The sequence below is a fragment of the Bordetella petrii genome (assembly GCF_017356245.1).
GTDB classification, from domain to species: Bacteria; Pseudomonadota; Gammaproteobacteria; order Burkholderiales; family Burkholderiaceae_B; genus Bordetella_A; species Bordetella_A petrii_D.
Map to the genome: position 1 here is coordinate 164,970 of NZ_JAFMZZ010000001.1, position 445,456 is coordinate 610,425.

A 445,456-nucleotide genomic window follows, 5' to 3' on the forward strand; every position below is an offset into this window, starting at 1 on the left:
ATGAGCTGTCCTTGTGTTGAATGAAAGCCGTGCGCCTATGCGCGCCCGGCGCGCAGCGATGCGCGAATCTCGTCGTTGTGCTCGCCCAACTCGGGCGGCGGGCTGACTTGCGTGGGCCGCTGGCCGTCGAACGTAACGGGCGAGCGCACCGTTTTCCAGGGGCCGCGCCGCGGATGGAGGCCTTCGATCTCGATCTGCAGGTGGCGCGCCTGCGGGTCTTGCAGGGCTTCGCGGGTGTCGTACATGGGCGCGTGCGGCACATCGCGCTCCAGCAGGCGGCTACACCAGGCATCGCGCGTGCGAGTGGCGAAGATTTCGCCCAGCAGTTCGATCAATTGATCCTGGTGCGCGATGCGGCCCTCGCGCGTGGCGAAGCGCGCGTCGTCGAAGATGCCGGGGCGCTCGATAGCCTCGGCCAGGCTGCGCCAGAATTTTTCCGGCGACGACATGTGCAGCGCGAGCCACTTGCCGTCGGCGCAGCGCAGCGTGTACGACTGCGATACGCTGGGGCGGCTGTACGGCCCCATGACTTCGCCTTCGGACAGGAAATGCGTGAAGGCATCCAGGTTGAAGTGGCACATGGCTTCCAGCATCGAGACTTCCACCCGCCGGCCCCGCCCGGTGCTGGCGCGCTCCACCAGCGCGCCCAGTATGCCGTAGGCCGCGTAGAACCCGGTAAGCGAGTCGGCGATGGCGGGGCCCACCACCCGCGGGTTGGCCGGATTGACCAGCAGGTTCAGGAAGCCGCTGGCCGCCTGCGCCACCGTGTCATAGGCCGGCCTTCCCGCGGCCGGGCCGGTCTGGCCGAAGCCGCTGATGGCGCAGTACACCAGTCCCGGGTTCAGCGCCCGCAGCCGCGCTTCGCCGGCGCCCAGGCGCTCGGCCGTGCCGGGCCGGAAGTTCTGGATGTACACATCGGCGCCCTCGATCAGAGCGTCGAACACCTGGGCGTCGTCCGGGTCGCGGGCATCGAGTTCGATGCTGCGCTTATTGCGGTTGTAGGTCTGGTAATGCGGGCTGTACAGCCCGCCCTTGAAAGCCCGGAAAGGATCGCCGGCGCCCGGCTGCTCGACCTTGATCACGTCGGCGCCCAGATCGGCCAGCAGCATGCCGGCCGCCGGGCCGGTAATGAACGTTCCCTGCTCGATGACCCTGATGCCTTCCAGTACTTTCCCCATGAGAGCTCCTGTTGCGGATTGCCGTGTTGCCGTAAGACTAGTCAACAGCATCGAATCATGAAAATGATAAATTTCTTCAGTTATCATTGATGCTATCGATTATTTGGCGGCACTCCCATGGAACTGCGGCACCTGCGCTATTTCATTGCTCTGGCGGGTTCGCTGAACTTCACCCGCGCCGCCGAGCGCGTGCACGTCACGCAGTCCACCCTGTCGCACCAGATCCGCCAGCTGGAAGACGAAATCGGCCAGCCGCTGTTCGATCGCGTGGGCAAGCGCGTCGTCATCACCGCCGCCGGCGAAACCTTCCTGGCCTACGCGGCGCGCGCCCTACGCGAAATCGACCAAGGCCTCAGCGAACTGAAGCAAAGCGCCGCCTCGCTGACCGGCGAGCTGCGGGTGGGCACCACCCATACCTTCAACCAGAGCTTCATCCCCGACTGCATGGCGCGCTTCCTGCAGCATCATCCTACGGTCAGGGTGGTTATCGAAGAACTGGCGGCCGACGCCATCGGCGCCCGGCTGGAAGCCGGCCAGCTGGACCTGGGCGTGGCCTATCGGCCCGAGTCGACCAGCGGCCTGCAGTTCGAGCCGCTGTTCAACGAAGAACTGGTGCTGGTAGTGTCGGCCGAGCATCCGCTGGCCGCGCGCAAGCGCATCCGCATGATCGAGCTGCACCGCGAGCCCCTGGTGCTGCTGCCGCCCAGCTTTTCCACCCGCCGCCTGCTGGACGAATGCTTCGCCTCCGCCGGCGCCGAGCCCAGCGTGGTGGCCGAGACCAACACCGTCGCCGCCATGCTGAGCATGGTGGCACGGCTGCCCGTGGGCGCCATCGCCGCCGCCAGCGCCGTCACGCCCAACCCAGCGCTACGCTTGATTCCAATGGAAAGCCCCACGCCCATGCGCACGCCAGGCTTGCTGTTCAATCCCGACGTGCCGCAAACCCGCCCTGGACGGGCCTTTGCCGCGCTGCTGCGCAGGCGGGCAATGGGCGCGGCGCGGGCGGGTTGACCAGTGAAGCGCCACTATCGGCCGCACAAGCGGTACGCGGTATCATCTTGGCACCCTTATGTTGGCTCTTTCCCAATCGAATGAAACTCGCCACCTGGAACATCAATTCCCTGAAAGTGCGCCTGCCGCAAGTCCTGGACTGGCTGGCCGCCAACCCCGTGGACGCGCTCTGCCTGCAAGAGCTCAAGCTTACCGACGAGAACTTCCCGCTCGACGCCTTTACGCAGATCGGCTACCACGCCGTCTGGGCCGGCCAGAAAACCTATAACGGCGTGGCCATCGTGTCGCGCGAGCCGGGCTCGGCCATGGTGCGCAACATTCCCGGCATGGACGACCCGCAGCAGCGGCTGCTGGCCGTGACGCTGCCTTCGCCCGCCGGCGACGTGCGGGTCATCAGCGCCTACTGCCCCAACGGCCAGGCGCTGGATTCCGACAAGTACACGTACAAGCTGGACTGGTTCCGGCAGCTGCACCGCTGGCTGGCCCAGCAGATGCAGGCCTATCCGCGCCTGGCCCTGCTGGGCGACTACAACGTGGCGCCCGCCGACGAAGACGTGCACAACCCCGCCAAATGGGTGGGGCACGTACTGGTGTCCGAGCCCGAGCGCGCGGCGTTTCGTTCCCTGCTCGAGCTGGGCCTGACCGATTCGTTCCGGCTGTTCGAGCAGCCCGAGAAATCATTCAGCTGGTGGGACTACCGCCAGTTCGCCTTCCGCCGCAATGCCGGGCTTCGCATCGACCACATTTTGCTGTCGCAGCCGCTGGCGCAGCACTGCGTGTCCTGCGTCATCGACAAGGCGCCCCGCGCCAACGAACAGCCGTCGGACCACACCCCGGTGGTGGCCACCCTGCAGCTGGCCTGACAGCTGCCGGCCGGGCGCCGGCCTTAACCGGCCTGCCCGGGCAAGGGATACGCGCCCGCGTAGCCCAGCAACCGCGAGATCTCTTCGCCGCCTTCCAGCGCCAGCGCCTTGAGCCGGTTCTTGAGCTTCAAGCCCCGCGAACTGGGCGCCGAGATCGACAGGCCGGCGGCCACCGTGCCGTTCGCGTCCATGACCGGCGCCGCCACCGAGAACACGCCTTCCACCAGGCCTTCCAGGCTGAACGACACCCCGGCGGCGCGGATTTCATCCAGCCTGCGGCGGAGTTCGGCCACGGTCTCGATCGTGCCGGGCGCGTGCTTGACCAGCTTCACCGCCTTCAGGTAGGCAGCCAGATCCTTGGCGGACATATAGGCCAGGATGACCTGCCCGCTGGCCGATCCATACAGCGGATTGGTGCTGCCCGCCTTGCTGATGAAACGCAGCGGATTGGTGGCGTCGATGACTTCGGCATAGAACACTTCATGGCGGTTTTCGGCCAGCGTGCCCAGGATGATGGTCTCGCCGCAGCGCTCGGATACCGAGTGCATGACCGGCAGCGCGCAGTTGGGAAACTGGCGGTTGCGCACGATGGCCGCGCCCAGCTTCAGCGCGGCGGTGCCCAGCGTGTAGGCGGCGTTGTGGGCGGCCACATAGCCGCCGGCTTCCAGGGTTTTCAGCAGCCGGAACAGGCTGGTCTTGGGCAGTTCGAGGCGCACGCTCAGGTCGGCCAGCGAGGCGCCCGCGGGGTTCAGCGCCAGCTCGTGCAGGATCTGGACGGTGCGCAGCGGCGAGCGGGTCGTGTCTTCGGTCTTGGAGCGCGTGGCGGTGTGGGGCATGGGCATCGGCATGGCGGGGGCATCGACACAAAGCGGCGCACCCCGCGGGGTGCGCCGGCCCGGTCGATGACGCCGGGCTATTCAGCCTTGATATTAGCCGCTTTGACGGTGTCGCCCCACAGCTTGTAGTCCTGCACCAGGATCTCGCCAAAGCCCTTGGCGCCGCGCGGGCTGATCTCCAGCCCGCCGGAGGTCAGCGCGTCTATCACCGGCTGGGTCTTGACGGCCCGCAGCACGGCATCGGCCATGGTGTCGATGGCGGCCTGCGGCGTGCCGGCCGGCACCAGGATGCCGATCCAGGGCGCGGCGATGACATTCACGCCCTGCTCGGCCAGCGTGGGTACTTCGGGCGCGCCGCCGAAACGCTTGGGTGCGCCCAGCCCCATCATGCGCACCTTGCCGGCGTCGGCGCTGGGCTTGGCCAGGCTAAGGGGCACGAACAGCGCGTCGACCTGCCCCGCCATCAGCGCCTGCATGGCCGGCGCCGCGCCGGTGAACGGCACATGCAGCACGTTCAGGCCCTGGCTGACATTCAGCATTTCCATGGCCACCTGGCTGGAACTGCCCACGCCCCACGAGGCATAGGTCAGTTTGCCCGGCTCTTTCCTGGCCAGGGCGATGTAGTCCTGGATGGACTTCACCGGCAGCCGCGTGCTCACCACCATCGCATAAGGCAGGTAGCCCACCTGCGCCACCGCGACAAAGTCCTTGCGCGCGTCGTAGGAAATCTTGGGATATACGTGCGGGTTGATGGAATGGGTATCGGCGGCCGTCACTTCCATGGTGTAGCCGTCGGGCGCGGCGCGCGCCACCAGGCTGGAACCGATCATGCCGCTGGCGCCCGGCCGGTTCTCGACAATGATGGACTGCTTCAGTATCTTGCCCGCGCCGTTGGCCACCGCGCGCGCCAGCACATCAGTGCCGCCGCCGGCGTTGTAGGGCACCACCATCGTGATGGGCCGCTCGGGATAGCCGGCCCCCCAGGCGCTGGCGCCCGCGCCCATGAGCGCGGCGGCGCACACGGCCGCCGCGCGCCGCCTGCCCCCAAATAATGAATTCAGCATTTCTGTCTCCTCGTTTTTTTAGCTGCCGGCGCACCGGCAGCGCTGCCCGCGGCTCGCCAGGCAAGATCAGGGATGGGCGAACACCACGGTGTCCGATGCTTCTGTCTTGCAGAAGCGGCCGATGCTCTGCACGGAATTGCGATGCTCTTCGGCGCTGTGCGCCGCGCACAGGTCTTCCAGCAGAATCACCTCGTAGTCGCGGTCGTGCGCATCGCGCACGGTGGCCTGCACCACTGCCTGCGTGGACACGCCCGCGCAATAGATGCGCGACACGTTCCGGGCGCGCAGCTGGGCTTCCAGCGTGGTGGAATAGAACGGGCTGACACGGTGCTTCACCACCTGGATATCGCCTTCGCGCTGCTCGAGCCCGGGATGGATCTCGGTGCCCCACGCGCCCAGCTTGAACAAGCCATGCTGGGGCGCCGCCGAAAATACTTGCGAACCGGCCGGGCATTCGGGATAGCCGGCGGAAAAACCGACCCGCACGAAGCCCACCAGAATGCCTGCGGCGCGGGCGCGCCCGATGGCCGCGGCCGTTTTGGCGATCAGCTGGCGTTCGCGCACCTGCTGGCCCAGCGGCCCCTTGCCATTGGGGCCATCGTCGTGGACCAGGTCGTTCTGCATGTCCAGCACCAGGTAAATCGCACGTTGTTGCTGCATAGTGAAGTTCTCGCTCAAAGGTTCAAGAGTTGAAGAAAAGATCAATCGGCCCACAGCCCGCCGTTTACATCCAGCGTTTCGCCGGTGATGAACGACGACTGGGGCGCCGCCAGGAACAGCACGGCGGCCGCGATTTCGTCCGCCCGCCCCATGCGCCCCACCGGAATGAGGTCGCGCAGCGCCTGCGGAAAGTTGGTGGTCATCGCCGAGGCCACCGGCCCGGGCGCCACGGTATTGACGGTGATGCCGTGCGCCGCGAGCTCTTTGGCCAGGTACGCGGTCATGGCGCCGATGCCGGCCTTCGACACGCCATAGGCCACGTTGCTGGCGCGCGCCTGTTCGGCCGGGTCCAGCCAGGGACGCGGATTGCCGCCGCTCTTGCCCAGCACCGATCCCATGTTGATGATGCGCCCGTAGCCCGCGGCCTTCATGGCGGGCATGACCGCCTGGCAGCACAGAAAGGTGCCTTTCAGGTTGATGGCCAGCACCCTGTCCCATTCGGATTCGGCCAGGTCGGCGGCGTTGCCCAGCGAAACGATGCCGGCCACGTTGACCAGGATGTCCAGGCGGCCGTGGCGCGCCACGACGCCGTTGACGCAGTCGGCCACCTGCCCCGCCTGGGTGACGTCCAGCGCCACGAACTCCGCACCGGCGGCGTGCGCCGGGTCGGGCGCTTTCAGGTCGGCGGCCACCACGCGGGCGCCGCAGGCCGCCATGGCGGCGACCACGGCGCCGCCGATGCCGCCGGCGCCGCCGGTAACCAGGGCCACGCGGCCCGCCAGTAGATCAGCAGAAAACACGCGGCGCTCCTTCAACGTTGGGAAGCGGCGGCGCCCGCCAGGTGGCGGCCGGCCAGCCGGCCGAACACCAGGCCCTTCAGCACCGAAGTGGCCCCGGTGTAGTTGCTGTAATACATGCCCACGGTCTCGCCGGCCGCGTACAGGTCGGGCATGACGTTGCCGTCGGTGTCGAGCACCTGCCCCGCCGTATTCACTTTCAGGCCGCCGAAGGTGAACACGTTCGACGAAATGATGGGATAGGCCATGAACGGCCCCTTGTCGATCGGCAGGGCCCAGTGGGTCTTGGCCGGCTTCACGCCGGCAGTGGACACGCCGTCGGGCACCAGCGGGTCATAGCCCCGGCCCGCGCCGCAGCCCGCGTTGTAGGCATCCACCGTCTGCTGCAGGGCGTCGGCCGGCACCTGCAGTTTCGCGGCCAGGCCGGCGATCGTATCTGCTTCGATGGCCGGCTGGTCGGTGCGGATGGCCAGGCGGTAGTTGGGAATGTCCTTCACGCGCTGGTCCAGGATCACATAGGCCAGGCCCTCGGCCTGCTCGTAGATGCGGCGCGTGACGCGCTCGTAATGGGCATCCACCGTGCCGGGGGCTTCGTCGGTGAAGCGCTCGCCCGCCTTGTTGACCAGGATGCCGTACGGAAAAATGAACACCGACGGTTCGGACACACCCGAACGCGGGTCGACCGGCTCGGCGTGGTAGCTGCCGAATTCGCCCGCCGCGCCGGCGCCGGCTTCCAGCGCCATGGCGATGCCCTCGCCCTTGTTGAAGTAGCCGCCCTTGCACACCGGCCGCAGATACACCGAGCGCGGCCCCAGATATTTGGCCAGCATTTCGGGGTTGCCTTCGAAGCCGCCGCTGGCCAGCACCACCTTGCCCAGGAAGCGCAGGCCGCCCTGTTCGGGGTGGTGCGCCAGCAGGCCCTGCACCCTGCCGTGCGCATCCAGCGCCAGCTTGCGCGCGGTGGTGTGATAGAAAAATTCGACGCCCAGCGCCTCGGCCCGCGCCGCCAGCGCGTCCACCAGGGCCTGGCCGCCGCCCACCGGCAGCAGGCGCGGCTGGGTCTTGGTCAGGAACTGCGTGGGCAGGAAATCGAACTTCACGCCCAGGCCCTGCAGCCACTGGATGGTGGGCGCCACCTGGTCGGCAAAACCGCCGATCAGGTCCGGGTCGGGCACGGCCAGCGTGCGCGCCGCATGCGACCACGATTCGCGGCTGCCGGCCATTTCGCCGATCAGGTCCGGATCGTTGTACGGGCCAGCGTTTTCGGACAGGTGCGCCTCGAAATCGTCGGACACCTCGTCCAGCGATTTCATGCGCAGGTAGGCCTCGGTCCAGCGGCTTTGGCCGCCCCGGTCTTCAAACGACGAACGTTCCAGCACGGCCACCTTCAGCCCGTGCTCTGCCGCGGTTGCCGCCGCGGACAGGCCCGCCACCCCGCAGCCCGCCACCACGACATCGAATCTGTGTTCCATTGCTCCTCCGAGATTATTCCTATATAGGAATGATGTTCCTTATGTGGAATATATTAAGCAGAGGAAGGCGGCGCGGTCAAGCGCGGCCGAGGCCTGGACCAGGTGTGATCAGGTGTCAGGCTCCCGCAGGGTGCCTGACACCGTAGTGGGCAGAGGCTGTCTCGACACCACGGTGTCAGGCACCCTGCGGGAGCCTGACACCCATGCGGCACCTATGCGGGATGCGCCCGATCGACGGCGAAAAATGTGCTATATTTCTGCGCTTGTTGGGGCGGTAGCTCAGCTGGGAGAGCGTCGCGTTCGCAATGCGAAGGTCGGGAGTTCGATCCTCCTCCGCTCCACCAAAATTCCAGATGAAAAAGCCTTGGAAACACAACGTGTTCCAAGGCTTTTTTGTTTCTACCGGCTTGAGTCTGTTGGTTTAGCGGCTGGCGCTGTCGCCACGACAGTCAGGGGAATACTGCACCGCGGGCCCCAAGCTCGCCCATGCCGTGCTATGGCCGCGCAACGCTAGAACGTCGACGCGCAATGCCCGCCCGTGGGCGCCTGGCCGGACCCCGCGGCGATCAGCGGCGGTTCCTGCCTGACGTTGACGGGCTCGGATGCCGCCCAGTCCCAGGCGAAGAAGGCGATCAGCACCAGCCAGAACGCGGCGGCCAGTTTCGATACGTGTTTTTTCATGGTGTGCATGTCCCGTCAGAAGGCATAGTGGCGACGAATGCGCACGCCGATCAAAGAACCGCAGAACGCCACCGGCACCCAGATCCAGCCATGCAGGCTGCCGGTGGAAATGCCGCTGACCATGGCGCCGATATTGCAGCCGAACGCCAGGCGCGAGCTGTAGCCCAGCAGGAAGCCGGCCACGATGCCCACCACCCATTGGCGGCCCGTCAGCGGCGCGCGCTGCGCGGCCGACGAATTGCCGGCCGCGACCAGCAGGGCGCCGGCCAGGATGCCGATGTTGGTGATCGAGGTGACGTCCAGGAAGACCGACTGCGACAGGTTGTGCAGATTGACGGGCTGGCTCCAGAACGCGTTGGCGGCCGGGTCGAACACGCCCGCCGCCGTCGCGACCTTGGCGGCCCACAGGCCGAAGCCGTACACCACGCCCCAGGGCTGGCCGGCGATCAGCAGGTTCAGCATGGCCAGAACCGCCAGCAGAATGGCCCCGATCAGCAGGCGCCGGTTGAACCAGCTGGCGCCCTTGCCCACCCAGGCCCGGGCGGCCAGGCCCAGCAGCAGCAGGCCGACGCAGGTCAGGCCGAAGGCTTCCCAGGGGCCGAAAGCGGCCACCAGGCTGACGGGGCGGGTGGCGCCCAGCTGCAGCCATTGTTCCAGCTGGGCCGAGCCCAGGAAACTGCCGATCGCGAAGATCGGCAGGATGGCCATGTTCAGCGGCACGCCCATGCCGGCCTTGTACAGCGTGCCCGAGCCGCAGCCGTCGGCCACCTGCATCGCGGCGCCGAACACGAAGGCGCCCACCAGCAGGCTGATACTGGGCGGCCCCAGCGCCGCGCCCAGGTCGGTGGGAAACGCGGCCAACAAAGGCATGGACACCGCGGCGGCAACGGCCAGCAGCAACAGCTGCGCCATCACGCCGCTGGGGTCGCGCTGCTCGATCAGGCGCCGCCAGCCGGTGGTGAAGCCGAAGCGCGCGCCGGCCAGCACGCCGCCCATGCCGATGCCGACCAGAAACAGCACGGCCTGGCGCAGGGAGACGAACCAGGCCAGGGCAAGGAAAAAGGCAGCCAGCACGGCCGCAAGGGGAAGACGCGTCATGAAAGGGGTGCTGCGAGGGTTGGGATTGAGGTGGATATTGCCAGGTGTCAGGCTCCGCAGGTACCTGATACCGAAGTGTGCAGAGGCTGCCTCATAAACACGGTGTCTGGCACCCTGGCGGGAGCCAGACACCTGACAGGAGCCGGGGGCTTGATCAGCTTACCAAGTCTTTAAGGCTTTTCAGGATCTGCTGGCCGCGGCTGGGCACGTTGTCCATCGGCAGCTCCTTGGACGACTGCGTCCAGTCGGCCAGCGAGGCGGGATACAGCATCACGTTCTTCTGCCCCACCACTTCGGACAGCGCGAACCAGTCGGTGGCGGCCCAGTGGCCGGTATTGCAGAACGAGATGGTTTCGTCGGCCGGTTCGGGCAGCGACTGGGCGGCGATGGCCTTGGCCTCTGCGGGCGATACGAAAATGGCGGTGCCGGGCTTGAACCACTTGCTGTGTTCAAGATTGAGCGCGTTATGGATGGTGCCGGGCACCTTGGCGGTCGGCGCCTTGACTTCGCCGCGGAAGAAGTTGGACGGACGCGCGTCCACCAGCTGCACCTTGGGGTTGTCGATCTGCGCCAGCACGTGGTCTTGCGTGGCGATCAGGGCGCGGTCGAGCACCGGCGTGTAGCTGCTGGCCGCCACCGCGGGCACGGCCTGGTCTTGCGGCAGGCCGGCATCGGCCCAGGCTTTCACGCCGCCATTCAGAATGGACAGCTCGGACAGGCCCAGGTATTTCAAGGTCCAGTACACGCGGGCCGAGCTGCCGAAATCGGTGGCGTTGGCGCCGGACGACACCACCACGGCATGCACGTCCCGATCCACGCCCAGGCTGCGCACCAGTTCGGCCAGTTTGTCCACGGGCGGCAGCTGGCCGGGGTTGTCGGCCGGGCCGCGCCATTGCCCGTAAGGGGCCGACACCGCGCCGGGAATATGGTTGGCGGCGTATTCCTGCGGGGGCCGGATATCGATGATGCGCACCGAGGCGTCGGCGCGCGCGTCATTCAATTCGGCCGGGGTCAGCAGGGGCGCGGCGGCCTGCGCGCCGAACGAGGCGCCGGCCGCGATCGCCGCGGCGGCAAACATGAGGGAAAAGCGTTTCATATGGGGTACGCACCATGAAAGGATCAAGCCTGAGGTCGATTCTTTCATTATTCGAATATATAAGAAAATACATTTTAATCATTTTCATATATATAAAAGTGCGCTCCCCGGGGTCCTCCTCCGGGGTCCTCCTCAGAAGGGAATGCCGACTTTCAACGAGCCGCTGTTGCTCGATGCATGGCCCGAGAATTCGCCTTCGTACTGCAGGCGCACGTCTACCCCGCCATGGGTCGAGATCTGCAGGCCGGCCCCCACGCGCGCCACGGAATCGTCGATGGGCATCGAGGTCTGGAAGCCGCGGCTGCCGTCCGGCGCGCCGGCAAAGCGGGCCTGGGTCTTCCATTCGTCGTCGGTCAGGAAAGTGGCGCCGGCATAGGCATAGGGCCGCAGCGTCGCGCCATTGATCTCCACCCGGCCGCCGATTTCCAGCGTGGGCGAGAAGGCGAAGGTGAACTGGTCGCTGCCCTCGATCTTCAGGGCCAGGTCGCTGTCCCTTTCCTGATAGCCCGGCATGCGGGAATAAATGGCGTCGACGTCCATATAGGGCTTCAGGTAGAACGTGGGGAACGCGAAGGTGCGCGCCACCCGCAGCCGCGCCGCGCCGCTGTAGACGTCGGGGTCGCTGGAGGCGCTGCGGCCGAAGCCGGGCACGCCCACCTGCCGCTGGGTGTCATAGCTGCCGTAGCTGCCGCTCAGCCCCGCCGCCAGCAGCCAGGGGCCGATCTCGCGCTTCAGGGCCACGCCCAGGAAGCCGCTGTCGCCCTTGCTGGCGACGCGGCCGCCGTCGCTGCGCAGCGCATCGTTCTGGTAGGCCGCGGACACGCCCACGAACCAGTGCGGCGCCACTTCCTTCTGCGCGCCCACCTGGTAGGTGGTGCTGTCGTTCGAGAAGCCGGCGGCGTCGCCGTCGCGGTCCTGGCGCGTGTCGCGATGCGTGATCTGGCCCCAGACGCAATCGCTCTCGCCCGTCATCGCATCCGCGCCCTTGAACGTGGGGCAGCTCATCAGGCTGTTGCCGAAGCGCATCATGCCGGCCTGCATCTGCGTGGCGGGCGCCAGCATGACATCGGGCGACAGATTGGACAGCAGTTCCCGGTAGCTGTCCCCGCCCTGCACGGCGACCTGGTCCATGGCCGCGAACAGCTTGCCGAACCGGTCGGGCGCGCCGCCGTCCCAGATTTCCTGCAAGTGGCCGGCCAGCCCGGCCTGCCCGGAACTCAGCCCGAGCGAGGACGCGGTGAAGTCCGCGCCATCAACCGACAACTGGTAGTTCTGGCCGGCCCGCGTGAGCGAATAATCGAAGATCGGCGACTGCCGGGGCGCCAACTGGCCGGTGGCGTCGCCATCGACCGTCAGCACCGTCAGGCGGCGTCCGGGCAGCAGCGACAGGGCCGCGACATCGACCGTGCCGGCCAGCCGGGCATCGCCCTGCACGTGCAGCCGGTCGGCGTTGCGGCGCCCGAAGTCGGCATCCACCAGCAAGGTGCCCTGCGTCCCCTGGGTGAAATCGCCGGAGATCGCCGTGCTGTCGACGATGGCATTGCGGCCGACGATCAGCGTGCCGTCGTTGACCACGTTTGCGTCGTAGCGGCGGGCGCCCACCAGCACGCCGGCGCTGGCGGCCGGCACGGCCGTCTTGGCGGCGGCGCCGCCGGCGGCTGGCGCGGCAAGCGTGGCGGCGGCGCTGGTGATCTGGCCCATGTTGTTCACCGTGCCGGCCTGGTCGCTGTCCTGGGCGTGCAGCAGAATGTCGCCCGCGATGACGCCGTAGTTCTCCACGGTGACCGAACTGCCCGCGCCGACGCCGCGGGTGCCGTCATAGCGGATCGCCACGCCCGAGGCGGCCGAGACATGGGCGCCGGACTGCAGCCCGATCCAGTTGCTGTTGCCGCCCACCATCCAGATGCCCGCGCCCTGCCCGCCGCTGCCGCCGGCCACACTGCCATTGATCGTGACATCGATGCCGCCGTCGGCGGTGGGGCCCTGGCTCTGGGCGAATATCCCCACCGAATTACTGCCCGTGGCCGAGACCGTGCCGGTCTGGGTCAGGTGGATCATGCCGCTTTTTCCGGTGCGGCCGGTGCCGGCGGGGCCCGCGGATGCCGTCGACGAATCGCCGCGCAGTCCGCCGCCCCCGCCGATCGACTGCGCCAGGATGCCGAACGCGCCTTCGCCCTCGGTGACGATGTCGGCGTCGACGGCCAGCGTGATGGTGCTGCCATCGCCCCCGCCCGCGCCCGGGCCGCCGTCGGCCGCCGACGGCGCCACGCTCAGCGGCGCGATCGAAGGGTCGCCGGCGATCCCGCCGCCGCCGCCGATCGATTGCGCGACCACGCCATGCGAGCCGCGGCCCTGCGTGTAGATCTGCGAGCCATGGGCCAGTGTCACCGCCACTTCGCCGCCATGGCCCACCGCATCGCCCTGCCCGCCCAGCGTCACCTGCGACAGGCCGACGCCGGCGCCGGCCGCGGCAATGCCGCCGCCACCGCCGATGGATTGCGCCACCAGGCCAAAGGCCCGGTCGCCGGCCGTGCCGATGCGCAGGACAGCGTTATCGACCACGACCCTGTTCGCGTCGCCGTAATCGGTGCCGCCCACGAGTATGTCTCCGGCCACGCTGCCGCCATCGGCCGGCAGGCTCATCCCGGCCACGCCGCCGCCGCCGCCGATCGACTGCAGCACCACGCCATGGGCATCGGCGCCGCCGGTCACGATGGTCTTGGTGCCATACAGCCGAACCGTGCCGCCTGTCTGGGTATGGGACGAATCGGAAGACTGGGCGCCGCCCACGTTCGTCTTGATGCCTGTGCCGGAAGCCAGGGACACGCCCAGGCCGCCGCCCCCGCCGATGGATTGGGCCAGGACGCCGTACGCGCCGCTGCCGCTGGTGACGATGCCGGTGTCTTCGGCGCCGTCCAGCCGCACGGCGATATCGCCGCCGTAGCCGTTGCTGCCGGCGCCGCCTCCCACGTTAACGGCGCCGCTGGTGGGCGAAGACACATCGCCGGTATTCGAACCGACATAGCCCGCTCCGCCGCCGCCGCCGATGGATTGCGCCAGCACGCCCATGGCCCAGTCGCCGCCGGTGCTCACCGAGCCTGTCGCCGCGACCGACACGGCGTCCTGCTCTTTCAGCGGATTGCTGTTGCCGACCCCCTGCACCGATTCCGCGGTGTCGTCGGAATCATCGCCGTCGCCATCATCGCCCGCGGGCGCATCGCCGGGATCGCCGCCGATGTTCAGGTACAGCTCCGACTCGGTGGGCAGGGCGCCGCTGGGATCGCTGGAGTCGTCGCTGCCCAGCGCCTTCACCGCGGCCCCGGCCACGCCGCCGCCGCCACCGATCGACTGGGCCACCATGCCATGCGACACATCGCCCAGCGTGATGACGTTGCTGTTGTTCTGCAGCGAGACCACGCCGCCGTCGCCGCCATCGCCGTCGCGCCCGCCCAGATGCACGGTGAGCTGGGTCGTGGTGTGCTCGCCTTCGTTGAGGCCGTTTTCCCAGGGGTACAGCGCCTGCGCGCCGCCCATGCCGCCGCCGCCGCCGATCGACTGCGCCAGCAGGCCCGGCGAAAAATCGCCCTGGGTGCTGATCGAGAAATCGCCTTCGACCACGACATTGCCGCCATCGCCGCCGGCGCCGGCATTGCCGCCCAGTTCCAGGCCCACGGCAACGCTGACGGGCCGGATCGCGCCCCAGAACCGCTTGGGATTGGAAATGGTGTTGATGCCGCCCAGGCCGCCGCCGCCGCCGACCGATTGCGCGATCAGGCCGGCGGCCTGGTCGCCCGCGGTCGAGATATTGACGGCCGAACACGCCGCCTGGTAGCCGCAGGCCGTCACGGTTCCGCCGTTGCCGGCATCGCCGCCATGGCCGCCCAGCGACATCACCAGCGAGTAATCGAGTATGTATGAGTTGGCGCCGTAGTCGGCGGTGCCGCCGGCGCCGCCGCCGTTGCCCACGGATTGCAGCACAATGCCATGCGAGCCGTCGCCCAGCGTCTGCACGATATTGTTGCCGCTGGCCGCGAAATTGACCGCGCCGCCGTCGCTGGCGTTGCCGCCGGTGCCGCCCACGCCCGAGCCGATATTCATCGTGCCGCTGAAGATGGCGGACCCCATGTTGCCCAGGCCGCCCCCGCCGCCGATCGACTGCGCCAGGACGCCGTAGGCGGTGCCGCCCTGGGTCACGATGGAGGAACCGTCCAGCAGGTCGACATCCACCTGCCCGCCCAACCCGCCGCCGCCGCCGCTGCCGCCGATGGCCAGCACGCCGGTATACAGCGAGGTCTTGCCGTCGACCGAGGCCAGGCCTCCTTCGCCGCCGCCGCCCCCGATCGACTGCGCCACGATGCCGTCGGCATAGTCGCCCGCCGTGGTGATGTCGCCCTGGTTGGCGACAGTGACCAGATCGCCGTTGCCGCCCGCGCCGCCGGTGCCGCCGATGCCCACTGCCAGCCTGCCGCTGGTGTTGAACCGCAGCCGCCGCCCGTTGGTCCTGACGTGGTTGATCAAGGCCGAGACGTTGTTCAGGATCGAGTCGTAGCTGGCCCCGACCGAGCCGCCCATGCCGCCGCCGCCGCCGATCGATTGCGCCATGATGCCATCGCTGTTGCGGCCCAGCGTCGAGATGATGCCCGCGTTGTTCACGGTCGCGGCCGCGCCGTTGCCGCCGCCGGCGCCTTCCCGGCCGACCGCCACCGAAAGGGTGAACGACGGCAATTTCCCTTCGCCGGGCAGCAGGTTGCCGCCCACGGAAGCCACCGCCGACACCCCCTGCGATTCTCCGCCGCCGCCGCCCACCGATTGCGCGACGATCCCGCGCGCGCCCGATCCGGTGGTGACGATGTAGCTGCTTGCGTCCTGGGTAACGTTGACCAGGCCGCCGTCGCCGCCCACGGCGCCCTTGCCGCCGACCGCAGTCGATGCCGCCACGCTGGCGTATGTGCCGAAGGCATAGCTCGACGAGTACGCCGCCCCGCCCGATCCGCCGCCGCCGCCGATCGACTGCGCCAGCACGCCGGTCGCGTAGTCGCCCGCCGTGGAGATCGCGGTGTTCTTCATGGCCACATCGACCGCGGCGCCGTCGCCGCCCATGCAATGGCCGTCTGAACACTGGCCGCCGACCGAGGCCTGCAACTGCACGTTCACCGTGTCGGGAAAATCCACCGCCAGCGAATAGATCGAAGAGTCGCCGCCATTGCCGCCCCCGCCGCCGATCGACTGGGCGTGAATGCCGCGCGAATACTGGCCCTGGGTGGCCAGGACGGTGTTCGACAGATCGACATTGACGTTGCCGCCGTTGCCGCCCGCGCCGCCTTTGCCGCCGACGGTCAGGTTGATCGGAATGGATACGCCGACGCCCTCTACCGGTATGCCCAGAATGAAGTTGTCGACGATCGAATTGCCGCCCGTGCCCCCGCCGCCGCCGATCGACTGGGCAAGAATGGCGGTGGCGCCGTCGGCATCCTGGGAGTCGTCATCGTCGTCGTCATCGCCGGAATCGTCCTGGCTTGCGGTCAGGTCGACGCTGCCGGTGGTGGTGATCGAGCTGTTGTCCAGCGACACCTTGACCTCGCCGCCATCGCCGGCCACGCCGCCTTCGCCGCCCACGCTCATGTTCAAGTTGACTTCAATGCCGAGCGCGTCGGTGACCACGCCGCCGCCGGTGCCGCCGCCGCCGCCGATCGACTGCGCGTCCAGGCCGGTGGCCATGCCGCCGGCCGTCTGGATGTGCAGATTGGATCGATCGACCGTGACCAGGCCGCCCGAGCCGCTGCCGCCGCCGTCGCCGCCGATCTGGAAAGTCAGGTCGGCAATGCCGGCGCCGAACGCATAGCCGCCCGCCCCGCCGCCCTTGCCCACCGAGTGGGCCAGCAGGCCGACGGCGCCATAGCCGGTGGTGACGATGTTGGCCTCTTCGGTGCCCGACACGGTCACCGTGCCGCCGTCGCCGCCCCCCTCGCCCACGCCGCCCACGCCAATGCCGGCGACAATCGCCAGGTCGAAGGCATTGCCGCCATCGCCGCCGCCGCCGCCGATCGATTGCACCTGCGCGCCGTGCGCATATTCACCGGCCGTGGTGATGGTGCCGATGGAGGTGAGTTCGACTTCGCCGCCGTTGCCGCCGGCCTGGCCCTGCCCGCCCACGCTCAGGATGCCCGCGGTGCCGGCGGCGCTGCCGCCACCGCCGCCTATCGACTGGACCAGCAGGCCCTTGGCGGCGTCGCCCAGCGTCGAGATAGAGCCGTAGTTGGACGCCGACACTTTGCCGCCGTTGGATTCGTGCGCCGAATCGGCATTGCCGCCGATGGCGATGATGCCCCCCGCGCCGCCGGCCGCCCCGCCGCCGTCGGCGATCGACTGGGCCACGATGCCATGCGAGCCGTACCCGGCGGTGGTAATGGCGCCGCCGTTCGAGAGCTGCACTTCGCCGGGGGTGCCCCCCGCCTGGCCGTCGCCGCCCACCTCGAGCACCAGCCCGTCGGCCACGCCGCCCGCGCCCCCACCGCCCGAAATGGACTGGGCCACGATGCCGTATGCGTGCGCGCCCTGCGTGTCGATATCGGCGCTGCTGGCCACCTTGACGTTGCCGGCGTCGCCGCCGTTGCCGCCGTTGCCCGCGCCGCCGCCGATGATGCCGACGAACTCGCCGCCCGTGCCGCCGCCGCCGCCCAGCGACATGGCCACGATGCCGCTGGCGAAATCGCCGCTGGTGGTGATGCCGACATCCTTGTCGGCATCGACCTCGACTTCGCCGCCATCGCCGCCGAATCCGCCGCCGCCGGACTTGCCGGCCACGGCCGTGTTGTCGGCCCCGTCGCCGCCTTCGCCGCCGCGGCTGATGGCCGTCACGCCGCTGATCTTGTCGCCCGAGGTGGCGATGGTGTAAGACGACCCGCTGCGGTTCAGGGCCACGGTAACGGCGCCGGCATCGCCGCCGTCGCCGCCCGTATTGCCGTTCGGGCCCGTGCCGCCCTTGCCGCCCCGGCTGGAGGCATGGACCGCGGCGCCATGGTCGGCCTCGGCGCCCGTGACGTCGACCGAGATGCCGCTGTCGACATTGACGGTGACGGCGCCGGCGCCGCCGCCCTGTCCGCCGCGGTCGTCGTTGTCTTCGGAGTGGTAGCCGTGGGCGCCTTCGCTCTCGGCCATGATGCCGTAGATTTCCTGGCCGCTGGTCGCGGCATTGACGCGCACCTGCAGCTCGGCGCCCGCGCCGTGGTCGACTTCCACCGTTCCGCCCGCGCCGGCGTTGCCGTTGTAGCGGCCGCCGTACCCGCCGAAAGACCAGGCCCGGATGCCGCTGACCAGGTCGGCGGAGCTCTGTATGGGCGCCTGCGCGCCGATCTTGATCGAGCCGCTGTTCTGCACCTTGGCCAGCTGGCCCGCGCCGCCCGCGCCGCCGTGCTGGTTGTCGAACAACGCGCTGTTCTGCCGGCCGCCCTGGCCGCCGCCGCTCTGCGCCAGCACGCCCTCGAAATTCCGGACGATGGCGCCGTCCAGCTCGTACTGCGCCGAGCCCGACAAGAACAGCTTCACATCATTGCCATTGGCTCCGGCGCCGCCATTCGAGTCATTGTCGTCGTTGTCGTCCTGCTCGCCGTCGCCGCCCTGCGAAATGCCCGTGATAAAGGCGCGCGGCGTGGACGTCGCCACATTGCCATTGCTGTCTTCGGCGCCATTGACGGTCACCTGCATGGTGCCGCTGCTCCAGATGCTGACCGTTCCTGCGCCTCCGCCCTTGCCCGCGTCTTCGCCCTGCCCGCCGAACGTCTGGCCGTACAGCACCCCCCGGTAAGTGTCGAAGCCCGACGATACGGTGAAGGTCGCGCCGTCATCGTCAATAGAGACGCTGGGACCCGCGCCGGCATCGGTGGTGCCGTTGTCGTGCGGCGGGCTATAGCCCGCCTGCGACACGCCCTGGATGCTGGTGTAGGTTTCGCCCGGGCCGTAATCGCACTGCCACAGGCTGCCAGACTGGCTGCAGCCGGCCGCGGCCGGCCCGGCGCCGGCCAGCAGGCTGGTCGCCACCGACGAGATCAGGATGCGGCGTCGGTACGCCAGTTTGCGACGCGCTTTCATGCTACCGGCCATTTTTTTGCTCCGTTTTCCGGGCACACGCGCGCCACCCGCTCACGCCGCACCGCAACATTCAGACAAGTGCGATTAATACGCAAAACGGGGATAGCCGCAGCAGTTTTTCGACGAATCAGCGGTTTCTCTCGACGAAAATGCGGGCGCCGGTGTGACAGCCGCGCCACGCCCGCGGCCGGGGCGCCGCTTGCCGGGCACAGGCCTTGCTGCGCCCACGCACGCCGGCGGCATGGTGCCGCCTGATCTTGCCAGGAGCCCCCTATGCCGCTGACCGCCATAGGCATCAATTGCACGCTGAAAAGCTCGCCCGCCTCGTCGTCCTGCGACAAGCTGCTGGACCAGGTCGCCGCGGAACTGCAGCGCCTGGACATTGCCTGCGAACGGGTACGGGCCGTGGACCACGCCATTGCCCCGGGCGTGACCTCGGACGAGGGCCCCGGCGACGCCTGGCCCGAACTGCGCCGCCGCATTCTGGCGGCCGACATTCTGATCCTGGGCACGCCGATCTGGCTGGGCCATCCGTCCAGCGTGTGCCAGCGGGTGCTGGAACGCATGGACGCCTTTCTGGGGGAACTGGACGATGGCGGGCGCATGGCGCCCTATGGCCGCGTGGCCGGCGTCGCGGTGGTCGGCAATGAAGACGGCGCCCACCACGTCAGCGCCGAATTGTTCCAGGCCCTGAACGACGTGGGCTTCACGCTGCCCGCCGGCGCGGTGACCTACTGGGTGGGCGAGGCCATGCACAAGACCGACTTCCAGGACCTGCCCGCCACGCCCGAGAAAACCGCCCAGGCCACGCGCGAACTGGCCCTGAACTGCGCGCATATGGCGCAGCTGCTGAAGGCGTCGCCCTACCCGCCGCGCTGAGCCGCCGCCGACTCTTTGGCGCGGATCAGCGCCACCACCACATCGTTGACGGGCGTGGGCACGCCCTGCTCTTTGCCCAGCCGGACGATGGCGCCGTTGATGGCGTCGACCTCGCAGCGCCGCCCGGCCTGCAGGTCGAGCAGCATCGACGGCCGACCTGCCTTGACGCGGCATTCTTAATCTGGATATTATTTATCTTAATTAAAGACCGGACCTGTCCATGAAAATGAGCGAAGGGGTCGAATGGGCCCTGCACTGCTGCCTGACCCTGGCCTGGCTGGGCAAAGACGGCGGGTCGGTGCCCACCGCCCGCCTGGCCGCGGCTTTCGAACTGCCCCCGGCGTACCTGAACAAGTGCCTGCAGTTGCTGGTGAAGGCCGGCATCCTGGTGTCCACCGCGGGCGTCAAGGGCGGCTTCAGGCTGGCCCGCGCGCCGGCGCGCATCACTTTGCTGGATGTGGTGACGGCCATCGAAGGCCCTGACAGCGTCTTCCGCTGCGCCGAGATCCGCCAGCGCGGCGCGGGCGCCGCCGCTGCGCCCAGGGAATTCGCGCGCCCCTGCGGCATCGCCGTGGCCATGCGCCGCGCCGAAGCCGCCTGGCGCCGCGAACTGGCGGCCCAGACCGTGGCCGACCTGCTGGACGCCGCCCCGCCCTCGGCGTCGGAACGCCTGCGCTGCTGGCAATTGGCGCAAGCCCGCTGACCCCATCCGCCGGCCCTGGCCGGAGTCTTTGACGGAGATAATCTGGATGTTTCTTATCCAAAATACGCAAGCCCCCGCGGCGCGCGCCGGCGCGGCGTCCGGGCTGGGCCTGGGCGCCATCCTGGTGCTGGCGCTGGGCACGTTCGCGGTGGGCACCGATGCTTTCATCGTGGCCGCCTTCCTGCCCATGATGGCCGCCGACCTGGGGGTGACGCCGGCCGTGGCCGGCCATTCGGTCACGGCCTTCGCCCTGGCCTATGCGATCCTGGCGCCGCTGATCGCCACGCTGACCACCCGCGTGCCCCGGCGCACGCTGCTTTGCACGGCCCTGGCGCTGCTCGGCGTGGCCAACATCGGCTCGGCCCTGGCCATGTCGATGCCCTGGCTGATCGCCTCGCGCATCGCGGCCGCCGCCACCGCCGCCGCCTACACCCCCAACGCGGGCGCGGTAGCCGCCGCGCTGGTGCGGCCCGATTTCCGGGCCCGGGCGCTGGCCATCGTGATCGGCGGGCTGACCGTGGCCACCGCGCTGGGCGTGCCGCTGGGACGCGTGGCCAGCACGATGCTGAGCTGGCGCGCCGCGCTGTGGGCGGTGGGCGGCGTGGCGCTGCTGGCGGCCATTGGCGTGCGCGCCAGCCTGCCGCGCCTGGGCAGCGCGCCCGCCACGTCGCTGGCCGAACGCCTGCAGGTGCTGGCCCGGCCGGCCGTCCTGAAGGTGCTGCCCCTGACCGTACTGGGCATGGCGGCCGCCTACGTGCCTTATGCCTATACCGTGCAGGTGCTGCGGGCGCTGGGCACGCCCGAAGGCGCGGTCACCGGCATGCTGCTGGGCTACGGCCTGGGCGCGATGGCGGGCAACTATGTATCGGGCGCGGGCACCGACCGGCATGGCGCGCGGCGCGTGCTGCTGGCGGCCTACCTGGCCATGGCCGCGGCGCTGGGCGGGCTGGCCTGGCTGGCCGCGGCCGCGCAGCCCATGCCGCTGGCGGTGGCGGCATTGATGGCATTGTGGGGCGCCAGCAGCTGGGCGCAGAGCCCGCCGCAACAGCACCGCCTGATCAGCGGCGCGCCGCAGCACGGGGCGCTGGTGGTGGCGTTGAATGCATCGGCCATCTACTTCGGCATTGCGCTGGGCACGGCTATCGGCGGCTGCCTTGTCGACATCGGCGCGGCGGCGGTGCTGGTGTGCGGCCTGGCGCTGGCGCTGGCGTCGTGGGCCTATGCGCTGGCCACGTGCCGCGGGCGCTGATTGCGCGGCCACAACGCGGCCGGCGCGCAGGCTCGACGCGCACGCTGAATTGGGGCATGCTGGAATGCGCCCCGCGCAAGCCGCGCGCTGTCTCATTGCTCAACACCCCATGACCGACTCGCCCGCCTACCCCACCGCCACATCGATCGACGACTTCCGCCGCAATCTCGCGCAGGTGCGCGAACACATCGCCGCCGCCTGCCGCCGCGCCGGCCGCGACCCCGCCGCCGTCCGCCTGCTGCCGGTCAGCAAAACCGTCGACGCGGCCCGCATCCGGCTGGCCTATGCGGCCGGCTGCCGCGAGCTGGGCGAAAACAAAGTGCAAGAGGCGCACGCCAAATGGGAAGCCATGGCCGACCTGCCCGACCTGCGCTGGGCGGTCATCGGCCACCTGCAGACCAACAAAGCCAAGCTGGTGGCGCGGTTCGCCAGCGAATTCCAGGCACTGGACAGCCTGCGCGTGGCCGAGGCCCTCGACCGCCGCCTGCAGGCCGAAGGCCGCGCGCTCGATGTATTCGTGCAAATCAACACGTCCAACGAAGCCAGCAAATTCGGCCTGCCGCCCGACCAGGCGGCCGGCTTCGTGCGCGAGCTGCCGGCCTTTGCCAGCCTGCGCGTGCGCGGCCTGATGACCTTGGCGCTGTTCTCGCCCGACCCGGCCCTGGTGCGGCCCTGCTTCGTGCGGCTGCGCGAACTGCGCGACCGCCTGCGCCAGGATGCGCCGGCCGGCATCGCGCTCGACGAGCTTTCCATGGGCATGTCGGGCGACTACGCCCTGGCCATCGAAGAAGGCGCCACCACGGTGCGCGTGGGCCAGGCCATCTTCGGGGCGCGCGCCCTGCCCGACAGCCACTACTGGCCCGGCCTGGCGGCATCCGGCCCGCAATCATGAACGCCCCGAGCGCGCCGCGGCCGCTGCCCATCGACGTCATCTCGATCCAGTCGCAAGTGGTGTACGGGCACGTGGGCAACAACGCCGCCATGCCCACGCTGCGGGCCATGGGGCTGCGGGCGGCCGCGGTGCCCACGGTGCTGCTCAGCAACACGCCGCACTACCCCAGCCTGCACGGCGGCGCCATTCCGGCCGACTGGTTTGCCGGCTACCTGCGCGACCTGGTCGCGCGCGGTGTCGTGGCGCGCGCCCGCGCCATACTGGTGGGCTTCCTGGCCGACCCCAACCAGGCCGCCCTGCTGGGCGAATGGCTGGACCAGGCCCTGGCCGCCAACCCGGCCCTGCGCATCCACGTCGACCCGGTCATCGGCGATTTCGACCACGGCGTCTATACCGACCCGCGCCTGACCCAGGCCTGGCGCACCCAGCTGCTGCCGCGCGCGCATGGCCTGACGCCCAACCACTTCGAGCTCGAACAACTGGCCGGCGCCACGCTGCACACGCTGCAGGCCACCCACGATGCCGCCGCGCGGCTGCTGGGCGGCGGCACCGAGTGGGTGGTGGTCACCAGCGCGGCGCCGCAAAGCTGGCCGGCCGGCCAGATGCACGTGGCCGTGGTCACGCGCGCCCAGCAGCGCGTCATCAGCCACCCGGTCGTGCCATGCGCGACCAAGGGCGTCGGCGACCTGTTCGCCGCGCGCCTGGCCGGCCACCTGCTGGCGGGCGCCCCGCTCGAAAACGCCGTCGAGCAGGCCTGCCGCCACGTAGTGGCCATCCTGCGCGAGACTGCGCGGCTGGGCTGGGAAGAACTGGCCCTGCCGCCGGCGCCCGCATGACGGCGCGGGCAACGGATGGCCCGGCTGGCGGCATGCCTGCGGCCTGGCGGGCCCGCGTGGCGGGTTATGGCTGGACGCGCCAGGAAATCGGCCGGTCCGATGCCTCGGTATTCCGGCTGGCGGCACCGGGCCGGCCAGCCTTGTTCGTCAAGACCGAACCGCTCTGCGGCGGGCCGGCCGAGCTGCCCGGCGAAGCGCAGCGGCTGCGCTGGCTGGCCGCGCAGGGGCAGCCGTGCCCGCGGGTGCTGGAACTGGCCACGGCGCACGACTGCCATTGGCTGTTGATGACGGCCGTGCCAGGCCGCGACCTGGCTTGCTCGCCCGGGCTGCCGCCGGCGCGCATCATCGAACTTGCCGCCGCGGCATTGCGCGCACTTCATGGCCTGGATGCCGCCGTTTGCCCTTTCGACCACCGCGCCGCGCAACGCATCGGGCATGCGCGGCGGCGCATGCTGGCGGGCCTGGTGGACGAAGACGATTTCGATGACGAACGCTCGGGCCAAAGCGCTGCGCAGGTGTTCGCCACTCTGCAGCGCCAGCAGCCGCGGCACGAAGACCTGGTAGTCACCCACGGCGACGCGTGCCTGCCCAACCTGTTGGCCGACGATGGCCGCTTTGCCGGCTTTGTCGATTGCGGACGGCTGGGCGTGGCCGACCGCCACCAAGACCTGGCCCTGGCGGCCCGCAGCATTCAGTACAACCTGGGCACCGGCTGGGGGCAGGCATTTCTCGACGCCTATGGCGGCCTCATCGATCCAGCCCGGCTGGCGTTCTACCGCCTGCTCGACGAATTCTTCTGAAGCGCTGCGCGCTTGAACAGGCATCCGGCTCCCGCCAGGGCGCCAGGCGCCCATGGCACTGCCTTAGAAAGACGGCGTTTTGCCTGGGTATTGCCCAGGTGTCAGGCTCCGCCAGGTGCCTGACACCTGGTTCTAGCGCGGCATCATGCCCGCACGGCCCTGGCCCGGGATACTTTCAGGAACGAGGCCAGGGCCGGATTGTCGTCGCCCCGGCGCCATGCCACCGAGATTTCCTGGCCCAGGAAGCGGCTGCGGTCGGCCAGCGGCAGGTATTGCACCTTGGGATGCATGAGCGATGCCAGGTTGCTGGGCACCAGGGCCACCGACAGGCCGGCCGCCACCAGGCAGATGACGCCGCCCACCTGCGAGCATTCCTGCTCGATGTCCGGATAGAAGCCGGCTTCGGTGCAGGCTGAAATCAGCTGCGCGTGCGCCGCCGGCACTTTCTCGCGCGAGAAGGCCACGAACGATTCGCCGGCCAGCTGCTTCAGCGCGATGCTGCGCTTGCCCGCCAGGGCATGCGACTTGGGCAGCGCCACCATCAGCCGGTCGCGCTTGTACAGGTGGGTCTCGATCGGCGCGGCCTCTTGCGGCAAAGGGGTGCGCAGCAGGCCCAGGTCCAGGCCGCGGCCCTTGAGCTGCTCGAGCTGGTCTTTGGTGGTCATCTCGACCACGCGCAGCCGCACTTGCGGATAGCGGCGCCGGAAATGGCCGATGAGCTCGGGCATGAAACCGTAGCCGACACTGCCGATGAAACCCAGCGACAGCTGGCCGGTTTCGCCATTGCAGGCGTGCTGCGTGCGCTCGATGGCCACGCGCTCGTACTTCAGCCACTGATAAGCCTCTTCGAGGAAGATCCGGCCGGCGGGCGTGAGCGACACCGTGCGCTTGTTGCGCAGGAACAGCGGCGTGCCCACATGCGCTTCGAGCTTCTGGATGGCCTGGCTGAGCGGCGACTGCGCGATGCCCACGCGGGCCGCCGCGCGGCCGTAATGCAGTTCTTCGGCAACCGCGATGAATTGCCTGAGCAGGCGGCTGTTCAGCATAAGACTTTTTTTATCTTACAGAGTGCCAAATTATATGTTGGACGCGGATTTTTGCCGAAGCTAGACTTTTTCTGCCGTTGAAATTGTCTGCTTTTGGAACCTTGCATGGATCACTCATCTTCTCTGTCCGGGCAGGCCTGCCGGGCCATTAACGCCCTGCTCGGCGCGCAGTCGCCGTGGGACGAACCGGCCGGGCAGCGCCTGCGTTTTCATGGCGCCGCCCCGCAGTTTGATTCGCCGCACAAGCTGACGCTGGCCGCGGCCGGCGCCATCGGCGCCTACGCCCTGGCGACGGAACGCTGGTGGCAGCTGGCCACCGGCCAGCGCCAGCGCATCGCCATCGACTGGATGCAGGCGGCCAGCTCGCTGAACCCGGGCCACTTCCAGAAACAAAGCGGCTATGGGCTGCCGGCCCTGTCGCTGCTGACCGAACTGAAGGCCGATTTCTACCAGACCGCCGACGGGCGCTGGTTCTTCCCCATCGGCTCGTATCCGCACCTGCGCGATGGCGTGCTGGATTTGCTGCAATGCCCCAACAATGCCTCGGCCCTGGGCGCGGCCATCGGCCGCTGGAACAGCCTGGAACTGGAAGAGGCCTTCGCCGCGCACAAGCTGCCGGGCGCATTCGCGCGCTCGCAGCAGGAATGGCTGGCGCATCCGCAAGGCCGGCACCTGGCCGGGCTGCCCGCCATCGATATCCGCAAGATCGGCGACAGCGAGCCCGAGCCGGCCCAGGCCGGGCTGCGCCCGCTGGACCGCCTGCGTGTGCTGGACCTGGGCCATGTGATCGCCGGGCCGGTGGTAGCCCGCACACTGGCCGAGCATGGCGCGGACGTGCTGCGCATCACGCCGCCCATGCTGCAGGACCCTTTCCGCCAGACCATCGACACCAACATCGGCAAGCATTCGGCCTTCCTGGACCTGGACCGCGCCGTGGATGCGCAGCGCGCCCGCGAACTGATCGCCGGCGCCGACGTGGTGGTGCAGTCGTGGCGCCCCGGCAGCATGGCGCGGCGCGGCCTGGGCCCGCAGGACGCGGCGGCCATCCGCCCGGGTGTGGTGTACGTGTCGGTCACGGCCTACGGCGATGAAGGCCCATGGGCCGGCCGCGGCGGGTTCGAGCAGCTGGGCCAGACAGTCAGCGGCATTGCCGTGCGCGAAGGCGGCGCGGGCCGCCCCCGCGTGGTGCCCACCTACCTGCTCAATGATTACCTGACCGGCTACCTGGGCGCGGCCGGCGCCCTGCTGGCGCTGATCCGGCGCGCCCGCGAAGGCGGCAGCTACCACGTCAGGGTGTCGCTGGCTCGCACCTCGATGTGGGTGCAGGACCTGGGCCTGGAAACCGCTTTCGATGCCGATCCGCAGCGCCCGCGCCGCCATTTCGCCGAAGGCCTGGACCCCGTGCTGGAAACCCGCCAGTCGGCCTACGGCCCGCTGGAACAATTGCCGCCGGTTGCGCAGTTTTCGCGCACCCCGGCCCGCTGGGACTTGCCGCCCGCCCCCAACGGCGCGCATCCGCCAGCCTGGCATTCTTGTTGATCGACGCCCCAGGAGGAGACCCCATCATGATCAAAAAAACAACTTGCGCAGTCGCCCTGGCCGGGCTGGCCGCCGGCCTGCCGCCCGCGCACGCCGCCGAACCCTACCCCGGCAAGGCCATCACGCTGATCATCGGCTTCGCGCCGGGTGGCCCCACCGACGCCATCGGCCGGGTGCTGTTCAAGAAAGTGTCCGAAGAATTGAAGGTGCCCATCGTCATCGAGAACCGGCCGGGCGCCGGCGGCAATATCGGCGCGCAGGAACTGCTGCGCGCCAGGCCGGACGGCTACACGCTGATGTACGGCACCTCGTCGATCACCACCGCGCCCGCGCTGTTCGACCGCAAAGACCTGAATCCCAAGACGGCGTTCGTGGCGGCGGGCTGCTCGGTGGCGGTGCCGCTGATCCTGCTGACCTCCAAAAGCCTGACGGCGGCCAACGCGCAGGACTTCTACCGCCAGCTGAAGGCGCAGCCCGGCAAGTACTTCATGGGATCATCGGGCAACGGTTCGATCGACCACCTGGTGGCCATGGACATCGCGGCCAAGCTGGGCCTGAAGTTCCAGCACGTGCCGTATAAAGGCAACGGCCCGGCCCTGACCGACCTGGCCGGCGGCAACACCAGCTTCATGTATTCGGGCTCGTTCAACAGCGCCATGCCGTTCATCAAGAGCGGCCAGGTCAAGCCGCTGGCCGTCACCTCGCGCAACCGCTCGGAAGCCCTGCCCGATGTGCCGTCGCTGTCGGAAAGCGTGCCCAGCCTGCAAGGCTACGACGCCGGCACGTGGCAGGTGCTGCTGGCGCCCAAGGGCACGCCCGCGCCCATTCTGGAAAAGCTCAACACCGCCCTGCAGGCCGCCATGAAAGACGCCGCCGTGCTGGAAAGCCTGCGCTTCCAGGGCGCGGTGGTCATGGACAAGACGCCGGCGCAATGCCAGGACTTCATCGACAGCGAATACGACCGCTGGTCGTCCACCATCGACCGGCTGGGGCTGAAGGCGCAGTAGCCATGAACGCCGCGGGCGGCGGCTAGACGCCGCCGGCGGCGCACACGAAGGCGATCTTGTTGCCTTCGGGATCCCGGCAGTAGGCCGCGTAGAAATCCGGCGCATACCGCGTGCGCAGGCCGGGCGCGCCCTCGTCGGATCCGCCCGCGCCGAGCGCCAGCGCCCAGCAACGGTCGACCATGCCGCAAGACGGAGCCTGGAAGCTGACCTGCGCGCCATTGCCCCAGGTTGCCGGCAGGCCGTTATAGGGCGGCGCCACCACAAACGACGGCCAGCGCAGGCGCGGCGGCCGCCAGATCACGCCAGCCGGCCCGGCGGTCTCGATGTCGTTCGAGCGCCGCAGGCCGAGCGGGGCCAGCACCGTATCATAGAAGGCCACCAGGCGCGGCCAGTCGCGCGCGCCGATCTGGATGTGGGTGTACATGGGCGGGCTGCCGCGGCCAGGGCCAGGGCGCGCAGGGCCTACGCCGGCTGGCTGCGCGCCTGCCCGATCAGCTTGTCGGCCTGCCCGCGCATGTTGTCTTCCACTTCGCGCAATGCCTGCCATTCCGAGAACTTGTCGGGTTCGAGCACATTGTTGGCTTCGTAGAAATCCATCACCGCGGTATGGGCTTCATGCCACAAACGCATGGCGGCTTGCACATCGTTGATGTCGGTCATGGCGTTGCTCCTGGGCAAGACAACGAGCCGCCCCCTCGCAAATACCATTCCCACCCCGATGCGCGGCCACGCCGGCCGCGGCCTGGCTTTATAAAAACCCTACGGCCAAGCAGACAGATATTGCCAATGTCAATTCCGCCCTGATAAGATTGCCACTCGGGTATTCACCTACCCGTCACTTCCACTTTCTCTTCACTCAACCACCAGGGAGGCGTTCGATGTCCGTAGTCCGCACCGCATTCCCCAGCGTGGCCCCGCGACACTATTAAGTCGTCGCAGGCGCTGGGTCGCCCGCCAATCGTTTCTGGCACGTAAGCACACGCTTGCGGCAGGCCCTCGCCCGTTCTACAGGTAGTTCTGATTGCATACCGGCTGACCCGCCGGCGTGCCGGATTGTCCGTTTCCTAATGCTCCCGAATGAAGTCCCGGCGCAGACCGCCGCACCGGGCCATGATAAATGGCTAGAAAAAAAATTGACTTTCGCGGACAGGCCTTCAAGGATGTCTTGAGCTTTACTTTCCGATACTGGCGTGCACAGCCCTGGCGCATCGCGTCGATCGTGGCGCTGGTGCTGCTGTCGGCCGGCGCCGATGTCCTGACGCCGCTGTTCGTGGGCCGCCTGATCGATGCAGTATCCGCCGGCGTGATCGACGGCACGGCCGGGCGCGCGTTCTGGACACTGGCGGCGCTGGGCCTGGCCAGCACCGCGCTGATGCTGCTGGTGTACTACAGCATGATCACCCTGACGCTCAAGATGATGAGCGCGATTTCCGCACGCGCCTTCCACCATGTGCAACACCTGTCGACAGACTGGCATGCCAACAATTTCGCAGGCGCGACGGTGCGCAAGATCACGCGCGGGATGTGGGCCCTGAGCCTGCTCAACGACACCCTGCTGGTGGCGCTGCTGCCTTCGGTAGCCATGCTGGCGGGCGCGACCCTGGTACTAGGCGTGCATTGGCCGATGATGGGCGCGGTGGTCGGCGTGGGCTCGCTGGTGTATGTATTGATCACCGCGGGCCTGTCGCTGGGCTTCGTGGCACCGGCCGCACGGCTGGGCAACGCCTGGGACACCCGCCTGATGGGCGATCTGGCCGATGCCCTCAACTGCAACCCCGTGGTCAAGGCTTTCGGCGCCGAGCAGCGCGAAGAAGTCCAGTTGGCCTGGACACTGGACAAGTGGCGCCGCCGCACCCGGCGCAGCTGGACACGCGGCTCGGTCAATGGCGGCGTGCAGGGCGTGATGCTGGCGATCATGCTGGTCGCCATCCTGGGCTCGGCGCTGTGGCTGTGGAGCCGCGGCCGGGCCAGCGTGGGCGACATCACATTCTCGCTGTCGATGTTCTTCATTCTGCAGGGCTATTTGCGCAGCATCGGCTTGCACATCCGCAATCTGCAACGCTCGGTCAACGACATGGAAGAACTCGTGTCGCTGCACGCCCAGCGGCTGGACGTACAAGACCGGCCTGGCGCGGGCCCCATCACCGTGAGCCGCGGCGAGATCTGCTTCGAGCACGTGACCTTGCGCTACGGCGCGCACCTGACGCCCTTGTTCGACGATTTCTCGGTGCGCATCGCGCCGGGCGAGCGCGTAGGGCTGGTGGGGCATTCGGGCTCGGGCAAGACAACCTTCATCAAGCTCATCCAGCGCCTGTACGATATCAATGGCGGCCGCATCACCATCGACGGCCAGGATATCTCGGCGGTCCAGCAGGCTTCGCTGCGCAGCCAGATTGCGATTGTGCAGCAAGAGCCTATTTTGTTTCATCGCACGCTGGCCGAGAATATCGCCTACGCCCGGCCGGGCGCCAGCCGTGCCCACGTCATGCAGGCGGCGCGCCTGGCCAGCGCCCACGACTTCATCATGGCCTTGCCCAATGGCTATGAAACGCTGGTGGGCGAACGCGGCGTGAAGCTGTCCGGCGGCGAACGCCAGCGCGTCGCCATCGCGCGCGCTTTCCTGGCCAACGCACCCATTCTGATTCTGGACGAAGCCACCGCCAGCCTGGACAGCGAGAGCGAAGCCCTGGTCCAAGAGGCCATGGAACGCCTGATGGCCGGCCGCACGACACTGGTGGTGGCGCACCGCCTGTCGACCGTGCGCACCATGGACCGCCTGCTGGTGCTCGACAAGGGCCGCATCGCCGAAGAAGGCAGCCACGCCATCCTGGTGCGGCGCGCGGGCGGGCTGTACCGCCGCCTGCTCGAACGCCAGGCGCTGGATCTGGCGCAGGGGCTGGAGGACCTGCCCGAGGCGGCGCCGCGCCCCGCGCAGCACCCGCCTCCCGAGCCGGTGCGCGTGATGGCGCCGCCTTGAGGCAGGCCCGCGCCCACTGACAGTTTCTGACAGCATGCATCTTTACGATGCGTCTGCTGGCGCGACTCGCAACGCGCCCGCTGGCGCCATCGCCACCGCGGAGCATTCCATGACCGATCCCAACCTGATCATCCTGTATGTCGACAGCCCGGACCGCAGCGCCCGGTTCTATACCGAACTGCTGCACAAGCAGCCGGTGCACGCCACCCCCAGCTTCGCCAAGTTCAAGCTGGATTCCGGCCTGATGCTGGGCCTGTGGGCCCGGCAGACCGTCACGCCGCGAGCGATCTCGGCCGGGCGCGGCGGCGAGCTGGCCATCCCGGTGGCCAACCGCGAGGCCGTGCGCGCGCTGCATGCCGACTGGACCGAGCGCGGCATCCCCATCGCGCAGCAGCCCACCGACCTGGACATCGGCCACACGTTCGTGGGGCTCGACCCCGATGGCCACCGGCTGCGCGTGTTCGCCCGCAAGCAGGATTGACCCGACGCCGCCCTGTCACACGGGGCGGCTACAATGCCGTGCCTGCCGCCCGCGGGCGCCAAACCCGCGGGCCGATTTCAACCCCGCATGATTCATTCCCCATGACTTCCGCTGTTTCCGGGCCCCGTTCGCCCGGCCTGGTGCTGTTCGCGCTGGCCATCGGCGCCTTCGCCATCGGCACCACCGAATTCGCCACCATGAGCCTGCTGCCGTATTTCGCGCACAGCCTCGCCATCGATGCCCCCACCGCCGGCCACGTGATCAGCGCCTATGCGCTGGGCGTGGTGGTGGGCGCTCCGCTGATCACCGTAGCGGCCGCCCGCCTGCCGCGCCGCGCGCTGCTCATTCTGCTGATGACGCTGTTCGCGCTGTTCAACGGCCTGTGCGCCTTCGCGCCCAGCTACGAATGGCTGATGGCGCTGCGCTTTCTCAGCGGCCTGCCGCACGGCGCCTATTTCGGCATCGCCTCGCTGGTGGCCGTGTCGCTGGTGCCCGAGCAGCGCCGCACCCAGGCGGTGGGCCGCATGTTCCTGGGCCTGACGGTGGCCACCATCGTCGGCGTGCCGCTGGCCAACTGGCTGGGGCATGCGGTGGGCTGGCGCTGGGGCTTCGCCCTGGTGGCCGCGGCCGGCCTGCTCACGGTGGCGCTGGTGGCCATGTTCGCGCCCGCCACGCCGGCCGACCCGCACGCCAGCCCGCTGCGCGAGCTGGGCGCACTGCGGCGCGCGCAGGTGTGGATCACGCTGGGCATCGGCGCCATCGGCTTCGGCGGCCTGTTCGCCGTGTATACCTACCTGGCTGACATCCTGCTCACGGTCACCGGGGCGGCGCCCGGCACGGTGCCGCTGGTGCTGGGCGTGTTCGGCGCCGGCATGACGCTGGGCAACCTGGTCATTCCCAGGTTCGCCGACCGCGCCCTGATGCCCACCGCCGGCGGGGTGCTGCTGTTCAGCGCCGCCGCCCTGGCGCTGTTCACTTTCAGCATCGGCAATATCTGGACCATCACCGCGGCGGTGTTCCTGGTCGGCATGGGCGGGGCGCTGGGCACCGTGCTGCAGACGCGCCTGATGGACGTGGCCGACGATGCGCAGGGCCTGGCGGCCGCGCTGAACCATTCCGCGTTCAATACCGCCAATGCGCTGGGGCCCTGGCTGGGCGGCCTGGCGCTGGCCCACGGCCACGGCTGGCGCTCGCCGGGCTGGGTGGGGGCCCTGCTGGCGCTGGGCGGATTCATGCTGTGGCTGGTGTCGGTCTCGCTGGACAAGCAGCGCCGCGCCCTGGGCCAGGCAACTTAAAACATTGCAAAGGCACGCCGCGCCGGCCGCAAAAACCTAGGCAAAACCGGCGCCATTACCTATGATCGGGAAACCCTGGCGGGCGGCGCGCCGCCCCAGGGCGATTTCGTTCCGCCCATCGCTTCAATCCAAGGAGTCCCATCATGGCAGGTTGGTTTGAACTGAAAAAAGCAAGCAACGGACAATTCCACTTTGCCCTGAAAGCCGGCAATGCGGAAACCATCCTGACTAGCGAGATGTACACCGCCAAGGCCTCGGCCGAGAACGGTATCGCCTCGGTGCAGAAAAACAGCGGCGACGCGTCGCGCTACAACTCGGCCACGGCCTCGAACGGCAAGTTCTACTTCACGCTGCGGGCCGCCAACAACCAGGTCATCGGCAACAGCCAGATGTACGGCACCGAAGCCGCGCGCAATGCCGGCATCGAATCCGTCAAGCAGAACGGCGCCACCCAGGACATTCGCGACAACAGCTGAATGCCGGCGGGCAGCGGCGGCTGCCCGCGCAACCGCTACAGGAAAGACTTGCCCTGCTCCAGCACCTGGTCGCAGGCCTTGCGGGTGATTTCTTCTTTCAGGCCGCCGCCGCTCAGGTCGACCGACTTGCCGTCGCCGCCCTTCAATATGCCCTGCACGCCGTCCGTGTAACCCGGGTCGGACTGGGCCTGGCCCGATCCGCCCGATATCTTGCCCATCAGCTGGTCTTTGACCGACTGGGCATCGCCGCCGCTCAGGTAGTTGTTCTTCATGCAGAATTCCAGCACGCCGGCCGCGTTGCCGGCGCTGCCCGCGCTGAGCGACGACAGCGGCAGCCCGCCGCCCAGGCCCTGCGCGGCGCTGCCGGCCGCGCCGGCGGCGCCGCCCTGTTGCGCGCCGCCCATCTGCCCCTTGACCGCATCGAGCAGCTGCGCCTGCGCGCCCGCCGCAATGCATTGCGCCGCGACGACGGCGGCCGCGCCGATGATATGCCGGTGATCGAATTTCATTGCGTGCTCCCGAGGCTGAGAAAACCGCAATCATCCTAGCGGGCCGGCCGGCTTTCCGATGCGACAAATTATGTGAGCCGCGCCCACGCCGCCCAGGCGGCGTAGCACCTGGATTCGCATTGTCACCAGCGCTTTAAGGATTGGATGGACGGCGGTTGCACTGCCTCAACGCTGCGGTGTGCGGCGGTTCGTATTCAACCATCGCAGTCCCGCGGCGTCCGGGCAAGTGGTGTCGGCGCGTTGGGCGGCGGGGCAGCCTGCGCAGCAGGCCGAGGGCGCCTGGTTGCGCCCGAGCCCGACGCACGTGCGCCGACACCACTTGCCCGGACGCCGCGGGACGGGGCTAGAACGTAATGCCCCCAAGCGCAATATCCACAGGTGCATGAAGCAATAACCAGGAAATCACAGGATCCGGAGCCTTAAGGTAGCGCCATGGGTGTCACACACCTGACCCAGCCTCACCCGGCGCACTGCGCCCGCAGCGCATCCAGGTCGGGCTCGACGCCGATGCCCGGCGCCCGGCCCAGGCTTGCCACGCCCTCTTCCAGCTGCTGCAGCGGCGCGCTGAGCAGGGTGCGCAGCGGGTTGTCGTTGGCATCGATCTCGAGCAGGCCGCCATGCTGCATGCCGTCGACCGCGGCCAGCAAATGGGCCGAGGCCATCAGGCCGACCCCGGCGCCCAGGTAGTGCGGGCAATAGCGCAGGCCGGCCTCGCGCACCGCGCGTATCACCGGCAGGCAGCCCGAAATGCCGCCCCACTTGGCCAGGTCGGGCTGCACCACCTGCAGACAGCCCGCCTCGATGACCGTGCGGAAGGCCTCGGCGCCCAGGCAGTTTTCGCCGGCGGCCAGCGGCACCGGCGACTGGCGCGCCAGGGCCTGCCAGTGGGCCAGCGGCTGGTCGGCGCGCATGGGCTCTTCCAGCCAGGCGATGTCCAGCTCGCCCATGGCGGCGGCCATGCTGGCCGCGTCGGCCGGGTTCCAGCCCTGGTTGGCGTCGGCCATCAGCGGCACGCCGGGCCCCAGCAGCTGGCGCACCTGCCGCAGGTTGCGCAGGTCGCGCTCGCGGCCGAAGCCCAGCTTCAGCTTGAAGGCGCGGTAGCCTTCGCCGTGCTTGCGCCGCACCACTTGTTCGGGGTCGTCCGGGTTGATGCCGCTGGCATACACCGCGACCCGGTCGCTGGCGCCGCCCAGGTACGACCACAGCGGCTGGCCCGCGCGGCGGGCGCACAAGTCCCACAGCGCCAGGTCGACGCCGGCGATGGCCTGCGCCATGGGCCCGGGCTCGCCGGCCTGCAGCGCCAGCACTTCGGTGGCCGCGGTGAGATGGGCCCAGGCCGCCGCGGGCCCGTCGTAGGCGCGCCCCAGCAGCAGCGGCCGCAACACGGTCTGCACCAGGCGCGCGCGGTGCTCGGCCCCGCAGGCCGGGAAGTTGCACCAGACCTCGCCCCAGCCGTGCGCGCCGTCGCGGTCCTGCACCCGCACGAACACCGCCGGGCGGTCGTGCATCACGCCGAACGAGGTGCGCACCGGACGCTCGACCGGATAGCGCAGCACGTGCACGCTGAGGTCGGCGGGGTACACGCTGCTGGCATCGCCCATGGCAGGCCTCACGGAATCAGGTTCATTTCGACGTGGATGAAGTCGCCGCGGTACGTGACTTCGCTCAGGTAGATGACTTGGCCGCCGGCATCGACGAACACGCGCCGCACTTCGGCGATGGGCGTGTTGACCGCCACCTGCAGCTGCTGCGCCACTTCGGTGTCGGCCGTGCTGATGGTAAGCGCCTGGCGCGCCTGCGCGATGTGCACGCCGGGCATGGACACCAGCAGCGGAATGACGGTTTCGTTGCGAAAGCGCGCCGGGTCCTGGCGGAAGATGTGCTCGGCCAGGTAGATGTTGATGACGCAATACGGCTGGCCGGCGCGTTCATGGACGCGGCGCATGAACACGTATTGCTCTGCCGCGATGCCGTCCTGCGCGGTCAGCGGCGCCGAATGGATGGACTCGTCGATGGTGACGATCTTGGGCTGGGTGTCGCGGTACACCTTGGCCAGCTCGGCCAGCGTGGTCTGCACCCGCAGCCAGCGGTCGTTGGGTGGCAGGCCGGTGACGAAGGTGCCGCGCCCCTGCTGCGGCGACACCAGCCCTTCGCGGGTCAGCACGTCGACGGCCTGGCGCACGGTCACGCGCGCCACCCCGAATTCGGCCACCAGCTCTTCCAGAGAGGGCACTTTCTGGCCTTGTTCCCAGATGCCGCGCGCAATGCGCTGGCGCATCAGGTCGGCCAGTTGCAGATAGCGCGGAATGGGGCTGTCGTGAAAGTTGATAGCCATAAACAAATAGCCATATATTGTTTGCTGAACGTATGGTCTACAGTACGATTTGACCAATAAAAGGTCAAGCGCCAGATGGAGGAGGAGTTTTGCGCAACCGTTCCCTGCCGCGGCGGGCGGCCCTGATCGCGGCCCCGTGGGTGCTGATCGTACTGGCCTGGTATGGCGTGCGCGCCAGCGGGCTGGTCAGCCCCGCGCTGGTGCCCAGCCCCCACGAAGTGCTGTCCAAGTTCCTGGCGCTGATGCAGACGCGGCTGCCGCACGACATTCTGATGTCCACCCAGCGCGTGCTGGTTGGCGTGCTGCTGGGCATAGTGCTGGCCGTGCCGGTGGGGTTCGTGCTGGGCTGGTACAAAAGCGTGCGCAGCTTCGTCGACCCGGTCATCAATTTCTTCCGGGCCCTGCCCCCCATCGCGCTGATTCCGCTGGTAATCGTGTACTTCGGCATCGGCGAATCGGCCAAGATCGCCATTCTGTTCTACGCCTCGTTCTTCGCCGGGGTGATCGTCATGTACGAAGGCATCGCGCAGATCAACCCGATCTACGTGCGCGTGTCGCGCACCCTGGGCGCCAGCGACGGCGAAATCTTCCGCAAGGTGATCGTGCCGCTCACCATCCCCCACATGCTGACCGCCCTGCGCGTGGCGCTGGGCGTGGCCTGGGCCACGCTGGTGGCCTCGGAGCTGATCGCCGCGCAGCAAGGCCTGGGCGCGCTGATCCAGGACGCCTCGTCGTTCTTCCAGCTCGACATCATCTACGTGGGCATCATCTGCATCGGGCTGATCGCCCTGGTAATGGACCTGATCCTGCGCGCCGCGGCGCGCCGCCTGGTGGCCTGGCAGGAGCGCATCGCATGAGCACGGCAGACACTTCCGCCCGCATCCGCTTCTGCAACGTGTCGGTGGACTACCCCACGGCCGACGGGCCGATGCGGGTACTGGACGGCGTCGACTATGAAATCCGCCAGGGCGAGTTCGTGTCGGTGATCGGGCCGTCGGGCTGCGGCAAGACCACCATGATGAACATCGTGGCCGGCTTCGTGCAGCCCACCGAAGGCCAGGTGCTGCTCGACGGGCGGCCGATCGCCGGCCCCGGGCCCGACCGCGGCGTCATCTTCCAGGAATACGGCGTGTTTCCGTGGCTGACGGTCAAGGAAAACATCGCCTTCGGCCTGACGCTGCGCGCCAACCGGACCGGCCGCGCCGAGCGCGACGAGATCTGCCAGCGCTATATGGCGCTGATGGGGCTGGCCGACTTCGCCAACCATCATCCCAAGCACCTGTCCGGCGGCATGCGCCAGCGGCTGGCGCTGGCGCGCGCCTATGCCGTCAAGCCGCAGTTCCTGCTGATGGACGAGCCCTTCGGCGCGCTGGACGCGCAGACCCGCTCGGCCATGCAGGACCTGCTGCTGCAGGTGCTGCTGGCCGAGGACAAGACCGTGATGCTGATCACCCACTCGGTCGAAGAAGCCATTTACCTGTCGTCGCGCATTGTGGTGGTAACGGCGCGGCCGGCGCGCATCCGCACCGTCATCGATGTGCCGTTCGGCTATCCGCGCGCCGAGAACCTGCACGAAGATCCGCGCTTCGGCGAGCTGCGCTCGCGGATCCGCGGCCTGGTCATGGAGGAATACGCCAGGCAGGCCAACCAGGTCGTGCGCCTGGCCGATTGACCCTCACCATTGAACTCATCCCCGCAAGAAAGGAGTCCCACCATGAATCCGCAGCGCAGAACCCTGTTGAAGACCGGCGCCGTGGCGGCGGCCATGTCGGGCATCGGCATGCCCCTGCTGGCGCGAGCCGCCGAAAAAGTGCGCGTGGGCTATTTGCACACGCCCGCCGTCGACGGCCAGATCTGGACCGGTCTGGAAACCGGCGCCTTCGCCGACCAGGGCCTGGACCTGCAGATGATCAAGTTCACCACCGGCCTGGAACTGTTCCAGGCCATGATAGGCGGCAGCCTGGACGTGCTGTCCACCGGCGCGGTGGTGTCGAACTTTCCGGCGCGCGGCCAGGGCAAGGTGTTCCTGCTGAACAACGTGGAATACGCCACGGCGCAGCTGTGGGTGCGCGGGGATTCCGGCATCAAGAGCGCCGCCGACCTGAAGGGCAAGAAAATCTCGACCACGGCGGGCACCACCGCCCATGTGTTCCTGGACCGCGTGCTGAAGGGCGCCGGGCTGCAGGAAGGCAAGGACGTGCAGATCGTCAACCAGCGCATGACCGAGGCGGTGACCTCGTTCATTTCGGGCGCTGTGCCCGCGGTGGCGCTGTGGGTGCCGTTCGACGTCACCGTGCGGCAGAAGGTCGAGGGCGCGCGCATGCTGGTGGACGCCTCGGCGTTCTATCCCGAAGCGGCCATCGTGGGCGGCTGGGCGGCGCGCAACGACTACTACGACCAGAACCCGAAGCTGATCCGCTCGCTGATCAAGGGCTGGGTCACGGCCAATGACTACCTGCTGTCGCATACCGACGATGCAGTGGCCGCCCTGCAGAAAAAGCACTATCCGGAAGTGCCGCTGGCCGACCTGAAAAACCAGTTCAAGGCCTCGAAGTACTTCACGTCGCCGGAATGGCGCGCCAAGTATGCCGACGGCACCGTCACCAAGTGGCTGCAGCAGGTGACGGATTTCTTCGTGCACACGGCCAACATCGCCAAGCCCGTGCCGGCCAGCACCTATTTCGATCCCAAGCCCTACCTGGAAATCGTCAAGGCCTGAGCCGCGCGCCGCGCCATGGCGCCCGCCCGCGATGACAGCATCGCCGGCGGCGCCGGGCGCATGACGGTTTTATTCGGCCGAGACGCCGGCGTCCTTGATCACCTTGGCCCATTTGGCGCGTTCGGCCGCGATGCGCGCCGCGGCATCGGCCGGCGTGGTCCAGGTGGCCACGGCCCCCTGGTTCAGCAGCGCGGCCTTGACTTCGGGCTTGGCCGTGATCTGCTTGAGCGCGCCGTTGAGCTTGTCCAGCACCGGCGCCGGCGTGCCGGCCGGCGCCACAATGCCGAACATCGAGCTGACCTGGAAATTGGCCAGGCCGGCCTCGGCGGTGGTGGGCACATCGGGCAGCGCCTCGGCGCGCTGGCCCGAAGCCACGGCCAGGGCGCGCAGCTTGCCCGCCTTTACGTGGCCCTGGGCGGCCGGCACCGTCTCGATCATGCTCAGCACCTGCCCGCCCATCAGGTCGGTCATGGCCGGGCCGCTGCCCTTGTAGGGCACGTGCAGCACGTCCACGCCGGCCATGCTCTTGAACATTTCGGCCGCCAGGTGCTGGGGCGAGCCGTTGCCGGCCGACGCCATGGTCAGGTAGCCCGGGCGCGCCTTGGCCAGCGCGATGAAGTCCTGCAGCGTGCTTGCCTGCACCGACGGGTGCACCACGAACACCAGCGGCACCGTGCCCACGATGGACACCGGGGCGAAGCTTTTCTCGATGTCGTAGGGCACCCTGCCCTTGTAGAGCTCGGCGTTGATCGAATGGCTGGTCAGCGCGCCCATCAGCAAGGTGTAGCCGTCGGGGTCGGCCTTGGCGACCTGGTCGGCGCCGATGTTGCCGGCCGCGCCGGCGCGGTTCTCGACCACGAATTGCTGGCCCAGCGCGGAGGACAGTTCCTGGGCCAGCACGCGGCCGATCACGTCGGTGGCGCCGCCGGGCGGGTACGGCACCACCAGCCGCACCGGGCGGTCGGGATAGGCGGCCGCCGCCGGCGCGGCATGCAAGGCGAAGCCGGCGCACAATGCCAGCGCGGATGCCAGGAAGGCGCGGCGCGCCGGCGTGGGCTTGCTGAAACGGGACATGCAGTGGTCTCCTGGCCGGGATGGTTGTACGGATCGATCTGGCGCCCGGCTCGTTATTGCCGCACAGAGTGTAGGGGGTGCATCCTGATAGAAGAATCAGAACTTTTCTATTGACCGATCTGTTTTCTGGATCAATAGCAAGCCTGCCCGGCAAGCCGCGGCATGCGCGAAACCCCGCACTTGCACGCCAGCACGCGAGCCGGATATGATGCAGCGCATAGATTATCAATAATATTATTGGAATTACAATGGCTGCCAAAAAATCATCCGCCCCCGCCGCCAGCGGCCTGAGCAAAGGCCTGACCAACTACGGCGATACGGGTTTTTCGCTGTTCCTGCGCAGGGCCTTCATCAAGGGCGCCGGGTACACCGACGACGCGCTGTCGCGCCCGGTGATCGGCATCGTGAACACCGGCAGCAGCTACAACCCCTGCCACGGCAACGCCCCGCAGCTGGTCGAGGCGGTCAAGCGCGGCGTGATGCTGGCCGGCGGCCTGCCGGTGGACTTTCCCACCATCTCGGTGCACGAGAGTTTTTCCCAGCCCACCAGCATGTACCTGCGCAACCTCATGTCGATGGACACCGAGGAAATGATCCGCGCACAGCCCATGGACGCGGTGGTGCTGATCGGCGGCTGCGACAAGACCGTGCCGGCGCAGCTGATGGGCGCCGCCTCGGCCGGCGTGCCGGCCATTGAACTGGTGACCGGCGCCATGCTGACCGGCTCGCACCGCGGCGAACGGGTGGGCGCCTGCACCGATTGCCGCCGCTACTGGGGCCGCTACCGCGCCGACGAAATCGACGCGGCCGAAATCGCCGACGTCAACAACCAGCTGGTGGCCAGCGTGGGCACCTGTTCGGTGATGGGCACGGCCAGCACCATGGCGTGCCTGGCCGAAGCGCTGGGCATCATGGTGTTCGGCGGCGCCTCGGCGCCGGCCGTCACCGCCGACCGGATCCGCGTGGCCGAGCGCACCGGCACCACGGCCGTGGCCATGGCGGCCAGCCGCCTGACGCCCGACCGCATCCTGACCGGCAAGGCATTCGAAAACGCCCTGCGCGTGCTGCTCGCCATCGGCGGCTCCACCAACGGCATCGTGCACCTGACGGCCATGGCCGGGCGGCTGGGCTTCGACATCGACCTGGCCGGGCTGGACCGCCTGAGCCGCGAAACGCCGGTGCTGGTCGACCTGAAGCCCTCGGGCCAGCACTACATGGAAGACTTCCACAAGGCCGGCGGCATGCCCGCGCTGCTGCGCGAGCTGCGCCCGCTGCTGCACCTGGACGCCCTGACGGTGTCGGGCCGCACGCTGGGCGAAGAACTGGACGCCGCGCCGCCGCCCTTCGCGCAGGACGTGATCCGCCCGTTCGGCTCGCCCATCTACCCGGCCGGCGGCCTGGCGGTGCTGCGCGGCAACCTGGCGCCGGGCGGCGCCATCATCAAGCAATCGGCCGCCAACCCGGACCTGATGGAACACGAAGGCCGGGCCGTGGTGTTCGAGGACGCCGAGGACATGGCCCGGCGCATCGACGACGACGCGCTGGACGTGCGGGCCGACGACGTGCTGGTGCTCAAGCGCATCGGCCCCACCGGCGGCCCGGGCATGCCCGAAGCCGGCTACGTGCCGATTCCGCGCAAGCTGGCGCGCGCCGGCGTGAAAGACATGGTGCGCATTTCCGACGGCCGCATGAGCGGCACGGCGGCCGGCACCATCGTGCTGCACGTCACGCCCGAAGCGGCCGTGGGCGGCCCGCTGGCGCATGTGCGCAACGGCGACCGCATCCGCCTGTCGGTGCAGCGGCGCGAGATCGCCCTGCTGGTCAGCGACGAAGAGCTGGCCCAGCGCGCCGCCGCCCAGCCCATCCAGCGGCCGCAGGGCGAGCGCGGCTATCACAAGCTGTACCTGCAAAGCGTGACGCAGGCCGACCAGGGCGCCGACTTCGACTTCCTGCGCGCCCCCGGCACGCGCGAAACCGTGCCGGGCAAGGCGCCGCGCTGACACGGCGAAATGGGCGCAGGTGTCTGACTCCGAAGGTGCCAGACACCTGCCCCGCACCCCCCCTACCCCGCCGGCAGGTCCGCGCGCAGCAGTTCCAGCAGGGCCTGCGCGGCCGGCGACAGGCTGCGGTGGCGCGCCGTGACCAGGCCGATGGAGCGTTCGGCCACCGGCCCCACCAGCGGCCGCTCGACCAGGCCGCTGTGCGCCACGGCCTGGGCCGCGATGGCCGGCAGGGCCGCCACGCCGAAGCCGCATTCCACCATGGCCACGATGGTGGTCAGGTGCTCGGCCTCGAACGCCGGCTGGAAGCGGATGCGGTTCTGCAGGAAAGCCCACTCGGCATAGTGGCGCACGCTGCTGGGATGCACCATCGACACATGCGCGGCGTCCACGGTATCGGCCCAGCGCAGGGGCCCCTTGCGGCGCGCCAGGGGGTGGCCCTGCGGGATCAGCAGCAGGAAGCTGTCGGACAGCATGGGCACATAGTGCAGGTCGGCCTGCTGCGGATCGGCCGCGGTAATGGCGAAGTCCACTTCGCCGGCGCGCACCAGGTCGAAGGCCGGCCCCGTCAGGGTGTCGTGCACTTTCAGCGCCACGTGCGGATGCGCCTGCCGGTACGCCATCAGCACGCGCGGCAGCATGCGCGCCGCCACCGACGGCAGGGCCGCCACCGCCACCGAACCGCGCTCGGCGTTGGCGATGCCGCCCACCGCGTCGATGGCCTCGCGGAACGCCACTTGCAGGTTGGCCGCCTGCTGCAGGAACACCTGGCCGGCCGCCGTCAGCCGCACCGTGCGGGTGGTGCGGTCGAACAGCCGCACACCCAGGGCCTCTTCGATGCGCAGCACCTGGGTGGACAATGCCGACTGCGACAAGTGCAGCTGCACGGCCGCCTGCCGGAAATTGAGCGTGCGGCCCAGCACCAGCACGGTTTCGACATCGCGCATCGACAGATTGATCTTCATCTTTATTGATCTCGTTTTGTGATCATTCTATCCAAAGAATCTGATTCATCAATCAAACTTCCTTCTCTACACTGGCGTCCATTCCCGACCCGCAAAGGAAACACCATGAACGCACCCCAACCCGCCCCTCTGGCCAGCCCGGCCGCCACCCATGCCGTGGTGGTGGGCGGCGGCACCATGGGCGCCGACGTGGCGGTGGTGCTGGCGCGCGCCCGCTGCCGCACCACCGTGGTCGAACCCGATGCGGCCCGCGCCGGCGCGCTGCCGGCGCGGGTGGCCGGCAACCTGGCGGCCGCCGGCCACGCCGACGCCGCCGGCAGCGTGCAGGCCGTTTCCGGCCTGGACGCCGTGGACTGGGACAGCGTGGGCCTGGTGATCGAGTGCATTCCCGAACGGCTGGACCTGAAGCAGGCCCTGTTCGCCGAGCTGGAGCGCCGCGCGCCGGCCCATGCCATCCTGGCCAGCAACAGCTCCAGCTTTCCCATCGGCGCCATCGGCGACGGCCTGGCCACTCGCGGGCGCATGCTGGGCCTGCATTTCTTCATGCCCGCGCACCTGGTGCCGCTGGTGGAAGTGGTGCTGTGCGAGGCCAGCGACATGGCGTGCGCCGACGCGCTGATCGCCTTCATGCGCCGCTGCGGCATGGTGCCCGTGAAGGTGCGCAAAGACCTGCCCGGCTTCCTGGCCAACCGGCTGCAGCACGCGCTGTCGCGCGAGGCCTTCGACCTGATCGACCGCGGCATCGCCTCGCCCGAAGACGTGGACGCCGCGGTGCGCTTCGGTTTCGGGTTCCGCTTCCTGGCGGCGGGGCCGGTGCTGCAGCGCGACCACGCCGGCATCGACGTGCACGCCGCGGCCGGCGCCACCATGTACCCGTCGTTCTGCAACAGCGACCGGCCGGCGCGCTGCCTGGCCGAGCGCGCGCAGGACGGCCGGCATGGCATGAAGACCGGCCGGGGTTTCTATGAATGGACGCCCGAAACCATCGCGGCCGAGCGGGCCCGCTACGACCGCCTGCTGCGCGCCGGGCTGGCGCTGATCGCCGACGAACTGCCGCCGGTCGAGCCCTAGGCCGCTCGGCTGGATGGCCTGGCGCGCGGAATGGCCAGCGCCAGGCCGGCGCGATCGGCAACGTGCCGGATGTGCGCGCGCATGGCGCGGCGCGCCTGTTCGGGGTCGCCCGTGGCCAGGGCGTCGATGATGGCCAGGTGTTCGCGTATGGGTTCGCGCACCCGGGCCGGATCGGCGAAGGCCACCTGCCGGCTGCCTTCGACGATGTCGCCGATGCTTTCGGCAATGTCCAGCAAGAGCGGGCTGCCGGCAATTTCGTAAATGGCGGCGTGGAAGGCGTGGTCGCCTTCGGCCATGAGCACCAGGTCGCCATCGGCGGCGGCGCTTTCCATCTGCGCCACCGTGGCGCGCAGGCGTTCCAGGCCGTGGCGGGTGACCACACCGGTAGCCAGCGCGGTGGCCAGTTCTTCCAGCTCGCAGCGCACCAGGTAGACGTCGCGCAGCGCATAGCGGCCCTGGAACCGCCAGCGCCCATAAGCGCTGCCCAGGCCGCTTTCGCCGGGGCTGGCGATGAACACGCCGCGCCCGGCCTCGCTGCGCAGCAGCCCCAGCCCTTCCAGCATGGTGATCGCCTCGCGCAGCGAAGCGCGGCTGACCCCCAGCAGCTCGGCCAGCTGGCGCTGGCCGGGCAGGCGCCGCGCCTCGGCCCATTCGCCGCGGCGGATCCGGACCTGCAGTTGCTGGGCGATGCGTTCGACGGTATTCATGATGCTTCCCTTGTGGCGCCTGGCCGCGCGCCGGCGTTGACAGCGCTTGCCTGGGTGGGCATTATGGCACCAACTGGTCAGACCGGTTGAATCCGCCGCGCCGGCCTGCGCAAGCCCCCGCCCCACTTTTTTCTCGTGCCGCCATGAAAGCGCTATTCGAACGCTTTGCCGATGCCGTCGAAGACGTGGCCGGACTGCACGGCTATCCGTATCCAGAGCGCCGGCAGGCCTGGCTGGATCGCCTGCGGACCAATCTGCCCGAACTGCAGGCCATCGAATCGCTGGCGCCCGAGCCCGACCTGGGCTACCTGGCGCCGCGCTGCGCGCCGCCTTCGGCGGCCCTGCGTGCGGATGTCCCGCCCGCTCCCGACGCAGCGACGGCCGTTCCCGCGGCCGGCCCGCAGGGCGCCGATGCCGCGCTGGCGGCCCTGGCGCAGGCGCGCCGGCACGCCGACCTGAACGCCTTCATTTCCCTGGCCGACCCGGCCATGCTGCAGCGCCAGGCCGAGCAGGCCAGCCAGGCCCGGCGCGACGGCGCCCGGCTGCCCCTGCTGCACCTGCCCATCGCCATCAAAGACCTGATGGCGGTGGCGGGTTTCGCCCAGACCAACGGCAGCGGCATGCCGGCGCCGGCCGCCGCGACCCGCGACGCGCTGGCCGTGGCCCGCCTGCGGCAAGCCGGCGCGCTGATCATCGGCACCACCAACCTGCATGAACTGGCTTACGGCATCACCAGCGCCAACCCCCATTTCGGCGCGGTGGGCAACCCCCGCCACCCGGGCCACACGCCGGGCGGATCCAGCGGCGGATCGGCCGCCGCTGTGGCGGCCGGCATCGTCCGCATCGCCGTCGGCACCGATACCGCCGGCTCTATCCGCTATCCCGCGGCGTGCTGCGGCGTAGTGGGATTCAAGCCCAGCTTCGATGCCGTTCCGCGCGACGGCGCGCAAACGCTGGGCGCCAGCCTGGACCATCTGGGCCCGATCGCGGCCGGCGTTGCCGACGCCGCGCTGGCTTACGCGGTCATGGCGGGCCAGCCGGTGCGCGGCCCGCATGCCGCGCCGCTGGCGGGCCGGCGCGTCGGCGTGCCGCGCCGCTATTTTTACGAACCGCTGGCCGACGATGTGGCGGCCGCGCTCGATGCCGCCCTGGAACTGCTGCGCGGCGACGGCGCCGAACTGGTGCCGGTCGACATCGCCGGCATCGAAACCAGCGCGGGCCTGCAATTCATTACCTTGTGCAGCGAAGCCACCGACCTGCACTGGGACCGGCTGCTGCGCCACCCCGCCACCCTGGGCGAAGACGTGCGCGTCCGCCTCGAGGCCGGGCAGTTCCTGCCGGCCATCTGGTACACCCGCGCCCAGCGCGGGCGCGCCGCGCTGGTCCGGGCCATGGATGCCGCGCTGGCCCAGGTCGACGTGCTGGTCACGCCCACAATGCGCACGGCGCCGACCGCCCGGCAGGCCGCCACGGTAACGATCGGCGCGCGCCAGTATCCGCTGCACACGGCGACCACTGCGCTGACCATGCCGTTCAACCTGGCCGGGCTGCCGGCCCTGACCCTGCCCTGCGGCGCCAGCCCGGCCGGCCTGCCCATCAGCATGCAGGTGGTGGGCGCGCGCGGCGCCGACTGGCATGTGCTCGACATCGCGGCGCGCATCGAAACCCTGGTGGCGGGCCGCTATCCGGCCGGCGCGTGACGCCCGCCGCCGCTAGGCGTTTCCCCTAACTGGTCAGACCGGTCAGAACGATACTAAAACACGGTCTGGAGTTGTATCCCTCAGTTCGTCCAGCCATGACTGCCGGCGCCAGCCGCCGCATGCCCGTTCTTGAAGGAGAAGTCCACCATGAAGCTGCCTCGCCTGGTTGCCGCCTCGTGCGCCTGCCTGCTTGCCTGCGGCGCCGCCACCGCGCTGGCCGCCGACCCCATCGCCATCGGCGTCAGCATTGCCCAGTCGCCGCCCGGCTCGGTGGTGCAGGGCACGCAGGTCAAGGACGGCATTGAAATCATTACCAAGATCATCAACGACAAGGGCGGCGTACTGGGCCGCCCCCTGAAGATCATTTACGAAGACAACCAGGGCATCCCGGAAAAAGGCCGCGCCGCCGTCGAAAAGCTGATTGCCCGCGACAAGGTGGTGGCGATTACCGGCGGCCACCAGAGCTCGGTGTGCCTGGCCGAAATCGAAGTGGCCCACCGCTACAAGGTGCCCTACGTCAACACCAACTGCTGGTCTGACGATGTGCGCGCCAAGGGCTACCCCGAAGTCTTCAACCCCGCCAACTACAACACGCGCGTGTCCTCGGCCATGGCCGACACCATCGCCGCGCTGAAGGTCAAGCGGGTGGTCGCCTTCGCTGAAAACACCGACTACGGCATCGGCCAGGCCAAGCTGCTGGGCGGGTTCCTGAAGAAGGCCGCGCCGCAGGTCGAATACAAGTACGTGGCGCTGGACCGCGCCGGCAAGGACTTCACCCCCGCCGTGCTGCCGCTGCGCGCGAACCCGCCCGACGTGGTGGTGAACATCATGCTGCCGCCGGCGGCGTACATTCTGATGAACCAGCTGTACGAACAGGGCGTGGCGCCCAGCGCCAAGACCTGGCTGTACGACGGCGCCGGCATCGCCGACTACCCCGACTTCTGGCAGAACGTGAAAGAAGCCGGCAAGTACATGCTGGCGTTCGGCCTGTACCACCCCATGATGCCGATGCCGGAACTGGGCAAGCAGGTGGGACAGATCTACCAGCAGCAGAGCAAGTCCGAGCCCAATCGCCTGATCTTCCAGGCGGCCGATTCGGTGCTGCTGATCGCGCGCGCCATCGAACAGTCGAAATCGACCGACAGCGCCGCCATCATCAAGGCGCTGCAGGGCATGGAATTCGAAGGGGTACGCGGCAAGTTCAGCTTCTCGAAAGAGCCCGGCTACAAGTACCAGCAATGGGTCGACATTCCCTACGTCACGTACCAGCTCACCGAGATCAACCAGCCGCTGAGCAAGACCACGCTGATCCAGGCTTCGGGGCAGCCGCTGGACATCGGCAAGGCGGTCCGTCCGCCCAAGTAGGCCCGGGCGGCGCCCGGCCATCTGCGCCGGGCGCGCATCCGGACTGTCGGCAATCAAGCATCCAAACACCGGCGGGCCAGGCCCGCCCGGTTTCGACGGGAGCCCCTCTGTGCTTGCAGTGGACTTGTTTGTCAATGGCCTGATCATTGGCCTGTTCTATGCCTTGATGGCGGTCGGCCTGACCATGATCTTCGGCATCCTGAAGATCGTGAACTTCGCGCACGGCGAGTTCTACATGGTGGGCGCCTATACGTATACGCTGGTGTCGCTGGTGCTGGGCATCTCGCCCTGGCTGGCCCTGCCGCTGGCGGCCGCCGCGGGCGCGCTGCTGGGCTGGGCCACCGAGCGCTGGCTGATGCGCCCCCTGTACGCCGGGTACGGCTCGTGGGGCCTGATGAAAGACGAGTATGCCGTGGTGGTCACCTTCGGCCTGTCGCTGCTGCTGATCAACCTGGTCGACAAGGTGGTGGGCCCCTATCCGATGCGCGGCCCGTCGCTGTCGGACGTGACCCGCATGGCCATCGGCCCCTTCATGATGAGCGGGCAGAAGCTGATCACCGCGGCGCTGGCCATCGTGCTGCTGGCGGGCCTGGCGGTGTTCATCAAGTATTCGCTGTGGGGCCGCCAGGTCCAGGCTGTGGCCCAGAACCGGCTGGGCGCCTCGATCGCGGGCATCGATACCGCGCGGGCCAGCAGCATCATCTTCATGGCCTCGGGCGTGCTGGCCGCCCTGGCCGGCGCCCTGCTCGCCCCGGTCATCAACCCCGCGCCGGACGTGGGCCTGTTTCCCGCCATCAAGTCATACGTCATCGTGGTGATCGGCGGCATGGGCTCGATACCGGGCAGCATCCTGGCGGCGCTGGCCCTGGGCGTGCTGGAGAGCTTCGGGGCGGTGTACCTGTCTTACGACTATCGCGACACGTTCGGGCTGGCGATCCTGATCCTGGTGCTGCTGTTCCGGCCCCATGGATTGTTCGGCGAACGGGCGCGGGAGGTATGACATGACGCATCCGCGCCACCCGAATTTCCTGCGCGACAAGCTGGCCCAGGAAGTGCGCCTGTCCATCGCCGTGCTGGCCGTGCTGGCGCTGCTGCCGCTGGGCATTTCATCGCCCTATTGGCTGGGCGTCCTGATCGTCAGCATGTACTTTGCCATGCTGTCCTGCGGCTGGAACCTGCTGGCCGGCTACGCCGGGCAATTCTCGCTGGCGCCGGCGGCGTTCGCCATGCTGGGCGGCTATACCACCGGCCTGCTGGCCTACCACCTGAACGCGCCGCTGTGGATCGGCCTGCCGCTGGCCGCCGTCGTGCCGGGCGCCATCGGCCTGGTGCTGGGCCGCATCGTGTTGCGGCTGTCCGGCCCCTACCTGGCGCTGACCACCCTGTCATTCGCCGAGATCGTGCGCCTGGTCATCTACAACTCCATCGACTTCACGCGCGGCGACCAGGGGCTGAACGTGCCGGGCATCGTGGACAACCGCACGCTGTACTACTACCTGTTCCTGGCGGCGCTCTGCGCGACGGTGCTGATTGTGTACTGGGTGCTGCGCTCGCCCACCGGCCGCTTCCTGCAGGCGATCCGCGACGATGAAATCGGCGCGGCCAGCCGCGGCGTCGATGTGGTGCGCTGCAAGACCGTGGCCTTCCTGGTCAGCTGCGCCATCTGCGGCTTCGCCGGCGGGCTGTACAGCACCTTCGCCCGCCTGGTCAGCCCCGAACTGGGCATCATCGCCCAGACCGGGCTGGTGATCGCCATGGTGGTCATCGGCGGCATGGGCACGCTGGTGGGGCCGCTGGTCGGCGCGATGCTGGTGTACGTGGCTTCCGAGATGCTGCGCGATGTGGGCAACATCCAGATGATCGTGTTCGCCCTGCTGGTGATCGTGTTCGCGCGGTTCTTCCGCGCCGGCCTGTGGGGGCTGGCGCGCGGCCTGCTCGCCCGGCGGCGCGCCAGCCCGTCCGGAGGCGCCTGATGGCACTGCTGCAGATCAGCGCGATCGAAAAACGCTTCGGCGGGCTGCGCGCCGTGGACGGCGCGGGCATGGACGTGCGGGAAGGAGAGCTGCTGGGGCTGATCGGTCCGAATGGCTCGGGCAAGACAACCCTGCTCAATGTCCTGTCCGGGCACCTGCACCCCGACGCCGGCCAGGTGCTGCTGGACGGGCGCGCCGTCACGGGCCTGAACCCCACCCGGCTGGCGCGCCTGGGCATACAGCGCATGTTCCAGATGACCCGGGTGTTCTCGCGGGTCAGCGCCCTGGACAACCTGCTGGTATGCGGCCTGGCCATGGGCCTGGACGAGGGCCGCGCCACCGCGCGCGCCCTGCAATTGCTCGACGAATTGCGGCTGGCGGCGTCCATGCACCTGGACGCCGGCCAGTTGTCGGGCGGGCAAAAAAAGCTGCTGGAATTCGGCGCCTGCTTCATGTCGCCGCCGCGCATTGCCCTGCTGGACGAGCCTTTTGCGGCGGTGCACCCCGTCATGAAGGAAATCATGTCGGCCTTCATCCAGCGCCGCAACCGCGAGGGCCAGACGTTCATCCTGGTCAGCCACGACATGCCGGTGGTGGTGGATCTGTGCCCGCGCGCGGTCTGCATGAACGCGGGCAAGGTGCTGGCCGACGGCCCCACCCAGCAGGTGCTGAATACGCCGGCGGTCATCGAGGCCTACCTGGGCGAAGACGAAACCGCGGAGGCCGGCCATGACTGACACCCTGCTTGCCATGGAAGACGTCACGGCGGGCTACATGGGCGACATCGATGTGCTGCGCAACGTGTCGCTGGCCGTGCAGGCCGGCCGCATCAGCGGGCTGATCGGCCTGAACGGGGCGGGAAAATCGACCCTGATGAAAACGCTGTGCGGGTTTCTCAAGCCCAAGTCCGGCCGCGTTACGCTGGCCGGCCAGGACATTTCCGGCAAGGCGCCCCATACCATGATCGACGCGGGGCTCTGGTACATACCGCAAGAGTCCAGCCTGTTTCCTTATTTAAGCGTGGCCGACAACCTGCGCCTGCCCCTGGAGGGCCGGCGCAGGCAGTTCGGCGCCGGGCTCGAACAGCGCTATGCCGAAACGCTGGAACACTTTCCCGTCCTGAAAGAAAAGCTGCGCGAACGCGCCGGCAACCTGTCGGGCGGGCAGCAGAAATCGCTGGAATTCGCCAAGGCGTACATGGTCAGGCCCCGCGTCTGCCTGATCGACGAGCCCAGCATCGGCCTGGCCCCCCGGGTGGCCGCCGACATATTCAAGTGGATCCAGGCCTTCGCCCAGTCCGGCATGGGCATCCTGCTGGTCGACCACAACGTGCGCCGCGTCGTGCAGATGTCCCACCACGTTTATGTGCTCAGCCTGGGGGAAATCACCGCCTCGGGTTCGCCCGAGGCTTTTTCGGGCGACCTGCACGCGCAGGTGCGGGAATGGCTGGGGATCAACTTCTGATGGCCGCGCGCGAACTGGCGCTGCGGCCCCTGACGCCCGAGGCTTTCCAGCCCTACGGCGACGTGATCGGCAGCGCGGGCCGCACGGGCCGCGCCATCAACGCCGGCACGTCGCTGCGCGTCGAAATGCCGGACCCGGATATTCTGGATTGCGCCGGCAGCCCGTCGCTGAGCGTATTCCGGGCCGGGGGCGGCGCCCTGCCCTTCATGGCGCGCGAACTCGAACGCCACCGGCTGGGCAGCCAGACATTCCTGCCCTTGCATGGCACCCCGTATGTGGTGCTGGTGGCATTGGGCCCGCACGCGCCCGATCCGCGCACGGCGCAAGCCTTCCTGGCCGATGGCCGCTGCGGCATCACGCTGCGGCGCGGCACCTGGCACCACCCGCTATGGGCGCTGGCCGCGGGAGATTTCGCCGTCCTGGAACGGCGCGGGCCGGTTGTCGATTGCGAGGTCGTCGCCATGCCCGACGGCCCCTGGCGCATACTGCCCGGCGGGCCGGCCGGGCCGCACGGCTAGGACGCGTCCAGAGCGTGCCGCCACGCGGCCAGCTTGTCGTGCCAGCGCATGGCGGCATGCGCCGGGCTGGTGGACGGCAGGTCCAGGTATTGCAGCGAGCGCGCGGGCGCCAGCTGCGGCAGCACGCGGCGCCGGAACAGGGCGGCCGCCTTGCCGCCGTTGAAGCACACCCGCACGATAGCGGGATGCGCGCGGAAAAAGGCGTCGAAATCGTTCGGCTCGGCCGTGGCCATGTCGATGTCGGCGTCCAGGCTGCCGGCCCGCTGGCAGGCCTGCAGCACGTCCCACAGCGCCACGCCGGCCGCCGTCAGGGCCGCCACGCGCCGCGCGTAGTCCGCGCCGGCGTCGAAGCCGAACACCGCCGCGGCGATCGGCCAGAACGCATTGCGCGGATGCGCGTAATACTGCTGCTGGCGCAGCGACGCAACGCCCGGCATCGAGCCCAGCACCAGCACGCGCGCGCGCGGCGCGGCCAGCGGCGCGAAGCCCCGCACGCGCGGCGGCGCCGGCGCGGCGCGCGTCACGGCTGGGGCTGCCATACGCTGGCCAGCCAGGGCTGCTGCTCGCGCGGCAGGCCGGCGGGCCGGTAGTAGTGTTCCAGTTCGCCGAAGCCCGCCTCGTTCATCAGCGCACGCCATGCGGGCAGGTCGTGATAGGCGCCGTAGCGCCCGCGGTTCCAGCCTTCCTGGTTGTCGCCCCGGGGGTTGGAGCAGAACAGCGCGCCATCGGGCCGCAGGGCCGCGCGCAGCTGCCGCAGCACGCGCGGCAGTTCCTGGCCGGGCACATGGAACAGCACCGCATTGGCGTAGATGCCGTCGAAGCGGCCGGCCGGCAGGTCCAGGGCCAGCAGGTCCTGCTGCCACACCTCGCAGCCCGATGCCTGGCGGGCCATGGCCACGAAGCGCCCGGCCCCGTCCAGCCCCACCGCGCGGTGGCCCAGCGCGGTAAAGGTTTTCAGGTCGCGGCCCGGGCCGCAGCCCAGGTCCAGGATGTCGTACGGCGGCGCGCCATGCAGGTGGCGCAGCAGCGCGGCAATGTTCTGGCTGACGTCATGATCGCGCGTGCCGGCCTCGAAACTGTCGGCGCGCTCGTTGTAGTGGGCAAGCGTCAGTTCGCGGATCTGGCGCAGCTCGTCGGGGGTCAGCGGCATGGATATGGCCAGGTGTCAGGCACCTGCCGGAGCCTGACACCTGCCTCGGGGATGGGCTTCCCTAGGCCGCCAGGCGGCTCTGGATGGACGACTTCACGCCGGGCAGTTCGTCCGGCAGGCGGTCGGCCAGCTTCTCGAACAGCGTGTCGTGCAGCGCCAGTTCATCGCGCCACGACGCCACGTCGACCGAGATCACCTGCTGGAACTTGTCGGGGCTGAATTCCAGGCCGGTCCAGTCGATGTCCTGGTAGGTGGGCGACACGCCGAACACCTGCTCGACGCCGCCGGCCGCGCCGTCGATGCGGCCCAGCATCCACTTCAGCACGCGCATGTTGTCGCCGAAGCCCGGCCACACGAACTTGCCGTCGGGGCCCTTGCGGAACCAGTTGACGCAGTAGATGCGCGGCAGCACGGCGCCGGCTTCCTGCAGGCGCTTGCCCAGCTTGAGCCAGTGGCCGAAGTAGTCGCTCATGTTGTAGCCGCAGAACGGCAGCATGGCGAACGGATCGCGGCGCACCACGCCTTGCTGGCCCGCCGCGGCGGCGGTGGTTTCCGACCCCATGGTGGCGGCCATGTACACGCCTTCGACCCAGTTGCGGGCTTCGGTCACCAGCGGCACGGTGGTGGAGCGGCGGCCGCCGAAGATGAAGGCGTCGATGACCACGCCTTCGGGGTTTTCCCATTCGGGGTCGATGGACGGGCACTGGGCGGCCGGCGCGGTGAAGCGGGCGTTCGGGTGCGCCGCCTTGCGGCCGGTTTCCTTGGCGATCTGCGGGGTCCAGTCCTGGCCCTGCCAGTCGATCAGGTGATCGGGCGGGGTGTCGGTCATGCCTTCCCACCAGACATCGCCGTCATCGGTCAGCGCCACGTTGGTGAAGATGACGTTGGCCTTCAGGGTGGCCATGGCGTTGAAGTTGGTTTTCTCGCTGGTGCCCGGCGCCACGCCGAAATAGCCGGCCTCGGGGTTGATGGCGCGCAGCCGGCCATCGGGGCCCGGCTTGATCCAGGCAATGTCGTCGCCGATGGTGGACACCTTCCAGCCGTCCATGCCCTGGGGCGGGATCAGCATGGCGAAGTTGGTCTTGCCGCAGGCCGACGGGAACGCCGCGGCCACGTGGTACTTGCGGCCCTTGGGCGAAGTCACGCCCAGGATCAGCATGTGCTCGGCCAGCCAGCCCTGGTCGCGTCCCATGGTGGACGCGATGCGCAGCGCGAAGCACTTCTTGCCCAACAGCGCGTTGCCGCCGTAGCCCGAGCCGAAGCTCCAGATCTCGCGGCTTTCGGGATAGTGCACGATGTACTTGGTGGGGTTGCAGGGCCACACCACGTCGGCCTGGCCCTCGGCCAGCGGCGCGCCCACGCTGTGCACGCAGGGCACGAATTCGCCGTCGGCGCCCAGCACGTCGAACACGGCGCGGCCCATGCGGGTCATGATGCGCATGTTCACCACCACATAGGGGCTGTCGGAAAGCTCGACGCCGATGTGGGCGATGTCGGAGCCCAGCGGCCCCATCGAGAACGGCACCACGTACATGGTGCGGCCGCGCATCGAGCCGTCGAACAGGCCGTCCAGGGTGGCGCGCATTTCGGCGGGATCGGCCCAGTTGTTGGTGGGGCCGGCGTCTTCGGCGCGTTCGGAGCAGATGAAAGTGCGGTCTTCGACCCGCGCGACGTCGGAAGGATCGGAGCACGCCAGGTACGAATTGGCGCGCTTGGCCGGGTTCAGGCGGCGCAGCATGCCCGACTGGACCATCTGTTCGCAGAGACGGTCGTATTCTTCCTGGGATCCGTCGCACCAGGTTACGCGATCGGGCTTGGTCAGCGCGGCAATCCGCGCCACCCACTCGATCAGCCCCTGGTGCTTGACGTATGCGGGAACATTGAGCGAAGCGATCCCGCCGTCGAACGGTTTATTCATCGGGCCCATCTCCTAAAAGTAAAAGACCATGCGGGCCCGCAAGGGACCCGCACGTTGTGTGAATCAGTGGCGTCATATTACTTGCGTACGCGCCGCCCTTGCCATTCTGCGCCGCAAGGAATGAAACATCGTATGTCTGTTGCGTCCCCGTAAACAGGCGCGGCCCATGGCCGGGGACAGGGCTTGCCGCGTTGCGGCCGCAACGTCCGGGCACGCAATTTACCGCAGACCGCCGGCGCGCAGTTCAGGGAAAACCCCGAGCGCGGCTTATCATGCCGCCTTGACACTGGAAAACCCATGCCGCACCGCTCTGCCGCCCGCGCCGCCTGGACGCGGGAGATCCGCGCCACCCTTGCCCTGAGCCTGCCCCTGGTCCTGACCAGCCTGGCGCAGATCGCCATGACCGCCACCGACGTGATTTTCATCGGCCGGCTGGGGTCGCACGCACTGGCCGCCAGCGCCCTGGGCGCCAATCTGTATGCCGCGTTCGCGTTCTTCTCGCTGGGCCTGGTGACCGCCACCGCGCCGATGGTGGCGCGCGAACTGGGCGCCCGCCGCCATTCGGTGCGCGAGGTGCGCCGCACCGTGGCGCAGGGTCTGTGGGCGGCCGCCATCATCTCGGTGCCGGGCTGCCTGGCGCTGTGGCATGGCGAGGCGATCCTGCTGGCCATCCGCCAGCCGCCCGAGCTGGCCGCGCAGGCCGGCGTGTACCTGCGCGCCCTGCTGTGGGGGCTGCCGCCGTTCCTGGGCTTCCTGGTGCTGCGCTCGTTCGTGGCGGCGCTGCAGCGGCCGCGCTCGGCGCTGTGGGTGGCGCTGGCCGGCATCCTGTTCAATGCGGCCGCCGACTGGGCCCTGGTGTTCGGCAAGCTGGGCTTTCCGCCCTTGGGCCTGACCGGCGCGGGCATCGCCAGCGCGGCGGCCAGCCTGTTCCTGTTCGTGGGCATGGCCGTGGTCGTCACCTGCGACCGCCGGTTCCGCCGCTACCGGCTGTTCGGCCGGGTCTGGCAGCCCGACTGGCGCCGGCTGGCCGCCCTGTGGAAGCTGGGCCTGCCGATCGCGGCGGCCACCGCCTTCGAAGTCACCATCTTCAATGCGGCGGCGTTCCTGATGGGCTGGCTGGGCGAAGCGGAACTGGCCGCGCACGCGGTGGCCATCCAGATCGCCAGCATCAGCTTCATGGTGCCGTACGGCATCGCCCAGGCCGCCACCGTGCGCGTGGGACTGGCCTACGGCGCCCGCGACGCGGCCGCCATCCAGCGGGCCGGCTGGACGGCCTACGGGCTGGGCGTGGGCTCGATGGTGATCGCGGCGCTGTTGATGATTGCGGTGCCGCACTGGCTGCTGGCCGCGTTTTTCGATGTGCAGGCCCCCGCCAATGCCGCCCTGCTGGCGCTGGCCTCGTCGTACCTGGCGGTGGCGGCGGTGTTCCAGATTGTCGACGGCGCGCAGGTCATGGGCGCCGGCATGCTGCGCGGCCTGCACGATACGCGCGTGCCGATGCTTTATGCCGCCATCGGCTACTGGGGCCTGGGCCTGCCGGCGGGCGCCGCGCTGGCCTTCTGGGCGGGCTGGCGCGGGGTGGGCATCTGGAGCGGCCTGGCCATCGGGCTGGGCGTGGTGGCCGTGCTGATGACGCGCCGCTGGCTGCGCCGCGAGCGCGTGGGGCTGGCCCCGCCGCTGCGACCGTCGGCCGGGGCGCCGCGGGCCGCCATGCCATAATCGGCCCAGGCGTTGGGTGCCGGGCTTCCGGCACCGCAGTGCGCACCGCCCGGCACGTTTATCCAGGAAGTCTATGTCCCCTGCTTTTCCGCCCCTGAACGCCGACCGCCTCTGGTCGCGCGTCGAAACCCTTGCCCGCTACACCCTGCCGGACGTCCCCTGGACACGCCGCGCCTTCTCGCCGCTGTTCGAGCAGGCGCGCGCCTGGCTGGCCCGGGAATTCGCCGACGCCGGCCTGGAAGTCCGCCTGGATGCCGGCGGCAACCTGGTGGGCCGCCGCGCCGGCCGCAACGCCGCGCTCAAGCCCATTGTCACCGGCTCGCACTGCGACACCGTCATGAGCGGCGGCCGCTTCGACGGCATCATCGGCGTGCTGGCCGGCATCGAAGTGGCCCGCACCCTGCACGAACAAGGCATCGAGCTGGAGCACCCGTTCGAAGTCATCGACTTCCTGTCCGAAGAGCCCAGCGACTACGGCATTTCCTGCGTGGGCAGCCGCGCCCTGTGCGGCCAGCTGGACGCCGCCATGCTGGCCGCCCGCAACCCGCAAGGCGAGACGCTGGCCGAGGGCCTGCGGCGCATCGGCGGCGACCCCGCCGCGCTGGCGGCGCCGCTGCGCGGCGCGGGCGACACGGCGGCGTTCGTGGAACTGCACATCGAACAAGGCCCGGTGCTGGAAAGCCGCCGGCTGCCCATCGGGGTGGTCACGCATATCGTGGGCATCCGCCGCGTGCTGATCACGGTGCAGGGCCAGCCCGACCACGCCGGCACCACGCCCATGGACATCCGCCGCGACGCCCTGGTGGGCGCGGCCCGCGTGATCGACGCCGCGCACCGCCAGGCCAGCGCCCTGAGCGGCAAGCCCCATTATGTGGTGGCCACGGTGGGCCGCATCGAGATCACGCCCAACGCCGCCAACGCCGTGCCCGGCCGCGCCGAGCTGATGCTGGAAGTGCGCAGCGACAGCGACGCCGTGCTGGACAGTTTTCCCGAGACCCTGATGGACGGCCTGGCCGCCCAGCTGGCGGAACTGCGCCTGAGCGCCGCCGTGGCGCCGGTCAGCCGCGCCCATCCCACGGCGTGCTCGCCGCTGGTCATGCAGGCCATCGAAGCGGCCGCGGGCCGCCTGGGCTATGCCTCGATGCCCCTGCCCAGCGGCGCCGGCCACGATGCGGTGTACATGGCGCCCACCGGCCCGATCGGCATGGTGTTCATTCCCTGCCTGGGCGGGCGCAGCCACTGCCCCGAAGAATGGATCGAGCCGGCCCAGTTGCTGGACGGCACGCGCGTGCTGTATGAAACTGTGCGCGAACTCGACCGCCGCCTGGCCGGCTGAACACGCGCGGCGCCCGCCCGGGCGCCGCCGAATGCGCTATCGTCCGTACTCCGCCACGACACCGCCCGCCGCATGCAGCAGACCGACCTGACCGACAGCACCGCCGACCGCTATCTGCTCGACGCCCCCGGCCTGTCGCTGCTGGCCTTCCACAGCCGCACCTGCGCCACCTGCAAGGTGGCCCGCGAACAGTTGCCGCAGCTGGACCTGCCGGTCGAGCGGCTGTGCTGGATCGACGCCGGCGACAACGGCGGGCTGGTGGCGCGCTACGAAGTCTTCCACCTGCCGGCCCTGTTCCTGGTGCGCGACGGCGCCTTCTACGGCCCGGTCAACGCGTCGCTGGCCGAATGGGACCTGCGCCAGCAGATCGGCCTGGCGCTGGACAGCTACCCGGCCGAACTGCCCTGAATGAAAACCCACCCCCGAAGCGCTACGCGCGTCCCCGATCCGGCCACATCTGGTTTTCGTTGCCAGCCGATCGCGCAACGCGCGGTGGGACACTGACGCCATGGCAGCCGCCGCCCGCCAGCCGCTGGACGGCCGCGCCACGGGGCTGATGATCCTGCTGTGCCTGTGCTGGGGCTTCCAGCAGATCGCCATCAAGCTGGTGGCGGCCGATATCTCGCCCACGCTGCAGATCGGCCTGCGCTCGGTCTTCGCGGCCGTGGTGCTGGCCTGCCTGGTGCTGCGCAAGGAAGGCCGCGCCGTGTTCGCCGACGGCACGCTGGGGCCGGGCCTGCTGGCGGGCGTCCTGTTCGCCGCGGAATTCCTGCTGGTGGCGCAGGGCCTGCTGTACACCACGGCCTCGCACATGTCGGTGTTTCTTTACACCGCGCCGATCTTCACGGCCCTGGGCCTGCACCTGGCCCTGCCCGAAGAGCGGCTGCGGCCGGCGCAGTGGCTGGGCGTGGCCCTGGCTTTCGCCGGCATCGCGCTGGCCTTCCTGGGCCCCGGCCACCAGGCCGCCGCGCCCGCCATGCTGCTGGGCGATTTGCTGGGCGTGCTGGCCGGCGCATCCTGGGGTGCCACCACCGTGGCCATCCGCAAGTCGCGCCTGTCCGAGACGCCGGCGGCCAAGACGCTGCTGTACCAGATGGCCGTGGCCGGGGTGGCGCTGCCGCTGTTCGCCTGGGCCACCGGGCAGGCCGCGCCGGTGTTCTCGCCGCCGGCCCTGGCCAGCCTGGCCTTCCAGGCGCTGGGCGTGGCGCTGTTCAGCCTGCTGGTGTGGTTCTGGCTGCTGCGCCGCTACCTGGCCACGCGCCTGTCCATCCTGTCGTTCCTGACGCCGCTGTTCGGCGTGGCGTTCGGCGTGCTGATCCTGCACGAACCGCTCGACGCCGCCTTCGTCGCAGGCGCCGCCATGGTGATGGCGGGCATCCTGATCGTCATCGGGGTCAAGGGAATGGCGGCGCGCTAGGCTGCCTGCACGGGCCATTTGCCAGGTGTCCGACTCCCGCAGGGTGTCGGACACCGTACGGCTGAGACGGCTGCGGCGTACCGCGGTGTCAGGCACCTGGCGGAGCCTGACACCTGACCCTATACCCGGCACGCTTTTCATCGCGCCTCGGCAATCAGCTCGGCCAGGCGCCGCCGCTGCCTGCCCTGCGCATCGAAGTTGTCCGGCGCCAGCCACTGCTCCAGCCCGCTGCGCACGGCCGGCCATTCGGTGTCGATGATCGAGAACCAGGCCGTGTCGCGGTTGCGGCCCTTGTACACCACGGCCTGGCGGAAGATGCCCTCGAACTGGAAGCCCAGCCGCAGCGCGGCGGCGCGCGACGGGGCGTTCAGGCTGTCGCACTTCCATTCGTAGCGCCGGTAGCCCAGCTGGTCGAAAGCGCGGCGCATCAGCAGGTACTGCGCCTCGGTGGCGGCCGGCGTGCGCTTGAGCCGGCGCGAATAGGCCACGCTGCCCACCTCGATCACCCCGTTGGCCGGATCGATGCGCATGGCGGCCAGAGTGCCCAGGGCGCGCCCGCTGGCCAGGTCGATGATGGCGAAATGCTGCGGGTCTTCGGTCGCCTGCGCGGTGCGCGCGTAGGCCAGGTAGCTGGCCTCGTCCGTGAACGGCCCCGCGTAGGTGTAGGTCCAGTCGCTGCCGTCGGGGGCCTGGCTGAAAGCGGCATGCAGCTCGGCGCCATGGCGCGCCGCGTCCAGCGGTTCCAGGCGGCAATAGTGGCCGGCAATGGGTTCGCGCGGCGGGCGCGGCCGGGCGGTCCAGTTGGGAACGGAATGGCCGACGGGCTGCTGCGGCGACAGGGCGGTGGGCATGCTGGAGATCCTTGTTCAAGAACGGCACATAAACGCAATGCCTCTACGCTAGCGGATTCGTGGCATGCTAAAAAGCACCAGACAACGCTTATTTCATGGTGCCATGGATATCCGCGCCGCCTTGCTCGACAGCCCGCTGGCCGCGCCCGGCGGCCGCCACACCCTGCAACGCCAGTTGCTGCAGCGCCTGAAGCAGTCGATTCTGGATGGCCGCCTGGCGCCCGGCAGCCGCCTGCCGGCGTCGCGGGCGCTGGCCGAACAACTGGGCATCTCGCGCAACACCGTGCTGCTGGCCTATGGCCAGCTGACGGCCGAAGGCTATGTGCGCGCCGACCGCCAGGGCACCCGGGTGGCGCCGCTGCCGCCCGCCGCTCACGCGGGCGCCCGGCCGCCGCCGCCCTGCGCGCCGGCGGCGCGGCGGGTGGCGCGCATCGCGCCTTCGGCTGCGCATGCCGAGCCGGGCATGGCGCTGCGCCCCGGCACGCCCGCGCTCAGCCACTTTCCGCTGGGCGCCTGGCGCCGCACGCTGGACCGCGCCCTGCGCGACATGCCCATGGCCACGCTGGGATACGGCGACCCGGCCGGCGAGCCGGCGCTGCGGCAGGCCATCGCCCAGCACCTGGGCGTATCGCGCGGCGTGCGCTGCCATGCCGGCCAGATCGTCATCACCGAAGGCGCACAGGAAGCGCTGGCGCTGTGCGTGCGCCTGCTGGGCAACCAGGGCGACACCGCGTGGGTCGAAGACCCGGGCTATCGCGGCGCCAAGGCGGCCTTCCAGGCCGGCGACCTGCGCATCGTGCCGGTGCGGGTGGACGCGCAGGGCCTGGCCGTGCCCGCCGCCCTGTGGCGCGCGCGGCCGCCGCGCCTGATCTACGCCACGCCGTCGCACCAGTACCCCACCGGGGCGGTGCTGGCCGCGGCGCGGCGCCTGGAATTGCTGGACCAGGCGCGCCGCGCCGGGGCGTGGATCATCGAAGACGATTACGACAGCGAATTCCGCCACCACGGCGAACCGATCCCGGCCATGCAGGGGCTGGCCGACGACGCGCCGGTGCTTTATATCGGCACATTCAGCAAGACCATGTTCCCGGCGCTGCGCATCGGCTTCCTGGTGCTGCCGCCGGCGCTGGCGCAGCCGCTGCGCACGGCCGTGCATGAACTGCTGCGCGGCGGCCATCGACACGAGCAGCTGGCCCTGGCCGCCTTCATCGACAGCGGCCAGTTCGCCCGCCACCTGGGGCGCATGCGGCGCCTGTACCGCGACCGGCAGCAGGCCCTGCGCGCCGCGCTGGCCCGCCACCTGCCGGTCGAGCACGAGGTGCTGGGTGGCCACGGCGGCCTGCACCTGACGGTGCGGCTGCCGCCCGGCCTGGACGACCGCGCCATCGCGGCGGCGGCGCGGCGCGCGGGGCTGGCGCCGGCGGCCCTGTCGGCCTTCGCGCTGCGCCCCGCCAGCCGCGACAACGGCCTGGTGCTGGGCTACGGCAACACCTCGGCGGAACTGTTCGAGCCGCTGGTCAGGCGTCTGGCGGGGGTCATCGCGGCTGTTTGAAAGACGGCTAACCGATCAGGCCGCCCAGCAGCAGCATGGCCAGCACCAGCCAGAAAATGCCGGCGACGATGGCGCGCCGCAGGAACGCCTTGACGGCCGCCCACAGCAGCACCAGGCCCAGCACCAGCAGCGCGAAATTGAATACCGACGGGCTCATGCCCAGCGCGCCCGCCAGGCCCGAGAAAAAATCGCCCAGGGCCGAGCCCAGGCCGCCGAATACATAACGCAGCCCCGCCACGATGCCGCGGATGATCTCGCCGAGCAGCGCGCCCGCCGATCCGAAAAAACTGTCTTCAGTCTGCATGCGTTCCCATTGCGGGGCACATCCCCGAACGCGGCCCGCGCTTCGGCGCGGCCCTCGCCAGAATGTATCCGATCCGCGCCGGCCGTGCCCGGCGCCGCTGCGGAACCGGGCCGATTGGGGGTTTAATACGGGTCTCGTCAGATTTTTGCGCGCGGCGCCGGGCGCTGCCGCACACCCTACAAAGGACCGAAATGGCTTTCGATTTTGACCTGTACGTAATTGGCGCGGGCTCGGGCGGCGTGCGCGCGGCGCGCTTCGCCGCCGGATTCGGCGCGCGCGTGGCCGTGGCCGAAAGCCGCTACCTGGGCGGCACCTGCGTGAACGTCGGCTGCGTGCCCAAGAAGCTGCTGGTGTACGGCGCGCATTACCGCGAAGACTTCGAACAGGCCGCCAGCTACGGCTGGACCGCCGGCAAGCCGGGCTTCGACTGGGCCACCCTGATCGCCAACAAGAACCGCGAAATCGAACGCCTTAACGGCATCTACCGCAATCTGCTGACGGGCAGCGGCGTCACCCTGCACGAAGGCCATGCCCGCCTGCTGGACCCGCATACCGTCGAAATCAACGGCCAGCGCCATACCGCCCGGCACATCCTGGTGGCCACCGGCGGCTGGCCGCGCGTGCCCGACATCCCCGGCAAAGAGCACGCCATCACTTCCAACGAGGCTTTCTTCCTGAAAACCCTGCCGCGCCGGGTGCTGGTGGTGGGCGGCGGCTACATCGCCGTGGAATTCGCCTCCATCTTCAACGGCCTGGGCGCGCACACCGTGCAGGTGTACCGGCGCGACCTGTTCCTGCGCGGCTTCGACGGCGGCGTGCGCGAACACCTGCGCGACGAGCTCATCAAGAAGGGGCTCGACCTGCGCTTCAATGCCGACGTGGCGCGCATCGACAAGCGCCCCGACGGCAGCCTGGCGGCCACCCTGCAGAACGGCGACGTCATCGAGACCGATTGCGTGTTCTACGCCACCGGCCGCCGCCCCATGCTGGACAACCTGGGCCTGGAAAACACCGGCGTGAAACTGAACGACGAGGGCTTCATCGCGGTCGACGACGAATACCGCAGCAGCGAGCCCTCGATCCTGGCGGTGGGCGACGTGATCGGCCGCATGCCGCTCACGCCGGTGGCGCTGGCCGAAGGCATGGCGGTGGCGCGCCGGCTGTTCCGCCCCGAGGAATACCGCAAGGTCGACTACGACCTGATCCCCACCGCCGTGTTCAGCCTGCCCAACATCGGCACCGTGGGCCTCACCACAGAAGCCGCACTGCAGGCCGGCCACCGCGTCAAGCGCTACGAAAGCCGCTTCCGCCCCATGAAGCTGACGCTGACCGGCGACCAGGAAAAAACCCTGATGAAACTGGTGGTGGACGCCGATACCGACCGCGTGCTGGGCTGCCACATGGTGGGCCCCGACGCCGGCGAGATCGTGCAGGGCCTGGCGGTGGCCCTGAAGGCCGGCGCCACCAAGCAGGTGTTCGACGAAACCATCGGCATCCATCCCACGGCGGCCGAAGAATTCGTCACCCTGCGCACGCCGGTGCAAGAATAGGCGGCTGTTCCGGTACAGATTTGCGGTAGGCTGTGCACCGATATTCCGTCCTGTTCCTTCCGGAGCCCCGCATGCCCGAGCTTTCCAACCTGCTGGCTTTCGCCCTGCTGTCGCTGGGCATGGTGCTGACTCCCGGCCCCAACATGGTGTACCTGATCTCGCGCTCGATCTCGCAGGGGCCGCGCGCGGGCCTGGTCTCGCTGGGCGGGGTGGCGGTGGGCTTCGTGTTCTACGTGCTGTGCGCGGCGCTGGGCATCACCGCCCTGCTGATGTCGGTGCCCTTTGCGTACGACGCCCTGCGCCTGGGCGGCGCCCTGTACCTGGGCTACCTGGCCTGGCAGGCGCTGCGCCCGGGCGGCCGCTCGCCCTTCCAGGTGCGCCAGCTGCCGCGCAGCAGCCCGCGCCAGCTGTTCACCATGGGCCTGCTCACCAACCTGCTCAACCCCAAGATCGCCATCCTGTACCTGTCGCTGCTGCCGCAGTTCATTTCGCCCGGGCACGGCAGCGTGCTGCTGCAGTCGCTGACGCTGGGCTTCACGCAGGTGCTGATCAGCCTCACCATCAACGCGCTGATTGCCCTGGCGGCGGGCTCGATCGCCGGCTTCCTGGGCACGCGCCCCCTGTGGCTGGTGGCGCAGCGCTGGCTGATGGGCACGGTGCTGGCAGGCCTGGCCGTGCGCATGGCGCTCGACGCGCGCCGCTGATTACAGGTGTCAGGCTCCCGCGGGGTGCCTGACACCGTACGGTTGCAGCGGTCTAGCCAGGCATCGGTGTCTGGCACCCTCGCGGGAGCCAGACACCCGGCCCATTACACACCCGGTTCATCCCGGGCGGGGCCGGCCGGATCCGGCCGCGGTGCGATAATGCCGCAGCCCGAATCCGCTTTTCCGAGACTGCCATGACCCGTATCGACGACCCCCTGCACGACCGCGAAGCCGGCCACGCAGACTCCACGCAAGACACCACGCGCATCGACGACGTCCGCATCGGCGCGGTGCGCCCGCTGATTTCCCCGGCCCTGCTGCAGGACGAGCTGCCGGTGCCCGCCGCCACGCTGGCCCTGGTCGAAGAGGCCCGCGCCCGCATCGCCGACGTGCTGCACGGCCGCGACGACCGGCTGGTGGTGGTGGTGGGACCCTGTTCCATCCACGACCACGGCCAGGCGCTGGAATACGCCGGCCGCCTGCAGGCCGCCGCCCGGGCCCTGCAAGACGACCTGCTGGTCGTGATGCGCGTGTACTTCGAAAAGCCGCGCACCACCGTGGGCTGGAAAGGCTATATCAACGACCCGCGCCTGGACGGCAGTTTCCGCATCAATGAAGGCCTGCGCCGGGCGCGCGAGCTGCTGCTGGAAATCGGCGGCCTGGGCCTGCCCATCGCCACCGAATTCCTCGACCTGCTCAGCCCGCAGTACATCGCCGACCTGATCGCCTGGGGCGCCATCGGGGCGCGCACCACCGAAAGCCCCAGCCACCGCCAGCTGGCCTCGGGCCTGAGCTGCCCGCTGGGCTTCAAGAACGGCACCGATGGCGGCATGCAGGTGGCCGCCGACGCCATCGTGGCCGCGCGCGCCCGCCATGCCTTCATGGGCATGACCAAAATGGGCATGGCGGCCATCTTCGAAACACGCGGCAACGACGACACCCACGTCATCCTGCGCGGCGGCAAGCAGGGCCCCAACTACGACGCCGCCAGCGTGGCGGCCTGCTGCGCCGCCCTGAAGGCGGCCGGGCAGCGCGAACAAGTCATGATCGATTGCTCGCATGCCAACTCCAACAAATCGCACCAGCGCCAGGTCGAGGTGGCGCGCGACATCGCCGGCCAGTTGGCCCAGGGCGAATCGCGCATCATCGGGGTCATGATCGAAAGCCACCTGGAAGAAGGCCGCCAGGACCTGAAGCCCGGCGTGCCGCTGCGCCACGGGGTGTCGATCACCGACGCCTGCCTCGGCTGGACGCAAACCGAACCGGTGCTCGATATCCTGGCCCAGGCCGTGCGCCAGCGCCGCGCGCGCCGGCAGGGCTGAGCCCGCGCCGCCTGCCCGCACATTCGCAGGATCAGGCAACAATGGCAGAGTAATCGGCATTGCTGTAGCCGGCACGGATTTCTTATCCTGCACGTCTGCGGGGCGCGGGCCCCGCCAGCCCAGGAAGGAATCCGCCATGGCCAGTTTGAACATCAATGGCAAAGACACCGCGCTGGACGCGCCCGATGAAATGCCCCTGCTGTGGGCGCTGCGCGACGTCGCCAACCTGACCGGCACCAAGTACGGCTGCGGCATGGCGCTGTGCGGCGCCTGTACGGTGCACGCCGATGGCACGCCCATCCGCTCGTGCGTGACGCCGCTGGCGGCCGTGGCGGGCAAGCAGATCACCACCATCGAAGGCGTGGGCGGCGACAGGGTCGGGCAAGCCGTGCAGGCCGCCTGGCGCAAGCTCGACGTGGCCCAGTGCGGCTATTGCCAATCGGGGCAGATCATGTCGGCCACCGCCCTGCTCGCTCAGAACAAGCAGCCCAGCGACGCCGACATCGACAGCGCCATGGGCGGCAACGTCTGCCGCTGCGCCACCTACGTGCGCATCCGCGCCGCCATCCACGAAGCCGCCCGCGCGCTGGCCTGATCAGGAGCCTCACATGCATCCCATCGTGCGTTCTCACAGCGCGGCCATCCTGCCCGTGCGCAACGTCAGCCGCCGCCGCTTCATGCAGGGCGCGGGCGGCCTGGTGCTCGGCGTTGCGCTGGGCCCCGCGGCCGCGCGCGCCGCCACCGGCGGCGCGGCCCAGGCCGACGGCGCCGCCTTCGCCCCCAATGCCTTCGTGCGCATCGGCACCGACGGCAGCGTTACCGTGCTGTCCAAGCACCTGGAAATGGGCCAGGGCGCCTATACCGGCCTGGCCACGCTGGTGGCCGAAGAACTCGACGCCGACTGGGCCAGCGTGCGTGTCGAGGGCGCGCCGGCCAATACGGCGCTGTACAAGAACCTGGCGCTGGGCGTGCAAGGCACCGGCGGCAGCACGGCCATTGCCAATTCGTATGAACAGATGCGGCGCGCGGGCGCCACGGCGCGCGCCATGCTGGTTGCCGCGGCCGCCCGGCAGTGGCAGGTCGACGCCAAGGACATCACCGTGTCGGCCGGCATCGTGCGCCACGCCGCCTCGCAGCGGCAGGCCGGGTTCGGCGAACTGGCCGCCGCGGCCGCCAGGCTGCCGGTGCCGGATTCGGTGCCGCTGAAGGCGGCCGCCGATTTCCAGCTGATCGGCAAAGAAGCGCCGCGCCGCGTCGACGGCCGGGCCAAGACCGACGGCACCGCCATGTTCACCCAGGATATGAAGCTGCCCGGCATGCTGGTCGCGATGGCGGCGCACCCGCCCCGCTTCGGCGGCAAGGTGGCCGGCTTCGACGCCAGCAAGGCCAGGGCCGTGCCGGGCGTGCGCCATGTGCTGCGGTTCGCCGGCACCGGGCACAACTTCGAGGGCGTGGCGGTGCTGGCCGACAACACCTGGGCCGCGCGCACCGGGCGCGACGCGCTGCAGGTGCAATGGGACGACAGCCAGGCCCACCGCAAGGGCTCTGACGATATCCGCGCGCAGTACCGCGCGGCGCTGGACCGGCCCGGCACCGTGGCGGCCAGCCATGGCGACGTGCAAGCCGCGCTGGCGCAGGCGGCCAAGGTCATCGAGGCCGAGTACGAAGTGCCCTACCTGGCGCACGCCGCCATGGAGCCCATGAACTGCCTGGTTCAGCTGGGCGACGACCGCTGCGACATCTGGAACGGCGAGCAATTCCAGACCGTCGACCAGGCCGCCGTGGCAAAGGCATTGGGCCTGGCGCCCGAACAGGTGTTCATTACCCAGCTGTATGCCGGCGGCAGCTTCGGGCGGCGCGCCAATGCGCACGCCGACTACGTCACCGAGGCCGCGCTGATCGCCAAGGCGGCGCGCGACCAGGGCGTGCGCGCCCCCGTCAAGCTGGTATGGACGCGCGAAGACGACATGCGCGGCGGATACTACCGCCCGCTGAATGTGCACCGCGCGCGCATCGGCCTGGATGCGCAGGGAAAACTGCAGGCGTGGCACGTGCGGCTGGCGGGGCAGTCGATTTTCCTGGGCGGCCCGTTCGAGGGCGCCATGCAGAACGGCATCGACCCCACGTCGGTGGAAGGCCAGGCCGACCTGCGCTATGCCGTGCCCAACCTGCAGGTGGAATCCTACACACCGCGCGACATCGGCGTGCCCGTGCTGTGGTACCGCTCGGTGGGCCACACGCATACGGCGTTCTCGGCCGAGGGCCTGATGGACGAAGCCGCCGCGGCGGCCGGCCAGGACCCGGTGGCCTATCGCGTCGCCCTGCTCGAGCAGCACCCGCGCCATCGCAAAGTGCTGGAACTGGCGGCCGAACGGGCCGGCTGGTCTCGGCCGCTGGCCGCCGGCGCGCAGGGCCAGCGGCGCGGCCGCGGCGTGGCGCTGCACGAATCGTTCGACACCATCGTGGCGCAGGTGGCCGAAGTCACCGTACAGGCCGACGGCTCGTTCAAGGTGGACCGCATCGTGTGCGCGCTGGACTGCGGCGTGGTGGTCAACCCCGACGTGGTGCGCGCCCAGATGGAGGGCGGCATCGGCTTCGGCCTGTCGACCGCGCTGCACGGCGCCCTGACGCTGAAAGACGGCCAGGTCGAGCAGAGCAATTTCCACGACTATCCGGTCATGCGCATCAACGAGATGCCCGTCGTCGAAGTGCATACCGTGGCCTCTGCCGAAAAACCCACGGGCGTGGGCGAACCCGGCGTGCCGCCCGTGGCGCCGGCGGTGGCCAACGCCCTGTACGCCGCCACGGGGCAGCGCATCCGCACTCTGCCCTTCGCGGCCCAGGTCAAACCGCTGGCGGCGCAGGGGTAAGATGTCGCTGTCTCCGTTGTTGTCCGATACGCCGGCAATGCCCATGGCGCCCGCCTCTACCCGCACCGCGGCCTGTCCGCCCACCCTGGCCGCCGGCCTGGGCGAGCTGGCCGCGCTGGTCAACCGCCACGCGCGGGCCGATGGCCTGCACCGCAGCGCCATCGACGGCCTGTCGTTCTTCCGTTCGTCGCAGCCCAGCGAACTGTCTTTCGGCGTGTACCGGCCGTCGCTGGCGCTGCTGGTGCAGGGCGCCAAGCGCGTCGAAGTGGGCGAAGACGTCTACGAGTACAACGCGTCGCACTACCTGCTCACCTCGATCGACCTGCCGGTGGCGTCGCGCGTGACCCTGGCCAGCCCCGGCACGCCCTACCTGTGCTTCGTGCTCGACCTGGACGCGCGCGACACCGCCGACCTGATCGCCGAAACCGGCCTGCCGCAGCCGGCCGAATCAGACGCCGGGCGCGGCCTGGCGGTGGCCCAGGTCTGCCCGCCCCTGCTGGATGCGGCGCTGCGCATGGCGCGCCTGCTCGATGCGCCGCAAGACATCCGGGTGCTGGCGCCGCTGCTGCGGCGCGAAATCAGCTACCGCCTGCTGACCGGCGCGCTGGGCGGGCGCCTGCGCCACATCGCGCGCCACGAAGGCCCCACTCACCAGGTTCGCCAGGCCATCGAATGGCTGCAAACCCATTTCGACCGCCCGCTGCGCATCGAGCAACTGGCCCACACGGTCAACATGAGCACCTCGTCGCTGCACCACCACTTCAAGGCGGTCACCGCCATGAGCCCGCTGCAATACCAGAAGCAGCTGCGCCTGCAAGAGGCGCGCCGCCTGCTGCTGGCGGGGCTGGCGGACGCCGGCGCGGCGGGCCGCCAGGTGGGCTACGAAAGCGCCTCGCAGTTCAGCCGCGAGTACAGCCGCCAGTACGGCGCGCCGCCGCTGCGCGACGTGGCGCGGCTGCGCGGCACGGCGGCCGTGCCCCTGGCGATGGCGGGCGGCCCCGGCTGAAGCCTTCACGCCACCCGCCCGGTGAACGAATCGGCCGGTGGGCTGGTCTATCATGGATGTCTATCCTGTTTGAAGGAGCCTCCATGATCCGCAAGCTGATTCCCGTTTTCCTCGTTGCCGGCCTTACCGCCTGCGCCACGTCCGGAACGCAGCGCGCCTCATCCGACGCCCCGGCCGCCGGCGCGCCGTCCGGCGGCGTTCCATCGGCCGCCTGCGACGCCCAGCCCGTGCAAGGCCTCATCGGCAAAAAGTATTCCGAATCCGTGGCCGGCGACGCCCGCTCGCGCTCGCAGTCCGCCCAGCTGCGCGTGATGCGCCCGGGCCAGGTCATGACCATGGAATACAACCCCGCGCGCCTGAACATCATCCTGGACGGCGGCGACGTCATCACCGCGCTGCGCTGCGGCTGAAGCCGCCCGCCGAATTCGGACGCAAGAGCCGGAGTGCCCGGCCGCCGCGCGCCGCCTACACTGGCGCCATGAATCCTGCCGACACCACCGCCCTTGCCGGCCGCCTGGCCTCGCTGGACTGGCCGGCCCTGGAAGCCGCCCTGGACCACGACGGATACGCCGTCATGCCCGCCCTGCTCGGGCCCGGCGACTGCGCGGCGCTGGCCGGCGCCTACTCCGACGACGCGCGCTACCGCAGCCGCGTGGTCATGGCGCGGCACGGCTTCGGCAGCGGCGAATACAAATATTTCGCCTACCCGCTGCCCGAACTCGTCGCGCAGCTGCGCACGGCGCTGTACCCCCGTCTGGCGCCGCTGGCCAACCGCTGGAACGAGGCCATGGGCCTGCCCGTGCGCTACCCCGGCGAGCATGCGCAATTCCTGCGGCGCTGCCACGCCGCCGGCCAGCGCCGCCCCACGCCGCTGATCCTGGCCTACGGCCCGGGCGACTACAACTGCCTGCACCAGGACCTGTACGGCGAACATGTGTTTCCGCTGCAGGTGGCCATTCTGCTGTCCGAGCCGCAGCACGATTTCACCGGCGGCGAATTCGTGCTGACCACGCAGCGGCCGCGCATGCAGTCCAGCGCCGCCGTGGTGCCGCTGCGCCGGGGCGACGCCGTGGTGTTCGCCGTGCACCATCGGCCGGTGCGCGGCGCGCGCGGCCACTACCGGGTCAACCAGCGCCACGGGGTCAGCCAGGTGCGTTCGGGCCGGCGCCACACGCTGGGCATCATCTTCCACGACGCGCAGTAGCGCCCTTCAGCGCCTGAAACCGCGCCCGACGCCATGAACCTGGAATTATTCGAACCCGCCGCCCCGGCCCGCATCGCGCTGGGGCCGGCCGCCACCCTGCTGCAGGGCTGGGCGCTGCCGCATGTGGATGCGCTGCTGCCGGCGCTGGATGCGGTGCTGGCGGCCGCGCCGCCGCGCCACATGGAAACCCCGGGCGGGTTCCGCATGTCGGCGGCCCTGAGCAATTGCGGCGCGCTGGGCTGGACATCCGACCGGCACGGCTACCGCTATACGCGCCTCGATCCGCAAACCGGCCGGCCCTGGCCCGCCATGCCGGCGCCCTTTCTGCGCCTGGCGCAGGACGCCGCCGAAGCGGCCGGCTTTGCCGGCTTCCTGCCCGATGCCTGCCTGGTGAACCGCTATGTGCCCGGCGCGCGCATGAGCCTGCACCAGGACAAGAACGAACGCGATTTCGGCGCGCCCATCGTGTCGGTGTCGCTGGGCATTGCCGCGGTGTTCCTGTTCGGCGGCAGCCGGCGCGGCGATCCGGCCCGGCGCGTGCCGCTGCAGCATGGCGACGTGGTGGTGTGGGGCGGCCCCGACCGCCTGCGCTACCACGGCGTGCTGCCGCTGAAAGAAGCCAACCATCCGCGCCTGGGGGCGGCCCGCGTCAACCTGACGTTCCGCCTGGCCGGCTAGTCGTTGTTGCGCGCCTCGGCCAGCGCCACGGTCAGGTGCATGACTTTTTTCTTCAGCGCGTCGCGCTCTTCGGTCAGGGCGGCCACCAGGCGGCGCAGGCGCGCGACTTCCGCCGGGTAGTCTTCGATGGCCTCGGGCTCGGCCGCGTCGCCGGCCGCAGGCGGCGCGGCGCTCTCGTCGCGGCTGCCCGCCTTGGCCTGGCGGGCCTGGCGCGCCAGCTCGCGCAGCGCCTTGCGGCCTTCGGCGGCGGCCGCCACCTGCTGCTCAGCCGGCAGCGCCGCCACCGCGGCGGCCGCGTTGATGGAGATATCGCCGGCCTTCACCGCCCGCACCAGTTCCGGCGCGGCGGCCTTGTGGATTTTCTCGATCTGCCCCAGCGTATTGCTGCTGACGCGCGCCGCGCGCGCCAGGGCCTGGCGGCTGGGCACCGGCGCCGGCTCGGCCGGCTGCGCGGCCGCTTCACCCTGGCCGGCGTCCGGCGCGGTTTGCGGCGCCTGGGCCTGCAGCGCCTGCTTGCGCGCCTGCAGGATTTCCTTCTTGCGCAGCGCCAGCACCCCGCGCTGGAAGTCGGACACGCTGCGCCGGCCCAGGTGATTCTCGATCATCCATAGCCTGACATCATCGAGCGAGGTAAAACGGGTATTCTGCACAGTCTTGAACTCGATACCGTGTTTGCGACACAACTCGTAGCGATTGTGCCCATCGACCAGCACGTCGCCCCACAGCACCAGCGCGTCGCGGCAGCCTTCGGCCAGCAGGCTGCGCTCCAGCGCGGCGTATTCATCGGCGCTGAGCGGGTCGATATAGGTTCGCAGTTCTTCATTAATCTGGATGGTCATCGTGACGCTTCATTCGTAGTTTGATCGGCGCGACCGCCATTACAACACCCGCCGCGCGCCGCCGCCCACCCGGGGCCGGCGGCCCGCCCCACCGGAGAACCATCATGCCCCAGCTCTGCGCCTACCTGACCTTCGACGGCAACTGCGCCGAGGCCATGCGCTTCTATGAACACACGCTGACCGGCCGCATCGAGGCCATGCTGACCTACGCCGAGGCGCCCGAGGGCGGCGGGGTGCCGGCCGAGATGCAGGGCCGCGTCATGCACGCGCGGCTCAGCCTCGACGGCCAGACCCTGATGGCGTCCGACGCGGCGGGCCGCCAGCCGTACCAGGGCCAGCAGGGCGTTTCGCTGGCCCTGGTGTTTCCGACGGTGTCCGACGCGACCCGCATTTTCAATGCGCTGGCCGAAGGCGGCACGGTAACCATGCCTTTGCAGAAAACATTCTGGGCCGAGGCCTTCGGCGCGCTGACCGACCGCTACGGCACATCGTGGCTGATCAACGGCGGCCAGACCGCCGGCTGAAACTCCCCTTCCCCACGGAGCCCTCCGCATGCAGCACACCCTTGAAGACAGGCAACGCTGGCTGGCACTGATGGTGCTGTGCCTGGGCGTACTGATGATTGTCCTGGACACCACCATCGTCAACGTCGCGCTGCCATCGATCCGCGCCGACCTGCAGTTTTCCGAGACCTCGCTGGTGTGGGTGGTGAACGCCTACATGCTGACCTTCGGCGGCTTCCTGCTGCTGGGCGGCCGGCTGGGCGACCTGTTCGGCGCGCGCCGCGTCTTCCTGGCGGGGCTGACGCTGTTCACCGCGGCCTCGCTGGCCTGCGGCGTGGCCGGTAGCCAGCAGCTGCTGGTGGCCGCGCGCGCGATCCAGGGCCTGGGCGGCGCCGTGGTGTCGGCGGTATCCCTGTCGCTCATCATGAATCTGTTTTCCGAGCCGGCCGAGCGCGCCAAGGCCATGGGCGTCTACGGCTTCGTCTGCGCCGGCGGCGGCAGCGTGGGCGTGCTGCTGGGCGGGCTGCTGACCAGCGCGCTGAGCTGGCACTGGATTTTCCTGGTGAACCTGCCCATCGGCGCGGCCGTGTTCGGCCTGTGCCTGGTGCTGCTGCCGGGCGGACGCGCCGCCGGCGGCGGCGCCCGGCTCGACGTCGCGGGCGCGGTCACCGTGACGCTGTCGCTGATGCTGGCGGTATACGCCGTGGTCAACGGCAACGAGGCCGGCTGGACCTCGGCCCGCACGCTCGGCCTGCTGGGCGCGGCGGCGGCGCTGATGGCCGCCTTCCTGGCCATCGAGGCCCGCGCCGGCGCGCCGCTGATGCCGCTGGGCCTGTTCCGGCTGCGCAACCTGGCCATCGCCAATGTGGTGGGCGTGCTGTGGGCCGGCGCCATGTTCGCCTGGTTCTTCATCTCGGCGCTGTACATGCAGCTGGTGCTGGGCTACAGCGCCATGCAGGTCGGGCTGGCCTTCCTGCCCGGCAACCTGGTCATGGCCGTGTGCTCGCTGGGCGTGTCGGCCAGGCTGGTCATGCGCTTCGGCATCCGCGCGCCGCTGGCGGCCGGGCTGGCGCTCGCGGCCCTGGGCCTGGCGCTGTTCGCCCAGGCCCCCATCGACGGCAGCTTCGCCCTGCACATCCTGCCGGGCATGCTGCTGCTGGGCCTGGGCGCCGGCATCGCCTTCAACCCGCTGCTGCTGGCCGCCATGAACGACGTGCCGCAGCACGAGTCGGGGCTGGCCTCGGGCGTGGTCAATACGGCCTTCATGATGGGCGGCGCCCTGGGCCTGGCCATCCTGGCCAGCCTGGCGGCGGCGCGCACCGGCGCGCTGGCCGCGGCCGGCGCCGCCCTGCCCGAGGCGCTCAATGGCGGCTACCGCCTGGCGTTCCTGCTGGGCGCGGTCTGCGCCGCGGCAGCCGCGCTGCTGGGCGGGCTGCTGCTGCGCAATGCACACTCCACCGCCGCTTCGGGTGGTACGCTAACTTCACCCGTTCATCAGGAAGACACACCATGAACTCTCCCGCCACGCTATCCGACGAGCTCTTCGCGCAGTTGCAGGGCGCGCCGATGCAGCAGATTTCCCAGCAACTGGGCACCGACGCCGCCCAGACGCGCGATGCCGTCGGCGCCGCCCTGCCGATGCTGCTGGGCACCCTGGGCCACAATGCCTCGCAACCGCAAGGCGCCGAAGCCCTGTTCGGCGCGCTGCAGCGCGACCACGCCGGCGGCGGCGCCGACCTGGGCGGCCTGCTGGGCTCGCTGCTGGGCGGCGGCGCTGGTGCCGGTGCCGGCGCCGGCCAGGCCGACGGCGGCGCCATCCTGGGCCACATCTTCGGCGACAACCAGCAGCGCGCCCAGGACAACCTGGGCCAGGCCACCGGCCTGGGCGGCAACAATGCCTCCAGCCTGCTGAAGCTGCTGGCGCCCATCGTCATGGCATTCCTGGCCCAGCGCATGCAGGGCGGCGGCATGGACGCCGGCGGGCTCAGCGCCTCGCTCGGCCAGGAACGCGATGCCGCCCGCCAGCAGGGCGGCCTGGGCGGCGGACTGCTGGGCTCGCTGCTCGACCAGGACGGCGACGGCCAGGTCGGCCTGGGCGACCTGCTCAAGATGGGCGGCGGCCTGCTCAACGGGCGCGGCTAGCGCGCGCCCGCCTCCGGCATCGCGCTAGAAGCGGTGCCGGATGCCCACGCTGATCTGGCGCCGGCTGTTGTCTTCGCCGCTGTCCAGGTCGCGCGTATCGCTGTGGTTGTAGAAGGCGTACAAGTCGGTGCGCTTGGACAAACCGTACTGGTAGCCGATCGCATAGGCCTTGATCTTCGAATCGGTGGTCTGCTGCCATGACGCCAGCAGCGCGCCCGGCCCCACCGGCACGCGCACGCCGGCCGTCCAGGCGTAGTCCTTCTCCACGTCCTTGGCCGGGCCCTTGTTGGCATCGCTGATGCGCCCCGCCCCGGCGTACACGCGCACCACCTCGAAATCGTACGAGCCGCCCAATTGCCAGTTGCTGGTGTCGCCGGCGGGATTGGCGCGGCCGCTGACCCGGCGCTGGTCCACGTACAAGTGCTCGTAAGTCAAGGCCAGACGCAGCGGCCCTTTCCCGTAGCGCACTCCGGCGGTCAGCATGCGGTCATTGTTGCTGTTGCCGAACTCCTGGTCGCCGTCCACCGCGAAGCTGTAGCCCAGCGCGGCCTCGAAGCCGTGCATCTTGGGCGACCGCCACATCACCATGTTGTCGGCGATGCCGCTGGAGCCGAAATCACCGTCGTTATAGCCGAAGGTGGTGCTCAGCCCCGAGCGCGACCAGGCGATCGAGAACGGCGTGGCCACGCCGCCCCATTCGCGGCCCAGCACCCACTGGCGTCCCAGCCGGACTTCGCCCAGCGTGGCGCTTTGCAGGCCCACATACGCCCAGCGGCCGAACAGCCGGCCCGACTGCGCGGACGTGCCGTTATCGGCGTTGAAGCCGCTTTCCAGCTGGAAGACGGCCTTCAGGCCGTCGCCCAGGTCTTCTTCGCCCTTGATGCCCCAGCGCGACCCGGATTCGTTGCCGCTGTCGATGCCCTGCGACGTGCCCTTGGCGTCGTCGTGGTCGTTCATGTAGCCCAGGTCGACCAGGCCGTACAGGGTGACGCTGCTTTCGGCCTGCGCCGCGCCGGCCAGCCCGGCCGCGGCAAGCGCCAGGGCCAGCATGGTGTTGGCGGTTCTTCTCATGGTTTGCTCCTCCGTTGAAAAAACTGGGTCGCGGGCCGCGCGCGAGCGCGGTCCGGCGGCGGCCCGGCGGGCCGCGATGACAATCGAATATGAAAGCGGGGCTAGCGCGCGGCGCAGCCCGTTACGCGGGCGGCCGCGGCGGCCGCCATCTGGTCGTTGCTGTGCCCCGCGCCGGGCACGTGCTGCAGTTGCCAGCCGAACGCCAGGCCGCGCTGCTGCGCCAGCTGCCGCGCCTGCGCGTAGAAGCGCTCGCCGCGCGTCTTGCGGTCGGGCCCCTGCGCCTGCGCGCCATCGGTCTTGCGCATCACGCCGCCCTTGCGGCGCACGTCATCGTCGCCCAGCATCAGCAACAAGGGCGCGCCCAGAAAAGCATCGACCTGCGCATCGCTCACGCCGGGCACGTCGCGCAAGCCGTAAGGCCAGTCGACGTCGCGGTCCGGATAGGTGTACCAGCCCGAATTGGCGGCGATGATGCGGCAGGCCTGGCTGTGCGGGCGAAACAGCGCGTAGCGGTGGGCGAACTGCGCTCCGGCGCCGTGGCCGTACAGCGTATAGCCCGCCTGCGCGGTGGCCTGGCGCCGCGCGAAATCGGCGAACACCGCGTCGGGCACGGCAAAGCTCCATTGCCGCGGCGGGTTGCTTTCGGCCGGCCGGACCTTGCCGGTGGCTTCGGCATGCGACACCGCATGGAAAACATTGCCCAGGTTGTAGCCGTTGGCGCCGCGGTAGGCTTGGCGGGTGAACAGCGGCGCCAGCACCATCAGCTTGCGCTGGCGCGCGATGTCGATCCAGCCATCGCGGTATTCCCGGGCGTTGCGCTTGATGCCGTGCAGCAGCACCACCACCGGCGTGTCGGCGCCGTAGCTTTCGGGCTTGAAGTAGTACACCTGCACGGGCTGGCCCGTGTCGGCATTGCGGAATTCGTACTCGCCCGCGCCCGCGGCCAGCTCGGCGCGCGCGGCGCCGGCAGCGGCCAGCGCGGCCAGGGCCGTGATGAACAATCGCTTCAATTCTGTCTCCTGTGGCGGACTGCGCCGCTTTTTTTTCGATGGAACCCTTGTTCGTCTTCTGGCATCCTATCGCCGTTGACCACACCGATTATTCGAATTAAGCAATGACATCTTCGAAATAATGAAATCATCGTTCGCCACCCGCCCCGCGCCATGAACCTGAAATCCCTGCGCCTGTTCCGCCTGATCGTGCTGCACGGCTCGCTGGCCTCGGCCGCCGAACGCCTGCACCTCAGCCAGTCGGCGGCCAGCCGCCTGATCGCCCTGCTGGAAGACGAGATCCGCCTGAAACTGTTCACGCGCGCGCGCCGCCGCCTGCTGCTCACACCCGAAGGCGAGCTGTTCTTCCAGGAAGCCGAGCAGATTCTGATGGGCGTGGACGAGATTCCGCGCATCGCCGAAGACATCCGCGGCAAGAACCGCGAAAAATTCACGCTGGTCACTTCGGTGCCGCTGGGCACCTGCCTGGTGTCGCCCGCCATCAGCGACATGCGGCGCCACGAACCCGACTTCGATTGCCGCATCCACATCGAAGGCCGTTTCGAAATCGAGAACAAGGTGGCGCGGCGGCGCTACAACCTGGGGCTGATCTCGCTGCCCATTACCAACGCCATCGTCGAACTGCAGGTCGAGCCCGTGCTGCAGGTGCGGGTCGAGGCCCTGCTGCCGCGCAGCCACCCGCTGGCCGAGCGCGACGCGATTCAGGCCGAAGACCTGCTCGACCAGCCCATCGTGTCGCTGCAGCCGCACCAGCTATGGCGCCGGCGCCTGGACGAAATCTACGCCACCGCCGGCGCCAAGCCGCGCATGGCCATCGAGACTACATCCACGCTGATGGTGCAGCAGCTGGTGCGCGACGGCAACGGCGTATCCATCATGGACCGCACCTGCGCCCGCCTGCTGCCCGGCGACAGCGTAGTGTTCCGCCCCATCGCGCCCGAGCGCTGGGTGACCTACGCCTGCATTTTCCCGACCTCCGGCCGGCCGCCGCTGGCCGACCTGTTCGTCGACAGCCTGCGCAGCTATGTGCGCCGCCTGTGCCGCGAAGACACCGAGGCGGCGCCCAGCTTCCGCCTGCTCAAGCCCGGCGATCAGGCCAGCGGCGCCGCCTGAGCCGCCGCCGGCGCCAGTTCGGCCGCCAGGCCGCGCGCCAGCGCCGCGGCGCGCAGGGCGATGTCGCGGCTGTTGCCGGTATAGCGCGCCGGATCCAGCGCATCCTCGATCTGCTCGCGCGTGTAGTGCGCGGCCACATCGGGCTGGCCGCTCAGCACGTCGGCCAGCGCGCAGCCGCGGCGGCGCGCCTCGCGGATGGCGGCGTGAACGCGGTCGTGCGCGTGCTGGCGGCCCAGCGTCGCCGCCAGCACCATCATCAGCCGCTCGGACGCGATCACGTCGGCCGAACGCGCCAGGTTCTCGCGCATGCGCGCCGGGTCGAAGCGCACCAGCGCCAGCAGTTCGTCCAGGCGCACAGCCACGTCGTAGGCCAGCGGGCAGGCCTCGTCGATCAAGCCGTACAGCTGCTGGTTGGTGGCCGAATCCCCCTCGTGGCTGGGCTGGCCGGCCTCGAGCGCCGGCGCGGCCAGCGCCCGCAACCGGGCTGCCCGCGCGATCAGGCTGACCACGTGCTTGGGGTTGTCTTTGTGCGGCATCGTGCTGCTGCCCACCACCCCATCGGGCAGCGCCTCGGCCACTTCGCCGATCTCGTCGGCCATCAGGGTGTAAAGCTCGTTGCCCATGCGCGAGCAGGCCATGGCGAATAGGGACAGCACCAGCACATATTCGCAGAACGGGTCCAGCATGGCGCGCGAATGCACCAGCGGGCTGGCCAGGCCCAGGCGGCCGGCGATGGCGCCGGCCAGTTGCATGCCGTCCGGCCCGAACGTGTGCATGGCGCCGATCGCCCCGCCGAACACCAGCGAAAAAGCGCGCGGCTCGACCTGGCGCAGCCGCTCGACACAACGCGCCAGCTCTTCGATCCAGCTGGCCACCTTGAAGCCGAAGGTGATGGGCAGCGCGTGCTTGCGGTTGGTGCGCCCGGCCATCACGGCATCGGCGCTGTCCTCGGCCAGGGCGGCCAGCGTGTCCAGCGCGCTGCCGATGCGGGCCAGCAGCAGCGCGTGCACGCGCCGCATCTGCAGCACCCGCCCGCCCAGGATGATGTTCTGCGTGGTGCCGCCCCAGTGCACGTAGCCGCCGGCCTCGTCGCCGCAGGCGTGCGCCAGCGCGTGCACCACCGACAGCACGGGCGCCATGGTGCGCTGGATGTCGGCGCGCAGCGCCGGCAGGTCCAGGTGCTGCAGCGAGGCGTGCGCGGCGATGCGCTGCGCGTGCTGCGTCGGGATCAGGCCCAGGCTGGCCTGCGACAGCGCCAGCGCGGCTTCGATGTCCAGCCAGGTCTGCCAGGTCTGCTCGGTAGAAAACAGCTCCGCCACCGAGGCGGGCAGCGCTGCGGCACGGCTCATGCTGCGGCCTCCGCAAAAGCGCGTTCCAGCGATGGCACCGAATCCAGCAGCAGAGCCGTGTATTCGTGCGCCGGGCGTGCCAGCACGGCCGCGGCCGGGCCTTCCTCGACAATGCGGCCGCTGCGCATCACGACGACCCGGTCGGCAATCTGGCGCACCACGCCGATGTCATGGGTGATGAACAACATGGACAATCCGAACTCCTCTTGCAGGTCCTGCAGCAGGTTGAGTATTTGCGCCTGCACCGACACGTCCAGCGCCGAGGTCGGCTCGTCGCACAGCAGCAATTGCGGCCGCAGGATCAGCGCGCGCGCAATCGCCACGCGCTGGCGCTGGCCGCCCGACAACTGCCCGGGAAAACTGTTGATCACTCGCCGCGGCAGGCCGACCCGCTCCAGGATGCGCGCCACTTGCGCGCGCCGCTCGGCGGCCGGCGCCGCGCCATGCAGCTCCAGCGGCCGGCCCACGATGTCGCCCACCGAACGACGCGGGTTCAATGACGAGTACGGGTCCTGGAACACCGGCTGCACCAGCCGGGCGCGTTCGGGCGGCGCCAGCGCGCCCACCGCCTTGCCGCCCAGCATGATGCGCCCCTGGTCGGGTTCGTCCAGGCCCAGCAGGATGCGCGCCAGCGTGCTCTTGCCCGAACCGGACTCGCCCACCACCGCCAGCGTCTCGCCGCGCCGCACCGTCAGCGAGGCATCGTCGACCGCGCGCACGGTGTAGGGTTGCGCGAACAGACCCTTGCGCTGCGTAAACGTGCGCACGATGCCGCGGGCCACCAGCACGCACTCGGCGCCGGGGTGTTCGGCGGGGGCCTCGGCGCCGGAAGTCGGTGTCTGACACCCTGCGGGAGTCAGACTCCTGTCGGAGATAACCGCAGGCGTTTCAGGTGCCTGACTCCCGCAGGATGTCAGACACCGCCCGGCCTCTTCCCCCCTCGGATGCAGGCAGCGGAACCAGCCATCCGCTTCGCGCGGCGTGGCCGCGATATCGCCGGCCCGGCACTGCGCCGTGGCGCTGGCGCAGCGCGGCGCGAAGACGCAGCCCGGCTGCGGCCCGATCAGCGAAGGCACGATGCCCGGAATGGCGTTCAGGCGCGCGCCGCGCCGCCCGGTGCCCGGCGCGCAGCCCAGCAGCCCGCGCGTATACGGGTGGCGCGGATCGCTCAGCACGGTGCGCGTGGCGCCCAGTTCCAGCGGCTGGCCGCCGTACATCACCATCACGCGGTCCACCGCGTTGGCCACCACCGCCAGGTCGTGAGTGATCAGGATCATGGCCATGCCGAACTCCTGGCGCAGCTCGGCCAGCAGATCCAGTATCTGCGCCTGTACCGTCACGTCCAGCGCGGTGGTCGGCTCGTCGGCGATCAGCAGCTGCGGCTCGGTCATCAAGGCCATGGCGATCATCACGCGCTGGCGCTGGCCACCCGACAGCTGATGCGGGTAGCTGCGCAGGCGCTGCGCCGGATCGGGCACCTTGACCCGGTCCAGCAGGTACAGCGCCCGCTCGCGCGCCTGCGCCGCGCCGGCCCCGTCGCGTATCATCAGCTCGGTCATCTGCCGCTCTATCGTGTAGACCGGATTCAGCGAGGTCATCGGTTCCTGGAAGATCATCGCGATGCGGCGCCCCGCCACGGTGGCGGCGAACCGCGCGTCGGGCAGCGCCGCCAGGTCTTCGCCCTGGTAGCGCATGGCGCGGGCGCGCAGGCTGGCGCCGGGCGGCAGCAGGCGCATCAGCGCCAGCGCCGTCATCGACTTGCCCGAGCCCGATTCGCCGACGATGCCCAGGGCCTCGCCGCGCGCCAGCGCCAGGCTCATGCCGCGCACCGCGTGCAGGGGCCCGCCCGGCGTGGGCAGGGTGACGTCCAGTCCGTCGATCTGCAATAAATTGGTAGACATGTTTTTCTTCCGTGAATGGCGGTCCGCTAGCCGCGCTTGTCCGGCGAAGTGACATCGCGCAGGCCGTCGCCCAGCAGGTTGGCGCCGATCACCAGCAGGAACAGCGCGATGCCGGGCAGCACCACCAGCCACGGCCGGTGGAAGATGGCCATCTTGCCTTCGGCGATCATCAGCCCCCACGACGGCGTGGGCGGCTGGATGCCCACACCCAGGAACGACAGCGCCGCCTCGGCCAGCACGGCGATGCCGACCTCGAAGGTGAACACCACAATGATCTGGTTGAGCAGGTTGGGCAGGATTTCATGGAACAGGATCTGGCGCCGGTTACTGCCCACCGCCTTGGCCGCCGCCACGAAATCGAGCTGCCGCAGGCGCAGCGTGCTGGTGCGTGTGACCACCAGGTAGTATGTCCAGTGCAGGCCGCCGATAATGCCGATCACCACCCACAGCGACGGGCCGATGATGAACACCAGCGCCATGGCCAGCAGCAGCCCCGGCAGCGCCAGCTGGCACGTCAGCAGAAAGCTCACCAGCGAATCGACGCGCCCGCCGAAATACCCGGCGCAGATGCCCAGCGCCACGCCGATCAGACAGCCCACGCTGGCCCCGCCGAAGCCCACGATCAGCGAAATGCGGGTGCCGTAGATCAGCCGGCTGAGGTAGTCGCGCCCTACCTGGTCGGTGCCGAACACGTAATCCCACGAACCGCCCGGCGCCCATACCGGCGGCACCAGGCGGTGCGCCAGCGATTGCGCGTAGGGATCGTGCGGCGCCAGCCAGGGCGCGAACACGGCCACCGCCAGCAGCGCCAGCACGATCAGCGCGCCGGCCTGCAGGCCGCGGTGGCTGCGCACGCGCCGCCAGAACGCCTGCCGGCGCTGGGCATCCAGGTCTTGCGCCGCGTCGGCCGCATCTTGCGCGGCCGCCGGCGCGATGCCCGCCATCAAGGTTTTTTGTTGGTTCACGCGCCTACCCCATACGGATTCGCGGATCGAGCAGCGCATTGAGCACGTCCGCCAGGAAATTCATCACGATGAAGACCAGCGCAAAAATGAAGATCAGCATCTGCACGGTCGGAATGTCGCTGCCCAGGATGGACTGCAAGGTCAGGCGGCCCAGGCCGTTGATGGCGAAGATCGACTCCACGATCACCGAGCCGCCGAACTTCTGGCCCAGCTGCACCGCCAGCACGCTCACAATGGGCAGCATGGCGTTGCGCATGGCATGCCGCAGCAGCAGCGACACGCCGCGATAGCCCTTGGCGCGCGCGGTGCGCACATAGTCGGAACCCATTACCTCGATCAGGCCGGCGCGGGTCAGCCGCATCACCGCGGGCACCGAGCTGGTGCCCAGCACAAGGGCCGGCAGCACATAGTGCAGCCAGGTGCCGTCGCCCGACACCGGGAACACCGGGATCATCACGCTGAACAGGATCACCAGCACCAGGCCCAGCCAGAAATTGGGAATCGCCTGCGCCGACACGGCTACGCCCAGCGAAAAGCGATCCAGCGCCGAATTGGGCCGCAGCGCCGCCGCCACCCCCAGCGGAATGGCCAGCAGCACCGTGATCACCACCGCCATCAACGCCAGGCGGATGGTGGGCGGCGCATGTTTGGCCACCAGTTGGCTGACCGAGTCGTGCCAGTAGTAGCTCTTGCCGAAATCGCCGCGCACGGCATGCGACAGCCAATTGCCGTAGCGTTCCATGAACGGCCGGTCGAAGCCGTACTCGTGGCGGATCTGCTCGACCAGCTCGGGCTCGGCGTTCTCGCCCGCGATGGCCTGGGCCGGGTCGGTGGCCACGTTCAGCAGCACGAAGGTGGCAAAGGACACAGTCAGCGCCACCAGCACCGCCAGGCCCAGGCGTCTTAGCGCAAAGCGCAACATGGGTGGTCTCCGTTGATCAGGAAAAAGGCGCGCCGCGAACGCGGCGCGCGACGCCGGCTAGGGCTGCTTCCAGCGCGCCTCGTACAGGCGCGGCAGGCCGTCGGGCGGAATGGGAAACTCCAGATCCGGCGACATCAGGTAGTTGACCGAGTACGTGTACAGCGGAATCCAGTAGGCCTGGTCGGCAATGATCTGCAGCGCCTGGTGGTACAGGCCGGCGCGGCGCGCGCTGTCGTTAGTGCGCTCGGCGTCGGTCACCAGCTGCATGACCTGGGGGTTGCGCGACAGGTTGCGGTCGGTGTCGCCGAAATGGATGCGCGCGATCATGGCCGTGTCGGCGGTGCCGCCATTGGCCCACGAACCGATATACGCGCGGATCTTGCCCGCGGCCCGGGCGCGGTCCAGCGAAGCCAGCTGGCCATAGCGCAGCTTGACGTTCACCCCGGCGGCCGACAGATCGGCCGCCACGGCCTCGGCCACGGCGCGGTCGCGGTAGGCCCATAGCTCCAGCGGCTGCTCCTGCTTGTAGTGCGCCTCGGCCAGCAGGGCCTTGGCCTTGGCCACGTCGTACGGATAGCGCGGTACGTCCTGCGAGCAGCCGAACTGCGTCGGATGGCAGGCCGTGTACAGCGGCTCGGCCACGCCGCCGATCAGGAACTTGGCGATGGCGTCGCGGTTCACCGCGTAGTTCAGCGCGCGCCGCACCTTTACGTCGGTCAGCGGATTGGGGCCGGTCACGCCGGAAGCGTCCAGCACCACGAAGCTGACCCGCAGGCTCGGCCCGGCCTTGCCCACCGCGCGTCCGGTGGCCGCCATGCTTTGCGCCACGTCCAGCGGCATGTCATAGGCCCAGTCCACTCCGCCGCTCATCAGCTCGGCCTGCTGCGTGCCCCAGTCGGGAATGGTGCGCGCCACGATGCGGCCGATGGCGGCCCGCCCCTTGGGGCTGCCGGCATAGTAGCCGTCGAACCGCGCCAGCACCGCCTTCTGGCCCGGCTGGAACGACTCGACGCGGTATGGGCCCAGCCCGTCGGGGTGCAGGGCCTGCGCGCCGCGGTCGTCCTTGCCGTCGACCTGGTAGGCGCCGTTGCGGCGGATCGGGATGCGCCGCGCCATGTCGCGCAGCGCCAGCGGATACACCGCCTTCAGGTGGAAACGCACCTGGTAGGGGCCGAGCTTTTCCACGCTCTTGAGCCAGCGGCCCACCGTGCCCGAGGCGCGCGTGCCGCTGTCGGGCGACAGCACCCAGTTGTAGGTGTAGACCACATCGTCGGCCGAGAACGGCGCGCCGCTATGAAAATGCACGCCCTCGCGCAGCGTCACGTCGATGGTGGTGTCGTCCACGTACTTGTACGAGGTCGCCAGCATGGGCGAGATCTCGTTGGTCTTGGTGTCGACGTCGAACAGGCGGTCGTCGGTCAGGTCCGACAGGATCACGTGTTCCTGCGACGTGGTGTACAGGTAGTCCAGGTTCACCACTTCGCGCTGGAAAGCCACCACCAGCGTGTCGTCGTCGCGTCCGGCCCAGGCCTGCGTGGTGGCCGCCGCGCAGGCCAGCGCCAGAACGCCGGCCCAGCGCCGGCAGTGTCGCAATAGCATGTCTTCTCCTTGGAATTATGAGATTTCCAGGCATGCTACCGTGGCGATTAGCTGCGTAACTTCGAATTACCCGCAAAAAACATCGAATTATTCGAATGATCAGGACGCCGGCGCCCTGCCGTCCAGGTCATCCGCGAGAGGCGCCCCTGCGTTGCCGGCATCCGCCGTGGCGCGCACGGCGCCGCAGGCGGCCAGCGCCTGCCCCAGCGTGTCGAACATCGCATCCGCGCCCACCAGGTCGGCGATGCCGGCCTTGTGCAGCTTGCCGCGCACCCGCGCATTGGCCTCGGCCAGCAGCACGCGCACGCCGCGCCGGTGCAGGCGCCCGATGACGTCTTCCAGCATCTGCAGCCCGGTCACGTCCATGAACGGCACCCGGCGCAGGCGGATGACCAGCACGCGCGGATCGGTGCGGGTGCTGGCCAGCGCGTGCTCGAAATTCTCGACCGCGGCGAAGAACAAGGGGCCGTCCACGGTGTACACCAGCACGTCGTCGGGCAGCCCGGCGATGCCGCTGGCGGCCAGTTCGTGGCGCAGTTCGTCGCCGTCGATCGGCTGCACGCCCACGCTGGACGCCATGCGGCGCAGGAAATGCAGCGTCGCCAGGATCACGCCGATGTTCACCGCCACCACCAGGTCGGCGAACACCGTCAGCAGAAAGGTCACCAGCAGGATCACCACGTCGGCGCGCGGCGCGCGGCGCAGCATCTTGGCAAAATGCCGCACGTCGCTCATGTTCCACGCCACCATGAACAGAATCGCCGCCAGCACCGCCAGCGGCACGTTTTCGGCCAGCGGCGCCAGCAGCACCACGATGGCCAGCAGGGTCGCCGCGTGCACTATGCCCGCCAGCGGGCTGGTGCCGCCATTGCGGATATTGGTGGCGGTGCGGGCGATCGCCCCCGTGGCGGCAATGCCGCCGAACAGCGGCGCGGCGATATTGGCGATACCCTGGCCGATCAGTTCCTGGTTGGACTGATGGCGCGTGCCCGCCATGCCGTCGGCCACCACGGCCGACAGCAGCGATTCAATCGCCCCCAGCATGGCAATGGCGAAAGCCGGCCCGATCAGCTCGATAACGCGCGACAGCGTCACATCGGGCCACTGCCAGCTGGGCAGGCCCTGCGGCACGCCGCCGAAGGCCGAGCCGATGGTGGCCACGCCGTCGAAATGGAACAGCGCCTGCAGCGCCGTGGCCACGACCAGGGCCACCAGCGGCCCGGGCACCCGCCTCAGGTAGGGCACGCGCGCGGTCCCGATCAACAGCGCCAGGCTGAGCACGGCCAGGCCCGTGGTGGCCGCATGCAAGTGCGGCAGGGCCTGCAGCAGCTGCCAGAGCTTCTCGTGGAAATGGCTGGCGGTTACGCCGGGCAGGCCGAAGAAGTCTTTCCACTGCCCCACCCAGATAATCACGCCGATGCCCGCGGTAAAGCCCACGATCACCGGCGCGGGAATGAACTTGATGACCGCGCCCATGCGCGCCACGCCCAGCAGCACCAGGATCAGGCCCGCCATCAGCGTGGCGATCTGCAGCCCGGCCACGCCGTGCTCGGCCACGACCCCGGCCAGGATGACGATGAACGCGCCGGTGGGCCCGGCGATCTGCAGCCGGCTGCCGCCGAACATCGCCACCAGCAGCCCCGCCACGATCGACGTGTACAGGCCCTGTTCGGGCTTGACCCCCGACGCGATGGCGAACGCCATGGCCAGCGGCAGCGCCACCACCCCCACAATGACCCCGGACACGATGTTGGGCAGCCAGTGCCGGCGTTGGAACAGCCCGGCCCGCTGGGCCTCGAGCAGCGCAATCACGATCGACCTCGCGAAAAAGGAAGGAAAGCCTTATCCCAGTGCCGTATCCAGGAACATCATTACCGCAAAGCCCGCCATCAGGCCGACCGTGGCCGGCGTCTGGTGGCCGTTGCGATGGGTTTCCGGAATGACCTCATGCGACACCACGAAAATCATCGCGCCGGCGGCCAGGCCCAGGCTGACCGGATAGGCCAGCGCCAGGCCGCTGGACATGCCCAGCCCCACCAGGGCCCCCAGCGGCTCCATCAGGCCCGAGGCCACCGCCACCAGCGCCGCGCGCAGCGGCGACAGGCCGGTGGCCCGCAGCGCCATCGCCACGGCCAGGCCTTCGGGAATGTCCTGGATGGCGATGGCCGAGGTCAGCGGAATGCCGACCTGCATGTCGCCGTTGGCGAAGCCCACGCCAATGGCCATGCCTTCGGGCAGGTTGTGCAGCGTGATGGCCAGCACGAACAGCCATACCCGGCTGATGCGCTCGGCCTCGGGGCCGCACGGACCGGTGCTGTCGTGCTCGTGCGGCGTGAAGGCGTCCAGGCCCAGCATCAGCAGCACGCCCAGCGCCAGTCCCAGCACCACCACGGCGGCGGCCATGGGGCCGTCGCCCACCAGCCCGCGCGCGGCGTCCAGGCCGGGCAGAATCAGCGAAAAAGCGCTGGCGGCCAGCATCATGCCGGCGGCGAAACCGGCCATGCCGCCCGCGAAGGCGTAGCGGATATAGTCGCGCTCGACACCGGTCAGGCCCTGGTACAGGCCCGACCCCAGCAGCCACAGCACTGCCAGGGTGGCCGCCGCCAGGCCCAGGGTGACCAGCGGGCGCGCCTGGGCCTGGGCCCGCCAGGCGGTGCGCCAGTCGCGGGCCGTTGTGACAGTGTCGGTGTGATTCATGGCGATGCCGGGTCGATAGCTCGGATAAGCAGCAGTTTACTGGCCGGCGCTGCCGCCGGCGGGGCGTTCCATATGGAATTCGGCCCCGGTATCGGCCACGATGCGAAAGCCCAGCCGTTCGTACAGCCGGCGGGCGGGGTTGGTCTTGAGCACGTCGAGCTGCGCGGGCAGGCCCGCCGCATCGGCCTGCGCCAGCACCTCGCGCAGCAGGCGCGCGCCCAGGCCCCGCCCCTGGTATTGCGGCGCGACCTGCACTTGCACCACATGCCAGGCCGCCGGCCCGCGATACGATTTCAACAGGCCGGCCGGCGCGCCGTCGAACAGCACGATGTGCGCATCTTCCCAGTGATAGCGGATGCGCGCCAGGTGCGTGGCGTCGTCGGCGGGCAAGCCGCTGCTGGCCAGGTGCTCATCCATGGTCTGGCGCCGCAGCGCCAGCAAGTAAGGCAGGTCGGACTCGAGTGCGGGGCGCAGCGTCAACATAAAAGAAACAGCAAATGGCAGGATCGGAACAACGCCAGTCTACTGCGATGCGGCCGTCTTGGATGCTCGCTTGGATGCCGTCTTGCGCGCGGCCGTCTTGCGGGTGGCGCGGCCGCCACTGCGCGTGGCGGAGGCAGGCTCGGGCGGCGCCTCGCGGTAAACATAGGCGCCCGACTTCTCGTCGCGCCCGAATGCCAGCAGGCCACGCGCCTGGGCCTCTTCGAGCAGGTTGCCGAAGGCGCGGAAGCCGTAGTACGACTCGTTGAAATCGGGCTTCCTGCGCTTGATGGCCTCTTTCAGCACCGAGGCCCAGATCTTGCCGCTGTCGCCGCGTTCGGACACCAGGTCGTCGAAGGTCTCGACCGCGATCCCGATGCCCTGGGCGCGGCGCGCCTCGAGCTCGGCCTTGCGCTGGGCGTCGTCGTCGCTTGTGCGGCGGGCCGCGCCGCCCGGCTCGCGCGCCGCGCCGGCCCTGGGTTCGGCGCGCGGGCGTTCGCGCACCAGGTCGTCGTAGAAGATGAACTCGTCGCAGTTGGCGATAAGCAGGTCGGACGTCGAGCGCTTCACCCCTACCCCGATCACCTGCTTGGCGTTCTCGCGCAGCTTGGACACCAGCGGCGAAAAATCGGAATCGCCGCTGATGATCACGAAGGTGTCGACGTGCAGCTTGGTATAGCAGAGGTCCAGCGCGTCGACCACCAGCCGGATGTCGGCGGAGTTCTTGCCCGATTGCCGCACATGCGGAATCTCGATCAGCTCGAAATTCGCCTCGTGCATGGTGGCTTTGAATTCGCGATAACGCTCCCAGTCGCAATAAGCTTTCTTGACCACGATGCTGCCCTTGAGCAGCAGGCGTTCCAGTACAGGCTTGATGTCGAATTTCTGGTAGTTGGCGTCGCGCACGCCCAATGCGACGTTTTCAAAGTCGCAGAAAAGCGCCATGCTGATGCTTTCCTGGGTGGCGGTCATGGGGGTCTCCGTTGGGCAACAGGCTGACGATACACCTGAATACCAAACCGGGCCTTCCAAAGCCGCGGGCGGCCCGGATAAACTCGGCGAACCCATCCCGCCACCCGCCGTTCCCCCGCGGAGCCTCCATGCCCTACATGCTGCTTATCGTCGAACCCATCGGCCAGCGGGCCCAGCGCACGCCCGAAGCCGGCCGCGCCGCCTACGAAAGCATGGTGCGCTACGCCGACGGCCTGAAGGCCCGCGGCCTGCTGCAGGACGCCCAATCGCTCAAGTCGGAAGCCGAGGGCGTGAAACTGCAAGTGCGCGACGGGCGGCAGCGCCTGCTCGACGGCCCGTACGCCAAAGCCAGGGAAATGATCGGCGGCTTTTTCCTGCTGAACTGCGCCACCCGCGAAGAAGCGGTGGCGATCGCGGCCGAATGCCCGGCCGCGCAATGGTGCACGGTCGAAATACGCGAACTGGGCCCCTGCTTCGCCTGACCGCCGCATCGCCGCCTATTTATAGGGGTTTTCCCTGATTCGACGATTTTCCTGTCGATCCGGCCGGGCGCCCCTCGTCGTGCCCATGACAGCCGCCGAATCAGGCGCGGCGCCCGACAGGAGATACCGCCATGCGATTCATGATCATTGTCAAAGCCAACGCCGACACAGAAGCAGGCCGCCTGCCCGACGACGCCTTGTTCGCCGAGATGGCCGCCTACCACGAGGCCCTGGCGCAGGCCGGCGCGCTGCTCGACGCGGCCGGGCTGCAACCCAGTTCGGCCGGCTGGCGCATCCGCTACGCCGATGGCCGGCGCAGCGTGGTCGACGGGCCTTTCGCCGAAAGCAAAGAGCTGGTGGCCGGCTACACCGTCATCCAGGCGCGCTCGCGCCAGGAAGCCCTGGAATGGACGCGCCGCTTTCCGGCCCCGATGGGGCCCGGCGTCGCGGCCGAGATCGAGGTGCGGCCGCTGTACGAAATCGACGACCTGCGCCAGGCCGCAGGAACCCCAGGTGTCTGACTCCGCAGGTGTCAGACACCGTTGCGTGACCCGATCAACGCTCATGACGGTATCTGCCGAAGCCAGACACCTGCCCTCAAACCCTCCCACCTAAAGAGCCATCATCATGCACAAGCAAATCTTCGTGAACCTGGCCGTTGCCGACCTGCCCAGATCCATGACGTTCTTCCGGCAATTGGGGCTGGATTTCGACAAGCGCTTCACCGACCAGAACGCCGCCTGCCTGGTGCTGGGCGAAAACCTGTATGCCATGCTGCTGACCCGCGACTACTTCAAGACCTTCGTCAACAAGCCGCTGTGCGACCCGAAGCAAAGCACCGAAGTGCTGGTCTGCCTGTCGTGCGAAAGCCGCGCCGAAGTCGATGACCTGGTCGCCCGCGCCGTGGCCGCCGGCGGATCAGTGCCGCGCGAGCCGCAAGATTACGGCTTCATGTACGGGCACGCGTTCGAAGACCCCGACGGCCACATCTGGGAACTGATGTACATGGATCCCAACGCCGAGATCCTGCAGCAATGAGTTCGCGCGATGCCGTCCACCAGGCCATCGAGGCCGTCTGGCGCATCGAGTCGGCCCGGGTCATCGCCGGCGTGGCGCGCCTGGTGCGCGACGTGGGCCTGGCCGAAGAGCTGGCGCAGGATGCGCTGGTCACGGCCCTGGAACGCTGGCCTGGCGACGGCATCCCCGACAACCCCGGGGCCTGGCTGATGACGGCCGCCAAGAATCGCGCGCTGGACCGGCTGCGGCAAGATTCCCTGCACGCCCGCAAGCACGAGCAGCTGGGCCACGAAATGGACGCGCTGCAGGCGCACGTCGAGCCCGACTTCGTCGATGCCCTGGACGCGGCGCGCCAGGACGAGATCGGCGACGACCTGCTGCGCCTGGTATTCACCGCCTGCCACCCGGTGCTTTCCACCGAGGCCCGCGTGGCGCTGACGCTGCGCCTGCTGGGCGGGCTGCGCACCGACGAGATCGCGCGCGCGTTCCTGGTGTCCGAGTCCACCATTGCCCAGCGCATCGTGCGCGCCAAGCGCACCCTGCGCGAAGCCCGCGTGCCATTCGAAGTGCCGCGCGGCGACGAGCTGGCGGCGCGCCTGGCGTCGGTGCTGGAAGTGGTGTACCTGATTTTCAACGAAGGCTATGCCGCCACGGCCGGCGACGACTGGACGCGGCCGGCGCTGTGCGACGAAGCCCTGCGCCTGGGCCGCATCCTGGCCGGCCTGGCGCCCGCCGAAAGCGAAGTGCACGGCCTGGTGGCCCTGCTGGAAATCCAGGCCTCGCGCCTGGCGGCCCGCGTCGACAGCGAGGGCCGGCCGGTGCTGCTGATGGACCAGGACCGCGCCCGCTGGGATCCCCTGCTGATCCGCCGCGGGCTGGCAGCGCTGCAGCGTGCCGAACAGCACGCCGCCGCCCTGGGCCCGTACGCCTTGCAGGCCGCCCTGGCCGCCTGCCACGCACGCGCGGCGCGTCCCGCCGACACCGACTGGCCGCGCATCGTGGCGCTGTACGACGCCCTGGCCCAGGTGGCGCCGTCGCCGGTCGTGGAATTGAACCGCGCGGTGGCCGTGGGCATGGCCTACGGCCCGCAAGCGGGCCTGGCGCTGGCCGACGCGCTGGCGGCCGAGCCGGCGCTGGCCGGCTACCACCTGCTGCCCAGCGTGCGCGGCGATCTTCTGGCGCGGCTGGGCCGCCGCGACGAAGCCAGCGCCGAATTCCTGCGCGCCGCCGGCATGGCGCGCAACGCGCGCGAACGCGATCTGCTGCTGGCGCGGGCCCGCGCACTGAATTCCTGATCCCCCTTGAAACGCTCCGTAACCCGGCGCCCCCGGCGCCGACACATGCGCAAACATTGCAGAACTTGAAGCGCGCCGGCCCGGCTTGTCATCATGTGGTGTACGCAGTCCATTCGATTCAAGGAGGCCACATGCCGCGTTCGACCCATGCTTTCTTTGCCGCCGCCCTGCTGGCCGCCAGCCTGTCGCCTGTTGCGGCGCTGGCGCAGGCCGCCCCGGCCGCGCAGCCCCCGGCCCAGGCACAGCCGGCCATCCAGCCTTCCGAGGCGCAGCTGCAGAAGTTCGCCAGCGCTTCGCAAAAAGTGGCCATGGTGGCCGACGAATACCGGCCCAAGCTGCAGGCCGCCAAAGACGACGCCGCGCGCGAACAGGTTTACCGCGAAGCCGACGAAAAAATGGTGCGCATGGTCAATGCCGACGGGCTGACCGTGGACGAATTCAATGGCATCGGCCAGGCGGTCGACCAAGACCCGCAGCTGCGCCAGCGCGTCATCGCCATCGTCCAGAAAAACACCCCCTCGGGCGGCGCCCCGAAGCAGTAAGCCCCTCCGGCCGGGGGCCTGGAGAACTTGCCAGGTGTCAGGCTCCGCCAGGTGCCTGACACCGCCATACGCCATAGCCCCCTCAGTCGTACAGTGTCCGGCCCCCTGAGAGCCAGACGCCTGCCCGCACATCCGCCGCCCGCGCTGTAACACCTTCCAGACCCCGCAAACCGCCCTTTTTCGTCCCGTTCTCCGCCGATTGAGCCGGCCGCCGGCTTTCTAGAATGAGCCCATTCCGCACGGATCCACGCGCAAGGCTCACTCCATGAATCCATCCACCCTCATCGGCATCGTGGTCGCGGTCGCCACGCTGGCGACCGCGCTGGCATTTTCCGCCACGGACCTGGCCCTGTACATCAACCTGCCGGGGCTGGTGGTCGTGCTGGGCGGCACCTGCGCGGCCCTGTTCATCAGCTATCCGCTGCGCGAAGTGGTGCGCGTGTTCGCCCTGGTGCGCACGGTGTTCCGCAGCGAGCAGCTTGACTCGCGCCGCGACATCGATGAACTGGTCGCCATGGCGCAGCTGTGGATGAACGACGACGTGCACAAGGTCGAACAGGCGCTGCACAAAGTGGCGAACCCGTTCCTGCGCACCGGCGTGCAGCTGGTCATCGACCACACGCCCGAAGACCAGATCATCGAACTGCTGCAATGGCGCATCGCCCGCCTGCGCGCCCGCGAGCACGCCGAGGCGCAGATGTTCCGCATCATGGCCGGCTTCGCGCCGGCCTTCGGCATGCTGGGCACCCTGGTAGGCCTGATCAACCTGATGACGGTGCTGGGCAGCGGCGACATGGTGGTGATCGGCCAGCAGCTCGCGGTGGCGCTGATGACCACGTTCTACGGCATCCTGCTGGCCAACCTGGTGTGCAAGCCCATCGCGGTCAAGCTGGAACGCCGTACCGAACAGCGCCTGATGCTGATGAACATGGTGCTGCAGGGCATCTCGATGATGTGCGCGCGGCGCGGACCGGCCGTGGTGCGCGAGACGCTCAACTCGTTCATGATGCATTTCGAGGACGAAGTCTACGATGGCGGCCCCGCCGCCAAGCCGGCCAAACCGGCCAAGCCCGCCAAGGCGAAAGCCGCGGCCGGGCCGGCCGGCGCCGCCAAGGGCGGCAAGGCCGCTCCGGCGGCATCGCTGGCCCGCACGGCCGCCGCGCGCCCATGAGCCTGGCCGACCGCATCGACGCCCTGCGCAGGCAGCACCAGCAGCAGCGCCAGCCCGGGCCGCGCGCCGCGGCGCCGGCCGCACGCCAGGCCCTGCACGCCGGCGGCCGCTTCGCGCGCTGGCATGTCGAGCCCACCGTCGAGCCCGAATCCGAAAGCTGGCTGCTTACCTATCTGGACCTGATCACCCTGCTGCTGGCCATGCTGGTGGTGCTGCTGGGCGTGGCCAACATGCCCCGCGCCTCGCAGGCGGCCGACCTGCCGGTGGAACTGGTCGGGTCCATTGCGCAGCCCGGCGCGCCGTCCACCGGATGGGCCGCCGCCAAGGCCGAACTGGCCGCCCTGCTGCCGATGCCGGACATGCCCGGCCTGGCGGCGCCGGCGGCGGCCCTGCCCGCCCCGGACAGCGCGCGGGCGCCCGCCGCCGACGGCCCCGCCGCACCGGCGGCCAGCCTGCAGCCAACGTCCGGCAGTGCCGCCGAAGACGAACCGCCCGCTCCCGAGCCCGCGCCGCCGTCGATCGCCGAACTGGGCCTGGACGACCTGGGCGACGGCGTGGATGTCATCGTCAACGAGAAATCCATCAGCTTCCGCATCAGCAACGAACTGCTGTTCCCGTCGGGCCAGGCCATGCTCAGCCCCACCGGCCTGGGCCTGATCGCGCGCATGGCCACGGTGATCAACCGCAGCCAGGGCTACCCCGTGTCGGTGGAAGGACACAGCGACCCCGTGCCGATCCAGACCCGCCAGTTCCCGTCGAACTGGGAATTGTCGGCCGGCCGCGCCGCCAGCGTGCTGCGCGAACTGGTGCGCGACGGCGTAGACCCGGCCAGGCTGCGCGCCGTCGGCTATGCCGACACGCACCCGATTGCCTCGAACGACACGCCGGCCGGCCGCGCCGCCAACCGCCGGGTGGAGCTCATCATGGAAATCACGCCGGGACGCATCGCCCCGGCCCCCGCCGCGGCGCCTCAAGCCGGCACCGATGCCGAGCCTGCCGGCCGCGGCCCCCAGGCCTAGTACAGCGCCAGCAGCGGCAGGCCCGCGTACGCCTGCGCCAGGGCCAGCACCACCAGCCCGGCGTAGGCCACAGTGCCCGACGCCATTGCCGGCACCGCGGCACGCCAGCCGGTGCGCGCCAGCAGGTAGCCGGCCGCCGGCAGCATCTGCTGCGCATGCACCCCCAGGAAATGCGCCACCCGCAGGTCGCCCCCGGCGGCCGACCAGCCCACCACCGGCAAGCCCTGCCCCGCCACGCCGCCCACCAGCGGCCCGCCGTGCGCGCTGATGGCCACCCCCACCCCGGCGCCCGCCACGAAAGTCAGCACCAGGCCCGCGATCGCGCCCAGCCGGTAGGCCGGCGCCATCGCACCGGCGTGGCGCCAGAGCTGGTGCGCCACCGGCAGCGCCGTGCCGGTGAACAGCAGCGCGGCAATGCCCATCAGCATGAACATCGCGGCATGGAACGGCGTATCGGTGTTGAAGTGCGAAGCCTGCCCCAGCGCGCCCTGCCACGTGATGTAAAACGCCTCGAACCCGCCGGTCGCCAGCGCCGTCCACACCGTGGCCCGCATCAGCCGGGTATGGCGCCGCGCCGGCGGCAGTTCGCCGATCAGCCAGGCCAGGGTCAGCGCGAACAGGCCGATGGCCGCCATGAACTTCATGGGCTTGGCCCACACATCCACGCCCGCCAGCGTGCGCGGGTCCAGCCAGGCGGCCACGGCGGCCGGCGCCAGCGCCGCCAGCAGCAGCATGCCGAACACCGCCAGCGGCCGCTGGCGCTGCAGCAGCAGGCGCGCCGCCCGCAGGCCCCAGGGCGCGGCGCTCAACCCGAAGAACGCCAGCAGCCCGGCCGGGCCGAACCAGAAGGTCAGCGCGAAACACGGCACCAGCAGCAGCCTGGGCAGGCCCAGGCGCATGCCCTCGCGCGCGATCCAGGTGCCCACGAACAAGTCGAACGCCAGAAAGTGGAACCAGCCGGCCGTCAGCATGCCGGGGTGGCCGAACAGCGCCTGCACGGCCCCCAGCGAGCCGTAGCCGCCGCCCGGCACCGGCCAGTAGGCCAGCACCAGCCCCACATAAGCCGCCGCCAGCGCCAGCGGAATGCCCCGGCCCGTCAGCGCCCAGACCGCGGAGCGCCAGCGGCCCAGCCAGGGCGATACCGTCAGGGCCGCCCAGGCGGGCAAGGCCAGCGCTCCGCCCGCGCTGAATAGTGTTTCGAACATGATTGCCCACCTCAATCTAAACAATGTTTAGATAAGGTAGCATTGCTTTTGAACAGTGTAAAGATCCGCTTCGCCATGCCCAGACAAAAAACCGCCCCCGCCCATGCCGCCTATCACCATGGCGCCCTGCGCGACGCCCTGGTCCAGGCCACCGAAGCCATCCTGGCCGAGCGCGGCCTGGAAGGCTTCACCCTGCGCGAAGCGGCCCGCCGCGTCGATGTTTCCCCGGCCGCGCCGCTGCATCATTTCGGCAGCGCCGCCGGCCTGCTGACCGAAGTGGCGATCCTGGGCTTCGAGGCCTTGACGCAGTACCTGCGCGAAGGCGCGCAGTCCGGCGGCAGCGATCCCGCGGCGCGGCTGCGCGCGCAGGGCATGGGGTATGTGCGCTTCGCGCTGGCCTATCCGGCGCGCTTCCAGCTGATGTTCCGCAAAGACCGCCTGACCGACGACGCGCGCCTGCTGGCGGCCGGCCAGGCCGCCTTCGCCGAACTGGAACAGGCCATCCGCGCCTACACCGGCTTTCCGGCCGGGCAGCCACTGGACACGCGAACCCACGCCCTGCTGCTGGCCGCCTGGTCCACCGTGCACGGCTTCGCCCACTTGGCGCTGGACGGCAAATTCGACCAGCCCGGCCAGCCGGCCGACCCGCATGGCATGCAAGATACCCTGCGGCGCATCCTGGAACACGGCTGGCCTTGAGATATAGCCCACCCCCCGAAGCGCTGCGCGCTTCCCCCCTCAAGGGGGGCGACGCAGGCGGACCGGCGGAGCCGGATCCGCCGCGTCCCCGATTCAGCAGCACCCGTTTTCATCCTGGGCGGGCCCGCCAGCAACCCGGCAGCCCTGCAAAGAATCACGCACCCGGCCCGGCAACCGCGCCATGGTCCGCCGCGCCGGGCCGTTCGCCGATCTGCTGCCGCCACATGGCGTAGTACAGCCCGGTGCGCGCCAGCAGTTCGGCATGCGTGCCGCGTTCGACGATGCGCCCTTTTTCCAGCACGAAGATGGTGTCGGCGTGCATGATGGTCGACAGGCGGTGCGCGATCAGAATGGTGATCTGCGTGCGGCTGGCCGAGATGCGCCGCACCGTGTCCGAAATCTGTTCTTCGGTCAGCGAATCCAGCGCCGAAGTCGCCTCGTCGAAAATCAGCAGTCGGGGCCGGCGTATCAGGGCGCGCGCGATCGACAGGCGCTGCTTCTCGCCGCCCGACAGCTTCAGGCCCATTTCGCCGATGTGCGTGTCCAGGCCTTCGGGCGATTTCTGCAGCAGATAGCCGCAGGCCGCCTGCTGCATGGCGGCCACGATCTCGTCATCGGTGGCGTCGGACTTCACCAGCCGGATGTTGTCGCGCAAGGTGCCGGCAAACAGGTAGGGCTCTTGCGTCACCAGCCCCACCTGCCGGCGCGCGCGGTTGTAGCGCAGCACCTTGGTGGAAATATCGTTGTAGAACACCTCGCCGACCGCCGGCGTATACAGGCCCAGCAGCAGCTTCACCAGCGTCGACTTGCCCGAGCCCGACGGCCCCACGAAAGCGACGGTGTCGCCCAGCCCCGCCGAAAACGATACGCCGTCCAGCGCATTGTCGGCCGCCCCCTTGTGGCGGAACACTACGCCGGCAAAGCGCACGTGCGTGATGGGGCCGCTGTCTTGCGGCGTTTCGGGGCGCCGGTCGATCGGCTTTTTCATCAGCGCCTCGAAGCTCGACAGCGAGGCATCGGCCTCGCGGTAGGCCAGGATGATGTTGCCCAGCTCCTGCAGCGGCGCGAAAATCGCCACCGAGATGAACTGCATGGCGATCAGCTCGCCGGTGCTCAGCACGTCGCGGAAAATCAGCCACAGCAGCGCGAACAGAATCGCCAGCTTCAGCATGCTGAGCGTCACGCCCTGCAGAAACGACAACAGGCGAATGCGCTTGACCTTCTGCATTTCCAGCTCGAAGATGCGCACCGTCTGCGCCTGCAGCCGGCGGATCTCGGGAAACGTCAGCCCCAGGCTCTTGATCAGCTCGATATTGCGCAGCGATTCGGCAATAAAGCCCGAACTGCGGTTGGTTTCGCGCACAATCGAACGCTGCTGGCTCTTGATCTCGCGGCTCAGCAGGCCGGTCAGGCCGCCCAGCACCAGCACCCCGATCAAGAACACCGGCACCAGCAGCCAGTGCCGCGTTACCGCATACCAGACCAGAAAGCCCATGCCCACCGCGGCGGCGAACACCGTGTTGATGAACGAATTGATGAAGCGCTCGCTGTCGCTGCGCACCTTCTGCAGCAGCGACAGGGTTTCGCCGCTGCGCAGGTCTTCGAATTCCTGGAACTTCAGGCGCAGCGCCTGGCGCAGGCCGTCGTTGAACAGCTGCGTGCCGAACTTCTGCACCACCAGGCGCGTCACGTATTCCTGCAGCGCCTTGGCCAGCCGCGACAGCACGGCTATCAGCACCGCCAGCGCCAGCAGGCCCAGCACGCCGGACACCAGCTCGTCGTCGGTCTTGCCGGCGCGGTTGATGGCGTATTCGTCGATGATCTTGCCGAAAATGATCGGGTCGATCAGCGCCAGCACCTGGCTGGCGCCGGCCAGCAGCAGCGCCAGCACGGCCAGCCGGCCATGCGGGCGCAGGTAGGCCCACAGAATGCGCATCGCGCTCAGTAATGCGGCGGCAGTTCGTCGCGCAGGCTGCGAAAGCCCGCGCCGGCGCCGTCAGGCATCTGCTGGCGCAGCTCGGCCAGCTCGCGCAGCAGGCGGTCGATCTGCTGCTGCTGGCGGAACAGCGCCTGGTTCAGCTGGTCGAGCATATCGTCGGCCAGGCCCAGCTTGATTTCCAGGTCGGCCAGGCGTCGGTCGGTATCAACAGGTTCAGTCATGAAAGTCCGCATCCCAAGCGAAGTCAGTCGCGCGCCAGCCGGCTCAGCGGCCGGCCCTGCGCGTCGAAATTGCCCGGCGCCAGCCAGGCCTGCATGGCGGCCCGCCGCGCCGGCCATTCGTCGGCCAGCAGCGAATGCCAGGCCACGTCGCCGCGCCGCCCCTTCACGTTCACCGCCGAACGCCAGACGCCTTCCGGCCGGAACCCGTAGCGCCGCGCGGCGCCGGCCGAAGGCTGGTTGTCGGCCATGCAGCGCCATACCATGCGCTGGTAGCCCAGGCCGTCAAAAGCATAGCGCAGCAGCAAGAACACCGCCTCGGTGGCGGCGCGGCTGCGCTGCAGCGCCGGACTGAACCAGATGCTGCCGATTTCGATGGCCGAGTCTTCGGGATAGATATCGCAAAGCGACAGCCAGCCCTGCGCCGCCATGCCCGGGCGCGGACACACCGCCCAGAACGGCTGGTGCGCGCGGCCGGCCAGCTCGCGCACCTGCGCCTGCAGGGCGTCGCGGCTGGCAAAAGGGCCGTAGCGCAGGTAGTGCCACGACGCCTCGGCGCCTTGGGCGGCCTGCCACAAGGCATCCACATGCGCGTCGCCCAGCGGTTCGAGCAGCGCCGCGTCGCCTACGAAACACAGGCGCTCGGGAAAGCGGGCGGCAGGCGTGGCCGCGCGGCTGCCCGAAGGGTCCACCGGCCGGGCGCTCACGTTACCGGGCCCGGGTTGAACAGCGCCAGCGCGTTGTGCAGCTTCAGTTTCTCGGCGCAGGTCTGCTGCTTGCCGCTGGCCACATCCAGCATCAGGCGGAACAGTTCCCAGCCGACCTCTTCGATAGAAGCCGCGCCGGTGGCGATGCGGCCCGCGTCCACGTCCATCAGGTCGTGCCAGCGGCGCGCCAGGTCGCTGCGCGTGGCCACCTTGATCACCGGCACCTGCGCCAGGCCATAGGGCGTGCCGCGGCCGGTGGTGAAAATGTGCAGGTTCATGCCGGCCGCCAGCTGCAGCGTGCCGCAGATGAAATCGCTGGCCGGCGTGGCGCAGAACACCAGGCCCTTGCTGTCCAGTTTTTCGCCCGGCGACAGCACGGCCGAAATCGGCGCCGAGCCCGACTTCACGATCGAGCCCATGGCCTTCTCGACAATATTCGACAGCCCGCCTTTCTTGTTGCCGGGCGAAGTATTGGCGCTGCGGTCGGCCATGCCCAGGCTCAGGTAGCGGTCGTACCAGTCCATTTCGCGCACCAGGGCCTCGGCCACCGCGGGCGTAGCGGCGCGCGCTGTCAGCTGGTCGATGCCGTCGCGCACCTCGGTGTTTTCCGAGAACATCACCGTGCCGCCGGCGCGCACCACCAGGTCGGCCGCATAGCCCACCGCGGGGTTGGCCGTCAGCCCCGAAAACGCGTCGCTGCCGCCGCACTGCACGCCCACCACCAGGTCCGACACCGGACAGGGCTCGCGGCGCCGGCAATCCAGCACGGCCAGGTGTTTCTCGGCGGTTTGCATGATGGCGCGGATCATCGATTCGAAGCCGACGTTTTCCTCGTCTTGCAGGCAGACGGTGTCCACCTCGCCGCCCATGCCCGCGCCCGCGGCGATGGGTATGGCGCCGGTCGGCATCAGGCGCTCGGGCTGCAGCTTTTCGCAGCCCAGGCTCACCATCATGGCCGTGCCGCCGAAATTGGGATTGCGGCTGATATTGCGCAGCGTGCGGATCGGCACCGCCGCGCCCGGCGCGTCGATGGCCACGCCGCAGCCGTACGTGTGTTCCAGGCCCACCACGTCGTCGACATTGGGGTAGCGCGGCAGCAGCTCGGCCTTGATGCGCTGCACGGCGTGCTCGACCACGCCCTGCACGCATTGCACCGTGGTGGTAATGGCCAGGATATTGCGCGTGCCCACCGATCCGTCGGCGTTGCGATAGCCCATGAATGTATGGCCTTCCAGCGGCGCCATGGCCGGCGCGGCGCGCGTGGCCATGGGCAGGTCGTCCAGCGAGCGGGCCGTGGGCATCGTGGTGACCCGTTCGTTGACCCAGCTGCCGCGCGGCAGCGCCCTGGCCGCGTAACCCACCGTCACGTTGTAGCGCACCACCGGATCGCCCTGGGCCAGGTCGGCCAGCGCCACCTTGTGGCCCTGCGGGATGGCCTCGCGCAACACCAGGCCGTCGGGCAGTTCGGCGCCGGCCGGCAGGCCGCCGTCGTTGACGATGATGGCGACGTTGTCGGCATCGTGGACTTTGATGTACAGCGGGCGAACAGCGACTGTCATGCGCGGGGTCCTGGAAAACACAAGGCGGCACCGCGCCGCCGATGCGCCATTATCGCAGTTCCGGCCAGGCCGCCTGGCGGCCGGAATTAGACCGCAACGAACGGGAGGCGCGCCCGCCTGCCGGCCCCTAGCATGGCCGCTTCCCCGCTACCGGCCGCCCGTCATGCCCACGCCCGCCCCGCCGCTGCCGCCAGCCTTTCGCCGCCTGGCCTGGTCCAACCTGTGCGCGCAGTTTTCCGAGCAGCTGGCCCTGGCCGCCGCGCCCCTGGTGGCCGTGCTGGCGCTGGGCGCCGGCGCCGCGCAGACCGGCTACCTGCAAACCGCGCAGACCCTGCCCTTCCTGCTGCTGTCGCTGCCGGCCGGCGTACTGGCCGATCGCGTCTCGCGGCGCGGCCTGATGACCGTGGCCGAAACCCTGCGCGCCGCGGCGCTGCTGGGCCTGCTGGCATTGCTGTGGGGGCAGGCGCTGAACCTGGCCTGGCTGGCGGCGCTGGGCTTCGCCGGCGCCATCGGCACCGTGGCCTACAACGTGGCCGCCCCGGCCCTGGTGCCCACGCTGGTGCCGGCCGCGCAACTGGCGGCCGCCAACCGCTGGCTGGAACTGGCCCGCAGCAGCGCCTTCGCGGCCGGCCCGGCGGTGGGCGGCGCATTGGTGGGCGCCATGGGCGCGCCGATGGCCTACGCGCTGGCCGCCGCCCTGTCGGTGCTGGCGGTGATGCGGCTGGCCGGCCTGCCCGCCAGCCCGGCGCCGCCGCGCCGCCGACAGCACCCGCTGCGCGACCTGGCCGAAGGCGCCCGCTTCGTCGCCACCCATGCTTTGCTGCGGCCCATATTGATCACCGCGGTCTTCTTCAACACCGCCTGGTTCATCCTGCAGGCAATATACGTGGCCTACGCCATCGATGCCCTGGCCCTGAGCGCCACCCAGGTCGGCCTGACGCTGGGCGTCTACGGCGCCGGCATGGTCGCGGGCGCCCTGGCCGCGCCGCGCCTGGCGCGCCGCCTGCCGTTCGGCGGCCTGATCGCCGCCGGCCCCCTGGCCGCGCTGGCCGCCGCCGCGCTCATGCTGGGCACCCTGGCCTGGCCGTCGGGCCTGCTGGCGGGCGCGGCGTTCTTCCTGTTCGGCGCCGGGCCCATCCTGTGGACCATCGCCACCACCACGCTGCGCCAGGCGGTCACGCCCAACGCCATGCTGGGGCGGGTATCGGCCATCATCGTCACGGCCACCTTCGGCGCGCGCCCGGTCGGCGCGGCGCTGGGCGCCCTGCTGGCGGCGCGCTATGGCACGGCCGCCTGCCTGTGGGCCATGGCAGTGGGGTTCGCGGTGCAGTTCGGCGTGCTGTTCAGCTCGCCGGTGCGGCGGCTGCGGGTGCAGCCCGGGGCTGGGGTGGAGACGGCCGCGGCGGCCTGAGATACGGGCAGGCGCCGCTGTCAGCTAGTCGCGGCTTTCCAGGCCCATGGCGATACCCAGCGCCACGCCGATGCCGATGCCCATGGCGATGTTGTCCAGTGCAACGCCGATAGCCACACCGATGGCAATGCCTACGGCGAGTGCAGTGCCTTTCTTCATACAGGCAGGATAGCAGCTATGGCTGTTCCACCTCCACCTTGAACCCCGCCCCGTCTCGAAGAAATTCCCGCCCGCCACATAATGAATGCTGCGCGGCGCGTCATCGGCAAAGACTCAGTGCCCTTCCCGGAATGCGCCCGGATCCGCCCATGCGGGCACAGCACCTATGCTACTGCGCCCGCCTGCCGGCCTTGCCGCCCGGCCAGCAGCACCGCCGCCGCGCCCAGCTGCATCAACCCCGCCGCCACGAACAACAGTCCGTCTTGCCCGAACGCGGCGCCCCATTCGCGCAGCAGGCCGAACAGCGCGGGCGCGAACGCATAACCGGCCTGGCCGGCCGCCGTCACCCACGCCACCACGCGCGCCACGTCCGACGGCCGGAAATCGGCCTGCGCGATCAGCGGCGGCAGCGAGGTCACGTTGCCCAGGCCCATGCCGAACAGGCAGCAGCCCAGCACCATGCCGGCGCCCGACGTGCCGGCGCCCAGCAGCACCGCCGACCCCAGCGCCTGCAGCCCCAGGTTGAACGCCGCGGCGCGGCGGCGATCCATGCGCGGCGACATCACCCGCCCCAGCACCAGGCGGCCGCCGATGGCGCAGGCGGTGGCCAGGCCCATGGCCGCCCCGGCCGCGCCGCTGCCCAGCACCGGCGCCAGCATCGAAAACAAGTGCGCCACCAGCCCCACCTGCGCGAACAGGCCCAGCGAAGCGCCCAGCGCCAGGGTGCGCAGCCGCCGGTCGCGGCGCGGCGCGTCCAGGGCCGCCGCATGCACCGCGGGCGCGGGGGCAGCGGCGCGGGCCGCTGGCGCCGCATCGCCATCGGGCGCCAGCCCCAGCGCGGCGGGCGTCTGCCGCAGCATGAACCAGGCCAGCCCGCCTATCACCACCAGCATGGCCGCCGCCACGGCCACCACGGCCGAGCCGAATCCCAGGGCGGCGATCAGGGCCACCCACAGGGGCGAGAACACCACCCCGCCCAGGCTGGCGCCATTGAAAGCCATGCTCAGCGCCGCGGGCCGGCGGCGCTCGAACCAGGGCGACACCATGGCGTTGAGGGCCGCGCCGCTGGTCATGGCCCAGCCCGCGCCGCTGAACAGCACCGCCAGGAACAATTGCCAGGGCTCGCGCGCGTAGCCCCAGCCCAGCAGCCCCACCGCCGTCAGCACCGCGCCCGCGCCCGTGACGGCCGCCACGCCATAGCGCCGGTGCAGCGTGCCCAGGCTGGCCACCAGGGCGGCGCCGCACAGAAAGTGCACCGTAATGGCCGACGACACCAGGGCCACCGACCAGCCGCGCGTAGCGTGCAGCACGCCCATGAAAATGGGCGGCCCGTAAAAGCCGATGCCCCATGCGAACAGCGCAATGGTGAACGCGGCCGCCACCACTCGCCATCCAAAGAAACCGCGCCGCGCAACCGCCTGCGGCGCCACCTGCGTAGATTTTTGCATTAGCTTTTCCTGGCCACCGGTACCAGGCCTGGAGTCTGCCCGCAAAATGGCCGCCGATGCTGCGGCCCATATCGAAGCATCGTGCGCCTAGCGGGACGCGCCGTCGTACTTCTGCAGGGTCAGGGCGTCCAGGTCGATGCTGGGCACGCAGCGCAGATTCACCGCCCGCACCGGCGAGCCATCCGGATTGGCGCCATAGGCCACGGGCTGGGTGCCGCAATGACGGCAGAAGCGGTGGTCGATCTTGTGGGTGTTGAACTGGTAGGGCTGCAGGTCGTCGGCGCCGGCGTCCAGCGTGAAGACATCGGCCGGGAAAAAGCTCAGCAGGAAGCCTTTGCGGCGGCAGTGCGAACAGTTGCAGCTGATCGCCGAGGCGGGCGGCTCGGCGTTGACGGTGAAGCGTACGGCGCCACAATGGCAGCTACCCTGGAACGGCATGACGGTCTCCTGGTAAATGAAGAAACAGCAGCGCCGGATATCGGCATGGCATCGAGTCTACAGCGGGACTACACCGGGCGCGATCACTCCGACCGCGCCGGCGCGCTGCCCGCTACGGCGCCCGCGCGCGGTGGTATAAGCAAGGCTCATCCACCCTCATAGTGCGCGCCCATGCCTGCTTCCGCCACCGCCGACTACGGCGATCCCGTCATGGCCCATGCCGATGCGCTGGCCCAGTGGTCTGATCATCCCGGCAACCTGACCTGCACCTACCTGACGCCCGCGCACCGCGCCACCGCGCGGCAGCTGGAAGACTGGATGCGCCAAGCCGGCTTCGACACCGTGCGGCAGGACGCGGTGGGCAATGTCATCGGCCGCTATCGCGCCGACGCCGCCATTGCGGATCCGAAGCTGGTGGCCACCGGCAGCCACTACGACACTGTGCGCAATGGCGGCCGGTACGACGGCCGGCTGGGCATTCTGCTGCCCATCGCGGTCGTGGCCCAGCTGCACCGGCGCGGCCGGCGCCTGCCGTTCGACATCGAAGTCATCGGCTTCGCCGAAGAAGAAGGCGTGCGCTATGGCGGCTCGTTTCTGGGGTCGTCGGCCTACATCGGCCAGTTCGATCCGGCCCAGCTCGACCGCCAGGACGCCGGCGGCGTCACGCTGCGCCAGGCCATGCAGGAAGCCGGCCTCGACCCCGCCCGGGCGGCCGGCCAGGCCGCCGATGCGCGCCTGCACCATTACTTCGAGGTGCACATCGAGCAAGGCCCGGTGCTGCAGCAGCGCGGCCTGCCGCTGGGCGTGGTCACCTCCATCGCCGGTTGCGTGCGGCGCCAGCTGGTGCTGACGGGCGCGGCCGGCCATGCCGGCACCACGCCGATGGACTTGCGCCGCGACGCCGCCTGCGCGGCGGCCGAGATCGTGCTGGCCGTCGAGGCGCGCTGCCGCCAAGAGCCCGGCCTGGTCGGCACCGTGGGCATGCTGCAGGTGCCGGACGGCTCGATCAACGTCATTCCCGGCGCCTGCCACCTGACCCTGGACGTGCGCGCCGCGCACGACGCCGCGCGCGACCGGGCGCTGGCCGACATCGATGCGCGCATCCAGGAAATCTGCGCGCGCCGCGGCATCGAACATACTTCGCAGGAACTGATGCGCGTGCCCGCCTCGCCCTGTTCGCCCGCCCACCAGGAACTGTGGCGGCAGGCCGTGGCCGCGCAAGGCCTGTCCGTGCTGGATCTGCCCTCGGGCGCCGGCCACGACGCCATGCTGCTGGGCCGCAAAGTGCCGGTCAGCATGCTGTTCGTGCGCTGCGGCAACGGCGGCGTCAGCCACAACCCCCAGGAAACCATGACCGCCGCCGACGCCCAGCTGGCCGGCCAGGCGGTGATGGACTTCCTGGCCCGCTGCGCGTCGGAGATCGAAACGGCGTGATGTTTCCGCAAGGCCTGCAGGCCTTGCAGGTGTCAGGCTCCCGCAGGGTGCCTGACACCGAAGTGCGCAGCGACTGTCTCCACAACACGGTGTCTGACACCTTGCGGAGTCAGACACCTGCCACCCGTCCTCCTACCGCGCCGGCAGCAACCCCGGCCGGCCTTCGTGCGCCGCGTGCGCCTTGTCCAGGATGAATTCGATCAGCATGGAAATCGCCCGCGGATGATGGCGGCTGGGCATGTACAGCAAGTACATGCCGCGGCCGAAAATGCTCAGCCGCCAATCGTTCAACGCCGTCAGCAGCCTGCCCTGCGCCACGTCTTCGTACACCACGTAGTCGGGCACCACCGCCACCCCCAGCCCCGCCAGCGCGGCATCGCGCAGGAACGGATAATTGCGCGACACCACGGTGGGGTCCAGCGTCACCTGCTGGCGCTGGCTGCCCTGGTACGCCGACAGCCGCAGCGGACGGCCGATGACGGCGGCGCTGATCACCGGCGCGCCGCACAGCGCCTCGGGCCGCTGCGGCAGCCCGCGCCGCGCCGCATAGGCCGGCGACGCGCAGGCCACGTAGCGCACCTTGCCCAGTTCGCGCGCCACCAGGTGGCCGGGCGGTTCCGATGTGATGCGCACCGCGATATCCACTTCTTCGCGCAGCAAGTCTTCCACGCTGTTCTCGAACAGCACGTCCAGCACAATGCCCGGATAGTTGCGCTTGAATTCCAGCAGCCAGGGCGACATCACGAACTGCCCATAGCCGCTGGGCACGCTCAGGCGCACGCGGCCCTGCGGCGTCTTGCCCAGGGTCTCGACGGACTCGTGCGCGGCGGCCAGTTCGTCGCGGATGCTGCAGCCATGCTGGTACAGCTTCAGGCCGATTTCGGTGGGCTCGACCCGGCGCGTGGTGCGGCGCACCAGCTGCATGCCCACCGCGCGTTCCAGCTGCCCCAGGTGATAGCTGACGTTGGCGCGCGTCATCTTCAGGCGGCGCGCGGCTTCGCTCAGATTGCCGGCATCCAGGATTTCGACCAGCAAGGTCAGTGCTTTGGTGTCCATGACTGGCGATTGTCAAATTTTCTTGTACGCACTGTCAACTCTTGATGCCATTGTCAAGATTAACTTGCTGATCAAGAATAAAGAGCGATATTCACGCCCCACACCAGACAGGCCGCATGGCCTGCATCCCCGGAGACAGCATCCATGGCAGAGCGCGCGCCTCACGGCGCCGTTGCATCGCAGCGGCACGACGGCATCCTGGTCCTTACCATCGACCATCCCCCGGTAAACGCGCTCAGCGCCGACGTGCGCCGCGGCCTGGCGGATGCCGTCCAGGCCGCGCAGGCCGATGCCGGCGTGCGGGCCATCGTGCTGGCGGGCGCCGGCCGCAATTTCATTGCCGGCGCCGACATCCGCGAATTCGGCAAGCCGCCCCAGCCACCGGCGCTGCCCGACGTCTGCAACGCCATCGAAGCCAGCGCCAAGCCCGTCGTGGCCGCGCTGCATGGCGCCGCGCTGGGCGGCGGCCTGGAAATCGCCCTGGCGGCGCATTATCGCGTGGCCCTGCGTGGCGCCAGGCTCGGCCTGCCCGAGGTCAACCTGGGCCTGCTGCCCGGCGCCGGCGGCACGCAGCGCGCGCCCCGCCTGGCGGGCGCCGCGGCCGCGCTCGACCTGATGCTGTCGGGCCGGCACGCCAGCGCCGACGAAGCCCTGTCATGGGGCCTGATCGACCGCGTGGACGACGGCGCCGACGCGCAGGCCGCCGGCCTGGCCTACGCGCGCGAACTGCTGGCGCAGGGCGCCGGCCCGCGCCGCACCCGCGACGCCACAGCCGCGCTGGCCGACCGCCAGGCCGCGCAGGCAGCCATCGACGCCGCGCGCGCCCAGGTCCAGGCGCGCTCGCGCGGCCTGTTCTCGCCCGGCAAAATCGTCGATGCCGTGCAGGCGGCGCTCGACCAGCCCTTCGACGAAGGCCTGCGCACCGAGCGCGCGCTGTTCCTGCAGTGCCTCGACAGCCCGCAGCGCGCGGCGCTGGTGCACGCCTTCTTCGCCGAACGCGAAACCGCCAAGGCCCCCGAAACGCACCAGGCCCGGCCCCGGCCGCTGCAACGCCTGGGCGTGATCGGCGGCGGCACCATGGGCGCCGGCATCGCGGTGGCCATGCTGGATGCCGGCCTGCCGGTCGTCATGGTGGAACAGAACGACGAAGCCCTGGCGCGCGGCCGCGCCCGCGTCGAGCAGGTATACGACCTGCTGGTCAAGAAAGGCCGCCTGGACGCCGCCGGCAAGGCCGAACGCATGGCGCGCTATACCGGCGCCACCCGGTACGAAGCCCTGGCCGACGCCGACCTGATCGTCGAAGCCGTATTCGAAGACATGGACGTCAAGCTGGCGGTGTTCGCCGAGCTCGACCGCATTGCCAAGCAAGGCGCGGTGCTGGCCACCAACACGTCGTACCTGGACATCGACCGCATCGCCGCCGGCACGCGCCGGCCGGGCGACGTGCTGGGCCTGCATTTCTTCTCGCCGGCCAACATCATGAAGCTGCTCGAGATCGTGGTGGGCGCGCACAGCGCGCCCGATACCGTGGCCACCGGCTTCGAACTGGCGCGCCTCTTGCGCAAGACGCCGGTGCGCGCCGGCGTCTGCGACGGCTTCATCGGCAACCGCATCCTGGCCGTATACCGCCAGGCCGCCGACCTGATGCTGGAAGACGGCGCCTCGCCCTATCAGATCGACGACGCGGTGCGCGCCTTCGGCTACCCCATGGGCCCCTACCAGGTGGCCGACCTGGCCGGCGGCGACATCGGCTGGGCCACGCGCAAGCGCCGCGCCGCCACGCGCGACCCCAAGCTGCGCTACGTGCAGATCCCCGACCGGCTGTGCGAGCGCGGCTGGTTCGGGCAAAAAACCGGCCGCGGCTTCTACCTGTACCCCGACGGCGCGCGTACCGGCACGCCCGACCCCGAAGTGCTGGCCATCATCGACGCCGAGCGCCAGCGCGCCGGCGTCACGGCGCGGCCGTTCACGCAGGAAGACATCCTGCGCCGCTACCTGGCCGCCATGGTCAACGAAGCCGCCAACGTGCTGCGCGAAGGCATCGCGCTGCGTCCGCTGGACATCGACGTGGTGTTCCTGTCGGGCTACGGATTTCCGCGCTTTCGCGGCGGGCCGCTGCACTATGCCGACCAGGTAGGCCTGCCGCGCATCCTGGCCGACATCCGCGAATTCGCGCACGAAGACCCGCACTTCTGGAAACCGTCGCCGCTGCTGGTCGAGCTGGCCGAAAGCGGCCGGGGCTTCGCCAGCCTGAACCGCGCCTGAAGCGCTTCACCCTATTCTCCGGAACCCATCCCATGCGCGAAGCTGTCATTGTCTCTACCGCCCGCACGCCCATCACCAAGGCCCATCGCGGCGAATTCAACCTGACCCCCGGCCCCACGTTGGCGGCCTTCGCGGTGCGCGCCGCGGTCCAGCGCGCCGGCATCGATCCGGCCCTGATCGAAGACGCCATCATCGGCTGCGGCTACCCCGAAGGCACCACCGGGCGCAACATCGGCCGCCAGGCGGTGATCCGCGCCGGCCTGCCCACCAGCGTGGCCGGCGCCACCGTGAACCGCTTTTGCGCGTCGGGCCTGCAGGCCATCGCCAGCGCCGCCGCCCGCATCGTCATGGACGGCGCGCCGGCCATGATCGCCGGCGGCGTCGAATCGGTATCGCACATCCGCACCCGCGACGACCCCAACGCTGGCATCGACCCATGGACGCTGCAGCACAAGCCGGAACTGTACCTGCCCATGATCGAAACGGCCGATATCGTGGCCGCGCGGTACGGCATCAGCCGCGAAGCGCAAGACCGCTTCAGCGTGGAAAGCCAGCGGCGCACCGCCGAGGCGCAGGCGGCCGGGCGCTACCGCGACGAAATCATTGCCGTCACCACCACCATGGCGGTTACCGACAAGGCCACGGGCACGGTCACGCAGCGCGAAGTCACGCTCGATGCCGACACCTGCAACCGGCCCGGCACCACCTACGAAAGCCTGGCCCGGCTGGAACCCGTGCGCGGCCCCGGCCAGTTCATCACGGCCGGCAATGCCTCGCAGCTGTCCGACGGCGCCGCGGCCTGCGTCCTGATGGAAGCGCGCGACGCCGAACGCGCCGGCCTGCAGCCGCTGGGCGCCTTCCGCGGCCTGGCCGTCGCGGGCTGCGAGCCCGATGAAATGGGCATCGGGCCGGTCTATGCGGTGCCGCGCCTGCTGGCGCGCCACGGCCTGAAGGTCGACGATATCGATCTCTGGGAACTGAACGAAGCCTTCGCCTCGCAGGCGCTGTACTGCCAGCAGACCCTGGGCATTCCGCCGGAAAAACTCAACGTCGACGGCGGCGCCATTTCGCTGGGCCACCCGTTCGGCGTCACGGGCGCGCGGCTGGCCGGCCACATTCTTATCGAAGGCCGCCGGCGCGGCGCGCGCCATGCCGTGGTCACCATGTGCGTGGGCGGCGGCATGGGTGCGGCCGGCCTGTTCGAAATCTATTAAGCGCGAGACCCTCCATGGACCTGAATTTCACCCCCGAAGAAGAATCCTTCCGCGCCGAAGTGCGCGCCTTCCTGGCCGCCGAGCTGCCGGACGGCCTGGCGCGCAAGGTGCGCGAAAACCGGCACCTGTCCAAGGCCGACATGGAGGCCTGGCATGCCATCCTGAACGCGCGCGGCTGGCTGGCCAGCCACTGGCCGCGCGAATACGGCGGCACCGGCTGGACCGCCGTGCAGAAGTTCATCTTCGAAAACGAATGCGCCCTGGCCCATGCCCCGCGCATCGTGCCCTTCGGCCTGAGCATGCTGGGGCCGGTGCTGATCAAGTACGGCAACGAAGCCCAAAAGCGCCACTGGCTGCCGCGTATCCTGAACGGCGCCGACTGGTGGTGCCAGGGCTATTCCGAGCCCGGCGCGGGTTCCGACCTGGCCTCGCTCAAGACCAGCGCGGTGCGCGACGGCGACCACTACATCGTCAACGGCCAGAAAACCTGGACCACGCTCGGCCAGCACGCCAACATGATCTTCTGCCTGGTGCGCACCCGCAGCGAAGGCAAGCCGCAGGAAGGCATCAGCTTCCTGCTCATCGACATGAACACGCCCGGCATCGAGGTGCGGCCCATCATCACCCTGGACGGCGAGCACGAAGTCAACGAAGTGTTCTTTTCCGACGTGCGCGTGCCGGCCGCCAACCTGGTGGGCGAAGAAAACCGCGGCTGGTCTTGCGCCAAGTACCTGCTGACCTACGAGCGCACCAACATCGCCGGCGTGGGGCTGTCCACCGCCGCCCTGCTGCAGCTCAAGGCCGTGGCCGCGCGCCAGGTCAGGAACGGCAAGCCGCTGGCGCAAGACCCGGCCTTCGCGGCGCGGCTGGCGCGCGTCGAGATCGAGCTCGACAACATGCGCATCACCAACCTGCGCGTGCTGGCCGCGGCCGCCAACGGCGGAGCGCCCGGCGCCGAAAGCTCGATGCTGAAGATCCGCGGCACCCAGATCCGCCAGGAAATCACCGCGCTGAACCGCCGCGCCATGGGCATCTACGCGCGCCCCTACATGGCGCAGGCGCTGGAAGACGGCTACGCCGGCCCGCGCATCGGCCCGGCCGGTGCCGACAGCGCGGCCGCCCAGTATTTCAACTACCGCAAGCTGTCGATCTTCGGCGGCTCGAACGAAATCCAGAAGAACATCATCTCGAAGATGATCCTGGGACTGTAAGGAACAAGCAGCATGAATTTCGACCATACCGAAGACCGGCGCATGCTGTCGGACATGTTGAAACGCTTCGTGGCCGAGCAATACGGGTTCGCGGTGCGCGACCGCGTCGCGGGCTCGCCGGAAGGCTACAGCGCCGAATTCTGGCAGCGCTACGCCGAACTGGGCGCCATCGGCGCGCTGTTCGACGAAGCCGATGGCGGCCTGGGCGGCAGCGGCTTCGACATTGCCGTGGTGTTCGAAGCCCTGGGCCGCGGCCTGGTGGTGGAACCCTTCCTCGACGCGCTGATGGCCGGCGACGCCATTGCCGCCGCCGGCACGCCGGCGCAAAAGCAAGTGCTCGAAGGCCTGCTGGCCGGGTCCGCCATCGTGGCCCTGGCCCATGCCGAGCCGCAGGCCGGCTACGAGCTGGCGCAGGTCGAGACGCGCGCGCGGCCCGACGGCGACGGCTGGCTGCTCGACGGCGCCAAGGCCGTGGTCGCCCAGGCCGAGCATGCCGGCCTGTTCGTGGTGTCGGCGCGCACCGCCGGCAGCCCGGGCGATGCCGACGGCATTTCGCTGTTCCTGGTGGCGGCCGGCACACCCGGCCTGCAGGTGCAGGGCTACCCGCTGATCGACGGCGGCCGCGCCGGCGACCTGGCGCTGGCCGGCGTGCGGGTCGGCGCCGATGCGCTGCTGGGCCAGCCGGGCACGGGGCATGCCGTACTCGAACGCAGCATCGGCAAGGGCCTGCTGGCGCTGTGCGCCGAAGCGGTCGGCGCCATGGACGCCGCGCGCGACGCCACGCTCGAATACCTGCAGACGCGCAAGCAGTTCGGCGTGCCCATCGGCCGCTTCCAGGCCCTGCAGCACCGCATGGCCGATGTGCTGCTCGAAATCGAACAGGCGCGCTCGGCCGTCATCAACGCCGCCGCGCAGCTCGGCCACGCCGACCGCGCCACCCGCGAACGCGCCCTGTCGGCCGCCAAGGCCACCATCGGCCGCGTGGGCATCCTGGTGGCCGAAGAATGCATCCAGCTGCACGGCGGCATCGGCATGACCTGGGAATTGCCCCTGGCCCACTACGCCAAGCGCCTGGTCATGATCGACCACCAGCTGGGCGACGAAGACCACCACCTGGCGCGCTTCATCGCGCTGGCTCCCCAGGACTGACGCCATGAGCACCGACACCCCGCCCCCGCCCGCCGACGGCCCCGACTTTCCCCTGGAAGGGGTCCGGGTACTGGACCTGTCCCGCGTGTTCGCCGGCCCGCTGTGCGGCCAGGTGCTGGCCGATTTCGGGGCCGAGGTCATCAAGGTCGAACACCCCGTGCGCGGCGACGACACCCGCGACTGGGGCATGCGCGTGGGCAGCACCGAAACCACCTACTACAACAGCATGAACCGCAACAAGCGGTCCATTACCCTGGACCTGCAGTCCCGGGAAGGCGTGGACATCATCTACAGCCTGCTGCCGCAGTTCGACGTCGTAATCCACAACTTCAAGAGCGGCGGCGCCGAAAAACTGGGCCTGGGCTACGAACAGCTCAAAGCCGTCAGGCCCGGCCTGGTCTACTGCGCGATCTCCGGCTACAACAGCGCCGGCCCCGAGGCCGCACGCCCCGGCTACGACCTGGTCATACAGGGCGAGTCCGGCATCATGGCGATCAACGGCGAGGCCAGCCAGCCGCCGCTGAAGTTCGGCGTGGCCGCGGTCGACATGATGACGGGCATGTACGCCGCGCAGGCCGTGCTGGCCGCGCTGTTCCGCCGCGAGCGCACCGGCCGCGGGCGGCTGATCGAAATGGCGCTGTACGACTGCGGCATCATGATCGCCAGCTACTACGGGCTGGACGCCATGCTGCTGGGCCGCGACCCGCAGCGCTACGGCAATGCCCATCCGTCCATCGTGCCCTACGGCATGTTCGAAGCCGCCGACGGCCCGCTGATCGTGGCGGTGGGCACCAATGCGCAGTTCGACAAGTTCTGCCGCAAGGTGGTCATGCGCCCCGACATCGTCGAAGACCCCCGCTACGCCACCAATGTCGACCGCGCCAAGAACCGCCTGACCCTGCTGCCCATGGTGACGGCGCTGCTGCGCGAGTTTCCGCGCGGCGTGCTGCTGCAGCGGCTGACCGACTGCGGCATTCCCTGCGGCGAGGTGCTGGGCCTGCACCAGGCCCTGACCAGCGAACGCACGCGCCAGGGCGGCCTGCTGCGGGAAATGCGGCATCCGGTCGCGGGCACGACGCACGTCTATGCGCCGCCGTACCGCCTGGACGGGCAGCGCCTGCCCATCCGCCACGCCCCGCCCACGCTGGGCGAAGGCACGCGCGACGTGCTGCAGCAACTGCTGCAAATGAACGATGCGCAGCTCGAAGCCCTGCAGACGCAAGGCATCCTGACCTTGCCCAGGGGTTGAAGCCCGCCGATCTTGCCTTCTTGAAGGAATCCGCCGTGAAAGCACCACACATCGACCGCCGCAAGGCCCTGCAGGGAATCGCCTCCGCCGGCGCCTGCCTGTTGACAGGGCGGGTAGCCTGGGCCAGGGAAGGCTACCCCGCCAAGCCCATCCGCTTCATCGTGCCGTTCAATCCGGGCGGCGCCACCGACACCGTGGCCCGCGTGCTGGCCGCGTCCATGTCCAAGACCCTGGGGCAGCCCATCCTGGTGGAAAACAAGAGCGGCGCCGCCGGCATGCTTGGAACGGACCAGGTAGCCAAGGCCGCCCCCGACGGCTACACCTTCACGGTATCGCTCAGCACGTCGCTGCTCATCAACCAGTTCCTGTACGCCAGGATGGCCTACAACCCGCAGGCCGACCTGCTGATGCTGTCGCAGATCGCCGCGGCCCCGGTGACGCTGGTGGTGCATCCGTCGGTGCCTGCCGGCAACATGCGGGAACTGCTGGCCTGGATCGGGGCCAACCCCGGCAAGGTGTCGTACGGCAGCTGGGGGGTGGGCTCTTACGCGCACCTGGCCGGCGCCTACATGAGCAAGACCACTCATGCCGACATGGTGCATGTGGCCTACAAGGGCGAGGCGCCCATGATCCAGGACCTGATCGGCGGTCAATTGCAGGTGTGCTTCTCCAGCGCCCAGAACACCAGGCCATTCATCGAGAACGGCCGCCTCAAGGCCATCGGCGTCACGGGCACGCAGCGCATGGTGGTACTGCCCGACCTGCCCACCATTCATGAACAGGGCGTCGCCGACGATGCCTACGCCATCTTCGGCTGGGTGGGCATGGCAGCCCCCGCCGGCACGCCACAAGACATCGTCGACACCGTGCATGCCGCCCTGCTGGAAGCCGCCAAAGACACCAAGGTGCAAGAGCACATCACGGGCGCAGGCTTCATTCCCGTGTTCAACACGCCGGCGGAATTTTCCAGGGCCTATGCGCGCGACGTGCCCATCTGGAAAGAGCTGGTCAAGATCGCGGACGCGCGCATCGACTGATCATTCACGCTATCCACTCGTACTACAGACCTCCACCCATGCGTACTTGCTTTCCCCCCGCCTTGCCGGCCATGGCCCGGCGCGCCGTCCTGGCCCTGGCGGCCAGCCTCCTGGCGGCCGGCGCCTTCGCCGCCCAGCCGTATCCCAGCCAGCCCATCAGGCTGATCGTGCCTTTCCCGCCCGGCGGCCCCACCGACGTGGCCTCGCGCCTGGTCGGCCAGCAGCTTGAGGCGCGCCTGCAGCAGCCGGTCATCGTGGAAAACCGCCCCGGCGCCTCGGGCTCGATCGCCGCCAACCAGCTCAGGCGCGCGCCGGCCGACGGCTACACGCTGATGATGCTGGCCACGCCCACGCTGTTCGCGCCGTTCTTCTACAAGAACACCGGCTACGAAACGCCCCGGGATTTCCAGCCCGTGGCCACGGTGTACGACCTGCCCATCGTGGTGGTGGTCAATCCGCAGAAACTGCCCGGCATCACCACCCTGACGCAATTGGCCGACTACGCGCGCGCCCATCCTGGCGAACTCAATTACGCCAGTTCGGGGGCCGGCAGCTTCGGCCACATGACCATGGAACTGCTGCAGGATGTGGGCGGCTTCAAGATGCAGCACGTAGCCTACAAGGGCGGCGTGCCGGCCATCACCGACACCATCGGCGGGCAGGTGCCCATGATGTACGCCGACCTGGTCGCCGCCCTGCCGCACATTCAGTCCGGCAAGCTGCGCGCGCTGGCGGTGGGCTCACCCACCCGCGTGTCGGTGCTGCCCGACGTGCCCACCATCGCCGAACAGGGGTTCGCCGGTTTCGACGCGGTGTCGTGGGGCGGCCTGCTGGCCCCGCTGGGCACGCCGGCGCCGGTCATAGAGCGCCTGGACCGCGAACTCGAAGCCGTGCTGGCCGACCCCGCGCTGCAGAAGAAACTGATCAACGCCGGCACCATCGCGCACTTCGAACCGGCGTCCGGCATGGCCCGGCGCATTGCCAACGATTATGAAAAATGGGGCGCGCTCGCGCGCGACAAGGGCATGACGGCCGAATAAGGGTCCGCCCCCGCAAACCGGATACGTCCGCCACAAGCGGCGCGTTCCCGCCGGCGCCCGCATGGCGCGCCGGCTTCACCGGCAAGGGCCGCGCAGCACGACGGCCCGATCCGGCCACCACCACAAAGGAGACAAACCACCATGCATCAAAAGAGACTTTCGCGCCGCGCCTGCCTGGGCCTGGCGCTGGCCGCCTCGCTGGGCGCCGCGCTGCCCCTGCCGGCCCCGGCGCAGGACAAGTTTCCCACCAAGCCCATTACCCTGATCGTGCCTTTCCCGGCCGGCGGCTCCACCGACCGGCACCTGCGCGCCGTGGCCGAAGACGCCGGCAAGCACCTGGGCCAGAACGTGATCGTGGAAAACCGCCCGGGCGCCGGCGGCACGCTGGGCCCGTCCAACATGGCCAAGAGCGCCAAGCCGGACGGCTACACCATCAGCCTGTATCCCCTGGGCATGCTGCGCATGCCCTACATGATGAAGACCGACTGGGACCCCATCAAGGACTTCACCTTCATCGTCGGCCTGTCGGGCTACACCTTCGGCTTCACAGTGCGCGCCGACTCGCCTTTCAAGACGTTCAACGAGTACATCGAAGCCGCGCGCGCCAAGCCGGGCACCATCGACTACGGCTCGACCGGCGTGGGCTCGTCGCCGCATCTGCTGATGGAAGAAATCGCCATCAACGCCAAGGTGAAGCTGAACCACGTGCCGTTCAAGGGCAACGCCGACATGCAGCAGGCGCTGCTGGGCGGGCATATCATGGCGCAAAGCGACGCCACCGGCTGGGACCAGTTCGTGGACGCCGGCAAGATGCGCCTGCTGGTCACCTTTGGCGAACAGCGCACCAAGCGCTGGCCCGACGTGCCCACCGCCCAGGAACTGGGCTACGGGGTGGTGTCCAGCTCGCCGTACGGCCTGGCCGGGCCCGCGGGCATGGATCCGCAGGTGGTGCAAATTCTGCACGACGCCTTCAAGCAGGCCCTGTTCTCGCCGCGCAGCATGGAAGTAATGCAGCAGCTCAACCAGGAACCGGCCTATCGAAGCAGCGCGGACTACCGGGAATGGGCGATCGCCACCTACGCCAAGGACAAGAAGCTGATCGAGCACTTGGGGCTGATGGCCAAGTAACAGCCGCACACCAGGTGTCTGACTCGGCTCCAGGTGTCTGACTCCCGCAGGGTGTCAGACACCGCTGCATGCCACGGCTGCCTCACTCGTCCGCGAATTCCCACTCGGGAAACGGATCGGGATACGCCATCCACGCATGCGGGCCCTGGGCCATCTCTGCGTCGTCCAGCAGGCACTGGTCCAGCCGGGCGCGCAGGGCGGGCTCGTCCATGGCCATGCCGATCAGCACCAGCTCCTGGCGCGCATCGCCGGTGCCTTCGTGCCAGCGGGCGCGGATGCGGGCGACGGCCTGGGCGTCGTCCGGCCATTGCTCCGGCGGCACCGCGGCCCACCAGCGGCCCGCCAGCCCATGGCGGCAGACGCCGCCCGCCTGCGACCACGAACCGGCCAGGGCCGGGCGGCTGGCCAGCCAGAAATAGCCCTTGGATCGCACCACGCCGGGCCAGTCGGACTCGATCAAACGATAAAAACGCACGGGATGGAACGGCCGGCGGGCGCGGTAGACGAAACTGCCGATGCCGTATTCCTGGGTTTCCGGCGTGTGCTCGCCGCGCAATTCCTTCAGCCAGCCCGGCGCCTGCGACGCCTGCGCGAAATCGAACAGGCCCGTATCCAGCACCTGGGCAAGCGGCACGCGGCCGAATTCCGCATGCACGATGCGCGCGCGCGGGTTCAGGCGCCGCAGAATGGCCGCCAGCCGCGCGCGCGCATCGCTGTCGACCAGGTCGATCTTGTTCACCACGATGACATCGCAGAACTCGACCTGCTCGATCAACAGATCGACCACCGTGCGCTCGTCTGCTTCGCCCAGCGACTCGCCGCGCGCCTGCAGGCTGTCGTGCGAGCTGTAGTCGCGCAGGAAGTGACAGGCGTCCACCACGGTAACCATGGTGTCCAGCCGCGCCACATCCGACAGGCTGCGGCCCGATTCATCAGCAAACGTGAATGTCTCGGCCACCGGCAGCGGCTCGGATATGCCGGTGGACTCAATCACCAACTGGTCGAAGCAGCCTTCATGCGCCAATCGGCTGACTTCCAGCAGCAAGTCTTCCCGCAGCGTGCAGCAGATACAGCCGTTGCTCATCTCGACCAGCTTTTCTTCCGTGCGCGACAGCCCGGCCCCGCCCTGGCGCACCAGCTCGGCGTCGATATTCACCTCGCTCATGTCGTTGACGATCACCGCCACGCGGCGGCCTTCGCGGTTGTTCAGAATGTGGTTCAGCAAGGTGGTCTTGCCGGCTCCCAGGAAGCCGGACAGGACGGTGACGGGAAGTTTTGCGGTCATGGGGAAACAGGAACAAGAATGGGCTGGATCTATTTTGATATGTTATATCATAACTAAATCTGGCCTGGCCTATCGGCCTGGCCGGCCGCGCTGCGGTATAACTGCCCATCCATACGTCATTTGTGCCATGCCCGAACCGCTGCTGCTGCCCCGCGCGCAATCCCTTGACGCTCGCCCGCTGATCGCGGTGCCGGCCGCAGGCAGCGCATGACGCCTTCCGCCGCCACCGATCGCGACGGCCTGGCGCCCGCATGGCTGAAATACGCCCCGGCGCTGTTCCTGCTGCTGTGGTCGTGCGGCTTCGTCTTCCTGAAGCTGGGCCTGGCCTATGCCGACCCGATGACCTTTCTGGCGCTGCGCTATGCGTGCGTGGTGGCGCTGGTGGGCATCGCGTTCCTGTGGCTGAGGCCCGCGCTGCCGGCCACGCCGCGCGCCTGGATGCACCTGGCCATGGTCGGCCTGTTCCTGCAGGCCGGCTACTTCGCCTTTACCTATCTCAGCCTGAAATTCGGCCTGTCGGCCGGCGCCGTGGCCCTGATCACATCGCAGCAGCCCATCCTGGTCGGCCTGCTGGCGCCGGCGCTGGCCGGCGAGCGCGTCGGCCCGCGCCATTGGGCCGGGCTGCTGCTGGGCGTGGCCGGCGCCGCGCTGGTGATCCTGGCGAAATCGTCGATCGGCACGGCATCGGCCGCAGGCCTGCTATTCGCCGTGCTGGCGCTGCTGTCCATGGTGGCCGGCACCCTGTGGGAAAAGCGCCATGGCAGCGACACACACCCGCTGACCGCCAACCTGGTGCAGTATTCCGTGGGCCTGGCCGTGTCGGCGCCGCTGGCGCTGCTGCTCGAACCCATGCGCATCGACTGGACGCCCGCGCTGTTCGGCTCGCTGGCCTATCTGGTGCTGTGCAATTCGCTGATCGCCATTACCCTGCTGCTGGCCATGATCCGGCATGGCAAGGCCTCGCGCGTATCGGCGCTGTTCTTTCTGGTGCCGCCCACCACCGCCGTCATTGCGTTCCTGGTGCTGGGCGAGACCATCCCGCCGCTGGCCTGGCCAGGCATGCTGCTGGCCGTGGCCGGCATCTATCTGGTGATGCGCAAGCGGCCCTGACACGGCCGCGGCGGCGCGAAATCCAGCTGCCCGTAAGGAAGCCGCAACAAAGCCCCCCTAGTCTGTTCGCTCTTGAGAAAACCCGAACAGAACCCGGACAACATGAAAAACTGGAAACTGGCCGCGGCATCCGCCATGCTGCCCCTGCTGCTGGCCGCCTGCGGCAGCGGCAGCGACGACGACGATGAGCAGTCGCCGTCGCCCGCGGCCGAGGCCTCGCAGCACATCGCCTCGGTGGATTTCATCGGCCGCTACGAAAGCGGCAGCTACGGCGTCAGCGCCGCCGAGATCCCGGCCTACGACCCCGCCACCCGCCGCGCCTTTGTCGTCAATGCCCTGTCCGGCAAGATCGACGTGCTGGACCTGAGCACGCCGGCCAGCCCCGCGCACATCGGCACGCTCGATGCCGAAGCCGTGTCGGCCGGCGCCGAGATCAACAGCGTGGCGGTGCGCAGCGGCATGGTGGCCGTGGCCATCCAGGCCGCGGTAAAAACCGATACGGGCCATGTCGCGCTGTATGACGCGGCCAGCCTGGCGCTGCTGGGATCGGTGCCCGTCGGCGCCCTGCCCGACATGCTGACCTTCACCCCCGATGGCAAGACCGTGCTGGTGGCCAACGAGGGAGAGCCGTCCGATGACTACACCGTCGATCCGCAAGGCTCGGTCAGCGTGATCGACGTCTCCGATCCCGCCGCGCCCACCGCCCGCACGGCCGACTTCACCCGCTGGAACGGCCAGGAAAGCGCGCTGCGCGCCCAGGGCGTGCGGCTGGTGGGCCCGCGCGCCAGCGCCGCGCAGGACATCGAGCCCGAATACATCGCCGTGGCCGACGATGGCGCCACCGCCTGGGTCACGCTGCAGGAAAACAATGCGCTGGCCAGGCTGGACGTGGCCGGCGCGCGCATCACCGACATCCTGCCGCTGGGCGCCAAAGACCACGGCGCAGACGGCAATGGGCTCGACGTCAGCGATGCCGACGGCGCCATCGCCATCCGCACCTGGCCGGGCGTCAAGGGTCTGTACATGCCCGACGCCATCGCGGCCTACACGGCCGGCGGCGCCACCTACCTGGTCACCGCCAACGAAGGCGATGGCCGCGCCTGGGGCGAAAACAACCCGGCCTACTGGGACTGGGGCCGCGACGCGGGCGGCGCCTGGCTGGGCCTGGACGCCTCGCTGGCGCCGGGCTTCGTGGATGAATTCCGCGTCAAGCATCTGGTGCACAAAGACGGCTTCGACCGCCGCGCCGGCGACGACCTGCCCCCGCAGCTGCGCCAGCTGGCGCCCGGCGGCCTGCTCGACCCCGCCGTGTTCGGCTATTGCGGCGCCACCGCCACCGATCCGGGCGACTGCCGCGACGACGAACAGCTGGGCCGCCTGACCGTGACCTGGACCATGGGCTACAAACAGAATGCGGACGGAACGCCGCAGCTCAGCGCCGACGGCCGGCTGGTCTACGACACGCTCTACGCCTATGGCGCGCGCTCGTTCTCGATCCGCGACGCCGACGGCAGGCTGGTGTGGGATTCGGGCGACCAGTTCGAGCGCATCACGGCGGAACGCTATCCCGACTGGTTCAACTCGGGGCATGACGAAACCCTGTTCGACGACCGCAGCGACAACAAGGGCCCCGAGCCCGAAGGCATCGCGCTGGGCAAGATCGGCGCCAGGACTTACGCCTTCGTCGGGCTGGAACGCATGGGCGGCATCATGGTGTACGACATCACCGACCCGGCCGCGCCGGCGTTCACCGCGTACGTGAACTCGCGCGACCTCACGGTGGATTCCGCCGTCGATCCCGCCGCGGCCGGCGACCTGGGGCCGGAAGGCCTGGCCTTTGTGTCCGCGGCCGACTCGCCCAATGGCGAGCCGCTGCTGATCGTGGGCAACGAGGTCAGCGGCACCACGGCCATCTACCGCATCGTGCTGGCCGACGACGCCAGCTGAAGCGCGCGTACGGCGCGCCGGCGGACACGCAATACTAGTCCGCCGCGCCGCGTCCGCGCGAAGCCGCCCAGAACGACAGCTGGCCCAACACCCCCGCGCCGGACAGCACCAGCGCGGTGGACAGGGCGGGCGACCCGCCCAGCCCGGCCAGGGCCGTGCACAGGGCCCCCACCGCCATCTGCACCGCGCCGTACAGGCCCGATGCCGAGCCGATCACCGTGGGGTTCACGCTCACCGCCAGCGTCAGCGCGGTGGGCCCGGCCACGCCGGCGCCCAGCGTGTAGAAGAACATCGAGACGATGATCGGCGCCACGGTGGCGTGGCCCGACAGCACCAACGCCAGCAAGACCACCGCCGCCGCCGCGCTGAACAGGTTGCCCCCCACCAGCAGGCGGTCCAGCGGCACCTTGCCGATCAGGCGCGTCGTCAACACGCTTCCCAGCCATACGCCGGACACCAGCACGGCCAGGTACAGGCCGACCTCGTCGGCCGGGCGATGCAGCTGGTTCACGAAGATGAACGGCGCCGAGGCCACGAAGGCGAACATCGACGTCGTGGCGCAGCCGCCCCCCACCGCATAGCCCAGGAACTGGCGCGAGGCCAGCAGCTGGCGGTAGTGGCGCGCCAGCGTGGCGGCGGTGATGCGCGCCGCGGTCGCGCCGGTCTCGGGCAGCAGGCGCCAGGCAAACATGAAATTCACCACGCCCAGCACGCACAAGACGAACAGCACGGCCCGCCATCCCAGCGTGGCAGCCAGCGCGCCGCCCACGATCGGGGCGATGCCGGGCGCCACCGTCACCATCAGGTTCATCAGCGCCAGGCGCTTGGCCGCCTCGGAAGGCGCCGCGGTATCGCGCACCATGGCCCGGCCCAGCACCAGCCCGGCGCACCCGCCCAGCGCCTGGAACAGGCGCGCGGCAATCAAGGCATAGACCTGCGGCGCCAGCGCGGCGGCCAGGCCGGCCACCGTATAGATGGCCAGCCCCACCATCAGCACGCGGCGGCGTCCGTAGCGGTCGGACAACGGGCCGTAGATCAGCTGGCCCACCGCCAGCCCGATGATGTACAGGCTGACCGTCATCTGCATGGCGCCGTTGCCGGCGTTCAGGTCGCGGCCGGCCATCGCCAGCGCGGGCACGAAGATGTGCATGGCCAGCGTGCCGCTGAAAGTGAACAGCGCCAGCAGCCACAGCGGCACATGCGGCGGCGGATTGCCCTCGTCGGGGAAGCTGTCCGCCAGGGTCTGCGCGCCGGCCGTCATGGCGCGGCTCCCGCGCTGTCGGCTTCCAGCGCCGCGCACAGCTGCGTCACCAGGCGCAGCGCGCGCCGCAGCTCGGCATCGGGAATATCGCACATGGCGCCATCGCGCACTTCCTTGGCCACGCGCTCGACCTGCGCCACGGTGGCCTGCCCGCGCGCGGTCAGCACGATGGCCTTGGCGCGCCGGTCCTGGTCTTCTTCCTTGCGCTGCACCAGCCCCGCCGCCTGCAGGGCGTCGATCAGCCGCACCACCGATGAACTGTCCAGGCCCAGCGAGGCGGCCAGGTCTTTCTGCCGCATGGGCAAGGGTGATCTGGACAGGCGCAGCAGCGGCAGCCAGGTGGCCTCGGTCAGGCCGTAGGGCTGCAGGCGCCGGTCGACCGCGCGGCGCATGCTGCGCGCCGCCTGCGCCACCGACGAAGCGAACTCGGCGCGTAAAGAATCGGTCATGGGACTCGTCGCAAAATAAATGACATATCAATTAATTGTATATCATCGATTCTCCCGCTTCCACCGGACGGCCCGCGCCTACAGGCGGGCGGCCTGCCCCAGGGCATGCACGATGGCCTCGAAGGCGCGCTGGCGTGCCTCGGGATCGGGCGCCCGCAGGGCGAACGAGGGATGGTAAGTCGGGATCACGGCCAGGCCATCGTGCTCCAGCGTCTGGCCCAATACCGGCGTCAAGGCCATCGCCTTGGCCTGCATCACGGAGTGCAGGGCCGTGGCGCCCAGCGCCACCACCACGCGCGGCCGTATCTCGCGCAACTCGTCTTCCAGCCAGTAATGGCAGGCCTCGATCTCGCGCTGCGCCGGCGTCTTGTGCATGCGGCGCTTGCCGCGCGCCTGCCATTTGAAGTGCTTGACGGCGTTGGTGACATACACCGCCTTGCGCGGCACGCCCGCCGCCTGCAGCGCGCGGTCCAGCAAGGCGCCCGCCGGCCCAACAAAAGGCTGGCCGGCCAGGTCTTCCTTGTCGCCCGGCTGTTCGCCCACCAGCATGATGCGCGCCGAACGCCCGCCCTGCCTCGCGACGGCCTGCGTGGCGTCGCGCCACAGGCCGCAGCGGCGGCAGTCCTGCAGCCGCTCCGGTTGCTGGCCGGGGTCGACGTCGCCGGGCGCGCCGCGCCCGTTCGATGCATGCATGTCCTGCTCCTGTCGCGCGGCAGGCGCCGGCCGCCCGCCATGCCAGGCCTGCGCAAGCGGCATGCCGCGCCGCCCCTGCGCGCGGCGGCAACGCCGGAATTTACAAAGCTGGCAATTACTACCGCGCGCCCCGGCCGCCTCCCCCCGGGCGGCGCACCCCGGCACGCCACGTGCTGTCGGAACAGTGCCCTATTGAACAGGAGGTTGTTATGAAACTCAGCATGCTTGCCCTGCCCTTTGTCGCCGCCAGCCTGGTTCTGGCGGGCTGCAGCAGCCATCGCGACCACCGCAGCGACCCTGCATACGAAAGCCCGCAGACGCAGGGCACCGCACCGCCCCCGCCGCCCGCCAGCATGCCGGACAACAACAGCAACACACCGGGCACGCAATATCCCGCCACTGGCGGCAGCCACTGAACCCCGCACCGCCCCGCCGGCCGCCGTCCCGTGCGGCCGGCGCCCGCTGGAGATCATCAGCTACGATAGGCAGGTCTTGTTTCCCAACAAAGGACCGCAATGGCTGACCTCGGCGACTTTCCCATCACCCGCAAATGGCCGGCGCGCGACCCCGGGCGCATCCAGCTGTATTCGCTGCCCACGCCCAACGGCGTCAAGGTTTCGATCATGCTCGAAGAAACGGGCCTGCCCTACGAGCCGCACCGCGTGTCGTTCGATACGCAAGACCAGATGTCGACAGAGTTCCTGTCGCTCAACCCCAACAACAAGATCCCGGCCATCCTCGATCCGAACGGCCCCGGCGGCAAGCCGATGGCCTTGTTCGAGTCCGGCGCGATACTGCTGTACCTGGCCGACAAGAGCGGCCGGTTCATCCCGCAGGACGCGGCGGGCCGCTACCAGGCCCTGCAATGGCTGATGTTCCAGATGGCCGGCGTGGGCCCCATGTTCGGGCAGCTGGGGTTCTTCAACAAATTCGCCGGCAAAGACTACGAAGACAAGCGCCCGCGCGATCGCTACGTGGCCGAATCGAAGCGCCTGCTGAAGGTGCTGGAAGGCCGTCTGGTGGACCGCACCTGGATCATGGGCGACGACTACAGCATCGTCGACATCGCCACCTTCCCGTGGGTGCGCAACCTGATCGGCTTCTATGAAGCGGGCGACCTGGTGGGCATCGGCGACTATCCCAGCGTGCTGCGCGCGCTGGATGCCTTCCTGGCGCGCCCGGCCGTCAAGCGCGGGCTGGAAATCCCCGCGGCCGGCGGCTAAGGCACGAACGCAAAGCCATCCAGCCAGGCGCGCAGCTGCTGCAGCGCCTGGTCCCGCGCGAACGGCGGCGTGGCCGGCGGGCTGTATACCTGCGGATTCACGCCGTACACCATCAGATCCAGCGCGTAGCAGCGGCCGGCATGCACCGTGCGATAGGCCTCGACCACCAGGTAATGGCTCATGGCCGCGTCCTGCGCGCGAAAGCGCGTGTAGCCGATACCGTTGACCGACACTTTGCCGGCCTCGCCCGCCATGCCTTGCGGCGGCTGCGCGCACTGCCGCACTTCCTGCGCCGCTTCGCTGACGCCGATGCGCAGTTCGGCCGAGGTGATGCGGTTCGACCCCGGCAGCACCAGGGCCAGGCGCGGCGCGCCCTGGCTGCCGGGGCCTGCATAGGCCTTCCAGCTGTCCGAGGCCAGGTAGCCGCCCGCGAAATCCGGCCGCGCCGTCACGCCCGGAGGAATCCGCATGCGAAAGCCGTACTGGCTGTCGGTATGGACGGCCGCCGCTTGCGGCGCGGCGGAACCCGTCCGCGGCGCAGGGGCATCGCCATGCGTGCCGCAGCCGGCCAGCACGGCGGCCATCGTCAACAAGGTATAAGCAGCAAGGCGCGGCACGGCCGTTCTCCGTTCTGGATTCTTCCCACAGCATACCGGAGCCCGCGCCGGCCGCCCGATTGCCGCCCGGCGCGGCTGGCGCCCCTGGCCGCAGGTTTGATACCCTCTTGCGGCAACCCCGCGCCCGCCACAAGGAACCCCTGCCATGCCCTCCGACGCGCCCGATCTGTGGTTTTCATTCGTACGCGCCCATCGCCTGATGGTCCGCGAGATCGAACGGCGCCTGGCTGAAGCCGGCCTGCCCGCGTACGCCTGGTACGACGCGCTGTGGGGCCTGGAAAGCGGCCCGGGCGGCAAGCGCCGCATGCACGAACTGGCCGACGTACTGGCCATCGAACGCTACAACCTCACGCGCCTGATCGACCGCCTGGAACAAGAAGGCCTGGTCACCCGCGCCCGCTCGGCTCAGGACGGCCGCGCCGCCTACGCCACCATCACGCGCGAAGGCCGCGCGCTGCGCAAGAAAATGTGGAAGGTCTACCAGGCCGCCGTGGCCGACCTGTTCCTGGCCCGCTTCGACGCCGGCGAGCAGGCCCGTTTCGCCGCCGCCCTGGACCACGCCGCGCAAGCCGCCCGCCTGTCCGGCTGATATCTGCCCACGTTCCCCTTGCGCCATTTTTCTTTCGGCTATAGAGTTGCAATTGCAACGATTGCAATTGCAACTTAAAGGACATCGGAATGCCTGCCGAACAAGCGCTCACCTTCTACACCGCCAACACCCCCAACGGCCAGAAAGTCAGTATCTACCTGCACGAAGCGGCCCTGCCCCACCGGCAGGTCACGCTCGACCTGGGCCGCGGCGACCAGCACCAGCCCGGCTACCTGGCCGTCAACCCCAACGGCAAGATCCCCGCCATCGTCGACCACGCCAACGGCATCACGGTGTTCGAATCCGGCGCCATCCTCAGCTATCTGTCGACGCGCCACGGGCACCTGCATCCGGCCCAGCCGGCCGCGCAATGGCAGGTGCAGCAATGGCTGCACTTCCAGATCGGCGGCATCGGCCCCATGCTGGGCCAGTTGTGGTGGTTCCTGCATGCGTCGCCCAGCCGCAACGACGCGGCCATCGCGCGCTACGCCAAAGAAGCGCGGCGGCTGTGCGGCGTGGTCGAGCAGCGCCTGGCCAGTTCGGCCTACCTGGCGCTGGACCACTACTCCATCGCCGACATCGCCGCATTCCCATGGCTGCGCACCCACGCCGAATTGCAGCTCGACCTGTCGCCCTACCCGCGGCTGCGGCGCTGGCTGGAGCAGATCGAAGCGCGGCCGGCCGTGCAGCAGGCGTTGGCGGCATCGATGCCGGCGCCGGCGGGAGCCTGATGTGGCCTGGACCTATCTGCTGGCCGCGGCCGCCCTCGAAATCGTCATGGGCCTGGGCCTGAAACTGAACCAGGGCTGGTCGCGCCCGCTGCCCAGCGCGCTGGCGATCGCGGCGGGGCTGGGCAGCATCTACTTGCTGGCCAAGGCCCTGCAAACCCTGCCGGTGGGCACCGCCTACGCCATCTGGACCGGCCTGGGCGCGGTGGGCCTGGTGGTCGTCGGCATTGCCGTGTTCGGCGAAAGCGCGCATTGGCAGCGGCTGCTGTTCCTGGCCCTGACGGCGGCAGGGCTGATCGGCCTGCGCTACGTGGAGGGCGCGGCATGAACGCCTGCCGCGCTTCGTGCATGCCGCCCGGGCCGGGCTCAGTCCGCCCGCGGCGCGGGGCGGCTGACCAGCCAGGCGGCGCAGGCCGCCATGAAGGCACTGACCAGCAAGCCCAGCCACAGCGCCGGATGCACGGTGTACCAGAACACCGCCAGCCCCACTGCGATGCCGGCCACTGCCAGCAGCTTGCCGCGCGGCGAGATGGCGCCCTGTTCGCGCCAGGCCACCAGCGGCGGGCCGAAGTGCGGATGGTGTAGCAGGTAGGCTTCCCAGCGCGGCGACGCGCGGCCGAAGCATGCCGCCGCCAGGATCACGAAAACCGTCGTCGGCATGACCGGCAACACCGCGCCCACGACCGCCAGCGCCAGCATCAGCATGCCCAGCGCCCAGTATGCGCGGCGCTTCCAGCGCCCGTCCCGCCCGCTCTTGTCCTGCCTATCGGCCATGCGCACGACGCTTTCCCTGCCCTCATGTATCGCCTGCCGGCAGCGCGCCGGTCGAGCCAGTAGGCAATGGTACCGCGCAGCGGCAGGGCACGCCGGCGCGATGCCGGCAGGGGTTGACAGACAGCGGCGCCAGGTCGATACTTAACCATATGGTGAACTATAATCAGGCCCTGGACCAGACCTTCGCGGCGCTGGGCGACCCCACCCGCCGCGCCATCCTGGCGCGGCTCGAGCGCGAAGGCAGCGCCACGGTCAGCCAGCTGGCGCAGCCCTTTTCCATCAAGCTGCCGGCCGTCATGAAGCACCTGGACGTGCTCGGCGACGCCGGGCTCATCGTGCGCACCAAGGCCGGCCGCACCGTCACCGTGCGCCTGTCGCCCGCCCCCATGCAGGCCGCCATGGACTGGCTGCGCCGCTACGAGCACTTCTGGACCCACAGCCTCGACCGCCTGGCCGCCTACGCGGAAAACCAGGAACCGCAACGGAGATCCGACCCATGACCAGCCTGACTCTTGTACGGCGCATCCATGCGCAACCCGCCACCGTCTTCGACGCGCTGACCACGCCCGATGGCATCGCCTGCTGGTGGGGCCCCGACGACGGGCCGGTACTCATCGCCGAAACCGATGTCCGGGTCGGCGGACGCTTCCGGGTGCGCTTTCGCATGCTCGACGGCAGCGAACACGAAAGCAGCGGCGAATACCTGCGCGTCGAGCCCCCGCATCACCTGGCGATGAGCTGGCGCTGGTCCGATGACGAAGACGGCGGCGAATCGCGTGTCGAGATCGCCTTGCGCGCCATCGACGCCGGCACCGAACTTACGTTCACGCACGCCGGCCTGCAAGACGAAGCCACGCGCCGCGGCCACGAAGAAGGCTGGGGCGGCGCGCTGGACAAACTGGCGCGGCACTTCGCCGCCTGACTGGAGCCCATCCATGATCACTGTCACCGCATTCCGCTGGGTGCCGCCCCTGGCGCAAGGCCTGGTGCGCGACCTGCGCGTACGCTGGGCGCTCGAAGAAGCCGGCATTCCCTACCGCGAAAAGCTCATCGGCGTAAAAGACCAGGCCAGCCCCGAATACCGCGGGCTGCAGCCCTTCGGCCAGGTGCCCGCTTTCGAAGAAGGCGATCTCAGGCTGTTCGAATCCGGCGCCATCGTGCTGGAAATCGCCGAGCGCAGCCAGGCCCTGCTGCCGGCCGATGCCCGGGGCCGCGCCAGGGCCCGCGCGTGGACGCTGGCGGCGCTGAACACGCTGGAACCGCCCATCGCCCATTTTGCCGGGCTGGATTTCTTCCATGCCGGCGAGCCCTGGGTCGACCAGGTCCGCCCCTTGGCCGAACAGGCGGCATGCAAGCGCCTGGACGAACTGGCGGCATGGCTGGGCGAACGCGAATACCTGGAAGACCGCTTTACCGCGGGCGACCTGATGATGACCACCGTGCTGCGCATCCTGCGCAATACGCCGCTGGTCGCCGACCGGCCCGCGCTGCAGGCCTACCAGGCGCGCTGCGAGGCGCGGCCGGCATTCAGCAAGGCGCTGGCCGATCAGCTGCGGCCATTCGCCGAATACGAAGCCGCCCGCGCGGCTCGGCCCGCGGCGGGCTAGACAGGCAGGGAATCCAGCAGCACGTCCAGCGCCGCCTGCGCCTGGCTGAACCGTTCGCCATCGCCCTCGCCTTCCGCTTCGGCCACCCAGAACGCGCCCTCGGCCAGGGCGCCATAGATCAGGCGGGCCAGGGCTTGCGGCTCGGCGCGCCGGATCACGCCCTTCTGCATCAGCGCATCGAGCAGCTCGGCCATCGATATCACGCAGAACTGCTGCGACACCGCCGAAGCGCCCCCCAGCACCGCGCGCGCATCCTGCAATACGATGCGCCGCATCTCCGGTTCCCGCGCCATCTCCAGATAGGCCCGGCAGCGGTTCCTGAATCCTGCCCAGGTGTCGGGCGCCTGATCGGACACCGCCTGCAGCCGCGCATCGGTTTCCGCGTCGATCTGCTCGACCACGGCCGCCAGCAGGCCGGGCTTGTCGCCAAAGTGGTGATACAGCGCGCCGCGCGTCAGGCCTGCCGCGGCCGTGAAGTCGTCCATCGAGGTGTTGGCGTAGCCTTGCGTGCCGAAAGCCACCCGCGCGGCGGCCACCAGCTTGGCACGGGTTTCTTCGATCATTTCGGCGCGGGTGCGACGTGGCATGGAGCTCTCCTTTTGCATACGTTACGTATGTAAATTGACATACGCAACGTATGTCCATATTATGCATCACCTGCGCCCCGCAGGTAATCCGCCGCCCTTGCCCGCCATGACCGATCGCCACATCTCGCATTCCCCACGCCCCTGGCTGGCTGTCGCCTGCGGCGGGCTGGCCACGTTCGCGGTAGTCACCACCGAAATGCTGCCGGTCGGGCTGCTGACATCCATCGCCGAGACCGTCGGCGCGTCCACCGGCACGACCGGGCTGCTATTGACGGTGCCGGCCCTGCTGGCCGCGCTGTCCGCCCCCGTGGTGGTCGTTGCCGCGGGCCGCATCGACCGGCGCCATATCCTGTCGGTGCTGTTCCTGATGCTGATCGGCGCCAACCTCGCCACCGCCCTGGCGCCCGATATCGCCTGGCTGCTTGCCGCCCGCGTGCTGGTGGGGCTGTGCATGGGCGGCATCTGGGCCATCTCCGGCAGCCTGGCGGTGCGGCTGGTGCCGGCCGCTTCGGTCGGCCTGGCCACTTCCATCATTTTCGGCGGCGTGGCGGCCGCGTCGGTGCTGGGCGTGCCCCTGGGCGCGCTGATCGGCGACCTGGCCGGCTGGCGCATGGCGTTCGGCAGCATGGCCATGCTTGCCGCCCTGGTGCTGGCGCTGCACTGGTGGTCGATGCCGCCGCTGCCCGTCGGCCAATCCGTGTCGCTGCGCAGCCTGCGCGATGCCTTGTCCAACCAGGGGCTGCGGCTGGGGCTGATCCTGACGATGCTGCTGGTGGCCGGCCATTTCATGGCGTTCACGTTCGTGCGTCCCTGGCTGCTGTCCGTATCGGGCTTCCAGGCGGAATGGATCGGCGTGCTGCTGTTCGTCTACGGCACGGCCGGCATCATCGGCAATTTCATCGCGGGCCTGAATGCCGCCCGCCGCGTGGGCTGGACCCTGATCGCGATCGCGGCGGGCCTGGCGGGAACCCTGCTGCTGCTGTTCGCCACCGCGGGCGGCGCCTGGTCCGGCGCACTGGTGCTGGGACTCTGGGGGCTGGCCTATGGCGGCGTGTCCGTATCCGTGATGACCTGGACCATGAAGGCGGCTCCCAAGACCCTGGAGTCCGCCACCGCCTGGTCGGTAACCGCCTTCAATTCGGCTATTGCCGCCGGCTCGTTCATGGGCGGCAATGTGGTCGACCGCTATGGACTGCACGCCAATGTGCTGGCCGCCTGCGGCCTGTTGGTCCTGGCCCTGGGCCTGGCCGCGGCGATCCAATACCGGTACGTGCGCCCGCGCGCCTTCGCGTAGCCGGCATCGCGCCGCGGCGCGGCGTCACAGCCCGAACATCAGCGAGCGGTGCGCGGCGGCGCCCGCCATGGCGCCATCGCCCACCGCCAGCGCCACCGATCCCGCCGGCCGCGCCAGGTCGCCGCATGCGAATACGCCGGGCACGCTGGTCGCCCGGACGGGGTCGGCCTTCACATAGGGCCCCAGCGGCCCCTCTTCCAGCTCGCATCCCAGTTGCGCGGCCAGCACGCCGGGGCGCACGCGCGTGGCCACGAACAGGCCCGCCAAGGCAAATACGCGGCCGTCCTGCATGACCACATCGACGGCCGCGCCGTCCAGCCGCGCCACCGCGCCCGGCTCGACCCGCACATCCCGGGCCCGCAGCTGCGTCTGCTGTTCGGCATCCGGCTCGAAAGCGCCGTTCAGGAACAAAGTGGTCGGACCCCAGTCGGGCAGCATCAGCGCCTGGTGCAGCGATATCGCCGACACCGCCAGCGCGCCGATAGGCCCCTGCTGCAGCTCATAGCCGTGGCAATAAGGGCAATGGAACACATGCCTGCCCCAGCGCTGCGCCAGCCCGGGCAGATCCGGCAGCTCGTCTTCCACGCCCGCGGCCAGGATCAGGCGCTGCGCGGTATGCACCGTTCCCTGCTGCAGCACTACCTGAAAGCCGCCGGCCACCGGCCGGGCCTGGGCGGCCAGGCCGTCCAGCCATTGCACTGTCGCGTAGCGCATCAGCTGCGCGCGCCCTTCGGAGGCAATCTGTGCGGGCGGCTTGCCGTCCTGCGTCAGGAAGCCGTGCGAATGCGCCGCATAGCGGTTGCGGCGCTGCCCCGCGTCGATCACCAGCACCTTGCGCCGCGCGCGCGCCAATTGCAGGCCGGCCGACAGGCCGGCGTAGCTGCCGCCAATAATGATCACGTCATAGTCCATCCATACCTCCATCCGGTCGGTTGCGATTTCACGTATCTTTTAATGATACATTAAAACGCGAAGAAAGGCGGCTTGCTCAGATGCCTGCCGACACAAGCGCGACACAGCGGTTCAAATTCACGTCGCAGTCCCGCGCCGCCCGGCCGGACGACGCGGGACGGGGCCAGAACTCAAACCGCGGAAGCGGCCGCAGCCCCCTAATGGCGCTGACGCGCAGCCGCCGGAGCCGCCCGGCACAGCGCGTCGAACTGCCCCGCCAGGTCGGCCAGGCTGACCGCGCCCAGCCGCTGCACCAGCAGAGCCTCGGCCTGCTGCAAGGCATCGGCGATGGCCGCATTGACCACGCGCTCGACGGCGCAGTCGGGGTTGTCGCGGTCGGCGCCGATGGCGAAAATGCGCGGGCCGCCCACCGCGTGGTGCACATCGAGCAGCGTAATGCGGTCCAGCCCGCAAGCCAGGCGCCAGCCGCCATGATGCCCCTTGTCGGATTGCACATAGCCCGCCTTGCGCAAGCCAGCCATGGTGCGGCGCACGACCGCAGCGTTCGTGCCCAGCATGCGCGCGATCTGCTCCGACGTCATGGGCTGGTCGGCGCGGGCCATGTGCAGCAGCACGTGCAGCATGCGGGAAAGGCGGCTATCGGTTCTCATGGGTGCGCATCAGGGCCGGGGCCACGATTGTCGGTCACCCCGCATTATCGGCCATATCCGCGCCGGCTCAGTCCGCGCGCCGCACCGGGGGATAGTCGAACCTGCCTTCCAGGTGGGCCTGCTGCGGCTGGTACAGCCGCAACGTCAGGTAGAACCCCGCACCGGCCGGCGCCGGCAGCCAGTTCTTTGCGGGCCCGGGGTCTTCGGCCTGGATCGAGATGCTCAAGCCGCCGTCTTCGTCGTACTGCAGGCCCGGCGTGCGATCGCCGATGGAGTGCCGGCCGATGGGGTTGGCGGCCAGCAGGCAGTCGCTGCGGCGGTACAGGGTAATCGACCAGAACGCGCCCACCCGCGGCCCGCCCTGCGGCGGAAAGCGCAGCACATAGCGCCGCGCGCCGGTCAACGGCGCGCCGTCCGCATCGACTTCAGCCATGATGTACATGGCCTCGTCGATACCCAGCGTGCCGATCCAGTTGCGCGCCACGCGCGCGCGCGTCAGGAAATCGCTGCCGAAGCTGGTGCGCACGGCCACCGCGGTGGTCCAGCCGCCGCCCAGTTCGGACGGCTGCGCCACCTCGCGCAACTCGGTATAGACGTCGGCCAGCGCCGCCTGCAAGTCCGCCTGCGCCGGCGGCCAGGCCGGCAGAGGCTCGGCCGGGGGATTGCGTTCCAGCATGGCGTCCAGCACGCGCAGGTATTCGCCGGCCTCGGGCACGCCGGTATCGCGGTTGTCCAGCAGCACATCCATGCGCGCCAACGCCGGCGTCCCATCCGGCCGGCAAATGGCGAAGTGATCCTGCAGCGCATGCACCTGCGCCAGGTCGGCCGGATCGGCATCCACCAGAATGCGGCCGATCACCCACACGTCGTCGCTGGGCGCGCTGATGCGGTGCATGCCCGCAGGCGCCGCGCCCCGCCAGCCGGGGCCATGCACGAACAGGCGCTGCGCCTGGCCGCCCGTGGTGCGGCGCCCGGCATAGGCCCATGGATTCGTCCACGCATCAAGAAAGCCCAGCACCCAGTAGCGCGACCCCATCTCCGGCACCTCGATCACCAGCGGCCCCGCCGACAGGTCCAGCCACGCATTGGTGAACAGGGTGTCATTGTTCGGTGTCACCACTTCTTTGTCGTCCGGGCCGCGCAGCCGGCGGGTATGGGTGAACTGGTTCACCCAGCGCATTCTCGAAGCCGGGCTGTCGCCGGCGAAGCCCGCCGCGGCATGCCTGCGCGCGGTATTCGAAGCGCGCATGCGCGCCATCTCGAACAGCGGCAAAGTGGCAATCACCGCCTGCCGGGCGGCGGGCGGCGCCAGGGACGCGGCCCGCGTCAGCAGCACGGCATCCAGCGCGCATGCCCCCCGGCCTTCCGGCAGCACCACCAGCGGGTTCAGCTCTACCGAGTCGAGCGTGTCGCCGGCCGCCGCGGCAAATCGGGACAGCCGCACAATGGCCTCGGCCAGCGCCGCCGCATCGGCCGCCGGCGCGCCGCGAAAACCGCCGAACAGCGGGGCGATCCGCAATTCGCCGATCATCTCGCGCGCCTGCTCGATATCCACCGGCGCCAGCCGCAACGCCACATCTCCCAGCAGCTCGACGTTCACGCCTCCGGCGCCCACCATCACGACAGGCCCCAGCACGGGGTCGCGGCGCACGCCCAGGATGCACTCCACACCGCCACGCACCATGGGCGCGACCAGCACGCCCTGGATCCGCGCGCGCGGCGCCGCCTTGGCCACCGCCGCCAGGATGCGGTCGTAAGCCTCCCTGGCCACGTTCTCGTCGCGGATGTCCAGCACCACGCCGCCCACGTCGCTCTTGTGCGTGATATCGGCCGACACGATTTTCATGGCCACCGGAAAGCCCAATTCGCGCGCCTGCTCTATTGCCTGCTCGCGGGACTGGGCGTGGCGCGCCGGCACCACCGGCATGCCGTGTTCGCGCAGCACCCGCATGGCATCGGCCTCGCTGTACGGGCCAGGCCGCAGCACCACCGGCGGGCCGGCGACGGCGGGCCCGGGCCGCCGCCGCTGTGCGTGAAAGAACGCCATGGCGGCCAGCACGCGGATGGCCCTGGCCGGGTCGCCATAGCACAGGCATCCCTGCGCCTCGAGCGCGCGCTGCTGCGCCGGATCGGCCAGGGCGCTGAACATCAGCAGGCGCCCCGGAAACGCCTGCCGCAAGTCCCGCGCCAATTGCTGCTGCATGGCCTGCATGGCCGGCGTGCTGCCGAACGCCGCCAGGAAGATCAGCAGGCTGCCGTAGCCGCCCTGCCCCAGCATGGCGCGAGCCGCCATCTCGAGCAGCGACGGATCCGCCGTTACCTGCCCGGTCAGATCCACCGGGTTCTGCGTCGCGGCAAACGGCACGCGCGCCCGGATGATTTCTTGCGCGGCCGCCGGCAGCTCGGCCACGTCCAGCCCCGCCTCGGCGGCATCGTCGGCCATCATCACGCCCACCCCGCCCGACACGGTCAGCAGGCCCACGCGGGCATTGGCCGGCTGGCCGGACACCGCCAGGCAATGGGCGATGTCGAAAAATTCCTCGATACTGCGCGCCCGCCAGGCGCCATGCTGGCGAAACAGCGCCTGGTAGACCGCGTCGTCGCCGGCCAGCGCCGCGGTATGCGACGCGGCCGCCCGGGCGCCCAGCGCCGTGCGGCCCACCTTCACCACCACCACCGGCTTGTCCGCCGCGCGCGCCAGATCCAGCGCCTGCCTCAGCTTGCCGCCGTCGCGGCATCCCTCCAGGTAGGCCATGATCACCCGCGTGGCCGGGTCGCGCGCCATCCACGCAATACAGTCGGCCACGTCGATGTCCGACTCATTGCCTGTCGTCACCCACATGGAAAGGCCGACGCCGCGCTCGCGCGCCATGGCGTAGGCATACGCGCCGAACGCGCCGCTCTGGCTGACCAGGCCGACCTGGCCGGCCTCGACCAGGCCGGTCGACACCACTGGCGAGAACGTGGCGTACACCGACCGCGCCACATTCATGAAGCCCAGGCAATTGGGCCCAAGCACCCGGATGCCCGCGGCGCGGGCCTTTGCGGCGAACGCGCGCTGCGCCGCATCGCCCTGCTCTCCCAGCTCGGCGAACCCGGCGGAAAACATGACAATGTTGCGCACCCCCGCCGCGATCGCATCATCCAGCGCGGTATCCGCCGCCGATGCGGGAATAGCGAAAATCGCCAGGTCGATCGGCCTGCCCACGGCGCGCAACGACGCGCAAGCGGGGCGGCCCTGCACCTGCCGCGCCCCGGCATTGATGGGATACACCTCGCCGCGATAGCCCTGCTCGATCAGGTACCGCAGCGGCACGGCGCCGACTTTGCCGGCATGGGTCGACGCGCCGACAATGGCGATGGAACGCGGCGACAGGAAAGAATCTAAGTCTGGCAGGGTCATGGGCGGCCGGATGACAGTCGGGAAAAGCCTCTGCAATCCGCAGGCGGCATCCGCGCACTGCAAATGCCCGAGGCTGGCCGCCTAAGATACGCGCCCGCTTTTTATCGGACAAGACGAGAATTCTGAAGTTTTTATAATCTGATCTTATTTATCTTCCGGCCCGCGCGGCGCGCGCGGGGGCTCGGCGTGAACGCGGCGCGTCTTCATCGCCAGTGCCCTGCGCGCTTTCCAGCGCATAGTCCAGAAAGCTTTCCACCGCGGGCGACAGCGACGGCCGGGCACGGGCAAACAGCGCAATCCGCCAGCTCACGGCGGGCTGGCGCAGCGGCAGGAAGACCAGCCCGAAACCCTCGACCAGCGATCGCGCCATCGACGGGCAGATCACATAGCCCGGCCTGACGCGCAGCAGCGACAGCGCCGTATTGACCCGATGCACGGGCACGACCTGCTCGGGGTGATGCCGCGACGGCACATTGCTCAGCACATTCAGCGCCAGGTTGGGCATGTAGTTGATCAGCGGCCGCTCGCGCAGTTCTTTCCAGCTGACCGAGTCACCGGCCGCCAGGGGATCATCGGGGCGCAGCGCGGCCCACAGGGGGTCGATGCGGATCAGGTGCGCCTGCACCGCGTCATCGGCCAGCACGCCGGCCGGGCCGAAGCCGATATCCGCGCTGCCATTGTGCAGGTTGGCCAGCACCTGCTCGATGGGCACATCATCAAAACGGATGTCCACGCCCGGATGGCGCGCCCCGTAACCGGCGATCAATTCCGGCAGCAGCGTGCACGACAGCGTCTCGGGCGCGGCCACGCGCACCAGCCCGCGGCGCAGCTCTTTCAGATTGGTTACGCTTTCCAGGGCTTCGTCCAGGTCGGCCAATACGCGGCGCACCATGGGCTCGAATGCCGCGCCGACCACCGACGCGCCGACGCTGCGCGTATTGCGGTCCAGCAAGCGCACGCCCAGCCGGCTTTCCAGTTCCTTGACCAGGCCGCTCAAGGCCGCCTGCGACAAATGCATGGTGTCGGCCGCCACGGAAAAACTGCCGCATTCCAATACCGTGATAAACGCCCGCAACTGCCGCAGCGTGACTTCGAATGCCATGGGATGTCCTTTGCCGTGACTGGAAAGTGAAAATCGACTTATAACCCTGGCCTTTAAGTTATCAATAAATTGAAAATTGTCCTAATAGAATCCGCCCCCTATCATCGCCTCTCGAGGTTCGCGCAGGCCCGGCTTCTTGCGGACATCCGGCGGACACTCCTTATTCCTATTCGAACATCCAGGAGACAGACATGAAGATGAGCCGAAGGACGCTGTTGAGCGCCGCCGCCGCGGCCGCCTGCGCGGGCGCCGCGCCGCGCGTGTTCGCGCAAGAAGCCTGGCCGGCCCGCACCGCGAAGATCATTGCGCCGTACGGGGCCGGCGGCCCCAGCGACCTGTCGGCGCGGCTGCTCGCGGAATATCTGGCCAAACGCCTGGGCCAGCCCTTCGTGGTCGAAAACAAGGCCGGCGCGGGCACCCGGGTGGCCAACGAATTCGTGGCCCACGCCGCGGCCGACGGCTACACCATCCTGTACGCCGCCGCGCCCTATTCCACACTGCAGGCCCTGTACGGCAAGCTGGGCTATGACCCCAAAAAAGACCTGCAGCCGGTGGCCATGGTCGCCACGGTTCCGCTGTTCCTGGTGGTCAATGCGCAGTCTCCGGCCAAGACGGCGCAAGAACTGATCGCCTACGGCAAATCGCAGGCCAACGGCCTGACCTTCGGTTCACCCGGCAACGGCTCGCTGCCGCACCTGGCGGCGGAACTGTTCCTGCGCGACGCCCACGTAAAAGGCCTGACGGTGCAGTACCGCGGCGACGTCATGGCCTACACCGACCTGCTGGCCGGCCGCATCGACGCCACGCTTACCGCCATTACCGCCGCCCTGCCGCACATACAAAGCGGCAAGCTGCGCGTGCTGGGGGTGGCATCGGCCGCGCAAAGCGAGATCTATCCGCAGGCCCCCACCTTGCGCAGCCAGGGGCTGCCCAACGTGGTCGCATCGGGCTGGTACGGATTCATGGTGCCGGCCGGCGTGCCCGCCGCCATCACCCACCGGCTGGATGCGGAAATCAACCGCGCGCTGGCCGATGCCGACATCCGCAAACGCTTCCTGGCCCAGGGCATGGAGCCGCACCCGGGCAATGCCGCCGCCTTCGGCCAGTTCATCGACGCCGAAATGGCCAAGTGGACCGATGTCATCCAGAAGGCGGGCATCCGGGGCGGCTGAGCGGGGTGCGGGCCGGCGGCACGCCGGCTTTATTGCCGGCCGGAAGGCAGTTATTCCAGCTTGATCTTGCGATCCTGGATGACGCGGGCCCACAAAGCCGAGTCGCGGGCGATGTCGTCGGCAAGCTCTTGGCGGGAGCCCGGCGCCGGCGGCAGGCCGTGCTTCTCGAGGGCGGCCACCACCTCGGGCGATTTCAGCACCTTGACCAGCGCGGCATTCCAGCCGTCGAGGATGGGCGCGGGCACCTTGGACGACGCCACGAAGGCATACCAATTGGTGGCGTTGTAGCCCGGGTAGGTTTCGGCGATGGTGGGCAGGTCGGGCAAGGCGGCCATGCGCTTGAGGCCGGTGGTGGCCAGCGGCACCAGCTTGCCGGCGTCGATGCCCGGCTGCGCCGTGTTCAGGGTAGAGAAATACGACGCCACCCGGCCGCCCATCAAGTCCTGGAAGGCCGGCGCGCCGCCCTTGTAGGGGATATGCACGATATCCACCTTGGCCATGTCGATAAGCAGTTCGCCCGCCATGTGCGAGGCCGAGCCGTGCCCGGTGGACGCGAAATCGATCTTGCCGGGGTTGGCCTTGGCGTACTCGATGAATTGGGCGAAGGTCTTGATGGGCAGGCTGCTGTTGACCACCAGCACATTGGGGAAATTCACCGCCATGGTGATGGGGGCCAGGTCCTTGACGGGATCGTACGGCAGGGACATGAGATGCGGCGCAATGGCCAGCGGGCCCACCGACCCGAACAGGATGGTGCTGCCATCGGTGGGGCCCTGGTGGGCGGCGTACTGATGGGCGATATTGCCGCCGGCGCCCGGCTTGTTCTCGACGACCACACTAATGCCCAGGTCATCGGTGAGCTTCTTGGCGATGATGCGGGCGGCGGCGTCGGATGCGCCGCCGGCCGCGAAACCCACCACGATGGTGGCGGTCTTGAATGGCGGGAAAGCCTGGCCCTGGGCCTGGCCCGCGGCGGGCGCCAGCGACAGCGCGAGCGTGCCCAGGCACGACAGCAGGAATTGGCGTTTTTTCATTGTCTGGTTTCTCCTCATGATTTTCTCCTCCATCGGAGGATCACAAGTAAACCACCAATTCGTGGCGCCTGGTTTGTTTGGGCCCAAAAACACGCACGTACGCGCGCCCTGCGCCCTGGCGCCGCCTATCGGGCCTTGCGGCCCTGCGCGGCCAGCAGCTTGTCGCCGCCATGTTCCTTCAACGCGGCATCCAGCGCCTGCTCGTAGCCGGACTGGGCGCTTTCCAGGTGCGCCCGCCCCTTTTCGGTCAGCACGGTGTACACCCCGCGCTTGTCGTCCGGGCACAGGTCGCGCACGGTGAAACCCCCGCGCTCCAGGCGCTCGACCATGCGCGAGACCGAGCTCTGGTTCAGGCGCAGATGGGCGGCCAGTTCCTGCATGCGCAGTTCGGAATCCGGCGAGCGGGCCAGGATTTCCAGCGCACGGTATTCCGACAGGCCCAGCCCGTGCCCCGCCTGCAGCATCCTGCCCAGGTCGGCCTCGACATGGGCCGTGACCTGGATCAGCTTGAGCCATGCATCGCTTTTTTTCGACATAACGGGCCGGCACTCCTGGGAAACCATGGGCAGCCTATTTTCTCATATGCATGCCCATGCAAGTGCCCGGGCCCACACCGGCTCAGGCCTGTTCAGCGCGCGGGCCGGCGTTCAGCCTGGCACTGTCGGCCAGCTTCAGCCACACCACGCCGGCAATGATCACCGCCAGCCAGCCTGCCTGCACCAGCGTCAGCGGCTGGTCGAACAGCACGCTGCCGAACACCGCCGCCCCAACCGAGCCAATGCCCGCCCACGCCGCGTAGCCGATGCCCACGTCGATAGACCGCAGGGCAACGCTAAGGGCATACAGCGTCAGCAGGAAGAACACCGCCGCTGAAACGGACCAGCCTGGCACCGTGAACGCCCTGCTGCCCGATACGCTGAGCGCGTAGCCGATTTCGAAAGCCCCGGCCAGCAGCAGCATCGCCCATGCGCGCCCACGGCCCTGGCTGGTTTGGTTGGGTTTCGTCATGTCGAACTCCTTGCTTGAAAATCGTGAAATTTGAATACGGCAGCAACCGGCATCAAGCCGCGCCGCTCAGCCGCAGGCCGACCACGCCGCCGATGACCAGGAAAATGCCCAGGGATTTCTTCCAGTCGAGGCGCTGGCCAAAGAACAAAGCCCCCAGTATCACGATCCCGACGCCGGCCACCGAGGTCCAGATCGCATAGCCCACGCCCACATCGAAGGTCAGCAGCGCCAGGCTGAGGAAGAAAGTGGCGATCGCGCCGCTGACCAGGGTGGCAACCGTCCACCAGAGCCGCGTGAATCCCTTTGCATTGCCTGCGGAAATGGCGACCGCGATCTCGAAGATCACGGCAACGCCCAGATAAAGCCAGTTCATGATTCAGGTTTCCTGTCGTCAATTCGCCCGCGCAAGCGGGCCGGGTGTAGGGGTTGAACGCAGTGTTCATACATGTTTATTTATTTGCATGTGCATGCATATTAATAAGGAAAACCAGGTTCGTCAATTTATTTGCATATGCATGTACTTCAACGCCGGATCCGCAATGGCTGCGGTCTGGCCGTCTTTCGCGTGCCGCGCCAGTTCCGGGCTCTCCCCTCGGGGGGCAACGGCCGCGCCGTTCCGTGATGCTTGCCGGCGCTATGATGGAAGCAGCCCGGCACTGCGCGGCCCGCCATGCCGGGCGTGGCGATTCCGGCTGGCGCTGGCGCGCTGGCCTGGAAGCAGCGCCCCATCTTTGAAGACGAGTGGAGAGATGGATGGAATTCAAGGACTACTACCAGACGCTGGGCGTCAAGCAGGACGCCTCGGATGACGACATCAAGCGCGCCTACCGCAAGCTTGCCCGCAAATACCATCCGGATGTCAGCAAAGAAAACGACGCCGAAGCGCGCATGCGCGACGTCAACGAGGCCTACGACGTATTGCGCGACGCGGAAAAACGCCAGGCCTACGACAAGCTGGCCAGCGGCGCCGCACCCGACGGATCATTCCAGCCGCCCCCCGGCTGGGACGAGGGCTTCGAATTCCACCGCACGGCCACCCCGGGCGAAGAAGCCCAGTTCAGCGAGTTTTTCTCGTCGCTGTTCGGCAACCGCGCGCAGCGCGCGGCCCGGCCAGACTTCCGGGCCCGCGGTGAAGACCACCACGCCGCCATCGAAATCGACCTCGAAGACGCTCTCAAGGGCGCCACGCGCGACGTCAGCCTGCGTGCCGTGCACCTGGACGACCAGGGGCATCCGCAAATGCAGACCCGCACGCTCAGCGTGCGCATTCCCGCGGGCGTGCGCGAAGGCCAGTACATCCGCCTGGCCGGCCAGGGCATGCCCGGCCATGGCGGCGGCGACAACGGCGACCTGTACCTGGAAGTGCGCTTCAAGCCCCACCCGCGCTACCGCGTCGATGGGCGCGATCTCAGCATGACGCTGCCCGTGGCGCCCTGGGAAGCGGCGCTGGGCGCCAGCGTCAACGCTCCCACCCCGGGCGGCACCGTGGAAGTCACCATCCCGCCGGGCTCCGGCAACGGCCGCAAACTGCGGCTGCGCGGCCGGGGCATTCCCGGCAATCCGCCCGGAGACCTGTACCTGGTGCTTGAACTGGTGCTGCCGCCGGCCGATACCGAGGCCGCGCGGGCCGCCTACCGCAAAATGCAGCAAGACCTGCCCTTCAACCCCCGGCCCGACATGGAGGTGTGATCATGAAAACCATCGTCATCGCTGCCAGCGGCACGTTCGCGGACACGGCACAATCCCTTAGCGCGCAAGACCTCGCGCAGGCCTGCGGCACAGAGGTGGACTGGGTCGTGCAACTGGTGGAAGTAGGCATTATCGAAGCGGCGGGCCCGCAACCGGCCGACTGGCGCTTTCACAGCGGCGACCTGCAGCGCGCGCTGGAGACCCGCCGGCTCGAACGCGACTTCGACGCCTGCCTGGACGCCGCCGCCCTGATCCTGGACCTTAGCCAGGAAGTCCGGCAGCTGCGGGCACAGCTACGGGCGCTGGGCGCGTAGCGCGACGAAAGCCGTTCAGCGGGGCGCCATCGGCCAGCGCTTGCTTAAAGCACCGCCGTCGTGCCCCCGTCGACGGCCAGCACCTGGCCCGTCACGAACCCGGATTCCCGCGCCGCCAGGTACACAACGGCCGCCGCCACGTCTTGCGGCGATCCCCAGCGTTTCTGCGGCACCCGGTCTTTCAGCCAGCTATTGAACTGCTCGTCTTCCCACAGTGCCTGCGTCAGTTCGGTGCGGATGTACCCGGGGGCCACCGCATTGACCGTCACGCCCGAATCCGCCAGTTCCGCGGCCCATTGCCGAACGATCCCGTGCAGCGCGGCCTTGGCGGCCGTATAGGCCGTGATGTCCCTGCGGCCCTGCAAGGCGGTTATCGAGCCGGTGAAAATGATCCGGCCGTGGCCCCGGGATGCCATTGCGGCGGCAAGGTGGCGGCCCAGCGCCCACTGCGCCGTCAGATTGGTGAAGACTATGCGTTCGAAGTCGGCCAGCGCATAGCTGGCCAGCGGCTCTCGGTGCTGCACGCCCGCATTGGCAAAGAAAATGTCGATGCTTCCCAGCGACTGCAGCAGCGCGTCGACGGCGGCTCGGGCCACGTCCACATCGGCCACATCGAAAACCGCCGTATGCACATCGCCACCGTCCTGCCGCAAGGCATCGGCGGCCGCTTGCAGGCCGGCGGCATCACGGCCGTTGAGCACCACCGTGGCGCCCTGCCGGCTCAAGGCTTTTGCCGCCTCGTAGCCTATGCCGCGCGAAGATCCAGTTACCAGGGCAACCTGGCCGGTCAGCTCGAACAAGTGGCGCCTCCGCGGCTCAGATCAGGGCCTGCGTCAGGCCGTCGACCACCAGGGCCTGCCCGTTGACGCTGGCGGCCGCGTCGCTCGCGGCAAACAGCGCCATGTTGGCGATATCCCGCGCCGACACCATGCGCCCCATCGCCGACTGATTCTCGTAGGCGCGCCCGACTTCTGCCTCCGGCAAGTTCAGCGTCCGCGCCTTGGCGGCAATCACCGCGCGGATACGCGGTCCTTCCACCGCCCCTGGCAGGATGGCGTTGACGCGAACGCCGAACTGGCCCAGCTCGATGGCCAGCGTCTTGGTAAAGCCCACCACCGCCCACTTCGATGCCGAATAGGCGGAACGCCCCGCAAAGCCCAGGTGCCCCGCCGCCGAAGACAGGTTGATCATGGCCCCCGCCTTCGATTGCTTGAGCAGCGGCACCGCCAGGCGCGCGCAAAGGAACTGCCCGGTGATGTTGACGGCCAGCGTCCTGTCCCAGTCGCCTTTGCTCAGGGTTTCCACATACCCGGTGGGCCCCGCGATGCCGGCATTGTTGACCAGCACATCCAGCCCCCTGAGCCGCGCCTGGACCTGGTCGAACAGCCCGGCCACGCTGGCTTCGTCGGATACGTCGGCCACGGTCGTGAGCAGCCCCGGCACGGCCTGCGACGCCTGTTCCAGGGTTTTCTCGTCCAGGTCGCACACCAGCACCGAGGCGCCGGCCGCCGTGAACACCTTGGCCATCTCCAGGCCCAGGCCGCTGGCGCCCGCCGTGATCAGCACCTTGCGGCCGCGCATACTCGTTTCGTCAAACATGGCATCCTCTACTCAAATTGACTGCTCACAATCTCTGTCTCATACGCCCAGCAGCTTGACCTGCAGCGCCTTGTTCTGCTGCAGATCGCCGGCAGTGCCCTCGTAGGCAACCCGCCCGTTCACCATGATGTAGGCGCGGTCGACCACCTGCAGGGCCAGGTCGATCCGCTGCTCTACCAGCAAGATGCTGGCCCGCTCGCGCAGTTGAATCACCGCTTCCAGCACTTCGGTAACAATGGCGGGCGCCAGCCCCTCGAACGGCTCGTCGAGCAGGATGAGATCGGCCGGCGCCATCAGGGCGCGGGCAATGGCCAGCATCTGCTGCTCGCCTCCGCTGAGATTGCCGCCCAGAGACGACTGCAGGGTGCCCAGTTTCGGAAACAGTTCAAACACCTGGTCCGGGCTCCATCCGCCCGGCCGGCGGGCAATCAGCAGGTTGTCCAGGATACTCAGGTTGGGAAACACCCGGCGCCCCTGGGGCACGATGGCGATTCCCTGGCGGTTGATCTGGTTAGGCGCCTGGCCGGTAATTTCCGATCCCTTGAAATGCAGCTGGCCCTTGCTGGCCGCCAGCAGCCCCATGATGGTGTACAAGGTGGTGGTCTTGCCCACGCCGTTGCGCCCCAGCAGCGCCACCGCCTCTCCTTCGCGCACTTCCAGCGACAGGCCATCCAGCACGCTGCTGCCGTCATAGCCCGAATCCACGTTCCGCAGGCTCAGCACGGGCGCGCGATCCGCCGCGGCCGGCTGCCGCGCAACGGGCACGGCGGCCGCCGCTTCGCTTGTTTCGCCCAGATACGCCTTCACCACTTCGGCATTGCTGACCACGGCATCGGGGTCGCCGTCGGCAATCAGGCGCCCCTGGTGCAGCACGGTTATGCGGTCCGACAGCGAAATCACCCGGTCGATGTCGTGCTCGATGAGAAAAATCGTGTAGTGCCCCGCAAGGCGGCGGATCAGCGCGCCGATGCGCTCACGGTCGACGTCGGCCAGCCCGGCCAGCGGCTCGTCGAGCAGCAGCAATTCGGCGCTGGTCGCCATGGTGACCGCGATATCCAGCAGCCGCTGCTCGCCATGCGGCAGATTGGCGATCACTTCTCCCGCTTTTTCTTCCAGCCCCACTGCCTTGAGCAGCCCCCAGGCGCGTTCCAGCGGCTCGGGCAGATCATAGGCGTTGCGCCACAGCGACGCGTGCTGTGGCGACTCGGCCTGGGCCGCCACCCGCACCGCCTCCAGCACGGTCAGGTTCTCCGGCAGGCTTACCACCTGGAACGACCGCGACATGCCCAGGCGGGTGCGTTCGTGGATCTTCAGCTTGCTGATTTCCCTGCCATTGAATTTGATGCTGCCGGCATCGTGCGGGATAAGGCCGGTCAGCATGTTGAACAGCGTCGTCTTGCCCGCGCCGTTGGGGCCGATCAGGCTATGGACGCTGCCCGCGCTGACCGTCAGGCTGATATCGTCGGCGGTCACCACATGGCCGAAACGCTTGCTCAGGTGGGAGACTTCCAGAATCGTATGGCGCTCGGCCCGGCCTTTGACGGCGAACGGGTCCACCACGCTGGCAGGCATCTGCGGCGCCGGCGTGCACGTCAGGCTCCACCGCCCATGCCCGCGAAGGCGCGCATAGAATCCGCTCAGGCCTTCCGGCGACAGCAGCACCACGGCAATGATCAACGCGCCGAAAATCAACCACCAGTGTTCCGTGTACGCACTGAGCTGATCGCTGAGGTTGATGTAGATAATGGCGCCCCACAACGGCCCCAGAAAATGATGGATGCCGCCCAGCAAGGTCATCATTACCGGATCGCCGGCATGCTGCCAGTTCAGGTTATCGGCATAGGCGCCATGGATCAGCAGCGACAGCATGCCGCCGCCCAGGCCGATGAACGCCGCGTGCAGAACAATGGCGCACAGCTTGTAGCCCCACGGGTCGTAGCCCAGATATTGCACGCGCTTTTCATTGTCGCGAATCGCCTGCAGGACGCGGCCGAACGGCGAATGCACAATGCGCTGCAGCAGCCAGGCGCACACCAGCACGATGACGGCGCAGAAAACGTAATAGTTCACGGCACCTTCCAACCCTGGGCGCAACACCCCCTGCAGGCCGTTTTCCCCGCCGGTGAAACTGGTCCAGCGAAAGCAGATCTCGAAGAACAATTGCGTGAAGGCCAGCGTCAGCAGCGCGAAATACAAGCCCCTGCGCCGCAGGATCAGCGCGCCGACCAGCAGGCCCAGCAGCGCCGCGAAAACCATGCCGACGATCAGCGCCAGCACGACGTTCTGGGTCACGTGCAGCGAAAACAGCGCACTGGCGTAGCTGGCCATGCCGAAGAACATCGACGAGCCGAACGACACCATGCCCGTGTAGCCCAATAGCAAGTTGTACGCAATGCCGTAAAGCGCATAAATCACCACCTGCGTGGCCAGGCTTATGGTAGAGCCGGCCAGCGTCATCAACACCGGAAGAACGATGAATACCAGGGCCAGCACCACCAGCGGCTGGGCAAGCGGATTTCGCAGGCTTTTCATTCGAAGCGCTCCCAGTGTTCGCCGAACAGGCCCCGTGGAAACAGCAGCAGCACGATAATCATCAGGACATACATCACCGAACTGGACGCAACGGGCCAGAACTGAATGGTCATCGCCACCGCGATTCCCACCAGCAACCCCGCCACCACGGCCCCCCTCAGGCTGCCCAGGCCGCCGATCACAACCACCACGAAGGCCGGCATGATGGCCTGTTCGGCCATCGCCGGCACCACGCTCCACAGCGGCGCCGCAAGCACGCCCGCGGCCCCGGCCACCAGGCAGCCCAATCCGAAAATGAACATGAACACGCGCTTCAGGTTGATGCCCAGCATGCTCACCATGTCGGGGTCGCGCGAACCCGCGCGCACAATGCGCCCGTAAGGGGTTTTTTCCAGGAAAAGCCAGGTCGCCGCCAGAATCACGATCGTCATCACCAGCACGGCCAGGCGATACTGGGTCACGAATATCGGGCCCACGTGCAAGAACCCCGACAATGCCTCCGGGGTGTCGAACGGATGCCCCATGGCGCCCCAGATAGTGCGGATCAGTTCCTGGATGAACAGCGCCAGGCCGAAGGTCAGCACCAGTCCAAGCAAGGGTTCCTTGTCGTACAGGGGCCGCAGCAGCGTCCGCTCGACCAGCAGGCTGATCAGGCCCACCAATAACGGCGCCGCCACCAGCGCGCCGCCGAACCCCAGGTACGGCCTGAGGCTCAAGGCAAGATAGGCGCCCAGCGCAAAGAAAGCGCCGTGCGCAAAATTCACCAGTCCCAGCATGCCGAAGATAATCGACATGCCCACGGCGATAAGCACATAAAGAAAACCCAGCACCAGCCCGTTCATGAGCTGAGAGGCGAGCAGCGTAGTATCCAGCATCAGGATCCCCTACCTTGGGCAGGGTGCCCGGTTTGCCGGCTCCCGCGCCGGCAAACCGGGCACGCCAGCCATGCGAACTACAGCGACGTCGGCATCTTGCACAGGGACTCGGCCTGCGACCCGAACAGATCATCGAAGGTCTGCCCCTTGCCGGGTACTTCTTCCACGATGTCGAAATAGTCGTACTTGTCGGTGACTTTCTTCTTGACCTGCGCCACCAGCGTGGGCTGGATCAGTTGATGATCCCAGGGGCGGAAATACATCGAGCCCGCTTTCTTGTAGCCGTCGAACTTGTGTCCTTCCAGGAACTCTACAAGCTTACTCGAATCGGTAGACCCGGTTTCTTTGATGGCGGTAATGATCGCCGTCGTGCCGAACCAGTCCTGCCAGGCCTCGGCCTCCGGCGGCGTCTTGTACCGTGCCATGTAGCTCTTGACGAACGCGCGGCTGAGCTCGGTGTTCTGGTCTCCGGTGTAGTTCCATATTTTCGGATACACGCCGGTCGCCGCCGCCGGCCCGGCCGACCACAGATCGGTGTCGTTGCAGCTCAGGGCCGAAACCGGTATCTTGCCCGTCAGCCCCATCTGGTGGAACTGCTTCAGGAAATTCGTCAGGTCGCTGCCGCCCAGGCCCAGGTATATGGCATCCGGCTTCGCCGAAACAATCTTCAATATGAACGAGCTGTAGTCCGTGGTGCCCAGCGGCGTCTGATCCGCGCCCACCACCTTGCCGCCATCGTCTTTCAGCAATTTGCTCATCTGCTGAAATCCGTCGATCCCCCAGGCATAAGAAGCGTACAGAAAGTACCAGTTCTTCCCGTTCTTCGCGAAAGTCGGGTACACGCTGCGCGTGGTTTCATAATTGGGCGAATCAACCCGGAACGTATAGCGGGCGCACTTTTCGCCGGTGATTTCACTGGCGTTCGGCCCGGTGGCCATGAGCAGGATCTTTTCGCGTTCGGCAACCGGCATGATGGCCAGGATATCGCCGCTGGAAATACCGCCCTGCACCGCCACCACCTTCTCTTGCTGGATCAGGCGCTGCATATTCTGCTGGGTGGTCTGCGGCCCGTTTTCATCCAGCCAGACCAGCTCGATCGGCCGGCCCAGAACCTGGCTGTTGGCGTCCGCCACCGCGATCGTCGCGCCGTTGTAGCCCTGCGTGCCCTGCACCGCGTAGGTACCCGACTTGGCCAGCAAGACGCCGATTTTGATCGGCTCCGCCGCAAGAGCGCTGCGGGCGAACGGAACCGCGCCCGCCACACCCGTTACCAAACCGGCAACGCCAGCCTTCATCAGGCTGCGCCGTGAAATTCCGTCCCGGCATGAAGTCACTTCCTTATGCGACATAATTGTCTCCTTGTGATTTGACGCACCGCAACGGATCCTCAGGGGAAGCCGGATCTCTTATTGTGATCACAGTTATGTTACTCAGACGTGATCACAGATCACATAAGGGTTTAGCCTAGGTATTATTAATAAAAGCCGCGCACAACATGAACCAGACACTCAAACCTGTACAGCAGAGCGAGACGCTGGGTGCCCAGGTACTCCAGCAAATAAAAGAAATTCTGCTCACCGGCCGGATCACGCCGGGCGAATCCCTGTCGCTGCGGTCCGCCGCGGAATCGCTGGGGGTGAGCATGATGCCGGTGCGCCAGGCGGTCCATCAATTAGTGGCCGACCAGGCCCTGGAAGTCACGCCCAACCGCTCGGTGCGCGTGCCGGTCATGACGGCCGCGCAGTTCCACGAAGTCACGCAGATCCGGCTGGAAGTGGAAAGCTATGCGGTTGAAAAAGCGGTGCCGAACGTGGACCCTGCCCTGGTCCAGTCGCTACGCGAGCTGAATGCCGCGCTTTCCAAGGCACTGACGGCCGGCGGCGACAGCCTGGGCGACGCCGTACTGCTCAACAAAACGCTGCATTTCTCCATCTACTCGGCGGCAAACATGCCCACCCTGGTGAAGATGATCGAATCGCTGTGGCTTCGCATCGGCCCCATCCTGAACTACGATCTGCGCTCGGGGTCCGAACGGACCCTGAACAAGGTCGCCGTGGCCCACCATGACGCGCTGATCAACGCGCTGGAAGCGCAAGACATCGCATCCGCGCGCAAGGCATTGCAGCAGGATATCGAGACCGCCTACCAGTACATCGTCAGCCAGCGGTATGCCGGGTTGGCTACGCGGCATGGGCTCGGGACGGCGCCATGAACAACACCTCTTCTGCCAGTCCGGCGCCATTCCAGCTCCACTGGTCGCTCGTGCCTCCCGACCAGGCCCCGGGCCTGGCAGCAGACGGGACCCGGTTGCTGGCCATCTGGCCGGCGCCCGTAAACCATGACGCCTGCTTCGAGGCCGCCGGCTTTACCCTGTTCGGCGACAATGACGAAACGTGGGATCAGGCCGCTGAAGACCTGCTGCGGCGGGTCATCGAACATCTTTCCCGATTCGGCGCCCCCAGACTGGTAAGCGCCCCGCTCAGGGACGACCCGCCCTGGTATCTGCGCCCATTCCGAACCGGGCGGGAACTGCCGCTATGGGAACAGGCCTTGCTGCCGATGAAGTGCGACTCACTGCCCCTGTTCCAGGCGCGGTTTGGCGAGAACGGTGCCGCACTGCGAACCAGCAACGGGCACTTTCTTCTCTGGGTCAGCCTGCCAGGGCCCGGGTCAGCACCATCCGAATTCGTCAGAAACGTCGCGCCGCCCTGGGAAGCTCTTGAAACCCGGCTCCGCTGGCGTAACCTGCTGCCGATTGTTGAAGAGGGGAATGGTTAAATCCCCTACTCCCACTCAATCGTCGCAGGCGGCTTGCTCGACACGTCGTACACCACCCGGTTGATACCTCGCACTTCGTTGATGATGCGCGACGACACGCGGGCCAGCAGCGCGTGCGGCAGCGGTGCCCAGTCGGCGGTCATGAAGTCGAAGGTCTGCACGGCGCGCAGGGCCACCACGTATTCGTAGGTGCGGCCGTCGCCCATCACCCCCACCGACTTCACCGGCAGGAACACGGCGAAGGCCTGCGAGGTCAGGTCGTACCAGCTCTTGCCGCTGGTGTCGTCGATGGTGCTGCGCAGTTCGTCGATGAAGATGGCGTCGGCGCGGCGCAGCAGGTCGGCGAATTCCTGCTTGACCTCGCCCAGGATGCGCACGCCCAGGCCGGGGCCCGGGAACGGATGGCGGTACACCATCTGCGGCGGCAGGCCCAGGGCCACGCCCAGTTCGCGCACTTCGTCCTTGAACAGTTCGCGCAGGGGTTCCAGCAGTTGCAGGTTCAGCGTGTCGGGCAGCCCGCCCACGTTGTGATGCGACTTGATCGAGGTGGCCTTGCCGGTCTTGGCGCCGGCCGATTCGATGACGTCGGGGTAGATGGTGCCCTGGGCCAGCCACTTGGCGCTTTTCAGCTTGCCGGCCTCGGCCTGGAACACCTCGACGAACTCGCGGCCGATGATCTTGCGCTTGGCTTCGGGGTCGGCCTGGCCGGCCAGCTTGCCCATGAACTGTTCGGTGGCGTCGACGTGGACGATCTTCACGCCCATGTTCTCAGCGAAGGTCTGCATCACCTGCTTGCCTTCGTCCAGGCGCAGCAGGCCGTGGTCGACGAACACGCAGGTCAGTTGGTCGCCGATGGCCTTGTGGATCAGGGCCGCGGCCACCGATGAATCCACGCCGCCCGACAGTCCCAGGATGACTTCGTCGCTGCCTACCTGTTCGCGGATGCGCGCCACCGCTTCGGTGACGTAGTCGGGCATGTTCCAGTCGCCCTGGCAGCCGCAGATCTCGTTCACGAAGCGGGCCAGCATGGCCTTGCCCTGCACGGTGTGGGTCACTTCGGGGTGGAACTGCACCGCATAGAACTTGCGGGTTTCGTCGGCCATGCCGGCGATCGGGCACGAGGGGGTCGAAGCCATCAGCTTGAAGCCGGGCGGCAGCTCGGTGACCTTGTCGCCGTGGCTCATCCACACCTTCAGCATGCCGTGCCCTTCGGGCGTGGTGAAATCGGCCAGGCCGTTCAGCAGTTGGGTATGGCCATGGGCGCGCACCTCGGCGTAGCCGAATTCGCGGTGGTCGGAAAAGCTGACCGTGCCGCCCAGCTGCTGCGCCATCGACTGCATGCCGTAGCAGATGCCCAGCACCGGCACGCCCAGCTCGAACACGGCCGCCGGCACGCGCAGCGAGTCTTCCGCGTAGGCCGAGGCATGGCTGCCCGACAGGATGATGCCTTTCAGCCCCTGCCCCGCCTGGTCGCGCACGAAGGCATCATCGACGTCGCCGGGATGGATTTCGGAATAGACGCCGGCTTCGCGGACGCGGCGGGCGATCAGTTGGGTAACTTGCGAACCGTAGTCAAGAATGAGAATGCGCTGGTGGTGCATGGAGACTCTGCCGGTTTGGAAATAAAAGCGCACCGGCCAGAACCGCGGGGTTCTGCCGGTGCGCGATGGATTGCATTGTACTCAGCCGGTGCGGATCAGTCGGCGCGGTAGTTGGGGGCTTCCTTGGTGATCTGCACGTCGTGCACATGGGACTCCCGCACACCCGCCGAGGTGATCTCGACGAACTGCGTCTTGGTGCGCATGTCGTCGATGGTGGCGCAGCCGCAATAGCCCATGGAAGCCCGGATGCCGCCCACCAGCTGGTAGATGATGGCCAGCACGCTGCCCTTGTACGGCACGCGGCCTTCGATGCCTTCGGGCACCAGCTTGTCGGCGTTGTTGGCCGGGTCCTGGAAGTAGCGGTCGGCCGAGCCGTCGGACATGGCGCCCAGGCTGCCCATGCCGCGGTACGACTTGTACGAACGGCCCTGGAACAGCACGACTTCGCCCGGCGCCTCTTCGGTGCCGGCGAACATGCCGCCCATCATGCAGGCAAAGGCGCCGGCCGACAGGGCCTTGGCGATGTCGCCCGAATAGCGGATGCCGCCGTCGGCGATCAGGGGCACGCCGGTGCCGTCCAGCGCCTTGGCCACGTCGGCGATGGCGGTGATCTGCGGCACGCCCACGCCGGCCACGATGCGGGTGGTGCAGATGGAGCCGGGCCCGATGCCGACCTTGACGCCGTCGGCGCCGTGCTCGACCAGCGCGCGCGCGGCGGCGGCGGTGGCGATGTTGCCGCCGATGACCTCGACCTTGGGGAAATTCTGCTTGACCCAGCGGACGCGTTCCAGCACGCCGGCCGAATGGCCGTGCGCGGTATCGACGATGATGACGTCGACGCCTGCAGCCGCCAGCTTTTCAACGCGTTCTTCGGTGCCGGCGCCCACGCCCACCGCCGCGCCCACGCGCAGCTGGCCCTGGGCATCTTTGTTGGCGACCGGGTGCTCGGTGTTCTTGACGATGTCCTTGACCGTGGCCAGGCCGCGCAGCTCGAAGGCATCATTGACGATCAGCACGCGTTCGAGGCGGTGCTTGTGCATCAGGGCCTGGGCTTCGTCCAGCGTGGCGCCTTCCTGCATGGTGACCAGGCGTTCCTGCGGCGTCATGATGTTGCGCAGCGGCTGGTCCAGGCGGTCTTCAAAGCGCAGGTCGCGGTTGGTGACAATGCCCACCACCTTCTTGCCCTCGACCACCGGCAGGCCCGAGAACCCGTGCTGGCGCTGCAGCGCGATGGCGTCGCGCACTTTCATGTCGGGGGTGACGGTAACCGGGTCGATGACGATGCCGAACTCGTGGCGCTTGACGCGGGCCACTTCCTTGGCCTGCTCGTCGGCGCTCAGGTTCTTGTGGATGATGCCGATGCCGCCTTCCTGGGCCATGGCGATGGCCAGGCGCGACTCGGTAACGGTGTCCATGGCGGCGGACACGAGCGGAATATTGAGGGTGATGTTGCGGGTAAGACGGGTGACCAGCGAGGTGTCGCGCGGCAACACCTCGGAGTACGCAGGCACCAACAACACATCGTCGAAGGTGAGCGCTTTTTGGACGAGACGCATGGGGAACTCCGGGCGCAAAGCAAGATTATACGCGCTTGCCATGTTTTTACTAGGTGTTTCCCCGTAGAGTGCGGGGCTCGAACACTGTCACACATTTTAACCCGGGTAATATTGACAGCAATTTTTACCCGGCTAATAATTGAGGCTCATGAACCCACGGAGAGCCTATGAATGCCGTCGACTCCCTACCCGCCTGCACTGCTTTCGACGGCCACCGCCGCATTGCATCGGGCGCCCTGCCCGCGGTGGCGCACGCGGTCCGGCTGGCATTGCAGGCCAATGCCGCCGGGCCAGTCCTGATCTACAACGACGCCACGGGGCAGCTGGTCGATATCGATCTGCGCGCCGGCGACGCCGATCCTGCTCCAGCCGCGGCAGCAGCGGTAGATGCCGCGCCGCTGCCCGCCGGTGCGCCGCCCGAGGCCCGCGGCCGCGGACGCCCCCGGCTGGGCGTGGTCTCGCGCGAAGTCACCCTGCTGCCGCGCCATTGGGAATGGCTGGCCGCGCAGCCCGGCGGCGCCTCGGTAGCGTTGCGCAAGCTGGTGGAAGAAGCGCGCCGCACCCACCAGGAAAGCGACCAGCTGCGCCAGCGGCAGGAAGCCGCCTACCGCTTCATGTCATCGATCGGCGGCGACCTGCCGGGCTTCGAAGAAGCCGCCCGCGCCTTGTTCGCGCAAGACCCGGCGCGCTTCGCGCAGCACGTGGCGGCCTGGCCGTCGGATGTGCGCGAACACGCCACCAGGCTGGCGTTCGGCGCGTAGCCATCGGCGGCCCGGCGCCCTGGCGCGCCGGGCCGCGTGCTTTCGGTACACTGGCGCTTTGCCTTTCCCCGCCGGCCTGCGTCACGGCCGCGCCACGCACCATCCATGTCGCCGATTCCCGATATCCGTCCCGGCCAGTCCGTCGAGCTGCTGAAAGAACTGCACATCCTGACGCGCGACGGCAAGCTCAACCAGGACAGCCGCCGCAAGCTCAAGCAGGTATACCACCTGTTCCAGTTCATCGAGCCCCTGCTGCAGGACGTGAAGGCCGAACGCGGCGCCGTCACGCTGGTGGACCACGGCGCGGGCAAGTCGTACCTGGGCTTCATCCTGTACGACCTGTACTTCAAGGCGCTGCACGACCAGTCGCACGTCTACGGCATCGAGACCCGTCCCGAGCTGGTGGCCTCGTCGCAGGCGCTGGCGGCGCGGCTGGGCTTTGGCGGCATGTCGTTCCTGAACCTGTCGGTGGCCGAATCGATCGCCTCCGCAAGCCTGCCCGCGCAGGTCGATGTGGTGACGGCGCTGCATGCCTGCAATACCGCCACCGACGACGCCATCCGCTTCGCGCTGGAAAAGCACGCCAAGTACATCGTGGTGGTGCCCTGCTGCCAGGCCGAAGTGGCCGCCGTGCTGCGCCAGAACAAGGGCCGCGCCCTGGCCGACCCGCTGGCCGAGATCTGGCGCCACCCGCTGCACACGCGCGAGTTCGGCAGCCAGATCACCAACGTGCTGCGCTGCCTGCAACTGGAAGCGCACGGCTACCAGGTCAGCGTGACCGAACTGGTGGGCTGGGAACACTCGATGAAAAACGAACTGATCATCGCCCAGTACAAGAACCTGCCCCGCCGCAAGCCGGCCGAGCGGCTGAACGAGATCCTGGAACGGATCGGGCTGCAGGCGCTGCGCGAGCGGTTCTTCGTGCCGGCGGCCGAGGCGCCGCAGTCCTAGCTCGATTTGAGCTTGCCCGCGCGCATGCGCCGCAGGGCAACGTGCAGGCGCCGCCGGCGACGCAGCGGCGTGTCGGCTGTGTTGACCGCCAATTCCACCACCGCCGCCGCACCCCGGCAAAAAACCAGCCGTCCGGGCCGCACATTGCGCGCCAGCCGCAACACGCGGCCACCGGCATCGATGAAAGCCACATCGATGCTGTAGCGCATGCCCAGCGTGTGGACGGCGCAGCAAGGCGTCAACAGCAACCCCGTATGCGGCCCCAGGGCGCGCGCCCGGCACAGCAGCCCGCGCAGCCGGCCCAGGGCGCCTTGCGCGCGCACCACGCGGATGCGCCCGGGCGCCAGCCCACGGCGGAATCGATTGCCGGTCATTGGGTGGCCTGCCACAACTGCACGGCGATGGGAAACGCCAGCACGATGAACGTGCACGGGAAAATGCAGCCGATCAGCGGCAGCAGCATCTTGACCGGCGCTTCCATGGCCAGTTTCTCGGCGCGCTGGAAGCGGTCGGTGCGGCACTGCGCGGCATGGCCACGCAGCACGGCGCCCAGGCTCATGCCCAGGCTGTCGGCCTGGGTCAGCGCGCCGATCCAGCTGCTCACGGCCGCGCTGTCGGCACGATCGGCCAGGGCCTTCAAGGCCGCGGCGCGCGGCACGCCGGCGCGCATGTCCGCCAGGGCATGGGCCAGCTCGTCACGCAGCGGCCCTGGCGGCCCATGCTGTTCGGCCTGCTGCAGCGCGCCGTGCAAGCCCAGCCCCGACTCCACGCACAACGTCATCATGTCCAGTACGAACGGCAGTTCGCGCCCGATACGCTGGCGCCGCCGGCCAATGCGGCGGACCATCCAGGCCACCGGCCAGCCGCCCGCCAAGCCGGCGCCGGCCGCTGCGGCCGCGGGCCATGCGCTGGCCGCGCCCAGCCACCACGCCACGCCGCCGGCGGCGATCGCGCCGCACGCCGCGGCGCTGCCCACCAGGGCCACCGCGTGCGCGGCCGTCACCACGGCCGGCAGGCCTGTCTGGGCGAGCCTGCGCGCCCATGCATCGCGCATGCGCCATGGCAGCAATGGCCCGCATACTGCGGCCGCCGCCGACAGCCATGGCCAGCACAGGCGCCAGGGCCAGGGCATGGAAGCCAGCTCATCGGGCGCCGCGAGCATATAGAGCGCCGGCCGCATCAGCAGCCAGGCCGCGGCGGCGCCACCCGCGCCGGCCAGAACAATAGCAAGGCCTGACAACATGGCGGCCCTTCAGATGTCGATGTCGACGATGCGCCGGATCAGCAGCACGCCAGCTGTTTCCAGGCCGGCCACCACGGCCAGCACCGCCCACCCCAGGGGCGTGTGCCACAGCACGGCCATGGCATCGGGCTCCATGCGGTCGAGCACGGCCGCCAGCAACAGGGGCAAAGCCCCCACTATCCAGGCCTGCAGGCGCCCCTGCGCGGTCAGCGCGCGTACCTTGCCCTGCAGCTGCAGGCGGTCGCGCAGCGTGCGGGCAATGCCGTCGAGCGTTTCGGCCAGATTGCCGCCGGTATGCGACGCCACGCGCATTGCGGCAACCACCAGGGCCGAGGCCTCGGAAGGCACGCGCTGGCTCAGGTGCCCCAGCGCGGCATCGAACGAGACTCCCAGCCGTTGCTCGCGCAGCATCAGGCCGAATTCCTGGGCCAGCGGCGCCTCGCTGTGGTCAACGATGTGGCGCAGCGCGGTGGAAACCCCCACACCGGCCCGCAAGGCCGAAGCCAGGGCCAGCAAGGCTCCGGGCAATTGCTGCTCGAACCGGGCCAGACGGCGGCCGCGCAGCCGCCCGACCATGTGCCGGGGCAGCCTGGCGGCCAGCACGGCAGCCAGGCTGCCCAGCAGCGCGCTGCCGCTGGCGGCGAAGGCAGCCAGCCCGGCCACCGCCGCCAGCAGCATGGCGCCCAGCCACAGCTGGGCCGGATCAATGAACAGGAACACCTCGCTGAGCGTGATGCCGGCTTCGTGCGTGTACACCTGCCGATAGCGCTGCAGTGCGGGCCCGAACCAGGCCTGGGCGCGCCAGGCCAGCAATGCCGCGCACGCCGTGGACATGGCGACAGCCAGCCAGATCACGGCGCCAGGCCCGCCGCCGCGCCGCCCGCGCCGCCGCAGAACAGCCCGCTGTCGAACACAATGCCGGCGGCGCGCCAGTCGTCGGCGAAGCTGGGCAGCAGCCCGCAGCCCTGGAATCCCAGGCCGGGCTGGTAGCGGAACAGTTCCTGCAGCTGGATGCGGCCGCTTTCCAGGCCGGTGATCTCGACGATGGAGGTCGCCACGCGGCGGCCGTCGGACAGCCGCGCCTGCTGCACGATGATGTCGATGCTGGCGCCGATGTGTTCGCGCACGACGCTCAGGGGCAGATCCATCCCGGCCATCAGCACCATTGCTTCCAGCCGTCCCAGCGCATCGCGCGGCGAATTGGCATGCAGGGTGGTCAGCGAGCCTTCGTGCCCGGTGTTCATGGCCGTCAGCATGTCGAAGGCTTCCGCGCCCCGGCACTCGCCCACCACGATGCGGTCGGGGCGCATGCGCAGGGCATTGCGCACCAGGTCGCGGATGTCGATGCGGCCGCGGTTCTCGAGATTGGCGGGGCGCGCTTCAAGGGCGACCAGGTGGGCGTGGTCCAGCCGCAGTTCGGCCGCGTCTTCGATGGTGACAATGCGCTCGCCCTCGGGAATGCCGTTGGAAAGAATGTTCAGCAAGGTGGTCTTGCCCGACCCGGTGCCGCCGGACACGACAATGTTCTTGCGGCTGCGCACGCACAAGTACAGGAAATCGGCCATCGCGGAATCGATCGAGCCGGCCCGGACCAGGTCGGCCATGCGCGGGCGCCGCGCCGGGAATTTGCGTATCGTCAGGCTGGCCCCTTTCAGCGCCACGGGCGGAATGACCGCATTGACGCGCGACCCGTCCGGCAGGCGGGCATCGACCATGGGCGCGCTTTCATCGATACGGCGCCCCAGCGGAGCCACGATGCGCTCGATGACCCAGCGCACCGATTGTTCGCTGCTGAAGGCCGCATCGTGGCGCCACAGGCGGCCTTCGCGCTCGATGTAGATTTCATCGTGGCGGTTGATCATGATTTCGCTGATGCCCGTATCGGCCAGCAAGGGTTCGAGCGGCCCCAGCCCCACCGCCTCGTCCAGCACGTCGCGGCACAGCGCGGCCCGATCCACCTGGGCCGGAATGCCGGCATCGGCGGCGGCGATGCCATCGAGCAGGCGCTGCGCCTCGTTGCGCAGCAGGGCGTCGCTCATGCCGGCCACATCGCGCCGGCGCAGGTCCAGGGCCTGCAGTAGGGCCGCGTGCAGGCGCCGGCGGTGCGGCAGCAAAGCCAGAGCGTCGAAGGCCGGGGCCGCCGGCACGCATGCGGCGCCGTCTTCAGGGGCCGGCACAGGGGGGTCTGCTTCAGGCCGACCGTGCGCTTCATTGGTGCAATCGGCGGCCAGGCGCACCCGCATGCGGCATGGCCCGACCAGGATGTCGTCATCGGGCAGGACAGGCCGGTGCACCGTGATGCGCTGGCCGTTGACGAACGTGCCGCCCAGGGAACCCAGGTCTTCGAGTTCCAGCATCCGGCCCTGCGCCACCAGCCGCGCGTGGCTCTTGGCCACGCGCCAGTTGGCGATGCGCAATCCGCATTGCGCGGCCCGGCCGATCAGCAGGGGAACCTGGGCGCGCACCGAACGCTGCTGGCCGTCTTCGTATGTCATGGAAATGTCGAGCATGGTCGTCTGGCGCTATGGCGAAAGGTTAGGCCCCGCGCCGGCGCGCCATTGCGAGCCGGGCCCCATGTAGGCGCTCCAGTCGGGATCGCCCGGCCCAGGGGCCGCGGTACCCAGGGCGGGAGCATCGGGGAATGCCTGTTGCAGCACATGCCGGCCGCGCTGCACGCGCAGGGCGAGTTCGGCGTGGTCTTGCGACACGATGCGCGGCGTCACGAAGATGGCCAGTTCGGTTTCCTTGTGCTGGTCGCGGCGCGACGAAAACAGCGCCCCCAGCAGGGGGATGTCTTGCAGCAACGGCAGGCCGCTGCGCTCGTGCGAACGCTCGCGCGACAGGAAGCCGCCCAGCACCAGGGTCTGGCCGGAGCGCACGTTGAACTCGGTGACGGCGCGCCGCGTGCGCAAGGCCGGCCCGCCCGCCACGCTGAGCGAGGTATCGACCGAACTGGCCTCGACTTCGATGCGGGAACGTATGGCGCCGTTGCGGTCGATGCGCGGCGTGATATTCAACGACACGCCATAGGGCTTGAATTCGGTGGAGCTGTTGCCCAGCGAATCTGTCGTGGTGTAGGGCACTTCGCCGCCGGCCAGGAACGAGGCGGTGGTGCCGCTGCGCGCCAGCAATTGCGGCTGAGCCAGCATCACGGCCTCGCCGCGCTGGGCCATGGCGGCCACGCGCGCCGAGATCAGCGCATTGGCGCCGAAATACCCCCCCGCCCCCATGCCTTGCATGACCAGCGGAGGCGGCTGCGCGGTGTCGGTCAGTTGCAGGCCGGACCCGGGCTGCCATACACCGCCGGCATGCAACCCCCCTTGCGACACCGCATCCCATTGCAGGCCGAATTCACGCAGCCGGGAACTGGGCAGTTCGACAACCTGCACGTCCAGCAGCACCATGTTGTCCCAGCCCACCTGGCCGGTGAAGTCCAGGATGCGCGGATAACGCTGTGCCAGCGCCGCTACGCGCGCCCGGTCGTCATCAGTCAGGTCATCGCCTTCGATCACGACGTTGCCGCCCACCAGGCTGCTGCGCACGTTGGGAATATGGCGCAACAGCGCCTGCACCTCTTCTTGCATGAGCGCCCAGCCGGCCGGCCGCACCTGCACCTCGTAGGCGGCGCCCACGCCGGCGGGTGTCCAGACGTGCACCGATGATGCGCCTTCCTGGCGCGCGAACAGCACGACCTCGCGGCCGTCGACCGACACGGCGCTGATCACTTGGCCGTTGCCCACCGCGACACGGGTGACTTCGGCGTGGCGCAACACGCGGGTCTGGCCGACTTCGAGCGCAAGGGTGGCGGGCTCGGCCGCGATAGCGGGCCGGGCAACCGCCAGCAAGGCCGCGCCCAACGCCCAGCCGCATATGCGTGACAGTTTCATGGCGCCCCCGGATCGGATGCGCCGGCGTCGCTGCCGGCGTCGAACACCTGCGGCACGGGCCCGGCGTCGAGCCGGTCGCCGTACAGCACGGGCACGGCCGGACGCGGGCCGGCATCGTTGGCATCCAGGCCCATCAGCCCCGCCAGGTCGCCCGAGGCGGCGGCCTGCGGCGCCGCGCCGTCACCGCGGTGGCGCAACATGGCGGTCAGGGTGCCGCCATGCCGGGCCGCCACCAGCTTGATCGCGTCCTGGGCCGAGGCTTCCAGCGTGATGGATGGCGCGGCTTCGGGGTCGGCCCCCATGGCCAGCACGCGCACGCCCTGCAACAAAGCAGCTGTCAGGTGCTGGCCGCGATGCACAAAGGACACGTAGAGATCGATCAGGTCGCCTGGTTGCAGCAGGCCCGATGCCACGTTGATTTCGTCGGCCGGCAGCGTCACCGCGCGCCGGCCCGCCGGCACCAGGTCGGACAGCGGCGGGGCTGCCGCGGCGGGCGCCAGGTGGACGTCGAGCAAGGCGTCTCCCTGCTTCACATCGGTGACGAGGACGGTGCCGATGACCTGGTCGGCCGCACCGGGATCGAACGAACCGCTGGCGGTCCAGGGAGCGGGGATATCGCGCACCGCCAGATGTTCTGCCTGCAGGCGCGTGCCGGCGGGCAGGTCGGCGGCGGCAACCAGCTTGTCGACGACGAGCACCTCGGCCTGGCGTTCGATTTCACGGACGCGCGCCTGGATATGTTCACGTGCCGCCCAGGCGGCAAGCAGGCCCGCGGCCAGGGCGAACGCGTAGACGCCCAGCGCGCGCAGGCGCAACAGCAGCGCGGAAAACGAGAATGTCATGGCGTGGCCTTTTCGTGCTGCAGCAGCAGGACGCCGCTGCCGCCTTCAACGGCGACGATGGCGATGTCCAGCCATGCCGGGCCGCGCAGCCAGCGGTGGGCGGCATCGGCGCCTGCGCCGGGATGCCAGCCCGCGCGCCGCAAGCGGTCGGCGACGGCCTGGCGGGCCTGTGCCACCGGCAACGCCACGGTCCAGACCTGGTGAATGGTGCGCCCACCGCCGTCAGCGTCGCTGAAGTCCAGGCGCAGGCGGGCCCCGGGCGGCAGCCAGGCGGGCCGCGCCGGCAGCCGGGCGCCGTCGGGGGCTGCGGCGCCCAGCACCGAAACGCTGCCGCGCGTACGCTGCGGGCCGGCGGCCTCGAGCACGGCCAGCCACAGCTCGCCGGCGGATTGCCCGGACAGGATGACGAATCCGGAGTAGACCCCCAGATCGGACAGCACGGGATGGTGCCTGGCCAGCGCGGGCGCCGCCTGCGCCACGGGCAGCGGAATCTCGATCAGGCGAATGTCGGCCGGCATGCCGTAGAGCCGCATTTGCGACCCCAGCGGCGCCTGGGTGCTGCCCGGCGGCAATGCCAGGCTGGCCGGCCCGGGCCCCGCGCCGGCGTGCGCCGCGGCCACGGCCACGGCGGACAGGCATGCGGCCATGCCCGCCGCCCATCGCGCAAAACGGCTGGCCCGGCAATGCTGCCCGATAAATGGCTTGCCCATGCGTCAACGTCCTGTAGCAGCGATGGGGGCAAGATCGGCCCAGGGCGCCAGCCAGTCGGTGGACCAGCGCCCCCTGCCCCACGGCGCGTCGACCGGCTGCATGCGGCGATACAGCGCTTGCGCGGCGGCCTGGGACCGCTGCGCGGCGGCGGACCAGCCCTGGGGCGACAGCCCAAGGCGCTGTACGGTGGCGGCCTCGCCGTGGGCGTGGCCGGCGTTTTCGGCAAGCACGGTATGGCGCTGCACCGACAATAAGGCAGCAGGCTCGTCGCGCCGCGCGAAAATCGGACGGCGATTGGCGTACACGCGGGCCTGCCCCACGCGCAACTGCGTGCCGGTGCGCAGCCAGTCGCGCGCCAGCGCGGCGACCCGGACATCGCCTGTCTGCATGCCGGCATCGAGATGGCGCGCGGGCGCGGCGGATATTGCGGCCCCGTCCCAGTGCGGGATGTCGGCCTGGCCGCGGGCGGCCGCGAAGGCGGCATGCCGGCTCAGTTGTTCCGCCTGCAAGCCCTGCATTTGCAGTGCCCCTACCGTGGCCATGCCGTGCATGAACAAAGCCAGCAGGGCCAACGCCAGCACGGCTTCGATGCTGGCCTGGCCGCGTGATGCGCGGCGAAGCCGCCCGGGTTTCATGGCAGGTCTCCGAATGACGTGCCCGGCGCCACGGCGCTCAGGCGCGCCTGCCAGTAAGGGCGGAACAGGCCGGGAAACCCGGCTTGGCCGGTGGCGGAAGATGGCGGCGAGAAATAAGTTTCGGCGGCGCTGGTGACCGTGACGGCTTCGCCGGCCCGCAGGCCAGCGTAGGCATAGCGCCCGGCGGGCGCGGCCAGTTGGCTGGCGGCATCGGTGGTGGACAGCGCTTCGGCCATCTGGCTGACCTGGATGGCGAAACGCAGGGGCTGGCCCGCCACTTTTGCATCGAGCTCGTGATAGGAAGGCAGCCCTCGGCCACGCCAGCGCGCTCCGCCGGCCACGGCATAAGAATTGGCCATGGGGTTTCCCTGGCCCGAGAAGATGTCCCAGGAGGTGTGCTCGTGCACCCAGCGCCAGAAATCCTGCTGCGAGAAATCCTGCGGCGGCTTGTCGATGTATTCATCCGCCGCCAGCGCGCGCTGGCCACCCTGGCCCCAGCCCATCGCGTACTCGCGGTAGTAGCAGCCGATCCAGCGATTGGAGCGCAGCGCGTGATACGACAGCGTATCCAGGGCGCCCCAATGGCCATCGCCGCTTAGCCAGGTGCCGCCGCGCCGGCGCAGTTCGTGGCGGCGCGTGGGGCAGCTGCGGTGCACGATCCAGTTGCTGCGGCGAGTCAGGGTGCGCGGACGCAGGAAATCGTAGCGAGAGGCCGCCAGCTCGACCATGCCGCGCAGATGGGCCGGCGCGCTGCCCGCGTATTGCTGGATGGAGCCTGCCGCCGGCCCGGGCGACACAAGCAGGCGCAGCGGCCCGCTTTGCGCGACGGCGTGCTCATTGTGGGCGGAATAGTGTTCGGGATAGTTCGCGTGCAGCACCCGCAGCATGGCCTGCAGCCGGGCATCGTGCAAATAGGATACCGTCGCGGCCGATGCCTGCTGCAACACTTGGTGGACGGCTTGGTCATGCTGCTGGAATGCGCTGGCCAGTTCAGGCACCGCACCGCCGGTGGCGGCGGCGCGCGCATACGCCGTACCAGGCGCCGTGCCGAACAGGGCGCCGATCAGCGAGGCGGGCGGATTGCGCCGTGTACGCTGCTGCGACTGCGCCTGGCCGAACTGCGCCCAGGACGCCAGCGTTACCAGATGCGCCATGGCCACCTGGTGCGCCACCTGCGCGCGGTTGATATAGGCCAGCAGATTGAGGGCGCGCGCTTGCAGCAGGGCGCCGCTATAGGCCGCGGCATCGGCCGCATGGGTAAGGCGCACGCGCGCGGCGGCGGTTTGGCCGACGTTGTACATCGCCACCAGGCCCATGCCGCCAATCGCGGCCAATGCCAGGGCCATGGGCAGGGCTTGCCCGCCCTGCCCAGATGCCGCGCGCCGCCGGCGCCGCGCCAGGGATGTCATTTGGCGTTGCCAGTGAATGACTTGAGCGTGCGCGCCTTGGTTTGCGCAGCGGCCTTGCCGGCAGCAGACTGCGCGGCGCGCGCTTCGCTGGTGCCGTCTTCGCCGGCCAGTTCGCGCGCCATGGCGGCAGTCTGCGAACGCACGACCTGACCGAACAATTGATAAACCGCGATGGCCGCCACGGCGATCAGCGCCACCACGATGATGTACTCGGTCATTCCTTGCCCGCGCTGGCGGGAAACACACCGGACCATGTCAGCCCCTTTTCAGTGAACAGAGGCTGTAGTCTGAATCGGCAGAAATGCGCCGGCTATTCGCGGATGCCGAGGTGGGCGAAATGCTCTCGCTGGTGAAAGCGCGCCCGCCGCGGCGCCGCCCCAACGACAACGGCCCCCGCGGGGGCCGTTGTCGCTACTGGCCGTCAGGCCTTATTTGTCAGCGGCGGTGGTAATCGCATGCCCTGCTTCGGACATGTCCTTGCCCATGCCTGCCATGGTATTGCAGCCTTGCAGCACGACACCGAAAACGATTAGCGCCATCAGCATGACTCGTCCACGCATGACTCTTGCTCCTGGGAAAAGTCGATGATCAGGCGATGCGCACGCGCAGTTCGCCCAGGCCTTCGACGCCACCGGTCATGACATCGCCCTGCACCACCGCGCCCACGCCTTCGGGGGTGCCGGTGAAGATCAGGTCGCCTGCCTTCAGCTCGAACAGGCTCGACAGGTACGAGATGCTTTCGGGAATGTTCCAGATCATTTGCGAGATATCGCTGGACTGCTTGCGCTGGCCATTGACCTCGAGCCAGATGGCGCCGCGTTCGAGCGTGCCTGTCGCGCTGCGCGGGTGGATGGGGCCCAGGGGCGCGGAAAAATCGAATGCCTTGCCCACTTCCCAGGGGCGGCCCTGCTTCTTGGCTTCGCCCTGCAGGTCCCGGCGGGTCATGTCCAGGCCCAGCGCGTAGCCCCAGATGCAATCATTGGCCTGCTCGACCGGGATGTCTTTGCCGCCCTTGGCCAGCACCACGACCAGCTCCATTTCGTAGTGCAGGTTGCTGGTCCTGGACGGGTACGGAATGCTGCCGGTCTGGCCATCGGCCACCGGCACGATGGCATCGGCCGGCTTGCAGAAGAAGAAGGGATCTTCGCGGCCGGTGAAGCCCATTTCTTTGGCGTGCTCGGCGTAGTTGCGCCCCACACAATACACACGGCGCGCGGGGAACAGTGCGCTGCTTCCAGCCACGGGCAATCCGACGGGCGGCGACGGAGGAAAAACGTAGTCCATGTTTGCTTGACCTTGTTGAACGCAGGCCGGCGCGGCCGGCACACAGTGTGGAAATTCAATGCGCGAGTTTATCCCTTTTTTGCGCAGCCCACGCCGGCCGCGGCACGCGCCCCGCGCATCGCGCCCAGATGGCAAGCAGTCAGAAAGGTGTCAGTATTTCCCCGCGCGTTGCGCGACCCGCCCGAGATGAAAGCAGATACCGCCCGATCGGGGACGCCGCGGAGCCGGCTTTGCCAGTCCGCCAGCGTCGCCCCCTTGAGTGGAAAGCGCGTAGCGCTTCGGGGGCGGAACTTTCACTTCAGCTCTTGTTGTAGCGTTCGGCACTACGCAGGATTTCTTCCTGGGCGGCCTGTACGCCCTTCCAGCCCTTGACCTTCACCCACTTGCCTTTTTCCAGGTCTTTGTAGTGTTCGAAGAAGTGCTGGATGCGGCCGATGTCTTCGGCGGGCAGGTCTTCGTACGACTTGATGTTGCGGTAAGGCGGGTACAGCTTGTCGACCGGCACGGCCAGCAGCTTGGCGTCGCCGCCTGCCTCGTCGTCCATTTCCAGCACGCCCAGCGCGCGGCAGCGCACCACGGCGCCCACCTGGATGGGGAACGGCGTGACCACCAGCACGTCGGCCGGGTCGCCGTCATCGGACAGGGTTTGCGGGATGTAGCCGTAGTTGCACGGATAGTGCATGGCGGTCAGCATGAAGCGATCGACGAACACGGCGCCGGTGTCTTTGTCGACCTCGTACTTCACCGGATCGGCGTTCATGGGAATTTCGATGATGACATTGAAGTCTTCCGGCAGCTTCTTGCCGGACGACACGCGATCGAGGCTCATGATTCAACCTTGCTTGTTTGGAAGAGAATGGGGGTCGTCGTCGTCCGGCCTGGACGCGGCGTCGGCCGGCGCCTTGGGCGCCTGGGTGCCGTAAGTGGGCACCGGCACATCGAACGCCGCCACGGGGATCGGCGCGCTGTCGAAGTAGTCTTCGATGTCGATGGCGGACCGGGCGGGAGGCGCCGCCGGCGGCTCGGGCTCGGCCGCAGCGCTGTGCTCGCGGTCGGCCGCGCGGGCATCGGGGTCGAGCACGTAGTCTGCCGGCACGGCTTGCGGCGGCGGCTCGGCCGTATAAACGGGCACGCCGGAAGACGGGCCGGACTCTGGTGGGTAAGCGGAATACTCGCCTTCGGCATCCAGGTGCAGCGGATCGGCGTCGGTTTCGGCGGCCGGCAGGGCCTGGTCGGTGGCCAGCACGGGCAGGGCCATGCTGGCGGCGGTGGCCAGGCGCCAGTGGCGCACGGCATCGGCCGGGCGGTCCAGGCGGTCGTACAGGCTGCCCAGCAGGGCATGGGTGTGGGAATCGTTGCGGAAGCCCAGGCTGCGCTGCAGGTAGCGTTCGGCCTGGCCCCACAATTGGCCGTTCAGGCACAGCATGCCCAGCGCGGCCAGCAGGCTGGCGTCGGCCGGACGCTTTTGCAGCCAGCCTTCGGCCTTGGCCAGGCGGCGCGGCACCTGGTCGGCATCGCAACGCGCATAGGCCGCCACCAGCGACGGCGTGAAATGCACCGGCACGGCGGCTTCGAGCACGCGCGCGGCATCGGCCGGTTCGCCCGCGGCCTCGAAGGCGGTGGCGCCGGCCAGGGCGATCTCGGGCAGCGTGCGTTCGTCGCTTTTCAGGTCTTTCCAGACGGCGCGCCAGGCGTCGGTGCCGGAAGCCGCCGCTGCGCGCAGGCGGGCGGCGCCCGCGGTATCGATAAGATGTTCGGCCTCGGTCTTGGACAGCGCATTGCGGCGCAGCAGGCCGCGCGCCAGGGTGAACACACGGTCGTGGTGGTTCAGGGCGGCTTCGGCGCGCAGCAGCAGCCGCATGGTATGCAGGTGGCGCACGCCGCCATCCTGCAGCGGCGCCAGCACGGTCAGGGCGTCTTGCGCCCTGCCCTGGTCGAGCAGCTGGTCGGCCGATACCGTGGCGATGGCCTCTTGCAGGCCGGCATTGCCGTTGGCGTGTTCGCGCGCCGAATCGAGCAGGCGATCGCGCCGGTCGAACTCGCCCAGGCCATGCGCGGCGCGCGCCGCGGACAAGGCCGCCAGCACGCGCCGGCTGGGCACGCGGGTCTGCTCGAGCAGCTTGGTCAGATCTTTTTCGGCGTGGGCGAAACGGCCCTCCAGCAGGCCGGTCCAGCCGCGTTCGAGCAGTTCGTGGTCGCGCGCCTGGGCGCGCTGGCCGCGCCATGCGCGCATGCGGTCGGGAATGGCAAGCAGCCAGGCCAGCACCCGCAGGCCCACATACAGCGCCACGAACAGCGCCAGCACCAGCAGCACGGCCAGCGTCAGCGACAGCTCGATGCGCCACGGCCACACCAGCACCATGACATTGCCCGCATGGCTGCGCAAGACGACAGCCAATGCAACAGCGACGACGGCAAGCAGCAGAGTCCAGAACCAGGTACGCATGCGTCAGTCCTGTTGGTTCGCGTCGAAGCCGGCGGCGCGCAGCGCGGCCACGCCAGCCAGGCTGTCGCTGACGTCGGGCAGGCGCACGGCGATGTCGGTCTGCGCCAGGTCTTCGGCCAGGCGCAGCGCGGCCTGCGTATCGGGCGAGCGCACGTCGTAATACGTGCGCAGCGCGCTGACGACGTTATCGAGTTCGTTTTTCCAGACTTCGGGCTGGCGCATCAGCATGGCCAGTTGCGCCGTCATCAGGCGCTGGCGCAAGGCCGCGCGCGCCTGCCCGACCTGCTCGGCCGACAGCATCAGGGCGGCCGGCTGGTCGACGCGCTGGATGCTGATCAGGTCGCCCAATTCATGGGCCAGCGCGCTGCCGGCCCGCCCCGGCCAGGAGGCGATCTCGGCGCGCCACACCTGCCACCAGGCCGCGTCGGCCGGCAGCCCGGCGCGCGGATCGGCATCGGCCGGCACGGGCGCCGCACCGACAGCCGCGGCGCTATTGGCGCCAGTGGTGCCGTCAGGCGCCGCGGCGTCGGGCACCAGCATGGGCGCCTTGGACACCAGGCCGGCCAGGCGGTCGATGCGGCTGGACTGGGCGGGGATATCGATGGTGGCCACGGCGCGCAGGCGGTCGAGGTCGCCGTTGATGCTTTGCTGCAAGCTGGCAAAGCGCGGACGGTCGGCGTGCGCCAGGCGCGACTGGGCGGTTTCCAGGGCGACGATGGCGTTGTTCACGTTGCCGGCCAGCCGCAGTTGCTGATTGGCCAGAACGAGCAGGCGTTCGATGTCGTTGGCCAGCAGTTCGTCGCTGGCGCCGCCGCTGAAGGTTTGCCAGGCCTGCTGCAAGTCGTCGTAGCGGCTTTTGGCTTCCTGGGCCTGGTCTTGCAGCTCGGCCACGCGGCCAGCCTGGGCCTGCGCCAGGGCCAGCGCCTCGCGCGCCTCTTTGCGGCTTTGCGCGGCGGATTGTTCGAGGGCATCCAGGCGCGTGGCGACCTCGTGCCCGGCCGCCAGGAATTGCTTGCGCTGCAGCCACAGCGCCCAGCTCAGCCCCACTGCCAGCAGCAGCACGATGACCAGCGCCGCGGTCAGGGTGCCGACCGCGCTGGAAGACTGCCTGGCCTTCTTGGCCTTGGGCGCGCCGGGCGGCGGCGAGGCGGGCGTGCCTTTGCCCGGGGCTGCCGCGGAGGCGGCCGATTCGGTAGCGGAGGTCTGGTTTGTCATAGACGCGATTGTATTCGGTGAAAAGCCAAAACTTCGAATCAAGCCGCAACAAAAGCGGCGAGGATCGCTTCATCGACTGGCAAGCAGACTTTTACCATCGGGGCCGGCACATCGCCACCCGCGTCCTGCTGCAGGCGGCGGGCCAGCGCGGGATGCGTGACGATGCAGCGGGATGCGCCCCACCAGTCCTGCAGCCCCTGCTGCCGCACCTGCGCCTGCACGGCGGCCATGCCTTCGCCGCTGGTCAGCAGCCAGGTGGCCTGGGCGCCCTGCCCGGCCCAGTCGTGCAGCTGCCGCGCGGCCGCCGCGGACCAGGGCGCGGGCTGCCGCCGGTACACGGCATGCCGCAGCACCTGCACGCCGGCGGCCTCGAGTTGTTCGGCCAGCCAGTCGCGCCCCTGGGTGCCGCGCACCAGCAGAACCCGGCGCGGCAGCGGGCCGCGTGCGCACAAGACTGCCCACAGGGCTTCGGAATCATGGGTGGGCGCCTCGGGCGGCGGGCACAGCACTGTTGTATCTGCGCCAAAGCCGGGCAGCTCGCGCAGGGCGCGCGCGCTGGCGGGCCCCACCGTTGCCGCCGCCGTGGCAAGCGGCCAGGCGGCCTGGCCGGCTACGTCGCGCAGTTGCGCAATGTACAGGCGCGCGGCGTTGCCGCTGACGAAGACGACCAGGTCATGGTCTTGCGGCAGCGGCAATTGGGCCGGCTGCACGGGCAAGGGCTGGATTTCGAGCGCCGGCAGCTCCAGCGCCTGCCAGCCGGCGGCGCGCAGCGCGCGCGCCAGCGCTTCGTTGCGGCCGTCGGGCCGGGTCAGGATGGCGATGCGCGACATGGGCACTCCTGTTGACGGCCCGGATCGGTGGCGGCCGGCCGGCGCGCTCAGGATGCGGGAGGGTCTTGCAGTTCGGCCAGGATGGCGTCGGCGCCGCCGGACAGCAAGTCTTGTGCGGCTGCCTGGCCGATGGCCAGGGCCTGTTCGACCGGGCCGGCGCGCTGGCTGCGGATGACGCGGGTACCGTCGGGCGAAGCCACCAGGGCGCGCAGCGCCAGGTTGTCGCCGTCGAGCTGGGCATAGGCGGCCAGGGGCACCTGGCATGACCCGCCCAGGACGCGCGACACGGCGCGTTCGGCCACGACGCACGCCGTGGTGCGCGCGCAGGCCAGCGGCGCCAGCCATTCGCGCAGGTCGTTGCGGTCGTTGCGGATTTCGATGCCCAGGGCGCCCTGCCCGGCCGCCGGCAGGCTGTCTTCGGGTTCGAGCAGGCTGCGGATGCGGTCGCCCAGGCCCAGGCGCTGCAGGCCGGCGGCGGCCAGCACGATGGCGGCGTAATCGCCGCGGTCGAGCTTGCCCAGGCGGGTATCCAGGTTGCCGCGCAGCGGCTTGACCGACAGGTGCGGATAGCGCTGGCGGATCTGGGATTCGCGCCGCAGGCTGGAGGTGCCCACGACCGCGCCCGCCGGCAGGTCGGCCAGCGCGGCGTACCGGCCGGATACGAACGCATCGCGCGGATCGGCGCGTTCGAGGACGGCGCACAGCTCGAACGGGGCCTGCAGGTCGACCGGGACGTCTTTCAGGGAATGCACGGCCAGGTCGGCGCGGCCGTCGAGCAAGGCGGTTTCGAGTTCTTTGACGAACAGGCCCTTGCCGCCGACCTTGGACAGCGTGCGATCGAGGATCTGGTCGCCGCGGGTGGTAAGCGTGAGCAATTCGACGGCGCAGGCGGGATACAGCGCGCGCAGGCGGTCGCGCACGTGCTCGGCCTGCCAGAGGGCAAGCCGGCTCGCGCGGGTGGCAATGACGAGGCGTTGCGGAACGGACACGAACTGCGTCAGATCAGGCTGGCGAAGACAACCGAGGCGATGACGCCCAGGATGGCCAGCACCAGCAGGCCTTGCAGCAGGCTCAGGCCTGATTCGGGGTTATCGCTTTTACGCAGACTCATGGGCGGATTCCTTGGAGGCATTCTTACGGCTGGCCAGCCACCGCCCCACAAGAATGACCAACAGTGCGCCGATGACTTCGGCAGCGATTTTAACCGTACTTGGCTGTTCGCCGAATTGATTCACCACGACCACGTCGGTAATGAACATGCCGCCGGCGATCCAGCCCAGCAGGCCCGCGCCGAAAGTGACGACCAGCGGGTAGCGGTCGATGAGCTTGAGCACCAGGGTGCTGCCCCAGATGATGATGGGCACGCTGACGATCAGGCCGAAGGCGACCAGGCCGATCTGGTGGCCGTCGTGGGCGTTCTGGGCCGCGCCCGCGATGGCGATGACGTTGTCCAGGCTCATGACGAAGTCGGCCACGATGATGGTCTTGACCGCCGAGGCAATGGACGTGCCGCCCTTGATGTTGCCGTGGCCGTCGTCTTCGGGAATGAGCAGCTTGATGCCGATCCAGAGCAGCAGCAGCGCACCGACGATCTTGAGGAACGGAATGGCCAGCAGGGTCAGGGCGAAGGCAATGAGCACGACGCGCAGGATGATGGCGCCGGCGGTGCCCCACAGAATGCCCTGCATGCGTTGCTTGGGCGCCAGATTGCGGCAGGCGAGCGCGATGACCACAGCATTATCGCCACCCAGCAGGATGTCGATAAGAATAATCTGGAACACCGCCGCCCAACTCAGCGTCTGGAAAAACTCAAGCACTTTAGACCCCCCGGGGATTTATCGAATAAGACAAGAACACAGGAATATGACGCCGGCCGCGCACCGGCGCGGGTGGCGTGCGCGAGGCACACCACCCTGCGTGTCGAATCTACTATTGTAGTTCAGCTTTGCGTCAGCACCTTTTGGCGGGCCAGGAAAATTTTTCCAAGCGCCAGCACGACCAGGGCGCCGATTACCCCCGCAACCAGGGCCAATTGGTGTTGCGTCAGGCCCAGCGCCGTATCGATGCGGGCCACCGGTTCCTGCAGTGCGGGATCGCCCACCAGCAGTTCACCGGCAATGAAGCCCAGCAGCGCCGCCCCCACCCAGACGATGACGGGAAAGCGTTCAATGACCTTGAGCAACAGGGTGCTGCCAAAGATGACCAGCGGGATACTGATGGCCAGGCCCACCACCAGCAGGGTGGTGTCGCCCATGGCGGCAGCAGCCACGGCCACGACGTTGTCCAGGCTCATGACCAGGTCGGCGATCATGATGGTGCGGATGGCCGCCAGCAGGCTGCCATGGTGCTTGCCCTCGCCATCGTCTTCCCCTTCGGGCAACAGCAGCGACACACCGATGTATACCAGCAGCAATGCGCCGATCAGCTTCAACCAGGGCAGCAGCAACAGCTTGGCCGCGACCAGGGTCAGGATGATACGCATGATAATCGCGGCGGCAGAGCCGACCACGATAGCCTTTTTCTGCTGCGTGGGAGGCAGCGAGCGCGCGGCAAGCGCGATAACCACGGCGTTGTCGCCGGATAGCAGGATATTGACCCAGATGATCTGCAGCAGGGCAATCCAGAATGCGGCTGAAGTGAGTTCCATTCCTCTCTTTCCTAGATGATCCCCTAGGTGTCAGTAATAAATGTGGACGTACAGGCCATTACGGGTGCGCGAGCAATATTGGATGGCCGTTGCCGGAAGCGCCTTGTGGGCGTCCGGCGGTTTTTTGTGAGTGTACGCAGGGTGCCGGTGCCGTTATTTTATAGTTTGCGGCCCGGCCGGGCAGCATGCGGCTCCTGTCCGTGAAAAAAGCCCGCCGGAGCGGGCTTTTTTCGGCAAGGTCCGCTACCGGATTACAGCACGGACTTCAGCAGCTTGCCCATTTCGGACGGATTGCGCGTGGTGCGGATGCCGCACGCTTCCATCACTTCGAGCTTCGCGTCGGCGGTATCGGCGCCGCCCGAGATCAGCGCGCCGGCGTGGCCCATGCGCTTGCCCGGAGGCGCCGTGACGCCGGCGATGAAGCCGACCACGGGTTTCTTCATGTTGTCTTTGGCCCACTGGGCGGCGTTGACTTCGTCGGGACCGCCGATTTCGCCGATCATGATGACGGCGTCGGTGTCGGGATCGTCATTGAACAGCTTGAGCACGTCGACGTGCTTCAGGCCGTTGATGGGATCGCCGCCGATGCCCACGGCGCTGGACTGGCCCAGGCCGAGCTCGGTGACCTGCGCCACGGCTTCGTACGTCAGGGTGCCCGAGCGGCTGACGATGCCGATGCGGCCCTTGCGATGGATGTGACCGGGCATGATGCCGATCTTGATTTCATCGGGGGTGATCAGGCCGGGGCAGTTCGGGCCCAGCAGCAGGGTCTTGCTGTTCTTGGCCTTCATGCGGTTCTTGACTTCCAGCATGTCGCGCACCGGGATGCCTTCGGTAATGCAGATGACCAAGTCCAGCTCGGCCTCGACGGCTTCCCAGATGGCGGCGGCGGCGCCGGCGGGCGGCACGTAGATCACCGAGACGGTGGCGCCGGTCTTGGCCTTGGCGTCTTGCACGCTGCCGAAGATGGGCACGCCTTCGAAGTCCTCGCCGGCCTTCTTGGGGTGCACGCCGGCCACGAAGGCGGCCTTGCCATTGGCATATTCACGGCACATGCGGGTGTGGAACTGGCCCGTCTTGCCCGTGATGCCCTGGGTGATGACTTTGGTGTCCTTGTTGATCAGAATCGACATTTGTGAATCCTTGGCAATTTATTTGACGGCGGCTACGACGCGGGTGGCCGCTTCGGCCATGGTGTCGGCGCTGATGATGGGCAGCCCCGAGTCGGCCAGCATTTTCTTGCCCAGTTCTTCGTTGGTGCCCTTCATCCGGACAACCAGCGGCACGTTCAGGTTGACGGCCTTGCACGCGGTGATCACGCCTTCGGCGATGACGTCGCAGCGCATGATGCCGCCGAAGATGTTGACCAGGATGGCCTTCACGCCCTTGTTCTTGAGCATGATCTTGAAGGCCTCGGTGACCTTCTCGGCCGTGGCGCCGCCGCCGACGTCCAGGAAGTTGGCCGGCTCGCCGCCGAACAGCTTGATGGTGTCCATGGTGGCCATGGCCAGGCCGGCGCCGTTGACCAGGCAGCCGATGTTGCCGTCGAGCTGGATGTAGGCCAGATCGAACTTGCTGGCTTCGATTTCAGCCGGGTCTTCTTCGTCGAGGTCGCGGTAGGCCACGATCTCGGGGTGGCGGAACAGCGCGTTGGAATCGAAGTTGAACTTGGCGTCCAGGGCGATGATGTTGCCCTTGCTGTCGCGGTTCAGGGGGTTGATTTCCACCAGCGAGGCATCGGTGTCCATGTAGCACTTGTACAGCTTCTGGAACACGTCGGCGGCCTGGTCGGCGGAACCGCCCTCGAGGCCGATGGCCTCGGCCACCTTCTTGGCCTGGCCGGCTTCCAGGCCGGTGAGCGGATCGATGTATTCGGTGATGATTTTCTCGGGCGTCGAGTGGGCGACTTCCTCGATGTCCATGCCGCCTTCGCTGGACGCGATGATGGCGACCTTCTGCGTGGCGCGATCGGTAACCAGCGACACGTAGTATTCTTTCTGGATGTCGGCGCCGTCTTCGATGTACAGGCGCTTGACCTTCTGGCCTTCGGGGCCGGTCTGGTGCGTGACCAGCTGCATGCCCAGGATTTCAGAGGCCAGCTTGCGGACGTCGTCGAGCGAACGGGCCAGCTTCACGCCGCCGCCCTTGCCGCGGCCGCCCGCGTGGATTTGCGCCTTCACGACCCATACCGGCCCACCCAGCTTTTCAGCGGCAGCCACGGCCTCGTCGACGGAAAAAGCGGGGATCCCGCGCGGCACGGGCACGCCAAATTGCTTCAGCAGTTCCTTGCCTTGATACTCGTGGATTTTCATGTGTTACCTGTCAGGACGAATGTGAAAAAGAGGGGGAGTCGGATAGCGCGTCCGCCGCTTCAGCGCTATCCCCGGTGTACCACTTGGGATAGTGCTCAAGCACCACCGGGCCGTCGGTGCGCAGGGCATGACAGCCGTCCAGCTGGAATGGACGCAGGTCCGGATTGCTGTTCTGGCGCCGGCGGTTGGCCATGGTCTGCACCGCCGCGGTGGGCAGCACCTGCGACAGTTCGGTCATGTGGGTACAGCCCGCGGTATGGCCAAAGCGCTCTTTGACCTGGCGCCGAAACCCCTTGAGCAGGTTCATGCCGATCAGCCCCGTGTACGAGGCTTCGATGGCCGAGCATTGCTGTTCGTAGGGCGCCGCGTCATAGACCGCCTGGGCCGCCACAATGTTGAACGCTTCATCGATGGTGATGCGCAAGTGCATGTGGTGGATGGGGCGGCCCGCCCGGAAGATATCGCCGTTGTGCTTGGGGAAGTCGTAGGCCTTGACGTCGATGAGTTCGGCTTCGAGATCCCACAGCCCGTCGTCGCGCCCGTAGGACTGCACGCGTATGGAACGCGTATGCAGCGGTTGGCGAGAGACTTTCGGCGGTGGCAAGGGCATGGATGGCCTGCGTTTCAGGACATTTGACGCAAAGCAGCAAATCCTGGGAAGTATAGCGCAGGCCCCCGGCGCGCGTCGCGGGCCGGGGCGCGCCGCCCGCGCGGGCGGGCGGCGGCGGAACGAGACGGTCAGGCGGCCCGCAGGGCGCGCGCCGCGCCGACCATGCCCACCAGCGCGGCCTCGGTTTCAGGCCAGGCGCGGGTTTTCAGCCCGCAGTCAGGATTTACCCACAGGCGCTCGCTGGGCAGCCGGGCGGCAGCCTTGCGCATCAGGCCCACCATCCAGTCCACATCGGGCACGTTGGGCGAGTGGATATCGTAGACGCCCGGGCCGATGTCGTTCGGATAGCGGAAGTCTTCAAAAGCCTTCAGCAGCTCCATGTTCGAGCGCGACGTCTCGATCGTGATGACATCGGCATCCATCGCCGCGATGGATTCGATGATGTCATTGAATTCCGAATAGCACATATGGGTGTGGATCTGCGTATCGGCCGCCACCCCGGCGGTGGAAAGCCGGAAGCAATCCACCGCCCAGTCCAGGTACGCCTGCCAGTCGTCGCGGCGCAGCGGCAGGCCTTCGCGGATGGCGGGTTCGTCGATCTGGATGACGCGCACGCCGGCCTGCTCCAGGTCGACCACTTCGTCGCGCAGGGCCAGCGCCAGCTGGCGGCAGGTCTGCGCGCGCGGCTGGTCGTCGCGCACGAACGACCACTGCAGGATGGTGACCGGCCCGGTCAGCATGCCCTTGACCGGCTTGTCGGTCAGCGACTGGGCATATGACGACCAGCCGACAGTCATGGGCGCCGGGCGCGCCACGTCGCCGAAAATGATGGGCGGCTTGACGCAGCGCGATCCGTAGCTCTGCACCCAGCCATTACGGGTGAAGGCAAAGCCGGCCAGCAGTTCGCCGAAATATTCGACCATGTCATTGCGCTCGGGCTCGCCGTGCACCAGCACGTCCAGGCCGATTTTTTCCTGGAAGCGGATGACCGCCTCGATTTCCTTGCGAATCGCCGCCTCGTAGGCCGAGTCGCTCAGGGCGCCCGACTTCCAGTCGCGCCGCAGCGCGCGGATTTCGGCGGTCTGCGGGAACGAACCGATGGTAGTGGTGGGAAACGCCGGCAGGTTCAGCACCTGCTGCTGGCGGGCGATGCGTTCGGCGAACGGGGCGCGGTCGCGCGTTACCGTGGCCGATTCGGCCATGCGGCGGCCCACCGCCGGATTATGGATGCGCGCCGACTGGCGGCGCGCCTGCAGAGCGGCCCGCTGGGCCGCCAGTGCCTCGCCCACGGCAGGCGCCTTGGCATCGGCCAGCGCCCGGCCCAGCAGGCCGAGCTCGTCCAGTTTTTGCGCGGCAAACGACAGCCAGCTCTTCAGTTCGGCGTCCAGGTCGGTTTCGCCCGCCAGGTCGACCGGCACATGCAGCAGCGAGCACGACGGCGCCAGCCACAGGCGTTCGCCAAGTTGCTGCCGGGCGGGCGCCAGCGCGGCCAGGGCCGCGTCCAGGTCGGTGCGCCAGATATTGCGGCCATCGATCATGCCGGCCGACAGCACCTGGTCGGGCCGCAGTCCCGCGGCTACGTCCTGCAGCTGGCCCGGCGCGCGGACCAGATCCACGTGCAGGCCGGCCACCGGCAAGGCCAGTGCGGTGGCCAGATTGTCTTTCAGGCCGCCAAAATACGTGGCCAGCAGCAGCTTGACGGGCGCGTCGGCCAGGCGGGCGTACACCGCGCGGAAAGCGTCGCGCCAGGCCTGCGGCACGTCGAGCGCCAGGATAGGCTCGTCGATCTGCACCCATTGCACGCCCAGGCGTGCCAGGCGCGCCAGCACTTCGGCGTACACCGGCAACAGCGCATCCAGCAGTTGCAGTTTGGCGACATCGCCGGCCCCCGCGGCGTAGGCATCGCCCTTGCCCTGCCACAGCCAGGTCAGCGGACCGGGAATCACCGGCTTGACCTGGTGGCCCAGCGCCTGCGCTTCCCGCACCTGATCGAACAGGTATTCGCGGGCGATGCGGAATGTCTGGCCCGGCACCAGCTCGGGCACGATGTAGTGGTAGTTGGTATCGAACCACTTGGTCATCTCGCAGGCCGCCGTGGGCGTCCCGGTGGGCGCGCGGCCGCGGCCCATGCGGAACAGGGTGTCCAGGCTGACCGGCTGGCCCTCGGGCTGGCCGAAGCGCGCCGGCACGGCGCCCAGCAGCGTGGACCATTCCAGAATATGGTCGTACCAGGCGAAATCGCCCACGGGCACCCACTGCAGCCCCGCGGCGGCCTGGCGCTGCCAGTGGGCCGCGCGCAGGTCGCGGCCGGTCTGCTCCAGCTCGGCGGCCGTTTGCCTGCCTGCCCAGTACGCTTCGACCGCCCGCTTCAGTTCGCGCTGCGCGCCGATGCGCGGGAACCCCAAATTATGAATAATAGTCATATAGATATCCAAGAAAATCAAAATTCTTCAACTCGGATGCTATTCTGCGCTCAACTCAACTTGCAGCAAAATCAAACTCAACATATATTTGTTGAAAACTATTCATATAAATGGCGCTCACTGCCCACGATGGGAGCGCCAGCTTTCCCGCAGGCCTGCCATGCTTGAAATCCGCCATCTCGAAACCCTGTCCGCCATCCGCGACGGCGGCAGTTTGCAGGAAGCGGCCGAACGCCTGCACCTGACCCAATCTGCCTTGTCGCACCAGTTGCGCGACCTGGAAACCCGGCTGGGCACGCCGCTGCTGAACCGCCGCACCCGCCCTGCTCGCCTGACCACCGCCGGACTGCGGGTGCTGGCGCTGGCCGATGAGGTGCTGCCGCGCCTGCGCTCGACCGAACGCGAACTGCAAAGGCTGGCCGCCGGCCGCACGGGGCGGCTGCACCTGGCCATCGAATGCCACTCGTGCTTTCAGTGGCTGATGCCGGCCCTGGATGCCTTTCGCGCGCAATGGCCCGACGTGGCACTGGACCTGTCGGCCGCCTTCTCGTTCGCCCCGCTGCCGGCGCTGGTGCGCGGCGACCTGGATCTGGTGATCACGTCCGATCCGCTGCGGCTGGAAGCCGTGGAATATCTGCCGCTGTTCAAGTACGAGCTGGTGCTGGCGGTGGCCGGCTCGCACCCCCTGGCGGCGCTGCGGCACATCGAGCCCGAGCAATTGGCCGACCAGACGCTGATTACCTATCCGGTGGACCGGCAGCGGCTGGACGTGTTCACCGCGTTCCTGGACCCCGCGGGTGTCGAACCGGCCGCGGTGCGCAAGGCCGAACTGACCCCCATCATTGCCCAGCTGGTTGCCAGCAACCGCGGCGTGGCGGCCCTGCCCAACTGGGCGCTGACAGAATATCTGCAGCCGGGTTGGCTGAAACTGTGCCACCTGGGCACGCACGGCGTATGGCGCACGCTGTATGCCGCCGTGCGCAGCGAGGATACCGATGCCTCGTATGTGGGGGATTTTCTGGCGATTGCGCGCGAGGTGTGCTTCAAGACGCTGGACGGCATACGCTCGGCCAAAGCCTGAGGCCGCGGCGCGGATTCAGTCGTCGTGCTCGTCGCCCAGCAGGCGCCGGATGACGTCGTGGGCAAAACCACGGCTGGCCAGAAAGCGCGCCTGCCTGGCGTATTCGGGCCGGTCGGCGGGCTTGGTGCCGTAGCGCTTGCGCCAGACTTCCAGGGCCCGCTGGTATTCGGTGGCGCGCAGGCCGTCGCGCAACTGGGCCACTTGGTCATCGGCAACGCCGTGCTGGCGTAGTTCCTGGACGATGCGGGCCGTACCCTGGCGCGCGGCGCGGCGGTGCACCAGGCTTTGCGCGAACCGCTCGGTGGACAGCCAGCCCTCTTTTTCCAGCGCGTCGAGCACGGCGTCAAGGTCGGTGCCTTCGTCCGTGTAGGGCTGCAGCTTGCGCGCAAGTTCATTGCGCGCGTATTCGCGGCGGGACAGATAGCCCACCGCGCGCGCCTTCAGCGAGGGCCCGCGCGGCGCGGGCTTGCCCACGGTTTCGAAACCGCCGTCGTCGGCTTCGCGACTGCCCGGCCCGCGTCGCGCAGGAGATGCGCTACGCGAAGTGCCTGTCGTGCCGGGCTTGTTGCGGATCATGCCTGGCCGTCGTCTTCGGCCTCGGCCTCGCTGGCGGGGAAGGTGGCCGCACGGCTGACGATGCCCTGGTTCTCGCGCACCTTGTTCTCGATTTCGACGGAGAGCTCGGGGTGTTCTTTCAGGTACTCGCGTACGTTGTCCTTGCCCTGGCCGATGCGGGTGCCGCTGTAGCTGTACCAGGCGCCGGACTTGTCGACCACGCCGGCCTGCACGCCCAGGTCGATGATTTCACCTTCGCGCGAAATGCCCGACCCGTACATGATGTCGAATTCGGCCTGCTTGAACGGGGGCGAGACCTTGTTCTTGACGACCTTGACGCGGGTTTCATTGCCCACGACCTCTTCGCCCTTTTTGATGGAGCCGATGCGGCGGATGTCCAGGCGCACCGACGAGTAGAACTTCAGGGCGTTGCCGCCGGTGGTGGTTTCGGGGCTGCCGAACATGACGCCGATCTTCATGCGGATCTGGTTGATGAAGATGACCATGCAATTGGTGCGCTTGATGGTGGCGGTCAGCTTGCGCAGCGCCTGGCTCATCAGGCGGGCCTGCAGGCCCGGCAGGGAATCGCCCATTTCGCCTTCGATTTCGGCCTTGGGCACCAGGGCGGCCACCGAGTCGATGACGATGAGGTCGACCGAGCCCGAACGCACCAGGGCATCGGTGATTTCAAGGGCCTGTTCGCCGGTGTCGGGCTGCGAGATGAGCAGGTCGGTGAGGTTGACGCCCAGCTTGGCCGCGTATTGCACGTCGAGCGCGTGTTCGGCGTCGACGAAGGCGCAGGTGCCGCCGATTTTCTGCATTTCGGCAATGACCTGCAGGGTAAGCGTGGTCTTGCCCGAGGATTCGGGGCCGTAGATCTCGACCACGCGGCCCCGCGGCAGGCCGCCGACACCCAGTGCGATGTCGAGCCCCAGCGAGCCGGTGGACACGACCTGGATATCGTGCTCGACCTCGTTGTCGCCGTAGCGCATGATCGAGCCCTTGCCGAACTGCTTTTCGATTTGCGAAAGCGCGGCGGCCAGCGCCTTGGCCTTTTCCGATGTGGCTGCCTTGCTGGATTTGTCGTTCATGTGGTGTGGTGTCCCGTGGGTGAATTCGTGTGCGGTGCGGCGGCCCGGTTGTGTCAACCTTGGTTGTGTCACCAGTGCCGGCAGCGGCGATTATGGCATCGGATTATACTGGATATAAATCCAGTATGCCAGTTTTTCTCCAGGGATTCCCTGGGTGGGCAAGCCCCCCGGGCTGTGCCAGAATGCCCGCACCGGCCGGCGCCCCCTGGCCATCGCCCCGCTTTTCCTACGCATGCGCATTCTCATCGCCGAAGACGACAGCATCCTGGCCGACGGCCTGTCCCGCTCGTTGCGCCACAATGGCTATGCTGTCGACGCCGTCCGCGACGGCGCGGCCGCCGATTCCGCCCTGGCCGCCCAGGCTTTCGACCTGCTCATTCTAGACCTCGGCCTGCCGCAACTGGCAGGGCTGGAAGTGCTGCGGCGCCTGCGGGCGCGCAACTCGCTGCTGCCCGTGCTGATCCTGACCGCGGCCGACAGTGTCGAGCAGCGCGTCAAGGGCCTGGACCTGGGCGCCGACGACTACATGGCCAAACCCTTTGCCCTGTCCGAGCTGGAAGCCCGGGTGCGGGCCCTGACGCGGCGCGGCGCCGGGGGCGGCGCCACCCTGCTGCGCCATGGCCGGCTGGTGTTCGACCAGACCGGCCGCGTGGCCCTGGTCGACGACCAGACGCTCGACCTTTCCGCGCGCGAGGTCAGCCTGCTGGAAATCCTGCTGACCCGCAGCGGCCGCATGGTCAGCAAGACGCAGCTGGTCGACCACCTGTGCGAATGGGGCGAGGAAGTCAGCACCAACGCCATCGAGGTCTACGTGCATCGCCTGCGCAAGAAGCTCGAACCCAGCGGGGTCAAGATCATCACGGTGCGCGGGCTGGGCTACTGCCTTGAACGGGACCAGGGTGCCGGCTATCTCTCGCACTGAGCCGGCCGCGCACGAAAAGCTGAACCAGGAAGCCCTGGACGCCATGCGCGGCGGGGCCAAGGGCCCCAGCTTCGCGCCGCCCCAGCGGTCGCTGCTGGGCGAAATCCTCGACTGGATGCTGGCGCCGCTGTTCCTGCTATGGCCCATGAGCGTGGCCATTACCTACGTGGTGGCGCAGAACATCGCCAACGTGCCCTACGACCGCGCGCTGGCCAACAACCTGCATGTGCTGTCGCGCTACGTCCATGCCCAGGACGGCCGCGCCGTGCTGCACATGAGCGAATCCGTGCGCGACGTGCTGCGCCCGGACGAAACCGACAGCGTGTTCTGGCTGGCGCTGGGCAGCCATGGCGAATACCTGGGCGGCGACCGCGCCCTGCCCCTGCCGCCCGACCTGGGGCAACCCCAGCCCGGCACCGTCCTGTACGCCGACGACACCCTGCGCGGCTTCGGCGTGCGGCTGGCCTACACCTGGATCGACCTGCACATCCCTCAGACCCAGCCTGTCCTGCTGGTGGTGGCCGAGACCATGGAAAGGCGCACCGAACTGGCCAACGACATCATCAAGGGGGTGATCATCCCGCAGTTCGTCGTGCTGCCGGTGGCGGTGCTGCTGGTGTGGTTCGGCCTGTCGCGGGGCGTGGCCCCGCTCAATGCCCTGCAGCAGCGCCTGCGGGCGCGGCGGCCCGACGACCTGTCGCCCATCGACGAACGGGCCGCGCCGTCCGAGATCGCGCCGCTGGTGGGCGCCATGAACGAACTGCTCGACCGCCTGTCGGCCAACGTGCAGGCGCAGCGGCGCTTCGTGGCCGATGCCGCGCACCAGTTGAAAACCCCGCTGGCGGGGCTGCGCACCCAGGCCGAACTGGCGCTGCGCGATGCCAGCCCCGACGAAATGCAGTCCAGCCTGCGCCAGCTGGTCATGGGTTCCGAACGCGCCACCCGCCTGGTCAACCAGTTGCTGCTGCTGGCCCGCGCCGAAAACCCGCACTCGGCCGACCTGGCGCCCACCGATCTCAATGCCGTGGGCTACGAGCAGACCATGCTGTGGGTGCCCCAGGCGCTGGCCCTGAACACCGACCTGGGCTTCGAAACCGCCGACACGCCGGTGCGGATTGCCGGCAATGGCCTCCTGCTGGCCGAACTGCTCAACAACCTGGTCGACAATGCGCTGCGCTATACGCCGCCCGGCGGGCACATCACCGTGCGGGTGCGCGCCACGGCCACGCACGCGATCCTGGAAGTGGAAGACTCCGGCCCCGGCATCGCGCCGGAAGAGCGCGAGCGGGTGTTCGACCGCTTCTACCGGGTGCTGGGCACCCAGGCCGAAGGCAGCGGCCTGGGCCTGGCCATCGTGCGGGAAATCGCCCAGAAGCATCGCGCCCAGGTGCAAATTCTGGAAGGCACGGCGCATTCCCAGTTGCCGGGAACCTGCATCCAGGTGACATTTCCGTTGTACACACGCACGGCCTGGCCCTCGGAAGCGACCTAGGACATACCCTGAGGCGCACTATATTTCCCCCGGATAGATACTTTTTGTTTCAAATTTAAGATTCAAGTAAGTATCGCGTCAGAACCTCGTCAGTCTCCTTTTTTACCTTGCAGGTAGCCCGACGCCGGTCCATCCGGCGCGAGCCCGCACGGTGGATCACCACCGGCCCAGAAACGAGGAGACATCATGAGCACAGCATCGCTGGCAGACCGCAGCCCATCCACGGGTCCGCGTCCGATGACCAAGGAGGAACGGCGCGTGATCTTCGCGTCGTCGCTAGGCACGGTTTTCGAGTGGTACGACTTCTACCTGTACGGCTCGCTGGCCGCGATTATCGCGGGCCACTTTTTCTCGGGGGTGAACCCCACCGCAGCATTCATTTTCGCGCTGCTGGCCTTTGCCGCCGGCTTCGCCGTGCGCCCCTTCGGCGCCCTGGTGTTCGGCCGGCTGGGCGACCTGGTCGGGCGCAAGTACACATTCCTGGTCACGATCGTGATCATGGGCCTGTCCACCTTCCTGGTGGGCGTGCTGCCCAGCTATGCCAGCATCGGCATCGCCGCGCCGGCAATCCTGATCGGGCTGCGCCTGTTGCAAGGCCTGGCGCTGGGCGGTGAATACGGCGGCGCGGCCACCTACGTGGCCGAACACGCGCCGCAGGGCCGCCGCGGGGCCTACACGGCCTGGATCCAGACTACCGCCACGCTGGGCCTGTTCCTGTCGCTGCTGGTCATCATGGGCGTGCGCGCCGCCATGAGCGAAGAAGCATTCCGCGACTGGGGCTGGCGCATCCCGTTCCTGATCTCGGTGGTGCTGCTGGGCATCTCGGTATGGATCCGGCTGCAGCTCAACGAATCGCCCACGTTCAAGCGCATGAAGGAAGAAGGCCGCGGCTCGAAGGCGCCGCTGACCGAGTCCTTCGCCCAATGGAAGAACCTGAAGGTCGTGATCATCGCCCTGCTCGGCCTGACCGCCGGCCAGGCGGTGGTGTGGTACACGGGCCAGTTCTACGCCCTGTTCTTCCTGACCAAGACCCTGCAGGTCGACTCCAATACCGCCAACATCATGATCGCGCTGGCGCTCCTGATCGGCACGCCGTTCTTCCTGGTGTTCGGCTCGCTGTCCGACCGTATCGGCCGCAAGCCCATCATCATGGCCGGCTGCCTGATCGCCGCGCTGACCTACTTCCCGCTGTTCCAGGGCCTGACCCACTTCGCCAACCCGGCGCTCGAAAAGGCCCAGGCCACGGCGCCGGTCACGGTCATCGCCGATCCGGCCACCTGCTCGTTCCAGTTCAACCCGGTGGGCACCTCGTCGTTCACCAGTTCGTGCGACGTGGTCAAGTCGTTCCTGGCGGCGAATTCGGTGAACTATTCCAACCAGCCCGCGCCCGCCGGCTCGGTGGCCAAGGTAAAGATCGGCAACGACGAGTTCGCTTCGTTCGAAGGCGCAGGCATGGCGCCGGCCGAATTCAAGGCCAAGGCCGCTGAACTGAAAACCTCGCTCACCGCCGCCATCCGCGACCACGGCTATCCGGCCAAGGCCGACCCGGCACAAATGAACAAGTTCATGGTGGTGGTGCTGCTGACGATCCTGGTGATCTACGTCACCATGGTCTACGGCCCGATCGCCGCCATGCTGGTCGAAATGTTCCCCACCCGCATCCGCTACACCTCGATGAGCCTGCCGTACCACATCGGCAACGGCTGGTTCGGCGGCTTCCTGCCTCCGGTGGCCTTCGCCATCGTGGCGGCCACGGGCAACATCTACGACGGCTTGTGGTATCCGATCATCATCGCGGTCATGACACTGGTCATCGGCACGCTGTTCGTGCGCGAAACCAAAGACGTGGACATCAACGCCTGACCGCACCATCCCCCGCCAGGCAGGACTGCTGCGCCTGTCTGGCCCTTCAAGCTCCTTCGGGAGCTTTTTTTTCGTCATTTGCCGGGCGGATCGATTCAGGACCCTGTCAGACCGCCAGGATTAGACTGCAAGCTCAGATCACGGTCTTGCACTGCATTTTCGGACGTTTGATCCCCTGTCCGGGAATCGCAGGGCCAGTTCTCTGACACCAATGCCACGTCCCCCGCGAGCCTTTAATGGCGTGACATTGTGTGACCCTGCCAGGCCCGGCTTTTTCAAGCCGGGCCTTTTTTTGCCTGGCGGCAACGGCAGGTCAGCGGCGGCGCCCGAGGCTGATGACCAGCACACCCACCACGATGGCGGCAACGCCCGCCCAAGCCGGGATCGCCACCGACTTCTCGGTTTCGGCCGTGGCCTTGACCGAACCGATCTGCAGCACGGTTTCTTCGCTGGTGTAGTTGAAGCCCTTGTAGACGAGCGCTGCCGCGCCCAGGGCGATCAGCACGATTCCTACGATAGTCGCCGGTTTCATCGTTGTATCCTTTTCTGGTGAATGACGATGCGCCGGAAGATACCGGAACACCTGCGCACTGTCCGTGACAGAACGTGTCGTGTCAATGAGGGAACCACATGGGGCGCCATGTGGCCGGCACTCGTATAGAATCAACCCTTTTGCCCGACGCCATGTGGTTCAAGAATCTCAAGATATACCGACTCTCTGCGCCGTGGACGCTAACCGGCGAGCAGCTTGAAGAAAGCCTGGCCCGGCACGCCTACCAGGCCGGCAACAACCTCGAAATGCAAAGCCTGGGCTGGGTTTCGCCGCGCGAAAATGCGGCCCTGTCGCATACCGTGAACCAGCAGATCCTGCTGAGCCTGCGCGCCGAAAAGAAGCTGCTGCCGGCCACGGTGGTCAATCAGGTGGCCCGCGCGCGCGCGCAGGAAATCGAAGAGCAGCAGGGCTACAAGCCCGGCCGCAAGCAGATGAAAGAAATCAAAGAGCGCGTCACCGACGAGCTGCTGCCCAAGGCCTTCAGCATCTATCGCGACACGCGCGTCTGGATCGATCCGGTGAACCATTGGCTGGTCGTGGACGCGGCCGCCTCCGCCAAGGCCGACGAAGTCATCGGCCTGCTGGTCAAGACCATCGATCCGCTGCCCCTGGAAAACCTGTATGTGGCGCAATCGCCCGCGGCCGCCATGACCGGCTGGCTGGCGGCCGACGAAGCCCCCGCCAATTTCAGCATCGACCAGGACACCGAACTGCGGGCCTCGGGCGAAAGCCGCGCGGCCATCCGCTATGTCAAGCACTCGATCGATGCCGACGACGTCCGGCGCCATATCCAGTCGGGCAAGCAATGCACCCGGCTGGCCATGACCTGGTCCGACCGCGTGTCGTTCGTGTTGACCGAATCCCTGGACGTCAAGCGCGTGGCGCCGCTGGACGTGCTGAAAGAAGGCAACGACGCCGTCATGCAGAACGACGACGAGAAATTCGACTCCGACATGGCGCTCATGACCGGCGAGCTGGCCAAGCTGCTGGCCGGGCTGACCGAAGCGCTGGGCGGCGAAAAGCGCATCTGAGCCGCGGGCGGCATGGCGCCGCCCGCAACCGGTTCAATCCAGGCCGTGGAAAATGGAATCGTCGGGGCCCACGTGCGACGGGTGCTTCCATGTCACGTCGCGCATCGAATGCTGCACCAGCCCTTCCACGCCCAGCAGCACGGCGAAGATCGCCATGCGGATGGGAATGCCGTTGTCGGTCTGGCGGAAGATCGCCAGGCGCGGATCGTCATTGAGATCGGTGCTCAGGTCGTTGGCGCCCGGGCGGCTGTCGCGCGGCAGCGGGTGCATGACGATGGTATCGGGCCCGCAATGCGCGTCGATAATGGCGCGGCTGATCTGGAAATCGGGCGTATAGCCTTCGCTTTCTTCGTTGGCGAAGCGTTCTTTCTGCACTCGCGTCGCGTAAATGACATCGGCGCCCGCCAGGCCGTCGGCCAGTGAGCTTTTCTGCTCGATGACGTTGCCGTTGCGGCTGGCCTGCTCGATGATGTAGGTGGGCATTTCGAGCCCGCGCGGCGAGATCAGCGTGAACTTGATGCCCTTGTACAGCGCCAGCAGCTTGATCAGCGAATGCACGGTGCGGCCGTATTTCAGGTCGCCCACCATGGCGATGTGCGCGCCATCGAGCAGCTTGCCCAGCCGCGAGAACTCGGTCAGGATCGTGTACAGGTCGAGCAGCGCCTGGCTGGGGTGTTCGCCGGGGCCATCGCCGCCGTTGACCACCGGAATATTCGTGGCCTGCGCAAACTCGGCCACCGAGCCCTGGTCGGGGTGACGCACCACCATCGCATCGACATAGCCGCTCATGACGCGGCTGGTATCGTAAATGGACTCGCCCTTGGCCATGGATGAAAACGTGAAGCCGGTGGTGTCGCACACCGCCCCGCCCAGGCGGCAAAAGGCCGAGCCGAAGCTGACGCGCGTGCGCGTGCTGGCCTCGAAGAACAGATTTCCGAGCACCGCGCCTTCCAGCACGCGCGACACTTTCTGCCGGCGGGCAATGGGCTGCATCAGGTCGGCCACGCGGAACAGGTCTTCGACGGATTCACGCGTGAATTGATCGACCGAGATCAATTGGTGCTTGCCATCCACCGCGATGCGGTCCCGCAGCGGGCCTACCTGTGCGCTTTGCGTATATTTTTCAAGCAAGGCCCCGTTCTGGACAATTTCGCTGACGAAGCGCTCCACCACTTCGGGCATGGCACGGAATTCCTGCGAGCCCTCGGGCAGCAGCCAGGTATCCAGGGCGCGCCGCTTGACGCCGATGCGCGTGGCGAACACGTCGCGCGTGAGGTTCAGGCGACGCATGGCATCGCGCAGGAAAGCTTGCTGGGAAATAGACATGGCGGGCCCCGGGTTGGTAGAAAATATACGCAATGCGCATATTAAACCCGCCGATTTGTGCGCCGCAAGCGGTTTTCAGCAGGCTGTGGCGTGTACGGTATACGCGGCGCCCATGGAGTCACCAGCCGCGTCGAAGGCCATGCCCGCCGACAACCAGCAGCCCGCGGCGAATGCCAGCAGGCTGAAAATGTACGCAGCCGCGCCCAGCCATACCGCCGCCGCCACGCATCGGCGCGGCGGCCGCTCGGCCGACGCCCCCACCTGCGCCAGGCCCCAGCACAGCATGGCCCCTCCGCAGGCAACCACGCCCGCCAGGAAGATTGCCAAGGGCAGCGTCAGGTCGGGCGGCGCCACATCTGCGCCCAGCACGCCCAGGCTGAAACCCATTTCAACCAATGCACCGATGGCGTTCAGCCAGCCCAGCCAGCGTGCCGCGGCGGCCAGCAGCGCATATGCTCCTCTGCGCGCCGCGTCCGGCGCCGGCATCAGTTCGCCAGCGGCCGGCATACCGGGGTGGCGCTTTGGATGGAAGCCTGGGCAGCCTGGACTTCCGCCTGGTCCCAGGGCGCGTCGCCCAGCGCCTGCACGGTGACCTGGGACTTGGCCGGGCCATCGGGCTGTGCGCGAATGATTTCCAGAATTTTGGCAGGCTCGGTTTTCTTGTAGATCCGGATCTCGTTGGGCGCGCCTTTCTGGCCCAGACTGTGATGCGACATATAGACAATGCCGTAGGGATGGCGCCGCTGCTCGTGGCACACCCGCACATATTCGCCGGCCCGGCGATAGGCTGCCTGGAAATCGGCCTGCACCGCAAAAGTGGCGGTGGCGCCCGGCGGATCGCCGGACAACAACCCCTTGCTGGCGCAGCCGCTGAGTGCGACCGCGACGGTCAATACTGCCAGGCCCAAGATGCGCATGTTCATTCCCGCCGAATCAGTCCAAGGTGGCATTATGCATCAGGCCTGCGGCACCCCGGCGGCGAGATGCCGCCGCGCCCGGATCGGATCGGGCGGGCGGCGGGCAGGCGTCAGTCGGCGGCCTTCTGGATTTTTTCGCCACCGCGTTCGATGTCTTTGCCGGCGCCGGCAATCGTGTTGCAGCCGGCGGAAATGGCTGCCATGGCAAGCAGCGCAACGAGCAGGATTCTGTTTTTCATGGTTTCTCCTTGGCACGGTGAACAACCCGGACGCGCACGGCGTGTCCGGTGCCGGATCGCAGTAAACCGGCAACGCAATCATGCACCGTTTCCCGCCGAACCGCCAAGAACAATGCGCAAGCACCCACGTCGGCAGGCACCCCACACGCAAGGGCCGCGATGGTATAGCATGGCAATATGCAGAATGATCCTCCCACCGACCAGAACTGGGGCTGGCAGCAGCCCCACTGCCGCGGCCAGGCCGCGCTGGCGCTGTTCATCGACGACCTGCACCGCGTGCTGCAGGCGCACGCCGCGCAGCAGCTGGCGGTAGCCGCGCCGTTGGCGGCCGCGCAAGAGCAGGTGGATGCCCTGCTTGCGCATTATGTCGAATCGGGCAAGGCGCCCGACATCTTCGACGGACAGTCGGTTACTTTGAAAGAAGGCGTGGATCGCGACGGCGTGTCGCACACCGTGCCGATTTTTTCGCCGCACCTGAAACAGGCGCTGGTGGCGATGCTGGGCCGCCCGGGCGGCCGCGCCTCATAGCGCTACGATTGCACGGCGGCGCTGTCCGCTTCGTGCGCGGCCGCCGCCTGCATGGGGCCGCTCCAGGGTTGGGTATCGAGCGCCAGGCGGGTTTCCTGGAAACCGCCCAGGCCATCGCGCAGCAGCCCGCTTTGCAGGGCCTGGCCGATGGCGCGCCGGCACAGCGTTTCGAAATCGTCCGACAGCGACTGGAACGCCCCATCGGGAATGCGCAGCCGCAGGCCGGCATCGGCCTGCGCAACGCCGGCATTGCCGATATGCACGTGGGCAGGATAGCCGTGCGGGCACCATACGCCTACGTAGTACCTGCCTTGCGGCCCGATATCGGCGATATAGCCCGGATGATCATACTTGGCAGTGCCCATGGCGCGTCTCCTGGAAAGTCCACCGGTCGGCTCAGGCATGGTATCTCAAGCATTGCTCGGCGCGCAAAAAACAAAAGCCCGGCGCTTGCGCCGGGCCTTCATGAACTGGTTGCGGGGGCAGGATTTGAACCTACGACCTTCGGGTTATGAGCCCGACGAGCTGCCAGACTGCTCCACCCCGCGTCTGATGAATGAAATCATAGCATATTTCGCGCCGGCCCGCAGCAGGCGCCGGGGCAGTACACGCCACCAACGGGCCGGTTGCAGGCATAACAGCCTGGCTTCGGATTGGGCGGTCACCTGCAGGCGCAGCGCCTGCTCGCACACGTACGATTCACCCGGCCCCATGGCCACGCCGACGGTATAAGGCCAGGGTTCGTCATAGCCGGGGACGGGTTCGATGCGGTGCACCGTGCCCTCGGCGCACACCAGCACCATGCCGGCGGCGCCCCACAAGACGCGGGTTTCGCCGCGCCGCAGCATCAGCTGGCGGGTCGGATGGGTATATTCGGCAATCATGGCGGCGGATCCCCGGATCGTGATGGAAGTCACTTCCAGCTTACGCATTGGGCCACAGGCGTGACAGGCACACCGACAGGGTTTCTGTACCGCAACAGACAGGTATTTTCTGATCTGTTATGGTGTGGTTTCCTGGGAACTGTGCCTTACGGCGGCCACCCGCCCGGCGCATGATGCTTGCATGGACGCGCAACCTCTCTACCAGCGCCTGGCCGACCACTATCGCCGCGCCATCCACAGCGGCGTACTGGCGCCGGCCGAACGCATGCCATCGGTGCGCGCGCTGGTGCGCACCCATCGGGTCAGCCTGTCGACCGCGCTGCAGGCCTGCCGCCAACTCGAAGACGACGGCCTGATCGAAGCGCGCCCCCGCTCCGGCTATTTTGTGCGGGCCCGGCATCGTGGCGCCACCCTGCCCGCCCAGGAGCCGGATCCCGGCCAGCCGCTCGACCCGGCCGGCTATGTGGGCATCCACGACCGGGTATCCGATTTCATCGCCCAATGCGACCGCCACGTCACCAGCGTGAACTTTGCCCTGGCGTCCGCATCCCCCGCGCACTATCCCGCCGAGGCGCTGAAACAGGCCATGATCCGCACGCTGCGCCGGCATCCCGACATGCTGGTCGGCCGCGTGCCGCCGATGGGCCATCCCGAGCTGCGCGGCGTGCTGGCGCGGCGCGCGCTGGAACTGGGCATGAACCTGGCCCCCGACGACATTGTGGTCACGCATGGGTGCATCGAGGCACTGAATCTGGCCTTGCGCGCCGTGGCCAGGGCGGGCGACACCATCGCCGTCGAATCGCCGGTGTATTTCGGGCTGCTGCAGGTTCTGGAAAGCCTGGGCATGCGCGCCCTGGAAATTCCCACCAGCCCGCAGCATGGCATATCGGTGGATGCGCTGGAGCTGGCGCTGCAGACCCATCCGCACCTACGCGCCGTGGTGGTGGTGCCCAATTTCCAGAATCCGCTGGGCTGCGTCATGCCGGACACCGAAAAAGCGCGGCTGGCGGCCCTGTGCGAGCGGCACCAGATCCCGCTGATCGAAGACGATACCTACGGCATGCTTTGCGACGACAACCAGGTGCGTCCGGCGATCAAATCGTGGGACCACACCGGCAACGTCATTTATTGCGCCTCGATGCACAAGACCCTGGCCCCGGGCATGCGGCTGGGCTGGATGACGGGCGGACGCTGGGGGTCGCGCACCGCCATGCTGAAATTCGCCCAGAGCCGTCCCAACGAACCGCTGGCCCAGGCCGCGGTGGCCGAATACATGGGCTCGAAGGCCTACGATCGCCATCTGGTGCGCTTGCGCCAGCAGCTCAAGGTACAGCGCGTGCGGGTCGCCGAGGCCATCGACCGTTATTTTCCCGCCGGCACGCGCCTGAACGTGCCGGCCGGCGGCATGCTGCTGTGGGTAGAGATGCCCGGCCAGCGCAGCAGCACGCAGGTGTTCGAACAGGCGCTGGCCCAGGGCATCCGCATCGCGCCGGGCACGATGTTTTCGAATTCAGACCGCTACAGCCACTTTTTGCGGCTGAGCTGCGGTTCGACCTACACGCCGCAGATGGACCAGGCCATGCGCGCGCTGGGCGCGATCGTGGCCGGCGGCGGCTGAAACGCGCAGTTCAGTCAGGCGCAGTTCAGTCAGGATTTGACCGCTTTACCCAAGCTGTTGTTGCACAAGGATATTTCCGGCCTGTGCCCAGGCTATCCCAAGACTTGTCCACAGAAGCTGTGAGTAAACCGGACTATTTCAGCGCAGCCTGCACGGCATCGCGCACACTTTCAAAGCCCGCCACATACTGCGGGTTTTCGGAACGCGCCAGCAGGCTGGAATAATTTTGTTCGAGCTGGGCCTCGATGGCTTCGCGCAGGCCGGGCGACGACTTGGCCAAGTGCAGCATCGACGCCATGACGGCATTCAGCGCGTCGATGCGGCCGCCCTGGTGCGAAATGGTATGCACGATAACGGCGATTTGTTCCTGGGTATCCATATAGCCTCGCAAGATGAGTTTCCTGCCGGGCATCCTAGCACGCACGCCGCTTGGCAAAGCGGCAGCCGGCACGCTAGCATTTATGCATGGAACCGCCATGCCGGGCGCGCCGGCCGGGCCTGCCCGGCGGCGCATCCGGCCTCACCGGAGCCGCGCCATGAAAACCCTGCAGCACTATGTTCCGCCCAGCCCCCAGGCCTTGCGCGGCCTGCAAGACGCGCTGGGATACAGCAACACGCAAATGGCCCAGCTGGCGGGCCTGGACGACCAGGCAGCCTGGCAGGCATTCACTGCAACCCCCACCGTTCATCGCCTGGGCAGGCAGCGCGTGTTCTACATGGCCGCGCGGCTGGCGCTGGAACCCGCCCAATGGCGCGCCGTGCTCGCGCGCATGCGCACCATCGGCGCCCGCTTCGATGACCACGACGATGCCCCGCCACCGCCGCTGTCCGGCGCCTACCGCAAGCGGGGCGCCGGCCGTCCCGTCACGCGCGAGGCCAAGCTGGGCATGACCCTGGTCAGCGCGACCGGCGCCTTCCACGAAATGGAGCAGTTGCGGGAATTCGCGCACTTTGCCGACGACTACGGCGTCAGCCAGTTCGTCGACAGCGCCGGCTATGACGGCAGGACCGACACATGCCGCTTCACGCTGAAGGATGTCGAACACTTGGCGCCGGCCCAGAAAGACCGGATATTCGACGCGGCCGCCAAGACCATTGCCCAGTTCGAGTTCGACGGCCGCATCTATCATGGCGGGCTGCCCACCGAGCCGGACTGAACCGGCGCATTGACTTGCCGGGCGGCAGCCCTGTATTTTGCATACAGCGCCCTGCCCGCCCCGTTCTTGCCATGCCCGACAAACTCGATGCCATCGACCGCCAGCTGCTCAGCCTGTTGCAGGCCAATGCGCGCGAGCCCGCCGCGATTCTGGCGCGCAAACTGAAATTGGCGCGCAGCACGGTCGTGGGCCGGCTGGCACGGCTGGAACGCGACGGCGCCATCGCGGGCTATGGCGTGCGCCTTGGACACAGGCTGGAAGACGCCGCCGTGCGGGCGTACTGCTTTATCAGCGTGCTGCCCAAGACGCCAGCGGCGGTGATACGCGAACTGGGCAAGATCCCCGAAGTGGAAGAGGTATCGTCAGTCAGCGGGCCGTTCGATTACCTGGTGTTCCTGCGCTGCGAAACCCATGAGCAGCTCGACGACCTGCTCGATCACATCGGCCTGCTCGACGGCGTCAAGCAGACCCAGACATCGATCGTGCTCAGCCGCAAGCTCGACCGCCGCAATGCCATCGGCCCGGGCTGAACCCGCGGGGCCGGCGCGCGCGCTTGCATGACCCCCGCCAGGTGCTTTGTAATAGCACTGATTTCATTCGTGGAACCTTCATGCTGCTTCGTCCTCTATCCTGCGCCCTGGCGCTTTCCCTGCTTTCCGCATGCGCCAGCATGAGCGAAGTGTCCACCACGGGCGCCGATACCTATCGCGTCACATACAACGCCGGCGCCAAATTCCAGACCTGGGTAGAAGTGAAGAATATCGCCCGCAAGCAGGCCGAAGACCATTGCGAATCGCTGGGCCAGCGCCTGTCGCAGCCCAAGGTTACGTCGAACCACGCAACCGGCCTGATGGCCAAGGAAGCCACCATCGACTTCACCTGCGTGGACAAGCCGGCTCCCAAGAACAGCGGCGCGGCGGGCTCGTAGCGGGGGCCGCCAGGCGCCGCGGCGGCCGTGCATGCCAATCCGGCGCCCTGAAGCGCCGGATTTTGCTATTGCCGCGCGGCGCGCCCGCCCGGCGTCAGAGGTCGACCTTGGCGATTTTCGCGCCTTCGAGCGACACACCCGCCATCAACCCGCCATTGTTCATGACAAAGCCCACGATGGGCTGCTTGGCGGTATTGGTGTCGATGCGGCCATTGGCCCCCACATTGGCCACCGCCACCGATGCATCGGCGCCGACCGTCCAGCCATTGCTGTTGCGGAACTGCGCCAGCGCCTGATCCGTCATGAACAACAGCACCACTGCCTTGGACTGCGCGCCGGCCTGGAAGCCGATCGAGCCCGCCGTCGTGCTGTAGTAGCCGGCATTGGCGCCGCCCACCCGCAGCACGCCCTTGCCGTGCTGGGCGCCCACGATAAAGCTGGCGCTGAGCACCGACGGGAACACCAGCACGCCTTTCGCGCGCTGAACCAGGTCTTTGGCCTGCGGCGAAGTCTCGTACAGCTTGCTCAGCGTAGCGTCGGCGCCGCTGTTGATTTCCTGGCGCTGTTCGGTCGCGCTGGCCGACGCCTCGGGCTTGGTGGTGGTGCAGCCCGACATCACCATTGCGCCCAGGGCCAGAGCCATCGCGGCCGTGGCGGCGCGCCGCAGTGTGGAGGATGTATTCAGCATGGAACGCTCCTGTTGTTCTTGAAGGGACGCTTTCACTGTACTCGCCTGTTCGCGGCCAGGACACACTGGCAGGCAAGACATCCCTGCCAATTGCAACAAGGGGATTCTCCACGCGCCCCCCAGCGGCCGGCGGTAGTTATCCGTTACGTCTGGCGCCAGGCGGGCCGATCAGCGTCCCAGGGCATAGGCCGGGCGGCGCGGATCGGCAGCGCCCCAGCGTATGCCGGTATCGGTGTCGTGGCGCACCACGCACATGGCGCCGGCCCGCCAATTGCGGTCGCGCCACCACTGCACCGTATGGCCCATGCCCGCCAGCGCGTCCCCCACCGGTCGGGCCACCAGGTCTTCGATCATCAGGCGGCCAGGCTGCACGCTGTGCGGTTCGAATGACGAGGGAAAACTGAAAGTGGCGAAGCGCGGCGCCTCGACAGCCTGCTGCGGATCCATGCCGAAGACCTCCATGTTCAGGAAGGTTTGCAGCATGGCCTGGCATTGCACGTCGCCGCCAGGCGTGCCGAATGGCATGACATAGCTGCCCGGCCGCAGCGCCAGCGAAGGATTCGGTGTCAGCCGCGGACGGCGTCCGGGGCCGATGGCGCTGGCGTGGCCGCGTTCGGCCCATGACTGGCTGCCGCGGCTGGATGCGCACAGGCCCGTGCCCGGAATGACTGGCGTATTGTAGGAACCGTCGCTGGGCGTGGCCGAAAAGGCGTTGCCATGCTTGTCCACCACCGCCACGTACGAGGTGTCCAGGCGCGGATCGGTGCGGCGGGTGTCTTCGGGCGCGAACATGCGCGGCGCCGACAGGCCGGCATCGGCCAGATCGCCCGCCGGCGGAATATCGGGCCCGGCGCGGTCGGCCAGAATCATCGCCAGGCGCTTGCGCGCATAGGCCTTCGACAGCAAGATGTCTTGCGGCACGGCCTTGTGGCGCGGGTCGCCGTAGTGCACCTCGCGGTCGGCAAAGGCCAGTTTGATGGCCTCGGTCAGCAAGTGGATATACGGCGCGGAATTGTGCCCCAGCGCACGCAGGTCGCGGGATTCCAGGATGTTCAGCATCTGCAGCAACGTCGGCCCCTGGCACCAGAAGCCGCAGCTATACAGCTGCGTGCCGTGGAAATCGGTGGTCAGGGCGGGCTCGACGTCAACCGAGAAACCGCGCAGGTCGTCGTGCGTCATCAACCCGCCGTGCTGGCGGTGGTAGTCGACAATGGCGGCGGCAATGTCGCCCTGGTAGAACGCGCGGCGCGCCGCATCCAGGCCGGCCAGGCGGCCGCCCGCGGCATGGGCGCGCTCTTGGTCGGCCATGTATTGCAGGCTGGCCGCCAGGTCGGCCTGGCGGAAGATCTCGCCCGCGGCCACCGGCCGGCCACCCGGAAGATAGACGGCGGCGCTGGATGGCCAGCGGAGATAATCGTCCTGGTGGTCCGCCAGGACTTCGGCCATCAAGGGATACATTACGAAACCGTCGCGGGCGAAGCCGATGGCGGCGGCCGCCACATCGCCGAACGAGAACGTACCGAAGCGCTCCAGCGCCGTGATCCATGCATCCGGCGCGGCGGGAATCACCGTACGCAGCACGCCGGCCGGAATGCGGCCGCCGTGCTTGCCCAGGAACAGGTCCAGGCTGGCCGCCCGGGGCCACCAGCCCAGGCCCGATATGCTCCACACCTTGCGCGTGACGGCCTCGTACACCAGGCACGGCGCCACGCCCCCCACATTCACGATATCGCTTTGCACTACGCCCAGCGCAATGCCCGCCGCCACGCCCGCGTCGACCGCATTGCCGCCGGCCTGCAGGATCTGCTCGCCGGCCTGGGCGGCCAGGTAGTGTCCGGCCGAAATCATGTGGTCCAGGCCGGCCAGGGTGGGACGCATGGACAGCGGCGCGCTGCCTTGCGTCAGGTCGGGATCGGTGGATGTCGTGGTGGCCATGGTGTGCGCCTGGATTATTAGTGAGGTTTGATGCCGATGCGGCGGGTGACGTCTTCCCACTTGCGATATTCGGCCTCGATGAACTGGCGGAATTCTTCAGGGGTGTTGCCGCGCGCCAGCACATCGCGCTCTTCAAGGGCGGTGCGCATGGCGGGGGTCTTCAGCGCGGCCACGGTGGCCTGCTGCACCTTGTCGATAATGGGCTGCGGCGTGCCGGCTGGCGCCAGCAGCCCATACCACGAGCCGCCCACCAGTTGCGGATAACCGGCTTCGATCGTGGTGGGAATATCGGGCGCCTTGGCCAGCCGCTGGTCATGCAAGATGGCCAGCGCCTTGAGCTTGCCCTGGCGTATCAGCGGCAAGGTCGTGCCCGGGGTTTCCAGGGTGTACTGCACATAGCCGCCGATCAGGTCATTGACCAGGGCCGAGCTGCCCTTGTACGGCACGTTCACTGTCTTGATGCCCGCCTCCATGTTGAGCAGCTCGCAGAAAAAATAATTGGCGGTACTGTTGCCCGGCGACGCGTAATTGATCTCGCCGGGATGCTGCCGCGCGTACTCCACCAATTCGGGCAGCGTATTGGGCGGGAATGCCGGATTGGCCACCAGTATGAACGGCCCATTGCCCACCAGCGTGATGGGATCGAGATCTTTCATGGGATCGTACTGCAGCCCCTTCATGGTCAGGGGCGCGCCGGTCAGTGGCGAAGCGGTGGCAAACAGCAGGGTGTAGCCGTCGGGCGCGGAGCGCACCACTTGCTGGGTGGCAATGGTGCCGCTGGCGCCCGGGCGGTTCTCGACCACCACCTGCTGGCCCAGGCTGTCCGAGAACTGCTGGGCCAGCAGGCGCGCCACGGTATCGGTGCCGCCGCCGGGCGGATAACCCACCACCAGGCGGATCGGTTGCTCGGGCCAGCCCACGGCCGGATCCGGCGCCGCGCGGGCCGGCATCCCCGCGGCCAGCGCCGCGCCGCCCAGCAGGCCCGCCACGAACCGGCGGCGCCCAGGCGTGCCGCTCGTGTCATCAGCTACAGCGTTCACCATAGAAACTCTCCTTGGTTGATCCGAATCGTCAGGCCCTTACGGCCTATTCGGTGAAACGCGAAAACCGGAACGGGCGCGCATCCACGCGCGGCGTGCGCCCCAGCACCAGATCGGCCATGAACTCGCCCGCGGCCGGTCCGATGCCGAACCCGTGGCCCGAAAAGCCCGAGGCCAGGAAGAACCCGGGCAGGCCGTCCACGGGCGACATCACCGGCAAGGCGTCCGGCGTGACATCGATATAGCCTGCCCATGCGCGCCCGATACTGGCGCCGCGGAACACGGGAAACGTCTCGGTCAGCCGGCGCCATGCCGTCTTGACGGCCTGTGGCGATGCCACCGGATCCAGTACGCGGTGGCGTTCGAACGGGCTGGCGGCATCCAGGCCGAAGCGGCGCGGAATGGCCAGCTCTTCGAAAAAGCGCTTGCCGAAACGCACCTTCACGAAGGCATTGTTGGCCAGCCATGCACGCATGAATTTGCCCATCAGCCGGAAACTGTCGGGCACCACGTCGGCCATGGACGCGCCGAACTGCGATACGGTGTAGCCGCCGTCGGCGCGCTTGCGGCAGGTGAAATTGCGGGCGTTCACGGTGGCCGCCAGCGGCGCGTCGAACGGCTGGGTGCGCAGCACCGAACCCCTGACCTTCAACTGCGGAAACTCAATGCCGCTGTTGCCGCAGAACAGGCGCGACCAGGCGCCGCCGGCCAGCAGCACGGCCTGCGCCCGCACCGGCCCGTGCTCGGTGACGACACCCGCCACGCGCCCGGCTTCGATGTCCAGCCCGCGCACGGCGCAGTGCTCCAGCACCCCGGCGCCATGCTGCCGGGCCAGGCCGGCAATGCCCTGCGTGGCCATGCCGGGCTCGGCCACGCCATCGGACGCGCTGTACAACGCCCCGCTCCAGGCCCGGGGCGATTCGGGCAGATGGCGCAAAGCCTGGGCGCGGTCCAGCATCATGGCATCCGGGCCGAATGCTCGTGCGGTGTGCAGCCAATGCTGGTGCCGGGCCGCATCGCGGCTGCCTTCCTGCAAATACAGCATGCCGGTGCGGCGAAAGCCCACATCGGTGCAGGCCTGGATGTCACCCCACAGATGGTTGGCCCGCATCGCCAGCGGGACCTCGGCCGGATCGCGGTCCAGGGTGCGAACCCAGCCCCAGTTGCGCGACGATTGCTCGCCCGCCAGCACGCCCTTTTCGAATACACATACGCGCACCCCGGCCCGGGCCAGGGCATAGGCGGTGCTAACACCGATGATGCCGCCCCCAATGATGGCTACGTCTACCGAAGGCGGCACAACCTGATGCATCGATGGCATATCGTATATCGATATAGTTGATTTGATATTCGATATTATTTATCGGCCCTGGCATTTTTGCAATCCACGGGACAAGAGGCGAAACGAAGCCGGCCCGGCGCAGCGGGTGGCCTATACACTGGAACAATGCGGCTATCTGAAGAAAGACGCCCGCATCAAACGCTATCGCGTCACCGTCAAGGCGGTCGGGCTGGGCTACAGCTATATCTCTGCGCCCACGTCTCGCTGGTTGCTGGAACGGGCCCGGCAAGATCTCGGGCCGTTGGTGATTCGCACGGCGCGCGCCATCAGCAAGAATACGGCTTGATCTACCGCAAAAGCTATTGACGCTGAGGAAATTTCCGACCCCGCACGGCCAGCGATTCGTCTATCGTAGTTTCTGTGTGAAGCACCTACTCTCTCCAGGTACTACGCACACATCTTGGTAATGCTTTTAGCCCCGCCCGGCTTGCCGTGCGGGGTTTTTTTTATCGATGCATCAGCAGTTGCCTTTCTTGGCCTGCCCTGGCGGGCAGAATCCGCCGCCGCCCCCACCGCCATACGGATCAACGACGACGGCGCCATCCGGCGTATACACGGCACAGCCGCCCAGCAATGCGGCCATGATGGCCAGAGCACAGAAGATTTTCATAGTTTTGGTCGGAAGTTGAAAGCAGCGCTAGTGTATTGCCAGGCTTCGAAACAGAGAACGTAGGTCGGTAACCAGTTGTCTGGCTCGCGCCGTGCCGCGCTTTGCGCAGCAGCCCGCGGGCCACAAAAAAGCGGGTTTCCGAACTGATCGGAAACCCGCGTCAACACTTGGTAGGCCCCCTCGGAGTCGAACCGAGCACCAACGGATTATGAGTCCGTTATGAGGATATCCAGTAAAATCCGTCAACATACGCCAGACGGATAAATTATTGAAAACAAACAATTTTCTCGTCCATAATCATCCATAGCTATCCGGCACCATGCAGGCCAAATCTGGCAATGATCTGGCAATTACTTATAAGCGGACAAAACTATGGACACGACCAAGCAATCGTTAAGCGACTTGAAACCCGGTACATTCCTCACGCTGCGGAAGGTCAAACCCACCGGCGCACTACAAGCGCGCAAGCAGGCAAACGGTGCCATCATGTTTTATTGGCGCTACTCGATGGGCACAAAAAGCGAACGCGTGCTTATCGGCCAGTACCGATCAACAATCCCGCCCAAGCAACTCGATCCTGACAAAGGCGGTCGGTACTCCATCGCGGCGGCAGAACGTGCTGCAGAAAAAAAGGCAACCGACCACCATAACCACAGGGATCAAGGCGGGTGGCCCGCTCTGCGAGAACAGAAAATCCGGGAGCAGCAAGAACTGCGCGAGGCGCAAGAGGCTGCCGAACGTGCCAAGCGAGCGGCGGGGCAATTTACGCTTGCACGACTGTGCGACGAATACTGCAAATACCTGAAGGCCTTGAAAAGGGACGCGCATCGTGATGCCGCCAGCATATTCAATCTGCACATCAAGGAAGCGTGGCCCGACATGGCCGATAGGCCTGCTAATGGCATAACGACAGACAACGTGGCCGACATGATGCGACGGCTGCATGAACTCGGAAAAGGCAGAACCGCGAACAAGCTGCGCAGCTACTTGCGGTCCGCCTATCAAATTGCACGGGCGGCAAGAACAAAGCCAGCCATCCCTATTCTGTTTAAAAATTTCGATATCACGACGAACCCGGCAGCCGATGCCGCGCCAGATGAATCAAAGAACAGGACAGACAAAGACGAACTGTCGGACATAGAAATGCGCACGTATTGGAGAATCATTCGAGACATCCCCGATCTACGTGGCGCAATGCTGCGCCTGCATTTATTGACCGGTGGTCAACGTATCGCGCAATTGGTTCGACTCCGCAACGAAGACATCGGCGAGAGCGAAATCACCATATACGACGGCAAGGGAAGACCTGGACGAGAGCCCCGCGCTCACATCTTGCCGTTGACCAAAGCAGCGGCCGCTGCAATAAAGAACCTGCCAACCAGCGGCACCTATGCCATTTCAACTGATGGCGGAGAAACACATGTAGCGCCAACAACCCTAAGCCGGTGGGCCGCTGAAATCGTGGGCGACAAGATACCGAGGTTCAAACTAAAACGCGTGCGATCCGGCGTAGAGACCATCCTTGCCAAGGCTAGCGTATCGAAAGATACGCGCGGGCGTTTGCTGTCGCATGGCATATCCGGCGTGCAAGATCGTAGTTACGACGCATACGACTACATCAATGAAAAGCGCACAGCCCTGGAAACGTTAAACGCGTTATTGCAACGGAAACCCGGCAACAACATCGTAACGCTGCCGGCGCGCACAGCGGGGACTGTAGCATGAGCGAGCGCAAACACATATACGGTGCTTGGCTGGACACTCGATTGCCCGGTGAAAGCGAGGGAAGCAAGAGAAGCGATGACATTTATGAAAGGCTGCGACTGACCGATATTCGAGAGAGCCTTGAACGTAGCGACGGCTTTCTCGATGAGTTACGCGAGCGGCTAGCAAGCGTCCGACTTAGCGATGCTATCAAGAACGGTACGAACGATGTTCCCGCATGGCCGACACAAAACGATGATCGACAAGCTATCGACGACTATTCCCAAGCGATAGAGGCGCTACTGCGACTTTCGCCTCATGGCGGCTTGCCGCCCATCGTCCGAGCGCATCTAGCGTCTGCGGGCCTTGCTCGAGGCGTCGCGTGGGAAGCTACAGCCGTCGCAACGGAGCAAGAATTGAGAAAACTCGCAATCATCGTCCGTCATGCCAAGCGAACGCTAGCAGATGCGGTTGAGGCATACCCTCAAAAACGTGGCCGACCCAAAGGCAAAAAGGCGTTGCGTAACGATCTATTGCGGTGGTTGGTAGAAAAATTGAGAGTTGCGGGCTTAACGGCCGAAAGTGCCCGAGAGCGAGCCGAAAACATCTTGATTGACTGTCAAATTCCTGCCCCCACCGGGGAGCGCAACATACGGCGCGCCACGAATGAATAGCCGCAGGTAAATCACAACGCTCAGCCTGCGTGGCTCATTCGCCGGAGGGTCATTAATTCATCCGACTACGCGATTTATTGACCATTACCGGCAGCCCCACAAATCCGGATGATCCGAGTGTGTCCCCAACAACCCGGAGCCATCCGCCATGACCACCCCCGCCGCTGCTACCCCATCCCGCCGGCTGATCCGCAAGCCGGCCGTTCACCACAAAACCGGCATAGGCCATTCGGCTATGTATGAGCTTATCTCCGCCGGCGAATTTCCTGCTCCCGTGAAAATCGGCACTCGCGCCGTGGCATGGGTAGAAGAGGAAATCGACGCGTGGATCGAGGCGCGCATCCAGGCTACACGCGGAATTCGCTAATCCGCGACGCATAACGACAAGACCCCGTTTGATTTAGCGCCACGCCAACGCCAAACAAAGAACCCCCGCGCCATCCACAAGGCGCGATGTGGGTGGCCGGGAGCGCGGCTTCTTGGAAAGCATATGAATTATAGAGAACTTAGCGAGCGCATCCAATCGGCGCGCCGTGTTGATGCAGCTATTACCGCCATGCAACAGGCCATTCGAGAACCGGCCGCGCCGGGCACCGCTATGGGCCGTACATTCTTATATGGATTGCAGTACCACTACAGGAATGGGACGCTGTTGCATGCCCCTGATCTAGCGGCCATCTACGAACTGCTCGACCATGATATCCAAGGGAGACTGCACGCCGTTCTAGCGCGCGAAATCTACGTGCCTTCATACGGCCTCTGAAGAGGAGGCAGCATGCAGCACCTACCTATCGCCCTGGCGGGACTGGCCGCCTACCCGCAGTTTATTTTGTGGACGACGCGCCCCGGCCCGGATGAAAAATTCACGAAGCTGCCGACGAACATCCACGGGAAACCTGTGAACGCGCATGATCCGCAGCACTGGGTATCGTTCGACGAGGCCGCACGCGTCTTACCCCTTCACGGTCCAACCTACGGTATCGGATTCGTCCTGTCCGATAAAGACCCTTACGTATTCATCGATGTTGACCACGCGTTGCAACCGGATGGCTCATGGTCGGCGCTCGCGCAAACGATGTGCCAAGCGTTCAACGGTTGCGCGGTGGAAGTCTCGCAATCCGGCACGGGCTTGCATATCATCGGGCGCGGTACACTGCGAGCTGATCACGCTTGCAAGAACGTCTCGCTAGGCCTGGAGTGCTACACGACGGAGCGTTTCATCGCGTTGACGGGTACGAATGCCGTCGGCAACGTCGATACCCTTATCGCGCCAGAAACAGCCACGTGGCTAACGGACTGGTATTTCAAGCCACGCGCTCGCCACAATGACCCCGACTGGCGAACAACGCCTGTTGATGACTGGCGCGGCCCGACCGATGACGATGACCTGATTCGACGCGCCTGCAATTCGAAATCAGCCGGCGCCGTGTTCGGTGGTCGCGCAACATTCAATGATCTGTGGTCGGCCAACGATGAGGTACTGAGCAAAACGTACCCGGCGCAAAATTCGTGGGATTCTTATGACCGGTCGTCGGTTGATATGGCACTCGCGTCTCACCTTGCGTTCTGGACGGGCCGCAATCACGAACGTATCGAAGCGTTGATGCGTCGTTCCGCCCTGGTTCGTGAAAAATGGGACCGTACCGATTATTTGCCCGGCACCATTGCCGAGGCGTGCGCGATGAACCGAGACGTATGCCGTGATAAGGATATGTCGCGCCAGCCGGTACAGGGCTTTACCGCAAACGGTTCGGCCATCGTTCTTGATGCTGATAGCGGAGAGGAAATATCAACGCTTGTTCCGCTTCCGTACACCACATTAGCTGGACGGCCAAAGAATGTGGCCGAAAACGTTCAGGCGGTTCTAGAGCGTGTGGGTGCCAAGGTCCGATACAACGTCATTACCCGCGATGTCGATATCGATCTGCCGGTGCCATCGATTCGCGGCAATGAGGCAAAACGGGCCTGGATTCTTAGCGTTGCCGGTCATTTCGGTTTGTCCCGCGAAGGGATCGACGCGCACCTAACGTTGATTGCAGATGCCAACCGCTTCAACCCGATTGACGAATGGATACGCGGTAACGCTTGGGACGGCACCGACCGCTTGCCGTCGTTCTACGACACGTTGATACCTACCGACGATGAGCCGGTGCTTCCCGATGGGCGACGGCTGCGCCACGTTCTCATGATGCGCTGGATTGTGGCCGCTGCTGCCGCAGGAACGAGCCCATCGAATCAGGGATTCGTGATGCCGGGCGTACTGACCTTGCTAGGCCCGCAGGCATGCGGAAAAACTCGCTGGATTCGATCGCTAGTTGACGAAAGCATGCAGCCTTACGTGTTATCCGAATTCAAACCGGAGAACATTGAAAACAAAGATACGGTTCTAACCATCGTGCGGCATTTCGTGGTCGAACTAGCTGAAGTGGATGGCATCGTTCGCAACAGCGACTCAAGCGCCATGAAAGCGTTTCTAACGCGTAGTGTTGATGAAATCCGTCGGCCGTATGCCCGTGAAGTAGAACGCTATGAGCGCCGGACTGCATGCGTATCGACGGTGAACCGCCCAGAATTTCTGAAAGACACTACGGGCAATAGGCGATGGTGGGTCATATCGATCACGCGCGCGATAGCCGACCACGGCATCGACGTACAACAATTGTGGGCGCAGGCGCTACACATGTATGAGGTTGACGGCGTACACCCGTGGTTATCGTCCGATGAACTGGAAGCCCTGAACGGATCGAACCTTGCCCACGAGATTATCGACCCTATCGAGGAACGTATTTTTACTGATCTGGATTGGCAGGCGGACCGTTCTCGGTGGGCATGGCGGACCGTTACCGCGATTCTGCAAGACGTAGGGATACCCAACCCCTCCCCAAGCGAAACAAGGCGCGCAGGCGCGATCCTAGGCCGGTTTGACGTAGAGCGCAGGAAAGGACACGCCGGTACGCGTTTTCGGTTGGTGCCACCGAAGCGCAACGTGTTCGGAAATTCCGCCGTTGCCCCCCATGCCGACCACACGCCACCGGCCGGAAAGCCTTGATATTGCTGGCTCTACAAGTAATGGAGGCATGGGAGGCATAGATAAAGCTATATGGGAGGCTAGATGCATAACAGCAGCGTAACGGTAACGTGAACGACAGCAGCAGCGCCGCGCGCCCGCTATACCCCCGAGTACGCCTTGCCTATGCCTCCGTATGCCGAAACCCATATTATCGTTTTAAATCAATGACTTATTTGGTGGCGACATGCTTTCTAGCACGCCGCACGAGTACGCCACCACCGCCAGAAAAATCATGATGACCGCTGAAGAAATTCTGACGTTGCATTCTGATCTGTCGGCGAACGGTTTCGTACCGTTGATGTGGACGATGATCAGCATTGCCGCTGGCGCGATGAGTTGAAGCGGCGAGGCAACGAGATAGAAGAAGCCTTGCGGTTTCTCGATGGTGTTAAGACGATTCAACGACCGCACGGCAGTAGCTATCACTTAAAGCATGTCGCGGAGCGTTATCAGGGTACGTACATCTGCAACGATGCCATGATCGCCGCATTGCTGACCGCTGGCGTACAGATTCAACGCATTCAAAACTCCCGCAACTGTGTATACGCGATTAGCAAGGCGCGGCTGCGAAATCGGCAAATGCGGAAATGATGAGCCATGAACAACCATTACAACGATCCATTCGCGCTATCTCCCGTTCAGCATCGCGGTAACGATGACCGCGTGGACGACTTGAATTCGTCGATAGCTCTGCTGTTTGCCTTAGCCGAGAATCATCCTATACGCCATCAAAAGCCGCTGTTGCGTCGTCTCGCTGATGGATTGCAAGCGTGGCAGCATCAGGGCGGTGACCTTGCTGACCATCTTGGTTTCGCGCCATCGGTGGGCGAGCGCCACGTATCGACGCTGGAAAATTTACGAATACGTGATTCGTTGCTGGTCGCGTTTGCTGATGCGGTGGGAAACGATCAGAAAGCGATTCGGCTCCTACGCAACGATGACGATGTGATGTGTCTCGACAATCCTCGCGCGTTCCGACTGTGGGCAGGGCTGGCTCTTGGACATATCAGGCATAGATGGTTGCTTTCCATCGGACAAAACGCTGTGCATCGAGCCAGAAAACGCCGCGACATTTCGCCCGGCGTACTCGAATTGCTGGTGAAGACCGGCATCTGAACCAGAATCCCTCTCACGATTAATTTACGAGGGATTCGAAATCATGAACGCCACTACTGCTATCAGCGTCCCGGGCCGTACCGCTGCCCGTGCATTGAAGGCCCTAGGCATCACGGGCGGTCGCCCCGCCGCAGCTATCGAGTACGTCACCGCCAGTACCCGATGGAGCGATGCGACACGCATTGAACGCGCCCTCGACGTGATGGGAACCGGCAATCAACCGGGTCTCGCGGGCGGCGCTATCGCGGCCGATTATATGGACGCTGTCCGGCCGGCTACGATTGTTGGCCGTCTGCCCCTCCTACGCCAAATCCCGCTTTACACCCGCATGGTGACAGGCACGGGCACGACCGCATATTGGATCAACGAGGCAGACCCAAAGACCCCTACCACCGCCTCGTACGCAAATGGCGGGTCGTTGAAGCCCTATAAAGTCGCTGCGCTCGCCGTCGTGACGCAAGAACTGGTGAAAGCGTCCGAGGTCGATACGCTGCTCACCCGTGATTTGAACGCTTCGCTTGTCGAAGCCGTCGACCTCGCTTTCATCTCACCCTCGAATGCCGGCGTTGTGGGCGAGCGCCCTGCTAGTGTGACGAATGCTGCTACCGCCATCCCCGCTACGAATGATCCTGCCGTAGACATCGCCGCGCTGATTGACGCCTTTGCCGGAAAGCTAGAAACCGCCGCGTTCGTAATGAATCCTCGGATTGCGGCGCGCTTGAACCTTCGCGGCCGTGCATTCGAAACGATCCACGCTCTAGGCGGCTCTTTGGTCGGTATTCCGGTCGTGACTTCATCGGCAGTGCCGTTCGATAGCGCCGGATCGCCCATTGCTTTGCTGGATCAAGATGGTATCGAGATTTCGGGCCTGGATGACGCTACGCTGAGGACCAGCGAGCAAGCCATCGTGTTCACTGCCGAAGGCGATACGGCCACGTCGCTATGGCAATCGGACCTGATTGGCTACCTAGCTGAAACGCCCGTCGCATGGCGTGCGCGTACCGGCTCTGTGGCCGTTATCAACGGGGCCTCGTATGGCTAACGATCTGCAAAGCCGATTGCTGCCCGGCGCAGCGCAGCGAATGCTCGATTCGGTTCAGGCAACGGTTGCCGACGCCAGAGACAAGATGCCGCCTTCGCACGCGTACGCCATGGCGTATTCGTTCGCGCTCGCTGAAGAACTGCTGGCGGTAATTGAGCTTTTAGAAAAGCGTCTTACATCCATTGAAGGGCAAATTATTACCCCGGAGAACGAAAAATGAATGCCGACACTGCACCTATCACACGCGCCGAACTTGCTGGTGCGCTTGAATCGTTTCGACAGGGCTTGAACGGGGATGGTCATGACGCAGGCACGATTGAATCAAGCGACGTGGTGGCTCCGCTTTTTGACGATTTGGTTTATTTAGTGGCCTGCAAGCACAGATCAGCCACTGCAAACGATCTGCGTACTGCCGTTCAGCGATTCATCGAAATCTATGGCATCCCGGAATAGAGCCTGCCGGGCCTGCGGTGTGATTATCACGACCACACCGCACGGCCCTGGCCGGCCTCGCCTGTTCTGCATTACTTGCCGCCCTGTGCGTGCGGCTCCTGCGCATCGTGAGCCATGTGGCTGGTGTGGCGGTTTAGTACTCGAGAACAGGCGGCTGTACTGTTCGCTGCGTTGCTGTCACGCTGCACGTCATCGTAGAAATCACCCCCTGACCTGGGGAGAACACATGCAACGCGTTGTATCGGCTGGAAATTGGTTCACGTGCGAGACTTGCGGGAAACAAGCCCACCGCCGCCTATCGGGCGCAGCACGTCGCAAAGGTTATCCCAATAGATGGTGTTCGATGGCCTGCCGCAATGCTGCTGCCGCCAAGATGGAATGATGCGCGATGGGGCGATGATGGGCGGATGATGAATTGATGACTGGGGGGGGCATCTTTAACGTGGAGAGCGCGTTTCTTGGACACCGCGCCTCCTCTCACGCGCAAATCTTTCCCCCGATTCGCGTTAATTCCGATTGCTAGCCTCGACCATCCTTCTAAAATCGGTGCACGCAACGAATAAGCTTAATCGTGACCAGAGAGCAAACATGGTGCACCGTACAAAGCTGGCGAAGGGCTTTACTGTGGCTCAATACGAGCGAGCACGTGATGCGAAGAACGTCGAAGCCCTCGCGGATTTCATCAAGTGTCGATTCGAAGATCGGTATCTAGTTCCCGCTGGCGTTGATCGGCCGTCGGACGATAGCATTCACGGGTTCACGATGATGGCGATTGCCTGTCTGTCAATCGAAACCCTGCAAGCGTTCTATGATGGACTCCCGGATACAAGGGGACAATCAGCAGCCATGTTTCTCGGGTTCTTTGCGAACGTTGAACTAGCCGGCGAATTGAAAGTGTTCAACGGAAACGAGTGGTTCTATCCAGATATCCGCTGCGGCATTCTGCATCAGGCAGAGACGCGCAACGGCTGGCGGATTCTGCGATGCGGCCCGTTGCTCGATAAGCCTGGTCGCACCATCAATGCCCGTAAATTCTTAGATGGATTAAGGGAGTCCGTACACCTGTACGCCGGGCTGCTGAAGACTGACCCGAGCCGGCTGGAAAAATTTCACAGCAAGATGGCGGGAATGGTCGAAAACTGCGTAGCTCATGAGAATTTGCTGGAAAAATAGCTCCGCAACCGAGAAAAATGCCGATTCTAAAAGAGCTTGGAGCGGATGGCTCCATTACGCTTACGCAGATATTTTGCCGCCCCGCAGTCTATTTAGATCATTGGGCACTAATGCAGATTGCCGATAAGTCGGCTTTCTGCGATGAACTTGTTCGTCAGATCAAGCGCCTCAACGGCACATTGATAGTCACCCAGCAGACAATATTTGAATTTTCGCGTGTGGGGAACCAGCGGCATCCTTTGGCGGTAGAAAGATTGTTTGGCTTGTTATATCCGAATCTTTATTTTGCCGACTTGAATCAGATTTTGGGGCAATTTGACCGCCCACCGCCTCAACAGCAGAAGAACTATCCCCCATCGGACACTCAGTTGTTGCGCAGCATAGTTTTGGTGTGCGGGCCTCATCCGGTGGATACATTAAGATTCTCCGGCCTTTTGGCTGGCCTATCTCCGCTCCGCCATAAATTTGATCAGATGTGCAATTCAATTGCAAAGGCATTATCAAGCGCCCGCGTTGATCAAGCGCAGGTGGCACTGGCTCATCAATCACGCCCGGACCCATCGAATCGAGTGAGAACGTGCATCCAGCAACTATTGCGAACGGCGTATATCAACCACAGCAGCGCCTTTACAGGGAATGATGCCTCTGATCTGTGTCACGCTGTCGCCGCACTTTGTTTTAGCGACTACGCGCTGTTGGATGCAAAGTGGGCTGACCTGGGGCGACAGCTCGCCGAACGCGCAAAAAAAGAGAACTGCGTTTCCTATGCGCGTACTTTTTCCAAGATTGAGACGTTTCTGGCGCATTTGGCGATGACGTCTGCTTAGAGCCTCTACGCGGCGATGTCAGTCGTTCGGAGTGTCGCCCTCTGGTCTAACGAGCGTGCCGGCCAGCGCCGCATCTACGTACGCGCTAAGGAACCGATCCAGGGCTAGGCGCTTTTCTTCTGGCAGCTCCCAAATCTTCGCTATTAGGTCAGGGTCAAGAGGGAGTGCGCTGTTCATCTTCGCCTGTATGGTCACGCCGTAGCGTTGCTAGTTGGCAACGGCCCCTGATCTGGCAACGATCTGGCAACCATCAATGAAAAAAGAAACGCCGCCATTGCTGGCGGCGGTAAATACCTGAATTTACAGGTGTTTTTTGGTAGGCCCCCTCGGAGTCGAACCGAGCACCAACGGATTATGAGTCCGCTGCTCTAACCAGGCATGAGCTAGAGGCCCAGGAAACTTACTGCCCTTCCAGGAAGCTCTTGAGCTTGTCGGCCCGGCTGGGGTGCCGCAGCTTGCGCAGCGCCTTCGCTTCTATTTGACGGATGCGCTCGCGCGTGACGTCGAACTGCTTGCCCACTTCTTCGAGGGTCTGGTCGGTGCTCATTTCGATGCCGAAACGCATGCGCAGCACCTTGGCTTCGCGGGGGGTGAGCGAATCCAAGACTTCCTTGACCACGTCGCGCATCGAGCCATGCAAGGCCGCATCGGACGGCGCCAGTGTGGACGTGTCTTCGATGAAGTCGCCCAGGTGCGAGTCGTCGTCGTCGCCGATCGGCGTTTCCATCGAGATCGGCTCTTTGGCGATCTTGAGGATCTTGCGGATCTTGTCTTCCGGCATGTCCATCTTTTGCGCCAGGGTTGCGGGATCGGGCTCGGCGCCGGTCTCCTGCAGAATCTGGCGGCTGATCCGGTTCATTTTGTTGATCGTTTCGATCATGTGCACCGGAATGCGGATGGTGCGCGCCTGGTCGGCGATGGAACGCGTAATGGCCTGGCGGATCCACCACGTGGCGTACGTGGAAAACTTGTAGCCGCGGCGGTACTCGAACTTGTCCACGGCCTTCATCAGGCCGATGTTGCCTTCCTGGATCAGGTCCAGGAACTGCAGGCCGCGGTTCGTGTACTTCTTGGCGATGGAGATCACCAGGCGCAGGTTGGCCTCGGTCATTTCGCGCTTGGCCTTGCGGGCCTTGGCTTCGCCGGTGGCCATGCGCTTGTTGACGTCTTTCAGGTCTTTCAGGGGCAGCACGACGCGCGTTTGCAGGTCGATGAGCTTTTGCTGCAATTCCTGCACGGCCGGAATCTGCCGTTCGAGCGTTTCGGCGTACGGATGGCCTGCGGCCACTTCCTGCAAGACCCAATCGAGATTGGTTTCGTTGCCCGGGAAGACCTTGATGAAATGGCTGCGCGGCATGCCGGCGCGATCGACGCAGGTGTGCAGCACGGCGCGCTCGAGCTGGCGCACTTCTTCGACTTGCGAACGCAGCGTGTCGGCCAGCTTTTCCACCATCTTGGCGGTGAAGCGGATGCCCATCAGTTCGTTCAGGATGGCTTCCTGGGCCTTGATGTAGGCGTCGGACTTGTAGCCATCGCGCTCGTACGACTGGCGCATCTTTTCGAACTGCTTGCTGACTTCGTCGAACTTGGCCAGCGCCTTGACGCGCAGGTCTTCCAGCTGCTTGCTGGACATGCCGCCGGCCGGGCCGTCGTCGTTCTCGTCTTCGTCGGCGGTGACGCCGGCGCCGGCGTATTCTTCGCCATCTTCGGGATCGACCAGGCCGTCGACCACTTCGTCGATCTGGGCCTGGCCCTCGCGCACGCGGGTGATGTGGGCGAGGATCTCGTTGATGGTGGTGGGACACGCCGAAATGGCCATCACCATGTGCTTCAGGCCGTCTTCGATGCGCTTGGCGATTTCGATTTCGCCTTCGCGCGTCAGCAGCTCGACCGAGCCCATTTCGCGCATGTACATGCGGACAGGATCGGTGGTGCGGCCGAAGTCGGAATCGACCGTGGTCAGGGCGGCTTCGGCTTCGTCTTCGACGTCATCGTCGTTGGACGCGACCGGCGCGTTTTCGCTCATGAGCAGCGTTTCGGCGTCGGGGGCCTGGTCGTAGACCGAGATGCCCATGTCGCTGAAGGTGCTGATGATGCCGTCGATGGCCTCGGCGTCGACCAAGTCGTCGGGCAGGTGATCGTTGATTTCGCCGTAGGTCAGGTAGCCGCGGTCTTTGCCCAGCTTGATGAGCTGCTTCAGCCGGTTGCGGCGGGCTTCGTATTCTTCGGGCGTGACGGGGCCGCGGGCGATCAGGTCTTTGGGATCGGCCTTGCCGCGCTTGCCGCCGCGCTTGGGCGGCTTCAGGTCGGGCAGCACCTCGCCTTCGCCGTCCATACTGTCATCGAAACCATCGGAGTCGTTGTTGGCGTTCTTGGCGGGCCGCCCGGGGCGGCGGCCGCTGGACGGCCGCGCGCCGCCGACCAGGTCGGCCAGCTTGTCTTCGGCCTTCTTGGCACGCGCGGCCTTGGCGGCCTTTTCGGGCTTGTCAGCAGCGGCGGTGGCGGGTTTCGCGGCCTTCTTGGCCGCGGTTTTGGTTGCCGTTTTCGAGACCTTCACTGCCGCCTTGGCAGGCGCTTTTTCCGCCGCCATGCTGACGGCGCGCTTGGCCGCCTTGACCGGCGTGACAGCCGTATCGTCTGCAGGGGAGGTTTTGCCTGATGTTCTGGTCATAGTCGCTTCCGTGGTCGTCGCAACCCGTGATTGGGGCACATATGCACCACAAGGGCCCGGTGCGCGCGCGATGGCGCCGCAGCGGAACCGATGCGGGTAAAACAGGCAAGCCGGCTGAAGCCGCGTGCGCCGCGTTGGCCGCGGCGCGGGCCCCGTCGGGCCCCACCGGCACTCCTTCTGGCCTTGCGGCCCAGGGGTGCGCTGGTATCGCGGATTCGTTGCGGCGGGATTTCCGGGCGTTGCGGGGGCTGCCTTGCCTGCGACAGGCTTGCCAGCTTGAAGGGACTTGCCCCAAGCTGCTTGCGATGGACACAGCTCCGTACCTGCAACGCCGCCGGCCAAAACCCCTGCCGAACTGCGCGACTTGCCACCTAATTGTAACAAAACGGGTCGGCTGCCTGCATGCGGGGCCGGCATATTCTGTGCCTGCCACTTCGCTATGCCGGCGCCCGGCCCGCTATGGAATCTTGTATTGAATCTGCCTTAAAGCGAATTCCCGGCGGCAAACCCTTGCAGAGCCGCCGGAAAACCCTCGATTCTACCGCATTTAGCGTATCCCACCACCTTTTAAGACTGCCAACCGGGCAGACAGTTCCTGGTAGCGCTGGCGCGCCTCGTCGGACTCCAGGCCGGTTTCGGCCAGCCTGGCCATCTCGGCGCGGGCCGAGTCGAACTCGATACGCCGCAGGGCGTCGTCCCATTCGGTCTGGGGCTCGGGCAGGTCTTCCTGGGCCAGCAGGTCGGCGCGCATGCCCTTGAGCACGGCGGCCAGGTCGGAGTCGGGTTCGGCGGCCTGCAGCAGCGCGCCCACATGACGCGCCCCGCTGGCCTGGGCCAGCATGATGAGGTCTCGCACCAATCCTAGATGGGGCCCTTTGTCCAGAACTTCAAGCTGCTGGTCTCCCATGCTGTCGACCAGCTCGGGATGCGCCAGCAGCAGCGCCAGCAGGCGCTTGGCCAGCGATGGCATGGAACGCCGGCCCTCGTAGCCGCCCACGCCGTCGTCGCGGCGGCCGCGCCATTCGCCCTTGCCCTTCTTGCCCTGCCAATCGCCTTTCTTGCCCTGCCAGTCGCCCTTTTTACCTTGCCATTCGCCCTGCCTTGGCTGCCAGCCGCCCTGGCCGCGGCCGCCTGCCCCGGCCGGCTCGCCCATGCCGGCCGGCTCGTCGTCGTAGCCGAACCCGGCCGGTTCGTAGTCGAAATCAGGTGGCGGCGCATCGAAATAGCCGCCGCCGTCCGGGCCGCCCGCCGGCGGCGGCATGGCGCCGGCGGCACCGCCCGCGGCCGGATTGCCGGCCGGCGGCGCAAACGGCCGCGCCGGGGCCTGCGCCAGCACCTGCGCCATTTCTTCCGGCGTCAGCTGCACCTGGCGCGCCATTTCACGCTCGATCTGCAGGCGCAGCGCGCATTCGGGAATGGCGGCCAGCAGGGGCTTGGCCTCGTGCAGGCAACTGGCGCGCCCCTCGGCCTCGGCCAGGTTGTGGCGCGAGGCCAATTCTTCGAGCAGGAACCGCGACAGCGCCATGGCCTCGCCCAGGCAGGCCCGGAACGCCTCGGCCCCCAGCTCGCGCACGTACGAGTCGGGATCGTGCTCGGCCGGCAGGAACAGGAAGCGGATGGCGATGTCGTCGCGCAGCACCGGCAGGCAGGCTTGCAGCGCGCGCCAGGCCGCCCGGCGCCCGGCGGCGTCGCCGTCGAAACTGAAGACCACCTTATCGCTGCTGCGCAGCAGCTTCTTGACGTGATCGGGCGTGGTGGCCGTGCCCAGCGTGGCCACGGCGTTGGCGATGCCCTGCTGCGCCAGCCCGACCACATCCATGTAGCCTTCCACCACGATGATCTGCCCTTCCTGGCGGATGGCCTGGCGCGCTTCCCACAGGCCGTAGAGTTCCTGGCCCTTGGAAAACAGCGGGGTTTCGGGCGAGTTCAGGTACTTGGGCTCACCCTTGCCGATGATGCGTCCGCCGAAACCGATGAGGCTGCCGCGCGCATTGCGGATGGGAAACATCACGCGCTCGCGGAAGCGATCGTAGCGGCGGCCGTCTTCGGACTCGATGACCAGGCCGGCCTCGACCAGCGTCGGATCGTCGTAGTTGTCGAACACCTTGGCCAGGCCATGGCGGTCGGTGCCCGACCAGCCCAGGCCGAAATGGGCGGCGATCTCGCCTGTAAGGCCGCGCTGCTTCAGGTACTGGATGGCCGCGGGCGATGCGCGCAGCTGGCGCAGGTAGTGCGCCTGCGCGGCATCGAGCACCTGCGTGTGGCGCGATTCTTCGGCCTTGCGGCGCGCGGACTCGGCCTGCTGGCGAGGGCTGCGGTTTTCTTCTGGAACCGTCATTCCCACCGAGCCGGCGAGCGTGCGCACGGCCTCGGGGAAACTGGCGCCCGTGTGTTCCATCAGGAAGGTGATGGCGGTGCCGTGCGCGCCGCATCCGAAGCAGTGATAAAACTGCTTGGTGGGGCTGACGGTGAACGACGGGCTTTTTTCGTTATGGAAGGGGCACAGGCCAAGCAGGTTGGCACCGCCCTTGCGCAACTGCACATATCGCCCGACGACGTCGGCTACGTCGACCCGGGCGAGCAAATCCTGGATGAATGATTCTGGAATCAATAGATTCTGGAATCAAAGACATCAATACAGGCGGGGCGGCAGTTGTTGGCTACGAATCCGCTTGTAGTGGCGCTTGACCGCGGCGGCGTGCTTGCGCTTGCGCTCGGCCGTGGGCTTCTCGTAGAACTCGCGCGAACGCAGTTCGGTGAGCAAACCGGTCTTTTCGATGGTGCGCTTGAAGCGGCGCAGGGCGGCTTCGAACGGTTCGTTTTCCTTCAGTCGGACAATAGGCATAAAGTGGCAGGCCTGCTTTGGGGTAACAAAAAGGTTGAACACACAGGGCGCTTCGACTGCAAGCCCGGCATGGCTTGTTGGTAGATTTTTGTTCCAAACGGCAAAAACAGCAAACCGCAGAACCCGAAAACCATTCAACAAACCACGCCTGTGCGCCCCGGCAACCCAGGTAGGGTTTACTGGTAACCCGAGATTCTAGCACGCCGGGTGGCGTTTGGCGAGGAATCCTGGCCAATCCCGGCGGGCCGCCCGGCACAAGGAACAGTGAATCGTCCCCTTTTACCCGGGCGGGCTGCCCGCCGCGCACCGGAACGCGCGCAACGGCAGGCTCAGTTCGACTTCGAGCCCTTGCGGATCCAGGCCTCGAGCTGGTGCGGGCGCAGGCTGTCGTAGTCTTCGAAGGGCTGGTGAATCCAGGGGTTGGTGGGAAGTTTGTCGACATAGTAGTCGGGCGTGGCCTGCGAATGCCCCTTCCACCACAGCACCGCGCTGCGCAGTTCGGTAATTTCGGGAAACTGCTGCCGCAGGTGCGCCTGCACCCGGTTGAAGGTCAGGCCGGTATCGACCATGTCGTCGACCAGCAACACCCGCCCGGCCGGCGCCCCGCGGGTGATGGTGATGAACTGCGCGATATCCAGGTCGCCCTGCTTCGTGCCCGCCGCCTCGCGATAGCTGCTGGTGGCCAGAATGCCCAGCGGCACATCGAAAATGCGCGACATGACATCGCCCACCCGCACGCCGCCGCGCGCCAGGCACAGGATCAGGTCGAACTGCCAGCCGGACTGGTAGACCTGCAGCGTCAGGCGCTCGATCAGGCGGTTATAGCCGTCCCAGGTGATCCACAGATGGCTGTCATCGTTGGTGGGCGCGCTCATGGCGGTGTCTCCTGAAGATACGAAAAGGCCGCCCACCGGCATGGCCGGCGGCGGCTTCGAAATGATAACCCGGCGGGCGCCCGGCCCGCGGCGGGTGCCGGTCAGCCCTTGAGGGGGTGGCGCAGCACGATGGTTTCGTTGCGGTCGGGACCGGTGGAAACCAGGTCGATCGGCACGCCGCAGACTTCGGCAACGCGCTCGAGGTAGCGGCGCGCGGCGGCCGGCAGCTTGGCGTACTCGGTAATGCCGACGGTGGATTCGCTCCAGCCGGGCAGTTCTTCGAGCACGGCTTCGGCCTGGGCCACCGCATGCGCGCCGTAGGGCAGCACGTCGCGGAATTCACCGTCGACGCGGTAGCCCACGCCCAGCTGGATGCTTTCCAGCCCGTCGAGCACGTCGAGCTTGGTGATGCACAGGCCGGTGATGCCGTTCAGGCGCACCGAACGCTTGAGCGCGGCGCCGTCGAACCAGCCGCAACGGCGCGGGCGGCCGGTAACCGAGCCGAACTCTTTGCCGATGGTGGCCAGGCGCGTGCCGATTTCGTCGACCAGCTCGGTGGGGAACGGGCCCGACCCCACGCGCGTGGTGTAGGCCTTGGTGATGCCCAACACGTAGTCGAGCGACTGCGGACCGACGCCGGCGCCGGCCGATGCGGCGCCCGCCAGGCAGTTGCTGCTGGTGACAAACGGGTAGGTGCCGTGGTCCACGTCGAGCAGCGCGCCCTGCGCGCCTTCGAACAGCAGGCGCTGGCCGGCCTGCTGCATGGCGTACAGATTGCTGGAGACGTCTTTGACCATGGGCGCGATGGCCGGCGCCAGGGCCATGGCCTGGTCGCGGACCTGTTCGGCCGACACGGCGGGAGCGCCCAGGTACTGGGTAAGGACGAAGTTGTGGTAGTCGAGCAGCTCGGCGAGCTTTTCGTCGAACAGCTTCGGGTTGAACAGATCCTGCACGCGCAGCGCGCGGCGCGCGATCTTGTCTTCGTAGGCGGGGCCGATGCCGCGGCCGGTGGTGCCGATCTTGCCTTCGCCCTTGCGGGCTTCGCGCGCCTGGTCGACGGCGATGTGGTACGGCAGGATCAGCGGGCAGATTTCGGAGACCTGCAGCCGCGAGCGGACATCCAGGCCGGCCGCCTCGAGTTCTTCGATTTCTTTGAGCAGCGCCTCGGGCGACAGCACCACGCCGTTGCCGATGAAGCAAGTAACGCCGGGATGCATGATGCCGGACGGAATCAGGCGCAGGATGGTCTTCTTGCCGTTGATCCACAGCGTATGGCCGGCATTGTGGCCGCCCTGGAAGCGCACCACGCCCTGGACGGATTCGGCCAGCCAGTCGACGATCTTGCCTTTGCCTTCGTCACCCCACTGGGTGCCGATAACCACTACGTTCTTGCTCATTGTACGAATCAATATCGAGTTTCTCGGGAAATCCGGAAATCTCCCTGCGGCCCTCTTGGGTACAAGAGGGAGTCAGTTTTACAACGTCCGAAGCGTCCAGGCGCCGTCTTGCAGCGCCAGTTCGCGATCGCAGATGAACTCATCCTGGCTTTGCTCGTGGCCGGGCAGCACCTGGACGACAATTTCGCCCGCGCGGCGCAGCTGGCGCACCGCGGCGGCCAGGGCGGCATCCTGCCCCCAGGGCGCGCGCACGGCGCGGGCCCGGCCGGCCGGCGGCAGCCCGCGCGCCAGCTTGCGCAGGTCGAGGCTGAAACCGGTGGCGGGACGCGCCCGCCCGAAAGCCCGGCTGACGTCGTCGTAGCGGCCGCCGCTGACCAGCGCATCGTGCCAGCCTTCGGCGTACAGCGCGAAGGTGACGCCCGAGTGGTAGCCGTAGCCGCCGATGTCGGCCAGGTCGACGCCCAGCGTGACGTCGGGCATGGCGTCGATGACGGCCTGCAGCGCGTCGAGCGCCGCCGCCACGCCGGGCAGCAGGGGCAGGTCGCGGCGGGCCTGTTTGAGCACATCGGGGCCGCCGTACAGGCCGGGCAGGCGCTGCAGGGCGGCAACGGTGTCGGGGCGGATGCCGCAGTCGCGCCGCGCCAGCTCGGCCAGGCCCGGCACGTCTTTTTCGCGCAGCAGCAGGATGATGTCTTCGACACAGGCGGCAGCGGCGGGATCGGCATCGAGAATGGCCCGCACCACGCCCGGGTGGCAGAGGTCGAGTCGCGTCTGGCGCAAGCCCGCGGTGGCCGCGGTGTCGAGCACCAGCGAGATGATTTCGAGGTCGGCCTCGAAGCCTGCGTGGCCGTAGATTTCGGCGCCGATCTGCAACAGCTCGCGGCTGGACAGCAGGTCGGCCGGCCGCGCATGCAGCACATTGCCGCAATAGCACAGGCGCGTGACGCCGGCCCGGTTGAGCAGGTGGGCGTCGATGCGGGTGACTTGCGGGGTCATGTCGGCCCGCACCCCCAGGGTACGGCCGGACAGCTGGTCGATCAGCTTGCAGGTGCGCAGATTCAGGTCGCTGCCGGTGCCGGACAGCAACGAATCGATGTACTCGACCAAGGGTGGCGCGACCAGCTCGAAGCCGTATGTACGGTAAAGGTCGAGAAGTTCGCGGCGCAGTTCCTCGATGCGCCGGGCCTCGGCGGGAAGCACGTCGGCGAGGCTCTCGGGCAGCAACCAGTTACCCATGAGTGTTTACCTGAATGACACCTGAAATGCGTGGGCAGCGCCCAAAACAAAAGCGGCTGAGGGGCGTAAGCCCGCTCAGCCGCATGCGGAATGTTTTCTAGCTTACGCGATATTGTACATGGTTTGGGCGCTTGTGCAGGGCGCCGGCAAGGCGCCCCGCGGGCTGGACATGGCCGCCGCTACTTGGCCGGCGCGGCCTGGCCGGTGGAGCTTTTCAGGTACTGGAAGTATTCCGAGCTGGGGTCGACCACCAGCACGTCGCTGGAATTCGAGAACGACGACCGGTAGGCTTCCAGGCTCTTGTAGAACGTGTAGAAGTCGGGATTCTTGCCGAAGGCGGCCGCATAAATGCCGCTGGCCTCGGCATCGCCCTGCCCCATGACGGTCTGTGCCTTGGCATAGGCCTCGGCCAGGATGACTTCGCGCTGGCGGTCGGCTTCAGCGCGGATTTTCTCGCTTTCGGCCGCGCCGATCGAGCGCAGTTCATTGGCCACGCGGGTACGCTCGGCCTCCATGCGGCGATAGACCGATTCGGAGATCTCGGGCGCGAACTCGATGCGGCGCAGCCGCACGTCGACCACTTCCACGCCCAGCGGTTCGGCGCGCTTGGCGACCGTGGTGAGGATTTCGCTCATGATCTTGTCGCGCTCGGCCGACACGACTTCTTTGACGGTACGCACGTTGACCGAGGCGTTGAGCGCGTCGCGGATCTGCGCCTGCAGGCGCTCTTGCGCCGCGCGCTCGTTGCCGCCGAAGGTGACGTAATACAGCCGGGGATCGGCGATGCGCCACTTGACGTAGGAATCGATCAGCAGGTTCTTTTTTTCGGAAGTCTGGATGCGCTCGGCGTCGCTCGACTCGATGGTGAGAATGCGCTTGTCGATGGTGACGACGTTCTGGAACGGCGGCGGGGCCTTGAAGTACAGGCCGGGCTCGCTGATGACCTTGCGCACCTCGCCCAGCGAGAACACCAGGGCGTAGTCGCGCTCGCGCACGATGAATACGCAGGAAGACAGGGCGGCCAGCACCAGCAGGAGGCCGACCAGGATGGGCATGAAACGTTGCATGTTCTGGGCTTCTCCGGATTAACGCGACAGGCGGTCGCGAGACAGCGTGTTGCTGTTGCTGCCGGTATTGCCGGACGAGCTTGCGCCGGTGCTGCGCGCAGGCGGCTGCGGTACGGTGGGCTGGCTGGCGCCGGGCAGCGCGGTCGGCTTGACCGACGCGTCGCGCGCGGCTTGCTGCATGATCTTGTCGAGCGGCAGGTACAGCATGTTGCTGTTGTTCTTGGTGTCGACCATGACCTTGCTGGCGCGCGAGAAGATTTGCTGCATGGTTTCCAGGTACATGCGCTCGCGCATGATCTTGGGCGCCTTTTCGTATTCGGCCAGGATGCTGGTGAAGCGCGCCGCGTCGCCGCGGGCGTCGCCGATGACCTTGGCCTTGTAGCCCTCGGCCTGCTCGAGCATGCGCGAAGCCTGGCCGCCGGCCAGCGGAATGACCTGGTTGGCGTAGGCCTGGCCTTCGTTGATCTGGCGTTCGCGGTCCTGGCCGGCCTTGACGGCGTCGTCGAACGCGGCCTGCACCTGCTCGGGCGGCTGCACGTTCTGGATGGCCACGGTGCTGACCTGGATGCCCGACTTGTAGCGGTCGAGAATCTGCTGCATCAGGTTCTGCACTTCGACGGCGACTTCGGTGCGGCCTTCGTACAGAACGAAATCCATGGGCTTCTTGCCGACGATCTCGCGCATGGAGGTTTCGGCAGCCTGGCGCACCGACTCGTCGGGGTCGCGCATATTGAACAGGTAATCGGGCGCGCCGTCGGCCCGCAGCCGGTACTGCACCACGAACTGCATGTCGACGATGTTCTCGTCGGTGGTCAGCATCAGGGCCTCGGGCAGCACCTTGTTGCGCGAACCGCCGCGGAAGCCGACCTCGAACGTGCGCAGTTGCGAGATATTGACGGTTTCGGCGTTCTGGATGGGGTACGGCAGGCGCCACTGGAAGCCCGGAGGCGCGGTGCTTTTGTATTTGCCGAACTGGGTCACGACCGCGACCTGGCCTTCCTGGACGATGAAGAAGCCGCTGGCCAGCCACAGCAGCACCAGCACGAGGGCGATAAGGCCCAGGCCGATGCGGGCGCCGCGCGGCGATGGCGGGGTCATGCCGCCGCGGTTGCCGCCGCCCCCGCCCTTGCGCCCGAACAGCGAACCGACGCGGTTGTTGAAGTCGCGCCAGACCTCGTCGAGGTCGGGCGGGCCGTCGCCATTGCCCTTGGGACGCTTGGGAGGCTCGGCCCCATTATTGTTGCCGCGACCCCAGCCAGGGTCATTCAGATTGAAGAGTTTGGTGATTCGAGGCATTGTTTCCCACAATCTGGCCGATCTCTGCAATTGCCCCGCGCAACGCATCCAGACCGGCGCGCTCGGTAGCGCTTACGAATACTCGCGCAATCGTACCATGGGCATTGCGTTCGACCCGGGGAGCCAGCCCCGCGCGGTCGATCTTGTTGTGCACCAGAATGGTGGGAATCGAGCCGGCCCCGATTTCGGCCAGCACCTTGTCGACTTCGGCGATCTGTTCATCGCGCTGCGGGCTGGCCGCGTCCACCACATGCAGCAGGACATCGGCATGGATGGTTTCTTCGAGCGTGGCGCGGAAGGCGGCGATCAGGTTGGGCGGCAGGTCGCGGATGAACCCCACCGTGTCGGACAGCACCACCGAACCCGTGCCTTCGATCCAGATGCGGCGCGTGGTGGTGTCGAGGGTGGCGAACAGCTGGTCGGCCGCATAGGCGCCGGCGCGCGTCAGGGCGTTGAACAGCGTGGACTTGCCCGCGTTGGTATAGCCCACCAGCGACACCGACAGCGCCCCGCCGCGCGCCCGGGCGCGCCGCTGCGTGACCCGCTGGCGCTCGACGCGGTCGAGCCGTTCGCGCAGCACCTTGACCTTGGCGCCGATCATGCGGCGGTCCATTTCGAGCTGGGACTCGCCCGGCCCGCGCATGCCGATGCCGCCGCGCTGGCGCTCGAGGTGGGTCCAGAGACGGGTCAGGCGGGTGACTAGGTGCTGCAGCTGCGCCAGTTCGACCTGCAGCTTGCCCTCGTGGCTTTTGGCGCGCAAGGCGAAGATGTCGAGGATGAGGGCGACCCGGTCGACCACCCGCAGGTTGAACTCGCGCTCGAGGTTGCGCTGCTGCGCGGGCGACAGGGGCTGGTCGAACAGCACGATGTCGGCCAGCAGCGCGCCGGCCGTGGCCACGGCTTCCTGGACCTTGCCGGAACCGATGAAGAACTTGGCGTCGGGGCGATCGCGCCGCACCGTGACGGTGCCGACGATTTCGGCCCCTGCCCCGCGCGCCAGCATGGCGAATTCTTCGGCATGCGCGGCGAAGTCGGGGCTGCCGAGGTCGACACTGATGATCAGCGCACGCATGGGCCTGCCCCGCTACAGCGAAAATGCCCGCCGACACGAGCCGTGCGGCGGGCAGGAAAAGGTACAGCCGGAGCTTGACGATTATTCAGCGGGAACATCCACCTGGAAATTGACGGCGCGCGCGGGAACGACGGTGGAAATGGCGTGCTTGTACACCATTTGCGTCACGGTATTGCGCAGCAGCACCACGTATTGATCGAAAGATTCTATTTGCCCTTGCAGCTTGATGCCGTTTACCAGGTAGATGGACACGGGCACATGTTCTTTGCGCAGCGTGTTCAGAAACGGATCTTGCAGAGTTTGCCCTTTATTGCTCATTGGCCAGGCTCCAATTGTTTGTTTTGAGTGGTGGCAGGCGCCGAAATATGTACTCTACAGGGTTTTCCCGGCCCGTGCCACTTGCCCCGAGGGGCAAATTCTTTCATAAGGTGTCAGGACGGCCGGGGCGCCGGCCCCGGCCAGTTTTTCAGCCCGCCAGAATGCCTTTCAGGGCCTCGACCAGGCGCGCGCACTGGGTTTCGGTGCCCACGGTGATGCGCAGGAACTGGTCGATGCGGGCATGCTTGAAATGGCGCACGATGATGCTGCGCTCGCGCAGCGCGGCGGCCAGGGCGGCCCCGTCGTGCCCGGGGTGGCGGGCGAAGACGAAATTGGCGGCCGATGGCAGCACCTGGAACCCCAGGGCCTGCAACTGGCCGGCCAGGGCCTCGCGCGTGGCGATCACTGCCTGGCGGGTGCGCTCGAAATACGCCGTATCCTCGATTGCCGCCACGGCGCCGGCTTCGGCCAGGCGGTCGACCGGATAGGAATTGAAGCTGTTCTTGACGCGCTCGAGCGCCTCGATGAGCACCCGGCTGCCGATGGCGAAACCGACCCGCAGGCCGGCCAGCGAACGCGACTTGGAAAGCGTCTGGATGACCAGCAGGTTGTCGTGGCGGGACACCAGCGGCACGGCCGATTCGGCGCCGAAATCGACATAGGCTTCATCGATGACCACCGGGATGTCCGGGTTGGCCGCCACGATGCGCTCGATGTCGTCCAGGGCCAGCGCCCGGCCGGTAGGCGCGTTGGGGTTCGGGAAGATGATGGCGCCCGCGCCGCGCCCGGCGGACGGCAGGTAATCTTGCACATCGATACAGAAATCTTCGGTCAGCGGCACCGCCTGGCTGGCGATCTGGTACAGGCCGCAATACACCGGATAGAAGCTGTAGGTGATGTCGGGAAACAGCAGCGGGCCATCGTGCTTGAGCAGCGCCAGGAAGGCGTGCGCCAGCACTTCGTCAGAGCCATTGCCCACGAAGACCTGGCCGGACTCGACCTTGAAATGGGCGGCGATGGCCTGGCGCAGCCGTTCGGAGCCCGGATCGGGGTACAGCTTCAGGCTGTCGTCGCAGGCCGCGCGCATGGCCTGCAGCACCTTGGGCGACGGGCCGAACGGATGTTCGTTGGTATTGAGCTTGACCAGGTCTTGCAGCTTGGGCTGTTCGCCCGGCACATAGGGACTGAGTGTCCCTACGACGGGACTCCAGTAACGGCTCATGGATCAGTTTTCCTGCGCGTAAGGATTGCGCGATGACTTGAACTCGATGCGCAACGGCGTGCCGGCCAGCTTGAAGGCGTCGCGGAAACGGGTTTCCAGGTAGCGGCGATAAGAATCGGGAATGGCATCGAGCGCATTGCCGTGGATGATGACCAGCGGCGGGTTCTGCCCGCCCTGGTGCGCATAGCGCATCTTGGGCCGGAAAATGCCCTTGCGCGGCGGCGGCTGCTGCTCGACGGCGGCGTGCAGCTCGCGCGTGAGCTTGGGCGTGGACAGCTTGGCGAAAGCGGCGGCATGCGCCGACACCACCGACTTGAGCACCGGCTTGATGCCCTGCCCCTTCAGGGCCGAAATGGTGTGGGTGGGCGCGAACGACAGGAAGCGCAGCTTGCGCTGGAACTCGCGTTCGATGCGCTCGCGCTGGTCGATGTCGAGGCCGTCCCATTTGTTGATGGCCACGACCACGGCGCGGCCTGTTTCAAGCACGAATCCGGCGATGTGGGCGTCCTGTTCGGAGACCTCGGTCTGGGCATCGAGCATCAGCAGCACCACATTGCTGGCCTCGATGGCCTGCAGCGTCTTGATGACCGAGAATTTTTCCACCGCCTCGAATACCTTGCCGCGGCGGCGCAGCCCGGCAGTGTCGATCAGGGTGTACTTGCGGCCGTCGCGCTCGAAATCGATCTCGATGGCGTCGCGCGTGGTGCCCGGCAGGTCGAAGGCGATGACGCGCTCTTCGCCCAGCAGCGTATTGATGAGGGTGGACTTGCCCACATTGGGCCGGCCGACGATGGCCAGCTTGATGCGGTGGTCGGGCGGCAGGTCGGCGGCGTCGGGATCGGGCTCGGGTTCGGGCTCGACCAGGTCCTGGAGCGCCAGCCCGATGAGATCGACGATACCGTCGCCATGCGCGGCGGAAATCGGATGAGGCGTGCCCAGACCCAGTTCATGGAACTCGCTGGTGGCGTTGCCCACCCCCATGCCTTCGGCCTTGTTGACCGCCAGCACCACCCGTTGCTGGCCCGATTTGCGCAGCAGTTGGGCAATTTCGTGGTCATGCGCATTGACGCCGGCGCGCGCGTCGACCAGGAACACCACCACATCGGCCTCGGCGATGGCCTGGCTGGTCTGGCGCGCCATTTCGCGCAGGATTCCGGTCTTGGCCACCGGCTCGAAGCCCCCGGTGTCGATGACGATGAAGGGCGTGTCGCCCACCCTGCCCTCGCCGTAGTGGCGATCGCGCGTCAGGCCGGAATAATCGGCAACCAGCGCCGCGCGCGAACGCGTCAGGCGGTTGAAGAGGGTCGACTTGCCCACATTGGGGCGGCCGACCAGGGCGACGACGGGCTTGAAAGACACGGTAGGACTGGCGAAGTAAGAGTTAGTTGGTGCCGATCAGCACGAGGTTGCCGTTGCCGTTCTGCACCAGCAGGCCCTGCGGCGTGGTTTGCAGGGGCGAGACAACGGCATCGCCGCCCACCGACATGCGGGCCAGCAGGGTGCCGTCGCTGCGCGACAGGAAGTGGACATAGCCGTCCAGGTCGCCCACGGCCACGGCGCTGCCCAACAGGGCCGGCGAGGTCAGCTTGCGGTTTTTCAACGCGGCCTGCTTCCAGACATTGGTGCCGCTGTCGAGCGCGAAAGCGTTGACCACGCCATGCTGGTCGGGCGCGTAGGCGAACTGGCCATCCAGCGCCATGCCGCTTGCGCTGGAGAAATCTTTGGCCCACAGCGGGCGGCCGCCCTGGGTGACATCGAAGCAGACGATGCGGCCCTGGTACGCCACCGCGCACAGCAGGTTGCCGGCGATGCGCGGCGCGCCGACCACGTCGGTAAGGCGTTCGAGGTCGCTGGCGCCGCGCGGGGTGGCCACGGTGCCTTCCCACTGGACGTTGCCGCTGCCGACGTTGATGGCCAGCAGCTTGCCGCCCGGCAGGCCGGTGATGACCAGGCCTTCGGCCATGACCATTTGCGCGTTGCTGCGCAGGGCCAGGGCCGGCCCCGGGCGCTGCAGGCTCCAGAGGCGCTCGCCGTTTTCGATATTGAACGCCTGGATGCGGTAGTCGCCGCTGCGCACCACGACGGCGCCATAGCCGACCACCGGAGCAATGGAGACGTCGCTGGAAGCCTGCGCTTTCCATTTGACCTTGCCGGTGTCGTCGAAGGCGATGACTTCGCCTAGCGGCGAAGCAACCACGGTAGTGGTGCCGTCGCTGCCGACGCCGGCCGACAGCTTGGTGTCGGCATCGGCTTTCCAGAGCACGCGGCCGCTGGCCAGCTCGAGCTTGGCGACCGAGCCGTCGGGCGTGGCGGCGTAGACCGAGTCGCCCACCACGGCCGGCACGAAGCCGAAGCCGGAACCGCTGCCCACCGACGTGGACCACACGGTGCGCACCGACATGCCGGGCGCGTATTCGGTAAGGGGCGCGGGCTCGTAGCGGTCGTCGTTGCTGGAGAACATCGAGCAGCCGGCCAGCGCGAGCAGGCTGGCGGCCAGGGCGGCGCCGCGCCACACGCGGCCAGGGCGGAAATTAAGCATACGGTCAGGCTCCGCTGAGGGCATCCAGTTTCAATTGCACGGCTTGCCGCAGGGGATCGGCGGCGCCGAGCCCGTCGAGCGCGGCCTGCCATGCCTTGCGGGCATCTTCATGCTTGCCCTGGGCAGCCAGGATATCGCCGCGGCGATCGGCGTACAGGGCGGCGAAAGCCGGCGGCGGGTTGTCGAGCTGCGCCAGGGCGGCGTCGTATTGCTTCTGATCGAGCAGCAGGCCGGCCAGGCGCACGCGCGCCACCGGCTGCAGCGCCGCCTGCTTGGGCTGGCCGGCCAGCCATTCGAGCTGTTCGCGCGCGCCAGCGGCATCGTTCTGCTGTTCGAGCGCGTGGGCGGCGACCAGGGCGCCGCGCGCCGCATAGCCGGTGGACGGGTAGTCGCTGCGCAGGGTCGAAGCCGCGGCCTTGATGCGCACCGCGGCATCAGCGCCGCCCAGGCGAGCCGCGTCTTCCAGGGCCTCGAAATAGCCCATGGCCTGGTTGGCGCGGTGCGACTGGTAGGCCTTCCAGCCCCACCAGCCGCCCCAGGCCAGCGCGGCGATGGCCGCCAGGGTGACCACCAGCGTGCCGTAGCGCGCCCACCAGGCCTTGATTGCGTCGAGTTGTTCCTGTTCTTCGAGATCGTATGCCATGCTAACCCTTGGATTTCAAAACATCGGCCAGACGGTCCAGCGCGACCTGCTGCTGCTCGGCTTCGCCGGCGCGCAGGAACTTGACGCTGGCGGTGCCGGCGGCCACTTCATCGCTGCCAAGAATAACCGCAACACGGGCGCCGCTGGCGTCGGCCCGCTTGAATTGCGATTTGAAGCCGGACGAGCCGGCATGCACGATGACCGACAAACCGGCATCGCGCAGTTGTTCGCCGACGCGCGCGGCCAGGCGCTGCGCATCTTCGCCCTGGTGCACCAGGTAGACCTCGCACTCGGGCACGGGCGTCGGCGGCACGCTCTGTTCCCAGAGGTCGAGCAGGCGCTCCATGCCGATGGCAAAGCCGACCGCGGGCGCGGGCTTGCCGCCCAGCAGCTCGACCAGGCCGTCGTAGCGGCCGCCGCCGCACACCGTGCCCTGGGCGCCCAGGCGGTCGGTGACCCATTCGAAGACGGTCAGGTTGTAGTAGTCGAGCCCGCGCACCAGGCGCGGGTTGAGCCGGTATTCGATGCCGGCATCGGCCAGCAGCTGGCACAGGCCGTCGAAGTGGGCGCGCGATTCGTCGCCCAGGAAATCGAACAGGCGCGGCGCGCTGTCGGCCATGGCCTGCATGGCGGGGTTCTTGGTGTCGAGCACGCGCAGCGGATTGCTGTACAGGCGGCGCTGGCCGTCTTCGTCGAGGATGTCGCGGTGGCGTTCGAGATGCTGGATGAGCGCGGCCCGATGGGCGGCGCGCTCGGCCGGCTGGCCCAGCGAATTCAGTTCCAGGCGCACGTCGGCCAGGCCCAGGCGCTTCCAGAGGCGCGCCAGCATGACGATGAGCTCGGCGTCGACGTCCGGGCCGGCAAAGCCCAGGGCCTCGACGTCGATCTGGTGGAACTGGCGGTAGCGGCCGCGCTGCGGGCGCTCATGGCGGAACACGGGGCCGATGCTGTAGACGCGCTGCGGCCGGTCGTAGAGCAGGTTGTGCTCGATGCTGGCGCGCACCACGCCGGCGGTCATTTCGGGCCGCATGGTGAGCGAATCGCCGTTGAGCGCATCCGTGAAGGTGTACATCTCTTTTTCGACGATGTCGGTGACTTCGCCGATGCCGCGCGCGAACAGGCGCGTGTGCTCGAGTACGGGCGTGCGCACGTTGCGGTAGCCATAGCCGTGCAGCCAGTCGCGCACGATGCCTTCGAATTGTTCCCAGCGCGCGCCGTCGCCGGGCAGTACGTCGTTCATGCCGCGTATGGCGGCGACTTTCTGGAAAGCTTGCGTCATCTTCTTCATGCCGCGACGGCCCGCGCCGCGGGGCGCCTGGCGGCTCAGCCCTTTTTCAGTGTGTGGCCTGCGCGCCGTAGCGGCGCGCGACGTAGTCTTCGACAATGGTCTGGAATTCTTCGGCGATGCGCTCGCCCTTCAGGGTGACCGTGCGCTCGCCGTCGATGAACACCGGCGCCGCCGGCACTTCGCCCGTGCCGGGCAGGCTGATGCCGATATCGGCGTGGCGGCTTTCGCCGGGGCCGTTCACCACGCACCCCATCACCGCGACGTTCATGCTTTCGACGCCTGGATAGCGCGCGCGCCATATCGGCATCTGGCGGCGCAGGTACGACTGGATGCTGTCGGCCAGTTCCTGGAAGAACGTGCTGCTGGTGCGCCCGCAGCCCGGGCAGGCCACAACCATGGGCGTGAACGCCCGCAGGTTCATGGTTTGCAGGATTTCCTGCGCCACGATGACTTCGCGGGCTCGGTCGCCGCCCGGTTCGGGGGTGAGCGAAATGCGGATGGTGTCGCCGATGCCCTGCTGCAGCAGCACCGCCAGCGCCGCCGTCGAGGCGACGATGCCCTTGCTGCCCATGCCCGCTTCGGTCAGGCCCAGGTGCAGCGGGTAATCGCAGCGCGCGGACAGGTCGCGATAGACGGCAATGAGGTCTTGCACGTGGCTGACCTTGCACGACAGGATGATGGCATCGCCGCGCAGGCCGAGTTCTTCGGCGCGCTGCGCATTGCTGATGGCCGAGACCACCAGCGCGTCGCGCATCACGGCCTGGGCTTCCCAGGGCTGCGCGCGGCGGCTGTTTTCGTCCATTTTGCGCGCCATCAGCTCGTGATCGAGACTGCCCCAGTTGACGCCGATGCGCACCGGCTTGTCGTGGCGGCATGCCACTTCGATCATCTGGGCGAAATTGTCGTCGCGCCGCTTGCCGCCGCCCATGTTGCCGGGATTGATGCGGTATTTGGACAGCGCCTGGGCGCAATCGGGAAACTGCGTCAGCAGCTTGTGGCCGTTGTAGTGGAAATCGCCCACCAGCGGCACGGACACGCCCATGCGGTCGAGCTGCTCGCGGATGGCGATGACTTCGCGCGCGGCCTCGGGGGTGTTGACCGTGATGCGCACGAGCTCGGACCCCGCCTGGGCCAGTTCCTTGACCTGGATGGCGGTGGCGATGGGGTCGGCGGTGTCGGTGTTGGTCATGGATTGCACCACGACCGGCGCCGCGCCGCCAATGACGACCTGGCGGTCGCCCCATTTGACGGTGACCGAACGGGTGGGCCGGCGCTGCGCGGCCCCTACTTCGGGCGGCGGAACATCCAGGCAGGGCGGAGACGGCTGTTGCATGCGTACACCGGTATTACGGATTCACCCGGGAAAACCAGGCCGTGGGCAGCCATTCGGCGGGCAGCCAGCCCTGCCAGAACGCATAGACGATCAGCGCGACCAGCAGAACCAGGATGACCAGCAGCCAGCCCCAGGGCATGCCGCCGCGCTCGTCGTCGTGCGGCTGGACCGGCACCGCCATGGGGCGCGGGATGCGGTGTCCCGAGGCGGGCGCCGGCGCGGCGGCGATTTGCGTTTCGAGCGAAGCGACGATGGCCGAGGCATCGGCGTCGAGCAGGCGCGCATAGCTGCGGATCAGCCCGCGCAGCGACACGCCCGACGGCAGCTTGGCCCATTGCTCGTTTTCGAGCGCCTGGATCTGGCGCGACGAGAATTTGATGCGGCTGGAGACTTCCTCGAGCGACCAGCCACGCGCCACGCGCAGCGCCTGCAGCGCCTGGCCCACCGTGGCGGCGTGCGCCTGGGCCTGCACGGGGGATTCGCTTGCGGAAACAGCCGGGTCGAGCTCCTGCGTCATGCCTGCACCTGTGCAATGGGAATGGTACGGCCGGCGTTGCGCTGGGCAACGCGCGTGCGGTCGCGCACTTCGCCGGCCAGTTGGCCGCAGGCCGCGTCGATGTCATCGCCGCGCGTCTTGCGCACCGTGGTGACGATGCCGGCGTCCATCAGCCTTTGCGCGAAGACTTTCACGCGGGCCGACGGCGAACGCTTCAGGCCCGAGGCCGGAAACGGATTGAACGGAATCAGGTTGAGCTTGCAGCGCACCTGGCGGGCCACCTGGATGAGCGCCTTGGCATGCTGGTCGGTATCGTTGATGCCGTCGAGCATGCAGTATTCGAAGGTGATGAAATCGCGCGGCGCGCTGGCCAGATAGCGTTCGCAGGCGGCCAGCAGCTCGGCCAGCGGGTATTTCTTGTTGAGCGGGACCAGTTCATCGCGCAGCGCGTCGGTGGGGGCGTGCAGCGACACGGCCAGCGCCACGGGGCAGTCCCGCGACAGGCGGTCCATCATGGGCACCACGCCCGAGGTGGACACGGTGACCCGGCGGCGCGACAGGCCATAGGCGTTGTCGTCGAGCATGAGGCGCAGGGCGGGCAGCAGCTGGTCGTAGTTGAGCAGGGGCTCGCCCATGCCCATCATGACGACATTGCTGACGACGCGCGTGTCGTCGTTGCCGGCGCCGCCCAGCCGCGCGGTGCCGGCGTCGGCTTCGAGCACGCGCTTGGCCCACCACAGCTGGCCGATGATTTCGCTGGACGTCAGGTTGCGGTTGAAGCCCTGATGCCCGGTGGAACAGAAACGGCAGTTGACCGCGCAGCCCGCCTGGCTGGACACGCACAGCGTGCCGCGGTCGTCTTCGGGGATGAAGACGGTTTCGATGGCGTTGCCCTGCCCCACGTCGAACAGCCACTTGCGGGTGCCGTCGGACGAACGCTGCTCGGTGTTGACCGGCAGCGCCTGGATGCTGCAATGCTGCGCCAGCTGGCCGCGGAAATCGCGCGCCAGGTCGGTCATGGTGTCGAACGAGTCGGCGCCGCGCTGGTGCATCCAGCGCTGCAACTGGCGGGCGCGAAACGGCTTGCCGCCCCATTGTCCGACCAGTTCGGACAGGGCGGCGCCATCAAGGCCCAGCAGGTTGACGCGTTCGGCGGTTTCCATGACGTGCATCAGGCGCAAGCGACCCGGATCAACGGCTGTGGATGTTGATTTCGGGGAAGAAGAACGCGACTTCGACGGCGGCCGTTTCAGCGGCGTCGGAGCCGTGCACGGCGTTGGCATCGATGCTGTCGGCGAAATCGGCGCGGATGGTGCCCGGCGCGGCCTTCTTGGGATCGGTGGCGCCCATCAGGTCGCGGTTTTTCTGGATGGCGCCTTCGCCTTCGAGCACTTGCACGAACACCGGGCCCGACACCATGAAGTCGACCAGGTCTTTGAAGAAGGGGCGTTCTTTGTGCACGGCGTAGAAGCGCTCGGCGTCGGCGCGCGACAATTGCTGCAGGCGCGCGGCGATGACTTTCAGGCCGGCGTTTTCAAAGCGGGCGACGATCTGGCCAATGACGTTCTTGGCAACGGCGTCGGGCTTGATGATCGAGAGAGTGCGTTCGACAGACATGGAAACTCCAAACTGGGTTTGACTGTTTTTCGGTTGATGGTTGCGCGCCACGCAGGCCTGGCCCGGACCGTGGCAACGGTAGGTTGGCCCGCCCCCGGGCGCTGCATTCCGGGACTGGATTCGAGACTGGGCCCTTTCACAAGGTTCCGGAACTTTCCGGCGACCGCCACGGTTTTCTTAAATAGATTAATAAAAACAGGGACTTCTGAAAGGTTTACAGTAACCCGGCATTCTAACACGCCGTCAAGACCCCAATACATCTTAAAATCGCATGTTTGCTTGGCCGCCTATCGGCCCGCCCCCCGCTTTTTTGCCGGAACCCGTAATGACTGACGCTGCAGCCCCGATCCCGCCCGACACCGACCCCGCCGACCTGCCCAAAAGCTTCGAGCCCGCCGAACTCGAGGCGCGCTGGTACGCCGAATGGGAGCGGCGCGGCTACTTCGCCGCTGGCCAGCACGTAAAAACGGGGACCGACCCCCAGCCCTATGTCATCCAGTTCCCTCCCCCCAACGTCACGGGCACGCTGCACATGGGGCATGCGTTCAACCAGACCATCATGGACGGGCTGGTGCGCTACCACCGCATGCGCGGCGACGACACGGTGTTCGTGCCGGGCACCGACCACGCCGGCATCGCCACCCAGATCGTGGTCGAGCGCCGCCTGGACGCCGAGAAGATTTCGCGCCACGACCTCGGCCGCGAGAAATTCGTCGAGAAAGTCTGGGAATGGAAAGAGCAGTCGGGCAATACCATTACCGGCCAGGTGCGCCGCCTGGGCGCGTCGGCCGACTGGCCGCGCGAATACTTCACCATGGACGACCGCATGTCGCGCGGCGTGGTGGAAACCTTCGTGCGCCTGTACCAGCAGGGCCTGATCTACCGCGGCAAGCGGCTGGTCAACTGGGACCCGAAGCTGCTGACCGCCGTCTCCGACCTGGAAGTGCAATCCGAGGAAGTCGACGGCTACATGTGGCACATCCTGTATCCGTTCGTCGACGGCCCCCAGACCATCGTCGACAAAGACGGCCAGACAGTCACCCTGCGCGGCATGACCATCGCCACCACCCGCCCCGAGACCATGCTGGCCGACGGCGCGCTGTGCGTGCACCCGGAAGACCCCCGCTACCAGCACCTGGTGGGCAAGATGGTCGAGCTGCCGCTGTGCGACCGCAATATCCCCATCATTGCCGACGATTTCGTCGACCCGGAGTTCGGCACGGGCTGCGTGAAGATCACCGGCGCCCACGACTTCAACGACTACGCCTGCGCGCTGCGCCACGATCTGCCCCTGATCGTGATCTTCACGCTGGACGCGCACATCAATGAAAATGGGCCGAAGCAGTTCCAGGGCCTGGAGCGCTACGAGGCCCGCAAGGCCGTGGTGGCCCAGCTCGAGGCCGAGCAGTACCTGGTGAAGGTCGAGCCGCACAAGATGATGCAGCCCAAGGGCGACCGCACCGGCGTGGTGCTCGAGCCCATGCTGACCGACCAGTGGTTCGTAGCCATGAGCAAGCCCGCGCCCGAAGGCACGCGGCATCCGGGCAAGAGCATCACCCAGGTGGCGCTCGACGTGGTGGCCGACGGCCGCATCAAGTTCTACCCCGAGAACTGGACCACCATCTACAACCAGTGGCTGAACAACATCCAGGACTGGTGCATCTCGCGGCAACTGTGGTGGGGCCACCAGATCCCCGCCTGGTATTCGGAAGACGGCCAGGTGTTCGTGGCCCATACCGAGGCGCAGGCGCAAGAGCAGGCGCGCGCCGCCGGCGTCGCCGGCCCGCTGACGCGCGACGCCGACGTGCTGGATACCTGGTTCTCGTCGGCGCTGGTGCCCTTCACCACGCTGGGCTGGCCCGAAGACACGTCCGACCTGCGGCGCTACCTGCCGTCCAGCGTCCTGGTCACGGGCTTCGACATCATTTTCTTCTGGGTGGCGCGCATGGTCATGCTGACCACCCACCTGACCGGCCAGATCCCGTTCAAGCACGTGTACGTGCACGGCCTGATCCGCGACGCCGACGGCCAGAAGATGAGCAAGTCCAAGGGCAACACGCTGGATCCGGTCGATCTCATCGACGGCATCGACCTCGATGGCCTGGTGGCCAAGCGCACCTACGGCCTGATGAACCCCAAACAGGCCGGCGCCATCGAAAAAGCCACGCGCCGCCAGTACCCCGACGGCATCCCGGCCTTCGGCACCGACGCGCTGCGCTTCACCATGGCGGCCTACGCCACGCTGGGCCGCAACATCAACTTCGACCTGAAGCGCTGCGAGGGCTACCGCAACTTCTGCAACAAGCTCTGGAATGCCACCCGCTATGTGCTGATGAACACCGAGGGCCACGAACTGGGCGGCGACCAGCCGGCCGAGCTGTCGTTCGCCGACCGCTGGATCGTCAGCCAGCTGCAGGCCCTGGAAGCCGAGGTCGAGCGCGGCTTTGCCGACTACCGCTTCGACAACGTGGCCAATGCCCTGTACCGCTATGTGTGGGATGAATACTGCGACTGGTATGTCGAGCTGGCCAAGGTGCAGATCCAGCAAGGCACGCCGGCCCAGCAGCTGGGCACGCGGCGCACGCTGATCCGCGTGCTGGAGGCCGTGCTGCGGCTGGCGCACCCCATCATTCCGTTCATTACCGAGGCGCTCTGGCAAAAGGTATCGGTGGCGGCCGGCAAGCGCCAGGCCGATGCGGCCGACAGCGTCAGCGTGCAGCCCTACCCGCGCAGCAATGCCGATGCCGTCGACCTCGCAGCCGAAGCCGATGTCGCGGAACTGAAGGCCCAGGTCGAGGCCGTGCGCGCGCTGCGCGGCGAAATGGGCCTGTCGCCCGCCCAGCGGGTGCCGCTGGTGGCGCAGGGCGAGGCCGCCACTTTGCAGCGCAACGGCCCCTACCTGGCGGCGCTGGCCAAGCTGAGCCAGGTCGACGTGGTCGACACCCTGCCCGACGCCGGCGCGCCGGTGCAAGTGGTGGGAACGGCGCGCCTGATGCTGCACGTCGAGATCGACGTGGCAGCCGAACGCGCCCGCCTGGACAAGGAAATCGTGCGCCTCGAGGGCGAGGCGGCCAAGGCGGCCGGCAAGCTGGGCAACGCCAGCTTCGTCGAGCGCGCGCCGGCCGCCGTGGTCGAGCAGGAAAAGGCCAGGCTGGCGCAGTTCAATGAAACCCTGGCCAAGGTGCGCGAACAGCGCGTCAAGCTGGGCTGATCCGCGATGCCGGGGCCGGCGCGGCCCCGGCCGGTTCAGAACGAGTAGGTCAGGCCCAGCGAGCCGAACGCGCTGGTTTCACGCTCGACAATGGGGCTGTCGCGCGCGTCGCCCAGCAGCGTGTTGACGCCCACCGTCGTGATAACGGCCCAGTCTTTGTTCAGGCTGTAGCGCCAGTTGGCGAACAGCGCCGCCGACTTGAAACCAGCCGAGGCCGAATACGGTTTCAGGCCGGCTTCGCTGTCGGCGGCCTGCGAGCGGGTTACGCCGAACCAGGTCTGCATGTCGTCGTGGCTGGCCCACAGGGTGCTGGCGCCCACGGTGACGATGTGGCGGCTGGACTGCAGCACCCGGTAGCTGGTGCGCAGTTCCAGCGTGCCTCCGTAGCCGCTGCGCATGGCCTGGCGATAGGCGGCACCCAGCGAGAACCGGCCGGGATGCCATTCCATGTAGGCGCCGTACACGCCATGGAAGTCGATATCGCCCAGGCCCTTGATCCTGTCGGCGTCGTCATCGTCGCGTCCCAGGCTCATGCCCAGGAACAGCCCGGCCGTCACATCCTGCGCCAGATCCCATTTCAGGCCCGTGGCGGGCAGCCCGGCGCGCGGCGAAATGAAAAAATTGCCGTTTTCGTAGTTGATCAGCGGCACCGGCAAGAAGCGGTAATCTTTGGCGCCGTCGTATTCGGGCAGGAAGGCGGCCCCCGCGCCGATGAAATTCTGCGCCTGCGCGCCCTGGCCGGCCGCCGCACCCAGCAGGGCCAAGGCGGCCACGCACTGCATTCCGCGTTGCATTGCAATTCCTTTTAATATCGGCGGGCCGCGCCATGCGGCCCCAGCCTTCGGTTCGGAATTGTGCCGGCAGGGTTTTAAATAGTTTTTAATGGCCATGCGGCATACTGCGCGGCACGGCCCCAATGGACGAAAACGCGTGCACATACTCCTGGTGGAAGACGACTCCATGCTGGGCATGGCCATGCAGGCCGGCCTGGCGCAAAAGCTCGACGCCACGGTCGACTGGGCGCGCGACGCCGCCGAGGCTCGCCTGGCGCTGGCCGGGTCCGCGTATGCGGCCGTGTTGCTGGACGTCGGCCTGCCCGGCGAATCGGGCTTATCGGTGCTGCGCGCCCTGCGGGCCCGCTACGACGCCACGCCCGTCCTGCTGGTTACCGCGCGCGACCAGCTGAGCGAGCGCATCGGCGGCCTGGATGCCGGCGCCGACGACTACATCGTCAAGCCCTTCCAGCTCGACGAACTGCTGGCGCGCCTGCGGGCGGTGCTGCGCCGCAGCCGCAATCGCGTCACGCCGCTGCTGGCCTGCGCAGGCGTCACCCTGGACCCGGCCACGCGGCAGGTGCGGCGCGACGGCGCCGAAGTCACGCTCAGCCAGCACGAATACCTGACGTTGCTGGCGCTGATGGAGCGCCCGGGGCGCAGCATGACGCGCGAGCAGCTGGAAGACGCCGTCTACGGCGGACACGGCACCATCGAAAGCAATACCATCGCGGTCTATGTGCACCAGCTGCGCCGCAAACTGGGCGATCACATCATCGCTACCGTGCATGGCTATGGCTATCGGCTCGGCGAGGCATCCGATTGCCTTCCCTGAAACGCCGCTTGCTGCTGGGCCTGCTGCTGGCCCTGGCGGTCAACTGGGCGAGCTGGTTCGCCTGGTTCGCCTACGAGCAGGGGCGCACCCAGACCGGCGTCTGGGACCAGAAGCTGCATGAAGTGGCCAACGTCGCGATGCGTTCGCTGCCGCTCTCGCTGACCGAGGCCAAAGGGCCCATCGGCTTCGAACCCGACGATGGCGGCAAGATGTCGTTCGACACTCAGATCAATTTCCAGATCTGGACGCGAGACGGCAGCCGCCAGCTGGCGCGCTCTCCGGGCGCGCCGGCCAAGCCCTTGAACGACCGCTTCGAAAACGGCTATGCCGACGTGACGGTCAACGGCCAGCCATGGCGCATGTATGCCTCCAGCGACGTGGACAACCGGATCCAGATCCAGGTCGGCATCGCGCTGGCGGACCGGCGCGCCGAGTTTCGCGACTGGCTGTGGCAAGGCCTGAAAGCATCGGCGCTGCTGTTCCTGCTGCTGACGCTGACACTGCACTTTGTGGTCAACCGCACCCTGGCCCGCCTGGACGGGCTGCGCGCCGCCCTGCTGTCGCGCGACCCCTTCGACCTGGCCCCGCTGCCGCACGAAGGCATGCCCGCCGAACTGCAGCCGCTGATCGTGTCGGTCAACCGCCTGCTGGCCCGGCTGGAAACCGCCATGAACCGCGAGCGCCGCTTCATCGCCGATGCGGCGCATGAACTGCGCACGCCGCTGGCGGCCCTGACCACCCACGCCGAACTGGCGCGCGACGCCAGCGAAAGTGGCTCGCGCCAGTTGGCGCTGGACGGGCTGCTGGCGGTCGCGCGCCGCGCCACGCGGCTGTCCGAGCAACTGCTGGACCAGGCCCGCCTGGATGCGATCGAGCGGTGCCCCGCCACGCCGGTCGACCTGGCCGCGCTGATATCGATGTGCGTGCGCGACTACGAATCGGCGGCCCGCGGCAAGCGGCAGCGCATCATCCTGGACACTCAGGCCTGTGTCGTGAACGGCGATATCGACGCCATCGGCATCCTGGTCAGCAACCTGATGGACAACGCGGTGCGGTACACGCCCGAAGGCGGCTGCATCGAAGTGCGCTGCGCCCCCGCCCCCGGCGGCGGCGCCCTGCTGAGTGTGGCCGACAGCGGGCCGGGCGTGCCGCAAGCCGAATGGCCGCGCCTGTTCGAGCGCTTTTACCGCAGCCGCGGCGCCAGCGGCGGCCCGCGCGGCAGCGGCATCGGCTTGGCGCTGGTGGCGCAGATCGCCCGCCTGCATGGCGGAACAGCCTGGTGCACCGCCGGGCTGGACGGCCGCGGGCTGGGGGTGTCGGTCCGGCTGGGCGGAAAGCGGCGCTAGACCCCGCCGTCGTTCATGCGGTACCAGGCCACCACGGCATTGACATATACGCGCCGCAAGCCATACAGCGGGAAACCCTTGATGGGGGTCAGCGGCACCGGCAGGGCATCCGGGCCGTCGCCAGCGGTATAGGCCGCCAGCGCGCGGCCCATGGCGGTCTGCAGGCCTACGCCCCGCCCCTGGCAGCCGATGTCGATCAGCAGGCCGGGCTCCGGTTCATGCAGGTGCGGCAGGTAATCGCGGGTAACCGCCACGCGGCCGCACCAGCGGTATTCGAACGGCATGCCGGCCGCCTGCGGAAACAGCTTGGCCAGCACGCGTTCCAGGTGCGCCCAATCCTGCGCCCCCCTGGGCTCGCGGAACGGGCCGCGGCCGCCCATCAACAGCCGGCCTTGATGGTCCAGCCGGAAATACAGCAGCAGGTTGCGCGTGTCCGAACACACGCCGCCCTTCGGGAAAATCATGGCCCGTACGTCGTCGGGCAGCGGCTGTGTGGCCACCTGGAAGGTATTGGCATCGATGATGGATTGCCGCAGCCCAGGCCACAGGCTTGCGCCATAGGCGTTGGTGCACATCACGACGCGCTGCGCCGTCACCTGGCCGCCGCCGGCCGTGGCGGCCACCCACCGGCCGCCGTCGCGCCGCAGGGCCGTGACCGGCGTGTCGGTATGCACGCGGGCCCCCGCCGCCAGCGCGGCCCGGGCCAGCCCGCGCACATAGCTCAGGGGCTGGATGGCGCCGGCGCGCGGGTCGATCCAGCCCCCCAGGTAGCGGTCGGTGCCGGTCAGCGCGGCCACCTGCGCCTTGTCCAGGCAGCGGGCGGCCACGCCGCGGCGCGCCCACTGTTCGGCCCGCGCCTGCGCGACGCGCAGCGCCTGCGGCGTGTGCGCCCCCTGGATCCAGCCGGCGCGTTCGCGCGGCACGTCCATGCCATACCGCTCGATCAGGCCGAACACCATGTCGGCCGTGCCGCCGGCGAACTGCACCAGGCGCTCGCCGCGTTCCGCGCCATACATGCGTACGAGATCGTCGGGATCGTACTTCAGCCCGGGGATCACCTGCCCGCCGTTGCGGCCCGAGCCGCCGAAGCCGATCTCGCGGGCTTCGAGCAGCAGTGTGTCGACGCCGCGCTCGGCCAGGTGCAGCGCGGTGCTCAGCCCGGCATATCCGCCGCCGATGACCAGCACGTCGGCCTGCGCCGACCCCGGCAGCGCCGCGGTATCGGGCGGCGGGGCCGCCGTGGCGGCCCACAGGGAATGCGACAGCGGATATGGCGCTTGCGCCATGGCGGCTCCTTACATGGGATGCAGCACGCGGTGCAGGAAATCCTGCGTGCGCGGATGCTGCGGTTGGTTCAGCACTTCGCGGGCGGCGCCCTGCTCTACCACCACGCCGCCGTCGATGAACAGGACGCGGTCGGCCACTTCGCGGGCGAAGCTCATTTCGTGGGTCACGACGACCATGGTCATGCCCGCCTCGGCCAGCTTGCGCATCACGCCCAGCACATCGCCCACCAGCTCGGGGTCGAGCGCCGAAGTGGGCTCGTCGAACAGAATGGCCTTGGGCTGCATGGCCAGGGCGCGGGCGATGGCCACGCGCTGCTGCTGGCCGCCCGAAAGCTGCGGCGGATGGGCGTTTTCCTTGTCGGCCAGCCCCACGCTGGCCAGCAGTTCGCGGCCGCGCTCGATGGCCTGGGCGCGCGGCTCTTTCTTGACGAAAACCGGGCCCTCGATGACGTTTTCCAATGCCGTGCGATGCGGGAACAGATTGAAGCGTTGGAACACCATCGACACCTGCGTGCGGATCGACACAATGGACGGCGCGTCGCAATCGACCCGCTCGCCATCGATGGTGATGGCGCCGCTGCTGTAGCGTTCCAGCCCGTTGATACAGCGCAGGATGGTCGATTTTCCCGAACCCGACGGCCCGATCACGCACACGACCTCGCCCTTGCTGACCTCGGCATCGATGCCTTTCAGGACCTCGAGCTTGCCGAAGCTTTTGTGCACATCTTTCAGCAGGATCATTTGGGTGCACTCCTTTTTTCCAGGTGGCGCACGAACAGGATGAGCGGCACGCACATGATCAGGTACATCAGGGCAACCAGGGTGAACACCGTGGCGTTCTTGAACGTGGACACCGCGATCAGCTTGCCCTGCAGGGCCAGTTCGGCCACCGTGATGGTGGAGGCCTGCGAGGAATCTTTCAGCATCATGATCATGATGTTGCCATAGGGCGGCAACACGATCTTCACCGCCTGGGGCAGCACCACGCGCCGCATGGTCATGCTCCAGCTCATGCCCATGGCCATGGCGGCCTCGACCTGGCCGCGGTCGATGGCCTCGATGCCGGCGCGGAAGTTCTCGGCCTGGTAGGCCGAATACGCGATGCCCAGGCCGATGATGGCCGCCTGCACGGCCGTCAGCGCGATGCCCATGTCGGGCATCACGAAATAGATATAGAACAGCAGCACGATGATGGGGATACCGCGCAGCACATTGATCATGCCGGCGCTGAATTTGGCCAACGGCCTGATGCCGGACACGCGCATCAGGGCCCATACCATCCCCAGCAGCGTCGACAGCAGCAGCGACCCGAAAGTCACCAGGATTGTCAGCGTGGCGCCCTGCAGCAGTATGGGCAGGAACTCGCGCGCGTCTTTGAAAAACTCCATCATCGTTCGGTCCATCCTTGTCGGGTAAGTGGAAAAAGCCGGCGGCCGCGGCGGGCCGCCGGCTGGCGCCGGCGCCCGGCGCTCAACCCGCCAGGTTCCACTTCTTCAGGATGCCGTCGATGGTGCCGTCGGCTTTCAGCTTGGTCAGTGCCTTGTTGATGCGCGCCAGCAGCTCGGTGTCGTCCTGGCGTGTGGCGATACCCAGGCTGCCGACCACGATGGGCTCGTAGCTCTTGGCCATTTTCAGATTGGGGTAGGCGCCCTTGGCGATGATGCTGGCCGCGATGGGATAGTCCATGAAGCCGCCCTGGATGCGCCCGGCATTGGCGTCGCGCATCATGTCGGGCGGGTTGTCGTACAGCTTGACCTCTTTGAACATGCCGCTTTTCTGGATGGGCTGGACAAATGCCGTGCCCACCTGCACGCCCACCGTCATGCCTTTCATGTCGGCGAACGACTTGTATTGCTTGTTGTCGTCTTTAGGCACCATGAAGCCTTCGCCGTAGCGGTACACGGGTTCGGAAAAACTCACCACCTTCTTGCGGGGCTCGGTGATGAACATGGCGGCCGAGATCAGGTCGATGCGCTTGGAGGTCAGCGAGCCGATCAGGGCCGAGAACGCCATGGGCTCGATCTTTACCTCGAAGCCGGCTTCCTTGCCGACCGCCTTGATGATGTCGACCATCACCCCTTCGATGGTGTTGGTCTTGGTGTCCAGGAACGTAAACGGGCTGCCGGTGGGCGTGGAGCCGACCTTCAGCACAGTTTGCGCCTGGGCGGCACCGCCCAGCGCCAGCGTGGCGGCCAGGGCGGCCGCCATGATCTGCAGTTTCATGGAAATTCTCCCCTGCTGTTGTGGAAAGCAAGGCGCGCATCGCGCGCCGGTAGTGCGCCTGCCTGCCGCCGGCCATGCCGGCACCCGGCCAGCGCGGTTTACGGGCTGGTCTCCTTGTAGTCGATGCGGCTGATGGCCCAGATGACTTCGGCGACATCCGAGCCCGGGTTGCGCCAGCGCCGCGGCGTACGGCTGGCATAGCAGAAACTGTCGCCCGCGCGCAGCAGCATGACCTGGTCTTCGACCCAGAGTTCGAGTGTGCCTTGCAGCACCAGACCGATCTGTTCGCCCATGCCGGTCGAGAACAGGTCATCCCCGGTGGATCCGCCCGGGGCGATGCGGGCCCGACACAGGTCCAGGCTGCGCCCGGCGGGCGGGGTGTACATCTCTTTGTGGATGCCTTTGTCGAGCAGGTCGACGCGGCGGTGCGAACCGGCACGCGCCACGCGGCCGGCGGCCTCGCCGTCGCCCTGGCCGGCCCCGCGCAGCAGCGAATCGACCGACACGCCGAACTGCCTGGCCAGGAGGCCCAGGATTTTCACTGAAGGTGAACTCAGGCCGCGCTCGACCTGGCTGAGCAGGCCCACCGAGATGCCGCAGGCCTTGGCCACCTGCACCAGAGACAGACTGTGCTGCTTGCGCAACTGGCGCAGCTGCTGGCCCAGCCAGAAGTCGATCACCGAGGCGGGCGCCGGCTCGCGCGCCGTGCGCGCGGGGCGTTGTGCAGCAAGATCATCGGGGGCGGCGGCCAGGCTCGTCATATGAAATTTTCATATAGACATAATTTTCAATGCTAGCAGCCCGGCCGGGCTCGGCAAGGTGGGAACTTCCCTAGTGTGCCGTCCCGCAGGCGGACGTCACTTGCCGAGGGTAGCCAGGTAGCGCTCGTCGGCGGGCGTGAGCCAGCCGTTGGCGCGGGCGCGTTCAAGCAGGTCGGGCCGGCGCACGGCGGTAAGCCGCAGCGACTGTTCGCGCCGCCAGCGGGCGATGTTGGCATGGTGGCCGCTGAGCAGCTCGGCCGGCACCGGCTGCCCGGCATGGACTTCGGGGCGGGTGTAATGCGGGCTGTCGAGCAGGCCCGACAGCGTGTCGTTGAATGAATCCTGCAGCGCGGAATCGCCGTCGTTCAAGGCGCCGGGCAGCAGGCGGACCGCGGCATCGATGACCGCCAGCGCGGCGACTTCGCCGCCTGACAGGACGAAATCGCCCAGCGAGATTTCATCCGTGACGCAGCGGTCGATGAAGCGCTGGTCGATGCCTTCGTAGCGGCCGCAGATCAGGACGGCGCCGGAACTGGCGGCCAGCGACTCGGCGCACTGCTGATCGTAGCGGCGGCCGGTGGGCGACATCAGCACCACGGGGGCCTGCGCCAGGCCCTGATCCGCGCGGCCGGCCTGGGCCGCCGCCACGGCGGCTTCCAGCGGCGCGGCCATCATTACCATGCCCGGCCCGCCGCCATACGGGCGGTCATCGACGGTGCGGTGCACGTCGTGGGTATAGTCGCGAGGGTTCCAGGCATGCAGGGCCCACAGGCCCTGCGCATGCGCCCGGCCGGTAACGCCCAGGTCGCGCACGGTTCCGAACATGTCCGGAAAAAGCGTGACGACGTCGAAGCGCATCAGAGTTCCGTGGGCCAGTTGCTGTCGATGCGGCGGGCGGCCAGGTCGACGGCCAGGATATGGGCGCCGACGAAAGGCACCAGCATTTCAAGGGGACGCCCCTTGGCGTCGCGCCGGGGTTCGGGCTCGCCGCCGGGAGCGGGCGCGCGCTGCAGCACGACCCGCAGAATGGCGTGCGCGCCGTTGTCGAACACCTCTTCGACCACACCCACGCGCGCCTGCTCGCCTTCGGCGTTGGTGTAAAACGCGCAGCCGATGAGGTCGACCCAATAATATTCGTCGTCGGCGGCGGCCGGGAACTGGCTGCGCGACACCTGCACCGCCAGGCCGCGCAGAGCCTCGGCCTGTTCGCGATCGGCGATGCCGGCCAGTTGCGCCACCACGGTGGCCCCCTGCGGCCGTGCCTGCACGACTTTGTATTCGTGTGGCGCAGACGTGACAACGCCTCGCGCCGTTTCAGGAGCGAGGCGAGTCAGCCACCAGCTGGATGCCTTGCGCAGCACATCGGCCTGGGCGGAATGCGGCTGCACCTTGACCCAGCCCTTGACGCCATAGGCCCCGGTGATGCGGCCCAGTTCGACCAGGTCGCCGGGCGCCGCGGTAGGGGTTGCGGCGTCGGGCATAGGGCCAGGCGGCTAGGCAGCGCGCGGGTTTGTGCCAGGCGCGCCGTCAGGCGGCGGCGGAAACCTTGGCCGAGTAGTCTTTGACCAGGCGCTCGACGGCGGGCGACAGTTGCGCGCCGCTGTTGGTCCAGTATTGCACGCGGTCAAGCGAGATGCGCAGGCTTTCCGAGCCTTCGCTGGCAACCGGGTTGTAGAAACCGACGCGTTCGATGAAACGGCCATCGCGGCGGTTGCGCGAATCGGTGGCTACCAAATTGTAAAACGGACGCTTCTTCGACCCACCGCGGGCCATGCGAATCACCACCATAGGTAATCCCTTGAATTAGTTGTGAAAAACGGAAGATTCTAGCATTGAATGGAAGGCCCTGGCAAGGAAGGCCTTGATTCATACCGATTGCATAGCATACACCCCCGGGGCAGCCGGGCGCCCCCGGGGCCTGCCCCCTAGCGCCGCCGCAGGAAATGCAGCACCGTGCCCTGGTTGTCGTGCTGAGCCAACAGGGCGTTGCCGCTTTGCTTGGCAAAAGCCTGGAAATCGCGCGTTGCCTTGGGGTCGGTGGTGGCCACGCGCAGCACCTGGCCGCTTTCCATCTGGGCCAGGGCCTTCTTGGCGCGCAGGATGGGCAGCGGGCAGGTCAGCCCGCTGGCATCGACGTCGTGCTGGAATTCCGGCAGGCCCGCGGCAGGATCAGAGGCGTTCATCGACCCACCCCTGCACGCTGGCTACCGCCGCCGGCAGAGCCTGGGCGTCGCTGCCGCCGCCCATGGCCATGTCGGGCCGGCCGCCGCCCTTGCCGCCCACCTGCCCTGCCACGAAACCGACCAGGTCGCCCGCCTTGACGCGGCTGGTGAGGTCGGCCGTGACGCCGCCCACCAGGCTGATCTTGCCGTCGCCCCCGGCGCTGGCCAGCAGCACGACGGCCGACTTGAGACGGTCTTTCAGGTTGTCGACCATGCCGCGCAGCGCCTTGGGATCGATGTCGCCGAGGCTGGCGGCCAGCACCTTGACGCCCTTGACCTCTGCAGCCTTGGCGGCCAGGTCGTTGCCGGCGCTGGCGGCCAGCTTGCCGCGCGCCTGCTCGAGGTCTTTTTCGAGGGCGCGGACCTGCTCTTGCACCTGGGCCAGGCGCTCGGGCAGGTCGCCCGGGGTGGTGCGCAGCATGCCCGCGGCGCGCAGCAGCAGGGCGTTCTGGTTCTGCACCCACGCCAGCGCGTTGTCGCCGGTGATGGCCTCGACGCGGCGCACGCCGGCGGCCACGCCGCCTTCGGCCACGATCTTGAACAGGCCGATGTCGCCGGTGCGCGATACGTGCGTACCGCCGCACAATTCGCGCGAGAAGCCGATATCGAGCACCCGCACGGTGTCGCCGTATTTTTCGCCGAACAGCGCCATGGCGCCGCCCTTGACGGCGTCATCGTAGGCCATGACCTGCGCCTGGGTGGGCTGGTTGGCCAGGACTTCGGCATTGACGATGGCCTCGACCTGGGCAATTTGCTCGGCCGACAGCGGCGCGTCGTGAGCGAAGTCGAAGCGGGTCTTGTCGGGGTCGACCAGCGAGCCGCGCTGCTGCACATGGGCGCCCAGCACCTGGCGCAGCGCCTTGTGCATGAGGTGGGTGGCGGAGTGATTGCGCACAGTGCGCGCGCGGCGCACGGCGTCCACCCGGGCCAGCAGCGCGTCGCCCACGGCCAGCGAGCCGGATTCGAGCACGCCGTGATGGCCGAACACGCCGGCCTGGATCTTCAGGGTATCGGCCACCGCGAAGCGCGCGCCGCCGCCCTCGAGCAGGCCGGTATCGCCGACCTGGCCGCCCGATTCGGCATAGAAGGGCGTGGCGTCGAGCACCACCACGGCATGCTGGCCGGCCCGCACGCGCTCGACCTGGGTGCCGTCGACATACAGCGCGGTGACCTTGACGCCGTCGAGCTCGAGCTTTTCGTAGCCTTCGAAGCGGGTGTCGGCGCCTTCGTAGCTGAGGCCCTCGGCCATCTTGAACTTGCCGGCGGCGCGGGCCTGGTCGCGCTGGCGCGCCATGGCGGCATCGAAGCCGGCCATATCGACTTCGACATTGCGTTCGCGGCAGATGTCGGCGGTAAGGTCGACCGGGAAGCCGTAGGTGTCGTACAGCGTGAACAGCGTAGTGCCGTCGAGCTGGCCGCCCGCCGGCACGCCGGCCAGGGCGCCGTCGAGGATCTTCATGCCGTGTTCGAGGGTTTCGCCGAAGCGTTCTTCTTCCTGCTTGAGCACCTGGGCCACCCGCTCGGCGGCCTGCGCCAGCTCGGGATAGGCCTGGCCCATCTCGGCCACGAGATCGGGCACCAGCTTGTAGAAGAACGGCTTGGTCTGGCCCAGCTTGTAGCCATGGCGCAGGGCGCGGCGCACGATGCGGCGCAGCACGTAGCCGCGACCCTCGTTGCTGGGAATGATGCCGTCGACGATCAGGAAGGAGCACGCGCGGATGTGGTCGGCGATGACCTTCAGCGAATTGTCTTCGAGGTTCTTGACGCCGGTTTCGCGCGCGGCGGCCCGGATCAGGTTCTGGAACAGGTCGATTTCGTAGTTGGAATGCACGCCCTGCAGCACGGCCGCGATGCGTTCCAGGCCCATGCCGGTATCGACACAGGGCTTGGGCAGGGGTTCCATGTTGCCGGCGGCGTCGCGCTCGAACTGCATGAACACCAGGTTCCAGATCTCGATGTAGCGATCACCGTCTTCTTCGGGCGAGCCCGGAGGGCCGCCCCACACCTCGGGGCCGTGGTCGTAGAAGATTTCGGAACACGGGCCGCACGGGCCGGTATCGGCCATTTGCCAGAAGTTGTCGGACGCGTAGCGGCTGCCCTTGTTGTCGCCGATGCGGATGATGCGCTCGCGCGGCACGCCGACTTCGGTGGCCCAGATGTCATAGGCCTCGTCGTCTTCCTGGTAGACGGTAACCCACAGCTTTTCGGCGGGCAGTTTGTAGACCTGGGTCAGCAGTTCCCAGGCGTACTGGATGGCGTCGCGCTTGAAATAGTCGCCGAAGCTGAAGTTGCCCAGCATCTCGAAAAACGTGTGGTGCCGCGCCGTGTAGCCGACGTTTTCGAGATCGTTGTGCTTGCCGCCGGCCCGCACGCTGCGCTGCGACGAGGTCGCCCGGGTATAGGAACGCGTTTCCTTGCCGGTGAAGACGTCTTTGAACTGCACCATGCCCGAATTGGTGAACAGCAGCGTGGGGTCGTTGCCCGGCACGAGCGAGGCCGAAGGAACAATGGTGTGCCCCTTCGACTGGAAGAACTGCAGGAATTTCTGGCGAATCTCTGAGGATTTCATTCTGGGACGAACCGGAATTTAGGCGAATTTTTGATTATAGAGGGTCGGCGGCCGGCCGCCTGCGCGCCCTGCCCCGCCTAACCCGGGCCCACGCAGACATAGCTGAAAGTGGTACTGCCATTGTCGGCCCACAGGCCTTTCGAAACCAGGACGGCCGCATAGCCTCTGGGGCACGAACACGCCCCGGTTACAGGATTGGCGGACGAGGCGGAGTGCCCGCAGCCAAGGAGACGATTCAGGGCATAAGCGCCGCCGAAACTGCCCTGCATGGCGGTCCAGACGCCGCCGCGGCAGTCCAGCAGGCCGCCATTTGCACTGCGGGCCACCAACCCGGCCCCGCCCGGGCAGGCCGTGCCGGCCACCGCGACGCCACCCAGCGACAGAAATTCGCCGGTATGCAGCCGGCCCGCGCTGGACAGGGCGCCGGCCACCGACAGGCCGCCCTGCAGATCCGGGTCGCGGGTATCGCGCCGGCGCACGTACAAGTCGTAGTCGGCCGCCCCGAAGCCGGCCCACACGGCCAGCGTGCCCGGCGCCAGGGCCGGCATGGCGGGCTCGGGCGGGTTGGGAAAGTCGAAATTGGCGCCGCGCACCCGGGCGGCGGTGGCCGCGCCGCCATAGCCGCCGGCGGCTTCGATGGCCGCGCTCAGGCGCATGAGATCCGGCGCCGACCCGTCGGCCAGCAGGACCGGCCCGGCGCCATAGGCGAGCGCGTCGAGCCGGCAGCCCGCCCCCGGGCAGCGGGCATCGCGCAGGATGCGGATGGCCACGCCCTCGCCCAGGGCCCCGCTTTCGGGAAATGCGGCGGGCAGGTGGCCATGGGCCTTGAGTTCGGCCAGGCGCGGGGCCAGCGGGTCGGCATACAAAGGCAGCCCGTTGGCGCCCAGCGCCGGCACGCCTTCGGCCAGGCTGTCGAAATGCTGCCGCAGCATGTTGTCGAGCCCGCGCTTGAGTTCGAGCATCCAGACTCCGGCGGCCCGGCTGGCCGCGTCATCGACCTGGTGAACCAGGCGATTGGCGCCCCAGATCAGGATCATGCTGGCCACGGCGACCGCAAGGGTCAGTTCCAGCAGGGCGAAGCCGGCCTGCCCTGGGTGCGGCCGGCTGCTTCCGGCCGCACGGGTGTGCGATGTAGTGATGCCCACGGGATGTCCTTCAGCGCACGGTGAACACGAAAGTATTGCTGTCGCCTTCGGCGCACTGGGATTCGGCCGCCACGGCGCTGTAGGCCACGCGTGGCACGATGGTGGTGTCCTTGACCCTGGATGCCCCGCCCCGCCCTTCGATGGTAATGATGTCGGACACCCGCTGCATGACCGACGCCAGGCCGGGACAGGCTGCATTGCTGACGTTGGTCAGGGTAATGGCGAAACCCGAACCGGCGCCGCCCCCGGCCACGGCAACCGGGGCAATGGTGATGGTGCCATTGCCGCCGCTGCCGCTGCCGCCCAGCCCATGGGACACCACCGAGCTGGCGCCCGTGCCGCTGACCGCCACCACGCTGGAATCGCGCAGGGCATTGGCCAGCGAGCCCGTGTCGAGATCGGCGTACGGCGCCGGCCCCGAGCCTTGCGCGAAAGTCTTGGTGCGGGCGACAAAACGCTGCAGTTCTTCGCCGACCTTGGGCACCTTGTTTTCAATGACGTACGCGCCGATGGCCGGAATGCCGATAATTGCCACCAGCAGCACGATGGCGGTAACGATGGACACTTCGATGAGCGAGAAGCCGGCCTGGCGGCGCGGCGCGGCGATGAACAACGGATAAGGCATGGAAGACCTCCTGGGCAAAAAAAGTGGAATAGCCGCGCTGTCGGCTAGCGGCTGGCGTAGTAATTCGTCAGGGCGCGGCGCAGTTCGTCGATCACGCCGTAATGCCACAGCGCCAGGCCCAGCACGGCGGCGACCGCCGCCAGCAGCATGGCCCAGCGCAGCGCCAGGGCCTGGCGCCGCACCCGCGCCAGCGTGCGCGACTCGACCCGCAGCCGGGCCTGCGCGACGCCTGCCTCGACCCCGCGCGCGGCAATCACGTCGGCCATGAACCAGGCGGTTTCGCGGTCGAACAGGCCGGTGTCGAAAGTGCCGGCCCCGACGATGCCGTGCTCGACGCGCGCCAGCATCTGGCCGGTATGCCAGGCCAGCCAAGGAGAGGCATGCCAGGCCAGCGCCGCCAGGGCCTGGCGCAGCCGGGTGTCGATGTTGCCGCGCTGGCGCAACATGACAGCCAGCATGGCCAGGAAGCGGATGGCATGGAAGTCGCGGTACAGGCGCCAGGGAAGCAGCTGGTCGAGCCGCGCGCGCCACGGCCCGGTGAACACCGGCATCGACCAGGCCGTCAGCCATGCGCCGCCGGCCAGCAGCACTGCCCAGAACACCAGCCAGCGCCGCAAGGCCTGCGCCAATGCGTACAGGCCCTGAGTAAGCCCGCCGTAGTAGTCCGGCGGCACGGCCTGGAATACCTGCTGCAGTCGCGGCACCGTGAAATACGGCACGGCGCACAGCAGGCCGATGGCTACCGCCAGCGCCGCGCCCCCCGCGGCGCACGTGCCCGCCAGGATGCCGCGCGCCTGCTGCACCAGCCGCGCGGCGCCGGCCAGGTCGCGCAGCGCGTGCGGCAGCGCTTCGCCGCCGGCCTGCTGGGCCGCCGCGATCAACTGGCATTCGTCATCGGACATCGAGCCCGCCCAGGCCGCGGCGAGATCGCCGCCGGATTCCTGGTACCGGTGCTGCCAGCGCTGCGCCAGCCGGCCCCGCACGGAATCGGGCCCATAGCGCAGCGCATCGTCTTCGAAAATGTCGCGCAGGGTCTTGCGGCCCTGCAGGCTGTCGATCAGGTCCGCCAGATATTCGTAATAGTCTGCGCGCTGACGCTGGAAACAGCGGCCGTCGTACCACGCCGCCAGTTGCCGCAGCATGCCCGCCAGCGGGCCAGTGCGCTCAGGCATCGCGGCCTCCGGCCAGCAGGCGCATGGGCGCCGCGCGGCGCGGGCCGGCGGGCAGGTCGAAGTGCTGCGCAATCATGCGCGGATCGATCTGCCCGCGCGATGCCTTGTAAATCGCGCAGCCGGCGGCGCACTTGCCTGCCATGTCGGCGTCATCGAATGCCGTGCGCGGCAATGCGCGCACATGGCGGCGCAGACCCAGGTTGTCGCGGCGCCGGATCATGTGCAGGAAGCGGTCGTCGCGATCGGGCTCGACCATCTCGGCCACGACGGTGCGGCCGGCCAGCCCATGCAGCTGGGGCAACTGCGGGCGCCGGCAGGCCGGGCAGCCGGCGGGGTTGCGGGCCCGCAGCGCGGCGCCGTCGAGTTGATGAGCCCGGGCGAATGCCAAGGCCCAATCGCGCCACGGCATGGACTCGGCGCGCCGCGGCAGGCTGTCGAACGGCAATGCGCAATTCACGCACAGGCGCGGCAGCAGCGCCTGGTAGACCAGCAGCTTGAGCACGCCGGGGGTGGCCAGGAAATCGCGCGACACGCCGATGAAATCGGAAGCCAGGCGTTCGGGAATCATGCAGGCCGAGCCTGTGTGGGTGGTGGTATATACATTGACGCCGGAGCCGGCCAGGTCCATGAACGCGCGGCCGGTGTCGCGGTCGCGGATCTCGCCGATGAGCAGGTCGTGCATGGCCGAGCGCTTGACGGTCTTGAGCTTGGCGTCGAACACCGGCGAAGACTCGGCGTCCAGCGTGCGCCCGACCGTGTTCTGCAGGGCATTGCCGATCCGGTATTCGACCGGATCTTCAAGCGTGATGACCTTGCGCGCGGCGGGGATGTCCCGCATCAGGGTGGCGATGGAGGTGGATTTGCCCGACCCGACCACGCCGGCCAGCACGATGGCGCCGCCGCTGCGTTCGCGCGCGCGTTCCAGCGCGGCGATCTGCGACGGCAGGTAGCCCAGTTCCGCCAGGCTGGCGCCCCCCTCGGCCGCGTCCAGCCGCAGCAGGCGCAGGCACACGGACGGCCCGGCATCGGCGGCCAGCGATGCCCAGCGCACGGTGACCGGCCGGCCATCGATATCGAGCGCGATGCGGCCTTGCTGCTCGGCCAGCGGATCGAACACCGCGCCATTGCCGCCGCGCACGTCCATCCAGGCCACCGCCAGGACTTCGAGCAAGGTGGCGGCCGACATATCGCTGAAGCAGCCGGGCAGGACATAGGCGCCGTCGATGGTGTAGCGCACCTCGGATTTTCCCGGCGGCTGGCGGATGTTGATGTGCACATCGCTGGCATGCTGCTCGAGCCCCCAGCGTACGATGTCGAGAAAGAGCGAAGCCAATGCCGAGCGCTGCGCCGAAGGCGCCGCCGCGCGGCTTTCGCGCAGCGTGGCGGCCGTGATCTGGCCGCGCGCCACGGGCAGCAGCAACGCAGCCGGCAGCGCATAGCGCGGCACTGGCGCAAGGCGGTAGCCGCGTGCGCACATCATGCGCTCGACCTCGGCGATCTGGTCGCCATGCAAGTAGTCAGGCAGGGAGAACACGGCCGCCTGGCCGCCTTCGAGCAATACCGGGCACAGGCGGCCGGCCAGCAGGGCCAGGTCGAATTCGCCGCCGAGCGCGCGGACAAAAGCCGGCTCGAGCCGCGCCAGGTCGTCGGGGGTATGCAGCCAGGGCTGGGCGTGCCGGCACCCGGCAGGCAGCGGGCCGGCACGGACCAGGGATTCAGTCATGGACGGACCCGCTTTGCAGCAGACACGCGGTATAGGGCGCGCCGGCCTTGCGCAGGCGCACGCACGGAACCTCGATGGCCTGCAGGGCGTACGAATCGCCGGCAAGCGGCGCGCTGGCCAGCGGCGCGGCCCTTCCGGCCCGATAGCGGGCGACGCGGCCATTGACGGAGATGTCGGCATGCAGCGCCTTGCCCACACCGTAGATCGCCATGACATCGATGCGGTCGGCAGCGGAAGCCTCATCGGCCGGGCCGGCCGATGCGCGCGGCGCGCCGCCGGCGGGCGCTTCCAGCCAGTCGGCCGCCTGCCGCGGAGGCGGCGCGGCCCGCGCGGCCTGCGCGTCGGCACGCAGCAAATCGCGCACGGTATCGCCCTCGGCCCACACCGCTTCTGGAGCGGCCGACGCGGCATCGGAGGCTTCGAGATGGGCCGCCTCATCGGCAGCCGGCAACTGGGCCGTTACGGGCATGGCCGCCCCGCAGCCAGCTGCCACCACCGCCAGCCAGGCCGCGCGGCGCGGGCGACGAAGTACCCGCGACTTGACCGGATGCGGATCAATCTTGTTCATAGAGGGTTCCTTGGAGTTCGGCCGTCAGGGCGCTGACGGCAGTGCCGGGCGTACGGCCGGCGGCCAGGCGCAGCACGATGGCCGACCAGGCCACGATCAGCCGGGATTGATCGGCCAGCAGGGAAAACGAGCGCAGCGGGCCCTGCAATACCAGCGCGCGCTGGCGCAAGACCGGCCAGGCGGGCGGCGCGCCGATGGGCTGCCCCTGAGGGTCGCGAGGCGCGGCGATCGGCGCAGGCGCGGGTGGGCCGAGGGTCAGCTGCGTAAACGCGGGGCGCGCCAGCTGCAAGGCGCTGGCCAGGGCGTGGTCGACATGCTCGGCCCGGGGCGGCGCGAGGTCGGCCAGCGAGGTATGGTTGCCCGGCACGGCCCAGGCCAGTTCGGCGCCATCCAGCGGCTGGAAACGCAGTTGCCAGCCGGCAGGCAGAACTTGTGCGAAAGCGCGATTGGTGGCGTCGGGCTCGGCGCGGACGTATGCCGCGCTGCACGACCAGGCCTGCGGCGCGGGCAGACAGCGCGCATCGCGCAGCAGCCAGCCCCGCACGTTCAGCGGCAGGCGGTGCAGGGACGCGAACACGCGCGCCAGCTCGGGCAACAAGTGCACCGGCTGTTGCTGGCGGAACCGGAGCACGGCCTGGCGCCAGGCTTCATCGGCCGTGGGGCCCGGCGCCGGCGCGGCCGCGCGCGGCGAAGGCCGCCATGCCTGCCACGCCGCGGGCACGGCCAGGGTCAGCGCCAGGACGCCGGCGAAAACACGCACCGGCAGTGGCAGGCGCGACCAGCGCGACCCCACGGGCCGCAACAGCGCGGCATCGTCGGGCGCGGCCATCAGGGCCTTCAGGGTTGGCGGGCCGTCGTGCCGCCGCAGCGACGGATACTGGGCGGCCAAGGCCTGCAAGGCGGCTTCGGCCTGGTCCGAATCGGGGTACAGTGCATCGGCGCGCGTGAGCACGGCGCCGTCCTGCGCGGCCGCGAGCCACCAGCGTCCATCGGGCAAGGGCGCAATGCAGGCCGCCGTGCCGCTGGAATAATGGCGGGCGAACGCCTGCGCCGCGGCATGCACCGGCCGGCGGCGCAGGGGCGGCGCGAGCCGCGCGCAACCACCGGCCAGCGCCCCCTGCCCGCCCACCACATAATGTGTGGCGCGCAGGCGCCGCGCGCGGGCCCTGGCCATGGACGGCGCCTGGCTGCCCACCAGGGCGAACCATGACAGTCCGAACGCGAGGCTGCAATCGCCGCCCTCGGCATCGATCAACAGCAGTTGATCAGGGGCTACGGCCGCGAACATTCAGATGCCCTCTTCAACCATGGCAGTCACCAGGACCACCGTGGTCAGGCGGTCGCTGGATGCCCGGTCTTGCCCGCCGGCGAGCAGCGGCGCATTGGCCGAGAGGCGGCGGCGGTCGTATTCGTCCTGGCGGCGGTCGAAACCCGACAAGATGACCGGCTGCCCGGGGCTGAGCGCAATCTGCTGCACGGTGCCGTTGCCGTCGATGGTGATCTGCTGCACCTGTACCTGGTTGCCCTGCTCGCCGAAAGTAATGCTTTTGATGGGCTGAGCCACCGTGTTGTCGTAGGCGATTGACAGCAGGATGCGGCCGTCGGCCTGGGCGTCGGGCACCAGCGTCAGGAAAGTGCCTACGGTTTCCTGCTTCTGGCTGATGGACACGGAAGGCAGGGTCGTGCTGCCCAGCGAAGCGTCGATGCCGGCCACCGCCGTGCTCTGGACCTGGTCGATGTACGAGAAGGTGGTGCGCACCGCGTGGGTGACCGGACGACGATTCAGGGTCAGGACCGGCACGCTGCTATGGCGCAGCACGGCGCCGGTCTGGCTGAGCGCCGAGACAATGGCGCGCGAGCCCTGGAAGCGCCCGCTGCCCACCGTGGCCCCCAGCGCCGCGGCGGCGTTGCCGGCGGCATTGGGCATCGCGGCGGTGACCGCCACGCGCGCGCTGTCGTAGACCGCCTTCCAGTCGATGCCGCCCTCGGCGCTGTCGTTGGCCACCACCGTGATTTCTTCGAACAGCAGGCGCACGCGCCGGGTCAGCGCCTGGTTTTCGCGCTCGATGAACTGGCCGATGCGGTCGAGCACATCGGGAATGTCGGTAACGACCAGCGAACTGCCGCCGCCGTCGAGGTCGGCGATGGTGCCGGCCTGCGTCAGGAACGGAATGATGCGCACGCGCACGGCCTGCAGGGCATGATGCTCGCCTGACGACAATGCGGTATTGGAAGTGTTGTCGAAGCCGCCCGCCTCGGTGGTGCCGGCCCGGCCCAGCCTGGCGTCGGCGCGGCTGGCCAGGGTCAGTGCGCGCACGTCGAACACGCGCGTCTGCATGCGGTAGAACTCAATGGCGTTGTGGTGGTAGCGCCAATGCACGCCGAAACTGGCGGCCAGCGTGTCGAGTGTGTCGGGCAGCGGGCGCGGCCCGACCAGCACCGGCACGCGCATGGGCGCGGACAGGTCGGCAGGCGCCGGCTGGCCCAGCCGCGGCAGGAACAGCGCGTGCGGCAGCAAGGCATCGGGCGCGATGCGCACGGCAATGCCGGTTACGCTGGTCAGCCGTTCGGCCAGCGAAGGCAGGTCGAGCCGCCCGGCGAACAGCAGGGTCGTGTCTACATCGCCGCGCAGCGCGGGCGGCAGCACGATGTCGCGGGCCAGCGGCTGGGACTTGCCGGCCAGCCATGGCTTGTCGACGTCCTGCGCGGCAACGCGCGCGTTACGGTCGGACACCGAGGCGGCGAATTGCCGCTGCCCGGTCTCGACCTTGGAGCGCGCCGCGGAAATGGCCTCGCGCAGCGCTTGCAGCGACTGCTGTGCCGAACACCCGGCCAGGGCCAGCAGCACAATGCCGGAATATGCCAGGCGGGCTTTCATGGGCGGGCTCCTGGCGCGGCGGAACGATCGCAGGCCTGTGTGAACGGCACGACGCGCAACACCTTGTTTGTGTAGAAACACGGCTGCACCGGCCGATCGGCCAGTTCCGTCGAGGCCAGCAGGCCGCGCACGGCGGCTTTGAAATCGGCGGGAAAATCGGCGCTGCCCGCCAGGGGAATGTCGGCGTCGACTGCCCAATGCTGCGGTTCGAAAGCCCAGCCGGCATCGTCGGCCCAGCGCGTCAGTACAGCGCGCAGGGTGGCATCGGGCGGGCCGGCCCGGAAGCGTGCCGGCGCATTGCCGGGCCTGGCGGCCGAAGGCGGCGCTGCCGGCGGCGATGGAGCCGCAGGCAGCTCGACAGCCGGCGCCGCTTCGGGCCCGGCGGCCGACCCGGCCGACGGCACGGGCGGCACGGGCACGGCGGGGGTGGCCTGCCGTTCGACCCGCGCCATATGCCGCCCACCCTGCAGCACCAGCGCCGGCCAGACGCCGTCGACGATAAGGTAGGGTTCCTGGCGCGTATACGACAGCGGCTGCAGGCCGGCGGGCGTTTGCGCGAACAAGGCCGGCGGGGTGCGCCCGGGTGCGAACTGCAGCCAGGTGCGCCCCGCTCCGCTGAATACCTGCAATGGCGCCACGGCAGGGTCGCCGGACAATTGCCAGTTGAAATCGTAATGGCCGGCGGGCGCGCCACCGGCGGCCCAGCCCGCGCCGGCTGGCCATTGCGCGCAAGCGGCCAGCCCCAGCGGCAGCAAACCCAGAAGAATGAATCGAACCATGCTCGCCCCGAATCGGTGTGCGTTCCGGATCGGAACGCGAGGACAGCATGGTGGCCCGGCCAGGCCGGCGCAGCTAGACCGACTTATACGGACGGAATTTTTCGTTCACTGCGGATGAAGCGGGCAGAACAAAAGAAAAAACCGGCCTGGCGGCCGGCTGATGGGCGATTCGGGATGGCGGCGCTGAACCGCGCCGCCATCCCGGCATACGGCGCTAGCGCTGCTGCGCCAGGCGGCGAGCCTGGTCGGCGGCGCGGTTCAGCGCCGCCACGGGCGGCGTCTTGCCGTCGAAAGCCTCGTCGAGCTCGGTGCTGAGCACAGCTTCGACGCGATCGTAGTTGGCCATGCGGAAGCCCCGGCTGGTGGCCGCCGATTTGCCCTGCATGGACTGGACGATGGCGTGCGCGCCCGGGATCTTGTCGTAGAACGAGACGTCGGCGGCGCGGAATGCCGCATCGGTAAGCGGCAGGTAGCCGGTGCGCTGGTGCCATTCGGCGGCGTTGACGGGCTTGGCCAGCCAGGCCAGGAACTGCGCGGTGGCTTTTTCCTGGGCTTGCGGGTGGCCATCGATGGCCCACAGCGCCGAACCGCTGATGAACGGGCTGCCGGCTTCTTTGGTGGCCTGGGTGTAGTACGGCAGCGGCGCCACGCCGAACGACAGCGAGCGTGTGTTCATGAAGGTGCCGGCGGCTCCGGAGCCGGAGGTCAGCACGGCGCAATCGCCCTTGGCGAACAGCTTGTCGCTCTGGTCGCCGTCGGAATGCGCCATGAACAGCAGCGAACGCTTCCAGCTGGCCATCAGCGAAACATGCCGCATGTACAGGGTGTCGAACTGCAGCGAGGGCGCGGCCTTGCTGGACGCCAGACCGTTGTCGTTGCTGGTGAACAGCTGCTTGTTGATGGGCGCCAGGTTCTCCAGGTGGATTTTCACCTGGTTGCTGGACGCGTACGGGCATTCGATGTTGGCCACGTCGCGCAGCTTGAGCAGTTCGCCCTGCAGGTCGGCCCAGGTGCGGGCCGGCTTGTTGGGGTCGAGGCCGGCCTTTTTGTAATAGGCCAGGTTGTAGTACATGATGGGCACTTCCGCCATCCAGGGGAAGGCCAGCAGGCGTCCCTTGCTGTCGCGGGTGAAGCTGGATGTGGACGGCAGGAACCAGTTCAGGTCTTTGATGGGGTACTTGGCCAGCAACTGGTACAAAGGCAGGATGGCCTTGTGCTCGGACACGACTTCAGGCGAGCGGTTGTCGGCCAGTTGCACCAGGTTGGGCCCCTTCTTTTTCTTCAGGGCGTCGGCGGCTTCTTTCTGCAGCGCCGGCGCATCGGAAAAGTCGCGCAGTTCGACCTCGACGTCGCTCTGCTCTTTGTTGAATTTCTTGGTGAGTTTTTCGAATTCGGCCTTGTTGGGACCGGTGAGCGTGTGCCAGACCTCGATTTCGACGGTGGCGCCGTGCGCCGCCCCCGCGGCGAGCATGGCGGCTCCGAAAACCCAGGTGCGCCGGCTGGCGATCAGTGCGCGGGCCAGGCCCGCCAATTGCAGTGTCTTCATAGGTTCACAGACCAAGAAAAGGAAATTCGGGCTCCGGCTTGCGTCCGCTGAGCAGATCGGCCAGGGCCCGGCCCGAACCGACTCCCATGGTCCAGCCCAGCGTGCCGTGGCCCGTATTCAGGTACAGGTTGGGAATGCGGGTGCGGCCGATGAGAGGCACGTTCGAAGGGGTGGACGGGCGCAACCCCGACCAATAGCTGACGCTCTCGAAATCGAGCGCGTCGGGAAACAGTTCGCGCGCCAGGCGCGTCAGGGCCTCGCAGCGGCCAGTATTGAGCGCGCGCGAATAGCCGGACAACTCGGCCGTGCCCGCCATGCGCAGCCGGTCGCCCAGGCGCGAGAACACCACCTTGTGGCTGCTGTCGGTCAGGCTGACCGAGGGCGCGCGCGCCGGATCGCGCACGGTGAAGGTTGCCGAATAGCCCTTGGCGGGATACACGTTGCAGGGCACCCCCAGCGGCCGCACCAGGCGCGCGCTGAAGCTGCCCAGCGCCACGACATAGGCGTCGGCCACGATGCGCGCATAGCGGCCATCGGGCTGGATGGTTTCCAGGGCCTGCACCTGGCCGCCCTGGCTGACCAGGCGCGTGGCGCTGGTTTCGTAGCGGAATTCGACACCGGCCTGCTCGCACTGCTGCGCCAGGCCGGCCGCAAACAGGTGGACATCGCCGCTTTCGTCTTCGGGCGTGAAATCGCCGCCCACGATGGTGCCGCGATGCGGCGCCAGGGCGGGTTCGATGGCGACCACTTCATCGGCCGTGACGACCCGGCGCTCGACGCCGAAATCGCGCATCAGGCCGGCGGCTTTCTGCGAGGTCTCGAATTCGTGGGAATCGCGGTAGAAATTGAGGATGCCGCGTTCAAGGTGATCGTACGGAATGCCCAGCTGGGCGCGCATGCCCTGCAGCGTGGCGCGACTGTATTCGGCCAGCCGCACCATGGCGCGGATATTGGGGGCCAGCCGGCCCGGCAGGCATTCGCGCAGGAAGGCCAGGCCCCACATCCATTGGCGCCAGTCGAGCTGGGGCCGGAACAGCAGGGGCGCGTCGTCCTGAAACATCCATTTCAGCAGCTTCAAGGGCGCCTGCGGATTGGCCCAGGGTTCGGCGTACGAGACGGAAATCTGCCCGCCGTTGGCCAGGCTGGTTTCCTGGGCCGGGCCGGGGCGGCGATCGACCACCACGACATCGTGGCCTGCCTGGCGCAGCCACCAGGCGCTGGAAATGCCGATGATGCCGCTACCCAATACCGCTACTTTCATGCGCGCCTTGCTCCTTGCGCCGCCGGCCGCAGCGGGACAGGCCCCCTGCTGTCGCGGCTCGATCCGATCGAGGTGTCGGTGCGGCAGTTTACAGCGCCGGGCCGGCCCCGCCTATAACATAAAAGAAGGGCCGGTATCCATTTGCACCTGGAAGTTTCCTGGCCGTGCGCCACCGACCTGCCTCAGGTACCCGTGCGGGCCAGGTCGGCCTCGGAGGTGAACGCATCGGCATAGAACTCGTCGGCCGGCAGGCCGCATTGCGCCGTGAACTCGCGCCTTGCGGCATCCACCATGGGCGGCGCGCCGCAGGCGTACACCTGGTGGCCCGACAAGTCTGGCAGATCTTGTAGCACGGCCTCGTGCACATAGCCGGTGCGGCCGGTCCAGCCGTCTTCGGGCAGGCCGTCGGAAACCACCGGCACATAGCGGAAGCCGGGCAAGGTCTGGGCCCACGATTGCGCCAGCTCGTGCATGTACAGGTCGCGCGGGCGGCGCCCGCCCCAGTACAGGACGGCCGGGCGGCGGATGCCGTGGTGCGCCATGTGTTCGACGATGGCCTTGACGGGAGCGAAACCGGTGCCGCTGGCCAGCAGGACAATGGGCTTGTCGGAGTCTTCGCGCAGGAAAAACGAGCCGAAGGGCCCTTCCAGGCGCAGGATTTCGCGCACTTTCATCTGGGTGGCGCCGGCGCCGAATACATGGTCGGTGAACACGCCGCCGGGCATGTGCCGGACATGCAATTCGAGCGGGCTGCCGGTGTGCGGCGCGCAGGCCATCGAGTAGCTGCGGCGCTTGCCGTCTTTCAGGATGACCTCGATGTACTGCCCCGCGTAGTAGCGGAACGGATCGGCCGCCGGCAGCTGCAGGCGCAGCACGGTGACATCGGGCGCGGCCAGATCCATGGCCTGCACCCGGGCGGGCAGCTTGCGTATCTGGATGTCGCTGGCCAGCCGGACTTCGGTGGATTCAACCACCAGGTCGGATTGCGGCCGCGCCTGGCAGAACAGCGTGTAGCCCTGCGCCAGTTCTTCGGGGGAAAGGATCTGGGCAGGGTATTCGCCGGCGTCGACCTGCCCCGACACGACCTTGCCCTTGCAAGTGGAACATGCGCCGTTGCGGCAGCTGTATGGCAGCACGATGCCCGCGGCCAGCGCGGCGTCGAGGACTGTCTGGCCAGCCTCGACCGGAAACTGATGCTGGCTGGGCTGTACGGTGACCTGGAAACTCATGGGTACCATCTACAAAAAAGCGATGCGCGGCGCCGGCGCCGCGGCCGCTAAAAAAAGCCCGGCCGCGCCCGGCGGTCAATTTGCTATTCTATAATTTTTACTGCTCCGGGACGGCCCGGGGCGGCCGCCGGCCCTGCTGCCGGCTGCTTTCCTACCCGGGGACGGCCCCATCGCCGGCAAACATGCCGGCCCTTGTTGAAAGGGGCATTCCATGACCTGGGTCATTCTCATACTGGCGGGGCTGTTCGAAGTGGTGTGGGCCGTCGGCCTGAAGTACACCCACGGCTTTACGCGCCTGGTTCCTTCCGTCGTCACGCTGGCCGGCATGCTGGTCAGCTTCTGGCTGCTGTCGTTGGCCATGAAAAGCCTGCCGCTGGGCACGGCCTACGCGGTCTGGGTGGGCATCGGCGCGCTGGGCGCCTTTGTGGCCGGCATCGTGCTGTTTGGCGAAACGCTCAGCGTCATGCGCGTGGTCAGCGTGCTGCTGATCGCCGCGGGGCTCATTGGCCTGAAGCTGTCGTCCTGAGCCCGCGCCGGTTTCAGAAATCCAGTTCGACCCGGGCGGCATCGCCCACGCGCAGGCGCGCGCCGGCCGGAGCGTCGACGATGGCATTCTGGCCAAACACCACGCCGATCTCGAACTGGCGGTAAACGGCCAGCGTGCGGCCCGGCTCGTCGTAACGCTGGGCGGTAAGCTGGTCGATATTGGGCATGGGGCAGCGCGTGCACGGCTTGACCAGCGCCATGCTGACCTGCCCCACCGTCAGCATGGCGGTGTGGTCTTCGTCGTACGCTTCCCACTCGCCCTGGATGACGATGTTGGGCCGGAAGCGGTTCATGGGCACCGCCGGCTGGCCTTGCGCGGCCAGGCGGGCGTTCAGGTCGTCCAGCGACGCCTGGTTGGCGATCAGCAAGGGAAACCCATCGGCAAAGCCGAATACATGCTCGCCGGCGAAGGTTTCGGCCAGATCGGGATGCGCGCCACGCCAACGCTCGACCCATTCCGCCCGCGCGGGGCGCTGCGCCTGCGCGTCCAGCTTGACCAGCACGCAGTCCAGGCCCAGCACCCGGCTGAGCCAGGCAGCCGCCTCGGCGCTTTCATCGCGCGCGGGCACGCTGTCTTTCCAGACCGTGACCGGACGCGCCGTGGCGGCCAGTTGCGAACCGTCGAACGGCACGCGCAGCACAGGCATGTCGGGCGCGCGCAGCTCCAGGCTGTCGGCCGTGATGACCGGGCGGATCAGGGCCATGGCGGGCCACTGGCGCTGCGTCATGAACTGGCCCTGCGCGGTCAGGATCATCCAGCGCCGGTCGCCCGCCAGGCCGGCGCGGTCGATGGGCGATTCGGCCAGGTCGATGGCGGCACAGGATTTGACGGGATAGATGTGCAGGCTGGCGATGCGTGCAGTCATGGCGGCGCGGGCGTTGAACGGGCGGGTGCCAAGCATAGCACCCGCACCGGCCTGCCCGGCCGGGCGTTCAGGCGTCCGGAGCGCCGCGCCGCAGGCGGCGCACGGCGTCCAGGGCGGCGTCCAGCGCCGCCTCGACCGACTCCAGCGATCCGATTGAACCGGCCGGCTGCGCTGCCGCCGCAGGCCCGGCAGCAGCCGCGTCCGGCAAGGCGGCATGGATGTGCTCGCCGGCCGGGCTGACGTCCACATCGAACACCAGCTTTTCGGCGCGGTGCCAGGTCGTGAACCATTCGAGGGGCTGGCCGTGCTGGTCGAAGCCCTGCCCTTCCAGCATCAGCAACGGACTGCCGGCCGGCACTTGCAGCGCGCCGGCCAGCGCGGCGTCGGCTCCCACGGCGCGGATGCGGTTGCGGCCCCGGCCCGGATGCAGGCCGAAGCGCTGCGCCAGGGTACGGTGCAGCGAGGTGTCTTGCAGATGGTCGGCGCACAGCCCCGGCAGGCGCGCACGCGGCAGCCAGGTGCGTACGAAGGCCAGCGGCTCGTCGTCGACACGGCGCAGGCGCTCGAGCAGCAGCGTGTCGTCCGAGCCGAAGAAAGCGGCCACCTCGGGCGGCGGCGCGGCCGGCTCGCAGCGCAGCACGCGCGTCAGCAGCGCGGTGCCCGTGTGGGCGAATTGCTCGAACAGCCCTGTGGAACGCTGCACCATGCGCCGGTGCTCCAGCGGGGGCGCCACGGTGGGCGCGCGGCCGGGATCGCGGCGGATGAGACCTTCGGCCACCAGCGCCGCCAACGCCTGCCGCACCACGCTGCGCGCCACGCCGAACTGCCTGCACAGCGCGGCTTCGCTGGGCAGCATCGTGCCCGGTGCCCACTGGTGGCCGCGGATATCGCGGCGCAGTGCCTGGGCAACTTGCGCATGCAGGGGGTCGCCGCTGGATCGGTCGAGCGGTGCGGCGGGTTCGGCGGACGACGCCATGGGATCAGCCTCCGGTGGTGGAGCGCGCAGTTTCCCATACATGCGACCAGCCCGTGGCCAGATGCGCGGCCCGCTCGGCCGCCAGCACCAGGCTGTCTTCGCGCGCCACCCCCTGCCCCGCGATGTCGAAGGCCGTGCCGTGGTCGACCGAGACGCGCACTACCGGCAGGCCCACGGTGATATTGACGCCATCGTCGCCGTACACGGACTTGAACGGGGCATGCCCCTGGTCGTGGTAGCAGGCAATGACGAACTTCCACTTGCCGCGCACCGCCTGCGGAAACAGCGCGTCGGCCGGGATGGGCCCGGCCGCGCGGATGCCGGCCGCATTGGCCTCGGCCACGGCGGGCGCCAGGATGTCGGCGTCTTCCGTGCCGAAGATGCCGTTCTCGCCGGCGTGCGGGTTCAGCCCCGCCACCGCCACCGGCTCGTCGGCGCGGCCCAGCGCCTGCGCGAACGAGCCGGCCAGCCGCAGCACGGCCCGCATGCGCTGCGGGGTGACGTCTTCGATGGCCTGGCGCAGCGACACATGGGTGGTGGCATGGAAGATGTACAGGTCGCCGGCCGACAGCACCAGCGAAAACGTCTTGACGCCGAACTCATGCGCCAGCAATTCGGTATGGCCGGGCCATTTGTGGCCGGCCAGGTGCATGGCGGCCTTGTTCAGCGGCGCCGTGACGATGCCGTCGATGCGGCCCTCGCGCGCCAGCGCGCACGCCGTGGTGACGAAGCGCACCGACCCGTCGCCCGCATCGGCGCTCAGTTCGCCCAGCGGCACGTGCTCCAGCGACGGCCCGGCCTGGATGACTTCGATGATGCCCGGCGTATTCTGGACCTGCTCGGGCCCCTCGACCACCTTTACGCGCGCGGCGTCAGCGCCCAGCGCCTGAGCGGCCTTGCGCAGCGCCGCGGCATCGCCCACCACCACCAGCCGCGCGCGCTGGCGCAGGTCGTCGTGGCCCAGCAGCATCTTGGCCGTGATTTCCGGCCCGATGCCGGCCACGTCGCCCAGGGTCACGGCCAGGGTCGGAATGCGGGAAGGCGTTGCGTCTTGCGTCATGCTTGGAATCTCCGTTCGCGGACCGCGCTGGCGGCCCGGATCAATACATCGTCGGCGCCGAAGCCGCCGGCCTTGGTCACGATGGGCAGCCCTGCGGCCGGCCCGCCGGTCAGGGTGCCCAAGGGCACGCCGCCGGTCACTTCATCCACCAGCGCGATGCCGCCGGCCTGCAGAGCCGCCAGCACGGCGCTGGCGCCGTCGCCGCCGGTGGCCACCACCCCGGCGGCACCGCCGCCCAGGGTCAATTGTCCGGCCAGGCCGCCCAGGCGGGCCGCCACGGCATCCGAGTCCAGGCCGTCCAGCCTCCCTTCGGGCGCCAGCAACAGCAGCGTGGCTTGCGCCTGCGCCGCCGGCGCGGCCTGGACCACGCGCGCCGCCCAGTCGCGCCAGGCCGTGTCATCGGCCAGCTGCGCCAGCGTGGGCGACCAGCTTTGCGCCCCGCAGGCCTGCAGGGCCGCGGCCTGGCGTCGCGCGGCGCTATGCTGCGACGTCACCACCACGATCACCGTGCCCTGCGATTCGGCGCCGGCCCACAGCCGCGCCAACGGCGCGGCCAGCCCGCCCGATCCGACCGGCAGCGCGCGCTCGCCGAGCAGCACAATGGCGCACGCCAGGCGGTCCATGTCGGCCGGCGTTTGCGCATCCGCCACCACCACGGCGCCGGCCGCCAGGATGCGGTCGGCCAGCGCGCGCGGGGTTTCGCCGTCGATCACGGGCAACGGCGCGCCGCCCAGCAGCGTGGGAATATGGCTTTCAGTAACGGGCGTGACCGGATCGGTGGCCGACGAGGTTTCGGTAACCGGCCGGCCGTCCACATACAGAATGCCGTCGCGCACGGTGCGCCCCGTGGCCGGGAAGGCCGGGCACACCACCGCGATGGCGTCGTCGCGCCATGCCTGGCGCGCCGCGTCGATCTCGGCCTTGAAAGCGCCGCGCAAGGTCGAATCCACTTTTTTGTACAGGCGGCGCACCCCGGCCGCGCGCAAGGCGGCCACATCGTCACGCACCACGGCTGCGGCCTGCGGTCCCGGCAGCGGCCGGCTGTGCGTGGTCACCGCGATGACCTCGGCACGGCCGGCAGCCGGGTCGGCCAGCGCCTGGCCGGCCCGCCCCACCGACAATTGCGTGGGCCAGCCCGCGCGCACGAATTGCACGGCGGTATCGCCCGACCCGGTCAGGTCGTCGGCGACGATGGCGATGAAAGCAGCCACGCTCAGACCCTCGCCTCGGGCGCCGGCTCGAGCTCGCCCATGGCAATGGCCACGTCGTCAGCCGGCTTCAGCTCGCCGGCCCGCTTCAGGAAGTACGAAGCCAGCAGCGGAGCCAGGATCGAGCTGATCAGCACGCAGGCGGCGACCTGCGCCGTGGCGGTGCCGACGTACTGCTGCAGCGACGGGTCGGCCGCCGCCACCACGGCCGGAGTGGCGATCGCGTTGCCCGCCGTGGTGCCCGCGGCAAAGCCGATGCCGCTCTTGCCGCCGCGGCGCAGAATGTAGCGGTAGCCCAGGTAGACCAGGAAGCCGGTGACGGGGCTGATCAGCAGGCCCAGCACCAGGCCGGTCATGCCGCCGGACACGACGGCGGCCAGGTTGATGCCGGTGCCCAGCGCAAAGGCGAAGAACGGAATCACGATGTTCGGCACCGGCTTGAGCACGTTGCGCCATTGCACATCCAGGTTGCCCACCACCACGCCCAGCAGGAACGGCACCAGCGCGGCGACCAGCGCCGTCACGGGAATATCGGCCAGGCCCGAGGCCCCCAGGAACAACAGGCTGAAGAAGGGACCATCGTTCACTGCGCTGGCCACGTAGGCCCCGCGGTCGCGGCTGTCGCCGTACTGCCCGGTGTAGGCCAGCCACAGGCCGCCGTTGCTGTTGTCGAAAGCCGCCAGCATCGCCAGGATCGACACGCCCAGGATGCCGTCCAGGCCCACGTAGCTGCCCAGCAGCACGATGAGCGTGGCCGGCACCAGCGTCTTCATCAGCAAAATGGTGCCCGCGGTGGCCAGGATGGGACCGCCGGTGCGCATGTTGACCTGCGTGCCGGTGGCGAAGATAAGCAGCGCGATCAGGGGCAGCGCGCTGTTCTTGAACAGCGCGGTGGTGAAGCCGCCGATGGCCAGGGCGTCGGGCGCGAAGGTGCCGATGATCGAGCCGAGGATCAGCGGCAGCAGCATCAGCCCGCCCGGCACTTTCATCATGGCCGAGAACATGGGGAAGCGGGAAACTTCAGTATTCATGAGTCGTGTCTCCAGTACCTTTTATCAGGGGGCCGGCTGGCCCGGGGGGAAATCCGGATGGCGTGAAAGGCGCTAGTGTACATCGATACGTACAAGCTGTACGTACAGAAAATTCCACCATCCGGCAGACATCTGGCCCGCCAAAACAAAAGCCCCGGGGCGGCGGGCCCCGGGGCTGGGTACGGCAGGCGCCTCGCGGCGCCGCGTCATTCCACCAGCTTGAGCTTGTCGAGCGGAGTCACCGCCTTGAAGGCCTTGCGGGTGGCAATGTGCTCGGGCCGCGGATCCAGCCCGTACTTGGGCGGGTTCAGCGTGTTCTCCATGCTGTTGTAGACCATGAACACATTGGCGCGCGGCCACGGCGAGATGTTGCTGTTCGAGCCATGCATGGTGTTGCAGTCGAAGAACACCACCGAGCCGGCCTTGGCCATCATGGTGCGGATGCCGCCCTGCTCGACCAGCAGCTGCAGGCTGACGGGATCCGGCACGCCGTATTCCTGCTTTTTGAGCGACTGCTTGTAGTGGTCGCGCGGCGTTTCGCCCACGCACGAGATGAATTGCCGGTGCGAGCCGGGCACCAGCATCAGCGGGCCGTTGCATTCATTGTTGTCGCTGAGCAGCACCGAGCAGCTGAGCGCGCGCATCGCCGGCATGCCGTCTTCGACATGCCAGGTTTCGAAGTCGGAATGCCAGTAGAACTCTTTGCCTTTGAAACCGGGCTTCATGTTCGCGCGCGACTGGTGGATGTACACCTCGGACCCCAGCAGCTGGCGCGCCACATTGGCCAGCCGCGGATCGCGGGTCAGGCGCGCGAGCATGGGGTTGAGCACATGCACCATGAAGATCGAGCGCACGGCATTGCTGCCCGGCTCGGTAATGGCCTCTTCGCGGCGCACGATGGCGGGGTCGCGCGTCATGCGCTCGACTTCGCCGATCAGGGCCTGCACTTCTTCGGCGGAAAAGACGTTTTCCAGCAGCAGGAAGCCGTCGCGGTCGTAGTTCTGGACTTGCTCGGCCGACAATGCGTCGGCGTACTTGCCGTCGCCATGGACCACCGGGTCCTGGCGGGCGATGATGGCGGAACTTCGATCCGTACGCGAGGCGTACGGATCCTGGGCAGGTGAGATCATGATCAGCCTCCTTGCTCTCAGGCCGCTTGCGCTTCGGCGGGCAGCGCGTAGACGCCTTCGGCGTCGTGCACTTCCTGGCCGGTCAGCGGCGGGTTGAATACGCAGATGACGCGCAGCGGCTCTTTGCCGCCGCACAGCCAGTGCTCGTCGTTCTCATTCAGGGCGTAGACCACGCCCGGCCCCAGCTCGTATTTCTTGCCGTCGGCAATCGTCTCGATGGAGCCGTCGCCTTCGATGCACCAGACCGCTTCAAGATGGTTCTTGTAGTGGATGTGCGTGCGTCCGCCGGGAAAAATGGTGGTCTCGTGAAACGAAAACCCCATGCCGTCCTTCTTCAGCAGCACGCGGCGGCTGACCCAGGTGTCGGTGCGGACTTCGTCCTGAGTTCCGATCACATCTTTCACATTGCGTACGATCATCGACGTTTTCCTCCAAATTTCAGAACACGGGCCGATTGGCCCGACTCGCCCAGCGCGTCGGCCACGGCGGCCTCGATGGTTTCCAGGCCGCGGGTCAGCAGTTCGTCTTCGATAGTCAGGGCCGGCAGCAGCTTCAGGACTTCGTCCTGCGCGCCCGAGGTTTCGATGACGACGCCGCGCTTGAACGCCTGCTGCGCGATTCGGTTGGCCAGCGCCGGCTCGGCCGTGGCCACCAGACCCTGGATCAGGCCGCGTCCGCGCACGGCCAGGCCGGCGTTGGGATAGCTGTGCGCCAGGTTTTCCAGCCAGTCGCGCACCAGGCGCTCTTTGCGCTGCACTTCGGTCGAGAAGGCATCGCTGGACCAGTAGGTGTCGAGCGCCTGCGTGGCCGTGACGAAGGCCAGGTTGTTGCCGCGGAAGGTGCCGCTGTGCGCGCCGGGCTTCCAGATGTCGAGTTCGGGCTTCATCAGCACCAGCGACATGGGCAGGCCGAAACCCGACAGGGATTTCGACAGCGTGATGATGTCGGGGCGGATGCCGGCCGATTCGAAGCTGAAGAAGCTGCCGGTACGGCCGCAGCCCACCTGGATGTCATCGACGATCAACAGCATGTCGTGGCGGCGGCAGAGTTTTTCCAGCTCTTTGAGCCAGCGCAGCGTGGCGACGTTGACGCCGCCTTCGCCCTGCACCGTCTCGACGATGACGCCGGCCGGCTTGTCCAGGCCGCTGCTGGGGTCTTCCAGCATGCGCTCGAGATAGGCGATGGTGTCGACGTCGGGGCCGAAATAGCCGTCATACGGCATGAAGCTGGTGTTGCCCAGCGCATAGCCGGCCGCGTCGCGGAACTTCATGTTGGCCGTCGCGGCCAGCGAGCCGCCGCTGACGCCGTGGAATCCGTGCGTGAACGAGATGATGTTGGAACGGCCCTTGACCTGGCGCGCGATCTTCAGCGCCGCCTCGACCGCATTGGTGCCGGTCGGCCCCGTGAACTGCAGGGTGTACTGCCAGTTGCGCGGCTTGAGCAGCACGCGGTCGACCGCTTCCAGGAATTGCTTCTTGGCGCTGGTGGCCATGTCCAGGCCGTGCACCACGCCGTCGGCTTCCAGGTATTCGAGCAGCTTTTCCTTGAAGACAGGATTGTTGTGGCCGTAGTTCAAGGTGCCTGCGCCGCTGAAGAAGTCGATGTACTCGCCACCTTCCTCATCGATCAGGACCGAGCCGCGCGCCTGATTGAATATCACCGGAAACGACCGGATGTAGCCACGCACCTCCGACTCCATCCGGTCAAAGATTTTCAAGTCCATAGAATCCTCCCTTCATTTCGTGAATTGACAGACACAGAGGCCACCCATGCCCATGCGGGCGTGAAGCCAGACTGCGTCCCGGTTCGACAGGCCGCCGGCCTGCAAGCCCCTAGTGGGGCGGCAGGGTGAACGGGCCTATCTTCAACAACATCTCGTCGTCGTGGTCGGCACCGCCGAACAGCTGCCGGTCGAAAAAAGGCTGCTCGGAGATGTGCGCGCCCAGCTCGCCGGCCAGGCCGGCGAAGGTGCGGCGCGAAGCCTGGTTGTCAGGCCCCACCGTGGTTTCAAGATGACGAACATGCCCGAGCTCTTTGCGCTGCAAGAGTTCGCGTAGCATGGCGCGGCCCAACCGTTGGCCGCGTGCGCGGGAATGCACGGCAACCTGCCAGACGAAAATGACGTCGGGCCGGGCTGGCGGCAAATATGCGGAGATGAACCCATCGATGCGGCCGCCGGCGCTTTCGGCCACCACGCAGGTGGCGCTGAAGTGCTCGCACAGCAGCAGATAGGCGTACAGGGAATTGACGTCGAGCGGGGGGCACTCGGACACCAGGCGGTGCAGCGCGGCGCCATCGGTGCGGCGCGGCGCGCGTAATTGCAGGCGCTGGGAAGCGGCGGCCGGCTGAACGGCCGTTGAAGGTTGGGGGGATCGCAGTTCTTGCCCCCTCATACGACCAACCCCGATTCGGGCGGCGCGCCGCCGGTGGGTACTTCGAGAATGGGCGAAGACACGTCGCCATGGGCCTCGACCGCGTGGCCTTCCTGTTCCATCAGGGTGACGATGCGTTCGAGCGACAGGGTGATGGTGGCCTGCTCGAGCTCGGGCAGCGCATTCAGCGCGTCGGCCAGGTGCTTTTGCAGCGGCGACGGCGCCTGCGAGGCCAGCTCGCGGCCGGCGTCGGTGGCCGACACGAACACGATGCGGCGATCTTCGCGGCCGCGCTCGCGGCGCACCAGGCCCTTGTCTTCGAGGCGGTCGAGAATGCCTACCACCGTGCTGGGGCTGACGTGGATTTCGCGGCTGATGGCCGTGGCCGTCAGGGGCCCGTTGGCGATGACCGTGCGCAGGCACATCAGCTGCGGCGCGGTGATGTGGCTGACCGCGGCGAGCTGGCGCGAATGCAGCGCGATCGAGCGCGTGATGCGGCGCAGGGCTCGCAAAATGCGCAGGTCGTACTGCTGGGACGGATCGGGCGTAGGCACGTTGTTCATGACTGAAAATAGTTCAGTAGGATTGATTTCTACTCAAATGATTCTACCCAGATAATATGCGCTCAACCCGCCCAGGTCAACCCAAAGCGCCAGGAAAATGTGAATAAATGCGTTCAGATTTCCTGAAGTTAATGAAAAATATGCGCTTTTAACAAAACACCCAGGAAATTTTTCTGCCCGCGGCTGCCGCAGCGCAGCAAGCTGCCGGCCGGGCCAGGGATTACCCTGATCCATGAAAAAACATATGTTTTTTATTTGAACGTCTATTTATCATGTGTTTTTTTCACGCCTGCCCCGCCCGACTGCCGTGCCGCCGCCCTCTCCGCCCCTGCTGGTGCTGCAACGCCTGCAAAGCCTGCTAGAACAACTGCCGCCCGAGCTGCAGCGCGCCGCCCACTGGGTGACCGACCATCCAGCCGAAGTCGGCCTGTGGTCGATGCGGCGCCAGGCGCAGGCCCTGGGCGTGGCGCCGGCCACCATGCTGCGCCTGGCGCGCGCGGCCGGCTACGACAGCTATGAAGATTTCCGCACGCCGTTCCAGCAGGCCCTGGCCGGCGAACGCCCGGCCAGCCTGCGCGAGCGCGCCGCCGAACTGCAGGCGGCGCAGGGCAGCGCCGGCGCATCCGGCCACGATGCGCTGACCGACCTGCAGGCGCGGGCCATCCAGTCGGTGTGCTCGCTGAACAGCTCGGCTGCGTTCGATGCCTCGGTCAAGACCCTGCTAGAGGCGCGTCAGGTAGGTTTCCTGGGCACGCGCTCGGCATTCGGCATTGCCTTCCAGATGCACTATGCGTACCAGCTGGTGCGGCGCAACAGCGTGCTGATCGATGGCCTGGGCGGACTGCAGGCCGAAACGGTCGACAACCTGCGCGACGGCGACGCCCTGATCGCGATTTCGCAGTCGCCCTACCCCACCGCCACGGTGCGCCTGGCCCGCCAGGCCGCCCAGCAGGGCGTGGCGGTCATCGCCCTGACCGATGATGCGCTGTCGCCGCTGGCGGTCGAGGCCCGCCATGCGCTGCTGTTCGAACGCCCCGACCGCGAAGGCGTGCGGCACCGGCCCGCGCAGCGCGGACCGGGGTCGTTCTTTCACACCACCGCCGGCCTGCTGGGCCTGGCCGAGCACCTGATCGCGCGCCTGACCGCGCGCGGCGGCGAAGAGGTGCTGAACCGCCTGAGCGAAATCGAGGACCGCATGCATGCCGACAAGGTGTTCTGGTCGGCTCCCACCGGGTAGCGGCCGCGCAGCGCCGCTGCCGCCCTGGCGACCCGCCCTTCCCTTTTTTCAGCCCATTGCCTGTACAACCGACATGAACACTACCCACGTATTCCACCGATCTTTGCGAACCACCCCGCCGGTGGCCGTGCGCGGCCAGGGCGCCTGGCTTTACGACAGCGCGGGCCGCGCGTACCTGGACGGATCCGGTGGCGCCGCGGTGTCGTGCCTGGGCCACAACCACCCCGACGTGCAGGCCGCCATGCATGCGCAGATCGACCAGCTGGCCTATGCGCACACCAGCTTCTTCACCACCGAGGTCGCCGAACGCCTGGCCGCGCAACTGGTGGCGGACGCGCCGGCGGGCACCAGCCACGCCTATTTCGTGTCGGGGGGGTCTGAAGCCGTCGAGGCCGCGCTGAAGATGGCGCGCCAGTACTTCGTCGAGATCGGCCAGCCGCAGCGCCGCCACATCATCGCGCGCCGCCAGAGCTATCATGGCAACACGCTGGGCGCCCTGGCCGTGGGCGGCAACGAATGGCGCCGCGCGCAGTTCAAGCCCCTGCTGATCGACGTGGCGCACGTCTCGCCCTGCTATGAATACCGCGACCGCGGCGCCGATGAGTCGCCCGAAGCCTATGGCGCGCGACTGGCGCAAGAGCTTGAAGACACTATCGTGAAACTGGGCGGCGACAGCGTGATGGCTTTCGTGGCCGAGCCCGTGGTGGGCGCCACGGCCGGCGCGCTGACCGCGGTGCCGGGCTATTTCAAGCGCATCCGCGAAGTCTGCGACCGCCACGGCGTGCTGCTGATCGCCGATGAAGTCATGTGCGGCATGGGCCGCACCGGCACTCTGTACGCTGTTGAACAGGAAGGCATTGTTCCCGACCTGATCACCATTGCCAAGGGCCTGGGCGGCGGCTACCAGCCGATCGGCGCGGTCATGGCGCAGGAAAAAATCGTGTCCGCCATGAGCGCGGGCACCGGATTCTTCCAGCACGGCCACACCTACCTGGGGCACGCCACGGCCTGCGCCGCCGCACTGGCCGTGCAGGACGTGATCCGCCGTGACGGCCTGCTGCAGCGCGTGCGCGACCAGGGCGCGGGCCTGCGCCAGCGGCTGCAGGCCGCGCTGGGCGAACACCCCCACGTGGGCGATATCCGCGGCCGCGGCCTGTTCATGGGCGTCGAACTGGTTGCCGACCGCGCCGCCAAACAGCCGTTCGACCCCGGCCATACCCTGCATGCGCGCATCAAGCGCGAGGCCATGGCCCGCGGCCTGATGGTGTATCCCATGGGCGGCACGATCGACGGCCGGCAGGGCGACCACGTACTGCTGGCGCCGCCGTTCATCGTATCGGACGACGAGCTGGATCAGCTCACCGAACGCCTGGCCGGCGCCATCGACGCGGCCATCGCGCAAATCCGCTCTTAGGCTTTACTGATGCTCCGGGGCACCAGCCCCGGCGCCATACGCCGCGCGTCCTGGCCCGGACGCGCCCATCGCCGGAAACACCGGTATTTCACGGGGAAAATCCTCAAAAGGAGTTTGTATGAGCAAGTCTGTCAAACACACCTTGGGCAACAACAAGAAAAAAACCTTGGGGCTGGCCGCCGCGTGCGCGGCCGTGGCCATGGCATTGGCCGCCCCGCTGCCCGCCGCGGCACAACAGAAGTTCGTAAGCATCGGCACCGGCGGCGTCACGGGCGTGTATTACGCCGCGGGCGGCGCGATCTGCCGGCTGGTCAATAAAGACCGCTCGTCGCACGGCATCCGCTGCTCGGTCGAATCCACCGGTGGCTCGGTGTTCAACGTGAACACCATCAAGGCCGGCGAGCTGGACCTGGGCGTGGTGCAGTCCGATGTCGGCTACAACGCCTACAACGGCGCCGGCCAGTTCAAGGACGCCGGCGAGTTCAAGAAGCTGCGCTCGGTCTTTTCGATCCATCCCGAGCCGTTCACCGTGGTGGCCCGCAAAGAGGCCAACATCAAGTCGTTCGAAGACTTCAAGGGCAAGCGCTTCAATGTGGGCAACCCGGGCTCGGGCACGCGCGCCTCGATGGAAGAGCTGCTGGCCACCATGGGCTGGACCCTGAAGGATTTCTCGCTGGCATCGGAGCTGCGGCCCGACGAGCACGGCTCGGCCCTGTGCGACGGCAAGATCGACGGCTTCTTCTATGGCGTGGGCCACCCGTCGGCCAACATCCAGGACCCGACCACCACCTGCGGCGCGCAGCTGGTGTCGCTGACCGGCCCGGCGGTGGACAAGCTGGTCGACAAGTACCCCTACTACGCCCACGCCACCATCCCCGGCGGGCTGTACCCCAACAACCCCAACGACACCAAGACCTATGGCGTGACGGCCACCTTCGTCACCTCGGCCGACGTGCCCGAGGAAACCGTCTACATCATCGTCAAAGCGGTGTTCGACAACCTGAACGATTTCAAGAAGCTGCACCCCGCCTTCGCGCACCTGAAAGCCGAAGACATGACCAAGAACGGCCTGTCGGCCCCGCTGCATCCGGGCGCCGAAAAATACTTCAAAGAAAAGGGCCTGCTGTAAACGTCCGCACGGCCCGGCCGCGCCGCCAGGCGCGGCCGGGCGCGGTTTCACCATGATGCCGGCGAGCGCGCCGCGCGCAGGCGCGGCGCGCTCCGGCCGGGCGTCCGAACACGCTGGGGAAATTCAATGAAGACCGAGCCGTCCACCACGACAGCCGATCTGGAGCAATTGGTCGCCGATGTCGACCGGGGCGGGCGCACGGCCGGCGGCGTCGCCGGCGCCACGCTTGCGCTGGGCGCATTGCTGTGGTCGCTGTTCCAGCTCTGGTATGCCTCGCCGCTGCCGTTCTCGTTCAGCTGGGGCATTTTCAACGACACCGAGGCCCGCGCCCTGCACCTGGGCATCGCCATGTTCCTGGGCTACCTGGCCTACCCGGCGCGCAAAAGCTCGCCGCGCGACCGCATGCCGTGGCACGACTGGGTGCTGGCCATCATCGCGGCATTCTGCGGCGCCTACCTGTTCCTGTTCTACAAGGAACTGGCCGGGCGCCCCGGCCAGCCCACCACCATGGACGTGGCCACGGCGGCCATCGGCCTGGTGCTGCTGCTGGAAGTCACGCGCCGTTCGCTGGGCCTGCCCATGACGGTGCTGGGCGCGGTGTTCGTGCTGTACGTGCTGGCCGGCCCCTGGCTGCCCGACGTGCTGGCGCACCGCGGCGCCTCGATCGAGCGCCTGGCCTCGCACATGTGGCTGACCACCGAAGGGGTGTACGGCGTGGCGCTGGGCGTGTCGGTGTCCTACATTTTCATCTTCGTGCTGCTGGGCTCGCTGCTGGACAAATGCGGCGCCGGCAACTACATGATGCAGGTCTCGTTCGCGTTGCTGGGCCACCTGCGCGGCGGCCCGGCCAAGGTGGCCGTGGTGTCGTCGGCCGTCAACGGCCTGGTGTCGGCCTCGTCGGTGGCCAACGTGGTCACGGGCGGCATCTTCACCATTCCGCTGATGAAAAAAGCGGGCTACGGCGGGATCCGGGCCGGCGCCATCGAGACCGCGTCATCGGTCAACGGCCAGATCATGCCGCCGGTGATGGGCGCCGCCGCGTTCCTGATGATCGAGTACGTGGGCATTCCGTATACCGACATCATCCGCCACGCCATCCTGCCCGCCTCGATCTCATACATTGCGCTGTTCTACATCGTGCACCTGGAAGCCCTGAAGCTGGGCATCCAGCCCATGATGTCGGCCGGCAAGCCGCGCACGCCGCTGCAGAAGCTGGCCGGCTGGGGCATGGGCATCTGCGGCACGCTGATCGTGATGGGCCTGGTGTACTGGATCGGCATGGGCGTCAAGGCCGTGGCCGGCGCCGCCGCCGTCTGGGTGCTGCTGGCGCTGCTGGTGGCGCTGGACGTCTGGCTGCTGCGCATCGCCGCCCGCCACCCCGACCTGCCCGAGGAAATCAGCGTCACCAATCCGGTGCGCCCCGAACCCTGGCCCACCGTGCGGGCGGGCCTGCATTTCCTGATCCCGATCGGGATCCTGGTGTGGTGCCTGAGCATCGAGGAACTGTCCGCCGGTCTGTCGGCCTTCTGGGCCGCGGTGGCAATGCTGGTGCAGATGGTCACGCAGCGGCCGCTGACGGCCTGGTTCCGCGGCCAGCCGACGGCGCCCGAACTGCGGCGCGGCTGGCGCGAGGCCATCGGCGGCCTGGAGGACGGCGCGCGCAACATGATCGGCATCGCCATCGCCTGCGGCACCGCCGGCCTGATCGTCGGCGCCATCACGCTGACCGGCCTGGGCCTGCGCATGACGGCCTTCGTCGAGCTGGTATCGATGGGCAACGTGCTGCTGATGCTGGTGTTCACGGCCGTGGTGTGCCTGATCCTGGGGCTGGGCATGCCCACCACCGCGAACTACATCCTGATGGCCACGCTGATGGCGCCGGTGGTCGTCGAGCTGGGCGCGCAGAACGGCCTGGTGATTCCGCTGATCGCGGTGCACATGTTCGTGTTTTATTACGGCATCATGGCCGACATCACGCCCCCCGTGGGCCTGGCCACTTTCGCGGCGGCGGCGATTTCAGGCGAAGACCCGATCAAGACCGGCATCCAGGGCACCACTTACGCCCTGCGCACCGCGGTGCTGCCGTTCATGTTCGTGTTCAACCCCCTGCTGCTGCTGATCGACGTGCACGGCTGGTGGGAACTGCTGCTGGTGGTGGGCGGCGCGACCCTGGCCTCGCTGACTTTCGCCGCGGCCACCCTGGGCTGGATGCGGGTGCGCTGCACGATGCTCGAGGTCGGCGTGCTGCTGCTGGTGACATTCATGCTGTTCCGCCCCGACTGGTTCATGAACCACCTGGCCGACAAGTATGAAAGCCGCCCGGCTGCCGAGTTGATGGCCACGGCGGGCGAACTGCCCGATGGCGGCCGGCTGGTGGCGGTGCTGCACGGCATGAACATCGAAGGCGACGAGCTCACCAAGACCGTGGCGGTGGCCCTGCCGGCCCTGCCCGAGGGCGACGCCAGCACCGGCGTGGCCGCCGGCCGCAAGCGCCTGAACGAAGCCGGCCTGATGGTCACCGCGCTGGGCGACCAGGTGCAGATCGGCGCCGTGCAGTTCGGCAGCCGGGCCCGCCGCGCGGGCTGGGAACAAGGCTGGGACGTGGTCGACGTCAAGGTGCCGAACCCGCACCGGCCGTCGGAGTTCTGGGTCTATGTGCCGGCCGTGCTGCTGCTGGCCCTGGTGTGGGCCATGCAGGGGCGCCGCGAGAAGCGGCAGAAGGGACTGGTGGCGGCCTGAGCCGCCGGGGGCTGCCAAGATGCGCCCAGGTGTCTGACTCCCGACAGGGTGTCAGACACCTGGGCGGCCCGGACTGCGGACGTTCCGCTACAGCACGGGCGACAGCACCGGCTGCTTGGGCCGCACGTCCAGGGCCCGTCCCTTGCGTGCGCGCTTGCCCACGTAGGGCTCGAGCGCCGGCCCCGCCAGCACGTCTTCGGTAAGCTTGTTGCGGTAGATGCCGGTGGCGCGCAGGCCGCCCGCGCCGATGGGCACCGTCTGGGCCAGCCTGTCGGCCGCATCCAGGCCGATCAGGATGGTGCCGCGGCCGCCGGCCGACAGGGACTTGACCTCGTCCAGCCCGAACACCAGGAACTTGCCCTTGGCCGACAGCAGCGCCAGCTGGCGCGCGCCTTCGAACAGCGGCACCGGGCGCAGCAGCGCGTCGCCCTGTTCCAGGGTGATGAACTGCTTGCCGCCGCGCTGGCGCGACACCATGTCGCCCAGGCGGGCGGCAAAGCCGAAGCCGCGCTGGGTGGCCAGCAGCCAGTGGCTGTCGGGCGAGGCGGCAATGCTGTGCACGATGCGGGTGCCGGGCGCCAGGTCGATCATGGTGGTCACCGGCTGGCCGTCGCCGCGCGCCGACGGCAGGCCCGCCACCGCCACGGAATACACCCGTCCGTTGTCGCCCACGGCGATCAGCGTATCGGTGGTGCGGCATTCGAACGCGCCATACAGATCGTCGCCCTGCTTGAAGCCGAATTGCGAGGCATCGTGGCCGTGGCCCTGGCGCGCCCGCAGCCAGCCCTTCTGCGACACGATCACCGTGACGGGCTCGTCGACCACCTTGGTTTCCAGCACGGCGCGCTCGGCGGTTTCGATCAGCGTGCGACGGTCGTCGCCGTACTGCTTGGCGTCGGCCTCGATTTCCTTGACCAGCAGCCGCTTCAGCGACGCCGGGTTGTCCAGCAATTCCTGCAGGCGGGACTGCTCGTCGCGCTTGCTGGCCAGTTCCTGCTCGATCTTGATGCCTTCCAGGCGGGCCAACTGGCGCAGCCGCATTTCCAGGATGTCTTCGGCCTGGCGCTCGGACAGCTGGAAGCGCTGCATCAGCGCCGCCTTGGGCTCGTCGGATTCGCGGATGGTCTGGATGACTTCATCGACATTCAGGTACACCACCATGCGCCCTTCCAGCACATGGATGCGGTCGATGACCTTGTCCAGGCGATGGCGCGTGCGGCGCACCACGGTGTCGGTGCGGAACGCCACCCATTCGGTCAGGATGTCGCGCAGGCCCTTCTGGCGCGGCCGCCCGTCGGTGCCGATGCACACCAGGTTGACCGGCACGCTGCTTTCCATGCTGGTCTGCGCCAGCAGCGTATTGACGAACTCGTCACGGTCCACGCGCGAAGTCTTGGGCTCGAACACCAGCCGCACGGCGGCGTCCTTGCCCGATTCGTCGCGCACCGCGTCCAGCAGGTTCAGCATCATCGCCTTGGCCTGCTGCTGGTCGGTGGTCAGGCTTTTCTTGCCGGTCTTGACCTTGGGGTTGGTGATTTCCTCGATTTCTTCCAGCACCTTCTGGCACGAGGTGCCCGGCGGCAGTTCGTGCACCACCAGCTGCCACTGGCCGCGCGCCAGCTCTTCGAACTGCCAGCGCGCCCGCGCTTTGAGCGAGCCGCGGCCGCCGGCGTAGATCTGGGCGATGTCGGCCGCCGGGGTGATGATCTGGCCGCCGCCGGCGAAGTCGGGGCCCGGCACCATGGCGTGCAGTTCTTCATCGGGCAGCCTGGGCTGCTTGATGAGTGCCACGCAGGCCTGCGCGACCTCGCGCAGGTTGTGCGACGGGATTTCGGTGGCCATGCCCACGGCAATGCCGGACGCGCCATTGAGCAGCATGACGGGCAGGCGCGCCGGCAGCATCTGCGGCTCTTGCTGGCTGCCGTCGTAGTTGGGCGCGAAATCGACCGTGCCTTCGTCGAGCTCGTCGAGCAGCAGGCGCGAGAACGGCGTCAGGCGCGCTTCGGTGTAGCGCATGGCGGCGGCGTTGTCGCCGTCGCGCGAGCCGAAATTGCCGTGGCCGTCGATCAGGGGATAGCGCAGCGAGAAATCCTGCGCCATGCGCACCATGGCATCGTAGGCGGCCTGGTCGCCGTGCGGATGGTATTTGCCCAGCACGTCGCCGACCACGCGGGCCGACTTCACCGGCTTGGCGCCGGGGCCCAGCCCCATGTCCTGCATGGCGTAGAGAATGCGGCGCTGCACGGGCTTCTGGCCATCGCCCACATCGGGCAAGGCGCGGCCCCGCACCACGGAAACGGCGTAATCCAGGTACGCCTGTTCGGCATAGCGGGCCAGCGTGATGGCCTCGTCGGCCTCGCCGGCGGCCCCATCGAACAGGCCGGGTTGATTGCTGTCGGTCATGTGTCTTCGGAGTTGCGTGTACGGTCAGGCAGGCCGGGCGTTCAGATATCGAGCTCGGCCAGGTTGCCCTTTTCTTCGATCCAGGCGCGGCGCTGCGACGACTCGCCCTTGCCCATCAGCATGTCGAACATGCGGGTGGTGTCGTCGGGCGACAGGCTGCCGTAGCCCACGGGCAGCAGGCGGCGCGTATCGGGGTTCATGGTGGTTTCCCACAACTGCTCGGGGTTCATTTCGCCCAGGCCCTTGAAGCGGCTGATGCTCCAGGCCCCTTCGCGCACGCCTTCCTTGCGCAGCTTGTCCTGCGCGGCCTCGAGCTCGCCCTGGTCCAGGCAGTAGATCTTGCGCGCCGGCCGCTTGCCCTGCGCCGGAACGTCCAGGCGGAACAGCGGCGGCTTGGCCACGTAGACGTTGCCGGCCTCGACCAGCCGCGGGAAATGGCGGTAGAACAGCGTCAGCAGCAGCACCTGGATGTGCGACCCGTCGACGTCGGCGTCGGACAGGATGCAGATGCGGCCATAGCGCAGGCCGGACAGGTCGGGCGTGTCGTTCGGGCCGTGCGGGTCGACCCCGATGGCCACCGCGATGTCGTGGATTTCGTTGTTGGCGAACAGGCGGTCGCGGTCGACTTCCCACGAGTTGAGCACCTTGCCGCGCAGCGGCAGGATGGCCTGGAATTCTTTGTCGCGGCCCATCTTGGCCGAGCCGCCGGCCGAATCGCCCTCGACCAGGAAGACTTCGGTGCGGGCGGCATCGGAGGATTCGCAGTCGGTCAGCTTGCCAGGCAGCACCGCCACGCCCGAACTCTTGCGCTTTTCGACCTTCTGCGCCGAACGCGCACGCGCCTGGGCCTGCCGGATGGCCAGCTCGGCCAGCTTCTTGCCGTACTCGACATTGCTGTGCAGCCACAGGTCAAGCGCGCCTTTCGAGAACCCGCCCACCAGCCGCACGGCGTCGCGGCTGTTCAGGCGTTCTTTGATCTGGCCCTGGAACTGCGGGTCGAGCACCTTGGCCGACAGCACGAAGCTGGCCCGCGCGAACACGTCTTCGGGCAACAGCTTGACGCCCTTGGGCAGCAGGCCATGCAGCTCGGCAAACCCCTTCACCGCGCCGTACAGGCCTTCGCGCAGGCCCGATTCATGGGTGCCGCCGGCCGGAGTGGGAATCAGGTTGACGTAGGATTCGCGCACGGCATTGCCGTCTTCGGTCCAGGCCACCACCCACTGGGCGCCCTCGCCGTCGGCAAAGGTTTCGTGATCGGCGCCAGCGTACTGCTGCCCCTCGAAAAAGGGCACCATCAGCTCGGCGCCGGCCAGGGATTCGGCCAGGTAGCCGCGCAGGCCGTCTTCGTATTGCCAGGTTTTGGTGTCGCCGGTTTTCTCGTTGGTCAGCGTGACCTTCACGCCCGGCAGCAGCACGGCCTTGCTGCGCAGCAGGTGGGTCAGTTCGCCGGGCGGGATCTGCGGGCTGTCGAAGTACTTGGAATCGGGCCAGACGCGCACCCGGGTGCCCGATTTTTTACGGCCGGCCTCGGGGTACGGCGCCAGGGGCTCGGCCACGTCGCCGCCCTTGAACACCAGGCGGCTGGTGGCGCCGTCGCGCCACACCACGACTTCGAGCCGCGTGGCCAGCGCATTGGTGACGGACACGCCGACCCCGTGCAGGCCGCCCGAGAAGGCGTAGGCGCCGCCGCCCTGCTTGTCGAACTTGCCGCCGGCGTGCAGGCGGGTGAACACCAACTCGACCACCGGGGCTTTTTCTTCGGGGTGCAGGCCGACCGGGATGCCGCGGCCGTCGTCTTCGACCGACACGCTGCCGTCGGCATGCAGGGTGACCTGGATCTGCTTGCCGTAGCCGGCCAGCGCCTCGTCGGCGGCGTTGTCGATGACCTCTTGCACGACGTGCAGCGGGTTTTCGGTGCGGGTGTACATGCCCGGGCGCTGGCGCACCGGCTCCAGCCCCTTCAGGACGCGGATGGACGCCTCGGTGTAACGTGGTGTAGCCAAGTTATCCCCAAGATCTGTGGAAAAAAACCGACATTTTACGGACAAGTCCAGATTCTGCGCGGCCTGAGGTGGGATGCGCACGACCTGACCAGCCCCGAATTCGGTACGATGACAAGTCTGGCGGCCCCGGGCCGCCGCGATGGCGATTGCCGGCAGCGCCCGATGGGCCGCGCCGCGACATCCTACACAAAACCGGCAAACCCTGTTGTTATCAACAGTGGTATGCTTAACTCCTTACCTTTCAGTAGAACAACAAACGGCAGGGCCGCCCGCGCGTCCCATGCTGCTGAACCGAGAATCACCATGAGCGAGCAAATCAAGAACGTCAGCGACGCAAGCTTCGATGCCGATGTGATCAAGTCCAGCCAGCCCGTGCTGGTCGACTACTGGGCGGCCTGGTGTGGCCCGTGCAAGATGATCGCCCCCATCCTGGAAGAGGTCGCCTCTGAATACTCCGGCCGCCTGACGGTCGCCAAGCTCAATGTCGACGAAAACCAGGATACCGCCGCCAAATATGGCATCCGCGGCATCCCCACCCTGATGCTCTTCAAGGATGGGCAGGCTGCCGCCACCAAGGTCGGCGCGCTGTCGAAATCCCAGCTCACCGCTTTCCTGGACGGCGCGTTGTAATAAACTACGTGCTGTGAACCCCGCGCGCCGGCCCCGCCGGCGCCCATGTACCGCGCGGGCCCGTCCGTGGCCCGCCGCCAAAGCCCTTCTTTAAATTTCCCCCTTTCACCGCGATGCACCTCAATGAACTGAAGGCGCTGCACGTCTCGCAGCTGCTGGAAATGGCCGCCGGCCTGGAAATCGAAAACGCCAACCGCTTGCGCAAGCAAGAGCTGATGTTCGCCATCATGAAACGGCGGGCCAAGCAGGGCGAGCAGATTTTCGGCGACGGCGTGCTGGAAGTGCTGCCCGACGGCTTCGGCTTCCTGCGCTCGCCCGAGACCTCTTACCTGGCCAGCACCGACGACATCTATATTTCGCCGTCGCAGATCCGCCGCTTCAACCTGCACACCGGCGACTCCATCGAAGGCGAGGTGCGCACTCCCAAAGACGGCGAGCGCTACTTTGCCCTGGTGAAGGTGGACAAGGTCAACGGCGTGGCGCCCGAAGCGATCAAGCATCGCATCATGTTCGAGAACCTGACGCCGCTGCACCCCAACCAGCCGCTGCGCCTGGAACGCGACATCAAAAGCGAAGAAAACCTGACCGGCCGGATCATGGACATCTTCGCCCCCATCGGCAAGGGGCAGCGCGGCCTGATCGTGGCCAGCCCCAAGTCGGGCAAGACGGTGATGATGCAGCACGTCGCGCACGCCATCACCACCAACTACCCCGACGCGGTCATGATCGTCCTGCTGGTGGACGAACGCCCCGAAGAAGTCACGGAAATGCAGCGCACGGTGCGCGGCGAAGTGGTGGCGTCCACCTTCGACGAACCCGCCACCCGCCACGTGCAAGTGGCCGAAATGGTCATCGAGAAGGCCAAGCGCCTGGTCGAGATGAAAAAAGACGTGGTTATCCTGCTGGACTCCATCACGCGCCTGGCCCGTGCCTACAACACGGTGGTGCCGGCCTCGGGCAAGGTGCTGACCGGCGGCGTCGACGCCAACGCGCTGCAGCGCCCCAAGCGCTTCTTCGGCGCCGCGCGCAACCTCGAAGAAGGCGGCTCGCTCACCATCCTGGGCACGGCGCTCATCGAGACCGGCAGCCGCATGGACGAGGTCATCTACGAAGAATTCAAGGGCACCGGCAACTCCGAAGTGCACCTTGAACGCCGCCTGGCCGAAAAACGCGTCTACCCGGCCATCAACCTGAACAAATCGGGCACGCGCCGCGAAGAGCTGCTGATCAAGCCCGAGTTGCTGCAAAAGGTGTGGGTGCTGCGCAAGTTCATCCACGACATGGACGAAGTCCAATCGATGGAATTCATCCTGGACAAGATGCGCGCCACCAAGACCAATGCCGAATTCTTCGACATGATGAAGAAGTAGTTCCCCCCCCCCGAAGCGCTGCGCGCTTCCCCCCCAGGGGGGCGACGCTGGCGGACCGGCGGAGCCGGATCCGCGCGTCCCGGGTCCGGGGACGGTTTGTTTTGTGCCTAGGGTTTGACTTCGTAGGTGTCTGACTCCGTAGGTGTCGGACACCGAGGTGGGCCGACATTATCTCCGTAGGTGTCGGACACCTAGGTGGGCCGATGCTGTCTCAACCGTACGGTGTCTGGCACCCTGGCGGGAGCCAGACACCTCCTGCTTCTGCCCTGTCCGAAGATCAGTGCTCGATGTAGTCGTTCACCGGGCCGGGCTTGGGTTCGGGCTTGGTTTCCACTGGCTGCAGTTTGGGGTCGTCCCATGAGCCGGTGACGGCGTATTCCATGGTCATGGCGCGGGCCAGGGGCTGTTTCAGCAGCCATTGGGTCACGAACGCGCCCAGGCCGATCAGCGGGTTGACGGCCAGCGCCGTGACGACGGCTGCCCCGCTGGCATCCAGATTCGGGATCACCACGGCGCGCAGGTCCCAGCGTTCGGCCACGATATCGGTATCGCCCGCCAGCACGATGGTGGCTACCGGGCTGTTGAGCTTGTAGCCTTCGGAGTGCAGGATGCCCCGGCTGAGCTTCATGTCGCCGCGGATGGTATCGAACGGAAACCCGTCGCGCAGCAGGTTGGCCGGGTTGAATTCCAGCTTGGCCAGCCGCTGCAGCGACTGCAGCGACAGCAGTTCCAGCAGGCGCGCGCTGCGCGAGTTCACATTGATCAGACGCCCCTTGTCGAGGCTGACGCGCGCCTGGCCGTCGATATTGGCCAGGTCGTGCGACCAGGGCAGGTCGCGCCAGGTGAGCTTGCCCTGCACCGTGCCGCTGCCGCCGGCCAGCACCTGCTTGTAGCCGATGCGGTCGATGAAGGCGCCCAGGTCCTTGAACTGGGCCTTGGCATCGACCGTCAGGCCGCGCTGCGCGCCGTCGAGCCGCCAGTTGCCGGTGGCGTCCAGGGTGGCCGACTCGTTGGCGATGCGCAGCTTGTCCAGGCGCCACGATTTGCCGCGTTCGAGATTGGTGCCCTGCACTTCCAGCGCCCCCACGTTGTGCCCGTACAGCGAGAACTGGTCGGCGCGCAGATCGATGGCGGGAATGTCGGACAGGTCATCGCCCGAGTCCGTGGGCGCTTCTTTCATGGCGTCTTTGGCTTCCTGGTCGCCCAGCGCCAGGTGCGTCAGCCGCGCCGTCACCTGCCCGGCGATGGCGCCCGAGGCTTCCTGCCAGGCCAGCGAACCCGCCGCCTGGCGCGAGTCGAGGCTGACTTGCCAGTGTTCGGGCTGAGGCCGGGTGGCGCTCAGCTTCAGGTCGTTGAGGGTCCAGCCGGCTACATGCAGACGGGCGGTCTGCAGGTCGATGCGGCTGAGCATGGGCAGGGTGGCGGCCTGACCCGGCCTGCCGGCCGCCTTGCCGCCCCGCTTGGACGACGCAGCCTCGTCACCGACTTTTTCCCAGGTGTCCAGGTCCAGTTCGGGCATCTGGATGTCGACCGCCAGGCCTGACGCCGGCAGCGCGGCCGGGCGGCTCACGCCCAGCGCGCCGCGCGCGAAATACGGCGTGCCGCGCGGCGCCGCGCGGTCGTGCTCGAGCAGCAGCGCCAGGTCGGCGCCCAGGCTGACCGATAACTGGTCGCGCCTGCCGGCCGCCGATTTGGCGGGCGCCCAGCGCGCCTTCAGGGCGCGGGACTCGGACTTGGCCTTGCCGACCGGCGCGGGCAGGTCGATGCCCAGGCCCGCCAGGTCGGATTCGACAGAGATGTCCAGCACCCCGCCCGAGCCATAGCCCAGCTGCCCCCGGTACGAGGTCTGCCCCGTGAAGCGGGCCATTACCGGGCTGCTGCTCAGTTGCGCCAGGCCCGACGCCGGCAGCGTGCCGGCCAGGCGCAGGGCATCGCCGTCGTGTTCGAGCTTGCCGGCGATGGTGGCCGCTCCGCCCAGGAATTCGGTGCGCAGTTCCTCGGTGGACACGCCGCGTTCGGAAAAATGCAGGTCGCCGTGCAATTGGCGCAGTTCGGGCATCTGCGGCACAAAGCGGAAGGTGTTGCCGTCAAAGGCGATGCGGCCGTCGACCTTGGTGTTTTCGGCATCCAGCAGCGGCACCTCGAGCTTCAGCCCCACTTGCCAGGCTCCTGTGCCCTGGGCGTCGTCGAGCGCGCCGTCGAGCAGCCCGCCCAGCGGCGAATTGGCCGCCAGCGCCAGGTAGGCCGGCACCGGCCCGCTGGTCTGGCCGTCGACATGCAGCGTGGCCCCGTGTTCCATGTCGGGAATCGAGGCGGTCACGGCGCCCAGCGTCACGGTCTGCCCGTCGCCGGTATGGGCGATGGCCCCGCCCGGGCTGTCGAGCGACAGGCTGACCTTGTCGACCGCGAAATTGCCCGACAGGTTCTCGAGCCGCGGCCAGCCCTTGGTATCGCCGTGCGCCGGGGCGTAATCGACAATGGCCCCCGAGTACGCGCCGGCGATGCGGAACTCGCCGACGTCGTCGGGGTCTTCGAACGGGAAATCGTCCAGGTCGCCCTTGACCGTGACCGAGGCATCGCGCGCCTGGCCGGCAGGCAGGCCGCGCGCCAGCCATTCGCGGGCGTCGGCGTTCACTTCCAGCGGCAGGTACTTGTAGATGGCCGGCATGGCCGCGCGCGCCAGGTTGCCCTGGAAATCGGCCGTGCCGGCGGCAGTCTTGCCCTGGGCGGTCCAGCGGCCATGCAGGCGCGCATCGAGGTCGGCGTTGACGATATCGAGCTGGCGCACGTCGACCACGGCGGGCTGCTGCGCCGGCCGGCGCAGGCTGGCATCGATGCGCACCGTATCGGCTTGCAGCAGCGGCGGCTCGAAAGTGTGCGGCAGATTGGCGCTCAGGCCCGTGAGCTCGCCGCGCAGGGCCACGCCCGCCGCCTCGTCGCCACGCGCCAGCGGCACATCGGCGAACTGCACAATGTCGCCGGGCGCGCCCTGCACCCGCAGCGTGGCCTCGGCCAGGCTGACGGCCGTGGCATCGCCCGCGGCCTGCCAGCGCACGTCGCGCAGCGCGGTATCCAGCGTGACATCAGTCACGGCGCCCTGCTCCAGGGTCAGCCAGGCGCGCGCGGCCGCGCGGCCGGCGACGTCCGGCACCGCCAGCCAGGGCGCCCAGGCCGAGGGCTCGGCATCATTGATTTCGGCATACAGCTCGCCTGTCCAGCGCTGCCGGCCGGTCAGCAGCGGATTGCGGGTGAAGCGCCCGCGCAGCGACAGGTCGCGCGCCAGGGCCGCGGGCGGCTCGGCGCTGAGTGCGAAGCGGTGCGCCAGGGTGCCGTTGTACAACCGCAGGCTGACATTGCGCAGCGTTACCTCGGGGGCCTGCCGGTATTCATCGTGCCAGTGCACCGTGGCGTTGACCAGCGCCAGATCGCGCTGTTTGCCCAGCCATTGCACCAGGCGCGACGAACGGCCGGCATCGTGGGGAGCGTCCAGGTCGATGGACTGCCCCGCCACCCATAAATGGTTGCCGGCATCGCGCCGCACCAGCAGTTCGGGCCCGTCGACGCGCAGGCTGAGCAGGCTGGGCGACAGCAACAGCACGCTGCGCCAGCCCAGCACGGCCGAGACCGAAGGCAGGGTCAGCACCGGCTCGGGCAACTGGTCGTAAATGGACAGCGAGCTAAGCTTCAGGCGCGGATTCAGCCCGCGCCAGTCGGCCTGAATGCGCCCGATTTCGACGCGCGCGCCCAGCGCTTCGCTGGCGTAAGCCTCGATGCGCGGCCGCCATTGATCGATGTTGGGCAGCACCCAATACCGCAACCCGAGCAGCACGACGGCCGCGACGACATAGACGGCCAGGGCGAACCAGCAAAGAGAACGAGTGACTTTGGCGGGCAAGGACACGGATGAGTGGGCAGGGTAAGGCGTCTTGGGGTATCGTCCCCTTATACCTGAAACGCGTCATTCCGTCTGCCCGCCCGTCCCATGCCTGCCTCCCTGCTCGCCCCCGCCCTTGCCTGGTCCGGCTATCTGCGCCGCCGCGTCGATGCCCATCCCGACCTGGCCGCCTGGCTGGAAACAGCCGCCCGCCACCCGGTCACCGCCAATGCCCTGGCGGCATGGCAGGCCGAGCTGGCCGGTGCCGACGCGCCCGAGATCCTGCCCGTGGCCCAGTGCCGCGAAATCCTGCGCAAGCTGCGCGAGCGGGTCTTCACGGCCCTGATGGTGCGCGACCTGGGCGGCCAGGCCAGCCTGGAAGAAGTGGTGGGCGCCATGACGGCGCTGGCCGACCTGGCCGTGGCGGCCGCCTACCGCAGCGTGGCCGCCGAACTGGCCGCCGTGCACGGCGTGCCGCGCGATCCGGCCACCGGCGCCCCGCAGGAAATGCTGATCCTGGGCATGGGCAAGCTGGGCGGCGGCGAATTGAACGTATCGTCGGACATCGACCTGATCATGCTGTACGGCGAAGAAGGCGACACCGACGGGCCGCGCCGCATCAGCCATCATGAGTTCTATGGGCGCCTGACGCGGCGCATGATGCCGGTGCTGTCCGAAGCCGACGCCCATGGGCAGGTGTTCCGCACCGACCTGCGGCTGCGCCCCGACGGCGACGCCGGCCCGCCGGCCTGGAGCCTGGACGCGCTGGAACACTATCTGGTGGCGCAGGGCCGCGAATGGGAGCGCTATGCCTGGCTGAAGGCGCGCCTGATCCCGGCGCAGGCCTTTGCCGACAGCGACGCGGCCGTGCAGGCCCGCCAGCTGGAAAGCCTGCGCGTGCCGTTCGTGTACCGCAAGTATTTTGATTTCGATGCCCTGGCCTCGCTGCGCGCGCTGCGCGAGCGCATCCGCCAGGACTGGCAGCGCCGCGCGCTGGCGCGCAATGGCGTGGACAGCGCCAACAATATCAAACTGGGCGATGGCGGCATCCGCGAAATCGAGTTTGTCGTGCAGCTTTTCCAGCTGGTGCGCGGCGGGCGCATGCCGGCCCTGCAGCGGCGCGGCCTGCTGGCCGCCCTGCACGCGGAGCGCGATGCCGGCCTGATCGGCACCGACGACGCGCAGAAGCTGGAGCAGGCCTACCGCTTCCTGCGAAGGGTCGAGCATGCGCTGCAATACCGCGAAGACGAGCAGACCCACCTGCTGCCCGGCGACGCGGCGCAGCGCGAACATCTGGCGGCCGCGCTGGGCATGGCCGCCGGCGAATTCGAACGCACGCTGGCCGATCACCGCGCCTTCGTGGCGCAGACCTTCCGCAACGCGTTCCGCCTGGCCGGCATGGGCGATACCGAAGAAGCGGCCGCGCCGGCGGCCGGCGCGGCCGGCGCGGCGGGCGACGGCCATGACGCCGAGAGCTGCCTGGCCGAACAGATCCGCCAGGCCTTCGGCGCCGAGGCCGACGACCTGCTGCGGCGGGCCGAATCGCTGCTGGACAGCCATCGCGTGCGCAGCCTGCCTGAAAGCAGCCGGCGCCGCCTTGAAACCCTGCTGCCGGCGGCCGTGCAGGCTGCCCAGCAGACGCCCGCGCCGCGCCATGCCACCGTGCGCCTGTTCGACCTCATCGAGACCATCGCGCAGCGCAGCGCCTATCTGGCGCTGCTGGCCGAATACCCGGACACCCTGGCGCGGGTGGCCCGCATGGTGGCGGCCAGCCCCTGGGCCGCGCAGTACCTGACCCAGCACCCGCTGCTGCTCGACAGCCTGATCGATTGGCGCACCCTGTTCGAGTCGCTGGATTTCGCGCAGATGGCCCAGCAATTGGCGGCCGACCTGGACGCCTGCAGGCTGCCCGACGGCGAACCCGATATCGAGCGGCAGATGAACCTGATGCGCGACGTGCAGCGCCAGGCCAGCTTCCAGCTGCTGGCGCAAGACCTGGAAGGCCAGCTTACGGTCGAGAAGCTGGCCGACCAGCTGTCGGCGCTGGCCGACATGCTGCTGGCCGAGACCGTGCGGCGCGTCTGGCCATTGGTGAACCGCCAGGCGGGCGCCGTGCCGCATTTCGCCGTTATTGCCTATGGCAAGCTGGGTGGCAAGGAACTGGGCTATGCGTCCGACCTGGACCTGGTCTTCCTGTTCGACGATCCGCGCGACGACGCGGCCGAGATCTACGCCAAGCTGGGCCGCCGCATGACGTCCTGGCTGTCGACCATGACCTCTTCCGGGCGCCTGTACGAAACCGACCTGCGGCTGCGGCCCGACGGCGAAGCCGGCCTGCTGGCCGTGTCGGTCGAGGCATTCGAGCAATACCAGCTCAAGCATGCCTGGGCCTGGGAACACCAGGCGCTGACGCGGGCGCGCTATGCGGCCGGCGACACCGCCGTCGGCGCGTGCTTCGAGCGCATCCGCGCCGAAGTGCTGGTGCAGCCGCGCGATGCCGCCGCGCTGCGCGACGAGGTGCTGGCCATGCGCGATAAGATCAGCGCGGGCCATCCCAACCACAGCGGCGACTTCGACCTGAAGCACGACCGCGGCGGCATGGTGGATGTGGAATTCGTGACCCAATACCTGGTACTGTGCCACGCCGCCACGCACCGGGTGCTGGTGAACAACCTGGGCAACATCACCCTGCTGCGGCTGGCCGCCGAAGCGGGCCTGATTCCCGCCGACCTGGCGCAGCGCGCCGGCGATGCCTATCGCACCCTGCGGCGCGCACAGCACCAGTTGCGCCTGCAGGGCACCGAGAAGGCCCGGGTGCCGCAGGACCAGCTTGCCGAAGAGCGCGCGGCGGTGTCCGCGCTGTGGGCGCGGGTGCTGGGCGAAGCGGCGCCTGCCGCGGGCCTGTGAACAAGGCGCAAGTAGGCGTAAAATAAAGGTTTTTACCGCCGCAACACGTTTTTTCCATGTCCCAGCTCGTGCGCCCCACACTCGAATTGCCCACCGGCCGCCGCAAGGTGCTGCTGCACTCGTGCTGCGCGCCCTGTTCCGGCGAAGTCATGGAGGCCATGCAGGCGTCGGGCATCGACTATTCCATTTTCTTCTACAACCCGAACATCCATCCGGTCAAAGAGTACGAGATCCGCAAGCAGGAAAACATCCGCTTCGCCGAGCAGCACGGCATCGAATTCATCGATGCCGACTATGACATGGACAACTGGTTCGACCGCGTCAAGGGCCTGGAAAATGCTCCCGAGCGCGGCGAGCGCTGCACCGTATGCTTCGACATGCGCTTCGAGCGCACGGCGCTGTACGCCCACGAGCACGGCTTCGACACCATCACCAGCTCGCTGGGCATTTCGCGCTGGAAAGACATGAACCAGATCAACGGCTGCGGCGAGCGCGCCGCCGCCCGCTACGACGACCTGGTCTACTGGACCTACAACTGGCGCAAGGGCGGCGGCTCGCAGCGCATGATCGAAATCTCCAAGCGCGAAAACTTCTACCAGCAGGAATACTGCGGCTGCGTGTATTCCCTGCGCGACACCAACCGGCACCGCCGTTCCCAGGGACGAGACCGCATCCACATCGGCGTCAAGTTTTACGGGAAGGATGAGTTGGTGGATAAGGCGACGTTGCAAGACTGACTTTGTTGTTGGGTTGATTGGTGCTTGCGACATCGGGGCGTGGGGCCGGGAGGGGACGGGGCTTCACGAGACCGGTCGGCCGCCTTCGCGGCCGACATCGCTTCGTCAACCTCGTCGCTGCGCTCCTTCGGTTTCCCTCGCTCGGCCTCGAGGCGCCCCCGGCCCCTCCCGGCCCCACGCCCCGACTGCGCCGTCTCTGATTCACCCATCGCCGGGAAGGGCTGCGTGCTTGGGCTTCGTGGGGGGGCCTTCCCTGAAGAGAAAGATGGTGCGGGGCCGCTGTGCCAGGCCGCGCGGGCGGCCTGGCACAGCATTCGGGCAGTGGTTTGCATTGGATGTTGGGCGTTGGGCATATCGCCAACCGAACGCTCTTTCAAGCCGCGCAGGGCGGCTTGAAAGAGCGGCCCCGCACTATGTTCTTCTTTTAGATAATGAACCCCACGAAGCTCAAGAACCCCGATCCCCCCGGCGATAGGCCGAGCTGAATCCGCTGCGAGTCGTGGCTGGGTCAGGGGGGTGTCGGGGCGCCTCGGGGCCGAGCGAGGGAAACCGAAGGAAGCCGCAGGCTGACGAGGTTGACGACGCGATGCCTGGCGCGAACGCGCCAGGCCGGCCCCGTGAAGCCCCGGCACCCCCCTGGCCCAGCCGCGACGGCCAGAAGAACCCAACACCCCTATCGCCGCAAAGACTCCCAGGTCTTCATCAACCTCTTCACTGATACCGGCATGGGGGTGCGCAGTTCCTGGGCGAACAGGGCCACGCGCAGTTCTTCGAGCAGCCAGCGGAAGTCGTCCAGGGCCGGGTCTGGCGCGCCCTTGAGGGCCGCGCGGGCCCGCTGGTACTGGGTCAGCAGGGGCGCCATGTCGGACATCAGGCGGGCATCGCGGGCCGGGTCGGCGCGCAGTTTGTCGATGCGCGCCACCGCCGCCTTCAGGTAGCGCGGGTAGTGCGCCAGCTGCGCATGCGGCGTGTCGCGCACGAACCACTTGGGCATCAGCGCCGCGATCTGCTGCTGCAGGTCGGCGTAGGCCGCCGCATGCGGCCGGGCTTGCGGCAGTTTGCGCTGCACGGCGCCATATTCAGCCAGCACGGCGTGCGCCAGGCGCGCGGCTTCCTGCGCCAGCAGCCCCAGGCGGCCCTTGCCTTCCTGGCGGCGCGCCTCGAACTCGTCGGCGTTGGCCGGCCAGGGCTCGGCCAGGCAGGCCTGCCCCACGGCGCAATCGATGATCTGGTCGCGCAGCTCTTCCTGCGTGCCCAGGTTCATGTACAGCATGCTCATCTTGGTCAGGTCGGGCAGGTTGCGTTCCAGGAACTTCACCTGCTCGCGCAAGCCCAGCCGGAACAGCCGCAGCAGCCCGGCCCGATGGTGCCGCCGCGCTTCGTCAGGGTCGTCGAACACGTCCAGGTCGCAGTGGGCGCTGCGATCGACCAGGGCCGGATAGCCGATCACCGACTGGCCCTTGCGCTTGATCTCCATGATTTCGGGCAGCGCGCCGAACGACCACGATGTCAGGTTTTCGTGCGCCAGGGCCTGCGCCACGCCGGCATCGCGTACCGCCAGCTGCTGGAAGTTGGCCTGGGCCTGCTTGCCGAATTCGGCCTTCAGCTGCGCCAGGTTGCGGCCGGCGGCCAGCATGCGGCCGTGTTCGTCGACCACTTTGAAATTCATGAACAAATGCGCGGGCAGCGTCTCGAGCTTGAAATCGCCCGGCGCGGGGCGCACCTGCACCTGCGCCCACATGTCGGCGATCAGCGCATCCACCAGGCCGCGCTGCGGGTCGTCCAGCCGCTCGTACCAGCGTTCGTAGAAGCCGGCGGCATAATCGGGCAGCGGCACGCAATGGCGGCGCATCTTCTGCGGCAGCGACTTCAGCAGCAGGTGCACCTTTTCTTTCAGCATGCCGGGCACCAGCCATTCACAGCGGGCCGGGTCGATCTGGTTCAGCGCGAACAGCGGCACCGACAGCGTCACGCCGTCGCGCGGCGAACCCGGTTCGAAGTGGTAGTCCAGCGGCATGGACACGCCCTGCCATTCGACCTGCTTGGGAAATACATCGGTGGTGACGCCGGCCGCCTCGTGGCGCATCAGTTCGTCGCGCGTGAGCATCAGCGCGGCGGCGGAGGACTTGTCCAGCCCGTGCACCCATTTTTCCAGCGAGGCGGTCTGCGAAATATCCTGCGGCAGCTGGCGGTCGTAGAACGCGTAGATGAGCTCGTCGTCGACCAGGATATCGGGACGGCGCGACTGGTGTTCGAGCTTTTCGATGCCCGCGATGAGCTTGCGGTTGTGCGCCACGAACGGCAACCGCGTGTCGATATCGCCCGGCACCAGCGCCTGGCGGATGAACAGTTCACGCGCGTGCTGCGGGTTGACGCGCCCATAATGGATGCGGCGGCCGGCATACACCACCAGCCCGTACAGCGTGGCGCGTTCGTTGGCCACCACCTGGCCGGCCTTCTTTTCCCAGCGCGGGTCCGACCAGTTGCGGCGCAGCAGGTGGGCGGCGGCGCGCTCCAGCCAGGTGGGTTCGATGCGCGCCACGCAGCGCGCATACAGCCGCGTGGTCTCGACCAGTTCGGCCGCCACGATCCAGCGCCCCCCCTTTTTGGCCAGGCGCGAGCCGGGGTGGATGTGGAAGCGGATGTCGCGCGCGCCCCGGTAAAGCCCGCCCTCTTCGCCCTTGAAGCCGATATTGCCCAGCAGCCCCGACAGCAGCGCCAGGTGCAGTTGCTCGTAGGTGGCCTCGGACTGGTTCAGGCGCCAGCCCTGCTCGCCCACCAGCGCCGCCAGCTGGGTGTGCACGTCGTGCCATTCGCGCAACCGCACCGGCGACAGGAAATTCTGGCGCAGCAGGGCCACCAGCTTGCGCTGCGAGGCCTTGTGCTGCACCTGCTCGCCGTACCAGCGCCAGAGTTTCAGGAACGACACGAATTCGGACTTGTCGTCGGCGAACTTGGCATGCGCGGCCTCGGCCGCCTCGCGCTCGGCCATGGGGCGGTCGCGCGGGTCTTGCACCGACAGGGCCGAGGCGATGATCAGCATTTCGGCCAGGCACTGGTGCTCGCGCGCGGCCAGGATCATGCGGCCGATGCGCGGGTCGACCGGCAGCTTGGCCAGTTCGTGGCCGGTGCGGGTCAGCACGAAGGCCGAGCCGGTGCGCGCGGCGTCGGCCGCTTCGGCCTCGGCGTCGCCGGCGGGCGCCGCGGCCAGCTCGATGGCGCCCAGTTCTTGCAGCAGGTGGTAGCCATCGGCGATGGCGCGCCCCGGCGGCGCTTCAACGAACGGAAACTGCTCGATGTCGTCGAGCCTCAGCGATTTCATGCGCAGAATCACCGAAGCCAGCGACGAGCGCAGCACTTCCGGGTCGGTGAAGGGCGCGCGGGCGTCGAAATCCTGCTCGTCGTACAGGCGGATGCACACGCCCGGCCCCACCCGGCCGCAGCGGCCGGCGCGCTGGTTGGCCGAGGCCCGGCTGATGGGCTCGATGCGCAGCTGCTCGACCTTGTTGCGCCATGAATAGCGCTTGATGCGCGCCAGCCCGCTGTCGACCACGAAGCGGATGCCCGGCACGGTAAGCGAGGTTTCGGCCACGTTGGTGGCCAGCACGATGCGGCGCGCGTTGGTGCGCGGGTGGAAGATCTGCTCTTGCTCGGCCTGCGACAGGCGCGCATACAGGGGCAGCACTTCGGTGCCGGCGGGATGATGCTTGCGCAGCGCCTCGGCCGATTCGCGGATCTCGCGCTCGCCGGGCAGGAACACCAGCACGTCGCCGGGGCCGTGGCGGGCGCATTCGTCCACCGCGTCGACAATCGCGTCGATCAGGTCGCGCTCTTCGTCGCCGGCCAGGCGCTCGCGGTTGGGCCGGCCGCCGGCGGGCTCGTCGCCGGCGTCATCCTGGCGCACCGGGCGGTAGCGCACTTCAACCGGGTACAGCCGCCCCGACACCTCGATGACAGGCGCGGGCCGGTCTTCAGAGGCGGCGAAATGGCGCGCGAAGCGCTCGGCGTCGATAGTGGCCGAGGTAATGATGACTTTCAGGTCGGGGCGCCGCGGCAGCAGCTGCTTCAGGTAGCCCAGCAGGAAATCGATGTTCAGGCTGCGCTCGTGCGCCTCGTCGATGATCAGCGTGTCGTAGCGGCGCAGCAGCGGGTCGCGCTGCGATTCGGCCAGCAGGATGCCGTCGGTCATCAGCTTGACCGAGGCGTTGGGGCCGGTGCGATCGTTGAAGCGCACCTGGTAGCCCACCACTTCGCCCAGCGGCGTGTTCAGTTCTTCGGCGATGCGCCGGGCCACCGAGGTGGCGGCCAGGCGCCGCGGCTGGGTGTGGCCGATCATGCGCTGGCGGCCGCGCCCCAGTTCCAGGCAGATTTTGGGCAGCTGCGTGGTCTTGCCCGAACCGGTCTCGCCGCTGACGATCACCACCTGGTGGCCGGCAATGGCGCGCGCGATCTCGGCCCGCCGCGCGCTGACGGGCAGGTCTTCGGGATAGGCGATGGCGGGAATGGGCCGCTCGGGCCGCGGCGCGGCGCCGCGCGCAGGCGGGCGGGAGACTTCAGGCATGTACGGATTATCCTTTGAACGCCTATTATAAAAACTTGCGACGCCGCCGCCGGGCGGCCGCCACAGGAGCAAAGCAATGGATCTGGGAATCGAGGGCAAGCGTGCCCTGGTGTGCGCGTCCAGCAAGGGCCTGGGCCGCGCCTGCGCACTGTCGCTGGCGCGCGAAGGCGCGCAGGTGGTGATGCTGGCGCGCGGCCGCGAGGCCCTGGAGGCGGCGGCCGACGAGATCCGCCAGCAGACCGGCGCGCAGGTCGCCACCGTGGCGGCCGACATCACCACGCCGGCCGGCCGCGCGGCGGCGCTGGCCGCCTGCCCCGGCCCGGATATCCTGGTCACCAACGCCGGCGGGCCCAAGCCGGGCGATTTTCGCGAGTGGTCGCGCGACGACTGGATTGCCGCGCTGGACGCCAACATGCTTACGCCCATCGAGCTGATCCGCGCCACCCTGGACCAGATGATAGAACGCCGCTTCGGCCGCATCGTCAACATTACCTCGGCCGCGGTGAAGATGCCGATCGATATCCTGGGGCTGTCCAACGGCGCGCGCACCGGCCTGACCGGTTTCGTGGCCGGCCTGGCGCGCCAGGTGGCCGCGCACAACGTCACCATCAACAACCTGCTGCCCGGCCCCTTCGCCACCGACCGCCTGACCCAGACCGCCATCAAGACCGCCCAGAACACCGGGCGCAGCGTCGAAGAAGTCATGGCGCAGCGCCAGGCCGGCATTCCCGCGCGCCGCTTCGGCGACCCGGCCGAGTTCGGCGACGCCTGCGCCTTCCTGTGCAGCGCCCAGGCCGGCTACATGACCGGGCAGAACCTGGTGCTGGACGGCGGGCTGTACCCGGGCACGCTGTAACACCGCGGCTGGGGCGCACCGGCGGTGTTGCGCGCACGCCCGTTGCCATCGCGCCGGCGCCCGCGGCCAGCCTGCAGTCATATAATTTCCGCCAGCGCCGCCGCGCAGCGGCCGGCGCCGGCCGCGCCCGCCGGCGTGCCCCATTCTTCAGGAAGCCTATCCGCCCATCATGCCCGACCAGGAACCCGACACCGTCTCTGCCCAGGAAGCCCCGGAATTTGCCGCTGCGCAATTCGTCCGATGGTTCCGCGAAGTTGCTCCGTACGTGCATGCCTTCCGAGGCAAGACCTTCGTAGTGGCGTTCGGCGGCGAACTGGTGCAGGCCGGCGCGCTCAATGCGCTGGTGCAGGACCTGTCGCTCTTGTCGGCGCTGGGCGTGCGGCTGGTGCTGGTGCACGGCTCGCGCCCGCAGGTCAATGAGCAGCTGCGCCTGAAAGGCTATACCCAGCAATTCGACCGCGGCCTGGCGCCCACCGACCCGGCCGCCCTGGAGTGCGCCAAAGAGGCCGCCGGCGAGATCCGCCTGGATATCGAGGCGGCCTTCAGCCAGGGGCTGCCCAACACCCCGATGTCGCATTCGCACATCCGCGTCATCTCGGGCAATTTCGTTACCGCGCGCCCCACGGGCGTGGTCGACGGCATCGACTACAAGCATACCGGCCAGGTCCGCAAGATCGACGTCGACGCCCTGAAATTCGCCATCGAAAAGGGCTCGTCGGTGGTGCTGCTGTCGCCGCTGGGCTTTTCACCCACGGGCGATGCTTTCAACCTGGCCATGGAAGACCTGGCCACCAGCGTCGCCGTGGCCCTGCGCGCCGAGAAACTGATCTTCCTGTCCGGCTCGCCCGGCGTACTGGCCCCCGACGGCACGGTGGATACCGAGCTGGCGCGGGTCGATGCCGACGCCCTGCTGCAGAAAGGCGAACTGGACGACGACACGGCGTTCTACCTGCGCCATGCCTCGCTGTCGGTCAAGCGCGGCGTGGCGCGCGCGCACCTGGTGCCCTACGCCCTGGACGGCAGCGTGCTGCTGGAAATCTTCACCCACGACGGCGTGGGCACCATGGTGGTCGAAGACACCCTGGACGACCTGCGCCCGGCCACGCTCGACGACGTGGGCGCCATCCTGAGCCTGATCGAGCCCCTGGAAGCCGACGGCACCCTGGTGCCGCGCCCGCGCAGCGTCATCGAACGAGAAGTCGAACGCTTTACGGTGCTGGAGCACGACGGCGTCATCTACGGCTGCGCCGCCCTGCACCCCTACCCCGACGAGCACATGGCCGAAATGGCCTGCCTGATCGTGAACCCCGAATGGCAGGGCTCGGGCGAAGGCGAAATCCTGTTGCGCCACATGGAATCCCGCGCCCGCGCCATGGGTGCGCGCCGCCTGTTCGTGCTGACCACCCGCACCTCGCACTGGTTCATGAAGCGCGGATTCGTGCAGGGCGGCGTCACCGACCTGCCGCGCGAAAAGCAGAACAATTACAACCGCTCGCGCAACAGCCTGGTTTTCATCAAAAAACTGTAACCGGCGAGGAATCTGCATACGTCGGTGTCTGACACCCTGGCGGGAGTCAGACACCGATGGCACTACAGCGGTTCGAATTCAGCTATCGCAGTCCCGCGGCGTCCGGGCGAGCGGTGTCGGCGCGTTGGGCGGCGGGGCAGCCTGCGCAGCAGGCCGAGGGCGCCTGCATGCGCCCGAGCCTGACGCACGTGCGCCGACACCGCTCGCCCGGACGCCGCGGGACGGGGCTAGAACAACGCAAACCCCGATAGCCGCAGCAGCCCGCTAAAATGGCATTTCCACCACTTGATACCGGCAGCACCACCATGTCCCGTACCGTCAACTGTGCAAAACTGAAACGCGAAGCCGAAGGCCTGGACTTCCCCCCTTATCCCGGCGAGCTTGGCACCCGCATCTGGCAGAGCATTTCCAAAGAGGCCTGGGAAGACTGGAAGCAGGTGCAGACCCGCCTGGTCAACGAAAACCGCCTGAACCTGGCCGACGCCCGCGCGCGCAAATACCTGCAGCAGCAAATGGAACGCTACCTGTTCGAAGACGGCAGCGTCGAAGCCCAGGGCTTCGTGCCGCCTTCGGCCTGACCCGCCGGCCGCCTTTCCGGGCGGCAGCGCAACGGTCTCGGCAAGGCTGACGATCGCGCGCGGCCTGCCGGCGCTGTCCGTGCGGACACGCTGGCTGCCCATATGCAAACGCCCCCTGCGCAAGGGGGCGTTTTGCCAGGCGACGGGCAGGCGTTCAGGCTTCGCCGGCTGATTGCTGCTCGGATTCGGGCGTATCTTCGTCGCCGCGCGCCTGGCGTTCCGCGTTCTTCACGCCGGTGTGCCGCACGTCGGCGCCCTTGACCATGTAGATGACCCGTTCGGCCATGTTCTTGGCGTGGTCGCCGATGCGCTCGAGGGCCCGGGCGATGAACACCATGTCGATGGCGCGCGAGATGGTGCGCGGGTCTTCCATCATGTAGGTGATCAGGTTGCGCAGCGCGCCCTTCCACTCGCGGTCGACTTCCTTGTCGCTGCGCACCACCTGCGCCGCCAGGATGGGATCGAGCCGCGCGAAGGCGTCGAGCACGTTGTGCAGCATGCGGCCCACGCTGTTGGCCATGTGGCGCAGCTCGATCACCGGAATGTGGCGTTGTTCGGTGTCGTACATGCGCCGCACCGTGTTGGCGATTTTCTCGGCCTCGTCGCCGCAGCGTTCCATGTCGGTAAGCATCTTGGACACGGCCAGCAGGGTGCGCAGGTCGATGGCGGTGGGCTGGTGGCGCGCCAGGATCAGGCTGATGCGCTCGTCGATCTCGACTTCGTGGCGGTTGACCTGCTTTTCGCGTTCGCGCACCTTTTCGACCAGTTCCAGGTCGCCGGTGGGTACGGCGTCGACCGATTCCTGGATCATGGCCTCGACCACGCCGCCCATTTGCAGAAACTGCGAACGGACGCTTTCCAGATCGGCGTCGAATTGCTTGTTGGTGTGCTCCGTCATCCGGACTCCCTGCGTAGGTGTGTACATGGCGATGCCCCTTATGCGCGATGCGTGATGGGCCTGCCGACCCGCAAGGTTATGACTTGAGTATGACAGGATTATGAATCGGCCCCGGGCCGCCGGCAAGGCTGCCGCCCGGGCCGTTGCCCTTGCGATACTAGGGCCGTTCGAGCCGGCGGATGCCGTTCTGCGTGGCCAGCAGCGCCACGTCGGCGCCGGGCCGGGCGAACAGGCCGCAGGTGACCACGCCGGGCAGGTTGTTGACCACGATTTCCAGGCCGGGCGCGTCGTCGATGCGCAGGCCCGCCACATCCAGGATGAGGTTGCCGTTGTCGGTGGTGAACCCCTCGCGCAGGCGCGGCTGGCCGCCCAGGGCGGCCAGGGCGCGGGTCACGGCCTGCCGCGCCATGGGAATGACCTCGACCGGCAGCGGAAAACGCCCCAGCTGGTCGACCAGCTTGGATTCGTCGACGATGCAGATGTAGCGCTGGGCCACCGAGGCCACGATTTTCTCGCGCGTGTGCGCGCCGCCGCCGCCCTTGATCATGTGCAGGCGGGCGTCGATTTCATCGGCCCCGTCGACATAGACCGGCATGGCGGCCACCTCGTTCAGGTCCAGCACCGGCAGGCCGTGCCCGGCCAGGCGCGCGGCGCTGCGCTCGGAGCTGGCGACGGTGCCGCGCAGCCGGCCTTTGTAGCGTGCCAGCCCGTCGATGAACAGGTCGGCGGTGGAGCCGGTGCCCACGCCGATGACCACGTCGGGCCCCAGCAGGGGTTCGATCAGGGCCAGGGCCGCGTCGGCCGACTGTTGCTTGAGTTCTTGCTGAGTAAGCATATTGCCAGGGCGCGCCGGGCGCGCCGGAAGTCGATAAACACCAGGCGCAATTTAGCAGATACCCGGCCAGGCCCGGGCCAGGACGGCGCCCAGGTCGGCGCCGGGCGGCAATTCGCCGGCGATGCCGCCCGGCCAGGCCAGGCGGCTGGCCACGAAGGCGTCGGCCACCGGGGCCGGCGCGTGCCGGATCAGCAGGGCGGCCTGCCACAGGCGCGCCAGCCCGGCAGCCAGCCGGCGCGCCTGCGCCGGATCGGCCTGGGCGCCGGCCTGCTCCGCGGCCAGCGCCTGCCAGGCATCCCAGGCCCGGTCATAGGCCGGCCACGCGCCGCGCGCCGGGTCCAGTTCGGCATGCAGGGCCGCCAGGCAGTCCGGATCGCGCTGCAGGGCGCGCAGCACGTCCAGGGCCATGATATTGCCCGAGCCTTCCCAGATGGAGTTCACCGGCGCCTCGCGGTACAGCCGGGGCAACGGGCCGTCTTCCACGTAGCCGTTGCCGCCCCAGACTTCGATGCATTCGGCGATGGCGGCGATGGCCCGCTTGCATACCCACAGCTTGGCGGCCGGCGTGCCCACGCGCACCAGCGCCCGGGCGCCGGGCTGGCTGCGTTCGTCCACGGCCCGCGCCAGCCGCAATGCCCAGGCCGTGGCGGCCTCGCTTTCCAGGGCCAGGTCGGCCAGCACCTGGCGCATCAGGGGCTGGGCCGCCAGCGCGCGTCCGAAAGCCTGGCGGTGCTGCGCGTGATGCGCGGCCTGCACCACGGCCTGGCGCAGCAGCGCGGCGCTGCCCAGTACGCAGTCGAGCCGCGTGGTGGCCGCCATCTGCAGCAGCAGCGGCAGGCCGCGGCCCGGCTCGCCCATCAGCATGCCCCAGGCCTGCTCGAATTCGACTTCGCCGCTGGCATTGCTGCGGTTGCCCAGCTTGTCTTTCAGGCGGCGGATGCGCACCGCATTGCGCGGCCCGTCGGGCGTCCAGCGCGGCACGAAGAAGCAGCCCGGCCCCGCGTCGGTATCGGCCAGCACCAGGTGCGCGTCAGCATGCGGCACCGAAAAGAACCACTTGTGCCCGGTCAGCAGATAGGCCGCGCCGCGCCCGCCCTGCCTGACCGGCTCGGCCCGCGTCGTGATGCCGTGCAGGTCGGAGCCGCCCTGCTTTTCGGTCAGGCCCATGCCGATCAGGGCGTTGCGCTTGGCCGGCAGCGGCGCGTCAGCGCTGTCGTAGTCGCGCGAGGCCAGCGCGGGCAGCCAGTGCCGGGCGAAATCGATGACTCCGGCCGGCTCGCCCTGCAGCAGCGGCACCGCGGCGTAGGTCATGGTGGTGGGGCACAGCGTGCCGGCCTCGACCTGGCCCTGCATCAGGTAGGCGGCCGCGCGCGCCACCTGCGCACCCGGCGCGGGCTGCAGCCAGGCGTGGCTGTGCAGGCCGCGCGACACGATGCCGGCCAGCAGCGTGTGCCAGGCGGCGTGGAATTCGACCTGGTCGATGCGGTGGCCGTTGCGGTCGTAGCCCTGCCAGCGCGGCGAGCAGCGGTTGGCCTGCGCGGCGGCCGCCAGGATGTGCGCGCGCCCCAGCCAGGCGCCGTGTTCGCGCAGCCCGGCCTCCGCGCCGGCGGCGCCCTCGCGCCGCACCGCCTCGTTCAGCGCGAGGTCGGTGTCGTACAGCGAATAGTCTTCCAGGGGCGCCACCTGGTTGACGACGGTATGGGTCTGGAACGACGGCATGCGGGGCCTCCCGGTCACTCAGGACGAGCTTCCACCGTTAGCACTTTTCATTTTGGGACGCAAGGGCGCGTCGGTTGCGCCAACATACAAGGCGCCTGGCGGAGCCTGACACCTGGGCTATGCGCCGTCTTTCGCCTTAAGGTAGTGCCATGGGTATCAGGCGCCTTCGGAGCCCGGCACCTGCGGCGCATCTTCGCCCAGCAATTGCCGCGCATCATCGTCGGACAGCACTTCCACGGATTTCAGGTTGCGCAGCATGGCGCGGGTGCGCACTTCGGTCTGGCCCAGCTTGTTGCTGGCCGATTCCAGTGTTTTCTTGACGTTGGCCAGCGAATCGCCGAATTTGGCGAACTCGGTTTTGACCGCCCGCAACACCTGCCATACCTCGGACGAGCGCTGCTCGATCGCCAGCGTGCGAAAGCCCATCTGCAGGCTGTTCAGCATGGCCGCCAGGTTGCTGGGCCCCGCGGCATTGACCCGCAGGGCCTGCAGCTTATCGAGCAGGCCGGGCCGGCGCAGCACTTCGGCATACAGGCCTTCGGTGGGCAGGAACATGATGGCGAAATCGGTGGTGTGCGGCGGCGCCACGTATTTGGCGGTGATCTGGCGCGCCTGCAGTTCGATGGCGCGCGCCAGCGCGGCGCCGGCGGCGCGCTCGCCCTCGGGGTCGGCGGCGTCGTAGGCATCCATCAGCCGTTCGTATTCTTCTTTGGGAAACTTGGCGTCGATGGGCAGCCACACCGGCTCGGCGCCGGCCGTGCGGCCCGGCAGCCGGATGGCGAACTCGACGATCGCGTCGCTGTCGGGCACGGGCTTGACGTTGCTGGCGTACTGGTCGGGCGTCATGGTGTCCTGAATGAGGCGCGCCAGTTGCACTTCGCCCCAGGTGCCGCGCGACTTCACGTTGGTAAGCACGCGTTTCAGGTCGCCCACGCCGGCGGCCAGCGACTGCATTTCTCCCAGGCCCTTGTGCACCGCTTCGAGCCGTTCGGACACCAGTTTGAACGACTCGCCCAGCCGCTGCTCGAGCGTGGCATGCAGCTTTTCGTCGACGGTGCGCCGCATCTCGTCGAGCCGGGCGCCATTGTCGGCCTGCAGGGCCTGCAGGCGCTGGTCGACCGTCTGGCGCACCTCTTGCATGCGGCGGTCGTTCAGGGCCACCAGGCCTTCGAGCCGCTCGCCGAATTGCGCGGCGAAGCGCGCCAGCGAATCGGCGTATTCGGCGCGCGCTGCCTGCGCATCGCGCGACAGCGCGGTGCGCAGCGCCTCGTGCCCCTGGGCCAGTTCGGCGCGCAAGCCGCGGGTCGACTCGGCGAACTCGGTGCGCAGCCCGCGCTGGCTTTCGTCCAGGTCGGCGCGCAGGCTGCGTTCCAGGCGATCCAGGGTATCGGCCAGGCGGGCCGCGCGCGGATCGGCCGGCGGACGCAGCCACAGGCCCAGCACGGCCAGCAAGGCAAGCACCGCCGCCGCGGCGGTGATCCAGGGCAAGGCTTCGATCAAGGGACAGTCTCCTGAAAGCGCCATTGTAGGCGGGCCGCCGGCCGGCTTTGCGCCGTCAGGTTGCGCAAAACCGCCCGAACTTCGACAATCGCAGAACATCAAAAACCGTCGCCGACATCATTGTGCAACACGATTCCCCTACCCTGGGCAGCGCCGCGCGCGCAGGCCAGGCCCTGCCGCCCGCCCTGCCGCCAGGCGGCTATGCCGCGGTGTTCGGGCCGCTGGACCTCGCCGACGCCCAGGTGCTGGCCAAGGGCGCCGACCGCTACGTCTTCCAGCACCCCAATGAACCGTCGCTGCTGGTCAAGGTGATCAACATGGAGGCCTACGCGGCCTACCTGGAACGCAAGCCGTTCAAGCGCTTCTACAAGCAGTTCCAGCGCGAAAGCGCCTACCGCGTCTACCTGAACGAACTGTCCGAATACGTCACCACCACCACCGTGCCCTCGGGCGTATGGAACGTGCCCATGGCCCGCGTGGTGGGGCTGGCGCAGACCACCCTGGGGCTGGGCCAGCTGGTGGAAAAAATCACCGGCGACGACGGCAGGCTGGCGCCCACCCTGGCGCAGATCATCGCGCGCGACGGCATCAGCGCGGCGCTGGGCCAGCAGCTGGATGCTTTTTTCGAAGACCTTATCGACGCCCACATCGTCATCAGCGACATGTCGGCCAGGAACATCGCGCTGGGCCGCAATGCCGATGGCAAGCCCGGCATGTACCTGATCGACGGCTTCGGCGTGCTGCCGCTGATTCCGCTGTACGCCTGGAGCAAGCGCCTGAACAAGCGCCGCATGCACCGCAAGTACGCCGAGTGGCGCGCCCGCCTGCAGCGCCAGTACGACGAGGCCCAGGCTCAGGCCAGAATCGCGCCGTAGGCGTCCATCCAGTCGTAGTCGCGCCCCGCCTGCTGGCCGCGCCGCAGCGGATTGCGCGTGCAGAATGCCGCGTAGGCCGGATCGACAAACCGATAGCGCAGATGTTCGTCGCGGCCCGCCGGAATGCCCAGGCGGGTGGTGCACACCAGGCGCTGCGGCGACTGGCCGATGTCTTCGACGAAAAACTCGGCGGGGTCGAAGCGCCGCGCGTCCCAGTCGGGCACTTTCAGGCCCAGCGCGCGGCACAGCAGGGTTTGGCCGGCGCACAGCCGCGCGGGCGCGCGGGGATGGCCGCCGGCATCGGGGTTCAGGGCCTGCATGCGGGCCAGCGCATCGGGGCCCGACACCTCGTCAACCCACGGGTGGCCCGACTTGATCAGCACGGCGTTGCCGGGGCCGCCGGCGCTGAAGTTCAGCGAATCGCCGCCGCGCGCGTAATACATGTACACCGTGCCGCCGTCCATGAACAGCGCGCGCCGCTTGTGCGTGTAGCCCAGCGACGCGTGGCTGCCCTTCTCGGCCAGGTAATAGGCTTCGGTCTCGATGATGCGCGCCGACAGCCACAGGCCGTCCAGGCGGCGCCGGATGACCTTGCCCAGCAGTTCGCGCGCCAGTTGGCAGGGATCGCGGTCGAAGAAGCTGTCGGGCAGCGCCGGGCCGGGCGCGCGGCCGCGTCGGGCGGCGGGCCTGGGGCGCCTGGCGGGTGTGCTGGCCATGCTCAGGCGAAGCGTTCGCCGTAGCGCTTTTCCGAGAAACCCACGGTCACTTCGCCGTCGGGCGTGACGGTGACGGGCCGGCGCACCAGCGCCGGATAGTCGGCGATCAGGCGGGTCCAGTCGGCGTCGGTTTGCGCCGCCTTGCGGTCATCGGACAGGCTGCGCCACGTCATCGAGGTGCGGTTGACCAGTTTTTCCCAGCCGCCCACCTTGCCGGCCCAGGCCGCCAGCGTGGCGGCGGGCACGGGATGGTCGCGGTAGTCGATGAATTCGTGCGCCACGCCGTGGGCGGACAGCCAGTCGCGCGCCTTGACGCAGGTGCTGCACTTGTTCAGGCCGTACAGGGTTGCTTGGGGCTTCATTTGGATTCGGATTCCTTGCGCCATTGCAGGCGGTTGACCAGGATGACGCAGGTGCCTACCGCCAGGATGAACAGGGTGGCCAGCGCGTTGACCTCGGGCTTCAGGCCGAGCCGCACCCGTGAAAACACTTCCATGGGCAGCGTGGTGGACCCCGGCCCCGACAGGAACGAGGCCAGCACCACGTCGTCGAGCGACAGGGTGAACGACAGCAGCCAGGCCGACACCAGCGCCGGCGCGATCAGCGGCAGCGTGATGCGGAAGAATACCGTGAGCGGCGTGGCGCCCAGGTCGAGCGCGGCTTCTTCGAGCGAGCGGTCGAGGTCGCGGATGCGCGCCTGGATCACCACCGCCACGAAGGCCATGCACAGCGTCACGTGGCCCACCCAGATCGTAAAGACGCCGTTCTCGGCCGGCCAGCCCAGCGTGCCGCGCATTTCCACGAACATCAGCAGCAGCGAAATGCCCAGCACCACCTCGGGGATGACCAACGGCGCGCTGAGCATGCCCACGTACAGCGCAAAGCCGCGGAAACGCCCCATGCGCCCCAGCACGTAGCCGGCCCAGGTGCCGATGATGACGGCCGCGGTGGCGGTCAGGGCGGCGATCTTGAACGACAGCCAGGCCGCGCTGAGCAGCGCGCCGTCGTTCAGCAGCGAGCCGTACCAGCGCAGCGAAAAGCCGCTCCAGGACGTGACCAGCGGCGAATCGTTGAACGAGAACACCATCAGGCTGATGATGGGGGCATACAGGAAGAAGTATCCCAGCCCCAGCGCCACGCCGCGCCCGGTGTTGTTGGGCCCTTTCATGCGCCCCTCCGCTGCGCCGCCTCTTGCTGGCGCACCTGGTTGTACTGGAACAGCGCCAGCGGCACCAGCAGCAGCAGGACCATGACGCAGGTCACCGCCGACGCCATGGGCCAGTCGGCATTGTTGAAGAACTCGTTCCACATGACGCGGCCCATCATCAGGGTGTCGGCGCCGCCCAGCATTTCAGGGATGACGTATTCGCCCACCGACGGGATGAACACCAGCATCGCGCCCGCGATCACGCCGGGACGCGACAGCGGCACGGTGATGCGCCAGAACGCCTGCCAGGGGCGCGCGCCCAGGTCGTAGGCGGCTTCGAGCAGGCGCAGGTCCATCTTGACCAGGTTGGCGTACAGCGGCAGGATGAAAAACGGCAGGTAGGCATACACCAGCCCGATATACACGGCCAGGTCGGTGCGGTAGATTTCGAGCGGGCTGGAAATGACGCCCAGCCCCATCAGCAGCTTATTGAGCAGGCCGTCGTTGCGCAAGATGCCCACCCACGCATACACGCGCAGCAGCAGCGAAGTCCAGAACGGCAGGATCACGCCCAGCAGCAGCACATTGCGCACCGCCGGCGACGAACGGGCAATGTAGTACGCCATGGGGTAGCCGATCAGCACGCAGCACACCGTGGTGATCGCGGCCATTTTCAGCGAACTGAGGTACGTGGCCAGGTACAGGCTGTCGGTGAACAGCAGAATGTAGCCGCGCAGGTGCAGGCTGAACTGGATGGCTTCGTCCTGGAATTCGGCCAGCGCCGTATAGGGCGGAATGCCGAACTGCAGTTCGGCGAAGCTGATCTTGAGCACCAGCAGGAACGGCACCAGCAGGAACAGCGCCAGCCACAAGAACGGCGGCGCCACCGCCAGGGTGCGGTTCGACGGCATCCAGTCGCGCGGCGCGGGCAGCTTCATGAGGCTAGCACCGTGGCGCTGTCGGCGTCCCAGCTGACGAAGATTTCTTCGTCGATGCCGGGCGCGTCGATCTGGGCCAGCTGCAGGCTGGGCACACTGGCCTCGACGATCTTGCCGGAATCGAGCCGCACCTGGTAGAGCGCGTAGCTGCCCATCCAGGCCATGTGGCTGACCATGCCGTGCGCCCAGTTGTAGTCGCCCTGCGGCTGGGTGCGCGACACCACCAGGCGCTCGGGCCGGATGGACACGTGCACTTCCATGCCCAGGGGTTCGCTGACCCCGTGGCTGACGTACAGCGGACGGGTGAGCTCGGCGCATTCGATGGCGACGTGGTCGGGCTCGTCGACCACGATGGTGCCGGTCAGCAGGTTGGTAGAGCCGATGAAACCGGCCACGAAGCGCGAAGTGGGAAAGGCGTAGACGTCTTGCGGCGTGCCGCACTGCACGATCTGGCCTTCGGTCATGACGGCCAGGCGGTGCGCCATGGTCATGGCTTCTTCCTGGTCGTGGGTGACCATGATGCAGGTCACGCCGACCTGCTCCAGGATCTTGGCCAGCTCGATCTGGGTTTTCTGGCGGATCTGCTTGTCCAGCGCCGACATGGGCTCGTCGAGCAGCAGCAGCTTGGGACGCTTGACCAGGCTGCGCGCCAGCGCCACGCGCTGCTGCTGCCCGCCCGACAGCTGGTGCGGCTTGCGGCGCGAATAGCCGGCCATCTGCACCAGGTCCAGCGCCTCGAATACGCGGTCGTGGATCTCGGCGCGGTCGACCCCTTCCTGTTTGAGGCCGAAGGCCACGTTGGCCTCGACGGTCATGTGGGGGAACAGCGCATACGACTGGAACATCATGTTGACCGGGCGCCGGTACGGCGGCACGGCGGTGATGTCTTCGCCGTCGAGCAGTATCTGGCCCGAGGTGGCTTCTTCGAAGCCGGCCAGCATGCGCAGCAAAGTGGACTTGCCGCAGCCCGAACTGCCCAGCAGCGCGAAGATTTCATTGCGCCGGACAGCCAGGCTGACCGAACGCACGGCGACCACATCGCCGAATATCTTGACCAGATCGGACACCCGCACGAATTCTTCGGGGTCCGCCGCATGCTGCGCCGCGTAACGGCTGTCGCTCATGATGGCTATCGTCCGGACTTCAATTCGGCCCACATGCGGGTCTGCAGGCGCTGGATCTTCAGGGGCTGGGCCTTGATCACGTAAAGCGTCTTGGCCACGTCGGGCGGCGGGTAGATCATGGGATTGTCGGCCACGTCTTTCACCACGAACTCGCGCGCCGCCTTGTTGGCGTTGGGGTAGAACATGGTGTTGGTGATGGCCGCGTGCACCTTGGGCGTTTCGATGTAGTTGATGAACGCGTGAGCGGCATCGGGGTGCGGCGCGTCTTTCGGAATGGCCATGACGTCGAACCAGGCCGGCGCCCCGCCCTTCGGGATGAAATAGTTGATTTCGTACGGGCGCTTGGCCTCTTGCGCGCGCTTGCGGGAAATCATCACGTCGCCCGAGAAGCCGTACACCATGCACAGGTCGCCCACGGCAAGCTCATCGATGTAGCCCGACGAACTGAATTGGCGAATATACGGGCGGATCTGTTTCAGCAAGGCCAGCGCCGCCTTGTAGTCGTCGGGCTGGTCGCTGTTGGGGTCTTTGCCCAGGTACTTCAGCACTGCGGGGAACACCTGCGCGGCTTCGTCCAGCACCGAAATGCCGCAGTCTTTCAGCTTGGCGGCGTTCTCGGGCTTGAAAAGCATGTCCCAGCTGCCCAGGTCGGCGCCGTCGCCCATGATCTGCTTGACCTTGGTGACGTTGTAGCCCAGCCCGTTGGTGCCGTAGCCCCACGGGATGACGTGCTCGTTGCCCGGGTCGACCGAGGCCACCAGGGCCATGATGTCGGGGTCGAGGTTCTTCCAGTTGGGAATCTTGGACTTGTCCAGCTTCTGGTACAGCCCGGCCTGGATCTGCCGCGAGGCGTAATGCGTGGACGGCACCACCACGTCGTAGCCCGAATTGCCGGTGAGCAGCTTGGCCTGCAGGGTATCGTTGTTGTCGTAGACGTCGTAGCGCACCTTGATGCCGGTTTCGCGCTCGAAGCCCGGAATGGTGTCGGGCGCCGTGTATTCGGCCCAGTTATAGACGTTGACGACCTTGTCCTGCGCGCATGCGCCCGACACGGCCGCGGCGGCCAGCGCCGCGCCCAGCACCCATTGCATTTCCGCCTTGATGTTCATTGCGAGCCCCTTGCCACTCTCGGTGCGAAATTTGCCAAAGGGCAAAATAATAAAGCCTTTTTAAGTGAGATTGTCCAGAAAACGCCGAAGAAGCAGCCGCCTTTGCTTCGGGGCAGAAGCCCGGCAGGGCCTGGGCGGCGCGTGCCGCAGCCTGGTCAGTCGATGCAGGCCCGGTATGCCTGGTCGAGGCGGTTCCAGAAGGCCAGGCCGGCCGCGCCGCCGACTTTCTGCAACGAGCGCCGCAGGCGCAGCAGGTTGGCGCGGCGGGCGCGCGCGGAGACGCCGCCGGCCGTGCCGCGGTCGAAATCGATCAGCCAGGCCCGGCCCTGCGGATCGAGCAGGATGTTGTAGGCGTTCAGGTCGGCATGCCACACGCCCAGCCGATGCATGGCGGCGATGACGCTGGCGGCGGCGTCCCAGGCGGGTTCTTCCAGCAGGTGCGCCAGCGGCCGCACCTGGGGAATGCGTTCGACCAGGATCGCCGCGCGGTAAACGGGCCCGTGGCGCCAATAGGCGGCCGCCAGGGGCGCCGGCACGCTCAGGCCGCGCTCGCGCAGCCAGGCCAGCAAGCGGTATTCGCGAAAGCTGCGGGTGCGGGACTCGCCCTGCCACAGGTACGCGTCGCGGCTGATGCGGGCCACCAGGCCGCCGCGCCGGTAATGCCGCAGCACGCCCTGCCAGTCGCCGTGCTGCACGAACCAGGCCGACTGGCGGCCGCCGGCATCCACCGGCCGCGCCTGCGCGCCGTACCAGCGAGGGTCCAGCCAGTGCGGGTCGGCCGCCCCCAGGCGGGCGTCGCACAGCATGGCGCCGGCCGGCGGGCCGGCCCAGGCCTGCCGCCGCGCCCCCACGGCGCCGGGCTCAGTCATCACGGTTGCGCATCCAGTCGGCCACGCCGTAGAAGGCTTCGAGCAGGCGGTCGACCAGCTCGGGGGCCAGGCCCTGGTCCTGCATGGCGCGGCCCATGCAGGCCACCCATTGGTCGCGCTCGACGCGGCCGATGGAAAACGGCAGGTGCCGCGCGCGCAGCCGCGGATGGCCGTAGCGCTCGATATAGTAGTTGGGGCCGCCGAAGTAGCCGCATAGGAACAGGAACAGCTTGTCGCGCGCCGAATCCAGGCTGGGCCCGTGCACCCCGCGCAGGATGGCCAGATCGGGCTCCATGTCCATCAGGTCGTAGAAGCGGTCGACCAGCGCACGGATGGCGGGCTCGCCGCCCAGGGTTTCAAAGAGCGTGTTCGAGGTCTGCAGGGATTCGACCTGCGGTTGGACACGGGTGGCTGTCATCAGGCTTCTCGTAGGGTAAGTAGCGGCGGTGCGCGCAGCACGCCGCGCAGCGCCAGCGCGGCGCCGCCCCAGGCGGCCGCCATGCCCGCGCCGGCGCCGGCCAGCCAGGGCCAGGCGCTGAGCGTAATGCGGAAATCGAATACATAAGTGGACAGCGCCCAGGCGATGGCGCTGGCGCCGGCCGCGGCCAGCAGGCCGGCCAGCCCGCCCACGGCCAGGACTTCCAGGCGCTGGGCGCGCGCCAGCTGGCCGCGGGTGGCCCCCAGCGCGCGCAGCACCGCCGCCTCGCGCACGCGTTCGTCGCGGGTGGCGGTGAGCGCGGCGGCCAGCACCAGCACGCCGGCGGCCAGGGTGAATACGAACAATACCTGGACCGCGGTAATGACCTGGTCCAGCACCGACTGCAGCTGGTTCAGGATCGAGCCCACGTCGAACACCGTCAGGTTGGGAAACTGGCGCAGCAGCTCGCGCGGCAGCGCCGCCTGGCTGGGCGGCAGGTGAAACGACGTGATCCAGCTTTGCGGCATGCCTTCCAGCGCCGCCGGCGACAGCACGGCAAAGAAATTGACCTGCATGGAATCCCAGTCGACGCGGCGGATGCCGGACACGGTGGCCTGCACCTGCTGGCCGCCGACGTCGAAGGTGAGCACGTCGCCCACCGCCAGCCGCAGCGCTTCGGCCAGGCCCGCTTCCAGCGAGACTTCGTGCGCGTCGGGGCGCAGCCAGCGGCCCTGTTCGATGCGGTTGCCGGCCGGCAAGGTGGCGCCGTACGACAGGTTGAATTCGCGGTCGACCAGGCGCTTGGCGCGCGGCTCTTCGTAGTCGGCCGGGCCGACCGGACGGCCGTCGACCGCGACCAGGCGGCCGCGCACCATGGGCCACAGCGCCACGCCGCCCAGGCCATGGCCGGCCAGGAAATCGAGCACGGGCTGGCGCTGGTCGGGCTGGATGTTGATCAGGAACCGGTTGGGCGCATCGGGCGGCAGCGTGCGCTGCCAGCCGGCGATCAGGTCGGTGCGGGTCATGGCCAGCAGCAGCAGCGCCATCAGGCCGATGGCCAGCGCGCAGACCTGGGTAATGGTGGCGGCGCGCCGGCGCACCACGCCCGCCAGGGCGAAGCGCAGCGCCGGCAGGCCGGCCGCCGCGCCGCGCAGGCGGGCCAGGCCCAGCACGCACAGCCAGGCCACCAGGGCGAATGCCGCGAAGGCGGCCAGAAAGCCGCCCGCCACCACGGCGCCCAGCCGGGCATTGCCGGCAAACCACCAGATCAGCAGGGCGAAGCCCGCCGCGCCCAGGGCGTAGCCGGCCGCGCTGCGGGCGCGCAGGGTATCGGCGTCACGGCGCAGCACGCGGGCCGGCGGCACGTGGCGCAACTGCGCCAGCGTGGGCAGCGCGAAACCCAGCAACAGCAGCACGCCGGTGACCAGGCCCTGCAAGGCCGGGATGCCCGAGGCCGCCGGCAACTCGGTGTCGATCAGGCTGCCCAGCGCCAGCACCAGGCCCTGGTGCGCGGCATAGCCCAGCAGGCAGCCGGCCGCCGAAGCGAACAGGCCGACCAGGGTGAATTCCGCCAGCAGCATGCGCGCCACGTGCGACTGCACGGCGCCCAGGCAGCGCATGACCGCGATGCCGTCGCGATGGCGCGTCATGAAGCGCCCCGCCGCCAGCGCCACCGCCACCGCCGAGATCAGCACGGCCAGCAGCGCCACCAGCGACAGGAAGCGCTGGGCGCGGTCGAGCGTGCGCTGCACTTCGGGGCGGCCGGATTCCAGGGTGGCCAGTTTCTGGCCGCGCTGCAGGTGCTGCCGCAGCCAGCCCGCATACGCCGCCACCGCATCGGGCTCGCCAGCCGCCAGCAGCGCGTAGCCGATGCGGCTGCCGGGCACCACCAGCCCGGTGGCCGGCAGGTCGTCGGCGCGCATCATGACGCGCGGCGCCACGTTCACGAACTGCATGCCGCGGTCGGGCTCGTAGGTGATCACGCGCGCCACCCGCAGCCGGCTGTCGCCCAGGCCGATGGTGTCGCCCACGCCGATGTCCAGCAGGGCCAGCAGCTGGGCGTCGGCCCACACCGTGCCGGGCGCCGGGATGTCTCGCGTGGGCGCGCCTTCGGCATAAGGGGCCTCGGCCACGCTCAGGCTGCCGCGCAGCGGATAGCCGGGTTCGACCGCCTTCAGCGAGACCAGCTGGGCGGCCTCGCCCGCGCTGGCCATGGTGGGAAACTGCAGGGTGCGCGAGACGTCCAGCCCCCGGCCGCGGGCGGCATCGATGAACTCGGCGGCGATGGGCGCGTCGGCGTCCAGCACCAGATCGGCGCCCAGCATCTGGCCGGCGTCGCGCTCGAGCGCGCGGCCGACCCGGTCGGCCAGGAACCCCACGCTGGTGACGGCGGCCACCGCCACCACCAGGGCCAGCACCAGCAGGCGCAGCTCGCCGGCGCGGGCGTCGCGCATCATCATGCGGGCGCCCTGGCGCAACGCGGCGGCCAGGCCGGGCGGGCGCGGGCGGGAAGAGGAATCAGGGAAATCCATCATTTTGCAATGGTAACCAATGGTCGGTTTGTCAGGGGAATCCCGCTATCATGCGCGCTGGGCGTAACATGCGATGCGCCAATACCAATATTTGTTCCCCGGGAGAAGACACCATGCGTAAGACCTGGCTTGCCGCCACCATCCTGGCGGGCTGCGCCGCCACCGCCGCGCAGCCCGCAGCCGCCCAGACCACGCTGAAAATGGCATATGCCCTGTCGACGTCGTCGCACTACGGCGCCGGCGCCGAAGCCTTCGCCAAGTCGGTCGAGGCCTCGACCAACGGCAAGTACAAAGTCCAGCAGTTCGCCAACAGCGCGCTGGGCGGCGAGCGCGAAGTCATCGAAGGCCTGCAGATCGGCACCATCGACCTGGCCATCGTGTCCACCGGCGCAACCCTGAATTTCGTGCCCGAGACCGGCGTCTTCGACATCCCCTTCCTGCTGCGCGACCTGCAGCACGCCCGCAAGGTGCTCGACAGCAAGATCGGCCAGGACATGCTGGCCAAGTTCCCCGACCGCGGCATCATCGCCCTGGCCTGGGGCGAGCAGGGCTTCCGCCACCTGACCAACAACGTGCGCCCGGTCAAGACGCCGGCGGACGCCAAGGGCCTGAAGATCCGCACCACCGAAAACCCCATCCACATCGCGGCTTTCCGCGCCATCGGCATCCTGCCTACTCCCATGGCCTGGCCCGAAGTGGCCACCGCGCTGCAGCAGGGCACCATCGACGGCCAGGAAAACCCGCTGTCGGTGATCACCTCGGCCAAGCTGTCGCAGGTGCAGAAGTACCTGTCGCTGACCGGCCATGTGTACGGCCCGGCGCTGGTGCTGATGTCGGCCAATGTGTATGAAGGCCTGTCCGACGCCGAAAAAGCCAGCTTCAAGACGGCCGGCAAGGCCTCGGCCCAGGCCATGCGCGACTACGTCGACAACATCGAGAAAACCGGCGTCGAGCAGCTGCGCAAAGAAGGCATGCAGGTCACCACCGACGTCGACCGCGATGCCTTCGCCGCCGCGGTGCAGCCGGCCTACGCCGAGTACTACAAGAAGTACGACAAGAACCTGATCGACGCGATCCGCAACACCAAGTAAGGCCGGCTCCGGCCGGGCCGGGCTGCCGTGCGCAGCCCGGCCGTGTTTCGCGCCACCCTGCATCTGCGCCATCCCCGCATCCGGAATTCACCATGCGCCAGCTCCGTCTTGCCGAACAGGCCCTGTTCAAGGGGGTGTCGGCCATCGCCCAGATTCTGCTGGTGGCCTCGGCGGCCGCCGCTTTCTACCAGGTCATTGCCCGCTTCATCCTGCAGGCGCCCTCCGACTGGAGCGAGGTGCTGACCCGCGCGCTGCTGATCTGGACCGTGCTGCTGGGCGTCGCCCTGGCCTTTCGCCATGGCGCGATGATCAGCGTCGAACTGCTGCGCAACCTGCTCAAAGGACATAGGCAGCGTCTGCTGGAACACGTTATTGCCCTGATCTGCGTTGCCTTCCTGGTCTTCATCGCCTGGATCGGCGGGCACATGACGTACCGGGTGCGCTTCCAGAACGTGCCCAGCCTGAACATCTCGATTTCCTGGATATACCTGGCGATTCCGGTGGGCGCCTCGCTGGCGGCCATCGCCGTGCTGACGCGCTGGCTGCTGGGCGCGGACGAGCCCGCCCCGGTGCGCAACGACGCCCAAGGTTAAGGGCCCGCCCCGAAGCGCAATCTGATCTGCACTGTATAGGCACTTTGCGATGTCCCAATTGATGATTTTGACGATGCTGATCTTCTTCGGGCTGTCCGTGCCCGTGGCGGTCGCCATCGGCCTGGCCAGCCTGGCCGGCGTGTCGCTGGGCGGCCTGCCCTGGCTGGTGGTGGCCCAGCAGCTGTACGCGGCGCTGGACAAGTACCCGCTGGTGGCGGTGCCGTTCTTCATCCTGGCAGGCAACCTGATGGAAGCCGGCGGCATCTCGGACCGCATGGTCGAGTTCGCCAAAAGCGTGGTGGGCGGCGTCCAGGGCGGCCTGGCCTGCACCTGCGTGCTGACCTGCATGATTTTCGCGGCGGTGGCCGGCTCCAGCGTGGCCACCACCTTCGCCGTGGGCGCGATCCTGATCCCGGCGATGGTGCGCCACGGCTACCCGGCGCCCTTCGCCGCGTCGCTGCAGGCCAGCGCGGCCGAGCTGGGCGTGATCATCCCGCCGTCCATCCCGATGATCCTGTTCGCGGTGTCCACCGACACCTCGACGGGCGAACTGTTCATCGCCGGCGTCGTGCCCGGCATCCTGATCGGCGGCGCGCTGATGCTGTACGTATGGCTGTACGCCAAGCGCCACGGCCTGGGCAAGATGGACGGCGACGGCCGGCTGCCGCTGTGGCAGGCGTTCAAGCGCGCCTGGCTGGCGCTCCTGATGCCCGTCATCATCCTGGGCGGCATATATGGCGGCGTGTTCACGCCCACCGAAGCCTCGGTGGTGGCGGTGGTGTATGCCGTGCTGGTGGGCAGATTCGTCTACCGCAAGCTCAGTTTCCGCATGCTGTCGGGCACCCTGCACCGCTCGGTGGTGTCCACCTCGGTCATCATGTTCGTCATCGCCAACGCGGGCGTCTTCAGTTTCCTGCTGAACCGCGCCGGCGTGCCGGACGCGCTGGGCACCTGGCTGTCCCACCTGTTCCACGACAAGATCGCGTTCCTGCTGGGCATCAACGCCGCCCTGTTCGTCATCGGCATGTTCATCGAGACTTCGGCTTCGGTGGTGGTGCTGGCGCCGCTGCTGCTGCCGGTGGCCATGCAGTTCGGCATCGAACCCGTGCACTTCGGCATCATCATGGTGGTCAACCTGGCGCTGGGCATGATCACCCCGCCCTTCGGCGTGAATCTGTTCGCGGCCTGCGCGGTGGCCGGGCTGCCGCTCGAGCGCCTGATCCGGCCCCTGATCCCCTTTGTGCTGGTGGTCATCGCCTGCCTGATGGTGATCACCTATTGGCCGGGGCTGTCGCTGGGGCTGCGCGACCTGGTCTACGCCAAGTAGCCCGCCGCATGTGATACCGTTGCTGGCGTCATGAACGTTCCGTTTCCCATACGCCAGGAATGCCCCCCAGGAGCCTGTGTCTGCGACCGCGACAGGCTGCTGGCCGAGCCTGGCGGCGATATCCGCATCCTGCGCCTGACGCGCGAAGAAGAAAAAAAGCTGGTGGCGCGCCTGGAAAACCTGGCCAGCCTGGACGACCTGCGGCGCATGCAGCACCTGCTGCATGCGCAGCTGGGCATTTCCCTGAGCATCGCGCCCGGCCTCAATGAAGTGCGCACCGTGCGCGGCCTGCACATCGAAATCGCCGACCTACCCGGCCTGTGCAACAAGACCCGGCAGACCCTGCCCGCGGCGATCCGCCGCGGCCTGGAGCGCAGGCCGGAAATCATCTACGCGCTGCTCGATTCGTACGATCTGTTGGGCGGCTGAGCGCCGCCCTGTGCGGTTCAATCGACCCGGATATTCACCGACTTGACCACCGCGGCCCATTTGTCGAGCTCGCCGTGGATGAAGTCGCGCAGCTCGGCGGGCGTGCTGGCGGTCGGCACGGCGCCCTCTTTCTCGAAGTGCTGGCGCAGGCCGGGCGAGCTCATGGCCTTGCGGATCGCCGCGTTCAGGGTGTCCACCACGGCCTGCGGCGTGCCTTTGGGCGCCAGCAGCGCATTCCAGGTATTGATGTCGTAGCCCTTGAAGGCGGCGTTCTCGCCCAGCGCCGGCACGTCGGGCAGTTGCGGCGAACGTTCTTGCGTGGTCACGGCCAGCGCCCGCAGGTTGCCCGCCTTCAGCTGCGACATGGCACCGGGCAGCGTGGCGAAGCTGAACTGCGCCTCGCCGGTCATCACCGCCGTATTGGCCAGCGCGCCGCCGCGATACGGCACGTGCACCAGGTCCAGATGCGCCTGCTGCGCGAACATGGCGCCGGCCAGGTGCACCGGCGAACCGTTGCCGCTGGACGAGTAATTCAGCTCGCCGGGTTTGGATCTGGCCAGGGCTACCAGTTCATCCACGCTCCTGGCCGGCAACTTGGGGGTGGTGACCAGCACCAGCGGTATCGACGCCACCATGGCCACAGGCACGAAGCCGCCCACCGGGTCATAGCCCAGCGTGCGCTTATAGAGCGCCGGGTTGATGCCGTGGCTGGACACCGTTGCCATGAACAGTGTGTAGCCATCGGGGCGCGCGTCCTGCACATACGCGGCGGCAATGTTGCCGGCCGCGCCTGGTTTGTTCTCGACGATGATCGATTGCTTGAGTTCCTTGCCCAGCTGTTCGCCCAGCACCCGCGCCAGGATATCGGTGGTGCCGCCGGCGGAATAGCCGACCACTATGCGGATCGGCTGGTCGGGATAGGCCGCGTGGGCCGCGGGCAGGCCGCCGGCCGTGCCCGCCAGGGCCAGGGCGGCTAGGAAGCGCTTCATGCAAATGCCTTTCATGCTTGTCTCCGTATTGTGCTGAATCCGTGCTTCTTGGGGGCCACATGCCCCAGGGTGGCCCGCGGATCGGAGCGCCGGCGCCAGGCAGCCGCCGCCCCCGCGTGGCGGGCGCACGCGGCCCTGCCGGGCCAGGCGCCCGGCATCGGGATCAGGTACAGGTGAAGCGTCAGGCCGCTTGCCGTCCGGCCAGGTTCAGGTGCCGGTGAACACCGGCGCCCGCTTTTCGGCGAAGGCTTTGCGCCCTTCGCGGTAATCGTTGCTTTCGAAGCAGGCCATCACCAGCCGGTTCATGGCCTGCAGGTCCACATCAGGCCCCAGTTGCTGCATCTGGCGGATCATCTTCTTGCCGGCGTGCAGGGTCAGCGGCGCGTTGGCGCCAATCTGCGCGATGTATTCCTGCACAGCCGCGTCCAGCTCGACCGCGCCGACCACGCGGTGCAGCAGCCCCAGCGCCTCGGCCCGGGCGGCGGGATAGCGCGCCGCGGTCAGGAAGATCTCGAGCGCGCGCGCCGGGCCGACGGCCGTAACCAGGTTGCGGATCGCGGTCATGCGGTAGCCCAGGCCCAGCCTGCCGGCCGGGATGGCGAACGAGCTGTCGTCCGAGGCGATGCGCAGGTCGCAGCACAGCGCGATATTCAGGCCGCCGCCGATGCAGTAGCCCCTGATGCGCGCGACGGTGGGCTTGTCGTAGTCGTACAGCGCCAGCTGCGCCGCCTCAGCGACCTTTTCGTAAGCCTGCACGGCCTGCTCGCCCGCGCGCAGGGTGTCGAACTGCGAAATGTTGGCGCCGCTGACGAACGCGCGCTCTCCGGCGCCGGTCAGCACCACCACGCGGATGGCCGGGTCTTCAGCCAGCGCCCGCAACGCGATGGGCAGGCCTTCCCACATGGCGAACGATACGGCATTGTGGCGGCCGGGATCGTTGAAGGTGATCCAGCCGGCCGGGCCGCGCTTCTCGACGATAAGGTTCTCGGTAATGCGGTCCTGCAGAATGCGTTGCGAAGTCATGAGGTGCCTGTCTCGCGCGGGTCGGGTGGCGGCTGCAGCAGTGCGCGCCGGCGCTGCATGCCGTTGGAAAGATGCTGGCGCATGGCGGCGCGCGCCGCCTCGCCGTCGCGCGCCACAATGGCGTCGAAAATGCGGTGGTGCTCGGCCTCGATCTGCGCCACGCGGTCGGTGCCGGTGCTGCTGTAGCGCAGTGTGCGCACGGCATCGCCGATGGCCCGCCCGAACAGCGACAGCAGCCGGACGAAATACGGATTGTTGGTGGCCTGGCAGACGGCCATGTGGAAATCCAGGGCGCGATCGGCGCCATGGCGCCAGTCGCCGCCGGCCGCGTCGACGCGCTCGAGCGCCTGGCGCAGCGTGGCAAGCTGCGCCTCGGTGCGCTGCTGCGCGGCCAGCGCGGCCGCGCCCGCCTCGATTTCGACGCGCAGTTGGTAAACCTGTTCCAGCGCGTCGGCATGCAGCAGGTCGGCCGGCAATATCTCGAAGTTATGGAGCCCGGGTTCGGCCGCCACGAAGCTGCCCACGCCGCGCCGGGTTTCGATATAGCCCGACAATTTCAGGCGCGCGATGGCCTCGCGCACCACGTTGCGGCTGACGCCGAACGACTGCGACAGCTCTTGCTCGGTGGGCAGCCGCTGGCCCGGCTCGAGCGCCTGGCTCAGGATCTTCTGGCGGATCAGCTGGGCGATTTCATCGGGCAGGTTGTCGGGCCGGCTCAGGCTGTCGAACAACGGATCGGGCGAGGGTTTGGGGCGGGCCATGGCAGTCCTGGCGGATGAGCGTGAAAGACGCCGATTGTCACACGGCCCCGGCTGCGCGCAAACGCTCGCGCGCCGCGGCGTCCAGCCCCAGCCAGCCCAGTATTTCGTCGGAATGCGCGCCGGTCTCGGGCGCCGCCGTCACCGGCGGCCGCTCGGCTCCGCCGAACACCAGGGGCGGCGCCATGATGTCGATATCGCCGCGCTGTGGATGGTTGACGCGCCGCGTCATGACCAGGTGCCGCACTTGTTCGTTCTGGAACGCGGTATCCATCGACAGGATCGGCCCGCACGGCACGCCGGCGGCATTCAGGCGCTCGATCCATTCGGCGCTGGTGCGGCAGCGCGTGCGCGCAATGATTTCACGGTTCAGATCGGCCCGGTTCTCGACCCGCAGGCCGGCCGATGCGAAGCGCGGGTCATCATTCATTTCGGGCATTTCCAGCACTTCGCACAGCCGCGCGAACATGCTCGACCCCATAGCGGCGATGTTGATGTAGCCATCGGCCGTGGGATACACGCCAGTGGGCGCGCTGGTGGGATGGTCGTTGCCCGACTGGCTGGGAACTTCGCCATCGATCAGCCAGCGGGTGGCCTGGAAATCCATCATCCACACCTGCGCCTGCAGCAGCGAAGTCTGCACCCAGCGGCCCTGCCCGGTGCGCTCGCGATCCAGCAGGGCCATCAGCATGCCGATGGCGGCGAACAGCCCGGCGCTGAGATCGGCAATGGGAATGCCCGCGCGCATCGGACCGCGTCCGGCCTCGCCCGTGACCGACATCAGGCCGCCGAGCCCCTGGGCGATCTGGTCCAGACCGGGCCGGTCGGCGTATGGCCCGTCCTGCCCGAAACCCGAGATGCTGGCGTACACCAACCCAGGGTTGATCTGGCTGAGCGACGCGTAGTCGATGCCCAGCTTGCGCTTGACCGAGGGCCGGTAGTTTTCCACCAGCACGTCGGCGCGCTTGACCAGCTCCATGAACACCACCTTGCCTTCGGGGTGCTTCAGGTTCAGTGTCAGGCTGCGCTTGTTGCGATGCGTGTTTTGATAATCGCTGAATTTGGCGGCGCCGCCGGGCTTGTCGTCCTTGACCTGGCTGGGCTCTTCGATCTTGATGACGTTGGCGCCCCAGTCGGCGAACTGCCGCACGGCCGTCGGCCCCGAACGCACGCGCGACAGATCCAGAACGACAAAACGATCGAGCGGGGCAAAAATCATGGCGGCGCCTTGGTCCGGTGATGTAGGTTGTTGGACATCCTACTTATATTCCCTACCCCCTCCCATTCTGGAAAACCCGCATCCGCCCCGCCGCTTCCCTACTCTGCCAGGAACTCCAGCACCTTGGCCAGGAAGACCGCGGGCATCTCGAGGTTGGGCATGTGCACGGTGTCCAGCATGGCCAGGCGGGCGTCCGGCACCGCCGCCGCGATCTGTTCTCCGTGACTGGCCTGCGTCACCGTATCGTGCCGCCCGGCAATCACCAGCGTGGGCCGCGATATCCGGGCCAATGCCGCGCGCATATCCATGTCGCGCACCGCCGCGAAGTTGCCGGCCAGCCCTTGCGCCGGCGTGCTCATCACCATGGCGCGGAACGGCTCGACCAGGGCGGGCGCATCGCGCCGCATGGCCGGCGGAAACCAGTTGCCCATGAACATGTCCGCCGTCGCGGCAAGATCCGGCGCGCGCAGCACCGAGTCGATCAGCGCATCCCATTGCCCGGCCGGCCCCAGGTAAGGCGAGGTATTGCTCAGCACCAGGCGGTCGATGCGCTGCGGCGCATGCACGCCCAGCCATTGCCCCACCATGCCGCCCAGCGACAGGCCCAGGAAATGGACGCGCCGGATGCCCGTGGCGTCCAGCAGCTCCAGCACATCGCGGCCCAGGCGTTCGACCGTGTACGGCCCGGCCGGCGCGTCGGAGCGGCCATGGCCGCGGGCGTCGTAGCGCAGCACCCGGAAGTGGCGCGCCAGTTCGGCCACCTGCCCATCCCACATGTGCAGTGTGGTCGCGATGGAGTTCGACAGCACCAGCACGGGCCGGCCGGGCTCGCCGTCGTACCGGTAGGCAATGCGCTGGCCATCGCTGCTGGAAAAGAAAGACAGGTCGCTCATGACAGTTCCTTGGTTGAGATGCATGCGACAGATCGTAGTTGCGGCCAACGCGCGAAGCTATTACAAAGATTGCACATTCTTTGTAGATAGTACTGACAATGAGGCCGGCATGAACGCCTTCACCCTGCACGACCTTCAATGTTTCGACGCCGTGGTGCGCGCCGGCGGCTTCCAGGCCGCCGCGGCGGCGCTGCACCGTTCGCACCCGGCTGTGTTCGCGGCGGTGGCCAAGCTGGAACGCCAGCTGGGCCTGGCGCTGCTGGACCGCGGCGGCTATCGGGTGCGGCCCACCGAGGCCGGCCGCTCATTCCACCGCAGGGCTCAGGCGCTGCTGCGCGAACTGAAAGGCCTGCATGCGCATGCCGCGCAATTGGCCATGGGCCAGGAAAGCGAGCTGCGCGTCGTCATCGGCGATCTGTGCCCGCGCCCGGCCACGCTGGCGCTGCTGGGCCGCTACTTCGCGGGCTGCCCCGTAACCCGGCTGGACCTGCATTACGAGGCCGTGACCGGCCCCTGGGAACGCCTGTTCGACGACCAGGCCGACCTGATCGTGCACCGCGTCGACAAAAGCGACCCGCGCATCGAATGGATCGACCTGTGCAAGGTGGCGCTGGTGCCGGTGGTGGCGCCGGGCTTCCTGCCCTTTGCGCCGACGCGCGGCCTGGCCCCGGATCAATTGCGCGACTGCACCCAGTGCATCATCCGCGACACCGCGCGCCACACCGATGCCGGCAGCTACTTTGTCATCGAAGGCGCGCACCAGTACACGGTGCCCGACCAGCTGATGAAGAAGGAAATCATCCTGCAGGGCATGGCATGGGGCCACCTGCCGCGCTTTCTGATCGAGCGCGAACTGGCCAAGGGGCAATTGCAGGCCATCACCAGCCGCCACCTGCCGGGCCGCACCGAAGAACTGGTCGCGGCCCGCCGCCGCGACCGGCCGCACGGACCGGTGGCCAACCGATTGTGGGAATTCCTGCAGACCCAGGCCGGCGCCTTTCGCGCCGCGGCCCAGCCCGCGGCGGCGGCGGCGCGCAAGCGGGCCGTCGGCAAGCGCTGACGCGCCGCCGCGGCCGGCTCGTCAGGCCGCGGCGCCTTCCGGCGCGGGAAACACGCCGCCCAGGCGGGCCGTCAGTTGCCGGGCCGCCTGCAGCACCGGCCCCGCGAATGCCGGGTCCAGGCGTTCGGTGGGCATGGTCAGCGTCAGCGTGCCGGCCAGTTGCCCGCCCGCGCCGAACACCGGCGCGGCCACGCCGGCCACCTCGGCGATGCGGTCGCCCGCCAGCACCGCCACGTGCTCGCGGCGGATGCGCGCGTAGATCTCGCCCGGCGCCCCTTCGTAGGCCAGCATGACCCGGCCGCCGGCGCCGTGTTCCAGCGGCAGCAGGTCGCCGACCCGGATGTGGTCGCGCACGGGGCGCGGCGAATCGACGCGGTGCAGGCACAGGCGCTTGCCGCCCTCGCGAATATAGAACGCGGCGCTTTCCTGTGTTTGCGCCACCAGGTCGCGCAGCACGGGCATCACCAGGGGTTCCAACGAGAACGAGTCGGCATACACCAGGTGCAGCCGCGCGATTTCCGGCCCCAGGGCATAGCGGCCGTCGGGCAGCTTGGCCACGAAATGCGCATGCTCCAGCGACGACAGCATGCGCAGCACCGTACTTTTGTGGATGCGCGTGCGCGCCGCGATGTCGGCCAGCGTGGGGTGGGGCAACTCGCCCGAGAACACGGCCAGCACGGCCAGCGCGCGGTCCAGCGTGGCAACGCCGCCGGCGGCGGCATTCAGGTCGGCAACAGAAGGAACGGCGGGTCTGCGGGGCATGCGGGCGGCGGGTCCGGGCAAAGAGAGGAAGTGTAGTTTGACATGCGCTCTGGCCGTGCCATATTATAAAGATAGAATATCGTTCTATCTTAACAATGACCTCCACGACAGACAACCTGCGCGTCGAGCAGCACCGCGGCTGGGCGCTGATCCAGATCAATCGCCCGCACAAGCGCAACGCCCTGGACCGCGCCACTCGCACCGGCCTGCTGGCCGCCCTGCGCAGCCTGGAGCAACGGGCGCGCGCCGTCATCCTGACTGGCAGCGGCAGCGCCTTCTGCGCCGGCCTGGACCTGACCGAGCGCGCGGCCGACCGCGCCGCCGGCCGCGACACGGGCTCGGCCGAATGGGTGGAATTGAATGCCGCGATCCGCGCGCATCCGGCGGTGTTCATCGCGGCTGTCAATGGTGTGGCCCTGGGCGGCGGCGTCACTCTGATGAATTCCTGCGACCTGGCCTTGGCCAGCGCCGAGGCCAGCTTCGCCTGCCCCGAACTGGGTTTTGGCGCGTATGCCAGCGCCTCGGGCCCGACCACGCAGCTGTCGGGCATCGCCCGCAAGCGCGCCGCCTGGCTGCTGCTGACCACCGACCGCCTGGACGCGGCCACGTTCGAGCGCTGGGGCCTGGTGAATGAAGTCGTTGCGCCGGCCGCCCTGCTGCCGCGCGCAACTGGCCTGGCCGAACGCCTGGCCGCCCACGACCCGACGGCGCTGAGCGCCGTCAAGCAGGCGCTGGACCACATTCCCGCCGTGGTCCGCGACTGGCGCGAGGCCATGGAGTACGGCCAGCGCGTCAATGCCGATATCCGGCGCCACAACAACCACACCCCCATTCCCACACAGGAGACAACCCCATGAATATCCGCCTTTCCCGCCGCTCGATGCTCGCCCTGCTGGGCGCCGCCGCCCTGGCGCCGGCCTATGGCCAGCAGCCCTACCCCAGCAAGCCCGTCACCATCGTGGTGCCCTTTGCAGTGGGCGGCAGCACCGACCTGGTGGCGCGCCTGATCGGCGACCAGCTCGGCAACGCGCTGGGCCAGCCCGCCATCGTCACCAACCGCACCGGCGGCGGCGGCGTGGTGGGCTGGAGCAACGTGGCGCGCGCCGAGCCCGACGGCTATACCGTGCTGACCACCGAAATGTCGTTCGCCATCGCGCCCGGCCTGCTGTCGAACCTGCCGTTCAATGCCAAGAAAGATTTCACGCACATCACCACGGCCGTGCAGGTGCCGCACGTGCTGGTGGTCAACCCCGGCGTGCCGGCCAAGACCGTGCAGGAACTGATCGCGCTGGCCAAGAAAAAGCCCGGCGAGCTGTTCTATGGATCGGGCGGCAACGGCACCAACACCCACCTGGCGGCCGAACTGTTCAAGGACGCGGCCGGCAACCTGGACATCGTGCACGTGCCGTACAAGGGCGCGGGCGCCGTGCTGGCCGACCTGATGGGCGGGCAGGTGCAGATGCTGATCACTTCGCTGCCCACCGCCCTGCCCCACATCAAGTCGGGCAAGCTGCGCGCCCTGATGGTGGCCAGCGACAAGCGCAGCCCCGCGCTGCCCGACGTGCCCAGCGCGCCGGAAGCGGGCCTGCCGCGCATGGACATCAAGTTCTGGATCGGCTTCGCGGCCCCCGCCGGCACGCCGCAGGCGGCCATCGACAAACTCAACCAGTCCATCATCGCCACCCTGCGCCTGCCCGCCTCGCAGCAGCGGCTCGAACAGATGGGCCTGGAAACCATCGGCAACACGCCGGCCGAGGCCACCCGCCTGGTCGAGCAGGAAATGGGCCGCTGGGCCAAGGTCATCAAACAGCGCGGCATCAAAGTAGATTGAACCTCATGGCATACCGACCCCTGCACGACATCCGCGTCCTGGATCTGACCAATGTGCTGGCGGGCCCTTTTGCCTGCCACCAGCTCGCCCATCTGGGCGCCGACGTCATCAAGGTCGAGGCGCGCGGCACGGGCGACCTGGCGCGCCAGCTGGGCGCCGACCCGGCCCTGAACCAGCGCGGCATGGGCGCGTCCTTCCTGGCGCAGAACGCCGGCAAGCGCTCGATCACCATCGATCTCAAGCAGCCGGGCGGCAAGGCCGTGTTCCGCCGCCTGGTGCAGCAGGCCGACGTGGTGGTCGAGAACTTCCGGCCGGGTGTCATGCAGCGGCTGGGCCTGGGTTTCGAGCAGCTGCGCATCGACAATCCCAGGCTGGTCTATTGCGCCATCTCGGGCTTCGGCCAGGACGGCCCGCTGCGCGACCTGCCCGCCTACGACCAGATCGTGCAGGGCATGTCGGGCGCCATGAGCATCACGGGCAGCCCCGAGGCGGCGCCGCTGCGGGTGGGCTATCCGGTGGCCGACACCATCGGCGGCATGACGGCCTCGTACGCCATCGCGGCGGCGCTGGCCGACCGCCAGCGCACAGAGGCCTGCTTCATCGACATCTCGATGCTGGAAGCCATCATGGCCACCATGGGCTGGGCAGTGTCGAACTATCTGGTGGCGGGCCGCGAAGCCCGGCCGCTGGGCAACGAGAACATGACGGCCAGCCCTTCGGGCACCTTCCAGACTGGCGCGGGCCTGCTCAATATCGCCGCCAACCGGCAAACCCAGTTCGAGGCGTTGTGCCGCGTGATCGGCCGCCCCGGGCTGGCGCAGGACGCGCGCTATGCCGAACGCGAGGCGCGCCTGCGCCATCGCTATGAACTCAAGGCCGACATCGAACGGGCGCTGCAGGCGAAAAGTGCCGAAGAATGGTGGCCGCTGCTGACCGCTGCCAGCGTGCCGGCAGGGCCGGTATATACCGTGCCGCAAGCGCTGGCGCACCCGCAGATCGCCGAACGCGGCATGGTCGCCACCTTCAGCAACGCGCCGGGCGTCGAGCGCGATATCAGCGTGCTGCGCACCGGCATCAAGCTGGACGGCCAGGCGCCGGCCGTGGATACCCCCCCGCCCACGCTGGGCCAGCACACCGATGCGATCCTGGCGGAACTGGGCTACACCGCGGCGGAGATCGCCGCACTGAAAACGGAGCAGGCAGTATGAGCAGCGGCCAACCCGGCAAGGCGCGGGCCTTCGACGAACTGATGCAAGTACGCAACCTGGGCGCCATCGACCCGGGCGAAGTCACCATCTCGGGCCGCGACCCGTTCTACAACACGCCTTACCGCGTGGGCGAAGCCGTGGCGGCCAGCATCGCCGCGGCGGGCGTGGCGGCCAACGACATCTGGCAGCTGCGCACCGGCCGGCGCCAGGCGCTGAGCATAGACGTGCGGGCCGCCGCCGCGACCCTGCGCACCGTCGACTACACGCGCGCCCGCCAGGGCGACGGCGGCTACGCGCCCGTGCCCATCCCGCAGGCCATGTCGCACATGATCTCGGTGACGCAGCCGTGGCCCACCCGCGACGGCCAGTGGCTGCTGCCGCACCTGAACCTGCCGCACCTGTCGGCGCGGGTACTCGACGTGCTGCAATGCGACAGCACGCCGGCCGCCGTCAGCGCGGCCGTGGGCCGCTGGGACGCCGATGCGCTGGAAGACGCCATCGCCGCGGCGCGCGCCTGCGGCGGCAAGGTCCGCACCGAAGCCGAATGGCTGGCCCATCCGCAGGGCCGCTACCTGGCCGGCCGGCCCGTGGTCGAGATCACCCGGGTTGGCGATTCGGCGCCTGAGCCGTTCGTGCCCGGCGACCGCCCTCTGTCGGGCGTGCGCGTGCTGGACCTGACGCGCATCCTGGCCGGACCCGTGGCCGGCCGCAGCCTGGCCGAGCACGGCGCCGACGTGCTGATGGTGACGGCGCCGCACCTGCCGCAAACCCCGGAGCACGTGCGCGACACCAGCCATGGCAAGCGCAGCTGCTTCCTGGACCTGCGCCAGGCCGGCGACGCGAACACCATGCGCGCGCTGTTGCGCGAGGCCGATGTCTTCATCGACGGCTACCGGCCCGGCCGGCTGGCCGGCCTGGGCTTCGCGCCCGACGAGCTGCTGCGCCTGCGGCCCGGCCTGGTGCAGTTGTCGGTCAGCTGCTTCGGCTCGGGCGGTCCCTGGGCCGGCCGCGCGGGCTGGGAACAGGTGGCGCAGGCCGTCACCGGCGTCTGCCACCGCAACGGCGAGCTGACCAACCAGGGCCGGCCCAAGCTGGTGTTCGCGCCGCTGTGCGACTACACCACCGGCTACCTGGGCGCGCTGGGCGTGATGCTGGCCCTGGCCCGCCGCGCGCGCGAAGGCGGCAGCTACCGGGTGCATGTCTCGCTGTGCCAGTCGGCCATGTTCGCGCAGCGCCAGGGCCTGCTCGACACCTACCAGGACGCGCCCCAGCAGCTCGATGCCGATGAGCTGGATGCCTACACGGTGGCATCGGACACCTGCTACGGCGCCCTGAAGACCCTGGGCCCGGTGCTGCGCATGTCTGAAACCGCGCCGCGCTGGGCCATCCCCACGCCGCGCCTGGGCGGCGACACCGCCATCTGGCAACCCCGCTGATTTTCCGAGGCCCCATGAACACTCCCACTTCCGACCCCCGCCAGCTTGCGCAGGACTGGTGGCGCACCTCCATCATCGACATGCAGCCCGGCGTGATCCGCTATCGCGGCTATGCCATCGAAGACCTGATCGGCAATGTCGGCCTGGCGCAGATGATCTGGCTGCTGACACGCGGCGAGCTGCCCGGCGCGCAACAGGCCGGCCTGCTGGAAGCCGCGCTGATGTCGGCCGTGGACCACGGGCCGCAGGCGCCCAGCATCGCCATTGCGCGCATGGCGGCCACCTGCGGGGTGGGCCTGAACAGCGCCATGGCCTCGGCGGTGAATGTGCTGGGCGACGTGCATGGCGGCGCGGGCGAACAGGCGCTGCAACTGTACCTGGACGCCGCCGCGCGCATCGATGCCGGCGCGCCCCAGGCGCGGGCCGTGGCCGATGCCGTGAATGCCTATGCCGACGCGCACGGCAAGATCATTCCCGGCTTCGGCCACCGTTTCCATCCAGTCGACCCGCGCAGCGCGCCGCTGCTGGCGCTGGTGGATCGCGCCACGCAGGCCGGCGCGGTCAGCGGCCGCCATGCCGCCACGGCGCGCGCCATCGAAGCGCTGCTGCACGCGCGCAAAGGCAAGCCCATTCCCATGAACATCGACGGCGCCACCGCGGTGATTTATGCTGAACTCGGCTTCGCCCCGGCGCTGGCGCGCGGCCTGTTCTGCCTGTCGCGTTCGGTGGGCGTGCTGGCCCATGCCTGGGAACAGACCCAGCAAGGCGGCCGCATCAAGGGCCCGATGCCGCGCCAGTTCCTGCCCACCTACGAAGGCCGGCCGCCGCGGCCGCTGCCGGCCGCGGAGTAAGCCATGTGGAATCTCTCTTTTGAACCGCCCCAGGTCGTGCAGGCGCGCGTGCTGGCCACCCTGCCCGAGGCGCTGCGCCTGCGCCGCGCCAGCGACTGGGCCGCCGCCAACAAGCCGGGGCAGGCCGTCGACAGCTTCCTGGAGGGCCCCGCCTTCGATCGCGCGGGCAACCTGTACCTGGCCGACATCGTGCACGGGCGCATCTTCCGCCTGGCGCCGGATGGCCAATGGCACACCCTCGCCGAAACGGGCGGCTGGCCCAACGGCATCGCCATCGACCGCGGCGGCGACCTGTGGGTGGCCGACTACCGGCGCGGCCTGCTGCGGGTGCGCCCCGCCGACGGCGCGGTGGAAACCGTGCTGGGGCACCGCAATTCGGAAAGCTTCAAGGGCCTGAACGACCTGCACTTCGACTTGCAGGGCAACCTGTATTTCACCGATCAGGGCCAGACCGGCCTGCACGATCCCAGCGGCCGCGTCTACCGCCTGCGGCCATCCGGGCAGCTGGACCTGCTGCTGGCCAACGGCCCCAGCCCCAACGGCATCGCCCTGGACCCGTCCGGCCACGTGCTGTACATGGCCATGACCCGCGCCAACGCCGTCTGGCGCGCCCCCGTGCTGGCCGACGGCTCGCTGTCGAAGGTGGGCGCCTTCCGCAGTTTCTTCGGCGCCAGCGGCCCCGACGGCCTGGCCGTGGATGCCGCGGGCCGGCTGGTGGTGGCCCACGCCAGCCTGGGCGGCGCCTTCGTCCTGAACCCGCGCGGCGAAGTCACCCATTTCATCCGCAGCCCCGTTGGCGCCACAGTCACCAACATCGCCTTCCGCCCCGGCACGCCCACCCTGGTGATGACCGAATCACAAACCGGCACGGTGCTGGAAGCCACCCTGCCCGACCCGGGCGCGCCGCTGTGGTCGCACGCCGACGCGCCGGACGCCTGAAGCGCAATATCAGCGCGGCCGCTTGTCCACCACGCGCCGCGCCTTGCCGGTCAGGGTGCGTTCCACGAAGCCGCAATCGGCCACCCGCACGCGCGCCGTCACCCCGATGTACGACTTGACCGCATGCTGCAGCTGCTTGCCCAGCGCCTCGCGCTCGGCTTCGGCCAGGCTGGCGAACTCGTCGCGCACTTCGGTCAGGATCTCCAGTTCGTCCAGGTGGCCGCTGCGCGTCAGCACCAGCTGGTAGTGCGGCGCCAGCTGGGCGATCTTCAGCACCTGCTCTTCGACCTGGGTGGGGAACAGGTTTACGCCGCGCACGATCAGCATGTCATCGCTGCGGCCGGTAATCTTGCCGATGCGCCGCATGCTGCGCGACGTGGGCGCCAGCAGCCGGGTCAGGTCGCGCGTGCGGTAGCGGATGATGGGCATGGCCTCTTTGGTCAGCGAGGTGAACACCAGCTCGCCCTGCTCGCCGTCGGCCACCGGCGCCCCGGTTTCCGGGTTGATGATTTCGGCGTAGAAATGGTCTTCCCACACCACCGGGCCGTCTTTGGTTTCCACGCATTCGCTGGCCACGCCCGGCCCCATCACTTCCGACAGGCCGTAGATGTCGACGGCGTCGATGGCCGCCTCGGCCTCGATGTCCTGGCGCATCTGGCCCGTCCAGGGCTCGGCGCCGAAAATGCCGATGCGCAGCGAGCTCTGCCGCGGGTCGATGCCCTGGCGGCGCTGCTCTTCGATGATGTTGCAGAAGTACGAAGGCGTCACCATGATGATGTCGGGCCGGAAATCGCTGATCAGCTGCACCTGTTTTTCCGTCTGGCCGCCCGACATCGGGATCACCGTGCAGCCCAGGCGTTCGGCGCCGTAATGCGCGCCCAGCCCGCCGGTGAACAGGCCGTAGCCGTAGGCCACGTGCACGATGTCGCCGGGCCGGCCGCCCGCCGCGCGGATCGAGCGCGCCACCAGGCCGGCCCAGTTGTCCAGGTCCTGCGCGGTGTAGCCCACCACCGTCGGCTTGCCGGTGGTGCCGCTGGAGGCATGCACGCGCGCCACCTGCTCGCGCGGCACGGCGAACATGCCGAACGGATAGTTGTCGCGCAGGTCTTGCTTGGTGGTGAACGGGAATTTGGCGATATCGGACAACTGCTTCAGGTCGTCCGGGTGCACGCCCGCCGCGTCGAACGCCTGCCGGTAATGCGGCACGTTCTGGTAGGCATGCGCCAGCGTCCATTTCAGGCGCTGCAGCTGCAGCGCCTCGATTTCATCGCGGCTGGCATGCTCGATGGGATCCAGCCCGGGTTTGCTCACGGTATTGGACATGGATTCGGTCTCCTGGAATGCTGTGCGGCGCGGCGCCGCTTTATCGTATTGGGAGTGGCGGTGCAGAAAAATCCGGGTCTTCACGCATCCGGCGGCGTGCCCACGATCTGCCCCTTGATGCGGTACGAGCGGCCGCGGAACAGCGCCAGCTGCCGCCCGTCCTGGTTGGTGATGGTCACGTCGTAGACGCCGGTGCGGCCGGCCAGCGAACGTTCCTGCGCCACCGCCGTCAACAGGTCGCCGGCGAACCCCGGCGCCAGGAAGTCGATCGTGCAGCCCGAGGCTACCGTGCTGGCGTTGCGCGAATTGCAGGCAAACGCGAACGCGCTGTCGGCCAGGGCGAAAAGGAAACCGCCGTGGCAGGTCTGGTGGCCGTTCAGCATGTCCGGGCGCACGCGCATGGTCAGGCGCGCGAAGCCCGGGGCGATCTCGGCCACGTCCATGTCCAGGCCCTGCGTGGCGGCATCCACCGCGTACATGGCGGCGCCCACGGCCTGGGCCAGTTCGTGCGGGTCGGCCGGCACGTCGACAGAAGGCACATGCGTGGTCATCAGCGCCCCTTGAATTGCGGTTCGCGCTTGCCCAGGAACGCGGCCACGCCTTCGGCGTAGTCGGCGCTGCGGCCCAGTTCGCGCATCAGGTCGCGCTCCAGGTCCAGCTGCGTGGACAAGTCGTTGCGCAGGCTGGCCTGCAGCGCCTGCTTGGTGCTGGCCAGGCCGCGCGTGGGCGCGGCGGCGAAATGCGCGGCCAGCTTGTCCAGCGCGGCGTCGAAGGCATCGTCGGCCACGCATTGCCAGATCAGGCCCCAGTCCTGCGCCTGGCGCGCGCTGAGCTTGTCGCCCAGCATCGCCAGCCCCATGGCGCGCGCGCGCCCCACCAGCCGCGGCAGCACGAAGGTGCCGCCGGTATCGGGAATCAGGCCCAGCCGGCAGAACGACTGGATGAAGCTGGCCGATTCCTTGGCAATGACAATGTCGCCCGCGAACGCCAGGTTGGCGCCCGCCCCCGCCGCCACGCCGTTCACGCCCACCACTACCGGCAGCGGCAGGGCGTGCAGGCGGCGCACCAGCGGCGCGTAGTACTTTTCCACGGTCTCGCCCAGGTCGGGCGGGGCGCCCTCGGCGGCCATCTGCCGTTCACTCAGGTCCTGCCCGGCGCAAAAGCCGCGGCCGGCGCCGGTCAGCACCAGCACGCGCGCGCCTTCGCGCTCGACGCGGGTCAGGGCGTCGGCCACTTCGCCGTGCATGGCGGCGGTGAAGCTGTTGAGCTTGTCGGGGCGGTTCAGGGTCAGCCGGGCAATGCCGCCCGACAGATCGAACAAGATGCTCTGGTAGGTCATGGCGGATTCCCGGTCAGACGTGGCGGCGCGTCTGCACGACGCGGAAGCGGTTGGACACGAAGGCCGAATCCGACAGCGCCGCATTGGCGGCGGGATTGGCGCCGGTGCCGTGGAAGTCGCTGAAGGCGGCGGTCTGGTTCACGAACACGGCGCCGGTCAGGTTCAGCGACAGCGCCACGCCCGACACTTCGGCGGCGTCCTGCACCTGCTCCGCCACGGTATCGTCGGTGGTATAGGCCGCCAGCGACAACGCGCCATGGCGCACCACGCTGTCGCGCGCCAGGCCGATGCTGTGCCCGGTGGAATCGGTGGCCACCACGAAGGCGATGGGGCCGAACCACTCCTGCCCGATGGCCGGGTTGCCGGACTCGGCGCGCAGCAGCAGCGGCGTGCGCACACGCGCGCCCTCGAACTGCGGGTGCGCCAGCGCCTGACTGTCGGCCACCACCGGCAGGCCCAGGGCGCGCGCCTGCTCGATGCGCGCCGCGATGCCTTCATTCTGGATGGCGCCGGTCAGTTCCACCGCCTTGGCCGGGTCGGCGCACAGCTTCTGCAGGGCCGTGCCCAGGGCCGCCGCCACCTCGTCGAAGCTGGCATGGCCTTCGGCCGTGGCGATGCCGCCACGCGGCACATAGATGTTCTGCGGCGCCGTGCACATCTGGCCCGAATACAGGGCCAGAGAAAACGCCAGGTTGCGCGCCATGCCCTTCAGGTCGTCGGTGGAATCGACAATCACCTGGTTGACGCCCGCCTTCTCGGTATACACCTGCGCCTGCCGCGCGTGCTGTTCCAGCCAGTTGCCGTTGGCGCTGCTGCCGGTGAAATCGACGATCTTCACAGCCGGGTCCTGCGCCAGCTGCTGCGCCGTGTCGTCGCCGGCCGGATGGGCGGCCAGCTGCACCACATCGGCGTCGAAGCCGGCCTCGGCCAGCACCTCGCGCGCCACCTGCACGGTGATGGCCAGTGGCAGGATGGCGCCGGGATGCGGCTTGACGATCACCGCGTTGCCGGTGGCCAGGCTGGCGAACAGGCCCGGATAGCCGTTCCAGGTGGGAAAGGTCGAACACCCGATCACCAGCGCGATGCCGCGCGGCACGATGGTGAAGCGCTTTTCCATCTTGATGGGGTCGTGCTTGCCCTGCGGCTTTTCCCACAGCGCCACGCCGGGAATGCGCGCCATTTCCTGCCAGGCATAGGCCACCGCCTCGACGCCGCGGTCCTGCGCATGCGGGCCGCCTGCCTGGAAGGCCATCATGAAGCCCTGCCCGGTGGTGTGCTGCACGGCATGGGCGATCTCGAAGCTGCGCCGGTTCAGGCGCGCCAGGATCTCCAGCGACACTCCCACCCAGGCGCGCGGGCCGGTCCGGCGCCACTGCTCCAGGGCGCGGCCGGCATTCTGCACCAGCGCCGCCGGCGGCACCTGCGGGTAGCCGATGTCCAGCGCGAACCCGTAGGGCGACTGCTCGCCGCCCACCGTGCCCTGGGCGCCGTTCAGCGCCAGCGGAAATGCCTTGCCGCGCAGGGCCTCGAAGGCCGCGCGGCCGTCGTCGGCGGCCGATTCGCCATAATGGCGCGGGCTGGGCGATTCGGCGAAGGGGCTCCAGTAGCCGCGCTCGGCCGCGGCCGCCTGCGCGCGTTCGAGCAGGGGCTGGTGGCGTTCAAAAAAATCCTGTGACACGAGACAATCTCCGGAATGAATGGGGTTCTGGAACGGGCGGCCGATTCAGGTTTCCTGGTCGAAATCCAGCACCAGGCGATCGCTGACCGGGAAACTCTGGCAACTGAGCACGAAGCCGCGCGCCACTTCATAGTCTTCCAGCGCGAAGTTGGCGTCCATGTCGACTTCGCCTTCGATGACTTTGCAGCGGCACGTCGAACAGACGCCGCCCTTGCACGAATAAGGCAGCTCCACGCCCTGCGCCAGGGCCGAGTCGAGCACGCTGTCCTTGTTCTTGTCGATGAAAAAGCTGCGGCGATGGCCGTCCTGCACCACGGTGACTTCGCACTGGCCCTTGCCGGGCGCGGCCGGCGCGTCGCGGCCGGTGCGCAGCGCGCGCGGCCCGCGCGGCGCGCCGAACAATTCGAACTTGATGTGCGATTTGGGGATGCCGCGGTCCTGCAGATGCTGCACCACGCTTTCGATCATGGTCTGCGGGCCGCACACGAAGGCATAGTCGATGTCGTCCGGGCGCATCCAGGCCGACATCAGCTGGTCGACCTTGTCGCCGTCCAGCCGGCCGTTGAACAGCTCGATGTCCTGGCTCTCGCGGCTCATGATGTACACCAGCGAAAACCGCTCCATGTACAGGTTCTTCAGGTCTTCGATCTCTTCGCGAAACAGTACCGACGACGAGGCGCGGTTGCCGAAGAACAGGGTGAAGCGGCTGTGCGGCTCGGTGGACAGCGCCGTCTTCACCAGCGAAAACACCGGCGTGATGCCGCTGCCCACGGCGAAGGCCACATAGTGGCGGCGATGTTCAGGCGCGAAATCGACCGTGAAATTGCCGGCCGGCGGCATCACCTCCAGCGTCTGGCCCGGCTGCAGCTCGTGGTTGGCCCAGCTCGAGAACGCGCCCTCGTCGACCTTCTTGATGGCCACGCGCAGCAGGCCGTCGCCAGGAGCCGAGCAGATGGAGTACGAACGGCGCAGCTCTTCGCCGCCCAGCTCGGTGCGCAGCGTCAGGTACTGCCCGGGCCGGAATGCGAATTGCGTGCGCAGGTCTTCCGGCAGGTCGAAGGTGACCACGACCGCGTCGCGCGTATTGCGCGCCACCGAGGCGACCTTCAGGGAATGGAACGAAGTCTGGCTCATGGCGTGAAGCGGCCCTGCTCAGTGTGTCTTGAAATAATCGAATGGCTCGCGGCACGCGCCGCAGCGGTACAGGGCCTTGCACGAGGTCGAGCCGAAATGGCTGACCAGCCGGGTCTGCGCCGAGCCGCAATGCGGGCAGGCCACCACCGGCGCGGCCGCGCGGCGGCTGATGCCCGACACGTCGATGGCGCGCTCGGCCGGCGCCGCGATGCCGTAGCCCTTGAGCGCGGCGCGGCCGCGCTCGCTCATCCAGTCGGTGGTCCAGGCCGGCGCCAGGCGGGTTTCCACCCGCACCGCGGCCACGCCGTGGCCGGCCAGCGTGCGCTCGATGTCGTGGGTGATTTCGCGCATGGCCGGGCAGCCCGAATAAGTGGGCGTGATGGTGACCACACAGGTGGCGCCGTCCCAGGCCACCTCGCGCACCACCCCCAGGTCCACCACCGACAGCACGGGGATCTCGGGATCGGGCACGCTTTCCAGCCACGCCATGACCTGGCGCGGGGTGGCGGGCGCGGACGCGGCGTGCTTCACCAGGCGGCTCCGGGATAGGCGCGCGGCAGCGATTGCATCTCGGCCAGCAGGTAGCTCAGGGCTTCGGTATGCCGCCCCTGGCGCCCGCCCTGCAGCGCGGCATGGCTGGCCTCGGCGAGCTCGGGCACGGCCAGCGTGGCTTCGTCCAGCACTTCGCGCACATGGGCGAGCCAGGGCTCGCGCAGCGCCGCCAGCTCACAGCCGATGCCGCGCGCGGCCAGGTCGCGGTCCACGGCGTCGTCGATGAACAACTCGCCGGTATGGCGCCAGGCGGCCTCCACGGCCTCTTGCATGCGCGCATGGCTTTCCGCGGTGCCGTCGCCCAGCCGCACCACCAGATCGGACGAGCGGCGCACGTGATAGGTGACTTCTTTCAGCGACTTGGCGGCGATCGCCGCCACGCGTTCGTCGGCGGACTGCGCCAGACGCTGCAGCAGGAAGTAATGCCACACGTCGAAGAAAAACTGCCGCGCCAGCGTGTCGCCGTAATGGCCGTTGGGCCGCTCGACCAGCGTGGCGTTGCGGAACTCGGGCGCATGGCGCAAATAGGCCAGCGCGTCTTCGTCGCGGCCGGCCCCCTCGACTTCGCCGGCCAGCGTCAGCCACATGCGGGCCTGGCCCAGCAGGTCGAGCGCGGTATTGGTCAGCGCCAGGTCTTCTTCCAGCGCCGGTCCGTGGCCGCACCATTCCGACAGGCGCTGCGACAGCACCAGCGTGGTGTCGCCCAGGCGCAGCAGGTATTCGAAAAAAGGCTTGTCCATGTCCGCGCCCTACATGTGCTTGATTTCGTCGGGCATCGGAAAGAACGTGGGATGCCGGTAGATCTTGCTGTTGGCGGGGTCGAACAGCGGCTCTTTGTCGCCCGGGCTGCTGGCCACGATGTCGGCGGCCCGCACCACCCAGATGCTCAGGCCTTCATTGCGCCGCGTGTAGACGTCGCGCGCGTGGTTGATGGCCATTTCGGCGTCGGGGGCGTGCAGGCTGCCCACATGCTTGTGGGCCAGGCCGTGCTGGCTGCGGATGAACACTTCCCACAGCGGCCATTCCTTGCTCATGATGCGTATCCTTCAGGGAACAGGCCGCCGGCGCGGCCCGGAAAACCAAGATCGAAGCGGCGCGTCAGGCCGCCTTGCGGCGCGCCTGCTTCTCGGCGTGGGCTGCCAGCCCGTCGCGCACCCAGGCGCCGGCTTCATGGGCCTGCTTGCGCGCGGCCAGCCGCTCGCGGTTGCAGGGGCCGTGGCCCTTGATCACCGCATAGAACTCGCTCCAGTCGATCTCGCCGAAATCGTAGTGGCCGCGCTCGGCATTCCACTTCAGGTCGGGATCGGGCACGGCCAGGCCCAGGTACTCGGCCTGCGGCACGGTCTGGTCCACCATTTTCTGGCGCAGCTCGTCGTTGGAGAACAGCTTGATCTTCCAGGCCATCGACTGCGCGCTGTTGGGCGACTCGGCGTCGGACGGGCCGAACATCATCAAGGCCGGCCACCACCAGCGGTTCAGGGCGTCCTGGCACATGGCCTTTTGTTCGGGGGTGCCGTGGCGGCACATCTGGATCAGCAGGTCGTAGCCCTGGCGCTGGTGGAACGACTCTTCTTTGCAGACCCGCACCATGGCCCGCGCGTACGGGCCGTACGAACAGCGGCACAGCGGAATCTGGTTGATGATGGCCGAACCGTCGACCAGCCAGCCGATCATGCCGATATCGGCCCAGCTGAGCGTGGGGTAGTTGAAGATGCTGGAATATTTGGCGCGGCCGGTGTGCAGGTCGTCGACCAGTTCATCGCGCGACACGCCCAGGGTTTCGGCGGCGCTGTACAGGTACAGGCCATGGCCGGCTTCGTCTTGCACCTTGGCCAGCAGAATGGCCTTGCGCTTGAGCGACGGCGCGCGGGTGATCCAGTTGCCTTCGGGCAGCATGCCGACGATTTCGGAATGGGCATGCTGCGAGATCTGGCGGATGAGCGTCTTGCGGTAGGCCTCGGGCATCCAGTCTTGAGGCTCGATGCGCACGCCGTCGTCGATGCGGCGCTGGAACGCCTGTTCCGGGCCGGTGAGCTGGTCGGCGCTGCGGACCTGCTTGACGCCGGTTTCAACAAGCTGTGCGTACATGTTCGTCTCCTGTCGGTCGCGGCGCGCCGTTTACGGCGCGCGCGCCGGCCATTCGTCAGGCCAGGCATGAGACGATTATTTAATACACAAATTTAATTGTCAAACCTATTTTTGTATCACATTAGATATGTGTATCATGTTGATCATTGTCATACGAGCCTGATTCCATGGCCAATCCCCCCTCGCCCGTCGGCCGCCATATCGCCCGCCTGCTCAAGGAAGACCCGCCGCGCGCCAAGTCGCTGTGCGTCAGCCTGCTGGGCGATGCGCTGGCCTGCCATGGCGGGGCCATCTGGCTGGGCGGCATTATCGAATTGCTGGAGCCGCTGGGCATCAACGAGCGGCTGCTGCGCACCAGCGTATTCCGGCTGGTGGCCCAGGGCTGGCTGCAGGCCGAACGGCACGGACGGCGCAGCCTGTACCAGTTGTCGGACCAGGGCCGCCGCCATACGGCGCATGCCTCGCAGCGCATCTACGTGGGCCCGGCCGCCGACTGGAACGGCGAGTGGACACTGGTGGCTCTGCCGCGCCTGGGCAACAACGGGCTGGCCGAGCGCACCGAGCTGCGCCGCGAACTGGCCTGGGAAGGCTTCGGCATGATCGCCCCGGGGTTGTTCGCGCACCCGCAGGCCGACGCCCGCACCGCGCACGACATCCTGGAAAAGCTGGGCATTCCCGACAAGGCCCTGGTGCTGTCGGGGCGCGACCTGGCCGGCGCGGGCGGCCTGCCCATCGCCAGCCTGGCGCCGCAGTGCTGGAGCCTGGACGCGCTGGCGGGCCAGTACCGGCATTTTTCGCGCCAGTTCGGCCCGCTGGAAAAATTGCTGGACGACCCGCCCGACCCTGCCGACGCTTTTGCCACCCGCATGCTGCTGCTGCACACCTGGCGCCGCATCGTGCTGCACGACCCGCAACTGCCGGTGCCCATGCTGCCCGAGCGCTGGCCGGGCCACGCCGCGCGCGCGCTGTGCGGCCAGATCTACTGGAAATTGTTCGACGCTTCGGAACAGCATCTGGACGCCGTGGCCGGGCGCGACAACGACCGCTACACGCCGCTGTCGCCCGCCGTGTACACGCGCTTCGGCGGCCGCCCGGCCGCATAGCCGGTTCCGCGCCTACGCGATCGCCACGCCCAGCGTGTCCAGGTGCAGCTCTCCGGCAGCCTCGCGGCCCGCCCCGGGCACGCACAGGCCGCGCGCCGTGCCGATGAACGACAGGGTCCAGCGCGCCCGCAGCGCGCGTCCCAGGGCGCGGCCGCTGTCGGCATCCACGCCGCTGGGCACGTCCAGTGCCAGCACCGGCCTGCCCCAGGCATTGACGGCATCGACCAGCGCCTGCCAATCCGCATCCAGCGGGCGGTTCAGGCCAATGCCGAACAGGCCGTCGATGATTACATCGGGCGGATCGGCATCCAGGCCCGGCTGCTCTTGCCCGCCTTGTGCGCGCCAGCCGGCATGGGCCCGCGCCGCGTCGGCGGGCAGCCCGCGCGAGCCGCGCGGCATCGCCACGCGCACCGCATAGCCGGCGGCCCGCAATTGCGTGGCAGCCACCAGCGCGTCGCCGCCGTTGTTGCCCGGCCCCGCCAGGGCCAGCACGGCGCTGCCCGCGGGAAAGCGCGCGGCGATGAAGCCGGCCGCCGCGGCGCCGGCCAGCGGCATCAGCGCGCGCCCCTGCGCCAGCGCCTGCTGCTCGGCCTGGCGGATCTGGGCAACGGAATAGCCGGACGCGGCGGACATGCTGGCAGGCCTGGCAAGCCCCCTACACTTTCAGGAAGTGCTCGCGGTAGTACTTCAGTTCGTCGATGGATTCGTAGATGTCGGCCAGCGCCTCGTGCTTGCTTTTCTTCTCGAAGCCCTTGTACACCGCGGGCACCCAGCGGCGCGCCAGTTCTTTCAGGGTGCTGACGTCGAGGTTGCGGTAATGGAAGAAGCGTTCCAGGTTGGGCATGTAGGCGTACATGAAGCGGCGGTCCTGGCTGATGGTGTTGCCGCACAGCGGCGACTTGCCCGCCGGCACGTGCTGCGCCAGGAAATCGAGCAGCGTCTGCTCGGCCTGCGCCTCGGTCAGCGTGGAAGCCCGCACCTTGTCGATCAGGCCGCTTTTGCCGTGGGTGGACTTGTTCCAGTTGTCCATGGCGTCGAGCAGGCTGTCGGGCTGGTGCACGACCAGCACGGGCCCTTCGGCCACGACGGTGAGGTCGGGTTCGGTGACCACCACGGCCACTTCGATGATGCGTTCCCTGGTGGGATCGAGCCCGGTCATCTCCATGTCGAGCCAGACCAGGCGGTTTTCGTTCGCAGCCATATAATTTGCCTTTAAAACACCGCATTTTCTCATAGCCGTCCCTTCCGTGCCGCTTACTCTCCTGACTCTGCTGTTCGTTTCCTTCCTGCTGGCCGATATTGGCGTGCGTCTGTGGCTGGCCTCGCGCCAGATCCGCCACGTGGCAAGCCACCGCGATCAGGTGCCGCCCGAGTTCGCGCCGCGCATCGGCCTGGCCAGCCACCAGCGCGCGGCCGACTACACCGTGGCGCGCGTCCGGCTGGGCATGCTCGAGCGGGTCTACGACGCCGTGCTGCTGGTGGCGCTGACGCTGCTGGGCGGCCTGCAGGCCATCGACCTGCTGGTCGCGCAGGCAACCTCGCACGACCTGCTGCGGCAATTGCTGCTGCTGGGCGGCGTGGCGCTGCTGCTGGGCGTGCTGGGGCTGCCTTTCACGCTGTGGCGGCAGTTCAAGCTGGAAGCGCGCTTCGGTTTCAACCGCATGACGCCGGGCCTGTTCGCGGCCGACCTGGCCAAGGGCGTCCTGATCGCCCTGGCGCTGGGCGCGCCGCTGGCGGCCGTCATCCTGTGGCTGATGGCCCAGGCCGGCAGCCTGTGGTGGCTGTGGGCCTGGGGCGTCTGGACGGCCTTCAACCTGCTGCTGCTGTTCATCTACCCCAGCTTCATCGCGCCGCTGTTCAACAAGTTCACGCCGCTGTCCGACCCCGAACTGGCCGGCCGCATCAAGCAGCTGGCGCAGCGCTGCGGCTTTGCGCTCAACGGCCTGTTCGTCATGGACGGCTCGCGGCGCTCGGCCCACGGCAATGCGTATTTCACCGGCTTCGGCAAATCGCGCCGCATCGTGTTCTTCGACACCCTGCTGGCGCGCCTGAACGCCGACGAAATCGAAGCCGTGCTCGCGCACGAACTGGGCCATTTCGCCAAGCGCCACATCGTCAGGCGCATCGTGCTGAGCTTTGCCGCCGCCCTGCTGTTCTTCGCCCTGCTGGGGTGGCTGGCGCAGCAGCCGTGGTTCTACGAAGGCCTGGGCGTGCTGCCGCGCCTGGACGGCCGCAACGATGCCCTGGCGCTGCTGCTGTTCTTCCTGGTGATTCCGGTGTTCACCTTCATGCTGACGCCGGTGGCCAGCTGGTATTCGCGCCGCGACGAATTCGAGGCCGACCGCTACGCCGCCACGCAGAGCTCGTCCGGCATGCTGGTGTCGGCGCTGGTCAAACTGTACGATGACAACGCCGCCACCCTGACCCCCGATCCCGTGCATTCCGCCTTCTACGACAGCCACCCCCCCGCCGCCGTGCGCATCCGCCACCTGACGCAGGGAACATGAGCTTGCCGGGCCGCCCAAAGGGCGAAGGCATGCCTGTGAGCTCCGCCGCCGCGCAGCTGGAAGGCCGCATCGTCGCGGCGCACGGCCGCCACTACATGGTCGAGTTCCCCGACGGCTCGGTGCGCCACTGCTTTCCGCGCGGCAAAAAGGCGGGAGCCGCCGTGGGCGACCGGGTGCGCATCGCGCCGCAGGGCCGCGATGAAGGCGCCATCGACGCCATCCTGCCGCGCCGCAACCTGCTGTTCCGGTCCGACGAAACGCGCGCCAAGCAATTCGCCGCCAATGTCGACCAATTGCTGATCGTGGTGGCGGTCGAACCCACGTTTTCCGACGACCTGGCCGGCCGCGCGCTGGCCGGCGCCTGGAGCGCCGGCATCGAGCCGCTGGTCATCCTGAACAAGATCGACCTGGCCGGCGGCCTGGCCGGGGCACGCGCACGGCTGGCCTCGGTGCAGGCCCTGGGCGTGCCGGTCATCGAGCTCAGCGCGCACGACGCCGCGGCCGTGCGCGAACGGCTGGCGCCGCGGCTGGCGGGCCGCACCACCCTGTTGCTGGGCCAAAGCGGCATGGGCAAGTCGACCCTGCTCAATGCCCTGGTGCCCGACGCCGCCGCGCCCACCCGCGAGCATTCCACCGCGCTCGACATGGGCCGGCACACTACCACCACCACGCGGCTGTACCACCTGCCGGCGCCGGGCGGCGACCTGATCGATTCACCGGGTTTTCAGGCGTTCGGCCTGCAGCACCTGTCGGGCGAAGACATTCTGCGCGGCTTTCCGGAATTCTCGCCGCACATCGAGCACTGCCGCTTCTACAACTGCACGCACCGCCACGAGCCCGGCTGCGGCGTGGTGGCGGCGCTGCAGGCCGGCGCCATCGACGCCGGGCGGTACGCGCTGTACCGCCGCATCCTGGAAGAAAGCGAGGCCGCGCAACAGCGCTACTGAAAGGCGCGTTCAGCCCGCGTCGGCCAGCCGCTGGCGCACCAGGTGATACAGGTTGCGCAGCATGCCGGCCGTGGCGCCCCAGATGAAATGGCCCTGCCAGGGCATGGCGTAGTACTGCCGTTCGCGCCCGTCGGGCAGCGGCGCGCGGTACAGGCGATGATTGGCCGGGTCCATCAGAAAGGCCAGCGGCACTTCGAAGACTTCGGCCACTTCGAAGGCATCGGGCGCCAGGGTGAATCCGGGCCGCACCAGCGACAGCACTGGCGTGATCGAAAACCCGGTGGACGTCAGGTAGGACGGCATGCTGCCCAGCACATCCACGAACTCGGTCGCCAGGCCGGTTTCTTCCTGGGCCTCGCGCAGCGCGGCATCCACCGGCGTGGCGTCGGTGGCCTCCAGGCGCCCCCCGGGAAAACTGATCTGCCCGGCGTGATCGTACAGATGGGCCGAGCGCTGGGTCAGCATGACCCGCACGCCGCTGGCATGCGCCACCATCGGGATCAGCACGGCAGCCAGCACCGGTGCGCCTTCGCGGCCGGGATGGCGGTATTCGGTGGAACCCAGCGCATCTTGCGGCCAGGGGCCGGGGCGGCTGAGCGCGCCGCGCAGCAAGTCGGGCACAAGCCGCTCGGGCGGCACGGGGGCCAGGTCGGTATCGGCGGGCCGCCAGGCCTGCGCGGCGGGATCGAACGGCGGTGCGGCCGGAGGCCGGCGGGGGCGGGACGAAGGGTCAGGCATACCTGCAGCAGACGTGAAAAAGGCACCTTTGCAGGTGCCTTTTTAACCCGGAATGCCGGGCAGCGCGGCGATGTCCAGCCATGGCCGGCGCCGCGCCCGGAACGATCAGGCCGACTTGGCCTGCTTGGTGACCAGCTTTTCCTTGATGCGCGCCGACTTGCCCGAACGGCTGCGCAGGTAGTACAGCTTGGCGCGGCGCACGTCGCCGCGGCGCTTGACTTCGATGCCGGCGATTTGCGGCGAGTACAGCTGGAAGGTACGCTCGACGGCTTCGCCGGACGAGATCTTGCGGACGATGAACGAAGAGTTCAGGCCGCGGTTGCGCTTGGCGATGACAACGCCTTCGTAGGCCTGCACACGCTTGCGGGTGCCTTCCACGACGTTGACGCTGACCACCACGGTGTCGCCGGGGGCGAATTCGGGCACGGTCTTGTCGCCGGTAAGGCGCTTGATTTCTTCCTGTTCCAGGATGGCGATGAGGTTCATGTGAACTCCGAGGTCATCGTGCCGTTGCGGTGTTTTTACGCCTGAAGGCTGGCTGGGCCGGCCGTTTGGGCTGTGCGCAAGGTAGAGGATGAGGTTTGGGAAACCTGGCATTCTACATCAAAATGCCTGGAACTTCATAGGGATGCGATTGGGGGCTGAATGGGTGTTGAGTTCTTGCCCCGGGACTGCGATAGATAGATTTGAACCGCCGTTCAGCACCTATTTAAGTAGTTAAGGTAATTTCATGCGCCAGGTGTCAGGCTCCCGTCAGAGTGCCTGACACCGCAAGATTGAGACAGCCTTTGGCATAACTACCGCTCCAACAGGAAACCGGCCCCATTTAAGAGTACCCTTGGGGCTCGACCCTGACTGTCACAAACTCGTCACTTTTACCCCGCCGCTGCCGTCGCCCCCATGTCTTATACGTCCCTGATATTGGTCATCCTGGCGGCGATGGCGCATGCCACGTGGAATTTGCTGGCCAAGCGGGCGGCGATGGTGGGGCCGGTGTTCGTATTCGCCTACGGGCTGTGCGCCGTGCTGGTATATGCCCCCTGGGTGATCTGGATTTTGCTGCACGAAGGCATGGCCTGGACCTGGCCGGTGGTGTTGTGCATCCTGGCATCCAGCGCCCTGCACCTGGGCTACAGCCTGTGCCTGCAGCGCGGCTACCAGGTGGCGGATTTGTCGGTGGTGTATCCCATTGCGCGCGGCACCGGGCCGCTGCTGTCGACGACGGGGGCTTTTTTGCTGCTGGGCGAACCGGCCACCACGACTGGTATTGCCGGAATGCTGTGCGTGGTGGGCGGGGTGCTGCTGATCGCCACGCAGGGCCGCCTGTCGCTGTTCCGCCAGCCCCAGGCCTGGCTGGGGGTGCGCTGGGGCGTGGTGATCGGCCTGTTCATCGCCGCGTATACGGTGGTGGACGCCTACGGTGTAAAGGTGGTGCTGATCATGCCGGTGCTGTTCGACTGGTTTACCTGCGCCACCCGCACCGTGATGATGGGCCCGCACGTATTGCGGCGGCGCGCCGAAAGCTGGCAGGCCATGCGCGGCCACTGGCACCTGGCGCTGGCCGTGGGCGTGCTGTCGCCGCTGGGGTACATCCTGGTGCTGTATGCGCTGCGCAACGGTGCCCCCTTGAGCCTGGTGGCGCCGGCACGCGAAATGTCGATGATGCTGGGCACGCTGGCGGGCATGTTTCTACTGCGCGAGAAAGTGGGCATTGGCCGGCTGGCCGGCTGCGCGGCGATTCTGGCGGGTGTGGTGCTGCTGGGGTCCAGCTAGCAAGCGCCTTAGAACCCCGCCGCCGCGCCCAGCCACATCAGGCCGGGAATCAGGGCGCCCCACATGGCTACCAGCAGAACGTCGACCACCATCTGGCGCAGCGTGACGCCCTGCCGGGCGGCTTGCGCGGCCGTGCCCAGCGACTGGCTGTGGGCAGCGGCCCGGGTTTCGATGGACAGGGCGGCGCGGGTGTCTGCTGCCGGTGCCACGGGCGCCGCCGGCGCCGGCTGGGCGGGCTGCTGTGCCGGCGGAACGGCGGCCGGCAGATGGCCGCGCGACAGGCCCGACGAGAACGGCCATTTGGCGGGCTGGCGCAGCACGCCGCTGGCGGCTTGCGCCAGCAGGCGCGGCAGCCACGCCGGCAGCCGCGAGGGCGACAGGGAAGCAACGGAATCGGTGGCAAGCGTAGCGGTGGTCATGGTGTGGCTCCGTTCAGAATAACGATAACTGCGGCGTGGACTGCGGCAGGGACGGCCGCCTGCCCTGCCCCGCGGCCCTGGCCGCGTCGGCGGGCAGTACCGGCGGCAGGGGCGCCCGGAACAAATGGGTGGCCAGTTGCGGCCGGGTGGTATTCAGGCCCAGCTTGCGCACCGCCAGGTTGAAGCGCTGGCGCAGCAGGTCGGCCCACAGGCCGGTGCCCCGCATGCGGGTGCCGAAGCCGGAATCGTTGCGGCGGCCATTGCGCAGATCTTCGATGCGGTGCAGAACGCGCTGGGCCCGGTCGGGGTAATGGGTTTGCAGCCATTCTTCGAACACGGCCTTCACTTCCCAGGGCAGGCGCAGCACGGTGTAGCTGGCGTAGCTGGCGCCCGCCTGGCGGGCTTCATGCAGGATGTGTTCGAGGGATTCGTCGTTGATGAAGGGGATGACGGGCGCCACCAGCACGCCCACCGGCACACCGGTGTTGGCCAGGGTGCGCACCGCCTGGATGCGCCGCCAGGGCGCCGAGGCGCGCGGCTCGAGCGTGCGCGCCATGTCGGTGTCGAGCGTGGTGACGCTGACATACACGGTGACCAGGCGCCGTTCGGCCAGGGGCTGGAGCAGATCGAGGTCGCGTTCGACCAGGGCGTTCTTGGTGACCAGCGTGGCCGGATGGCCGGTTTGCAGCATCAGGTCGAGCACGCCGCGCGTCAGCTGCCACTGGCGTTCGATGGGCTGGTAGACGTCGGTGGCCGAGCCGATATTGATGGGGGACACCCGGTAGCCGGGTCGGGCCAGCTCGGCCCGCAGGACGTCGACCGCATTGGCCTTGGCCACCAGGCGGGTTTCGAAATCGAGGCCGGGGGAATACCCCAGGTAGGCGTGGGTGGGCCGCGCATAGCAGTACACGCAGCCATGCTCGCAACCCCGGTACGGGTTGACGGCCACGTCGAAGGGGATGTCGGGCGAATCGTTGCGCGACAGCAGCTTGCGGGCCTGCTCGGGCTTGACGGTGGTTTTCAGGGCCGGCCCGGCCGGGGCATCGCCTGGCGCCCAGCCGTCGTCGGCGGGCGTGCGGTCGGTTTGCTGGAAGCGGTGCCGAACATTAGTAACCGCTCCCCGGCCGCGCAAGGCGGCGGGGGCGGCAGCCGGGGACCCAGAACCGGCGGAAAAAGCGTGATCGGTGCGTTCCATGAAAGTACTGTACAAAAAACCAGTACTTTCAGCAAGCCCCTTGTGCCCTGAACAGGCGACGTCCCACTTTACCGCAAGACGCGCCGGCCGTCTGAAGAATTCATTTCATGGTCTGGAAATCGGCCATAACTTATTGTTTTTATTATATTTTGCCGAAAAACAACAAGCCGCCGCCAGCCTGCGGCGGCGGCTTTTGCGGCCTAGCGCAGCATGCCGGCGGCGGCTGTCTGGTGCGTGGCCTCGTCGATCAGGATGAAAGCGCCGGTTGCCGGCGCATCGGCATAGCGATCGACGGCCAGGGCCTCGCGCGTGACCAGCGTGACGCGGCCGATTTCATTCATGGCCAGCGTGCCGCTTTCGTTGGCGACTTCTTGCAACTCATGAATGTCGCGTTGTGTCAGCACGTCGCGGATCTTCGCCGACGTCAGGCGCGTGCCGTGCTTGAGCAGATACTTGCGCGCCGGATTCAGCGCCTGCGCATCCAGCCAGCACAGCTCGGCCTCGAACTCGCGGCCCACGCGCGCCGGCGCCGCCGCATGCGACAGCACATCGCCGCGCGATACATCCACGTCGCGGTCCAGCACCACCGTCACCGAATCGCCCGCCGCGGCCGCATCCACCACGCGATCGAAGGCCCGCACTTCCTGCACGCGCGCGGCCACGCCCGAAGGCTGGACCACGATCTCGTCGCCCGCGCGCAGCACGCCGCTGGCCACCCGGCCTGCATAGCCGCGGAAGTCGTCGGCGCTGGCGCCGCCATGGCGCGCCACCCATTGCACCGGAAAGCGCAGCGGCCGCGCCGGCGCATGGTCGGCCTGGCCCAGCTGTTCAAGCAGGCTGAGCAGCGGCGGGCCGTCGTACCAGGGCGTGCGGGCCGACGAATTGACCACGTTGTCGCCTTCCAGCGCCGACAGCGGCAGCACGTGGAACCCGGCAATGTCCAGGCGCCGCGCCAAGTCGGCGTAGGCATCGCGGATGCGCTCGAACACGGCGCGGTCCCAACCGACCAGGTCCATCTTGTTGACCGCCACCACGATGTGCCGAATACCCAGCAGGCGCGCGATGGTGCTGTGCCGCTTGGTCTGCGGCAGCAGCTTGCCGTCGACCGCGCGGGTGGCGTCGATCAGGATGATGGCGGCATCGGCGGTCGACGCGCCGGTGACCATGTTGCGCGTGTACTGCTCATGGCCGGGGGCATCGGCCACGATGAACTTGCGCAGCGGGGTCGAAAAATACCGGTAGGCCACGTCGATGGTGATGCCCTGCTCGCGCTCGGCCTCCAGGCCGTCGGTCAGCAGCGCGAAATCGATGCCGTCGCCGGCCACCCGCTTGTACTTGGCGCGCGCAATGGCGTCCAGCTGGTCGGCGAACACGCCCTTGCTGTCGTACAGCAGGCGCCCGATCAGGGTGGACTTGCCGTCGTCGACCGAGCCGGCCGTGATCAGGCGCAGCACGCCGTTATCGGCGCCCGAAAGAAAAGAGTCGTTCACAGCGTTCATGGAAAAAGTCCGGTGCTCAATCAGTTCAGAAATAGCCTTCTTTCTTGCGGCGCTCCATCGAGGCCTCGGAAGTCTGGTCGTCCATGCGGGTGGCGCCGCGCTCGGTAATGTCGGTGATGGCGGTCTCGGCGATGATGGCCGTCGGGTCGGATGCGTCGGACGCCACCGGGCAGGTGCAGGAAATATCGCCCACCGTGCGAAAGCGCACGGCCAGGTTCTCGACCTGCTCGCCGTCCTGGGGCGGCGTCAGCGGCGTCACGGGCACCAGCAGGCCGCGGCGGCGCACCACGTCGCGCCGGTGGCTGTAGTAGATGGACGGCAGCGCCAGCTGCTCGCGCTGGATGTACTGCCAGACGTCGAGCTCGGTCCAGTTCGAGATCGGGAACACGCGCATGTTCTCGCCCTTGTGCACGCGGGTATTGAACAGGTTCCACAGTTCGGGCCGCTGCGCCTTCGGGTCCCATTGGCCGAACTCGTCGCGGAACGAGAAAATACGCTCTTTGGCGCGCGCCTTTTCTTCGTCGCGGCGCGCTCCGCCGATGCAGGCGTCGAAGCCGAATTCCTCGATGGCCTCCAGCAGGGTGACCGCCTGCGCGGCGTTGCGCGAATCGTTCTCGCGCCGCAGCACCACGCTGCCGCGCCGGATCGAATCTTCCACGCTGCGCACCAGCAGGGTCTCGCCCAGCTCGGCGGCGCGCCGGTCGCGAAAGGCGATCACTTCGTCGTAGTTGTGGCCGGTGTCGATGTGCATCAGCGGAAACGGAAAGCGGCCGGGGCGGAACGCCTTCTCGGCCAGGCGCAGCAGCACCACCGAATCCTTGCCGCCCGAAAACAGCAGGACCGGCTTCGAGCATTCGGCGGCTACCTCGCGCAGGATGTAGATCGCTTCGGATTCCAGCCAATCCAGGTGGCTGCGGTTGACGACGACAGACATGGTTTTCCTTTACTCAGAAGTCGATTGTGCCGGCGCGGCGGCCACGGCGATGACACGGTTGCCGGCATGCAGCCCGCATTCCTTGGAATCCGACGATTCCCACCACCAGCGCCCCGCCCGCACGTCTTCGCCGGGCCGGATCGCGCGCGTACAGGGTTCGCAGCCGATCGACGGATAACCCTGGTCATGCAGCGGGTTATAGGGAATGCCGAACGCGCGGATGGCCTCCCAGACGTCTTCCTCGCTCCAGGCGGCCAGCGGGTTGTACTTGTACAGGCCGAACACGGGATCCTGCTCGGCCTCGGGCAGCTCGCCGCGGGTGGCGGCCTGGGCCCGGCGCTGCCCGGTGATCCAGGCGCCGCGCCCGGCCAGCGCGCGCTTCAGGGGCTCGACCTTGCGTATCTGGCAACAGGCCTTGCGCAGCTCCACGCTGTCATAGAACGCGTAGGCGCCGTGCGCCTGCACATGGGCCTGCACGGCGGCGGCGTCGGGCCGGTACACCGTAATGGCGCGGCCGTAGCGCGCCTGCACCGCGTCCAGCATGCCCAGTGTTTCGGCATGCAGGCGGCCGGTATCCAGCGTGAAGACTTCCAGCGGGATGCCGCCGTCATAAATGGCGTGGGTCAGCAGCATGTCTTCGGCGGCCAGCGACGAGGCCAGCGCGGCGTCGGGGTACTGCCGCGCGATCTCGGCCAGGCGCAGACGCAGCGCCTGCCAGCGGGCGGCGACGGCGGCGGTCAGGGGGATGGCGGTGGTGCTCATGGCTGCGCGGCGAAAACCCGGGCGCGGCGCGGCCGCGCCAGCAGGCTTTCGCCCTCCTTCAAATCAAGTTCGCGGTACAGGCGCTCGGGCACCTGCGCTTCGATAATGGCCTGCACGTCCTGGCGCTCCAGTTCCAGGTAGGCGCTGGACCCGGCCAGGTAGGCGTGGCTCAGGCGCACCGGAATGCCCTGCCCCAGGCCGTTGTCGCGCGCCAGGTCGATCTCGTGCGGGCGTACATAGGCGACCGCCTGCTGGTGCTGCGCGTGCGCCAGGTCCGGGGCCGGCAGCTCGACGCCATGCGCATGCCAGACGCCCTGGCTGGCATGGCCGTTGAGCTGGTTCACATCGCCCAGAAAGCCATATACGAACGGCGTGGCCGGGCGTTCCCAGACTTCGCGCGGCGTGCCCACCTGCTCGATGCGGCCGGCATTCATCAGGACCACCCGGTCGGCCACTTCCAGGGCTTCTTCCTGGTCATGTGTGACGAACACGCTGGCCACGTGCAGTTCATCGTGCAGCCGCCGCAGCCAGCGGCGCAGCTCTTTGCGCACCTTGGCGTCCAGGGCGCCGAACGGCTCATCCAGCAACAGCACGCGCGGCTCGACGGCCAGGGCGCGGGCCAGCGCAATGCGCTGGCGCTGCCCGCCTGACAGCTGCGCCGGATACCGGTCGGCCAGCCAGTCCAGCTGGACCAGGCCCAGCAATTCGTGCACCTTTTCGCGGATCCGCGCCTCGGACGGCCGGGTGGCGCGCGGCTTGACCCGCAGGCCGAACGCCACGTTCTCGAACACCGTCATGTGCTTGAACAGGGCGTAATGCTGGAACACGAACCCCACTTGCCGGTGCCGCACGTCGACGCCGGTGGCGTCTTCGCCGGCAAACAGCACGCTGCCGCTATCGGCGCTTTCCAGCCCGGCGATGATGCGCAGCAGCGTGGTCTTGCCGCAGCCCGACGGCCCCAGCAGGGCCACCAGTTCGCCGGTCTCGATGTGCAGCGACACATCGTCCAGCGCGCGGAAATCGCCGAAGCGGCGCGACAGGTTTCTGACTTCGATACTCATGCTAGACACTCCATCATGCGGCCGCGGGCCGGGCCAGCGCGGGCGCGGCGGCCTGCCCGGCCGGCGCGGCCACGGCGTGCGGCCGCGCGCTGCGCCACTCGACCAGGTTCTTGACCACCAGTGTCACCAGCGCCAGCAGGGCCAGCAGCGAGGCCACGGCAAACGCCGCCGAGAACTGGTATTCGTTGTAAAGAATCTCGACGTGCAGGGTCATGGTGTTGGTCAGCCCGCGCACGTGCCCCGACACCACCGACACCGCGCCGAATTCACCCATGGCGCGCGCATTGCACAGAATGGCGCCGTACAGCAGGCCCCATTTGATGTTGGGCAGCGTCACGCGCCAGAAAATCTGCCAGCCGCTAGCGCCCAGCGTCAGCGCGGCCTGCTCTTCTTCGCTGCCCTGCGCCTGCATCAGCGGGATCAGTTCGCGCGCAATGAACGGAAACGTGACGAACAGCGTGGCCAGCACCACCCCGGGCACGGCGTACACCACCTTCAGGTCGTGGTCCTGCAGCCAGGGCCCCAGCCATCCCTGCGAGCCGAACAACAGCACGAACACCAGGCCCGCCACTACCGGCGACACCGAGAACGGCAGGTCGATCAGGGTGATCAGAAACTGCTTGCCGCGGAACTGGAACTTGGCGATAGCCCAGGCCGCGGCCACGCCGAACACCAGGTTCAGCGGCAGCGAGACCGCCGCCACCCACAGCGTCAGCTTGACGGCACTCCAGGCGTCAGGCTCGACAATGGCCGCCAGGTACAGTTCCCAGCCCTTTTTGAAGGCTTCGATGAACACGGCCGCCAGCGGCGCCAGCAGGAACAGCGCCAGGAAGCCCAGGGCCAGAGCCAGCAGCAGGCCGCGCACCCAGCGCGGCTCGGTCAGGTGATCGGGCCGGCGGGCGCCGGCGGGTGCCCCCCGGCTCACGCGTGCCTCCCGCCGCGCCGGGCCTGCCAGCCTTGCAGCAGGTTGATCAGCAGCAGCAGCACGAACGACAGCACCAGCATCACCGTGGCGATGGCGGCCGCCCCGGCATAGTCGAACTGCTCCAGTTTCGAGATGATCAGAAGCGGCGTGATTTCCGACACCATGGGCCGGTTGCCGGCAATGAAAACCACCGATCCGTATTCCCCCACGGCGCGCGCGAAGGCCAGCGCAAAGCCGGTCAGCAGCGCCGGCAGCACGGTGGGCAGCAGCACGCGCCGGATGGTCTGCCAGCGGCTCGCGCCCAGGCTGGCGGCGGCCTCTTCGATCTCGCGCTCGATGTCTTCCAGCACCGGCTGCACCGTGCGCACCACGAACGGGATGCCGATGAAAATCAGCGCCACCACAATGCCCAGCGGCGTGAACGCCACTTTCAGGCCCAGCCATTGTTCCAGCGGACCGCCCAGCCAGCCGTTGCGGGCGTACATCGCGGTCAGCGCAATGCCCGCCACGGCGGTGGGCAGCGCGAACGGCAGGTCCACCAGCGCATCCAGGATCTTCTTGCCCGGGAACCGGTAGCGCACCAGCACCCAGGCCACCAGCATGCCGAACACCAGGTTCACCAGCGCGGCCACCAAGGCGGCGCCGAAAGTGAGCCGGTACGACGCCATCACGCGCGGCGCCGTCACGGTGTCCCAGAACGCCTGCCAGCCCAGCCCGGCGCTCTTGAGCGGCAGCGAAGCCAGCGGGATCAGCACCAGCAGGCTCAAATACAGCACCGCGTAGCCCATGGAAAGACCGAAACCCGGCAGCACGCCGGGCCGGTTGCGCCGCGTGCCGGAGGAGGCCCTGCCCCCCGCGGCCGCGATTGTGCCTGTACTCATGCTTGCATCCTGTCGCGGGCGGCTATCGGCCGCCCGGGAGATATCGACAACGGATGCAAGTGTGCGGGCTGGCCGAACTAAACGGAACGAATCATTTTTTGATTGCTCATCGCTGTCAGGCATAAGCGCCGCAAAATGGCGAAAAAAAACCGCGCCCATAAGGGCGCGGAGGCGGCACCCGGCGCGGGCAAAGCGCAAGCGCCCTGCCCGCACCGTGAGTTATTTACTTATTCGGCTGGGGCGTAGTGCGCAGGTACGGACGCACGACCTTGTAGCCCTTGGGAAATTTCTGCTTGAGTACGGCTTCGTCTTGCAGCGACGGCACGATGATGACGTCGTCGCCGTCTTCCCAGTTCACCGGGGTGGCCACGCTGTGGCTGTCGGTGAGCTGCAGCGAATCGATGACGCGCAGGATCTCATTGAAATTGCGGCCCGTGCTGGCCGGGTAGGTAATGATCAGACGCACCTTCTTGGCCGGGTCGACAATGAACACCGAGCGCACCGTGGCGGTGGCGCTGGCGTTCGGGTGGATCATGTCGTAAAGCTCGGCCACCTTGCGGTCGTCGTCGGCAATGATGGGAAAGTTGACCTTGGTGGACTGCGTGTCGTTGATGTCGTCGATCCACTTGGTGTGCGATTCGACGCCATCCACCGACAGCGCCAGCACCTTGACGTTGCGCTTGGCGAATTCATCGGCCAGCTTGGCCGTGTAGCCCAGCTCGGTGGTGCACACAGGCGTGAAATCGGCCGGGTGCGAAAACAGGACTCCCCAGCCGTCACCCAGGTATTCATGGAAACGGATCGGGCCGATGGACGATTTTTGCTCGAAATCCGGGGCGGTGTCACCCAGGCGAAGTTGGCTCATGTAAGTCTCCGTGGCGGTTGGCGCCGCCGGCCATGCCGGCCGGCGGCCTGCAAAAGGCGATCCCGGTATGCGGCGGGATCGGGATGAGACGATTCTTACATCAAACCGGTATCACTGGAAATACGTAAGTTGTATATGCTTAATAACGTTACGCAATATTCGCCTGGGCGCCGCAGGCGTCGGCCACGTCGCCCGCCCGCACCGCGGCCGACAGCGACAGGGCCCGCGGCAGGATTTGCGCGCCATAGAACAGGGCCGTGGACAGCTTGGCCCGGTAAAAAGGGTCGGTAGCGCCTTCGGCCAGCTGCCGCTGGCAGGCCAGCGCCGCGCGCGCCATCTGCCAGCCGCCGTGCACCACGCCCGCCAGCATCAGGTATGGCACGCTGGCGGCGAAAACGGCGCGGATATTCGACTGCGCATGCTCAAGAATGAACGCCACCGCGCCGTCATAGGCCTGGATCGCCTGGTCCAGATTGCCGCGCAGCAGGCTCAGGCCGGCGCGGTCGTCCGGCGCGGCGCGCGAGGCCGCGGCGTCGAGCGCCTTCAGCGTATCGCGCATGGCGGCAATGCAGGCATAGGCCGTGGCGCCGCCGTCGCGCAGCGTCTTGCGGCCGACCAGGTCGTTGGCCTGGATGGCCGTCGTGCCCTCGTAGATGGGCAGGATGCGGGCATCGCGGTAGTGCTGCGCGGCGCCGGTTTCTTCAATGTAGCCCATGCCGCCGTGCACCTGGATGCCCAGCGACGCGACTTCGACGGCCGACTCGGTGGAAAAGCCCTTGACGATGGGCACCAGGTATTCATAGAAGGCGCGATTGCGGGCGCGCACTTCGGCATCGGGATGATGCGCGCCCTTGTCGTGCGCGGCGGCGGCCACCAGCGATACGGCCCGCGCGGCCTCGGTCAGTCCCCGCATGGTCAGCAGCATGCGCTGCACGTCGGGGTGGTGCACGATGGTCACCGGCCCGGCCGAGCCCTCGATCGCGCGGCCCTGCACGCGTTCCTGTGCATAGGCCAGGGCATGCTGGTAGGCGCGTTCGGACACCGCGATGCCCTGCTGGCCCACGCCGAAGCGCGCCGCGTTCATCATGATGAACATGTATTCCAGGCCGCGGTTCTGCTCGCCCACCAGGTAGCCCACCGCGCCCTCGCCGGCCTCGCCCTTGCCCGAGCCGTACAGCAGCACCGCGGTGGGGCTGCCGTGGATGCCCAGCTTGTGCTCGAGCGACGCGCACCAGACGTCGTTGCGCGCGCCCAGGCTGCCGTCGTCGTTCACCAGGAACTTGGGCACGATGAACAGCGAAATGCCCTTGACGCCGGCCGGGGCGTCGGGCGTGCGGGCCAGCACCAGGTGGATGATGTTTTCGGCCAGGTCGTGCTCGCCGTAGGTAATGAAGATTTTCTGCCCGCTCAGGCGATACGTGCCGTCGCCCTGCGGCACCGCGCGGGTGGCCACCTGGGCCAGGTCCGACCCCGCCTGGGGTTCGGTCAGGTTCATGGTGCCGGTCCATTTGCCGGCGATCAGGTTCGGCACATAAGCCTGGCGCTGCGCCTCGGAACCGACGGTAAGCAGCGCCTCGATGACGCCGTCGGTCAGCATGGGGCACAACGAAAATGCCAGGCTGGCCGCCTGGATGTTCTCGCTGGGGGCGGCGGCCACCAGCTTGGGCAGCCCCTGGCCGCCCCACTGCGCAGGGTGCTGCAGGCCCTGCCAGCCGGCGGATGCGTAATCGGCAAACCCCTGCCGGAACCCCGGCGTGGTGGTCACCTGCCCGTCGTTCCAGCGCGGCGGCTGGGTGTCGCCAGGCACGTTCAGCGGCGCGATAGCCTGCTCGACGAAGCGGGCGTTCTCGTCCAGGATGGCATCGACCAGGTCCGGCGTGACTTCTTCGAAGCCAGGCAGCTTCAGGATCTCGTCCAGCCCGGCCAGCGCCTTGAGCGCAAAACGGAAATCCTGCAGCGGGGTGACGTAGGGCATTGTGTCTCCAGGGTCGGTTGGCGGTCGCAGTGCTCTGCCGGCCAATCTTAAACCTTTGAAGAGCCGGGTGTCAGGCTCCGCGGGCGCAGGCCCCCCGCGCGCGAGGCGGGACTTGGCCAGGCGCAAATGAAAGCGCCGGGAGCGCCGGCCGGAAAATCCGGCGGGCGGTCCCGGCGCAGTGCGATGCCAGTGCTTACAGCGCGCCGGCCAGTTCGGGCACGACCTGGAACAGGTCGCCGACCAGGCCGTAGTCGGCCACGCCGAAGATGGGCGCTTCGGGGTCTTTGTTGATGGCCACGATGACCTTGGAGTCTTTCATGCCCGCCAGGTGCTGGATGGCCCCCGAGATGCCGACCGCCACATACAGCTGCGGGGCGACGATCTTGCCGGTTTGCCCGACCTGCCAGTCGTTGGGCGCGTAGCCCGCGTCGACCGCGGCGCGCGAAGCGCCCAGCGCCGCGCCCAGCTTGTCGGCCAGCGGATCCAGGATCTTGAAGTTCTCGGCGCTGCCCAGGCCGCGCCCGCCCGAGACCACCACGCGCGCGCCGGCCAGCTCGGGACGGTCGCTCTTGGCCACCTCGCGGCCCACGAACGACGACTTGCCCGAATCGGCCACCGCTTCGATGGTTTCCACCGCGGCCGAGCCGCCGGTGGCCGCGACCGCGTCAAAGCCCGTGGTGCGCACCGTGATCACCTTGACCGCATCGCCGGACTGCACCGTGGCGATGGCGTTGCCCGCGTAGATGGGGCGCTGGAAGGTGTCGGCCGATTCGACCCCGATAATGTCGGAGATCTGCGCCACGTCGAGCTTGGCGGCCACGCGCGGAGCCACGTTCTTGCCCGAGGCCGTGGCCGGGAACAGGATGTGGCTGTAGCTGGAGGCCACGGCCAGCACCTGGGCCGCCAGGTTCTCGGCCAGGCCGTCGGCCAGCTGCGGCGCGTCGGCCAGCAGCACCTTGGCCACGCCCGCGGCCGCCGCGGCCTGCTCGGCCACAGCCTTGGCATTGCTGCCGGCCACCAGCACGTGCACGTCGCCGCCCAGCTTGGCGGCCGCCGCGACGGCGTTCAGCGTGGCGCCCTTCAGGTGGGCGTTGTCGTGTTCGGCAATAACCAGTGTCGTCATCTTAGAGCACCTTCGCTTCGTTCTTGAGCTTGTCGACCAGCGTGGCCACGTCGGCCACCTTGATGCCGGCCTTGCGCGCCGGCGGCTCGGTCACCTTCAGCGTCTTCAGGCGCGGCGCCGCATCGACCCCCAGGTCTTGCGGCGTGACCGTGTCCAGGGGCTTTTTCTTGGCCTTCATGATGTTGGGCAGCGTGACGTAGCGCGGCTCGTTCAGGCGCAGGTCGGTGGTGATGATGGCCGGCAGCTTCAGCTTCAGCGTTTCCAGCCCGCCGTCGACTTCGCGCGTGACGGTGACTTCGCCGTCGGCCACTTCGACCTTGCTGGCGAACGTGGCCTGCGGCCAGTCCAGCAGCGCGGCCAGCATCTGGCCGGTTTGATTGGCGTCGTCATCGATGGCCTGCTTGCCCAGGATGACCAGCTGCGGCTGTTCCTTGTCGACCAGCCCCTTGAGCAGCTTGGCCACCGCCAGCGGCTGCAGCTCGGCATCGGTCTGCACCAGGATGCCGCGGTCGGCGCCTATGGCCATGGCCGTGCGCAGGGTTTCCTGGCACTGCGCCACGCCGCAAGACACCGCCACCACTTCGGTGGCGCCGCCCTTTTCCTTCAGGCGCGTGGCTTCCTCGACCGCGATCTCGTCGAACGGGTTCATCGACATCTTCACGTTCGCGATATCCACGCCCGTTTGATCCGACTTCACGCGCACCTTGACGTTGTAGTCAACCACGCGCTTGACTGGTACCAGAACCTTCATCCAGCAGCCTCCTAGCTATGATTAATCGGCCGGCTGGCGCCGGCCCCGCATTGCACAATTTATTGATTCTACAACTTTGCCAGCGCCCGCACGTGGGCGACGACGCTGCGTCCAAGGGCTGATAAGTTGTAACCGCCTTCCAGCATGCTGACGATGCGCCCCTGCGCATGGCGCTCGGCGACCCCGGCCACGCAGTCGGTGATCCAGGCGTAATCGGCCTCGACCAGCCCCATCTGGCCCATGTCGTCTTCGCGGTGGGCATCGAACCCGGCGGAAATCAGGATCAGTTCGGGGGCATGGGCCTCGAGGCGCGGCAGCCAGACATCCCGCACCAGCTCGCGCACCGCGGCGCCGTCGGTATAGGCCGGCACCGGCACATTGGCCATGTTGGCGGCCGGATGCTCGGCGCCGCTGTTGGGAAAGAACGGATGCTGGAAGAAACTGCACATCAGCACCCGCTCGTCGCCCGCGAAGGCCTCTTCGGTGCCGTTGCCATGGTGCACGTCGAAATCGACGATGGCCAGGCGCCGCACGCCGTGCGCATGCATCGCATGCTGCGCCGCAATAGCGATATTGTTCAGGAAGCAGAACCCCATGGCCTGGTCGCGGCGCGCATGGTGGCCGGGCGGGCGCACCGCGCAGAAGGCATTGGCGGCCTGCCCGCCCATGACCGCATCGACCGCGGCGATGCCCGCGCCGGCCGCATGCAGCGCGGCCTCGCAGGTGTGCGGGTTCATCAGCGTATCGGGGTCGATGGTGAAGTAGCCTTCGGCGGGCGAATGGGCAAGCAGGCTGTCGAGGTGGCCGGCCGTATGCACGCGCAGGATGGCCTCGCGCGAAGCGGCGGGCGCTTCGTGCTCGGCCAGGAACGGCGCCAGGCCGCTGGCCAGCAGCTGGTCGGAAATGGCATCCAGCCTCTGCGGGCTTTCGGGATGCCAGCTGCCCATTTCATGCAGCCTGCACGACGGGTGGGTAAGATACATGGTCTCCATAAGGAAGATTATGTTCATCTGTCGGCGATTCCTGCAAATCGGCACGATTTCCCTGGTACTGGCCGGTTGTGCAAGCGCTCCACCATCCGGGTCGCCATCGGCCCGACCTTCCCCCGAATCCTCTGGCGGCAGCACGCCGATCCGCATCGGCCCGGCCCGGCCGCCCGGCGAACCGCCCGCGGCATCGACTCCCACGGGGGCGCTGCGGCCCGAAGCCCGCAGCTACGCTGAACAGCTGGCCGCCGAACGGGGCCTGCCGCTGGATCCCATCGTGGCCGCGCTGCAGGATTCCCGCTACAACGCCACGGTGGCGCGGCTGATCGCCCCCTCGCCGCCCGGCCGCAAGGTGTGGCGCAGCTGGATCACCTACCGGGCCCGTTTCGTCGAGCCCAAGCGCATCAACTGGGGCGTGCAGTTCTGGCAAGAAAATCAGACATTGCTGAACCAGGCCGCGCAGCGCTACGGGGTGCCGGCCTCGATCATCGCATCCATCATCGGCGTCGAAACCCTGTATGGCCGCAACATGGGCAGCTTCCGCGTGCTGGATGCCCTGGCCACGCTGGCGTTCGACTACCCCGACCCGGCCAGGCCCGAGCGCGCCGAGATGTTCCGCGGGCAGCTGGGCGACTTCATCACACTGGCCCTGCGAGACAAGCTGGCGCTCGACACCAGGGGATCTTACGCCGGCGCCATCGGCATGCCGCAGTTCATGCCCGGCAGCATCAAGCGCTACGCGGTCGACGGCGACCACGACGGGCATATCGATCTGGCCAACAGCGTGGCCGACTCGGTGATGTCAGTAGGTAATTTTCTGGTTGAACACGGCTGGCAGCGCGGCTTGCCGGTATTTGCGCCGGTCATCCTGCCGTCCGACCCGTCGGCGCTGGCTTCGGGCGGCCTGCAGCCCACGCAGACCTGGGCCAGCCTGCAGGCCGCGGGCGCGCGGCTGGCGCCCGGCGCGCGCGGCGACGGCTGGCTGGACCGCCCGCTGGGCGTGGTGGACCTGGAAGAAGAAGCGCGCGGCACGGTGCAATACCGCACGGCCACGCCCAACTTTTTTGCTTTGACGCAATACAACCGCAGTTATTTCTACGCCACCGCGGTGGCCGACCTGGCAGCCGCGCTACAGGCCCGCATGGGCCGCTGAACGCGGCCCATGCGCGGCGCTAGCGGGTTTCGTTGAACACGCCGGTCGACAGGTAGCGATCGCCGCGGTCGCAGACGATGAATACGATGGTGGCGTTCTCGACGCGCTCGGCAACCCGCAATGCCGCCACCAGCGCCCCCGCCGACGAAATGCCGCCGAAAATGCCTTCTTCGGCGGCCAGCCGGCGCGCCATGGTTTCGGCTTCGACCTGGGCGATGGATTCATAGCCGTCGACCAGGCTGCGGTCGAAAATGCTGGGCATGTATGCCTCGGGCCATTTGCGGATGCCCGGAATCTGCGAGCCTTCGGCCGGCTGCGCCCCGATCACCTGCACACTGGCGTTGCGCGACTTCAGGTACGTGGACACGCCCATGATGGTGCCCGTGGTGCCCATGGCGCTGACGAAATGGCTGACACGGCCCTCGGTCTGCGTCCAGATCTCGGGGCCGGTGCCTTCGATATGGGCGCGCGGGTTATCGGGGTTGCCGAACTGGTCCAGCACCTTGCCCTTGCCTTCGGCCTGCATCGACGTGGCCAGGTCGCGCGCGTATTCCATGCCGCCCTTGCTGGCCGGCGTCAGGATGAGCTCGGCGCCATAGGCGGCCATGGCGGCGCGGCGTTCCACCGACAGGTTGTCGGGCATGATCAGCACCATGCGATAGCCGCGCATGGCGGCCGTCATGGCCAGCGCGATGCCGGTATTGCCGCTGGTGGCTTCGATAAGGGTGTCGCCGGGCTTGATCTCGCCGCGCTCTTCGGCGCGCAGGATCATCGACAGCGCCGGCCGGTCTTTGACCGAGCCGGCGGGGTTGTTGCCTTCCAGTTTGGCCAGGATGACGTTGCCCCGCGCCTGGCCCGCCGCGCCGGGAATGCGCTGCAGACGGACCAGCGGCGTATTGCCGACGGTTTGTTCGATGGTGGGATAAGTAGAGGTAGCCATGCGCCCGATCATAACCGCTGGCATGACGGCGCGGCCCCAAAGCCGCGCTCGCGCCAGGGATACCCTGGGCCTGCCTTTCAGGGGGCTGAAAGCCCGGGCAGCGACGGCGCGAATTGCGGCGTGGCGACACTGCCGGGCGTCAGCACCGGCACGCCGGTGCCGGCCGTCAGGCCGGCCGACCGCAGGCTGCCCAGGCGCTTGCGGCCGATGCCCCGCACACGGTCAGACAGGTCTTCCAGCGATTCGAACGGGCCGGCGCGCTCGCGCTCCTGCACGATGATCTGCGCCGTGCGGGGCCCTACCCCGTGCAGCGCCTCGAGCTGTTCGGCAGAGGCCGCGTTGACATCCAGCGACTGGGCCGGCATGGCCGCCAGGCTCAGCCCGCCGGCGACGGCCATGCAGCCCACCGTGCGAACCAGGGGCCGGCGCGCCGGCGCGGCGCCGGCCCGGCCAGGCTGGCGCGGGCCCACCAGCGGCCACTGCGGCGCCGGGCGAAAAGTGGAACGCGGCAGCGCCGGCAAGGGCGCGGCCACCGTATCGTGCAGGAAAGGATTCATGGCGGGGCTCCGTACAAGACCGGCGGATCGGTCGATCCGCCTGGCCCACCATGATGCGGCCCGCGCTGCGCGGCCCGGCCGCGCGTGAACGGAAAGGTCAGCCGCGGGAACTACGCAGCAGGCCTCAGGCCCCGCGCGCGCGCCAGTAGCGCACGTATTCGGCCACGCCGGTCTGCACGTCGCGCATGGGCGCCGTGAAGCCCGCGGCGCGCAACTGCGCCACGTCGGCCTGGGTATAGCTTTGATAGCGGCCTTTCAGGTCGTCGGGGAACGGGATATAGCGCACCAGCCCCTGCTCGACCAGCTTGTCCAGCGGCAGGGCGGCTTCGCCGCGCTCTTCGCGCAGCGTGTTGACCACGGCCGCCGCCACGTCGTTGAACGGCTGGGCGCGGCCCGTGCCGCAATTGAAGATGCCCGAAGCGGCGGGGTTGTCGAGAAAATGCAGGTTTACCGCCACCACGTCTTCAACCGAGATGAAGTCGCGGCTCTGCCCGCCGTCGGCGTAGCCGTCCCAGCCCGCGAACAGCCGCACATGGCCTTCGGCCAGGAACTGGTTCATGTTGTGGAACGCCACCGAGGCCATGCGGCCCTTGTGCTGCTCGTGCGGGCCGTATACGTTGAAGTAGCGCAGCCCCACCACCTGGGCGGTGAGCCCGTCCATGCGGGTGCGCAGCACCTGGTCGAACAGCAGCTTGGAATAGCCGTACACATTCAGCGGCCGTTCGTTGGCCGGGTCTTCGACGTACACCGACGAGCCGCCGTACACGGCCGCCGACGAGGCATACAGGAACGGAATGCGGTGCGCCTGGCAGTACTCGAACAGTTCCAGCGTGACCCGGTAATTGTTGTCGAGCATGTAGCGGCCGTTGCGCTCGGTGGTGTCCGAGCACGCGCCCTGGTGCAGCACGGCGCGCACCGGCGGCAGCGAGTCGGCCAGCACGCGGCGGCGGAATTCGTCTTTGTCGAGATAGTCGGCGATCTGGCAGTCGACCAGGTTGAGGAACTTGTCGCCCTCGGTCAGGTCGTCGACCGCGATGATGTCCCGGATGCCGCGGCGGTTCAGGCCGCGCACCAGGTTGCTGCCGATGAAACCGGCGGCGCCTGTGATGACGATCATGTGGATTCTCCAAGTTCTGCCGCGGTAACGACCGAGGTGCCCAGCTTGCCGACGACGATGCCGCCGGCGCGGTTGGCCCAGCCCATGGCATCGGCCCAGGGCTGGCCGATGGCCCGCATGGCGGCCAGCGTGGCCAGCACCGTGTCGCCGGCGCCGGACACGTCGAACACTTCGTGCGCCTGGGCGTCGACGTGCTCGCGGCCCGCCGCGGTGAAAAGCGTCATGCCCTGCTCGGACCGGGTGATCAGCAGGGCTTCGAGGTCGAGATCGGCGCGCAGCCGCTGGGCGCGCTCGGTGAGTTGCGATTCGGAATTCCAGCGGCCCACGGCCTGCTGCATTTCGGAACGGTTGGGCGTGACCAGGGTGGCGCCGCGATAACGGGCGTAGTCGTCGCCCTTGGGGTCGACCAGCACGGGCACGCCGGCGGCGCGCGCCTGCGAGATCAGGGACTCGACCCGGTCGAGCGCGCCCTTGGCGTAATCGGACAGCACCACCACATCGTGGTTGGCCAGGTGGCGCGCCACGCGGGCGTCGAGTTCGTCGAGCGCGGCGGTGGCCGGATGCTGCTCGAAATCGACGCGCAACAGCTGCTGCTGGCGGCCCAGCACGCGCATTTTCAGGGTGGTGGGGTGCTCGGCGTCGGCGGCCAGGTCGGCCTGCACGCCGGCCTGCCCGGCCATCCGGGCAATGCTGTCGCCGGCCTCGTCGGCGCCCACGATGCCCACCAGCGTGGCCTGCCCGCCCAGCGCGACGACGTTGCGCGCCACGTTGGCCGCGCCGCCCAGGCGGTCTTCGCGGCGCGCCACGCGCACCACGGGAACCGGCGCCTCGGGCGAAATGCGGTCGACCTCGCCGAACCAGTAGCGGTCCAGCATGACGTCGCCCACGACAAGCACGCGGCTGCGCGTAATGGCCTCGGCGGGAAATGGCTTCATTCGAGTTCTTCCAGACGGCGCGGCGCGTAGGTTTCCCAGGCATTGCAGCCCGGGCATTGCCAATAATACCGCCGCGCCTGGAAGCCGCAATTGCGGCAGGCGTAGCGGTCGAGACGCTGCGTATGCTTGTGGATCAGGCTGCGCAGCAGGCTGAGGTCGGCGCCGCGCACCGGACCCTGTTCCTGCGGTGCGCCGTTGCTGCTGCCCAGCTCGGCCTCGAGCAGGCGGTCGAGCCCCAGCAGCGAGGGATGGTGCCGCAGCGCGCCGCGGGCAAACGCCCAGGCGGGCGCGGCGCCCTGCTGCACCCGCAGCTCGCGGAACACCACGTTGAACAGGTCCAGAGACGGATGCTGCGCGTACTGCTTCTGCAGCAGCTCCAGACCCTCGGCGGCCTGGTCGGCCGCGCGGTAGCTGGCCAGCAGCTGTTCGGCCACCAGCCCGGCGAACTCGGGCGCGTCGGCCAGGATGGATTCCAGGTACAGGCGCTCGCGCTTCGGGTCTTGCTCGAGCTGTGCCAGGCGCGCGCGCAGCATGGCGGTGCGCACCTTGGCGGACTTGCCGGCCGGCTCGCCCTGCCCGGCCTGCCGGGCGGCATGGTCGGCGGCATCGAGCGCGGCATGCGCCGCGTCGGCGTTGAACGGCTTGGCGGCCAGGGCCGACTGGGCCTGTTCGCAGTAATAGTGCACGATCTGCGGTACGGGCTCGTCGACCAGGCCGTGCAGCGTCTTGACGGCCTCGATGGCACGCGGCCAGTCGTGCTCGGATTCGTAGATGCGGATCAGCGAGCGCAGCGCCGGCAGCGCGTAGCGGGTGTCTTTCAATTGCTCGAAGGCGCTTTCGGCGCGGTCGAGCATGCCGGCCTTGAGGAAGTCGTGCGCCAGTTCGTGCTGGGCATGTTCGCGCTCGGCCTCGGGCAGGTCGGAGCGGCTGAGCAGGCTCTGGTGCACGCGGATGGCGCGCTCCATTTCGCCACGGCGGCGGAACAGGCTGCCCAGCGCGAAGTGCAGCTCGGTGGTTTCGGGATCGAGCTTGGCAACCTCGACGAAGGCGTCGATGGCGCGGTCGGGCTGCTCGTTAAGCAGGAAGTTCAGGCCGCGGAAGTACGAATCGGGCAAGGTGCGCGTTTCGCGCAGCATCTGCCGGAAGTCGAAGCGTGCCGCCAGCCAGCCCAATGCGAACAGCACGGGCACGAAAATAAGCCACCAAGGTTCAAAATCCACGCTGCGAGCTCTATACCGGTTGCAGAAAAAGCGGGATGGCGCCGCTTACAGCGGCGACATGGGGGCTATGGCCTCGGGCGCGACCACCGGCTGCGCGCCGTTGGCGGCGGCCTGCAGGCGCTCGACTTCGCGGCGCAGGCGCACGGCCTCGCGGCGGCGGCGCATGGCGGCCGGCACGGTCAGCAGCAGGCCGAACAGGGTTCCCAGCACGAAGGCGGCCAGCATGACCACGATGAGAGGTACGTCCTGCACGACATAGTCGGCATAGAACTTCACCACTACGGGGTCGGTGTTCTTCAGGGCGAACATCAGCACCGCAATGAAAACGAGCAATCGCAGGGCCCAGACTAAGTAGCGCATGACGCATGCTCCAGGAGGGGGTTCGAGATGTTCAATTGTAAGCGGAAGCCGGGCTGGCCCGGCAGCAAAAACAAAGCCCCTTGATCGTTCAAGGGGCTTTGCCATCGGGCGCCGGCCAACGGGCCTTGCCAGCGTGCTACATGGCGTGCAGGCCAAGCAGCGTGGGCTGGGGCTGGTCCGGCGCATCGTCGTCGGCCTGCGCATCGGCCAGGCCGCCGGCCAGGTCGACCCGCTCGCGCAGCTCTTTGCCGGCCTTGAAATGCGGCACCTGCTTGCCAGGCACCAGCACCTGCTCGCCCGACTTGGGATTGCGCCCGACGCGGGGTGAACGCTGCGACAGCGAAAAGCTGCCAAAACCGCGGATCTCGATGCGCTGGCCCGAGGCCAGGGCCTGGGTCATTGCATCGAGCATGGTCTTGACGGCGTAATCGGTGTCGCGGGCGGCCAGCTGGGGATAGCGGGCCGCCAGTGCGGCGATCAGCTCCGACTTGGTCACTATCAGCCGTCGTTGCGCTGTTGATCCAGCTTGGCCTTGAGCAGCGCGCCCAGGTTGGTGGTACCCGAGGAGGCGCTGGCTTCGGACATGCGCTGGATGGTGTCGGCGGTTTCGGCGTTGTCGCGGGCCTTGATCGACAGCTGGATCGAACGCGTCTTGCGGTCGATGTTGACGATCATGGCTTCGATGTTTTCGCCGGCCTTCAGCACGGTGGTGGCGTCTTCGACGCGGCCCGAAGAGATTTCGGAAGCGCGCAGGTAGCCTTCGACGTCGACCGACAGCGTGATGACCGCGCCCTTGGGCTCGACCGACTTGATCACGCCCGGCACCACGGCGCCCTTGTCGTAGGTGGCGACGAAGTTGTTGAAGGGATCGCCTTCCAGCTGCTTGATGCCCAGCGAGATGCGTTCCTTGTCGGTATCGATGCCCAGCACCACGGCTTCGATTTCGTCGCCCTTCTTGAAGTTGCGCACGGCTTCTTCACCCGATTCGGCCCAGGACAGGTCGGACAGGTGCACCAGGCCATCGATGCCGCCGGGCAGGCCGACGAACACGCCGAAGTCGGTGATCGACTTGATGGCGCCGCGGACCTTGTCGCCGCGCTTGAAGTTGGTGGCGAACTCTTCCCACGGGTTCTGGCGGCACTGCTTCATGCCCAGCGAGATGCGGCGACGGTCTTCGTCGATTTCCAGGACCATGACTTCGACTTCTTCGCCCAGGGTAACGACCTTGCGCGGATCGACGTTCTTGTTGGTCCAGTCCATTTCGGAGACGTGCACCAGGCCTTCGATGCCGGCTTCCACTTCGACGAACGCGCCGTAGTCGGTCAGGTTGGTAACCTTGCCGAACAGGCGGGTGCCTTGCGGATAGCGGCGGGCCAGGCCCACCCACGGATCTTCGCCCAGTTGCTTGACGCCCAGCGAGACGCGGCTCTTTTCCTGGTCGAACTTGAGAACCTTGGCTTCGACTTCCTGGCCCACTTGCAGGACTTCGGAAGGATGACGCACACGGCGCCAGGCCATGTCGGTGATGTGCAGCAGGCCGTCGATACCGCCCAGGTCGACGAACGCGCCGTAGTCGGTGATGTTCTTGACCACGCCCTTGACCACGGCACCTTCGTGCAGGGTTTCGAGCAGCTTCTGGCGCTCTTCGCCCATGCTGGCTTCCAGCACCTGGCGGCGCGACAGCACGACGTTGTTGCGCTTGCGGTCGAGCTTGATGACCTTGAATTCGAGGGTCTTGCCTTCGTACGGGGTGGTGTCCTTGACGGGACGCAGGTCGACCAGCGAGCCCGGCAGGAACGCGCGGATGCCGTTGGTCATGACGGTCAGGCCGCCCTTGACCTTGCCGGTGATGGTGCCAGTGACCAGTTCGCCGTTTTCGAGGGCTTTTTCCAGTTGCAGCCAGGCCGACAGGCGCTTGGCGCGGTCACGCGACAGGATGGTGTCGCCGTAGCCGTTTTCCAGGGAATCGATAGCCACCGAGACGAAATCGCCGGGTTGCACTTCGAGCTCGCCCTGGTCGTTCAGGAACTCTTCCAGGGGGATCAGCGCTTCGGACTTCAGGCCGGCGTTGACGACGACGAAGTTGTGGTCGACGCGCACGACTTCGGCGCTGATGACTTCGCCGGACTTCATGTCCTGGCTCTTGAGGCTTTCTGCGAAGAGGTCGGCGAAGCTTTCGCCGCCGGTGGCGGGGGTGGAAACGGAAGACATGGGGTTGAAATCCATTAGGCCGGAATGGCCGTTAAAAACACACCGAAGCGGATTGCCCGCGACAGTGGAGTGAATGAACCTGGCAGGGCCCGAAGCCCCCGGGCGCTTGCCCGGAACTACGAACCGCCGCCAGGGACGGAAACTTTCCAGAAATCGAGTACTGCCTGCACCGTTTGCTCGATGGTCAGGGTGGACGAATCGAGCACGTGCGCATCGGCCGCTGGCACCAGCGGCGCCGCGCTGCGCTGCGTGTCGCGCGCATCGCGTTCGCGCATATCGTGCAAAAGGTCGGATAGTTTAGCGGAAATTCCCTTTTCGATCAACTGCTTACAGCGCCTTTCGGCACGCGCTTCGACATCGGCCACCAGGAATACCTTCAGGGCGGCGTCCGGAAACACTACCGTGCCCATGTCGCGGCCGTCGGCCACCAGCCCGGGCGGCACGCGAAACGCCCGCTGGCGCTCGAGCAGCGCCTGCCGCACGGCCGGGTAGGCGGCGACGCGCGAGGCGAAATTGCCGACGCGCTCCTGGCGGATGGCCTCCCCGACTTCGGCGCCTTCCAGGTAGATGTGCCGGCCCTCGAAACGGGTGTCCAGGCCGCGCGCCACGTCGGCCACGCCGGCCTCGTCCTCGGCCGCCAGGCTGCGGTTCAGGGCCGCCAGCGCGGTCAGCCGGTACAGCGCCCCGCTGTCGAGCACCGCCCAGCCCAGCGCCTTCGCCACCCGGTGGGCGACGGTGCCTTTGCCCGAGGCGGTGGGGCCGTCGATGGCGATAACCGGAACAGTAGCGCCGGCGGAAGATGCGGAATCAGTCGTCATGTCGATCGGAGGCGCCGGACACCAGCCCGGCATAGACGTCGAAGTAATCGGGGAAGGTCTTGCTGACGCAGCCCGGGTCCAGGATGCGCACGGCGGCCGGCCCGAAGGCGGCCAGCGAGAAGCACATGGCCATGCGGTGGTCGTCGTAGGTGCCGATATGGGCGTCGCGCCAGCCGCCCTGCGGCGGCGGCGTGATGCGCAGCCAGTCGGGGCCGGATTCCACGCCCGCGCCCAGCTTGGCCAGCTCGGTGTGCATGGCGTGGATGCGGTCGGTTTCCTTGACGCGCCAGCTGCCGATGTTGCGCAGGCGGCACGGGCCGTCGGCATACAGCGCCAGCGCGGCCGCGGTCATGGCGGCATCGGGAATCAGGTTGAAATCGGTGTCGAACGCCTTCAGCCGGCCGCCCTGGTCCACCCGCACGCCGCGCGCTTCGATCCAGCCGGGGCCGTAATCGATCTGCGCGCCCATGTCGGCCAGGGTGCGGGCGAAGGCCACATCGCCCTGGATGCTGTCGGCGCCCACGCCGGCAACCCGCACCGGGCCGCCACCGATGGCGCCCAGCGCCAGGAAGTACGAAGCCGACGAGGCGTCGCCCTCGACCGCGATGGCGCCCGGGCTGCGATAGGCCGCGCCGGGCTCGATGGTGAAACTGCGCCAGCCGTCGCGCCGCACCTGCACGCCATAGCGCGCCATCAGATTGAGGGTGATTTCGATATAGGGCTTGGAAATCAGCTCGCCGGCCACCTCGATGACCACCGACCGGTCGCTGCCCTGCGCCAGCACGGGCGCGGCCAGCAGCAGCGCAGTCAGGAACTGGCTGGACACGGCGCCCTGCACGCGCGCCGGCGCCGCGGCCTGGATCCGGCCCGCGCCGATGGCCAGCGGCGGATAGCCCGGCTGGCCCTGGTAATCGATGTGGGCGCCCCACTGCCGCAGCGCGTCGACCAGGTCGCCGATGGGGCGCTCGTGCATGCGCGGCACGCCCGACAGCCGGTACTGCCCGCCCATCAGGGCCAGCGCCGCGGTCAGCGGCCGGAACGCCGTGCCGGCATTGCCCAGGAACAGGTCGGCCTGCCGCACGGGAAAGCGGCCGGCGCCGGTGACGCTGACGCGGCCCGCGCCTGCCTCGGCCAGCTCGACGCCCAGCTGGCGCAGCGCAGCCAGCATCACGCGGGTGTCGTCGGAATCGAGCAGGCCCGATATATCGGTGCGGCCGCCGGCCAGGGCGGCCAGCAGCAGCACCCGGTTGGAAATGCTTTTGGAGCCCGGCAGGGCGACCCGGCCGCGCGCCTGCCTGGCGCGGGGCAGATCGAGATAGGGCTGTCCGGTCATGGCAGAAACTACTCCTTGCGCCAGTCGCGGCGCGCCTGGGAGGCGCGCGCCAGCAGCGCCTCGAGCGCGGCGCCGTCGCCATCGGCCATGGCGCGCTCGGCCTGGTCCAGCACGGCGCGCACCGCCGCCAGTTCGGTGCGCAGGGCGGCGCGGTTGGACAGGAAGATGTCGCGCCACATCTCGGGCGATCCGGCCGCGATGCGGGTGAAATCGCGGAACCCCGTGCCGGCCAGGGCCAGCCGCGCCGCCGCGTTGTCGGCGGCGGCCACCTGGGCCATGTACGCCGCCGCCAGCAAGTGCGGCATGTGGCTGACCGAAGCCAGTACGTGGTCGTGCGCGTCGGCATCCATGTCGATGACGTGCGCGCCACAAGCCTGCCACAAGTCGCGCACGCGCGCGACCCCGGCCGGGGCATTCTCGGGCAAGGGCGTGAGGATGACGGTGCGGCGCCGGTAAAGGTCTGCGTCGGCCGCATCGGGCCCGCTGCGCTCGGCGCCGGCGATCGGGTGGCCGGGCACGAACTGACCGATGCGGTCGCCCAGCGCGGCGCGCGCGGCCGCCACGACTTCGGCCTTGGTGCTGCCGGCATCGGTGAGCACGGTGCGCGGGTTCAAGTACGGGCGCAGCTGGGCCAGCAGCGCCCCCAGCCCGCCTACGGGCGTGGCCAGCAGAATGACATCGGCCTGCGCGGCGGCCTCTTGCGGCGTGGCCGCGGCGTCGATCAGGCCCAGCTCGCGGGCCCGCGCCAGCGACTGCGCATTGCGCCCCACGCCCAGCACGCGCCCCACCCGCCCCGCCTGGCGCAGCGCCAGCGCGGCCGAACCGCCGATCAGGCCGACGCCCACCACCGCCAGGACAGGAATCAGGGGGCCATCGGCTCCCTGCGTCGCGGTGCCGGCCGGCGGGCGCGTCATGCGGCCAGGACTTCCGTCAGTGCGGCGATGAACCGCTGGTTTTCTTCGGGCAGGCCGATGGTGACGCGCAGCCATTCGGGCAGGCCGTCGCCCGCCACCGGCCGCACGATCACGCCGCGCTTGAGCAGTTCGAGGTTGACGCGCTGGGCGTCGCCCACGTGCACCAGCACGAAATTGCCGTAGCTGGGCACATAGCGCCGCGACAGGCTTTCGAATGCCGCGCACAGCTGCTGCTTGCCCGCCTTGTTCAGCTGGTAGGAGCGCGCCAGGTAATCGGCGTCGCCCAGTGCCGCGATGGCGGCGGCCTGCGCCAGCGTGTTCACGTTGAACGGCTGGCGCACGCGATTGAGCAGGTCGGTAAGCACCGGCTGCGCCACGGCGTAGCCCACGCGCAGCCCGGCCAGCCCATAGGCCTTGGAGAACGTGCGAGAGACGATCAGGTTGGGATACTGACGCACCAGGGCCACGCTGTCGAAGCGCAGCTCGGGATCCAGGTATTCGTTGTAGGCCTCGTCCAGCACCACCGTGACGCGGTCGCCGTGGGCAGCGTGCACGCGCTGCAGGAAGGCCGCCACCTCGGCGCCCGGCACGAAGGTGCCGGTGGGGTTGTTGGGGTTGGCGATGAACACCAGGCGGGTGTCGTCGGCGATGGCCTCGAACATGGCGTCGAGGTCGTGGCCGTAATCGCGCGCGGGCACCTGGATGTGGCGCGCGCCGCGCGCCTGGGTGGCCAGGCGGTAGACCGCGAACGAATGCTGCGCGTACACGGCCGACGTGCCCGGCTCGAGCAGCGCCAGCGCGGCGATTTCCAGGATGTCGTTCGAGCCGTTGCCCAGGGTGATCCAGCCCATGGGCACGCCGTAGCGTTCGGCCAGCGCGGCCTTCAGGTCGAAGCCGTTGGGATCGGGGTAGCGGGCCAGCGTGCCGGCCGCCGCGGCCAGCGCACGATGCGCCGATTCGGGCATGCCCAGCGGGTTCTCGTTGGAAGCCAGCTTGACGATGCCGGCCGGGTCGAGCCCGAACTCGCGGGCCAGCTCTTCGATGGGCTTGCCGGCCTGGTAGGGAGCAATGGCGCTGACGTGGGCGGGAGCGGTCAACGGCTTGATGGCGGTAGTCATGGCGGTGCGCGTACGCGTGGAAGATTTACTGCGCCGGGTACGAACCCAGCACCTTGATGAAAGCAACCTGCTCCTGCAGATCGGCCAGCGCGCGGGCGACCTGGGGATCGTCGCGGTGCCCCAGCACATCGACGTAGAAATAGTATTCCCACTGGCCGGTGCGGGCCGGCCGCGATTCGAAGCGGGTCATGGACACGCCATTGGCGGCCAGCGGCGCCAGCATGTCGTAGACCGCGCCGGCGCGGTTGGGCACGGCCAGGATCAGGCTGGTCTTGTCCTTGCCGCTGGGCAGCGGCTGGATGTCGCCCACCGCCAGGAAGCGCGTGCGGTTGTTGGGGTCGTCTTGAATGCCGGCGGCCACCACCTGCAGGTTCCAGGCGGGCGCGGCGCTTTCGCCGGCAATGGCGGCAATGGCCGGATTGCCGGCCGCCACGCGCGCCGCCTCGGAATTGCTGGCCTCGGCGACCCGGTCCAGGCCGGGATAATGGCGGTTCAGCCAGGCCTGGCACTGGGCCAGCGCCTGCGGATGGGCGGCGACGGTGGTCACGCCGTCCATCGAGCCCGATTGCGTCATCAGGCAGTGGCGGATGTCGAGCGAGCGCTCGCCCAGGATTTTCAGCGGGGTATTGAGCAGCAGGTCGAGGTTGCGGTTGACCGCGCCTTCAGTGGAGTTTTCCACCGGCACCATGCCCACGTCGGCCTGCCCGGCCTCGACGGCGCGAAACACCTCGTCGAAAGACGGACAGGGCAGCGGCTGCACCGAACGGCCGAAATGCTCGAAGGCCGCCTGCTCGGAAAACGAGCCTTGCGGCCCCAGGTAAGCCACGGTCATGCCGCGCTCGAGGCCGCGGCAGGCCGAGATGATTTCCGTCCAGACCGAAGCCACCGCATCGCGCGGGAACGGCCCCGGGTTCAGCTGCTGCAGGCGGCGGATGACCTCGGCCTCGCGTTCGGGGCGCAGCACCGGGCCGTCGGCCGCGGCGGCGTGCTTGACTTCGCCCACGTCGAGCGCGGCGCGGGCGCGCTGCGACAGCAGATCGAGAATCTGTGCGTCCAGGGCATCGATGCGCTCGCGCAGCGGCTTGAGCTTGTCTTGCAGGGAATCAGCCATGGCGGCGCTCGAAGTCTTGCAGGTAATCGACCAGCGCGCGCACGCCATCGAGCGGCATGGCGTTGTATATGGAAGCGCGCATGCCGCCCACGCTTTTGTGGCCCTTGAGTTGCATCAGCCCGGCGGCCTCGGCGCCCTGCAGGAAGGCGTCGTTGAGCGATTCGTCGCGCAGCACGAACGGCACGTTCATGCGCGAGCGCACCGGCGCGTGCACCGGGTTGCGATAGAAATCGGTGCCGTCCAGGTAGCCGTACAACAGGTCGGCCTTGGCGCGGTTGGCGGCTTCCATGCCGGCCACCCCGCCCTGCGCCTTCACCCACTTGAAGACCAGGCCGGCGATATAAATGGCGAACGCGGGCGGCGTGTTGTAGCGCGAATGCTCTGCCGCCACATTGGCGTAGTCGAAGGCCGACGGGCAGATCGGCAGGGCTTTGCCGATGAGGTCGCGCCGCGCCACCACCATGGTGACGCCGGCCGGGCCGGCATTTTTCTGGGCGCCGGCGAACAGCAGGCCGGCCCGCGTGACATCCATGGGGCGCGACAGGAAATGCGACGAGGCGTCCACCACCAGCGGCACGTCGGGCGCGCCCAGCGCGGCCAGGTCGGGCCAGTCGGTAAATTCGACGCCGTGAATGGTTTCGTTGCTGCACAGGTGCAGATAGGCCGCCTCGGGACGGACATTCCAGGAATCCACCGGGGGCACCCAGGTCCAGGGAGCCTGCTCGCGGCCGTCGATGCCGGTTGCCGCGCCGGCACTGGCGGCCACGTGCGCGTCGCCGTAGCGGCCGGCCTCTTTGTGCGAACGGGTGGACCAGTGGCCGGTCAGCACGAAATCGGCCGCCGGATGGCCGCGCCGGCCGATCAGGTTCATGGGCACGATGGCGTTTTCGCCCAGCCCGCCGCCCTGCATGAACATCACCGCGTAGTCGGCCGGCACGCCCAGCAGGTCGCGCAGGTCGGCTTCGGCCTGGTCGCAGATCTGCACGAAGTGCTTGCCGCGATGGCTCATTTCCATCACGGACATGCCGCTGCCGTTCCAGTCCAGCATTTCGGCGGCGGCCTGCCGCAGCACCGCTTCGGGCAAGGCCGACGGGCCCGCCGAGAAGTTCCAGGGACGGGCCATTATTGCTCCGTGGGTTCGGTCGGTTCGGGCGAAGCGCCGGACTCGCCGCCTTCGGCGTCCATGGCTTCGGATTCTTCGTCGTCGGCGTCGGCGTCGCTTTCGACCACGCGGCGCACGCCCGACAGGCTGCTGCCGTCGTCGACGCTGATCAGCGTGACGCCCTGCGTGGCGCGGCCCATTTCGCGGATTTCGCTGACGCGGGTGCGCACCAGCACGCCGCCGGTGGTGATGAGCATGATTTCATCCGACGGCATCACCAGCACGGCGCCCACCACCTTGCCGTTGCGCGACGAGGTCTGGATGGCGATCATGCCCTTGGTGCCGCGGCCGTGACGGGTGTATTCGGCGATGGAGGTGCGCTTGCCGTAGCCGTTTTCGGTGGCGGTGAGCACGCTTTGCGATTCGTCGCCGGCCACCAGCAGCGCGATGACGGCCTGGTTGTCTTCGAGCGTCATGCCGCGCACGCCGCGGGCGTTGCGGCCCATGGGGCGCACGTCGTTCTCGTCGAAGCGCACGGCCTTGCCGGCGTCGGAGAACAGCATGACGTCATGCTTGCCGTCGGTGAGATCGGCGCCGATAAGGTAGTCGCCCTCATCGAGGCCCACGGCGATGATGCCGGCCTTGCGCGGATTGGAGAAATCGGACAGCGGGGTCTTCTTGACGGTGCCGCGCGAGGTGGCCATGAAGACGTAGTTGTCTTCGCTGAATTCCTTGACCGGCAGCACCACCGTGATTTTCTCGCCGTCGGCCAGCGGGAACATGTTGACGATGGGCCGGCCGCGCGATCCGCGCGTGCCCTGCGGGACTTCCCAGACTTTCAGCCAGTACACCCGGCCGCGGTCGGAGAAGCACAGCAGGTAGTTGTGCGTATTGGCGATGAAGAGCTGGTCGATCCAGTCGTTTTCCTTCATGGCCGTGGCCTGCTTGCCGCGCCCGCCGCGCTTCTGCGACCGGTATTCGGACAGCGGCTGGCTCTTGATATAGCCGGCGTGCGACAGGGTGACCACCATGTCGGTGGGCGTGATCAGGTCTTCGGTGTCGAGCTCGGTGGCGTTGAACTCGATGTCGGAGCGTCGCGTATCCTTGGCGCTGGTGGAGAACTCGGCCTTGATGGCCTGCAGCTCTTCGCCGATGATGGTGGTGATGCGTTCCGGCTTGGCCAGGATGTCGAGCAGGTCGGCAATGGTGGCCATCACGTCTTTGTATTCGCCGACGATCTTGTCCTGCTCGAGCCCGGTCAGGCGCTGCAGGCGCATGTTCAGGATTTCCTGCGCCTGGGTTTCGCTCAGGCGGTACAGGCCGTCGCCCTGCAGGCCGAAGCTTTCGTGCAGGTCGTCGGGGCGGAACGCCGCGCGCCCGCCCACGGCGTCGAGGTCGGAACGCGACAGCATTTCGCGCACCAGGGAAGAATCCCACGAACGCGCCATCAGTTCCTGGCGCGCCACCGGCGGCGTGGGCGCGGCCTTGATGATGGCGATGAAATCGTCGATGTTGGCCAGCGCCACCGCCAGGCCTTCCAGCACGTGGCCGCGCTCGCGCGCCTTGCGCAGCTGGAACACGGTGCGGCGCGTGACCACTTCGCGGCGGTGCTGCAGGAAGTAATGGATCAGCTGCTTCAGGTTCAGCAGGCGCGGCTGGCCGTCGACCAGCGCCACCAGGTTCATCCCGAAGGTGTCCTGCAGCTGGGTGTTCTTGTACAGATTGTTGAGGATGACCTCGGGCACTTCGCCGCGCTTGAGCTCGATGACCAGGCGCATGCCGTCTTTGTCGGACTCGTCGCGGATATCGGAGATGCCTTCGATCTTCTTCTCGTTGACCAGCTCGGCGATGCGCTCTTGCAGCGTCTTCTTGTTGACCTGGTAGGGAATGGCGTCGACCACGATGGCCTGCCGGTTGCCCTTTTCCATGTCTTCGAAGTGGGTCTTGGCGCGCATGACCACGCGGCCGCGGCCCGTGCGATAGCCTTCGCGCACGCCCGACATGCCGTAGATGATGCCCCCGGTGGGGAAATCGGGCGCCGGGATGATCTCGATGAGTTCGTCGACCGTGCACTCGGGATTGCGCAGGCAGTACAGGCAGCCGTCGACCACTTCCTGCAGGTTGTGCGGCGGGATATTGGTGGCCATGCCCACGGCGATGCCCGAGCTGCCGTTGACCAGCAGGTTGGGCAGGCGCGAAGGCAGCAGCAGCGGTTCTTGTTCGCTGCCGTCGTAGTTGGGGCCGAAATCGACGGTTTCCTGGTCGATGTCGGCCAGCAGCTCGTGGGCGATCTTGGCCAGGCGCACTTCGGTGTAGCGCATGGCCGCGGCGCTGTCGCCGTCGATCGAGCCGAAGTTGCCCTGGCCGTCGACCAGCATATAGCGCATGGAGAAATCTTGCGCCATGCGCACAATGGTGTCGTACACCGATTGGTCGCCGTGGGGGTGGTACTTACCGATGACGTCGCCAACGATACGGGCCGACTTCTTGTAGGCGCGGTTCCAGTCGTTGTTGAGCTCGTGCATGGCATAGAGCACGCGCCGGTGCACCGGCTTGAGGCCGTCGCGCACATCTGGCAGCGCCCGCCCCACGATCACGCTCATGGCGTAATCCAGGTAGCTGCGGCGCATCTCTTCTTCCAGCGATACCGGAAGCGTCTCCTTGGCAAAGGAATCCATATATATAGCGACTGAATCGAGTAAGAGGAAACCCGGGCCGGGTAAACAGGAAATTCTATCATCCGATTGTCGGATGGCTTCCCGGGGCCCCACGCGGCGCGCGACCGGGGCCGGCCGGATGGTGCGATTGCCGCCCTGTTGTCAAAAACCAACATCCCTGCGGCACACAGAGAAGAAAAGATCATATCCAGCACCAATGCGGCTTTCGAGGGAAGCCAAAGGTCATCAAATGCCTTAAGATTGTTTCCAGCACGCAGGAGACCCAGTAGCGATCCTTTGAACCTTTTCTGGGCGTTGCTATACTGGCCCCGTTTTCCTGATATGCGGCGGGGGTTCGCTGCGAGTCACTTATCCAGCTTCAAGCTCAACGAGGAGAAACATGAACAAACCCTCCAAATTCGCTCTGGCGCTCGCCTTCGCCGCCGTTACGGCCTCTGGTGCAGCTTCCGCGCAAACCGTGGACAACTGGCGCAACCCGTTCGGCGACGTGTGGATGAACGGCACGAATGAACTGTGCTGGCGCGATGCCTTCTGGACCCCGGCGACCGGTATCCCCGGCTGCGACGGCGTGCCGGTTGCTCAAGCGCCCGCCAAGCCGACGCCGATGGCCACCAAGGTTGTCTTCAACGCCGACACGTTCTTCGACTTCGACAAGTCGACGCTGAAGCCGGAAGGCCGCCAGCTGCTGGATCAAGTTGCCCAGCAAGCCCAGGGCATCGATCTCGAAACCATCATCGCCGTCGGCCACACCGACTCGATCGGTACCGAAAAATACAACCAGGGTCTGTCCGAGCGCCGTGCCGCTTCGGTCAAGGCCTACCTGGTCAGCAAGGGTGTCGACCCCAACCGCATCTACACGGAAGGCAAGGGCGAACTGCAGCCCGTCGCTTCCAACAAGACGCGTGAAGGCCGTGCCCAGAACCGCCGCGTTGAAATCGAAGTCGTGGGTAGCCGCCGTTAATCGACGCGCTAGCCGCTACAATGAAGGGCCTCGCACTGCGAGGCCCTTTTTTTCATCCCGGCGCGGCCGCGCCCTGTTGCCCATGACAACCCAAACCCCTGCATCCGCCCGCCCCGGCGTGAACGCCGACCAGGCCGAGCTGGACAAGTTCGCGGCCCTGGCCGCCCGCTGGTGGGACCCCGAAAGCGAGTTCAAGCCCCTGCACGCCATCAATCCGCTGCGCCTGGACTGGATCCAGGAATGCGCCGGCAGCCTGGCGGGCAAGACCGTGCTGGACGTCGGCTGCGGCGGCGGCATCCTGTCCGAGAGCATGGCCGTGGCCGGCGCCCGGGTCACCGGCATCGACCTGGCCGAACGGTCCCTGAAAATCGCCCGCCTGCATGGCCTGGAATCGGGCGTGCAAGTGGAATACCGCGCCGTGCCCGTCGAAGACCTGGCCGCCGAGCAGCCCGAGCGCTACGACATCGTGACCTGCATGGAAATGCTCGAGCACGTGCCCGATCCGGGCTCGGTCGTGCGCGCCTGCGCGGCCCTGGCCAAGCCGGGCGGGTGGGTCTTCTTTTCCACCCTGAACCGCAACGCCAAGTCGTTCCTGTACGCCATCATCGGCGCCGAGTACGTGCTGCGCCTGCTGCCGCGCGGCACGCACAGCCACGACCAGTTCATCAAGCCCAGCGAACTGGCCGCCTCGGCGCGCCAGGCCGGCCTGCAGCCCGCCGGTATGCGCGGCATGGAATACAACCCCGTCACCCAGGTGTACAGCCTGTCGGGCGACACTTCCGTGAACTACCTGATGTCCACCCGCAAATGAGCGCACTGATCCTGTTCGACTTCGACGGCACCCTGGCCGACACCGCCCCCGACCTGGCCGCCGCGGCGAACCGCCAGCGCACCCGGCGCGGGCTGGAACCCCTGCCCTACGAAACGCTGCGCCCGGTGGCCTCGCAAGGCGCGCGGGGGCTGCTGCGCATTGCGCTGGGCCTGCTGCCCGACCATCCCGGCTACGAAGCCGCCCGGCTGCAGTTCCTGGAAGACTACGCGGCCGGCTCCACCGTGCACAGCCGCCTGTTTCCCGGCATTGCCGCCTTGCTCGACGGCATACGCGCCCGCGGGCTGGCCTGGGGCATCGTCACCAACAAGGTCACCCACCTGACCCTGCCCATCGTCGAATTCCTGGGGCTGACCCGCCACAGCGCGGTCCTGGTATGCGGCGACACCACCGAGCACGCCAAGCCGCACCCGGCGCCGCTGCTGCACGCCGCGCGCGAGGCCGGCTACGCCGCCGACCGCTGCGTGTACGTGGGCGACGACCTGCGCGACATCCAGGCCGCCCATGCCGCCGGCATGCCGGCGGTGGCGGCGGCCTACGGCTACCTGGGCCAGGACGAGAACATCACCACCTGGGCGGCCGACGCCTGCGCCACCACGCCGGACGACCTGTGGGGCGCCATCGAGCCCCTGCTGCCGCGCGATACGCGCTGACCCGCCGCGCCGGGGCCGGCCGGCCCCTGCCCCCGGCCACTGTTCACCGGACACGAACAGTCATGCCGGATTTTCCCTCTTTATCCGGCTGACCGGGTACCGTACAGTGCACTCCTGATGCACTGCTCTTGCCGCCCCGGCCCGCCGTCCTCTCTCTCGCGGCGCGGCCCGGCCCGCGGCACAGTGCCCGGCCCTGCCGGGCCGCACTCCAGCCCTTTTTTTCTTGCCCGCTCATTGCGCGCGGCGCCGCCGCGCCGCGCACCGGGAGTCCCATGCTATTGCCCATACTGCTGCTTTCCACCGCCGGTTTCACCATTCTGACGACCGAATTCCTGATCGTCGGCCTGCTGCCTCCCTTGGCGCGCGACCTGCACGTGTCGGTATCCCAGGCCGGCCTGCTGGTGACGCTGTTCGCCTTCACCGTGGCGGCCACGGGCCCGCTGCTGACCGCGCTGATGACCAACGTCGACCGCAAACGGCTGTTCATCGGCGTGCTAGTGCTGTTCGGCGCCTCGAACGCGATGGCGGCGCTGGCGCCCAACATCGGCATCATGGCGCTGGCGCGCTTCATCCCGGCCCTGGCGCTGCCGGTGTTCTGGTCGCTGGCCAGCGCCACGGCCGTCGAACTGGCCGGGCCGGCCCGCGCCGGGCGGGCCATCTCGATGGTGGCGTTCGGCATCGTGGCGGCCACGGTGTTCGGCATTCCCATTGGCGTGCTGATCTCTGACGCCTTCGGCTGGCGCACCGCCTTCGGCGTGCTGGCGGCAGTGGCCTTCGCCAAGGCGCTGCTGCTGTGGGCCTTCTTCCCGCGCCCGCCCCGCCATGCCCAGGACATCAAGCTGGCCGCCCAGCTGCGCATCCTGCGCGACCCCCGGGTGGTGGGCCACGTGCTGCTGTCGCTGCTGGTGTTCACCGGCATGTTCACCGCCTACACCTACCTGGCCGACATGCTGGAGCGCCTGGCCGGATTCAATGGCCAATGGGTCGGCTGGTCGATGATGGCCTTTGGCGCCATCGGCCTGATCGGCAACTGGGCCGGCGGCCGGCTGGCCGACCGCAGCGCGCTGGGCGCCACCCTGCTGTTCTCGGCGCTGATGGCGGCCGGCCTGGCGGTGCTGGGGCCGGTGATGCGCACGCCCGTGCTGCTGGCCGTGGCGCTGGGCGTCTGGGGTGTCGCCCAGGCCGCGCTGTTCATCGTGTGCCATGTGCGCGTGATGAAGTCGGCGCCCCAGGCGCCGGCGTTCGCGGCATCGCTGAATATTTCCGGCGCCAATACCGGCATCGGCATCGGCGCGATCGTGGGCGGCTATGTCATCGACCACCACGGCCTGGCATCGCTGGGCCTGGCCGCGGCCGGCATCGTGCTGGCGGCGATCGGGCTGGGCACGCTGCTGGCAACGGCGCGCCCGCGGGTGCGGGCCCTGCCGCGGCAGCCTTGCGCCAACGCCTGAGCACGCCAGCGTGCCAGGCCTTATTCAGAGTACAATAGAGTCACTTGGGGCCGATCCGGATTCGACGTGGGTCGCGAAACAACTCAGGGCATGCCGAGCACCAGTAAGCTCGTTAATCCACTGGAACACTACAAACGCCAACGACGAGCGTTTCGCTCTCGCCGCTTAAGCGGTGAGCCGCTGCACTGATCTGTCCTTGGGTCAGGCGGGGGAAGGCAACTTCCCAGGGGGCAACCCCGAACCGCAGCAGCGACATTTACAAGGAATCGGTCTGCGCTGGGGTCACACGGTTCAGGCTTAAACTACGTGAATCGCCCTGGTCCGGCCTGTCGGTTGGCTAAGTCCAGGGTTAAAACCAAATAGGCCGACTACGCATGTAGAACTGGTTGCGGAGGGCTTGCGGACGGGGGTTCAATTCCCCCCGGCTCCACCATATTGCAAGCACTGAACAACTGCAGTGTTTTGACTGAACCCATAAAGTGCCCTTCCGGGCAGTTTATGGGTTTTTTTCTGCGAGACCCCCGAGCCCTCCGGCAGCCCGCCGGCGGGGCGGGATAGAATCCGCCACTTGATGCGCTTCTCCGACTTCGATCAACGCCTTGCCGCCCTCGGCTCACTGCCTGCCCACCGCGGCCGGGTGGCACGCGTGTGGCTGAACGGGCAAGCGCTCGACACCGGTACGCGGCGGCGGCACGCCCAGCACTTTTTGCCGCTGGCGCTGCGCGGCGCCCTGCCCGCTTTGACGGCGGAGCTGGACGGCCTTGCCCGCATCCGCTCGGAACATGCCGGCCATGGCGGCTCGCGCCTGCTCGTCGAACTCGCCGACGGACAGATGGTGGAAAGCGTGCTGCTGCCGCGTGACGGGCTGTGCGTTTCCACCCAGGTTGGCTGCGCGGTCGGCTGCCGCTTCTGCATGACGGGCAAGAGCGGCTTGATCCGCCAGGTCACGAGCATGGAAATCCTTGCCCAGGTCGTGCTGGCGCGGCGTCTGCGCGCGGTAAAGAAAGTGGTCTTCATGGGCATGGGCGAGCCGGCGCATAACCTGGACAACGTGCTCGAAGCCATTGACTTGCTGGGCACCGAGGGCAATATCGGCCACAAGAACTTGGTATTTTCCACCGTGGGCGACCTGCGCGTCTTCGAGGCCCTGCCGCGGCAACGTATCAAGCCCGCACTGGCGCTATCGCTGCACACGACCAAGGCCGGACTGCGCGAACACCTGCTGCCGCGCGCGCCGAAAATTGCCCCGGAACAACTGATTGAACTCGGCGAAAAATACGCCCGCGATACCCGCTACCCGATCCAGTACCAATGGACGCTGCTCAAAGGCATCAACGACAACAATGACGAACTCGACGCCGTCGTACGCTTGCTCAAGGGCAAATACTGCGTGTTCAACGTCATTCCCTTCAATAGTCTCGAAGGAGACGACTATCAACGCCCCGACCCCGCGCGCATCCGCGAGATCGTCCACTACCTGCACAGCCGCGGCGTGCTGACCAAAGTCAGGAACAGCGCGGGGCAGGACGTGGACGGCGGCTGTGGCCAGCTGCGCGCTCGCGCCCACGGCGCGGCGCAGGTGGTCGAACTGCGCCGCAAGCGCAGCGCATAGCGCGAAGCCGCGCAGGCTGAGACTATCCGCCTCCAGCTTCGGCGCCAACGCAACGGGGCGTGTGCGCCCGAGCCCTGCCCTGCTTCTTTTTGGCTGGCCGCGCCAGGACTTCAGGCCGGCTATCCGACGCCGGCCGGTGCCGACCGGCTTTTCATTTCACCGGCGTCACGGCTTTGCCCGTCGTGAAAAACGCCGCGAGGTTCCGTATGGCCAGGTCAGCCATCTGCCGCCGCGTCTCTTGCGTGGCGCTGCCGATGTGAGGAGAAAGCACCACATTGGGCAGGCTGCGCAGGGGACTGTCGAGCAGCGGTTCGGTGTCGAACACGTCGAGCGCGGCGCCTCGAATGGTGCCGTCGGCCAGGGCCTGGCACAGATCGGTTTCCTTGATGACGGTGCCGCGTGAAATATTGACGACAATGCCGTCGGCGCCCAGGGATTTCAGTACCGTGGCATCGACGATATGGCGAGTCGCCGCGCCGCCAGGGCATGACAGGATCAGCACGTCTGCATGTTCCGCCAGGGCCGGGAGCGAATCGAAGTATTGCCAGGGCACGGCCTGGGCGCGGCGCCCATAGTAGGCGACGTCGACCTCGAACGGCAGCACGCGCTGAACGATTTCCATGCCAATGCGGCCCAGCCCGACAATGCCTATTTTCTTGCCGGCCAGGTTGGTTCCCAGCGGGAACAGTTCGCGCGTCCATGCGCCAGTACGGACGAAACGATCGGCGGCGGGGAGGTGGCGCAGCAGAGCAAGCAACAGGCCGATGGCCAGTTCGGCGACGGCCTTGTTCAGGATGTCGGGGGTGTTGGTGACGACGATGCCTTTCCGCGCAGCGTAATCCACCGGAATGCCGTCGTACCCGACGCCGCTGGTTGTAATGATGCGCAGGTTGGGCAGGCTGTCGATAAGCTCGGTGGAAATCCGGTAGTTCGAGCGCGTGACGATACCGCCGATCCGTTCCGCCTGGGAAGGATCGCGCCGTAGCGATTCACCATCGACCAGCGTGAATACCGACAGGAACTGTTCTTCGATGGCTGGCGGGAAGGCGCCGATCTTCAACAGCGGGGGAAAACCGGCAGGCTTGGCGGCGGGCTGCGCGGCGTCCTGCCCCCGCGCCGTCAGGCCGGGTTCATGCGTCGGCATGCGCCAGGGCTCGGGCGTTGTGAAGTCGATAGCCCGCGGCGGAAAGCTCGCCCATCAACCGCTTCGTGTCGTCCTGATTCATTTCCACGAGCGGCGGGCGCACGGCAGACCATCCGGTATCGCCGGTTTCAGAAGCGATGGCCGCCTTCATGGCGGGGATCATCGGGTATTTGGCGAAGATGCCGCGAATGACGTTGAGGCGTTCTTGCTGGGCATCGGCGTCGCCGTTCTGCCAGGTTTGCGCAAGCCGGGCTATTTCGGCGGCGTTGACATTGCCGGTGGCGGTGATGCACCCGGCCCCGCCCTCGCGCAGGGTGGCCAGCAGAAAGCCTTCGCTGCCCGCGAAAACGTCGAAGCCGTGGGGTTGGAAGCGTTGCAGCATGGCCAGGGTGTTGCTCCAGTCGCCGGAGCTGTCCTTGATGCCTGCGATGCTCTCGGGATAGGCCTTGAGCAGCCGCTCGATGAGGTCGAGACTGATGGGCACCTGCGAGACCTGGGGAATGTGATAGAGATAGATCCGCAGGCGGGCATCGCCTATGCGGTCGATGACCGTGGCGTAGTTGCGGTAAAGGCCTTCGTCGCTCACGCCCTTGTAGTAGAACGGCGGCAGCATCAGGACGCCGGCGCAACCCAGCTCTGCGGCATGTTGCGATAATTCGATGGAATCGGTGACGGCGCAGCAGCCGGTACCCGGCATCATGCGCGTGACGGGCAGCCCGTCTTCGACGAGCGCATCGAGCAGCAGGCGCTTTTCTTTGACGGACAGCGAATTTGCTTCCGAGTTCGTGCCAAAGACGGCCAGGCCGACACCCTGTTCGACCAGCGATCGGCAGTGCTTCAGGAATCGAGGGGTCGAGGGTGCACCCTCGGCGTTGAACGGCGTGAGCACCGGCGACAGTACGCCTCGGATTTTCGTGCTGGTCATGGTTAGCCTCGCTGCGTGGTATCGGTAAATACGCTCAGTATCCCGCCACGGCACGCGGACTTGAAGTAGTTGGTGCTACATTCAGAACAAAATTTTTTTTGCTTTCAAGGCGAAAACTCCCGACACCATGGACATCAAGTACATGCAGAGCTTCGTCGCCGTTGTCGAGGCAGGATCATTCGCCGAGGCGGCCCGAAAGCTGGATCTGACCTCGGCGGCCATCGCGGCGCGCATCAAGGCGCTGGAGGCTGACCTGGGCGTCGAGCTGGTGAAACGCTCGGGGCGTTCGGTTAAGCCGACCGAAAGCGGCATGCGCATTCTGGAAGGCACCAAGGCGGTCATCCGCAATATCCGCGACCTGCGCGCCATGGCGATGGACGGCGCTCAGCCTGGCGAGTTGCGTATCGGCTGTTTCGTGTCGGCGCTGACGAACGTGCTGCCGCCCATTCTCAAGGCACTGTACCGCAGGCATCCGGACGCGTCGGTGTTCGTGACGCCGGGCGGCTCGGTGAATCTATGCAGCCAGGTGGCGAAGGGCGAGCTCGATGCCGCCATCGTGGTAGAGCCGCAGTTCGCCGTGCCGAAAAACTGCGTATGGCAGCCCTTCATGGAAGAGCCGCTGGTGGTCGTGGCGCCGGCCCAGCTGGCGGGCGGGGACGCCCACGAGCTGCTTTCAACCCAGCCTTTCATCCGCTACGACCGCAACATATACGGCGGCCAGCTCGCCGACCGCTATCTGCGCGACCATCACATCCGGCCCAGGCAGCGGCTGGAGATCGACGGCCTGCTCGCCATTGTGTCGCTGGTGCACGAAGGAATCGGCGTGTCGCTCATTCCGGACTGGTCTTCGATGTGGAGGTCACTCGACATTGCCCGGATTCCGCTGCCGGACTGCCCGCCGGTACGGCGCAACGGCCTGGTCTGGAACAAGCAGGGGCATCATGCCAAGATGGCCGCGTCGATCTTTCATGACGCGAAAACCATCTTCCAGACGCCAACCTAGCGCCGTAGCGGACATCGACGGCATCAGCCTCAGTCCGAGGCGCCGGGCACGCCGCGCAGGAAGTCGAAATCGACGCCCTTGTCGGCCTGGGTAACGGTTTCCAGGAAGAGCTTCTTGTAGCCTCGATCGGCCGAGGGCGGCGCGATGGATTGTTCGCTGCGGCGGCGGGCGAGTTCTTCGTCGGAAACCAGCAAAGAGATTTCGCGCCGGCTTACGCTCAGGCGAATGCGATCGCCGTTCCGGACATAGGCCAGAGGGCCGCCGATGGCCGCTTCGGGCGTGACGTGCAGGACGATGGTGCCAAAGGCCGTGCCGCTCATGCGTCCATCCGAAATCCGGATGATGTCCTTCACGCCCCGCGAGGCCAGCTTCTTCGGGATAGGGATGTAGCCGGCCTCCGGCATGCCCGGCGCGCCCTTGGGTCCGATGTTCTTGAGCACGAGCACATCTTCCGGCGTGACGTCCAGGTCGTCGGCGTCGATCCGCGCGACCAGGTCCGCGGTGTTCTCGAACACCACGGCACGGCCCTCGTGCTCCATCAGCTTGGGATCAGCCGAAGATTGCTTGATGATCGCGCGTTCCGGCGCAAGATTGCCGGACAAGACGGCGATGCCGCCCTGCGGGTAGATGGGGTTCTGCCTTGTCTTGACGACGTCTTGCGCGAATCCGGGACCAGCGCGTTCGATTTCCTCGCCGAGCGTCCGCCCGGTCACGGTAAGCGCATCGAGCTTCAGCAGGGGCTTGAGCTCGCGCAGCAGCGTGGCCATGCCGCCGGCCTTGTGGAAGTCTTCCATGTAGTGCTGACCCGAAGGCTTGAGATCCACCAGCACGGGGGTTTCCCGGCCAAGGCGATCGAGCGTGGCCAGATCCAGGTCCAGGCCCAGCCGGCCCGCGATGGCTGTGAGATGGATGATGCCGTTGGTGGACCCCCCGATCGCCAGCAGAACGCGCATGGCGTTTTCGAACGAGTCGGCCGTGAGAATTTTCCGTACCGTCAGGCGCTGGCTGGCGATCTGGACAGCCTGCTGCCCGGTGAGCTCGGCGATGCGCATCCGGTCCGCCGTCACCGCCGGGGGCGTGGCGCAACCGGGAACCGTCATGCCCAGCGCCTCGGCGATGCAGGCCATGGTGCTTGCCGTGCCCATGACCGAGCAGGTGCCCACGCTGGCCACCAGCTGGTTGTTGACGTCGGAGATCTCTTCATCGTCGATCTCTTCGGCTCGGTACTTGCCCCAATACCGGCGGCAGTCCGTGCACGCGCCGACGCGCTCGGATCGGTGCGAACCGGTCAGCATGGCCCCCGTGACGAGCTGAATGGCCGGGACGTCGGCCGAAGCGGCGCCCATCAGCTGCGCCGGCACGGTCTTGTCGCAGCCGCCGATCAGCACCACCGCGTCCATGGGCTGCGCGCGGATCATTTCCTCGGTGTCCATCGACATGAGGTTGCGCAGATACATGCTGGTGGGAAAGGCGAAGCTTTCATGGACTGAGATGGTGGGAAACTCCATCGGCAGTCCGCCGGCCAGCATGATGCCCCGCTTCAAGGCCTCGACCAGCTGGGGCGCGTTGCCATGGCAGGGATTGTAGGCGCTGCCGGTATTGGCGATGCCGATCACGGGACGATCGAGCGCGGCATCGGTGTAGCCCGCGCCCTTGATGAAGGCCTTTCTCAGGAACAACGAAAAACCATTGTCGCCATAACTGGTCAGGCCCTTGCGCAGCCCGGTTGCTTCGTCTTCCGGCGTCGCGATTCTTTTCTTGCTCATCGTATGCTTCGTTGCTGGTTAATTGACGGTGATCTTGCCTTCGTGGATGACCTTCGCCCATTGCTCTATCTCGGCATTCAACCGCTTTTTCGACGCATCGATGCCGAGGGCATCGGCGTAGACGCCCTGCTCCAGCAACTGGGCCTTGACCTCGTCCTTGGCAAGAGCGGTGGTGAGGGCGTTGTTGAGTTTCTCGACAATGGGCGCCGGCGTGCCGGCGGGCGCCATCACGCCGAACAGCGAACTCACGTTGAAGCCCGTAAAGCCCTGCTCCTGGGCCGTGGGGATATCGGGCAGCATCGAGATGCGCTTCGGAGTCAGGACGGCAAGCGGGCGCAACTGGTTGGACTTGATGAATGCGATCGCGGCCGGAACAGTTTCCGTCATGGTCTCCACCTGGCCACCCACCAGGTCGGTCATGGCCGGGCCGCTGCCGCGATAGGCGACGTGCATGATGTCGACATCGGCGATCTGCTTGAACAGCTCCATGGCCATGCGCTGAGGCGCCCCAGCGCCCGATGAAGCAAAATTCAGCTTGCCCGGATTCTTCTTCGCGTAGTCGACAAGCTCGGTAAGCGAGTGGATGGGCAAGGAGGGGTTCACCACTGCCACCAGGGGCACGGAGCCGACGATGCCGACGGGCGTGAGATCCTTGCGCAGGTCGTACTGCAGCTTGCCTTTCTCGAGCGTGGCCATGACGGAATGCGACGTCAGGGCTCCCATCAGCAGCGTATAGCCGTCCGGCCTGGCGCGCGCCACTTCGGCGGCGCCGATGTTGCCGCCTGCGCCGCCCCTGTTCTCGATGACCACCTGGTTGCCGATGGTTTCGCTCAGGTGCTGGCCCACGATGCGCCCGATGACGTCGGTCGCGCCACCCGGCGGATACGGAATGATCAGCTGTATGGGCTTGTCTGGATACCCGCCGGCAGCCTGGGCGTGAGCGCCCAGCGGAACAGAGAAGCCGATGGCGGCAATGATCGCCGCCATGGCGATGCTGGCGCGCTTGTGTGCTGGCAGTCTGTAGAACATGCGTGTCTCCTTGTGGATTTTATGATCGCGAAGAAACTACCGCTGCATGTTCGCAAATTCCCGCCGCCGGTAAGAAAAAATATTTTTTGTTCGTTCAAAAAAATGCGTGTGGATGTGCGCCGCTCTCCGCCACCGTCTCCAGCGCGCGCATTTCTTCCAGCACCACCTTCAGCACCGCCCGCGATGCGTTCGACAGCGGATGCTTGCGCGTGGTGTCGACGAACGCAGTCTGCCGAAGGACGGGATCCTTGATGGACGCCATGGCCAGCGTGCCCGCGCGTATTTCGTCGGCCACCGCATGGTAGGGCAACAGGCTGTATACCTCGCAATTGAGCACGACCTCCCTGATCAGCGTGCCGCTGGTCGCTTCGAGCACCACGTTCAGCTTCAGGCCCCGGCGGTTGCAGACCTCGTCCAGGTACGAGCGCATGCCATTGGGCCGGGCCGGCAGTACCAGGGGCACCCGCGTCATCGCGGCCAGCCGGACCGGCTGCCTGGCCAGGGCGAGCGCGCCCGTCCGGCCCACCAGGTACAGCGGCGCGCTGAACACGGCTTCGCGCGCCTGGCGCTGCATGGGCCGGTAGCGGTTGAAAATGCCGATATCGGCGCGGCCGTCGGCCAGCATGTTCTCGACTTCGCCGCTGTAGGCCTCGACGGCCTTCAGGCGGATATCCGGGTAGGCGGCCAGCAGGCGTTTCAGCACACGGCTCATGAGCGGGCGCGACAGCCCCGGCAGCACGCCGATCGTGACGCTGCCCGCCGGATGGTTGCGCTGGGCCAGCACGTCGTCCACCAGCTGGCCCGCGGCCTGCAGCATGGCATGCGCGCGCGGCAGGATGGATTGCCCGATTTCCGTCAGCGACACGCCGCGCCCGGTGCGGTGGAACAGCCGGCAGCCCAGCAGGGACTCCAGCTGCGACACTTGCCGGCTGAGGGCCGACTGTGCGATGCCCAGCGCGCTGGCCGCGCTGCTGAGGCTGCCGTGCTCGGCGGCGACGACGAAGCAGCGGATGTTTCTCAGGTCCAGCATCGGGCTATCTAAATCATGCATGGCTGATATCCATGATATGCCGGTTCCGGCGTGCCGCCCGGCTACCTATACTCGATGCAACGATTATTCCACTGAAGCGATTGCCATGCCTGACGCGCACGATCCCTCAACATTCCGGGGCCCCTTGAAAGGCCTGCGTGTGCTCGACCTGTCCACGGTGTACGCGGGCCCGTTCGCGGCGACCATGCTGGGCGACCTGGGCGCCGATGTGCTGAAGGTGGAATTGCCCGGCGTGGGCGATTCGCTGCGCAGCTTGCCGCCGTACAAGAACGGCGTGCCCCTGTGGTGGAAGGTGACCAACCGCAACAAGCGCGGCATCACCATCGACCTGCGCCGCCCGGAAGGCCGCGAACTGCTGGGCCGGCTGCTGCCGGACTACGATGTGCTGGTCGAGAACTTCCGGCCGGGAAAACTGGACGGCTGGGGCATCACCAAGGACTGGCTGCACGGGATCAATCCCGACTTGACCATTCTGCGCGTTACCGGCTTCGGCCAGAGCGGCCCTTACAGCCATCGCCCCGGTTTCGCGCGGGTGTTCGAAGCCATGACCGGCTTCACCAATATCTGCGGCGAGGCCGACGGCCCGCCGCTACACCTGGGCTTTCCCATTGCCGATGCGGTGGCCGGGCTGTTCGGCGCTGTCGGCGTGCTGGCCGCCCTGTACCAGCGCCACGCGGGGGGCGCGACGAAAGGCGAGGAAATCGACTGCTCGCTGATGGAGTCCATGTTCCGGATCATGGAGTTCCTGCCCATCGAATACGACCAGCTGGGCATTGTACGGCAGCGTTCCGGCAGTTTCAGCCAGTACGCCGCGCCGGGCAACATCTACAAGACGCGCGATGGCAAATGGGCGTCGATTGCCGCATCCACCCAGAGTATCTACGAACGCTTCTGCCGCGCCCTGGGCCGGGCGGACCTGATCGCCGACGAGCGCTTCCTGGCCAATCCCGGACGCGTGGCGAACCGGCAGGCGCTCGACGCCATCATCCGGGACGAGATCGCCAGGCACACGCTGGATGAGCTGAGCGCCAGGCTGGACGAGAACGAAGTCGGGTTCAGCCCCATCTACGACATCGCCGACATCTTCGCGGACCCGCACTTCGCCGCCCGCAAGGCCCTGGTGGAAGTGCCGGACGGCGAACTGGGCAGCGTGCGCATGCAGAGCGTGGCGCCGGTGTTCATGAATTCGCCCGGGGCGGTGCGGCATGCCGGCCCTTCCATCGGGCAACACAATGACGACGTGCTGCAGGCGCTGGGACTGCGTCATGAAGAGATCGCATCGCTGAAGGGAGCGGGCGTGATTTGATGCGAGCCATGATCGGCCAACAAGAAACAGGAGACAGAGAAATGAAGATGCTTGCCAAGTGGATGGCGGCCGCCACGCTGGCCGTTGCCGCCGCGTCGCCCGCATGGGCGGCCTACCCCGACAAACCGGTGACCATGATCATCGGATATCCGCCGGGCCAGGCGACCGACATCGTGGGCCGCCTGGTGGCGGAAAAACTGGCGGAGAAACTAGGCCAGCCGTTCATCGTGGAAAACAAGCCCGGCCAGGGCGCCAGCCTGGCGCTGGCCCAGCTGGCCAAGGCCAAACCCGACGGCTACACCATGGTGCTTTCGGCCACCGCGGCCTACGTCACCAATCCGCACCTGTACAAGTCGGTCGGCTACGACACGCTGAAAGACTTCACGCCCATTGGTACCCTGATCGATTTTCCGCTGCTGATGGTGGCCCGCCCCGATGCGCCGTTCGACGACTTCCCGGGTTTCCTGAAGTATGCCAAGGCCCACCCCGGCGAACTGGACCACACCTCGTCGGGCAGCGGCACGCTGTCGCACCTGGGCATGGAGCTATTGCAGCGGGAAACAGGCACCAAACTGGTCCATGTGCCCTACAAGGGCAGCGCGCGCGCCATGACGGACATCGCCGCCGGCAATGTGGACGTCGGCATCGAGACCGTGACGGTGACCAAGCCCTTTATCGAGTCGGGCCGCCTGAAGCTGCTGGCCGTGACCGTGCCCGAACGGCTGAAACTGTTCCCGGACACGCCCACGCTGGACGAGCTGGGCGTCAAGGGTTTCGACGTGGCTGCCTGGCTTGGCATGGCGTTTCCCGCCGGCACGCCCGATGCGTGCGTCAAGACCATCAACGACCAATTACAGGCCATTCTGCGCGACCCGGAGGTTGCCGCGAAGCTGGAATCGCTGGGCGCCCTGCCCCGGCCTTCGACCCCCGAAGAATTCGCCGATCTGCTGAAACGCGAATACGCGACCTGGGGCGAAATCGTGAAGCAATCCGGGGCGAAGGTGGATTAGGCGGTGGCCGGCGCGGGCGCTGTAGCGAGCGCCGGCCCGGCATGCCGTCAATCAGCGGACAGCTTGCGCTCGCTGACCAGCTTGGACCAGCGCGCGGCATCATGCTCGATCAGCGCCGCGAACTCCTGCGGGGTGCTGGCGTCGGCCGACAGCCCTTGCGCCTCCAGGCTGGCTTTCACCTCGGGATCCTGCATGGCCCGCATCACGCCCTGGTTGACCTTCGCGATCACCGCCGCCGGGGTGCCGGCCGGCGCGGTCAGGCCGATCCACAGAGACGAATTGAATCCCGGCACGCCGGATGCATCCACCGTGGGCAGGTCCGGCAGCATTGCCGAGGGCTTCAGGCTGCTTACAGCCAGGGCCTTGAGCTGGCCCGTCTTGACGAAGGGCATCAGGCTGTTGGGAATGCCGAACATAACCTGCACCCGCCCCGCCGCCAGGTCGCTGACAGCGGGCACCGCGCCCTTGTACGGCACATGCACCATGTCCACGCCCGTCAGGGACTTGAACAATTCAGCACTCAAGTGATGCGGCGTGCCAACTCCCGCGGACGCATAGCTGAGCTTGCCCGGATTGGCCTTTGCATAGGCAATGAGTTCCTTTACCGAATTCACGGGCAGCTCGGCGTTGACAGCCAGCAGGATGGGGCCGGTGGCCACCAGCGAAACCGGCGCGAAGTCCTTGATCGGGTCGTAGCCCACGCCCGTCTTCTGGTAAACGTACGGGTTCATGGTAAGAAGGTTGTTCGGGGTGATCAGGAAGGTGTAGCCGTCCGCCGCGGAACGGGCCACCAGCGCCGCCCCCAGGTTGCCGCCGGCGCCGGCCCGGTTCTCGACAATGATGGGCACGTCCCAATAGGCCGACAGCTTCTGCGCAAGCACCCGGCCCACCACGTCGTTGCTGCCGCCGGCGGTGTATGGCACCACGAACTTGATAGGACGGTCCGGATAGCCTTCATCGCCAGCCTGCGCCGTGGACACGCACAGACTGGCGCACAGGCCGCAGAAGGCAGCACGAAGGAATTGCCGTTTGCTGGGGTTGATCATGTTCTCTCTCCTGGTTTCTAGTTTTTGGCGGGTTGCGGTCAGGCCGCGCCGCGTACGGTGTCGAGGATATGGCGTGCGTCGCGTAGTCTATCGCCGCGCCACGCGACATGCCCGTCAGGGCGCACCAGGACCAGCTTCGCGGCATAGGCGCGGGCCGCCTCGGGCTCGTCATTCAGCGCCGCCACTTCGAACGGCATGCGCACGGCTTCGGACGCTGCCTGCATGGCCTGGACATCCGCGGCGTTGTCCGTTGCGAAATTGAGCAGCACGAATGATTTTCCGAACAGATCCAGGATCGACCTGCCGTCCTTCAGCCAGGCATGCGGCGCCCTGGCGCCGGGACGGGCATTCGGCACATAGACTCTGAAATCGTCCGGCACGGCAGGCGTGCCGTCCGGAATGCAAATCGGCGACTCATCGTATCTGTGCCCGATCTGCAGCCCCATGGACTCCCACTCGACGCGTGTCGAATCACGCAACCGCTTGCCCAGCGCCGTGCGCGTGCGCTGGCCTTCGGGTGTGTCGTCGCACACCGCGCGGGGATCCGGCGTGTCCTGCCATGCCTTGAAATTCTGGGTTGAAAAACGGGTATTGCGCTGCGCGATGGGCCGGCGCTCGATCTCATAGCTGCGCAGCAGGGCGGGGCCGCCCCACCCTTCCAGCATGCCCTGCAGTTTCCAGCCCAGGTCCAGCACCTCTTGTATGCCGGTGTTCATGCCCATGCCGCCCGTCGGCGACATGGTGTGGGCCGAGTCCCCCACCAGAACCACGCGCCCGTGGCAATAGCGGTCGGCCAGCATCTCGCTGCGCCGCCAGGGGGTTACCGACAGCACTTCGAATGCGATTTCCGGGCCATGCGGCCCGCCCAGCGCGCGGCGCACCCATGCGACGGCGTCGAATGACGCCAGGTCCATCTTCTCTTGCGAACCCAGCACAGTAAGGCGCCAGATATCGGCGCCGTCGACGACGGTGAGATTGCCCCACATTCCCTCGGGGCCGACCAGCATGTAGCGCTCGGCCTGCCCCATGAGATGCTTGTCGGCCAGGCCGTCGGCCTTGATCAGGATATTGACCGAATAGCTCAGCAGGCGCCCCTGCATCGGGATGCCGGCCTGCTCGCGCACCTGGCTGGTTGCGCCATCGCACCCCAGCAGATACCGGGCCCGGAACTGCTTCTTGCGGCCGGAGCGCAGATCCTGCGCTTCCGCATGCACCCAGTCTGCATCCTGCTCCAGGCGCAGGAAGCGATGCTCGAAGAGGATGCCGGCCTGCGGGCTGGCCAGCGCAGCCTCGGTCAGGATCGGCTGCAGCCAGAGCTGCGGGCAGCGCTGCTTCTTCTCTGGCGTCTCGGACGGCGTGGGGCTGTCGCGCATGCTGGGGTAAGGCTCGCGATCCAGCAGCAGGCCATTCAATGACGTGCAGAAAACCATCGACAGATCGTAGTCATCAGGAAAGCCACAGGCGCGAACCTGTTCAGAGATTCCCCACATGCGGAACGCTTCCATCGTGCGGATGGCCACGAGCCCCGTACGGGGATGCTCGATGTTGCCGTCCCCCTGCTCGAGCAGCACGGAATGGACGCCGCGCCTGGCCAGGTCGATGCTCATGGCCAGGCCGACCGGCCCCCCGCCCACAATAAGAACCGGAACATCGACGACTGCTTCCGACATGAATCCTCACCTTCAATAAATTTTGTGCGTGGCGAGCATGGTCGCGCGAGACTGGATTCATGGTCAAATTGATAATTAAACGTTTCTGAATTCATGTTATGAATATCAAGACTTTCGACCTGAACCTGCTTCGCGTGTTTGTCGTGGTGTACCGGCTGCGCAGTGTCTCGCACGCGGCCAGCGCCATCGGCTTGACGCAGCCCGCAATGAGCAACGCACTGCGCAGGCTGCGCGAGCAGTGCAATGACCCGCTGTTCACCCGCTCGGGCCGGACCATGGAACCCACCGCCCTGGCCAACAGCCTGTTCGCTCCGCTGGAAGCGGCGTTGGCGGGCATCGAGACCTGCTTTTCACAAGTGGGCGACTTCCGGCCTGAATCGAGCAAGCGGACGTTCCGCTTGCTTATGTCCGATGTGGGCGAGATGGTGGTGCTGCCGCGCTTGATGCTGGCGCTATCGTCCGCCGCCCCCCACGTGAGCATCGAGGCCTCGCGCCTGTCACATGCCGACTATGCGCCGGCGTTGCGCAGCGGCCAGGCCGACCTGGCCATTGGCAACATCGGATTCCTGCATGCCGGCTTCTATCAACAACACTTGTTCGACGACCGGTATTTGTGCATCGCCCGCAAAGGCCACCCCGCATTGGGCGACAAGCTGACGTTGGCGCGCTATCTTTCGCTGGGGCACGTGACCGCCACGGCGGGCAGCACCGATGCCCTGGTAGAAGAAGCGCTGTCAGGCCGCAAACAACGGCGCGACATCAAACTGACTGTCACGCATTACCACCGCTGCGCGGCAATCGTGTTGCGGTCAGACCTGATCGCAACCGTGCCGGGCAACGCGGTTGTGGGCATGGACGGGCTGCAGACCCATGCACTGCCCTTCAAGATGCCGCAGGCGCGCGTACGCCAATTCTGGCATCGGCGCGCCCACACGGATGCGGCCCACAAATGGCTGCGCCAGCTGATCGCCGACCTGATCCTAGAGTGACTGCGCCGGCCTCGAACCCATGTAGCGCGCCCGCGGACGCAGCATGACGCCGGACAGCCGCTGTTCGGCCGCATGCGCCACCCATCCGGCGGTACGGCCCAGGCTGTGCAGATACACGGCCGCGCCCGCGGGCAGGCCCAGTATCCGGGACAGTATCACCAGCGCCGCGAACAAGTTGGGATAGCTGCCTGCGTTCTGCCGGACAGCCTCGACGAAATCCAGCAAGCGGGCCTTCTCGCGCGCGTTGCCTGGCAGGTCGCGGATCCTCTCGAGCAGGACTTCGGCGCGCGGGTCGCGGTCGTACAGCGGATGGCCGAAGCATGGCACGCCGGTGTACGACCGTGCCCGGCCATCGGCAGCCTGCACATCGGCCAGATATTGCTCCAGGTCTATCATGCCGCCGGCCTGCATAGGACCGGCCTGGGCCATCAGCGCCGCGGCCACGCAAGCGTGTACGTCCACGCCGGTCGAGGACGTGATGCGCGCGCAGAACGTGGGCGCCGACAACTCGTTGTCGGCGCTGAGCACCAGGGCTGCGTTCATGGAGGCCAGCAGCTTGTCCTGGCCCGGCTGCCGGGACAGGCCGAAACCGCGGAGCAGCCGCTGCGCGATGAATTCCTGGCCTTCGCCGCGCTGGTAGGCACGGCGGGGGCCGAAGTAGCCGGAGGCGCCGGCGAAGGCGCTGATCAGCCGCACGCCGCTCGTGCGCACATCGCCTCGCCCGGCGGCGTCGGCTTCCAGTGCGCTGAGCTGCAAGGCCATCATGGCCAGAAGCCGGATAGGAGAGCCGGCGTTTTTCTTGCCCTGTGCCCCGAGGCCGGACAGGGTTTCGGCCGGCTCGTCATCCGGCGCCGGCCACGGACGGTCGCGCCCTGGGGGCAGCCCGCCCCAGAGCAGGTCCGCCACATACTCCAGCGAGCGGCCCTCGCGGGCCAGCGTAGTGGCCAGATATCCGCGATAGTGGGGCCCCGCTGAATCAATGTCGCAAAGCCAGGTCTGCACCACGGGCTCGCCATAGCGCAGCGCCTGCGCGACGGGCGCGCCGCCCGCCTTGGCGCCGGCGCGGGTGCTCAGCTTTTCCAGGTCGGACTTGCGGTACAGGCTGGTCCGCCTGCCCGGTTCGGGCAGCGTCTTGATCAGGCCCCGGCTGACGTAGGTATACAGAGACTCTTTTTTGATGCCCAGCATGGCCAGCGCCTCGTCGCGGCGTACGTAATCGACATCGTTGACGCGGCGGCCCGCATCGCCCGGCGCCTGCGGGGAAGCCTCATCGAATAGCGGTTCGTGCGGACGGGTCATGCGCCGGCTCCGTTCAAAAAAAGTGGTTTATATCGATTTGATAGTCGATCTATACATCGATCAATGTCGATCATAAACTTCGTCTCCATAGTATTCAACCCAACGGAGACCGCCATGCAAACCGCCGCCATCCAGTTGCGCGAACTCGCCCCACGCTTCGAGAAAACACGGGAAAGCCTGCTGCGCGCCCGCCACTTGCCCGGGGGGGTCTACAGCTCCGAAGAGATCTACGCCATGGAGAAAGAGCGCATCTTCATGACGCATTGGCTTTCGGTCGGCCGTGTCGAAGAGATCCCCAACGTCGGCGACTACATGACGTTCAGCGTCATGAACGAACCGATCCTCATTTCACGCCCCGCCGAGAACGAGATCCAGGTCTGCATGAATATGTGCCTGCATCGCGGCGTAGCCGTGGCAAGCGGCTGCGGGCACGCGAAGGATTTCAGCTGTCCGTACCACGCCTGGCTGTTCGACGTGGGGGGCAAGCTGATCGCGGCGCCCGGCATGAAGGAATCCGAAGTCGACATGAGCGGCGCCAGGCTCAAGTCGCTGCCTGTGAAGATCTGGCGCGGATGGATTTTCACCAACTTCGCCGATCAGCCGCCCTCGTTCGAAGATTACATCGCCCCTTACGAGCAAAGTCTGTGGTGGTTCCAGTCGGGCGACTGCCAATTGGCCGACAAAGTCGAGATCGACGTCAAGTGCAACTGGAAATTCCTGGTCGAAAACCTGATCGATATTTATCACGTGGGCGTGATCCACAAGAGCACCTTTGGCGGCTTCGTCAAAGGTGAAAAGCTGAAGTTCCAGCTGGAAGAAAACGGCGGCTGGCACACTCAGTACGAGGCTCGGCCGCACTCCAAGAGCGGCGAGCAGGTGTTTCCCACCCTGCCCTGGGCGCAAGACAAATCCTCGGGCATCGCCTGCAAGGCGGGCATCTATCCGAACCTGAACCTGTCGATGCGTTCGGACAGCTTGCGCATGTGGCATGTCTGGCCGATTTCTCCCAATGAAACACGTGTGGTTTGCTATTTGCTGTTTCCGCCAGCGGCTTTCTCCATTCCCGATTACCAGGAAGAGCTGGCGAAGTATCGAGCCTTCGTCCGCCAGATCATTGCCGAAGACGCGGTGATGGTCGAATCGCTGCAGAATGCTTCGGGCTCGAAATTCTTCCAGCCGGGGCCCATGGCTCTGCTGGAAGAAGCGCTGCACCACATGGAAAACCATTACATCGACCTGATGACGAGGTAACCATGGCAGCAGAACACTGGATCCGGGCCGCCGACTATGCCGACGTGCCCGAGGAAGACACCCTGGGCGTGGCAGTCGGCGATCTGCCGATCTGCCTGTACAGACTCGGCGCGGAGATATTCGCGACTGACAACAAGTGCACCCACGGCGATGCGGACCTGTCGGAAGGGCTGATACAGGACGGCTGCGAAATCGAATGCCCGCTGCATGAAGGCAGGTTCGACATACGCAGCGGCAAGGCGGTCAGCGCGCCCTGCACCGAAGATCTACGGTCTTATCCAGCCCGCGTCGAGGACGGCGTGGTCTATATCAGGCTTGTCTGCGCTTGAGGATGCCCCATCCATGAAAACCGTCATCGTCGGCGCCGGGCAGGCGGGCGCGTGGGTGGCCCGCGCGTTGCGGCAACATTCGCGCGAAGCCGAGATAGTGCTGCTGGGGCAAGAGCCGCATCCGCCCTATGAACGCCCGCCCCTGTCCAAGGCCGTCATGTCGGGCGCACAGCCCGATCCGCCCTGCCTGTTGTCCGTTCGACAGGCGCACGAACTGGATATCCAGCTGAAGCTGAGCGCCACGGCGGTCGCGATCGATCGCGGCCACCGCCAGGTCATGCTGGCGCAAGAGCCGCCGCTGTCCTATGACACGCTGGTTCTCGCCACGGGAGGCAAGGCGCGCCGGCCAGGTATTCCCGGCGGCAATCTTGATGGCGTATACACCTTGCGCTCGCTCGACGACGCCGTGCAGCTGCGTAGCGCCCTGCAAGCCGGCCGTCGCCTGCTCGTCGTGGGCGGCGGATGGATAGGCCTGGAATTGGCCGCGACTGCGCGGCTGCTAGGGCTGCAAGTCTGTGTAATAGAAAGCGGGCCGCGGCTTTGCGCGCGGTCGGTGCCGGCCGGCGTATCGGATTTCCTGTTGCGGCTGCACCGGGCTCAAGGCGTTGAAGTGCAGCTGGACGGCGCGGTGACCGCGATCGAACGCCCGGAAAATGGCGGCCCGCTGCAGGCCCATACCCATCGAGGGCTGCGGCAGGCCGATGTGATCGTATTCGGCATCGGCCTCGAGCCCGACACGGCATTGGCGAGCGCCTGCGGGCTGCAGGTCGACAACGGGATCGTGGTCGATGCCCACTGCCGGACGTCGGACCCTTCGATCTACGCGATAGGCGACGTTGCGAACCAGCCGTGCGCCTGGCCGGGCGCGCCCGCGGGAGCACGAATACGCCTTGAATCCTGGGCCAATGCACAGAATCAGGGCATTGCCGTCGGGCATGCGCTTTCGGGAAAAGCGCCTGGGCAGCAGGATCTTCCCTGGTTCTGGTCGGATCAGTACGATGTCAATTTGCAGGTGCTGGGAATACCCTCGGACGCCGGCACGCACATTATGCGGGGCTCGGCCAACGATACGAAGTTCTGCGTATTCCAGGTTGTCGACGGCCGCCTGCACTCGGTCATTGCCGTGAATATGGCGAAGGAGCTGAAGCTGGCGAAGCGCTGGCACAAACAGGGCAGGTGCCCGAGGGTTGCCGAGCTGCAGAATCCCGCCACGCGGCTGGAACGACTTTAGGCTGCCCTGGGCACGGCACTTGCTTCAGGCCAGCATCTCAATCCATAGCAAGGAAAGTGGAATGAAGATTTTCCTGTGGATCATCGCCTTTATTTTCATCGTGGGCCTGCTGACCGTCACTGGAGTGCTGAAGCTGATCTTCTGAGCCTGTGTCGGACTGATGCGGGCCCACCCACCCGCCTGGCAGAAAGAGCGCTTGCTCAATGCAGGCGGCTATGGGGGCAGGTCGTTCAGTTCGTAGCTGGTGCTGCGCCCGCTCGCACCCGATTTCCGTAGCACGCCCTGCGCCAGCAGATCGTTGATGTCGCGCAGGGCCGTGTCTGGAGAGCACTTGGCAATTGCCGCCCACTTGGTGCTGGTCAGTTTGCCATCGAAGCCGTCGAGCAGGCGGTTGAGCAGTTTTACCTGCCTGGCGTTCAAGGGAATGCCTGTCCAGCGCTGCCAGAACCGTGCCTTGGCCAGCACGGTATCGAGCGCGTGCTGCGCCTGGTCGATAGCGCGATGAAGGATGTCCAGAAACCAGGCCAGCCACTCGGTGACGTCCATTGCCCCCTTCTGGGTACGTTCCAGGATGTCGTAATAGGCGGTGCGCTCGCGCTGGATTTGCGCCGACAGGCTGTAGAAGCGCTGCGGGTTGCCGTCGGCCCGTGCCAGCAGCAAATCGCCGATGGCGCGGGCGATGCGGCCATTGCCGTCGTCAAACGGATGCAAGGTGACGAACCACAGGTGGCCGAGGCCGGCCTTGAGCAGCGGCAGTTCGCTGGGAGCGCTATTAAGCCAGCCCAGAAACCGGCTGGCTTCGGCTTCCAGCCGGGCAGCGGGCGGCGCCTGAAAATGCACGCGCTGACGGCCGACAGAGCCGGACACCACCTGCATCGGGCCGCTGGCATCGTCGCGCCAACTACCGACGTTGACCCTGGCAAGGCCCGAGTAACCGCCGGGAAACAATGCGGCATGCCAGCCAAACAGGCGCTCTCGCGTGACCGGCGCATAGCAGTTGGCGGTAGCATCGAGCGCCATCTCGACCACGCCATCGACGTGACGATCGGCCGGAGCCAGGGCGCCGATGTCCACGCCCAGGCGGCGCGCGATGCTCGAACGCACAGACTCGACATTGAGTCGCTCGCCTTCGATCTCGCTGGTCTTGACCACGTCGTCAGTAAGCGCCGCCAGGCTCGCTTGCTCGCGCAGCGCCATGCTGACGTCGGCCAGGCGGCCCAGCAACAGGCCCTGGGCGCGGCTGACGTCGGCCAGGGGCCTGGCCAGAACCGCCAGATCAAAGCGCCAATGCGGCCAGTCAGGGGCTTGCCAGATGTAGATGCAATCACCGCTATTCATGCGGTGATTATGAGCTTCAATCTCCGCGAATACAAGCTTTCTCCGCATAATTTGCGGAGAAAACAGTCATTATTCGCCGCAAGCATGCCCCGAGGGGCCGGCGCTACCCCTGGCGACAGTGCCAGGCGAGTGGGCGGTCCGGCCAGACGGGGCCGCCCCTGGGCCGCTCAATTCGTCTGCGACAGGTCGATGCTGTAAATCGCCCGGCCTTCGCCGGACCCGTCGTCGGCGGCCACCAGGGCGATTCCTGTCAGCCCGGCCGCCTGCGCCACGCTGAGGGAATCCTTGCCCGACTTGAACAGCACGGCGCCAGCCACGTGCGCGGGGGTGAACCGCCAGCTGCGCGCGGCGCCGTTGGCGGCGCGGGTGATGCCCGGATTTTCCTTTATGTAATTGATCACCACATCGCGGTTCGCATCGGGCGAGGCATAGACGATATCGAAGGCTTTGCCTTCACCCAGGATGTAGCGCGCGCTGCTTTCGGCGCGATAGTTGTTGGTGGCGACGATGAAATCCCGGCCGTCCACCGCCGCGCCGCGATAGGCCAGGTTCTTGATGCGGCTGCCCGGCGGCTGGGTGACGTCGATCTCGTACTGCAGGTCGGGGGTGGTGAACATGTCGAAGTTGTACCCGGCGAAGGCGGACTGGCCGGCGGGCACCTGGCCGGTCTTGGTGTCTTTGATCAGCCATTGGTCCTGCGTGGCCGCGGGGTCGATCTGGTTGAAGCGCAAGGCGGCGTTCTCGAGCCACAGCTTGAGTTCCGCGCCGGTGACCTTTACCGCGTATACGGTATTGGGATACAGGTACAGGTCTGCGGCGTGGTAGATGGCCAGGGGGCCGGCGGCCACGTCGGTGTAGTCGCCGCCGCCCTGGAATCCGGCCTTGAACGGCGCGCTGATCGACAGCACCGGCAGGCCGGCGTACTGCGGCAGATTGGCCGCGACATAATTGCTGACATAAGCCTGCTGGGCCTGGTTCACCAGCTGAATCGCCCCCGGGTCGCCCACGTCGGCGAACAGTGTGCTCATGCGGAAATCGGAACTGCCGATGGGCGTCTTGACGTATTCGACGGCGGCTTCGTGCTGGGTCTGCACCGACGCGGCCACGGCCGCGTCGGCCTCGACATACTGGACATTGCCGTCGGCATCGGTCGTCTGGATGCTGCGCAGCTCGACCTGGGTTTGCGAGGCATCCACCTGCCAGGCTTTGCCGTCCCAGTGCAGCGTGTAGTCGATCACGCCCAGCGCCTTGCCCCATGAGCTGGCCATGACCGCGGGCACGCCGTGCACGGTGCCCGCGGCGTTGTCGATGCCGGCGTAGGTGTAGGCGGGACGATCTCCCCTATCGGGAAACACGCCATGCTGGTGTCCCATGACCAGCCCGTCGATGCCGGCAACCTGCGCGACATACAGGCCGGGGTTTTCCATGCCGGGGGAGTAGGCGGCGTCGCTCATGCCGCCGTGCAGCAGCACGAAGACCAGGTCCGCGCCCTGGGCGCGCGCCTGGGCGACGTAGCTTGCCGCGGCTTCGCGCCCGCCGCTTACCGTCACCTTGCCTTCCAGGTAGCGCTTGTCCCAATTCATGATGCCGGGCGTGGTCAGGCCGACCAGGCCGATCTTGATGGGCAGGGTGACCGGGTCGCCGTCTTCCTGGGTAGCGCTGATTTCCCGGTCCAGAATCACATAAGGGGGCAGCAGCGTCTTGCCGCCGGCGACGCTGGCGACATTGGCCAGCGTCATCGGAAAGCCCGGGCCCGCGCATTTCAGGCTAGAGTCCACGCCTTCGACGTCCAGGCCGCCGCCCAGCACCTGGTTGAGGAACGGCAGGCCGTAATTGAATTCATGATTGCCCAGCGTGCCGGCGTCGAATTTCAGCACCGCCATGGCCCTGTACATGGACGACTGGCTGGCGCACGGAATGGGCGCGACCTGGGCCTCGTAGTCGGCTAGCGCCGTGCCCTGGATGGTATCGCCGTTGTCCACCAGCAGCGTGTTGGGAAATTCCTCGCGCGCGGCGCGTATCAGCGTGGCGGTGCGTTCGAATCCGTAGCTGGGATCGTCGGCCAGCTTGAAGTAGTCATAGCTGCGCACGTTGAAATGCAGGTCGGTGGTGGCCAGCAGGGCCAGGTTCGCGACCGCGCTCTCCTGCTGCGCCGAGGGCGGCGCGTCGTCGTCGGAATCGTCGCTGTTGCTGCAGGCAGCCAGAGATACCGCCAGGGCCAGGGCAATCATCCGCGGAACATACTTGCGAGTGTCGAACAACGGCGCGCGCACGGACATCGGAAACTCCTTATGGGTCAAGGGAGGCGTTGCCGAGTATCGGGCGTGTTGCTGACGGCGCTGTGACTGCTTGAGGCTTGCTGCGGAAAGTGTGTATCAGGATGCAAGAAAGGCCCGCGCGCCCTCTGCCGCCACCACGCCGCTGGCCATGCATGCGGTCAGCAGATAGCCGCCGGTCGGCGCTTCCCAGTCCAGCATTTCGCCCGCGCAGAAAATGCCGGGTGCGGCCTTGAGCATCAGTGCGTCGTCGGCGGCTTCCAGGCGCACGCCGCCCGCGCTGCTGATGGCTTCGTCGATGGGGCGCGCGCGCAGCAGGCGCAGCGGCAGCGCCTTGATGCAGCGGGCCAGCCGTTCCATGTCGTGCCAGGCCTGCGCTGGCGCGCATTCACGCAGCAGCGCGGCCTTGGCGCCCTTGAGGCCGAGGCGGCTTTGCAGATGACTGGCCATGGAACGCGCGCCGCGCGGATGCGACACCTGCGCCAGGACGCGCCCGGCGGGCAGGTCCGGCAGCAGGTCGACCCAGGCGAGCGCCGCGCCGTGCGCGTCGATGGCGTCGCGCAAGCCTGCCGACAAGGCATAGACCAGGCTGCCTTCGATGCCCGATTCGGTCAGCACGAACTCGCCGCGCCGCCAGGGTCCGGGCGCGCCGCCGTCGTCCAGCGCCATGGCGGCCGACTTGACTGGCATGCCGGCGCAGCGCTCGCGCAAATGCGCGCTCCAGTCGGCCTCGAAGCCGCAATTGGCGGGCCGCAGCGGCGCCATGTCCACGCCGTGCGCCTGCAAGCCCGCGGCCCATGCCCCATCGGAGCCCAGCCGGGCCCAACTGGCGCCGCCCAGGGCCAGGATGGCGGCGTCGGCGCGCACGGCCAGCGCGCCCTGCGGCGTCTGGAAATGCAGGGTCTGCGGGCCGATGCCCGCATTCGCGGCCCAGCCGTTCCAGTGGTGCCGCATGTGGAAGCGCACGCCCGCGGCGCGCAGCCGCGACAGCCAGGCGCGCAATAGCGGCGCGGCTTTCATTTCACGGGGAAATACGCGGCCCGACGAACCGACGAAGGTGTCGACGCCCAGCCCGTGCGTCCAGTCGCGCAAGGCCCGGGCATCGAAGCGGCTGAGCCAGCCGGCCACGGCCGCGCTGCGCGCGCCATAGCGTTGATTGAAGCGCTCGGCCGGCTCGCTGTGGGTAAGGTTCAGTCCGCCGCGGCCGGCCAGCAGGAACTTGCGCCCCACCGACGGCATGCTGTCGTAGAGGTCGGCCTGTATGCCGTGCCGCGCCAGGGTTTCGGCCGCCATCAGCCCGGCGGGGCCGCCGCCGATGATGGCGACGCGGACGGCGGCAGAGGACACGGGCGGGATGGAGTCGGACATGAGCAATGAAAAGCGGAAGGCGCGCTGCGATTGTCGCATGGCGCGCCGCCCTGCCCGGTTTGCTATGCCTGCCCCGCGCCAGGCCGATTGATGGCCAGCAGATGCCTGACCACCGGGGGCTGCGCGCCGCGATGGAAGCGCAGTACCTCGGCCTGGACATCGGCGTCGGCCCAGGAAACCCGATGGTGCTGGCGCAGGTGCTCGGCCCAGGATTCGACCTGGAACCATTCCAGCATGACATTCTCGTCGGCCGCGTCTTCGGTGACGCCCCAGTTGTAGGCGCCATCGCGCCGCCGTTCGGCCGACAGCCGCGCCAGCGCCCGCAGGAAATCCGGCCGGTCCGCGGGCGCGACCTGGTATTCGATGAGTATCATCACGGGCCCCCGGTCGTGCTCGACCGGGGCCGCCGTCAAGGGTTCGGGCCAGTGGTTGGAGGGCACCAGGTCGGCCTCGCCGCGCGGCAGCTTGACCCGGTGCGCGGCGAAGCCGACCAGCACCAGGCCGGCGGCGCCGGCCAGCAGGGTTGCCGGCACCCCCACCCCTTCGGCCACGGCACCCCAGCCGAGGCTGCCCGCGGTCATGGCGCCGTTGAACACCGTCAGGTAGACGGCCAGCGAACGCCCCCGCACCCAGTTCGGCAGAATGGACTGCGCCACGCCGTTGAGTGTGGTCAGCGCGGTGATCCAGGCCGCGCCCAGCACCAGCAGGCCGGCTACCGCGGCCCACTGCGGCGGAGCGAACGACAGAAAGGCCATGACGGCCGCCGTGACCAGCGCCGCGCCCAGCAGCAGGCCGTCGGCGCTGAGGCGGTCGCGCAGCTTCGGCATGAAGATGGCGCCGCCGATCGCGCCCAGGCCCACGGCCCCCAGCAGGATGCCGTAGAAGCCGGCGCCGCCGCCCAGCAGGCTGCGCGCTACCAGCGGCAGCAGCGCCCACACCGAACTGGCCAGCGCGAAGAACAGGAACGCGCGCGCCAGCACGATGTGCAGATCGCGGCTGGCGCGCGCATAGCGCAGCCCGGCGCGGAAGGCGCCGGCAAAACGTTCGGACAGCTCGTCTTGCGCGGCGGCCGGGCGGCGCCACCACAGCAGCGCCGCCACCACGAAGACATAACTGATGACGTCCACGCCATAGGTGACCGCGGCGCCCAGGCCGGCCAGGACCACCCCGCCCAGGGCGGGGCCGACGGCGCGCGCAATATTGATGCCCAGCGAATTGAGCGCGACGGCGCTCTTGAGGTCTTTCTTGTCGACCAGCTCGGGCACGATGGCCTGCCAGGTCGGCCCCATCAAGGCCGCGCCGATGCCGCCCAGGAAGGTCAGGGCCACCAGCGATGCCACCGATTGCAGGCCGGCGGCCGACAACAGCATCAGGGTGACGCTGGTGCAAGCCAGCAGGATCTGGATGCCGATGAGAAACTTGCGGCGGTCGAGAATGTCGGACAGCACGCCGGCGGGAATGGCCAGCAGGAAGACCGGCAGCGTGGCGGCCGCCTGCACCAGCGCAACGGCGGCCGGCGACGGCGACAGGTCGGTCATCAGCCAGGAACTGGCGACATCGCGGATGAAGCTGCCGGTGTTGCCGATGACGGTGGCCACCCACAGCACGGCAAAGACCGTCTGGCGCAGCGGCGCGAAGCCGCCCGTGGATGCGGCGGCCGGCACAGGTTCGCGCGTGGTCACGATGCTTGCTCCTTGTTGAGGGCTTCCCCCGATGAGATTACACGGCCCAGCAGGAACAGCCCAGGGCGCCGAAGAAGCCCTGCAGGTCCGATACCGGCGCCCGCGCGGCCCAGGCGCGCGCATGATCGTGGCCATGCAGGCCGCAGGCGCTGGCGCAGCCGCAGGACGCCATGGCCTGGTAGCGCGGATACAGCGAGTTCTTGCCGGCGCCGTCCGGCTCGCCCCATGCGCCGTAGCCCTTGAACAGCCGCGTCGGCGACCAGTCGGGCATGGCGGGCGGCAGCGGGTTGTCGTCCAGCGCCGCGAAATCGCCCTCGCCATAGACGACGCGTCCGCCTACCACGGTGAGGTGCGAGGTCAGGAACGAGATCTCGTCCTCGGGCACGCTGAAATAATCCTTGCTGGGCACGATCAAGTCGGCCAGCTGGCCCACCGAGATGCGGCCGCGCTTGCCTTCTTCATTGGAGAACCAGGCCACGTTCTCGGTCCACATGCGCAGCGCCGTCTCGCGGTCCAGCAGATTGCGCTGCGGATAGAGCCGCAGGCCGCCCAGCGTGGCGCCCGTGACCAGCCACGACAGCGACACCCAGGGGTTGTAGGAAGCCACGCGCGTGGCATCGGTGCCGGCCGACGTCTTGACGCCCCGCTCCAGGATGCGCTTGACGGGCGGCGTGGCCTCGGCAGCCCGGGCACCGTAGCGTTCGACGAAGTATTCGCCCTGGTAAGCCATGCGGTGCTGCACGGCAATGCCGCCGCCCAGCGCCGCGATGCGGTCGATGGACTTGTCGGAAATCGTCTCGGCGTGGTCGAAGAACCAGTTGATGCCCGCCAGCGGCGTGTCCCGGTTGACCTTTTCGAACACATCGAGCGCGCGCGAAATCGTTTCGTCGTACGTGGCATGCAGGCGCCAGGGCCACTGGTTCTGGACCAGCACGCGCACGACTTCTTCGAGCTCGTTTTCCATCTGCGGCGGCATGTCGGGACGTTCGACGCGGAAGTCCTCGAAATCGGCCGCGGAATACACCAGCATTTCCCCGGCGCCGTTGTGGCGGAAGTAATCGTCGCCCTGCTTGTACTTGACCGAGGACGTCCATTTGAGGAAGTCTTCTTTTTCCTGTTTGGGTTTCTGCGTGAACAGGTTGTAGGCCAGGCGCACGGTGATCTGGCCGGCGTCGGCCAGCTTCTGGATGACCTCGTAGTCTTCCGGATAGTTCTGGAAGCCGCCGCCGGCATCGATGACGCCGGTCACGCCCAGGCGGTTCAGTTCGCGCATGAAGTGGCGCGTGGAATTGAGCTGGTACTCGAGCGGCAGCCTGGGCCCCTTGGCCAGGGTGGCGTAAAGAATGGTGGCGTTGGGCTGCGCCAGCAGCAGGCCCGTGGGATTGCCGTTGGCATCGCGCGCGATCTGGCCGCCCGGCGGCTCGGGCGTGTCTTTGGTGTAGCCCACGGCGCGCAGCGCCGCCGCATTGAGCAGCGCGCGGTCATACAGGTGCAGCAGGAACACCGGGGTATCGGGCGCGATGGCGTTGATTTCGTCGAGAGTGGGCAGGCGCTTCTCGGCAAACTGGTGCTCGGTAAAGCCGCCGACCACGCGCACCCATTGAGGTGCGGGCGTGATGGCAACCTGGCGCCGCAGCATGTCCAGTGCATCGGCCAGCGAGCGCACGCCGTCCCAGCGCAGCTCCATGTTGTAGTTCAAGCCGCCGCGCACCACATGGGTATGGTTGTCGAACAGGCCCGGCAGCACGCGCCGGCGCTTCAGGTCGACGACCCGGGTGCCCCGGCCCGTCAGCGGCATGATTTCTTCATCGCTGCCCACGGCAACGAACCTGCCGGATTTGACCGCCACCGCGCTGGCCGTCGGCCTGGCGCGATCCAGCGTCGTGATCTGGCCATTGTGGAAAATGACGTCGGGACTGGAATCGGACACGATAGATGCTCCTTTCACAGGGCGCGCTAGGACGGTTCGCGCCCGCTCGTCCGGGCGGCCGCCTGCCGCCCCGGCAGCTGGCCCAGCACGTGGCTGGTGGCCTGCGTCTTGTTGCAGGCCGTACTGAAGGCCGTGCCGTTCAGCAGCTGCTTGCCCACCGGAATCACTTGCTCGCCGAGCAGGATGCCCAGCAGCCCCACCAGCGCCACCAGCGGCGGCGCGGGCGAGCGCACGTTCAGCACACTGTAGATAACACCGACCAGCAGGCCGGCGCCGAGAGACAGGACATAGAGTTTCATGGCTTTACCTCGCTTGCCGGCGGCTGGACGAATGGCTACTTGGCCGGGTTGGGGCCGATGCGCTCGCCGTGCTGCACGCGCTCGGGCGCCTTGTGCACCATGGTGTAAGCGTAGTCCACGCCCATGCCATAGGCGCCGGAATGCTCCTTCACGATCTGCATGACCGCATCGTAGGTGTCCCGGCGCGCCCAGTCGCGCTGCCATTCCAGCAGCACCTGCTGCCAGGTCACCGGCACGATGCCGGCCTGGACCATGCGGTCGATCGCATACTTGTGCGCATCGGCCGACGTGCCGCCGGAAGCGTCGGTAACCATGTAGATTTCATAGCCGCCTTCCAGCGCGGCGCACAGCGCGAAGGTGGTGTTGCAGACTTCCGTCCACAGGCCCGAAACGACGATCTTCTTGCGGCCGCTGGCGGCCAACGCGTCGCGCACATTCTGGTCGTCCCAGGAATTCATCGAAGTGCGCTCCAGGATCTTGTGCTCGGGGAAGACGGCCAGCAGTTCGGGATAGGTGTGGCCCGAGAAGCTCTCGGTTTCGACAGTGGTGATGGTGGCGGGGATATTGAACGCCTTGGCGGCCTTGGCCAGGCCGACCACGTTGTTCTTCAGGACCTGGCGGTCGATCGACTGCACGCCAAAGGCCATCTGCGGCTGCTGGTCGATGAAGATGATCTGGCTGTTCTGCGGAGTCAGGACTTCAAGATATTTCGACATGGCAATGCTCCCATCAGTAATGGTAGAACGGAAGGCGCGGCGGCATGCGCCGCGCAAGGAAAATGGCGGGCGGCGCCGCGGCTGTCGTAAGGGCGGCGTTCGCTCATGGCGGGCTTTTTGGCGGTGGTGTTGCGATGCGTGCCAGTGTAGGGGCCGCGGCGCGCGAACTGAATGGCAAGAATGGAATTCCATTCTTTCCGGTATTGACGCGATGGAGGCGGGGGTCTTGCGCGGCTTTGACAGTAGAATCAATCCGCCAAGATCGATTCCATGACCGCCATGAACAAGCTGCCCGACCTGGAAGCCTGGGCCATCTTCGCCAAGGTGGCCGACACCGGGTCATTTGCCCGCGCCGCCGCCGAGCTTGCCCTGTCGCAGGCCACCGTTTCCAAGGCCATCACCCGCCTGGAAACGCGCATGAAGACCATGCTGTTCCACCGCACCTCGCGCCGCATGTCCCTGACCGAGAGCGGGCTGGCCGCGCTGGAGCGCGCGACCCGCATCCTGGAAGAAGGCGAAGCGGTAGAGGCCGAACTGGCCGAGCAGTCGGCCAGCCTGCGCGGCCCGGTGCGCATTGCCGCGCCGATGTCGTTCGGGCTGTCGCATCTGGCGCCCGCCCTGCCGCCGTTCATGGAGGCCTGCCCCGAGGTCAGCCTGGACATCGAGTTCAGCGACGAGCTGGTCGACCTGGTTGCGCACCGCTTCGATCTGGGGCTGCGCATCTCTACCCTGGCCGATTCCAGCCTGCAGGCCCGGCGTCTGTGCAGCGTGCGCATCCTGCTGGTCGGCGCGCCGGCCTATTTCGAACGCCATGGCCGGCCGCGTCATCCGCGCGACCTGGCCGGGCACCGCGCCCTGCAATACGCCTATTCGCGCAGCGGCCCGGGCTGGCGGTTCCGGCACGAACGGCATGGCGAATTCACTCAGTCGGTGGAGCCTTCGCTGCGGGCCAACAACGCCGAAGCGCTGACGCACGCCTTGCTGGCCGGGCTGGGGCTGGCGCTGCAGCCCGAGTTCCTGGCCTGGCAGGATATCCAGGCGGGCCGGCTGGAAACGGTCATGGACGACTGGCAGGTCGAACCCATCGCGCTGCACATCCTGACTCCGCCCGGGCGCCGGCGGCCGGCGCGGGTGCAGGCCTTTATCGACTACCTGGCCGAGCGCTTCGCCAGCCAGCCCTGGGCCCGCGGCGAAGAATGGGGCCGCGAAGACTGACGGCCCGGCCCGGTGGCCGGCGGGGCCCGCCTACACGTCGAAGATCCGCCCGCGGTTGAGGATATTCGCGGGATCCAGCGCCCGCTTGATCGCCGCCATGGCGGCGATGTCGGCGCCCGTGCGCGCGCGGGCCAGCATGGCCTTTTTCTTGCGCCCTACCCCATGCTCGGCCGTGACCGTGGTGGTGTAGCGCGGCAACAGGTCGTAGAGCGCGGCCTCGACCTGCTGCCTGGCCTGGCTGGTATGGCACGGGCCGATGACCGCGTGCAGATTGCCGTCTCCGGCATGCCCGAAGAAGTAGGCCTGCACCGGCAGCCCCGTCGCCGCCAGGCGGTCGCGCGCCTGCTGCACGTAGCGGTCATAGTCGCGCGCCGGCATGCCCAGGTCGAAGCCGGCGTAGGGTCGGATGCCCGCCTGGATCTCGCCGACCGACTCGCGGATCTGCCACAACTGCCGGGCGTCCTTGCCCGAGGCGGACAGCACCACGTCATGCACCAGTCCGTCTTCACAGGCCCGCGCAAGCACCTGTTCGAGGCGGCCGGCCAGCGAGGCTTCGCAATCACCCTCGACTTCAGCCAGCACGGCGCGCCGGCCCTGGAAGCCGTCGGGCAAAGCGCGCCCTTCGCCGCAGGCGGCTTGCGCCGCCTGGACGTATTCGGGCCACATCACCTCGAAGGCGGACAATGCGCCGCCCAGTTCCTGCCGGCAACGGTGCAGCAGGCTGTCCAGGGGCACGCCGTGCGGCATCGCCAGCAGGGCGCAGAGCCTGGCCGCCGGCCTGGGCACCAGGCGCAGGGCCAGTTTGGTCATGACGCCCAGCGTGCCTTCGCTGCCCACCAGCAACTGGGCCAGCGAATAGCCGGCGTTGTTCTTGACCAGCTGGTTGGGCAGCCCGATGATGCTGCCGTCGGCCAGCACGGCTTCCAGGCCCAGCACCATGTTGCGGGTGTTGCCGTACTTGATCACCCGCGATCCGCCCGCGTTGGTGGCCGCGTTGCCGCCGATCTGGCACGATCCGCGCGAACCCAGGTCGAGCGGAAAAGACCACCCTTCTGCTTCGACCAGTTCCTGCAGCGGCTGCAGCACCATGCCGGCCTCGACGACGATCACCCCGGCCTTGCGGTCGAAGCTGACGACCTGGTTCAGGTTTTCCATCGACAGGATGTGCTCGCCATCGGCGGGGGCCGCGCCGCCCGACACGCCGGTGCGGCCGCCCTGCACGGCAATGGGCGTGGCGGTGGCATGGTGGCCGGCCAGCCATGCCGACAACTCATCGACGCTGGCCGGCCGCGCCAGCGCGGCCGGCACGCCGTATTCCGTGCCGCTCCAGTCGTGCAGATAACGGGGTTCTATGTCCATCGGGTCTCCGGCAGGGATTGCGTCCTGGCCGCCCGGGCAGCGCGGCCAGGGCGGCGTATTGGCCATGATCCAGGCCGGATGCGCGGTTCGTCAATGCGCGGCGGGCCATCGTGATTCCCGCAGGCAATCGCTGTCCGCCGTGCGCCGCATACGGAAACGCCGCTTCAGGCGCGTTCCAGCCAGCTGCGGTCCAGGCCGGCCAGGTCGGGGCACCCGAGCAGGGCCAGGTCGATGGCGATTTCCCGGCTCAGCATGTCGATGGCCGCTTCCACTTGCCGCTGCCCGCCGCACGCAGCCGCGTACAGCATCGGGCGGCCGACCAACACCATCTTCGCCCCCAGGGCCAGCGCCTTCAGCACGTCGGTGCCGCGGCGTATGCCGCCGTCCAGGCACACCGGCCGGCCGCCGGCCGCCTCGACAATGGGCGGCAGGGCGTCGAGCGCGGCGATGGCGCCATCGAGCTGCCGGCCGCCATGGTTGGACACGATCAGCCCGTCGGCGCCGGCCGCCACCGCCTGCCGCGCGTCGCCGGCGCGCAGTATGCCCTTGAGCACCAGCGCCCCGCGCCATTGCCTGCGTATCAGCGCCACGTGTTCCCAGGTGAAGCGGTCGCGGCCGGAGCGCATGGCGGGCGCGGGCGGGGCGATGATGGGGCGCGCCGGCCCGCCGCCGGCGAAATTCGGCAGGCGGGGCATGCCGTCGCGCAGTAGGGTGCGGGCCAGCGTCCCGCACAGCCAGCGCGGATGCCGCAAGCCATCCAGCGCCAGCGACAGGCTGGGTCTGACCGGCACCGAGAAGCCCAGGCGCCGTTCGCCATCGCGGTTGGAGGCCACCGGCACGTCGACGGTCAACACCAGCACTTGCACGCCGGCGGCTCGCAGGCGGTCGAGCAGAGGCAGAATCGCCGCGTCGTCGCCCGGCACGTACCCCTGGTACCACGTCCCGGGGGCATGGGCCATGATGTGCTCCAGCGGCAGGCTGGACGCGGCGCTGAGCACGAACGGCACCCGGCGGCCCTGCGCCGCGGCGGCCAGGGCCAGGTCGGCGCGGTGCGCGAACAAGGCGCATCCCCCCATGGGCGCAATGCCGAAAGGCGCGGCGTGCGACGTGCCGAACAAGTCCACCGCCTGGTTCACCCGCGACACGTCCCGCAAGGCGCGCGGCAGGAACGACCACTTCCGGAAGCTCTGCCCGTTGGCGGCGGCCGAGGCGCCGCGCTCGGACCCATTGGCGGCGAAGGCGTACAGGCAGCGGGGCAGGCGCTTGCGCGCCGCGGCCTCGAAATCGTCAAGACACAGAAACATGGGCTGCCCCGCGGCGTATGGTTGGCGCCGCGCCGGCGCGGACGATACCGGCCTTCATGCCGCGAATTCCCGCAGCGCCCCGGGCCGCAGCGCGAAGCCCAGGCCCGGCGTGTCGGGCAGGGTAATGACGCCGTCCCGGGGTTCGACGAAACCTTCGTACAGCTGGTGCATCAAGGCGACCACGGGCAGATGCCACTCTACCTTGGTGCCGTTGTGCACGCCGGCTTGCAGGTGCATGTTGTGAAGCGGGAAGGCGCCGCCGTTGGTTACCGACAGGTTGAACGCCGCGGCCAGCGCGGCGATGCGAGCGCATTGCGTATAGCCGCCGCTGATCACCACGTTGGGCTGCACGTAGTCCACGCTTCGGGCCACCATCCAGTCGCGGAAACGGTAGGCCAGGCCTTCGTTCTGCCCGCAGGCCAGCGGCACGCCCGTGCGCGCGCGCAGGTCGGCCATGGCCTGCACATCGTTCTGCGACACGGGTTCTTCGAAAAAGCCCAGCCTGCAATCCAGAGTCTGCATGGCCAGGCGATGGGCATGGTAGGCGTCCAGGCTGCAGTTGGCGTCGATGTACAGCGCCGCCTGTTCGCCTATCGCCTCGCGCACCGCGCGGATGCGCCGTTCGTCTTCCTGGATTACCGACAGCAGGTCGCGGCCCTGGTCGCGCCGCTGCAGCGCGCGGTGCCCCACCACCATCTTCAGGTGCGACAGGCCTTGCGCGCGCAAGGCCTGCGCCGCGTCTTTCAGGCCGTCGATGTCCAGGAAATCGAAGCCGAAGGTGGCGTACACGGGCACCGTATTGCGCGCCCCGCCCAGCAGGCGCCACACCGGCTGCCCATAGCGCTTGCCTTTGATGTCCCACAGGGCCACGTCGATCGCGGCAATGGCGTGCGCCGCATAGCCGGTCTGCCCGCGCGACGACATCAGCCAGTACATCTGCTCCCAGCGCGCCTCGTGCGCCAGCGGATCGGCGCCGGCCAGGGCCGGCGCCGCCACATGGTTGACGATGGCCTCGATGGCTTTTTCCTGGGTGATGCCGGTCAGCCCATGGCCGACGATGCCTGCGTCGGTATGGACCTCGACCACGCAGCAGCCCAGCTTTTCGCGGTGGGGCCCCACGCCCGGCACATCGATGGTCACGGGAACGGAAAGCGCGCTGGCGCGGATATCGGTGATTTTCATGGTGTGCGGTGTCAGGACAGGGTCTGGTGCGTTGCTATTGCGCCTTGATGTGCTGCTGCTCGATCAGGTCGCGCCAGCGGGCCGATTCGCTGGCCAGCTTGCGGGCCAGCGGCTGCGGGGCGGCATAGGCGGGCACGACGCCCTGCTGCCCGGCCTGCTCGACCGTGCCCGGGTCGGCCAGCACGGCCCGCACCGCTTGCGACAGGCGGGCCACCACGTCGGCGGGCGTGCCGGCCGGCGCGTACAGCACCTGCAGTGGCACCACATCGAAACCGGGCACGGCGGTCGCGATGGGCGCAATGCCGCCGCTGCGCCTGGCGTCGACATTGCTGTACACGCCCAGCGCCTTGACCTTGCCTGCCTGCGCGAGCTCCTGCCCCACCGACGCGCTGACCACGGCCAGCTGGATGCGGTTGTTGAGCAGGTCGGGCACCAGTTGGGAAGCGCCGCGGTACGGAACGTGCAGCACCGTCAGGCCCGCCTCGGCCTTCAGCAGCTCGAAGCCCATGTGATGCAGGGTTCCGATGCCCGAGGTCGCATACACATACTTGCCCGGCGCGGCCTTCAAAACCTGGATCATCTCGGCCGGGTTCGAGGCGGGAAAGTCGTTGTTCGCGATCACCATGTACAGGGATTCGAACAGGCCGGCGACCGGGGTCAGCTGCGCCAACGGGTCGACCAGGGCGCTGGCCTGCAGGTGCGGCGCGATCAGCAGCGAGGTTTCGCCCATGAGCAGGCTGTAGCCGTCGGCGGCCGACTTGGCGATGTGGTCGGCCGCCAGCATGCCGGCGGCGCCGGGGCGGTTCTCGACCACGACCGACTGGCCCAGCTGCCCGGACAGCCCCGCGGCCAGGATCCTGGCCATGGTATCCATGCCGCCGCCCGCGGCATAGCCCACCACGATGCGCAGCGGGCGGTCGGGAAACCTGGCGGGCTGTGAGCGGACCTGCGGCGCGGCGCCGAGCAGCGCAACCAGCAGCATGTCGCGGCGGCGGGATGAAAAGGCCATGATGTCTCCTTCCGGTCTCAGGCAACCATCAGTTCAAGCAGATGCGGCCCGTTGGAATGCAGCGCGTGCTGCAACGCCGGCGCGAGCTCGCCGGGCTCCTCGACCCGGCTTGCCGCGCATCCCAGGCCCTGGGCCAGCGCCACGAAATCGATGCCGTCGATGTCGGTGCCCGGCAACTGCGCGCCCCGGTCGAAACCCAGCACGCCGGCGAACCGCACCATGGCCGCGTAGCGGCGGTTGTTCAGGATAAGAAAGGTGACGTCCAGCCGCAGCTGGACGGCCGTCCACAGGGCCTGGATCGAGTACATGGCCGAGCCGTCGCCGATCACGGCCACGACGCGGTCCCGGGGCCGCGCCGCCGCGATGCCCACGGCGGCGGCGATGCCGTATCCGAGCCCGCCGCTGGCCATGGTGTAGAACGACGCCGGACGCAACATGGGCAGGTGCGCATGCATGACCACCCTGGCCGTGGGCGCTTCTTCGACGATGACGCTGGCCGGGTCGCGCAGATCGGCCAGCGTCTGCAGCACATAGGGAACGCTCAGCGGGCTGCCGGGCTCGATCCGCGCCGCCCGCGGCCGCGCCGGCGGCGGCTGGCGCGCGGGGACGTCCCGCGCGGCGGCCAGCAGCGCGCGCACCGACAGCTGCACGCTGCCCACCACAGCCTCGCCCACGGGCAGGCGCGCGGCGCTGGCCATGTCCTCGGTCAGCTGCAGCAGCGCCGCGCCTTCTGGCACGTGCGGGCCCTCGCCCTCGATGTGGTATGTGAACACCGGCGCCCCGATGGCCAGAATAAGATCATGGCCGGCCAGCTGCTTGGCGATCGGTTCGCGCGCCGCGGGCAGGAAGCCCATGAACAGGGGATGATCTTCGGGAAAAGCGCCGCGCGCGGTCATGGGCGCGGTATAGACGCCGGCCTGATGCCGCTCGGCCAGGGCGACCACGTCCGCCCAGGCGCCATCGCGGTCGACTTCGGCGCCCACCACGAAGGCCGGCCTGGCGCACCGGGCCAGTTGCAGGCCGAACCCGGCGATGGCGTCCGGATCGGGCCCGACCCGGGCGCCGGCCATGCGGGGCGGGACGAAGCCGGCGGCCGGCTGGTCCCAGTCATCGGCCGGCACCGACACCAGCACGGGCCCGCAGGGCGCCTGCAGGGCGCGCCGGCACGCGGTGGCCACGGCGAACGGCACGTCCGCGGCGCGCGCCGGTTCGATGCTCCACTTGACGTATGGCTGAGGCAGTTCGGCGGCGCGCTCGGACGCCAGGTACGGATCGAACGGCAGTATCGCGCGGCTTTGCTGGCCCGCGATGATCACCAGGGGCGTGCGGTTCTTGAAGGCGGTGTAGATGTTGCCCATGCCGTTGCCGACGCCGGCCGCCGAATGCAGGTTGACGAAAGCCACCTTGCCGCTGGCCACGGCATAGCCGTCGGCCATGCCGACCACGGCGGCTTCCTGCAGGCCCAGCACGTATTCGAAGTCGGCCGGGAAATCACGAAACATCGGCAGCTCCGTCGAGCCGGGATTGCCGAAGATCTTGCTGGCGCCGAAGGCGCGCATCACCTCGTAGACGGCCTCGCGGACAGTAGGCGTGCGGGTATGGCTGGTGTTCATGGTTGCGAGTTTCGATTGACAAACTTGGTATGCAGATAGCCTTCGAGGCCTTCTTCGCCGCTCTCGTAGCCGTAGCCGCTGTCGCCCACGCCGCCGAACGGCGCCTCGGCCACGCTGACCACGGTGCTGTTTACAGCAATGGCGCCCACGTTCAGGCCGTCGATCATCTGGCGCTGCAGGCGCGCCGAATCGGTGAAGACATAGGCGCCCAGCCCGTAGCGGGTGGCGTTGGCCTGGGCCAGCGCCGACGCCGGATCGTCGAAGGCCCGGAACAACGCGACGGGGCCGAAGGGTTCGTTGACCATGGCCTCGGCATCGGGCTGCACATCGGCGAATACGGTGGGCTGGAAGAAGCAGCCCTGCTCGATGCCATGGCCGCCGCCGGTGACCAGCGTGGCCGCCCGGGCCGTGCTGGCCACCAGCTCGGCCATGGCCCGCTGGCGGCGCGCATTGGCCAGGGGGCCGATCTCGGTTTGCGGCAGCAGGCCGTCGCCCTGCTTCAGGCTGGCGGCCGCGCGCGCGAACCGGTCGACGAAGTCGGCATAGATGCGCCGCTGCACAAAGAAGCGGGTCGGCGCATGGCACAACTGGCCGGCGTTGCGGAACTTGGCCGCCACCAGCCGGGCCACGCAGTCCTCGACGTCCACGTCGTCGAACACGACAACCGGCGAATGCCCGCCCAGTTCCAGCGTCAGGCGTTTCAGGCCCGGCGCGGCCAGGCCGGCCAGCAGCCTGCCCACGGCGACCGATCCGGTGAAGGACACTTTCTTGATGGTGTCGGAAGCGATCAAGTGCCGCGATACGGCGTCGGGCACGCCGAAGACCAGGTTCAGCACCCCGGGCGGCAGCCCCGCCTCGACGAAGCAGGCCACCATCATGGCCACCGCCGCGGGCGTTTCCTCGGGCGGCTTGACGATGCACGAACAGCCCGCGGCCAGCGCGCCGCCGATCTTGCGCGCGGCCAGGATCACCGGCACGTTCCACGGCGACAGCAGCAGGCAGGGACCGACGGGCGCCTTGCGCACTTCGTAGTCCACGCCGGCCGCATCCCCGGGCACCAGGCGGCCCTGGATGCGGCGCGCCTGCTCGGCATACCACTGCACCATGTCGGCCGCCACTTTCACTTCGCCCAGCGACTGCGCCAGCGGCTTGCCCTGCTCCAGCGTCAGGCAGCGCGCGATGTCGGCCGCGCGGCCGCGCAGCAGCGCCACGCCGCGCAGCAGCAGATCCTGCCGCGCGGCGGCCGGGGTGTTGCGCCAGGTCTCGAACCCCGCCTGGGCGGCCTGCAACGCATCGTCCAGATCGGCGGCCGAGGCATGCCGCAGCTGGTCCAGGGTGGCCCCGGTGGCCGGATTCACCACCGCGGTATGCGTCGCGGCCCCGCCCGCGCGCCACCGGTCGCCGATATACAGCCCGGGCGCCCGATAGCCGGCGCCGGATGCCTTGGTTGCCGTCATTGCCTACTCCACCACGATGTTTTTCTGCCTGGCCAGTTGCGTCCAGGCCTTGATTTCGCGATCGATCTGGCGCGTGAACTCGCTCGAGGTATTGACCGTGGGCGTGAGCCCCAGGCGCGTCATTTCTTTGGCGGCGTCGGGCTGGCCGACGGCCTTGGCGACTTCCTGCTCCAGGCGCTGCACGATCGCCGCAGGCGTGCCCTTGGGAGCGAACAACCCGATCCAGAAACCGATTTCCAGGTCCACGCCCTGCTCTTTCAGGGTGGGCAGGCCGGGATAGGCCGGCATGCGTTCAGCCGAAGTGACCGCCAGGCCGCGTATCAGCCCGCCCTTCAGGGCGCCCGCCGCCGGGCCGGGGTCCAGCATGCTGAAGGTGACTTCGCCGGAAGCCACCGCCAGCATGGAATCGTTGCTGCCCTTGTAGGGCACATGCTGGGCCTGTATGCCGGTCTGCTCCTTGAGCTGCTCGGTGGCCATCTGGAACGTGCTGGAACTGGAGCTGTAATTGGAACGCTCGGGATACTTGCGGGTGTAGGCGACCAGGTCTTGCAGGCCGCGGATGCCGCTGTCGTGCTTGACCGTCAGCACCAGGGGAAAGGTCGCGATCAGCGAAACGGGCACGAAGTCTTGCGGCGAATACGGCAGCTTTTTATAGACCGCCGGATTGATGGCGATGGGCCCGCTGGCGCCGATCATCAGCGTGTAGCCGTCGGGCTCGGCGCGCGCCGTGACCACCGCCCCCACGATGGCGCCGGTGCTGGGCCGGTTCTCGACCACCACGGGCTGGCCCATGCTGTCCTGCAGGCGCTTGGCGACCAGGCGGGCAATGACGTCGTTGGACCCGCCCGGCGAATAGCCCACGATCAGGCGGATCGGCTTGGCCGGATAGTCCGCGGCGGCCGCGGCGTCTTTGGCGTGCGCGGACCAGGCCGCCGCGCTCAGCAGCAACAGCGCCGTCAGGCGGCTCAGCATCATGATTCGTCTCCCTTTGCGCCGGTGCGGCCGGCTTTGTTCGAAGCCTGGATACTGCGCTGGGAGACATAAATGGACAAATGACTCTTTGCTCTAATATATAACCAACCCAACATAGCTGGAGTTTTCATGGATTGGACGCACAGGCTGCGGCTGAGGCAGCTTCAGGTCTTGCTCAGCCTGGCCGACACGCAGAACATCAGCCATTCGGCCGAGCAGCTTCATGTCACGCAGCCTGCCTTGTCCAAATGGCTGAAAGAGTTCGAGACCGACCTTGGCCTGCCCCTGTTCGAACGGCATGCCCGGGGGCTGCGGCTGACGGCGTACGGCAAGACCCTGAAGGCCTTTGCGCTGCGCATCAACGGCGAGCTGGACCGCGCCCGCGACGAAATGGCCGCCCTGCGGCAGGGCAGCGCGGGCCGCGCCGTGGTGGGCGCCTCGGGCGCGGCCATTGCCAGTGTGGTGCCGCAAGCCATCCAGTCGCTGCTGCGGGAAATGCCCAGCGCTTCCATCGAAATCCGCGAAGCGCCCATGGACGGGCTGTTCATCCAATTGCTGCAGCGTGAGCTGGACATCGCGGTGGGACGGGCTGCGCCGCACTACCAGCACCCCGAGATCTGTTCCGAGCCGCTGTACGAAGAACGCCTGCGTTTCGCCGTGCGCGCGGACCATCCGCTGACGCGCAAGCCCGATGTGTCGCTCGCCGACCTGTTGTCGTTTCGCTGGATTGTGTGGACCCGCGATATTCCCGCGCGCTATGTGCTGGAAGATGCCCTGGCCGAAGCGGGGCTGGCCGTGCCCCGCGATGTGGTGAACTCGAACTCGGTGCTGGCGACGATCGCGCTGGCCGCCGACAGCGACATGATCGCGGTGGTGGCCGAGCGCGCCATCGACCTGCCGGACGGCACCCGGGTGTTGACACCGCTGCCCGTGGCGCTGCACACGCGCAGCACGCTGACGATGTACTGGCGGCAGGAACTGGTGCCGTCCGCCGCGGTTCAGGAACTGCTGGCCAGGATACGGGCCGCGGCCCGGCCGGCGCCGGCGCCGGCGTAAGCGCGCCGGACCGACGCTACCGCAGGCGCGTCGATGACGTGATGCCCAGGTACACCATCTTGGAATACGGGCACATCAATTCGGTTTCTTCGACGAGCTCTTTGGCCGTGTCGGAGTCGAGCCCCGGCAGGGAAACTTCCAGGTCGGCCGTGATGCAGAACCGCCCGTCGGTCGGGTCGCGCGCGAACGATACCGTGCAGTAAAGGGCGAAGTCTTTGGGCAGCGTGACGCCGTGCTTGATGGCGATGAGCACCAGGGCGCCGTGGAAACACGCGGCATAGCCGGCCGCGAACAATTGTTCGGGGTTCGTGCCGCCGCCCTCGCCGCCGAGCGCCGTCGGCAGCCGCAGTGAAATATCCAGCGCGCCGTCGTCCGAGCGCGCATGGCCCGAGGCCCGGCCATGGCCGGAGGCGCCCCCGGTCAACGTCACGGTGGTGGTGTAGAGCGGCAGGATTTCGTTGCCGTCGTAGGGATCCAGGGTCGAAACCGGCGGAATGGCGGGCGTCATGATGTGTATTTACCTTGATTGCCTACAGAATAACCGGCGAACGGCAATCGGCGCGAACGCGGCGGACAGGTTCATGCCGGCCGGCTCATGATCACGCTGCGGTAGTTCACGGCCTGCCATTGCACGTGTTCGATGTAGCGATAGCCGCGCCGGGAATACCAGCCGATCAGGTGCATGGCGGATTCGGCCGTGTCCAGCGCGATTTCCGATGCGCCCGTCTGCGCGGCGCGGGCTTCGGCCAGCGCCATCAGGCGCGCGCCCAGCCCGCGCGACTGCCATTGCGGATCGACCCCGAACTGGGCCAGCGACGCCACGTCGGGCCGATTCAGCCAGGGCGAGCCCTGGGTATTGGCAATGGGCTTGAAAGTGATGGTGCCCACCAGCTGGCCATCGGCCACCGCCACGTAGCATTCGCCCTTGCTGATGCGCTGGCGGGTGACGTCTTCGGACTGGTGAGTGGCCACGTAGCGCAGCCCCATGGCGGCCAGCCGCGCGTAGGCCCTGTGCAGCAGCGCCGTCAGATCGGCGATCGAATCTTGCGGCGAGATCAGTCGTACCTGGATACTGTTTGAATCGTGCATGATGCTCAGCCCCGCAAGGCAGCCCGGACCAAAACCCGGATTTTCATCATAATGGGAGTTCTTGCCAAGCAGCGAGGCACCGGCCATGACGACAGATGCACACATCGAATCCACCACCATCGGCCAGCTGCCGGGCTGGCGCGTGCGCACGCCGCATGGCAGCGCGCTGGTGGCGCGGCAAGGGGCGCAATTGCTCAGTTATACGCCGGCCGGCGGCCGGCCGCTGGTATGGCTTTCGGAACAGGCCCGCCTGGCGCCGGGCGCGCCGGCGCGCGGCGGCGTGCCGGTGTGCTGGCCATGGTTCGCGGTGTACGACCGCAACCCGCAGGCGGTGCGCGACAGCGTGGCGGCGCCGCCGGGGGCGGCATCGCATGGCTGGGTGCGCCAGGCCGATTGGCAACTGGCGGGACAATGCGCCGAGGCCGGCGCCGCCGGGCTGGAATTCACCTTTACCGCCGGCCCGGGCCATGCTCCGGGCTGGCGGCACCATGCCCTGCTGACCCTGGGCATGCGCTTCGGCCAGGACATCGCGCTGACCCTGTCGGTGCGCAACCTGGGCGCCCAGCCCTTCACCACGGCCCTGGCGCTGCACACCTATCTGGCCATTTCCGACAGCCGGCGCATCGAGATCCATGGCCTGCAGGGCTGCGACTACCTGGACATGGCGCGGGGCTGGACCCGGCATCGCCAGGCCGGCCCGGTGGCGCTCGACGGCGAAACCGATCGCCTCTACCTGGACACCCTGGCGCCGGTCACGGTGCACGACCCGGGCTGGAGCCGCAAGGTGCGGCTGCAGGCCACCGGCTCGCGTTCGACGGTAGTGTGGAATCCCGGCCCGGCCAAGGCGGCGCGGCTGGATGACTTCGCCGATGACGAATGGCAGCGCATGGTCTGCGTGGAAACGGCGCGCGTACTGGACGACGCGCTGGCCGTCGGGCCGGGTGAAACCGCCACCGTGGCCGTGACGATCGACGCGCGGCCCTGATGGCGGCCATGGCCGGCGTTGCGGCCATCCTATTATGTAATTTTATGTTTCTCAGCCGGGTGGGCGCGGCCGCGTGGATATGATCAAATCACACGCCTGATATAGAAAAAGAGCGCTGCCTGGCGGCGCCAGAGACCGCCGATGAATGCGCGCATCCGCTTTCCAGCCCTGCTATTGCTTGCCTGTATGGCCGCCGCAACGGCCCGTGCCGGGCAGGTGCAGGTGGCTGTCGCGGCCAACGTCGCGGCGCCGATCCGCCTGATTGCCGACGACTTCCAGCGCAAGACCGGCAACGTGGTCGTGCTTTCCGCGGCCCCCACCAGCCAGCTGTATGCCCAGATTTCGCAAGGCGCCCGCTACGATGTCTTCGTGGCCGGCAACGACGTGCTGCCGGCCCGCCTGGAAGCTGCCCGCAAGGCCGTGCCCGGCACGCGCTACACCTATGCCACGCGGGTGCTGGCGCTGTGGTCGCCGCGTGAAGGCTATGTCGACGCGCAGGGCGAAGTGCTGAAAGACAATCAGTTCCAGCGCCTGTCGATCACCAGCCCCGACCTGCTGCCCTATGGCCGTCCGGCCATGCAGGTGCTCGATCGGCTGGGGCTGCGCGGCGAAGTCACCGACAAGCTGGTCGAGCGCCGCAATGCGGCGGACACGCGGCGCTTTCTATCGGGCGGCAACAGCGATCTGGGCTTTGTGACGCTGTCGCATATCTACAAGGACAGCCGTATCGAGCGCGGCTCGGCATGGATCGTGCCTACCTCGCTGTACGACCCGATCCGCCAGGAAGCGGTCTTGCTGGAAACCGGCAAAGAAAACCTGGCGGCGCGCTCGTTTCTGTTCTACCTGAAGGGCCCCAAGGTAGGGCAGATCATGCGCTCATACGGGTTTCACCGCTAGAACCCCAGGCCCTCGATGACCTGGTAGGCGCCCAGCGCCGCCAGGCTGGCCATGAAGCACAGGCGGAACATGCGCGGCGAAAGCGTGCGGCGCAGGCGCTGGCCGGCGGCCATGCCCAGCAGCGCCGGCCCCAGCATCGCGAACGAAGCCCCCGCCGCGCCCGCGCCATAGCTGCCGTTGAGCCACAGCCCGGCGGCCAGCGCCACCGTGGACACCGTGAACGACACGCCCATGGCCTGGATCAGCGCGTCTTTATCCAGCGCCAGCGACTGCAGGTACGGCACGGCCGGCACGACGAACACGCCCGTCAGCGCGGTGATGGCGCCGGTCAGCAGCCCCACGCACGGCCCCAGCCATGCCTCGCTGCGCGGCGGCAGCGCCCGCGGCGTGCCGAACAGCCCCCAGGCCGCGTATGCGAGCAAGGCCGCGCCCAGCGCCACCGCCCCCCAGGCGCCGGCCGGCGCCCCGAACACGGCGGCGCCTGCCAGGGTGCCGGCGCAAACCCCCAACTGCATGGGGCCGATGCGCCGCAGCAGCGGCATCAGCGTGCTCAGGGGCCGCGCCTGCCACAGATTGGTGACCAGCGAAGGCACCACCAGCAGGGCGGCCGCCTGCGCCGGCGCCATGAACAGCGCCAGCAACGCCATGGAAATGGTGGGCAGGCCCATGCCCACCACACCCTTGGCCAGGCCGGCCAGCAGGAACACGACCGCCACGGCGGCCAGCAGGCCGGGCGCCAGGCCCGGCAGAGAATCGAACAGGTGCATGGGTATTCAGATTTTGGCTCAGGCATAGGCAGCCATGCCCGGCCTGAATGATGTTTGGAGTGATAACGGCCCTATTCTTGCCTGTTTCATGACCACGACCCAATGCGGATGTGCCGCACTCAGGCTCAGGTAATTCCTGACCCTGGCGTGCTAGCATTCGATGCATGCGCTTCGACTTGACCGACCTGCGCCTGTTTCTGCATATCCACGAGACCGGCTCCATTACCGGCGGCGCGCAACGCACGCACATGACGCTGGCCTCGGCCAGCGAGCGCGTGCGCGGCATGGAAGACACCCTGGGCGTGCCCCTGCTGGTGCGCGAGCGCCACGGGGTGCGCGTCACCGCCGCCGGCCGCACCCTGCTGCACCATGCCCGCGCGGTGCTTCAGCAGGTCGAGCGCATGCATGGCGAACTGGATCAATACGGTCATGGCATCAGGGGCCACGTCAGGCTGCTGTGCAACACGGCCGCGCTGAGCGAATACCTGCCCGACGCGCTGTGCGGCTTCCTGGCCCGCCATCCGCGCATCTCGGTGGATGTCGAAGAACGGCTCAGCGCCGACATCGCCGACGCCATGCGGGCCGGCGCGGCCGATATCGGCATCCTGGCCGATTCCGCCGACCTGCAGGGCCTGCAGACGCACCCGTTCCGCCATGACCCGCTGGTGCTGGTGGTGGCGCGCGGCCACGCGCTGGCGCAATCGGCCAGCGTGGGGCTGGCCGAGATCGCGGCCCATGACTTCATCGGCCTGGCCGAAGGCAGCGCCCTGCAGGACCACATCGCCCAGCATGCGCGGCGCGCCGGCGCGCCGCTGAACTACCGGGTGCGGCTGCGCAGCTTCGACGCCATCTGCCGCCTGGCGGGCGGCGGCATAGGCATCGGTATCGTGCCGCGCGCCGCGGCGCGGCGCTGCGCGCGCGCCACCGGCATCAAGGCGGTGGCGCTCGATGCGCCATGGGCGAACCGCAACCTGCTGCTGTGCGTGCGGCGCGCCGAAGACCTGCCCGCCTATGCCCTGCAGATGCTGCGGCACCTGCAGGGCGCGGCGCAGCCGGCGCAACGGAAATGATCGCCAGGTCGCCAGGTGTCTGACTCCCGCAGGGTGTCAGACACCGTGCTATTGAGACAATCGCGGCACACTTCGGTGTCTGACACCCATGGCGCTACCTTAAGGCCGATCCGGTGATTTCCTGGCTATTGACCTCGTGTACCTGTGGATATTCCGCTTTGGGGTTTGCGTTCTAGCCCCGTCCCACGTCGTCCGGGCCAGCGGTGTCGGCGCACGTGCGTCGGGCTCGGGCGCAACCAGGCGCCCTCGGCCTGCTGCGCAGGCTGCCCCGCCGCCCAACGCGCCGACACCGCTGGCCCGCACGACGCGGGACTGCGATAGTTGAATTCGAACCGCCGCTCAGCACCCGTATCGCAGGATCGGCCAGCTTATCCAGGTGCCTGACACCCTGCGGGAGTCAGACACCTGGGATCCCTGGGACCATTGCGATCACTCGGGCCACGGCGGCTGCGCGAAGTGGCCGGCCAGGAAATCGACCAGCGCGCGCACGCGCGGCGGCACGTGGCGCCGCGTGGGATACACGGCGTAGATGCCCAGTTCGGCGCAACGGTACTGCGGCAGCAGCTCCACCAGGGTGCCGGCCCGCAGGGCGTCGCCGACCAGGAAGGTCGGCTGCAGGATGATGCCCAGGTGCGCCAGCGCGGCTTCCATGCAGGTGTCGCCGTTGTTGGCGCGCATGACGGGCTGGATGCGCACGCTGACCTCGCCCTCTCGGCCGTGGAAATGCCATTCGTCTCGGCCGGCCCAGTAGCTGTAGGCGATGGCGGCATGCATGGCCAGCTCTTTGGGGTGCGCGGGCTCGCCGCGCGCCCGGAGGTAGCCGGGGCTGGCGCACAGCACCATGCGCGTAGAAGCCAGGTGGCGGCTGACCAGCGTGGAATCGGCCAGCTGCGAGATGCGCACGGCCACATCGTAGCCTTCGTCGACCAGGTCGACCATGCGGTCGGCCAGGGTGATGTCCAGCATCAGCTTGGGATGCTGGGCCTTGAAGGCGGCCCACAGGCCAGCCAGGTGGCGCACGCCGAAAGTCAGCGGCGCGTTCACGCGCAGCAGCCCGCCGACTTCGCCGCTGCGGCTGTTGACTTCGGTTTCGGCGTCTTCGACTTCGGCCAGCAGCACCTTGCAGCGTTCATAGAACAACTGCCCTTCTTCGGTCAGGGACTGCCTGCGCGTGGTCCGCTGCATCAGGCGCACGCCCAGCCGGGCTTCCAGTTCCGTCACGTGGCGCGAGACGCCCGCCTTGGACATGCGCAGCCCCTCGGCCGCTTTCACGAAGCTGCCCGCCTCGACCACGGCGGTGAATACGCGCATTTCTTCGAATCGGTCCATATTAACCACCATCCTGGAACAATATATCCACAAATGGCCTATTTATCTCGATTCGTTAGGCAATTAAAGTCTAGTGAACGGCCGGCCCTGCTGGGGCCGGCCCTAACGGAGATTTTCTGCCATGCAAGCCCAGCCTACTCTTTTCGTATCCCACGGGGCCCCCACTTTTGCCCTGGAACCCGGCCGCGCCGGGCCGCTGCTGGCGGCGCTGGGACAGCGCCGCCCGGCGCCGGCCGCGGTACTGATCGTATCGCCGCACTGGATGACCCGCGGCCTGGCCGTCACGGCGGCCGCCCGGCCGCAAACCATTCATGATTTCGGCGGCTTTCCCGCGCCACTGTACGCGCTGCAATACCCCGCCCCCGGCGACCCCGCCCTGGCGGCGCGCGTGGCGGCGCTGCTGGGCCAGGCCGGCCATCCGGTGGCGCTGGATGCGGAGCGCGGCCTGGATCACGGCGCCTGGGTGCCCATGCTGCACATGTTTCCCGCGCACGACGTGCCGGTGGTGCAACTGTCTCTGCCGGCCACCCTGGACCCGGCGCAGGCCTGGGAACTGGGGCGCAGCCTGGCGCCGCTGTCGGGCGAAGGCGTGCTGATTGTGGGCTCGGGCAGCCTGACCCACAACCTGTATGAATTCCGCCAGCGCGACGGCGCCGATGAGCCTTATGTGCGGGCCTTTGCCGACTGGGCCCGCGCGGCGGTGCGCGCGCGCGACCGCCAGGCCCTGGAAGGCTATCTGGATGCCGCCCCGCAGGCGCGCCGGGCGCACCCCACGGCCGAGCACTACCTGCCGCTGCTGATTGCCGCCGGCGCCGCAGCGCCAGGGTACGACGTGCAAGTGCTGGATGGCGGCATCAGTCATGGCGTGCTGTCGATGGATGCCTACGTGTTCAACGCGCCGGCGGCGCATTGACGCCGGCGGGCGGGTCGGCGGCGTTCTGGCGCAGCCATTGCAGGGACTTCTGCCCCGCCCGGCCATCGGCCGTGAAGCCGGCTTCGCGCTGCACGGCCTGCAGCGCCTCGCGGGTGCGCGCCCCGATCAGGCCATCGGGCTCGCCAATATCGTATCCGCGCGCGATCAGCAACGACTGCAATTCGCGCCGTTCGGCCCGCGACAGGCCCGGATCGTCGGTGGGCCAGGCCTGCACGAACGGGCCGGCGCCGCGCAGCCGGTCGGATAAATGCGCGATGGCCAGCGCGTAGCTTTCGGCCGCGTTGTACGAATACACCGCATCGAAATTGCGCGTGACCAGGAAGGCCGGCCCGCGCGGGCCGGCCGGCAGCAGCAGGCCTGCCTGCATATCGCCGGCAGGCAGGGGCCGGCCGTCGGCGCGCTTGACGCCCTGCGCGGCCCAGGCCGACATGGGGCGCTTGTTGCGGCGGCCCGCATTGCTGGTGTCCAGGCCCGCCGGCAGGGACACTTCGAAGCCCCAGGGCAGGTCCGGCTTCCAGCCCGCCTGTTTCAGGAAATTGGCCGTCGAGGCCAGGGCGTCGGGCACGCTGTCGACTAGGTCGCGGCGCCCGTCGCCGTCGAAATCCACCGCCAGGCGCAAATAAGTGGACGGCATGAACTGCGTCTGGCCGAAGGCGCCGGCCCACGAGCCGTTCAGTCGCTCGGGCCGCACGTGCTCTTGCTGGATGATTTTCAGCGTGGCGAAAAACTCGCCGCGGAAATAGCTTTGGCGGCGCCCGAAGCAGGACAGCGTCGACAGCGAGGTCAGCAGCGGCCGCCCGCCCAGTTTCTTGCCGAAATTGCTTTCCACGCCCCATACCGCCACGACCGTGGCCGGGTCGACGCCGAACTGCGCCTGCGCGCGGGCCAGCTCGGCATGCCACTGCCGCAGGGCCTGCCGGCCGTCGGCGATGCGCTCGTCATCGACCAGCGCGGCCAGGTAGTCCCAGATGGGGGTCTTGAATTCGGGCTGTGCGTCCAGCGAGGCGATCACGCTCATGTCGGGCGCCAGGCCCCGGGTATAGGTGTCGAACGTGCCGGCGGACACGCCCTGCCCGGCCGCCTGGCCGCGCAACTGCGCCAGGCAGCTGGCGTATGCGGCGGGGTCGGCGGAAGCGGCGCCGGCGGCCGCATCGGAGGCCGGCGCGGCGCGCACGCCGCCCGCCAGCATGGCCAGGCACAACAGGGAAAGAGAGTATCGGGAGATCATGGCGTCGATTCTATAGGCAGGCGCGAACCCGCGCCGCCCGGCCGCGCCGCCCCGTAGTATCGCGCTGTAACCGCGCGCGGCCTAGGGTTGCTGCAAGGCCTGCAGCTCGGCGTCGTCGAAGCCGGCCTGACGGCGCGCCGCCAGGTTGAACGGGCCGCGCAGCTTCGGGGCGCCGTAGCGGCGCGCCAGTTCGGCATAGCACGCCAGCGGATCCAGGCCGCGCTGCGCGCACAGGTGGCGAAACCAGCGGTTGCCGATTGCCACATGGCCGATCTCGTCGCGCAGGATGATGTCCAGGATGGCCGCGCCGGCGGCATCGCCCGCGCCGGCCAGCTTGTCGCGGATCAGCGGCGAGGCATCCAGCCCGCGCGCCTCGAGCGTGCGCGGCACCAGGGCCAGGCGGGCCAGCAGGTCGCCGCGGGTTTTCTCGGCCATTTCCCACAGCCCGTTGTGGGCCGGGAAATCGCCATAGGCATGGCCCAGGGTGCCCAGGTGGTCATTCAGCAGTTCGAAGTGATAGGCTTCTTCGCGCGCCACCTGCAGCCAGTCGCGGTAGTACTGGGCCGGCATCGCGTCATAGCGCCACACCGCATCCAGCGCCAGGTTGACCGCGTTGAACTCGATATGCGCCAGCGCGTGCAGCAGCGCGGCCCGCCCTTCGGGCGATTGCACCGAACGCTGCCTGACCTGGGCCGGCGGCACCAGTGGCGGGGCGTCTGGCCGCCCCGGCAGGCCGGCGGGCGCATCCAGCCGGGCGTCGGCGTCGATGGGCGCGGCATCGCCGATGGCGCGCACGGCGGCCAGCTTGTCGGGCCAGGCGCGCGCGGCCAGCGCGGCCAGCGCCTGCCGGCGTGCGGAATCGGGAAAGGCGGTAGCGGTCATGCCCGGGGCCTGTTGACACGGAAAAGCGCCGCGCGCCGGCCGCGTATCGGGCGGCGGCGCGGCGGCGGCACAGCCCAGACTTTATCATTGCACCATGAGCCCCCCTGCCCGCCTTGCAATCGAAACCTCGCTGTCCCGGGTGGACGCATGCCAATGGAACGCGCTGGCGGGCGCGCAGCCGTTTGTGCGCCATGAGTTCCTGGCGGCGCTGCATGACACCGGCTGCGCCGCGCCCGACACCGGCTGGGCCCCGTACTACCTGGTGCTGCGGCGCGCCGGCCGGCTGGCCGGGGCCGTGCCGCTGTACCTGAAAGGACATTCGCGCGGCGAGTATGTGTTCGACTATGCCTGGGCCGATGCCTTCGAACGCCACGGCCTGCGCTATTACCCCAAGCTGCTGGCCGCGGTGCCCTTCACCCCGGTGGGCGGGCCGCGCCTGCTGGCCGCCAGCCACGACGACCGCCTGGAACTGGCGCGCGGCCTGATCGAACTGGCGCAGGGCCTGAAGGTATCGTCGCTGCATATCCTGTTTCCCGGCGAAGACGACCTGGCGGCGCTGCGCCAGGCCGGCTACCTGGTGCGCGAAGGCGTGCAGTTCCACTGGCGCAATGCCGGCTACGCCGGCCTGGATGCCTTCCTGGCGGAACTGAATCACGACAAGCGCAAGAAAATCCGCCAGGACCGCAAGAAGGTGCAGGCCGCCGGCGTCGAATTCCGTTGGCTCAGCGGCGCGCAGATCGATGCCGAAGCACTGGCGTTTTTCTACCGCTGCTACCGGCACACTTACTTCGCCCACGGCAACCCGCCTTATCTCAGCGCCGATTTCTTCCAGCGCCTGCATGCCGGCCAGCCGGACGCGCTGGTGCTGATCGTGGCGGTGCGCAACGGCGAACCCATCGCGGCCGCGCTGAACATGCGGGGCGGCGACACGCTGTACGGCCGGTATTGGGGCGCCCTGGAATTCGTGCCGGGCCTGCACTTCGAGACCTGCTACCTGCAGTCCATCGACTACTGCATCCGGCGCGGACTGGCGTGCTTCGAAGGCGGCGCGCAGGGCGAGCACAAGATGGCGCGCGGCCTGCTGCCGACCCCCACGTGGTCGGCGCACTGGATCGCCGACCAGCGTTTCGCGGCGGCGATCGAAGATTTCCTGGAACGCGAAACCGAGGCCGTGGACGACTACCTGGGCGAACTCGAAGCCCACACGCCGTTCCGGCGCCCCTACAAAAAGTGATCGAGCAGGCGGCGGCTGTGCCGGTCCAGCGCCGCCGTGTCGCGCACCAGGTAATGGATGCCGTGGCTGTCTGAAATCAGCAGCATCTGGCCGGCCAGGCGGCGGATGTCTTCTTCGCCCTTCAGCGTGAACTCGGTAGGGCCGCGGTCGGTGTGCACCTGCCACACCGACGGCGTGGCGAATGCCGACACGGCCTGGATGCGCTGGATTTCCGGCATGAATTCGCGGCTGGCCAGCGCTTCTTCGACCTGCTGGCGCGCGCGCGGCGGCAAACCTTCCAGGGTATCGAACCAGGCCAGTTCGTGGCCGTCGGCGCTGATGATCGACACGCCCTGCGACGGGGCGCTAACCGGAAACGCCCGCACGGCCTGCACACCCTCGTGCGCCAGGCCATCCGCGGACACATACACCAGCCGGCCCAGGGCATTGCGGTACAGCTCGAAAGCGGGAAGCGTCATGGCGGGCTCGCGGAGGGTTCAGTCGTGGGGCGCATCGTCGCCATCGTCGCCGCCGCCGTCGCGCAGGTCGGCCTCGCCGGAACGCGCCTGCGCCTGGTACAGGCGATAGTACGCGCCCTGGCGCGCCATCAGCGCCTCGTGCCGGCCCTGTTCGACGACGCGCCCGTGGTCCAGCACGACCAGCCGGTCGGCGCGGCGCAGCGTACTCAGGCGGTGGGCGATGGCGATGGTGGTGCGTCCGCGCACCAGGTTGTCGAGCGCTTTCTGGATTTCCTTTTCGGTGGTGGTGTCCACCGACGAGGTCGCTTCGTCCAGGATCAGGATGCGCGGATCGATCAGCAGCGCGCGCGCGATCGAGATGCGCTGGCGTTCGCCGCCCGACAGGGCCTGCCCGCGTTCGCCGACCAGCGAGTCGTAGCCGTGCGGCAGACGCAGGATGAATTCGTGGGCGTGGGCCGCGCGGGCCGCGGCCACGATCTCGGCGCGCGTGGCCTGCGGCCGGCCATAGGCGATGTTCTCGGCGATGGTGCCGAAAAACAGGAACGGCTCTTGCAGCACCAGGCCGATATGGCGGCGGTGGTCGGCGATGCGCAGGTTGCGGATATCCACGCCGTCGACCAGGATCGCGCCTTCGGACACATCGTAGAACCGGCAGATCAGGTTGATCAGCGTGCTCTTGCCAGAGCCGCTGTGGCCCACCAGGCCGATCATTTCGCCGGGCGCGATGGCCAGGTCGAGCCCTTGGATGACCGAGCGGTTGCCGTAGCGGAACGCGACGTTGCGCAGTTCGATGCGGCCCGCCACGCGCTCGAGGTGCGCGGGCGCCTCGGGCTCGGGCACGCTGGAGACGTGGTCGAGGATGTCGAAAATGCGCTTGGCGCCGGCGGCGGCTTTTTGCGTCACCGACACGATGCGGCTCATTGAGTCGAGCCGCGTATAGAACCGGCCGATATACGCCAGGAAGGCCGCCAGCACGCCCACCGTGATCTGCTTGTTGGCCACCTGCCAGATGCCGAACACCCACACCACCAGCAGGCCGATTTCGGTCAGCAGTGTCACCGTGGGCGAAAACAGCGACCACAGGCTGTTGACGCGGTCGTTGACTTCCAGGTTGCGGTTGTTGGCCGTGCGGAAGCGCTGCACTTCGCGCTTTTCCTGCGCGAAGGCCTTCACCACGCGTATGCCCGGAATGGTGTCGGCCAGCACATTGGTGATGTCGGCCCAGATGCGGTCGACCTTTTCGAAGCCGTGGCGCAGCCGGTCGCGCACCGCGTGGATCATCCAGACGATGAACGGCAGCGGCGCCAGCGTGACCAGCGCCAGCCATGGATTGATGGACACCAGGATGGCCGCGGTCATGGCGATCATCAGGACGTCGGTGGCGAAATCGAGCAGGTGCAGCGACAGGAAAATGCAGATGCGGTCGGTTTCGCTGCCGATGCGCGAAATCAGGTCGCCGGTGCGCTTGCCGCCGAAGTACTGCAGCGACAGCTGCTGCAGGTGTTCGTAGGTGCTGGTGCGCAGGTCGGCGCCGATGCGCTCGCTGACCCAGGCCAGGATGTAGGTGCGCGCCCAGCCCAGCCCCCATGCCAGCACCGCCGAGGCCAGCAGGCCGCCCAGGTACAGGCGCACCAGCGAATAATCGATGGGCGCGCCGTTCTGGAACGGGATCAGCACGTCGTCCATCAGGGGCATGGTCAGGTACGGCGGCACCAGCGTGGCGGCCGTGGCCAACAGGGTCAGGACGAAGCCGGCCAGCAGCGCGCCGCGATAGGGCCGGGCAAAGCGCCACAGGCGCAGCAGCGCCCAGGTCGAAGGGGGCCGGGCCGGCGCCTGCGCACAGACCGGGCAGTCGGCCTGCCCCGCCGGCAGCGGCAGGTGGCAGGTGGAACAGGCGGGCGCGCCGGCCTGCTGGCCGGCCTGCCGGGCTTCGAACCCGGCCAGCAGGCGCAGGGCGGCGGCATTGCGGGCCAGAGTGAAGCGCCAGGCGGCCAGGCGCACCGGGCCGTCGCAGAGTTCGAGCGCCGCGGCGCCGGCATGGTCGTGCAGGGCCAGGCGCAGCCCGGGCGCGCAGGCCCAGTCGCGCCATTGCCCGTCGTCGGGCGAGCGCGCCAGCAGGCGCCGGTCGGTCAGGACGACCAGCCCCGGCCGAAAGGCCAGGTGCGCATCCAGGTCGGTTTCCAGCCATGCCAGGATGGCTTCGCCGGGCGCGAGGCGGGACTGCATCGCGTCGTGCCGGGCGGCCGGAGCCTGCCCGGAAACGCCGGGAAGAAGCTGCTTTTTAGTCATGGATGGCGATCCGCCATGGCCGGGTTGTCGGCCAGGCCGAACGTGTCCCTTCCGTACAACAACGCGAGTTTATCGGCGTGAAAAGGCGGCGTATAGTAGCAGCCGATTTCAGCAATTTCCATCCTAGGAATCCACCGCCCACGCATCGGCCCCGCTTCCTGCCCGACATCCCCGCCCGCCATCCCCGGGGTTTCCTGTCCGCCGACGCGCCTACCCCCACTCAAACATGAAAGACAAAGACATTGAATTTCTCGATGTCGTGGCTTTGCGCGGCCCGAACATTTGGACCTACCGCCCGGTGCTTGAAGCCTGGGTCGATATCGGCGCCCTGGAAGACTACCCGTCCAATACCATTCCGGGGCTCTACGAACGGCTGTCCGCCTGGCTGCCCGGCCTGATCGAACACCGCTGCAGCCCCGGCGTGCGCGGCGGCTTCCTGCAGCGCCTGCGCGAAGGCACCTGGCCCGGCCACATTCTGGAACACGTCACGCTCGAACTGCAGACCCTGGCGGGCCTGCCCGGCGGTTTCGGCAAGGCGCGCGAAACCTCCACGCGCGGGGTCTACAAGGTGGTGGTGCGGGCCTGGCAGGAACAGGTGGCCCGCGCCGCGCTGGAAGAAGCGCGCGAACTGGTCATGGCGGCCATCCAGGACCGCCCGTTCGACGTGCCGCGCAGCGTCGGCCGGCTGCATGACCTGGTCGACAGCCATTGCCTGGGGCCCAGCACGGCATGCATCGTCGATGCCGCCGACGACCGCGACATCCCCTGCATCCGGCTGTTCGAGGGCAACCTGGTGCAGTTCGGCTATGGCGCGCGCCAGCGCCGCATCTGGACCGCCGAAACCGACCGCACCAGCGCCATCGCCGAGGGCATCTCGCGCGACAAAGACCTGACCAAGGCGCTGCTGTCGGAATGCGGCGTGCCGGTGCCCGAAGGCCGCCAGGCCGACAGCCCCGAAGATGCCTGGGAAGCCGCGCAGGACATCGGCCTGCCGGTGGTGGTAAAGCCCTGCGACGGCAACCACGGCCGGGGCGTGTTCACCAACCTGGCCAGCCAGGCCGAAGTGCTGTCGGCCTACGCCGTGGCGGTCGAAGAAGGCAGCGGCGTGCTGGTCGAACGCTTCGTGCCGGGCAATGAACATCGCCTGCTGGTGGTGGGCGACCGTCTGGTCGCGGCGGCCGCCGGCGAGCCGGCCTGGATCACCGGCGACGGCGAGAACACCGTGTCGAGCCTGGTCGAACGGCAGATCAACAGCGATCCGCGCCGCGGCCGTACCGAAAACCATCCCCTGAACGTTGTGCGCCTGGATTCCGCGGCGCGCCTGGAACTGGCGCGCCAATCGCTGTCGGCCGACAGCGTGCCCGCGGCGGGCCGGCGCGTGCTGATCCAGCGCAGCGGCAACGTGGCCTTCGACGTCACCGACCGCGTGCACCCCGATACCGCGGCCACCGTGGCGCTGGCCGCGAAGATCGTGGGCCTGGACGTGGCCGGCGTGGATCTGGTGGCCGAAGACATCTCGCAGCCGCTGGACGGGCAGCGCGGCGCCATTGTCGAAGTGAACGCCGGGCCGGGCCTGCTGATGCACCTGAAACCGGCCGACGGCCCGCCGCGCCCGGTGGGCCGCGCCATCGTCGACCACCTGTTTCCGGCCGGCGACGACGGCCGCATCCCGGTGGTGGGCATCGCCGGCACCAATGGCAAGACGGTGGTCGCGCGCCTGGTGGCGCGCCTGCTGGCGCTGTCCGGCCGGCACACCGGGCTGGCCTGCAGCGAAGGCCTGTACCTGGGCGCTCGGCTGGTGCAGGCCGGCGACCGCGCCGACTGGGCCAGCGGCCGGCGGCTGCTGATGAACCGCAGCGTCGAGGCCGCGGTCATCGAGAACGACAGCGGCGTCATCCTGGGCCAGGGCCTGGCCTACGACCGCTGCCAGGTCGGCGTGGTCACCAACATCGACCAGGGCGACCACCTGGGCGATTTCGACATCCAGGACACCGACCGCCTGGTCGACGTGTTCCGCACCCAGGTCGACGTGGTGCTGCCCGGCGGCGCGGCCGTGCTCAATGCGCGCGACCCGCGCGTGGCCGGCATGGCGCCGCTGTGCGACGGCGACGTGGTGTTTTTCGGCATCGACCCCGCCCTGCCGGCCATCGCCGGTCAGCTCGCGCAGGGCCGGCGGGCAGTGTTCCTGCGCGGCGGCTCGATCGTGCTGGCCGAGGGCCGCAACGAGACACTGCTGGCCGACATCGCGGCCATACCGCTGACCCACGGCGCGCGGGTCGAGTTCCAGGTCGAGAATGTGCTGGCGGCTGTCGGCACCGCCTGGGCGCTGGGCATACCCGAACCCATCATCCGCGCCGGCATCGAGGCCTTCGACATCGACCAGGCCGACGCCCCCTGGCAGTTCACCCTGTTCGAGCGGGGCGGCGCCACGGTGGTGGTGGACGACGTGCACAACGCCTCGGCGCTGCGGGCCCTGCTCGATGCCGCGGCCCGCTTCCCGGCCAGCCGCCGCTGCGCCGTCTACGCGGCCGGGGCCGACCGCCGCGACGCCGACCTGATCGAGCAGGGCCGCCTGCTGGCCGGCGCCTTCGACCGCGTAGTGCTTTACGACGACGCCACGGTGTCCAGCCGGCGTCCGGCCGGCCAGGCCCGCGCGCTGCTGCGCCAGGGCCTGGCGCAGGGCCCGCGGCCGGTCGAGGTGCACGACGAGCCCGATCATGCCCGCGCCATCGGCATGGCGCTCGACTCCATCCGGGCCGGCGATTTCGTGCTGCTGCAGTCCGACGAAGCCTATTCCGGCCCCACCATCGACCGCGTGCGCCGCTGGATCCAACAATAAAGCCCCAGGACCCCTGCTCATGGAAGTCTCCCGTATCCGAGCGTTGCGCGGCCCCAATCTCTGGAGCCGCAATACCGCGATCGAAGCCATCGTCACCTGCCACGACGCCGAGTGCGCCATCGACGAGCACCTGCCCGAGTTCGAGGCCCGGCTGCGCGCGCGCTTCCCGCAGATCGGCAGGCTGCGGCCCGACGGCCAGCAGGAAGCGCTGTCGATCGCGCACGTGCTGCAGGTAAGCGCGCTGGCGCTGCAGGCGCATGCCGGCTGCCCGGTGGCCTTTGGCCGCACTGCCGCCACCATCGAGCCCGGCGTGTTCCAGATCGTGGTGGAATACAGCGAAGAAGCCGTGGGCCGGCTGGCTGTCGAACAGGCCGCGCAACTGATCGACGCGGCGCTGGCCGATGCGCCGTTCGACCTGGCCGGCGCGCTGGCGCGCCTGCGCGAGCTCGACGAAGACCTGCGCCTGGGCCCCAGCACCGCGTCCATCGTCAACGCCGCCATGGCCCGCAACATTCCCTTCCGCCGCCTCACCCAGGGCAGCATGGTGCAGTTCGGCTGGGGCAGCCGCCAGCGCCGCATCCAGGCGGCCGAAACCGATGCCACCAGCGCCATTGCCGAATCCATCGCGCAAGACAAAGACCTGACCAAGATGCTGCTCGACGCGGCCGGCGTGCCGGTGCCGCTGGGCCGCTCGGTATCGGATCCGCAAGCCGCGTGGGATGCCGCCCGCGAACTGGGCGGGCCGGTCGTGCTCAAGCCGCGCGACGGCAGCCAGGGGCGCGGCGTGGCGGTCAACGTCGAGACGCGCGAGCAGGTCATGGCCGCCTACCAGGCGGCGGCCGACATCAGCGGCGAAGTCATTGTCGAACGCTATATCCCCGGCCACGATTTCCGCCTACTGGTCGTGGGCGACAGTCTGGTGGCCGCGGCGCGCCGCGATCCCCCGCAAGTCACCGGCGACGGGCGCCACACCATCCGCGAACTGGTCGAGCAGGTCAATGCCGACCCGCTGCGCGGCGACGGCCACGCTACCTCGCTGACCAAGATCCGCTTCGACGACATCGCGCTGGCCACGCTCAAAAAACAGGGCTGCGATGCCGACTCGGTGCCCGCGGCGGGCACGCTGGTGGCGCTGCGCCACAATGCCAACCTGAGCACCGGCGGATCCGCCACCGATGTCACCGATGAAGTGCATCCCGAGCTGGCGGCGCGCGCGGTGACCGCGGCCCGCATGGTGGGCCTGGATATCTGCGGCGTGGACGTGGTGGCCGAAACCGTGCACCTGCCGCTCGAAGAGCAGCACGGCGGCGTGGTCGAGGTCAACGCGGCGCCGGGGCTGCGCATGCACCTGAGCCCCTCGTTCGGCAAGGGCCGCGCGGTGGGAGAGGCCATTATTTCCAGCATGTTCGCCGATGGCGACGACGGCCGCATCCCGGTGGTGGCGGTGGCCGGCACCAACGGCAAGACCACCACCGTGCGGCTGACCGCGCACCTGCTGGCCGGCACCGGCCGGCGGGTCGGCATGACCAACTCCGACGGCGTCTATATCGGCGCGCGCGGCATCGACAGCGGCGACTGCAGCGGCCCGCGCAGCGCGCGCCGCATCCTGGCGCATCCGGGCGTGGACGCGGCGGTGTTCGAGACCGCGCGCGGCGGCATCCTGCGCGAGGGCCTGGCGTTCGACCGCTGCGACGTGGCCATTGTCACCAACCTGGGCATGGGCGACCACCTGGGCCTGGGCTACATCAGCACGGTCGAAGACCTGGCCGTGGTCAAGCGCGTCATCGTGCAGTACGTGCACGCCGGCGGCACGGCGGTGCTGAACGCCACCGATCCCATCGTGGCCGACATGGCCTCTGCCTGCCCGGGCGCCGTGGCCTTCTTTTCCAGCGACCCCGCGCATCCGCTCATCGGCACGCACCGCGCGCAGGGCCATCGCGTGGTGTACCGCGACGGCCCGGCCATCGTGGCGGCGCAGGGCGACACCGAAACCCGCATTGCCCTGGCCGACATCCCGCTTGCCCACAACGGCGCCATCGCCTTCCAGGTGGACAACGCCATGGCGGCCATTGCCGCGGCCTGGTCGCTGGGCGTCGGCTGGCCTGTGATCCGCCAGGGCCTGGCCAGCTTCGTCAGCGATGCGCAGACCGTGCCCGGGCGCTTCAACATGTTCGACTACCGGGGCGCCACGGTCATCGCCGACTACGGCCACAACCCCGACGCCATCCAGGCGCTGGTGCAGGCCGTCGAGGCGCTGCCGGCGCAGCGGCGCAGCGTCGTGATCAGCGGCGCGGGCGACCGGCGCGACGACGACCTGCGCCGCCAGACCGAGATCCTGGGCGATGCCTTCGACACGGTGGTGCTATACGAAGACCAATGCCAGCGCGGCCGCGCCGAAGGCGAGGTGCTGGCCCTGCTGCGCCAAGGCCTGGCCGGCGCACGGCGCGCCAGCAACGTGAAAGAGATACACGGCGAGTTCCTGGCCATCGATACGGCGCTGGCCGGCCTGGCGCCGGGCGACCTGTGCCTGGTGCTGGTGGACCAGGTGGAAGCGGCGCTGGCGCACCTGAAGCAGCGCGTCGCGGCCGGCTGAGCCCCGCGCGATGGCGCCGCGCGGCCTGCGCGCGCCGTCGCGCGCATGGCCGGTTACGCCGGCCCGTCAAAGCAGCTCAAAACTTTACTGAACTGTAACTCCGCTTGCAGCATCAACCCTGCTTCGCGCGGTCGCGACAGCGCCCGCGCCGCGGCTTACATTTGCCTACAGCCGCGTTTGACACCCTGGTTTGCCCCCCGTACGGTGGTAACACGCTCATCAACCAGGAGAACCGCCATGAACAACGACATCGTTGCAGGCAAGTGGAAGCAATTGACTGGTAAAGCGAAGGCCGCGTGGGGCGAACTCACCGACGACGAGCTGACCCGCACCGAAGGCAATGCGGAACGGCTGGCCGGCCTGATCCAGGAGCGCTACGGCAAGACCCGGGAAGAAGCCCAGAAGGAAGTGCGGGCCTTCTTCGACGCCAACCGCTAAGTCCCGTTTGATCCGAGGAGAACCACATGCTGTATTACGCCGCTGTTTTCTTCGTCATCGCCATCATCGCCGCAGTACTGGGCTTCGGCGGCATCGCCGCCGGCGCCGCGGGCATCGCCAAGATCCTGTTCTTCGTGTTCCTGATCCTGGCCCTGCTGTCGATCCTGAGCGGTGCCTTCCGGAAAAAATAAGCGCGGGCGGCGGGCCATCCCGCCGTGCCGCCCTGCTGCCCCGCAACACAAGGAGAGCCTCATGAAACTGCGCAAACTGATCGTTGCCACCACCGTGGGCGCCGGCGTACTGCTCGGCGCGACGGCCCAGGCCGCCGAAGGCGAAGCGCCCAAGCAATCGATGGGCGAGTATGCCTCGGACGCGGTCATCACCACCAAGGTCAAGGCGGCCTTCGTGGCCGATGAAACGCTCAGCGCGCTGGATATCGCCGTCGAGACCACCAGCGGCACGGTCACCCTGACGGGCAGCGTCGGCACCGAGGCCGAAGTCGAACAGGCCGCCCGCGTGGCCCGCGACGTCGAGGGCGTGAAACAGGTGCAGAACGACATCAAGGTCGACCCGGCCAAGGCCAAGCCGAACTGACCGCCCCCGGGCCCGCATGAACAAAGGCTAGGGCCGCGGAATGCGCACCGTACCGCGGCCCAGTTCGATTACCTGACCCGCTACCCGGATCGCGCCATCGCGCGCCACATCCAGGTACAGGCGGCAAGGCCGCGACACCTGGCTGCCCTGCCTGACTTCGATGCGCGCCGGCAACGCCTTGCCGCGCGCCACCAGCCAGCCGCCCAGGTTGGCGCAGGCCGAGCCCGTGCCCGGATCTTCGGCCACGCCGCCCCCCTCTTTCGTGAAGAAATACCGGGCCTGCACCACCTGCCGGCCATCGCGCCCGGGCGCCGGATCGAACGCGAATACATAGGCTGTCTTGCGTCCCAGGCTGCTGGGCTGCCAGCGATGCAGCCGGGCGCTGTCGGGCTGCGCGCGTTGCACGGCCTCGACGGACTTCAGCGGCACCAGCAATTGATCGGCGCCGGTGTCGACCCACATCGGCGCATCCAGCAGGTCATCGGCGCGCAGGCCCAGCTGGCCGGCAATCTCTTCCGCCGGCAGCGCCGGCGCGGCCGTCCTGGGCGCGCCGGCCGCGGGGGCGGTCAGTGTCCAGGTATCGCCCCGCGCCTCTACCGGCACGAGGCCCGCGGCGAATTCCAGCGTCAGCCTGTCGCCGGCCGCGGCCAGTTCGCGCACCACGTGAGCGGTGCCCAGTGTGGGGTGCCCCGCGAAGCGCATTTCATAGCCGGGGGTAAAGATGCGCACGCGCGCGTGGGCCTGCGCGGCGGGCAGGATGAAGGTGGTTTCAGACAGGTTGAACTGCCGCGCCAGGTCGAGCATGGCCTGGTCGTCCAGCCCGCGCGCATCTTCGAACACGCACAGCGGATTTCCGCCGAACGTGGTGTCGGCAAAGACGTTGAGCAGGCGGAAAGCGTAAGTATGCATGGCGGCGCGGCGGCGTTCGGGGCGAACGCCGATGATAGCGCGCCGCCTGCTACCACACGGCGAAGAACAGCACCCAGGCCGTGCAGAACGGCGCCAGGCCGGCAGCCATCAGCAGCCAGGCCGCCGCCTTGCGCGGCCACGCCACGGCGCGCTGGGCCAGCAGGCGCCAGCCCAGCCGCAGCGACCAGGCCACGGCCAGCGTCAGCAGCGTGAAGCGGACCGGATCGGCCCAGCCGGTTTCCACGCCTTCGTGCCCCAGCAGGGTGATGGTGGTGGCCGACAGCCCCAGGAACACGCCGATGCCGGCCGCCGGGATCAGCGCCTGCGCCAGCTTGTGCAGGCCTGCCAGGCGTCCGCCCGGCAGACGCGCGGGCGCGGCGCGGTCAGCGGCCCACAGCCCGGCAAAGGCGCCGCCGCCCACGATGACCGTGCTGCCCACCACGAACAGCAGGATGCCGGCGCCGTCCAGCCACGAGAAGCTGTCGTTCATTTCCGGGTAGTGGGTCAGGATGAACCAGGGCGCGTTGTCCATCAGCGGCCACAGGATATTGCGCTCGACCAGCCAGGTGGCCGCCCATTGCTTCACCGTCACGAACCACGGGCTGGCGCTCCAGAGAAACGCGCCGATGGCGATGCCCATCAGCCCGAAGCAGATCAGGGCGGTCTGCCAGCCGTCGCCGGTGGCCACGTGCACGATTTCTTCTTCGGGCGAACGCGGCGTCAGGGCGATGGCTCCGCGGTAGTCGCTGCAGCGGCCGCACACATGGCAATCGCCCGCGCCCTTCATGTGCCGCAGCGGCACCAGCGGCGCGCAATTGACCGGCTCGATGCGGATGACCGGGTGCCGCCAGGCTTCTTCGTTGACCTTGAAGTGCCAGGGGGCCAGCTTGGCCAGCAGGTTGAACACGCCGTTGACCGGGCACAGGTACTTGCACCACACGCGCTTGCTGCGCCCATAGCGCCACCCCACCACCATGGCGGCCATGGTGGAGCCGCCCAGCACCGCCAGCACCGCCAGCGGATACTGGTACACGCTGACCAGCTGGCCATACACGGTGGTAAGCGCGAACGCCACGAACGGCCAGCCGCCCCAGCGCATCCACTTCGGGATGGAGCGGCCCTGCCCGTGTTCGCTGGCCCATTCGGTCAGCATGCCTTCGGGGCACAGCCAGCCGCACCAGGCGCGCCCCAGCAACGGGATGGACACCAGCACGAACGGCCACCAGACGCCCCAGAACGCGAACTGCGCCACGATGGTCAGGTTGTTGAACACCGTGGCGGCGTTGTCGGGCAGCGGCAGCAGCGGCGGAACGATCAGCAGGAACGCGTAGATGGCGACGATGCCCCACTGCAGCTTGCGCAGCAGCGAGGCATGGTCGCGCAGGAAATCGGCGAAGCGGGCGGCGGAGCGCCCGAGTACGGCGGCCATGAATCAACCTTCAAATACCATGGCCGGCAAGAGCGCCGGCCGGTCGAGCAACATCATTACGCGGGCACGGCCGCCCGGGCCGGCGGCCTGCCTGCCCTGCGCAACAGCGCCCATACCACTACCCAATACGCCAGCCACAACAGCACCGACATCAAGGCCGGGTAGGCGCGATAGCCGGCGAAGTCGGCCAGCACCTTGCCCAGACCGCTGCTGTCGTCGAGCAGCCGGGAGCTGTCCCAGAGGGGATCGACCAGCGTCGGCAGCACCCCCAACGATATCAGGCGGTCCAGGCCGCCCATCAGCAGGGCGCCGGCCAGCAGCAGCAGCAGGATTTCGGTCAGGCGGAAGAAGCGCCGCCAGGTGATCAGCTTGCCGCCCAGCTGCAGCAGCCAGAACGTAAGAAGCGCGATGGCGAAGCCGGCCACGCCGGCCAGCGCCAGCAGGGCCGTATCGGCGCCCTGCCCGGCCGCCACGCTGCCATACAGGAACACCACCGTTTCGCTGCCTTCGCGCGCCACGGCGATCATGACCAGCACCAGCAGACCCCACCAATTGTCGTGGGCCATCGAGGCGCTGGCCCCGGATTCGAGTTCGCCTTTCAGCGTGCGGCCGTGCTTTTTCATCCACACGACCATCTGCACCACCAGCGCGCACGCCACCAGCGACATGCCGGCCTGAAACCATTCCTGCCCCTCGTCGCTGAGCCAGGACGACACGCCCAGCAGCACCAGCGCCAGGGCCACGGCCAGGGCCAGGCCGGCCGCCACGCCGCCCCACAGATAGGGCATGCCGCGGCGGCCTTCGGGACTGGCGCGCAGCCACGAAAACAGAATGCCCACGATCAGCAGGGCTTCGACGCTTTCGCGCCAGACGATGAAAAGTACCTGTTCCATGAATGCCGCCGGATCAGTCCTTGGGAAGCACCACCAGCGTGCCGCGCACGTCCTGGTGGAAATCATCGAAGAAGGGATATTCGCCCGGCCGCGAGATGGTGATCACCACGAACGACTTGACGCCGGGGCCCATCACTTTTTCTTTGCGCAGGGGAATGCTTTCGAACTCGACGGGCTCGTTGCTATCGTTGATCAACTCGATCTTGAAGCGCCCGGCCGGCACTTCCAGGCGGGCCGGCTCGAAGGTGCCGTCGGGCTTGAAGGTGAGTGTGAACGTGGGCAGCTCGGCGCGGGCCGCGCCCGGCAGCGCGGCGGACAAGCCGGTGCACAGCGCCAGCGCGGCCAGCCAGGCAAGACGGCGGCGCACGATCAATACCCGCCTTTCTTGCCGGTGCCGGCAAAGACGAATTCATATTCGATATCGAAGGGCTCGAACCACGGGCCCACGCCGGTTTCCTTGTCGACGTGGCGGCCGAAGTGGCTCATCTTGTCGGCCGTGGGCGGCATGACGGTGTACTTGAGCTTGTACTTGCCCGGGCCTTCGAGCTTGACGTTGTCGCCATAGTGCGGGCCATCATTGGCCACCATGGGCATGAACGTGCCTTTCTGCACGTTCTGGCTGCCGACTTTCTGGATCTCGAACTTGACGACCAGGTACGGCACCCATTCACCTTCGGGGAAACCGGTTTTGTTGTCGGCCGTGGCGTGGATGTCGGCCTCGAGGTGCACGTCGGAGTCTTTGGCGGGACGCATCATGCCGGGGGGGTCCATTTCGATGGGCTGCAGATAGACCGCGCCGATTTCCATGCCACCCTTTTGCACCGGCTCGCCGATGGGGTATTCGACCGCCAGGGCGCTGCCCGACAGCGCCAGGCCAGCGGCCAGCGCCAAGACTTTTTTCAACATATGCGGAGCCTCGTTATACAGAATAGGAAAAACGGTTCTCAACTTAAACAAGAACCGTTTTCATTACTGTATCGTGAACAAGCTGACAAGCTCCTGACATATCGCAAACCGCGCTATTTCCCGCGCCGGTCTGCCGCCGTTCTTGCCCCGGGCAGCCGGCGCGGCGCTACTTGCGGCCGCCGCCGCTGCCCTGCGCCCCGCCGCCCGGCGTGAACGGAAAAGTCGAGAACATGGCGCGGGTCTGGTCCTGCATCTGGTCCTGCATCTGCACGAACAGGTTTTTGCTCTGGTCGATATAGTTGTTCATCATGTTCTGCAGCATGGGCGTCTGCACGTTCATGAACTGCGCCCAGGCCTCGGGCCCGAACTGGCTGCCATACAGCCCCTTGGACTGCTCGGCCATGCGCTGCTGGATTTCCATGAAGGCCTGGATGTTCTTTTCCAGGTACGAACCCATGATGCCCTGCATGGCATGGCCGTAGAAGCGGATGATCTGCGACAGCATGTTCGACGAGAACATGGGCATGCCGCCGCTTTCTTCTTCAAGAATGATCTGCAGCAGGATGCTGCGCGTCAGGTCGTCGCCGCTCTTGGCATCGACCACCTGGAACTCTTCGCTGGCCAGCACCAGTTGCTTGACGTCGGCCAAGGTAATGTAGGTGCTGGTCTGCGTATCGTACAGACGGCGATTGGGGTACTTTTTGATCAGGCGTAGGCTGGCGCCGGGTTGTGCTTGCGTCATTGGTTGTCCCCGAGATCGGGCGATCTCTTTTAACTTTGAAGTATTCCAAGTGTAAGCCGGAAAGGCTGCCTGGCGCCTTCCCGGCCGGCGGGCGAATCAGCCCATGTGCAGGCCGCCGTTAAGCGAGAAGTCGGCGCCCGTGGCAAAACCCGATTCATCCGAAGACAGCCACGATGTAATCGAAGCGATTTCCTCGGGGGTGCCCAGGCGGCGCACCGGAATCGTGGCAACGATTTTCTCCAGCACGTCGGGCCGGATGGCGCGCACCATGTCGGTACCAATATACCCGGGCGACACGGTGTTCACCGTGACGCCCTTGCTGGCCACTTCCTGCGCCAGCGCCATGGTAAAGCCATGGATGCCGGCCTTGGCGGTGGAATAGTTGGTCTGCCCGAACTGGCCCTTCTGCCCATTGACCGAACTGATGTTGACGATGCGGCCCCACTGGCGTTCGACCATGCCGTCGATAACCTGCTTGGTCACGTTGAACAGGCTGTTCAGGTTGGTGTCGATCACCGCGCGCCAGTCGTCGGCCGACATCTTGCGGAACAGGCCGTCGCGGGTGATGCCGGCGTTGTTGACCAGCACATCGACCGGCCCCAGGTCGCGCGTAACGCGCTCGAACGCCGCCACGGTGGAATCCCAGTCGGACACATTGCCCACCGACGCATAGAAGGTGTAGCCCTGCGCCGCCTGCTCGTCGATCCATTGCTGGTAATTGCGGCTGGGACCGCAGCCGGCCACCACGCGAAAACCGTCTTTGGCAAGCCGGCGGCAGATCGCCGTGCCGATGCCGCCCATGCCGCCCGTAACGTATGCCAGTTTCCCGCTCATGTCCCTTCCTCCTGCGCGCTGGGCGCCTAAATGACTGCGTACTGCTGCGTACTGCCTGCCGGGCCGGCCCGCGAAGGCCGTTCAGGTTGCCCGAACTTTCACATAACTGCCCGGCGCCGGCTGCAGCGGGCGGTGGCGCGCATTGCCCGGGCGCTGGGGCGCCTTGCGGCGCGCGCCGGCATGGCCGGCCAGCCAGCCCGACCAGTCGGGCCACCAGCTGCCCGGGCGTTCCTGCGCCTGCTCCAGCCAGGCGCCCGGGTCGCCCGGCAGCGCGGCGGCGTCGCTGGCCCAATAGCTGCGCTTGCCGGCGGCCGGCGGATTGATGACGCCCGCGATGTGTCCGGACGCCCCCAGCACGAACCGCTGCGGCCCGCGCAGCAATTGCGTGGAGGCATAGGCCGAAGTCCAGGGCACGATGTGGTCGTCGCGCGAGCCGTACAGGTAGGCCGGCATGTCCAGGCGCGTAAGGTCCAGCCCCAGGCCGGCCGCCTGCGCGCGCCCCGGCACCTTGAGATTGTTCTCGAGGTAGGTGTTGCGGAAATACCAGGTGAAAAAAGGCCCGGGCAGGTTGGTGCTGTCGCCGTTCCAGAACAGCAGGTCGAAGGCCGGCGGCGTCTGGCCTTTCAGGTAGTTGCCCACCACGTAGTTCCAGACCAGCTCGTTGGGCCGCAGGAACGAGAACGTGGTGGCCAGGTCGCGCGCGGGCATCAGCCCGCCCTGCCCCAGCTGGCGGTCGCGCATCAGCGCGTGGGCCTCGTCGACGAATACCTGCAGCACGCCGGTGTCGTGGAAATCGAGCAGCACCGTCAGCAGCGTGAGCGAGGCGGCCGGACGCTGGCCGCGCGCCTGCGCCAGCGCCAGGGCCGACGCCAGCATGGTGCCGCCCACGCAGAATCCCAGTGCGTTGACCTGCGGCTGGCCGGAGATATCGCTGGCGACCTCCAGCGCCTTGAGCACGGCCTCGTCCAGGTATTGCGACCAGGTGGCGGTGTCGGCGCCGTCGTTGTCGGACGCCAGCGGGTTGCGCCACGACACCATGAATACCGTATGGCCCTGTTCGACCGCATAGCGCACCAGCGAATTGGCCGGCTGCAGGTCCAGGATGTAGTACTTGTTGATATTGGGCGGCACGATCACCAGCGGCCGCTCGTATACGGTATCGGTTTGCGGCGAGTACTGGATCAGCTGGAACAGCCGGTTCTGGAAGACGACGTGCCCGGGCGTGGTGGCCACGTTGCGGCCGATCTCGAACTGGCTTTCGTCGGTCTGGCTGATGCGCCCCTTGCGCAGATCGTTGGCCAGGTTGGCCAGCCCGTCGGTAAGCGCGCGCCCGGCCGTGTCGATGGCGGCCTGCTGGGCGTCGGGGTTGAACGCCAGGAAGTTGGACGGCGACAGCGCATCGACCCACTGCATGACGGAAAAGCGCAGCCGGTTGCGCAGCGCCTCGCTGACTTGCGCGGCATCAACCATGCGCGACAGCGCGCGGGCCGACAACAGGTAGGCGTGCGCCAGCAACGTGTGCTGGCTGCTGGCTGCCCAGGCCTGGCTGCGAAAGCGCCGGTCGGCGGGCGCGGCCAGCACGCCGCGCCGGGATTCATCGCAGACACGCAGCCAGTCGCGCGAGAACTCGGCCTGGATGTCTGCCAGGGCGTCCGGCGCCACGCTGACCGGAACGGGCCATGCAGAAGAAAGAGGGGCGTTCACTTCGACACCATATTATGGTCGGGTGCGGGCGACGACTGCGAGCTCGGACCCGGCGTTGATCACTGCGCGGACAGCCCGATGGTGCATGGCGGCATAGGGACTGTCAATGCGGGTATACAAGGATACCCGGCCGGCATGACGCAACGCTGGCGGGCCGATGCGGCGGTGCCGCGCAACGGCCCTATTCGCGCCAGGCCAGCAGGGCCATGCGGCCCGTGACGCCGTCGCGCCGGTACGAGAAAAAACGCGCCGGGTCGGACACGGTGCACAGGCCGCAGGCCTGCGCGTCTTGCACGCCGGCACGCCGCAGCCGCAGCAGCGCCAGGGCCGGCAGGTCGGCCAGCCATTTGCCCGCCAGCCCGGGACGCGGCGCGAAATGGGCCAGGGCCTGGGGCCCCAGGGCCGCAAAGGCCTCGCGCACGTCGGCGCCGACCTCGAACGCCTCCGGCCCGATTCCGGGCCCCACCCAGGCGCGCCAGCCGCGCGCATGGGGCGCCTTGGCGCGCAGGCGCTCGAGCGTGCGCTCGAGCACGCCGCCGGCCAGGCCGCGCCAGCCGGCATGGGCCGCGCCGACCACGGTGCCGTCCAGGTCGGCCATGACCACCGGCAGGCAATCGGCCACCATGATGGCCAGCACCCGTCCCGGCGCCGCGGTGACGCTGGCATCGGCGGCGGGCTCGTCGGGCAGCGCGCCGTCGGCATCGACTACGTCGGCGCCGTGCACCTGGCGCAGCCACAGGGGCTCGGACGGCGCCGCGGCGCGCACGCGCCGGCGGTTTTCCAGCACGGTGCCGGGCTGGTCGCCGGCCCGCAGGCCGAGGTTGAGCGTGTCGTGCGGGGCCACCCCGGCGCCGCCGCCGCGCGTGGTGCAGAAATAGCGCACGCCCGGCCATTGCGGGCCGGTAATGACGGGCAGGCCGTGGATTACGGATTCCATTGCAGGGCTTCCTGTACCTGGCGCATGTCGTCG

Annotated in this window: 419 protein-coding genes, 4 tRNA genes, 1 other RNA gene and 2 pseudogenes (2 of these 426 only partly in view); 162 read left to right on the forward strand and 264 right to left on the reverse strand. The window is 67.9% G+C overall.

Annotated features, from left to right (window positions below):
• Together J2P76_RS00830 and J2P76_RS00835 are read right to left on the reverse strand one after the other, a co-directional pair.
• Nucleotides 1–2, reverse strand: a 2-nt sliver of a protein-coding gene (locus tag J2P76_RS00830; RefSeq protein WP_207403817.1) for a citryl-CoA lyase. 808 nt of this gene lie to the left of the window's left edge; only 2 of the gene's 810 nt are visible here; its start codon straddles the left edge of the window (only 2 of its three bases are visible, at nucleotides 1–2); the stop codon falls past the left edge of the window.
• 33 nt (nucleotides 3–35) lie between these two features.
• Nucleotides 36–1,178, reverse strand: coding sequence for a CaiB/BaiF CoA transferase family protein (locus J2P76_RS00835; protein ID WP_207403819.1), 1,143 nt, complete (start codon nucleotides 1,176–1,178; stop codon nucleotides 36–38).
• Nucleotides 1,179–1,295: 117 nt separating this feature from the next.
• Here J2P76_RS00835 and J2P76_RS00840 point away from each other — a divergent pair, with 117 nt between their 5' ends.
• Together J2P76_RS00840 and xth are read left to right on the forward strand one after the other, a co-directional pair.
• On the forward strand, nucleotides 1,296–2,189 hold the full coding sequence (locus J2P76_RS00840) for a LysR substrate-binding domain-containing protein (protein ID WP_207403821.1): 894 nt from the start codon (nucleotides 1,296–1,298) through the stop codon (nucleotides 2,187–2,189).
• Between the two features lie 80 nt (nucleotides 2,190–2,269).
• Complete coding sequence (xth, locus tag J2P76_RS00845) at nucleotides 2,270–3,052, forward strand: exodeoxyribonuclease III (RefSeq protein WP_207403823.1); 783 nt, start codon at nucleotides 2,270–2,272, stop codon at nucleotides 3,050–3,052.
• Nucleotides 3,053–3,075: 23 nt separating this feature from the next.
• On the opposite strand, the gene J2P76_RS00850 is transcribed toward xth, so the two are convergent.
• The 5 genes from J2P76_RS00850 to J2P76_RS00870 form a co-directional block, all read right to left on the reverse strand.
• Nucleotides 3,076–3,888 (reverse strand): IclR family transcriptional regulator, encoded by an 813-nt coding sequence (locus tag J2P76_RS00850; protein WP_207403825.1) that lies wholly within the window; start codon nucleotides 3,886–3,888, stop codon nucleotides 3,076–3,078.
• 77 nt (nucleotides 3,889–3,965) lie between these two features.
• On the reverse strand, nucleotides 3,966–4,952 hold the full coding sequence (locus J2P76_RS00855; RefSeq protein ID WP_207403828.1) for a Bug family tripartite tricarboxylate transporter substrate binding protein: 987 nt from the start codon (nucleotides 4,950–4,952) through the stop codon (nucleotides 3,966–3,968).
• 66 nt (nucleotides 4,953–5,018) lie between these two features.
• Nucleotides 5,019–5,612 (reverse strand): cysteine hydrolase family protein, encoded by a 594-nt coding sequence (locus J2P76_RS00860; protein WP_207403830.1) that lies wholly within the window; start codon nucleotides 5,610–5,612, stop codon nucleotides 5,019–5,021.
• A 41-nt stretch (nucleotides 5,613–5,653) separates the two neighbouring features.
• A complete protein-coding gene (locus tag J2P76_RS00865; protein ID WP_207403832.1) occupies nucleotides 5,654–6,412 on the reverse strand; it encodes an SDR family oxidoreductase in 759 nt (252 codons plus the stop codon).
• Between the two features lie 11 nt (nucleotides 6,413–6,423).
• Nucleotides 6,424–7,881: an FAD-dependent oxidoreductase gene (locus J2P76_RS00870; RefSeq protein ID WP_207403834.1), complete on the reverse strand. Its 1,458-nt coding sequence runs from the start codon at nucleotides 7,879–7,881 to the stop codon at nucleotides 6,424–6,426.
• Between the two features lie 268 nt (nucleotides 7,882–8,149).
• Between J2P76_RS00870 and J2P76_RS00875 the strand changes: the two genes are divergently transcribed.
• Nucleotides 8,150–8,225: transfer RNA gene (locus J2P76_RS00875), tRNA-Ala, on the forward strand.
• Nucleotides 8,226–8,391: 166 nt separating this feature from the next.
• Here the strand turns inward: J2P76_RS00875 and J2P76_RS00880 are convergent.
• The 4 genes from J2P76_RS00880 to J2P76_RS23720 form a co-directional block, all read right to left on the reverse strand.
• On the reverse strand, nucleotides 8,392–8,562 hold the full coding sequence (locus J2P76_RS00880; protein WP_207403836.1) for a hypothetical protein: 171 nt from the start codon (nucleotides 8,560–8,562) through the stop codon (nucleotides 8,392–8,394).
• Between the two features lie 15 nt (nucleotides 8,563–8,577).
• A complete protein-coding gene (locus J2P76_RS00885; protein ID WP_207403837.1) occupies nucleotides 8,578–9,660 on the reverse strand; it encodes a YeeE/YedE family protein in 1,083 nt (360 codons plus the stop codon).
• Between the two features lie 154 nt (nucleotides 9,661–9,814).
• Complete coding sequence (locus tag J2P76_RS00890) at nucleotides 9,815–10,756, reverse strand: sulfurtransferase (protein ID WP_207403838.1); 942 nt, start codon at nucleotides 10,754–10,756, stop codon at nucleotides 9,815–9,817.
• A 132-nt stretch (nucleotides 10,757–10,888) separates the two neighbouring features.
• A complete protein-coding gene (locus J2P76_RS23720; RefSeq protein ID WP_207403839.1) occupies nucleotides 10,889–18,844 on the reverse strand; it encodes an autotransporter outer membrane beta-barrel domain-containing protein in 7,956 nt (2,651 codons plus the stop codon).
• 273 nt (nucleotides 18,845–19,117) lie between these two features.
• On the opposite strand from J2P76_RS23720, the gene J2P76_RS00900 reads away from it, so the two are divergent.
• Nucleotides 19,118–19,723: a flavodoxin family protein gene (locus J2P76_RS00900; protein WP_207403840.1), complete on the forward strand. Its 606-nt coding sequence runs from the start codon at nucleotides 19,118–19,120 to the stop codon at nucleotides 19,721–19,723.
• Here the strand turns inward: J2P76_RS00900 and J2P76_RS00905 are convergent.
• A pseudogene (locus J2P76_RS00905) lies at nucleotides 19,708–19,872 on the reverse strand (ketopantoate reductase family protein); the annotation flags it as partial. The gene J2P76_RS00900 and the pseudogene J2P76_RS00905 overlap by 16 nt on opposite strands.
• A 71-nt stretch (nucleotides 19,873–19,943) precedes the next feature.
• Here J2P76_RS00905 and J2P76_RS00910 point away from each other — a divergent pair.
• The 5 genes from J2P76_RS00910 (at nucleotide 19,944) to J2P76_RS00930 (ending at nucleotide 24,203) form a co-directional block, all read left to right on the forward strand.
• On the forward strand, nucleotides 19,944–20,426 hold the full coding sequence (locus tag J2P76_RS00910) for an RrF2 family transcriptional regulator (protein ID WP_207403842.1): 483 nt from the start codon (nucleotides 19,944–19,946) through the stop codon (nucleotides 20,424–20,426).
• A gap of 46 nt (nucleotides 20,427–20,472) precedes the next feature.
• The gene (locus tag J2P76_RS00915; protein WP_207403843.1) at nucleotides 20,473–21,675 is read left to right on the forward strand and encodes an MFS transporter; all 1,203 of its coding nucleotides are present in this window, start codon (nucleotides 20,473–20,475) and stop codon (nucleotides 21,673–21,675) included.
• Nucleotides 21,676–21,784: 109 nt separating this feature from the next.
• The gene (locus J2P76_RS00920; protein WP_207403844.1) at nucleotides 21,785–22,567 is read left to right on the forward strand and encodes a YggS family pyridoxal phosphate-dependent enzyme; all 783 of its coding nucleotides are present in this window, start codon (nucleotides 21,785–21,787) and stop codon (nucleotides 22,565–22,567) included.
• Nucleotides 22,564–23,403 (forward strand): pyridoxine/pyridoxal/pyridoxamine kinase, encoded by an 840-nt coding sequence (pdxK, locus tag J2P76_RS00925; RefSeq protein WP_207403847.1) that lies wholly within the window; start codon nucleotides 22,564–22,566, stop codon nucleotides 23,401–23,403. The genes J2P76_RS00920 and pdxK overlap by 4 nt, the downstream gene beginning before the upstream one ends.
• Nucleotides 23,400–24,203, forward strand: a complete 804-nt coding sequence (locus J2P76_RS00930; protein WP_207403849.1) for an APH(3')-II family aminoglycoside O-phosphotransferase — start codon at nucleotides 23,400–23,402, stop codon at nucleotides 24,201–24,203. The genes pdxK and J2P76_RS00930 overlap by 4 nt, the downstream gene beginning before the upstream one ends.
• Nucleotides 24,204–24,346: 143 nt before the next feature.
• Here J2P76_RS00930 and J2P76_RS00935 read toward each other — a convergent pair whose 3' ends face one another.
• The gene (locus tag J2P76_RS00935; protein WP_207403851.1) at nucleotides 24,347–25,249 is read right to left on the reverse strand and encodes a LysR family transcriptional regulator; all 903 of its coding nucleotides are present in this window, start codon (nucleotides 25,247–25,249) and stop codon (nucleotides 24,347–24,349) included.
• A 105-nt stretch (nucleotides 25,250–25,354) separates the two neighbouring features.
• Here J2P76_RS00935 and J2P76_RS00940 point away from each other — a divergent pair, with 105 nt between their 5' ends.
• Both J2P76_RS00940 and J2P76_RS00945 read left to right on the forward strand, forming a co-directional pair.
• Entirely contained in the window at nucleotides 25,355–26,788 is a 1,434-nt protein-coding gene (locus J2P76_RS00940) for a CoA transferase (RefSeq protein WP_207403853.1), read from the forward strand.
• Nucleotides 26,789–26,814: 26 nt separating this feature from the next.
• Nucleotides 26,815–27,795, forward strand: coding sequence for a Bug family tripartite tricarboxylate transporter substrate binding protein (locus J2P76_RS00945; protein WP_207403855.1), 981 nt, complete (start codon nucleotides 26,815–26,817; stop codon nucleotides 27,793–27,795).
• A gap of 22 nt (nucleotides 27,796–27,817) precedes the next feature.
• On the opposite strand, the gene J2P76_RS00950 is transcribed toward J2P76_RS00945, so the two are convergent.
• Both J2P76_RS00950 and J2P76_RS00955 read right to left on the reverse strand, forming a co-directional pair.
• Nucleotides 27,818–28,219 (reverse strand): VOC family protein, encoded by a 402-nt coding sequence (locus tag J2P76_RS00950; RefSeq protein ID WP_207403857.1) that lies wholly within the window; start codon nucleotides 28,217–28,219, stop codon nucleotides 27,818–27,820.
• A 38-nt stretch (nucleotides 28,220–28,257) separates the two neighbouring features.
• Nucleotides 28,258–28,455: a hypothetical protein gene (locus J2P76_RS00955; RefSeq protein WP_207403858.1), complete on the reverse strand. Its 198-nt coding sequence runs from the start codon at nucleotides 28,453–28,455 to the stop codon at nucleotides 28,258–28,260.
• A 457-nt stretch (nucleotides 28,456–28,912) separates the two neighbouring features.
• On the opposite strand from J2P76_RS00955, the gene J2P76_RS00960 reads away from it, so the two are divergent.
• The 4 genes from J2P76_RS00960 to J2P76_RS00975 all read left to right on the forward strand — a co-directional run bounded on the left by J2P76_RS00960 (nucleotide 28,913) and on the right by J2P76_RS00975 (nucleotide 33,024).
• A complete protein-coding gene (locus J2P76_RS00960; RefSeq protein WP_207403860.1) occupies nucleotides 28,913–30,772 on the forward strand; it encodes an ABC transporter ATP-binding protein in 1,860 nt (619 codons plus the stop codon).
• A 109-nt stretch (nucleotides 30,773–30,881) separates the two neighbouring features.
• Nucleotides 30,882–31,253 carry a VOC family protein gene (locus tag J2P76_RS00965; RefSeq protein ID WP_207403862.1) on the forward strand — a complete coding sequence of 124 codons (372 nt, stop codon included), beginning with the start codon at nucleotides 30,882–30,884 and terminating at the stop codon, nucleotides 31,251–31,253.
• A gap of 101 nt (nucleotides 31,254–31,354) precedes the next feature.
• Nucleotides 31,355–32,548, forward strand: a complete 1,194-nt coding sequence (locus tag J2P76_RS00970; protein WP_207403864.1) for an MFS transporter — start codon at nucleotides 31,355–31,357, stop codon at nucleotides 32,546–32,548.
• Nucleotides 32,549–32,691: 143 nt separating this feature from the next.
• Entirely contained in the window at nucleotides 32,692–33,024 is a 333-nt protein-coding gene (locus J2P76_RS00975; protein WP_207403866.1) for a YegP family protein, read from the forward strand.
• A 35-nt stretch (nucleotides 33,025–33,059) separates the two neighbouring features.
• Here the strand turns inward: J2P76_RS00975 and J2P76_RS00980 are convergent, their stop codons facing one another.
• From J2P76_RS00980 to J2P76_RS00990, 3 genes are all read right to left on the reverse strand, one after another.
• Nucleotides 33,060–33,533 carry a DUF2501 domain-containing protein gene (locus tag J2P76_RS00980; protein ID WP_207403868.1) on the reverse strand — a complete coding sequence of 158 codons (474 nt, stop codon included), beginning with the start codon at nucleotides 33,531–33,533 and terminating at the stop codon, nucleotides 33,060–33,062.
• Nucleotides 33,534–33,991: 458 nt separating this feature from the next.
• On the reverse strand, nucleotides 33,992–35,134 hold the full coding sequence (locus tag J2P76_RS00985) for a mandelate racemase/muconate lactonizing enzyme family protein (protein WP_207403870.1): 1,143 nt from the start codon (nucleotides 35,132–35,134) through the stop codon (nucleotides 33,992–33,994).
• Nucleotides 35,135–35,142: 8 nt separating this feature from the next.
• A complete protein-coding gene (locus J2P76_RS00990; RefSeq protein ID WP_207403872.1) occupies nucleotides 35,143–35,868 on the reverse strand; it encodes a GntR family transcriptional regulator in 726 nt (241 codons plus the stop codon).
• Between the two features lie 89 nt (nucleotides 35,869–35,957).
• Between J2P76_RS00990 and J2P76_RS00995 the strand changes: the two genes are divergently transcribed.
• The 3 genes from J2P76_RS00995 to J2P76_RS01005 are packed head-to-tail and all read left to right on the forward strand — an operon-like array spanning nucleotide 35,958 to nucleotide 38,587.
• Nucleotides 35,958–36,725, forward strand: a complete 768-nt coding sequence (locus J2P76_RS00995) for an ABC transporter permease (RefSeq protein WP_207403874.1) — start codon at nucleotides 35,958–35,960, stop codon at nucleotides 36,723–36,725.
• Nucleotides 36,722–37,540 carry an ABC transporter ATP-binding protein gene (locus J2P76_RS01000; protein WP_207403876.1) on the forward strand — a complete coding sequence of 273 codons (819 nt, stop codon included), beginning with the start codon at nucleotides 36,722–36,724 and terminating at the stop codon, nucleotides 37,538–37,540. Before J2P76_RS00995 ends, J2P76_RS01000 begins: the two co-directional genes overlap by 4 nt.
• Nucleotides 37,541–37,582: 42 nt before the next feature.
• The gene (locus J2P76_RS01005) at nucleotides 37,583–38,587 is read left to right on the forward strand and encodes an ABC transporter substrate-binding protein (RefSeq protein WP_207403878.1); all 1,005 of its coding nucleotides are present in this window, start codon (nucleotides 37,583–37,585) and stop codon (nucleotides 38,585–38,587) included.
• 69 nt (nucleotides 38,588–38,656) lie between these two features.
• Here J2P76_RS01005 and J2P76_RS01010 read toward each other — a convergent pair whose 3' ends face one another.
• Nucleotides 38,657–39,661, reverse strand: a complete 1,005-nt coding sequence (locus J2P76_RS01010; RefSeq protein ID WP_207403880.1) for a Bug family tripartite tricarboxylate transporter substrate binding protein — start codon at nucleotides 39,659–39,661, stop codon at nucleotides 38,657–38,659.
• 248 nt (nucleotides 39,662–39,909) lie between these two features.
• Here J2P76_RS01010 and J2P76_RS01015 point away from each other — a divergent pair, with 248 nt between their 5' ends.
• A complete protein-coding gene (locus J2P76_RS01015) occupies nucleotides 39,910–41,661 on the forward strand; it encodes an IlvD/Edd family dehydratase (protein ID WP_207403882.1) in 1,752 nt (583 codons plus the stop codon).
• Between the two features lie 62 nt (nucleotides 41,662–41,723).
• Here J2P76_RS01015 and J2P76_RS01020 read toward each other — a convergent pair whose 3' ends face one another.
• Complete coding sequence (locus tag J2P76_RS01020; protein WP_207403884.1) at nucleotides 41,724–42,626, reverse strand: LysR substrate-binding domain-containing protein; 903 nt, start codon at nucleotides 42,624–42,626, stop codon at nucleotides 41,724–41,726.
• A 105-nt stretch (nucleotides 42,627–42,731) separates the two neighbouring features.
• On the opposite strand from J2P76_RS01020, the gene J2P76_RS01025 reads away from it, so the two are divergent.
• Nucleotides 42,732–43,697, forward strand: a complete 966-nt coding sequence (locus J2P76_RS01025; protein WP_207403885.1) for a 3-hydroxyacyl-CoA dehydrogenase family protein — start codon at nucleotides 42,732–42,734, stop codon at nucleotides 43,695–43,697.
• Here J2P76_RS01025 and J2P76_RS01030 read toward each other — a convergent pair.
• Complete coding sequence (locus tag J2P76_RS01030; protein WP_207403886.1) at nucleotides 43,694–44,404, reverse strand: FadR/GntR family transcriptional regulator; 711 nt, start codon at nucleotides 44,402–44,404, stop codon at nucleotides 43,694–43,696. The genes J2P76_RS01025 and J2P76_RS01030 overlap by 4 nt on opposite strands.
• Before the next feature lie 143 nt (nucleotides 44,405–44,547).
• On the opposite strand from J2P76_RS01030, the gene J2P76_RS01035 reads away from it, so the two are divergent.
• The 7 genes from J2P76_RS01035 to J2P76_RS01065 all read left to right on the forward strand — a co-directional run bounded on the left by J2P76_RS01035 (nucleotide 44,548) and on the right by J2P76_RS01065 (nucleotide 51,424).
• The gene (locus J2P76_RS01035; RefSeq protein WP_207403887.1) at nucleotides 44,548–46,104 is read left to right on the forward strand and encodes an amidase; all 1,557 of its coding nucleotides are present in this window, start codon (nucleotides 44,548–44,550) and stop codon (nucleotides 46,102–46,104) included.
• A 147-nt stretch (nucleotides 46,105–46,251) separates the two neighbouring features.
• On the forward strand, nucleotides 46,252–47,469 hold the full coding sequence (locus tag J2P76_RS01040) for an ABC transporter substrate-binding protein (RefSeq protein ID WP_207403888.1): 1,218 nt from the start codon (nucleotides 46,252–46,254) through the stop codon (nucleotides 47,467–47,469).
• Nucleotides 47,470–47,578: 109 nt separating this feature from the next.
• Nucleotides 47,579–48,469: an ABC transporter permease subunit gene (locus J2P76_RS01045; RefSeq protein WP_207403889.1), complete on the forward strand. Its 891-nt coding sequence runs from the start codon at nucleotides 47,579–47,581 to the stop codon at nucleotides 48,467–48,469.
• 1 nt (nucleotide 48,470) lies between these two features.
• Nucleotides 48,471–49,442, forward strand: a complete 972-nt coding sequence (locus tag J2P76_RS01050) for a branched-chain amino acid ABC transporter permease (protein WP_207403890.1) — start codon at nucleotides 48,471–48,473, stop codon at nucleotides 49,440–49,442.
• Entirely contained in the window at nucleotides 49,442–50,179 is a 738-nt protein-coding gene (locus J2P76_RS01055) for an ABC transporter ATP-binding protein (protein WP_207403891.1), read from the forward strand. Before J2P76_RS01050 ends, J2P76_RS01055 begins: the two co-directional genes overlap by 1 nt.
• On the forward strand, nucleotides 50,172–50,906 hold the full coding sequence (locus tag J2P76_RS01060) for an ABC transporter ATP-binding protein (protein WP_207403892.1): 735 nt from the start codon (nucleotides 50,172–50,174) through the stop codon (nucleotides 50,904–50,906). Before J2P76_RS01055 ends, J2P76_RS01060 begins: the two co-directional genes overlap by 8 nt.
• The gene (locus J2P76_RS01065; RefSeq protein ID WP_242697257.1) at nucleotides 50,885–51,424 is read left to right on the forward strand and encodes an ureidoglycolate lyase; all 540 of its coding nucleotides are present in this window, start codon (nucleotides 50,885–50,887) and stop codon (nucleotides 51,422–51,424) included. Before J2P76_RS01060 ends, J2P76_RS01065 begins: the two co-directional genes overlap by 22 nt.
• On the opposite strand, the gene J2P76_RS01070 is transcribed toward J2P76_RS01065, so the two are convergent.
• The 3 genes from J2P76_RS01070 to J2P76_RS01080 form a co-directional block, all read right to left on the reverse strand.
• A complete protein-coding gene (locus tag J2P76_RS01070) occupies nucleotides 51,421–51,963 on the reverse strand; it encodes a DNA-deoxyinosine glycosylase (RefSeq protein ID WP_207403894.1) in 543 nt (180 codons plus the stop codon). The genes J2P76_RS01065 and J2P76_RS01070 overlap by 4 nt on opposite strands.
• Nucleotides 51,945–52,574, reverse strand: a complete 630-nt coding sequence (locus tag J2P76_RS01075; RefSeq protein ID WP_207403896.1) for a class I SAM-dependent DNA methyltransferase — start codon at nucleotides 52,572–52,574, stop codon at nucleotides 51,945–51,947. The genes J2P76_RS01070 and J2P76_RS01075 overlap by 19 nt, the downstream gene beginning before the upstream one ends.
• 61 nt (nucleotides 52,575–52,635) lie before the next feature.
• Nucleotides 52,636–54,492 carry a phosphoenolpyruvate carboxykinase (GTP) gene (locus J2P76_RS01080; RefSeq protein ID WP_207403898.1) on the reverse strand — a complete coding sequence of 619 codons (1,857 nt, stop codon included), beginning with the start codon at nucleotides 54,490–54,492 and terminating at the stop codon, nucleotides 52,636–52,638.
• Between the two features lie 297 nt (nucleotides 54,493–54,789).
• Between J2P76_RS01080 and J2P76_RS01085 the strand changes: the two genes are divergently transcribed.
• From J2P76_RS01085 to J2P76_RS01100, 4 genes are all read left to right on the forward strand, one after another.
• A complete protein-coding gene (locus J2P76_RS01085) occupies nucleotides 54,790–56,211 on the forward strand; it encodes an MATE family efflux transporter (protein ID WP_207403899.1) in 1,422 nt (473 codons plus the stop codon).
• A gap of 73 nt (nucleotides 56,212–56,284) precedes the next feature.
• Entirely contained in the window at nucleotides 56,285–57,547 is a 1,263-nt protein-coding gene (locus J2P76_RS01090) for a Zn-dependent hydrolase (RefSeq protein ID WP_207403901.1), read from the forward strand.
• Between the two features lie 72 nt (nucleotides 57,548–57,619).
• Entirely contained in the window at nucleotides 57,620–57,955 is a 336-nt protein-coding gene (locus J2P76_RS01095; protein ID WP_207403903.1) for a thioredoxin family protein, read from the forward strand.
• Between the two features lie 100 nt (nucleotides 57,956–58,055).
• On the forward strand, nucleotides 58,056–58,964 hold the full coding sequence (locus J2P76_RS01100) for a DMT family transporter (protein WP_207403905.1): 909 nt from the start codon (nucleotides 58,056–58,058) through the stop codon (nucleotides 58,962–58,964).
• Between the two features lie 137 nt (nucleotides 58,965–59,101).
• Here J2P76_RS01100 and J2P76_RS01105 read toward each other — a convergent pair whose 3' ends face one another.
• Nucleotides 59,102–59,815: a GNAT family N-acetyltransferase gene (locus tag J2P76_RS01105; RefSeq protein ID WP_207403907.1), complete on the reverse strand. Its 714-nt coding sequence runs from the start codon at nucleotides 59,813–59,815 to the stop codon at nucleotides 59,102–59,104.
• Between the two features lie 64 nt (nucleotides 59,816–59,879).
• Between J2P76_RS01105 and J2P76_RS01110 the strand changes: the two genes are divergently transcribed.
• Nucleotides 59,880–61,367: a PLP-dependent aminotransferase family protein gene (locus J2P76_RS01110; RefSeq protein WP_207403910.1), complete on the forward strand. Its 1,488-nt coding sequence runs from the start codon at nucleotides 59,880–59,882 to the stop codon at nucleotides 61,365–61,367.
• Between the two features lie 7 nt (nucleotides 61,368–61,374).
• Here the strand turns inward: J2P76_RS01110 and J2P76_RS01115 are convergent, their stop codons facing one another.
• On the reverse strand, nucleotides 61,375–61,671 hold the full coding sequence (locus J2P76_RS01115) for a hypothetical protein (protein ID WP_207403912.1): 297 nt from the start codon (nucleotides 61,669–61,671) through the stop codon (nucleotides 61,375–61,377).
• Nucleotides 61,672–61,862: 191 nt separating this feature from the next.
• Here J2P76_RS01115 and gorA point away from each other — a divergent pair, with 191 nt between their 5' ends.
• The 9 genes from gorA to alkB all read left to right on the forward strand — a co-directional run bounded on the left by gorA (nucleotide 61,863) and on the right by alkB (nucleotide 71,005).
• Nucleotides 61,863–63,221, forward strand: a complete 1,359-nt coding sequence (gene gorA, locus J2P76_RS01120) for a glutathione-disulfide reductase (RefSeq protein WP_207403914.1) — start codon at nucleotides 61,863–61,865, stop codon at nucleotides 63,219–63,221.
• A gap of 71 nt (nucleotides 63,222–63,292) precedes the next feature.
• Nucleotides 63,293–63,925, forward strand: a complete 633-nt coding sequence (locus J2P76_RS01125; protein ID WP_207403916.1) for a LysE family translocator — start codon at nucleotides 63,293–63,295, stop codon at nucleotides 63,923–63,925.
• 194 nt (nucleotides 63,926–64,119) lie between these two features.
• Nucleotides 64,120–65,247: a 3-deoxy-7-phosphoheptulonate synthase gene (locus J2P76_RS01130; RefSeq protein ID WP_242697258.1), complete on the forward strand. Its 1,128-nt coding sequence runs from the start codon at nucleotides 64,120–64,122 to the stop codon at nucleotides 65,245–65,247.
• Nucleotides 65,248–65,383: 136 nt separating this feature from the next.
• The gene (locus J2P76_RS01135; RefSeq protein WP_207403918.1) at nucleotides 65,384–65,842 is read left to right on the forward strand and encodes a (2Fe-2S)-binding protein; all 459 of its coding nucleotides are present in this window, start codon (nucleotides 65,384–65,386) and stop codon (nucleotides 65,840–65,842) included.
• A 13-nt stretch (nucleotides 65,843–65,855) separates the two neighbouring features.
• Nucleotides 65,856–68,117: a xanthine dehydrogenase family protein molybdopterin-binding subunit gene (locus J2P76_RS01140; protein WP_207403919.1), complete on the forward strand. Its 2,262-nt coding sequence runs from the start codon at nucleotides 65,856–65,858 to the stop codon at nucleotides 68,115–68,117.
• A gap of 43 nt (nucleotides 68,118–68,160) precedes the next feature.
• Entirely contained in the window at nucleotides 68,161–69,123 is a 963-nt protein-coding gene (locus tag J2P76_RS01145) for an AraC family transcriptional regulator (protein WP_242697420.1), read from the forward strand.
• Nucleotides 69,124–69,206: 83 nt separating this feature from the next.
• Nucleotides 69,207–69,533: an I78 family peptidase inhibitor gene (locus J2P76_RS01150; protein WP_207403921.1), complete on the forward strand. Its 327-nt coding sequence runs from the start codon at nucleotides 69,207–69,209 to the stop codon at nucleotides 69,531–69,533.
• 68 nt (nucleotides 69,534–69,601) lie between these two features.
• Nucleotides 69,602–70,327, forward strand: a complete 726-nt coding sequence (locus J2P76_RS01155; RefSeq protein WP_207403922.1) for a 2OG-Fe(II) oxygenase — start codon at nucleotides 69,602–69,604, stop codon at nucleotides 70,325–70,327.
• A gap of 33 nt (nucleotides 70,328–70,360) precedes the next feature.
• Nucleotides 70,361–71,005 carry a DNA oxidative demethylase AlkB gene (gene alkB, locus J2P76_RS01160; protein WP_207403923.1) on the forward strand — a complete coding sequence of 215 codons (645 nt, stop codon included), beginning with the start codon at nucleotides 70,361–70,363 and terminating at the stop codon, nucleotides 71,003–71,005.
• On the opposite strand, the gene J2P76_RS01165 is transcribed toward alkB, so the two are convergent.
• The gene (locus tag J2P76_RS01165; RefSeq protein WP_207403924.1) at nucleotides 71,002–71,844 is read right to left on the reverse strand and encodes a hypothetical protein; all 843 of its coding nucleotides are present in this window, start codon (nucleotides 71,842–71,844) and stop codon (nucleotides 71,002–71,004) included. The genes alkB and J2P76_RS01165 overlap by 4 nt on opposite strands.
• Before the next feature lie 104 nt (nucleotides 71,845–71,948).
• Between J2P76_RS01165 and J2P76_RS01170 the strand changes: the two genes are divergently transcribed.
• The 3 genes from J2P76_RS01170 to J2P76_RS01180 are packed head-to-tail and all read left to right on the forward strand — an operon-like array spanning nucleotide 71,949 to nucleotide 74,489.
• A complete protein-coding gene (locus tag J2P76_RS01170; RefSeq protein WP_207403926.1) occupies nucleotides 71,949–72,368 on the forward strand; it encodes a VOC family protein in 420 nt (139 codons plus the stop codon).
• Between the two features lie 28 nt (nucleotides 72,369–72,396).
• Complete coding sequence (locus J2P76_RS01175; protein WP_207403928.1) at nucleotides 72,397–73,860, forward strand: DHA2 family efflux MFS transporter permease subunit; 1,464 nt, start codon at nucleotides 72,397–72,399, stop codon at nucleotides 73,858–73,860.
• Entirely contained in the window at nucleotides 73,857–74,489 is a 633-nt protein-coding gene (locus J2P76_RS01180; protein ID WP_207403930.1) for a DUF937 domain-containing protein, read from the forward strand. The genes J2P76_RS01175 and J2P76_RS01180 overlap by 4 nt, the downstream gene beginning before the upstream one ends.
• A 24-nt stretch (nucleotides 74,490–74,513) precedes the next feature.
• Here J2P76_RS01180 and J2P76_RS01185 read toward each other — a convergent pair whose 3' ends face one another.
• Together J2P76_RS01185 and J2P76_RS01190 are read right to left on the reverse strand one after the other, a co-directional pair.
• The gene (locus J2P76_RS01185) at nucleotides 74,514–75,560 is read right to left on the reverse strand and encodes a porin (protein WP_207403931.1); all 1,047 of its coding nucleotides are present in this window, start codon (nucleotides 75,558–75,560) and stop codon (nucleotides 74,514–74,516) included.
• 101 nt (nucleotides 75,561–75,661) lie between these two features.
• A complete protein-coding gene (locus tag J2P76_RS01190) occupies nucleotides 75,662–76,570 on the reverse strand; it encodes a hypothetical protein (protein ID WP_207403932.1) in 909 nt (302 codons plus the stop codon).
• Between the two features lie 153 nt (nucleotides 76,571–76,723).
• Here J2P76_RS01190 and J2P76_RS01195 point away from each other — a divergent pair, with 153 nt between their 5' ends.
• Nucleotides 76,724–77,683, forward strand: coding sequence for a LysR family transcriptional regulator (locus J2P76_RS01195; protein ID WP_207403933.1), 960 nt, complete (start codon nucleotides 76,724–76,726; stop codon nucleotides 77,681–77,683).
• Here J2P76_RS01195 and J2P76_RS01200 read toward each other — a convergent pair.
• From J2P76_RS01200 to J2P76_RS01240, 9 genes and pseudogenes are all read right to left on the reverse strand, one after another.
• Nucleotides 77,662–79,032, reverse strand: a complete 1,371-nt coding sequence (locus J2P76_RS01200) for a lyase family protein (RefSeq protein WP_207403934.1) — start codon at nucleotides 79,030–79,032, stop codon at nucleotides 77,662–77,664. The genes J2P76_RS01195 and J2P76_RS01200 overlap by 22 nt on opposite strands.
• Nucleotides 79,029–80,933: a dipeptide ABC transporter ATP-binding protein gene (locus J2P76_RS01205; protein WP_242697259.1), complete on the reverse strand. Its 1,905-nt coding sequence runs from the start codon at nucleotides 80,931–80,933 to the stop codon at nucleotides 79,029–79,031. The genes J2P76_RS01200 and J2P76_RS01205 overlap by 4 nt, the downstream gene beginning before the upstream one ends.
• A 26-nt stretch (nucleotides 80,934–80,959) precedes the next feature.
• Nucleotides 80,960–81,898: an ABC transporter permease gene (locus tag J2P76_RS01210; RefSeq protein ID WP_347565278.1), complete on the reverse strand. Its 939-nt coding sequence runs from the start codon at nucleotides 81,896–81,898 to the stop codon at nucleotides 80,960–80,962.
• Nucleotides 81,899–81,902: 4 nt separating this feature from the next.
• Nucleotides 81,903–82,820, reverse strand: coding sequence for an ABC transporter permease (locus J2P76_RS01215; RefSeq protein ID WP_207403935.1), 918 nt, complete (start codon nucleotides 82,818–82,820; stop codon nucleotides 81,903–81,905).
• Nucleotides 82,821–82,877: 57 nt separating this feature from the next.
• Complete coding sequence (locus tag J2P76_RS01220; protein WP_207403936.1) at nucleotides 82,878–84,419, reverse strand: ABC transporter substrate-binding protein; 1,542 nt, start codon at nucleotides 84,417–84,419, stop codon at nucleotides 82,878–82,880.
• Between the two features lie 99 nt (nucleotides 84,420–84,518).
• Nucleotides 84,519–86,231, reverse strand: a complete 1,713-nt coding sequence (locus J2P76_RS01225; RefSeq protein ID WP_207403938.1) for a sulfate permease — start codon at nucleotides 86,229–86,231, stop codon at nucleotides 84,519–84,521.
• A gap of 30 nt (nucleotides 86,232–86,261) precedes the next feature.
• The gene (locus J2P76_RS01230; protein ID WP_207403940.1) at nucleotides 86,262–87,116 is read right to left on the reverse strand and encodes a ZIP family metal transporter; all 855 of its coding nucleotides are present in this window, start codon (nucleotides 87,114–87,116) and stop codon (nucleotides 86,262–86,264) included.
• A gap of 36 nt (nucleotides 87,117–87,152) precedes the next feature.
• A complete protein-coding gene (locus tag J2P76_RS01235; protein ID WP_207403941.1) occupies nucleotides 87,153–87,599 on the reverse strand; it encodes a GNAT family N-acetyltransferase in 447 nt (148 codons plus the stop codon).
• Between the two features lie 153 nt (nucleotides 87,600–87,752).
• A pseudogene (locus tag J2P76_RS01240) lies at nucleotides 87,753–88,568 on the reverse strand (NYN domain-containing protein); the annotation flags it as partial.
• Between the two features lie 128 nt (nucleotides 88,569–88,696).
• Here J2P76_RS01240 and J2P76_RS01245 point away from each other — a divergent pair.
• The 7 genes from J2P76_RS01245 to J2P76_RS01275 all read left to right on the forward strand — a co-directional run bounded on the left by J2P76_RS01245 (nucleotide 88,697) and on the right by J2P76_RS01275 (nucleotide 94,094).
• Nucleotides 88,697–89,050, forward strand: coding sequence for a YciI family protein (locus J2P76_RS01245; RefSeq protein WP_207403943.1), 354 nt, complete (start codon nucleotides 88,697–88,699; stop codon nucleotides 89,048–89,050).
• 131 nt (nucleotides 89,051–89,181) lie between these two features.
• Entirely contained in the window at nucleotides 89,182–89,571 is a 390-nt protein-coding gene (locus tag J2P76_RS01250; RefSeq protein ID WP_207403944.1) for a YciI family protein, read from the forward strand.
• A 106-nt stretch (nucleotides 89,572–89,677) separates the two neighbouring features.
• Nucleotides 89,678–90,088 (forward strand): VOC family protein, encoded by a 411-nt coding sequence (locus J2P76_RS01255; RefSeq protein ID WP_207403945.1) that lies wholly within the window; start codon nucleotides 89,678–89,680, stop codon nucleotides 90,086–90,088.
• Nucleotides 90,085–91,362: an RNA polymerase sigma factor gene (locus J2P76_RS01260; protein WP_207403946.1), complete on the forward strand. Its 1,278-nt coding sequence runs from the start codon at nucleotides 90,085–90,087 to the stop codon at nucleotides 91,360–91,362. Before J2P76_RS01255 ends, J2P76_RS01260 begins: the two co-directional genes overlap by 4 nt.
• Nucleotides 91,363–91,493: 131 nt before the next feature.
• Nucleotides 91,494–91,904 carry a DUF4168 domain-containing protein gene (locus tag J2P76_RS01265; RefSeq protein WP_207403947.1) on the forward strand — a complete coding sequence of 137 codons (411 nt, stop codon included), beginning with the start codon at nucleotides 91,494–91,496 and terminating at the stop codon, nucleotides 91,902–91,904.
• Nucleotides 91,905–92,169: 265 nt separating this feature from the next.
• Nucleotides 92,170–93,075, forward strand: coding sequence for a motility protein A (locus J2P76_RS01270; RefSeq protein WP_207403948.1), 906 nt, complete (start codon nucleotides 92,170–92,172; stop codon nucleotides 93,073–93,075).
• Nucleotides 93,072–94,094 carry an OmpA/MotB family protein gene (locus tag J2P76_RS01275; protein ID WP_207403949.1) on the forward strand — a complete coding sequence of 341 codons (1,023 nt, stop codon included), beginning with the start codon at nucleotides 93,072–93,074 and terminating at the stop codon, nucleotides 94,092–94,094. Before J2P76_RS01270 ends, J2P76_RS01275 begins: the two co-directional genes overlap by 4 nt.
• Here the strand turns inward: J2P76_RS01275 and J2P76_RS01280 are convergent.
• Entirely contained in the window at nucleotides 94,091–95,299 is a 1,209-nt protein-coding gene (locus J2P76_RS01280) for an ABA4-like family protein (RefSeq protein ID WP_207403951.1), read from the reverse strand. The genes J2P76_RS01275 and J2P76_RS01280 overlap by 4 nt on opposite strands.
• A gap of 75 nt (nucleotides 95,300–95,374) precedes the next feature.
• Between J2P76_RS01280 and J2P76_RS01285 the strand changes: the two genes are divergently transcribed.
• Entirely contained in the window at nucleotides 95,375–95,998 is a 624-nt protein-coding gene (locus J2P76_RS01285; RefSeq protein ID WP_207403952.1) for a TetR/AcrR family transcriptional regulator, read from the forward strand.
• 154 nt (nucleotides 95,999–96,152) lie between these two features.
• On the opposite strand, the gene J2P76_RS01290 is transcribed toward J2P76_RS01285, so the two are convergent.
• The 4 genes from J2P76_RS01290 to garD are packed head-to-tail and all read right to left on the reverse strand — an operon-like array spanning nucleotide 96,153 to nucleotide 100,421.
• Nucleotides 96,153–97,934: an ABC transporter ATP-binding protein gene (locus J2P76_RS01290; RefSeq protein WP_207403953.1), complete on the reverse strand. Its 1,782-nt coding sequence runs from the start codon at nucleotides 97,932–97,934 to the stop codon at nucleotides 96,153–96,155.
• A 5-nt stretch (nucleotides 97,935–97,939) separates the two neighbouring features.
• Nucleotides 97,940–98,158: a SlyX family protein gene (locus J2P76_RS01295; RefSeq protein WP_207403954.1), complete on the reverse strand. Its 219-nt coding sequence runs from the start codon at nucleotides 98,156–98,158 to the stop codon at nucleotides 97,940–97,942.
• A gap of 23 nt (nucleotides 98,159–98,181) precedes the next feature.
• A complete protein-coding gene (locus J2P76_RS01300) occupies nucleotides 98,182–98,862 on the reverse strand; it encodes a GNAT family N-acetyltransferase (protein ID WP_207403955.1) in 681 nt (226 codons plus the stop codon).
• The gene (garD, locus tag J2P76_RS01305; RefSeq protein ID WP_207403956.1) at nucleotides 98,859–100,421 is read right to left on the reverse strand and encodes a galactarate dehydratase; all 1,563 of its coding nucleotides are present in this window, start codon (nucleotides 100,419–100,421) and stop codon (nucleotides 98,859–98,861) included. The genes J2P76_RS01300 and garD overlap by 4 nt, the downstream gene beginning before the upstream one ends.
• A 163-nt stretch (nucleotides 100,422–100,584) precedes the next feature.
• Here garD and J2P76_RS01310 point away from each other — a divergent pair, with 163 nt between their 5' ends.
• On the forward strand, nucleotides 100,585–101,832 hold the full coding sequence (locus J2P76_RS01310) for an MFS transporter (RefSeq protein WP_207403957.1): 1,248 nt from the start codon (nucleotides 100,585–100,587) through the stop codon (nucleotides 101,830–101,832).
• A 24-nt stretch (nucleotides 101,833–101,856) separates the two neighbouring features.
• Here the strand turns inward: J2P76_RS01310 and J2P76_RS23725 are convergent, their stop codons facing one another.
• From J2P76_RS23725 to J2P76_RS01320, 3 genes are all read right to left on the reverse strand, one after another.
• On the reverse strand, nucleotides 101,857–101,991 hold the full coding sequence (locus J2P76_RS23725) for a hypothetical protein (RefSeq protein ID WP_278253079.1): 135 nt from the start codon (nucleotides 101,989–101,991) through the stop codon (nucleotides 101,857–101,859).
• Between the two features lie 164 nt (nucleotides 101,992–102,155).
• Nucleotides 102,156–103,439 carry an MFS transporter gene (locus J2P76_RS01315; RefSeq protein WP_207403958.1) on the reverse strand — a complete coding sequence of 428 codons (1,284 nt, stop codon included), beginning with the start codon at nucleotides 103,437–103,439 and terminating at the stop codon, nucleotides 102,156–102,158.
• An 87-nt stretch (nucleotides 103,440–103,526) separates the two neighbouring features.
• The gene (locus J2P76_RS01320; RefSeq protein ID WP_207403960.1) at nucleotides 103,527–103,877 is read right to left on the reverse strand and encodes a GFA family protein; all 351 of its coding nucleotides are present in this window, start codon (nucleotides 103,875–103,877) and stop codon (nucleotides 103,527–103,529) included.
• A gap of 171 nt (nucleotides 103,878–104,048) precedes the next feature.
• Here J2P76_RS01320 and J2P76_RS01325 point away from each other — a divergent pair, with 171 nt between their 5' ends.
• Nucleotides 104,049–105,311, forward strand: coding sequence for an allantoate amidohydrolase (locus J2P76_RS01325; protein ID WP_207403961.1), 1,263 nt, complete (start codon nucleotides 104,049–104,051; stop codon nucleotides 105,309–105,311).
• A 132-nt stretch (nucleotides 105,312–105,443) separates the two neighbouring features.
• Here the strand turns inward: J2P76_RS01325 and J2P76_RS01330 are convergent, their stop codons facing one another.
• Nucleotides 105,444–106,367 carry a LysR family transcriptional regulator gene (locus J2P76_RS01330; protein WP_207403962.1) on the reverse strand — a complete coding sequence of 308 codons (924 nt, stop codon included), beginning with the start codon at nucleotides 106,365–106,367 and terminating at the stop codon, nucleotides 105,444–105,446.
• A 144-nt stretch (nucleotides 106,368–106,511) separates the two neighbouring features.
• Here J2P76_RS01330 and J2P76_RS01335 point away from each other — a divergent pair, with 144 nt between their 5' ends.
• From J2P76_RS01335 to J2P76_RS01370, 8 genes are all read left to right on the forward strand, one after another.
• The gene (locus J2P76_RS01335) at nucleotides 106,512–108,632 is read left to right on the forward strand and encodes a 3-hydroxyacyl-CoA dehydrogenase NAD-binding domain-containing protein (protein WP_207403963.1); all 2,121 of its coding nucleotides are present in this window, start codon (nucleotides 106,512–106,514) and stop codon (nucleotides 108,630–108,632) included.
• Between the two features lie 32 nt (nucleotides 108,633–108,664).
• Nucleotides 108,665–109,846 carry an acetyl-CoA C-acyltransferase gene (locus J2P76_RS01340; protein WP_207403964.1) on the forward strand — a complete coding sequence of 394 codons (1,182 nt, stop codon included), beginning with the start codon at nucleotides 108,665–108,667 and terminating at the stop codon, nucleotides 109,844–109,846.
• A 14-nt stretch (nucleotides 109,847–109,860) separates the two neighbouring features.
• Nucleotides 109,861–111,057 (forward strand): acyl-CoA dehydrogenase family protein, encoded by a 1,197-nt coding sequence (locus J2P76_RS01345; RefSeq protein WP_207403965.1) that lies wholly within the window; start codon nucleotides 109,861–109,863, stop codon nucleotides 111,055–111,057.
• Nucleotides 111,058–111,069: 12 nt separating this feature from the next.
• Nucleotides 111,070–112,206 carry an acyl-CoA dehydrogenase family protein gene (locus J2P76_RS01350; protein WP_207403966.1) on the forward strand — a complete coding sequence of 379 codons (1,137 nt, stop codon included), beginning with the start codon at nucleotides 111,070–111,072 and terminating at the stop codon, nucleotides 112,204–112,206.
• Nucleotides 112,207–112,210: 4 nt separating this feature from the next.
• Nucleotides 112,211–113,455, forward strand: a complete 1,245-nt coding sequence (locus J2P76_RS01355) for a CaiB/BaiF CoA transferase family protein (protein WP_207403968.1) — start codon at nucleotides 112,211–112,213, stop codon at nucleotides 113,453–113,455.
• A gap of 35 nt (nucleotides 113,456–113,490) precedes the next feature.
• Entirely contained in the window at nucleotides 113,491–114,492 is a 1,002-nt protein-coding gene (locus tag J2P76_RS01360) for a tripartite tricarboxylate transporter substrate-binding protein (protein WP_207403969.1), read from the forward strand.
• Nucleotides 114,493–114,530: 38 nt separating this feature from the next.
• Nucleotides 114,531–115,532 carry a Bug family tripartite tricarboxylate transporter substrate binding protein gene (locus tag J2P76_RS01365; RefSeq protein ID WP_431603373.1) on the forward strand — a complete coding sequence of 334 codons (1,002 nt, stop codon included), beginning with the start codon at nucleotides 114,531–114,533 and terminating at the stop codon, nucleotides 115,530–115,532.
• A gap of 141 nt (nucleotides 115,533–115,673) precedes the next feature.
• Complete coding sequence (locus J2P76_RS01370) at nucleotides 115,674–116,660, forward strand: tripartite tricarboxylate transporter substrate binding protein (protein WP_207403970.1); 987 nt, start codon at nucleotides 115,674–115,676, stop codon at nucleotides 116,658–116,660.
• An 82-nt stretch (nucleotides 116,661–116,742) separates the two neighbouring features.
• Here the strand turns inward: J2P76_RS01370 and zigA are convergent, their stop codons facing one another.
• On the reverse strand, nucleotides 116,743–117,945 hold the full coding sequence (zigA, locus tag J2P76_RS01375) for a zinc metallochaperone GTPase ZigA (protein WP_207403971.1): 1,203 nt from the start codon (nucleotides 117,943–117,945) through the stop codon (nucleotides 116,743–116,745).
• Nucleotides 117,946–118,152: 207 nt separating this feature from the next.
• Here zigA and J2P76_RS01380 point away from each other — a divergent pair, with 207 nt between their 5' ends.
• Together J2P76_RS01380 and J2P76_RS01385 are read left to right on the forward strand one after the other, a co-directional pair.
• Nucleotides 118,153–119,055: a DMT family transporter gene (locus J2P76_RS01380; RefSeq protein WP_207403972.1), complete on the forward strand. Its 903-nt coding sequence runs from the start codon at nucleotides 118,153–118,155 to the stop codon at nucleotides 119,053–119,055.
• A 102-nt stretch (nucleotides 119,056–119,157) separates the two neighbouring features.
• On the forward strand, nucleotides 119,158–121,002 hold the full coding sequence (locus J2P76_RS01385; protein ID WP_207403973.1) for a choice-of-anchor I family protein: 1,845 nt from the start codon (nucleotides 119,158–119,160) through the stop codon (nucleotides 121,000–121,002).
• A 34-nt stretch (nucleotides 121,003–121,036) separates the two neighbouring features.
• Here J2P76_RS01385 and J2P76_RS01390 read toward each other — a convergent pair whose 3' ends face one another.
• From J2P76_RS01390 to J2P76_RS01400, 3 genes are all read right to left on the reverse strand, one after another.
• On the reverse strand, nucleotides 121,037–122,263 hold the full coding sequence (locus J2P76_RS01390; RefSeq protein ID WP_207403974.1) for a multidrug effflux MFS transporter: 1,227 nt from the start codon (nucleotides 122,261–122,263) through the stop codon (nucleotides 121,037–121,039).
• Nucleotides 122,260–122,712, reverse strand: coding sequence for a MarR family winged helix-turn-helix transcriptional regulator (locus J2P76_RS01395; protein WP_207403976.1), 453 nt, complete (start codon nucleotides 122,710–122,712; stop codon nucleotides 122,260–122,262). Before J2P76_RS01395 ends, J2P76_RS01390 begins: the two co-directional genes overlap by 4 nt.
• A 78-nt stretch (nucleotides 122,713–122,790) precedes the next feature.
• Nucleotides 122,791–123,405: a UdgX family uracil-DNA binding protein gene (locus tag J2P76_RS01400; RefSeq protein ID WP_207403978.1), complete on the reverse strand. Its 615-nt coding sequence runs from the start codon at nucleotides 123,403–123,405 to the stop codon at nucleotides 122,791–122,793.
• A 209-nt stretch (nucleotides 123,406–123,614) separates the two neighbouring features.
• On the opposite strand from J2P76_RS01400, the gene J2P76_RS01405 reads away from it, so the two are divergent.
• Together J2P76_RS01405 and J2P76_RS01410 are read left to right on the forward strand one after the other, a co-directional pair.
• On the forward strand, nucleotides 123,615–123,821 hold the full coding sequence (locus J2P76_RS01405) for a hypothetical protein (RefSeq protein WP_207403979.1): 207 nt from the start codon (nucleotides 123,615–123,617) through the stop codon (nucleotides 123,819–123,821).
• A 99-nt stretch (nucleotides 123,822–123,920) separates the two neighbouring features.
• A complete protein-coding gene (locus J2P76_RS01410; RefSeq protein ID WP_207403981.1) occupies nucleotides 123,921–124,628 on the forward strand; it encodes a glutathione S-transferase N-terminal domain-containing protein in 708 nt (235 codons plus the stop codon).
• Here J2P76_RS01410 and J2P76_RS01415 read toward each other — a convergent pair.
• Entirely contained in the window at nucleotides 124,625–125,245 is a 621-nt protein-coding gene (locus tag J2P76_RS01415) for a hypothetical protein (protein ID WP_207403983.1), read from the reverse strand. The genes J2P76_RS01410 and J2P76_RS01415 overlap by 4 nt on opposite strands.
• Before the next feature lie 145 nt (nucleotides 125,246–125,390).
• Here J2P76_RS01415 and J2P76_RS01420 point away from each other — a divergent pair, with 145 nt between their 5' ends.
• The 3 genes from J2P76_RS01420 to J2P76_RS01430 all read left to right on the forward strand — a co-directional run bounded on the left by J2P76_RS01420 (nucleotide 125,391) and on the right by J2P76_RS01430 (nucleotide 126,890).
• A complete protein-coding gene (locus J2P76_RS01420) occupies nucleotides 125,391–125,834 on the forward strand; it encodes a MarR family winged helix-turn-helix transcriptional regulator (RefSeq protein ID WP_207403985.1) in 444 nt (147 codons plus the stop codon).
• A gap of 89 nt (nucleotides 125,835–125,923) precedes the next feature.
• Nucleotides 125,924–126,565 (forward strand): glutathione S-transferase family protein, encoded by a 642-nt coding sequence (locus tag J2P76_RS01425; protein WP_207403987.1) that lies wholly within the window; start codon nucleotides 125,924–125,926, stop codon nucleotides 126,563–126,565.
• A 1-nt stretch (nucleotide 126,566) separates the two neighbouring features.
• Nucleotides 126,567–126,890: an SMR family transporter gene (locus J2P76_RS01430; RefSeq protein ID WP_207403989.1), complete on the forward strand. Its 324-nt coding sequence runs from the start codon at nucleotides 126,567–126,569 to the stop codon at nucleotides 126,888–126,890.
• 38 nt (nucleotides 126,891–126,928) lie between these two features.
• On the opposite strand, the gene J2P76_RS01435 is transcribed toward J2P76_RS01430, so the two are convergent.
• The gene (locus J2P76_RS01435; RefSeq protein WP_207403991.1) at nucleotides 126,929–127,336 is read right to left on the reverse strand and encodes a YbaN family protein; all 408 of its coding nucleotides are present in this window, start codon (nucleotides 127,334–127,336) and stop codon (nucleotides 126,929–126,931) included.
• Between the two features lie 149 nt (nucleotides 127,337–127,485).
• On the opposite strand from J2P76_RS01435, the gene J2P76_RS01440 reads away from it, so the two are divergent.
• From J2P76_RS01440 to J2P76_RS01450, 3 genes are read left to right on the forward strand one after another with little or no spacing between them, the layout of a single operon-like run.
• Complete coding sequence (locus J2P76_RS01440; RefSeq protein WP_207403993.1) at nucleotides 127,486–127,836, forward strand: ArsR/SmtB family transcription factor; 351 nt, start codon at nucleotides 127,486–127,488, stop codon at nucleotides 127,834–127,836.
• Nucleotides 127,833–128,258: an SRPBCC family protein gene (locus tag J2P76_RS01445; protein WP_207403995.1), complete on the forward strand. Its 426-nt coding sequence runs from the start codon at nucleotides 127,833–127,835 to the stop codon at nucleotides 128,256–128,258. The genes J2P76_RS01440 and J2P76_RS01445 overlap by 4 nt, the downstream gene beginning before the upstream one ends.
• 13 nt (nucleotides 128,259–128,271) lie before the next feature.
• The gene (locus tag J2P76_RS01450; protein ID WP_207403996.1) at nucleotides 128,272–128,943 is read left to right on the forward strand and encodes a glutathione S-transferase family protein; all 672 of its coding nucleotides are present in this window, start codon (nucleotides 128,272–128,274) and stop codon (nucleotides 128,941–128,943) included.
• Here the strand turns inward: J2P76_RS01450 and J2P76_RS01455 are convergent.
• Nucleotides 128,940–129,530, reverse strand: a complete 591-nt coding sequence (locus J2P76_RS01455; protein WP_207403999.1) for a TetR/AcrR family transcriptional regulator — start codon at nucleotides 129,528–129,530, stop codon at nucleotides 128,940–128,942. The genes J2P76_RS01450 and J2P76_RS01455 overlap by 4 nt on opposite strands.
• A gap of 106 nt (nucleotides 129,531–129,636) precedes the next feature.
• Here J2P76_RS01455 and J2P76_RS01460 point away from each other — a divergent pair, with 106 nt between their 5' ends.
• Nucleotides 129,637–130,824, forward strand: coding sequence for an MFS transporter (locus tag J2P76_RS01460; RefSeq protein WP_207404000.1), 1,188 nt, complete (start codon nucleotides 129,637–129,639; stop codon nucleotides 130,822–130,824).
• A 24-nt stretch (nucleotides 130,825–130,848) separates the two neighbouring features.
• Here J2P76_RS01460 and J2P76_RS01465 read toward each other — a convergent pair whose 3' ends face one another.
• The 4 genes from J2P76_RS01465 to J2P76_RS01480 form a co-directional block, all read right to left on the reverse strand.
• Complete coding sequence (locus J2P76_RS01465; RefSeq protein ID WP_207404001.1) at nucleotides 130,849–131,736, reverse strand: NAD(P)/FAD-dependent oxidoreductase; 888 nt, start codon at nucleotides 131,734–131,736, stop codon at nucleotides 130,849–130,851.
• Nucleotides 131,737–131,933: 197 nt separating this feature from the next.
• Nucleotides 131,934–132,386, reverse strand: coding sequence for an Rrf2 family transcriptional regulator (locus J2P76_RS01470; protein ID WP_207404002.1), 453 nt, complete (start codon nucleotides 132,384–132,386; stop codon nucleotides 131,934–131,936).
• A 67-nt stretch (nucleotides 132,387–132,453) separates the two neighbouring features.
• Nucleotides 132,454–135,789 carry an acetate--CoA ligase family protein gene (locus J2P76_RS23785; RefSeq protein WP_207404003.1) on the reverse strand — a complete coding sequence of 1,112 codons (3,336 nt, stop codon included), beginning with the start codon at nucleotides 135,787–135,789 and terminating at the stop codon, nucleotides 132,454–132,456.
• A gap of 148 nt (nucleotides 135,790–135,937) precedes the next feature.
• A complete protein-coding gene (locus tag J2P76_RS01480; protein ID WP_242697261.1) occupies nucleotides 135,938–136,891 on the reverse strand; it encodes a LysR family transcriptional regulator in 954 nt (317 codons plus the stop codon).
• Nucleotides 136,892–137,082: 191 nt separating this feature from the next.
• Between J2P76_RS01480 and J2P76_RS01485 the strand changes: the two genes are divergently transcribed.
• The gene (locus tag J2P76_RS01485) at nucleotides 137,083–138,063 is read left to right on the forward strand and encodes a Bug family tripartite tricarboxylate transporter substrate binding protein (protein WP_207404004.1); all 981 of its coding nucleotides are present in this window, start codon (nucleotides 137,083–137,085) and stop codon (nucleotides 138,061–138,063) included.
• A gap of 50 nt (nucleotides 138,064–138,113) precedes the next feature.
• On the opposite strand, the gene J2P76_RS01490 is transcribed toward J2P76_RS01485, so the two are convergent.
• The 4 genes from J2P76_RS01490 to J2P76_RS01505 all read right to left on the reverse strand — a co-directional run bounded on the left by J2P76_RS01490 (nucleotide 138,114) and on the right by J2P76_RS01505 (nucleotide 140,478).
• A complete protein-coding gene (locus tag J2P76_RS01490; RefSeq protein ID WP_207404005.1) occupies nucleotides 138,114–139,097 on the reverse strand; it encodes a Bug family tripartite tricarboxylate transporter substrate binding protein in 984 nt (327 codons plus the stop codon).
• 125 nt (nucleotides 139,098–139,222) lie between these two features.
• A complete protein-coding gene (locus J2P76_RS01495) occupies nucleotides 139,223–139,633 on the reverse strand; it encodes a MarR family winged helix-turn-helix transcriptional regulator (protein ID WP_207404006.1) in 411 nt (136 codons plus the stop codon).
• Nucleotides 139,634–139,715: 82 nt separating this feature from the next.
• Nucleotides 139,716–140,105, reverse strand: a complete 390-nt coding sequence (locus J2P76_RS01500; protein WP_207404008.1) for a DMT family transporter — start codon at nucleotides 140,103–140,105, stop codon at nucleotides 139,716–139,718.
• 52 nt (nucleotides 140,106–140,157) lie between these two features.
• Nucleotides 140,158–140,478, reverse strand: coding sequence for a DMT family transporter (locus J2P76_RS01505; RefSeq protein WP_207404011.1), 321 nt, complete (start codon nucleotides 140,476–140,478; stop codon nucleotides 140,158–140,160).
• Between the two features lie 380 nt (nucleotides 140,479–140,858).
• Here J2P76_RS01505 and J2P76_RS01510 point away from each other — a divergent pair, with 380 nt between their 5' ends.
• Nucleotides 140,859–141,794, forward strand: a complete 936-nt coding sequence (locus tag J2P76_RS01510; RefSeq protein ID WP_207404013.1) for a DnaJ C-terminal domain-containing protein — start codon at nucleotides 140,859–140,861, stop codon at nucleotides 141,792–141,794.
• A gap of 2 nt (nucleotides 141,795–141,796) precedes the next feature.
• Entirely contained in the window at nucleotides 141,797–142,108 is a 312-nt protein-coding gene (locus J2P76_RS01515) for a chaperone modulator CbpM (RefSeq protein ID WP_207404015.1), read from the forward strand.
• A 44-nt stretch (nucleotides 142,109–142,152) separates the two neighbouring features.
• Here J2P76_RS01515 and J2P76_RS01520 read toward each other — a convergent pair whose 3' ends face one another.
• The 5 genes from J2P76_RS01520 to J2P76_RS01540 form a co-directional block, all read right to left on the reverse strand.
• Nucleotides 142,153–142,908: an SDR family NAD(P)-dependent oxidoreductase gene (locus J2P76_RS01520; protein ID WP_207404017.1), complete on the reverse strand. Its 756-nt coding sequence runs from the start codon at nucleotides 142,906–142,908 to the stop codon at nucleotides 142,153–142,155.
• Nucleotides 142,909–142,924: 16 nt separating this feature from the next.
• Nucleotides 142,925–143,707, reverse strand: a complete 783-nt coding sequence (locus tag J2P76_RS01525; RefSeq protein ID WP_207404019.1) for an SDR family oxidoreductase — start codon at nucleotides 143,705–143,707, stop codon at nucleotides 142,925–142,927.
• 39 nt (nucleotides 143,708–143,746) lie between these two features.
• Nucleotides 143,747–146,239, reverse strand: coding sequence for a branched-chain amino acid ABC transporter ATP-binding protein/permease (locus J2P76_RS01530; RefSeq protein ID WP_207404021.1), 2,493 nt, complete (start codon nucleotides 146,237–146,239; stop codon nucleotides 143,747–143,749).
• Nucleotides 146,236–147,114, reverse strand: coding sequence for a branched-chain amino acid ABC transporter permease (locus J2P76_RS01535; RefSeq protein WP_207404023.1), 879 nt, complete (start codon nucleotides 147,112–147,114; stop codon nucleotides 146,236–146,238). Before J2P76_RS01535 ends, J2P76_RS01530 begins: the two co-directional genes overlap by 4 nt.
• 77 nt (nucleotides 147,115–147,191) lie before the next feature.
• Nucleotides 147,192–148,463 carry an ABC transporter substrate-binding protein gene (locus J2P76_RS01540; protein WP_207404025.1) on the reverse strand — a complete coding sequence of 424 codons (1,272 nt, stop codon included), beginning with the start codon at nucleotides 148,461–148,463 and terminating at the stop codon, nucleotides 147,192–147,194.
• Between the two features lie 146 nt (nucleotides 148,464–148,609).
• On the opposite strand from J2P76_RS01540, the gene J2P76_RS01545 reads away from it, so the two are divergent.
• Nucleotides 148,610–149,326: a GntR family transcriptional regulator gene (locus tag J2P76_RS01545; protein WP_207404027.1), complete on the forward strand. Its 717-nt coding sequence runs from the start codon at nucleotides 148,610–148,612 to the stop codon at nucleotides 149,324–149,326.
• Nucleotides 149,323–149,892: a hypothetical protein gene (locus J2P76_RS01550; protein WP_207404029.1), complete on the forward strand. Its 570-nt coding sequence runs from the start codon at nucleotides 149,323–149,325 to the stop codon at nucleotides 149,890–149,892. Before J2P76_RS01545 ends, J2P76_RS01550 begins: the two co-directional genes overlap by 4 nt.
• Nucleotides 149,893–149,897: 5 nt before the next feature.
• Here the strand turns inward: J2P76_RS01550 and guaA are convergent, their stop codons facing one another.
• Together guaA and guaB are read right to left on the reverse strand one after the other, a co-directional pair.
• Entirely contained in the window at nucleotides 149,898–151,493 is a 1,596-nt protein-coding gene (guaA, locus tag J2P76_RS01555) for a glutamine-hydrolyzing GMP synthase (RefSeq protein WP_207404031.1), read from the reverse strand.
• Nucleotides 151,494–151,588: 95 nt separating this feature from the next.
• Nucleotides 151,589–153,049 carry an IMP dehydrogenase gene (guaB, locus tag J2P76_RS01560; RefSeq protein WP_207404033.1) on the reverse strand — a complete coding sequence of 487 codons (1,461 nt, stop codon included), beginning with the start codon at nucleotides 153,047–153,049 and terminating at the stop codon, nucleotides 151,589–151,591.
• Between the two features lie 167 nt (nucleotides 153,050–153,216).
• Here guaB and J2P76_RS01565 point away from each other — a divergent pair, with 167 nt between their 5' ends.
• Both J2P76_RS01565 and J2P76_RS01570 read left to right on the forward strand, forming a co-directional pair.
• A complete protein-coding gene (locus J2P76_RS01565; protein ID WP_207404035.1) occupies nucleotides 153,217–153,810 on the forward strand; it encodes a DUF2239 family protein in 594 nt (197 codons plus the stop codon).
• Between the two features lie 105 nt (nucleotides 153,811–153,915).
• Nucleotides 153,916–154,761: a class I SAM-dependent methyltransferase gene (locus J2P76_RS01570; RefSeq protein WP_207404036.1), complete on the forward strand. Its 846-nt coding sequence runs from the start codon at nucleotides 153,916–153,918 to the stop codon at nucleotides 154,759–154,761.
• Here J2P76_RS01570 and J2P76_RS01575 read toward each other — a convergent pair.
• From J2P76_RS01575 to metE, 23 genes are all read right to left on the reverse strand, one after another.
• The gene (locus J2P76_RS01575) at nucleotides 154,758–155,135 is read right to left on the reverse strand and encodes a DUF192 domain-containing protein (protein WP_207404037.1); all 378 of its coding nucleotides are present in this window, start codon (nucleotides 155,133–155,135) and stop codon (nucleotides 154,758–154,760) included. The genes J2P76_RS01570 and J2P76_RS01575 overlap by 4 nt on opposite strands.
• Nucleotides 155,132–156,004: a type II secretion system F family protein gene (locus tag J2P76_RS01580; protein ID WP_207404038.1), complete on the reverse strand. Its 873-nt coding sequence runs from the start codon at nucleotides 156,002–156,004 to the stop codon at nucleotides 155,132–155,134. The genes J2P76_RS01575 and J2P76_RS01580 overlap by 4 nt, the downstream gene beginning before the upstream one ends.
• Nucleotides 156,005–156,013: 9 nt before the next feature.
• Entirely contained in the window at nucleotides 156,014–156,859 is an 846-nt protein-coding gene (locus J2P76_RS01585) for a type II secretion system F family protein (protein WP_207404039.1), read from the reverse strand.
• The gene (locus J2P76_RS01590; RefSeq protein WP_207404040.1) at nucleotides 156,856–158,514 is read right to left on the reverse strand and encodes an ATPase, T2SS/T4P/T4SS family; all 1,659 of its coding nucleotides are present in this window, start codon (nucleotides 158,512–158,514) and stop codon (nucleotides 156,856–156,858) included. Before J2P76_RS01590 ends, J2P76_RS01585 begins: the two co-directional genes overlap by 4 nt.
• Before the next feature lie 12 nt (nucleotides 158,515–158,526).
• A complete protein-coding gene (locus J2P76_RS01595) occupies nucleotides 158,527–159,891 on the reverse strand; it encodes a type II and III secretion system protein family protein (RefSeq protein ID WP_207404041.1) in 1,365 nt (454 codons plus the stop codon).
• Nucleotides 159,888–160,733: a Flp pilus assembly protein CpaB gene (cpaB, locus tag J2P76_RS01600; RefSeq protein ID WP_207404042.1), complete on the reverse strand. Its 846-nt coding sequence runs from the start codon at nucleotides 160,731–160,733 to the stop codon at nucleotides 159,888–159,890. The genes J2P76_RS01595 and cpaB overlap by 4 nt, the downstream gene beginning before the upstream one ends.
• Nucleotides 160,730–161,443, reverse strand: a complete 714-nt coding sequence (locus tag J2P76_RS01605; protein WP_207404043.1) for a hypothetical protein — start codon at nucleotides 161,441–161,443, stop codon at nucleotides 160,730–160,732. The genes cpaB and J2P76_RS01605 overlap by 4 nt, the downstream gene beginning before the upstream one ends.
• Before the next feature lie 3 nt (nucleotides 161,444–161,446).
• The gene (locus J2P76_RS01610) at nucleotides 161,447–162,079 is read right to left on the reverse strand and encodes a hypothetical protein (protein WP_207404044.1); all 633 of its coding nucleotides are present in this window, start codon (nucleotides 162,077–162,079) and stop codon (nucleotides 161,447–161,449) included.
• Nucleotides 162,076–163,488 carry a pilus assembly protein TadG-related protein gene (locus tag J2P76_RS01615; protein WP_207404045.1) on the reverse strand — a complete coding sequence of 471 codons (1,413 nt, stop codon included), beginning with the start codon at nucleotides 163,486–163,488 and terminating at the stop codon, nucleotides 162,076–162,078. The genes J2P76_RS01610 and J2P76_RS01615 overlap by 4 nt, the downstream gene beginning before the upstream one ends.
• Nucleotides 163,485–163,742 (reverse strand): hypothetical protein, encoded by a 258-nt coding sequence (locus J2P76_RS01620; protein ID WP_207404046.1) that lies wholly within the window; start codon nucleotides 163,740–163,742, stop codon nucleotides 163,485–163,487. Before J2P76_RS01620 ends, J2P76_RS01615 begins: the two co-directional genes overlap by 4 nt.
• A gap of 174 nt (nucleotides 163,743–163,916) precedes the next feature.
• Nucleotides 163,917–164,048: an entericidin A/B family lipoprotein gene (locus J2P76_RS01625; RefSeq protein ID WP_207404047.1), complete on the reverse strand. Its 132-nt coding sequence runs from the start codon at nucleotides 164,046–164,048 to the stop codon at nucleotides 163,917–163,919.
• Between the two features lie 28 nt (nucleotides 164,049–164,076).
• On the reverse strand, nucleotides 164,077–164,772 hold the full coding sequence (locus tag J2P76_RS01630) for a fumarylacetoacetate hydrolase family protein (protein ID WP_207404048.1): 696 nt from the start codon (nucleotides 164,770–164,772) through the stop codon (nucleotides 164,077–164,079).
• Nucleotides 164,773–165,070: 298 nt separating this feature from the next.
• Nucleotides 165,071–165,601 carry an inorganic diphosphatase gene (ppa, locus tag J2P76_RS01635; RefSeq protein ID WP_207404049.1) on the reverse strand — a complete coding sequence of 177 codons (531 nt, stop codon included), beginning with the start codon at nucleotides 165,599–165,601 and terminating at the stop codon, nucleotides 165,071–165,073.
• A gap of 3 nt (nucleotides 165,602–165,604) precedes the next feature.
• Nucleotides 165,605–167,218, reverse strand: a complete 1,614-nt coding sequence (locus J2P76_RS01640; RefSeq protein ID WP_207404051.1) for a heme biosynthesis HemY N-terminal domain-containing protein — start codon at nucleotides 167,216–167,218, stop codon at nucleotides 165,605–165,607.
• A gap of 3 nt (nucleotides 167,219–167,221) precedes the next feature.
• Complete coding sequence (locus tag J2P76_RS01645; RefSeq protein WP_207404053.1) at nucleotides 167,222–168,433, reverse strand: uroporphyrinogen-III C-methyltransferase; 1,212 nt, start codon at nucleotides 168,431–168,433, stop codon at nucleotides 167,222–167,224.
• A gap of 38 nt (nucleotides 168,434–168,471) precedes the next feature.
• Nucleotides 168,472–169,263 (reverse strand): uroporphyrinogen-III synthase, encoded by a 792-nt coding sequence (locus J2P76_RS01650; protein WP_207404054.1) that lies wholly within the window; start codon nucleotides 169,261–169,263, stop codon nucleotides 168,472–168,474.
• Between the two features lie 47 nt (nucleotides 169,264–169,310).
• Nucleotides 169,311–170,252 (reverse strand): hydroxymethylbilane synthase, encoded by a 942-nt coding sequence (gene hemC / locus J2P76_RS01655; protein ID WP_207404055.1) that lies wholly within the window; start codon nucleotides 170,250–170,252, stop codon nucleotides 169,311–169,313.
• Nucleotides 170,253–170,360: 108 nt separating this feature from the next.
• Complete coding sequence (locus J2P76_RS01660) at nucleotides 170,361–171,080, reverse strand: YjbE family putative metal transport protein (RefSeq protein WP_207404056.1); 720 nt, start codon at nucleotides 171,078–171,080, stop codon at nucleotides 170,361–170,363.
• A 122-nt stretch (nucleotides 171,081–171,202) separates the two neighbouring features.
• Nucleotides 171,203–171,910, reverse strand: a complete 708-nt coding sequence (locus J2P76_RS01665; RefSeq protein WP_207404057.1) for a TerC family protein — start codon at nucleotides 171,908–171,910, stop codon at nucleotides 171,203–171,205.
• 251 nt (nucleotides 171,911–172,161) lie between these two features.
• Nucleotides 172,162–173,043, reverse strand: a complete 882-nt coding sequence (gene sucD, locus J2P76_RS01670) for a succinate--CoA ligase subunit alpha (RefSeq protein WP_207404058.1) — start codon at nucleotides 173,041–173,043, stop codon at nucleotides 172,162–172,164.
• A gap of 18 nt (nucleotides 173,044–173,061) precedes the next feature.
• Complete coding sequence (sucC, locus tag J2P76_RS01675; RefSeq protein WP_207404059.1) at nucleotides 173,062–174,222, reverse strand: ADP-forming succinate--CoA ligase subunit beta; 1,161 nt, start codon at nucleotides 174,220–174,222, stop codon at nucleotides 173,062–173,064.
• Between the two features lie 10 nt (nucleotides 174,223–174,232).
• On the reverse strand, nucleotides 174,233–174,832 hold the full coding sequence (locus J2P76_RS01680; RefSeq protein WP_207404060.1) for a DUF2889 domain-containing protein: 600 nt from the start codon (nucleotides 174,830–174,832) through the stop codon (nucleotides 174,233–174,235).
• 128 nt (nucleotides 174,833–174,960) lie between these two features.
• On the reverse strand, nucleotides 174,961–177,255 hold the full coding sequence (gene metE / locus J2P76_RS01685) for a 5-methyltetrahydropteroyltriglutamate--homocysteine S-methyltransferase (protein WP_207404061.1): 2,295 nt from the start codon (nucleotides 177,253–177,255) through the stop codon (nucleotides 174,961–174,963).
• A gap of 160 nt (nucleotides 177,256–177,415) precedes the next feature.
• On the opposite strand from metE, the gene J2P76_RS01690 reads away from it, so the two are divergent.
• The gene (locus tag J2P76_RS01690) at nucleotides 177,416–178,336 is read left to right on the forward strand and encodes a LysR family transcriptional regulator (RefSeq protein ID WP_207404062.1); all 921 of its coding nucleotides are present in this window, start codon (nucleotides 177,416–177,418) and stop codon (nucleotides 178,334–178,336) included.
• A 15-nt stretch (nucleotides 178,337–178,351) separates the two neighbouring features.
• Here the strand turns inward: J2P76_RS01690 and recX are convergent, their stop codons facing one another.
• Together recX and recA are read right to left on the reverse strand one after the other, a co-directional pair.
• Nucleotides 178,352–178,912: a recombination regulator RecX gene (recX, locus tag J2P76_RS01695; RefSeq protein WP_207404064.1), complete on the reverse strand. Its 561-nt coding sequence runs from the start codon at nucleotides 178,910–178,912 to the stop codon at nucleotides 178,352–178,354.
• The gene (gene recA / locus J2P76_RS01700; protein WP_207404066.1) at nucleotides 178,909–179,982 is read right to left on the reverse strand and encodes a recombinase RecA; all 1,074 of its coding nucleotides are present in this window, start codon (nucleotides 179,980–179,982) and stop codon (nucleotides 178,909–178,911) included. Before recA ends, recX begins: the two co-directional genes overlap by 4 nt.
• Before the next feature lie 232 nt (nucleotides 179,983–180,214).
• Between recA and J2P76_RS01705 the strand changes: the two genes are divergently transcribed.
• The 3 genes from J2P76_RS01705 to J2P76_RS01715 all read left to right on the forward strand — a co-directional run bounded on the left by J2P76_RS01705 (nucleotide 180,215) and on the right by J2P76_RS01715 (nucleotide 184,259).
• Complete coding sequence (locus J2P76_RS01705) at nucleotides 180,215–180,904, forward strand: response regulator transcription factor (protein ID WP_207409079.1); 690 nt, start codon at nucleotides 180,215–180,217, stop codon at nucleotides 180,902–180,904.
• Nucleotides 180,882–182,396 (forward strand): sensor histidine kinase, encoded by a 1,515-nt coding sequence (locus tag J2P76_RS01710; RefSeq protein ID WP_207404068.1) that lies wholly within the window; start codon nucleotides 180,882–180,884, stop codon nucleotides 182,394–182,396. The genes J2P76_RS01705 and J2P76_RS01710 overlap by 23 nt, the downstream gene beginning before the upstream one ends.
• A 186-nt stretch (nucleotides 182,397–182,582) precedes the next feature.
• Nucleotides 182,583–184,259, forward strand: a complete 1,677-nt coding sequence (locus J2P76_RS01715; protein ID WP_207404070.1) for an MFS transporter — start codon at nucleotides 182,583–182,585, stop codon at nucleotides 184,257–184,259.
• A gap of 313 nt (nucleotides 184,260–184,572) precedes the next feature.
• Here J2P76_RS01715 and J2P76_RS01720 read toward each other — a convergent pair whose 3' ends face one another.
• Nucleotides 184,573–184,791, reverse strand: a complete 219-nt coding sequence (locus J2P76_RS01720; RefSeq protein WP_207404071.1) for a hypothetical protein — start codon at nucleotides 184,789–184,791, stop codon at nucleotides 184,573–184,575.
• Between the two features lie 152 nt (nucleotides 184,792–184,943).
• On the opposite strand from J2P76_RS01720, the gene J2P76_RS01725 reads away from it, so the two are divergent.
• On the forward strand, nucleotides 184,944–185,843 hold the full coding sequence (locus J2P76_RS01725) for a recombination-associated protein RdgC (RefSeq protein WP_207409080.1): 900 nt from the start codon (nucleotides 184,944–184,946) through the stop codon (nucleotides 185,841–185,843).
• Nucleotides 185,844–185,876: 33 nt separating this feature from the next.
• On the opposite strand, the gene J2P76_RS01730 is transcribed toward J2P76_RS01725, so the two are convergent.
• The 4 genes from J2P76_RS01730 to J2P76_RS01745 all read right to left on the reverse strand — a co-directional run bounded on the left by J2P76_RS01730 (nucleotide 185,877) and on the right by J2P76_RS01745 (nucleotide 188,325).
• The gene (locus tag J2P76_RS01730) at nucleotides 185,877–187,169 is read right to left on the reverse strand and encodes an aspartate carbamoyltransferase (protein ID WP_207404072.1); all 1,293 of its coding nucleotides are present in this window, start codon (nucleotides 187,167–187,169) and stop codon (nucleotides 185,877–185,879) included.
• A gap of 75 nt (nucleotides 187,170–187,244) precedes the next feature.
• Entirely contained in the window at nucleotides 187,245–187,655 is a 411-nt protein-coding gene (locus tag J2P76_RS01735; RefSeq protein ID WP_207404073.1) for a hypothetical protein, read from the reverse strand.
• Entirely contained in the window at nucleotides 187,655–188,086 is a 432-nt protein-coding gene (locus J2P76_RS01740; protein ID WP_207404074.1) for a BPTD_2524 family lipoprotein, read from the reverse strand. The genes J2P76_RS01735 and J2P76_RS01740 overlap by 1 nt, the downstream gene beginning before the upstream one ends.
• A gap of 110 nt (nucleotides 188,087–188,196) precedes the next feature.
• Nucleotides 188,197–188,325 carry an entericidin A/B family lipoprotein gene (locus tag J2P76_RS01745; RefSeq protein WP_207404075.1) on the reverse strand — a complete coding sequence of 43 codons (129 nt, stop codon included), beginning with the start codon at nucleotides 188,323–188,325 and terminating at the stop codon, nucleotides 188,197–188,199.
• A gap of 177 nt (nucleotides 188,326–188,502) precedes the next feature.
• Here J2P76_RS01745 and J2P76_RS01750 point away from each other — a divergent pair, with 177 nt between their 5' ends.
• A complete protein-coding gene (locus tag J2P76_RS01750) occupies nucleotides 188,503–188,853 on the forward strand; it encodes a hypothetical protein (protein ID WP_207404076.1) in 351 nt (116 codons plus the stop codon).
• A 2-nt stretch (nucleotides 188,854–188,855) separates the two neighbouring features.
• Here J2P76_RS01750 and J2P76_RS01755 read toward each other — a convergent pair whose 3' ends face one another.
• Entirely contained in the window at nucleotides 188,856–189,218 is a 363-nt protein-coding gene (locus J2P76_RS01755) for a hypothetical protein (RefSeq protein ID WP_207404078.1), read from the reverse strand.
• Between the two features lie 106 nt (nucleotides 189,219–189,324).
• Nucleotides 189,325–189,401 (reverse strand) — tRNA-Met (locus J2P76_RS01760).
• 517 nt (nucleotides 189,402–189,918) lie between these two features.
• Here J2P76_RS01760 and J2P76_RS01765 point away from each other — a divergent pair.
• A complete protein-coding gene (locus tag J2P76_RS01765; RefSeq protein WP_207404080.1) occupies nucleotides 189,919–191,355 on the forward strand; it encodes a PLP-dependent aminotransferase family protein in 1,437 nt (478 codons plus the stop codon).
• A gap of 133 nt (nucleotides 191,356–191,488) precedes the next feature.
• On the opposite strand, the gene J2P76_RS01770 is transcribed toward J2P76_RS01765, so the two are convergent.
• Complete coding sequence (locus tag J2P76_RS01770; protein ID WP_207404082.1) at nucleotides 191,489–191,734, reverse strand: hypothetical protein; 246 nt, start codon at nucleotides 191,732–191,734, stop codon at nucleotides 191,489–191,491.
• A gap of 157 nt (nucleotides 191,735–191,891) precedes the next feature.
• On the opposite strand from J2P76_RS01770, the gene J2P76_RS01775 reads away from it, so the two are divergent.
• From J2P76_RS01775 to J2P76_RS01785, 3 genes are all read left to right on the forward strand, one after another.
• On the forward strand, nucleotides 191,892–192,512 hold the full coding sequence (locus tag J2P76_RS01775; RefSeq protein ID WP_207404083.1) for a hypothetical protein: 621 nt from the start codon (nucleotides 191,892–191,894) through the stop codon (nucleotides 192,510–192,512).
• A 71-nt stretch (nucleotides 192,513–192,583) separates the two neighbouring features.
• Nucleotides 192,584–193,042, forward strand: a complete 459-nt coding sequence (locus J2P76_RS01780) for an Lrp/AsnC family transcriptional regulator (RefSeq protein WP_207404084.1) — start codon at nucleotides 192,584–192,586, stop codon at nucleotides 193,040–193,042.
• A gap of 80 nt (nucleotides 193,043–193,122) precedes the next feature.
• Nucleotides 193,123–193,440: a hypothetical protein gene (locus J2P76_RS01785; RefSeq protein ID WP_207404085.1), complete on the forward strand. Its 318-nt coding sequence runs from the start codon at nucleotides 193,123–193,125 to the stop codon at nucleotides 193,438–193,440.
• Nucleotides 193,441–193,534: 94 nt separating this feature from the next.
• Here J2P76_RS01785 and J2P76_RS01790 read toward each other — a convergent pair whose 3' ends face one another.
• The 4 genes from J2P76_RS01790 to J2P76_RS01805 form a co-directional block, all read right to left on the reverse strand.
• On the reverse strand, nucleotides 193,535–194,128 hold the full coding sequence (locus J2P76_RS01790; RefSeq protein WP_207404086.1) for a BPSL1445 family SYLF domain-containing lipoprotein: 594 nt from the start codon (nucleotides 194,126–194,128) through the stop codon (nucleotides 193,535–193,537).
• 168 nt (nucleotides 194,129–194,296) lie between these two features.
• Nucleotides 194,297–196,063: a gamma-glutamyltransferase family protein gene (locus J2P76_RS01795; protein ID WP_207404087.1), complete on the reverse strand. Its 1,767-nt coding sequence runs from the start codon at nucleotides 196,061–196,063 to the stop codon at nucleotides 194,297–194,299.
• Between the two features lie 17 nt (nucleotides 196,064–196,080).
• A complete protein-coding gene (locus tag J2P76_RS01800; protein ID WP_207404088.1) occupies nucleotides 196,081–197,106 on the reverse strand; it encodes a Bug family tripartite tricarboxylate transporter substrate binding protein in 1,026 nt (341 codons plus the stop codon).
• A 43-nt stretch (nucleotides 197,107–197,149) separates the two neighbouring features.
• Entirely contained in the window at nucleotides 197,150–198,424 is a 1,275-nt protein-coding gene (locus J2P76_RS01805) for an NAD(P)/FAD-dependent oxidoreductase (RefSeq protein ID WP_207404089.1), read from the reverse strand.
• Between the two features lie 22 nt (nucleotides 198,425–198,446).
• Between J2P76_RS01805 and J2P76_RS23560 the strand changes: the two genes are divergently transcribed.
• Entirely contained in the window at nucleotides 198,447–198,731 is a 285-nt protein-coding gene (locus J2P76_RS23560; RefSeq protein WP_242697262.1) for a hypothetical protein, read from the forward strand.
• 492 nt (nucleotides 198,732–199,223) lie between these two features.
• Here J2P76_RS23560 and J2P76_RS01815 read toward each other — a convergent pair.
• Nucleotides 199,224–199,297: transfer RNA gene (locus J2P76_RS01815), tRNA-Ser, on the reverse strand.
• Nucleotides 199,298–199,427: 130 nt separating this feature from the next.
• Between J2P76_RS01815 and J2P76_RS01820 the strand changes: the two genes are divergently transcribed.
• From J2P76_RS01820 to J2P76_RS01880, 13 genes are all read left to right on the forward strand, one after another.
• A complete protein-coding gene (locus J2P76_RS01820) occupies nucleotides 199,428–200,780 on the forward strand; it encodes an integrase (RefSeq protein WP_207404091.1) in 1,353 nt (450 codons plus the stop codon).
• Nucleotides 200,777–201,433: a hypothetical protein gene (locus J2P76_RS01825; RefSeq protein ID WP_207404093.1), complete on the forward strand. Its 657-nt coding sequence runs from the start codon at nucleotides 200,777–200,779 to the stop codon at nucleotides 201,431–201,433. The genes J2P76_RS01820 and J2P76_RS01825 overlap by 4 nt, the downstream gene beginning before the upstream one ends.
• A gap of 148 nt (nucleotides 201,434–201,581) precedes the next feature.
• Complete coding sequence (locus J2P76_RS01830) at nucleotides 201,582–201,800, forward strand: helix-turn-helix transcriptional regulator (RefSeq protein WP_207404095.1); 219 nt, start codon at nucleotides 201,582–201,584, stop codon at nucleotides 201,798–201,800.
• Nucleotides 201,801–201,923: 123 nt separating this feature from the next.
• On the forward strand, nucleotides 201,924–202,196 hold the full coding sequence (locus J2P76_RS01835) for a hypothetical protein (RefSeq protein ID WP_207404097.1): 273 nt from the start codon (nucleotides 201,924–201,926) through the stop codon (nucleotides 202,194–202,196).
• A gap of 12 nt (nucleotides 202,197–202,208) precedes the next feature.
• On the forward strand, nucleotides 202,209–204,482 hold the full coding sequence (locus tag J2P76_RS01840; RefSeq protein ID WP_207404099.1) for a VapE domain-containing protein: 2,274 nt from the start codon (nucleotides 202,209–202,211) through the stop codon (nucleotides 204,480–204,482).
• A 205-nt stretch (nucleotides 204,483–204,687) separates the two neighbouring features.
• Complete coding sequence (locus J2P76_RS01845; protein ID WP_207404101.1) at nucleotides 204,688–204,843, forward strand: hypothetical protein; 156 nt, start codon at nucleotides 204,688–204,690, stop codon at nucleotides 204,841–204,843.
• Nucleotides 204,804–205,094 (forward strand): hypothetical protein, encoded by a 291-nt coding sequence (locus J2P76_RS01850; RefSeq protein WP_207404102.1) that lies wholly within the window; start codon nucleotides 204,804–204,806, stop codon nucleotides 205,092–205,094. The genes J2P76_RS01845 and J2P76_RS01850 overlap by 40 nt, the downstream gene beginning before the upstream one ends.
• Nucleotides 205,095–205,100: 6 nt before the next feature.
• Nucleotides 205,101–205,619, forward strand: coding sequence for a hypothetical protein (locus tag J2P76_RS01855; RefSeq protein WP_207404103.1), 519 nt, complete (start codon nucleotides 205,101–205,103; stop codon nucleotides 205,617–205,619).
• Between the two features lie 43 nt (nucleotides 205,620–205,662).
• Nucleotides 205,663–206,661, forward strand: a complete 999-nt coding sequence (locus tag J2P76_RS01860; RefSeq protein ID WP_207404104.1) for a phage major capsid protein — start codon at nucleotides 205,663–205,665, stop codon at nucleotides 206,659–206,661.
• Nucleotides 206,654–206,881, forward strand: coding sequence for a hypothetical protein (locus J2P76_RS01865; protein WP_207404105.1), 228 nt, complete (start codon nucleotides 206,654–206,656; stop codon nucleotides 206,879–206,881). Before J2P76_RS01860 ends, J2P76_RS01865 begins: the two co-directional genes overlap by 8 nt.
• Nucleotides 206,878–207,114 (forward strand): hypothetical protein, encoded by a 237-nt coding sequence (locus J2P76_RS01870; RefSeq protein ID WP_207404106.1) that lies wholly within the window; start codon nucleotides 206,878–206,880, stop codon nucleotides 207,112–207,114. The genes J2P76_RS01865 and J2P76_RS01870 overlap by 4 nt, the downstream gene beginning before the upstream one ends.
• 588 nt (nucleotides 207,115–207,702) lie before the next feature.
• Complete coding sequence (locus tag J2P76_RS01875) at nucleotides 207,703–208,287, forward strand: hypothetical protein (protein ID WP_207404108.1); 585 nt, start codon at nucleotides 207,703–207,705, stop codon at nucleotides 208,285–208,287.
• A 17-nt stretch (nucleotides 208,288–208,304) separates the two neighbouring features.
• Nucleotides 208,305–209,114: a hypothetical protein gene (locus tag J2P76_RS01880; RefSeq protein ID WP_207404110.1), complete on the forward strand. Its 810-nt coding sequence runs from the start codon at nucleotides 208,305–208,307 to the stop codon at nucleotides 209,112–209,114.
• A 314-nt stretch (nucleotides 209,115–209,428) separates the two neighbouring features.
• Here the strand turns inward: J2P76_RS01880 and J2P76_RS01885 are convergent.
• From J2P76_RS01885 to ndk, 20 genes are all read right to left on the reverse strand, one after another.
• A tRNA-Ile gene (locus J2P76_RS01885) sits at nucleotides 209,429–209,507 on the reverse strand.
• 7 nt (nucleotides 209,508–209,514) lie between these two features.
• Entirely contained in the window at nucleotides 209,515–211,785 is a 2,271-nt protein-coding gene (gene rpoD, locus J2P76_RS01890; protein ID WP_207404112.1) for an RNA polymerase sigma factor RpoD, read from the reverse strand.
• Nucleotides 211,786–212,332: 547 nt separating this feature from the next.
• On the reverse strand, nucleotides 212,333–214,396 hold the full coding sequence (gene dnaG / locus J2P76_RS01895) for a DNA primase (protein ID WP_207404114.1): 2,064 nt from the start codon (nucleotides 214,394–214,396) through the stop codon (nucleotides 212,333–212,335).
• Between the two features lie 21 nt (nucleotides 214,397–214,417).
• Entirely contained in the window at nucleotides 214,418–214,630 is a 213-nt protein-coding gene (gene rpsU, locus J2P76_RS01900) for a 30S ribosomal protein S21 (protein ID WP_006218592.1), read from the reverse strand.
• A gap of 329 nt (nucleotides 214,631–214,959) precedes the next feature.
• Entirely contained in the window at nucleotides 214,960–215,505 is a 546-nt protein-coding gene (locus J2P76_RS01905; protein ID WP_207404116.1) for a phosphoribosyltransferase, read from the reverse strand.
• A 101-nt stretch (nucleotides 215,506–215,606) separates the two neighbouring features.
• Nucleotides 215,607–216,902, reverse strand: coding sequence for an adenylosuccinate synthase (locus tag J2P76_RS01910; RefSeq protein ID WP_207404118.1), 1,296 nt, complete (start codon nucleotides 216,900–216,902; stop codon nucleotides 215,607–215,609).
• Between the two features lie 78 nt (nucleotides 216,903–216,980).
• Nucleotides 216,981–218,138: an ATP phosphoribosyltransferase regulatory subunit gene (locus J2P76_RS01915; protein ID WP_207404119.1), complete on the reverse strand. Its 1,158-nt coding sequence runs from the start codon at nucleotides 218,136–218,138 to the stop codon at nucleotides 216,981–216,983.
• Nucleotides 218,139–218,317: 179 nt separating this feature from the next.
• Nucleotides 218,318–219,205 carry a protease modulator HflC gene (gene hflC / locus J2P76_RS01920; RefSeq protein WP_207404120.1) on the reverse strand — a complete coding sequence of 296 codons (888 nt, stop codon included), beginning with the start codon at nucleotides 219,203–219,205 and terminating at the stop codon, nucleotides 218,318–218,320.
• 18 nt (nucleotides 219,206–219,223) lie between these two features.
• Nucleotides 219,224–220,501 carry an FtsH protease activity modulator HflK gene (gene hflK / locus J2P76_RS01925; RefSeq protein ID WP_207404121.1) on the reverse strand — a complete coding sequence of 426 codons (1,278 nt, stop codon included), beginning with the start codon at nucleotides 220,499–220,501 and terminating at the stop codon, nucleotides 219,224–219,226.
• Nucleotides 220,467–221,573, reverse strand: a complete 1,107-nt coding sequence (gene hflX, locus J2P76_RS01930) for a GTPase HflX (RefSeq protein WP_207404122.1) — start codon at nucleotides 221,571–221,573, stop codon at nucleotides 220,467–220,469. Before hflX ends, hflK begins: the two co-directional genes overlap by 35 nt.
• Nucleotides 221,574–221,654: 81 nt before the next feature.
• Nucleotides 221,655–221,891: an RNA chaperone Hfq gene (hfq, locus tag J2P76_RS01935; protein ID WP_012248943.1), complete on the reverse strand. Its 237-nt coding sequence runs from the start codon at nucleotides 221,889–221,891 to the stop codon at nucleotides 221,655–221,657.
• Nucleotides 221,892–222,039: 148 nt separating this feature from the next.
• Nucleotides 222,040–223,113 (reverse strand): histidinol-phosphate transaminase, encoded by a 1,074-nt coding sequence (gene hisC, locus J2P76_RS01940; protein WP_207404123.1) that lies wholly within the window; start codon nucleotides 223,111–223,113, stop codon nucleotides 222,040–222,042.
• 3 nt (nucleotides 223,114–223,116) lie between these two features.
• Nucleotides 223,117–224,472 carry a ribosome biogenesis GTPase Der gene (der, locus tag J2P76_RS01945; RefSeq protein ID WP_207404124.1) on the reverse strand — a complete coding sequence of 452 codons (1,356 nt, stop codon included), beginning with the start codon at nucleotides 224,470–224,472 and terminating at the stop codon, nucleotides 223,117–223,119.
• 22 nt (nucleotides 224,473–224,494) lie between these two features.
• On the reverse strand, nucleotides 224,495–225,652 hold the full coding sequence (bamB, locus tag J2P76_RS01950; protein WP_207404126.1) for an outer membrane protein assembly factor BamB: 1,158 nt from the start codon (nucleotides 225,650–225,652) through the stop codon (nucleotides 224,495–224,497).
• A gap of 4 nt (nucleotides 225,653–225,656) precedes the next feature.
• Nucleotides 225,657–226,295, reverse strand: a complete 639-nt coding sequence (locus J2P76_RS01955) for a YfgM family protein (protein WP_207404128.1) — start codon at nucleotides 226,293–226,295, stop codon at nucleotides 225,657–225,659.
• A 1-nt stretch (nucleotide 226,296) separates the two neighbouring features.
• The gene (hisS, locus tag J2P76_RS01960; RefSeq protein WP_207404130.1) at nucleotides 226,297–227,574 is read right to left on the reverse strand and encodes a histidine--tRNA ligase; all 1,278 of its coding nucleotides are present in this window, start codon (nucleotides 227,572–227,574) and stop codon (nucleotides 226,297–226,299) included.
• 55 nt (nucleotides 227,575–227,629) lie between these two features.
• Nucleotides 227,630–228,916, reverse strand: a complete 1,287-nt coding sequence (gene ispG, locus J2P76_RS01965; protein WP_207404132.1) for a flavodoxin-dependent (E)-4-hydroxy-3-methylbut-2-enyl-diphosphate synthase — start codon at nucleotides 228,914–228,916, stop codon at nucleotides 227,630–227,632.
• Nucleotides 228,917–228,929: 13 nt separating this feature from the next.
• Complete coding sequence (locus J2P76_RS01970) at nucleotides 228,930–229,433, reverse strand: helix-turn-helix domain-containing protein (protein ID WP_207404134.1); 504 nt, start codon at nucleotides 229,431–229,433, stop codon at nucleotides 228,930–228,932.
• Nucleotides 229,430–230,575: a 23S rRNA (adenine(2503)-C(2))-methyltransferase RlmN gene (gene rlmN / locus J2P76_RS01975; protein ID WP_207404136.1), complete on the reverse strand. Its 1,146-nt coding sequence runs from the start codon at nucleotides 230,573–230,575 to the stop codon at nucleotides 229,430–229,432. Before rlmN ends, J2P76_RS01970 begins: the two co-directional genes overlap by 4 nt.
• A 28-nt stretch (nucleotides 230,576–230,603) precedes the next feature.
• Nucleotides 230,604–231,029, reverse strand: a complete 426-nt coding sequence (ndk, locus tag J2P76_RS01980) for a nucleoside-diphosphate kinase (protein WP_207404138.1) — start codon at nucleotides 231,027–231,029, stop codon at nucleotides 230,604–230,606.
• Nucleotides 231,030–231,354: 325 nt separating this feature from the next.
• On the opposite strand from ndk, the gene J2P76_RS01985 reads away from it, so the two are divergent.
• Complete coding sequence (locus tag J2P76_RS01985; RefSeq protein WP_207404139.1) at nucleotides 231,355–234,240, forward strand: valine--tRNA ligase; 2,886 nt, start codon at nucleotides 231,355–231,357, stop codon at nucleotides 234,238–234,240.
• A gap of 35 nt (nucleotides 234,241–234,275) precedes the next feature.
• On the opposite strand, the gene J2P76_RS01990 is transcribed toward J2P76_RS01985, so the two are convergent.
• Complete coding sequence (locus tag J2P76_RS01990) at nucleotides 234,276–235,034, reverse strand: MipA/OmpV family protein (protein ID WP_207404141.1); 759 nt, start codon at nucleotides 235,032–235,034, stop codon at nucleotides 234,276–234,278.
• A gap of 136 nt (nucleotides 235,035–235,170) precedes the next feature.
• Here J2P76_RS01990 and J2P76_RS01995 point away from each other — a divergent pair, with 136 nt between their 5' ends.
• Together J2P76_RS01995 and J2P76_RS02000 are read left to right on the forward strand one after the other, a co-directional pair.
• Nucleotides 235,171–235,848 carry a response regulator gene (locus tag J2P76_RS01995; RefSeq protein ID WP_207404143.1) on the forward strand — a complete coding sequence of 226 codons (678 nt, stop codon included), beginning with the start codon at nucleotides 235,171–235,173 and terminating at the stop codon, nucleotides 235,846–235,848.
• Nucleotides 235,836–237,194 (forward strand): sensor histidine kinase, encoded by a 1,359-nt coding sequence (locus J2P76_RS02000; RefSeq protein ID WP_207404144.1) that lies wholly within the window; start codon nucleotides 235,836–235,838, stop codon nucleotides 237,192–237,194. Before J2P76_RS01995 ends, J2P76_RS02000 begins: the two co-directional genes overlap by 13 nt.
• Here the strand turns inward: J2P76_RS02000 and J2P76_RS02005 are convergent.
• From J2P76_RS02005 to J2P76_RS02105, 21 genes are all read right to left on the reverse strand, one after another.
• On the reverse strand, nucleotides 237,191–238,480 hold the full coding sequence (locus tag J2P76_RS02005; protein ID WP_207404145.1) for an NAD(P)/FAD-dependent oxidoreductase: 1,290 nt from the start codon (nucleotides 238,478–238,480) through the stop codon (nucleotides 237,191–237,193). The two genes, J2P76_RS02000 and J2P76_RS02005, sit on opposite strands and share 4 nt — an antisense overlap.
• A gap of 9 nt (nucleotides 238,481–238,489) precedes the next feature.
• Nucleotides 238,490–239,221, reverse strand: a complete 732-nt coding sequence (locus tag J2P76_RS02010; protein WP_207404146.1) for an amino acid ABC transporter ATP-binding protein — start codon at nucleotides 239,219–239,221, stop codon at nucleotides 238,490–238,492.
• Nucleotides 239,218–239,871, reverse strand: a complete 654-nt coding sequence (locus tag J2P76_RS02015) for an amino acid ABC transporter permease (RefSeq protein ID WP_207404147.1) — start codon at nucleotides 239,869–239,871, stop codon at nucleotides 239,218–239,220. Before J2P76_RS02015 ends, J2P76_RS02010 begins: the two co-directional genes overlap by 4 nt.
• A 79-nt stretch (nucleotides 239,872–239,950) precedes the next feature.
• The gene (locus J2P76_RS02020) at nucleotides 239,951–240,703 is read right to left on the reverse strand and encodes an ABC transporter substrate-binding protein (protein ID WP_207404148.1); all 753 of its coding nucleotides are present in this window, start codon (nucleotides 240,701–240,703) and stop codon (nucleotides 239,951–239,953) included.
• Nucleotides 240,704–240,801: 98 nt separating this feature from the next.
• A complete protein-coding gene (locus tag J2P76_RS02025) occupies nucleotides 240,802–241,464 on the reverse strand; it encodes a helix-turn-helix domain-containing protein (protein ID WP_207404149.1) in 663 nt (220 codons plus the stop codon).
• A 96-nt stretch (nucleotides 241,465–241,560) separates the two neighbouring features.
• Complete coding sequence (gene trmD, locus J2P76_RS02030; protein WP_207404150.1) at nucleotides 241,561–242,322, reverse strand: tRNA (guanosine(37)-N1)-methyltransferase TrmD; 762 nt, start codon at nucleotides 242,320–242,322, stop codon at nucleotides 241,561–241,563.
• Nucleotides 242,322–242,945 (reverse strand): ribosome maturation factor RimM, encoded by a 624-nt coding sequence (gene rimM / locus J2P76_RS02035; protein WP_207404152.1) that lies wholly within the window; start codon nucleotides 242,943–242,945, stop codon nucleotides 242,322–242,324. The genes trmD and rimM overlap by 1 nt, the downstream gene beginning before the upstream one ends.
• A gap of 46 nt (nucleotides 242,946–242,991) precedes the next feature.
• Entirely contained in the window at nucleotides 242,992–243,252 is a 261-nt protein-coding gene (gene rpsP, locus J2P76_RS02040) for a 30S ribosomal protein S16 (protein WP_012248922.1), read from the reverse strand.
• Between the two features lie 137 nt (nucleotides 243,253–243,389).
• Nucleotides 243,390–243,647 carry a sulfurtransferase TusA family protein gene (locus J2P76_RS02045; RefSeq protein WP_207404154.1) on the reverse strand — a complete coding sequence of 86 codons (258 nt, stop codon included), beginning with the start codon at nucleotides 243,645–243,647 and terminating at the stop codon, nucleotides 243,390–243,392.
• Entirely contained in the window at nucleotides 243,634–246,255 is a 2,622-nt protein-coding gene (alaS, locus tag J2P76_RS02050; protein WP_207404156.1) for an alanine--tRNA ligase, read from the reverse strand. The genes J2P76_RS02045 and alaS overlap by 14 nt, the downstream gene beginning before the upstream one ends.
• Before the next feature lie 77 nt (nucleotides 246,256–246,332).
• A complete protein-coding gene (locus J2P76_RS02055) occupies nucleotides 246,333–247,400 on the reverse strand; it encodes a prepilin (RefSeq protein WP_207404158.1) in 1,068 nt (355 codons plus the stop codon).
• A gap of 10 nt (nucleotides 247,401–247,410) precedes the next feature.
• A complete protein-coding gene (locus J2P76_RS02060) occupies nucleotides 247,411–248,025 on the reverse strand; it encodes a type 4 pilus major pilin (RefSeq protein ID WP_207404160.1) in 615 nt (204 codons plus the stop codon).
• 44 nt (nucleotides 248,026–248,069) lie between these two features.
• Nucleotides 248,070–249,197, reverse strand: a complete 1,128-nt coding sequence (locus tag J2P76_RS02065) for a general secretion pathway protein (protein ID WP_242697264.1) — start codon at nucleotides 249,195–249,197, stop codon at nucleotides 248,070–248,072.
• Nucleotides 249,190–250,920, reverse strand: coding sequence for a GspE/PulE family protein (locus J2P76_RS02070; RefSeq protein WP_207404162.1), 1,731 nt, complete (start codon nucleotides 250,918–250,920; stop codon nucleotides 249,190–249,192). Before J2P76_RS02070 ends, J2P76_RS02065 begins: the two co-directional genes overlap by 8 nt.
• Entirely contained in the window at nucleotides 250,913–251,488 is a 576-nt protein-coding gene (locus tag J2P76_RS23565) for a hypothetical protein (protein ID WP_242697265.1), read from the reverse strand. The genes J2P76_RS02070 and J2P76_RS23565 overlap by 8 nt, the downstream gene beginning before the upstream one ends.
• Nucleotides 251,475–252,776 carry a type 4b pilus protein PilO2 gene (locus J2P76_RS02080; RefSeq protein ID WP_207404164.1) on the reverse strand — a complete coding sequence of 434 codons (1,302 nt, stop codon included), beginning with the start codon at nucleotides 252,774–252,776 and terminating at the stop codon, nucleotides 251,475–251,477. The genes J2P76_RS23565 and J2P76_RS02080 overlap by 14 nt, the downstream gene beginning before the upstream one ends.
• Nucleotides 252,777–254,366 carry a hypothetical protein gene (locus tag J2P76_RS02085; RefSeq protein WP_207404166.1) on the reverse strand — a complete coding sequence of 530 codons (1,590 nt, stop codon included), beginning with the start codon at nucleotides 254,364–254,366 and terminating at the stop codon, nucleotides 252,777–252,779. It abuts the gene before it with no gap.
• Nucleotides 254,363–255,145 carry a TcpQ domain-containing protein gene (locus J2P76_RS02090; RefSeq protein WP_207404167.1) on the reverse strand — a complete coding sequence of 261 codons (783 nt, stop codon included), beginning with the start codon at nucleotides 255,143–255,145 and terminating at the stop codon, nucleotides 254,363–254,365. Before J2P76_RS02090 ends, J2P76_RS02085 begins: the two co-directional genes overlap by 4 nt.
• 214 nt (nucleotides 255,146–255,359) lie before the next feature.
• The gene (locus J2P76_RS02095) at nucleotides 255,360–256,691 is read right to left on the reverse strand and encodes an extracellular solute-binding protein (RefSeq protein ID WP_207404168.1); all 1,332 of its coding nucleotides are present in this window, start codon (nucleotides 256,689–256,691) and stop codon (nucleotides 255,360–255,362) included.
• Between the two features lie 4 nt (nucleotides 256,692–256,695).
• The gene (locus J2P76_RS02100; protein ID WP_242697266.1) at nucleotides 256,696–257,952 is read right to left on the reverse strand and encodes a D-amino acid dehydrogenase; all 1,257 of its coding nucleotides are present in this window, start codon (nucleotides 257,950–257,952) and stop codon (nucleotides 256,696–256,698) included.
• A gap of 182 nt (nucleotides 257,953–258,134) precedes the next feature.
• On the reverse strand, nucleotides 258,135–259,181 hold the full coding sequence (locus J2P76_RS02105; RefSeq protein WP_207404169.1) for a CDP-6-deoxy-delta-3,4-glucoseen reductase: 1,047 nt from the start codon (nucleotides 259,179–259,181) through the stop codon (nucleotides 258,135–258,137).
• A 211-nt stretch (nucleotides 259,182–259,392) separates the two neighbouring features.
• Here J2P76_RS02105 and sugE point away from each other — a divergent pair, with 211 nt between their 5' ends.
• Nucleotides 259,393–259,707, forward strand: a complete 315-nt coding sequence (gene sugE / locus J2P76_RS02110) for a quaternary ammonium compound efflux SMR transporter SugE (RefSeq protein WP_207404170.1) — start codon at nucleotides 259,393–259,395, stop codon at nucleotides 259,705–259,707.
• A 13-nt stretch (nucleotides 259,708–259,720) separates the two neighbouring features.
• Here the strand turns inward: sugE and J2P76_RS02115 are convergent, their stop codons facing one another.
• The 10 genes from J2P76_RS02115 to J2P76_RS02160 all read right to left on the reverse strand — a co-directional run bounded on the left by J2P76_RS02115 (nucleotide 259,721) and on the right by J2P76_RS02160 (nucleotide 268,933).
• Entirely contained in the window at nucleotides 259,721–260,593 is an 873-nt protein-coding gene (locus J2P76_RS02115) for an MOSC domain-containing protein (protein ID WP_207409084.1), read from the reverse strand.
• Between the two features lie 67 nt (nucleotides 260,594–260,660).
• Entirely contained in the window at nucleotides 260,661–261,569 is a 909-nt protein-coding gene (locus J2P76_RS02120) for a GntR family transcriptional regulator (protein ID WP_207404171.1), read from the reverse strand.
• Nucleotides 261,570–261,573: 4 nt separating this feature from the next.
• A complete protein-coding gene (gene pdxA / locus J2P76_RS02125; protein ID WP_207404172.1) occupies nucleotides 261,574–262,629 on the reverse strand; it encodes a 4-hydroxythreonine-4-phosphate dehydrogenase PdxA in 1,056 nt (351 codons plus the stop codon).
• A complete protein-coding gene (dtnK, locus tag J2P76_RS02130) occupies nucleotides 262,626–263,840 on the reverse strand; it encodes a D-threonate kinase (protein WP_207404173.1) in 1,215 nt (404 codons plus the stop codon). The genes pdxA and dtnK overlap by 4 nt, the downstream gene beginning before the upstream one ends.
• 2 nt (nucleotides 263,841–263,842) lie before the next feature.
• Nucleotides 263,843–264,868, reverse strand: a complete 1,026-nt coding sequence (locus tag J2P76_RS02135; protein ID WP_207404174.1) for a 2-keto-3-deoxygluconate permease — start codon at nucleotides 264,866–264,868, stop codon at nucleotides 263,843–263,845.
• Between the two features lie 206 nt (nucleotides 264,869–265,074).
• Nucleotides 265,075–265,998: an ectoine hydroxylase gene (gene thpD / locus J2P76_RS02140; protein WP_207404175.1), complete on the reverse strand. Its 924-nt coding sequence runs from the start codon at nucleotides 265,996–265,998 to the stop codon at nucleotides 265,075–265,077.
• Between the two features lie 17 nt (nucleotides 265,999–266,015).
• The gene (locus J2P76_RS02145; RefSeq protein WP_207404176.1) at nucleotides 266,016–266,417 is read right to left on the reverse strand and encodes an ectoine synthase; all 402 of its coding nucleotides are present in this window, start codon (nucleotides 266,415–266,417) and stop codon (nucleotides 266,016–266,018) included.
• On the reverse strand, nucleotides 266,414–267,721 hold the full coding sequence (ectB, locus tag J2P76_RS02150) for a diaminobutyrate--2-oxoglutarate transaminase (protein WP_207404177.1): 1,308 nt from the start codon (nucleotides 267,719–267,721) through the stop codon (nucleotides 266,414–266,416). The genes J2P76_RS02145 and ectB overlap by 4 nt, the downstream gene beginning before the upstream one ends.
• 109 nt (nucleotides 267,722–267,830) lie before the next feature.
• The gene (gene ectA / locus J2P76_RS02155) at nucleotides 267,831–268,391 is read right to left on the reverse strand and encodes a diaminobutyrate acetyltransferase (protein ID WP_207404178.1); all 561 of its coding nucleotides are present in this window, start codon (nucleotides 268,389–268,391) and stop codon (nucleotides 267,831–267,833) included.
• Nucleotides 268,388–268,933 (reverse strand): MarR family winged helix-turn-helix transcriptional regulator, encoded by a 546-nt coding sequence (locus J2P76_RS02160; protein ID WP_207404179.1) that lies wholly within the window; start codon nucleotides 268,931–268,933, stop codon nucleotides 268,388–268,390. The genes ectA and J2P76_RS02160 overlap by 4 nt, the downstream gene beginning before the upstream one ends.
• 289 nt (nucleotides 268,934–269,222) lie before the next feature.
• Here J2P76_RS02160 and J2P76_RS02165 point away from each other — a divergent pair, with 289 nt between their 5' ends.
• From J2P76_RS02165 to J2P76_RS02180, 4 genes are all read left to right on the forward strand, one after another.
• Entirely contained in the window at nucleotides 269,223–270,170 is a 948-nt protein-coding gene (locus J2P76_RS02165) for a MurR/RpiR family transcriptional regulator (protein ID WP_242697432.1), read from the forward strand.
• A 73-nt stretch (nucleotides 270,171–270,243) separates the two neighbouring features.
• Nucleotides 270,244–271,584 carry an aspartate aminotransferase family protein gene (locus J2P76_RS02170; RefSeq protein WP_207404180.1) on the forward strand — a complete coding sequence of 447 codons (1,341 nt, stop codon included), beginning with the start codon at nucleotides 270,244–270,246 and terminating at the stop codon, nucleotides 271,582–271,584.
• Nucleotides 271,585–271,702: 118 nt separating this feature from the next.
• Nucleotides 271,703–272,713, forward strand: coding sequence for a TAXI family TRAP transporter solute-binding subunit (locus tag J2P76_RS02175; protein ID WP_207404182.1), 1,011 nt, complete (start codon nucleotides 271,703–271,705; stop codon nucleotides 272,711–272,713).
• A gap of 126 nt (nucleotides 272,714–272,839) precedes the next feature.
• Nucleotides 272,840–275,452, forward strand: a complete 2,613-nt coding sequence (locus tag J2P76_RS02180) for a TRAP transporter permease (RefSeq protein ID WP_207404184.1) — start codon at nucleotides 272,840–272,842, stop codon at nucleotides 275,450–275,452.
• Between the two features lie 87 nt (nucleotides 275,453–275,539).
• On the opposite strand, the gene parC is transcribed toward J2P76_RS02180, so the two are convergent.
• Nucleotides 275,540–277,855 (reverse strand): DNA topoisomerase IV subunit A, encoded by a 2,316-nt coding sequence (parC, locus tag J2P76_RS02185; protein ID WP_207404185.1) that lies wholly within the window; start codon nucleotides 277,853–277,855, stop codon nucleotides 275,540–275,542.
• 41 nt (nucleotides 277,856–277,896) lie between these two features.
• Nucleotides 277,897–279,858 (reverse strand): DNA topoisomerase IV subunit B, encoded by a 1,962-nt coding sequence (locus tag J2P76_RS02190; RefSeq protein ID WP_207404186.1) that lies wholly within the window; start codon nucleotides 279,856–279,858, stop codon nucleotides 277,897–277,899.
• Nucleotides 279,859–280,161: 303 nt separating this feature from the next.
• On the opposite strand from J2P76_RS02190, the gene trxA reads away from it, so the two are divergent.
• Both trxA and rho read left to right on the forward strand, forming a co-directional pair.
• Complete coding sequence (gene trxA / locus J2P76_RS02195) at nucleotides 280,162–280,488, forward strand: thioredoxin TrxA (protein WP_207404187.1); 327 nt, start codon at nucleotides 280,162–280,164, stop codon at nucleotides 280,486–280,488.
• Nucleotides 280,489–280,601: 113 nt separating this feature from the next.
• Nucleotides 280,602–281,858 (forward strand): transcription termination factor Rho, encoded by a 1,257-nt coding sequence (gene rho, locus J2P76_RS02200; RefSeq protein WP_207404188.1) that lies wholly within the window; start codon nucleotides 280,602–280,604, stop codon nucleotides 281,856–281,858.
• 277 nt (nucleotides 281,859–282,135) lie between these two features.
• On the opposite strand, the gene J2P76_RS02205 is transcribed toward rho, so the two are convergent.
• Nucleotides 282,136–285,759: a YhdP family protein gene (locus J2P76_RS02205; protein WP_347565281.1), complete on the reverse strand. Its 3,624-nt coding sequence runs from the start codon at nucleotides 285,757–285,759 to the stop codon at nucleotides 282,136–282,138.
• An 81-nt stretch (nucleotides 285,760–285,840) separates the two neighbouring features.
• Between J2P76_RS02205 and glnE the strand changes: the two genes are divergently transcribed.
• Both glnE and J2P76_RS02215 read left to right on the forward strand, forming a co-directional pair.
• A complete protein-coding gene (glnE, locus tag J2P76_RS02210; RefSeq protein ID WP_207404189.1) occupies nucleotides 285,841–288,639 on the forward strand; it encodes a bifunctional [glutamate--ammonia ligase]-adenylyl-L-tyrosine phosphorylase/[glutamate--ammonia-ligase] adenylyltransferase in 2,799 nt (932 codons plus the stop codon).
• Between the two features lie 56 nt (nucleotides 288,640–288,695).
• On the forward strand, nucleotides 288,696–289,376 hold the full coding sequence (locus tag J2P76_RS02215) for an epoxyqueuosine reductase QueH (RefSeq protein ID WP_207404190.1): 681 nt from the start codon (nucleotides 288,696–288,698) through the stop codon (nucleotides 289,374–289,376).
• Between the two features lie 673 nt (nucleotides 289,377–290,049).
• On the opposite strand, the gene hrpA is transcribed toward J2P76_RS02215, so the two are convergent.
• A complete protein-coding gene (hrpA, locus tag J2P76_RS02220; RefSeq protein ID WP_207404191.1) occupies nucleotides 290,050–293,937 on the reverse strand; it encodes an ATP-dependent RNA helicase HrpA in 3,888 nt (1,295 codons plus the stop codon).
• Between the two features lie 76 nt (nucleotides 293,938–294,013).
• Here hrpA and J2P76_RS02225 point away from each other — a divergent pair, with 76 nt between their 5' ends.
• The 3 genes from J2P76_RS02225 to J2P76_RS02235 all read left to right on the forward strand — a co-directional run bounded on the left by J2P76_RS02225 (nucleotide 294,014) and on the right by J2P76_RS02235 (nucleotide 296,899).
• Nucleotides 294,014–294,793, forward strand: coding sequence for an SDR family oxidoreductase (locus J2P76_RS02225; protein ID WP_207404192.1), 780 nt, complete (start codon nucleotides 294,014–294,016; stop codon nucleotides 294,791–294,793).
• 169 nt (nucleotides 294,794–294,962) lie between these two features.
• Nucleotides 294,963–296,321, forward strand: coding sequence for an amino-acid N-acetyltransferase (gene argA, locus J2P76_RS02230; protein WP_207404194.1), 1,359 nt, complete (start codon nucleotides 294,963–294,965; stop codon nucleotides 296,319–296,321).
• Between the two features lie 305 nt (nucleotides 296,322–296,626).
• Nucleotides 296,627–296,899, forward strand: coding sequence for an oxidative damage protection protein (locus J2P76_RS02235; protein WP_207404195.1), 273 nt, complete (start codon nucleotides 296,627–296,629; stop codon nucleotides 296,897–296,899).
• A gap of 154 nt (nucleotides 296,900–297,053) precedes the next feature.
• Here the strand turns inward: J2P76_RS02235 and phoU are convergent, their stop codons facing one another.
• From phoU to rmuC, 4 genes are all read right to left on the reverse strand, one after another.
• Nucleotides 297,054–297,797 (reverse strand): phosphate signaling complex protein PhoU, encoded by a 744-nt coding sequence (gene phoU, locus J2P76_RS02240; RefSeq protein WP_207409085.1) that lies wholly within the window; start codon nucleotides 297,795–297,797, stop codon nucleotides 297,054–297,056.
• Nucleotides 297,798–297,954: 157 nt separating this feature from the next.
• Nucleotides 297,955–298,632, reverse strand: coding sequence for a ribose-5-phosphate isomerase RpiA (gene rpiA / locus J2P76_RS02245; protein WP_207404196.1), 678 nt, complete (start codon nucleotides 298,630–298,632; stop codon nucleotides 297,955–297,957).
• A gap of 51 nt (nucleotides 298,633–298,683) precedes the next feature.
• The gene (locus tag J2P76_RS02250; RefSeq protein ID WP_207404197.1) at nucleotides 298,684–300,351 is read right to left on the reverse strand and encodes an isovaleryl-CoA dehydrogenase; all 1,668 of its coding nucleotides are present in this window, start codon (nucleotides 300,349–300,351) and stop codon (nucleotides 298,684–298,686) included.
• A gap of 156 nt (nucleotides 300,352–300,507) precedes the next feature.
• The gene (gene rmuC, locus J2P76_RS02255; protein ID WP_431603374.1) at nucleotides 300,508–301,851 is read right to left on the reverse strand and encodes a DNA recombination protein RmuC; all 1,344 of its coding nucleotides are present in this window, start codon (nucleotides 301,849–301,851) and stop codon (nucleotides 300,508–300,510) included.
• 185 nt (nucleotides 301,852–302,036) lie between these two features.
• On the opposite strand from rmuC, the gene J2P76_RS02260 reads away from it, so the two are divergent.
• Entirely contained in the window at nucleotides 302,037–302,726 is a 690-nt protein-coding gene (locus J2P76_RS02260; protein ID WP_207409086.1) for a PhoP regulatory network YrbL family protein, read from the forward strand.
• Here the strand turns inward: J2P76_RS02260 and J2P76_RS02265 are convergent.
• From J2P76_RS02265 to J2P76_RS02305, 9 genes are all read right to left on the reverse strand, one after another.
• Nucleotides 302,705–303,442: a DNA-3-methyladenine glycosylase gene (locus J2P76_RS02265; protein ID WP_207404199.1), complete on the reverse strand. Its 738-nt coding sequence runs from the start codon at nucleotides 303,440–303,442 to the stop codon at nucleotides 302,705–302,707. The genes J2P76_RS02260 and J2P76_RS02265 overlap by 22 nt on opposite strands.
• Nucleotides 303,443–303,444: 2 nt before the next feature.
• Entirely contained in the window at nucleotides 303,445–303,804 is a 360-nt protein-coding gene (locus J2P76_RS02270) for a Spx/MgsR family RNA polymerase-binding regulatory protein (protein ID WP_207404200.1), read from the reverse strand.
• A complete protein-coding gene (locus J2P76_RS02275; RefSeq protein ID WP_207404201.1) occupies nucleotides 303,801–304,610 on the reverse strand; it encodes an ABC transporter permease subunit in 810 nt (269 codons plus the stop codon). The genes J2P76_RS02270 and J2P76_RS02275 overlap by 4 nt, the downstream gene beginning before the upstream one ends.
• Nucleotides 304,607–305,527, reverse strand: a complete 921-nt coding sequence (locus tag J2P76_RS02280) for an ABC transporter permease subunit (protein WP_207404203.1) — start codon at nucleotides 305,525–305,527, stop codon at nucleotides 304,607–304,609. Before J2P76_RS02280 ends, J2P76_RS02275 begins: the two co-directional genes overlap by 4 nt.
• Nucleotides 305,524–306,651 (reverse strand): ABC transporter ATP-binding protein, encoded by a 1,128-nt coding sequence (locus J2P76_RS02285; RefSeq protein ID WP_207404204.1) that lies wholly within the window; start codon nucleotides 306,649–306,651, stop codon nucleotides 305,524–305,526. The genes J2P76_RS02280 and J2P76_RS02285 overlap by 4 nt, the downstream gene beginning before the upstream one ends.
• Nucleotides 306,652–306,656: 5 nt before the next feature.
• Nucleotides 306,657–307,760, reverse strand: coding sequence for a polyamine ABC transporter substrate-binding protein (locus J2P76_RS02290; RefSeq protein WP_207404205.1), 1,104 nt, complete (start codon nucleotides 307,758–307,760; stop codon nucleotides 306,657–306,659).
• A 155-nt stretch (nucleotides 307,761–307,915) separates the two neighbouring features.
• On the reverse strand, nucleotides 307,916–308,629 hold the full coding sequence (locus J2P76_RS02295) for a 3-deoxy-D-manno-octulosonic acid kinase (RefSeq protein ID WP_207409087.1): 714 nt from the start codon (nucleotides 308,627–308,629) through the stop codon (nucleotides 307,916–307,918).
• Nucleotides 308,622–309,047 carry a group II truncated hemoglobin gene (locus J2P76_RS02300; protein WP_207404206.1) on the reverse strand — a complete coding sequence of 142 codons (426 nt, stop codon included), beginning with the start codon at nucleotides 309,045–309,047 and terminating at the stop codon, nucleotides 308,622–308,624. Before J2P76_RS02300 ends, J2P76_RS02295 begins: the two co-directional genes overlap by 8 nt.
• Nucleotides 309,047–311,581: an ABC transporter permease gene (locus J2P76_RS02305; protein WP_207404207.1), complete on the reverse strand. Its 2,535-nt coding sequence runs from the start codon at nucleotides 311,579–311,581 to the stop codon at nucleotides 309,047–309,049. The genes J2P76_RS02300 and J2P76_RS02305 overlap by 1 nt, the downstream gene beginning before the upstream one ends.
• 110 nt (nucleotides 311,582–311,691) lie before the next feature.
• On the opposite strand from J2P76_RS02305, the gene J2P76_RS02310 reads away from it, so the two are divergent.
• From J2P76_RS02310 to J2P76_RS02325, 4 genes are all read left to right on the forward strand, one after another.
• Entirely contained in the window at nucleotides 311,692–312,669 is a 978-nt protein-coding gene (locus J2P76_RS02310; RefSeq protein WP_207404208.1) for a TRAP transporter substrate-binding protein, read from the forward strand.
• Between the two features lie 92 nt (nucleotides 312,670–312,761).
• The gene (locus tag J2P76_RS02315) at nucleotides 312,762–313,262 is read left to right on the forward strand and encodes a TRAP transporter small permease (protein WP_207404209.1); all 501 of its coding nucleotides are present in this window, start codon (nucleotides 312,762–312,764) and stop codon (nucleotides 313,260–313,262) included.
• A 49-nt stretch (nucleotides 313,263–313,311) separates the two neighbouring features.
• Nucleotides 313,312–314,589: a TRAP transporter large permease gene (locus J2P76_RS02320; protein ID WP_207404210.1), complete on the forward strand. Its 1,278-nt coding sequence runs from the start codon at nucleotides 313,312–313,314 to the stop codon at nucleotides 314,587–314,589.
• 30 nt (nucleotides 314,590–314,619) lie between these two features.
• Entirely contained in the window at nucleotides 314,620–315,018 is a 399-nt protein-coding gene (locus J2P76_RS02325) for a hypothetical protein (protein ID WP_207404212.1), read from the forward strand.
• A gap of 17 nt (nucleotides 315,019–315,035) precedes the next feature.
• Here J2P76_RS02325 and J2P76_RS02330 read toward each other — a convergent pair whose 3' ends face one another.
• The 5 genes from J2P76_RS02330 to pcaD all read right to left on the reverse strand — a co-directional run bounded on the left by J2P76_RS02330 (nucleotide 315,036) and on the right by pcaD (nucleotide 319,900).
• Nucleotides 315,036–316,007: a Bug family tripartite tricarboxylate transporter substrate binding protein gene (locus J2P76_RS02330; protein ID WP_242697268.1), complete on the reverse strand. Its 972-nt coding sequence runs from the start codon at nucleotides 316,005–316,007 to the stop codon at nucleotides 315,036–315,038.
• Between the two features lie 207 nt (nucleotides 316,008–316,214).
• A complete protein-coding gene (locus J2P76_RS02335; RefSeq protein WP_207404214.1) occupies nucleotides 316,215–317,030 on the reverse strand; it encodes an enoyl-CoA hydratase in 816 nt (271 codons plus the stop codon).
• Nucleotides 317,027–317,791: a FadR/GntR family transcriptional regulator gene (locus J2P76_RS02340; protein ID WP_207404215.1), complete on the reverse strand. Its 765-nt coding sequence runs from the start codon at nucleotides 317,789–317,791 to the stop codon at nucleotides 317,027–317,029. The genes J2P76_RS02335 and J2P76_RS02340 overlap by 4 nt, the downstream gene beginning before the upstream one ends.
• A 37-nt stretch (nucleotides 317,792–317,828) precedes the next feature.
• Nucleotides 317,829–319,007: a CaiB/BaiF CoA transferase family protein gene (locus tag J2P76_RS02345; protein ID WP_207404216.1), complete on the reverse strand. Its 1,179-nt coding sequence runs from the start codon at nucleotides 319,005–319,007 to the stop codon at nucleotides 317,829–317,831.
• Nucleotides 319,008–319,105: 98 nt separating this feature from the next.
• On the reverse strand, nucleotides 319,106–319,900 hold the full coding sequence (pcaD, locus tag J2P76_RS02350) for a 3-oxoadipate enol-lactonase (RefSeq protein WP_207404217.1): 795 nt from the start codon (nucleotides 319,898–319,900) through the stop codon (nucleotides 319,106–319,108).
• A 109-nt stretch (nucleotides 319,901–320,009) separates the two neighbouring features.
• Between pcaD and J2P76_RS02355 the strand changes: the two genes are divergently transcribed.
• Nucleotides 320,010–320,960 (forward strand): LysR family transcriptional regulator, encoded by a 951-nt coding sequence (locus J2P76_RS02355; protein ID WP_207404218.1) that lies wholly within the window; start codon nucleotides 320,010–320,012, stop codon nucleotides 320,958–320,960.
• 21 nt (nucleotides 320,961–320,981) lie between these two features.
• Here J2P76_RS02355 and J2P76_RS02360 read toward each other — a convergent pair whose 3' ends face one another.
• Nucleotides 320,982–321,722 (reverse strand): IclR family transcriptional regulator, encoded by a 741-nt coding sequence (locus tag J2P76_RS02360; RefSeq protein WP_207404219.1) that lies wholly within the window; start codon nucleotides 321,720–321,722, stop codon nucleotides 320,982–320,984.
• Between the two features lie 95 nt (nucleotides 321,723–321,817).
• Between J2P76_RS02360 and J2P76_RS02365 the strand changes: the two genes are divergently transcribed.
• From J2P76_RS02365 to J2P76_RS02390, 6 genes are read left to right on the forward strand one after another with little or no spacing between them, the layout of a single operon-like run.
• Nucleotides 321,818–322,579, forward strand: coding sequence for an enoyl-CoA hydratase/isomerase family protein (locus J2P76_RS02365; protein ID WP_207404221.1), 762 nt, complete (start codon nucleotides 321,818–321,820; stop codon nucleotides 322,577–322,579).
• Entirely contained in the window at nucleotides 322,576–323,553 is a 978-nt protein-coding gene (locus tag J2P76_RS02370; RefSeq protein WP_207404223.1) for a tripartite tricarboxylate transporter substrate binding protein, read from the forward strand. The genes J2P76_RS02365 and J2P76_RS02370 overlap by 4 nt, the downstream gene beginning before the upstream one ends.
• Nucleotides 323,554–323,558: 5 nt before the next feature.
• The gene (locus J2P76_RS02375; protein ID WP_207404225.1) at nucleotides 323,559–324,761 is read left to right on the forward strand and encodes a CaiB/BaiF CoA transferase family protein; all 1,203 of its coding nucleotides are present in this window, start codon (nucleotides 323,559–323,561) and stop codon (nucleotides 324,759–324,761) included.
• Nucleotides 324,758–326,197 (forward strand): CoA transferase, encoded by a 1,440-nt coding sequence (locus J2P76_RS02380; RefSeq protein ID WP_207404227.1) that lies wholly within the window; start codon nucleotides 324,758–324,760, stop codon nucleotides 326,195–326,197. Before J2P76_RS02375 ends, J2P76_RS02380 begins: the two co-directional genes overlap by 4 nt.
• A gap of 14 nt (nucleotides 326,198–326,211) precedes the next feature.
• Nucleotides 326,212–327,048: a citryl-CoA lyase gene (locus J2P76_RS02385; protein WP_207404229.1), complete on the forward strand. Its 837-nt coding sequence runs from the start codon at nucleotides 326,212–326,214 to the stop codon at nucleotides 327,046–327,048.
• A gap of 3 nt (nucleotides 327,049–327,051) precedes the next feature.
• Nucleotides 327,052–327,987 carry an SMP-30/gluconolactonase/LRE family protein gene (locus J2P76_RS02390; RefSeq protein ID WP_207404231.1) on the forward strand — a complete coding sequence of 312 codons (936 nt, stop codon included), beginning with the start codon at nucleotides 327,052–327,054 and terminating at the stop codon, nucleotides 327,985–327,987.
• A 9-nt stretch (nucleotides 327,988–327,996) separates the two neighbouring features.
• On the opposite strand, the gene paaK is transcribed toward J2P76_RS02390, so the two are convergent.
• The 9 genes from paaK to paaA form a co-directional block, all read right to left on the reverse strand.
• Nucleotides 327,997–329,310, reverse strand: a complete 1,314-nt coding sequence (paaK, locus tag J2P76_RS02395; RefSeq protein ID WP_207404232.1) for a phenylacetate--CoA ligase PaaK — start codon at nucleotides 329,308–329,310, stop codon at nucleotides 327,997–327,999.
• Nucleotides 329,311–329,390: 80 nt separating this feature from the next.
• A complete protein-coding gene (paaI, locus tag J2P76_RS02400; RefSeq protein ID WP_207404234.1) occupies nucleotides 329,391–329,861 on the reverse strand; it encodes a hydroxyphenylacetyl-CoA thioesterase PaaI in 471 nt (156 codons plus the stop codon).
• Nucleotides 329,861–330,649, reverse strand: a complete 789-nt coding sequence (paaG, locus tag J2P76_RS02405; protein WP_207404235.1) for a 2-(1,2-epoxy-1,2-dihydrophenyl)acetyl-CoA isomerase PaaG — start codon at nucleotides 330,647–330,649, stop codon at nucleotides 329,861–329,863. Before paaG ends, paaI begins: the two co-directional genes overlap by 1 nt.
• 13 nt (nucleotides 330,650–330,662) lie before the next feature.
• Nucleotides 330,663–332,327, reverse strand: coding sequence for a phenylacetic acid degradation protein PaaN (paaN, locus tag J2P76_RS02410; protein ID WP_207404236.1), 1,665 nt, complete (start codon nucleotides 332,325–332,327; stop codon nucleotides 330,663–330,665).
• Nucleotides 332,328–332,372: 45 nt separating this feature from the next.
• Entirely contained in the window at nucleotides 332,373–333,461 is a 1,089-nt protein-coding gene (paaE, locus tag J2P76_RS02415; protein ID WP_207404238.1) for a 1,2-phenylacetyl-CoA epoxidase subunit PaaE, read from the reverse strand.
• Between the two features lie 18 nt (nucleotides 333,462–333,479).
• A complete protein-coding gene (gene paaD, locus J2P76_RS02420; protein WP_207409088.1) occupies nucleotides 333,480–333,950 on the reverse strand; it encodes a 1,2-phenylacetyl-CoA epoxidase subunit PaaD in 471 nt (156 codons plus the stop codon).
• Nucleotides 333,951–333,988: 38 nt separating this feature from the next.
• On the reverse strand, nucleotides 333,989–334,753 hold the full coding sequence (gene paaC, locus J2P76_RS02425) for a 1,2-phenylacetyl-CoA epoxidase subunit PaaC (RefSeq protein WP_207404239.1): 765 nt from the start codon (nucleotides 334,751–334,753) through the stop codon (nucleotides 333,989–333,991).
• 9 nt (nucleotides 334,754–334,762) lie between these two features.
• Nucleotides 334,763–335,047, reverse strand: coding sequence for a 1,2-phenylacetyl-CoA epoxidase subunit PaaB (gene paaB, locus J2P76_RS02430; RefSeq protein WP_207404240.1), 285 nt, complete (start codon nucleotides 335,045–335,047; stop codon nucleotides 334,763–334,765).
• A 64-nt stretch (nucleotides 335,048–335,111) separates the two neighbouring features.
• Nucleotides 335,112–336,101 carry a 1,2-phenylacetyl-CoA epoxidase subunit PaaA gene (gene paaA / locus J2P76_RS02435; protein ID WP_207404241.1) on the reverse strand — a complete coding sequence of 330 codons (990 nt, stop codon included), beginning with the start codon at nucleotides 336,099–336,101 and terminating at the stop codon, nucleotides 335,112–335,114.
• Between the two features lie 167 nt (nucleotides 336,102–336,268).
• Between paaA and paaX the strand changes: the two genes are divergently transcribed.
• Entirely contained in the window at nucleotides 336,269–337,204 is a 936-nt protein-coding gene (gene paaX, locus J2P76_RS02440) for a phenylacetic acid degradation operon negative regulatory protein PaaX (protein WP_207404242.1), read from the forward strand.
• A 12-nt stretch (nucleotides 337,205–337,216) separates the two neighbouring features.
• On the opposite strand, the gene J2P76_RS02445 is transcribed toward paaX, so the two are convergent.
• Both J2P76_RS02445 and orn read right to left on the reverse strand, forming a co-directional pair.
• A complete protein-coding gene (locus J2P76_RS02445) occupies nucleotides 337,217–337,837 on the reverse strand; it encodes an NAD(P)H-hydrate epimerase (protein WP_207404243.1) in 621 nt (206 codons plus the stop codon).
• A gap of 22 nt (nucleotides 337,838–337,859) precedes the next feature.
• Nucleotides 337,860–338,405, reverse strand: coding sequence for an oligoribonuclease (orn, locus tag J2P76_RS02450; RefSeq protein ID WP_207404244.1), 546 nt, complete (start codon nucleotides 338,403–338,405; stop codon nucleotides 337,860–337,862).
• Nucleotides 338,406–338,451: 46 nt separating this feature from the next.
• Between orn and J2P76_RS02455 the strand changes: the two genes are divergently transcribed.
• Together J2P76_RS02455 and rsgA are read left to right on the forward strand one after the other, a co-directional pair.
• A complete protein-coding gene (locus J2P76_RS02455; protein ID WP_347565282.1) occupies nucleotides 338,452–339,711 on the forward strand; it encodes a M48 family metallopeptidase in 1,260 nt (419 codons plus the stop codon).
• Between the two features lie 29 nt (nucleotides 339,712–339,740).
• Entirely contained in the window at nucleotides 339,741–340,658 is a 918-nt protein-coding gene (rsgA, locus tag J2P76_RS02460; protein WP_207404245.1) for a ribosome small subunit-dependent GTPase A, read from the forward strand.
• Between the two features lie 9 nt (nucleotides 340,659–340,667).
• Here rsgA and J2P76_RS02465 read toward each other — a convergent pair whose 3' ends face one another.
• Together J2P76_RS02465 and rplS are read right to left on the reverse strand one after the other, a co-directional pair.
• The gene (locus J2P76_RS02465) at nucleotides 340,668–341,396 is read right to left on the reverse strand and encodes a CoA pyrophosphatase (protein ID WP_207404246.1); all 729 of its coding nucleotides are present in this window, start codon (nucleotides 341,394–341,396) and stop codon (nucleotides 340,668–340,670) included.
• Between the two features lie 105 nt (nucleotides 341,397–341,501).
• Complete coding sequence (gene rplS / locus J2P76_RS02470; protein ID WP_207404247.1) at nucleotides 341,502–341,882, reverse strand: 50S ribosomal protein L19; 381 nt, start codon at nucleotides 341,880–341,882, stop codon at nucleotides 341,502–341,504.
• 414 nt (nucleotides 341,883–342,296) lie between these two features.
• Here rplS and J2P76_RS02475 point away from each other — a divergent pair, with 414 nt between their 5' ends.
• Entirely contained in the window at nucleotides 342,297–343,169 is an 873-nt protein-coding gene (locus tag J2P76_RS02475) for a DMT family transporter (RefSeq protein WP_207404248.1), read from the forward strand.
• Between the two features lie 8 nt (nucleotides 343,170–343,177).
• Here the strand turns inward: J2P76_RS02475 and J2P76_RS02480 are convergent, their stop codons facing one another.
• The 13 genes from J2P76_RS02480 to J2P76_RS02535 form a co-directional block, all read right to left on the reverse strand.
• The gene (locus tag J2P76_RS02480; protein WP_207409258.1) at nucleotides 343,178–343,588 is read right to left on the reverse strand and encodes a hypothetical protein; all 411 of its coding nucleotides are present in this window, start codon (nucleotides 343,586–343,588) and stop codon (nucleotides 343,178–343,180) included.
• A gap of 13 nt (nucleotides 343,589–343,601) precedes the next feature.
• Nucleotides 343,602–344,783: a PA0069 family radical SAM protein gene (locus J2P76_RS02485; protein ID WP_207404250.1), complete on the reverse strand. Its 1,182-nt coding sequence runs from the start codon at nucleotides 344,781–344,783 to the stop codon at nucleotides 343,602–343,604.
• A gap of 200 nt (nucleotides 344,784–344,983) precedes the next feature.
• A complete protein-coding gene (locus tag J2P76_RS02490) occupies nucleotides 344,984–346,282 on the reverse strand; it encodes a sulfate adenylyltransferase subunit 1 (RefSeq protein ID WP_207404251.1) in 1,299 nt (432 codons plus the stop codon).
• Between the two features lie 25 nt (nucleotides 346,283–346,307).
• On the reverse strand, nucleotides 346,308–347,216 hold the full coding sequence (cysD, locus tag J2P76_RS23570; protein ID WP_242697269.1) for a sulfate adenylyltransferase subunit CysD: 909 nt from the start codon (nucleotides 347,214–347,216) through the stop codon (nucleotides 346,308–346,310).
• Between the two features lie 9 nt (nucleotides 347,217–347,225).
• On the reverse strand, nucleotides 347,226–347,978 hold the full coding sequence (locus J2P76_RS23575; protein ID WP_242697270.1) for a phosphoadenylyl-sulfate reductase: 753 nt from the start codon (nucleotides 347,976–347,978) through the stop codon (nucleotides 347,226–347,228).
• On the reverse strand, nucleotides 347,975–349,039 hold the full coding sequence (locus J2P76_RS02500; RefSeq protein WP_207404252.1) for a sulfate/molybdate ABC transporter ATP-binding protein: 1,065 nt from the start codon (nucleotides 349,037–349,039) through the stop codon (nucleotides 347,975–347,977). The genes J2P76_RS23575 and J2P76_RS02500 overlap by 4 nt, the downstream gene beginning before the upstream one ends.
• Before the next feature lie 13 nt (nucleotides 349,040–349,052).
• Complete coding sequence (gene cysW / locus J2P76_RS02505) at nucleotides 349,053–349,964, reverse strand: sulfate ABC transporter permease subunit CysW (RefSeq protein ID WP_207404254.1); 912 nt, start codon at nucleotides 349,962–349,964, stop codon at nucleotides 349,053–349,055.
• Nucleotides 349,961–350,845 carry a sulfate ABC transporter permease subunit CysT gene (gene cysT, locus J2P76_RS02510; RefSeq protein WP_207404255.1) on the reverse strand — a complete coding sequence of 295 codons (885 nt, stop codon included), beginning with the start codon at nucleotides 350,843–350,845 and terminating at the stop codon, nucleotides 349,961–349,963. The genes cysW and cysT overlap by 4 nt, the downstream gene beginning before the upstream one ends.
• Before the next feature lie 223 nt (nucleotides 350,846–351,068).
• Nucleotides 351,069–351,710, reverse strand: coding sequence for a peroxiredoxin (locus J2P76_RS02515; protein WP_207404256.1), 642 nt, complete (start codon nucleotides 351,708–351,710; stop codon nucleotides 351,069–351,071).
• A gap of 148 nt (nucleotides 351,711–351,858) precedes the next feature.
• On the reverse strand, nucleotides 351,859–353,685 hold the full coding sequence (locus J2P76_RS02520) for an acyl-CoA dehydrogenase (RefSeq protein ID WP_207404258.1): 1,827 nt from the start codon (nucleotides 353,683–353,685) through the stop codon (nucleotides 351,859–351,861).
• A 193-nt stretch (nucleotides 353,686–353,878) separates the two neighbouring features.
• Entirely contained in the window at nucleotides 353,879–354,808 is a 930-nt protein-coding gene (locus J2P76_RS02525) for an electron transfer flavoprotein subunit alpha/FixB family protein (protein ID WP_207404259.1), read from the reverse strand.
• 1 nt (nucleotide 354,809) lies between these two features.
• A complete protein-coding gene (locus J2P76_RS02530) occupies nucleotides 354,810–355,559 on the reverse strand; it encodes an electron transfer flavoprotein subunit beta/FixA family protein (protein ID WP_207404260.1) in 750 nt (249 codons plus the stop codon).
• A 68-nt stretch (nucleotides 355,560–355,627) separates the two neighbouring features.
• On the reverse strand, nucleotides 355,628–356,551 hold the full coding sequence (locus J2P76_RS02535) for a histone deacetylase family protein (protein WP_207409090.1): 924 nt from the start codon (nucleotides 356,549–356,551) through the stop codon (nucleotides 355,628–355,630).
• Between the two features lie 10 nt (nucleotides 356,552–356,561).
• Between J2P76_RS02535 and mltB the strand changes: the two genes are divergently transcribed.
• A complete protein-coding gene (gene mltB, locus J2P76_RS02540; RefSeq protein ID WP_207404262.1) occupies nucleotides 356,562–357,698 on the forward strand; it encodes a lytic murein transglycosylase B in 1,137 nt (378 codons plus the stop codon).
• A gap of 19 nt (nucleotides 357,699–357,717) precedes the next feature.
• Here the strand turns inward: mltB and cysM are convergent, their stop codons facing one another.
• From cysM to gyrA, 15 genes are all read right to left on the reverse strand, one after another.
• Nucleotides 357,718–358,638, reverse strand: coding sequence for a cysteine synthase CysM (gene cysM, locus J2P76_RS02545; RefSeq protein ID WP_207404263.1), 921 nt, complete (start codon nucleotides 358,636–358,638; stop codon nucleotides 357,718–357,720).
• 77 nt (nucleotides 358,639–358,715) lie between these two features.
• Nucleotides 358,716–359,195, reverse strand: coding sequence for a ComEA family DNA-binding protein (locus J2P76_RS02550; RefSeq protein WP_207404265.1), 480 nt, complete (start codon nucleotides 359,193–359,195; stop codon nucleotides 358,716–358,718).
• Between the two features lie 124 nt (nucleotides 359,196–359,319).
• Entirely contained in the window at nucleotides 359,320–360,312 is a 993-nt protein-coding gene (gene rfaD, locus J2P76_RS02555) for an ADP-glyceromanno-heptose 6-epimerase (protein WP_207404266.1), read from the reverse strand.
• The gene (rfaE1, locus tag J2P76_RS02560) at nucleotides 360,309–361,247 is read right to left on the reverse strand and encodes a D-glycero-beta-D-manno-heptose-7-phosphate kinase (protein ID WP_207404268.1); all 939 of its coding nucleotides are present in this window, start codon (nucleotides 361,245–361,247) and stop codon (nucleotides 360,309–360,311) included. Before rfaE1 ends, rfaD begins: the two co-directional genes overlap by 4 nt.
• Nucleotides 361,244–362,467 (reverse strand): lipopolysaccharide assembly protein LapB, encoded by a 1,224-nt coding sequence (gene lapB, locus J2P76_RS02565; protein ID WP_207404269.1) that lies wholly within the window; start codon nucleotides 362,465–362,467, stop codon nucleotides 361,244–361,246. Before lapB ends, rfaE1 begins: the two co-directional genes overlap by 4 nt.
• 45 nt (nucleotides 362,468–362,512) lie before the next feature.
• Entirely contained in the window at nucleotides 362,513–362,827 is a 315-nt protein-coding gene (locus tag J2P76_RS02570; protein ID WP_207404270.1) for a lipopolysaccharide assembly protein LapA domain-containing protein, read from the reverse strand.
• Between the two features lie 136 nt (nucleotides 362,828–362,963).
• Complete coding sequence (locus tag J2P76_RS02575; RefSeq protein WP_207404271.1) at nucleotides 362,964–363,323, reverse strand: integration host factor subunit beta; 360 nt, start codon at nucleotides 363,321–363,323, stop codon at nucleotides 362,964–362,966.
• Nucleotides 363,324–363,325: 2 nt separating this feature from the next.
• Nucleotides 363,326–365,038 carry a 30S ribosomal protein S1 gene (gene rpsA / locus J2P76_RS02580; RefSeq protein WP_207404272.1) on the reverse strand — a complete coding sequence of 571 codons (1,713 nt, stop codon included), beginning with the start codon at nucleotides 365,036–365,038 and terminating at the stop codon, nucleotides 363,326–363,328.
• Nucleotides 365,039–365,154: 116 nt separating this feature from the next.
• A complete protein-coding gene (gene cmk, locus J2P76_RS02585; protein ID WP_207404273.1) occupies nucleotides 365,155–365,856 on the reverse strand; it encodes a (d)CMP kinase in 702 nt (233 codons plus the stop codon).
• Nucleotides 365,846–367,189, reverse strand: coding sequence for a 3-phosphoshikimate 1-carboxyvinyltransferase (aroA, locus tag J2P76_RS02590; protein ID WP_207404274.1), 1,344 nt, complete (start codon nucleotides 367,187–367,189; stop codon nucleotides 365,846–365,848). Before aroA ends, cmk begins: the two co-directional genes overlap by 11 nt.
• A gap of 8 nt (nucleotides 367,190–367,197) precedes the next feature.
• The gene (locus tag J2P76_RS02595; protein ID WP_207404275.1) at nucleotides 367,198–368,103 is read right to left on the reverse strand and encodes a prephenate dehydrogenase; all 906 of its coding nucleotides are present in this window, start codon (nucleotides 368,101–368,103) and stop codon (nucleotides 367,198–367,200) included.
• Nucleotides 368,100–369,221, reverse strand: coding sequence for a histidinol-phosphate transaminase (hisC, locus tag J2P76_RS02600; RefSeq protein ID WP_207404276.1), 1,122 nt, complete (start codon nucleotides 369,219–369,221; stop codon nucleotides 368,100–368,102). The genes J2P76_RS02595 and hisC (J2P76_RS02600) overlap by 4 nt, the downstream gene beginning before the upstream one ends.
• A gap of 25 nt (nucleotides 369,222–369,246) precedes the next feature.
• A complete protein-coding gene (gene pheA, locus J2P76_RS02605) occupies nucleotides 369,247–370,332 on the reverse strand; it encodes a prephenate dehydratase (protein WP_207404277.1) in 1,086 nt (361 codons plus the stop codon).
• Complete coding sequence (serC, locus tag J2P76_RS02610) at nucleotides 370,325–371,455, reverse strand: 3-phosphoserine/phosphohydroxythreonine transaminase (protein WP_207404278.1); 1,131 nt, start codon at nucleotides 371,453–371,455, stop codon at nucleotides 370,325–370,327. Before serC ends, pheA begins: the two co-directional genes overlap by 8 nt.
• Complete coding sequence (gene gyrA, locus J2P76_RS02615; protein WP_207404279.1) at nucleotides 371,455–374,112, reverse strand: DNA gyrase subunit A; 2,658 nt, start codon at nucleotides 374,110–374,112, stop codon at nucleotides 371,455–371,457. Before gyrA ends, serC begins: the two co-directional genes overlap by 1 nt.
• A 379-nt stretch (nucleotides 374,113–374,491) precedes the next feature.
• On the opposite strand from gyrA, the gene ompA reads away from it, so the two are divergent.
• From ompA to J2P76_RS02645, 6 genes are all read left to right on the forward strand, one after another.
• A complete protein-coding gene (gene ompA / locus J2P76_RS02620; protein WP_207404280.1) occupies nucleotides 374,492–375,073 on the forward strand; it encodes an outer membrane protein OmpA in 582 nt (193 codons plus the stop codon).
• A gap of 82 nt (nucleotides 375,074–375,155) precedes the next feature.
• The gene (ubiG, locus tag J2P76_RS02625; RefSeq protein WP_207404281.1) at nucleotides 375,156–375,884 is read left to right on the forward strand and encodes a bifunctional 2-polyprenyl-6-hydroxyphenol methylase/3-demethylubiquinol 3-O-methyltransferase UbiG; all 729 of its coding nucleotides are present in this window, start codon (nucleotides 375,156–375,158) and stop codon (nucleotides 375,882–375,884) included.
• Nucleotides 375,881–376,555 carry an HAD-IA family hydrolase gene (locus J2P76_RS02630; RefSeq protein ID WP_207404282.1) on the forward strand — a complete coding sequence of 225 codons (675 nt, stop codon included), beginning with the start codon at nucleotides 375,881–375,883 and terminating at the stop codon, nucleotides 376,553–376,555. The genes ubiG and J2P76_RS02630 overlap by 4 nt, the downstream gene beginning before the upstream one ends.
• Before the next feature lie 272 nt (nucleotides 376,556–376,827).
• Complete coding sequence (locus J2P76_RS02635) at nucleotides 376,828–378,006, forward strand: MFS transporter (RefSeq protein WP_207404283.1); 1,179 nt, start codon at nucleotides 376,828–376,830, stop codon at nucleotides 378,004–378,006.
• A 46-nt stretch (nucleotides 378,007–378,052) separates the two neighbouring features.
• Nucleotides 378,053–378,439: a transfer-messenger RNA gene (ssrA, locus tag J2P76_RS02640) on the forward strand.
• Between the two features lie 138 nt (nucleotides 378,440–378,577).
• A complete protein-coding gene (locus J2P76_RS02645) occupies nucleotides 378,578–379,618 on the forward strand; it encodes an RNA methyltransferase (protein ID WP_207409091.1) in 1,041 nt (346 codons plus the stop codon).
• A gap of 151 nt (nucleotides 379,619–379,769) precedes the next feature.
• Here the strand turns inward: J2P76_RS02645 and J2P76_RS02650 are convergent, their stop codons facing one another.
• Both J2P76_RS02650 and J2P76_RS02655 read right to left on the reverse strand, forming a co-directional pair.
• The gene (locus tag J2P76_RS02650; RefSeq protein WP_242697271.1) at nucleotides 379,770–380,678 is read right to left on the reverse strand and encodes a 2-hydroxyacid dehydrogenase; all 909 of its coding nucleotides are present in this window, start codon (nucleotides 380,676–380,678) and stop codon (nucleotides 379,770–379,772) included.
• Between the two features lie 70 nt (nucleotides 380,679–380,748).
• Nucleotides 380,749–381,687, reverse strand: coding sequence for a dihydrodipicolinate synthase family protein (locus J2P76_RS02655; RefSeq protein WP_207404285.1), 939 nt, complete (start codon nucleotides 381,685–381,687; stop codon nucleotides 380,749–380,751).
• Nucleotides 381,688–381,814: 127 nt separating this feature from the next.
• Between J2P76_RS02655 and J2P76_RS02660 the strand changes: the two genes are divergently transcribed.
• Nucleotides 381,815–382,690, forward strand: coding sequence for a LysR family transcriptional regulator (locus J2P76_RS02660; protein ID WP_207404286.1), 876 nt, complete (start codon nucleotides 381,815–381,817; stop codon nucleotides 382,688–382,690).
• Between the two features lie 29 nt (nucleotides 382,691–382,719).
• Here the strand turns inward: J2P76_RS02660 and J2P76_RS02665 are convergent, their stop codons facing one another.
• The 3 genes from J2P76_RS02665 to J2P76_RS02675 form a co-directional block, all read right to left on the reverse strand.
• Nucleotides 382,720–384,456: an IlvD/Edd family dehydratase gene (locus J2P76_RS02665; RefSeq protein WP_207404287.1), complete on the reverse strand. Its 1,737-nt coding sequence runs from the start codon at nucleotides 384,454–384,456 to the stop codon at nucleotides 382,720–382,722.
• Between the two features lie 18 nt (nucleotides 384,457–384,474).
• A complete protein-coding gene (locus J2P76_RS02670; protein WP_207404288.1) occupies nucleotides 384,475–385,485 on the reverse strand; it encodes a Bug family tripartite tricarboxylate transporter substrate binding protein in 1,011 nt (336 codons plus the stop codon).
• A gap of 94 nt (nucleotides 385,486–385,579) precedes the next feature.
• Nucleotides 385,580–386,536, reverse strand: a complete 957-nt coding sequence (locus tag J2P76_RS02675) for a LysR family transcriptional regulator (RefSeq protein ID WP_207404289.1) — start codon at nucleotides 386,534–386,536, stop codon at nucleotides 385,580–385,582.
• 124 nt (nucleotides 386,537–386,660) lie between these two features.
• Here J2P76_RS02675 and J2P76_RS02680 point away from each other — a divergent pair, with 124 nt between their 5' ends.
• Nucleotides 386,661–387,842, forward strand: coding sequence for a CaiB/BaiF CoA transferase family protein (locus J2P76_RS02680; protein ID WP_347565283.1), 1,182 nt, complete (start codon nucleotides 386,661–386,663; stop codon nucleotides 387,840–387,842).
• 41 nt (nucleotides 387,843–387,883) lie between these two features.
• Nucleotides 387,884–388,852, forward strand: a complete 969-nt coding sequence (locus J2P76_RS02685; protein WP_207404292.1) for a Bug family tripartite tricarboxylate transporter substrate binding protein — start codon at nucleotides 387,884–387,886, stop codon at nucleotides 388,850–388,852.
• Nucleotides 388,853–388,899: 47 nt separating this feature from the next.
• Here J2P76_RS02685 and J2P76_RS02690 read toward each other — a convergent pair whose 3' ends face one another.
• Nucleotides 388,900–389,898 carry a Bug family tripartite tricarboxylate transporter substrate binding protein gene (locus J2P76_RS02690; RefSeq protein WP_207404293.1) on the reverse strand — a complete coding sequence of 333 codons (999 nt, stop codon included), beginning with the start codon at nucleotides 389,896–389,898 and terminating at the stop codon, nucleotides 388,900–388,902.
• A 38-nt stretch (nucleotides 389,899–389,936) separates the two neighbouring features.
• Nucleotides 389,937–391,568 (reverse strand): FAD-dependent monooxygenase, encoded by a 1,632-nt coding sequence (locus J2P76_RS02695; protein WP_207404295.1) that lies wholly within the window; start codon nucleotides 391,566–391,568, stop codon nucleotides 389,937–389,939.
• A gap of 98 nt (nucleotides 391,569–391,666) precedes the next feature.
• Between J2P76_RS02695 and J2P76_RS02700 the strand changes: the two genes are divergently transcribed.
• Nucleotides 391,667–392,557 carry a LysR family transcriptional regulator gene (locus J2P76_RS02700; protein WP_207404296.1) on the forward strand — a complete coding sequence of 297 codons (891 nt, stop codon included), beginning with the start codon at nucleotides 391,667–391,669 and terminating at the stop codon, nucleotides 392,555–392,557.
• Here J2P76_RS02700 and J2P76_RS02705 read toward each other — a convergent pair.
• Entirely contained in the window at nucleotides 392,549–393,856 is a 1,308-nt protein-coding gene (locus J2P76_RS02705; RefSeq protein ID WP_207404297.1) for a citrate/2-methylcitrate synthase, read from the reverse strand. The genes J2P76_RS02700 and J2P76_RS02705 overlap by 9 nt on opposite strands.
• Nucleotides 393,857–393,970: 114 nt before the next feature.
• Here J2P76_RS02705 and J2P76_RS02710 point away from each other — a divergent pair, with 114 nt between their 5' ends.
• From J2P76_RS02710 to J2P76_RS02720, 3 genes are read left to right on the forward strand one after another with little or no spacing between them, the layout of a single operon-like run.
• Nucleotides 393,971–395,107, forward strand: a complete 1,137-nt coding sequence (locus tag J2P76_RS02710) for an aromatic ring-hydroxylating oxygenase subunit alpha (protein ID WP_207404299.1) — start codon at nucleotides 393,971–393,973, stop codon at nucleotides 395,105–395,107.
• Between the two features lie 2 nt (nucleotides 395,108–395,109).
• Nucleotides 395,110–395,436: a non-heme iron oxygenase ferredoxin subunit gene (locus J2P76_RS02715; RefSeq protein ID WP_207404300.1), complete on the forward strand. Its 327-nt coding sequence runs from the start codon at nucleotides 395,110–395,112 to the stop codon at nucleotides 395,434–395,436.
• 13 nt (nucleotides 395,437–395,449) lie between these two features.
• On the forward strand, nucleotides 395,450–396,667 hold the full coding sequence (locus J2P76_RS02720) for an NAD(P)/FAD-dependent oxidoreductase (RefSeq protein WP_207404301.1): 1,218 nt from the start codon (nucleotides 395,450–395,452) through the stop codon (nucleotides 396,665–396,667).
• A 213-nt stretch (nucleotides 396,668–396,880) separates the two neighbouring features.
• Here the strand turns inward: J2P76_RS02720 and J2P76_RS02725 are convergent, their stop codons facing one another.
• The 7 genes from J2P76_RS02725 to J2P76_RS02755 all read right to left on the reverse strand — a co-directional run bounded on the left by J2P76_RS02725 (nucleotide 396,881) and on the right by J2P76_RS02755 (nucleotide 406,276).
• Nucleotides 396,881–398,005: a Fic family protein gene (locus J2P76_RS02725; protein ID WP_207404303.1), complete on the reverse strand. Its 1,125-nt coding sequence runs from the start codon at nucleotides 398,003–398,005 to the stop codon at nucleotides 396,881–396,883.
• 167 nt (nucleotides 398,006–398,172) lie between these two features.
• Entirely contained in the window at nucleotides 398,173–400,284 is a 2,112-nt protein-coding gene (locus J2P76_RS02730; protein ID WP_207404304.1) for a bifunctional 2',3'-cyclic-nucleotide 2'-phosphodiesterase/3'-nucleotidase, read from the reverse strand.
• Nucleotides 400,285–400,380: 96 nt separating this feature from the next.
• Nucleotides 400,381–401,649: a TIGR03862 family flavoprotein gene (locus tag J2P76_RS02735; protein WP_207404306.1), complete on the reverse strand. Its 1,269-nt coding sequence runs from the start codon at nucleotides 401,647–401,649 to the stop codon at nucleotides 400,381–400,383.
• A gap of 62 nt (nucleotides 401,650–401,711) precedes the next feature.
• Nucleotides 401,712–403,331: an MFS transporter gene (locus J2P76_RS02740; RefSeq protein ID WP_347565284.1), complete on the reverse strand. Its 1,620-nt coding sequence runs from the start codon at nucleotides 403,329–403,331 to the stop codon at nucleotides 401,712–401,714.
• A gap of 37 nt (nucleotides 403,332–403,368) precedes the next feature.
• Complete coding sequence (locus J2P76_RS02745) at nucleotides 403,369–405,261, reverse strand: amidohydrolase family protein (protein ID WP_207404309.1); 1,893 nt, start codon at nucleotides 405,259–405,261, stop codon at nucleotides 403,369–403,371.
• Between the two features lie 26 nt (nucleotides 405,262–405,287).
• Nucleotides 405,288–405,560: a XapX domain-containing protein gene (locus J2P76_RS02750; protein WP_207404310.1), complete on the reverse strand. Its 273-nt coding sequence runs from the start codon at nucleotides 405,558–405,560 to the stop codon at nucleotides 405,288–405,290.
• A gap of 35 nt (nucleotides 405,561–405,595) precedes the next feature.
• A complete protein-coding gene (locus tag J2P76_RS02755) occupies nucleotides 405,596–406,276 on the reverse strand; it encodes a hydrolase (RefSeq protein ID WP_207404311.1) in 681 nt (226 codons plus the stop codon).
• 279 nt (nucleotides 406,277–406,555) lie between these two features.
• Here J2P76_RS02755 and J2P76_RS02760 point away from each other — a divergent pair, with 279 nt between their 5' ends.
• Nucleotides 406,556–407,491, forward strand: coding sequence for a LysR family transcriptional regulator (locus J2P76_RS02760; RefSeq protein WP_207409092.1), 936 nt, complete (start codon nucleotides 406,556–406,558; stop codon nucleotides 407,489–407,491).
• 30 nt (nucleotides 407,492–407,521) lie between these two features.
• Here the strand turns inward: J2P76_RS02760 and J2P76_RS02765 are convergent, their stop codons facing one another.
• The 7 genes from J2P76_RS02765 to J2P76_RS02795 all read right to left on the reverse strand — a co-directional run bounded on the left by J2P76_RS02765 (nucleotide 407,522) and on the right by J2P76_RS02795 (nucleotide 416,390).
• Entirely contained in the window at nucleotides 407,522–408,850 is a 1,329-nt protein-coding gene (locus J2P76_RS02765; RefSeq protein ID WP_207404313.1) for an FAD-binding oxidoreductase, read from the reverse strand.
• 164 nt (nucleotides 408,851–409,014) lie between these two features.
• Nucleotides 409,015–410,154: an alpha-hydroxy acid oxidase gene (locus J2P76_RS02770; protein ID WP_207404314.1), complete on the reverse strand. Its 1,140-nt coding sequence runs from the start codon at nucleotides 410,152–410,154 to the stop codon at nucleotides 409,015–409,017.
• 54 nt (nucleotides 410,155–410,208) lie between these two features.
• Nucleotides 410,209–411,336 (reverse strand): mandelate racemase/muconate lactonizing enzyme family protein, encoded by a 1,128-nt coding sequence (locus J2P76_RS02775; protein ID WP_207404316.1) that lies wholly within the window; start codon nucleotides 411,334–411,336, stop codon nucleotides 410,209–410,211.
• 34 nt (nucleotides 411,337–411,370) lie between these two features.
• On the reverse strand, nucleotides 411,371–412,345 hold the full coding sequence (locus tag J2P76_RS02780; RefSeq protein WP_207404317.1) for a Bug family tripartite tricarboxylate transporter substrate binding protein: 975 nt from the start codon (nucleotides 412,343–412,345) through the stop codon (nucleotides 411,371–411,373).
• 17 nt (nucleotides 412,346–412,362) lie between these two features.
• A complete protein-coding gene (mdlC, locus tag J2P76_RS02785; RefSeq protein ID WP_207404319.1) occupies nucleotides 412,363–413,958 on the reverse strand; it encodes a benzoylformate decarboxylase in 1,596 nt (531 codons plus the stop codon).
• Entirely contained in the window at nucleotides 413,955–415,415 is a 1,461-nt protein-coding gene (locus tag J2P76_RS02790) for an NAD-dependent succinate-semialdehyde dehydrogenase (protein WP_207404320.1), read from the reverse strand. The genes mdlC and J2P76_RS02790 overlap by 4 nt, the downstream gene beginning before the upstream one ends.
• A 3-nt stretch (nucleotides 415,416–415,418) precedes the next feature.
• A complete protein-coding gene (locus tag J2P76_RS02795; protein WP_207404321.1) occupies nucleotides 415,419–416,390 on the reverse strand; it encodes a Bug family tripartite tricarboxylate transporter substrate binding protein in 972 nt (323 codons plus the stop codon).
• Between the two features lie 126 nt (nucleotides 416,391–416,516).
• On the opposite strand from J2P76_RS02795, the gene J2P76_RS02800 reads away from it, so the two are divergent.
• Nucleotides 416,517–417,443, forward strand: a complete 927-nt coding sequence (locus J2P76_RS02800; RefSeq protein ID WP_207404323.1) for a LysR family transcriptional regulator — start codon at nucleotides 416,517–416,519, stop codon at nucleotides 417,441–417,443.
• A 16-nt stretch (nucleotides 417,444–417,459) separates the two neighbouring features.
• Here J2P76_RS02800 and J2P76_RS02805 read toward each other — a convergent pair whose 3' ends face one another.
• Nucleotides 417,460–417,951, reverse strand: a complete 492-nt coding sequence (locus tag J2P76_RS02805; protein WP_207404324.1) for an Ohr family peroxiredoxin — start codon at nucleotides 417,949–417,951, stop codon at nucleotides 417,460–417,462.
• Between the two features lie 71 nt (nucleotides 417,952–418,022).
• Complete coding sequence (locus J2P76_RS02810) at nucleotides 418,023–418,532, reverse strand: GNAT family N-acetyltransferase (protein WP_207404325.1); 510 nt, start codon at nucleotides 418,530–418,532, stop codon at nucleotides 418,023–418,025.
• 85 nt (nucleotides 418,533–418,617) lie between these two features.
• On the opposite strand from J2P76_RS02810, the gene J2P76_RS02815 reads away from it, so the two are divergent.
• Together J2P76_RS02815 and modA are read left to right on the forward strand one after the other, a co-directional pair.
• On the forward strand, nucleotides 418,618–419,517 hold the full coding sequence (locus tag J2P76_RS02815; protein WP_207404327.1) for a D-hexose-6-phosphate mutarotase: 900 nt from the start codon (nucleotides 418,618–418,620) through the stop codon (nucleotides 419,515–419,517).
• A gap of 141 nt (nucleotides 419,518–419,658) precedes the next feature.
• Nucleotides 419,659–420,414 (forward strand): molybdate ABC transporter substrate-binding protein, encoded by a 756-nt coding sequence (gene modA / locus J2P76_RS02820; protein ID WP_207404328.1) that lies wholly within the window; start codon nucleotides 419,659–419,661, stop codon nucleotides 420,412–420,414.
• Here the strand turns inward: modA and J2P76_RS02825 are convergent.
• Nucleotides 420,411–421,181 carry a sulfite exporter TauE/SafE family protein gene (locus J2P76_RS02825; RefSeq protein WP_207404329.1) on the reverse strand — a complete coding sequence of 257 codons (771 nt, stop codon included), beginning with the start codon at nucleotides 421,179–421,181 and terminating at the stop codon, nucleotides 420,411–420,413. The two genes, modA and J2P76_RS02825, sit on opposite strands and share 4 nt — an antisense overlap.
• Nucleotides 421,182–421,345: 164 nt before the next feature.
• On the opposite strand from J2P76_RS02825, the gene J2P76_RS02830 reads away from it, so the two are divergent.
• Nucleotides 421,346–422,251 carry a LysR substrate-binding domain-containing protein gene (locus J2P76_RS02830; protein WP_207404330.1) on the forward strand — a complete coding sequence of 302 codons (906 nt, stop codon included), beginning with the start codon at nucleotides 421,346–421,348 and terminating at the stop codon, nucleotides 422,249–422,251.
• Between the two features lie 429 nt (nucleotides 422,252–422,680).
• Here J2P76_RS02830 and J2P76_RS02835 read toward each other — a convergent pair whose 3' ends face one another.
• Nucleotides 422,681–423,580, reverse strand: coding sequence for a LysR family transcriptional regulator (locus J2P76_RS02835; protein ID WP_207404331.1), 900 nt, complete (start codon nucleotides 423,578–423,580; stop codon nucleotides 422,681–422,683).
• 121 nt (nucleotides 423,581–423,701) lie between these two features.
• Here J2P76_RS02835 and J2P76_RS02840 point away from each other — a divergent pair, with 121 nt between their 5' ends.
• A complete protein-coding gene (locus J2P76_RS02840) occupies nucleotides 423,702–424,493 on the forward strand; it encodes a dioxygenase family protein (protein ID WP_207404332.1) in 792 nt (263 codons plus the stop codon).
• Here J2P76_RS02840 and J2P76_RS02845 read toward each other — a convergent pair.
• A complete protein-coding gene (locus J2P76_RS02845; RefSeq protein ID WP_207404333.1) occupies nucleotides 424,471–425,742 on the reverse strand; it encodes a lytic murein transglycosylase in 1,272 nt (423 codons plus the stop codon). The two genes, J2P76_RS02840 and J2P76_RS02845, sit on opposite strands and share 23 nt — an antisense overlap.
• 81 nt (nucleotides 425,743–425,823) lie before the next feature.
• Nucleotides 425,824–426,624: a ferritin-like domain-containing protein gene (locus tag J2P76_RS02850; RefSeq protein ID WP_207404334.1), complete on the reverse strand. Its 801-nt coding sequence runs from the start codon at nucleotides 426,622–426,624 to the stop codon at nucleotides 425,824–425,826.
• Between the two features lie 94 nt (nucleotides 426,625–426,718).
• On the opposite strand from J2P76_RS02850, the gene J2P76_RS02855 reads away from it, so the two are divergent.
• Nucleotides 426,719–427,858 (forward strand): GNAT family N-acetyltransferase, encoded by a 1,140-nt coding sequence (locus J2P76_RS02855; protein ID WP_207404335.1) that lies wholly within the window; start codon nucleotides 426,719–426,721, stop codon nucleotides 427,856–427,858.
• On the opposite strand, the gene J2P76_RS02860 is transcribed toward J2P76_RS02855, so the two are convergent.
• From J2P76_RS02860 to J2P76_RS23730, 3 genes are read right to left on the reverse strand one after another with little or no spacing between them, the layout of a single operon-like run.
• Nucleotides 427,846–428,316 carry a DUF1854 domain-containing protein gene (locus J2P76_RS02860; protein WP_207404336.1) on the reverse strand — a complete coding sequence of 157 codons (471 nt, stop codon included), beginning with the start codon at nucleotides 428,314–428,316 and terminating at the stop codon, nucleotides 427,846–427,848. The two genes, J2P76_RS02855 and J2P76_RS02860, sit on opposite strands and share 13 nt — an antisense overlap.
• A gap of 18 nt (nucleotides 428,317–428,334) precedes the next feature.
• Nucleotides 428,335–430,605 carry an ABC transporter ATP-binding protein gene (locus J2P76_RS02865; RefSeq protein WP_207404338.1) on the reverse strand — a complete coding sequence of 757 codons (2,271 nt, stop codon included), beginning with the start codon at nucleotides 430,603–430,605 and terminating at the stop codon, nucleotides 428,335–428,337.
• Nucleotides 430,602–430,727 carry a hypothetical protein gene (locus J2P76_RS23730; RefSeq protein WP_278253082.1) on the reverse strand — a complete coding sequence of 42 codons (126 nt, stop codon included), beginning with the start codon at nucleotides 430,725–430,727 and terminating at the stop codon, nucleotides 430,602–430,604. The genes J2P76_RS02865 and J2P76_RS23730 overlap by 4 nt, the downstream gene beginning before the upstream one ends.
• Nucleotides 430,728–430,831: 104 nt before the next feature.
• Between J2P76_RS23730 and cphA (J2P76_RS02870) the strand changes: the two genes are divergently transcribed.
• The 5 genes from cphA (J2P76_RS02870) to J2P76_RS02890 all read left to right on the forward strand — a co-directional run bounded on the left by cphA (J2P76_RS02870) (nucleotide 430,832) and on the right by J2P76_RS02890 (nucleotide 437,069).
• On the forward strand, nucleotides 430,832–433,444 hold the full coding sequence (cphA, locus tag J2P76_RS02870) for a cyanophycin synthetase (RefSeq protein WP_207404339.1): 2,613 nt from the start codon (nucleotides 430,832–430,834) through the stop codon (nucleotides 433,442–433,444).
• 19 nt (nucleotides 433,445–433,463) lie between these two features.
• Entirely contained in the window at nucleotides 433,464–436,037 is a 2,574-nt protein-coding gene (gene cphA / locus J2P76_RS02875) for a cyanophycin synthetase (RefSeq protein ID WP_207404341.1), read from the forward strand.
• Nucleotides 436,038–436,274: 237 nt separating this feature from the next.
• Nucleotides 436,275–436,475 carry a CsbD family protein gene (locus J2P76_RS02880; RefSeq protein WP_207404342.1) on the forward strand — a complete coding sequence of 67 codons (201 nt, stop codon included), beginning with the start codon at nucleotides 436,275–436,277 and terminating at the stop codon, nucleotides 436,473–436,475.
• Between the two features lie 26 nt (nucleotides 436,476–436,501).
• Nucleotides 436,502–436,666, forward strand: a complete 165-nt coding sequence (locus tag J2P76_RS02885; RefSeq protein ID WP_207404343.1) for a DUF1328 family protein — start codon at nucleotides 436,502–436,504, stop codon at nucleotides 436,664–436,666.
• Between the two features lie 61 nt (nucleotides 436,667–436,727).
• Complete coding sequence (locus J2P76_RS02890) at nucleotides 436,728–437,069, forward strand: BON domain-containing protein (RefSeq protein ID WP_207404345.1); 342 nt, start codon at nucleotides 436,728–436,730, stop codon at nucleotides 437,067–437,069.
• A 27-nt stretch (nucleotides 437,070–437,096) separates the two neighbouring features.
• Here J2P76_RS02890 and J2P76_RS02895 read toward each other — a convergent pair whose 3' ends face one another.
• The 10 genes from J2P76_RS02895 to J2P76_RS02940 form a co-directional block, all read right to left on the reverse strand.
• Entirely contained in the window at nucleotides 437,097–437,978 is an 882-nt protein-coding gene (locus J2P76_RS02895; protein ID WP_207404346.1) for a PhzF family phenazine biosynthesis protein, read from the reverse strand.
• A 49-nt stretch (nucleotides 437,979–438,027) separates the two neighbouring features.
• On the reverse strand, nucleotides 438,028–439,407 hold the full coding sequence (locus J2P76_RS02900; RefSeq protein WP_207404348.1) for a 4Fe-4S binding protein: 1,380 nt from the start codon (nucleotides 439,405–439,407) through the stop codon (nucleotides 438,028–438,030).
• A gap of 56 nt (nucleotides 439,408–439,463) precedes the next feature.
• A complete protein-coding gene (locus tag J2P76_RS02905; RefSeq protein WP_207404349.1) occupies nucleotides 439,464–440,300 on the reverse strand; it encodes an FTR1 family iron permease in 837 nt (278 codons plus the stop codon).
• A gap of 13 nt (nucleotides 440,301–440,313) precedes the next feature.
• Nucleotides 440,314–440,646 carry a cupredoxin domain-containing protein gene (locus J2P76_RS02910; RefSeq protein WP_207409093.1) on the reverse strand — a complete coding sequence of 111 codons (333 nt, stop codon included), beginning with the start codon at nucleotides 440,644–440,646 and terminating at the stop codon, nucleotides 440,314–440,316.
• A 23-nt stretch (nucleotides 440,647–440,669) separates the two neighbouring features.
• A complete protein-coding gene (locus J2P76_RS02915; protein WP_207404351.1) occupies nucleotides 440,670–441,206 on the reverse strand; it encodes an iron transporter in 537 nt (178 codons plus the stop codon).
• A gap of 166 nt (nucleotides 441,207–441,372) precedes the next feature.
• Nucleotides 441,373–441,948 carry a polyhydroxyalkanoate synthesis repressor PhaR gene (gene phaR / locus J2P76_RS02920; RefSeq protein WP_207404352.1) on the reverse strand — a complete coding sequence of 192 codons (576 nt, stop codon included), beginning with the start codon at nucleotides 441,946–441,948 and terminating at the stop codon, nucleotides 441,373–441,375.
• A gap of 96 nt (nucleotides 441,949–442,044) precedes the next feature.
• Nucleotides 442,045–442,782, reverse strand: a complete 738-nt coding sequence (gene phbB, locus J2P76_RS02925) for an acetoacetyl-CoA reductase (RefSeq protein WP_207404354.1) — start codon at nucleotides 442,780–442,782, stop codon at nucleotides 442,045–442,047.
• An 81-nt stretch (nucleotides 442,783–442,863) separates the two neighbouring features.
• Nucleotides 442,864–444,486 carry a class I poly(R)-hydroxyalkanoic acid synthase gene (gene phaC, locus J2P76_RS02930; RefSeq protein ID WP_207404355.1) on the reverse strand — a complete coding sequence of 541 codons (1,623 nt, stop codon included), beginning with the start codon at nucleotides 444,484–444,486 and terminating at the stop codon, nucleotides 442,864–442,866.
• A gap of 181 nt (nucleotides 444,487–444,667) precedes the next feature.
• Nucleotides 444,668–445,423: a peptidoglycan editing factor PgeF gene (gene pgeF / locus J2P76_RS02935; RefSeq protein ID WP_207404356.1), complete on the reverse strand. Its 756-nt coding sequence runs from the start codon at nucleotides 445,421–445,423 to the stop codon at nucleotides 444,668–444,670.
• On the reverse strand, nucleotides 445,411–445,456 hold the end of the coding sequence (locus J2P76_RS02940; protein ID WP_207404358.1) for an RluA family pseudouridine synthase. It continues 929 nt past the right edge of the window; the window shows 46 of its 975 coding nt (coding positions 930–975); its start codon lies beyond the right edge, outside the window — the gene reads right to left on this strand; the stop codon is at nucleotides 445,411–445,413. The genes pgeF and J2P76_RS02940 overlap by 13 nt, the downstream gene beginning before the upstream one ends.

What these genes read in the sequence shown, in the direction of transcription:
- J2P76_RS00835 (WP_207403819.1), bottom strand. Translation starts at nt 1,178, where the DNA reads ATGGGGAAAGTACTGGAAGGCATCAGGGTCATCGAGCAGGGAACGTTC.
- J2P76_RS00840 (WP_207403821.1), top strand. Translation starts at nt 1,296, where the DNA reads ATGGAACTGCGGCACCTGCGCTATTTCATTGCTCTGGCGGGTTCGCTG.
- xth (WP_207403823.1), top strand. Translation starts at nt 2,270, where the DNA reads ATGAAACTCGCCACCTGGAACATCAATTCCCTGAAAGTGCGCCTGCCG.
- J2P76_RS00850 (WP_207403825.1), bottom strand. Translation starts at nt 3,888, where the DNA reads ATGCCCCACACCGCCACGCGCTCCAAGACCGAAGACACGACCCGCTCG.
- J2P76_RS00855 (WP_207403828.1), bottom strand. Translation starts at nt 4,952, where the DNA reads ATGCTGAATTCATTATTTGGGGGCAGGCGGCGCGCGGCGGCCGTGTGC.
- J2P76_RS00860 (WP_207403830.1), bottom strand. Translation starts at nt 5,612, where the DNA reads ATGCAGCAACAACGTGCGATTTACCTGGTGCTGGACATGCAGAACGAC.
- J2P76_RS00870 (WP_207403834.1), bottom strand. Translation starts at nt 7,881, where the DNA reads ATGGAACACAGATTCGATGTCGTGGTGGCGGGCTGCGGGGTGGCGGGC.
- J2P76_RS00880 (WP_207403836.1), bottom strand. Translation starts at nt 8,562, where the DNA reads ATGAAAAAACACGTATCGAAACTGGCCGCCGCGTTCTGGCTGGTGCTG.
- J2P76_RS00885 (WP_207403837.1), bottom strand. Translation starts at nt 9,660, where the DNA reads ATGACGCGTCTTCCCCTTGCGGCCGTGCTGGCTGCCTTTTTCCTTGCC.
- J2P76_RS00890 (WP_207403838.1), bottom strand. Translation starts at nt 10,756, where the DNA reads ATGAAACGCTTTTCCCTCATGTTTGCCGCCGCGGCGATCGCGGCCGGC.
- J2P76_RS23720 (WP_207403839.1), bottom strand. Translation starts at nt 18,844, where the DNA reads ATGAAAGCGCGTCGCAAACTGGCGTACCGACGCCGCATCCTGATCTCG.
- J2P76_RS00900 (WP_207403840.1), top strand. Translation starts at nt 19,118, where the DNA reads ATGCCGCTGACCGCCATAGGCATCAATTGCACGCTGAAAAGCTCGCCC.
- J2P76_RS00910 (WP_207403842.1), top strand. Translation starts at nt 19,944, where the DNA reads ATGAAAATGAGCGAAGGGGTCGAATGGGCCCTGCACTGCTGCCTGACC.
- J2P76_RS00915 (WP_207403843.1), top strand. Translation starts at nt 20,473, where the DNA reads ATGTTTCTTATCCAAAATACGCAAGCCCCCGCGGCGCGCGCCGGCGCG.
- J2P76_RS00920 (WP_207403844.1), top strand. Translation starts at nt 21,785, where the DNA reads ATGACCGACTCGCCCGCCTACCCCACCGCCACATCGATCGACGACTTC.
- pdxK (WP_207403847.1), top strand. Translation starts at nt 22,564, where the DNA reads ATGAACGCCCCGAGCGCGCCGCGGCCGCTGCCCATCGACGTCATCTCG.
- J2P76_RS00930 (WP_207403849.1), top strand. Translation starts at nt 23,400, where the DNA reads ATGACGGCGCGGGCAACGGATGGCCCGGCTGGCGGCATGCCTGCGGCC.
- J2P76_RS00935 (WP_207403851.1), bottom strand. Translation starts at nt 25,249, where the DNA reads ATGCTGAACAGCCGCCTGCTCAGGCAATTCATCGCGGTTGCCGAAGAA.
- J2P76_RS00940 (WP_207403853.1), top strand. Translation starts at nt 25,355, where the DNA reads ATGGATCACTCATCTTCTCTGTCCGGGCAGGCCTGCCGGGCCATTAAC.
- J2P76_RS00945 (WP_207403855.1), top strand. Translation starts at nt 26,815, where the DNA reads ATGATCAAAAAAACAACTTGCGCAGTCGCCCTGGCCGGGCTGGCCGCC.
- J2P76_RS00950 (WP_207403857.1), bottom strand. Translation starts at nt 28,219, where the DNA reads ATGTACACCCACATCCAGATCGGCGCGCGCGACTGGCCGCGCCTGGTG.
- J2P76_RS00955 (WP_207403858.1), bottom strand. Translation starts at nt 28,455, where the DNA reads ATGACCGACATCAACGATGTGCAAGCCGCCATGCGTTTGTGGCATGAA.
- J2P76_RS00960 (WP_207403860.1), top strand. Translation starts at nt 28,913, where the DNA reads ATGGCTAGAAAAAAAATTGACTTTCGCGGACAGGCCTTCAAGGATGTC.
- J2P76_RS00965 (WP_207403862.1), top strand. Translation starts at nt 30,882, where the DNA reads ATGACCGATCCCAACCTGATCATCCTGTATGTCGACAGCCCGGACCGC.
- J2P76_RS00970 (WP_207403864.1), top strand. Translation starts at nt 31,355, where the DNA reads ATGACTTCCGCTGTTTCCGGGCCCCGTTCGCCCGGCCTGGTGCTGTTC.
- J2P76_RS00975 (WP_207403866.1), top strand. Translation starts at nt 32,692, where the DNA reads ATGGCAGGTTGGTTTGAACTGAAAAAAGCAAGCAACGGACAATTCCAC.
- J2P76_RS00980 (WP_207403868.1), bottom strand. Translation starts at nt 33,533, where the DNA reads ATGAAATTCGATCACCGGCATATCATCGGCGCGGCCGCCGTCGTCGCG.
- J2P76_RS00985 (WP_207403870.1), bottom strand. Translation starts at nt 35,134, where the DNA reads ATGGGCGATGCCAGCAGCGTGTACCCCGCCGACCTCAGCGTGCACGTG.
- J2P76_RS00990 (WP_207403872.1), bottom strand. Translation starts at nt 35,868, where the DNA reads ATGGCTATCAACTTTCACGACAGCCCCATTCCGCGCTATCTGCAACTG.
- J2P76_RS01000 (WP_207403876.1), top strand. Translation starts at nt 36,722, where the DNA reads ATGAGCACGGCAGACACTTCCGCCCGCATCCGCTTCTGCAACGTGTCG.
- J2P76_RS01005 (WP_207403878.1), top strand. Translation starts at nt 37,583, where the DNA reads ATGAATCCGCAGCGCAGAACCCTGTTGAAGACCGGCGCCGTGGCGGCG.
- J2P76_RS01010 (WP_207403880.1), bottom strand. Translation starts at nt 39,661, where the DNA reads ATGTCCCGTTTCAGCAAGCCCACGCCGGCGCGCCGCGCCTTCCTGGCA.
- J2P76_RS01015 (WP_207403882.1), top strand. Translation starts at nt 39,910, where the DNA reads ATGGCTGCCAAAAAATCATCCGCCCCCGCCGCCAGCGGCCTGAGCAAA.
- J2P76_RS01020 (WP_207403884.1), bottom strand. Translation starts at nt 42,626, where the DNA reads ATGAAGATCAATCTGTCGATGCGCGATGTCGAAACCGTGCTGGTGCTG.
- J2P76_RS01025 (WP_207403885.1), top strand. Translation starts at nt 42,732, where the DNA reads ATGAACGCACCCCAACCCGCCCCTCTGGCCAGCCCGGCCGCCACCCAT.
- J2P76_RS01030 (WP_207403886.1), bottom strand. Translation starts at nt 44,404, where the DNA reads ATGAATACCGTCGAACGCATCGCCCAGCAACTGCAGGTCCGGATCCGC.
- J2P76_RS01035 (WP_207403887.1), top strand. Translation starts at nt 44,548, where the DNA reads ATGAAAGCGCTATTCGAACGCTTTGCCGATGCCGTCGAAGACGTGGCC.
- J2P76_RS01040 (WP_207403888.1), top strand. Translation starts at nt 46,252, where the DNA reads ATGAAGCTGCCTCGCCTGGTTGCCGCCTCGTGCGCCTGCCTGCTTGCC.
- J2P76_RS01050 (WP_207403890.1), top strand. Translation starts at nt 48,471, where the DNA reads ATGACGCATCCGCGCCACCCGAATTTCCTGCGCGACAAGCTGGCCCAG.
- J2P76_RS01055 (WP_207403891.1), top strand. Translation starts at nt 49,442, where the DNA reads ATGGCACTGCTGCAGATCAGCGCGATCGAAAAACGCTTCGGCGGGCTG.
- J2P76_RS01060 (WP_207403892.1), top strand. Translation starts at nt 50,172, where the DNA reads ATGACTGACACCCTGCTTGCCATGGAAGACGTCACGGCGGGCTACATG.
- J2P76_RS01065 (WP_242697257.1), top strand. Translation starts at nt 50,885, where the DNA reads ATGGCTGGGGATCAACTTCTGATGGCCGCGCGCGAACTGGCGCTGCGG.
- J2P76_RS01070 (WP_207403894.1), bottom strand. Translation starts at nt 51,963, where the DNA reads ATGGCAGCCCCAGCCGTGACGCGCGCCGCGCCGGCGCCGCCGCGCGTG.
- J2P76_RS01075 (WP_207403896.1), bottom strand. Translation starts at nt 52,574, where the DNA reads ATGCCGCTGACCCCCGACGAGCTGCGCCAGATCCGCGAACTGACGCTT.
- J2P76_RS01080 (WP_207403898.1), bottom strand. Translation starts at nt 54,492, where the DNA reads ATGAATAAACCGTTCGACGGCGGGATCGCTTCGCTCAATGTTCCCGCA.
- J2P76_RS01085 (WP_207403899.1), top strand. Translation starts at nt 54,790, where the DNA reads ATGCCGCACCGCTCTGCCGCCCGCGCCGCCTGGACGCGGGAGATCCGC.
- J2P76_RS01090 (WP_207403901.1), top strand. Translation starts at nt 56,285, where the DNA reads ATGTCCCCTGCTTTTCCGCCCCTGAACGCCGACCGCCTCTGGTCGCGC.
- J2P76_RS01095 (WP_207403903.1), top strand. Translation starts at nt 57,620, where the DNA reads ATGCAGCAGACCGACCTGACCGACAGCACCGCCGACCGCTATCTGCTC.
- J2P76_RS01100 (WP_207403905.1), top strand. Translation starts at nt 58,056, where the DNA reads ATGGCAGCCGCCGCCCGCCAGCCGCTGGACGGCCGCGCCACGGGGCTG.
- J2P76_RS01105 (WP_207403907.1), bottom strand. Translation starts at nt 59,815, where the DNA reads ATGCCCACCGCCCTGTCGCCGCAGCAGCCCGTCGGCCATTCCGTTCCC.
- J2P76_RS01110 (WP_207403910.1), top strand. Translation starts at nt 59,880, where the DNA reads ATGCTAAAAAGCACCAGACAACGCTTATTTCATGGTGCCATGGATATC.
- J2P76_RS01115 (WP_207403912.1), bottom strand. Translation starts at nt 61,671, where the DNA reads ATGCAGACTGAAGACAGTTTTTTCGGATCGGCGGGCGCGCTGCTCGGC.
- gorA (WP_207403914.1), top strand. Translation starts at nt 61,863, where the DNA reads ATGGCTTTCGATTTTGACCTGTACGTAATTGGCGCGGGCTCGGGCGGC.
- J2P76_RS01125 (WP_207403916.1), top strand. Translation starts at nt 63,293, where the DNA reads ATGCCCGAGCTTTCCAACCTGCTGGCTTTCGCCCTGCTGTCGCTGGGC.
- J2P76_RS01130 (WP_242697258.1), top strand. Translation starts at nt 64,120, where the DNA reads ATGACCCGTATCGACGACCCCCTGCACGACCGCGAAGCCGGCCACGCA.
- J2P76_RS01135 (WP_207403918.1), top strand. Translation starts at nt 65,384, where the DNA reads ATGGCCAGTTTGAACATCAATGGCAAAGACACCGCGCTGGACGCGCCC.
- J2P76_RS01140 (WP_207403919.1), top strand. Translation starts at nt 65,856, where the DNA reads ATGCATCCCATCGTGCGTTCTCACAGCGCGGCCATCCTGCCCGTGCGC.
- J2P76_RS01145 (WP_242697420.1), top strand. Translation starts at nt 68,161, where the DNA reads ATGGCGCCCGCCTCTACCCGCACCGCGGCCTGTCCGCCCACCCTGGCC.
- J2P76_RS01150 (WP_207403921.1), top strand. Translation starts at nt 69,207, where the DNA reads ATGATCCGCAAGCTGATTCCCGTTTTCCTCGTTGCCGGCCTTACCGCC.
- J2P76_RS01155 (WP_207403922.1), top strand. Translation starts at nt 69,602, where the DNA reads ATGAATCCTGCCGACACCACCGCCCTTGCCGGCCGCCTGGCCTCGCTG.
- alkB (WP_207403923.1), top strand. Translation starts at nt 70,361, where the DNA reads ATGAACCTGGAATTATTCGAACCCGCCGCCCCGGCCCGCATCGCGCTG.
- J2P76_RS01165 (WP_207403924.1), bottom strand. Translation starts at nt 71,844, where the DNA reads ATGACCATCCAGATTAATGAAGAACTGCGAACCTATATCGACCCGCTC.
- J2P76_RS01170 (WP_207403926.1), top strand. Translation starts at nt 71,949, where the DNA reads ATGCCCCAGCTCTGCGCCTACCTGACCTTCGACGGCAACTGCGCCGAG.
- J2P76_RS01175 (WP_207403928.1), top strand. Translation starts at nt 72,397, where the DNA reads ATGCAGCACACCCTTGAAGACAGGCAACGCTGGCTGGCACTGATGGTG.
- J2P76_RS01180 (WP_207403930.1), top strand. Translation starts at nt 73,857, where the DNA reads ATGAACTCTCCCGCCACGCTATCCGACGAGCTCTTCGCGCAGTTGCAG.
- J2P76_RS01185 (WP_207403931.1), bottom strand. Translation starts at nt 75,560, where the DNA reads ATGAGAAGAACCGCCAACACCATGCTGGCCCTGGCGCTTGCCGCGGCC.
- J2P76_RS01195 (WP_207403933.1), top strand. Translation starts at nt 76,724, where the DNA reads ATGAACCTGAAATCCCTGCGCCTGTTCCGCCTGATCGTGCTGCACGGC.
- J2P76_RS01200 (WP_207403934.1), bottom strand. Translation starts at nt 79,032, where the DNA reads ATGAGCCGTGCCGCAGCGCTGCCCGCCTCGGTGGCGGAGCTGTTTTCT.
- J2P76_RS01205 (WP_242697259.1), bottom strand. Translation starts at nt 80,933, where the DNA reads ATGTCTACCAATTTATTGCAGATCGACGGACTGGACGTCACCCTGCCC.
- J2P76_RS01215 (WP_207403935.1), bottom strand. Translation starts at nt 82,820, where the DNA reads ATGTTGCGCTTTGCGCTAAGACGCCTGGGCCTGGCGGTGCTGGTGGCG.
- J2P76_RS01220 (WP_207403936.1), bottom strand. Translation starts at nt 84,419, where the DNA reads ATGCTATTGCGACACTGCCGGCGCTGGGCCGGCGTTCTGGCGCTGGCC.
- J2P76_RS01230 (WP_207403940.1), bottom strand. Translation starts at nt 87,116, where the DNA reads ATGAATCACACCGACACTGTCACAACGGCCCGCGACTGGCGCACCGCC.
- J2P76_RS01235 (WP_207403941.1), bottom strand. Translation starts at nt 87,599, where the DNA reads ATGTTGACGCTGCGCCCCGCACTCGAGTCCGACCTGCCTTACTTGCTG.
- J2P76_RS01245 (WP_207403943.1), top strand. Translation starts at nt 88,697, where the DNA reads ATGCCCTACATGCTGCTTATCGTCGAACCCATCGGCCAGCGGGCCCAG.
- J2P76_RS01250 (WP_207403944.1), top strand. Translation starts at nt 89,182, where the DNA reads ATGCGATTCATGATCATTGTCAAAGCCAACGCCGACACAGAAGCAGGC.
- J2P76_RS01255 (WP_207403945.1), top strand. Translation starts at nt 89,678, where the DNA reads ATGCACAAGCAAATCTTCGTGAACCTGGCCGTTGCCGACCTGCCCAGA.
- J2P76_RS01260 (WP_207403946.1), top strand. Translation starts at nt 90,085, where the DNA reads ATGAGTTCGCGCGATGCCGTCCACCAGGCCATCGAGGCCGTCTGGCGC.
- J2P76_RS01265 (WP_207403947.1), top strand. Translation starts at nt 91,494, where the DNA reads ATGCCGCGTTCGACCCATGCTTTCTTTGCCGCCGCCCTGCTGGCCGCC.
- J2P76_RS01270 (WP_207403948.1), top strand. Translation starts at nt 92,170, where the DNA reads ATGAATCCATCCACCCTCATCGGCATCGTGGTCGCGGTCGCCACGCTG.
- J2P76_RS01275 (WP_207403949.1), top strand. Translation starts at nt 93,072, where the DNA reads ATGAGCCTGGCCGACCGCATCGACGCCCTGCGCAGGCAGCACCAGCAG.
- J2P76_RS01280 (WP_207403951.1), bottom strand. Translation starts at nt 95,299, where the DNA reads ATGTTCGAAACACTATTCAGCGCGGGCGGAGCGCTGGCCTTGCCCGCC.
- J2P76_RS01285 (WP_207403952.1), top strand. Translation starts at nt 95,375, where the DNA reads ATGCCCAGACAAAAAACCGCCCCCGCCCATGCCGCCTATCACCATGGC.
- J2P76_RS01290 (WP_207403953.1), bottom strand. Translation starts at nt 97,934, where the DNA reads ATGCGCATTCTGTGGGCCTACCTGCGCCCGCATGGCCGGCTGGCCGTG.
- J2P76_RS01295 (WP_207403954.1), bottom strand. Translation starts at nt 98,158, where the DNA reads ATGACTGAACCTGTTGATACCGACCGACGCCTGGCCGACCTGGAAATC.
- garD (WP_207403956.1), bottom strand. Translation starts at nt 100,421, where the DNA reads ATGACAGTCGCTGTTCGCCCGCTGTACATCAAAGTCCACGATGCCGAC.
- J2P76_RS01310 (WP_207403957.1), top strand. Translation starts at nt 100,585, where the DNA reads ATGCCCACGCCCGCCCCGCCGCTGCCGCCAGCCTTTCGCCGCCTGGCC.
- J2P76_RS23725 (WP_278253079.1), bottom strand. Translation starts at nt 101,991, where the DNA reads ATGAAGAAAGGCACTGCACTCGCCGTAGGCATTGCCATCGGTGTGGCT.
- J2P76_RS01315 (WP_207403958.1), bottom strand. Translation starts at nt 103,439, where the DNA reads ATGCAAAAATCTACGCAGGTGGCGCCGCAGGCGGTTGCGCGGCGCGGT.
- J2P76_RS01320 (WP_207403960.1), bottom strand. Translation starts at nt 103,877, where the DNA reads ATGCCGTTCCAGGGTAGCTGCCATTGTGGCGCCGTACGCTTCACCGTC.
- J2P76_RS01325 (WP_207403961.1), top strand. Translation starts at nt 104,049, where the DNA reads ATGCCTGCTTCCGCCACCGCCGACTACGGCGATCCCGTCATGGCCCAT.
- J2P76_RS01330 (WP_207403962.1), bottom strand. Translation starts at nt 106,367, where the DNA reads ATGGACACCAAAGCACTGACCTTGCTGGTCGAAATCCTGGATGCCGGC.
- J2P76_RS01335 (WP_207403963.1), top strand. Translation starts at nt 106,512, where the DNA reads ATGGCAGAGCGCGCGCCTCACGGCGCCGTTGCATCGCAGCGGCACGAC.
- J2P76_RS01340 (WP_207403964.1), top strand. Translation starts at nt 108,665, where the DNA reads ATGCGCGAAGCTGTCATTGTCTCTACCGCCCGCACGCCCATCACCAAG.
- J2P76_RS01345 (WP_207403965.1), top strand. Translation starts at nt 109,861, where the DNA reads ATGGACCTGAATTTCACCCCCGAAGAAGAATCCTTCCGCGCCGAAGTG.
- J2P76_RS01350 (WP_207403966.1), top strand. Translation starts at nt 111,070, where the DNA reads ATGAATTTCGACCATACCGAAGACCGGCGCATGCTGTCGGACATGTTG.
- J2P76_RS01355 (WP_207403968.1), top strand. Translation starts at nt 112,211, where the DNA reads ATGAGCACCGACACCCCGCCCCCGCCCGCCGACGGCCCCGACTTTCCC.
- J2P76_RS01365 (WP_431603373.1), top strand. Translation starts at nt 114,531, where the DNA reads ATGCGTACTTGCTTTCCCCCCGCCTTGCCGGCCATGGCCCGGCGCGCC.
- J2P76_RS01370 (WP_207403970.1), top strand. Translation starts at nt 115,674, where the DNA reads ATGCATCAAAAGAGACTTTCGCGCCGCGCCTGCCTGGGCCTGGCGCTG.
- zigA (WP_207403971.1), bottom strand. Translation starts at nt 117,945, where the DNA reads ATGACCGCAAAACTTCCCGTCACCGTCCTGTCCGGCTTCCTGGGAGCC.
- J2P76_RS01380 (WP_207403972.1), top strand. Translation starts at nt 118,153, where the DNA reads ATGACGCCTTCCGCCGCCACCGATCGCGACGGCCTGGCGCCCGCATGG.
- J2P76_RS01385 (WP_207403973.1), top strand. Translation starts at nt 119,158, where the DNA reads ATGAAAAACTGGAAACTGGCCGCGGCATCCGCCATGCTGCCCCTGCTG.
- J2P76_RS01390 (WP_207403974.1), bottom strand. Translation starts at nt 122,263, where the DNA reads ATGACGGCCGGCGCGCAGACCCTGGCGGACAGCTTCCCCGACGAGGGC.
- J2P76_RS01395 (WP_207403976.1), bottom strand. Translation starts at nt 122,712, where the DNA reads ATGACCGATTCTTTACGCGCCGAGTTCGCTTCGTCGGTGGCGCAGGCG.
- J2P76_RS01400 (WP_207403978.1), bottom strand. Translation starts at nt 123,405, where the DNA reads ATGCATGCATCGAACGGGCGCGGCGCGCCCGGCGACGTCGACCCCGGC.
- J2P76_RS01405 (WP_207403979.1), top strand. Translation starts at nt 123,615, where the DNA reads ATGAAACTCAGCATGCTTGCCCTGCCCTTTGTCGCCGCCAGCCTGGTT.
- J2P76_RS01410 (WP_207403981.1), top strand. Translation starts at nt 123,921, where the DNA reads ATGGCTGACCTCGGCGACTTTCCCATCACCCGCAAATGGCCGGCGCGC.
- J2P76_RS01420 (WP_207403985.1), top strand. Translation starts at nt 125,391, where the DNA reads ATGCCCTCCGACGCGCCCGATCTGTGGTTTTCATTCGTACGCGCCCAT.
- J2P76_RS01425 (WP_207403987.1), top strand. Translation starts at nt 125,924, where the DNA reads ATGCCTGCCGAACAAGCGCTCACCTTCTACACCGCCAACACCCCCAAC.
- J2P76_RS01435 (WP_207403991.1), bottom strand. Translation starts at nt 127,336, where the DNA reads ATGGCCGATAGGCAGGACAAGAGCGGGCGGGACGGGCGCTGGAAGCGC.
- J2P76_RS01440 (WP_207403993.1), top strand. Translation starts at nt 127,486, where the DNA reads ATGGTGAACTATAATCAGGCCCTGGACCAGACCTTCGCGGCGCTGGGC.
- J2P76_RS01445 (WP_207403995.1), top strand. Translation starts at nt 127,833, where the DNA reads ATGACCAGCCTGACTCTTGTACGGCGCATCCATGCGCAACCCGCCACC.
- J2P76_RS01450 (WP_207403996.1), top strand. Translation starts at nt 128,272, where the DNA reads ATGATCACTGTCACCGCATTCCGCTGGGTGCCGCCCCTGGCGCAAGGC.
- J2P76_RS01455 (WP_207403999.1), bottom strand. Translation starts at nt 129,530, where the DNA reads ATGCCACGTCGCACCCGCGCCGAAATGATCGAAGAAACCCGTGCCAAG.
- J2P76_RS01460 (WP_207404000.1), top strand. Translation starts at nt 129,637, where the DNA reads ATGACCGATCGCCACATCTCGCATTCCCCACGCCCCTGGCTGGCTGTC.
- J2P76_RS01465 (WP_207404001.1), bottom strand. Translation starts at nt 131,736, where the DNA reads ATGGACTATGACGTGATCATTATTGGCGGCAGCTACGCCGGCCTGTCG.
- J2P76_RS01470 (WP_207404002.1), bottom strand. Translation starts at nt 132,386, where the DNA reads ATGAGAACCGATAGCCGCCTTTCCCGCATGCTGCACGTGCTGCTGCAC.
- J2P76_RS23785 (WP_207404003.1), bottom strand. Translation starts at nt 135,789, where the DNA reads ATGACCCTGCCAGACTTAGATTCTTTCCTGTCGCCGCGTTCCATCGCC.
- J2P76_RS01480 (WP_242697261.1), bottom strand. Translation starts at nt 136,891, where the DNA reads ATGGCATTCGAAGTCACGCTGCGGCAGTTGCGGGCGTTTATCACGGTA.
- J2P76_RS01485 (WP_207404004.1), top strand. Translation starts at nt 137,083, where the DNA reads ATGAAGATGAGCCGAAGGACGCTGTTGAGCGCCGCCGCCGCGGCCGCC.
- J2P76_RS01490 (WP_207404005.1), bottom strand. Translation starts at nt 139,097, where the DNA reads ATGAAAAAACGCCAATTCCTGCTGTCGTGCCTGGGCACGCTCGCGCTG.
- J2P76_RS01495 (WP_207404006.1), bottom strand. Translation starts at nt 139,633, where the DNA reads ATGTCGAAAAAAAGCGATGCATGGCTCAAGCTGATCCAGGTCACGGCC.
- J2P76_RS01500 (WP_207404008.1), bottom strand. Translation starts at nt 140,105, where the DNA reads ATGACGAAACCCAACCAAACCAGCCAGGGCCGTGGGCGCGCATGGGCG.
- J2P76_RS01505 (WP_207404011.1), bottom strand. Translation starts at nt 140,478, where the DNA reads ATGAACTGGCTTTATCTGGGCGTTGCCGTGATCTTCGAGATCGCGGTC.
- J2P76_RS01510 (WP_207404013.1), top strand. Translation starts at nt 140,859, where the DNA reads ATGGAATTCAAGGACTACTACCAGACGCTGGGCGTCAAGCAGGACGCC.
- J2P76_RS01515 (WP_207404015.1), top strand. Translation starts at nt 141,797, where the DNA reads ATGAAAACCATCGTCATCGCTGCCAGCGGCACGTTCGCGGACACGGCA.
- J2P76_RS01525 (WP_207404019.1), bottom strand. Translation starts at nt 143,707, where the DNA reads ATGTTTGACGAAACGAGTATGCGCGGCCGCAAGGTGCTGATCACGGCG.
- J2P76_RS01530 (WP_207404021.1), bottom strand. Translation starts at nt 146,239, where the DNA reads ATGAAAAGCCTGCGAAATCCGCTTGCCCAGCCGCTGGTGGTGCTGGCC.
- J2P76_RS01535 (WP_207404023.1), bottom strand. Translation starts at nt 147,114, where the DNA reads ATGCTGGATACTACGCTGCTCGCCTCTCAGCTCATGAACGGGCTGGTG.
- J2P76_RS01540 (WP_207404025.1), bottom strand. Translation starts at nt 148,463, where the DNA reads ATGTCGCATAAGGAAGTGACTTCATGCCGGGACGGAATTTCACGGCGC.
- J2P76_RS01545 (WP_207404027.1), top strand. Translation starts at nt 148,610, where the DNA reads ATGAACCAGACACTCAAACCTGTACAGCAGAGCGAGACGCTGGGTGCC.
- J2P76_RS01550 (WP_207404029.1), top strand. Translation starts at nt 149,323, where the DNA reads ATGAACAACACCTCTTCTGCCAGTCCGGCGCCATTCCAGCTCCACTGG.
- guaA (WP_207404031.1), bottom strand. Translation starts at nt 151,493, where the DNA reads ATGCACCACCAGCGCATTCTCATTCTTGACTACGGTTCGCAAGTTACC.
- guaB (WP_207404033.1), bottom strand. Translation starts at nt 153,049, where the DNA reads ATGCGTCTCGTCCAAAAAGCGCTCACCTTCGACGATGTGTTGTTGGTG.
- J2P76_RS01565 (WP_207404035.1), top strand. Translation starts at nt 153,217, where the DNA reads ATGAATGCCGTCGACTCCCTACCCGCCTGCACTGCTTTCGACGGCCAC.
- J2P76_RS01570 (WP_207404036.1), top strand. Translation starts at nt 153,916, where the DNA reads ATGTCGCCGATTCCCGATATCCGTCCCGGCCAGTCCGTCGAGCTGCTG.
- J2P76_RS01575 (WP_207404037.1), bottom strand. Translation starts at nt 155,135, where the DNA reads ATGACCGGCAATCGATTCCGCCGTGGGCTGGCGCCCGGGCGCATCCGC.
- J2P76_RS01580 (WP_207404038.1), bottom strand. Translation starts at nt 156,004, where the DNA reads ATGTTGTCAGGCCTTGCTATTGTTCTGGCCGGCGCGGGTGGCGCCGCC.
- J2P76_RS01590 (WP_207404040.1), bottom strand. Translation starts at nt 158,514, where the DNA reads ATGCTCGACATTTCCATGACATACGAAGACGGCCAGCAGCGTTCGGTG.
- J2P76_RS01595 (WP_207404041.1), bottom strand. Translation starts at nt 159,891, where the DNA reads ATGAAACTGTCACGCATATGCGGCTGGGCGTTGGGCGCGGCCTTGCTG.
- cpaB (WP_207404042.1), bottom strand. Translation starts at nt 160,733, where the DNA reads ATGACATTCTCGTTTTCCGCGCTGCTGTTGCGCCTGCGCGCGCTGGGC.
- J2P76_RS01605 (WP_207404043.1), bottom strand. Translation starts at nt 161,443, where the DNA reads ATGGGCAAGCCATTTATCGGGCAGCATTGCCGGGCCAGCCGTTTTGCG.
- J2P76_RS01610 (WP_207404044.1), bottom strand. Translation starts at nt 162,079, where the DNA reads ATGAAACCCGGGCGGCTTCGCCGCGCATCACGCGGCCAGGCCAGCATC.
- J2P76_RS01615 (WP_207404045.1), bottom strand. Translation starts at nt 163,488, where the DNA reads ATGACATCCCTGGCGCGGCGCCGGCGGCGCGCGGCATCTGGGCAGGGC.
- J2P76_RS01620 (WP_207404046.1), bottom strand. Translation starts at nt 163,742, where the DNA reads ATGGTCCGGTGTGTTTCCCGCCAGCGCGGGCAAGGAATGACCGAGTAC.
- J2P76_RS01625 (WP_207404047.1), bottom strand. Translation starts at nt 164,048, where the DNA reads ATGCGTGGACGAGTCATGCTGATGGCGCTAATCGTTTTCGGTGTCGTG.
- J2P76_RS01630 (WP_207404048.1), bottom strand. Translation starts at nt 164,772, where the DNA reads ATGGACTACGTTTTTCCTCCGTCGCCGCCCGTCGGATTGCCCGTGGCT.
- ppa (WP_207404049.1), bottom strand. Translation starts at nt 165,601, where the DNA reads ATGAGCCTCGATCGCGTGTCGTCCGGCAAGAAGCTGCCGGAAGACTTC.
- J2P76_RS01640 (WP_207404051.1), bottom strand. Translation starts at nt 167,218, where the DNA reads ATGCGTACCTGGTTCTGGACTCTGCTGCTTGCCGTCGTCGCTGTTGCA.
- J2P76_RS01645 (WP_207404053.1), bottom strand. Translation starts at nt 168,433, where the DNA reads ATGACAAACCAGACCTCCGCTACCGAATCGGCCGCCTCCGCGGCAGCC.
- J2P76_RS01650 (WP_207404054.1), bottom strand. Translation starts at nt 169,263, where the DNA reads ATGTCGCGCATCGCCATCCTGACCCGGCCCGACGGCCGCAACGAAGCG.
- J2P76_RS01665 (WP_207404057.1), bottom strand. Translation starts at nt 171,910, where the DNA reads ATGGAACTCACTTCAGCCGCATTCTGGATTGCCCTGCTGCAGATCATC.
- sucD (WP_207404058.1), bottom strand. Translation starts at nt 173,043, where the DNA reads ATGTCGATTCTGATCAACAAGGACACCAAAGTCATCACCCAGGGCATC.
- sucC (WP_207404059.1), bottom strand. Translation starts at nt 174,222, where the DNA reads ATGAAAATCCACGAGTATCAAGGCAAGGAACTGCTGAAGCAATTTGGC.
- J2P76_RS01680 (WP_207404060.1), bottom strand. Translation starts at nt 174,832, where the DNA reads ATGCCCTTGCCACCGCCGAAAGTCTCTCGCCAACCGCTGCATACGCGT.
- metE (WP_207404061.1), bottom strand. Translation starts at nt 177,255, where the DNA reads ATGACTATTATTCATAATTTGGGGTTCCCGCGCATCGGCGCGCAGCGC.
- J2P76_RS01690 (WP_207404062.1), top strand. Translation starts at nt 177,416, where the DNA reads ATGCTTGAAATCCGCCATCTCGAAACCCTGTCCGCCATCCGCGACGGC.
- recX (WP_207404064.1), bottom strand. Translation starts at nt 178,912, where the DNA reads ATGATCCGCAACAAGCCCGGCACGACAGGCACTTCGCGTAGCGCATCT.
- recA (WP_207404066.1), bottom strand. Translation starts at nt 179,982, where the DNA reads ATGAACGACAAATCCAGCAAGGCAGCCACATCGGAAAAGGCCAAGGCG.
- J2P76_RS01705 (WP_207409079.1), top strand. Translation starts at nt 180,215, where the DNA reads ATGCGCATTCTCATCGCCGAAGACGACAGCATCCTGGCCGACGGCCTG.
- J2P76_RS01715 (WP_207404070.1), top strand. Translation starts at nt 182,583, where the DNA reads ATGAGCACAGCATCGCTGGCAGACCGCAGCCCATCCACGGGTCCGCGT.
- J2P76_RS01720 (WP_207404071.1), bottom strand. Translation starts at nt 184,791, where the DNA reads ATGAAACCGGCGACTATCGTAGGAATCGTGCTGATCGCCCTGGGCGCG.
- J2P76_RS01725 (WP_207409080.1), top strand. Translation starts at nt 184,944, where the DNA reads ATGTGGTTCAAGAATCTCAAGATATACCGACTCTCTGCGCCGTGGACG.
- J2P76_RS01730 (WP_207404072.1), bottom strand. Translation starts at nt 187,169, where the DNA reads ATGTCTATTTCCCAGCAAGCTTTCCTGCGCGATGCCATGCGTCGCCTG.
- J2P76_RS01735 (WP_207404073.1), bottom strand. Translation starts at nt 187,655, where the DNA reads ATGCCGGCGCCGGACGCGGCGCGCAGAGGAGCATATGCGCTGCTGGCC.
- J2P76_RS01740 (WP_207404074.1), bottom strand. Translation starts at nt 188,086, where the DNA reads ATGCGCATCTTGGGCCTGGCAGTATTGACCGTCGCGGTCGCACTCAGC.
- J2P76_RS01745 (WP_207404075.1), bottom strand. Translation starts at nt 188,325, where the DNA reads ATGAAAAACAGAATCCTGCTCGTTGCGCTGCTTGCCATGGCAGCCATT.
- J2P76_RS01750 (WP_207404076.1), top strand. Translation starts at nt 188,503, where the DNA reads ATGCAGAATGATCCTCCCACCGACCAGAACTGGGGCTGGCAGCAGCCC.
- J2P76_RS01755 (WP_207404078.1), bottom strand. Translation starts at nt 189,218, where the DNA reads ATGGGCACTGCCAAGTATGATCATCCGGGCTATATCGCCGATATCGGG.
- J2P76_RS01765 (WP_207404080.1), top strand. Translation starts at nt 189,919, where the DNA reads ATGGACGCGCAACCTCTCTACCAGCGCCTGGCCGACCACTATCGCCGC.
- J2P76_RS01770 (WP_207404082.1), bottom strand. Translation starts at nt 191,734, where the DNA reads ATGGATACCCAGGAACAAATCGCCGTTATCGTGCATACCATTTCGCAC.
- J2P76_RS01775 (WP_207404083.1), top strand. Translation starts at nt 191,892, where the DNA reads ATGAAAACCCTGCAGCACTATGTTCCGCCCAGCCCCCAGGCCTTGCGC.
- J2P76_RS01780 (WP_207404084.1), top strand. Translation starts at nt 192,584, where the DNA reads ATGCCCGACAAACTCGATGCCATCGACCGCCAGCTGCTCAGCCTGTTG.
- J2P76_RS01785 (WP_207404085.1), top strand. Translation starts at nt 193,123, where the DNA reads ATGCTGCTTCGTCCTCTATCCTGCGCCCTGGCGCTTTCCCTGCTTTCC.
- J2P76_RS01790 (WP_207404086.1), bottom strand. Translation starts at nt 194,128, where the DNA reads ATGCTGAATACATCCTCCACACTGCGGCGCGCCGCCACGGCCGCGATG.
- J2P76_RS01795 (WP_207404087.1), bottom strand. Translation starts at nt 196,063, where the DNA reads ATGGCCACCACGACATCCACCGATCCCGACCTGACGCAAGGCAGCGCG.
- J2P76_RS01800 (WP_207404088.1), bottom strand. Translation starts at nt 197,106, where the DNA reads ATGGTGAACGCTGTAGCTGATGACACGAGCGGCACGCCTGGGCGCCGC.
- J2P76_RS01805 (WP_207404089.1), bottom strand. Translation starts at nt 198,424, where the DNA reads ATGCCATCGATGCATCAGGTTGTGCCGCCTTCGGTAGACGTAGCCATC.
- J2P76_RS01820 (WP_207404091.1), top strand. Translation starts at nt 199,428, where the DNA reads ATGGACACGACCAAGCAATCGTTAAGCGACTTGAAACCCGGTACATTC.
- J2P76_RS01825 (WP_207404093.1), top strand. Translation starts at nt 200,777, where the DNA reads ATGAGCGAGCGCAAACACATATACGGTGCTTGGCTGGACACTCGATTG.
- J2P76_RS01830 (WP_207404095.1), top strand. Translation starts at nt 201,582, where the DNA reads ATGACCACCCCCGCCGCTGCTACCCCATCCCGCCGGCTGATCCGCAAG.
- J2P76_RS01835 (WP_207404097.1), top strand. Translation starts at nt 201,924, where the DNA reads ATGAATTATAGAGAACTTAGCGAGCGCATCCAATCGGCGCGCCGTGTT.
- J2P76_RS01840 (WP_207404099.1), top strand. Translation starts at nt 202,209, where the DNA reads ATGCAGCACCTACCTATCGCCCTGGCGGGACTGGCCGCCTACCCGCAG.
- J2P76_RS01845 (WP_207404101.1), top strand. Translation starts at nt 204,688, where the DNA reads ATGCTTTCTAGCACGCCGCACGAGTACGCCACCACCGCCAGAAAAATC.
- J2P76_RS01855 (WP_207404103.1), top strand. Translation starts at nt 205,101, where the DNA reads ATGAACAACCATTACAACGATCCATTCGCGCTATCTCCCGTTCAGCAT.
- J2P76_RS01860 (WP_207404104.1), top strand. Translation starts at nt 205,663, where the DNA reads ATGAACGCCACTACTGCTATCAGCGTCCCGGGCCGTACCGCTGCCCGT.
- J2P76_RS01865 (WP_207404105.1), top strand. Translation starts at nt 206,654, where the DNA reads ATGGCTAACGATCTGCAAAGCCGATTGCTGCCCGGCGCAGCGCAGCGA.
- J2P76_RS01870 (WP_207404106.1), top strand. Translation starts at nt 206,878, where the DNA reads ATGAATGCCGACACTGCACCTATCACACGCGCCGAACTTGCTGGTGCG.
- J2P76_RS01875 (WP_207404108.1), top strand. Translation starts at nt 207,703, where the DNA reads ATGGTGCACCGTACAAAGCTGGCGAAGGGCTTTACTGTGGCTCAATAC.
- J2P76_RS01880 (WP_207404110.1), top strand. Translation starts at nt 208,305, where the DNA reads ATGCCGATTCTAAAAGAGCTTGGAGCGGATGGCTCCATTACGCTTACG.
- rpoD (WP_207404112.1), bottom strand. Translation starts at nt 211,785, where the DNA reads ATGACCAGAACATCAGGCAAAACCTCCCCTGCAGACGATACGGCTGTC.
- rpsU (WP_006218592.1), bottom strand. Translation starts at nt 214,630, where the DNA reads ATGCCTATTGTCCGACTGAAGGAAAACGAACCGTTCGAAGCCGCCCTG.
- J2P76_RS01905 (WP_207404116.1), bottom strand. Translation starts at nt 215,505, where the DNA reads ATGAGCGCGCCCACCAACGATGACAGCCATCTGTGGATCACCTGGGAC.
- J2P76_RS01910 (WP_207404118.1), bottom strand. Translation starts at nt 216,902, where the DNA reads ATGAGCAAGAACGTAGTGGTTATCGGCACCCAGTGGGGTGACGAAGGC.
- J2P76_RS01915 (WP_207404119.1), bottom strand. Translation starts at nt 218,138, where the DNA reads ATGGGTAACTGGTTGCTGCCCGAGAGCCTCGCCGACGTGCTTCCCGCC.
- hflC (WP_207404120.1), bottom strand. Translation starts at nt 219,205, where the DNA reads ATGCAACGTTTCATGCCCATCCTGGTCGGCCTCCTGCTGGTGCTGGCC.
- hflK (WP_207404121.1), bottom strand. Translation starts at nt 220,501, where the DNA reads ATGCCTCGAATCACCAAACTCTTCAATCTGAATGACCCTGGCTGGGGT.
- hflX (WP_207404122.1), bottom strand. Translation starts at nt 221,573, where the DNA reads ATGCGTGCGCTGATCATCAGTGTCGACCTCGGCAGCCCCGACTTCGCC.
- hfq (WP_012248943.1), bottom strand. Translation starts at nt 221,891, where the DNA reads ATGAGCAATAAAGGGCAAACTCTGCAAGATCCGTTTCTGAACACGCTG.
- hisC (WP_207404123.1), bottom strand. Translation starts at nt 223,113, where the DNA reads ATGAGCCGTTACTGGAGTCCCGTCGTAGGGACACTCAGTCCCTATGTG.
- bamB (WP_207404126.1), bottom strand. Translation starts at nt 225,652, where the DNA reads ATGCTTAATTTCCGCCCTGGCCGCGTGTGGCGCGGCGCCGCCCTGGCC.
- J2P76_RS01955 (WP_207404128.1), bottom strand. Translation starts at nt 226,295, where the DNA reads ATGGCATACGATCTCGAAGAACAGGAACAACTCGACGCAATCAAGGCC.
- hisS (WP_207404130.1), bottom strand. Translation starts at nt 227,574, where the DNA reads ATGACGCAAGCTTTCCAGAAAGTCGCCGCCATACGCGGCATGAACGAC.
- ispG (WP_207404132.1), bottom strand. Translation starts at nt 228,916, where the DNA reads ATGCAACAGCCGTCTCCGCCCTGCCTGGATGTTCCGCCGCCCGAAGTA.
- J2P76_RS01970 (WP_207404134.1), bottom strand. Translation starts at nt 229,433, where the DNA reads ATGACGCAGGAGCTCGACCCGGCTGTTTCCGCAAGCGAATCCCCCGTG.
- rlmN (WP_207404136.1), bottom strand. Translation starts at nt 230,575, where the DNA reads ATGGAAACCGCCGAACGCGTCAACCTGCTGGGCCTTGATGGCGCCGCC.
- ndk (WP_207404138.1), bottom strand. Translation starts at nt 231,029, where the DNA reads ATGTCTGTCGAACGCACTCTCTCGATCATCAAGCCCGACGCCGTTGCC.
- J2P76_RS01985 (WP_207404139.1), top strand. Translation starts at nt 231,355, where the DNA reads ATGACTGACGCTGCAGCCCCGATCCCGCCCGACACCGACCCCGCCGAC.
- J2P76_RS01990 (WP_207404141.1), bottom strand. Translation starts at nt 235,034, where the DNA reads ATGCAACGCGGAATGCAGTGCGTGGCCGCCTTGGCCCTGCTGGGTGCG.
- J2P76_RS02005 (WP_207404145.1), bottom strand. Translation starts at nt 238,480, where the DNA reads ATGGCGCAAGCGCCATATCCGCTGTCGCATTCCCTGTGGGCCGCCACG.
- J2P76_RS02010 (WP_207404146.1), bottom strand. Translation starts at nt 239,221, where the DNA reads ATGATCCTGCTGAAAGATGTGCACAAAAGCTTCGGCAAGCTCGAGGTC.
- J2P76_RS02015 (WP_207404147.1), bottom strand. Translation starts at nt 239,871, where the DNA reads ATGATGGAGTTTTTCAAAGACGCGCGCGAGTTCCTGCCCATACTGCTG.
- J2P76_RS02020 (WP_207404148.1), bottom strand. Translation starts at nt 240,703, where the DNA reads ATGAAACTGCAGATCATGGCGGCCGCCCTGGCCGCCACGCTGGCGCTG.
- J2P76_RS02025 (WP_207404149.1), bottom strand. Translation starts at nt 241,464, where the DNA reads ATGACGAGCCTGGCCGCCGCCCCCGATGATCTTGCTGCACAACGCCCC.
- trmD (WP_207404150.1), bottom strand. Translation starts at nt 242,322, where the DNA reads ATGCGCTTCGACGTCGTCACGCTTTTTCCGGACATGTTCGGAACCGTG.
- rimM (WP_207404152.1), bottom strand. Translation starts at nt 242,945, where the DNA reads ATGCCCGACGCCGCAACCCCTACCGCGGCGCCCGGCGACCTGGTCGAA.
- rpsP (WP_012248922.1), bottom strand. Translation starts at nt 243,252, where the DNA reads ATGGTGGTGATTCGCATGGCCCGCGGTGGGTCGAAGAAGCGTCCGTTT.
- J2P76_RS02045 (WP_207404154.1), bottom strand. Translation starts at nt 243,647, where the DNA reads ATGAACGCCTCTGATCCTGCCGCGGGCCTGCCGGAATTCCAGCACGAC.
- alaS (WP_207404156.1), bottom strand. Translation starts at nt 246,255, where the DNA reads ATGAAATCCTCAGAGATTCGCCAGAAATTCCTGCAGTTCTTCCAGTCG.
- J2P76_RS02060 (WP_207404160.1), bottom strand. Translation starts at nt 248,025, where the DNA reads ATGCCTTATCCGTTGTTCATCGCCGCGCCGCGCCGCCAGGCCGGCTTC.
- J2P76_RS02065 (WP_242697264.1), bottom strand. Translation starts at nt 249,197, where the DNA reads ATGCCTGAGCGCACTGGCCCGCTGGCGGGCATGCTGCGGCAACTGGCG.
- J2P76_RS02070 (WP_207404162.1), bottom strand. Translation starts at nt 250,920, where the DNA reads ATGACTGAATCCCTGGTCCGTGCCGGCCCGCTGCCTGCCGGGTGCCGG.
- J2P76_RS23565 (WP_242697265.1), bottom strand. Translation starts at nt 251,488, where the DNA reads ATGAACAAGATTGATCCGCATCCGGTCAAGTCGCGGGTACTTCGTCGC.
- J2P76_RS02080 (WP_207404164.1), bottom strand. Translation starts at nt 252,776, where the DNA reads ATGTTCGCGGCCGTAGCCCCTGATCAACTGCTGTTGATCGATGCCGAG.
- J2P76_RS02085 (WP_207404166.1), bottom strand. Translation starts at nt 254,366, where the DNA reads ATGAAAGCCCGCCTGGCATATTCCGGCATTGTGCTGCTGGCCCTGGCC.
- J2P76_RS02090 (WP_207404167.1), bottom strand. Translation starts at nt 255,145, where the DNA reads ATGGTTCGATTCATTCTTCTGGGTTTGCTGCCGCTGGGGCTGGCCGCT.
- J2P76_RS02095 (WP_207404168.1), bottom strand. Translation starts at nt 256,691, where the DNA reads ATGAAGACACTGCAATTGGCGGGCCTGGCCCGCGCACTGATCGCCAGC.
- J2P76_RS02100 (WP_242697266.1), bottom strand. Translation starts at nt 257,952, where the DNA reads ATGAAAGTAGCGGTATTGGGTAGCGGCATCATCGGCATTTCCAGCGCC.
- J2P76_RS02105 (WP_207404169.1), bottom strand. Translation starts at nt 259,181, where the DNA reads ATGAGTTTCCAGGTCACCGTACAGCCCAGCCAGCATCAGTTTCCGGTC.
- sugE (WP_207404170.1), top strand. Translation starts at nt 259,393, where the DNA reads ATGACCTGGGTCATTCTCATACTGGCGGGGCTGTTCGAAGTGGTGTGG.
- J2P76_RS02115 (WP_207409084.1), bottom strand. Translation starts at nt 260,593, where the DNA reads ATGACTGCACGCATCGCCAGCCTGCACATCTATCCCGTCAAATCCTGT.
- J2P76_RS02120 (WP_207404171.1), bottom strand. Translation starts at nt 261,569, where the DNA reads ATGGCGTCGTCCGCCGAACCCGCCGCACCGCTCGACCGATCCAGCGGC.
- pdxA (WP_207404172.1), bottom strand. Translation starts at nt 262,629, where the DNA reads ATGACGCAAGACGCAACGCCTTCCCGCATTCCGACCCTGGCCGTGACC.
- J2P76_RS02135 (WP_207404174.1), bottom strand. Translation starts at nt 264,868, where the DNA reads ATGAATACTGAAGTTTCCCGCTTCCCCATGTTCTCGGCCATGATGAAA.
- thpD (WP_207404175.1), bottom strand. Translation starts at nt 265,998, where the DNA reads ATGATCTCACCTGCCCAGGATCCGTACGCCTCGCGTACGGATCGAAGT.
- J2P76_RS02145 (WP_207404176.1), bottom strand. Translation starts at nt 266,417, where the DNA reads ATGATCGTACGCAATGTGAAAGATGTGATCGGAACTCAGGACGAAGTC.
- ectB (WP_207404177.1), bottom strand. Translation starts at nt 267,721, where the DNA reads ATGGACTTGAAAATCTTTGACCGGATGGAGTCGGAGGTGCGTGGCTAC.
- ectA (WP_207404178.1), bottom strand. Translation starts at nt 268,391, where the DNA reads ATGAGGGGGCAAGAACTGCGATCCCCCCAACCTTCAACGGCCGTTCAG.
- J2P76_RS02160 (WP_207404179.1), bottom strand. Translation starts at nt 268,933, where the DNA reads ATGAACAACGTGCCTACGCCCGATCCGTCCCAGCAGTACGACCTGCGC.
- J2P76_RS02170 (WP_207404180.1), top strand. Translation starts at nt 270,244, where the DNA reads ATGAACACTACCCACGTATTCCACCGATCTTTGCGAACCACCCCGCCG.
- J2P76_RS02175 (WP_207404182.1), top strand. Translation starts at nt 271,703, where the DNA reads ATGAGCAAGTCTGTCAAACACACCTTGGGCAACAACAAGAAAAAAACC.
- J2P76_RS02180 (WP_207404184.1), top strand. Translation starts at nt 272,840, where the DNA reads ATGAAGACCGAGCCGTCCACCACGACAGCCGATCTGGAGCAATTGGTC.
- parC (WP_207404185.1), bottom strand. Translation starts at nt 277,855, where the DNA reads ATGACCGACAGCAATCAACCCGGCCTGTTCGATGGGGCCGCCGGCGAG.
- trxA (WP_207404187.1), top strand. Translation starts at nt 280,162, where the DNA reads ATGAGCGAGCAAATCAAGAACGTCAGCGACGCAAGCTTCGATGCCGAT.
- rho (WP_207404188.1), top strand. Translation starts at nt 280,602, where the DNA reads ATGCACCTCAATGAACTGAAGGCGCTGCACGTCTCGCAGCTGCTGGAA.
- glnE (WP_207404189.1), top strand. Translation starts at nt 285,841, where the DNA reads ATGCCTGCCTCCCTGCTCGCCCCCGCCCTTGCCTGGTCCGGCTATCTG.
- J2P76_RS02215 (WP_207404190.1), top strand. Translation starts at nt 288,696, where the DNA reads ATGTCCCAGCTCGTGCGCCCCACACTCGAATTGCCCACCGGCCGCCGC.
- hrpA (WP_207404191.1), bottom strand. Translation starts at nt 293,937, where the DNA reads ATGCCTGAAGTCTCCCGCCCGCCTGCGCGCGGCGCCGCGCCGCGGCCC.
- J2P76_RS02225 (WP_207404192.1), top strand. Translation starts at nt 294,014, where the DNA reads ATGGATCTGGGAATCGAGGGCAAGCGTGCCCTGGTGTGCGCGTCCAGC.
- argA (WP_207404194.1), top strand. Translation starts at nt 294,963, where the DNA reads ATGCCCGACCAGGAACCCGACACCGTCTCTGCCCAGGAAGCCCCGGAA.
- J2P76_RS02235 (WP_207404195.1), top strand. Translation starts at nt 296,627, where the DNA reads ATGTCCCGTACCGTCAACTGTGCAAAACTGAAACGCGAAGCCGAAGGC.
- phoU (WP_207409085.1), bottom strand. Translation starts at nt 297,797, where the DNA reads ATGACGGAGCACACCAACAAGCAATTCGACGCCGATCTGGAAAGCGTC.
- rpiA (WP_207404196.1), bottom strand. Translation starts at nt 298,632, where the DNA reads ATGCTTACTCAGCAAGAACTCAAGCAACAGTCGGCCGACGCGGCCCTG.
- J2P76_RS02250 (WP_207404197.1), bottom strand. Translation starts at nt 300,351, where the DNA reads ATGCCGTCGTTCCAGACCCATACCGTCGTCAACCAGGTGGCGCCCCTG.
- J2P76_RS02265 (WP_207404199.1), bottom strand. Translation starts at nt 303,442, where the DNA reads ATGGCCAGCACACCCGCCAGGCGCCCCAGGCCCGCCGCCCGACGCGGC.
- J2P76_RS02270 (WP_207404200.1), bottom strand. Translation starts at nt 303,804, where the DNA reads ATGAAGCCCCAAGCAACCCTGTACGGCCTGAACAAGTGCAGCACCTGC.
- J2P76_RS02275 (WP_207404201.1), bottom strand. Translation starts at nt 304,610, where the DNA reads ATGAAAGGGCCCAACAACACCGGGCGCGGCGTGGCGCTGGGGCTGGGA.
- J2P76_RS02280 (WP_207404203.1), bottom strand. Translation starts at nt 305,527, where the DNA reads ATGAAGCTGCCCGCGCCGCGCGACTGGATGCCGTCGAACCGCACCCTG.
- J2P76_RS02285 (WP_207404204.1), bottom strand. Translation starts at nt 306,651, where the DNA reads ATGAGCGACAGCCGTTACGCGGCGCAGCATGCGGCGGACCCCGAAGAA.
- J2P76_RS02290 (WP_207404205.1), bottom strand. Translation starts at nt 307,760, where the DNA reads ATGAACATCAAGGCGGAAATGCAATGGGTGCTGGGCGCGGCGCTGGCC.
- J2P76_RS02295 (WP_207409087.1), bottom strand. Translation starts at nt 308,629, where the DNA reads ATGACTGAGCCCGGCGCCGTGGGGGCGCGGCGGCAGGCCTGGGCCGGC.
- J2P76_RS02300 (WP_207404206.1), bottom strand. Translation starts at nt 309,047, where the DNA reads ATGACAGCCACCCGTGTCCAACCGCAGGTCGAATCCCTGCAGACCTCG.
- J2P76_RS02305 (WP_207404207.1), bottom strand. Translation starts at nt 311,581, where the DNA reads ATGATGGATTTCCCTGATTCCTCTTCCCGCCCGCGCCCGCCCGGCCTG.
- J2P76_RS02310 (WP_207404208.1), top strand. Translation starts at nt 311,692, where the DNA reads ATGCGTAAGACCTGGCTTGCCGCCACCATCCTGGCGGGCTGCGCCGCC.
- J2P76_RS02315 (WP_207404209.1), top strand. Translation starts at nt 312,762, where the DNA reads ATGCGCCAGCTCCGTCTTGCCGAACAGGCCCTGTTCAAGGGGGTGTCG.
- J2P76_RS02320 (WP_207404210.1), top strand. Translation starts at nt 313,312, where the DNA reads ATGTCCCAATTGATGATTTTGACGATGCTGATCTTCTTCGGGCTGTCC.
- J2P76_RS02325 (WP_207404212.1), top strand. Translation starts at nt 314,620, where the DNA reads ATGAACGTTCCGTTTCCCATACGCCAGGAATGCCCCCCAGGAGCCTGT.
- J2P76_RS02330 (WP_242697268.1), bottom strand. Translation starts at nt 316,007, where the DNA reads ATGAAGCGCTTCCTAGCCGCCCTGGCCCTGGCGGGCACGGCCGGCGGC.
- J2P76_RS02335 (WP_207404214.1), bottom strand. Translation starts at nt 317,030, where the DNA reads ATGACTTCGCAACGCATTCTGCAGGACCGCATTACCGAGAACCTTATC.
- J2P76_RS02340 (WP_207404215.1), bottom strand. Translation starts at nt 317,791, where the DNA reads ATGGCCCGCCCCAAACCCTCGCCCGATCCGTTGTTCGACAGCCTGAGC.
- J2P76_RS02345 (WP_207404216.1), bottom strand. Translation starts at nt 319,007, where the DNA reads ATGATTTTTGCCCCGCTCGATCGTTTTGTCGTTCTGGATCTGTCGCGC.
- pcaD (WP_207404217.1), bottom strand. Translation starts at nt 319,900, where the DNA reads ATGAGCGACCTGTCTTTCTTTTCCAGCAGCGATGGCCAGCGCATTGCC.
- J2P76_RS02355 (WP_207404218.1), top strand. Translation starts at nt 320,010, where the DNA reads ATGAACGCCTTCACCCTGCACGACCTTCAATGTTTCGACGCCGTGGTG.
- J2P76_RS02360 (WP_207404219.1), bottom strand. Translation starts at nt 321,722, where the DNA reads ATGCCCCGCAGACCCGCCGTTCCTTCTGTTGCCGACCTGAATGCCGCC.
- J2P76_RS02365 (WP_207404221.1), top strand. Translation starts at nt 321,818, where the DNA reads ATGACCTCCACGACAGACAACCTGCGCGTCGAGCAGCACCGCGGCTGG.
- J2P76_RS02370 (WP_207404223.1), top strand. Translation starts at nt 322,576, where the DNA reads ATGAATATCCGCCTTTCCCGCCGCTCGATGCTCGCCCTGCTGGGCGCC.
- J2P76_RS02375 (WP_207404225.1), top strand. Translation starts at nt 323,559, where the DNA reads ATGGCATACCGACCCCTGCACGACATCCGCGTCCTGGATCTGACCAAT.
- J2P76_RS02380 (WP_207404227.1), top strand. Translation starts at nt 324,758, where the DNA reads ATGAGCAGCGGCCAACCCGGCAAGGCGCGGGCCTTCGACGAACTGATG.
- J2P76_RS02385 (WP_207404229.1), top strand. Translation starts at nt 326,212, where the DNA reads ATGAACACTCCCACTTCCGACCCCCGCCAGCTTGCGCAGGACTGGTGG.
- J2P76_RS02390 (WP_207404231.1), top strand. Translation starts at nt 327,052, where the DNA reads ATGTGGAATCTCTCTTTTGAACCGCCCCAGGTCGTGCAGGCGCGCGTG.
- paaK (WP_207404232.1), bottom strand. Translation starts at nt 329,310, where the DNA reads ATGTCCAATACCGTGAGCAAACCCGGGCTGGATCCCATCGAGCATGCC.
- paaI (WP_207404234.1), bottom strand. Translation starts at nt 329,861, where the DNA reads ATGACCACGCATGTGCCTTCTGTCGACGTGCCGGCCGACCCGCACGAA.
- paaG (WP_207404235.1), bottom strand. Translation starts at nt 330,649, where the DNA reads ATGACCTACCAGAGCATCTTGTTCGATCTGTCGGGCGGCATTGCCCGG.
- paaE (WP_207404238.1), bottom strand. Translation starts at nt 333,461, where the DNA reads ATGAGCCAGACTTCGTTCCATTCCCTGAAGGTCGCCTCGGTGGCGCGC.
- paaD (WP_207409088.1), bottom strand. Translation starts at nt 333,950, where the DNA reads ATGGCGTGGCTGGAAAGCGTGCCCGATCCCGAGATCCCCGTGCTGTCG.
- paaC (WP_207404239.1), bottom strand. Translation starts at nt 334,753, where the DNA reads ATGGACAAGCCTTTTTTCGAATACCTGCTGCGCCTGGGCGACACCACG.
- paaB (WP_207404240.1), bottom strand. Translation starts at nt 335,047, where the DNA reads ATGAGCAAGGAATGGCCGCTGTGGGAAGTGTTCATCCGCAGCCAGCAC.
- paaA (WP_207404241.1), bottom strand. Translation starts at nt 336,101, where the DNA reads ATGTACGCACAGCTTGTTGAAACCGGCGTCAAGCAGGTCCGCAGCGCC.
- paaX (WP_207404242.1), top strand. Translation starts at nt 336,269, where the DNA reads ATGGCCAATCCCCCCTCGCCCGTCGGCCGCCATATCGCCCGCCTGCTC.
- J2P76_RS02445 (WP_207404243.1), bottom strand. Translation starts at nt 337,837, where the DNA reads ATGTCCGCCGCGTCCGGCTATTCCGTTGCCCAGATCCGCCAGGCCGAG.
- orn (WP_207404244.1), bottom strand. Translation starts at nt 338,405, where the DNA reads ATGGCTGCGAACGAAAACCGCCTGGTCTGGCTCGACATGGAGATGACC.
- rsgA (WP_207404245.1), top strand. Translation starts at nt 339,741, where the DNA reads ATGCCTGTGAGCTCCGCCGCCGCGCAGCTGGAAGGCCGCATCGTCGCG.
- J2P76_RS02465 (WP_207404246.1), bottom strand. Translation starts at nt 341,396, where the DNA reads ATGCCTGACCCTTCGTCCCGCCCCCGCCGGCCTCCGGCCGCACCGCCG.
- rplS (WP_207404247.1), bottom strand. Translation starts at nt 341,882, where the DNA reads ATGAACCTCATCGCCATCCTGGAACAGGAAGAAATCAAGCGCCTTACC.
- J2P76_RS02475 (WP_207404248.1), top strand. Translation starts at nt 342,297, where the DNA reads ATGTCTTATACGTCCCTGATATTGGTCATCCTGGCGGCGATGGCGCAT.
- J2P76_RS02480 (WP_207409258.1), bottom strand. Translation starts at nt 343,588, where the DNA reads ATGACCACCGCTACGCTTGCCACCGATTCCGTTGCTTCCCTGTCGCCC.
- J2P76_RS02485 (WP_207404250.1), bottom strand. Translation starts at nt 344,783, where the DNA reads ATGGAACGCACCGATCACGCTTTTTCCGCCGGTTCTGGGTCCCCGGCT.
- J2P76_RS02490 (WP_207404251.1), bottom strand. Translation starts at nt 346,282, where the DNA reads ATGAACGCTGTGAACGACTCTTTTCTTTCGGGCGCCGATAACGGCGTG.
- cysD (WP_242697269.1), bottom strand. Translation starts at nt 347,216, where the DNA reads ATGTCTGTCGTCGTCAACCGCAGCCACCTGGATTGGCTGGAATCCGAA.
- J2P76_RS23575 (WP_242697270.1), bottom strand. Translation starts at nt 347,978, where the DNA reads ATGAGCACCACCGCCATCCCCCTGACCGCCGCCGTCGCCGCCCGCTGG.
- J2P76_RS02500 (WP_207404252.1), bottom strand. Translation starts at nt 349,039, where the DNA reads ATGAGTATCGAAGTCAGAAACCTGTCGCGCCGCTTCGGCGATTTCCGC.
- cysT (WP_207404255.1), bottom strand. Translation starts at nt 350,845, where the DNA reads ATGAGTACAGGCACAATCGCGGCCGCGGGGGGCAGGGCCTCCTCCGGC.
- J2P76_RS02515 (WP_207404256.1), bottom strand. Translation starts at nt 351,710, where the DNA reads ATGAGCCAACTTCGCCTGGGTGACACCGCCCCGGATTTCGAGCAAAAA.
- J2P76_RS02520 (WP_207404258.1), bottom strand. Translation starts at nt 353,685, where the DNA reads ATGCCCTACGTCACCCCGCTGCAGGATTTCCGTTTTGCGCTCAAGGCG.
- J2P76_RS02525 (WP_207404259.1), bottom strand. Translation starts at nt 354,808, where the DNA reads ATGACGACACTGGTTATTGCCGAACACGACAACGCCCACCTGAAGGGC.
- J2P76_RS02530 (WP_207404260.1), bottom strand. Translation starts at nt 355,559, where the DNA reads ATGAAGGTTCTGGTACCAGTCAAGCGCGTGGTTGACTACAACGTCAAG.
- J2P76_RS02535 (WP_207409090.1), bottom strand. Translation starts at nt 356,551, where the DNA reads ATGGAGACCATGTATCTTACCCACCCGTCGTGCAGGCTGCATGAAATG.
- mltB (WP_207404262.1), top strand. Translation starts at nt 356,562, where the DNA reads ATGTTCATCTGTCGGCGATTCCTGCAAATCGGCACGATTTCCCTGGTA.
- cysM (WP_207404263.1), bottom strand. Translation starts at nt 358,638, where the DNA reads ATGGCTACCTCTACTTATCCCACCATCGAACAAACCGTCGGCAATACG.
- J2P76_RS02550 (WP_207404265.1), bottom strand. Translation starts at nt 359,195, where the DNA reads ATGAATCCTTTCCTGCACGATACGGTGGCCGCGCCCTTGCCGGCGCTG.
- rfaD (WP_207404266.1), bottom strand. Translation starts at nt 360,312, where the DNA reads ATGATCGTCATCACAGGCGCCGCCGGTTTCATCGGCAGCAACCTGGTG.
- rfaE1 (WP_207404268.1), bottom strand. Translation starts at nt 361,247, where the DNA reads ATGAAGCCATTTCCCGCCGAGGCCATTACGCGCAGCCGCGTGCTTGTC.
- J2P76_RS02570 (WP_207404270.1), bottom strand. Translation starts at nt 362,827, where the DNA reads ATGCGCTACTTAGTCTGGGCCCTGCGATTGCTCGTTTTCATTGCGGTG.
- rpsA (WP_207404272.1), bottom strand. Translation starts at nt 365,038, where the DNA reads ATGTCTTCCGTTTCCACCCCCGCCACCGGCGGCGAAAGCTTCGCCGAC.
- cmk (WP_207404273.1), bottom strand. Translation starts at nt 365,856, where the DNA reads ATGACGACTGATTCCGCATCTTCCGCCGGCGCTACTGTTCCGGTTATC.
- aroA (WP_207404274.1), bottom strand. Translation starts at nt 367,189, where the DNA reads ATGACCGGACAGCCCTATCTCGATCTGCCCCGCGCCAGGCAGGCGCGC.
- J2P76_RS02595 (WP_207404275.1), bottom strand. Translation starts at nt 368,103, where the DNA reads ATGACGCGCCCGCCGGCCGGCACCGCGACGCAGGGAGCCGATGGCCCC.
- hisC (WP_207404276.1), bottom strand. Translation starts at nt 369,221, where the DNA reads ATGACTACCGCCATCAAGCCGTTGACCGCTCCCGCCCACGTCAGCGCC.
- pheA (WP_207404277.1), bottom strand. Translation starts at nt 370,332, where the DNA reads ATGGCTGATTCCCTGCAAGACAAGCTCAAGCCGCTGCGCGAGCGCATC.
- serC (WP_207404278.1), bottom strand. Translation starts at nt 371,455, where the DNA reads ATGGCCCGTCCCTGGAACTTCTCGGCGGGCCCGTCGGCCTTGCCCGAA.
- gyrA (WP_207404279.1), bottom strand. Translation starts at nt 374,112, where the DNA reads ATGGATTCCTTTGCCAAGGAGACGCTTCCGGTATCGCTGGAAGAAGAG.
- ompA (WP_207404280.1), top strand. Translation starts at nt 374,492, where the DNA reads ATGAACAAACCCTCCAAATTCGCTCTGGCGCTCGCCTTCGCCGCCGTT.
- ubiG (WP_207404281.1), top strand. Translation starts at nt 375,156, where the DNA reads ATGACAACCCAAACCCCTGCATCCGCCCGCCCCGGCGTGAACGCCGAC.
- J2P76_RS02630 (WP_207404282.1), top strand. Translation starts at nt 375,881, where the DNA reads ATGAGCGCACTGATCCTGTTCGACTTCGACGGCACCCTGGCCGACACC.
- J2P76_RS02635 (WP_207404283.1), top strand. Translation starts at nt 376,828, where the DNA reads ATGCTATTGCCCATACTGCTGCTTTCCACCGCCGGTTTCACCATTCTG.
- J2P76_RS02645 (WP_207409091.1), top strand. Translation starts at nt 378,578, where the DNA reads ATGCGCTTCTCCGACTTCGATCAACGCCTTGCCGCCCTCGGCTCACTG.
- J2P76_RS02655 (WP_207404285.1), bottom strand. Translation starts at nt 381,687, where the DNA reads ATGACCAGCACGAAAATCCGAGGCGTACTGTCGCCGGTGCTCACGCCG.
- J2P76_RS02660 (WP_207404286.1), top strand. Translation starts at nt 381,815, where the DNA reads ATGGACATCAAGTACATGCAGAGCTTCGTCGCCGTTGTCGAGGCAGGA.
- J2P76_RS02665 (WP_207404287.1), bottom strand. Translation starts at nt 384,456, where the DNA reads ATGAGCAAGAAAAGAATCGCGACGCCGGAAGACGAAGCAACCGGGCTG.
- J2P76_RS02670 (WP_207404288.1), bottom strand. Translation starts at nt 385,485, where the DNA reads ATGTTCTACAGACTGCCAGCACACAAGCGCGCCAGCATCGCCATGGCG.
- J2P76_RS02675 (WP_207404289.1), bottom strand. Translation starts at nt 386,536, where the DNA reads ATGCATGATTTAGATAGCCCGATGCTGGACCTGAGAAACATCCGCTGC.
- J2P76_RS02685 (WP_207404292.1), top strand. Translation starts at nt 387,884, where the DNA reads ATGAAGATGCTTGCCAAGTGGATGGCGGCCGCCACGCTGGCCGTTGCC.
- J2P76_RS02690 (WP_207404293.1), bottom strand. Translation starts at nt 389,898, where the DNA reads ATGATCAACCCCAGCAAACGGCAATTCCTTCGTGCTGCCTTCTGCGGC.
- J2P76_RS02695 (WP_207404295.1), bottom strand. Translation starts at nt 391,568, where the DNA reads ATGTCGGAAGCAGTCGTCGATGTTCCGGTTCTTATTGTGGGCGGGGGG.
- J2P76_RS02700 (WP_207404296.1), top strand. Translation starts at nt 391,667, where the DNA reads ATGAATATCAAGACTTTCGACCTGAACCTGCTTCGCGTGTTTGTCGTG.
- J2P76_RS02705 (WP_207404297.1), bottom strand. Translation starts at nt 393,856, where the DNA reads ATGACCCGTCCGCACGAACCGCTATTCGATGAGGCTTCCCCGCAGGCG.
- J2P76_RS02710 (WP_207404299.1), top strand. Translation starts at nt 393,971, where the DNA reads ATGCAAACCGCCGCCATCCAGTTGCGCGAACTCGCCCCACGCTTCGAG.
- J2P76_RS02715 (WP_207404300.1), top strand. Translation starts at nt 395,110, where the DNA reads ATGGCAGCAGAACACTGGATCCGGGCCGCCGACTATGCCGACGTGCCC.
- J2P76_RS02720 (WP_207404301.1), top strand. Translation starts at nt 395,450, where the DNA reads ATGAAAACCGTCATCGTCGGCGCCGGGCAGGCGGGCGCGTGGGTGGCC.
- J2P76_RS02725 (WP_207404303.1), bottom strand. Translation starts at nt 398,005, where the DNA reads ATGAATAGCGGTGATTGCATCTACATCTGGCAAGCCCCTGACTGGCCG.
- J2P76_RS02730 (WP_207404304.1), bottom strand. Translation starts at nt 400,284, where the DNA reads ATGTCCGTGCGCGCGCCGTTGTTCGACACTCGCAAGTATGTTCCGCGG.
- J2P76_RS02735 (WP_207404306.1), bottom strand. Translation starts at nt 401,649, where the DNA reads ATGTCCGACTCCATCCCGCCCGTGTCCTCTGCCGCCGTCCGCGTCGCC.
- J2P76_RS02750 (WP_207404310.1), bottom strand. Translation starts at nt 405,560, where the DNA reads ATGAAACTCTATGTCCTGTCTCTCGGCGCCGGCCTGCTGGTCGGTGTT.
- J2P76_RS02755 (WP_207404311.1), bottom strand. Translation starts at nt 406,276, where the DNA reads ATGTCGAAATATCTTGAAGTCCTGACTCCGCAGAACAGCCAGATCATC.
- J2P76_RS02760 (WP_207409092.1), top strand. Translation starts at nt 406,556, where the DNA reads ATGAACAAGCTGCCCGACCTGGAAGCCTGGGCCATCTTCGCCAAGGTG.
- J2P76_RS02765 (WP_207404313.1), bottom strand. Translation starts at nt 408,850, where the DNA reads ATGGACATAGAACCCCGTTATCTGCACGACTGGAGCGGCACGGAATAC.
- J2P76_RS02770 (WP_207404314.1), bottom strand. Translation starts at nt 410,154, where the DNA reads ATGTTTCTGTGTCTTGACGATTTCGAGGCCGCGGCGCGCAAGCGCCTG.
- J2P76_RS02775 (WP_207404316.1), bottom strand. Translation starts at nt 411,336, where the DNA reads ATGAAAATCACCGATATCCGCGCCAGCGCGCTTTCCGTTCCCGTGACC.
- J2P76_RS02780 (WP_207404317.1), bottom strand. Translation starts at nt 412,345, where the DNA reads ATGGCCTTTTCATCCCGCCGCCGCGACATGCTGCTGGTTGCGCTGCTC.
- mdlC (WP_207404319.1), bottom strand. Translation starts at nt 413,958, where the DNA reads ATGAACACCAGCCATACCCGCACGCCTACTGTCCGCGAGGCCGTCTAC.
- J2P76_RS02790 (WP_207404320.1), bottom strand. Translation starts at nt 415,415, where the DNA reads ATGACGGCAACCAAGGCATCCGGCGCCGGCTATCGGGCGCCCGGGCTG.
- J2P76_RS02795 (WP_207404321.1), bottom strand. Translation starts at nt 416,390, where the DNA reads ATGATGCTGAGCCGCCTGACGGCGCTGTTGCTGCTGAGCGCGGCGGCC.
- J2P76_RS02800 (WP_207404323.1), top strand. Translation starts at nt 416,517, where the DNA reads ATGGATTGGACGCACAGGCTGCGGCTGAGGCAGCTTCAGGTCTTGCTC.
- J2P76_RS02805 (WP_207404324.1), bottom strand. Translation starts at nt 417,951, where the DNA reads ATGACGCCCGCCATTCCGCCGGTTTCGACCCTGGATCCCTACGACGGC.
- J2P76_RS02810 (WP_207404325.1), bottom strand. Translation starts at nt 418,532, where the DNA reads ATGCACGATTCAAACAGTATCCAGGTACGACTGATCTCGCCGCAAGAT.
- J2P76_RS02815 (WP_207404327.1), top strand. Translation starts at nt 418,618, where the DNA reads ATGACGACAGATGCACACATCGAATCCACCACCATCGGCCAGCTGCCG.
- modA (WP_207404328.1), top strand. Translation starts at nt 419,659, where the DNA reads ATGAATGCGCGCATCCGCTTTCCAGCCCTGCTATTGCTTGCCTGTATG.
- J2P76_RS02825 (WP_207404329.1), bottom strand. Translation starts at nt 421,181, where the DNA reads ATGCACCTGTTCGATTCTCTGCCGGGCCTGGCGCCCGGCCTGCTGGCC.
- J2P76_RS02830 (WP_207404330.1), top strand. Translation starts at nt 421,346, where the DNA reads ATGCGCTTCGACTTGACCGACCTGCGCCTGTTTCTGCATATCCACGAG.
- J2P76_RS02835 (WP_207404331.1), bottom strand. Translation starts at nt 423,580, where the DNA reads ATGGACCGATTCGAAGAAATGCGCGTATTCACCGCCGTGGTCGAGGCG.
- J2P76_RS02840 (WP_207404332.1), top strand. Translation starts at nt 423,702, where the DNA reads ATGCAAGCCCAGCCTACTCTTTTCGTATCCCACGGGGCCCCCACTTTT.
- J2P76_RS02845 (WP_207404333.1), bottom strand. Translation starts at nt 425,742, where the DNA reads ATGATCTCCCGATACTCTCTTTCCCTGTTGTGCCTGGCCATGCTGGCG.
- J2P76_RS02850 (WP_207404334.1), bottom strand. Translation starts at nt 426,624, where the DNA reads ATGACCGCTACCGCCTTTCCCGATTCCGCACGCCGGCAGGCGCTGGCC.
- J2P76_RS02855 (WP_207404335.1), top strand. Translation starts at nt 426,719, where the DNA reads ATGAGCCCCCCTGCCCGCCTTGCAATCGAAACCTCGCTGTCCCGGGTG.
- J2P76_RS02860 (WP_207404336.1), bottom strand. Translation starts at nt 428,316, where the DNA reads ATGACGCTTCCCGCTTTCGAGCTGTACCGCAATGCCCTGGGCCGGCTG.
- J2P76_RS02865 (WP_207404338.1), bottom strand. Translation starts at nt 430,605, where the DNA reads ATGACTAAAAAGCAGCTTCTTCCCGGCGTTTCCGGGCAGGCTCCGGCC.
- J2P76_RS23730 (WP_278253082.1), bottom strand. Translation starts at nt 430,727, where the DNA reads ATGGAAATTGCTGAAATCGGCTGCTACTATACGCCGCCTTTTCACGCC.
- cphA (WP_207404339.1), top strand. Translation starts at nt 430,832, where the DNA reads ATGAAAGACAAAGACATTGAATTTCTCGATGTCGTGGCTTTGCGCGGC.
- cphA (WP_207404341.1), top strand. Translation starts at nt 433,464, where the DNA reads ATGGAAGTCTCCCGTATCCGAGCGTTGCGCGGCCCCAATCTCTGGAGC.
- J2P76_RS02880 (WP_207404342.1), top strand. Translation starts at nt 436,275, where the DNA reads ATGAACAACGACATCGTTGCAGGCAAGTGGAAGCAATTGACTGGTAAA.
- J2P76_RS02885 (WP_207404343.1), top strand. Translation starts at nt 436,502, where the DNA reads ATGCTGTATTACGCCGCTGTTTTCTTCGTCATCGCCATCATCGCCGCA.
- J2P76_RS02890 (WP_207404345.1), top strand. Translation starts at nt 436,728, where the DNA reads ATGAAACTGCGCAAACTGATCGTTGCCACCACCGTGGGCGCCGGCGTA.
- J2P76_RS02895 (WP_207404346.1), bottom strand. Translation starts at nt 437,978, where the DNA reads ATGCATACTTACGCTTTCCGCCTGCTCAACGTCTTTGCCGACACCACG.
- J2P76_RS02900 (WP_207404348.1), bottom strand. Translation starts at nt 439,407, where the DNA reads ATGGCCGCCGTACTCGGGCGCTCCGCCGCCCGCTTCGCCGATTTCCTG.
- J2P76_RS02905 (WP_207404349.1), bottom strand. Translation starts at nt 440,300, where the DNA reads ATGGAACAGGTACTTTTCATCGTCTGGCGCGAAAGCGTCGAAGCCCTG.
- J2P76_RS02915 (WP_207404351.1), bottom strand. Translation starts at nt 441,206, where the DNA reads ATGTTGAAAAAAGTCTTGGCGCTGGCCGCTGGCCTGGCGCTGTCGGGC.
- phaR (WP_207404352.1), bottom strand. Translation starts at nt 441,948, where the DNA reads ATGACGCAAGCACAACCCGGCGCCAGCCTACGCCTGATCAAAAAGTAC.
- phbB (WP_207404354.1), bottom strand. Translation starts at nt 442,782, where the DNA reads ATGAGCGGGAAACTGGCATACGTTACGGGCGGCATGGGCGGCATCGGC.
- pgeF (WP_207404356.1), bottom strand. Translation starts at nt 445,423, where the DNA reads ATGGAATCCGTAATCCACGGCCTGCCCGTCATTACCGGCCCGCAATGG.